The 456,637-nt window shown below is 63.0% G+C and carries 406 protein-coding genes, 6 tRNA genes and 4 pseudogenes (1 of these 416 cut by a window edge); 163 read left to right on the top strand and 253 right to left on the bottom strand.

Annotated elements, in window-relative coordinates; genetic code table 11:
* Positions 1-712, top strand: partial view of an acyl-CoA dehydrogenase gene (locus ACUY1T_RS02080; RefSeq protein WP_446020057.1) — the 3' portion only. It extends 470 nt beyond the left edge of the window; only the last 712 of its 1,182 coding nucleotides appear in the window; its start codon lies beyond the left edge, outside the window; the stop codon is at positions 710-712.
* Between the two features lie 22 nt (positions 713-734).
* Positions 735-1,955, top strand: a complete 1,221-nt coding sequence (locus tag ACUY1T_RS02075; RefSeq protein ID WP_446020056.1) for a CaiB/BaiF CoA transferase family protein — start codon at positions 735-737, stop codon at positions 1,953-1,955.
* Here the strand turns inward: ACUY1T_RS02075 and ACUY1T_RS02070 are convergent.
* Together ACUY1T_RS02070 and ppsR are read right to left on the bottom strand one after the other, a co-directional pair.
* Complete coding sequence (locus ACUY1T_RS02070) at positions 1,952-2,734, bottom strand: DUF3750 domain-containing protein (protein ID WP_446020055.1); 783 nt, start codon at positions 2,732-2,734, stop codon at positions 1,952-1,954. The genes ACUY1T_RS02075 and ACUY1T_RS02070 overlap by 4 nt on opposite strands.
* Before the next feature lie 11 nt (positions 2,735-2,745).
* Positions 2,746-3,579, bottom strand: coding sequence for a posphoenolpyruvate synthetase regulatory kinase/phosphorylase PpsR (gene ppsR / locus ACUY1T_RS02065; RefSeq protein WP_446020054.1), 834 nt, complete (start codon positions 3,577-3,579; stop codon positions 2,746-2,748).
* A gap of 249 nt (positions 3,580-3,828) precedes the next feature.
* Here ppsR and ppsA point away from each other — a divergent pair, with 249 nt between their 5' ends.
* Both ppsA and ggt read left to right on the top strand, forming a co-directional pair.
* Entirely contained in the window at positions 3,829-6,201 is a 2,373-nt protein-coding gene (gene ppsA, locus ACUY1T_RS02060) for a phosphoenolpyruvate synthase (RefSeq protein ID WP_446020053.1), read from the top strand.
* A gap of 166 nt (positions 6,202-6,367) precedes the next feature.
* The gene (gene ggt / locus ACUY1T_RS02055) at positions 6,368-8,137 is read left to right on the top strand and encodes a gamma-glutamyltransferase (protein WP_446020051.1); all 1,770 of its coding nucleotides are present in this window, start codon (positions 6,368-6,370) and stop codon (positions 8,135-8,137) included.
* 27 nt (positions 8,138-8,164) lie between these two features.
* Here ggt and ACUY1T_RS02050 read toward each other — a convergent pair whose 3' ends face one another.
* The 4 genes from ACUY1T_RS02050 to acnB all read right to left on the bottom strand — a co-directional run bounded on the left by ACUY1T_RS02050 (position 8,165) and on the right by acnB (position 14,341).
* Positions 8,165-10,036 (bottom strand): glycerophosphodiester phosphodiesterase family protein, encoded by a 1,872-nt coding sequence (locus ACUY1T_RS02050; protein ID WP_446020050.1) that lies wholly within the window; start codon positions 10,034-10,036, stop codon positions 8,165-8,167.
* A gap of 100 nt (positions 10,037-10,136) precedes the next feature.
* The gene (gene rraA / locus ACUY1T_RS02045; RefSeq protein ID WP_446020049.1) at positions 10,137-10,625 is read right to left on the bottom strand and encodes a ribonuclease E activity regulator RraA; all 489 of its coding nucleotides are present in this window, start codon (positions 10,623-10,625) and stop codon (positions 10,137-10,139) included.
* A gap of 130 nt (positions 10,626-10,755) precedes the next feature.
* Positions 10,756-11,364, bottom strand: a complete 609-nt coding sequence (locus ACUY1T_RS02040) for a porin family protein (RefSeq protein WP_446020048.1) — start codon at positions 11,362-11,364, stop codon at positions 10,756-10,758.
* A 373-nt stretch (positions 11,365-11,737) separates the two neighbouring features.
* Positions 11,738-14,341, bottom strand: a complete 2,604-nt coding sequence (gene acnB / locus ACUY1T_RS02035) for a bifunctional aconitate hydratase 2/2-methylisocitrate dehydratase (protein WP_446020047.1) — start codon at positions 14,339-14,341, stop codon at positions 11,738-11,740.
* A gap of 252 nt (positions 14,342-14,593) precedes the next feature.
* Between acnB and ACUY1T_RS02030 the strand changes: the two genes are divergently transcribed.
* Genes ACUY1T_RS02030 through ACUY1T_RS02020 form a run of 3 tightly spaced genes read left to right on the top strand, consistent with a single transcriptional unit; the run spans position 14,594 to position 19,677 of the window.
* Positions 14,594-15,073: a DUF1289 domain-containing protein gene (locus tag ACUY1T_RS02030; protein ID WP_446020046.1), complete on the top strand. Its 480-nt coding sequence runs from the start codon at positions 14,594-14,596 to the stop codon at positions 15,071-15,073.
* 2 nt (positions 15,074-15,075) lie between these two features.
* A complete protein-coding gene (gene miaE, locus ACUY1T_RS02025) occupies positions 15,076-15,711 on the top strand; it encodes a tRNA isopentenyl-2-thiomethyl-A-37 hydroxylase MiaE (RefSeq protein WP_446020045.1) in 636 nt (211 codons plus the stop codon).
* Between the two features lie 30 nt (positions 15,712-15,741).
* Positions 15,742-19,677: an AAA family ATPase gene (locus ACUY1T_RS02020; protein ID WP_446020044.1), complete on the top strand. Its 3,936-nt coding sequence runs from the start codon at positions 15,742-15,744 to the stop codon at positions 19,675-19,677.
* Between the two features lie 2 nt (positions 19,678-19,679).
* Here ACUY1T_RS02020 and ACUY1T_RS02015 read toward each other — a convergent pair whose 3' ends face one another.
* From ACUY1T_RS02015 to queC, 4 genes are read right to left on the bottom strand one after another with little or no spacing between them, the layout of a single operon-like run.
* Positions 19,680-19,988, bottom strand: coding sequence for a YkgJ family cysteine cluster protein (locus tag ACUY1T_RS02015; RefSeq protein WP_446020042.1), 309 nt, complete (start codon positions 19,986-19,988; stop codon positions 19,680-19,682).
* Positions 19,985-20,830, bottom strand: a complete 846-nt coding sequence (locus ACUY1T_RS02010) for a 6-carboxytetrahydropterin synthase (protein ID WP_446020040.1) — start codon at positions 20,828-20,830, stop codon at positions 19,985-19,987. Before ACUY1T_RS02010 ends, ACUY1T_RS02015 begins: the two co-directional genes overlap by 4 nt.
* Positions 20,830-21,474 carry a 7-carboxy-7-deazaguanine synthase gene (gene queE / locus ACUY1T_RS02005; protein WP_446020039.1) on the bottom strand — a complete coding sequence of 215 codons (645 nt, stop codon included), beginning with the start codon at positions 21,472-21,474 and terminating at the stop codon, positions 20,830-20,832. Before queE ends, ACUY1T_RS02010 begins: the two co-directional genes overlap by 1 nt.
* Positions 21,474-22,238, bottom strand: coding sequence for a 7-cyano-7-deazaguanine synthase QueC (gene queC, locus ACUY1T_RS02000; RefSeq protein WP_446020038.1), 765 nt, complete (start codon positions 22,236-22,238; stop codon positions 21,474-21,476). Before queC ends, queE begins: the two co-directional genes overlap by 1 nt.
* Before the next feature lie 335 nt (positions 22,239-22,573).
* Between queC and trhP the strand changes: the two genes are divergently transcribed.
* Positions 22,574-23,989 carry a prephenate-dependent tRNA uridine(34) hydroxylase TrhP gene (gene trhP / locus ACUY1T_RS01995; protein WP_446020037.1) on the top strand — a complete coding sequence of 472 codons (1,416 nt, stop codon included), beginning with the start codon at positions 22,574-22,576 and terminating at the stop codon, positions 23,987-23,989.
* Between the two features lie 122 nt (positions 23,990-24,111).
* On the opposite strand, the gene ACUY1T_RS01990 is transcribed toward trhP, so the two are convergent.
* The 13 genes from ACUY1T_RS01990 to ACUY1T_RS01930 form a co-directional block, all read right to left on the bottom strand.
* Entirely contained in the window at positions 24,112-25,674 is a 1,563-nt protein-coding gene (locus ACUY1T_RS01990; protein WP_446020036.1) for a sensor domain-containing diguanylate cyclase, read from the bottom strand.
* 77 nt (positions 25,675-25,751) lie between these two features.
* Positions 25,752-25,988, bottom strand: a complete 237-nt coding sequence (locus ACUY1T_RS01985; RefSeq protein ID WP_446020035.1) for a DUF2789 domain-containing protein — start codon at positions 25,986-25,988, stop codon at positions 25,752-25,754.
* Positions 25,989-26,062: 74 nt separating this feature from the next.
* Positions 26,063-27,115 carry an asparaginase gene (locus ACUY1T_RS01980; RefSeq protein ID WP_446020034.1) on the bottom strand — a complete coding sequence of 351 codons (1,053 nt, stop codon included), beginning with the start codon at positions 27,113-27,115 and terminating at the stop codon, positions 26,063-26,065.
* Positions 27,116-27,195: 80 nt separating this feature from the next.
* Positions 27,196-28,404 carry an efflux RND transporter periplasmic adaptor subunit gene (locus ACUY1T_RS01975; protein WP_446020033.1) on the bottom strand — a complete coding sequence of 403 codons (1,209 nt, stop codon included), beginning with the start codon at positions 28,402-28,404 and terminating at the stop codon, positions 27,196-27,198.
* 36 nt (positions 28,405-28,440) lie between these two features.
* Positions 28,441-30,804 (bottom strand): ABC transporter permease, encoded by a 2,364-nt coding sequence (locus tag ACUY1T_RS01970; protein ID WP_446020032.1) that lies wholly within the window; start codon positions 30,802-30,804, stop codon positions 28,441-28,443.
* 16 nt (positions 30,805-30,820) lie between these two features.
* Positions 30,821-31,576 (bottom strand): ABC transporter ATP-binding protein, encoded by a 756-nt coding sequence (locus ACUY1T_RS01965; protein ID WP_446020031.1) that lies wholly within the window; start codon positions 31,574-31,576, stop codon positions 30,821-30,823.
* 95 nt (positions 31,577-31,671) lie between these two features.
* Entirely contained in the window at positions 31,672-32,886 is a 1,215-nt protein-coding gene (locus ACUY1T_RS01960) for an MFS transporter (protein ID WP_446020030.1), read from the bottom strand.
* Complete coding sequence (locus ACUY1T_RS01955) at positions 32,876-33,424, bottom strand: hypothetical protein (protein ID WP_446020029.1); 549 nt, start codon at positions 33,422-33,424, stop codon at positions 32,876-32,878. Before ACUY1T_RS01955 ends, ACUY1T_RS01960 begins: the two co-directional genes overlap by 11 nt.
* Positions 33,425-33,524: 100 nt before the next feature.
* Entirely contained in the window at positions 33,525-34,838 is a 1,314-nt protein-coding gene (locus ACUY1T_RS01950; RefSeq protein ID WP_446020028.1) for a DEAD/DEAH box helicase, read from the bottom strand.
* Between the two features lie 136 nt (positions 34,839-34,974).
* Positions 34,975-35,529 (bottom strand): helix-hairpin-helix domain-containing protein, encoded by a 555-nt coding sequence (locus tag ACUY1T_RS01945; RefSeq protein WP_446020027.1) that lies wholly within the window; start codon positions 35,527-35,529, stop codon positions 34,975-34,977.
* Positions 35,530-35,590: 61 nt separating this feature from the next.
* The gene (locus ACUY1T_RS01940) at positions 35,591-36,178 is read right to left on the bottom strand and encodes a PqiC family protein (RefSeq protein WP_446020026.1); all 588 of its coding nucleotides are present in this window, start codon (positions 36,176-36,178) and stop codon (positions 35,591-35,593) included.
* A 57-nt stretch (positions 36,179-36,235) separates the two neighbouring features.
* Positions 36,236-37,912, bottom strand: a complete 1,677-nt coding sequence (gene pqiB, locus ACUY1T_RS01935; RefSeq protein WP_446020025.1) for an intermembrane transport protein PqiB — start codon at positions 37,910-37,912, stop codon at positions 36,236-36,238.
* Positions 37,909-39,255, bottom strand: coding sequence for a PqiA/YebS family transporter subunit (locus tag ACUY1T_RS01930; RefSeq protein WP_446020024.1), 1,347 nt, complete (start codon positions 39,253-39,255; stop codon positions 37,909-37,911). Before ACUY1T_RS01930 ends, pqiB begins: the two co-directional genes overlap by 4 nt.
* A gap of 141 nt (positions 39,256-39,396) precedes the next feature.
* Between ACUY1T_RS01930 and ACUY1T_RS01925 the strand changes: the two genes are divergently transcribed.
* The 6 genes from ACUY1T_RS01925 to ACUY1T_RS01900 all read left to right on the top strand — a co-directional run bounded on the left by ACUY1T_RS01925 (position 39,397) and on the right by ACUY1T_RS01900 (position 47,562).
* Positions 39,397-40,383, top strand: a complete 987-nt coding sequence (locus ACUY1T_RS01925; protein ID WP_446020023.1) for a calcium/sodium antiporter — start codon at positions 39,397-39,399, stop codon at positions 40,381-40,383.
* Positions 40,384-40,697: 314 nt separating this feature from the next.
* Positions 40,698-42,110 (top strand): cytochrome ubiquinol oxidase subunit I, encoded by a 1,413-nt coding sequence (locus tag ACUY1T_RS01920; protein ID WP_446020022.1) that lies wholly within the window; start codon positions 40,698-40,700, stop codon positions 42,108-42,110.
* 2 nt (positions 42,111-42,112) lie between these two features.
* Positions 42,113-43,123: a cytochrome d ubiquinol oxidase subunit II gene (gene cydB, locus ACUY1T_RS01915; protein WP_446020021.1), complete on the top strand. Its 1,011-nt coding sequence runs from the start codon at positions 42,113-42,115 to the stop codon at positions 43,121-43,123.
* A gap of 4 nt (positions 43,124-43,127) precedes the next feature.
* Positions 43,128-44,819 (top strand): thiol reductant ABC exporter subunit CydD, encoded by a 1,692-nt coding sequence (gene cydD / locus ACUY1T_RS01910; protein WP_446020020.1) that lies wholly within the window; start codon positions 43,128-43,130, stop codon positions 44,817-44,819.
* Positions 44,812-46,506, top strand: coding sequence for a thiol reductant ABC exporter subunit CydC (gene cydC, locus ACUY1T_RS01905; protein ID WP_446020019.1), 1,695 nt, complete (start codon positions 44,812-44,814; stop codon positions 46,504-46,506). Before cydD ends, cydC begins: the two co-directional genes overlap by 8 nt.
* Before the next feature lie 60 nt (positions 46,507-46,566).
* Complete coding sequence (locus tag ACUY1T_RS01900) at positions 46,567-47,562, top strand: adenosine deaminase (protein WP_446020018.1); 996 nt, start codon at positions 46,567-46,569, stop codon at positions 47,560-47,562.
* A gap of 79 nt (positions 47,563-47,641) precedes the next feature.
* Here ACUY1T_RS01900 and ACUY1T_RS01895 read toward each other — a convergent pair whose 3' ends face one another.
* Positions 47,642-48,643: a cytochrome-c peroxidase gene (locus tag ACUY1T_RS01895; RefSeq protein WP_446020017.1), complete on the bottom strand. Its 1,002-nt coding sequence runs from the start codon at positions 48,641-48,643 to the stop codon at positions 47,642-47,644.
* Positions 48,644-48,892: 249 nt separating this feature from the next.
* Positions 48,893-50,260, bottom strand: coding sequence for an NCS2 family permease (locus ACUY1T_RS01890; RefSeq protein ID WP_446020016.1), 1,368 nt, complete (start codon positions 50,258-50,260; stop codon positions 48,893-48,895).
* Positions 50,261-51,117: 857 nt separating this feature from the next.
* Here ACUY1T_RS01890 and ACUY1T_RS01885 point away from each other — a divergent pair.
* The 7 genes from ACUY1T_RS01885 (at position 51,118) to arsN2 (ending at position 57,055) form a co-directional block, all read left to right on the top strand.
* Complete coding sequence (locus tag ACUY1T_RS01885) at positions 51,118-51,600, top strand: GFA family protein (RefSeq protein ID WP_446020015.1); 483 nt, start codon at positions 51,118-51,120, stop codon at positions 51,598-51,600.
* A gap of 479 nt (positions 51,601-52,079) precedes the next feature.
* Positions 52,080-54,197 carry a tetratricopeptide repeat protein gene (locus tag ACUY1T_RS01880; protein WP_446020014.1) on the top strand — a complete coding sequence of 706 codons (2,118 nt, stop codon included), beginning with the start codon at positions 52,080-52,082 and terminating at the stop codon, positions 54,195-54,197.
* Between the two features lie 95 nt (positions 54,198-54,292).
* Entirely contained in the window at positions 54,293-54,649 is a 357-nt protein-coding gene (locus tag ACUY1T_RS01875) for a DHCW motif cupin fold protein (protein ID WP_446020013.1), read from the top strand.
* A 68-nt stretch (positions 54,650-54,717) separates the two neighbouring features.
* Entirely contained in the window at positions 54,718-55,083 is a 366-nt protein-coding gene (locus ACUY1T_RS01870; RefSeq protein ID WP_446020012.1) for a cupin domain-containing protein, read from the top strand.
* A gap of 120 nt (positions 55,084-55,203) precedes the next feature.
* A complete protein-coding gene (locus ACUY1T_RS01865) occupies positions 55,204-55,830 on the top strand; it encodes a LysE family translocator (RefSeq protein ID WP_446020011.1) in 627 nt (208 codons plus the stop codon).
* A 236-nt stretch (positions 55,831-56,066) separates the two neighbouring features.
* Complete coding sequence (locus tag ACUY1T_RS01860; RefSeq protein ID WP_446020010.1) at positions 56,067-56,561, top strand: DUF6998 domain-containing protein; 495 nt, start codon at positions 56,067-56,069, stop codon at positions 56,559-56,561.
* Between the two features lie 71 nt (positions 56,562-56,632).
* Entirely contained in the window at positions 56,633-57,055 is a 423-nt protein-coding gene (gene arsN2 / locus ACUY1T_RS01855) for an arsenic resistance N-acetyltransferase ArsN2 (RefSeq protein ID WP_446020009.1), read from the top strand.
* Positions 57,056-57,099: 44 nt separating this feature from the next.
* On the opposite strand, the gene ACUY1T_RS01850 is transcribed toward arsN2, so the two are convergent.
* Complete coding sequence (locus ACUY1T_RS01850) at positions 57,100-57,201, bottom strand: integrase core domain-containing protein (RefSeq protein WP_446020221.1); 102 nt, start codon at positions 57,199-57,201, stop codon at positions 57,100-57,102.
* 233 nt (positions 57,202-57,434) lie between these two features.
* Here ACUY1T_RS01850 and ACUY1T_RS01845 point away from each other — a divergent pair, with 233 nt between their 5' ends.
* A complete protein-coding gene (locus ACUY1T_RS01845; RefSeq protein WP_159551843.1) occupies positions 57,435-57,791 on the top strand; it encodes a hypothetical protein in 357 nt (118 codons plus the stop codon).
* A 148-nt stretch (positions 57,792-57,939) separates the two neighbouring features.
* The gene (locus ACUY1T_RS01840; RefSeq protein ID WP_446020008.1) at positions 57,940-58,299 is read left to right on the top strand and encodes a DUF1304 domain-containing protein; all 360 of its coding nucleotides are present in this window, start codon (positions 57,940-57,942) and stop codon (positions 58,297-58,299) included.
* 68 nt (positions 58,300-58,367) lie between these two features.
* On the opposite strand, the gene ACUY1T_RS01835 is transcribed toward ACUY1T_RS01840, so the two are convergent.
* Positions 58,368-60,515, bottom strand: coding sequence for a putative bifunctional diguanylate cyclase/phosphodiesterase (locus ACUY1T_RS01835; protein WP_446020007.1), 2,148 nt, complete (start codon positions 60,513-60,515; stop codon positions 58,368-58,370).
* An 8-nt stretch (positions 60,516-60,523) separates the two neighbouring features.
* The gene (locus ACUY1T_RS01830) at positions 60,524-61,153 is read right to left on the bottom strand and encodes a histidine phosphatase family protein (protein ID WP_446020006.1); all 630 of its coding nucleotides are present in this window, start codon (positions 61,151-61,153) and stop codon (positions 60,524-60,526) included.
* A 711-nt stretch (positions 61,154-61,864) separates the two neighbouring features.
* Here ACUY1T_RS01830 and ACUY1T_RS01825 point away from each other — a divergent pair.
* The 6 genes from ACUY1T_RS01825 (at position 61,865) to ACUY1T_RS01800 (ending at position 66,928) form a co-directional block, all read left to right on the top strand.
* A complete protein-coding gene (locus ACUY1T_RS01825) occupies positions 61,865-62,680 on the top strand; it encodes a hypothetical protein (RefSeq protein WP_446020005.1) in 816 nt (271 codons plus the stop codon).
* Positions 62,681-62,788: 108 nt separating this feature from the next.
* Positions 62,789-63,553, top strand: coding sequence for a hypothetical protein (locus ACUY1T_RS01820; protein ID WP_446020004.1), 765 nt, complete (start codon positions 62,789-62,791; stop codon positions 63,551-63,553).
* Positions 63,554-63,658: 105 nt separating this feature from the next.
* Entirely contained in the window at positions 63,659-64,462 is an 804-nt protein-coding gene (locus ACUY1T_RS01815) for a hypothetical protein (protein WP_446020003.1), read from the top strand.
* A gap of 83 nt (positions 64,463-64,545) precedes the next feature.
* The gene (locus tag ACUY1T_RS01810; RefSeq protein WP_446020002.1) at positions 64,546-65,013 is read left to right on the top strand and encodes a hypothetical protein; all 468 of its coding nucleotides are present in this window, start codon (positions 64,546-64,548) and stop codon (positions 65,011-65,013) included.
* 658 nt (positions 65,014-65,671) lie between these two features.
* Positions 65,672-66,121: a GNAT family N-acetyltransferase gene (locus tag ACUY1T_RS01805; protein ID WP_446020220.1), complete on the top strand. Its 450-nt coding sequence runs from the start codon at positions 65,672-65,674 to the stop codon at positions 66,119-66,121.
* Between the two features lie 129 nt (positions 66,122-66,250).
* Complete coding sequence (locus tag ACUY1T_RS01800; RefSeq protein ID WP_446020001.1) at positions 66,251-66,928, top strand: hypothetical protein; 678 nt, start codon at positions 66,251-66,253, stop codon at positions 66,926-66,928.
* 230 nt (positions 66,929-67,158) lie between these two features.
* On the opposite strand, the gene ACUY1T_RS01795 is transcribed toward ACUY1T_RS01800, so the two are convergent.
* The 6 genes from ACUY1T_RS01795 to xdhA form a co-directional block, all read right to left on the bottom strand.
* Positions 67,159-69,480 carry a TRAP transporter permease gene (locus ACUY1T_RS01795; RefSeq protein WP_446020000.1) on the bottom strand — a complete coding sequence of 774 codons (2,322 nt, stop codon included), beginning with the start codon at positions 69,478-69,480 and terminating at the stop codon, positions 67,159-67,161.
* A gap of 69 nt (positions 69,481-69,549) precedes the next feature.
* A complete protein-coding gene (locus ACUY1T_RS01790) occupies positions 69,550-70,497 on the bottom strand; it encodes a TAXI family TRAP transporter solute-binding subunit (RefSeq protein ID WP_446019999.1) in 948 nt (315 codons plus the stop codon).
* A gap of 463 nt (positions 70,498-70,960) precedes the next feature.
* Positions 70,961-72,283 carry a guanine deaminase gene (gene guaD / locus ACUY1T_RS01785; RefSeq protein ID WP_446019998.1) on the bottom strand — a complete coding sequence of 441 codons (1,323 nt, stop codon included), beginning with the start codon at positions 72,281-72,283 and terminating at the stop codon, positions 70,961-70,963.
* Positions 72,284-72,353: 70 nt separating this feature from the next.
* Positions 72,354-73,217, bottom strand: a complete 864-nt coding sequence (gene xdhC, locus ACUY1T_RS01780) for a xanthine dehydrogenase accessory protein XdhC (RefSeq protein ID WP_446019997.1) — start codon at positions 73,215-73,217, stop codon at positions 72,354-72,356.
* On the bottom strand, positions 73,217-75,688 hold the full coding sequence (gene xdhB / locus ACUY1T_RS01775; RefSeq protein WP_446019996.1) for a xanthine dehydrogenase molybdopterin binding subunit: 2,472 nt from the start codon (positions 75,686-75,688) through the stop codon (positions 73,217-73,219). The genes xdhC and xdhB overlap by 1 nt, the downstream gene beginning before the upstream one ends.
* Entirely contained in the window at positions 75,672-77,150 is a 1,479-nt protein-coding gene (gene xdhA, locus ACUY1T_RS01770; protein ID WP_446019995.1) for a xanthine dehydrogenase small subunit, read from the bottom strand. The genes xdhB and xdhA overlap by 17 nt, the downstream gene beginning before the upstream one ends.
* 285 nt (positions 77,151-77,435) lie before the next feature.
* On the opposite strand from xdhA, the gene ACUY1T_RS01765 reads away from it, so the two are divergent.
* Positions 77,436-78,110 (top strand): TetR family transcriptional regulator C-terminal domain-containing protein, encoded by a 675-nt coding sequence (locus tag ACUY1T_RS01765; protein WP_446020219.1) that lies wholly within the window; start codon positions 77,436-77,438, stop codon positions 78,108-78,110.
* Here ACUY1T_RS01765 and arsJ read toward each other — a convergent pair.
* Together arsJ and ACUY1T_RS01755 are read right to left on the bottom strand one after the other, a co-directional pair.
* Complete coding sequence (gene arsJ, locus ACUY1T_RS01760) at positions 78,040-79,299, bottom strand: organoarsenical effux MFS transporter ArsJ (RefSeq protein WP_446019994.1); 1,260 nt, start codon at positions 79,297-79,299, stop codon at positions 78,040-78,042. The two genes, ACUY1T_RS01765 and arsJ, sit on opposite strands and share 71 nt — an antisense overlap.
* Positions 79,296-80,324, bottom strand: coding sequence for an ArsJ-associated glyceraldehyde-3-phosphate dehydrogenase (locus ACUY1T_RS01755; RefSeq protein WP_446019993.1), 1,029 nt, complete (start codon positions 80,322-80,324; stop codon positions 79,296-79,298). The genes arsJ and ACUY1T_RS01755 overlap by 4 nt, the downstream gene beginning before the upstream one ends.
* Before the next feature lie 71 nt (positions 80,325-80,395).
* On the opposite strand from ACUY1T_RS01755, the gene hrpB reads away from it, so the two are divergent.
* Positions 80,396-82,867, top strand: coding sequence for an ATP-dependent helicase HrpB (gene hrpB, locus ACUY1T_RS01750; protein WP_446019992.1), 2,472 nt, complete (start codon positions 80,396-80,398; stop codon positions 82,865-82,867).
* On the opposite strand, the gene ACUY1T_RS01745 is transcribed toward hrpB, so the two are convergent.
* Positions 82,868-85,651 carry a cation-translocating P-type ATPase gene (locus ACUY1T_RS01745; protein ID WP_446019991.1) on the bottom strand — a complete coding sequence of 928 codons (2,784 nt, stop codon included), beginning with the start codon at positions 85,649-85,651 and terminating at the stop codon, positions 82,868-82,870.
* Positions 85,652-85,706: 55 nt separating this feature from the next.
* Positions 85,707-88,502 (bottom strand): HAD-IC family P-type ATPase, encoded by a 2,796-nt coding sequence (locus ACUY1T_RS01740; RefSeq protein WP_446019990.1) that lies wholly within the window; start codon positions 88,500-88,502, stop codon positions 85,707-85,709.
* A 293-nt stretch (positions 88,503-88,795) separates the two neighbouring features.
* Here ACUY1T_RS01740 and ACUY1T_RS01735 point away from each other — a divergent pair, with 293 nt between their 5' ends.
* Positions 88,796-89,257, top strand: a complete 462-nt coding sequence (locus ACUY1T_RS01735) for a YchJ family protein (protein ID WP_446019989.1) — start codon at positions 88,796-88,798, stop codon at positions 89,255-89,257.
* Between the two features lie 34 nt (positions 89,258-89,291).
* Here the strand turns inward: ACUY1T_RS01735 and ACUY1T_RS01730 are convergent, their stop codons facing one another.
* The 5 genes from ACUY1T_RS01730 to hutI form a co-directional block, all read right to left on the bottom strand.
* Positions 89,292-90,638: a Na+/H+ antiporter family protein gene (locus tag ACUY1T_RS01730; protein WP_446019988.1), complete on the bottom strand. Its 1,347-nt coding sequence runs from the start codon at positions 90,636-90,638 to the stop codon at positions 89,292-89,294.
* Between the two features lie 108 nt (positions 90,639-90,746).
* Positions 90,747-92,294, bottom strand: coding sequence for a histidine ammonia-lyase (gene hutH / locus ACUY1T_RS01725; protein WP_446020218.1), 1,548 nt, complete (start codon positions 92,292-92,294; stop codon positions 90,747-90,749).
* A complete protein-coding gene (gene hutU / locus ACUY1T_RS01720; protein ID WP_446019987.1) occupies positions 92,294-93,994 on the bottom strand; it encodes a urocanate hydratase in 1,701 nt (566 codons plus the stop codon). The genes hutH and hutU overlap by 1 nt, the downstream gene beginning before the upstream one ends.
* A gap of 68 nt (positions 93,995-94,062) precedes the next feature.
* Positions 94,063-95,040 (bottom strand): formimidoylglutamase, encoded by a 978-nt coding sequence (gene hutG / locus ACUY1T_RS01715; RefSeq protein ID WP_446019986.1) that lies wholly within the window; start codon positions 95,038-95,040, stop codon positions 94,063-94,065.
* Entirely contained in the window at positions 95,021-96,253 is a 1,233-nt protein-coding gene (hutI, locus tag ACUY1T_RS01710) for an imidazolonepropionase (protein WP_446019985.1), read from the bottom strand. The genes hutG and hutI overlap by 20 nt, the downstream gene beginning before the upstream one ends.
* A 420-nt stretch (positions 96,254-96,673) precedes the next feature.
* Here hutI and ACUY1T_RS01705 point away from each other — a divergent pair, with 420 nt between their 5' ends.
* Entirely contained in the window at positions 96,674-96,886 is a 213-nt protein-coding gene (locus tag ACUY1T_RS01705) for a hypothetical protein (protein ID WP_446019984.1), read from the top strand.
* Between the two features lie 85 nt (positions 96,887-96,971).
* On the opposite strand, the gene ACUY1T_RS01700 is transcribed toward ACUY1T_RS01705, so the two are convergent.
* The 3 genes from ACUY1T_RS01700 to hutC form a co-directional block, all read right to left on the bottom strand.
* Positions 96,972-98,219 (bottom strand): ABC transporter substrate-binding protein, encoded by a 1,248-nt coding sequence (locus tag ACUY1T_RS01700; RefSeq protein ID WP_446019983.1) that lies wholly within the window; start codon positions 98,217-98,219, stop codon positions 96,972-96,974.
* A 21-nt stretch (positions 98,220-98,240) separates the two neighbouring features.
* A complete protein-coding gene (locus ACUY1T_RS01695) occupies positions 98,241-100,298 on the bottom strand; it encodes a putative bifunctional diguanylate cyclase/phosphodiesterase (protein ID WP_446019982.1) in 2,058 nt (685 codons plus the stop codon).
* Between the two features lie 306 nt (positions 100,299-100,604).
* Entirely contained in the window at positions 100,605-101,315 is a 711-nt protein-coding gene (gene hutC, locus ACUY1T_RS01690; RefSeq protein WP_446019981.1) for a histidine utilization repressor, read from the bottom strand.
* Between the two features lie 442 nt (positions 101,316-101,757).
* Here hutC and ACUY1T_RS01685 point away from each other — a divergent pair, with 442 nt between their 5' ends.
* The 8 genes from ACUY1T_RS01685 to ACUY1T_RS01650 all read left to right on the top strand — a co-directional run bounded on the left by ACUY1T_RS01685 (position 101,758) and on the right by ACUY1T_RS01650 (position 109,917).
* Positions 101,758-102,294 (top strand): DUF1269 domain-containing protein, encoded by a 537-nt coding sequence (locus tag ACUY1T_RS01685; protein WP_446019980.1) that lies wholly within the window; start codon positions 101,758-101,760, stop codon positions 102,292-102,294.
* A 61-nt stretch (positions 102,295-102,355) separates the two neighbouring features.
* Positions 102,356-103,759, top strand: a complete 1,404-nt coding sequence (locus tag ACUY1T_RS01680) for a c-type cytochrome (protein WP_446019979.1) — start codon at positions 102,356-102,358, stop codon at positions 103,757-103,759.
* 3 nt (positions 103,760-103,762) lie between these two features.
* The gene (locus ACUY1T_RS01675) at positions 103,763-105,562 is read left to right on the top strand and encodes a cytochrome c oxidase subunit I (protein ID WP_446019978.1); all 1,800 of its coding nucleotides are present in this window, start codon (positions 103,763-103,765) and stop codon (positions 105,560-105,562) included.
* A complete protein-coding gene (locus ACUY1T_RS01670) occupies positions 105,559-106,227 on the top strand; it encodes a cytochrome c oxidase subunit 3 (RefSeq protein WP_446019977.1) in 669 nt (222 codons plus the stop codon). Before ACUY1T_RS01675 ends, ACUY1T_RS01670 begins: the two co-directional genes overlap by 4 nt.
* Positions 106,228-106,237: 10 nt before the next feature.
* Complete coding sequence (locus ACUY1T_RS01665; protein WP_446019976.1) at positions 106,238-106,972, top strand: heme-copper oxidase subunit III family protein; 735 nt, start codon at positions 106,238-106,240, stop codon at positions 106,970-106,972.
* A gap of 9 nt (positions 106,973-106,981) precedes the next feature.
* Positions 106,982-107,302, top strand: a complete 321-nt coding sequence (locus ACUY1T_RS01660; RefSeq protein ID WP_446019975.1) for a cytochrome C oxidase subunit IV family protein — start codon at positions 106,982-106,984, stop codon at positions 107,300-107,302.
* Between the two features lie 133 nt (positions 107,303-107,435).
* The gene (rluF, locus tag ACUY1T_RS01655) at positions 107,436-108,482 is read left to right on the top strand and encodes a 23S rRNA pseudouridine(2604) synthase RluF (RefSeq protein ID WP_446020217.1); all 1,047 of its coding nucleotides are present in this window, start codon (positions 107,436-107,438) and stop codon (positions 108,480-108,482) included.
* Positions 108,483-108,528: 46 nt separating this feature from the next.
* The gene (locus ACUY1T_RS01650; protein WP_446019974.1) at positions 108,529-109,917 is read left to right on the top strand and encodes an HTH domain-containing protein; all 1,389 of its coding nucleotides are present in this window, start codon (positions 108,529-108,531) and stop codon (positions 109,915-109,917) included.
* Positions 109,918-109,932: 15 nt separating this feature from the next.
* Here the strand turns inward: ACUY1T_RS01650 and ACUY1T_RS01645 are convergent, their stop codons facing one another.
* Entirely contained in the window at positions 109,933-111,420 is a 1,488-nt protein-coding gene (locus tag ACUY1T_RS01645) for an HDOD domain-containing protein (RefSeq protein WP_446019973.1), read from the bottom strand.
* A 284-nt stretch (positions 111,421-111,704) separates the two neighbouring features.
* On the opposite strand from ACUY1T_RS01645, the gene ACUY1T_RS01640 reads away from it, so the two are divergent.
* Positions 111,705-112,292 carry a DUF938 domain-containing protein gene (locus ACUY1T_RS01640; protein ID WP_446019972.1) on the top strand — a complete coding sequence of 196 codons (588 nt, stop codon included), beginning with the start codon at positions 111,705-111,707 and terminating at the stop codon, positions 112,290-112,292.
* A gap of 6 nt (positions 112,293-112,298) precedes the next feature.
* On the opposite strand, the gene ACUY1T_RS01635 is transcribed toward ACUY1T_RS01640, so the two are convergent.
* From ACUY1T_RS01635 to speB, 9 genes are all read right to left on the bottom strand, one after another.
* A complete protein-coding gene (locus ACUY1T_RS01635; RefSeq protein ID WP_159551913.1) occupies positions 112,299-112,514 on the bottom strand; it encodes a hypothetical protein in 216 nt (71 codons plus the stop codon).
* An 85-nt stretch (positions 112,515-112,599) separates the two neighbouring features.
* Positions 112,600-113,859 (bottom strand): TRAP transporter large permease, encoded by a 1,260-nt coding sequence (locus tag ACUY1T_RS01630; protein ID WP_446019971.1) that lies wholly within the window; start codon positions 113,857-113,859, stop codon positions 112,600-112,602.
* Positions 113,856-114,398: a TRAP transporter small permease gene (locus ACUY1T_RS01625; protein ID WP_446019970.1), complete on the bottom strand. Its 543-nt coding sequence runs from the start codon at positions 114,396-114,398 to the stop codon at positions 113,856-113,858. The genes ACUY1T_RS01630 and ACUY1T_RS01625 overlap by 4 nt, the downstream gene beginning before the upstream one ends.
* A gap of 1 nt (position 114,399) precedes the next feature.
* On the bottom strand, positions 114,400-115,395 hold the full coding sequence (locus tag ACUY1T_RS01620) for a TRAP transporter substrate-binding protein (RefSeq protein WP_446019969.1): 996 nt from the start codon (positions 115,393-115,395) through the stop codon (positions 114,400-114,402).
* 155 nt (positions 115,396-115,550) lie between these two features.
* Entirely contained in the window at positions 115,551-116,039 is a 489-nt protein-coding gene (locus ACUY1T_RS01615) for an N-acetyltransferase family protein (protein ID WP_446019968.1), read from the bottom strand.
* A 73-nt stretch (positions 116,040-116,112) separates the two neighbouring features.
* Entirely contained in the window at positions 116,113-117,558 is a 1,446-nt protein-coding gene (locus ACUY1T_RS01610) for an aldehyde dehydrogenase family protein (RefSeq protein ID WP_446020216.1), read from the bottom strand.
* Positions 117,559-117,569: 11 nt separating this feature from the next.
* Positions 117,570-119,174 (bottom strand): 5-guanidino-2-oxopentanoate decarboxylase, encoded by a 1,605-nt coding sequence (locus tag ACUY1T_RS01605; protein WP_446019967.1) that lies wholly within the window; start codon positions 119,172-119,174, stop codon positions 117,570-117,572.
* Positions 119,175-119,272: 98 nt separating this feature from the next.
* The gene (locus ACUY1T_RS01600) at positions 119,273-120,655 is read right to left on the bottom strand and encodes a YjiH family protein (RefSeq protein WP_446019966.1); all 1,383 of its coding nucleotides are present in this window, start codon (positions 120,653-120,655) and stop codon (positions 119,273-119,275) included.
* Positions 120,656-120,699: 44 nt separating this feature from the next.
* The gene (gene speB / locus ACUY1T_RS01595; RefSeq protein WP_446019965.1) at positions 120,700-121,650 is read right to left on the bottom strand and encodes an agmatinase; all 951 of its coding nucleotides are present in this window, start codon (positions 121,648-121,650) and stop codon (positions 120,700-120,702) included.
* 177 nt (positions 121,651-121,827) lie between these two features.
* On the opposite strand from speB, the gene ACUY1T_RS01590 reads away from it, so the two are divergent.
* Entirely contained in the window at positions 121,828-123,240 is a 1,413-nt protein-coding gene (locus tag ACUY1T_RS01590) for a sigma-54 interaction domain-containing protein (protein ID WP_446019964.1), read from the top strand.
* On the opposite strand, the gene ACUY1T_RS01585 is transcribed toward ACUY1T_RS01590, so the two are convergent.
* The 6 genes from ACUY1T_RS01585 to ACUY1T_RS01560 form a co-directional block, all read right to left on the bottom strand.
* Positions 123,231-124,349: a pyridoxal phosphate-dependent aminotransferase gene (locus ACUY1T_RS01585; protein WP_446020215.1), complete on the bottom strand. Its 1,119-nt coding sequence runs from the start codon at positions 124,347-124,349 to the stop codon at positions 123,231-123,233. The genes ACUY1T_RS01590 and ACUY1T_RS01585 overlap by 10 nt on opposite strands.
* A gap of 106 nt (positions 124,350-124,455) precedes the next feature.
* Positions 124,456-125,847, bottom strand: a complete 1,392-nt coding sequence (locus ACUY1T_RS01580; RefSeq protein ID WP_446019963.1) for an FAD-binding oxidoreductase — start codon at positions 125,845-125,847, stop codon at positions 124,456-124,458.
* A gap of 21 nt (positions 125,848-125,868) precedes the next feature.
* Positions 125,869-127,491 (bottom strand): ABC transporter ATP-binding protein, encoded by a 1,623-nt coding sequence (locus tag ACUY1T_RS01575; RefSeq protein WP_446019962.1) that lies wholly within the window; start codon positions 127,489-127,491, stop codon positions 125,869-125,871.
* Between the two features lie 10 nt (positions 127,492-127,501).
* The gene (locus ACUY1T_RS01570) at positions 127,502-128,338 is read right to left on the bottom strand and encodes an ABC transporter permease (protein ID WP_446019961.1); all 837 of its coding nucleotides are present in this window, start codon (positions 128,336-128,338) and stop codon (positions 127,502-127,504) included.
* Complete coding sequence (locus ACUY1T_RS01565) at positions 128,335-129,312, bottom strand: ABC transporter permease (protein ID WP_446019960.1); 978 nt, start codon at positions 129,310-129,312, stop codon at positions 128,335-128,337. The genes ACUY1T_RS01570 and ACUY1T_RS01565 overlap by 4 nt, the downstream gene beginning before the upstream one ends.
* 199 nt (positions 129,313-129,511) lie before the next feature.
* The gene (locus ACUY1T_RS01560; protein WP_446019959.1) at positions 129,512-131,068 is read right to left on the bottom strand and encodes an ABC transporter substrate-binding protein; all 1,557 of its coding nucleotides are present in this window, start codon (positions 131,066-131,068) and stop codon (positions 129,512-129,514) included.
* 182 nt (positions 131,069-131,250) lie between these two features.
* Here ACUY1T_RS01560 and ACUY1T_RS01555 point away from each other — a divergent pair, with 182 nt between their 5' ends.
* Positions 131,251-131,934 (top strand): GntR family transcriptional regulator, encoded by a 684-nt coding sequence (locus tag ACUY1T_RS01555; RefSeq protein ID WP_446019958.1) that lies wholly within the window; start codon positions 131,251-131,253, stop codon positions 131,932-131,934.
* 28 nt (positions 131,935-131,962) lie between these two features.
* On the opposite strand, the gene ACUY1T_RS01550 is transcribed toward ACUY1T_RS01555, so the two are convergent.
* Together ACUY1T_RS01550 and ACUY1T_RS01545 are read right to left on the bottom strand one after the other, a co-directional pair.
* Positions 131,963-132,877, bottom strand: a complete 915-nt coding sequence (locus ACUY1T_RS01550; protein WP_446019957.1) for a hydroxymethylglutaryl-CoA lyase — start codon at positions 132,875-132,877, stop codon at positions 131,963-131,965.
* A gap of 36 nt (positions 132,878-132,913) precedes the next feature.
* A complete protein-coding gene (locus ACUY1T_RS01545; protein WP_446019956.1) occupies positions 132,914-134,119 on the bottom strand; it encodes a CaiB/BaiF CoA transferase family protein in 1,206 nt (401 codons plus the stop codon).
* A gap of 140 nt (positions 134,120-134,259) precedes the next feature.
* Between ACUY1T_RS01545 and ACUY1T_RS01540 the strand changes: the two genes are divergently transcribed.
* Positions 134,260-135,180 (top strand): LysR family transcriptional regulator, encoded by a 921-nt coding sequence (locus ACUY1T_RS01540; RefSeq protein ID WP_446019955.1) that lies wholly within the window; start codon positions 134,260-134,262, stop codon positions 135,178-135,180.
* Here the strand turns inward: ACUY1T_RS01540 and ACUY1T_RS01535 are convergent.
* Positions 135,151-135,921 carry an SDR family NAD(P)-dependent oxidoreductase gene (locus ACUY1T_RS01535; protein ID WP_446019954.1) on the bottom strand — a complete coding sequence of 257 codons (771 nt, stop codon included), beginning with the start codon at positions 135,919-135,921 and terminating at the stop codon, positions 135,151-135,153. The two genes, ACUY1T_RS01540 and ACUY1T_RS01535, sit on opposite strands and share 30 nt — an antisense overlap.
* A 236-nt stretch (positions 135,922-136,157) precedes the next feature.
* On the opposite strand from ACUY1T_RS01535, the gene ACUY1T_RS01530 reads away from it, so the two are divergent.
* The 5 genes from ACUY1T_RS01530 (at position 136,158) to ACUY1T_RS01510 (ending at position 140,954) form a co-directional block, all read left to right on the top strand.
* On the top strand, positions 136,158-137,138 hold the full coding sequence (locus tag ACUY1T_RS01530) for a TRAP transporter substrate-binding protein (RefSeq protein WP_446019953.1): 981 nt from the start codon (positions 136,158-136,160) through the stop codon (positions 137,136-137,138).
* A gap of 78 nt (positions 137,139-137,216) precedes the next feature.
* A complete protein-coding gene (locus ACUY1T_RS01525) occupies positions 137,217-137,759 on the top strand; it encodes a TRAP transporter small permease (RefSeq protein WP_446019952.1) in 543 nt (180 codons plus the stop codon).
* Positions 137,759-139,054 (top strand): TRAP transporter large permease, encoded by a 1,296-nt coding sequence (locus tag ACUY1T_RS01520; protein WP_446019951.1) that lies wholly within the window; start codon positions 137,759-137,761, stop codon positions 139,052-139,054. The genes ACUY1T_RS01525 and ACUY1T_RS01520 overlap by 1 nt, the downstream gene beginning before the upstream one ends.
* A gap of 79 nt (positions 139,055-139,133) precedes the next feature.
* Complete coding sequence (locus ACUY1T_RS01515) at positions 139,134-139,589, top strand: tellurite resistance TerB family protein (RefSeq protein ID WP_446019950.1); 456 nt, start codon at positions 139,134-139,136, stop codon at positions 139,587-139,589.
* Positions 139,590-139,709: 120 nt separating this feature from the next.
* A complete protein-coding gene (locus ACUY1T_RS01510; RefSeq protein WP_446019949.1) occupies positions 139,710-140,954 on the top strand; it encodes an NAD(P)/FAD-dependent oxidoreductase in 1,245 nt (414 codons plus the stop codon).
* Positions 140,955-141,007: 53 nt separating this feature from the next.
* On the opposite strand, the gene ACUY1T_RS01505 is transcribed toward ACUY1T_RS01510, so the two are convergent.
* Positions 141,008-141,433: a hypothetical protein gene (locus ACUY1T_RS01505; protein WP_446019948.1), complete on the bottom strand. Its 426-nt coding sequence runs from the start codon at positions 141,431-141,433 to the stop codon at positions 141,008-141,010.
* A 171-nt stretch (positions 141,434-141,604) separates the two neighbouring features.
* On the opposite strand from ACUY1T_RS01505, the gene pyrC reads away from it, so the two are divergent.
* From pyrC to ACUY1T_RS01490, 3 genes are all read left to right on the top strand, one after another.
* Entirely contained in the window at positions 141,605-142,642 is a 1,038-nt protein-coding gene (gene pyrC, locus ACUY1T_RS01500; protein ID WP_446019947.1) for a dihydroorotase, read from the top strand.
* A gap of 229 nt (positions 142,643-142,871) precedes the next feature.
* Complete coding sequence (locus tag ACUY1T_RS01495; RefSeq protein ID WP_446019946.1) at positions 142,872-143,738, top strand: polysaccharide pyruvyl transferase family protein; 867 nt, start codon at positions 142,872-142,874, stop codon at positions 143,736-143,738.
* A gap of 4 nt (positions 143,739-143,742) precedes the next feature.
* Complete coding sequence (locus ACUY1T_RS01490) at positions 143,743-144,720, top strand: glycosyltransferase family 2 protein (protein ID WP_446019945.1); 978 nt, start codon at positions 143,743-143,745, stop codon at positions 144,718-144,720.
* Positions 144,721-144,787: 67 nt separating this feature from the next.
* Here ACUY1T_RS01490 and mtnN read toward each other — a convergent pair whose 3' ends face one another.
* The 3 genes from mtnN to folD all read right to left on the bottom strand — a co-directional run bounded on the left by mtnN (position 144,788) and on the right by folD (position 146,996).
* Positions 144,788-145,519 carry a 5'-methylthioadenosine/S-adenosylhomocysteine nucleosidase gene (gene mtnN, locus ACUY1T_RS01485; RefSeq protein WP_446019944.1) on the bottom strand — a complete coding sequence of 244 codons (732 nt, stop codon included), beginning with the start codon at positions 145,517-145,519 and terminating at the stop codon, positions 144,788-144,790.
* Between the two features lie 52 nt (positions 145,520-145,571).
* Positions 145,572-146,045 (bottom strand): S-ribosylhomocysteine lyase, encoded by a 474-nt coding sequence (locus ACUY1T_RS01480; RefSeq protein WP_446019943.1) that lies wholly within the window; start codon positions 146,043-146,045, stop codon positions 145,572-145,574.
* 72 nt (positions 146,046-146,117) lie between these two features.
* Entirely contained in the window at positions 146,118-146,996 is an 879-nt protein-coding gene (gene folD, locus ACUY1T_RS01475; protein WP_446019942.1) for a bifunctional methylenetetrahydrofolate dehydrogenase/methenyltetrahydrofolate cyclohydrolase FolD, read from the bottom strand.
* Positions 146,997-147,206: 210 nt separating this feature from the next.
* On the opposite strand from folD, the gene ACUY1T_RS01470 reads away from it, so the two are divergent.
* The 11 genes from ACUY1T_RS01470 (at position 147,207) to ACUY1T_RS01420 (ending at position 157,649) form a co-directional block, all read left to right on the top strand.
* A tRNA-Pro gene (locus ACUY1T_RS01470) sits at positions 147,207-147,283 on the top strand.
* 67 nt (positions 147,284-147,350) lie between these two features.
* Positions 147,351-147,427: transfer RNA gene (locus tag ACUY1T_RS01465), tRNA-Arg, on the top strand.
* Positions 147,428-147,494: 67 nt separating this feature from the next.
* A tRNA-His gene (locus tag ACUY1T_RS01460) sits at positions 147,495-147,569 on the top strand.
* 31 nt (positions 147,570-147,600) lie between these two features.
* Positions 147,601-147,675 (top strand) — tRNA-His (locus ACUY1T_RS01455).
* 266 nt (positions 147,676-147,941) lie between these two features.
* Positions 147,942-149,291, top strand: coding sequence for a trigger factor (tig, locus tag ACUY1T_RS01450; RefSeq protein ID WP_446019941.1), 1,350 nt, complete (start codon positions 147,942-147,944; stop codon positions 149,289-149,291).
* Positions 149,292-149,384: 93 nt separating this feature from the next.
* Positions 149,385-150,005, top strand: a complete 621-nt coding sequence (clpP, locus tag ACUY1T_RS01445; protein ID WP_446019940.1) for an ATP-dependent Clp endopeptidase proteolytic subunit ClpP — start codon at positions 149,385-149,387, stop codon at positions 150,003-150,005.
* Positions 150,006-150,082: 77 nt separating this feature from the next.
* Positions 150,083-151,360, top strand: coding sequence for an ATP-dependent Clp protease ATP-binding subunit ClpX (gene clpX, locus ACUY1T_RS01440; RefSeq protein ID WP_446019939.1), 1,278 nt, complete (start codon positions 150,083-150,085; stop codon positions 151,358-151,360).
* 152 nt (positions 151,361-151,512) lie between these two features.
* Positions 151,513-153,915 carry an endopeptidase La gene (gene lon / locus ACUY1T_RS01435; protein ID WP_446019938.1) on the top strand — a complete coding sequence of 801 codons (2,403 nt, stop codon included), beginning with the start codon at positions 151,513-151,515 and terminating at the stop codon, positions 153,913-153,915.
* A 177-nt stretch (positions 153,916-154,092) separates the two neighbouring features.
* Complete coding sequence (locus ACUY1T_RS01430; RefSeq protein WP_167109863.1) at positions 154,093-154,365, top strand: HU family DNA-binding protein; 273 nt, start codon at positions 154,093-154,095, stop codon at positions 154,363-154,365.
* A gap of 215 nt (positions 154,366-154,580) precedes the next feature.
* Complete coding sequence (locus ACUY1T_RS01425; protein WP_446019937.1) at positions 154,581-156,398, top strand: SurA N-terminal domain-containing protein; 1,818 nt, start codon at positions 154,581-154,583, stop codon at positions 156,396-156,398.
* 192 nt (positions 156,399-156,590) lie between these two features.
* Entirely contained in the window at positions 156,591-157,649 is a 1,059-nt protein-coding gene (locus ACUY1T_RS01420) for a CobW family GTP-binding protein (protein ID WP_446019936.1), read from the top strand.
* A 10-nt stretch (positions 157,650-157,659) separates the two neighbouring features.
* Here ACUY1T_RS01420 and ACUY1T_RS01415 read toward each other — a convergent pair whose 3' ends face one another.
* Positions 157,660-158,424: a UDP-2,3-diacylglucosamine diphosphatase gene (locus tag ACUY1T_RS01415; protein WP_446019935.1), complete on the bottom strand. Its 765-nt coding sequence runs from the start codon at positions 158,422-158,424 to the stop codon at positions 157,660-157,662.
* Between the two features lie 81 nt (positions 158,425-158,505).
* Complete coding sequence (locus ACUY1T_RS01410; protein ID WP_446019934.1) at positions 158,506-159,015, bottom strand: peptidylprolyl isomerase; 510 nt, start codon at positions 159,013-159,015, stop codon at positions 158,506-158,508.
* Positions 159,016-159,170: 155 nt separating this feature from the next.
* Here ACUY1T_RS01410 and ACUY1T_RS01405 point away from each other — a divergent pair, with 155 nt between their 5' ends.
* Together ACUY1T_RS01405 and cysS are read left to right on the top strand one after the other, a co-directional pair.
* Positions 159,171-160,850, top strand: a complete 1,680-nt coding sequence (locus ACUY1T_RS01405; RefSeq protein ID WP_446019933.1) for a glutamine--tRNA ligase/YqeY domain fusion protein — start codon at positions 159,171-159,173, stop codon at positions 160,848-160,850.
* Position 160,851: 1 nt separating this feature from the next.
* Positions 160,852-162,261, top strand: coding sequence for a cysteine--tRNA ligase (cysS, locus tag ACUY1T_RS01400; protein ID WP_446019932.1), 1,410 nt, complete (start codon positions 160,852-160,854; stop codon positions 162,259-162,261).
* Positions 162,262-162,313: 52 nt separating this feature from the next.
* On the opposite strand, the gene ACUY1T_RS01395 is transcribed toward cysS, so the two are convergent.
* A complete protein-coding gene (locus tag ACUY1T_RS01395; RefSeq protein WP_446019931.1) occupies positions 162,314-163,306 on the bottom strand; it encodes a DUF1853 family protein in 993 nt (330 codons plus the stop codon).
* Positions 163,307-163,399: 93 nt separating this feature from the next.
* Between ACUY1T_RS01395 and osmF the strand changes: the two genes are divergently transcribed.
* The 9 genes and pseudogenes from osmF (at position 163,400) to ACUY1T_RS01350 (ending at position 173,158) form a co-directional block, all read left to right on the top strand.
* The gene (gene osmF, locus ACUY1T_RS01390; protein WP_446019930.1) at positions 163,400-164,311 is read left to right on the top strand and encodes a glycine betaine ABC transporter substrate-binding protein OsmF; all 912 of its coding nucleotides are present in this window, start codon (positions 163,400-163,402) and stop codon (positions 164,309-164,311) included.
* A gap of 48 nt (positions 164,312-164,359) precedes the next feature.
* Positions 164,360-165,481, top strand: coding sequence for an ABC transporter permease (locus tag ACUY1T_RS01385; protein ID WP_446020214.1), 1,122 nt, complete (start codon positions 164,360-164,362; stop codon positions 165,479-165,481).
* The gene (locus ACUY1T_RS01380) at positions 165,478-166,419 is read left to right on the top strand and encodes an ABC transporter ATP-binding protein (RefSeq protein WP_446019929.1); all 942 of its coding nucleotides are present in this window, start codon (positions 165,478-165,480) and stop codon (positions 166,417-166,419) included. Before ACUY1T_RS01385 ends, ACUY1T_RS01380 begins: the two co-directional genes overlap by 4 nt.
* Positions 166,416-167,183 carry an ABC transporter permease gene (locus tag ACUY1T_RS01375; protein ID WP_446019928.1) on the top strand — a complete coding sequence of 256 codons (768 nt, stop codon included), beginning with the start codon at positions 166,416-166,418 and terminating at the stop codon, positions 167,181-167,183. The genes ACUY1T_RS01380 and ACUY1T_RS01375 overlap by 4 nt, the downstream gene beginning before the upstream one ends.
* 220 nt (positions 167,184-167,403) lie before the next feature.
* The gene (locus ACUY1T_RS01370) at positions 167,404-168,630 is read left to right on the top strand and encodes a thiamine pyrophosphate-dependent dehydrogenase E1 component subunit alpha (RefSeq protein ID WP_446019927.1); all 1,227 of its coding nucleotides are present in this window, start codon (positions 167,404-167,406) and stop codon (positions 168,628-168,630) included.
* Between the two features lies 1 nt (position 168,631).
* The gene (locus tag ACUY1T_RS01365; RefSeq protein WP_446019926.1) at positions 168,632-169,609 is read left to right on the top strand and encodes an alpha-ketoacid dehydrogenase subunit beta; all 978 of its coding nucleotides are present in this window, start codon (positions 168,632-168,634) and stop codon (positions 169,607-169,609) included.
* 27 nt (positions 169,610-169,636) lie between these two features.
* Positions 169,637-169,795, top strand: a pseudogene (locus tag ACUY1T_RS01360) (biotin/lipoyl-containing protein); the annotation flags it as partial.
* Positions 169,796-170,020: 225 nt separating this feature from the next.
* Positions 170,021-171,307: a 2-oxo acid dehydrogenase subunit E2 gene (locus tag ACUY1T_RS01355; RefSeq protein ID WP_446020213.1), complete on the top strand. Its 1,287-nt coding sequence runs from the start codon at positions 170,021-170,023 to the stop codon at positions 171,305-171,307.
* A gap of 9 nt (positions 171,308-171,316) precedes the next feature.
* Positions 171,317-173,158 carry a protein kinase domain-containing protein gene (locus ACUY1T_RS01350; RefSeq protein ID WP_446019925.1) on the top strand — a complete coding sequence of 614 codons (1,842 nt, stop codon included), beginning with the start codon at positions 171,317-171,319 and terminating at the stop codon, positions 173,156-173,158.
* 13 nt (positions 173,159-173,171) lie between these two features.
* Here ACUY1T_RS01350 and ACUY1T_RS01345 read toward each other — a convergent pair whose 3' ends face one another.
* The 5 genes from ACUY1T_RS01345 to ACUY1T_RS01325 all read right to left on the bottom strand — a co-directional run bounded on the left by ACUY1T_RS01345 (position 173,172) and on the right by ACUY1T_RS01325 (position 177,586).
* Positions 173,172-174,476, bottom strand: a complete 1,305-nt coding sequence (locus tag ACUY1T_RS01345) for a TRAP transporter large permease (RefSeq protein WP_446019924.1) — start codon at positions 174,474-174,476, stop codon at positions 173,172-173,174.
* A gap of 31 nt (positions 174,477-174,507) precedes the next feature.
* Positions 174,508-175,071, bottom strand: a complete 564-nt coding sequence (locus ACUY1T_RS01340) for a TRAP transporter small permease (protein ID WP_446019923.1) — start codon at positions 175,069-175,071, stop codon at positions 174,508-174,510.
* A gap of 70 nt (positions 175,072-175,141) precedes the next feature.
* Positions 175,142-176,125, bottom strand: a complete 984-nt coding sequence (locus ACUY1T_RS01335; RefSeq protein WP_446019922.1) for a TRAP transporter substrate-binding protein — start codon at positions 176,123-176,125, stop codon at positions 175,142-175,144.
* 34 nt (positions 176,126-176,159) lie between these two features.
* Complete coding sequence (locus ACUY1T_RS01330) at positions 176,160-177,137, bottom strand: LysR family transcriptional regulator (RefSeq protein ID WP_446019921.1); 978 nt, start codon at positions 177,135-177,137, stop codon at positions 176,160-176,162.
* 11 nt (positions 177,138-177,148) lie between these two features.
* Positions 177,149-177,586, bottom strand: a complete 438-nt coding sequence (locus tag ACUY1T_RS01325; protein ID WP_446019920.1) for a VOC family protein — start codon at positions 177,584-177,586, stop codon at positions 177,149-177,151.
* Positions 177,587-177,803: 217 nt separating this feature from the next.
* Between ACUY1T_RS01325 and ACUY1T_RS01320 the strand changes: the two genes are divergently transcribed.
* Genes ACUY1T_RS01320 through ACUY1T_RS01310 form a run of 3 tightly spaced genes read left to right on the top strand, consistent with a single transcriptional unit; the run spans position 177,804 to position 180,198 of the window.
* Entirely contained in the window at positions 177,804-178,556 is a 753-nt protein-coding gene (locus ACUY1T_RS01320) for a 5-oxoprolinase subunit PxpA (RefSeq protein ID WP_446019919.1), read from the top strand.
* Entirely contained in the window at positions 178,556-179,263 is a 708-nt protein-coding gene (gene pxpB / locus ACUY1T_RS01315; protein WP_446019918.1) for a 5-oxoprolinase subunit PxpB, read from the top strand. The genes ACUY1T_RS01320 and pxpB overlap by 1 nt, the downstream gene beginning before the upstream one ends.
* Positions 179,264-179,268: 5 nt before the next feature.
* Positions 179,269-180,198: a 5-oxoprolinase subunit C family protein gene (locus ACUY1T_RS01310; protein ID WP_446020212.1), complete on the top strand. Its 930-nt coding sequence runs from the start codon at positions 179,269-179,271 to the stop codon at positions 180,196-180,198.
* A gap of 24 nt (positions 180,199-180,222) precedes the next feature.
* Here ACUY1T_RS01310 and ACUY1T_RS01305 read toward each other — a convergent pair whose 3' ends face one another.
* From ACUY1T_RS01305 to ACUY1T_RS01265, 9 genes are all read right to left on the bottom strand, one after another.
* Complete coding sequence (locus ACUY1T_RS01305; RefSeq protein WP_446019917.1) at positions 180,223-180,444, bottom strand: hypothetical protein; 222 nt, start codon at positions 180,442-180,444, stop codon at positions 180,223-180,225.
* A gap of 147 nt (positions 180,445-180,591) precedes the next feature.
* Positions 180,592-181,281 carry a DNA-binding transcriptional regulator CsiR gene (gene csiR / locus ACUY1T_RS01300; protein ID WP_446019916.1) on the bottom strand — a complete coding sequence of 230 codons (690 nt, stop codon included), beginning with the start codon at positions 181,279-181,281 and terminating at the stop codon, positions 180,592-180,594.
* Positions 181,282-181,402: 121 nt separating this feature from the next.
* Complete coding sequence (locus ACUY1T_RS01295) at positions 181,403-182,017, bottom strand: ABC-type transport auxiliary lipoprotein family protein (RefSeq protein WP_446019915.1); 615 nt, start codon at positions 182,015-182,017, stop codon at positions 181,403-181,405.
* Positions 182,014-182,952 carry an MlaD family protein gene (locus ACUY1T_RS01290; RefSeq protein WP_446019914.1) on the bottom strand — a complete coding sequence of 313 codons (939 nt, stop codon included), beginning with the start codon at positions 182,950-182,952 and terminating at the stop codon, positions 182,014-182,016. Before ACUY1T_RS01290 ends, ACUY1T_RS01295 begins: the two co-directional genes overlap by 4 nt.
* Positions 182,952-183,758, bottom strand: coding sequence for an ABC transporter ATP-binding protein (locus ACUY1T_RS01285; RefSeq protein ID WP_446019913.1), 807 nt, complete (start codon positions 183,756-183,758; stop codon positions 182,952-182,954). Before ACUY1T_RS01285 ends, ACUY1T_RS01290 begins: the two co-directional genes overlap by 1 nt.
* Positions 183,755-184,876: an MlaE family ABC transporter permease gene (locus tag ACUY1T_RS01280; RefSeq protein ID WP_446019912.1), complete on the bottom strand. Its 1,122-nt coding sequence runs from the start codon at positions 184,874-184,876 to the stop codon at positions 183,755-183,757. Before ACUY1T_RS01280 ends, ACUY1T_RS01285 begins: the two co-directional genes overlap by 4 nt.
* 97 nt (positions 184,877-184,973) lie before the next feature.
* Positions 184,974-185,789 (bottom strand): IclR family transcriptional regulator, encoded by an 816-nt coding sequence (locus tag ACUY1T_RS01275; protein WP_446019911.1) that lies wholly within the window; start codon positions 185,787-185,789, stop codon positions 184,974-184,976.
* 96 nt (positions 185,790-185,885) lie between these two features.
* Positions 185,886-187,094: a 3-oxoadipyl-CoA thiolase gene (locus ACUY1T_RS01270; RefSeq protein WP_446019910.1), complete on the bottom strand. Its 1,209-nt coding sequence runs from the start codon at positions 187,092-187,094 to the stop codon at positions 185,886-185,888.
* A gap of 19 nt (positions 187,095-187,113) precedes the next feature.
* Positions 187,114-188,637, bottom strand: a complete 1,524-nt coding sequence (locus tag ACUY1T_RS01265; protein ID WP_446019909.1) for a 3-hydroxyacyl-CoA dehydrogenase — start codon at positions 188,635-188,637, stop codon at positions 187,114-187,116.
* 202 nt (positions 188,638-188,839) lie between these two features.
* Here ACUY1T_RS01265 and ACUY1T_RS01260 point away from each other — a divergent pair, with 202 nt between their 5' ends.
* From ACUY1T_RS01260 to ACUY1T_RS01245, 4 genes are read left to right on the top strand one after another with little or no spacing between them, the layout of a single operon-like run.
* Positions 188,840-189,991, top strand: coding sequence for an acyl-CoA dehydrogenase family protein (locus ACUY1T_RS01260; RefSeq protein ID WP_446019908.1), 1,152 nt, complete (start codon positions 188,840-188,842; stop codon positions 189,989-189,991).
* Positions 189,991-191,634, top strand: a complete 1,644-nt coding sequence (locus ACUY1T_RS01255) for a class I adenylate-forming enzyme family protein (RefSeq protein ID WP_446019907.1) — start codon at positions 189,991-189,993, stop codon at positions 191,632-191,634. The genes ACUY1T_RS01260 and ACUY1T_RS01255 overlap by 1 nt, the downstream gene beginning before the upstream one ends.
* Positions 191,631-192,056: a PaaI family thioesterase gene (locus tag ACUY1T_RS01250; protein WP_446019906.1), complete on the top strand. Its 426-nt coding sequence runs from the start codon at positions 191,631-191,633 to the stop codon at positions 192,054-192,056. The genes ACUY1T_RS01255 and ACUY1T_RS01250 overlap by 4 nt, the downstream gene beginning before the upstream one ends.
* On the top strand, positions 192,053-193,441 hold the full coding sequence (locus tag ACUY1T_RS01245) for a hypothetical protein (protein WP_446019905.1): 1,389 nt from the start codon (positions 192,053-192,055) through the stop codon (positions 193,439-193,441). Before ACUY1T_RS01250 ends, ACUY1T_RS01245 begins: the two co-directional genes overlap by 4 nt.
* Before the next feature lie 27 nt (positions 193,442-193,468).
* On the opposite strand, the gene ACUY1T_RS01240 is transcribed toward ACUY1T_RS01245, so the two are convergent.
* The 4 genes from ACUY1T_RS01240 to ACUY1T_RS01225 all read right to left on the bottom strand — a co-directional run bounded on the left by ACUY1T_RS01240 (position 193,469) and on the right by ACUY1T_RS01225 (position 200,159).
* Positions 193,469-194,896 carry an enoyl-CoA hydratase/isomerase family protein gene (locus ACUY1T_RS01240; RefSeq protein WP_446019904.1) on the bottom strand — a complete coding sequence of 476 codons (1,428 nt, stop codon included), beginning with the start codon at positions 194,894-194,896 and terminating at the stop codon, positions 193,469-193,471.
* A gap of 57 nt (positions 194,897-194,953) precedes the next feature.
* Positions 194,954-196,978: a TRAP transporter permease gene (locus ACUY1T_RS01235; protein ID WP_446019903.1), complete on the bottom strand. Its 2,025-nt coding sequence runs from the start codon at positions 196,976-196,978 to the stop codon at positions 194,954-194,956.
* A 64-nt stretch (positions 196,979-197,042) separates the two neighbouring features.
* Positions 197,043-198,203 (bottom strand): TAXI family TRAP transporter solute-binding subunit, encoded by a 1,161-nt coding sequence (locus ACUY1T_RS01230; RefSeq protein WP_446019902.1) that lies wholly within the window; start codon positions 198,201-198,203, stop codon positions 197,043-197,045.
* 243 nt (positions 198,204-198,446) lie between these two features.
* Positions 198,447-200,159: a SulP family inorganic anion transporter gene (locus ACUY1T_RS01225; protein ID WP_446019901.1), complete on the bottom strand. Its 1,713-nt coding sequence runs from the start codon at positions 200,157-200,159 to the stop codon at positions 198,447-198,449.
* A 125-nt stretch (positions 200,160-200,284) separates the two neighbouring features.
* Between ACUY1T_RS01225 and ACUY1T_RS01220 the strand changes: the two genes are divergently transcribed.
* Both ACUY1T_RS01220 and ACUY1T_RS01215 read left to right on the top strand, forming a co-directional pair.
* On the top strand, positions 200,285-201,559 hold the full coding sequence (locus ACUY1T_RS01220) for an O-acetylhomoserine aminocarboxypropyltransferase/cysteine synthase family protein (protein ID WP_446019900.1): 1,275 nt from the start codon (positions 200,285-200,287) through the stop codon (positions 201,557-201,559).
* 226 nt (positions 201,560-201,785) lie between these two features.
* Complete coding sequence (locus ACUY1T_RS01215) at positions 201,786-203,366, top strand: methyl-accepting chemotaxis protein (protein ID WP_446019899.1); 1,581 nt, start codon at positions 201,786-201,788, stop codon at positions 203,364-203,366.
* 30 nt (positions 203,367-203,396) lie between these two features.
* Here ACUY1T_RS01215 and rarD read toward each other — a convergent pair whose 3' ends face one another.
* Entirely contained in the window at positions 203,397-204,335 is a 939-nt protein-coding gene (rarD, locus tag ACUY1T_RS01210; protein WP_446019898.1) for an EamA family transporter RarD, read from the bottom strand.
* Positions 204,336-204,495: 160 nt separating this feature from the next.
* Between rarD and ACUY1T_RS01205 the strand changes: the two genes are divergently transcribed.
* Positions 204,496-205,311: an amidohydrolase gene (locus tag ACUY1T_RS01205; protein ID WP_446019897.1), complete on the top strand. Its 816-nt coding sequence runs from the start codon at positions 204,496-204,498 to the stop codon at positions 205,309-205,311.
* Entirely contained in the window at positions 205,311-206,012 is a 702-nt protein-coding gene (locus tag ACUY1T_RS01200) for a pseudouridine synthase (RefSeq protein WP_446019896.1), read from the top strand. Before ACUY1T_RS01205 ends, ACUY1T_RS01200 begins: the two co-directional genes overlap by 1 nt.
* Before the next feature lies 1 nt (position 206,013).
* Here the strand turns inward: ACUY1T_RS01200 and ACUY1T_RS01195 are convergent, their stop codons facing one another.
* From ACUY1T_RS01195 to gloB, 7 genes are all read right to left on the bottom strand, one after another.
* A complete protein-coding gene (locus ACUY1T_RS01195) occupies positions 206,014-207,771 on the bottom strand; it encodes a GGDEF domain-containing protein (protein ID WP_446019895.1) in 1,758 nt (585 codons plus the stop codon).
* Positions 207,772-207,921: 150 nt separating this feature from the next.
* The gene (locus ACUY1T_RS01190; RefSeq protein WP_446019894.1) at positions 207,922-209,520 is read right to left on the bottom strand and encodes an ABC transporter ATP-binding protein; all 1,599 of its coding nucleotides are present in this window, start codon (positions 209,518-209,520) and stop codon (positions 207,922-207,924) included.
* Positions 209,513-210,598 carry an ABC transporter permease gene (locus ACUY1T_RS01185; RefSeq protein WP_446019893.1) on the bottom strand — a complete coding sequence of 362 codons (1,086 nt, stop codon included), beginning with the start codon at positions 210,596-210,598 and terminating at the stop codon, positions 209,513-209,515. The genes ACUY1T_RS01190 and ACUY1T_RS01185 overlap by 8 nt, the downstream gene beginning before the upstream one ends.
* Before the next feature lie 4 nt (positions 210,599-210,602).
* Complete coding sequence (locus tag ACUY1T_RS01180; protein ID WP_446019892.1) at positions 210,603-211,676, bottom strand: microcin C ABC transporter permease YejB; 1,074 nt, start codon at positions 211,674-211,676, stop codon at positions 210,603-210,605.
* A gap of 44 nt (positions 211,677-211,720) precedes the next feature.
* Entirely contained in the window at positions 211,721-213,568 is a 1,848-nt protein-coding gene (locus tag ACUY1T_RS01175) for an extracellular solute-binding protein (protein ID WP_446019891.1), read from the bottom strand.
* Between the two features lie 112 nt (positions 213,569-213,680).
* On the bottom strand, positions 213,681-214,838 hold the full coding sequence (locus ACUY1T_RS01170; RefSeq protein ID WP_446019890.1) for a transglycosylase SLT domain-containing protein: 1,158 nt from the start codon (positions 214,836-214,838) through the stop codon (positions 213,681-213,683).
* 55 nt (positions 214,839-214,893) lie between these two features.
* On the bottom strand, positions 214,894-215,661 hold the full coding sequence (gene gloB / locus ACUY1T_RS01165; RefSeq protein ID WP_446019889.1) for a hydroxyacylglutathione hydrolase: 768 nt from the start codon (positions 215,659-215,661) through the stop codon (positions 214,894-214,896).
* A 188-nt stretch (positions 215,662-215,849) separates the two neighbouring features.
* Here gloB and ACUY1T_RS01160 point away from each other — a divergent pair, with 188 nt between their 5' ends.
* From ACUY1T_RS01160 to nudC, 4 genes are read left to right on the top strand one after another with little or no spacing between them, the layout of a single operon-like run.
* Positions 215,850-216,644: a class I SAM-dependent methyltransferase gene (locus ACUY1T_RS01160; RefSeq protein WP_446019888.1), complete on the top strand. Its 795-nt coding sequence runs from the start codon at positions 215,850-215,852 to the stop codon at positions 216,642-216,644.
* Entirely contained in the window at positions 216,631-217,128 is a 498-nt protein-coding gene (gene rnhA / locus ACUY1T_RS01155; RefSeq protein ID WP_446019887.1) for a ribonuclease HI, read from the top strand. The genes ACUY1T_RS01160 and rnhA overlap by 14 nt, the downstream gene beginning before the upstream one ends.
* A gap of 3 nt (positions 217,129-217,131) precedes the next feature.
* Positions 217,132-217,896 carry a DNA polymerase III subunit epsilon gene (gene dnaQ / locus ACUY1T_RS01150; RefSeq protein WP_446019886.1) on the top strand — a complete coding sequence of 255 codons (765 nt, stop codon included), beginning with the start codon at positions 217,132-217,134 and terminating at the stop codon, positions 217,894-217,896.
* Entirely contained in the window at positions 217,883-218,665 is a 783-nt protein-coding gene (nudC, locus tag ACUY1T_RS01145) for an NAD(+) diphosphatase (protein WP_446019885.1), read from the top strand. The genes dnaQ and nudC overlap by 14 nt, the downstream gene beginning before the upstream one ends.
* A 45-nt stretch (positions 218,666-218,710) precedes the next feature.
* On the opposite strand, the gene ACUY1T_RS01140 is transcribed toward nudC, so the two are convergent.
* Positions 218,711-219,022 (bottom strand): SCP2 sterol-binding domain-containing protein, encoded by a 312-nt coding sequence (locus tag ACUY1T_RS01140; protein WP_446019884.1) that lies wholly within the window; start codon positions 219,020-219,022, stop codon positions 218,711-218,713.
* A 147-nt stretch (positions 219,023-219,169) separates the two neighbouring features.
* On the opposite strand from ACUY1T_RS01140, the gene sohB reads away from it, so the two are divergent.
* Positions 219,170-220,210 carry a protease SohB gene (gene sohB, locus ACUY1T_RS01135; RefSeq protein WP_446019883.1) on the top strand — a complete coding sequence of 347 codons (1,041 nt, stop codon included), beginning with the start codon at positions 219,170-219,172 and terminating at the stop codon, positions 220,208-220,210.
* Positions 220,211-220,234: 24 nt separating this feature from the next.
* Here sohB and ACUY1T_RS01130 read toward each other — a convergent pair whose 3' ends face one another.
* Positions 220,235-220,555: an ArsR/SmtB family transcription factor gene (locus ACUY1T_RS01130; protein WP_446019882.1), complete on the bottom strand. Its 321-nt coding sequence runs from the start codon at positions 220,553-220,555 to the stop codon at positions 220,235-220,237.
* A gap of 347 nt (positions 220,556-220,902) precedes the next feature.
* Between ACUY1T_RS01130 and ACUY1T_RS01125 the strand changes: the two genes are divergently transcribed.
* From ACUY1T_RS01125 to ACUY1T_RS01115, 3 genes are all read left to right on the top strand, one after another.
* Entirely contained in the window at positions 220,903-222,837 is a 1,935-nt protein-coding gene (locus ACUY1T_RS01125; protein WP_446019881.1) for a propionyl-CoA synthetase, read from the top strand.
* 207 nt (positions 222,838-223,044) lie between these two features.
* Positions 223,045-223,716, top strand: coding sequence for a 7-cyano-7-deazaguanine/7-aminomethyl-7-deazaguanine transporter (locus ACUY1T_RS01120; RefSeq protein WP_446019880.1), 672 nt, complete (start codon positions 223,045-223,047; stop codon positions 223,714-223,716).
* 46 nt (positions 223,717-223,762) lie between these two features.
* Entirely contained in the window at positions 223,763-224,542 is a 780-nt protein-coding gene (locus tag ACUY1T_RS01115) for an alpha/beta fold hydrolase (RefSeq protein ID WP_446019879.1), read from the top strand.
* Positions 224,543-224,548: 6 nt separating this feature from the next.
* On the opposite strand, the gene ACUY1T_RS01110 is transcribed toward ACUY1T_RS01115, so the two are convergent.
* Positions 224,549-225,790 carry an ABC transporter substrate-binding protein gene (locus tag ACUY1T_RS01110; RefSeq protein ID WP_446019878.1) on the bottom strand — a complete coding sequence of 414 codons (1,242 nt, stop codon included), beginning with the start codon at positions 225,788-225,790 and terminating at the stop codon, positions 224,549-224,551.
* Positions 225,791-225,955: 165 nt separating this feature from the next.
* Here ACUY1T_RS01110 and ACUY1T_RS01105 point away from each other — a divergent pair, with 165 nt between their 5' ends.
* Together ACUY1T_RS01105 and ACUY1T_RS01100 are read left to right on the top strand one after the other, a co-directional pair.
* Positions 225,956-227,662 carry a potassium/proton antiporter gene (locus ACUY1T_RS01105; RefSeq protein ID WP_446019877.1) on the top strand — a complete coding sequence of 569 codons (1,707 nt, stop codon included), beginning with the start codon at positions 225,956-225,958 and terminating at the stop codon, positions 227,660-227,662.
* 213 nt (positions 227,663-227,875) lie between these two features.
* Entirely contained in the window at positions 227,876-228,136 is a 261-nt protein-coding gene (locus ACUY1T_RS01100) for a hypothetical protein (protein ID WP_446019876.1), read from the top strand.
* Positions 228,137-228,210: 74 nt separating this feature from the next.
* Here ACUY1T_RS01100 and nhaD read toward each other — a convergent pair whose 3' ends face one another.
* Both nhaD and ACUY1T_RS01090 read right to left on the bottom strand, forming a co-directional pair.
* The gene (gene nhaD, locus ACUY1T_RS01095) at positions 228,211-229,695 is read right to left on the bottom strand and encodes a sodium:proton antiporter NhaD (RefSeq protein ID WP_446019875.1); all 1,485 of its coding nucleotides are present in this window, start codon (positions 229,693-229,695) and stop codon (positions 228,211-228,213) included.
* A gap of 148 nt (positions 229,696-229,843) precedes the next feature.
* Positions 229,844-229,933 (bottom strand) — tRNA-Ser (locus ACUY1T_RS01090).
* Between the two features lie 76 nt (positions 229,934-230,009).
* On the opposite strand from ACUY1T_RS01090, the gene ACUY1T_RS01085 reads away from it, so the two are divergent.
* The 7 genes from ACUY1T_RS01085 to ACUY1T_RS01055 all read left to right on the top strand — a co-directional run bounded on the left by ACUY1T_RS01085 (position 230,010) and on the right by ACUY1T_RS01055 (position 233,439).
* Positions 230,010-230,453 (top strand): NUDIX hydrolase, encoded by a 444-nt coding sequence (locus tag ACUY1T_RS01085; protein WP_446019874.1) that lies wholly within the window; start codon positions 230,010-230,012, stop codon positions 230,451-230,453.
* 110 nt (positions 230,454-230,563) lie between these two features.
* Complete coding sequence (locus ACUY1T_RS01080; protein ID WP_446019873.1) at positions 230,564-231,232, top strand: Bax inhibitor-1/YccA family protein; 669 nt, start codon at positions 230,564-230,566, stop codon at positions 231,230-231,232.
* Between the two features lie 71 nt (positions 231,233-231,303).
* Positions 231,304-231,696 (top strand): sulfurtransferase complex subunit TusD, encoded by a 393-nt coding sequence (tusD, locus tag ACUY1T_RS01075; RefSeq protein WP_446019872.1) that lies wholly within the window; start codon positions 231,304-231,306, stop codon positions 231,694-231,696.
* 10 nt (positions 231,697-231,706) lie between these two features.
* Complete coding sequence (gene tusC / locus ACUY1T_RS01070; protein ID WP_446019871.1) at positions 231,707-232,084, top strand: sulfurtransferase complex subunit TusC; 378 nt, start codon at positions 231,707-231,709, stop codon at positions 232,082-232,084.
* Between the two features lie 29 nt (positions 232,085-232,113).
* Positions 232,114-232,404 (top strand): sulfurtransferase complex subunit TusB, encoded by a 291-nt coding sequence (gene tusB, locus ACUY1T_RS01065; RefSeq protein WP_446019870.1) that lies wholly within the window; start codon positions 232,114-232,116, stop codon positions 232,402-232,404.
* Complete coding sequence (locus ACUY1T_RS01060; protein ID WP_446019869.1) at positions 232,404-232,757, top strand: TusE/DsrC/DsvC family sulfur relay protein; 354 nt, start codon at positions 232,404-232,406, stop codon at positions 232,755-232,757. Before tusB ends, ACUY1T_RS01060 begins: the two co-directional genes overlap by 1 nt.
* A 10-nt stretch (positions 232,758-232,767) precedes the next feature.
* Complete coding sequence (locus ACUY1T_RS01055) at positions 232,768-233,439, top strand: acyl carrier protein phosphodiesterase (protein ID WP_446019868.1); 672 nt, start codon at positions 232,768-232,770, stop codon at positions 233,437-233,439.
* Here the strand turns inward: ACUY1T_RS01055 and ACUY1T_RS01050 are convergent.
* The 5 genes from ACUY1T_RS01050 to ACUY1T_RS01030 form a co-directional block, all read right to left on the bottom strand.
* Entirely contained in the window at positions 233,404-233,955 is a 552-nt protein-coding gene (locus ACUY1T_RS01050; RefSeq protein WP_446019867.1) for a TRAP transporter small permease, read from the bottom strand. The two genes, ACUY1T_RS01055 and ACUY1T_RS01050, sit on opposite strands and share 36 nt — an antisense overlap.
* Positions 233,956-234,050: 95 nt before the next feature.
* Positions 234,051-235,034 (bottom strand): TRAP transporter substrate-binding protein, encoded by a 984-nt coding sequence (locus ACUY1T_RS01045; protein WP_446019866.1) that lies wholly within the window; start codon positions 235,032-235,034, stop codon positions 234,051-234,053.
* Between the two features lie 27 nt (positions 235,035-235,061).
* Complete coding sequence (locus ACUY1T_RS01040; protein ID WP_446019865.1) at positions 235,062-236,345, bottom strand: TRAP transporter large permease; 1,284 nt, start codon at positions 236,343-236,345, stop codon at positions 235,062-235,064.
* Between the two features lie 9 nt (positions 236,346-236,354).
* A complete protein-coding gene (locus ACUY1T_RS01035) occupies positions 236,355-237,881 on the bottom strand; it encodes an amidase (protein WP_446019864.1) in 1,527 nt (508 codons plus the stop codon).
* Positions 237,882-238,023: 142 nt separating this feature from the next.
* Positions 238,024-238,980 (bottom strand): LysR family transcriptional regulator, encoded by a 957-nt coding sequence (locus ACUY1T_RS01030; RefSeq protein ID WP_446019863.1) that lies wholly within the window; start codon positions 238,978-238,980, stop codon positions 238,024-238,026.
* A gap of 82 nt (positions 238,981-239,062) precedes the next feature.
* On the opposite strand from ACUY1T_RS01030, the gene ACUY1T_RS01025 reads away from it, so the two are divergent.
* The gene (locus ACUY1T_RS01025; protein WP_446019862.1) at positions 239,063-240,439 is read left to right on the top strand and encodes an FAD-binding oxidoreductase; all 1,377 of its coding nucleotides are present in this window, start codon (positions 239,063-239,065) and stop codon (positions 240,437-240,439) included.
* 9 nt (positions 240,440-240,448) lie between these two features.
* Here the strand turns inward: ACUY1T_RS01025 and ACUY1T_RS01020 are convergent, their stop codons facing one another.
* The 5 genes from ACUY1T_RS01020 to ACUY1T_RS01000 form a co-directional block, all read right to left on the bottom strand.
* The gene (locus ACUY1T_RS01020) at positions 240,449-241,657 is read right to left on the bottom strand and encodes a molybdopterin molybdotransferase MoeA (protein WP_446019861.1); all 1,209 of its coding nucleotides are present in this window, start codon (positions 241,655-241,657) and stop codon (positions 240,449-240,451) included.
* On the bottom strand, positions 241,650-242,171 hold the full coding sequence (gene moaB / locus ACUY1T_RS01015; RefSeq protein WP_446019860.1) for a molybdenum cofactor biosynthesis protein B: 522 nt from the start codon (positions 242,169-242,171) through the stop codon (positions 241,650-241,652). Before moaB ends, ACUY1T_RS01020 begins: the two co-directional genes overlap by 8 nt.
* Positions 242,168-242,488, bottom strand: a complete 321-nt coding sequence (locus ACUY1T_RS01010; protein WP_446019859.1) for a DUF1244 domain-containing protein — start codon at positions 242,486-242,488, stop codon at positions 242,168-242,170. The genes moaB and ACUY1T_RS01010 overlap by 4 nt, the downstream gene beginning before the upstream one ends.
* A gap of 60 nt (positions 242,489-242,548) precedes the next feature.
* On the bottom strand, positions 242,549-243,181 hold the full coding sequence (locus tag ACUY1T_RS01005; protein WP_446019858.1) for a helix-turn-helix domain-containing protein: 633 nt from the start codon (positions 243,179-243,181) through the stop codon (positions 242,549-242,551).
* 113 nt (positions 243,182-243,294) lie between these two features.
* On the bottom strand, positions 243,295-244,230 hold the full coding sequence (locus ACUY1T_RS01000; RefSeq protein ID WP_446019857.1) for a histone deacetylase family protein: 936 nt from the start codon (positions 244,228-244,230) through the stop codon (positions 243,295-243,297).
* A 108-nt stretch (positions 244,231-244,338) separates the two neighbouring features.
* On the opposite strand from ACUY1T_RS01000, the gene ACUY1T_RS00995 reads away from it, so the two are divergent.
* A complete protein-coding gene (locus ACUY1T_RS00995) occupies positions 244,339-247,086 on the top strand; it encodes a bifunctional acetate--CoA ligase family protein/GNAT family N-acetyltransferase (RefSeq protein ID WP_446019856.1) in 2,748 nt (915 codons plus the stop codon).
* Positions 247,087-247,152: 66 nt separating this feature from the next.
* On the opposite strand, the gene pdxH is transcribed toward ACUY1T_RS00995, so the two are convergent.
* The 5 genes from pdxH to ACUY1T_RS00970 all read right to left on the bottom strand — a co-directional run bounded on the left by pdxH (position 247,153) and on the right by ACUY1T_RS00970 (position 249,846).
* Entirely contained in the window at positions 247,153-247,794 is a 642-nt protein-coding gene (gene pdxH, locus ACUY1T_RS00990; RefSeq protein ID WP_446019855.1) for a pyridoxamine 5'-phosphate oxidase, read from the bottom strand.
* A 118-nt stretch (positions 247,795-247,912) separates the two neighbouring features.
* Positions 247,913-248,314, bottom strand: coding sequence for a DUF2069 domain-containing protein (locus ACUY1T_RS00985; protein WP_446019854.1), 402 nt, complete (start codon positions 248,312-248,314; stop codon positions 247,913-247,915).
* Positions 248,311-248,931 (bottom strand): NAD(P)H:quinone oxidoreductase, encoded by a 621-nt coding sequence (gene wrbA / locus ACUY1T_RS00980; RefSeq protein WP_446019853.1) that lies wholly within the window; start codon positions 248,929-248,931, stop codon positions 248,311-248,313. Before wrbA ends, ACUY1T_RS00985 begins: the two co-directional genes overlap by 4 nt.
* Positions 248,932-248,961: 30 nt before the next feature.
* Positions 248,962-249,318 carry an arsenate reductase (glutaredoxin) gene (gene arsC, locus ACUY1T_RS00975; protein WP_446019852.1) on the bottom strand — a complete coding sequence of 119 codons (357 nt, stop codon included), beginning with the start codon at positions 249,316-249,318 and terminating at the stop codon, positions 248,962-248,964.
* A gap of 90 nt (positions 249,319-249,408) precedes the next feature.
* Entirely contained in the window at positions 249,409-249,846 is a 438-nt protein-coding gene (locus ACUY1T_RS00970; protein WP_446019851.1) for a gamma-glutamylcyclotransferase family protein, read from the bottom strand.
* 123 nt (positions 249,847-249,969) lie between these two features.
* On the opposite strand from ACUY1T_RS00970, the gene smrA reads away from it, so the two are divergent.
* Positions 249,970-250,563 (top strand): DNA endonuclease SmrA, encoded by a 594-nt coding sequence (gene smrA, locus ACUY1T_RS00965; protein WP_446019850.1) that lies wholly within the window; start codon positions 249,970-249,972, stop codon positions 250,561-250,563.
* A gap of 72 nt (positions 250,564-250,635) precedes the next feature.
* Here smrA and ACUY1T_RS00960 read toward each other — a convergent pair whose 3' ends face one another.
* The 4 genes from ACUY1T_RS00960 to metH all read right to left on the bottom strand — a co-directional run bounded on the left by ACUY1T_RS00960 (position 250,636) and on the right by metH (position 258,076).
* Positions 250,636-251,169, bottom strand: a complete 534-nt coding sequence (locus ACUY1T_RS00960; RefSeq protein ID WP_446019849.1) for a DUF934 domain-containing protein — start codon at positions 251,167-251,169, stop codon at positions 250,636-250,638.
* Entirely contained in the window at positions 251,162-252,814 is a 1,653-nt protein-coding gene (locus tag ACUY1T_RS00955) for a nitrite/sulfite reductase (protein WP_446019848.1), read from the bottom strand. The genes ACUY1T_RS00960 and ACUY1T_RS00955 overlap by 8 nt, the downstream gene beginning before the upstream one ends.
* 138 nt (positions 252,815-252,952) lie before the next feature.
* Positions 252,953-254,281, bottom strand: coding sequence for an MATE family efflux transporter (locus tag ACUY1T_RS00950; RefSeq protein ID WP_446019847.1), 1,329 nt, complete (start codon positions 254,279-254,281; stop codon positions 252,953-252,955).
* A 63-nt stretch (positions 254,282-254,344) separates the two neighbouring features.
* On the bottom strand, positions 254,345-258,076 hold the full coding sequence (gene metH, locus ACUY1T_RS00945; protein WP_446019846.1) for a methionine synthase: 3,732 nt from the start codon (positions 258,074-258,076) through the stop codon (positions 254,345-254,347).
* 247 nt (positions 258,077-258,323) lie between these two features.
* On the opposite strand from metH, the gene nfuA reads away from it, so the two are divergent.
* On the top strand, positions 258,324-258,914 hold the full coding sequence (gene nfuA / locus ACUY1T_RS00940) for a Fe-S biogenesis protein NfuA (RefSeq protein WP_446019845.1): 591 nt from the start codon (positions 258,324-258,326) through the stop codon (positions 258,912-258,914).
* A gap of 42 nt (positions 258,915-258,956) precedes the next feature.
* On the opposite strand, the gene ACUY1T_RS00935 is transcribed toward nfuA, so the two are convergent.
* Entirely contained in the window at positions 258,957-259,997 is a 1,041-nt protein-coding gene (locus ACUY1T_RS00935; RefSeq protein ID WP_446019844.1) for a DNA-binding protein, read from the bottom strand.
* A gap of 259 nt (positions 259,998-260,256) precedes the next feature.
* Between ACUY1T_RS00935 and ACUY1T_RS00930 the strand changes: the two genes are divergently transcribed.
* On the top strand, positions 260,257-261,462 hold the full coding sequence (locus ACUY1T_RS00930) for a tyrosine-type recombinase/integrase (RefSeq protein ID WP_446019843.1): 1,206 nt from the start codon (positions 260,257-260,259) through the stop codon (positions 261,460-261,462).
* Between the two features lie 28 nt (positions 261,463-261,490).
* The gene (locus ACUY1T_RS00925; protein WP_446019842.1) at positions 261,491-261,922 is read left to right on the top strand and encodes a SufE family protein; all 432 of its coding nucleotides are present in this window, start codon (positions 261,491-261,493) and stop codon (positions 261,920-261,922) included.
* Here the strand turns inward: ACUY1T_RS00925 and ACUY1T_RS00920 are convergent.
* The 12 genes from ACUY1T_RS00920 to gorA all read right to left on the bottom strand — a co-directional run bounded on the left by ACUY1T_RS00920 (position 261,886) and on the right by gorA (position 272,077).
* Complete coding sequence (locus tag ACUY1T_RS00920; RefSeq protein WP_446019841.1) at positions 261,886-262,293, bottom strand: ribbon-helix-helix domain-containing protein; 408 nt, start codon at positions 262,291-262,293, stop codon at positions 261,886-261,888. The genes ACUY1T_RS00925 and ACUY1T_RS00920 overlap by 37 nt on opposite strands.
* An 83-nt stretch (positions 262,294-262,376) precedes the next feature.
* Positions 262,377-262,958 carry a DJ-1/PfpI family protein gene (locus tag ACUY1T_RS00915; protein WP_446019840.1) on the bottom strand — a complete coding sequence of 194 codons (582 nt, stop codon included), beginning with the start codon at positions 262,956-262,958 and terminating at the stop codon, positions 262,377-262,379.
* A gap of 119 nt (positions 262,959-263,077) precedes the next feature.
* Positions 263,078-263,419, bottom strand: coding sequence for a membrane protein insertion efficiency factor YidD (yidD, locus tag ACUY1T_RS00910; RefSeq protein ID WP_446019839.1), 342 nt, complete (start codon positions 263,417-263,419; stop codon positions 263,078-263,080).
* Positions 263,420-263,422: 3 nt separating this feature from the next.
* Positions 263,423-263,875, bottom strand: a complete 453-nt coding sequence (gene hisI / locus ACUY1T_RS00905; protein WP_446019838.1) for a phosphoribosyl-AMP cyclohydrolase — start codon at positions 263,873-263,875, stop codon at positions 263,423-263,425.
* Positions 263,876-263,896: 21 nt separating this feature from the next.
* Positions 263,897-264,349, bottom strand: a complete 453-nt coding sequence (locus ACUY1T_RS00900; RefSeq protein ID WP_446019837.1) for a transcriptional repressor — start codon at positions 264,347-264,349, stop codon at positions 263,897-263,899.
* Positions 264,350-264,382: 33 nt separating this feature from the next.
* On the bottom strand, positions 264,383-265,378 hold the full coding sequence (locus ACUY1T_RS00895) for an alpha-L-glutamate ligase-like protein (protein ID WP_446019836.1): 996 nt from the start codon (positions 265,376-265,378) through the stop codon (positions 264,383-264,385).
* Between the two features lie 5 nt (positions 265,379-265,383).
* Positions 265,384-266,889 carry an inactive transglutaminase family protein gene (locus tag ACUY1T_RS00890; RefSeq protein ID WP_446019835.1) on the bottom strand — a complete coding sequence of 502 codons (1,506 nt, stop codon included), beginning with the start codon at positions 266,887-266,889 and terminating at the stop codon, positions 265,384-265,386.
* A 36-nt stretch (positions 266,890-266,925) separates the two neighbouring features.
* Positions 266,926-267,723: an ATP-dependent zinc protease family protein gene (locus tag ACUY1T_RS00885; protein ID WP_446019834.1), complete on the bottom strand. Its 798-nt coding sequence runs from the start codon at positions 267,721-267,723 to the stop codon at positions 266,926-266,928.
* Between the two features lie 377 nt (positions 267,724-268,100).
* Entirely contained in the window at positions 268,101-268,496 is a 396-nt protein-coding gene (locus ACUY1T_RS00880) for an ectoine synthase (RefSeq protein WP_446019833.1), read from the bottom strand.
* Positions 268,497-268,579: 83 nt separating this feature from the next.
* Complete coding sequence (gene ectB / locus ACUY1T_RS00875; protein ID WP_446019832.1) at positions 268,580-269,845, bottom strand: diaminobutyrate--2-oxoglutarate transaminase; 1,266 nt, start codon at positions 269,843-269,845, stop codon at positions 268,580-268,582.
* An 80-nt stretch (positions 269,846-269,925) separates the two neighbouring features.
* On the bottom strand, positions 269,926-270,504 hold the full coding sequence (gene ectA / locus ACUY1T_RS00870) for a diaminobutyrate acetyltransferase (protein ID WP_446019831.1): 579 nt from the start codon (positions 270,502-270,504) through the stop codon (positions 269,926-269,928).
* 211 nt (positions 270,505-270,715) lie between these two features.
* Positions 270,716-272,077: a glutathione-disulfide reductase gene (gene gorA, locus ACUY1T_RS00865; protein WP_446019830.1), complete on the bottom strand. Its 1,362-nt coding sequence runs from the start codon at positions 272,075-272,077 to the stop codon at positions 270,716-270,718.
* Between the two features lie 175 nt (positions 272,078-272,252).
* On the opposite strand from gorA, the gene can reads away from it, so the two are divergent.
* The 3 genes from can (at position 272,253) to ACUY1T_RS00850 (ending at position 275,331) form a co-directional block, all read left to right on the top strand.
* A complete protein-coding gene (gene can, locus ACUY1T_RS00860; RefSeq protein WP_446019829.1) occupies positions 272,253-272,909 on the top strand; it encodes a carbonate dehydratase in 657 nt (218 codons plus the stop codon).
* Between the two features lie 69 nt (positions 272,910-272,978).
* Complete coding sequence (gene pepQ / locus ACUY1T_RS00855; RefSeq protein ID WP_446019828.1) at positions 272,979-274,286, top strand: Xaa-Pro dipeptidase; 1,308 nt, start codon at positions 272,979-272,981, stop codon at positions 274,284-274,286.
* 4 nt (positions 274,287-274,290) lie between these two features.
* Positions 274,291-275,331: a hydrolase gene (locus tag ACUY1T_RS00850; RefSeq protein ID WP_446019827.1), complete on the top strand. Its 1,041-nt coding sequence runs from the start codon at positions 274,291-274,293 to the stop codon at positions 275,329-275,331.
* Here the strand turns inward: ACUY1T_RS00850 and msrA are convergent.
* From msrA to galU, 6 genes are all read right to left on the bottom strand, one after another.
* Entirely contained in the window at positions 275,312-275,926 is a 615-nt protein-coding gene (gene msrA, locus ACUY1T_RS00845) for a peptide-methionine (S)-S-oxide reductase MsrA (RefSeq protein WP_446019826.1), read from the bottom strand. The genes ACUY1T_RS00850 and msrA overlap by 20 nt on opposite strands.
* A 33-nt stretch (positions 275,927-275,959) precedes the next feature.
* Positions 275,960-280,198, bottom strand: a complete 4,239-nt coding sequence (gene tamB / locus ACUY1T_RS00840) for an autotransporter assembly complex protein TamB (RefSeq protein ID WP_446019825.1) — start codon at positions 280,196-280,198, stop codon at positions 275,960-275,962.
* A gap of 2 nt (positions 280,199-280,200) precedes the next feature.
* Positions 280,201-282,072 carry an autotransporter assembly complex protein TamA gene (tamA, locus tag ACUY1T_RS00835; protein ID WP_446019824.1) on the bottom strand — a complete coding sequence of 624 codons (1,872 nt, stop codon included), beginning with the start codon at positions 282,070-282,072 and terminating at the stop codon, positions 280,201-280,203.
* Between the two features lie 66 nt (positions 282,073-282,138).
* Entirely contained in the window at positions 282,139-283,056 is a 918-nt protein-coding gene (locus tag ACUY1T_RS00830) for a hypothetical protein (protein WP_446019823.1), read from the bottom strand.
* Positions 283,057-283,134: 78 nt separating this feature from the next.
* Entirely contained in the window at positions 283,135-284,448 is a 1,314-nt protein-coding gene (locus tag ACUY1T_RS00825) for a UDP binding domain-containing protein (protein WP_446019822.1), read from the bottom strand.
* A gap of 5 nt (positions 284,449-284,453) precedes the next feature.
* Positions 284,454-285,344, bottom strand: a complete 891-nt coding sequence (gene galU, locus ACUY1T_RS00820; RefSeq protein ID WP_446019821.1) for a UTP--glucose-1-phosphate uridylyltransferase GalU — start codon at positions 285,342-285,344, stop codon at positions 284,454-284,456.
* 169 nt (positions 285,345-285,513) lie between these two features.
* On the opposite strand from galU, the gene ubiG reads away from it, so the two are divergent.
* Together ubiG and ACUY1T_RS00810 are read left to right on the top strand one after the other, a co-directional pair.
* Positions 285,514-286,233: a bifunctional 2-polyprenyl-6-hydroxyphenol methylase/3-demethylubiquinol 3-O-methyltransferase UbiG gene (gene ubiG, locus ACUY1T_RS00815; protein WP_446019820.1), complete on the top strand. Its 720-nt coding sequence runs from the start codon at positions 285,514-285,516 to the stop codon at positions 286,231-286,233.
* Positions 286,230-286,892 (top strand): HAD-IA family hydrolase, encoded by a 663-nt coding sequence (locus ACUY1T_RS00810; protein WP_446019819.1) that lies wholly within the window; start codon positions 286,230-286,232, stop codon positions 286,890-286,892. The genes ubiG and ACUY1T_RS00810 overlap by 4 nt, the downstream gene beginning before the upstream one ends.
* 31 nt (positions 286,893-286,923) lie before the next feature.
* Here the strand turns inward: ACUY1T_RS00810 and ACUY1T_RS00805 are convergent, their stop codons facing one another.
* From ACUY1T_RS00805 to ACUY1T_RS00745, 13 genes are all read right to left on the bottom strand, one after another.
* Positions 286,924-287,679, bottom strand: coding sequence for a YciK family oxidoreductase (locus ACUY1T_RS00805; RefSeq protein WP_446019818.1), 756 nt, complete (start codon positions 287,677-287,679; stop codon positions 286,924-286,926).
* Positions 287,680-287,706: 27 nt separating this feature from the next.
* Entirely contained in the window at positions 287,707-288,477 is a 771-nt protein-coding gene (gene ybgF / locus ACUY1T_RS00800; protein WP_446019817.1) for a tol-pal system protein YbgF, read from the bottom strand.
* A gap of 36 nt (positions 288,478-288,513) precedes the next feature.
* The gene (gene pal, locus ACUY1T_RS00795; RefSeq protein ID WP_446019816.1) at positions 288,514-289,050 is read right to left on the bottom strand and encodes a peptidoglycan-associated lipoprotein Pal; all 537 of its coding nucleotides are present in this window, start codon (positions 289,048-289,050) and stop codon (positions 288,514-288,516) included.
* A gap of 37 nt (positions 289,051-289,087) precedes the next feature.
* Positions 289,088-290,383 (bottom strand): Tol-Pal system beta propeller repeat protein TolB, encoded by a 1,296-nt coding sequence (gene tolB / locus ACUY1T_RS00790; protein ID WP_446019815.1) that lies wholly within the window; start codon positions 290,381-290,383, stop codon positions 289,088-289,090.
* Positions 290,383-291,669 carry a cell envelope integrity protein TolA gene (tolA, locus tag ACUY1T_RS00785; RefSeq protein WP_446019814.1) on the bottom strand — a complete coding sequence of 429 codons (1,287 nt, stop codon included), beginning with the start codon at positions 291,667-291,669 and terminating at the stop codon, positions 290,383-290,385. The genes tolB and tolA overlap by 1 nt, the downstream gene beginning before the upstream one ends.
* A 31-nt stretch (positions 291,670-291,700) precedes the next feature.
* The gene (gene tolR / locus ACUY1T_RS00780; protein WP_446019813.1) at positions 291,701-292,138 is read right to left on the bottom strand and encodes a protein TolR; all 438 of its coding nucleotides are present in this window, start codon (positions 292,136-292,138) and stop codon (positions 291,701-291,703) included.
* Positions 292,139-292,150: 12 nt separating this feature from the next.
* Positions 292,151-292,828, bottom strand: coding sequence for a protein TolQ (gene tolQ / locus ACUY1T_RS00775; RefSeq protein ID WP_263579991.1), 678 nt, complete (start codon positions 292,826-292,828; stop codon positions 292,151-292,153).
* A 35-nt stretch (positions 292,829-292,863) separates the two neighbouring features.
* Positions 292,864-293,259: a tol-pal system-associated acyl-CoA thioesterase gene (gene ybgC, locus ACUY1T_RS00770; RefSeq protein WP_446019812.1), complete on the bottom strand. Its 396-nt coding sequence runs from the start codon at positions 293,257-293,259 to the stop codon at positions 292,864-292,866.
* Positions 293,256-294,293, bottom strand: a complete 1,038-nt coding sequence (gene ruvB, locus ACUY1T_RS00765) for a Holliday junction branch migration DNA helicase RuvB (protein ID WP_446019811.1) — start codon at positions 294,291-294,293, stop codon at positions 293,256-293,258. The genes ybgC and ruvB overlap by 4 nt, the downstream gene beginning before the upstream one ends.
* Before the next feature lie 92 nt (positions 294,294-294,385).
* Entirely contained in the window at positions 294,386-295,000 is a 615-nt protein-coding gene (gene ruvA / locus ACUY1T_RS00760) for a Holliday junction branch migration protein RuvA (RefSeq protein ID WP_446019810.1), read from the bottom strand.
* 137 nt (positions 295,001-295,137) lie between these two features.
* Entirely contained in the window at positions 295,138-295,677 is a 540-nt protein-coding gene (gene ruvC / locus ACUY1T_RS00755; protein WP_446019809.1) for a crossover junction endodeoxyribonuclease RuvC, read from the bottom strand.
* A 116-nt stretch (positions 295,678-295,793) separates the two neighbouring features.
* Positions 295,794-297,572, bottom strand: a complete 1,779-nt coding sequence (aspS, locus tag ACUY1T_RS00750; protein WP_446019808.1) for an aspartate--tRNA ligase — start codon at positions 297,570-297,572, stop codon at positions 295,794-295,796.
* Between the two features lie 47 nt (positions 297,573-297,619).
* Positions 297,620-297,892, bottom strand: coding sequence for an FmdB family zinc ribbon protein (locus ACUY1T_RS00745; protein ID WP_446019807.1), 273 nt, complete (start codon positions 297,890-297,892; stop codon positions 297,620-297,622).
* Between the two features lie 155 nt (positions 297,893-298,047).
* On the opposite strand from ACUY1T_RS00745, the gene ACUY1T_RS00740 reads away from it, so the two are divergent.
* Genes ACUY1T_RS00740 through ACUY1T_RS00730 form a run of 3 tightly spaced genes read left to right on the top strand, consistent with a single transcriptional unit; the run spans position 298,048 to position 300,863 of the window.
* Positions 298,048-298,995 carry a D-2-hydroxyacid dehydrogenase gene (locus ACUY1T_RS00740; RefSeq protein ID WP_446019806.1) on the top strand — a complete coding sequence of 316 codons (948 nt, stop codon included), beginning with the start codon at positions 298,048-298,050 and terminating at the stop codon, positions 298,993-298,995.
* A 2-nt stretch (positions 298,996-298,997) separates the two neighbouring features.
* Entirely contained in the window at positions 298,998-299,903 is a 906-nt protein-coding gene (locus tag ACUY1T_RS00735) for a ribokinase (protein ID WP_446019805.1), read from the top strand.
* A gap of 18 nt (positions 299,904-299,921) precedes the next feature.
* Complete coding sequence (locus tag ACUY1T_RS00730) at positions 299,922-300,863, top strand: nucleoside hydrolase (RefSeq protein ID WP_446019804.1); 942 nt, start codon at positions 299,922-299,924, stop codon at positions 300,861-300,863.
* Between the two features lie 26 nt (positions 300,864-300,889).
* Here ACUY1T_RS00730 and yccX read toward each other — a convergent pair whose 3' ends face one another.
* The gene (gene yccX, locus ACUY1T_RS00725) at positions 300,890-301,162 is read right to left on the bottom strand and encodes an acylphosphatase (RefSeq protein ID WP_446019803.1); all 273 of its coding nucleotides are present in this window, start codon (positions 301,160-301,162) and stop codon (positions 300,890-300,892) included.
* 245 nt (positions 301,163-301,407) lie between these two features.
* On the opposite strand from yccX, the gene ACUY1T_RS00720 reads away from it, so the two are divergent.
* The gene (locus tag ACUY1T_RS00720; RefSeq protein ID WP_446019802.1) at positions 301,408-302,445 is read left to right on the top strand and encodes a Glu/Leu/Phe/Val family dehydrogenase; all 1,038 of its coding nucleotides are present in this window, start codon (positions 301,408-301,410) and stop codon (positions 302,443-302,445) included.
* Positions 302,446-302,505: 60 nt separating this feature from the next.
* On the opposite strand, the gene ACUY1T_RS00715 is transcribed toward ACUY1T_RS00720, so the two are convergent.
* Positions 302,506-303,408: a YihY/virulence factor BrkB family protein gene (locus ACUY1T_RS00715; RefSeq protein WP_446019801.1), complete on the bottom strand. Its 903-nt coding sequence runs from the start codon at positions 303,406-303,408 to the stop codon at positions 302,506-302,508.
* A gap of 135 nt (positions 303,409-303,543) precedes the next feature.
* On the opposite strand from ACUY1T_RS00715, the gene ACUY1T_RS00710 reads away from it, so the two are divergent.
* On the top strand, positions 303,544-304,620 hold the full coding sequence (locus ACUY1T_RS00710) for a bifunctional nicotinamide-nucleotide adenylyltransferase/Nudix hydroxylase (protein ID WP_446019800.1): 1,077 nt from the start codon (positions 303,544-303,546) through the stop codon (positions 304,618-304,620).
* A 139-nt stretch (positions 304,621-304,759) separates the two neighbouring features.
* Here the strand turns inward: ACUY1T_RS00710 and ACUY1T_RS00705 are convergent, their stop codons facing one another.
* The 3 genes from ACUY1T_RS00705 to ACUY1T_RS00695 form a co-directional block, all read right to left on the bottom strand.
* A complete protein-coding gene (locus ACUY1T_RS00705) occupies positions 304,760-305,677 on the bottom strand; it encodes a LysR substrate-binding domain-containing protein (protein ID WP_446019799.1) in 918 nt (305 codons plus the stop codon).
* A 118-nt stretch (positions 305,678-305,795) separates the two neighbouring features.
* Complete coding sequence (gene cls / locus ACUY1T_RS00700; protein ID WP_446019798.1) at positions 305,796-307,214, bottom strand: cardiolipin synthase; 1,419 nt, start codon at positions 307,212-307,214, stop codon at positions 305,796-305,798.
* Positions 307,215-307,333: 119 nt separating this feature from the next.
* On the bottom strand, positions 307,334-308,845 hold the full coding sequence (locus ACUY1T_RS00695; RefSeq protein WP_446019797.1) for a fumarate hydratase: 1,512 nt from the start codon (positions 308,843-308,845) through the stop codon (positions 307,334-307,336).
* A 256-nt stretch (positions 308,846-309,101) separates the two neighbouring features.
* On the opposite strand from ACUY1T_RS00695, the gene ACUY1T_RS00690 reads away from it, so the two are divergent.
* The gene (locus ACUY1T_RS00690) at positions 309,102-310,892 is read left to right on the top strand and encodes a thiamine pyrophosphate-requiring protein (protein ID WP_446019796.1); all 1,791 of its coding nucleotides are present in this window, start codon (positions 309,102-309,104) and stop codon (positions 310,890-310,892) included.
* A 31-nt stretch (positions 310,893-310,923) separates the two neighbouring features.
* Here ACUY1T_RS00690 and nei read toward each other — a convergent pair whose 3' ends face one another.
* The 4 genes from nei to ACUY1T_RS00670 all read right to left on the bottom strand — a co-directional run bounded on the left by nei (position 310,924) and on the right by ACUY1T_RS00670 (position 314,687).
* The gene (gene nei, locus ACUY1T_RS00685) at positions 310,924-311,745 is read right to left on the bottom strand and encodes an endonuclease VIII (RefSeq protein ID WP_446019795.1); all 822 of its coding nucleotides are present in this window, start codon (positions 311,743-311,745) and stop codon (positions 310,924-310,926) included.
* A 196-nt stretch (positions 311,746-311,941) separates the two neighbouring features.
* Complete coding sequence (gene uvrB, locus ACUY1T_RS00680) at positions 311,942-313,963, bottom strand: excinuclease ABC subunit UvrB (protein WP_446019794.1); 2,022 nt, start codon at positions 313,961-313,963, stop codon at positions 311,942-311,944.
* Positions 313,964-314,050: 87 nt separating this feature from the next.
* A complete protein-coding gene (locus tag ACUY1T_RS00675) occupies positions 314,051-314,473 on the bottom strand; it encodes an OsmC family protein (protein ID WP_446019793.1) in 423 nt (140 codons plus the stop codon).
* Positions 314,474-314,489: 16 nt separating this feature from the next.
* Complete coding sequence (locus ACUY1T_RS00670; RefSeq protein WP_446019792.1) at positions 314,490-314,687, bottom strand: hypothetical protein; 198 nt, start codon at positions 314,685-314,687, stop codon at positions 314,490-314,492.
* A gap of 206 nt (positions 314,688-314,893) precedes the next feature.
* On the opposite strand from ACUY1T_RS00670, the gene ygfZ reads away from it, so the two are divergent.
* A complete protein-coding gene (gene ygfZ, locus ACUY1T_RS00665) occupies positions 314,894-315,934 on the top strand; it encodes a CAF17-like 4Fe-4S cluster assembly/insertion protein YgfZ (protein WP_446019791.1) in 1,041 nt (346 codons plus the stop codon).
* Here ygfZ and ACUY1T_RS00660 read toward each other — a convergent pair.
* Both ACUY1T_RS00660 and ACUY1T_RS00655 read right to left on the bottom strand, forming a co-directional pair.
* On the bottom strand, positions 315,931-316,692 hold the full coding sequence (locus ACUY1T_RS00660) for a TatD family hydrolase (RefSeq protein ID WP_446019790.1): 762 nt from the start codon (positions 316,690-316,692) through the stop codon (positions 315,931-315,933). The genes ygfZ and ACUY1T_RS00660 overlap by 4 nt on opposite strands.
* A gap of 51 nt (positions 316,693-316,743) precedes the next feature.
* Positions 316,744-318,333 carry a peptide chain release factor 3 gene (locus tag ACUY1T_RS00655; RefSeq protein WP_446019789.1) on the bottom strand — a complete coding sequence of 530 codons (1,590 nt, stop codon included), beginning with the start codon at positions 318,331-318,333 and terminating at the stop codon, positions 316,744-316,746.
* Between the two features lie 192 nt (positions 318,334-318,525).
* Here ACUY1T_RS00655 and ACUY1T_RS00650 point away from each other — a divergent pair, with 192 nt between their 5' ends.
* Positions 318,526-319,791 (top strand): ATP-binding protein, encoded by a 1,266-nt coding sequence (locus tag ACUY1T_RS00650; RefSeq protein WP_446019788.1) that lies wholly within the window; start codon positions 318,526-318,528, stop codon positions 319,789-319,791.
* A gap of 18 nt (positions 319,792-319,809) precedes the next feature.
* A complete protein-coding gene (locus ACUY1T_RS00645; protein ID WP_446019787.1) occupies positions 319,810-320,349 on the top strand; it encodes a response regulator transcription factor in 540 nt (179 codons plus the stop codon).
* Here the strand turns inward: ACUY1T_RS00645 and ACUY1T_RS00640 are convergent, their stop codons facing one another.
* Both ACUY1T_RS00640 and hybE read right to left on the bottom strand, forming a co-directional pair.
* Positions 320,350-321,123 (bottom strand): 3-hydroxybutyrate dehydrogenase, encoded by a 774-nt coding sequence (locus ACUY1T_RS00640; RefSeq protein ID WP_446019786.1) that lies wholly within the window; start codon positions 321,121-321,123, stop codon positions 320,350-320,352. It lies immediately after the preceding gene.
* Between the two features lie 86 nt (positions 321,124-321,209).
* Entirely contained in the window at positions 321,210-321,656 is a 447-nt protein-coding gene (hybE, locus tag ACUY1T_RS00635; RefSeq protein ID WP_446019785.1) for a [NiFe]-hydrogenase assembly chaperone HybE, read from the bottom strand.
* Between the two features lie 95 nt (positions 321,657-321,751).
* Here hybE and ACUY1T_RS00630 point away from each other — a divergent pair, with 95 nt between their 5' ends.
* The 3 genes from ACUY1T_RS00630 (at position 321,752) to ACUY1T_RS00620 (ending at position 323,859) form a co-directional block, all read left to right on the top strand.
* Positions 321,752-322,573 carry an inositol monophosphatase family protein gene (locus ACUY1T_RS00630; RefSeq protein ID WP_446019784.1) on the top strand — a complete coding sequence of 274 codons (822 nt, stop codon included), beginning with the start codon at positions 321,752-321,754 and terminating at the stop codon, positions 322,571-322,573.
* 123 nt (positions 322,574-322,696) lie between these two features.
* The gene (locus tag ACUY1T_RS00625) at positions 322,697-322,957 is read left to right on the top strand and encodes a GrxA family glutaredoxin (RefSeq protein ID WP_446019783.1); all 261 of its coding nucleotides are present in this window, start codon (positions 322,697-322,699) and stop codon (positions 322,955-322,957) included.
* A gap of 134 nt (positions 322,958-323,091) precedes the next feature.
* Entirely contained in the window at positions 323,092-323,859 is a 768-nt protein-coding gene (locus tag ACUY1T_RS00620; protein WP_446019782.1) for a DUF1338 domain-containing protein, read from the top strand.
* Positions 323,860-324,032: 173 nt separating this feature from the next.
* Here the strand turns inward: ACUY1T_RS00620 and ACUY1T_RS00615 are convergent, their stop codons facing one another.
* Entirely contained in the window at positions 324,033-324,692 is a 660-nt protein-coding gene (locus ACUY1T_RS00615) for a CoA transferase subunit B (protein WP_446019781.1), read from the bottom strand.
* Between the two features lie 68 nt (positions 324,693-324,760).
* On the bottom strand, positions 324,761-325,462 hold the full coding sequence (locus ACUY1T_RS00610) for a CoA transferase subunit A (protein ID WP_167110226.1): 702 nt from the start codon (positions 325,460-325,462) through the stop codon (positions 324,761-324,763).
* Positions 325,463-325,596: 134 nt separating this feature from the next.
* Here ACUY1T_RS00610 and ACUY1T_RS00605 point away from each other — a divergent pair, with 134 nt between their 5' ends.
* From ACUY1T_RS00605 to ACUY1T_RS00590, 4 genes are all read left to right on the top strand, one after another.
* Positions 325,597-326,490, top strand: coding sequence for a LysR family transcriptional regulator (locus tag ACUY1T_RS00605; RefSeq protein WP_446019780.1), 894 nt, complete (start codon positions 325,597-325,599; stop codon positions 326,488-326,490).
* Positions 326,491-326,730: 240 nt separating this feature from the next.
* Positions 326,731-327,600 (top strand): acyltransferase, encoded by an 870-nt coding sequence (locus ACUY1T_RS00600; protein WP_446019779.1) that lies wholly within the window; start codon positions 326,731-326,733, stop codon positions 327,598-327,600.
* Complete coding sequence (locus ACUY1T_RS00595; protein ID WP_446019778.1) at positions 327,549-328,523, top strand: LysM peptidoglycan-binding domain-containing protein; 975 nt, start codon at positions 327,549-327,551, stop codon at positions 328,521-328,523. The genes ACUY1T_RS00600 and ACUY1T_RS00595 overlap by 52 nt, the downstream gene beginning before the upstream one ends.
* Positions 328,524-328,527: 4 nt before the next feature.
* Positions 328,528-329,145: an alpha-ketoglutarate-dependent dioxygenase AlkB family protein gene (locus tag ACUY1T_RS00590; protein WP_446019777.1), complete on the top strand. Its 618-nt coding sequence runs from the start codon at positions 328,528-328,530 to the stop codon at positions 329,143-329,145.
* Between the two features lie 8 nt (positions 329,146-329,153).
* On the opposite strand, the gene ACUY1T_RS00585 is transcribed toward ACUY1T_RS00590, so the two are convergent.
* From ACUY1T_RS00585 to ACUY1T_RS00485, 21 genes and pseudogenes are all read right to left on the bottom strand, one after another.
* Entirely contained in the window at positions 329,154-330,428 is a 1,275-nt protein-coding gene (locus ACUY1T_RS00585) for an O-antigen ligase family protein (protein WP_446019776.1), read from the bottom strand.
* Between the two features lie 134 nt (positions 330,429-330,562).
* On the bottom strand, positions 330,563-332,413 hold the full coding sequence (gene glmS / locus ACUY1T_RS00580; protein ID WP_446019775.1) for a glutamine--fructose-6-phosphate transaminase (isomerizing): 1,851 nt from the start codon (positions 332,411-332,413) through the stop codon (positions 330,563-330,565).
* Positions 332,414-332,550: 137 nt separating this feature from the next.
* Complete coding sequence (locus tag ACUY1T_RS00575) at positions 332,551-334,527, bottom strand: polysaccharide biosynthesis protein (protein ID WP_446019774.1); 1,977 nt, start codon at positions 334,525-334,527, stop codon at positions 332,551-332,553.
* Positions 334,528-334,576: 49 nt separating this feature from the next.
* Positions 334,577-335,758 carry a DegT/DnrJ/EryC1/StrS family aminotransferase gene (locus ACUY1T_RS00570; RefSeq protein ID WP_446019773.1) on the bottom strand — a complete coding sequence of 394 codons (1,182 nt, stop codon included), beginning with the start codon at positions 335,756-335,758 and terminating at the stop codon, positions 334,577-334,579.
* The gene (locus ACUY1T_RS00565) at positions 335,758-336,477 is read right to left on the bottom strand and encodes an acetyltransferase (protein WP_446019772.1); all 720 of its coding nucleotides are present in this window, start codon (positions 336,475-336,477) and stop codon (positions 335,758-335,760) included. Before ACUY1T_RS00565 ends, ACUY1T_RS00570 begins: the two co-directional genes overlap by 1 nt.
* On the bottom strand, positions 336,470-337,066 hold the full coding sequence (locus ACUY1T_RS00560; protein ID WP_446019771.1) for a sugar transferase: 597 nt from the start codon (positions 337,064-337,066) through the stop codon (positions 336,470-336,472). Before ACUY1T_RS00560 ends, ACUY1T_RS00565 begins: the two co-directional genes overlap by 8 nt.
* On the bottom strand, positions 337,063-338,313 hold the full coding sequence (locus tag ACUY1T_RS00555) for a glycosyltransferase family 4 protein (RefSeq protein ID WP_446019770.1): 1,251 nt from the start codon (positions 338,311-338,313) through the stop codon (positions 337,063-337,065). The genes ACUY1T_RS00560 and ACUY1T_RS00555 overlap by 4 nt, the downstream gene beginning before the upstream one ends.
* Positions 338,314-338,324: 11 nt before the next feature.
* Entirely contained in the window at positions 338,325-339,443 is a 1,119-nt protein-coding gene (locus ACUY1T_RS00550; RefSeq protein ID WP_446019769.1) for a glycosyltransferase family 4 protein, read from the bottom strand.
* Positions 339,403-340,734: a hypothetical protein gene (locus tag ACUY1T_RS00545; RefSeq protein WP_446019768.1), complete on the bottom strand. Its 1,332-nt coding sequence runs from the start codon at positions 340,732-340,734 to the stop codon at positions 339,403-339,405. The genes ACUY1T_RS00550 and ACUY1T_RS00545 overlap by 41 nt, the downstream gene beginning before the upstream one ends.
* A 19-nt stretch (positions 340,735-340,753) precedes the next feature.
* Complete coding sequence (locus ACUY1T_RS00540; protein ID WP_446019767.1) at positions 340,754-342,202, bottom strand: polysaccharide deacetylase family protein; 1,449 nt, start codon at positions 342,200-342,202, stop codon at positions 340,754-340,756.
* Between the two features lie 5 nt (positions 342,203-342,207).
* A complete protein-coding gene (locus tag ACUY1T_RS00535; protein ID WP_446019766.1) occupies positions 342,208-343,134 on the bottom strand; it encodes a GNAT family N-acetyltransferase in 927 nt (308 codons plus the stop codon).
* A complete protein-coding gene (locus ACUY1T_RS00530) occupies positions 343,131-343,793 on the bottom strand; it encodes an N-acetyltransferase family protein (protein ID WP_446019765.1) in 663 nt (220 codons plus the stop codon). The genes ACUY1T_RS00535 and ACUY1T_RS00530 overlap by 4 nt, the downstream gene beginning before the upstream one ends.
* A 2-nt stretch (positions 343,794-343,795) precedes the next feature.
* The gene (locus ACUY1T_RS00525; RefSeq protein ID WP_446019764.1) at positions 343,796-345,436 is read right to left on the bottom strand and encodes an asparagine synthase-related protein; all 1,641 of its coding nucleotides are present in this window, start codon (positions 345,434-345,436) and stop codon (positions 343,796-343,798) included.
* Positions 345,433-346,878 carry a lipopolysaccharide biosynthesis protein gene (locus ACUY1T_RS00520; protein WP_446019763.1) on the bottom strand — a complete coding sequence of 482 codons (1,446 nt, stop codon included), beginning with the start codon at positions 346,876-346,878 and terminating at the stop codon, positions 345,433-345,435. Before ACUY1T_RS00520 ends, ACUY1T_RS00525 begins: the two co-directional genes overlap by 4 nt.
* A gap of 26 nt (positions 346,879-346,904) precedes the next feature.
* Positions 346,905-348,041 (bottom strand): DegT/DnrJ/EryC1/StrS family aminotransferase, encoded by a 1,137-nt coding sequence (locus tag ACUY1T_RS00515; protein ID WP_446020211.1) that lies wholly within the window; start codon positions 348,039-348,041, stop codon positions 346,905-346,907.
* Positions 348,036-348,632, bottom strand: a pseudogene (locus ACUY1T_RS00510) (acyltransferase); the annotation flags it as partial. The pseudogene ACUY1T_RS00510 and the gene ACUY1T_RS00515, both read right to left, overlap by 6 nt.
* Before the next feature lie 8 nt (positions 348,633-348,640).
* Positions 348,641-349,591, bottom strand: a complete 951-nt coding sequence (locus ACUY1T_RS00505; RefSeq protein ID WP_446019762.1) for a Gfo/Idh/MocA family oxidoreductase — start codon at positions 349,589-349,591, stop codon at positions 348,641-348,643.
* 29 nt (positions 349,592-349,620) lie between these two features.
* Entirely contained in the window at positions 349,621-350,937 is a 1,317-nt protein-coding gene (locus ACUY1T_RS00500) for a nucleotide sugar dehydrogenase (RefSeq protein ID WP_446019761.1), read from the bottom strand.
* A 134-nt stretch (positions 350,938-351,071) separates the two neighbouring features.
* On the bottom strand, positions 351,072-353,270 hold the full coding sequence (locus ACUY1T_RS00495; RefSeq protein WP_446019760.1) for a polysaccharide biosynthesis tyrosine autokinase: 2,199 nt from the start codon (positions 353,268-353,270) through the stop codon (positions 351,072-351,074).
* A 36-nt stretch (positions 353,271-353,306) separates the two neighbouring features.
* Positions 353,307-353,765 carry a low molecular weight protein-tyrosine-phosphatase gene (locus tag ACUY1T_RS00490; RefSeq protein WP_446019759.1) on the bottom strand — a complete coding sequence of 153 codons (459 nt, stop codon included), beginning with the start codon at positions 353,763-353,765 and terminating at the stop codon, positions 353,307-353,309.
* Positions 353,766-353,774: 9 nt separating this feature from the next.
* Entirely contained in the window at positions 353,775-354,911 is a 1,137-nt protein-coding gene (locus ACUY1T_RS00485; RefSeq protein ID WP_446019758.1) for a polysaccharide export protein, read from the bottom strand.
* Positions 354,912-355,702: 791 nt separating this feature from the next.
* On the opposite strand from ACUY1T_RS00485, the gene ACUY1T_RS00480 reads away from it, so the two are divergent.
* From ACUY1T_RS00480 to ACUY1T_RS00465, 4 genes are read left to right on the top strand one after another with little or no spacing between them, the layout of a single operon-like run.
* The gene (locus ACUY1T_RS00480) at positions 355,703-356,056 is read left to right on the top strand and encodes a hypothetical protein (protein WP_446019757.1); all 354 of its coding nucleotides are present in this window, start codon (positions 355,703-355,705) and stop codon (positions 356,054-356,056) included.
* The gene (locus ACUY1T_RS00475; protein WP_446019756.1) at positions 356,056-356,808 is read left to right on the top strand and encodes a YjbF family lipoprotein; all 753 of its coding nucleotides are present in this window, start codon (positions 356,056-356,058) and stop codon (positions 356,806-356,808) included. Before ACUY1T_RS00480 ends, ACUY1T_RS00475 begins: the two co-directional genes overlap by 1 nt.
* A gap of 14 nt (positions 356,809-356,822) precedes the next feature.
* Positions 356,823-357,602 (top strand): capsule biosynthesis GfcC family protein, encoded by a 780-nt coding sequence (locus tag ACUY1T_RS00470; protein WP_446019755.1) that lies wholly within the window; start codon positions 356,823-356,825, stop codon positions 357,600-357,602.
* A complete protein-coding gene (locus ACUY1T_RS00465) occupies positions 357,599-359,713 on the top strand; it encodes a YjbH domain-containing protein (RefSeq protein ID WP_446019754.1) in 2,115 nt (704 codons plus the stop codon). Before ACUY1T_RS00470 ends, ACUY1T_RS00465 begins: the two co-directional genes overlap by 4 nt.
* Before the next feature lie 82 nt (positions 359,714-359,795).
* Here the strand turns inward: ACUY1T_RS00465 and gcvT are convergent, their stop codons facing one another.
* Positions 359,796-360,911, bottom strand: coding sequence for a glycine cleavage system aminomethyltransferase GcvT (gcvT, locus tag ACUY1T_RS00460; protein WP_446019753.1), 1,116 nt, complete (start codon positions 360,909-360,911; stop codon positions 359,796-359,798).
* 117 nt (positions 360,912-361,028) lie between these two features.
* Entirely contained in the window at positions 361,029-362,438 is a 1,410-nt protein-coding gene (locus ACUY1T_RS00455; protein ID WP_446019752.1) for an alanine/glycine:cation symporter family protein, read from the bottom strand.
* Positions 362,439-362,916: 478 nt separating this feature from the next.
* On the opposite strand from ACUY1T_RS00455, the gene gcvH reads away from it, so the two are divergent.
* Both gcvH and gcvP read left to right on the top strand, forming a co-directional pair.
* The gene (gene gcvH / locus ACUY1T_RS00450) at positions 362,917-363,309 is read left to right on the top strand and encodes a glycine cleavage system protein GcvH (RefSeq protein WP_446019751.1); all 393 of its coding nucleotides are present in this window, start codon (positions 362,917-362,919) and stop codon (positions 363,307-363,309) included.
* Positions 363,310-363,390: 81 nt separating this feature from the next.
* The gene (gene gcvP, locus ACUY1T_RS00445; protein ID WP_446019750.1) at positions 363,391-366,285 is read left to right on the top strand and encodes an aminomethyl-transferring glycine dehydrogenase; all 2,895 of its coding nucleotides are present in this window, start codon (positions 363,391-363,393) and stop codon (positions 366,283-366,285) included.
* Between the two features lie 86 nt (positions 366,286-366,371).
* Here the strand turns inward: gcvP and ACUY1T_RS00440 are convergent, their stop codons facing one another.
* The 7 genes from ACUY1T_RS00440 to ACUY1T_RS00410 form a co-directional block, all read right to left on the bottom strand.
* On the bottom strand, positions 366,372-367,604 hold the full coding sequence (locus ACUY1T_RS00440) for a WD40 repeat domain-containing protein (protein WP_446019749.1): 1,233 nt from the start codon (positions 367,602-367,604) through the stop codon (positions 366,372-366,374).
* Positions 367,601-368,833, bottom strand: a complete 1,233-nt coding sequence (locus ACUY1T_RS00435) for a WD40 repeat domain-containing protein (RefSeq protein ID WP_446019748.1) — start codon at positions 368,831-368,833, stop codon at positions 367,601-367,603. The genes ACUY1T_RS00440 and ACUY1T_RS00435 overlap by 4 nt, the downstream gene beginning before the upstream one ends.
* On the bottom strand, positions 368,830-370,065 hold the full coding sequence (locus tag ACUY1T_RS00430) for a WD40 repeat domain-containing protein (protein ID WP_446019747.1): 1,236 nt from the start codon (positions 370,063-370,065) through the stop codon (positions 368,830-368,832). The genes ACUY1T_RS00435 and ACUY1T_RS00430 overlap by 4 nt, the downstream gene beginning before the upstream one ends.
* Entirely contained in the window at positions 370,052-371,950 is a 1,899-nt protein-coding gene (locus tag ACUY1T_RS00425; RefSeq protein WP_446019746.1) for a hypothetical protein, read from the bottom strand. The genes ACUY1T_RS00430 and ACUY1T_RS00425 overlap by 14 nt, the downstream gene beginning before the upstream one ends.
* Positions 371,947-372,750, bottom strand: coding sequence for a DUF4123 domain-containing protein (locus ACUY1T_RS00420; RefSeq protein ID WP_446019745.1), 804 nt, complete (start codon positions 372,748-372,750; stop codon positions 371,947-371,949). The genes ACUY1T_RS00425 and ACUY1T_RS00420 overlap by 4 nt, the downstream gene beginning before the upstream one ends.
* Positions 372,741-374,900 (bottom strand): type VI secretion system tip protein TssI/VgrG, encoded by a 2,160-nt coding sequence (tssI, locus tag ACUY1T_RS00415; RefSeq protein ID WP_446019744.1) that lies wholly within the window; start codon positions 374,898-374,900, stop codon positions 372,741-372,743. Before tssI ends, ACUY1T_RS00420 begins: the two co-directional genes overlap by 10 nt.
* A 153-nt stretch (positions 374,901-375,053) precedes the next feature.
* On the bottom strand, positions 375,054-375,968 hold the full coding sequence (locus tag ACUY1T_RS00410; RefSeq protein WP_446019743.1) for a LysR family transcriptional regulator: 915 nt from the start codon (positions 375,966-375,968) through the stop codon (positions 375,054-375,056).
* Between the two features lie 194 nt (positions 375,969-376,162).
* On the opposite strand from ACUY1T_RS00410, the gene ppnN reads away from it, so the two are divergent.
* Positions 376,163-377,527 carry a nucleotide 5'-monophosphate nucleosidase PpnN gene (gene ppnN, locus ACUY1T_RS00405; protein WP_446019742.1) on the top strand — a complete coding sequence of 455 codons (1,365 nt, stop codon included), beginning with the start codon at positions 376,163-376,165 and terminating at the stop codon, positions 377,525-377,527.
* A 63-nt stretch (positions 377,528-377,590) separates the two neighbouring features.
* Here the strand turns inward: ppnN and ACUY1T_RS00400 are convergent, their stop codons facing one another.
* Together ACUY1T_RS00400 and ACUY1T_RS00395 are read right to left on the bottom strand one after the other, a co-directional pair.
* Positions 377,591-377,965: a hypothetical protein gene (locus ACUY1T_RS00400; RefSeq protein ID WP_434233354.1), complete on the bottom strand. Its 375-nt coding sequence runs from the start codon at positions 377,963-377,965 to the stop codon at positions 377,591-377,593.
* Between the two features lies 1 nt (position 377,966).
* Positions 377,967-378,431 carry a flavodoxin domain-containing protein gene (locus tag ACUY1T_RS00395; protein WP_446019741.1) on the bottom strand — a complete coding sequence of 155 codons (465 nt, stop codon included), beginning with the start codon at positions 378,429-378,431 and terminating at the stop codon, positions 377,967-377,969.
* A gap of 155 nt (positions 378,432-378,586) precedes the next feature.
* Here ACUY1T_RS00395 and ACUY1T_RS00390 point away from each other — a divergent pair, with 155 nt between their 5' ends.
* Positions 378,587-378,802: a DUF2788 domain-containing protein gene (locus ACUY1T_RS00390; protein WP_446019740.1), complete on the top strand. Its 216-nt coding sequence runs from the start codon at positions 378,587-378,589 to the stop codon at positions 378,800-378,802.
* Between the two features lie 39 nt (positions 378,803-378,841).
* Here ACUY1T_RS00390 and ihfA read toward each other — a convergent pair whose 3' ends face one another.
* From ihfA to ACUY1T_RS00325, 13 genes are all read right to left on the bottom strand, one after another.
* Positions 378,842-379,147, bottom strand: a complete 306-nt coding sequence (ihfA, locus tag ACUY1T_RS00385; protein ID WP_111411771.1) for an integration host factor subunit alpha — start codon at positions 379,145-379,147, stop codon at positions 378,842-378,844.
* 64 nt (positions 379,148-379,211) lie between these two features.
* Positions 379,212-381,593 (bottom strand): phenylalanine--tRNA ligase subunit beta, encoded by a 2,382-nt coding sequence (gene pheT, locus ACUY1T_RS00380; RefSeq protein ID WP_446019739.1) that lies wholly within the window; start codon positions 381,591-381,593, stop codon positions 379,212-379,214.
* A 61-nt stretch (positions 381,594-381,654) separates the two neighbouring features.
* Complete coding sequence (pheS, locus tag ACUY1T_RS00375; RefSeq protein WP_446019738.1) at positions 381,655-382,674, bottom strand: phenylalanine--tRNA ligase subunit alpha; 1,020 nt, start codon at positions 382,672-382,674, stop codon at positions 381,655-381,657.
* Between the two features lie 223 nt (positions 382,675-382,897).
* A complete protein-coding gene (gene rplT, locus ACUY1T_RS00370; RefSeq protein WP_104203667.1) occupies positions 382,898-383,251 on the bottom strand; it encodes a 50S ribosomal protein L20 in 354 nt (117 codons plus the stop codon).
* A 36-nt stretch (positions 383,252-383,287) separates the two neighbouring features.
* Positions 383,288-383,482 carry a 50S ribosomal protein L35 gene (rpmI, locus tag ACUY1T_RS00365; RefSeq protein ID WP_089725334.1) on the bottom strand — a complete coding sequence of 65 codons (195 nt, stop codon included), beginning with the start codon at positions 383,480-383,482 and terminating at the stop codon, positions 383,288-383,290.
* Between the two features lie 84 nt (positions 383,483-383,566).
* Complete coding sequence (gene infC, locus ACUY1T_RS00360) at positions 383,567-384,106, bottom strand: translation initiation factor IF-3 (protein WP_446020210.1); 540 nt, start codon at positions 384,104-384,106, stop codon at positions 383,567-383,569.
* Positions 384,107-384,181: 75 nt separating this feature from the next.
* The gene (thrS, locus tag ACUY1T_RS00355) at positions 384,182-386,080 is read right to left on the bottom strand and encodes a threonine--tRNA ligase (RefSeq protein WP_446019737.1); all 1,899 of its coding nucleotides are present in this window, start codon (positions 386,078-386,080) and stop codon (positions 384,182-384,184) included.
* A gap of 298 nt (positions 386,081-386,378) precedes the next feature.
* A complete protein-coding gene (locus tag ACUY1T_RS00350) occupies positions 386,379-387,074 on the bottom strand; it encodes an OmpA family protein (protein WP_446019736.1) in 696 nt (231 codons plus the stop codon).
* Between the two features lie 247 nt (positions 387,075-387,321).
* Positions 387,322-387,789: a DUF2489 domain-containing protein gene (locus tag ACUY1T_RS00345; RefSeq protein ID WP_446019735.1), complete on the bottom strand. Its 468-nt coding sequence runs from the start codon at positions 387,787-387,789 to the stop codon at positions 387,322-387,324.
* A 311-nt stretch (positions 387,790-388,100) separates the two neighbouring features.
* Positions 388,101-389,039, bottom strand: coding sequence for a heme o synthase (gene cyoE, locus ACUY1T_RS00340; RefSeq protein WP_446019734.1), 939 nt, complete (start codon positions 389,037-389,039; stop codon positions 388,101-388,103).
* Positions 389,032-390,108 (bottom strand): COX15/CtaA family protein, encoded by a 1,077-nt coding sequence (locus tag ACUY1T_RS00335; protein ID WP_446019733.1) that lies wholly within the window; start codon positions 390,106-390,108, stop codon positions 389,032-389,034. Before ACUY1T_RS00335 ends, cyoE begins: the two co-directional genes overlap by 8 nt.
* Positions 390,109-390,156: 48 nt before the next feature.
* On the bottom strand, positions 390,157-390,705 hold the full coding sequence (locus tag ACUY1T_RS00330) for a hypothetical protein (RefSeq protein ID WP_446019732.1): 549 nt from the start codon (positions 390,703-390,705) through the stop codon (positions 390,157-390,159).
* Positions 390,690-391,448 (bottom strand): SURF1 family protein, encoded by a 759-nt coding sequence (locus tag ACUY1T_RS00325; RefSeq protein WP_446019731.1) that lies wholly within the window; start codon positions 391,446-391,448, stop codon positions 390,690-390,692. The genes ACUY1T_RS00330 and ACUY1T_RS00325 overlap by 16 nt, the downstream gene beginning before the upstream one ends.
* Here ACUY1T_RS00325 and ACUY1T_RS00320 point away from each other — a divergent pair.
* Entirely contained in the window at positions 391,447-391,644 is a 198-nt protein-coding gene (locus ACUY1T_RS00320) for a DUF2909 family protein (protein WP_446019730.1), read from the top strand. The two genes, ACUY1T_RS00325 and ACUY1T_RS00320, sit on opposite strands and share 2 nt — an antisense overlap.
* Positions 391,645-391,688: 44 nt before the next feature.
* Here ACUY1T_RS00320 and ACUY1T_RS00315 read toward each other — a convergent pair whose 3' ends face one another.
* The 5 genes from ACUY1T_RS00315 to ACUY1T_RS00295 all read right to left on the bottom strand — a co-directional run bounded on the left by ACUY1T_RS00315 (position 391,689) and on the right by ACUY1T_RS00295 (position 396,387).
* Positions 391,689-392,549 carry a cytochrome c oxidase subunit 3 gene (locus ACUY1T_RS00315; protein WP_446019729.1) on the bottom strand — a complete coding sequence of 287 codons (861 nt, stop codon included), beginning with the start codon at positions 392,547-392,549 and terminating at the stop codon, positions 391,689-391,691.
* A complete protein-coding gene (locus ACUY1T_RS00310; RefSeq protein WP_446019728.1) occupies positions 392,546-393,139 on the bottom strand; it encodes a cytochrome c oxidase assembly protein in 594 nt (197 codons plus the stop codon). Before ACUY1T_RS00310 ends, ACUY1T_RS00315 begins: the two co-directional genes overlap by 4 nt.
* A gap of 50 nt (positions 393,140-393,189) precedes the next feature.
* Complete coding sequence (ctaD, locus tag ACUY1T_RS00305; protein ID WP_446019727.1) at positions 393,190-394,827, bottom strand: cytochrome c oxidase subunit I; 1,638 nt, start codon at positions 394,825-394,827, stop codon at positions 393,190-393,192.
* A gap of 82 nt (positions 394,828-394,909) precedes the next feature.
* A complete protein-coding gene (coxB, locus tag ACUY1T_RS00300) occupies positions 394,910-396,025 on the bottom strand; it encodes a cytochrome c oxidase subunit II (protein WP_446019726.1) in 1,116 nt (371 codons plus the stop codon).
* 188 nt (positions 396,026-396,213) lie between these two features.
* Positions 396,214-396,387 (bottom strand): DUF2970 domain-containing protein, encoded by a 174-nt coding sequence (locus tag ACUY1T_RS00295; protein WP_446019725.1) that lies wholly within the window; start codon positions 396,385-396,387, stop codon positions 396,214-396,216.
* Positions 396,388-396,582: 195 nt separating this feature from the next.
* On the opposite strand from ACUY1T_RS00295, the gene ACUY1T_RS00290 reads away from it, so the two are divergent.
* A complete protein-coding gene (locus ACUY1T_RS00290; RefSeq protein WP_446019724.1) occupies positions 396,583-396,942 on the top strand; it encodes a hypothetical protein in 360 nt (119 codons plus the stop codon).
* 52 nt (positions 396,943-396,994) lie between these two features.
* Here the strand turns inward: ACUY1T_RS00290 and ACUY1T_RS00285 are convergent.
* Positions 396,995-397,071 (bottom strand) — tRNA-Pro (locus ACUY1T_RS00285).
* A 530-nt stretch (positions 397,072-397,601) separates the two neighbouring features.
* Here ACUY1T_RS00285 and ACUY1T_RS00280 point away from each other — a divergent pair.
* From ACUY1T_RS00280 to ACUY1T_RS00270, 3 genes are read left to right on the top strand one after another with little or no spacing between them, the layout of a single operon-like run.
* Entirely contained in the window at positions 397,602-398,351 is a 750-nt protein-coding gene (locus ACUY1T_RS00280; protein ID WP_446019723.1) for an SDR family oxidoreductase, read from the top strand.
* A 37-nt stretch (positions 398,352-398,388) separates the two neighbouring features.
* Positions 398,389-399,246, top strand: coding sequence for a fumarylacetoacetate hydrolase family protein (locus ACUY1T_RS00275; protein WP_446019722.1), 858 nt, complete (start codon positions 398,389-398,391; stop codon positions 399,244-399,246).
* A 25-nt stretch (positions 399,247-399,271) separates the two neighbouring features.
* Complete coding sequence (locus ACUY1T_RS00270) at positions 399,272-400,912, top strand: UxaA family hydrolase (protein ID WP_446019721.1); 1,641 nt, start codon at positions 399,272-399,274, stop codon at positions 400,910-400,912.
* 66 nt (positions 400,913-400,978) lie between these two features.
* On the opposite strand, the gene nanR is transcribed toward ACUY1T_RS00270, so the two are convergent.
* The 8 genes from nanR to ACUY1T_RS00230 form a co-directional block, all read right to left on the bottom strand.
* Entirely contained in the window at positions 400,979-401,695 is a 717-nt protein-coding gene (gene nanR / locus ACUY1T_RS00265; RefSeq protein WP_446019720.1) for a transcriptional regulator NanR, read from the bottom strand.
* A gap of 64 nt (positions 401,696-401,759) precedes the next feature.
* A complete protein-coding gene (locus ACUY1T_RS00260) occupies positions 401,760-402,836 on the bottom strand; it encodes an Ldh family oxidoreductase (RefSeq protein WP_446019719.1) in 1,077 nt (358 codons plus the stop codon).
* 31 nt (positions 402,837-402,867) lie between these two features.
* Positions 402,868-404,247, bottom strand: a complete 1,380-nt coding sequence (locus ACUY1T_RS00255) for a TRAP transporter large permease (protein ID WP_446019718.1) — start codon at positions 404,245-404,247, stop codon at positions 402,868-402,870.
* A 24-nt stretch (positions 404,248-404,271) separates the two neighbouring features.
* On the bottom strand, positions 404,272-404,847 hold the full coding sequence (locus ACUY1T_RS00250) for a TRAP transporter small permease (RefSeq protein ID WP_446019717.1): 576 nt from the start codon (positions 404,845-404,847) through the stop codon (positions 404,272-404,274).
* A 90-nt stretch (positions 404,848-404,937) separates the two neighbouring features.
* Positions 404,938-405,933, bottom strand: a complete 996-nt coding sequence (locus ACUY1T_RS00245) for a sialic acid TRAP transporter substrate-binding protein SiaP (protein ID WP_446019716.1) — start codon at positions 405,931-405,933, stop codon at positions 404,938-404,940.
* A 217-nt stretch (positions 405,934-406,150) separates the two neighbouring features.
* Entirely contained in the window at positions 406,151-407,344 is a 1,194-nt protein-coding gene (locus ACUY1T_RS00240; RefSeq protein WP_446019715.1) for a four-carbon acid sugar kinase family protein, read from the bottom strand.
* On the bottom strand, positions 407,341-408,360 hold the full coding sequence (gene pdxA, locus ACUY1T_RS00235; RefSeq protein WP_446019714.1) for a 4-hydroxythreonine-4-phosphate dehydrogenase PdxA: 1,020 nt from the start codon (positions 408,358-408,360) through the stop codon (positions 407,341-407,343). The genes ACUY1T_RS00240 and pdxA overlap by 4 nt, the downstream gene beginning before the upstream one ends.
* A complete protein-coding gene (locus tag ACUY1T_RS00230; RefSeq protein ID WP_446019713.1) occupies positions 408,357-409,121 on the bottom strand; it encodes an SDR family NAD(P)-dependent oxidoreductase in 765 nt (254 codons plus the stop codon). Before ACUY1T_RS00230 ends, pdxA begins: the two co-directional genes overlap by 4 nt.
* A gap of 212 nt (positions 409,122-409,333) precedes the next feature.
* On the opposite strand from ACUY1T_RS00230, the gene ACUY1T_RS00225 reads away from it, so the two are divergent.
* The 10 genes from ACUY1T_RS00225 (at position 409,334) to ACUY1T_RS00180 (ending at position 419,315) form a co-directional block, all read left to right on the top strand.
* Entirely contained in the window at positions 409,334-410,635 is a 1,302-nt protein-coding gene (locus ACUY1T_RS00225) for an L-fuconate dehydratase (protein ID WP_446019712.1), read from the top strand.
* Position 410,636: 1 nt separating this feature from the next.
* Positions 410,637-410,906: an FAD-binding oxidoreductase gene (locus tag ACUY1T_RS00220; RefSeq protein WP_446019711.1), complete on the top strand. Its 270-nt coding sequence runs from the start codon at positions 410,637-410,639 to the stop codon at positions 410,904-410,906.
* A 54-nt stretch (positions 410,907-410,960) separates the two neighbouring features.
* Positions 410,961-411,479 carry a CAP domain-containing protein gene (locus ACUY1T_RS00215; RefSeq protein ID WP_446019710.1) on the top strand — a complete coding sequence of 173 codons (519 nt, stop codon included), beginning with the start codon at positions 410,961-410,963 and terminating at the stop codon, positions 411,477-411,479.
* A gap of 686 nt (positions 411,480-412,165) precedes the next feature.
* On the top strand, positions 412,166-412,405 hold the full coding sequence (locus tag ACUY1T_RS00210) for a helix-turn-helix domain-containing protein (RefSeq protein ID WP_446019709.1): 240 nt from the start codon (positions 412,166-412,168) through the stop codon (positions 412,403-412,405).
* A complete protein-coding gene (locus ACUY1T_RS00205) occupies positions 412,402-413,673 on the top strand; it encodes a HipA domain-containing protein (RefSeq protein WP_446019708.1) in 1,272 nt (423 codons plus the stop codon). The genes ACUY1T_RS00210 and ACUY1T_RS00205 overlap by 4 nt, the downstream gene beginning before the upstream one ends.
* A gap of 218 nt (positions 413,674-413,891) precedes the next feature.
* Complete coding sequence (locus tag ACUY1T_RS00200; RefSeq protein WP_446019707.1) at positions 413,892-414,125, top strand: hypothetical protein; 234 nt, start codon at positions 413,892-413,894, stop codon at positions 414,123-414,125.
* Positions 414,126-414,136: 11 nt separating this feature from the next.
* Positions 414,137-415,663, top strand: a complete 1,527-nt coding sequence (locus tag ACUY1T_RS00195) for a sodium:solute symporter family protein (protein WP_446019706.1) — start codon at positions 414,137-414,139, stop codon at positions 415,661-415,663.
* A 58-nt stretch (positions 415,664-415,721) separates the two neighbouring features.
* Positions 415,722-416,531, top strand: coding sequence for a FadR/GntR family transcriptional regulator (locus tag ACUY1T_RS00190; RefSeq protein ID WP_446019705.1), 810 nt, complete (start codon positions 415,722-415,724; stop codon positions 416,529-416,531).
* 53 nt (positions 416,532-416,584) lie between these two features.
* Positions 416,585-417,886 carry a Zn-dependent hydrolase gene (locus ACUY1T_RS00185; protein ID WP_446019704.1) on the top strand — a complete coding sequence of 434 codons (1,302 nt, stop codon included), beginning with the start codon at positions 416,585-416,587 and terminating at the stop codon, positions 417,884-417,886.
* Positions 417,887-417,893: 7 nt separating this feature from the next.
* Complete coding sequence (locus tag ACUY1T_RS00180) at positions 417,894-419,315, top strand: amidase (protein ID WP_446019703.1); 1,422 nt, start codon at positions 417,894-417,896, stop codon at positions 419,313-419,315.
* A gap of 80 nt (positions 419,316-419,395) precedes the next feature.
* Here ACUY1T_RS00180 and ACUY1T_RS00175 read toward each other — a convergent pair whose 3' ends face one another.
* A complete protein-coding gene (locus tag ACUY1T_RS00175) occupies positions 419,396-420,139 on the bottom strand; it encodes a FadR/GntR family transcriptional regulator (protein ID WP_446019702.1) in 744 nt (247 codons plus the stop codon).
* Positions 420,140-420,386: 247 nt separating this feature from the next.
* Here ACUY1T_RS00175 and ACUY1T_RS00170 point away from each other — a divergent pair, with 247 nt between their 5' ends.
* The 10 genes and pseudogenes from ACUY1T_RS00170 to ACUY1T_RS00125 form a co-directional block, all read left to right on the top strand.
* Positions 420,387-421,382 carry an asparaginase gene (locus ACUY1T_RS00170; protein ID WP_446019701.1) on the top strand — a complete coding sequence of 332 codons (996 nt, stop codon included), beginning with the start codon at positions 420,387-420,389 and terminating at the stop codon, positions 421,380-421,382.
* A 182-nt stretch (positions 421,383-421,564) separates the two neighbouring features.
* A complete protein-coding gene (locus ACUY1T_RS00165; protein WP_446019700.1) occupies positions 421,565-422,566 on the top strand; it encodes a TRAP transporter substrate-binding protein in 1,002 nt (333 codons plus the stop codon).
* Positions 422,567-422,668: 102 nt separating this feature from the next.
* Complete coding sequence (locus ACUY1T_RS00160) at positions 422,669-423,190, top strand: TRAP transporter small permease (protein ID WP_446019699.1); 522 nt, start codon at positions 422,669-422,671, stop codon at positions 423,188-423,190.
* 14 nt (positions 423,191-423,204) lie between these two features.
* A complete protein-coding gene (locus tag ACUY1T_RS00155; protein WP_446019698.1) occupies positions 423,205-424,479 on the top strand; it encodes a TRAP transporter large permease in 1,275 nt (424 codons plus the stop codon).
* Positions 424,480-424,506: 27 nt separating this feature from the next.
* Positions 424,507-425,766, top strand: a complete 1,260-nt coding sequence (locus tag ACUY1T_RS00150) for a M20 family metallo-hydrolase (protein WP_446019697.1) — start codon at positions 424,507-424,509, stop codon at positions 425,764-425,766.
* On the top strand, positions 425,763-426,230 hold the full coding sequence (locus tag ACUY1T_RS00145; protein ID WP_446019696.1) for a RidA family protein: 468 nt from the start codon (positions 425,763-425,765) through the stop codon (positions 426,228-426,230). Before ACUY1T_RS00150 ends, ACUY1T_RS00145 begins: the two co-directional genes overlap by 4 nt.
* 21 nt (positions 426,231-426,251) lie before the next feature.
* Complete coding sequence (locus ACUY1T_RS00140; RefSeq protein WP_446019695.1) at positions 426,252-427,133, top strand: amidase family protein; 882 nt, start codon at positions 426,252-426,254, stop codon at positions 427,131-427,133.
* 211 nt (positions 427,134-427,344) lie between these two features.
* Positions 427,345-427,662 carry a helix-turn-helix transcriptional regulator gene (locus ACUY1T_RS00135; RefSeq protein WP_446019694.1) on the top strand — a complete coding sequence of 106 codons (318 nt, stop codon included), beginning with the start codon at positions 427,345-427,347 and terminating at the stop codon, positions 427,660-427,662.
* Between the two features lie 590 nt (positions 427,663-428,252).
* Positions 428,253-430,166, top strand: a complete 1,914-nt coding sequence (locus ACUY1T_RS00130) for an autotransporter outer membrane beta-barrel domain-containing protein (protein ID WP_446019693.1) — start codon at positions 428,253-428,255, stop codon at positions 430,164-430,166.
* Positions 430,167-430,255: 89 nt separating this feature from the next.
* A pseudogene (locus ACUY1T_RS00125) lies at positions 430,256-430,375 on the top strand (transposase domain-containing protein); the annotation flags it as partial.
* 73 nt (positions 430,376-430,448) lie between these two features.
* Here ACUY1T_RS00125 and ACUY1T_RS00120 read toward each other — a convergent pair.
* From ACUY1T_RS00120 to ACUY1T_RS00005, 24 genes and pseudogenes are all read right to left on the bottom strand, one after another.
* Entirely contained in the window at positions 430,449-431,249 is an 801-nt protein-coding gene (locus ACUY1T_RS00120; protein ID WP_446019692.1) for a glycosyltransferase family 32 protein, read from the bottom strand.
* Between the two features lie 217 nt (positions 431,250-431,466).
* Entirely contained in the window at positions 431,467-432,561 is a 1,095-nt protein-coding gene (locus ACUY1T_RS00115; protein ID WP_446019691.1) for a glycosyltransferase family 9 protein, read from the bottom strand.
* A gap of 89 nt (positions 432,562-432,650) precedes the next feature.
* Complete coding sequence (locus ACUY1T_RS00110; RefSeq protein ID WP_446019690.1) at positions 432,651-433,925, bottom strand: O-antigen ligase family protein; 1,275 nt, start codon at positions 433,923-433,925, stop codon at positions 432,651-432,653.
* A 139-nt stretch (positions 433,926-434,064) separates the two neighbouring features.
* Complete coding sequence (locus tag ACUY1T_RS00105; RefSeq protein ID WP_446019689.1) at positions 434,065-435,447, bottom strand: undecaprenyl-phosphate glucose phosphotransferase; 1,383 nt, start codon at positions 435,445-435,447, stop codon at positions 434,065-434,067.
* The gene (locus ACUY1T_RS00100; protein ID WP_446019688.1) at positions 435,444-436,745 is read right to left on the bottom strand and encodes an O-antigen ligase family protein; all 1,302 of its coding nucleotides are present in this window, start codon (positions 436,743-436,745) and stop codon (positions 435,444-435,446) included. Before ACUY1T_RS00100 ends, ACUY1T_RS00105 begins: the two co-directional genes overlap by 4 nt.
* Positions 436,746-436,758: 13 nt before the next feature.
* Complete coding sequence (locus ACUY1T_RS00095; protein WP_446019687.1) at positions 436,759-437,268, bottom strand: glycosyltransferase; 510 nt, start codon at positions 437,266-437,268, stop codon at positions 436,759-436,761.
* Complete coding sequence (locus ACUY1T_RS00090; protein WP_446019686.1) at positions 437,265-437,711, bottom strand: oligosaccharide biosynthesis protein Alg14; 447 nt, start codon at positions 437,709-437,711, stop codon at positions 437,265-437,267. Before ACUY1T_RS00090 ends, ACUY1T_RS00095 begins: the two co-directional genes overlap by 4 nt.
* A 23-nt stretch (positions 437,712-437,734) precedes the next feature.
* Entirely contained in the window at positions 437,735-439,183 is a 1,449-nt protein-coding gene (locus ACUY1T_RS00085; protein WP_446019685.1) for a hypothetical protein, read from the bottom strand.
* A 116-nt stretch (positions 439,184-439,299) separates the two neighbouring features.
* Complete coding sequence (locus ACUY1T_RS00080; RefSeq protein ID WP_446019684.1) at positions 439,300-440,292, bottom strand: glycosyltransferase family 4 protein; 993 nt, start codon at positions 440,290-440,292, stop codon at positions 439,300-439,302.
* Complete coding sequence (locus tag ACUY1T_RS00075) at positions 440,289-441,359, bottom strand: glycosyltransferase (RefSeq protein WP_446019683.1); 1,071 nt, start codon at positions 441,357-441,359, stop codon at positions 440,289-440,291. The genes ACUY1T_RS00080 and ACUY1T_RS00075 overlap by 4 nt, the downstream gene beginning before the upstream one ends.
* A gap of 3 nt (positions 441,360-441,362) precedes the next feature.
* On the bottom strand, positions 441,363-442,487 hold the full coding sequence (locus tag ACUY1T_RS00070; protein WP_446019682.1) for a glycosyltransferase family 4 protein: 1,125 nt from the start codon (positions 442,485-442,487) through the stop codon (positions 441,363-441,365).
* Positions 442,484-443,623, bottom strand: a complete 1,140-nt coding sequence (locus tag ACUY1T_RS00065; RefSeq protein ID WP_446019681.1) for a glycosyltransferase family 4 protein — start codon at positions 443,621-443,623, stop codon at positions 442,484-442,486. Before ACUY1T_RS00065 ends, ACUY1T_RS00070 begins: the two co-directional genes overlap by 4 nt.
* Before the next feature lie 67 nt (positions 443,624-443,690).
* Positions 443,691-445,196 (bottom strand): hypothetical protein, encoded by a 1,506-nt coding sequence (locus ACUY1T_RS00060; protein WP_446019680.1) that lies wholly within the window; start codon positions 445,194-445,196, stop codon positions 443,691-443,693.
* An 82-nt stretch (positions 445,197-445,278) separates the two neighbouring features.
* Complete coding sequence (pseI, locus tag ACUY1T_RS00055) at positions 445,279-446,331, bottom strand: pseudaminic acid synthase (RefSeq protein ID WP_446019679.1); 1,053 nt, start codon at positions 446,329-446,331, stop codon at positions 445,279-445,281.
* Positions 446,315-446,974, bottom strand: coding sequence for a formyltransferase family protein (locus ACUY1T_RS00050; RefSeq protein ID WP_446019678.1), 660 nt, complete (start codon positions 446,972-446,974; stop codon positions 446,315-446,317). The genes pseI and ACUY1T_RS00050 overlap by 17 nt, the downstream gene beginning before the upstream one ends.
* Before the next feature lie 3 nt (positions 446,975-446,977).
* Entirely contained in the window at positions 446,978-448,081 is a 1,104-nt protein-coding gene (pseG, locus tag ACUY1T_RS00045) for a UDP-2,4-diacetamido-2,4,6-trideoxy-beta-L-altropyranose hydrolase (protein ID WP_446019677.1), read from the bottom strand.
* Positions 448,053-448,736, bottom strand: coding sequence for an acylneuraminate cytidylyltransferase family protein (locus ACUY1T_RS00040; RefSeq protein ID WP_446019676.1), 684 nt, complete (start codon positions 448,734-448,736; stop codon positions 448,053-448,055). Before ACUY1T_RS00040 ends, pseG begins: the two co-directional genes overlap by 29 nt.
* On the bottom strand, positions 448,729-449,793 hold the full coding sequence (locus tag ACUY1T_RS00035; RefSeq protein ID WP_446019675.1) for an N-acetylneuraminate synthase family protein: 1,065 nt from the start codon (positions 449,791-449,793) through the stop codon (positions 448,729-448,731). The genes ACUY1T_RS00040 and ACUY1T_RS00035 overlap by 8 nt, the downstream gene beginning before the upstream one ends.
* A gap of 4 nt (positions 449,794-449,797) precedes the next feature.
* Positions 449,798-450,994: a UDP-4-amino-4,6-dideoxy-N-acetyl-beta-L-altrosamine transaminase gene (pseC, locus tag ACUY1T_RS00030; protein ID WP_446019674.1), complete on the bottom strand. Its 1,197-nt coding sequence runs from the start codon at positions 450,992-450,994 to the stop codon at positions 449,798-449,800.
* On the bottom strand, positions 450,955-451,953 hold the full coding sequence (gene pseB / locus ACUY1T_RS00025) for a UDP-N-acetylglucosamine 4,6-dehydratase (inverting) (RefSeq protein WP_446019673.1): 999 nt from the start codon (positions 451,951-451,953) through the stop codon (positions 450,955-450,957). The genes pseC and pseB overlap by 40 nt, the downstream gene beginning before the upstream one ends.
* Before the next feature lie 23 nt (positions 451,954-451,976).
* Complete coding sequence (locus tag ACUY1T_RS00020) at positions 451,977-453,800, bottom strand: ABC transporter ATP-binding protein (protein WP_446019672.1); 1,824 nt, start codon at positions 453,798-453,800, stop codon at positions 451,977-451,979.
* A gap of 38 nt (positions 453,801-453,838) precedes the next feature.
* Positions 453,839-455,755: a sulfate adenylyltransferase subunit CysN gene (cysN, locus tag ACUY1T_RS00015; RefSeq protein WP_446019671.1), complete on the bottom strand. Its 1,917-nt coding sequence runs from the start codon at positions 455,753-455,755 to the stop codon at positions 453,839-453,841.
* A 104-nt stretch (positions 455,756-455,859) separates the two neighbouring features.
* Entirely contained in the window at positions 455,860-456,213 is a 354-nt protein-coding gene (locus ACUY1T_RS00010; protein WP_446019670.1) for a four helix bundle protein, read from the bottom strand.
* A 180-nt stretch (positions 456,214-456,393) separates the two neighbouring features.
* A pseudogene (locus ACUY1T_RS00005) lies at positions 456,394-456,637 on the bottom strand (sulfate adenylyltransferase subunit CysD); the annotation flags it as partial.

The following is a 456,637-nucleotide window of genomic DNA, read 5'->3' as shown; positions in this document are numbered from 1 at the left end:
CGATAGCGGCTGGCGGCTCAACGGCACCAAGACCTGGATCACCAACTCGCCGATCGCCGACGTATTCGTGGTCTGGGCGCGTAACGAGGAGGGTGTGGTCAACGGCTTCATCCTCGAGAAGGGGATGAAGGGGCTCTCGGCGCCCAAGATCGAAGGTAAGTTCAGCCTGCGTGCCTCCATTACCGGGCAGATCGCCATGCAGGACGTGGAAGTCTCCGACGAACAGCGCCTGCCGGGCGTCACCGGGCTCAAGGGACCGTTCTCGTGCCTCAACCGTGCCCGCTACGGTATTGCCTGGGGCAGCATGGGCGCCGCCGAGGCGTGCTGGCACGCCGCGCGCCAGTACACCCTGGACCGCAAGCAGTTCGGCCGCCCGCTGGCCGCCAACCAGCTGATCCAGAAGAAGCTGGCCGACATGCAGACGGAGATCGCCCTCGGACTGCAGGCGGCGCTGCGGGTGGGCCGCATGATCGACGCGGGCCAGCTGGTGCCGGAGGCGATCTCGCTGATCAAGCGCAACAATTGCGGCAAGGCGCTCGACATCGCCCGCGTCGCCCGCGACATGCACGGCGGCAACGGCATTGCCGACGAGTACCATGTGATTCGCCACATGATGAACCTCGAGGCGGTCAATACCTATGAGGGCACTCACGACGTGCACGCCCTGATCCTGGGGCGTGCCCAGACCGGTATCCAGGCCTTCGCGAATTGAGTTGGCGACAAGGAGAGCAAGTATGAGCGGGCCGCTGGAAGGCATCACTGTGCTCGACATGTCGCGCGTGCTGGCCGGCCCCTGGGCCGGCCAGCTGCTCGCCGACCTTGGGGCGCGGGTGATCAAGATCGAGCATCCCGAACGCGGTGACGATACCCGCGGCTGGGGTCCGCCGTGGCTTGACGAAGACCTGGAGGCTGTAGGCGACGACCTCAAGCGGGTGGCGGCCTATTTCCTGTGCGCCAATCGCGGCAAGCAGTCGCTGGCGGTGGATATCGCAAGCGATAGGGGCCAGGCGCTGATCCGCCAACTGGCCGAGGGTGCCGATATCGTACTGGAGAACTTCAAGGTCGGCGGCCTGGCCAAGTACGGCCTCGACTACGCCAGCCTGAAGGTGCTCAACCCACGGCTGATCGGTTGTTCCATCACCGGCTTCGGCCAGGACGGCCCCTATGCGCACCGCGCCGGCTACGACTTCATGATCCAGGCCATGGGCGGGCTGATGAGCATCGGCGGCGAGCCCGACGGCATGCCGATGAAGACCGGCGTGGCCATCACCGACGTGATGACTGGACTCTATGCCACCATCGGCGTGCTTGCGGCACTGCACGAGCGCGCGCGTACCGGTGAAGGGCGCCACGTCGACGTGGCATTGCTCGACGTACAGGTGGCGGCGCTGGCCAATCAGGCGCTCAACGCCCTGGTCAGCGGTGTCTCGCCCGAACGCCACGGCAATGCCCATCCCAACATCGTGCCCTACCAGGCCTTCGCCTGTGCCGATGGCTACCTGGTGCTCACCGTCGGCAACGACAGCCAGTTCTCGCGCCTGGCCGAACTGCTGGGCCATGCCGCGTGGGCCAGCGATCCCGCCTATGCCACCAATGCCGCCCGAGTGGGTAACCGCAGCACGCTGGTGCCGCTGATCCAGGCGATCTTCCTGACCCGCAAGCGCGACGAATGGCTGGCCGAGCTAGAGGCGCGCGGTATTCCCGCCGGCCCCATCAATACCATCGCGGAAGTCTTCGAAGACCCCCAGGTGAAGCACCGCGGCATGCGGCGTACGCTCAAGCGCGGCGAACTCGAGGTGCCCCAGGTGGCCTGTCCGCTGCGCTTCGACAGCCAGCCAGCCATGAGCGAGATGGCACCGCCCCGGTTGGGCCAGGACAGCGATGCGATACTCGCCGAGATGGGCCTGACCGCCGAGGACATCGAGCGGCTGCGCCGCGAGGGCATCGTCCGCTAGTCTGAAGCTCCAGCCACGGCGGAGCACTCTCCCTGTGGCTGGCCGTATGTGAGCAGCCCCAGGGTGCCGATGCCCGGGAGCTTGATACCGAGCGCTGCCGGGTCGATGCCAAGTACCAGGCCGGCGAGATTGAGTTCGACTCCTTCCCGCAGCCCGACAGCGGCGCCCAGCACGCCGCCTAGCGAAAACTGTACGCCCGTGCCGCTGGGGGTAGGTGCGAACATGCCTTCGCCCAGGTAGTCCTTGCCGATGGCGCTGGAAGGTAGCGCCACGTCCAGCTCCGGTACCTCGCGGATCAGCCAGGCGACGAAGGTATTGCTGTTGGGACCTGGCCAGGCACGATAACGGTCGCGATGGGGGTAGTCCGGCAGGAGGGTTTCGATGTGCTCGATGGCGCGCTCGGCCGCCCTGCCGCACAGGGTGGTATGCACCGTGGGTTGGCTGCCGAACCAGGCGCGGTCGGGGCCGCCGATACGCGAAGAGAGGGCAGGGTGCCCCCAGCCGGTGACCTGGTGCACGGTATAGTGCGCGGCACCCTGCGGCTTGGTGGCCACCCAGCTATGCACGGCAAAGATTCCGCGCCAGTTGAAGGCCCGGGCCGAGTAGACTTGTACCACCGCCTGGTGGGTCTGGCCCGGGTCGGGTGCCAACCCCATGCTGCTGCGATCGGCGCTGCGCCAGTCACCCCGTGTGTCGATACCACCGAAACCCCACATGTAGAGTGGCCCGCCGGCCAGCAGCAATATCATGATCACCACGCCGACGAGCAGCTTGGGCATGGCGGGCTCCTTCAGCGCGGTGAGAAGCGCCGCGTCAGTCCCGTCTCGGCGATCATGCGGGTGGATATCTCCTCGATCGAGAAGCGTGTGGTGTCGATATAGGGAATGTGCATCTGACGGTAGAGCCCTTCGGCCTGCTCCACTTCCTGGACGCATTGGTCCAGCGAACTGTAGCGGCTGTTGGGGCGTCGCTCATGGCGAATGGCGGCCAGCCGGCGCGGGTCGATGGTCAGTCCGAACAGCTTGTGGCGATACTGGGCGAGGGCTCGCGGCAGCTTGAGACTGCCGTCCTCGTCGAGGTCGTCCTCGGTGAGCGGATAGTTGGCGGCGCGGATACCGAACTGCAGAGCGAGATAGAGCGAGGTCGGCGTCTTGCCGCAGCGCGAGACACCCACCAGGATCACGTCGGCCTGATCGTACTGGTGGGTGCGGGCGCCATCGTCATTGTCCAGGGCGAAGTGAACCGAGTGAATGCGGTCCATGTAGACCTCGTCCTGGCCGATGGAGTGGGTGCGGCCCACGGTATAGCTCGAATGGGTGCCGAGTTCCTTCTCCAGCGGCTTGAGGAAGGTCGAGAAGATATCGATCTTGAAGCCCGGGGCGCTGCGGATCACCTCGCGGATCGCTTCGTCGACGATGGTGTCGATGATGATCGGCTCTTCGCCATCGCGTACCGCGGTGCCGGTGATGATATCGACCAGGGCACGTGCCTTGTCGAGGGAGTCGATATAGGGCTTGGTGAGCATGCGCAGCTCGAGGTTCTCGAACTGTGCAAGCAGGCTACGACCCAGGCTTTCGGCGGTGATGCCGGTACCGTCGGAGATGAAGAAGGCAGTGCGGGTCATGGTGTCGGCATGTCCGTTACGGGGGTGAAGCCCCATTGTCAGGGCTGGTGGCGCCGACGGCAAGGCGCGGAACTTGCGCCCTTCGGCCCTTCCCGACTACAGGAAGTGGGGAAATCGGCCGATTGTTGTAAAAAACCTCCAGTGACTTCGATGTTAGACCAATGGCGAATATGGCCGCTTGCGTTTAAGGTGGGCAGCATTGCGCTTTTCGCCTGAAGCCTAGGCAACGGACATCATTGAGGGGGTTACGTGGAAGACTATATCCTGTGGTTCGATCAACTCGGCATGGACGATGTGGAGCGTGTGGGCGGCAAGAACGCCTCGCTCGGCGAGATGATCTCCAACCTCTCGGGAGCCGGCGTCACCGTCCCTGGCGGCTTTGCCACCACTGCCCACGCCTACCGCGAGTTCCTCGCCCATGAAGGCCTCAACGAGCGTATCAACCAGGCACTGGCGCGGCTCGACGTGGATGACGTCGCCGAGCTTGCCCGCGTCGGTGCCGAGATTCGCCAGTGGGTGATCGATACGCCGCTGCCGCCGACTTTCGAGGAACACCTGCGTAGCGCCTACGACCAACTGGTCAGCCAGCATCCGAACCTCAAGGCGGCGGTACGCAGCTCGGCCACCGCCGAGGACCTGCCCGACGCCTCCTTCGCCGGGCAGCAGGAAACCTTCCTCAACATCGAGGGCTTCGACAACGTCAAGCGGGCCGTGCACGAGGTGTTCGCCTCGCTGTTCAACGACCGCGCCATCTCCTATCGCGTGCACCGCGGTTACGCCCACGAGAACGTGGCGCTGTCGGCGGGCATCCAGAAGATGGTGCGCTCCGAAACGGGCGCCTCGGGGGTGATGTTCACCCTGGATACCGAGTCGGGCTACCGCGACGCGGTGTTCGTGACGGCCTCCTGGGGCCTGGGCGAGACGGTGGTACAGGGCTCGGTCAACCCCGACGAGTTCTACGTGCACAAGCCGACCCTGGCCGCAGGGCGGCCGGCGGTGCTGCGCCGCAACCTCGGTTCCAAGCTGATCAAGATGATCTACAGCAACGACGCCAGCGCCGGGAAGTCGGTCGATACGGTCGATGTGCCGCTCAAGGACCGTGCGCGCTTCTGCATCAACGACGAGCAGGTCATGGCACTGGCACGTCAGGCGGTCACCATCGAGCAGCACTACGGGCGTCCCATGGACATCGAATGGGCCCTGGACGGCGACGATGGTGAGCTCTACATCGTCCAGGCGCGTCCGGAAACCGTGGTATCCCAGCAGGAGGGCGGTAAGCTCGAGCGCTTCCACCTCAAGGAGAAGGGGCGCACCCTGGTGGCCGGACGAGCCATCGGCCAGCGTATCGGCCGCGGCGCGGTGAAGATCGTCTTCACGCCGGAAGAGATGGACAAGGTCAAGGCCGGCGACGTGCTGGTCACCGACATGACCGACCCTGACTGGGAGCCGATCATGAAGCGCGCCTCGGCAATCGTGACCAACCGTGGCGGCCGCACCTGCCATGCGGCGATCATCGCCCGCGAGTTGGGCATTCCCGCCGTGGTGGGCTGCGGCGATGCCACCGAGATCCTCGAGGACGGCCGCGACGTCACGGTCTCCTGCGCCGAGGGCGATACCGGCCATGTCTACGAAGGACTGCTGGACTACGACCGTCGCGTCACCAGCGTCGACTCGATGCCCGAGATTCCGTTCAAGATCATGATGAACGTCGGCAATCCCGACCGCGCCTTCAGCTTTGCCAGCCTGCCCCATGCCGGCGTCGGCCTGGCGCGCCTGGAATTCATCATCAACCGCATGATCGGCGTGCACCCCAAGGCGCTGCTCGAGTACGACACCCTGCCGCTGGACCTGCAGCAGACCATCAACCTGCGCACCGCCGGCTATGCCAGCCCCGTGGACTTCTACGTCGACAAGCTGGTCGAGGGCATCTCGACCCTGGCGGCGGCATTCCATCCGCAGCGGGTAATCGTGCGGCTCTCGGACTTCAAGTCGAACGAATACGAGAACCTGATCGGTGGCAAGCTCTACGAGCCGGGCGAGGAGAATCCGATGCTCGGCTTCCGCGGCGCCTCGCGCTACATTTCCGATGCCTTCCGCCCCTGCTTCGAACTCGAGTGTCAGGCGCTCAAGCGCGTACGCGACGAGATGGGGTTCGACAACATCGAGATCATGGTGCCGTTCGTGCGTACTACCGAAGAGGCCCGCGAGGTCGTCGAGCTGATGGCCGCCAATGGTCTCAAGCGCGGTGACAACGGGCTCAAGGTGATCATGATGTGCGAGTTGCCGGCCAATGCGCTGCTCGCCGAGGAGTTCCTCGAGCACTTCGACGGCTTCTCGATCGGCTCCAACGACCTGACCCAGCTGACGCTGGGCCTGGATCGCGACTCGGGTATCGTGGCGCACCTGTTCGACGAGCGTAACCCGGCGGTCAAGAAGCTGCTGGCCATGGCCATCCAGGCCTGCAAGGCCAAGGGCAAGTATGTCGGCATCTGCGGCCAGGGGCCGTCCGATCATCCTGATCTCGCCAAGTGGCTCATGGAGCAAGGTATTGATTCCGTGTCGCTCAATCCCGATGCGGTGCTGGAAACCTGGTTCATGCTGGCGGGGGAGACACTCGCGTAGCTAAATTTTCTTAGAGTTACAAACTGGCCCGATTGAGAGTCGTCAATCGGGCTTTTTTTCGCCTATGCTGTACACCTCTTACATGGAGTTACCGAGGGGCCCGTTAATGGACATCCAATCAGTTTCCTTTCGCCGATGCTGGTTAGTTACTGTTACTTCAGTTTGCATGCTGGGCACGCCGCTGCTGGCGAGTGCCGAGGTGGCCTTTCAGTACGAAGCTCCGGCTATCGAGCCGGAGGCCGCATCGGGCTATAACGAAAAACCCGGTTGGGCTACCGAGCGCTTTGCCGTGGCGGCAGCCAATCCGCTGGCTACCGATGCCGGCTACCAAGTTCTGAGGGCCGGAGGCTCGGCACTGGATGCCGCCATTGCCGTGCAGATGGTCCTGACCTTGGTGGAACCCCAGTCGAGCGGCATTGGCGGCGGCGCTTTCCTGATGCACTACGATGGCAGTGAGGTGAAGGCCTACGACGGCCGCGAGATGGCCCCCCGTGCCGCCAGCGAATCGTTGTTCCTCAATGGTGAGGGCGAGCCTCTCGAGTTCATGGATGCGGCGGCCAGTGGGCTGTCGGTCGGGGTGCCAGGAACCGTGCGCATGCTGGAGATGGCTCACGAAAGGCATGGCAAGCTGCCCTGGGCGGAACTGTTCGCACCTGCCATCACCCTGGCAGAGGAGGGCTTCGAGGTCAGCCCGCGGCTGCATGCCAGCCTCGCCGCCGAGGAGAGACTGCGTGACGACCCGCTTGCCAGCCAGTTCTATTACACCGAGGAGGGCGAGCCGCTGCCCCAGGGGCACCGTCTACAGAACCCGGCGCTGGCCGAGATCCTGCGCAAGATTGCCGAAAACGGTAGCAAGGCGCTGCACACCGGACCGATTGCCGAGAACCTCGTCCAGCGGGTACAGGGACACTCCGCACGACCCGGGGCGATCAGCCTGGAGGACATGGCCACCTACGTGGCGAAGGCGCGCGATCCGCTGTGTACCGACTGGCAGGATTACCGGGTTTGCGGTTTCCCGCCGCCATCCTCGGGGCATCTCACCATCATGCAGATCCTTGGCATCATGGAGCAGCTGCCGGCACTCGACGAGCCGATGGAAGAAGATCGGCCCAGCACGGAATGGCTGCACCGCTTCCTCGAGGCGTCGCGGCTGGCCTTCGCCGACCGTGGCAAGTTCATCGCCGATCCGGATTTCGTCAATCCTCCCGGCGGCGACTGGAACAGCTTGCTCGATGAAGAGTACCTGGCCGAGCGTGCCGAGCTCGTCGGTGAGCGCAGTGTAGGGCCCGACGGCGCCGAGCCTGGCAATCCCGGCGAAGTGGAAACGGCCTGGGCGATTCAGCCCAACCAGCCTGAATACGGCACCAGCCACATCAGCATCATCGATGAGGAGGGCAACGCCGTGGCCATGACCACGACCATCGAGGCCGCTTTCGGTTCACGTATCCTGGCCGATGGCGGCACTGGCCTAGCGGGCGGTTACCTGCTCAACAACGAGCTCACCGACTTCTCGTTCCGGCCGCTGGACACCGACGGCTCGCCGATTGCCAACCGCGTCGAGGCCGGCAAGCGGCCGCGCTCCAGCATGAGTCCGACACTGGTCTTCGACCGTGAGAGCGACGAGCTGGTTGCCAGCCTCGGTTCGCCGGGTGGCGCTGCCATCATTCACTACACCGCCAAGGCGCTAGTGGCCATGCTCGATTGGGGGCTGGATGCGCAGGAGGCGCTCAACCTGCCCCACGCCATCACGCTCGGCGGTCCGGCCTACCTCGAGGAGGGACGCTTCCCGGCAGAGGTATTCGAGGCGCTCAATGAACTCGGCCACGAGGCCAGCGAACGCGAATTGGTGAGCGGCCTGCAGGCGATCCAGCGTACCGAGGAGGGGTTCTACGGCGGCGCCGACCCGCGCCGTGAAGGCGTGGTGATGGGCGACTAGCTTGTTCCGTTGACGCCCGTCCGGGCATCAACGCCGTAGCCAGTTGCGTAGTTTCACCAGCAGGGTCGCCCCGTCACTCAGTTCGCGGCGGTCGCGAATGAGTTCGGCGAGGCGATCCGGATAGTCGGTGATGATGGCGTCCACCCCAAGATCGATCATCTGCGACATGCGCGCCCGGTCGTTCACCGTCCAGGCGTGCACCTCATAGCCTAGCTCACGCGCCAGCCGGATCTCGTTGTCGGTGATGCGGTTGTGGCGCAGCCCCAGGGCGTCGAAACTGCGTCGATCGAGGGTTCCCGGCATCACCAGCTGGGCCAGCAGGGTCACCCGCAGCTCCGGCTCCCGCTCCTTGATCATGTCCAGTACGCTGGCCGACATCACCGCCAGCCGTGTCTCACCGCTGACGTCAGGGCTGCCGCAGCGGGCGGCCTGTGCTGGGTTCACCCGGGCCAGGCACTCACGCCGCGCTTCGGTTTCCCGCTGCAGCGCGTCGAGTACGGCTTCCACCAAATCGGCTTCCGCTCCCGGGTCCGGTTTCATGTCGATCATCAGGGCGCTCTTGCCGCGCACCGCAGCGAAGGCCTCGTCGAGAGTGGGGATGCGTTCTCCGACGAAGGCGTCGCCAAACCAGCTGCCGACATCGAATTCGCGCAGCTCCGCGAGGGTCATGTCCTGCAAGTTGCGCGGCTCGCCGGTCAGCCGCTGGAGACTGCGGTCATGGTAGAGCACGACCTCGCCATCGGCCGTCAGCCGCACATCGATCTCTACATAGTGGGCGCGATCCTCGATTGCCCGTGTGATGGCCGAGAGGGTGTTCTCCGGTGCGGCCATCGAACTGCCGCGATGCGCGATGATGGCGACATCATCGCGCAGCTCGAAGCTGTTGACGATCCACCAGGCCTGGGCCAGTGCAAACAGCAGTACGGTGAGTTCGACACCCCAGGCGAGCCGGCCCGGGTGTGCATCGGGTGGCGGTGGGGCGGGGCGTGGCTCACGATGGGCGAGGCGCAGGTAAAGGCAGGCCGAGAGCAGGGCGTTTGCCGCGATACCGATGAAGGTGATGGCAAGCGTTGCCAGCACATAACCGGTCACATAGGCCAGCATGGCAGGAATCAGTACCGTATTTTGCTCCGGTAGCCACCACAGCATGGGTGTGAAGACGCGGTCGAAGAGCGTGCTGGCAAGAAAGGGCAGGGCAACGATGATCAGCAGAACGAAGATTACGACCACCGCGACCCTGCCGCGGTGGCCGCGAGTCAGCTCACGGCTGCGCCTGAGTGCGGCAGTGGCCGAGAGATTTTCCAGGGTGGCCACCGGTAGCGCCAGGATCCAGCGTACGTAGAGCCAGGCGGCAATGAGAACCCAGGCGAGGACCAACGGCGCGGCGGTGGCCAGGAAATACCACAGCGCAGGCGGGCGCATGCGCAGCACGTAGTAGGGGTCGAGGCCGCCTATGATCCATTCGTAGAGCCAGCCCAGCAGCAGGGCGACGGGCAGCAACAGCAGCAGGTGTGCGCCTACCTGCAGCACGACCAGGCTGGCCAGGGCGGGTAGCCGGCGCAGGGTCTGCCACAGGGCGATGAAGGCCAGCTGATAATGGTTATCGCGACGCTTTACCGCCACCAGGATCATGCCGGCCTGCTGCAGGTAGAGAATCAGGAAAGTGAGCCCGGTGGCCGCCAGGAGCCACAGCACGCCCCCAGGGCTTAGCAACAGGTCAAGCAAGGCGGCATTGGTGACGACCGGGCGGTCGAAGCGCCTGAGCAGGCCGGTCAGGGTCCAGGCGACGGCCGGCAGCAACAGGCTCGAGGCTAGCAGGGTGAAGAAAAGATGATACGCCACCAGCGGACGCAGGTGCTCTCGCAGGCTGCGCAGCACATCCACGCCTAGTGACGTCATCGATATGGAAGCTTTCGGTGAAGGTTCATGCCATTAGCGTGGCACCGTGGCAGCCTGGTAAGCAAGTGCCACTGAGATGCCAGCGAATTCAAGTGAGCACTCAAGTGTCGAGAGGCAAGCGCTCTTCGGCCACCAGAATGCCGTTGTTGTCGGCATAGAGCCACTGGCCCGGGCGCAGGGTAACGCCGGCGAAGGTGACCGGAATGTCGCGGCTTCCCTCGCCGCGCTTCTCGCTCCTGCGCGGGTGTGCGCCGAGCGCCTGGACGCCCAGATCCGTCTCGGCCAGGATGTCGACATCGCGTACGCAGCCGTACATCACGACACCCGACCAGCCGTTATCCACTGCCTGCTCTGCCAGGACATCGCCGAGCATGGCGCAGCGATGCGAGCCACCGGCATCGACCACCAGTACGGCGCCTTCCCCAGGCTCGCTAACGGCCTGCTTGACCAGGGAATTGTCCTCGAAGCACTTGATGGTGCGCACCGGCCCGCAGAAGGCCTCGCGGCCGCCGAAGCTGACGAAGATCGGATCGAGCACCTGTACGTCCGGGTGGGCGTCGCAGATGTCGGGCGTGATGATCGCGCTCATCGAAATTTCCTTGCCTGGGGGTATGGTCGGAATGATGCCATGGTTCGTTCGGCCGGGCCTTTGTCGATTCGTCGCAGGCTTGGCCGACACCGGGCGGGGCCCGGTGTCGGAGGAAAGCAGGGGAAGGGGATTAGAAGCGAAGCCCTACCGAAGCGGTAAAGGTATCGATGGTGTAGTCGCTGTCGAAATCGTAGCGCTCGTACTCGGCGCGAATCAGCACCGGGTTGAAGTTGAACTGGGCGCCCAGGCCGTAGACCGGATCGAAGCCGTCGTTGTCCTGCAGGTCGAGTTCGGCGTCCCCCAGGTTGCCTTTCACCTCCGTCTCCCAGCTGGCGGCACCGATCTTGGCAAACGGCGTAAACCAGCTCGTGATCGGCAGCTGGCCGACCAGGCTGGCGCCGTAGGCGCTGGATTCCAGGTCGGTGCTGGCGCCATCGGTACCGCGTAGCCGTACACGCCCGAGGTCGGCATAGAAGGCCTCGGCGGCCAGGTAGCGATTGAACTGGTAGCCGGCGAAGGCTTTCCAGACGTTGTCGTCGTCATCGAGATCGAAGTCGCTGCTGCCGCTCTCAATGAAATTGTCCACGTCTTCGCGGTCGTTTTCCAGCGAGCTGAAGCCGGTACCCAGGCCGAGATAGGCATACCGTTCATGGGGCTGGCCGGCTTGTGCCTGTACCCCGGTGGCAACGAGTAGTGAAGCGGATGCCAGTGCTGTAGTGAGGAGCGTTCTGGTTGGCATGTTCTGACTCCTTGAAAAGTCCCTCGGGCCTGTACGGCAACTCCCAGATTCATGCCTGGCGAGTTTGTTGTGAAGCCCAGCCTTGAAATCCCTCTTTTCTAGTCATGCGCAGTCGGACATGGCGACCCGGTTCAACGCATGCAGGCTTTCTAAACGTAGCCTCGGCGCCTACGGCTCTCAAGGGGCGCCAGGTAAAATAACGTAGCGAAGCGTCGTCGAGCGGCGACGAAAGTGACGGCAGGCGAGGGGAGAGGGGGCACAAAAAAAAAGCGCCCCAGCGGGGCGCTTCGTTCATCGGCTCAGGTACCTGACAGGGGCACCGTCGATGTTGCGAGCATCGGAGTCGAACCTGATTCTATCAGAATCCGGGATATCAGGCTTCCTGAGCGACCGGAATCACGTTGGAAGCGGCGTTCTGATACTCCTCGATCTCATGGAAGTTCATGTAACGATAGATCTCGCTGGCCATGGCGTCGAATTCTCCCATGTAACGCTGGTATTCCTCGACGCTCGGCAGGCGGCCTTCCACCGCGGCCACCGCTGCCAGTTCCGCGGACGCCAGATAGACGTTGGCACCATCGCCCAGGCGGTTGGGGAAGTTACGGGTGGAGGTGGAAACCACGGTGCTCTTGGCCGCCACGCGGGCCTGGTTGCCCATGCACAGCGAGCAGCCCGGCATTTCCATGCGTGCGCCGGCGCGGCCGTAGATGCCGTAGTAGCCCTCTTCGGTGAGCTGGTGCTGATCCATCTTGGTCGGCGGTGCCAGCCACAGGCGCGTCTTCAGGCTACCGGCGGGCTGCTTCTCCAGCAGTTTGCCGGCAGCGCGGAAGTGACCGATATTGGTCATGCACGAACCGATGAACACCTCGTCGATCTTCTCGCCGGCCACTTCGGAGAGCAGGCGGGCATCATCGGGGTCGTTCGGCGCGCAGAGTACCGGCTCCTTGAGCTCCTCGAGGTCGATCTCGATGACCTCGGCGTACTCGGCATCCTTATCGGCGCGCATCAGGCTGGGGTTGGCCAGCCACTCTTCCATCGCCAGGATACGGCGCTCGATGGTGCGCTTGTCGCCGTAGCCGTTGGCGATCATCCACTTGAGCAGGGTGATGTTGGACTTCAGGTATTCGCTGACGCTCGCTTCACCCAGGGTGATGGTACAGCCGGCGGCGCTGCGCTCGGCGGAGGCGTCGGAGAGTTCGAAGGCCTGCTCGACGGTGAGGTCCTCGAGGCCTTCGATTTCCAGCACGCGTCCGGAGAAGGCATTCTTCTTGCCCGCCTTGGCCACGGTCAGCAGGCCCTGCTTGATGGCGTAGTAGGGAATCGCATGGACCAGGTCACGCAGGGTGACGCCGGGCTGGCGCTTGCCCTTGAAGCGCACCAGCACCGATTCCGGCATGTCCAGCGGCATCACGCCGGTAGCGGCAGCGAAGGCCACCAGCCCTGAACCGGCCGGGAACGAGATGCCCAGCGGGAAACGGGTGTGGGAGTCGCCACCGGTGCCGACAGTGTCCGGCAGCAGCATGCGGTTCAGCCAGCTGTGGATGATGCCGTCGCCCGGACGCAGGGAGACGCCGCCACGGTTCATGATGAAGTCGGGGAGGGTGTGGTGGGTTTCCACGTCGACCGGCTTCGGATAGGCAGCGGTGTGACAGAAGGACTGCATCACCAGGTCGGCCTGGAAGCCGAGGCAGGCGAGGTCCTTGAGCTCGTCGCGGGTCATCGGGCCGGTGGTGTCCTGGGAGCCTACGGTGGTCATCTTCGGCTCGCAGTACATGCCTGGGCGCACGCCCTCCATGCCGCAGGCCTTGCCGACCATCTTCTGGGCCAGGGTGAAGCCCTTGCCGGTATCCTTGGGCTGCTCGGGCAAACGGAACACGTCGGACTGGGGCAGGCCCAGCGATTCGCGCGCCTTGCCGGTCAGGCCACGACCGATGATCAAGGGGATACGGCCGCCGGCGCGTACCTCGTCGAGGATCACCTGGGTCTTGAGTTCGAAGGTGGAGACGACTTCGTCGGTGCCGTGCTTGCACACCTTGCCCTCGTAGGGATAGACGTCGATGACGTCACCCATGTCGAGCTTGGAGACGTCCATCTCGACCGGCAGGGCGCCGGCGTCTTCCATGGTGTTGAAGAAGATCGGGGCGATCTTGCCGCCAAAGCAGAAGCCGCCGGCGCGCTTGTTGGGTACGTTGGGGATGTCGTCACCAAAGAACCACAGCACCGAGTTGGTGGCCGATTTGCGCGATGAGCCGGTGCCGACCACGTCGCCGACGTAGGCAACCGGGAAGCCCTTGGCCTTCACTTCTTCGATCTGCTTGAGCGGGCCGGTGGTGCCCGGTACTTCCGGCACGATGCCTTCGCGCTCGTTCTTGAGCATGGCGTTGGCGTGCAGCGGGATGTCGGGACGCGACCAGGCATCCGGAGCAGGGGAGAGGTCGTCGGTATTGGTCTCGCCCGGCACCTTGAAGACGGTGAGGGTGATCTTCTCGGCCAGCGCCGGCTTGGACAGGAACCACTCGGCCTCGGCCCAGGACTGCATCACGTCCTTGGCCACGGCGTTGCCGTTCTTGGCGCGCTCTTCCACGTCGTGGAAGGCATCGAACATCAACAGGGTGTGCTTGAGCTGCTCGCCGGCCTCCTTGGCCAGTTCGCTGTCGTCCAGCAGCTCGACCAGGGTGGCGATGTTGTAGCCGCCCTGCATGGTGCCCAGCAGCTTGACGGCGTGTACCTTGTCGACCAGCGGAGACTCGGCCTCGCCCTTGGCGACGGCGGTGAGGAAGCCGGCCTTGACGTAGGCGGCCTCGTCGACGCCCGGTGGAACGCGATGGGTCAGCAGATCGAGGATGAACTCTTCTTCGCCAGCGGGCGGGTTCTTCAGCAGTTCGATCAGCGCGGCGGCCTGTTCGGCATTCAGGGGCTTCGGCGGGACGCCCTCGGCGGCGCGTTCTTCGACATGTTGGCGATAGGCTTCAAGCACGTTGGGGCCCTCATCTGGTGTGTTGCCCAAAGCAGTTCGATACGGCGATGAAGATCGGCGAAATGACTGCCTTGGCGGGGGAACAACCGTAGTCACTGGGTGGCGCGATTCTACGGGAAACTGTCGACAATGTTAAGTTGGCCCCGTTGAGCGGGGTCCTAGACTTTGGTCGTCGCAATGTTTGCTGAACTACAGGGTGCCACCCAAGGCAGGGCGCGTTACCATTGGCCGAGTGAACAATGGGAGAGTGGGATGTGCGCACGTATCGCCTCGCCCTGCGTGGGGCTCTGCTCGACGACGCTGGGCGATCCGGTGTGCCGGGGCTGCCAGCGAACGGACGACGAGATCGTGGGCTGGATGGCCTTGTCCGCCGCTCAGCGCGATAGCCGCATGGCGGAGCTGGATGCCTTGCGCGAGCGGGTGGCCGGGCGTTTTCTGTACGTCGCAGACGAAGCCTGTCTGGAAGCGCAGCTACAACGCTACCGCATTCGCTTTCGCCCCGAGCAGCCGCCGCTGTCGCGGGCGGTGGAATTGCTGCGGGTCGGCCGCGATCGCATCCGCGAGCTGCAGCGCTACGGCCTGGTGCCGCAGCAGAGCGTCGCCGGGCTCAGCGCTGCCGAGCTACATGCACGACTCAGCGAGCAGCTACTGGAGGAGGCGAGCGAGCGTCGCCGCCCGAGCCAGACGCCGATTCCCCATCGTTGCTTGCCCGATCCAGAATACCGAGCCTGAAAATGTCCGAGACCCCCGAAGCCACCCACTCAGACGTCGAGCTGCCGCCGGGCCTGCTCGCCTTCCTCGCCTGCCCTACGCCGGATGCCTGGATCGCGTGGGCGCTGGACAATCCCGAACTGCTGCTGATCGACCACGCCCAGTGCGAGAAGAAAGCTGCCTCGACTGCGATGAGCCTGCTTTATCGCTATGTCGACCAACCGCTGCTGTTGACCAAGATGTCACAGCTGGCGCGCGAGGAGCTGCTGCATTTCGAACAGGTGGTCAAGCTGATGGAGACGAGAGGCATCGAATACCGCCATCTCAGTGCTTCACGCTACGCCGAAGGTCTGCGCCAGCACATCCGTCCTCAAGAACCGGAGCGACTTGTCGATATTCTCATCATAGGGGCCTTCATCGAGGCGAGAAGCTGCGAGCGTTTCGCCAGGCTGATCCCTCACCTCGATACCGAGCTGGCCCGTTTCTATCGCTCGCTGGTCAAGTCGGAAGGACGGCACTACGAAGATTACCTCATGCTGGCGCGGTATCTTTCGTCGGGTCCCATTGACAAGCGGGTGGATTTCTTTGCCGAATGCGAAGCACAACTAATAGTCACGCCGGACACGGCGTTTCGTTTCCATAGTGGCGTGCCGGCTTGATGCCGCCACTTTGCCATGCAGGGTTCCGTCATGCAGGACGCTTCAGTAATCGTGCATAACAGCGAAGGTGATCATCTAGCGTTGTTCGGCCAGTTCTCGCTGGCACTGGGTGATGATGTACTGACCCAGTTCAGCTATGACAAGGTCAAGGCGCTGCTGGTCTATCTGCTGTTGCACCAACAGCCAGTCAATCGGGCCAGCCTGGCCGAGCTGCTATGGCCTGATCAGGGGCTCTCCTCGGGACGTACCAACCTTCGCCATGCCCTCCATTGCCTGCGCCAGTCGCTGGGTGAGGAGGCCGAGCGCGTGCTGGTCGTTTCGCGCCAGACCATCGCCTTCCGCCGGCCCGAGAGCTGGCGCTTCGATCTGCATGAACTTCAGCAACTGCTGGAAGGCGCGCAGGACGTGGCGACTCTCGAACAGCTTCTGCGGCGCTATCGTGGTGACCTGGTGGAGGAGCTGCAACTGCCGGCTTGCACCGAATTCCAGCGCTGGCTGGTGCAGCTGCGCAACGAATGGCGCCAGCGCGTGATTCGCTTTGCCGAGGGCGTGCTCGAGCGCAGCGAGGAAGTGCCCGATGCGCTGTTGCAGACCCTGGTCAGCCGTTTCTCCGGCTACGGGCCTTTCCATGGGCGCCTGGTGCGCCAGCTCGCCGAGCAGGGCCAGTTGGCTGCCGCCCACGAGCAGTACAACGCCTACCTGCAGCTGCTGGCACTTTCCGGCCAGCAGCCCGAGCCCAATTTCCTGCAGCTGGCGCGCTACTGGTCGGATGGCAATCCCGATCTGCAAAGCCTGTCGCCGCAGGGGGCTTTCTCACGCACGCTGGCGGCGGGAAGCTCGCCGCTGCGCGAGGATGAGATCGAGCAGCGCCAGCTGTCGGTGATGGCCATCCGCCTGCGGGTGAAGGGCGATTTTTCTGCCCGCGACGAGACCCGCGCCTGCCTCGCGTTGCAGATCGAACTGATGCGCTGGCTGGAGCAGCAATGCCACCACTTGGGAGGTTTCTGGCTGCCCGGGGCGACCGGCGGTCTGGGGCTGGCCTGTTTTGGCACCCATGGCCCGGCGCACCAGTTGGCCGAACTGGTGGCACTCTACGAGCACTGCCGACGAGTGCTGCCCGACGAGGTGGCGCGCCACTGGAGCGGCGAAGGCGAAGCTCCGCGCATCGAATTGGCGGCCGGCCTCAACAGTGGCCGTGTCGTCTATTTGCCCGAGCGTCAGCTGGTCGACCCGCTGGGCCAGGTGACCCAGGGCTCGCTGGACTTGATGTGCGCCGCCGAGGGCAGCGAGCTGGTCATCTCCCAGGAGGCAAGCCAGCACATGCCGCCGGCCCTGGACCTGCAGCCGCGTCTCTCCTCGCGGCTGGTGGCGAGCGATGGCCGCGTACGGCTGCGCGCGCTGGTGCTGGGCCACAACGAAGGCGGCCGTGATGCCATGCCGCCGAGTCTGGTCGGTCGCGAGGCATCGCTGCGCGTACTGCGCGATGCCCTGGCGCGCGCCGGCATCGGTTTGCGCCAGAGCGTATTGGTCCGGGGCGCATCCGGCATGGGCAAGTCGGCGTTGATGGTCGGGTTTCGCCAGCTCGAGCTGAGCCGTGACGCGGCCATCTGCTGGCAGCCCACCACCCGCCTGTCGGTACTGGAGCCCTACGGCGTGGCTCGCACGCTGCTGCGCTGGCGGCTCGACGGCAAGCTCGACCAGGAGGGGCTCGTGGACCTGGTCAGCCAGTGTGAACTCACGCTGAGCCCGGAACAGCTGGACCTGCTGGAGGAGGCGCTGGGCGTCAGGGAGTCGCCTGAGGTGGCGCAACTGGCCAAGAGCGGCGAAGCGGTGGACCTGGTCGTGGCCCTACTGTGCCGGGCCATCGAGCGACAGGCCGTCGAGCGCACCCAGGTGCTGATGATCGACGACCTGCAGTGGCTCGACGAACCGTCGTTCCGCGTGCTGGCAGGCCTGCAGGCGCGCCTGCCGATCAACTGCGCCTTCTTGCTGGTCGCCAGCCACCATGGCCGTGAGGCCCTGCCCACGCGCTTGCACTGGGATCAGCAGGTCACCCTGAGTCATCTCGATGCGATGCAGTCGTCACGGCTGCTGTCGCAACTGGCCCGGCGCTACCGGCTGCACCTCAGCCCTCGCTTGCGCGGTCAGATCATCGAACGCTGTGATGGCGTCCCGCTCTATATGCAGGAGATCTGCCGACGCCTGGAAATGGATCGGCGCGAAGGTCGTAGCGTGCACCTCGATGAGCTGCCCCGTGGCCTGCTCGGTCTGCTCGCCGGACGTATCGATCAACTCGATGGCGATCGTGAGGTAGCCCATGTCGCTGCCGTACTAGGGCGTCGCTTCCGCCTCGACTTCCTGGCCGAGTGCAGTGGCTGGGACATGACTCAGCTCAACCGCGCCCTGGAGCAGATGCGCCGACTCGAGATCATCGAGCCCGCCGGGGGCGAGGGCGGTTGTCGCGAGTACCAGTTCAGTCACCAGTTGCTGCAGGAGGCGGCCTACCTCTCTTGCCCTCGCGATGTTCGGGTGCGTATCCACCGTCAGGTGGTCAGCCTCATCGAGGAGCGCTTCCCGATGTGGATCGGCCGGCACCCGGGAGACTTCGCCACCCACCTGCGGCGCAGTGGTCACTATGCTCGCGGCGCACGCTACTTCGAACTGGCGGCGCGCGAGGCGCTCAAGGTCAGCGCCAACCGAACCGCGCTGAAGATGGCCGATTTCGGCCTGGCCAGCCTGCGTCACGTCGAGAACCAGGCGGAGCGCGAGATCAGCCTGCTGACCGTGCGCGGCCAGGCCGCCTTCGCCCTCGAGGGGCACGGTTCGCCAACCGCCCATGAGAGCTTCGTACGCGCCCGCGAACTGCTGGTGCAGAACGGAGGTTGTCATGCCGAAGACGCCGAGGATCTGGAGCAGGCCTTCCTGGTCAAGTGGGGGTTGTGGGTTGGCTGCAGCCAGCGTCATGCTCATGCCGATGCCTTCTCGCTCGCCGCCAGCCTGGCTTCCATTGCCGGCCGGCTCGAGGATCCCCGTTACCAGCGCTTGGCCGACTATGCCCGGGCCAACTGTGAATACTGGGCGGGACGCATCCGGCAGGCCTATGAACACCTCGATGAGATCGCGCCGCTGGAACAACCGATGATCATCGAGTGGCTGCCATTTTCCGAACATCCCCAGGTGGCCGCAGCCTGTTTCCAAGGCTGGGCGATCTGCCTGCGCGGCGACTACCGGCGCGCCGAGCAGCAGGTCGAAGCGGCGATTCGCCTGGCCGAGAGGATCGGGCATCCCGGCTCGCTGGCCATGGCGCTGCTGTTTGCCGCTGCGCTCTACCGTCAGCTCGGCCATGTTCACCTGGCGGCGCGCCGCGCCGAGCAGGCCGTGGCCCTGACCGAAACCCCCGATCTGCACCTGTGGCAGGTGTCGGCCCAGGGTATTCTTGGCTGGCGTCGGGCGCTATCGGGCGATCGCGATGGCCTGTCGATGATGGAGCTGGCGCAGGAGGAACTCGGTGAGATCACCGGCCGTGATCGCTATCACCGCCCCACGTTGTGGTACAGCGACGCCTGCCTGGCGCTGGACGAGCTGCCCCGGGCCGAGGATTACCTGGATCAATGCCTGATGATCGCACGCGAGCGTAGCACTCTGTTCGCCTCCGAACTGGCGGTTCAGCTCGCACGTGTTCGCCACCGCCTCGGGCGTCCGGCGAATGAGATACGACTGCTGGTGGAGCAGGCACTGGAGTGCGCTCTCCTGCACGAAAATCGCCATCAGGAGTTGTGTGCGCTGGAGGCGTGGTTGACGCTGATCGACAATCACGATGAAACCAAGCGCGAACAGTTTCGGACCCTGCTCGACAGCGTGAGTCATAGCGATGCGCCGGTGCTGATTCGATGGCGTACGCTACTCGATCGTCAGCTACCTCAGTCGAACAGTGCAGTTGGGCGCATGGTCGTCGGCAACGGCTAGGGTCAGGTCGAGGTGCCGCACTCGAGTAGGGCGATACGCTGCAATGCCTCGGTGCGGTCCTCGCCGCAAAGCTCGCTGTCGAAGGCGAATCGTTCACAGACCGCGGGCCGGCGTGAATCGCCGAATAGTCGGCAAAGGTTGTTCGCGTCGAGCTGCACGCAGCGTACACCGGCCGGCTTGCCGTGGGGCATGCCGGGTATCACTGAGCTTATCGAGGGCGCAATACAGCAGGCGCCGCAGCCGGGTCGGCAGCCCTTCTCCCGCGGAGTGCCCGCTGCTTCGTGCGGCTGGCTGCCTAAGCCGGGGCTCACGGCTTGGCCTCGGCAATCGCGCCCTTGTCGATCCCCTCGAATGCCTGCACCCGGGTGGGCTTTCCCGTCTCTTCTGCGATTTGCCGTGCCAACCAGGCAGCGATGTATTCGACCGTGGTCGGTGTATCGAGCAGGATGCAGCGTTCCAGTGGCAACCTCAGCTGGAAGCGGCCTTGCTCGGCGCGGTAGCGGCTGGTCAGGCTGGGGCGAATTTCGGGCTCGACCTGGTTGACGATGTCGGCTTTATCCACCAGGTAGCGGTCGTTCAGGTGGCTGGCCCACTGTGCTTCCAGCGCCGGGCAACGCTCACCGCGTTGCCACACGTGCAGGCGCGAGCGATGGCCATGGGCGATGCGCTGGCAGTTGCCGGCGTGGTGCTTGAGCCCGTGGCTGTAGGTATAGGCGGCTTCCTTGATGGATTCCTCACGCAGCCGTAGGCGTATGTCGCTGACCCGGGGAGGCGGGCGTTTCATCAATTCCCGGGCGAGAGAGTCGGCGAGCCGCTCGCGCGTGATTTCCTGCCAGGGCAGCAAGGTAAAGGCTTGGCGAGGTGCGCGAACCTCCATCGCGTAGGGTAGCGAGGTGCGAACGCAAATTCCCTCGCTGCATTCGCTGATGCTGATGCCGGGGGCACGGGTCGGCACCAGCAGTGTATGGTCGGCACCGGCGTCCAGGCGCGTCTTGATCCACGGCTTGACCAGGCCGAAGTCGAACAGCATGCCATCCTCGCCGAGTTCACCGTCGAGTTCGGCATCGACGAACCAGCTGACGCCGATCAGGCCGCGCTGCGGGCACCACAGCGAAGCGTCGAGCTGGGTCAGCCGATTGACGAATAGAGTCATCAGTCGATTCCCGTGATCTTGTGGGTCTGGAGCGATAGCCGCCACTGGGGATGGGACAGGCAATAGGCCACGGTCTTGTCCAGGTGGTTGGTTGCGTCAATTAGTGGCGCGGTATCCAAGGGCTGCAGGAAGAAATGCCGGAAGTCGAGATCGGTGAAGCGCTCGGGAGGAGCCTCCGCCTGAGGGTAGACCAGTTTGAGTTCGTCGCCGGCCGTCAGCGCAAGGGAAGTGGCAGCCTTGGGGCTGACACACAGCCAGTCGATACCGGCGGGGGCAGGCAGGGTGCCGTTGGTTTCCACCGCCACTTCGAAGCCTCGTGCATGCATGGCGCCGATCAGTGCCTCGTCGAGTTGCAGCAACGGCTCGCCGCCGGTGAATACCACATAGGGCGTGGCCATAGCGTCCTGATTTGGCCATAGCGCCGTCAGGTGGTCGGCGAGTGTGTCGGCATCGACGAAGCGCCCACCGTTCTGCCCATCGGTGCCGATGAAATCGGTATCGCAGAAGCGACAGGCGGCGCTTGCCCGATCCACCTCGCGCCCCGACCACAAATTGCAGCCGGAAAAGCGACAGAAGACGCTGGCGCGCCCGGCTCGTGCCCCCTCGCCCTGCAAAGAGTAGAAAGCCTCTTTTACGTGGTACATCAGCCGTTACCTCCCGCTGAGTCGCCGACGTTGGTATCGGGCGGCTGAGATGCGGCGGTTTCGGGTCGCTGTGATGCGGTGGTTTCGGGCCGCTGTGAATAGCCAAGAGGATCGACCACGCCGTTGGCGGCAAAGGCGGCGAGCCGTTCACGGCAGCTGCCGCAGCGGCCGCAGGCCAGTGTCTCGCCGCGATAGCAGGTCCAGGTGTCGGCATAATCGAGTCCCATGGCCAGCCCATCGGCAAGGATCTCTGCCTTGCTGGAGCGCAGGTAAGGCGCATGGATCTCGACCGGCTCGAAGTTGGCGATACCGGCCACCCTGTTCATGGCGTCGACGAATTCGGGGCGACAATCGGGGTAGAGCACATGGTCGCCGCCGTGGGCGCCGTAATCGACCCTTCCTGCGCCGATGTTCACCGCCTTGGCGATGGCCAGCGAAAGCAGCACCATGTTGCGGTTGGGCACTACCGTGGTGGTGAGGTTCTCCTCGCCATAGTCGCCTTCCGGCATGTCGCGGCTGGCATCGGTCAGCGCCGAGTTGTCGATCAGGCCATGAATTGCACGGATGTCGACCACCTGGTGCGGTACGCCGAGCGTGCGACAGACCCTGGCGGCGACTTCGAGTTCGCGGACGTGGCGCTGACCATAGTCGAAGGAGAGGGCGTGAACCTCGCGCTCCTCGCGCAGGGCGCGGTGCAGGACGGTGAAGGAGTCCATGCCGCCGGAGTAGATCACCACGGAGGCGTTGGGGGAAGCGTTGGGCATAGTGAGACTCTGAGTCGGAGAATTTATCACTCCCGCCCATGGCGGGGTGCCGGGATCCGGTCCGGCGCGCATCATTCTACTTGACCGGAAAGACAAGTGCACGTGGCTTGGTGGTGCTGGTGCGGCGCGCATGCTGCTATAATCCAGCCCCATATCAGCGCCCAGGCGCTGTCTGAAAAGTCGGAGAGCGAAGGCCAGACAAGGCAAGAATCGACGAAAGGACGGAGTTTACGGGAGGTAAATGAGTACCTTGAGTCGATTTTTAACGCCGTATGGCCGAGCGCAGCCAGTTTTCAGGCAGTGACTCGCCATCGTCCTGACAACGGTGACCCCACATGAAAGCTCCCGAACTGCTCTCCCCGGCGGGGACGTTCAAGAACATGCGCTATGCCTTCGCCTATGGCGCCGATGCCGTCTATGCCGGCCAGCCGCGCTATTCGTTGCGTGTGCGTAACAACGACTTCAAGCTCGACAACCTGCATCGCGGCATCGCCTACGCTCACGAGCGGGGCAAGCAGTTCTACGTGGCCTCCAACATCGCGCCGCACAACAGCAAGCTCAAGACCTACCTGCGCGACATGGAGCCGGTGATCGAGGCCGGCCCCGACGCACTGATCATGTCAGACCCAGGGCTGATCATGATGATCCGTGAGCGCTGGCCCGAGCAGGTGATCCATCTCTCGGTGCAGTCCAACGTGGTCAACTGGGCCGCGGCGAAATTCTGGTACAAGCAGGGCATCAGCCGCATCATCCTGTCGCGGGAGCTATCGCTGGAGGAGATCGCCGAGATCCGCGCCGAGTGCCCCGAACTCGAGATCGAGACCTTCGTCCACGGCGCGCTTTGCATCGCCTATTCGGGGCGCTGCCTGCTCTCCGGTTACTTCAATCACCGTGATCCCAACCAGGGCACCTGCACCAACGCCTGCCGCTGGCAGTACAACACCGTGGCCGCGGCACAGGACGAGACCGGCGACCTGGTGCCGGCCAACTCGGCGGCGGCGCATGCCGCAAGTGGTGTCTGGACACCCGGCCAGGGCGGCCTGATCGCCTCGGGCGGCGGCAGTACCACTCACAGCACGGCGACGGCCGGTGGCGTGGAGGGGCAGGACGAGCTTTCCGCCTTGATCGAGGATGCCACCCGGCCGGGCGAGCTGATGCCGATCTTCGAGGACGAGCATGGCACCTACATCATGAACTCGAAGGATCTGCGTGCCGTACAGCACGTGCCCAGGCTCACCGAGATGGGTGTGACCTCGCTCAAGATCGAAGGACGTACCAAGTCGCACTACTACGTAGCGCGCACCGCCCAGGTTTATCGTCGCGCCATCGACGACGCCGTGGCCGGGCGGCCGTTCGACATGCGCCTGATGGACGAACTCGATAACCTGGCCAACCGTGGTTATACGGAAGGCTTCTATCGCCGCCATGTCCACGACGAGTATCAGAACTACGAGCGCGGCAACTCGGTGGGTGTGCATCAGCAGTTCGTCGGCGAGGTAATCGGCTACGACCCGGATCGCGGCGTGCTGGAAGTAGACGTCAAGAACCGCTTCGAGAAGGGAGATGGCATGGAGCTGATGCTGCCTGGTGGCAACCGGCGTTTTACTCTCGAGCACATCGAGAACAAGCATGGCGAATCGGTGCAGGCAGCACCCGGCTCGGGCCATGTGGTGCGCATCCCTGTGCCCGGAGATGCCATCGCGCCGGAACGCATCGAGTTCGCACTGCTGATGCGCGACCTGAAGGGCTGAGCCTGGCGGATCTCATCTCACCAGGATCGGTTCGACACGAGAGAGGGCGGCCAAGCGGCCGCCCTCTCTGTACCGCAGGAAGCATCTGCAGTACGACGATCACCCGGATTGATCGCTTTCCATCATGAAGAGGGGCCGGACTCTTCGTAGTGTCCCACGCCGTCGCGGCCGTCATGCTTGACCCCGTACATGGCCTGATCGGCGGCATCGACCAGTGATGCCGCATCTTCGAATTCGCCATCCTCCAGGTCGACGATGCCGATCGACGCCGTTACGTGGAGCGGCTTGCCATCGGCCTGTGTCAGCGGCTGACTGGCAAGATATTCACGTATGCGCTCGGCCAGGATGCCAGCCTGTTGCCTGCTCGTATTGGGCATGATGACCAGGAACTCTTCGCCGCCGTAACGTCCGGCGATATCGCTCTCGCGCACCATGTTGCTGAGTGCCGCGGCGAAGTGGATCAGCACTTCGTCGCCGAAGCGATGCCCGAAACGGTCATTGATGCACTTGAAGTGGTCGAGGTCGATGAACATCACTGAGAGCGGCTGGCGCGCCCGTTTGGCGCAGTCGAAGTGCTGCCCGAGGCGCTTCTCCAGCCAGGGGCGATTGACAAGTTGGGTAAGGTGATCGATGCGATGCTGCTCGTCGAGCACCACATGGCTGGCATGCAGCGCCTCCAACTCCCGCTGCTGTTCGGCGAGGCGAATGGTCATTTTCAGGTTCTGTTCGAACAGCAGTTCCTTGGCTTCGGCGAGCAGGTGGGTGCTGTCGATGGCTGGCGGGCAGGTGATCTCGAACAGGCGTGCCAGCGAAGGCAAGCGGTGCTGCAGTTCCTGCATCACCGTCATCAGCATGACGATGTCCAGCGAGGCGATCGAAGCGAGCTGGCGCAGCAGGGCGCTGAAAGCGGAAGCCGAGTCGGCCGCCAGCCAGCAGTCGGCGATGCGGCAGGAGAGGCGCAGGCAGAGTTTGTGAGCATCGCCGTCGGCCAGTGGGCCATGACTGTTGATGATGCCGGCCGCGATGGGGCCGGGCACTCCCCAGCTCGCAGCAAGCCACGAGCCGACCAGGGCATGGTCGCAGCCGTAGCGCTCGTTCTCGGCCTCGCTCAGCTTCTGGTGCTGGCGAACATCGGGGATGTGCGTGGCATAGGCTTCGCCATCCAAGGCCTCGAAGGCCAATATGCCAATGTCCTGCAGTAGCGCGGTGGTGAATAGCTGCGGTGCCTCGTGTGGGCAGAGATGCTGGGCCAGCTCCTGGGTAGCAGAGGCTGCGATGATGGCGCGCTGGCACAGGTACTCGTGATCGAGGACGGCGTTGGCACCGGGGCGGGGAAGGCCGAAGCTCAAGGCTATCGCCAGGGTGGCGTCCAGGCCGATGCGCGAGACACCATCCAGGCAGGTGGAGACTGGGTTTCCACCCCGTGAATAAGAGGCGCTATTGGCCATGGAGAGGAGTCGCAGGGTGAGCGCGGGATCCTGTTCAATAGTGCGAGCGTAGTCGGTGAGACACGGCTCGGGGGAGCGCGCAATGGCGATCACCCGTGCTGCCGCCGCCGGCAGGCTGGGCAAGGTACGGCACTCGGCCAGGCGGGTGCGCAGGGGTTCGGGCAAGGGGGGGAGCTGTAGGGTGGCGAGGCCGGCAAGGCCAGAAGAGTCCGCTATCGATATCCTATCGATCGGCATATTTTTCCCGCCCATGCTGTTTCTTGTTGTTCCCGGCCTAGCCTAGCAGAACGGCCCATGATCAAGCGTTTGAGGACCTAGTTCTTCCTCAACGATGTATCGAGGTGGTCGACGACTTCTGCCCAGTCGGCGTCATCCTCCAGCGCCGTTTCGAGGAATTCGGCCTGCGCGGCGCTCCAGAAGGGGGCTTCGTAGAGTGCCATGGTCGGGGGCAGCGGAGCGTGCCGTTCAATGAAGGCCTGAATCGAGGCTTCATCGGCGGGTAGGCCGAGCTGCTCGAAGAGTTCGGTGAAGGGGTGCACGGGAGGCTCCATGTCGCAACTCCTTAGGCCTGCAGTTTCGGTTCACTACATTCAACTTAGCTTGGCTGCAGTAGGAAGTCAGCCACTCAACGCTCACCTATCAACGGGGTCAGGAAGCGTCGGCGACGCTCCTGGTCGTCAAGTGGCTGTGCCAGTAGGTGGACAAGCTTTGTCATGGCCGCCTCCGGGGTCATCGTATCGCCCGAGAGTACGTTGGCCTGCAGCAGCCCCTGGCCGGCAGCGTAATGTCCGGGGGCGACGCCGCCGATGGGACACTGGCTGATTGCTGCGATGAGCTTGCCTTCACCGCTGGCCCTGGCCAGAACACCGATCAGTTCGGGGTCCGGCGGGACGTTGCCTCCGCCCCATACCTCGAGCAGCGCGCCCCGCACACGTGTGTCACCAAGCCAGGCGTCGAGCTGCCAGGCCTGGACCCCGGGCCAGAGTACGAATCTGACCACGCCGCCATCGGCCAGCGCCGAGTAATCCGGCAGTTCGAAGCGAGGCGCCCCGCGCTGCTGAGTCTCGAGTCCACGGCCAGGGTAGAGGATCACGTCGTCGTCGATGCGTTCCCCCAGCACGGGGTAGTTGGGGCTGGCGAAGGCGTCGTCGGCCTCGCTATGGGTCTTGCGCGTGCGAACGCCGCGTAGCAGGCGGCCGGCGAAGGCCACGGTGACTTCCTGCAGCTCCGGCTTGGCGGCGTAGCGCAGGGCCAGTTCGATGTTGTCGAGCGCGTCGCTGCCTTCGGCTTCGAGCGGTTGCATGGCGCCGGTGACGACCACGGGACGATCCAGTCCCTGGAGCTGGTAGGCCAGGCTCGAAGCGGTCCACGACAGTGTGTCGGTCCCATGCAGCACGACCACGCCGGAATACTCACGCACGCTTTCGGCAATGAGCCCGCCCAACCGCTGCCAGTCACTCGGGTTGGCTGCGCTCGAGTCGATGGGGACGTCTACCGACCGGAGCGTGAAGCGAGGGAGACGTGCCTGGCGACTTGGCGGCAGGCCGGCCAGGGCGTGTCTGACCCTCGCCTCGATATCGCCCCCTGGGGCCAACCCTTCGGCACTGGGCACCATGCCCAGGGTGCCGCCGGTGTAGAGCACCAGCACGGGGCGATCGACGAAGGGAGGTTCGTTCATGGCAGATCCTGATAATGAAATGTTCACGGGAGGCAGCGAAGGGCGCGCAGCGACAATGATACCGGGAGTCGCTCAGGATCTCACTCGTCGGCCTCGACCCTTGCGCCTTCGGCGACCCGGTCGCCGGGATGCGTGATCAAGGTTTCATTCTCGTTGAGGCCGGCAAGTATCTGGGAAACGAGCCCTTGGCGACGGCCCACCTCCACCGTGCGGCGGACAGCACGGCCATCTTCTACTACGAACACCGCCCACTCTCCATCATGGCGAAACAGCCCACTGGTAGGGATCTGCAGGACTTGCTCCGCCTCCCAAATCAGAAATTCGGCATCCACGCGAAAGCCGCTGCCAAGGCCAAGCGTGGCGAGGTCGAGCCTGGGGGAGAAATCCACGATCACCGGCACCCGTTGCTCGTCCACGCCCAGTGCCGAGGTGCGGGTGAAGCCGGAAGGGGCGATGCGCCTGACTTCTCCTTTCAGCGGCTCGCCGCCCCAGCCGGTGATGTTGACGGCCATCCCTGGACGCAATCTCACGGCATCCATGGAGAGCAGGTCGACCTGGATCTCAAGGTCGTCGAGGCTGCCGAGTTCGAGGATCGGGTCGCCGGCGGAGACGCTGCCTTCGCAGCAGCGGTAGCGTGTCAGCACCAGCCCGGTTACAGGTGCGCGGACTTGCAACTTAGGTTGATCCGCATCGCTGCGCTGGCCGCTTGCTACCGCCAGCAGTGCCCGAGCGCTTTCGACTTCGAAGCGAGCCACTTCGACGCCGGAAGCTGCAGAATTCTCCAGCGCGCGGAGTCGGTCGCGCTGGTTCTGGCGCTGCTCCAGTTCGGCGGTGGAGACGAGGTTACGCTGATGCAACTGCCGGTAGCGCTGATATTCGGCTTCGGCGAAGCGTCGGTCGGCCCGGGCCGTTTCGAGGTTGGCTTGAGCGGCCTGGAATCGGGCCTGTGCGGCCTGTAGGTTGTCTTCGGCCTGCTGGCGGGTGCGCACGTCCAGCGCCGGTGCCGGACTCGGCTCGAGCTGGAACAGTATCTGGCCTTCCTCGACATTGTCCCCTACTTCGAGGGTGACGCGCTGGAGGTAACCTGCGATAGGCGCCGAGACGTTCCAGGTGTTGCGCAGTTGAGTGCGTCCCTCCTCGATGACCGAATCGATGAAGGGGCCCACCGTGACCCGGGCCACGTTGACCGGAACTGGTGAGGGGCGCAACGCCCAGGCCAGTAGCCCGAGCAGTCCGAGCCCCAACGCCCCCCAAACCACGTGACGGGGCCACGTGCGGCGTGTACTCATTCTTTCAACCTCTCGTATATAGAGACCATGAGTTCATCACTCGACGGCCTTGAGGACGCGCAGCTTGTCGAGGCGGCCGAGACGCCGAAACACCAAGATGCCGACCACGAGCGAAGCGACCAGGACGCCAGCGGCAGCGAAGCCGAAGATCTGTGGGGTGAAGACCAGCGGTATGCGGAACAAGTCATTGCTGAAGGCCTTATGCAGCAGGCGAATGAAGACGATGCCGATGGCCCAGCCCAGCGGGATTGCCGCCAGGGAGAGCAGGGCTATCTCTCCGAGCAGTATGCGTGCCACTTCCGAACGCGTGTAACCCAGCACTTGCAGCGTTGCCAGCTCCCTGGCGCGCTCGGCAAAGGCGATGCGGGAATTGTTATAGACCACGCCGAAGGCAATCGAGGAGGCAATGCCGACGAAGATCACCGCGACCATCAGCAGCGTCTCGTCCATGTATTCGCGAATGCCCCGTTCGGCCTCGGTGAGTAGGCCGATCGATGTCACGGCGGGCATATCCCACAGCGCGGCATGCAGTTCGCTCGTGTACGCCGTGTCCGCCAGCAGCCAGGCACCGCTGATCGCAGGACCCTCGCGCATCAGTGCGTCGAGGGTGTCGCGGCGCAGGTAGGCGCCCACGCCCAGAGGTTCCTCCACCAGGGCCGTCAAGGGCAGGTGAAGACGCTCGCGGCGTCCCTCCATGATGACCACTTCCAATTCGTCACCGATCTTGGCGCCCAGTAGCTCGGCCAGATGACGCGTCAGCATGATGCCCGTCTCGGGCAGTTGCTGAGGGCGGCCGCTGGCATCGAGTACACGACGCAGCCTCGGGGTGGGCTCCATGCCCAGCAGGCTGGTGCGGTACTGGCGATGGCCGTGTATCAGGGTCACGGGCACCCGGCGCCAAGTCTCCACCGCCAGCACACCAGGCTGATGGCGAAGTTCACCGGCTGCGCGTGTCGGAGTAGGCTCGTTGAAGGTGAGCTCGATGTCCATCTGCAACACCTGGCGGTACTGCTGATCGATCATCTCGTTCACCGCTGCGAGCTGGTAGGCGCCGATCATCAGCAGCCCCGCAGAGAGGGCGATTCCAACTACGGAAAAGCCGGCCTTGATCGGATATCGAGCCAGGTTGCGCACTACGATGCGTCCCTCGTTGCCGAGCAGGGCTACCGGCACCAGGCGTTCCAGCCAGCTGCGCCGGAAGCGGTGTGGTGCGGGCGGGCGCATGGCTTCGGCTGGTGGGCGGCTGACCGCACGCCATACCGCATGCCAAGTACCGGCCAGGGCGGCGCTCAGCGTCACCAGAAGCGACAGGGCCAGCACCCAGCCCGGTACGCCGAAGCGCATCTCGGGGAAGCGGAAATACTCGCGGTAGACCCCAGCCAGGCCGCTGGCGGCCCAGGCGCCAAGTGCCACGCCCAGGGCCCAGCCGACCAGCACGATCAGCGCCGCCAGCAGGCCGTAGTGACGGGCCAATTCACCATCGCGGTAACCGAAGGCCTTGAGCACGGCCAACTGCTCACGCTGGGTCTGGATGATGCGTCCCATTACCACGTTAAGTAGAAATGCCGATACCGACAGGAAGATCGCCGGCAGTACGGTAGCCATGATGCGCTGCTGGTTCAGTTCCTCCTCGATGAAGCGATGCGACTGCTGGTCGTGACGGGTCTGGGCCCCAAGGGCACCATAGCGGGCCAAGGCCAGCTCCAGGGCATCGCTGACATCGGCCTCGCTGGCCCCTGCCTGAAGCGTCAGGGTCAGGCTGTTGAAAGCCCCTTCCATGCCATGGGCTCGGGAGAGCGCTCGCTGGTTCATCCACAGCACGGCATAGCGGCGATAGTCTGGCATCAGGTCGGTAGGAGCGGCCTGGAAGAGGAATTCGGGGCTCAGAGCAATACCGACCAGGGTCAGTCGTGTGCGGCGGCCGTTGACGATTGCCTCCAGCTCGTCCCCGGGGGCCAGGCCATGCGCTTCGGCGAAGGCGTCTGACACCACCACCTGATCGTCACGCCCGGCCTCCGGGAGGTTGCCCGCCAGCAGATGCAGGCGATTGAGCAGCGGCTGGCGTCCGTCGGGCAGCGACAGCAGCTGGCCGCGCACGGGGTCGCTGTAGCCGGGTACCGCCAGGCGCACTGCAGCGCGCACCCGGGGTTCGATCAGATTGACGCCATCGAGCCGTTGCAGCTGTTCCAGCATGCCCAGGGGGGCTCGCTTGACCTCGACGAATAACTCAGCGAAGCGATGACTGGCGTAGAAACGGTCTCGGGCGCCGGACAGCGATTCCAGGGTGGTCACGGCAAGGACCAGGGTCATGACGCCGCTGGCGATGACCATGGCAATGGCCAGCGCCTGTCCCTTGAGACGCCACAGGTCGCGATAGAGCTTGCGGTCGAGAGTCTGCATCGTAGGCGTCGCCGAACTACCAGCGCAGCTCTTGCGGCTGACGGCGGCTGGCGTTGACATGCAACCGATCGACCCGGCCGTCACGTAGGCGAATGATGCGATCGGCCATGTCGCCGATCACCTCGTTGTGGGTGATGATTGCCACGGTGGTGCCGGTGCTGCGATTGATCTGCTCGAGCACCTCCAGCACGCGTATGCCGGTCTGGAAGTCGAGAGCCCCGGTGGGCTCGTCACACAGTAGTACGTCGGGCTGCTTGGCCACGGCTCGGGCGATGGCGACGCGCTGCTGTTCGCCGCCCGATAGCTGGGAGGGGAAGTGGTCGAGGCGATGCTCCAGGCCCACCAATGCCAGGGCCTCTTCCGGGGCTAGCGGGTTGCGGCTGATGTCGGTCACGATGGCGACGTTCTCCCGCGCGGTGAGACTCGAGATCAGGTTGTAGAACTGAAACACGAAGCCCACATGGTGGCGGCGAAAGCGGGTCAGCTCACGCTGGCTCGATGCTGCCAGGTCCAGCCCGCTCTGCTTTGGTGACGGCGCCATGGGAGAAGGGAGATGAGAGGTCGGATAGTAGACCAATGAACCCTCGCTGGGGCTGTCCAGGCCGCCGAGGATATTGAGCAGCGTCGACTTGCCCGAGCCCGATGCCCCGAGCATCACCACCAGCTCACCCTTGAACAGCTCCAGGTCGACGCCGCGGAGTGCCTGTATGGTGACTTCGCCCATTTGGTAGAAGCGCTTCAAGCCTCGGGTCTGGAACACCACTTCTGACATGACGTATTAGTCGTCTGGTGGGGGCAGTTATACGCTAGGCTAGCATGCCGTACTGCCCTGGCATGCTTGATCGATGTCAATGGAAATGCAAAAGCCTAGCGAGTGAGGAGCCTGCCGTCGTCGCCGATATCCAGGCGCAGGTTGCGCCCGGCCAGCAGGGCGAAGCCGGCCGCGGCCGCCACGATGAGCAACAGTACGAGGGTGAGTACGTTCATGTTCACTTCAAGCTGTAGCAGTACGCCCACGGCCAGGGGCCCCATGGCCGCGAGGGTATAGCCACCGCCCTGGGCCAGGCCGGAAAGCTTGCCGGCCAGGCGTGAATTGGCCGTGCGCAGCACGATCAGGGTAAGGGCGAGACTGAAGCTTCCGCCCTGGCCCAGCCCTAGCAGCACCACGCCCGGCCAGCGCCAGCTCTCGCCTGCCTGCAGTAGCAGCCACAGGCCGCCTCCTACGCAACCCAGCACCAGCAGCAGGGCAGGACGCTGGTCGCGGCTGAAGCGTGCCAGCCACGGCGCCCCCAAGGCGGATATCAGCTGTACCATGACCGAAGCGCCCATCATCCAACCCGCCTCGGCTTCACTGTAGCCGCGGGCCTGCAGCAGGGTTGGCAGCCAGCCGAAGACGATGTAGGCCAACGAGGATTGGCTGCCCATCAGCAGCATGACCTGCCATGCCAGCGGCTGCCCGAGGAGTTCGCGCATGCTGCCGCCGACAGGCGGCGTGGCAATGGCGCGCGGCGTGCGCGGCATGAGCGCTACCCAGGCCAGCAAGGCCAGGCCGGCGAGTAGCCCCCAACTGATCAGGCTGAAGCGCCAGCCCCCCAACAGATTGGCGAGGGGGATGCTCAGACCGGCACCGAGGGCGCCCCCCAGGCACAGGGCCATGGTATAGACCCCGGTCATGAGGTCCGCGCCGCCGGGAAGCTCGCGCTTGACCAGCGCCGGGAGCAGAGTGCCGGCAACGCCGATGGCGGCACCCACCAGCAGGGTGCCGATGAACAGCAACGGCACGGCTGGGACGCCGCGCAGCAACAGGCCGAGGATCAGGATGCCCAGAGACAGGGTCAGGGTACTCTCGGGGCCAACGCGCTTGGCCAGCCAGGGTGCCAGCGGCGCAAAGATGCCCAGGCAGAGTACCGGCAGCGTGGTCAGGGCGCCGATGGCGAGGGGTGTCAGGCCGGTTTCGGCCTTGATTCGCAACAGTAGCGGGGCAAGTGAGGAGAGGGCGGGTCTCAGGTTGAGACCCACCAGCACCATCAGAAAAAGGAAGAGCACAACGCGTCGCGGATCGGGGCGGGCCTCAGTCGTCATGGCCTCGCCACTTGCCGGCTCTCCTGCGGGTGTCATGCCTTGAGGAAGCTGCGTGCGCCTCGCGGCGAGCGATCAGGGAATCCTCGTTCACTCCACGAGGATCGAAGTTGACCCGCCCCGGATCGGTGGATTCCTGGACCTGGCGACGGATGTCCGAAACGTCCTCGATGCTGACCAGCAGTTCCTGATTGCCCAGCACTTGGCGCTGGGCAGTCAGGCGACCTTCGAAGGTCCAGCAGCGCTGTGGTACCTGAGCGACATACCAGCTGCGACCTTGCCAATGGGCGTGCCCTTGGGTATCCAGTTGCAGGGCCTCGAGCGGCACCAGGGTGGCGAACAGGCGTGCATTGAGCACCATGCCGCCGTTGGCCATGTGGATGGGGCCTTCATAGCGTCCGGCATTGAGATCCTCGATGACGCTGCTACGCTTGGCGCGAGGCTCGATGCTGCCCTGGCCGCAGAGATGTAGCAGGCTGTCATCGATCTGCTTGATGACCCAGACCGGAATGGGTTGCTTTCCGGTCAGCCATTTGAGCATGCTCGAGCCTCCTTGCATCGTCAGGTGAGGTTTTATGAGCCGTATACCATCCCATATCCCATACGCCTCGCCAACTACCAAGCCCCACTAAGCGAGCCGCTCAGGCCCGGCGGCTGCCTTGCCCACGGCTGCGTCGGCGGCGCGGTGCCTGGGCATCGCCGCTGGTCGTGTTGCCAGCAGCAACGCGCTGGCCCGACTGGCCACGATTGCTGCCGCCCTGGCGAGGCTGGCCGCCGCGTCGGTTGCGACCGTTCTCGATCGGCTCGGGCTTGGCGTTTGGGTCGGGCTCGAAGCCAGGCTCGATGTGCTTTTGCAGGTCGCGCTTGATCAGCCGCTCGATACCCTTCAGCAGACCGTGTTCGTCGACGCAGACGAGCGAGACGGCCTGACCTTCGCTGCCGGCACGGCCGGTACGGCCAATACGGTGCACGTAATCCTCGGCGACATTGGGCAGTTCGAAGTTGACCACATGGGGCAGTTCGCTGATGTCCAGGCCTCGGGCGGCGATGTCGGTTGCCACCAGTACCTGCAGGTCGCCGCTCTTGAATGCGGCCAGCGCCTTGGTGCGTGCCGTCTGGCTCTTGTTGCCATGGATCGCCATGGCCGGGATGTCCTGCTTGGAGAGCTGCTCGGCCAAGCGGTTGGCGCCGTGCTTGGTGCGGGTAAAGACCAGCACCTGATGCCAGGCATGTCGAGTGATCAGGTGAGCCAGGAGATCGCGCTTCTTCTCCCGATCGACGCGGTAGACCGCCTGTTCGACGGTTTCCGCCGTGGTGTTGCGGCGAGCCACCGAGATCTTCTCGGGGTTGTCGAGCAGCTTGGCGGCCAGCGCCTGAATCTCGTCGGAGAAGGTGGCCGAGAACAGCAGGTTCTGGCGCTTTGCGGGCAGTACCCGCAGCACTTTCTTGATGTCGTGGATGAAGCCCATGTCGAGCATGCGGTCGGCTTCATCGAGGACCAGGATCTCCACCTTGGAGAGGTCGACGTGCCTTTGCTGGTGCAGGTCGAGCAGGCGGCCGGGGGTCGCCACCAGCACGTCGAGGCCGGGGCGAATGGCATCCACCTGGGGTTGCTGGCCTACGCCGCCGAAGATGACGTGGCTCTTCAGGGTGAGATGACGGCCGTAGTCGGCGACGCTCTCGCCTACCTGGGCGGCCAGTTCGCGGGTGGGCGTCAGCACCAGGGCGCGTACCTGACGCTGGCCGGGGCGCGGGCCGTCGGCCAGGCGCTGCAGCATTGGCAGGGTAAAGCCTGCGGTCTTGCCGGTGCCGGTCTGGGCGCTGGCCAGCAGGTCGCCACCCTTGAGCACGGTGGGAATGGCCTGGAGCTGGATCGGGGTCGGTGTGGTGTAGCCTTGTGCCTCGACGGCACGCAGCAGTTCGGCCCGCAGGCCGAGATCGGAAAAGAGGGTCATGCGGTCTCCGCAGATACGTCCTCGCCGTGCCACGTGCAGCTTGCACATGGCCAGTCCCGGGCCAAGACGTGAGAAATTCGGTTCAGGGGCGCGGCAGGAGGGACTACGAATCGCCGCGTGGGGGCATTATGCCAGTTTATTTCCCGCGCTGCAGCTTTCCTTGCGCTCCCGCCTTTTTACCCGGGGCGGCTTCGAGGCCTTCCTTGAGGCGGGCGAGCACGGCGGCATTCAAGCCCTCGATCTCGTCGAGCGCTTGCGGTTCCAGCCGATGGAGCCGCTCGGGATCGCTGATGCCATGAACGAAGAGGACCTGAGCACTTGCCGGACCGACGCCCTTGACCTGGGTGAGCCTGATGGCGTGGCGTGAGAGCAGGGTGGTACGCCGGGTGTCGTCCAGATGTTCCCAGCCCCCACGCTGATAGAGATCGCAGGCGTACCGATCCAGGCCAAGGCGCAGGCTTTCCAGTACGGGTTGTGCCTGTTGGGAATCGATCTGCTGGAGCGCATCCGCGAGCTGATCGCAGCATGCGCTGATCGTCTCCAGCCGATCGACGGCAGCTTGGGAAGACTTCGACTCCAGCGCGGCAAGCAGTTCCCGCTCGAGTCGTTGGGCGAGGCTTTGCAGCGCCAGGGCGGTAGCGCGATCAGGCACTGCCTGGCCCGTCGCGACAGGGAAGGGGCTGGCCGGCATGTGGCGTCCTTGTGGTCAGTTCGCTTATCAGACTAGACCAGGATGACCATGCAGGTAGGGTTCAGCGCGCTTGCCTGATACCCGTGGCAATGTCGCTTACCACTCGGTCCCAACTGCTGCCCAGTGCGCGAACCAGCGCAGGGTAACCGTCGTCGTCGAGTTCCGTCTCCACATGGAAGCGCTCCATGGCTAGCAGACGTCCATCCGGGGCCAGTAGCTGCCACTGTCCGCTGGCGATGGCCAGGCCGTCATGGCGGCCCTGAAAGCGGTCCACTTCGAGGCGCAGGCGCAGAGCCTCGCTGCGCCCGAGGCTGGCCTCGTCGCGCATGACGCGGGTGTCGGGGAGACGCTCCGCCAGCCTTGCACGAAGGCCGCGCTCCAATTGGCGTCCCAACGGCTCGGCCCACAAGTGCTGGCGGGCGGCGTTGAGCGTGATGTCATCGAGTTGCAACACGATGCCATCGGTGTCCAGGTAGTGCGCCAGGCGCGGCGGCTGCACGACCAGCAAGTGCTCCGCCGCGGGGCTGCCGACCGACAGCGCGGTGCCGCTATCGGGTAGCATGTAACGGTTGGCAGGCGTCGTGGGCGAAGCGCAGCCGGCAAGCAGCAGCATGCTTGCCAACAGGGCAAGCTGGGGAATCCATCTCATGCAAAGCTTCCTTTCGACGCGATGACAACAGCATAGCGATTCATTGGACGGACCTCATCAGTTGCGTCGCGGTGCGCGCGGTGTCGGATCCTCTGTGTCGAGGCTATCGAACAGCAGCGCCCTGGGGTTCTCGTTGAGTGTGCGTGTGACCGGCTGCAGATCGCGCATCAGGCGCTCCAGCCGCTCGGCGGTGGCGGTCAGCTCGCGATAGGCACTGGAATCCGGTGACAGACCCTCCAGGGTTTCACGTAGCGCCTCCAGCGAGGCGTTGAGGTTGGCTGGCAGGTTGCGGGTGCCCGGGTCGTCGAGCATGCCTTGCAGTGAGGCACTGAGCTCGCGCACCTCGCTCAACATGGCTTCGGAGGCGGTCAGGCTGCGGTCCAGGCCAGCGAGCAGCGGCTCGATCTCGAGCGCGTTGAGCTTCTCCAGCAGAGCGGTGACCTGGGCCTCGATCTGGGCGAAACCGGTCGATGTCGTCGGGAAAACGGTACGTTCGCTGAAGGTTTCCGCCAGGTAATTCTCCGCTTCGTCACGGTAGAAGTTGATGTCGACGAACATCGAGCCGGTGAGCAGGTTACCCGACTTGAGCGAGGCGCGCAGGCCGACGCCGAACAGTCGCTTGAAGCGTTCGTCCCACTCTCCGAGATCGACCTGCTGGTTCTCGATACCGAGGCGCTGCGGTTCGATGCGAATCAGCACCGGGATGGCGAAGCCGTTGCGTGTACCCGGCTGCTCGGCGGTGAACTGCCAGGGCACGGCTGCCACGGTGCCGATGCGCACGCCGCGGAATTCCACCGGCGCCCCACGCGATAGCCCGCGGACGCTGTCTTCCACCAGCAGTACGTATTCCAGGTAGCGATTGAAGGTGCCCTGGCGGGCACTCTCTTCGTCGGGGTAGAGGTTGAAGGTAGTGTCGTTCTCTACCGGACCGCCACGCGGCAGGTCTTCGGGCACGCCGAAGGTCACGCCGCCGCCGAGCAGGGCCTCGAGGGATTCCACGTTGATGCGAATGCCGTCCGCATCGAGGCGCAGGTCGATGCCGCTGGCCGACCAGAACCGGGTGCTGTCGGTGACCAGGCGGTCGTAGGGGCTCTCGATGAAGATACGCTGGGTCATGCGCCGCGTATCGGCATCGAAGTTGGCTTCCTCGACGCGGCCCACGGTATAGCCTTGATAGGTGACGGGGTCGCCGGCGCGCAGCGAGTTGCCAAGCTCGCTGACCAGGTTGATACGTAGCCCGGCGGCATCGGCCGGTGCCACGGGAGGAAGATCGCTGACCTGGAACTCGCGCACGCCGGGCTCGCCGCTACCCGGCTGAAGCTGGATGTAGGCGCCGGAAAGCACGGTACCCAGGCCGCTTATGCCCTCGCGGCCGATGCGTGGCTTGACCACCCAGAAGCGGCTGCCTTCGGTCAGCATGGCTTCGCTATTGGGAGACATTCGCGCGGTGATCACGGTATGCGTCAGGTCGTCGGAGAGCTGCACGCGCTCCACCCGGCCTACCTCGACATTGCGGGTCTTGATCAGGGTGCTGCCGGCCTCGATGCCTTCCGCATTGCTCATGGTCAGGGTGATCAACGGGCCGCGGCTGCGATAGTTGTCGTAGACCAGCCATAGGCCGATCAGCATGGCCACGATGGGCACGATCCAGATTGGCGACAGGCGACGTTGCGGCGTCGGTTTGGCGCGGTGCATGTCGCGGCTGGCCTCGTTGTCTCGAGGGGTATCGCTCATTCAGTGGTTCCTTGCGTTTCACGAGAGTCACGCGGCAGGGGCGTGTCCCAGATCAGTCGGGGGTCGAAGGTCATGGCGGCCAGCATGGTCAGCACCACTACGGCAGCGAACGCCAGGGCGGCGGGGCCGGGGGTGATCGACATCAGTGAGCCGGCACGAATCAGCGCCACCAGAATGGCGACCACGAAGACGTCCACCATCGACCAGCGCCCGATGAATTCGGTCAGGCGGTACAGTCGCGTGCGGTTGCTGGCATTGAGTTCGTCGCTGCGCTTGACTACCAGGCAGAGCCAGGCGAGCGCCACCAGCTTGCCCACCGGAACGATCACGCTGGCCACGAAGATGACCACGGCAACCGGCCAGGAACCCATCTGAATCAGTTCCACCACGCCACCGATGATGGTGGAGGGGGCGCTATGCCCGAGACTGGTGGTGGTCATGATGGGGTAGACGTTGGCTGGGATGTACATGAGTGCGGAGGCCGCGATCAGCGCCCAGGTGCGCTGCAGGCTGTGCGGCAAGCGTGCATGCAGCCGTTCGCCGCAGCGTCGGCAGTATCCGCGTCCGTCGGCCTCCAGGCGATTGACCAGCCCGCAGGTGGGGCAGCCGGTCAGGCCCTGACCGGCTGCCGTTGCTCCGGTGCGGGCTCCTTCGGGGGCCAGCGGCTCACCGGCCAGCGAGAACCACATCCAGTCCGAGTCGATGGACTGGGTCGTGGCCAGCAGCAGCAGGGCGAAGGCGCAGAAGGCCCAGAAGGAGATCCCCAGTTCGATCTGGGCCAGGTCTGCCACCTTGATCAGGCTCACCAGCGCGCCAATGATGAAGACGTCGGCCATCATCCACGGGTTAAGATGAGCCAGCGCGCGGGCTATGCCACGGCTGGCCGGCAACGGCTGACCCTGCAGCAGGCCCAGCTGCAGCCACATCACGCACAGCAGGTAGATGCCGGGCAGCACGGCGATCGTCATGATCACGGCAATGGCCACCAGTGGCTGATCGAAGCCGATCAGCGTGGTGGCCGTCTGGGTAAGCTCGATGCGGTTGCCGAAGCCGCTGACACTGAAGCTGACGAAGGGAAAGGAGATCGCCAGCAACAGGGCGACCATGGCCGCCATCGCCAGTGCCATGCTGCGCTGGGCCGGGCGATGGTGGCGCGTGGCCAGGATGTGCCCGCAGCGTGGGCAATCCGCTCGCTGCCCTGACCGCAGTGGCGGCAATGCTACCAGCCAGTCGCACTCATGGCAGGCGCGCAGGCGCCGACGCGAGGTGCGTACCTCGGGTGGGGTCTGGTCGACCCGGGGTTCGCCAGGGGCGGGCAGGAAGCGAAGGGGCTGGTTGAACACTTGAGAGACGACCCGACGACGGTAATGAAGCGAGGAGTGCCCATCCGCTTGCATGAACTGGGCATATTGAAGTGTGACACGTTGACGCCATGCGTACCATATACAAACATTCGACCCTGAATGTTCCCTGAGGAGATCAAATTGTTACTTCCCGTGATGGCCGTAGTGGCAGGTCTTGTGCTGCTGGTCTGGAGCGCCGAGCGCTTCGTCGATGGTGCGGCAGCGACATCCCGTCGTCTCGGTGTTTCACCGCTGCTGGTGGGTATGCTGGTCATTGGTTTCGGCACTTCGGCGCCGGAGCTGATGGTTTCTTCGCTGGCGGCGAGCCAGGGCAACCCGGGGTTGGCACTCGGTAACGGCTACGGTTCGAACATCGCCAACATTGGACTGATCCTGGGGCTCATGGCAGTCATCGCGCCGTTGGCGGTGCACTCCAGCGTGATTCGGCGCGAGCTGCCGATTCTGGTGGCGGTGACGTTCTTGTCGGCGCTGCTGATGTGGGGCGGCCTGATCGGTCGTCTCGAAGGCAGCCTGCTGCTCGTGCTGCTGGCGGCCATGATCGGCTTCAGCATCTGGCATGCCCGGCGCAGCGGCCCCGACCCGCTTGGCGACGAAACCGAGGAGAGCCTGCAGGCCCATCCCATGTCGCTGCGCAGCGGTGTGATCTGGACGCTCGTCGGCCTGATCCTGCTGGTGGTGAGTTCGCGTGTGCTGGTCTGGGGAGCGGTGGAGATTGCCGTTGGTTTCGGCGTCAGCGATCTGATCATCGGTCTGACCGTCGTCGCCGTCGGTACCTCGCTGCCGGAGTTGGCGTCCTCCTTCAGTGCGTTGCGCAAGGGCGAACACGATCTGGTGGTGGGTAACGTGGTGGGATCCAATCTGTTCAATACCCTGGGCGTGGTCGGGTTGGCCGCGGTCATTCATCCCATCGAGGTAGGGGCCGAGGTACTGTTGCGAGATTGGAGTCTGATGACCGTCATGACACTGCTGATGACGGTCTTCGCGATTGGCTGGAAGGGGCGTCCGGGACGGATCAACCGGCTCGAGGGCGCGATGCTGCTGACGCTGTTCATCGGTTATACCGTTTTCATGGTGCACCTGGTCGTGCAGAGTGCCAGCGCACTCTAGTGGGGAAGCTGCGACAACCCGACACAGCAAGAAGCAGGGACTCGGCGCCCGCGCTCTAGTAGGCTTTGCGGATACAAGCACAAGACGAACCGACAAGTATTGACCCAGGACAGAGTTAAGGCATGTAGGGTTTTGTAAGCAACGATACCCTGCATTGCCTACTGTTCTAGTCTCTGGGAATACCCTAGCCGAGTATCGAGGTGAAATGCGCCACGACATGTCCAGGAAGGACGTGATCGGAAGCACAACAACAGCACCCTGTGTGCTTTCGCATCCCTTGAGACGTTGACTCTTTCGCAGCCAAGAGGTACGTCATGGAGCTTGATCCCGTATTGCTATCGCGATTGCAGTTCGCCTTCGTCGTCTCCTTCCACGCCATCTTCCCGGTCTTCACCATCGGCCTGGCATCCTACATCACCGTGCTGCATGCGCTGTTCTACAAGACACGCAATCCGGCGTGGGACCGCCTGGCCTACCTCTGGACCAAGGTGTTTGCCGTGGCCTTCGGCATGGGGGTGGTGTCCGGCATCGTGATGTCCTTCCAGTTCGGCACCAACTGGAGCAATTTCTCCCAGGCGAGCGCCAACTTCATCGGCCCGCTGCTGAGCTACGAGGTGGTCACCGCCTTCTTCCTCGAGGCAGCGTTCCTCGGCGTGCTGCTGTTCGGTCGCGGTCGGGTGCCGCAGGGGGTGCACCTGTTCGCCGCTGGCATGGTTGCGCTAGGCACCTTCATCTCGACCTTCTGGATCCTGGCGGCCAACAGCTGGATGCATACGCCGGCCGGCGTCGAGTTCACCGATGGCGTCTTCCGGGTCACCTCGTGGACCGAGGCGATCTTCAATCCCTCGTTCCCGTATCGCTTCGCCCACATGGCCATGGCCTCGTTCATTACCGGCGGCTTCGTCGTCGCCGGGGTCAGCGCCTGGTACCTGCTGATCGGCCGTGACGTGGAAGCGAATCGCAAGGCGCTGTCGATGTGCCTGTGGATGCTGCTGGTGCTGACGCCGGCCCAGGCCTTCGTCGGCGACCTCCATGGCCTCAATACCTTCGAGCACCAGCCGGTCAAGCTCTCCGCCATGGAGGGCAACTGGGAGACCCGCGAAGGAGCGCCGTTCCTGATCGCCGCCTGGCCGGACCAGGCGGCGCAGCAGAACCGCTTCGAGATCGGCATTCCCTATGCGGCGAGCCTGATCCTCACACATGAGCTGCACGGCGAGATACCCGGCATCCTCGAGGTGCCGCCGGAAGAGCAGCCGCCGGTAGCGCTGGTGTTCTGGGCCTTTCGGGTGATGATCGGTATCGGCTTCCTGATGATCGCCGTATCGCTGGTTGGCCTCTACCTGCGGCGCGGCGGAAGGGTCTACCACTCCCGAGCCTACCTGCAGACGCTGCGGTTGATGTCCGTCACGCCTTTCATGGCCGTGCTTGCCGGCTGGATAACCACCGAGTCGGGCCGGGCGCCGTGGTTGGTCTACGGCATCATGACCCACGCCGAAGGGGTCACGCCCTCGCTGACCGGCGGCATGGCGCTGTTCACCTTGATCGGCTACGTGATGGTGTACGGCATCGTCTTCTACGCCGGGACTTATTACCTCACACGGGTCATCCGCTACGGCATGCAACCCAAGGACGAGGAGAAGGTGATCGACGATTTCGAGACCCCGAAGCGACCGTGGTCGGCTACCCACACCCCGTTTGACGATGACCCATCCAAGGAGGGAGTCTGACCATGGAAATGTTCGATCTGTCCTTGATCTGGGCGCTGATCATCGGCTTCGCCATCATGATGTACGTGCTGATGGACGGCTTCGACCTGGGGCTCGGCATCCTCTTTCCGTTCGCCCCCGACGAGGATGCCCGAGACGTGATGATGAACACGGTGGCGCCGGTGTGGGACGGCAACGAGACCTGGCTGGTGCTGGGGGGAGCCGGGCTACTGGCGGCGTTTCCACTGGTCTACTCGGTGTTCTTGCCGGCGTTGTACATTGGCGTGTTCCTGATGTTGGCAGGGCTGGTGTTTCGCGGCGTGGCCTTCGAGCTGCGCTTCAAGTCGCGTCGAGACCGCCCCGGCCGACGGTTTTGGAATTGCGCCTTCAGCGGCGGTTCCGCCGTGGCAGCCTTTGCCCAAGGGGCCGTGGTGGGCACTTATATCCAAGGGTTCGAGACCGAGAACATGGTCTATGTAGGCGGCCCGCTCGACTGGCTGACGCCGTTCACGGTGCTTACCGGGATCGGCATGATGATCGGCTACGCGTTGCTGGGTACCACCTGGCTGATTCTCAAGTCGGAGGGGTATATCCAGGCCTGGGCCTACCGGCTGACCACGCCGCTGCTGCTGGCCGTGCTGGCCATCTTTGCCATCATCAGTGTCTGGACACCGCTAGTGAACGAGGTCGTCTGGGAGCGCTGGTTCGGTCACCTTCATGTGATCTGGATGCTGCCTGCACTAACCCTGCTGTGTATGTTCACGGTGCACTGGGCGTCACGTCGCGGTTACGAGATGCTGCCGTTCATCGCGACGCTGGGTACCTTCCTGTTTACCTACCTGGGTCTGGTGGTCAGCAAGTGGCCCTGGATCGTGCCGCCGAACTACACCATCTGGGATGCCGCCTCCGCACCGGAATCCCAGCTCTTCCTGCTGATTGGCGTGCTCTTCGTGTTGCCTTTCGTGCTGGTCTATACCTTCTGGTCCTACTGGGTATTCCGCGGCAAGGTGCGGGCCGGCGAGGGTTATCACTGAGCCCATGAGGTCCGACACCCGTTCGGCCCTGGGGCCGCGCCGCTGGCTGGTGACTCATGCCGCCAGCCAACGCGTCTGGTTGGGCCTGGCGGCCATCGCCGGGGTTGCCGTCGGTGCACTGACGGTCGTCCAGATGACCCTGCTGGCCTGGATCGTCAGCCGCCTGCTGGTCGCTGGCGATTCCCTGGCTGCGCTGACCTGGGCCTTCTTCGCCCTGGTTGCCGTGCTGATAGCGAGGGCGCTGTGTCATTGGGGGCAGGAGGTGGCCGGCCAGGAGGCGAGCCTGCGCATTCGCCAGTCGATTCGCGGTGAGCTGCTGGATCATCTTGCCGCGATGGGGCCGGTGCGGGCAGGCGCTCGTCATTCGGGTGGGCTGGCCAGCCAACTGGTCGAGCAGGTCGAGGCGCTGGACGGTTACTTTGCCCGTTTCCTGCCACAGTTACGGCTCAGCGTGGCCACTCCGCTACTGGTTCTCATCGTGGTGTTCTGGCTCGATTGGCTGGCGGCCCTGTTCCTGCTGCTGGCGGCACCCCTGATACCGCTGTTCATGGCCTTGGTAGGGATGGGCGCCGAGCGACTCAACCGGGAACAGTTTGCTGCCGTCAGTCGTCTCTCGGGCCACTTCCTCGACCGTGTACGTGGAATCGCCACCCTACAGCTCTTCCATCGCACCCGTGAAGCCGGTGTAGAGGTCCACGAGGCGGCGGATCGCTATCGGCGCCTGAGCATGCGGACGCTGCGTGTGGCCTTTCTCTCCTCGGCGGTGCTCGAGTTCTTCGCCTCGGTGGCGATTGCCGTGGTCGCGATCTACGTGGGCTTCGGCCTGCTGGGATATATCGACTTCGGCCCGGCGGAGGAGCTGACGCTGTTCAGTGGTCTGCTGGTGCTGCTGCTGGCGCCGGAATTCTTTCAGCCGCTGCGCATCCTGGCGCAGCACTACCATGATCGTGCGGCTGCCCTGGGCGCAGCCGATGGCATGTTGGCATTGCTCGGCGAACCGGTGCGTTCGCCTGCCGATCCGACAGCCCAACCGCTGCCGGCGGATCGGCTGATTGCGCTGGAAGGCGTGGCGCTTTCGCATCCGGGGCGCGGCCGGGTGCTGGGTCCATTGAGCCTCGTAGTGGCCTCCGGCGAGACGCTGGTCGTCAGCGGCCCTTCCGGGGCCGGCAAGTCGGCGCTGCTGCAGCTGTTGGCGGGTTTCGTGACGCCCGACGAGGGTGAGCGGCGCACGCAAGCGGGACTCAAGGTCGCCTGGATGGATCAGAGGCCCGTGCTGATCCATGGCAGCCTGGCCGACAACCTCCGCCTGGCTGCACCCGAGGCCAGCGAGACCGGCCTGCAGCGGGCGCTCGAGCGTGCCGGCCTGGCGCAACTCGTGGCCACCTTGCCAGAAGGCATCGATACGCAGTTGGGTGAACGTGGCTCGGGTCTGTCAGGCGGGCAGGCGCAGCGTTTGGCACTGGCCCGGGTATTTCTCTCGGATGCTGGCCTGGTGCTGCTGGACGAACCGACCGCGAGCCTCGACGAGGAGACCGAAGCGCGGGTCATCGAATCGCTGCGAAGACTGGTCGAGGAGGGCCGGACGCTGGTCATTGCCACCCATCATCCCGCGCTGATGGCCATGGCAAGCCGGCGGCTGATGCTCGAAGAGGGGCGATTCAGCCACCAACTGGCGGAAGGGCGAGGGCATGAGTGACGAATCGTTGAGGGCAACGCTTGTCCCCTGGCTACGGCTGCTCGGGCGCCGCCGCCGGCGGCTTGTCATCGGCGTGGCATTGCTGGCGGCCACGCTGTTCTCGGCGGTCGGCCTGTTGGCGCTGTCGGGGTGGTTCATTGCCGCCAGCGCGCTCACCGGCCTGGCCTTGGCGATGGGGCTGGCAGCGAGCCTGGACGTCTACGTGCCGGGCGGCGGGATCCGCTTCTTCGCCGTTAGCCGCACCGTGGCGCGCTACCTGGAACGGCTCTACAACCACGACACCGTGCTGCGCCTGCTGGCCGATCTTCGCAGCCGCCTCTTCAACGCCATGGCCCGGCTCGACGACCGCACCCTGGCGCGGCAGCGCGCCAGTGACTGGCTCAACCGCTTGACCGCCGACATCGATACCCTCGACAGCCTTTACCTGCGCCTGCTGGCGCCCCCTGTGGTGGCGTTGGTGGCGGTGGTGCTGGTCTGTGCCTTCCTGGCGCTGTGGGTCCCGGCGGCAGGCTTGACATTGGCCGCGCTGCTGGTGCCTGCCTGGGCATGGTTGACCGTTGGCCAGGCGTGGCTGGGCATGGCCGCGAGCCGTCGTCAGGTGGGGCATCTCCAGCGCTTGCGCAGCCAGGCCATCGAGTACCTGGAAGGAATGGCGGAGCTCGAGGCCTATGGCAGCCGGGGCTGGCATCGACGCGGATTTCACCAGCGCGAGGAAGCGCTACGGCGCGACCAGCGTCGCACCGGCCGGCTGGCGGGTTTCGGCAACGCGTTGGTGAATCTGGTGGTCGGGCTGGGCATGGTGGCGGCCCTATGGCTGGCGGCGGCGGCGTGGCAGCAGGGCACGATCAGCGGTGCCGTGATGGTCATGATGCCGCTGGCGGTGCTTGCCACCGGCGAAGCGCTGGCCCTGTTGCCGGCGGCTTTCACTCACCTGGGGGCGACTCGAGGTGCGGCCGAGCGGCTCAACGCGGTGGAACAGGCAACGAGCGAGTCCGGCAGGGGCCATGACAGTCTGCCCGACGGTGCCTTGTGCGTGCGCTTCACCGACGTGAGCCTGCGCTATCCCGGCGCGCTCACGCCAGCGCTGCAAGAATTCACGCTGACCCTGGCGCCTGGCGAGCGCTTGGCGCTTACCGGTGTTTCCGGGGCGGGCAAGAGCAGCGTAGCGGCGCTGCTGACCCGCCGCCTGCCGCCCAGCCGAGGGGAGATTGTGCTTGGCGGCGTGCCGCTCGAACGGATCGAGGAGCGGTCGCTGCGTGAACGCGTGGCGATTCTCGGTCAGCGCATCGACCTGTTCCAGGGCAGCCTGGCGACCAATCTGTGGCTGGCGGCGCCGGATGCCAGTGAATCCCGGCTGTGGCAGGCCCTGGCTTGGGTCGAACTGGCAGAGTGGGCCGAATCCCTGCCGCACGGGCTGGCCACCCAGGTCGGAGAAGGGGGGCGGGCGCTTTCCGGTGGGCAGGCGCGGCGCCTGGCCCTGGCGCGGCTATGGCTGCGCGACCCGGGGCTGGTCATCCTCGACGAACCCTTCGCCGGCCTGGATGAAGGCACCGTGTCGCGGCTGACGCCGCGGCTCGACCAATGGCTGGAAGGGCGCAGCGTGCTCTACCTGGTGCACCAGCTCGACGGCGGTGTCTTCGATCCGCCTGGTATCACTCGGACGAAGCAGTTGGAGCCGGTAGGCTGACCGTTTGCGCAAATGCCGTGTATCCATCAGGATAAGTCAATAAAGGCGATGAGGTGCATCATGCGCGACTTTCTCGAGCGGCTGCCCAAAGCCGAGCTTCACCTGCACATCGAGGGCTCGCTGGAACCTGAGCTGATGTTCGCTCTGGCCCAGCGCAACGGAGTCGAATTGCCCTTCGATTCGGTCGAAGCGGTGCGTGCGGCCTACGACTTCCAGGACCTTCCTTCCTTCCTCGAGCTGTATTACCAGGGCATGAGCGTGCTCAAGCGCGCCGAGGATTTCCATGACCTGGCCATGGACTATTTCCGCCGCGCGCATCAGGAGGGCGTGGTGCACGTGGAGATGCACTTCGACCCCCAGGCCCACCTGGCCAGGGGCGTCGAGCTCGAAGCCGTCATGGAGGGGCTGAGCCTGGCTCGCCGCGAGGCCGAGCGTCAGTTGGGCATGTCTACCGCACTCATCATGGCCTTCCTGCGTGACCGCCCCGCCGATGAGGCCATGCAGGTGTTGGAAAGCGCCGCTCCCTATTGGGAGATGCTCGATGCGGTGGGGCTCGACAGCGCCGAGCGCGGCCACCCCCCATCGAAATTCATCGAAGTGTTCCAGCGCGCCAAGATGCTGGGCATCCCCCGGGTCGCCCACGCCGGGGAGGAGGGGCCGCCCGAGTATATCCGCGAGGCCCTCGACCTGCTCGACGTGTGTCGTATCGACCACGGCGTGCGCTGCCTGGAGGACCCGGCGCTAGTGGCGCGGCTGCGCGACGAAGGCGTCGTGCTGACCGTCTGCCCGCTGTCCAACGTACGCCTCAAGGTGGTGGAGCGCATCGAGGAGCACCCGCTGCCCCAACTGCTCGATGCCGGGCTGCGGCTGACGATCAACTCGGATGACCCGGCCTACTTCGGCGGTGGCATGCTGGAGAACTTCGTGGCCTGCCACGATGCTTTTGGCTGGTCGCGCGAGACCTTCATCCAACTCGCCGGCACCGCCATCGAATCCGCCTTCATGAGCGACAGGCGGCGCCTCGAGCTGCACCGGCAATTGGCCGCCTGTAGCTGAAGCGCGCCCCCGGCGGGAGCCGAGGGGCGCGCTCCTGTGCCTGCAACGTACCCTGTGGTTGGGCCGTGCCGATACCGAGTTAGGGCAGCGCGGGTACTTCGAAGTGGGGCATCTCGCCGGTCAGCGTGTGCAGGAAGGCGGTAATGTCGGCGATGGTGGCGTCGTCGAACTCACGGTTGAGCATCTCCCGACCCATGATCGCCACGGCTTCCTCGAGGGTCTCGGTGGCCCCGTTGTTCATGTACGGGTAGGTCACGCCGACGTTGCGCAGCGTGGGGGTGCGGAACTTGTGCATGTCGGCTTCATTACCGGTGACCTCGTATCGGCCAACGTCGGTGGAGCCGGGTACCTGGATGGCGTAGAAGTTGCTGTCGGTGAATGCCGGGCCGCTATGGCAGGCGATACAGCCGTTGTCGGCGAAGGCTACCATGCCATCCTTTTCCTGCTGGTTCAGCGCGTTGATGTCGCCCCGCAGGTAGCGGTCGAACGGTGAGTTCGGTGTGTTCAGCGTCCGCTCGAAGCTGGCTATTGCCATGGCCAGGTTGTCCTTGTTGATCGGATTCTCGTCCCCGGGGAAGGCTTCGGCGAATTTCTCCTGGTAGAGCGGGAACCCCTCGAGACGCTCCAGGGCCATGTCGAGGACCATGGCCATTTCGATATCGGCCTGTATCGGACCCAGCGCCTGACCCTCGAGGTCGGGCTCGCGGCCGTCCCAGAACTGCGAACCGAGGAAGCCCGAGTTGAGCACGGTGGGCGTGTTGCGCTCGCCGATTTGGCCCTCGTGGCCGGTGGCGCGCGGAATACGGTCGCTCCAGCCCAGCGCCGGGTTGTGGCAGGTAGCGCAGCTGATCACACCGCTGGAGGAGATGCGCGGCTCGAAGAACAGCATGTTGCCGAGTTCGACCTTTTCCCTGGTGAGCGAGTTTTCCGCCGGGATCGGCGGCAGGTGGGGCAGCGGCTCGAAGCGGTCGCGGTAATTGCCAAGGCCGTCGTCGGCGGTGGCACCAGTAGCCGCCAGAGCGGCGCTCAGCGATACCGCGGCGGCGAGACGGGCCGGCCGGGCGAGAGCGTAATGTGACATGACGAATCCCCTGGGTTGCAAGCTAGAGACGGTTTTAGCCTGTTATGCAACACCAGGTTACGGATGAGTCTTGAGCCGTATCAACCAAGTGAAATGGTCGGAATGGAGTGCTTATTGAGGTGGGTCAAAGTTTGATTCGTTCCGTCTCCTACGGGCGAACAAACGCTTGTCTACAGGCTCCTGAATGTGATTCCCGATAGCTATCCAACGTGGCTGGGAACGGGGCCGGCTTGTGCCGGCCCCGTTTCGTCAGTGGGTGGTGACCAGCATCACCACGCTGAGGGCGGCGGAGACCCACATGGCGGGCTTGATGTCGTAGAGCTTGCCGGTGGCCAGCTTGATCAACACGAAGCTGAGGAAGCCAAAGGCGATGCCCAGGGTGATCGAGTAGGTCAGCGGCATCAGGATGATCGCCAGGAAGGCGGGGAAGGCCTGCTCGAAGCTCGACCAGTCGATCTTGCTCACCGGCGCCAGCATGAACAGACCGACCAGCACCAGGGCCGGCGCCGTGGCGATGCCGGGGACGAGCGAGAGCAACGGCGAGAGGAACAGGAACGGCAGGAACAGGAAGGCGATGGTTACCGCCACCAGGCCGGTACGGCCGCCCTGGGCCACGCCGGCACCGGATTCGATGAAGGTCTGCGCTGCGCTGGTACCAAGCGGAGCGGCGATCATCGATGCGAAGGCGTCCACGGTCATCGAGCGCTTGAGGTTGCGCGGGTTACCGTCCTTGTCCTTGAGATCGGCGGATTCGGAGAGCGCCATGAAGCACGACAGTGCATCGAAGAAGTTGGTGAACAGCATCACGAAGATGAACGGCAGGTAGGCGACCTTGAGCGCGCCCCAGATATCCACCTGCATCACCGCGCTGAAGTCCGGCCAGGCGGCGAAGCCGCTCCATTCCACCACCACATCGCCGCCCCACAGGCGACCCATGGGCGTTGCCAGCAGGGTGGTCAGGGCGATGCCCAGGATCAGGGCGCCGTTGAAGCGCATGATCACCAGGATGGCGGTAGCCATCATGCCGATGAAGAAAGTGATCAGCGAGGCATCCATGCTGCCCAGGGTGACCAGGGTTGCGTCGCTGCCGACAATGAAGCCTGCGTTCTTGAAACCGATGAAGGTGATGAACAAGCCGATACCGCAGGTGATGGCATAGCGCAGCGAGGGCGGTATCGCGTTGATGATCGCCTCGCGCACGTTGAACATCGCCAGGGTGGCGAACAGCACGCCGGACCAGAACACACAGCCCAGCGCCACCTCCCACGACAGCCCAGCACCCTGCACCAGGGTATAGGTGAACAGGGCGTTCATCCCCATGCCCGGCGCCACCAGGATCGGGTTGCGGGCATACAGGCCCATGGCCAGGCTGCTCATGAAGCTGATCAGCACCGTCGCCGAAAGCGCAGCGGAGAAGGGAATGCCGGCATGTGAGAGGATCGCCGGGTTGACCACGATGATGTACATCGAAGCCAGGAAGGTGGCGATACCCGCGAGGATCTCTGTACGCACGCTGGAGCCCCGCCGGCTTGCGCCAAAGTACGTGTCCAGCCAGTTACCTTGGCCCAGCGACTGGCCGCTTGCCTTTTCGGCCAGGGAGGAGGAAGTCGGTTCCATAGCTTGTGTCCGTTGTTGTTGGATGGCGTTGTCGAATAAGCGTTGTTGGTTGAGGCAGCGACAGGCTTGACCGTTTGGTCAGCATGTCCGGCTACAGCCTAGAAGATATTTGACCGATTGGACAGGTGTGATGCGACTAACGTCGTAGAGTCGGGTGGGAGAGGGCTGGAGGTGGGGCATGAAGGGAGAGGGCAGTGACAAGACTCTGGAGTGGGGCTCAGTTCATCGCGGTCGTTGCTCAGGCGCGGCAGGCCGCTCCCGCGTGTGGGCGTTGCCGTCAACGCTTCGCTTGGTTACGGTAAGGAAACGCTTCACAAATCGACGAGCGAGATGAAGCACAAGGCGCACGGAGCGCAGGAACCGGAGCATATGGGGTATATGTGAGGATTCCGAGCACCGCGCAACGCAGTGATTCGTTCGCGCAGGCATTTGTGCAGCATTTCCGTAGGTAAAAGCCGCAGTAGATGGCTCTAACCAAGACGTACTCAGGGATGCCGCATTAGGGATGATGGGAATCGTCATTCATTCTGCCAGCAGGGCGGTAGCGTCCCTGAAATTCTCGACTCAACCCAACGGGCTGCGCACCACAGCTACCCCTTTGCACTGCACATGCGTTCCATTGCAGGTCTTCTCGGTCCGAGGGCTGTCGTGCTTTACGCGAATGGTCGCCTTATCTTATCAATGAGTTTTAGGGCATGTGTGTGCCTCCATACTTGGCTTCTTTGTATAAAAACTTGTGCATACAGTATATTGATTCCGGCAAAGCGCGTGTGTGAGAATTCTGCATAGGTGGCCGAGCTATGCTTTGGAATTATAGGAATCAATAGGTTAGGTAGGGTAAAGTGCGCTAGATAATAATGTTGAACGCGCAGCGGTGTTCATCCAATATCAGGACGCGTGGTCCAATCGCTGTTGGGCGTCAAACGGAGATCACTGAAATGATCGAAGGTTCTTGCCTTTGCGGAAATGTGAGGTATGAGCTACGCGGCCCGCCTCAGTCCATGTACTACTGCCACTGCAGTATGTGCCGCAAAGCTACGGGCAGTTCTTTTGCAACCAATATGTTGGTGAAAGAGAGTGATCTAGTCATAATCGTTGGAGCACATTTACTCAAAGCATTTCAGTCTAGCCCAGGAGAGAATCGGTATTTTTGCTCGGAGTGTGGGTCGCCCATATACTCAAAGGCTCGGGACAGAGAGAATGTGGTCTCTATTCGTTGCGGCACCTTGAACGGCGATCCGGGGATCCGGCCCACAGAACACATCTATGTGGCGTCGAAGGCGCCATGGTTCGAGATCCGCGATCGGCTTCCGCAGCACCTCGGGGAACCCGAGCTATGACGCCCAACAAGGCGCTCCAGCCGACGTCTGGCTCGCTACGCTCGCCGGCCGCGGCTGAGCTTGGACGTTAGCCGGGGAAATTTAATGAGACACGTATTCGCTATGCTGGTAATGGTCGTATCGCTTTCTGCTTGCAGCACTGCCAGCCATAGAGAAAGTGAGATGGCCATTTCTCGTGTGGATGATTGCACTTGCTTCAAGTCCGTCGATAGCCAGCAGCTCGAGCCATGGGAGCTATCGTGGGATGATCCAGAGGCGCTTCGCAGGCAGTTCTCTCACTGCGTTTGTCAGGCACACATCGATTTGAAGCAAGTAGAAGACCCGAGAAGATATGTCGTGCCGGGAACAGTAGTAAAGTGAGGGCGGCTAACAAGGCCAGGCACAGCGACGGCTTTTCCGTTCCGGCATCGCCTCCACTACAAAGCCGCTCGTGCTGGCGGCGTTAAATTTACGTAATAACTAACATCGAAATATATTTTATGGCAAATAAAGACACAAAAAATGTTTCTTTCGAGATCAATCTAACGAATGGAAGAATGATTGGATCTTCAGATAGTAAAGAGGAAGTTGACCAAGATATTGGTAGGAAAATTTCTGAGTCAATATCACGTGCATTTCGGAGTCTGTCTTCTGACTGGATAAAATTGTTTGATGAAAAAGTTGCAGAAGAAGACTATCAACAAGCTTATGAAATATTTTATGAAAATAGGGGGTTGCTGCAGTTTTCTACTGACAAGAAGATCCTAGTAAAATTGAGATGCATGAATGTATCAAGACTCGATAAGGACTCAAGAAAAGAATATCTAACTTTTTTAATAGCATTATCGTCACACTTGGGAAAGAGAGAAGAAACGCTAGGAGATATCGAAAAAATACTAGATGAATACAAGGATGAATTAGATCCGATTTTGGTTCAAAATCTATATCTAGAAAAAGCGAATATTTCTGCAATTAAGGGATTTTATAATAAAGCTTCGCTCATTTATAAACAAGTAATTTCATCAAATGACAGTGACTCAGGAACTATTGCTTGGGCATATCAAGGGTTATCCAAGATATCTGAAGCTGATGAAGATGTTATAAGTTACGCAGAGAAAGCTGCCGACAAACATCTAGAATCTGGAGCTAGAGACGAAGCTGTCAAAAATATAATTCAAATATCAAACATTAAATCACCAACAGACCCTCAAGCAGCAATCCAGTTAATTGATAAGTGCATTGCACTCTACGGATCAGAAAAACTGATTGATAGAGAATTATTAGCATCCTTAAAACACAAAAAGGCTGCATATCTACAGAGAATCGGAAAAAATATAGATGCACTACCTATTGCAGAAGAAGCCTGCGAATTGAGACGTGGCTTAATCGGAAATGAAATCGAACTTCATGCAAGCCTATCTTTAGCTGAAATTCTAGCAAATACCAATGGAGAGACGAGTAAAGCAGAGGGGTTTAAATTCGAAGCTGAGAGCTTGTCTGACATAATAAAGGATGACAACTTTTCTCTGAGATGTGAAATAGGTGAACTATTAGTTGAAGCTAAAGTTATCGATGAGGACCTAATGTCTCGAATTGTTGCATCTGGAGATAGCTCGATATTATCAGCAGCTCTACTGTATCAATCTACAAATAGTGGTTTTAGTTTGGAAGAGTCTATAGAGCTACTTGATAGATCTAGAATTGCTGTCGAATCACATAATGATAACCAAATGCTTGACGTAATTCACTTCGCTATTGCGGAGAAATATCGCAATGAAAGTATGATTGATGATGCTTTCAAGCACTACAAGAAATCTTTGGCGTGTAATCAATTTTATCATTCTGCTGCACAAAATTGTGTTGCAATGCTATTTAATGAAAATCGATGGAAAGAAGCTGAATTCTTCATTAAAGAAAGAATAGATTTAATCGGTGAGCTTCCTGGTATTTGCTTTGCTTATGCTAAAGCTCTGTATGAAAATCGTAAGTATCCATTGGCGTTTAAATATTTTAAGAAATCAGACCCATCTATTGAGGGCATAAGTGACTATATAGCGGACTGCTTAGAAAATATTGATGATAAAGATATAATATCTTATCAGGAAGGAAATAGTTTTCCCGAGATAGCAATAACGGCCGAACAATTCTACGAAGCTTTAGAAGAATTTTCAAAGTCCATTAGTGCAGATTCGAGAATGCATTTCTGGGATAAAGACAAAAAATCTGGAAAGTACAAATGGACAAAAAAACCAGAAGAACTATCAAAGCAAATGCTGATTACCTTTTTGAATGGAAAGTTTGGTAAGGATGCAATTGAAATCCTTCAAGAGTCCAAGGCTGGTGCGGGTTTTATAGATCTCTATGTGCTGTTACCAGGTGGACTAAAAGTTGTTATTGAATTGAAGATGTGTGGTAACGGATATAGTTCAGGCTATGCCCTCTCTGGAGAGAGTCAAATTATTCATTATCAAATAAACAAATTTACGAAGCTTGGTTATCTCGTTGTGTTTGATGCCAGAGTAAGAGATTACGGAAAGCACTTTAAAAAGCTACAGATGATCAATGATCATACGATCTATTCAATTGCCATAGATCTGCGGTCAGAAATAGCTAAGTAATGAAATTTAACAAAGCGCTGCACTCGGACAAATTTTACGCTGCGCTCCAAATTTACCGGTGAGCGCGGCGTTAGCCTTTTAAATTGGAGAATGAAGTGGTAAACCCTACTATAGCGTTTCAAACAATCGACTGGAAGAGCATCGCTAGAACGGAGCACAAAGGTGAAACGGGCATCGCGTATTGGCAAACGGTTGAGTTTGAGGGACTCAGAATAAGGCACGTTGAGTATTCCAAAAATTACACAGCTGATCACTGGTGCCAGAAAGGGCATATTGTTTATTGCCTGAAGGGAGAGGTTGTCAACGAATTAGAGGATGGAAGCCGTTCAATTTTGCGTGAAGGCATGTCTTACGTGGTGTCGGATGGATTGAGTTCACACCGATCAATCACAACCGATGGTGTGCATTTGCTCATTATCGATGGCGATTTCTTGAATCCTGGCAACAACTAAGAATCATCTTCCTGGCCATGTTCGAAGAACAAAAAGCTAGCAAGGCGTTATGCATTCGGAGTAGGCATATGAAAAAGATTTCGATTGGCGAGAAATTTAGTCTGTTTCACGAGGAGTGGACTCCTAAGATAATCGCCGAAACCAACGGCCAGCTTGTAAAGCTCGCGAAGGGAAGCGGCGAGCTTGTGTGGCACAAGCACGACAACGAAGACGAGCTGTTTATTGTCTTTAAAGGGCACCTCACCATACAGATGCATGAAGGAGATGTTACTTTAGGTCCAAATGAAATGTTCGTTGTGCCAAAGGGGGTTGAACATTGCCCGTTAGCGGAACCAGGGACACACTTCATGATGATTGAGCCTGGAAGCACGGCGCATACTGGCGACCTCAAGACTGATGTTACGGTCTCCGCCGAGGACCAAGAATGGATTTGATGCATAACAAGGACGCTGCAGCCCGACGCTCGGCCTTGTCGCGACCTTGTTGCCCCAAATCCGCGCCAGCCTTAAGCGCAGCTGAGTGCCGACGTTAGCCGCTAAAAGGGGAGTCCTATCATGTCCATCGAGCTATGGCTTGCCTTCGTTGCCGCATCTGCGGTGCTTCTCATCATTCCTGGCCCGACCATCCTCACGGTCATAAGCTACTCCATGACGCATGGTCGGCGTGCGAACGTGCCGCTCGTCGCTGCCGTTGCACTCGGCGACTCAACGGCCTTGGTGGTGTCGCTTCTTGGCTTGGGTGCACTCCTGGCAACCTCGGCTTTCTGGTTTACGGTCGTCAAATGGGTTGGCGGACTGTACTTGCTTTACCTCGGTATCAAACTCCTTCGCGCTGGCATTTCTGCCGTTGAGCTGTCTGCGCCGGCCGCACCAGGATCCCGTTGGAAGCTGTTTGCGAACACCTACCTGGTCACCGCGCTCAATCCGAAGGGCATCGTATTCTTCGTTGCCTTTCTGCCGCAGTTCATCAATCCAAGCTTGGCCGTCACGCAGCAGCTTTGGGTTCTTGCAGTCACCTTCGTAGCGATGGCCGCGCTCAACGCAACGCTGTATGCAGTATTTGCTGGCTCGGCGCGAAAGCTGCTGTCCTCGCCACGGGCGCAACGGCGCTTCAACCTGGCAGGTGGTTCGCTGCTCTCAGCAGCTGGCGTGTGGGCACTCCTCGCAAAGCGTCCTGTATGAAGGCGGCTATCCCGCCCATCGAGCGGACGCCTTCCAGCGGGCTTTGCCTGCTGCCAGCCGCTCAAGTCCGGCGTTAAGCCTCAGCTGCACTAACAGCGAGCAGTTCGTTTTGCTGTTCCTGGCTTCGTAGAGAACGGCTGCAAGATACCGTGACGCCTAAGCCCACGCTCAATCCGACGCGCTATGGCATGCTTCCGTACGAGGTTTCGGTTGACAATAGCCGAATGGGAGGGAAGATGCATCTCAGTGAGCTGACAATTAAAGAACTTCTGCAGCTTCAGGCTGCCGCGACCAATGAGCTCAGAGTTCGGGGTGTGGTCAGAACTCAAAATAATCCGCTTGGTGATTATACAGAGTGGCTGGTGGCAGAGGCCTTGGGTCTTGAGCTTCAGGCCAACTCAATGGCGGGATATGATGGCATCACCAAGGATGGTGTGCGTATTCAGATAAAGGGGCGTCGTGTGACCCCAAGAAATGATTCACGTCAGCTAAGTGCTATCAGGAAGTACGCTGAGAAGGACTTTGATGCTCTGGCGGCCATAATTTACGACGAGGACTTTAACGTAATTGAAGCATTGTTGATTCCTCACGAGGTTGTGGGAGATTATGCTTCGTATCGTGAGCATGTGAATGCTCATATTCTGATACTGAAAGAGCCAGTCTTGAGTGACCCGAGAGTTCAGTGCTTTAAACATGTGCTGGGCAGTTTGCAAGGCCAAGCACGGCTATAGATTTTTCGCCGCGGTTGCACCTTCACTACAGATCTTCACGTGTTGGTGAGGTTGGCGATTAAGGAGAGTTCATGGAGAAAATTGCCTACAGCCAAGAAGTTATAGATCTCTTGGTTGCTTGTGACCTGCCAGTTTCTGATTTGCGGGATGATGGCGGCGTTTGTTTCTTTGGCCTTCGTCATCAAAGTGATCTAGTGGGCGTCATAGGGGTTGAGGTATGCGGTGATTATGGACTGCTTCGCTCGCTCGCTATTTCTGCAACCCATCGAGGAAATGGCCTTGGTCAGAAGCTTGTAGCATTTTCTGAAGAGTGGGCAACTTTCTCTGGCCTAAAAGCGCTATATCTTCTGACAAACACAGCTGATAATTTCTTCAAGCGCTTGGGCTACGAGGTACTAACTCGCTCGGAGGCTCCAAACGTCATCACTGAGACACAGCAATTTTCTGGGCTATGCCCGGACTCATCAATTTTCATGGGTAAAGGGCTTGTGTAATGCTCCTGGTTTCTGCACACCTACGCGGCTAATGCCGAGGGTGCTTAGGGCGCCACATGGCCCAAAGAGTGATTTGACCGTTCTTCGTTGTAGTGCCGAATCCAACGGTCGATGAACGCTCTGGCTTGGCCCAGTGACTCAAGCAGGTTCCGGAAAAGCCCGCAAGAAACAAGAGAGAAGTTTCAAAGTTTGTAATTCCATGTGCGATCCAAAAACTATTAACGAACTGTGTTCGTGCTCTTGTCTACAGTCTGGTAAAGAGTGTTGGATTTATGCGGCGGGAAGGAATACATAGTAATGCGCTGTTGACGGACAATTTTACACCGCTTCGTGGTTCCAAATTGCCGCAGAACTCTGCCTTAGTCGTTAAGGAGGAACTATGAGCTACGACTTGAATTTTTGGAAGTACAACGATGGTATCGCCCTCGAACATCAAGTGGTTTACGAGAGATTGAGCGATGGCAAACATGTGGAAGGGCTTGAAGAGCTTCCGATTGGGGCGATGCTGGAACGCTTAAAAGATCTCTTCGCCGATGGGTGGCGTCAGGTAGATGAGACTACTTGGGAGAATGAGAAGCGGGGCGCTTTTCAGATCTTTACCACACCGCAGTTTTTTAGAGTCGACTGCTACGGTATGAGGGGTGAGGACATGAACCGACTTATCGATTTAGGGGCTGAGTTCGGCTGTCCTCTCTATGATCCCCAGGCCGGGGTGCGCTTCGATGGGAACGGCTGACAACCGCTTTGAGTCCGGCGGCTTACCCTTCCGCTGCGCTCGAGGCCAAGTCGCGGCTCAAGCGGAACGGTTAGATGTCATCTAAGTTGAATTACCGCCGAGCCGCGTCACTTCCACGTCAATCCTACCCATTTCGGAGCAGCACCTAGTGCTTACCATCGCCAATATCGTTGTCTTCTTTGTCGCAGCCTTGCACGTCTACATCCTTGCCTTGGAGATGTTCTTTTGGGACAAGCCGCTGGGGAGAAAGGCCTTTGGCCTGAGTGCCGATTTCGCAGCGCAGACGAAGACGTTGGCGGCAAATCAAGGCCTGTACAACGGTTTCCTGGCGGCAGGGCTCTTCTGGGGCCTTGCCCTTGGCCAAGCAGGATTCTCCATCAAAGTCTTCTTCCTGCTTTGCGTCTTCGTCGCTGGGGTCTACGGTGGTCTCACGGCGAACAAGAAGATTCTCCTCATTCAAGCTGTTCCCGCCGCGCTTGGTCTCGTTCTGCTGTTCCTGGCTTCGTAACAAACCGCGCTTGACCCTGAAAAGCTAGCTGAGCAGGGCAAGGTTCTGGCGCGAGGCCAGGTGGCGGTTCAGCTCACCGATGTTGGGGTGAGTGGCAGCTCGAGCTGCTCGACGGGAAGCGGCTTGCAGAGGTAATAGCCCTGGAACACATGACAGCCCGCCTCGATGAGCCAGTCGAGCTGGTGGGCGGTTTCTACACCCTCGGCCACCACCTCGAGCTGCAGGGATACTCCCATGGCGATGATGGTTCGCACGATGGCCATGTCATCGCCGCTCAGCAGCAGATCGTTGACGAAACTCTGGTCTATCTTGATCTGATCCAGCGGTAGCCGTTTGAGGTACTGCAGCGAAGAGTAGCCGGTGCCGAAGTCGTCCAGGGCGAACCTGATGCCGAGACGCTTCAAGCGCCGCATCTTGTCGATTCCGGCCTCGACGTCGTCCAGCAGGCTGCTCTCCGTCAGCTCCAGTTTCAAGCGGTGGGGATTGGCTCCACTAGCGGTGAGTACCCGTTCAATACGCTCGACGAAATCCGGTTCCTTGAACTGGCGGGCGCTGACGTTCACGGCCAGGGTCAGATGTGCCGTGGCCCCTAGCTGCTGCCAGACCACCAACTGCCGACACGCCTGTTCCAGCACCCAATCGCCGAGGGGCACGATCAGGCCACTCTCCTCCGCCAGAGGGATGAACTCCGCCGGCGACACCATACCGCGAGACGGGTGCTGCCAGCGGATCAGCGCCTCGGCCCCCAGCGGCCGATGGTCGGCGTCGTACTGAAGCTGATAGACGAGGCGGAACTCGCCACGCTGTAGGGCCAAGCGCAGATCGCGCCTGGTTTCGTTGCGCGCTTCCATGAGGGCCTGGGTGGCATCGTCATGGAAGCAAATGGTGTCGCGACCGGCCATCTTGGCATGGTGACAGGCGGCATCTGCCAGCTTGAACAGGGTCTCGACGTCGCTCGAGCCGTCGAACATCGCCACGCCCTGGCTTGCCGAGAGGAAGTGCTGAATCCCATCGATGGAGTAGGGCTCGGCCACGACGATCCGGATTCGGTCGGCCAGCTCTTCCGCCAGATTGGCCGCCTTGTCCGGCTGCTTGGGCAGGGAGTCGATGATGAGGAGAAACTCATCGCCGCCCAGCCGTCCTACCATACACCCCTCCTGCTGGAAGGTGCGCAATCGCTGGGCAACCTCGCGCAGCAAGCGGTCGCCGGTACGATGGCCGTAGCTGTCGTTGATCTGCTGGAAGAGATCGAGATCCAGGTAGATCAGCGCGCCATGCTGGCCGTTGCGCTGACACAGCATCAATGAATGCGCCAGGTGCTCGCTCATCATGCGCCAGTTGGGCAGTTCCGTTAGGCCATCGAAGTGGGCCAACTGGTGCGCCTTGCGTTCGGCTACGAGTCGACGTGCCTCGCTTTCACGCAGCCGCAGCACCGCCAGGGCAAGCTGCTGCAACTGACCCTGCCCCAGTTCGGCAAGGCGCTGAACTCGCGGCAGCTCGGGAACCTCACGGTGGGGATGGGAAAGCGCGAGCAGCCCTTCGGCGATGATCAACAGGTGACGATTCAGGATCCGGGCGGAGTAAAAGGCGGCGACCAGCATCAGTGCCAGGATCGCCCCGCCAAACAGCAGCAGCGTGTTGAAGTGCCCAAGAGTGTCCTGATAGGCATCGCTGGTGCGCTCGCCGCTGCGCTGCGCCAGCTTGGACGAAAGGTGCCCCGTGAGCATGGAGAAGCGCAGGAATTCATGCTGTGCCTCGTCCAGGTAATGTCGGGCCCGGGTAGCATCCACGGTGGCGATGTCGCCGGCCATGATGATGAAGCGCCGATAGCCCTCGAAGGCCTCGCGCAAGTGTTGGGCACTGCCGTGGTTCAAATCGATCATCAGCGGCGTTTCGGTCAACGTCTGTATCTGCCCGCCCAGGGTGGCAAGCTCGTTGACGAAGCTCGAATGCAGCCGATAGCTGGCAAGCGCCGACAGCTCGCCCCGGTCGGCCTGCTGCAGCATGTCCACTACGCCCTGATGTAGCTCGCCCAGGCTCTGAGTGTAGTTGGCGGCCTGCAGCAGAGCGGCCATGTCCGCCGACTGAATGGCGTGGTTCTGAGTCATCCTTTCCTTGAGCACCTGCACCGCGGCAAGACCGAACAGCAGGGCAGGGATCAGCACCACCAGAGTGGGCAGAAGAAAGATCCAGATGAGCGGTCGGTTCGACTTCATGGGCAACCTTACGGCGCTTGGGAGGCCAGCGATGGCCACAGCTCCGGTGGAATGCTGGCACGGTAGAGATAACCCGCCTCACCGAGCGGCGAGAAGATCACCAGGGTGCCTTCGGCTGGGAAGTAATCCATCAAGTCGGCCAGGTTGGGGCCATGGGCCACGATCATGCGGTTGGCGCTGCCCTCGACCGGCAGTGAGAGAGCCTTGCCGGTATGCTCGATGACCGGCCGCTTCTCGTCGTCCGTCATCGCGGCGGTATAGCGCAGCAGCTCATCGATCTGCTGGGGCTTGTGCGGGAACAGGATCCGAGCGGTCTCCTGGGCTCTGCAGAAGGGGCTGACCAGGATGGGCTCCACGATGGGCCAGGCGTGCCGCGCCATGTGCTCGGCGACAGTGGCCATGAGTTCACGACCCTCGTCGCTCAGGGGCCGCTGGGTAGCACAGTCGTTGAAGTCGACCGGTACCCGATCGGGAAGTGTTGTGTCAGTCGGCCCATGGCGCATGTAGAACACGTAGCCGCCCTGGTGTAGGGAAGCCAACAGCTCGGCGCTGGGCTCGACCGCTACATGCTCATCAGCCCAGGCGAACAGGCTGGCAAGACACAGCAGGCACGCCAACGACAGATGGCAATAGGGCAACGGCTGTCGAAGCAAAGTGGGCAGAGGGAGCACGGATGACCCTAGTTATCGTTTGTAATGATTCAATATGCATTAGAAATCTAATACTCACTAGCCGGCCTAGGCGTAGGCAGCGAGATATTTGATCCAGGTCAAGCTGATGGGCGGATGCGCTTGCGCCAATGGTGCTGCCTTGGTGTCGTGCTTTGGTTGGCGTTGCCCTCAACGTTTCTCTCGGTTACGTTGAGAAAAAAGCTGCAGAAGATGGCTTACGTAACCAAGACGTACTCAGGGATGCCGCATTAGGGATGCTGGGAATCATCATCCATTCTGCCAGCAGGGCGGTAGCGTCCCTGAAATTTGTGACTCAACCCAACGGGCTACGCACCCCGGCAAGCCTTTGCCCAGCACATGCCTCTGCACCGTAGATCTTCCTGGGCCGGGACTGTCGTGCTTTACGCGAATGGTCGTCTTTATCTTATCAATGAGTTTTAGGGCATGTGTGTGCCTCCATACTCGGCTTCTTTGTATAAGAAAATGTGCATACAGTATATTGATTCCGGCAAAACGCGCGTGCGCGCGAATTCTGCATAGGTGGTCGAGCTATATTTAGGTTTTTGTGAAATCAATAGGTTAGGGGAGCGAGAACGTGCGGGATAACATTGTTGAACGCGCACACGTGTTCATCCAATATCAGGACGTTCAGTCCAATCACTGTTAAGCAGTAAAACTATGAGCAAAGAGTTGATCGATAGAATCATAAAAGACCTTGAAAAATCAGGCTTCAGCACCGAGCTTAGGGCCCGTCAAATTTTTATTGATTCCGGATGGTCTGTAAGTGCCGGCTACGGCTACCTGGATAAGGATGAGGATAAATCAAGAGAGATCGATATTGTCGCAACGCGAGTGCTTGGTTTAAAGCATGGCGAGAAAAAATACACTCACTCAGAGTTTCACGTCTGTGGAGAGGTAAAGAAATCCGAAAAACCATGGGTGGTATTTGATCAACACTCTCATCCATTCTTACTGTCGTGCGCCTGGAATAATCTAATATCCGCTATTAATTTTCCAGGCAATCCAATTCAGTTAGCAGAGACCCTGAAAAAGAGTTCGCCTATCAGGAAAAATGGGTGGCTCGGAAGTGGGATACATGAATCGTTCAAAAACCCAGACCAACCGTCACGTTGGTACGGATCTTTCGTTTCTGTTTCCAAAGCTTCAGAGTATTACTACGATTCAATTTCACCAGACGGTGCGAAGCAAACAGACGATATCCTTAATAATCCTTGCGAAATTCACTTTGTTCAGCCGCTAGTGATTCTAAATGCACCGCTTTTCCGAGCCCGGCTCTCAGATGAAGGTGAGATTGCTGTAGAGGAGATTAACAGCGCCGCTTTTAGGTTCGATTACCCTTCGAAGCATTATAAGAATTCTCCATATCGAGTCGATGTTGTACGACTCGAGCACTTAGGGGAGTATCTCTCGCTAATAGAGAGGCGGCAGCAGGAACTTTGTTCGGAAGTCGAGGCTCGTGCAGGTTTTGCTTAACAATCGGCTGCACAGCGACCGATTTTCCGCCGCTTCGCGGCTCCAAACCGGCGCGTGAGCCGTGCGTTAGCTGCCCGAGTTACCCTCAGCGCATGGAGCCAATAAATAGTGAAACTATATAAATTTACTCCAACCTTGGATATCGCTGAAAAGATCTCTGTGGGTATATTTCGATTTTACGAATTAACAAAGTACATTAAAATTGAAGATGATGTGGGTAGGTCTGATTCAGCAGAATGCTCTGTTAGCTTTCCTGATGAAGAGTACGAGAATTTCCCCGAGCTTCTACCGACAGGCAGCTTTAGGGGTATTGAGTTCAAGTGTATCAGCGTAGGTAATGATGAAGAGTACATAAAACAATATTTTGTTTTTTGCATGAGCACAAAAATAGACAAAAAGGCAATTGGCGACTCTAAATATGCAGTTGAACTCTATAAAGACAGTTTTGATTTATTTATGCAGTTGTTAAATGAGCCTTATGAAGAATTAGAAAACCCTGATGGTCGTAAATTCTTCAGTCACGGAGAAGTTGAATATTACAATATTAATAACCACCCAAAACCTATTGTGGGTGAGTTTTGGCGTGAGGTTTACCTAAAACATACTGACTTTAAGTATCAGAATGAATACAGAGCAGCATTTTGTGCTTCTGATCATTTCTTTGAAAGAACCATGAATAACCCAATGGTTATCGAGAAGAAAATATATGGCAAAGATAAAGAGCCAATGGGATTTAATCTAGAGCTGATTGTTCAATCTGGAGTTGATGATGAGGGGTGGCGTTACCTTGAAATCGACATATCAAAGTTCGCAGAAAATATAGACCCAGAGCCAAGTAAGATAATTGAAATTTCAGAGGTTGCGGAGTGCTAATCAAGGTCGCAGCTAACAAGCGCATGTTTCGGACTGGTTTTCCGCTGCGCTACAAACCAGCCGCAAACGCGGGCGTTAAGTATTCGTTTAAACATAGATATATATATGGCATGGATACCAGCACTGACAACAACAACAGCTTTTGGGCTCTTGCTGGGAGTCGTGATTTGGCTCTCGCGTAATCTCATTGTTACTAGATTGACGAACTCTGTAAGACATGAATATGACGTCAAAATCGAAAAATTAAGAGATGAACTTGGCAGTAAGCAAAAGCAAATTGAAGCGCTAAGAAGTGGGGCGTTATCTGGAATCGTGAATCGGCAGTCGGTTCTATATCAACGTCAGGTTTCTGCTGTTGAACAATTGTGGGGTGGTGTTATTCAAATGGCCCCTGCAAAAGGTATCGCAACGCAGGTTGCTCACTTTAAGTTCGAGAACACGGCCAAAGCCGCAGCTGAAAACCCACAATTGCAGCAACTTTTTGAGATGATGGGAGCACAATTTGACAAAGATTGCCTTTCGACGGTGGAGGCGAATAAGTCCCGGCCATTCGTAACGCCTATCGCCTGGGCATATTTTTATGCGTACCAAACAATACTTGGGCATTACGTTGCGAAAATGCTAATCCTTCAGCAGGGTATTCGCGATGCTGCGAAGCTCATCGATAATAAAAATATAACGAAAATTATAAAAGCGGCATTACCTCATCAAGCAGAAAATATCGATAGGTTTGGTCATGAGATGTTTCATTTATTTATCGATGGGCTTGAGAACAACCTTCTCTTGGAGCTGCGCAGAATCATAGAAGGCTCTCATGCTAATGATGAAAATGTACGGCAAGCAAATCAAATTCTAAAAGCAGTTGAAGATCTTCAGGCTCAAAGTGATCAGCCTGACAGTGACACTTAACAAGGTGATCAACGGGACGCCAACTACGCTGCGCTCCGTTGCCGCCCGTTACCACTGGCGTTATGTTCTATGAGGAGGCTTGATTGACCACTCGCGTCATTGAAGTGGCGAAGTTTAGAGCTAAATATAGGTATTCATTTGATGATGAGTACTTTTACTTGTTCTGGAAGAAAGGACTGCGGACGCTAGTTCATGATAGATATCCATTGAGTGAGATGTCTGCCGAGTTAGATCACTGGCGTGGTCGGCCTCACTCCACCGTGACGAATATAAAAAAGTCTATATTCTGGCTTGTAGTGTCGATTGTGGTGTTCATTCTGGCCTCTTCCCCTTTGACATTGTCGATTTCGGTTTTTGCTTTCGTCGTATCTGGTCTATTGCTGCTCAATGAAATTGGCTTTCTATTTCCCGTGAGTGCAACAATTTTGGATTACGAAGATCTAAGTGGAAGTGTCTATATGTTCCATGGGGGAAAAGGATCTGAAGATTGGTCAGCCTTTGAGAGAGGGCTTTCAGATGCGATTCGAGCCTCTAAGCTGTCTAGAACATAACAATCGGCTGCACAGTGGCCTTGGTTACCGGACTCCGATAGAGTTCGAGGAGATTAACTGATGGTGGCGTGTCCACTTTGTCGGGGGAAGTCCAACGCACCTACGCTAGCGCTCCAGTGCGCCGCAAAGCCAAGGCGTTAGCTATTAATCGAACGGGGAGAAATTTAGTAACCAAATCACATCTCCTAAAAGTGGATTCTTCGGGTTTCTAGTACTATGTGTGCTCATGGGATCACCTATCGCCTTTTATTTGGGTTATGAATCACTAGCATTCCTCATTGTTGCTATAGCAACCTTTCTTATGCTGGCTTGCGGCGTTGCAGTGCTCGTGCTAATCAATAATAGGCAAGTGGATGTATCGGAGCGGAATCGACAGTAAATTCATTACTTCGCGTAGCTATACCCGGCGCAGTAATTAGCAATTTGTATGGCTAACAAGAGCGTCAGTGTGTACAGTGATGGTATTCACCTGACACATGCCCCCGTGGGCTCCCTATAGTTAATTTGCTTTTCAGCGGCCAACTGTCAGGTAAATACCGTCACACTTCAAAAAAGTTCATTTTAAGGCTGTAGCGCTCAGTAACGGAACAACATTATCTTAGGCAGCGTTAAGCGTCAACCCAGCGAGGAAGCAACCTTGGGCATCCGTGTTGATGACGTGCGAAGTGAAGAAGTTATCGAGCTAATACGAGAGCACCTTGAGTCGATGGCGCCGACGGCTCCACCGGAGAGCCGCCACGCGCTCGATCTCGATGGGCTACGTGGCCCGGACATTACTCTTTGGGCGATGTGGGACGGGGCGGAGCTCGCCGGTATTGGAGCGCTCAAGCGCCTTTCACAAACCCACGCTGAGATAAAGTCCATGAGGACCGCAAAGCCCTACTTGCGTCGGGGAGTTGCCTCACGCCTTCTGTCGCACATAATGCGTGAGGCAAAAACACGCGGTTATAGCCAACTTAGTCTAGAGACCGGGTCAATGGAGTACTTTCAGCCTGCAAGGGAGCTATACGCTTCATTTGGCTTTACCCCATGTGCGCCATTCGGAGATTACCTGGAAGATCCGAACAGTGTGTTTATGACCCTGTACATAGATGAGGTAAGCGCTTAACGAGCCGCTGAGACTGCCGCAAAGAGGCGTTGCGCTTTAGCGGAGCGTTAGCGCCAGATGTTTACAGGTGTTCTCTGGCACCTACACTGCCGTGCAGATGAAGCATTCAATTCAGCATCAGGAGGCTTCATGACGTCACTCAGGCTTCCGCACGCTCTCACAATCGCAACCGCTGCCCTCGTGCTCAGCGGCTGTTCGTCACCGGGAAATGGTGAGCCGCCAACGGCAACCGAAGCATCCAATACCTCTCAACCCGAAGCGGCGCTTGCTCCGCTTGACGTGGGCGACGAGCAGATCCGTGCGGCGGATGGATCCGTGCTGGTCGGCATTGCCGATGTGCCGGACTCCATTCGCGTGGATCAACAGGCTGAGTTTGGTGCTGCGGAGCGCTTCCAGGAGGCCTCGCTTTCGCCGGACGGTGCCTGGCTAGCCATGGTCACCACGGGGGCGGCACACAGCGCCGGCTGGCTGATCCGAGAAGGCACGCGGAAGCCAAGACCGGCTGCGTTCCAGTACGGCGGCATCATCGCCATCGGGCCGTGGAGCGACGATGCTCGCCGGGTGGTCTTCGTGCAGGAAGGCCCTGCGGGAGGTCGCACGCTAACGGTGGTCGATGGGGAGCGGCTGGGAGAAACGGTGGAGGCGACTGCCATGCCGGTGCGCAGCCCCGATCATGAGGCGCGAGCACCCGAGGAGCGCATCTACGAGGCGCTGGCGTGGAGGAATGGAGAGCTGCTATTCCGAGTAGGCGGCGAGCGCTGGGTCTTCGATCCGGATAGCGGGGAGGTACGGCCCTCGAAGCAGTAGGTTTCACAACCGGGTTTCACATAATGGCGAGTGGTCTTCCAACCACTCGCCATTTTCGTTTCAGGCTTAACCTAAGCCTAGTCGCGCCGATGCTGGTAGCGTCCGCCGGCCCAGGTTTCCAATATGCTGCGATCATCGCCCAGCATCATCAGTGCGAAGAGCCGCTCGCCGAGGGTGCGGCAGCGGGCATGGCGCCTGGCCAGCAGCGTCTCTGAACCACGACCGTCGCGTCAGGCGGTATCGGCACGGCGGCGCTGACGCAGCCACTGGGAGAGGTAGACCAGGCCATAGAGGCTCACCCCGAGCAGGTCGGTGAACCAGTTGGGCTGGATCAGCATAAAGGCCACCGCCAGCAGCACCAGGCGCTCGAGCAGCAGGGTTTTCAGGCGCACGAAGCCCTGCACCCCGGCGGCGAAGGCCATCATGCCCACCAGGGCGCTGACGAAGATATGCAGGATCTCGAGCCAGCCGCTCACGCCGATCTGCAGCAGCGACACATTGAAGATGAACATGAAGGGCAGGATGGCGGTGCGCATGTCGTAGATAAAGCCCTGCACCCCGGTGCGGATCGGGTCGCTGCGGGCGATGCCGGCGGCGGCGTAGGCGGCCAGCCCCACCGGTGGGGTGTCATCGGCGAGGATACCGAAGAAGAACACGAACAGGTGTGCGGCCAGCAGCGGGATGCCGAAGCCGAACTCGTTGCCTAGGTTGTAGATCACCGGCGCCGTCAGGGTGGCCATCACCACGTAGTTGGCGGTGGTGGGCAACCCCAGGCCGAGGATCAGGCTGGCCACGGCGGTGATCAGCAGCACGATGGCGAACTGGGTGGTGGTATCGAAGGTCACCACATTGCCACCGAAGAACTCCACCACCGGCAGGGTGATCAGGCCGATCCCCGAGGCCATGGCGCCACTGAGGATCTGGATGATCTCGGTGAGCCTGAGCCCCACCCCGGTCTGGCTCACCGAACCGACGATGATCCCGGCGGTGGCCACCGCCACGGCGATGCCCACCATGTTGCGTGCTCCGGCCAGCAGGCCATGGAAGAGGGTCACGAGGCCGTGCCACAGTGCCGGCAATATCGGCCGCCCCTGCAGCCAGGCCTTGATCGGCTCCTGCACCAGCATCAGCACGGCGAGCGCCAGGATCGCCACCATCACCGCATAGCCGGGGGTGCGCCGCAGGATGATCAGGTAGTAGACCAGCACTGCCACCGGGATCAGGAAGTGGATACCGCCGATAAAGGTCGCCAGCCGCGGCGGCAGATCATGGCGCGGGATACCGTGCAGGCCCAGCTTCAGGGCCTCCAGATGCATGATGTAGAAGAGCGCGAAGTAGGCGACGAAGGCCGGAATGGCCGCGGCGCGAACCACCTCGATATAGGGCACCCCGACGAACTCGGCGATGATAAAGGCCGCCGCTCCCATCACCGGAGGCATCAACTGACCATTGGTGGAGACCGCCACCTCGCAGGCTCCAGCCTTGTGGGCCGGGTAGCCGGTGCGCTTCATCAGCGGAATGGTAAAGGTGCCGGTGGTGACCACATTGGCCAGGGACGAGCCGGAGACCATACCGGTCATCCCCGAGGCCACCACCGCCGCCTTGGCCGGGCCGCCACGCAGATGGCCGAGGAAGGAGTTGGCCACGTCGATGAAGTACTTGCCCGCCCCGGCCTTGTCGAGCATCGAGCCGAACAGCACGAAGAGGAAGACGAAGGCGGTGGAGACCCCCACCGGCACCCCGAAGATGCCCTCGGTGGTCACGTACTGCTGGCTGATGGCCCGCTGCAGGCTGGCACCGCGGTGCGCCAGCAGGTCCGGCATCCACTCCGCCAGCCAGGGCACGGCCCCCCGCGGCCCGGTGAGCTGGTAGAGGAAGAAGAGCCCGGCGATCACCGCCAATGCCGGTCCCAGGCTGCGCCGGGTCGCCTCCAGCAGCAACAGCATGAACAGCAGGCCGATCCAGATCTCGCGCGTGAGCGCCAACCCCTGGCGGGCCTGCAGGCCCTGGTAGTCGAATACCAGATAGAGGGCCCCGGCGCCGGCCAGCAGGGCGAACAGCAGGTCGAACCAGGGCAGCCGCTCGATCTGCTCACCGCGTAGCGAGACCAGTACCGCCACACAAAGGACGAGGCCCATGCCCAGCGCCAGCCAGTTCGGCGGAGCCAGCGGCGTCACCTCGCCGATCAGGCGCACTGCGGCATAGCCCACCCCCAGGCTGATGCCCCCCAGCACCGCCAGTTGGAAGACGCCCGGACGCCGGCGACCGCGAATGGCGGGAAAGACCAGAAAGGCCAGGGTAATGCCGCAGAACACATGCACCGCCCGCTGGATCACCACGTCCACGGCGAGCACGCTGGCCACGCCGAGCTGGAACAGCGACCAGCCCAGTGAGAGGGCGACGATCACCCACAGCAGCAACCCGTGGGGCAACCGCGCCCCGGTCTCGAACTCCTCGACCAGGCGCCGCGCCTCGCGGGCGGCTTCGGCATCGACCCGGGACGCCGATCCGGGCTCCCGGGGCGACTCGGGGGGTGGGGAAGCTACGGCCATGGCGGTGCCTCGCAGAGGGGCCGTCAGCGGGAGTCGGCCGGGGCCGCTGGCCCCGGCCTAGTCCCACGCTTACAGCAGACCGGCCTCCTGATAGGCACGCTCGGCGCCGGGATGCAGCGGGGCGCCGAGGCCGCTCAGGAAGTCCTCCGCGGTGAGGAGGTTGAGGGCCGGATGGATCCGGGTGAAGTCCTCCAGGTTGTCGAGTACCGCCTTGGTCACGTTGTAGGCCACCTCCTCGTCCAGGTCGGTGGTGGTGACGAACAGCGCCTTGACCCCGAACAGGGTGATGTCCTCCTCCTGGCCGCGATAGGTGCCCGCGGGCACCTCGGTGAAGGCATAGTAGGGGTGCTCCGCCACCAGGGCCTCGAGCACCGCATCATCCATGGGCACGAAGACCACGTCCTGGGTGGTGCTGATGTCCTGCAGGGCGGCGCCGCCGATGCCGATGGTGTAGAAGAAGCAGTCGACGCGACGGTCACGCAGGAAGTCGACGCCCTCGGGGGCGGTCAGGCTGAACGGCTCGAAGTCGTCCAGGCCGATCTCGAGTGCCTGCAGTGCCTGCTCCACGGTGAAGCGAATGCCGGAACCGGGGTTGCCGATATTGACCCGCTTGCCGGCGATATCGCGCACCTCGGTGATCCCGGACTCCCGGGAGCAGACTAGGTGCAGCGGCTCGGCATGCAGGCCCATCACGGTGCGCAGTTGATCTACCGCCTCGCCCTCGAACCCCGCCTCGCCGTGGTAGGCCTGATAGACCACGTCGGACTGGGCGATGGCCAGGTCGAGCTCGCCGGCGGCCAGGGCCCGGGCGTTGAAGGCCGAACCGCCGGTGGCCTCCACCGTGGCCCGCAGACCCACATCGGCCTGGTTGATGATCTGCGCCGTGGCGCCGCCTACCGGGTAGTAGATACCCACCACGCTGGCGGTGCCGATGGTGAGGAACTGGCGTTGGCCGAGCGCCTGATGCGCCACGAGGGCCAACGCTATGCATAACAGCAGTACGAGTGATTTTTTCATGACAGCCTCCCCTTCGGGCGCTCTCGCTCGGCGTCGTGTCCCGGCGGGCACCCTGAGCCGGCCGTGCCGGCCCGGTTGGTGGTAAGCCATCCTTAGTGTACGGAGCACCGATAGGGCTCCGCGATGAAAGACGGACAGTTCCCTGCCGCCCGACGAGCTGCCCCTGCCCGTACCGGAGGCACGGCCCAGGATCCACGAGGGAGAGGTCAGCCCACCGCCGCCCCGGGGAGCTCACCTTTAATTCTATACACTCCGTGATATTCTGAAATTCCCATGATCCCGCCTTATTCATGAGGCAGGCCTGAAAACGAAGATAGCGGATGGTATTCTCTTGAGAAATCAGTGCATTCCGCCAAGAACCTGATTCCAGAGAACCATCCGCTCCGAAACCGGGTTTCACACTAAATTTCAAATCGTGGCGAGTGGTCCTCATGAATTCTGAGAGCCACTCGCCATTTTCGTTTCAGGCTTGGTCGCGCTGGTGCTTGCAGCGTCCGCTGGCCCAGGTTTCCAGAATGCTGCGGTCGTCGCCCAGCATCATCAGGGCGAACAGCCGCTCGCCGAGGGTCTTGCAACGTGCGTGACGTCGCCCGAGCAGTGGCGAGCCGTCGGGGTCGATCACGACGAAGTCGGCCTCCATGCGGGGGGCGAGGCGGCCGATCTTGTCGTCCAGCGAGAGCGCCTTGGCGTTGCCCAGGGTGAGGCCGTAGAGGCCTTGCCAAGCGGTGAGCGGTTGGCCGCGCAGCTGGCCTACCTGGTAGCCGGCCTTGAGCGTGGCGAGGCCGGAGAGGTCGGTGCCGCCGCCGATGTCGCTGGCGTAGGTGATGTTGAGGCCGACCTCGCGTGCCGCCAGACGGTCGAACAGGCCGCTGCCGAGGAACATGTTGGAGCTGGGGCAGAAGGCGATGTTGGCGCCACGCTCGGCCAGCCTGCAACGCATCTCCTGGTCGAGGTGAATACCATGGGCGAAGGTGCTGCGCGGGCCGACCAGCCCGGACTGCTCGTAGACTTCGAGATAGTCGCGGCTCTCGGGGAACAGCTCGGCCACCCAGTCGAGTTCGCCGGGGTTCTCGGAGAGGTGGGTCTGCAGCCACAGGCTCGGGTCGTTGCGCAGCAGGCCGCCGGTGGCGTCGAGCTGCTGGCGGGTGGAGGTCGGGGCGAAGCGCGGGGTCAGGCTGTAGCCCAGGCGCCCTCTGCCGTGCCACTCGCCGATCAGCAGTTCGGTGTCGCGAATGCCGCCGTAGGTGTCGTCGCACAGCGCCTCGGGGGCGTTGCGATCCATCAGTACCTTGCCGGCCAGCATGCGCAGGTCGCGTTCGCGGCAGGCAGAGAAGAAGGCTTCCACCGAGGTGGGGTGGCTGGAGCAGAACACCTGGGCGGTGGTGGTGCCGACCCGCAGCATCTCGTCGAGGAAGGCGTTGGAGATCACCTCGGCCCGCTCGCGCTGGGCGAAGCCGCACTCTTCGGGGAAGGTGTACTCGTTCAGCCAGTCCAGCAGCTGACGCCCGTAGGAGGCCATGATCTCCAGCTGCACGTAGTGCACGTGGCTGTCGATGAAGCCGGGCATTACCAGCTTGCCGCGATGATCCACCGTCTCGATGCCTTGGGGCAGGCGTGGCGCCAGCGCTGCGTAGTCGTCGATGGCCTTGATGCGGCCGTTCTCCAGCCACAGCGCGCCGTCGGCGTAGTGACGCACGCTGCCTTCGGCGGGGCTGTCGCCTTCGCCGGGGTCGGCATCGAAGCTCAGCAGTTCGGCGCGTATTACGCGGGTGTCGTTGCTCGTCATATCTGGGGCTCGTTGGTTGCTGCCCCCGGCGTCCGCTGCCGAGGGTCAGTGATTCGTCCGGTTCGTAGGGTTAGAACAGAGCACGCAGCTCTGCCGGCGCCAGGCCGCGCTGATCGGCGCGCTCGGCATTGCCCACCATCGGCAGCAGTTCGGCCAGGGCGGCGATGGCGATGGCGTAGGGCGTCTTGTCGCCGCCTCTGATCGGTTTGCCATCCGGGCCCCTGGCCAGCCCGATGGGGCAGCGTACCCGGGCCAGGGCCGTGTCGTCGTGGCCGGCATCGGTGAGCCGCGAACGGAAGCTGGCCCACTTGCTCTTGGAGCCGATCAAGCCGATGGAGGCGATGTCGTCCCGCTGGAGCAGGGCGTCGACCAGGGCGCGATCCTCGGCGTGGTCGTGGGTCAGCACCAGCGCGTGGCTGCCCGCCGGCAGGGCGGCCACGGCGGCCCGCGGGTCGGCCGCGTGGCGACAGGCCAGGCGTGGCTGCGCCTCGGCCCAGTCGGGGAAGACGCCGTCGCGGCTGTCGTGCCACAGCACACGCCAGGGCAGCGGGGCGGCCAGGCGCACCAGCTCGGTGCCGACATGGCCGGCGCCGAAGAGGGCGAGCGTCGCCGCGCTGCCGGGGAAGATCTCCAGCAGCACGTTGACGAAGCCGCCGCAGCACTGGCCGCTGCGGCCGCCCAGGGCGAAGGCCTCGAGGCTCATGCCGAGCTCTCCCGATGCCAGCCGCTCGCGGGCTGAGTCGATCACCTGAAATTCGAAGGTGCCTCCGCCCAAGGTGTCGTGGACGGCGTCCGCCGTGATCACCATGCGAGCGCCGGGCTCACGAGGCGTGGAGCCGGCGCTGGTCACTACGGTGGCCAGCGCATGGGGCAGGCCGTCCCGTTGCAAGCGGTGCAGAGCCTCATGCCAGGCCTGCGGACGCGACGCGCTCATCACACGCCATCCTTTTTCAGGGGCCAGGCATCATATTTAGCCCGCAGAGTCTCGGCGGCCATCAGTACCCGTTCCGGCGTGGCCGGCGTGTCGAGGCGCGGCGCCTCGGCGTAGTCGGCCAGGCTTGCCAATGCGTCACGCAGCGCCGACCACACCGCCATGCCGAGCATGAAGGGCGGCTCGCCCACCGCCTTGGAGCGATAGATACTGGCCATGGAGTTGGGGTGCCCCTCCATCAGCCTGACGTTGAACACCGGCGGCAGGTCGCCGTAGGTGGGGATCTTGTAGGTGGCAGGGCCATCGGAGATCAGCCGGCCGGCTTCGTTCCACTTCAGCTCCTCGCTGGTCAGCCAGCCCATGCCCTGGATGAAGCCGCCTTCCACCTGGCCGAGGTCGATGGCCGGGTTCAGCGAATCGCCCACGTCGTGGAGGATATCGACCCGGTCGACCTGGTACTCGCCGGTGAGGGTATCCACGCTGACCTCCGCCACGGCGGCGCCAAAGGCGTAGTAGTAGAAGGGGCGGCCCTGGCCGACGTTACGGTCGTAGTGGATCAGCGGCGTGGCGTAGAAACCCTTCTCCGAGAGCGAGATGCGGTTGAGGTAGGCCGCCTGGACCAGCTCGCCCCAGGGAATGCGTTGCTCGCTCTCGCCGTGACCGGCGACGAGATGGCCAGCCTCCAGGCGCATGTCCTCGCGATCGAGGCCCTGGTCTTTATAGAGATGCTCATGGGCGAAGTCGAACAGGCGCTGCTTGAGCTTCACGCAGGCGTCGCGAGCGGCCTGGCCGTTGAGGTCGGCGCCGCTGGAGGCCGCCGTGGGCGAGGTGTTGGGCACCTTGTCGGTACGCGTGGCGGTGATGCGGACCTCGTCGGTATCGAGCCCCAGCTCGCGGGCCACCACCTGGCAGATCTTGGTGTGCAGCCCCTGGCCCATCTCGGTGCCGCCGTGGTTGATCATCACGCTGCCGTCGGTATAGACGTGCAGCAGGGCGCCGGCCTGGTTCAGGTGCTTGGCGGTGAAGGAGATGCCGAACTTCACCGGCGTCAGCGCCAGGCCTTTCTTGACGATGGGGCTGTCGGCGTTGAACTCGGTGATGGCACGGCGCCGTGTCCAGTATTCGCTGCTGGTCTCGAGCTGTTCGACCAGCGCCTTGAGCAGGGCGATCTGGTCCACATGCTGGCCGTAGTGGGTGGTCTGGCGGTCGGGGCGGTAGAAGTTGCGCTTGCGCACCGTCAGCGGGTCCTCGCCGATGCGCCGGGCGATATCGTCCATGGCCGCTTCGATCACCATCATGCCCTGGGGGCCACCGAAGCCACGAAAGGCGGTATTGGAGGCGGTATGGGTGCGGGCGCGGTGGCCGGTCACCCGGGCATCGCCCAGCGAATAGGCGTTGTCGCTGTGGAACATGGCGCGGTCGACGATGGCGTCGGACAGGTCGGGCGAGTAGCCGCAGTCGCCGATCACGGTGATCTCGCCACCCAGGATCACGCCCTGGTCGTCGACGCCCAGCCGGTAGCGGTTATGGAACGGATGACGCTTGCCGGTCACGCGCATGTCGTCGCCCCGGGGCAGGCGCACACGGGTGGTGCGGCCCGTGCGCCTGGCGATCAGCGCGGCGATGCAGGCCCAGGGTGACGCCTGGGTCTCCTTGCCGCCGAACCCGCCGCCCATGCGGCGCACTTCCACGGTGACGGCGTGGAACGGAATGCCCAGCACCTCGGCCACCAGTTTCTGGGTCTCGCTGGGGTGCTGGTTGGAGGTGAAGACCACCACGCCCTCGTCCTCGGTGGGCTGCACCAGGCAGGCCTGGCCTTCCAGGTAGAAATGCTCCTGGCCGCCGACAAACTGCTCGTCCTCCACGACCAGGGCGGCATCCTTCAGCGCCTGCTCCCAGTCACCGCTCTGTTGAACGTGGGTGGGGCGCACGAACTCTTCCCGCTCGGCGGCGGCGACCGGGTCGAGGCAGGCCGGCTGCTCGTCGATCTCCACGACGGCTGCCTGGACGGCTTCCCGGGCGGCGCGATGACTCTCGGCGGCCACGGCGAAGAGGACCTGGCCGACGTAGCTGATCTCCTCCTCGACGAAGATGGGGTCGCCGGGGAACACGGGACCGATATCGGTGTGGCCGGGTACATCACCCACGGCGATGACATCCACGACGCCGGGCATGGCACGGACCTTGTCCAGGTCGAGGCGGGTCAGGCGGCCGTGAGCGACGGGCGAGAGGCCGAGTGCTACGTGCAGGGTATCGGCGGGCGCCTTGAGATCGTCGATGTAGGCGGCGCGCCCCGTGACGTGCTTGACCGCGCTCTCATGGGCCTGTGCATGTGGATGAGGAGCCGCATGCACGGTATCCCGCGCCAAGGGGCTTGAGCCCTTGATGCGACCGTCGAGCTCGTGGCGGGCAGTTTCCGACTCCGCGCTCACGTCAGGTGCGGTCGATTTATTCAGCTTAGTGAGCGTACGCATGGAGCATCACCTCCCGGGGGCTATCGGACTCGGCCTGAGCGATCACGAGGCGCAGGCGCTCGAGCAGGTTGGCGGCGGAGAGCCGGCGGTATTCGGCGCTGCCGCGCACGTCGGACATGGGCTGGAAGTCCTCGGCCAGGGCCTCGCGTGCGGCAAGGAAGGCTGCCGCATCGGGGGCCTGACCCTCCAGCGCCGCCTCGGCACGGGCGGCGCGCTTAGGAATCGCCGCCATGCCGCCGAAGGCGAGTCGCACGTCGCGCATCACGCCGTTCTCCATGCGCCAGGCGAAGGCGCCCAGCACCGCGGAGATGTCGTCCTCTCGACGCTTGGACAGTTTCCACACCTTGAGAGTTTGGCCCTCGATGGGGCGAGGCAGGAAGAGCGCCCGAATGGCCTCGCCCTCGCGCAGGGCAGTGCGCTTGTAGTCGAGGAAGAAGTCCTCTAGAGGTAGCTCGCGCTCGCGCACTCCATGATCATCATTGGGGCCGACCAGGCGCAGGCGCGAGCCCAGCGCCAGCAGCACCGGCGGGGTATCGCCGATGGGCGAGGCGTTGGCGACGTTGCCGCCCAGGGTGCCGCGGTTGCGCACCTGCTGGGAGCCCAGGCGGTGCAGCAGGTGGGCGAAGGCGTCGTAGTGCTCCTCGAGCAGCGGCTCCAGGCGCGTATAGCTGACGGCAGCGCCGATCCACCAGCCTTCGCGACCGTCTTCCAGCGTGGCTTCCTCGATGACATTGAGCTCGGCCACCCGGGTCACGTCGATGACACGTTCGAAGCGCGCCAGGCGCTGGGTGGATTCGAGCCACAGGTCGGTGCCGCCAGCTACCAGGCGCGTCTTGGGATGCCGCGTGAGGCAGTCGGTCAACTCAGCGAGGGTTGTCGGCTGCAGGAAGGCGGCGTCGCGGTCGAGGCGTTGCTCGCTCACTTCGCTGTCACGGGGTGCCGCAGCATCGAGCCACAGGGGGCGATTGTCCGGGTGGGCATTCATGCTCAAGGCGGCATCGCGGATCGGCCGGTAGCCGGTGCAGCGGCACAGGTTGCCGCCCAGTGCGGCTTCCAGGCGCTGGGGCGTCAGCGGGGCCGGGGCCTGGCGCTGTTGCTCGTGCAGGGTGAACAGCGACATGACGATGCCCGGCGTGCAGAAGCCGCACTGGCTGCCGTGGCACTCGACCATGGCCGCCTGGGCCGGATGCAGTGCCTCGCCCTGTGCCAGGCCATCCACCGTGACCAGGTAGCGACCATTGAGCTGGTGGGCCGGCGTGATGCAGGCGTTGGCGCTGTGATAGCGCAGCTCGCCGTCGGGGCCGGGCTCGCCGATGGCTACCGTGCAGGCGCCGCAGTCACCCGAGGCGCAGCCCTCCTTGGTGCCCGTAACGCCGAGCGTTTCGCGCAGCAGCTCGAGCACGCTGGTCTCGGGAGAGGCCTCGCTCCGACATGGCTGCCCGTTGAGCATGAAGTCGATCATCGCCTTGTCTCTTGTTGACGTTGTGATAGCTGACCGGTCGCCACGCAACGAGAGGTCGCTGCTCGACCGTATCGATACGAGTTGACCAAATGGTCAGGATGATCTCAGCATGGGCCAGAATGTCGCACTTTGCAAGAGTCAGGTGGCTATCAGGCAAGCGGACAATGGTCATGCTGGCAATATGGTGCCCAATCCGCCGTCGATGGTCTCATTTGCAGGAACCGCTGCGGTGGGGCACTCTTTTGGCTTCATCATTCACAGGGCAGGGGCCTGTCGATGACCGACATGACCGAAACCGAGACCTTGCCGCCAGCGCGGCAGGGTGGCGAGAGCAATGGCGCCACTCGCGAGCGCAACGAGCGCGAGATCCTCGAAGCCGCCGAGCGGGTCTTCGCCCAGTACGGCTATCGCGGCGCCAGCGTTCAGGCCATCGCCGAGGAAGCGGGGCTGCCCAAGTCCAACGTGCTCTATTACATGGGCAACAAGCGCGGTCTCTACGTGCGCCTGCTCGAGCGCATGATGGCGCGCTGGAACGCGCTGCTCGACGACATCAGCGTGGAGGACGACCCTGCCGAGGTGCTCGAGGCGTTCATCCGCAGCAAGATGCAGCTCTCCCGCCGCCACCCCGAGGGCTCTCGGCTGTTCGCGGCCGAGATCCTCGGCGGAGCGCCGTTCCTGCAGGAGTACCTGCGCGGCGAGCTGCGCGAATGGGTGCAGACCCGGGCCAGAGTCTTCGAGCAGTGGGAAGAGCGAGGCTTGATGGACCAGGTCGATCCGGTATGGCTGATCTTTTTGATCTGGTCGGCAACGCAGCACTACGCCGACTTCGAGGCTCAGGTGCTGGGCATTACCGGCAAGGAAGAGATATCGGACGCCGACGTGGAGCGGATCACCCAGTTCCTGACCCAGGTAATCCTGAAGGGATGTGGGGTGAGGCCTCCCTCGGCAACGCCAGGCTGATCGCCACCGTCGCCACCAGCATGGCGCTCGACACCCACAGCGTGGCGCTGAGGCCGCCGGTCATGTAGAGCCAGCCGGAGAGCAGGGTGCCGATCAGCCGGCCCATGGCGTTGGCCATGTAGTAGAAGCCGACGTCCAGCGAGACGCCATCGGCGCGAGCCAACTTTACGATCAGGAAGCTGTGCAGGCTCGAATTTACGGCGAAGACCGCGCCGAACAGCAGAAGCCCGCCCAGCAGCACCACATGCGGCAGCCATTCCAGGCCCTGTACTTGAAGACCTAGGGCGATCAGCGCCGGCAGGGCGGCTAGGCCCGCCGCCCACAGGATGGCGGCAGAGCGACCCGAGTGGCGCCCGGTGATGCGTGGCGCCAGCGCCTGCACCGCCCCGTAGCCGATCACCCACAGCGCCAGAAAACCGCCCACCCGCCAGTGGTCCCAGCCGAACTGGGTGGCCAGGAACACCGGCAGCGCCACCACGAACCAGACGTCGCGGGCGCCGAACAGGAACATTCGTGCCGCCGAGAGAATGTTGATCGCCCGGCTCTTGGAGAGAATCTCGCGGAATTTCGGCTTGGCCTTGGCACGGCCCAGGTCGGCGTCGAGGCGGGCAAGCGAGAGGCCGAGCACGCCAACGAGCATCAGCGCCATGGCGAGTATCGCGCCCTGGAAGCCGATCAGGGTGAGCAGCAGCCCGCCGAGAAAGAAGCCCACTCCCTTGAGCGCGTTCTTCGAGCCGGTGAGCAGCGCCACCCAGCGGTAGAGCGCGGTGTGTCCTTCATCGCCCGCCGGCACCAGGGTCTTGATCGCGCTCTTGGCACTCATCTTGTTGAGGTCCTTGGCGATGCCCGAAAGCGCCTGGGCTGCCATCACCCAGGGCACCGTGAGCCAGACCGTTGGAACCAGCAGCATGGCCAGGGCGACGATCTGTAAGCCCAGGCCCAGGTTCATGGTGCGGTTGAGCCCCAGCCGCGCGCCGAGCCAGCCGCCCACCAGGTTGGTCACCACGCCGAAGAACTCGTAGAACAGGAACAATAGCGCCACTTCCAGCGCTGAGTAGCCGAGCTGGTGGAAGTAGAGCACCACCAGCATGCGCAGGGCACCGTCGGTCAGCGTGAAGCCCCAGTAGTTGCCGGTGACCAGCAGGTACTGGCGCACCTCGCGGGGCAGGGCGGCAACGCGGGCGATCATGCGTCGGCTTTCCCTACCTTGGCAGCAAGTTCCACGGTGCGGCAGGCGTAGCCGTACTCGTTGTCGTACCAGGCGTAGAGCTTCACCTGGGTGCCTGCCACCACCATGGTGGAGAGCGCATCGACGATGGAGCTGCGCGGATCGGAGCGATAGTCGATGGAAACCAGCGGGCGCTCCTCATAGCCCAGGATGCCGGCCAGTTCTCCCTCGGCGGCCTGCTTCAATAGCGCGTTGACTTCCTCGACCGTGGTCTCGCGCTCCACCTCGAACACCATGTCGGTCAGGGAGGCATTGGCCAGCGGCACGCGTACGGCGTGGCCGTTGAGCTTGCCGGTCAGCTCCGGGAAGATCGCGGTGATGGCCTTGGCCGAGCCGGTGGTGGTGGGAATCAGGCTCATCCCGCAGGCCCGTGAGCGGCGCAAGTCAGGCTTTTGTGGAGAACTCGGGGCATCGAGGATCACCTGGGTGTTGGTGATGTCGTGAATGGTGGTCATCGAGCCATGGCGGATGCCGAGCTGCTCGTGGATCACCTTGACCACCGGCGCCAGGCAGTTGGTGGTGCAGCTCGCCGCGGTAACGATACGATGCCTGGCTGGGTCGAAGAGGTGGTCGTTGACGCCCATTACGACATTGAGCACGCCTTCCTCTTTCACTGGCGCGCTGACCACCACGCGCCTTACACCCTGGTCGAGATAGCCTTGCAGCTTGTCGCTGGTCTTCATCTTGCCGGAGCACTCGATGACGACGTCGCAGTCGGACCAGTCGGTATCGCCGATCTCGCGGTTGGCGCTGAAGGCGATCTGTCGACCGGCGACGATCAGGGCATCATGGGTCGCCGTGATATCATCGCCGCCGCCGGTCCACTGGCCGTGCACCGAGTCGAACTGCAGCAGGTGGGCGAAGGTGGCGGCGTCGCCGCCGGGATCGTTGATGCGCACGAACTCGAGATCGGGGTTCGACCAGCCGGCACGCAGCGCCAGGCGGCCAATGCGGCCGAAACCGTTGATGCCGATGCGAAGGGTCATGGTGCGCTCCTTGTACTGAATCGGTGCCTGAGATATATGGCAAATCGTATATGAAAAACGATGACAGTTCGATGTCACCCACAGACGAATTGCCCATCGCGGCCCAACTGCCGGTGATACGTCGTGCCTTGTCGGGGCATTCGCGCGCCCTGCTGGTAGCCCAGCCCGGGGCGGGCAAGACAACCCGAGTACCGCTGGCGCTACTCGATGAGTCGTGGTGCCGGAAGGGACGTCTGCTGCTGCTCGAGCCACGGCGCGTCGCTGCACGCCTGGCAGCAGGTTTCATGGCGCAGTCGCTTGGCGAAGAGGTGGGTGGCACCGTGGGCTACCGCATGCGCGGCGAGAGCCGGGTAGGGCCGAAGACACGGCTCGAGGTAGTCACCCAGGGTGTGCTCACCCGCATGTTGCAGGAGGATCCGCTGCTCGAGGGGGTGGCTGGCGTCGTCTTCGATGAGTTTCACGAGCGCAGCCTGGAGGCCGACCTGGGCCTGGCCTTGGCGCTGGATACCCAGTCGGTACGCGACGACCTGCGCCTGCTGGTGATGTCGGCGACCCTCGATGTGAAGGTGTTGCTCGGCGTACTGGGCGAGGAGACGCCACTGATCGACAGCCCCGGACGTAGTTTTCCCGTGGCGACGCGCTATCGGCCGCTGAATGTCCGTGAGGACGCGGCGCGCCAGCAGGCGCTGGCGGTAACAGAGACGCTGGCTTGGGCAGAAGAAACAGGGGAGAAGGGGGATCTGCTGGTGTTCCTGCCCGGCGTAGCCGAGATCCGCCGCCTGGCGCGGGAGCTTGCGCGCCGCCAGCCCGAGCTCGTGGTGCGCGAACTGCACGGCCGCCTGCCCTTGGAAGAGCAACGTCGTGCCCTTCGCCCCGAGCCGGACGGGCGCCGTCGAATCGTGCTGGCCACGGCTATCGCCGAATCCAGCGTCACCGTGGATGGCGTACGAATCGTCATCGACGCCGGCCAGGAGCGGGTGCCGGTGTTCCAGCCGCGCAGCGGACTCACGCGCCTGGAAACTCGCCGCGTCAATCGTGCCAGCGCCGATCAGCGCCGCGGTCGTGCCGGGCGGCAGGGCCCTGGGCTGTGCCTTAGGCTGTGGGCCGAGGAGCAGCCGCTCGTGGCCCACGGCGAGCCCGAGATGCTCCAAGCCGACCTGGCGCCGCTGGCCTTCGAGCTGGCGCGCTGGGGTATCGTCGAGCCCAATACACTGGCCTGGATCACGCCGCCGCCTGCGGGCGGACTGGCGGCAGGTCGCGCGTTGTTGCGGCGGCTTGGCGTGCTGGACGAGCAGTGGCATCTCACCGAACTGGGCCGTGCCTGTACCCGCTGGCCGACTCATCCGAGGCTTGCCGTGATGCTGGAGCGGGCCACTGAGCTCGATGCCCAGGCGCTTGCCTGTTCGCTGGTGGCGGCGCTGGAGGGCCGCGACCTCGACGGCGAGCAGGATCTGGAGCGTTCGCTTCAGTTGCGCCTGGCGGAGCCATCAGCCTATCGCCAGTGGCAGCGCGATGCCCAGCGCCTGGCACGAATCGCCGGCATGCGTCTGGAAGTGACGAGCCTGGCGCCGCTGGGCGGGCTGCTTGCCATGGCCTATCCCGACCGCGTGGCGCAGCGCGTCAATCAAGAGGCAGAGCCGGGTCGCTTCCGCCTCGCCAGTGGCGGCCTGGCGACACTGCCCGAGAACCACCCACTGGCCCATGCCGAGCTGCTGGTGGCCGCCGAACTCGACGGTCAGGCCAGCGGCGCACGAATCTTTCGCGGTGTGGCCATCGAGCGGGTGCGGCTCGAGGCGCTGTTTCCGGAAACCCGTGAGTGGCGGGCGAGCCTTGAGTGGTCGGAGGGGCAGGGGCGACTGGTCGGCGAAGAGGTGCGTGGCCTTGGGGCAGTGGTGTTCGAACGCAGGCCGCTGCAGGCGCTACCGCCGGAGGCGGTGCGCACAGCGCTCCTCGAAGCGTTGCGCCGTCGCGGCGAGCTGCCCTTCGACGAAAGCGCCGAGCAACTGCGTGGCAGGGTGGCGCTGTTGCGGCGGGAATTGGGCGACGAGTGGCCTGACTGGTCGATGCCGACGTTGCTCGAAGGGCTCGAGGGCTGGCTGGGGCCGCACCTCGGCGGCGTGACCCGCCTGGATGGCGTAGAGCGGTTGCCGCTGGGGCGCTTCCTGCTCGACACCCTGGCCTGGCCGCAGCGCTCGCGGCTCGATGCGCTGGCGCCGGAGCGAATCGAGGTTCCCAGCGGCTCGCAGGTGCGCATCGACTACACGCCGTGCCTGGAGGGCAGAGCGCCGGTACTGGCGGTAAAACTACAGGAGACCTTCGGCTGGCGGGAGTCGCCGCGCATCGCCGAGGGGCGGGTGGCGGTGCTGCTGCACCTGCTCTCGCCGGCGCGCCGTCCGCTGCAGGTCACGGCGGATCTCGCCAGCTTCTGGGCCAACGGTTACGCCGAAGTGCGCAAGGAGATGCGCGGCCGCTACCCCAAGCACCCCTGGCCCGAGGATCCCACCACTGCCGAGGCTACGGCGCGGACCAAGCGACGCGTCTGATCAATTGGCGGCAGGAGCGGTCGCGATACGATCGGCATCGCTTTTCGTCTGTGCCTGACGTCGACGCAGAACCCACTTCTCGGCCTCCACGATCAGGTAGACGGCTACGCTGGCGACGACGATCGCTCCCCAATGCAGCAGAGTCAGCCCCGACGTGCCGAACACCAGCTGCATGAAGGGTAGATAAGTCCAGCCCAGTTGCACCACCACTACCAGACCGATGGCCAGCAGCACCGGGCGGCTGCCGAACAGGCCCGAGATCGACAAGGTGTTCTTGAGCAAGTAGCGGCTGTTGATCAGGTAGGCGATCTCGCCTACCACCAACATGTTCACCGCACCGCTGCGGGCCTGTTCTGGGCTGCCGCCCTGGATGTACAGGATCCAGCTGAAGATGGCGAACACGCATGCCACCAGCAGGATCGAGACGAAGATGACCCGCCACAGCATGAACAGGTCGAGCAGGGGAGCGTGAGGATCGCGCGGCTTGCGCTCCATCACGTTGTCCTCGGCATGCTCGAATACCAGGGCGATACCCAGGGTCACGGCGGTGATCATGTTGACCCACAGCACCTGAAGGCCGGTGATCGGCAGCGTGATGCCGGCGAGTATGGCGATGAGTATCGCCAGGCTCTCGGCGCCGTTGGTGGGCAGTATGAATGTGACGGTCTTGCGGATATTGTCGTAGACCTTGCGACCTTCGCCCACGGCATTGACGATAGTGGCGAAGTTATCATCGGTGAGGACCATCTCGGCGGCTTCTTTGGCTGCCTCGGTCCCCTGAACGCCCATGGCCACGCCGACGTCGGCGCGCTTCAGCGCAGGCCCGTCGTTGACCCCGTCGCCGGTCATGGCGCAAATGCCGCCTCTGGCCTGCATGGCCTGCACCAGGCGAAGCTTGTGCTCGGGTGCCGCCCTGGCATAGACGTCGACCTCGGTGACTTCACGTTCCAGCTCTTCGTCGCTCATGGCCTCGATCTCATGGCCGCTCAGGGCGCGATCGGTCCTGGCGAAGCCCAGTTGATCGGCAATGGCACGGGCCGTGACGGCATGGTCGCCGGTGACCATCACGGGGCGTATCCCTGCCTTCTGGCAATTCTTGACCGCTTCGATGGCCTCTTCCCGCGGCGGGTCGAGCAGCCCGACCAGGCCCAGCAGTACCAGCCCTTCCTCGGCGTGTTCGTCCTCGAGTCCGCCCGAGATGTCGGCGGCATCCTTTTCGGCCAGGGCCAGCACCCGCAGGCCGCGGGAGGAGAGTTCGTGAATACGCTTCTCCCAGGTGCCGTGATCGAGCGCGGTGTCGCCGTCGGGGCCGCGCTCCTTCTCGCACATTTCCAGCAAGCGATCCGGCGCGCCCTTGACCAGCAGGCGCTTGCCATCGAGATCGTTGAGGGTGGCCATGTACTTGCGTTCCGAGTCGAAGGGGATCGCGTCCTCGCGCGGGTGCGCCTCGCGCAGCTCATGCGTGTCGAAGTCCGCCTTGGCGGCGGCGACCACCAGCGCGCCTTCGGTGGGGTCGCCTGCTATCGACCACTCCTCGTCCTCATGGCATAGCTCAGCGTCGTTGCACAATGCGCCGACGTGAAGGAAATGGGTGAGGGCGGGGTAGTCCTCCGGGGCGATTTCCTCGCCGTACTCATGCCCTTCGCCCTGCTCGTGCTCATCATTGGGGGCGAGATGAAATTTGCCTTCCGGAGCGAAGCCGACTCCCGAGAGGTGAAATTCCCCCTCGGGTAGCCAGATCGCCTCGGCAGTCATCTCGTTGCGCGTGAGCGTGCCTGTCTTGTCGGAAAAGATGGTGGAAATCGAGCCGAGCGTCTCGACTGCCGGCAGGCGACGTACGATGGCGTTCTTATTGGCCATGACCTGCACGCCCAGCGCCAGCGAGATGGTGACGATGGCCGGCAGGCCTTCGGGAATGGCCGCCACGGCAAGTCCTACGCTTGCCATGAACATCTCGGTCCAGGGCTGGTCGTGAATCAGCACGCCAAAGGCCCCGGTCAGCACCGCGGCACCAACGATGCACAGCGCGAGTAAGCGTCCGGCGCGGTCGAGCTGCTGGACCAGCGGCGTCTTGAGCTGTTCGACGCCGCGGAGCATCTCTGAGATACGGCCGATCTCGGTGTGCGAGCCGGTCTGGACCACGACCCCGGTGGCGGTGCCCTTGGCCACGATGGTACCGGCGTACAGCATCGAACTACGCTCGGCGAGTTCGGTTTTTTCGTCGACGGCATCCGCGCCCTTGTCCACCGGCGTGGACTCGCCGGTCAGGGCAGCTTCCTCGGCATTGAGACGATTGCTCTCGAGCAGGCGAAGGTCGGCGGGAACGCGATCGCCACCCTCGACCCTGACGATATCGCCGGGCACCAGCTCTTCGGCGTCGATCTCGCTCTGGCGGCCGTCGCGCAGCGCCTTGGCCTTGGGCGAGAGCATGTCGCGGATGCTGTCCAGCGCCTTCTCGGCCTTGCCCTCCTGAATGAAGCCGATCAGGGCGATGATGATCACGACACCCAGAATCGCCGAGGCATCGAGAAAATTGCCCAGGAACAGGCTGGCGATCGCTGCCACGATCAGGATCAACATGAGCACGTTGTTGAACTGGCCCAGCAGCCGGCGCCACCACGGGGTCGCTTCGTCCTGCCGGAGCCGGTTGGGGCCGTACCGCTCGAGCCGCTTGCGCGCCTCCTCGGCCCCAAGGCCCTCCTGGCTGGCATCGAGTCGATCCAGTGTCTCCTCAGCCGACAGGGCATGCCAGGACGCTTGTTTCCGCTCGTCTTGCCCGCTCATCCTTGATCTCCCGTAGCCGGGCTCCTGCCCATTGCTTCCTACAGGGGTAGCACACCTAGCGTCCTGCTGCAGGTGTTCCGGTGCGTCCGTTGCTGCGCTGTACTGCGCGCTCCGAAGGGCTTGCGGCATCGTCGCGGCGCCGGCGGAGAATCCGCTTTTCGCATTCCACGATCAGGAACAAGGCAATGCTGCCCGCCAGGATGGCCAGCCAGTGCTGCACATCGAGGCCCTCGCTGCCGAACACCGTCTGCATGAAGGGCAGATAAGTCCAGCCGAGCTGCAGCAGGACGACCAGCCCGATGGCCAGCCACACCGGACGACTGCCGAAGATGCCCTTTAGGGAAAGAGCGCTGTTGACCAAGAAGCGGCTGTTGATGAGGTAGGCGGCGCTGCCCATGACCAGCATGTTGACGGCACCGGTGCGCGCCAGCGCCTCGCTGCCGCCTTGGCCCTGCAGGACCCAGCTGAACATGCCGAACACGCCGATCAGCAGCAGCACCGAGACGAACACCACCCGCCAGAGCAGGAACAAGTCGAGCAGGGCGGCCGAAGGATCGCGCGGTCGGCGTTGCATGATGTCGACTTCCGCCTCCTCGAAGGCGAGCGCCAGGCCGAGGGTGACCGCCACCACCATATTGACCCATAGTGCCTGGAGCGGCGTGACCGGCAGCAGGGTGCCGGCCAGCACGGCCAGCATGATCGCCAGCCCCTGACCGCCGTTGGTGGGCAGGATGAAGGTGACGGTCTTGCGGATGTTGTCGTAGACCTTTCGTCCTTCCTCGATGGCGCCGACGATGGTGGCGAAGTTGTCGTCGGCCAGTACCATTTCGGCGGCTTCCTTGGCTGCTTCGGTGCCCTGGATGCCCATGGCGACGCCGACGTCGGCACGCTTGAGCGCCGGTCCGTCGTTGACGCCGTCGCCGGTCATTGCGCAGATACCGCCCCTGGCCTGCATGGCCTTGACCAGGCGTAGCTTGTGTTCGGGGGCGGCCCGCGCGAAAACGTCGACCTCCAGGATGCACGCCTCGAGCTCTGCATCCGACATGTTCTCGACCTCACGGCCGGTCAGCGCCCGGTCGGTATGGGCGAAGCCGAGCTGCTCGGCAATGGCGCGGGCGGTGACGGCATGATCGCCAGTCACCATTACCGGGCGGATGCCGGCTTCGAGGCACTGCTTCACGGCATCGATGGCGGCTTCCCGCGGAGGGTCGAGCAGCCCGATCAGGCCGAGCAATACCAGCCCAGCCTCGGCCTGCGCGTCGCTCAGCTCGCCGGAGATGTCGTCGGCTTCCTTCTCCGCCAGGGCCAGTACGCGCAGCCCACGGGAGGAGAGCGCATGGATGCGCTCTTCCCACTCTCCATGGTCCAGCTCGGTATCACCCTCGGCGCCACGCACCTTGTGGCACATCTCGAGCAGCCGGTCGGGGGCGCCCTTGACCAGCAGGCGCTTGCCTTCCAGCTCGTTGAGCGTGGCCATGTACTTGCGCTCGGATTCGAAGGGGATGGCGTCCTGGCGCGGATGACAGCAGCGAAGCTCGCAGGTGTCGACACCGCCCTTGGCGGCTGCCACCACCAGGGCCCCCTCGGTGGGATCGCCGTGGATGGTCCAGCGGCCATCCTCTTGTGCAATCTCGGCGTCATTGCACAACACGCCGACCTTGAGGAAGTGGGCAAGGGCCGGATGGTCCTCCAGCGTGATCTCCTCACCGTCCTCATCGCTTTCGGCGTCTTCCGGGGCAAGGTGAAAAGTGCCCTCGGGAGCGAAACCGACCCCCGTAAGGCGAAACTCACCCTCGGGTAGCCAGATCGCCTGGGCGGTCATCTCGTTGCGCGTGAGGGTGCCGGTCTTGTCGGAAAAGATGGTGGAGATGGAGCCCAGCGTCTCCACCGCCGGCAGGCGGCGGATGATGGCGTTGCGCTTGGCCATGACCTGGACGCCGAGGGCCAGTGTAATGGTGACGATGGCCGGCAGGCCTTCGGGGATGGCGGCAACGGCCAGGCCCACTGCCGCCATGAACATGGCGCTGATGGGCTGGTCGTGGATGACCACGCCGATCGCGGCAGTAAGGGTGGCGGCGCCGAGGATGAAGATCGCCAGTACGCGACCGGCCCGATCGAGCTGCTGGAGCAGCGGTGTCTTGAGCTTCTCCACGCCACGCAGCATTTCGGAGATACGGCCGATCTCGGTATGGGTGCCGGTTTCCACCACCAGGCCCTGGGCCGTGCCCTGGACCACGATGGTGCTGGCATAGGCCATGGCCGTGCGGTCGCCCAGGTCGGCCTTCCCGTCGACGGGGTCGATCTGCTTGTCGACAGGCGTGGATTCACCGGTCAGTGCCGCTTCCTCGGTGCGCAGGCGCCTGGCCTCGAGCAGGCGCAGGTCGGCGGGAACGCGGTCGCCGCTCTCCAGCATGACGATGTCACCGGGCACCAGCTCTTCTGCGTCGAGCGTTCGTCGCCGGCCGTTGCGCAGCACCGCTGCCTGGGGCGAAAGCATGTTGCGGATGCTATCCAGCGCCTGTTCTGCCTTGCCTTCCTGAATGAAGCCGATCAGGGCGATGATGATCACCACCCCGACGATGGCCAGGGCATCCAGGGTATGGCCGAGAGCAAGGCTGGCTACCGCGGCCACCAGCAGAATGATCATCAAGATATTGTTGAACTGCTCGAGCAGCCGCCTCCACCAGGGGCGACCCTTCTCCTGCTTGAGCCGGTTCGGGCCGTATTGCGTCAGCCGTGCAGCGGCTTCATCGTCACTGAGCCCATCCTTGCGGCTCTTGAGTTTGTTGAGGGCCTCTTCAGGAGGCAGAGCATGCCAGGCGGTGCGGGAATCGTCGCGGCGATCGGGCATTTCCTTTCTCCGATAGCATGGTGTGATGCAGATGTAGCACACGTGATGCTGCGCTGCAGTGATCTAGCGCAAGAACGTTGCCCAACTCCTTATCTCCTCGGATTAGGCAGCGAGGCGCCCTGGAACCGATGAGTTCCTGCTCGCCCTGAAAACGGGCGAGCGTTGGGTCACAGTGGAAGTGGCAGCAGAGCACGAAACGTCGTTGCGGCGGGATCATCGCCTGACCGGCTCGAAGGAAGCGTATCGGCTATGATGGCGGCCCGTATGAACGGCCCGATTGAAAAGAGTGAGCCATGTCGAATTCCACTACGCCTTTCTGTCCCTGCGGCAGCGGCCTTGTTCTTGCCGACTGCTGTGGTCGCTTCCATGCCGGTGAGCCGGCGCCGACGCCCGAAGCGCTGATGCGTTCCCGCTATAGTGCCTTTGCCCTGGGGCTCGAAGGCTATCTGCGCGACACCTGGCATGGGAGCACCCGCCCCACGATGCTGGATCTGGACGACGGTACGCGCTGGGTGCGGTTGGAGGTGCTGGATCATGGGCAGGACGGCGATCAGGGCCGCGTACACTTTCGTGCGACCTTTCGCGAGCGCCGCCGCTGGGGCGTGCTTGAGGAGAATTCGCGCTTCGTGCGCGAGGCGGGGCGCTGGTATTACCTGGATGGCACGCCCAGCGTCAACCGCCTCAAGCCCGGCCGCAACGACCCTTGCCCTTGCGGCAGCGGGCGCAAGTTCAAGAGCTGTTGCGGCCTGGGATGATCCCAGTCAGATGAGCCCTGTCAGGTGAGCTCTGTCAGAGAATCATTGCCGCCAGCCAGCCAAAGGCGATCAACGGCAGGTTGTAGTGCAGGAAGGTGGGCACCACGGTGTCCCAGATATGGTCGTGCTGGCCGTCGGCGTTGAGACCGGCGGTAGGGCCGAGGGTCGAATCCGAGGCTGGCGAGCCGGCATCGCCTAGCGCGGCGGCGGTGCCCACCAGGGCAATGGTGGCCATGGGCGAAAAGCCGAAGCTGAGCGCCAGCGGCACGTAGAGCGAGGCGATGATGGGTACGGTGGAGAACGACGAACCGATGCCCATGGTGATGAAAAGGCCGACGAGCAGCATGGTCAGCGCCGCGAGGCCCTTGTTGTCGCCAATCAGCTCCGCCGAGCCTTCCACCAGCGCAGACACCTCGCCGGTGGCTTGCATCACCCCGGCGAAGCCGGCCGCGCTGATCATGATGAAGCCCACCAGCGCCATCATGCGCATGCCTTCGGTGAAGATGTCGTCCTGCTCGTGCCAGCGGAACACGCCGCTGACCGAGAGCAGGGCGAAGCCGAACAATCCGCCCAGTACCATCGAACCCGAAAGCAGCTGGATCGCCACGGTGCCGACCAGCGAAGCACCGAGTATCGCCATTTGCCACGGCGCCAGGTGGCGGGCGGCCTCGGCCGGCGTTTCATCGCCGTGGGCCAGGTCGCGATCCTGGTAGTGGCGCGGACGGCGATAGCTGAACAGCACGGCCACGATCAGCCCCAGTGCCATGCCGCCGATGGGAATCAGCATGGCCATGGGCACCATGGCGCGGGTCACTTCCAGGCCGAACTCGGCGCCGCTCTCGTTGAGATTGGCGAGCAGGATGTCGTTGAGGAAGATCGAGCCGAAGCCCACCGGCAGCAACATGTAGGGGGCGGTGATGCCGAAGGTGATCACGCAGGCCGCCACGCGGCGGTCCAGGCGCAGGTGGTTCATCAGCTTGAGCAGTGGCGGCACCAGCACCGGAATGAAGGCAATGTGCACGGGAATCAGGTTCTGCGAACTCACCGCGGCGGCGAGCAATGCTCCCAGCAGGGTGTAGGCAACCCAGCGTCGGCTCGCCGGTTGGTCGTCGAGATTCAGCCCACGGATGGCACGCTCGGCCAGCAGCTCGGTGACACCGGAGCGAGACAGGGCCACGGCGAAGGCACCGAGTACGGCATAGGAGAGGGCGATGGTGGCGCCATTGCCCAGACCCTGGTTGAAGGCATCCATGATCGCGCCCAGAGGCATGCCCGCCACCAGGCCGCCCACCAGACTGGCGGCGATCAGGGCGAAAACCACGGAGACGCGTGCGAGACTCAGGGTGACCATGACCAGGATGGCCAGAACGATGGCATTCATGTTGGCTCACAGAAAGCAGGAAAGATGATGTTGCTACCGCTTCGGGCAGAATAAAGCCCCGGGCCGAGGCGTCGGGGCAGGGTATCTTACCTCAGCTTCGCTGGCGGGTCAGTGACTTGGCAGCAGCTCCACCGGTACCAGCCCATTGAGGATTCGCGAAGCGAGCAGGTGGGTTGCGTGCTCGATGTCCGGGCTGAAGAAGCGGTCGCGGTCGTAGTAGTCGACCTTGTCGCGCAGGGCCTGGCGTGCCTGCTCCAGGCGCGGCGTGCTCTTCAGGCGCTGCCTGTTCGAGTCGAGTCGAAAATCGAGGCCCTGGCAGGCCGCCAGCCATTCGATAGCGACGATGCCGCGCACGTTGTCGGCCATTTCCCACAGCCGCTTGCCGGCGGCCGGCGCCATCGAGACGTGATCCTCCTGGTTGGCCGAGGTGGGCAGGCTGTCGACGCTGTGGGGGTGGGCCAGGGCCTTGTTCTCGCTGGCCAGCGCGGCGGCGGTGACCTGGGCGATCATGAAGCCGGAATTGACGCCACCGTTGTCCACCAGGAAGGGCGGCAGCTGCGACATGTGGGTATCCATCATCAGCGAGATGCGGCGCTCGGTGAGCGAGCCGATCTCGGCCAGCGCCAGGGCCAGGTTGTCGGCGGCCATGGCGACCGGTTCGGCGTGGAAGTTGCCACCCGAGAGGATGTCGCCCTCGTTGCTGAATACCAGCGGATTGTCCGATACCGCATTGACTTCCACCGCCAGCACCTCGGCGGCCTGGCGGAGCTGGGTCAGCACCGCACCCATCACCTGGGGCTGACAGCGCAGTGAATAGGGGTCCTGTACCTTGTCGCAGTGGGCGTGGGAGTCGCTGATCTCGCTACGCTCGCCCAGCAGGTGGCGATAGGCCGCGGCGGCGTCGATCTGGCCGCGCTGGCCGCGGGCATCGTGGATGCGGGCATCGAAGGGCGCGCGCGAGCTGAGCGTGGCCTCCACGGTCAATGCGCCGCACACCGTGGCGGCGGCGTAGAGGTCCTCGGCCTCGAACAGGCCCTTGAGGGCGTAGGCGGTGGAGACCTGGGTGCCGTTGAGCAGCGCCAGGCCTTCCTTGGGCGCGAGGCTGAGCGGCTGGAGCCCGGCGATCTCGAGCGCTTCGCGAGCGGATACCCACTCGCCGCGGTGGCGGGCCTTGCCCTCGCCGAGCAGCACCACGCTCATATGGGCCAAGGGAGCGAGATCGCCGGAGGCACCGACGGAGCCCTTGAGCGGAATGTGCGGATAGACCTCGGCGTTGACCAGGGCGAGCAGGGCGTCGAGCACCTCGCGACGAATGCCGGAGAAACCGCGCGCCAGGCTGTTGACCTTGAGCACCATGACCAGGCGCACCAGGGCATCTTCCATGGGCTGGCCAACGCCCGTGGCATGCGACAGCACCAGCGAGCGCTGCAGGTCCTCCAGGTGGTCGTGATCGATGCGGGTCTGGGCCAACAGGCCGAAGCCGGTGTTGATGCCGTAGACCGTGCGGTCCTCGGCCACCACGCGATTGACGCAGTCGACGGCGCGGTCGATGGCGGCGTCGGCACTTTCCGGCAGCGTCACGTGCAGCGGCGCCTCGAAGACCTGGCGTGCCTGGGCCAGGGTCATCTTGCCGGGGTGGATCGTCATTTCTTCCATCATTCGCTTTCCTTGTCGAGCATCGGCAAATCCAACCCATTGTCCCGGGCACACTGCTTGGCGATATCGTAGCCGGCATCGGCGTGGCGCATCACCCCGGTGCCCGGGTCGTTGCGCAGCACCCGGCCCAGGCGGGCGTGAGCGTCGTCCGTGCCGTCGGCGACGATCACCACCCCGGCATGCTGGGAGTAACCCATGCCCACGCCGCCGCCGTGGTGCAGGGAGACCCAGGTGGCACCCCCCGCGGTGTTGAGCAGGGCGTTGAGCAGCGGCCAGTCGGAAACGGCGTCGCTGCCGTCCCTCATCGCCTCGGTCTCACGGTTGGGGCTGGCCACCGAGCCGGAGTCGAGGTGGTCGCGGCCGATGACGATCGGCGCCTTGAGCTCACCGCTCTTGACCATTTCGTTGAAGGCCTGGCCGAGGCGGGCGCGATCCTTGAGGCCCACCCAGCAGATCCGTGCCGGCAGCCCCTGGAACGAAATCCGCTCCCGGGCCATGTCGAGCCAGTTGTGCAGGTGCGGGTCGTCGGGGATCAGCTCCTTGACCTTCTGATCGGTCTTGTAGATGTCCTCCGGGTCGCCGGAGAGCGCCACCCAGCGGAACGGGCCGATGCCCTGGCAGAACAGCGGGCGGATATAGGCCGGCACGAAACCGGGGAAGTCGAAGGCGTTCTCCACGCCCTCTTCCTGGGCCATCTGGCGGATATTGTTGCCGTAGTCGAAGGTCGGTACGCCCATGGCCTGGAAGTCGAGCATGGCCTGAACATGCACCGCCATGGACTGCTTGGCGGCCTTGGTCACCGTCTCGGGTTCGGTCTTGCCCCGGGCCACGTACTCGTCCCAGCTCCAGCCCGACGGCAGGTAGCCGTGCAGTGGGTCGTGGGCGCTGGTCTGGTCGGTCACCATGTCCGGCTTCACGCCGCGTTTCACCATTTCTGGCAGCACCTCGGCGGCATTGGCGCACAACCCGATGGAGACCGCCTTGCCCTCGGCGGTGTAGCGCTCGATACGGGCCAGGGCATCGTCCAGATCGCTGGCCTGCTCGTCCAGGTAGCGGGTGCGCAGGCGGAAGTCGAGGCGCGACTGCTGACACTCGATATTGAGCGAACAGGCGCCGGCCAGGCTTGCCGCGAGCGGCTGGGCGCCGCCCATGCCACCGAGGCCGGCGGTGAGGATCCAGCGGCCCTTCAGGTCGCCGGCGTAGTGCTGGCGCCCGGCCTCGACGAAGGTTTCATAGGTGCCCTGGACGATGCCCTGGGAGCCGATGTAGATCCAGGAGCCGGCGGTCATCTGGCCGTACATCATCAGGCCTTTCCTATCCAGCTCGTTGAAGTGCTCCCAGGTGGCCCAGGCCGGCACCAGGTTGGAGTTGGCGAGCAGCACCCGCGGCGCGTCCCTGTGGGTCTCGAACACCCCCACCGGCTTGCCCGACTGGATCAGCAGGGTCTGGGTGTCCTCCAGGCGCTTCAGCGTCTCGACGATGGCATCGAAGCACTGCCAATCGCGAGCGGCGCGACCGATGCCGCCGTAGACCACCAGGTCCTCGGGACGCTCGGCCACGTCCGGGTGGAGGTTGTTCATCAGCATGCGCATGGGGGCTTCGGTGAGCCAGCTCTTGCAGCTGAGTTCGGTCCCGGTAGGGGCGGCGATCCGGCGGGTCGGGTCGTGGCGTGTGTCGGCGAAGGGAGGACGGCTGTTCATCGGTATGTTCTCTCTTTGTTGCGTTGTGGCTTTGCCGTAGCGGTGATGGCGTTCGGGGGGGGGGGCGTTCAGCTGTCCAGAGTGAGCTGGTGAATCAGGCGCGCTGCCGCCCGGGCGGTGCGACCATCGATATCGAAGCTGGGGTTGAGTTCGGCGATGTCGGCCAGGCGCAGCTTGCCACTGTCGCGTACGGTCTCGATCAGCGTCTCGATCATGGCCAGCGGTACGCCGCGTGCAGCAGGAGCGCTGACGCCGGGGGCCTCGGCCGCCGGCAGCACGTCGAGGTCGACGGTCAGGTAGAGGTGGTCGCAGCGCGCCATGAAGCGCTGTAGGTCGCGCACGATGGCGTCGAGACGCGGGGCATCGATCTCATGGTCCTCACGGACCAGCACGTTCAGTTCCCGCGCGCGGGCGAACAGGGCGCGGGTGTTGCTGGCCCGGCTGACTCCCAGGCAGGCGTAGCGGAACGGCCAGCCACGACGGCCGCACTCGGCGGCGATCTGGGCGAAGGGTGTGCCCGAGGAGCGCACTTGGCTGGGATCGCGCAGGTCGAGGTGGGCGTCGAGGTTGACGATACCGACCCGGGGTCGGGCCTCGCCTTGAGCCTCGAGGTGGCGGGCCAGGCCCGACCAGCTGCCGAAGGCGACTTCATGACCGCCGCCGAGAATCAGCGGCAGGTGAGATTCCGCCAGCAGGGCGGCGGTTCGTTCGGCCAGGCGCTGTTGTGCCGCTTCAAGATCGGCGTTGGCGTGGCAGCTCACGTCGCCGGCATCGAAGACGGGAGCCAGCCGATGCCAGGCCAGCGGCGCCAGCGCCCGGCGCAGCGCCCGCGGCCCTTCGGCGGCACCGACGCGCCCTTGATTGCGCGCCACGCCGGCATCGCTGGCAAAGCCGAGCAGGACGACTCCCGGGTTGGCGTCGCGCTTGAGCGGAGTGACGAGCTGGTGCCAGCGCAGGCTGTCAGGCTCCGAATCCTCGCGCCCGGCCCACGGCGACATATCGATGGCGGGGTCGGCCAGGTGCAGATCAGTGCTGGATTTGGCCATGGCTCAGCTCTCCTTTGAAAATGCGCTGACGCAGGCGGCCGGGTTGAACGGCGTAGGCCAGCTCGGCCGGCGTCTCGACGTCCCACAGGCACAGGTCCGCCGGGGCGCCTTCCACGATGCGACCAAGCGAGCGATCGTGCAGGCCCAGTGCACGTGCGCCGTGAGCGGTCATGCCCGCCAGAGCCTCACGCGGTGTCAGGCGGAACAGGGTGCAGGCGAGGTTGAGCATCAGCGTCGGCATGAACAGCGGCGAGCTGCCGGGGTTGGCATCGGTGGCCACTGCCATCGGCACGCCGACCTCGCGCAGCGCGGCGATGGGTGGCAACTGGGTATCGCGCAGCGTGTGAAAGGCGCCAGGCAGCAGCACGGCGATACTGCCGGCTTCGCGGAGAGCGGCCACCCCGGCCTCGTCCAGGTGCTCGATATGGTCGACCGAGAGCGCCCCATGGCGCGCCGCCATGGCGCTGCCGCCCAGGTTCGAGAGCTGCTCGGCGTGGGCCTTGACGGGCAGGCCATGAGCCTCGGCCGCCGCGAAGACGCGCTCGCACTGGGCCACCGAAAAGGCGATCTTCTCGCAGAAGACATCCACCGCATCGGCCAGGCCCTGCTCGACGGCGGCCGGGATCATCTCACGGCATACCAGGTCGATGTAGGCGTCGCTGTCGTCCTTGAACTCCGGGGGCAGGGCATGGGCGCCGAGCAGCGTTGTCACCACCCGCACCGGCAGCGCCGCACCCAGGCCTCGTGCCACACGCAACATCTTCAGCTCGTCGGCCACGGTCAGTCCGTAGCCGGACTTGATCTCCACGGTGGTGACACCCTCGCGCATCAACGCCTCGAGGCGTGGCCGAGCCAGCCTGAAGAGATCGTCTTCGCTGGCGGTCCGGGTGGCGCGAACGGTGCTGAGAATGCCGCCGCCCTGGCGAGCGATCTCCTCGTAGCTCACGCCTTCCAACCGCTTCTCGAACTCCTCGGCCCGCGAACCGCCGAATACCAGATGGGTATGGCAGTCCACCAGACCCGGTGTCATGACACCGCCCTGACCCAGAGCCTCGCAGGCTTCCGCTTCGGCGCGGTCGAGCTCGCGCATGGGTATGACGCGCTCGATTGTCGCTCCTGCCACCACTACCGCCATCGGCTCGGGCAGGGTGTCGTGCCCGTCGAAGAGGGTGACGTCACGCCACAGTCGGCGCGGCTGAGGCTGTGCTGGCATTGAGGTCTCCCTATGTTGTTGGTGGCGTTAATGTATATACATTTAATCAATCTCCATGCCTGCGTCAAGTCAATCACGGGAAGATTCGGTAACGGAGCCGTATCGACTCTTGTACATTGTATTTCATCTCACTGTTATTTCTGGTGTTTTATACCACTCGTGGATGAATGGCCGCCCTGCTTCGGGAAGGTGGTTAGACCAAGGTATTAGCCCCTTTGGGGAGAGGGGGGTGGCGAGCGGAAGCGACATAATGTATATACAATAAGACCCCAAACATGGCTTCGATGGAGGGCCATCGGAGACGCAGACAATCACTCGGGGTACTGCTGCAGCCGATCATGCGGCCGATCTGGCGTACGCCGGGGCGCTCGGCTATTGATGCCGTCGCGTCGTTCGTCGGCAGCTACTCCGGCGCTGTTGATGGCAGAGGCCGAGTTCGTCGCCCGCTTTGCCGCTGGCGTGGTATCGGTTTCGGCGGTGCTGTTCTTTTCCGCCTCGATTCCCTGCATTGTCGCCACCAGTATCCCGCTGTCGGTGGGGCGCATCGTGGCGGTGTGGTTCCTGCGCGTGGCGCTCAGCCTGATGCTGGCCGTGCCGGCAGGGTACCTGGCGCAGGCACTGAGTGGCGGATAGGCGATGGAGTCATCTTGGTTGGCTTCAAAGGCGTCGGGCACGCTGCGCCCCAGAGAGGGATAATGGGCCTGTTCATCGAAATGATTCAGCCCTCGCTGATGATCTGACTCAAGCGTTGCTGAGCGGTCTGGCTGGAGATGGTGTCGTCATCGAAGAATTCGGCGAGTACGTCGATCCAGGCAGCCATCACATGAGAGGGCATCGCTCTCGAGTGCACGCCGTTGTGGTGTGATTCGTCCCGGATTCGCTGCAGGCCCAACTGACCGCAGCGATCCAGCCCGCGCGGATCGATGTCGGTCCTGACCGGCAGCGAACCTTTCCGGCGACTGAATGCGACTTGGTTGTCTGGGTCGAGCACCATGCGCGCAAAGGCGTGTTGCGCCTGAGTCGTGCCATGACGAGTGCTCAAGGGGAAGGCAAAGCCATCGATGGCCATGAAATAGGCGATCGCAGTGCCGGGGGTGAAACCGCAGCCGAAGTCCTGATCCGCCTTATAGCCGAGGGACATGAGTTCCCCCTTGGCCCAGTCGCCCATGATCTGCATGCCAGCCTCGCCACGCCCTACCATTCTGGTAGCGTCCGCCCAGGTTCTTCCCGTGCGGGCCTCCAGTGGTTCGACGAAGTGCGATACTCGACGCAATAGATCGAGCGCCTCCAGCATTCGCGAGTCGAGTACGGCTTCCGTATCGCCACTGAAGACTCTTGCATAGCCCTCGGCGCCTAGCGTGGCATACATGATGTTGTGGAAGATCAAGACGACTTCCCAAGGAGCCGAGCCCAGGGCGATGGCCGGGTAACCTGCCGCCTCGATTCGTTCGGCGGCTGCAAAGGTTTCCTCCCAGGTTTCGGGCTGGCTGAGACCGAGTTCATCGAAGATCTTCTGGCTGGTCCAGAGCCAGTTTTCCAGGTGAATGCCCGACGGTGCGAAATACACCCTGTCCTGATGACTGATGAGATCGATCACGAAGAGGGGCAGCATGTCATGCCAACGATCCTGCTGAGCGACTGCTTCGAGGTCCTGAACGACCCCGAAAGCGGGTAATTCGCTGGCCCGGGCGTCGAGATTCCACTGTGTCACCGCGGGTGGGTAGCCATTGGCGATCCGCTCGCTGACGATCCTCTTCAGAGCGGCCTCGTTGTCCACGGGTAGGTCGGTCCAGTGATTGCCGGTACTCGTCCAGGCATTCCGAAAAACGTCGAGCGAAGAAGATTCACTCTCCGATATCCAGTAGTGCACGACATCGATCGTGTAGTCCGGGGTGGAGGTGGCCGCATTGGCGCTTGCCGCAGTCATGGCGGCTGCCAGACAAAGACCTCTCAACAGCGGTTTCATCGTTTTTCCTTTCACTGCCAATCACCTGGCTTCTGCAATAGGGTGCTTGAACCACCTCGCCTCGACTTCGCTATTCGGCATCGGTTTGTCGAACAAATAGCCCTGGCCGATCGTGCAGCCAGCTGCGACAAGGAATTGGCGCTGTGCTTCCGTCTCGATACCTTCCACGACGCAGCGCTTTCCCAGGTTTCGGGAAAGATCGATGATCGCATTGATGATCTGCTCAGAGCGGCTCTCCCGGCCGATATCGGCGACGAAACCGCGATCTATTTTCAACTCATCGAAGGGAAAATCCCGCAGGTGCAGTAGCGAGGCAAAGCCCGTGCCGAAATCGTCGAGCGCTATGGAGATGCCGTGTTCACGGAAGCGCCTCATCGATGCGCGCATCTGTTCGGCATGACGGTTGAGAAAAACGTCCTCCGTCACTTCGATGGCCAGGTCCTGCCAGTCGAGGTCATACTCGCGGATAGCCGCAGCGAGCATTTCGAATCCGTTCTCGTTGATGAGGAGTGGCTCCGGCAAGTTGATGGCAACCGGTCCGGGGGCATACCCCGCCTTCTTCCATGCCCTGAGGTCGCGGCATGCGCTCCGGATGACGGCGCGGCTCATATCGGCGATCAGGCGTGGACTCTTCATCAAGGGCAGGAAGGCGCCCGGTGCAAGCAGGCCCAGTGTGGGATGGTGCCAGCGAACGAGCGCTTCGAATCCGAGGTGGTTACCTGTTGCGAGGTCAACTTTCGGCTGATAGTACACGATGAACTCATCGCGATCGGCCGCGTTGGCCAGTGCCGCAGCCAGTTCATTCTGTTCGAGCCGTGAAGTAAGCGTCTCTTCATCGAAGATGAAGGCATTCTGGCTGCCCGCCTTGGCGGCGTAGAGCGCCAGGTCCGCGACCCGCACGAGGCCGGGTTCGTCGGTTGCGTGAATGGGGACGATTGCGCCACCTACGCTTGCCGAGGTTCGAATAGTGTTACTTTCGAAAGGAAAATCCGCCTCCAATGCCTTGATGGAGCGATTGGCTATATCGTTGAGGCGTGCTTCATCATCGATGTCGGGCAACAGAATGGCAAACTCGTCGCCGCCGATACGGGCTATGATGTCGTTGGCTTGGAAAACGCTCTGGAAAGCGCGGGCAACGTGGCGAAGCGTGGCATCACCGGCTGGGTGGCCGAAGCTATCGTTGATGGCCTTGAAATTGTCGAGATCGATCAGTAGCAGGGAAAAGCCAATGCCGTCTTTTTTATAGCGATAAAGAAGACAATTGAGTGCCGAGTTGAAATAAGAGCGATTCTTGAGCCTGGTGAGCGGATCCGTTTGGGCAAGATGGGTAAGTTTGTTCTCGAACTCCATCTTGCGGTGATGCTCGCTGCGCAGTTTCATTAGTAGTGGATAGAACAGCAGCATGCTTGCCAGAATGAAAAGTATGGCGAGGGTGAGCAGAAGGGCCGTACTGATCGAAGTGGCATTGCCGATGCTGACTTCACTGCGGCCATTGGCGTGCTGAATGATGTCGTTGAACTGGCGCATGAGGAGGCCATCGGCCGAAGCGGCAAAATCGATCGGTCCCCAGTAGATATAGCGCCGCTGCCGATCTTCATGAGTGGTGTTGACTATCCTTTCAGCACGGGAAAGAAAGTCTTCTAGCCGTTGGTCGAGGCTGACGTGGAGTGCTTCGGTCGCAGGGCTGTGTCGACTGATCTGCTCGAGTAGATTGCTGTCGAGTCGCCTGTGCATGTCCTTGAGGCGCGCCATGATGGCTCGGATATCGGTAATGGCGGTCTGTATGTCCTCAAGCATGGGTAGGACGATCTGTTCTGGCAACGTAGGGTCGGCTGACGCGCCCATGACTGCCCGTGTCTGCTGGGTGAGTTGTTGAAATCGAATGAATTTTTGGCTGGTCAGGAAGCTGATTTCCTGCTGTACCGCATGACGGTCGAGGGCTAGCTTTACCGTCAGATACGTGGCTCCTATGAGCAAGGTCATGACGATGGCTATGCCGATATAATAACGGCCAATAGAGCGAATATAGATTTCGATCGAAGAGCCTGGCCTTGGTGGGAGAGACGTAGTGTCAGCCATGCTGGGCTATTCTGAGTAGTGGCTTTTCGATCATGCTGTTTCTCCCTGGTCAACTTTGAAAGTCAAGGATCAGTCTCTGGCGAATCTGCCAGGGGGGAAGAGTCCCATGGCAGGCTGCTTGACATTTCAGAGTTGAATCGTCCGCTTTTTTCTCATTTTACTTAATATCGGGCTTGGCGGCCATGGCTCCTAACTATAACTTGTCAGTCGGAGCCTGCGGGCGTTGGATGACAGTATATCTTGTGACCTCGAAGCGACGGTAGGCTCAAAAAACCAAGATGGCAACGGTGCTTTCAACGCCAGCCGTCAGCTTCGATGCAAGGAGGAGCGCAGTTTGTAGCGCTCGCCGGGGTGGATCAGCCGGGCATAGCTGATCAAGTGCTCGCCGGACCAGGTGCGGCGTATCATGCTCAGGCAGGGGCGGGTCGTGTCGGTGTCCAGGTGGCGTGCGGTAGTTTCATCCACTAGCACTGCCTCGACCACATGCTCGATGTCACTGATCGGGCAGGCTGCTACGAGTACCTCGTTGGGAGTGTGATGGCGGAAGTCGGTTTCCAGGTAGCCAGGCACCCAACGCGGGTTGACGAAGCGCTCTTCGAGCTGGATCGGTATGCCATTCTCGCGATGCACGATACGGGTATGGTAGACCTGGGTCCTGAGGCGAACGCCGAGACGCAGCGCGACTTCGTCGTCGGCGGCGATGGATTCGGCCAGCAGCACGTCGTTGCTGTAGAGGTGGCCGCGCCCGCGCACCTCTTCGGCGATGTTATGTACGTCGACCAGCGACGATTCCGCCTTGCGGTCGGTAACGAAGGTGCCGAGGCCCGGCTGTCGCGTCAGGTAGCCCTGTTGCACGAGGTCGCGGATCGCCTTGTTGGCAGTCATGCGGCTAACGCCGAAGTCCCGCGCCAACTGCTCTTCAGGGGGAATCTGGTGGTGCGCCGGCCAATCACCGCCGTTGATCTTCTCCAGCAGGTGCTGCTGAATCTGCAGGTAGAGGGGAAGCGTGCTACCCATGCTGTGCTGATTCCTTCTGGCAAAAGGCGAATTGTCTATACAGCCAGTCTAGCCGGATGCCGGCCGCAAGGCACCCGTTGTCTCGTGCCTCTTGGGCCGCTTCGAGGTGAGACGTCTCCTCCCGTGCGTCGCGCAGCGTCGTCGCCAGGAGTTCGCCGTGCGTAGCGCTCGGTCAGCGGTTTCATTATTACCGGCTTCAATCCTGAAGATCGGCTACCGGTTGCGTGGCATGTTCGCCCGGGCGCCAAGCGTCGCCAATCAGGCTAAAAGGAACTTGCCCAGAAAGGAAATATAGACAACCTTGATAAAGGAAATACCCAACGGATCGGGTCAACTAAAGACGCCGTGATGTTTTAGGGAATAATAATTAAGGAAGTATGTCGCACAGTGAATGTGCATCCCTGTCGCGTTGCGTCTCCCCTGCAATTGAGGAGGGCATGCCATGCAGCGCCTCTATTTTCTCACCCCTGACCTGGATACTACCGTCAATATCGCCCATGAACTGAGCGATCTGGGTCTGACCAGCAAGGAAGTTCATGTCACCGGCCGTGACTGGCTGAAACTCAAGGAGCGTGGCGTCAACAGCGCTACCCTGCTGCAGACCTCGGATGTGGGACATGCCGCGGTACGCGGCCTGCTGTTCGGCTTTCCCCTCGGGTGTGCGCTCGGGGTGGTGGTCTACTACGTGCTGGGCGAAGGCTTTACCAATGCCGGCATTGCCGCCGTGATCCTCGGAATGGGCATCTTTGGTGGCCTGTTTGGTGTCTGGACCAGCACCATGGTCGGCGTGTCGGTACACGATGTGAAAGTCGACAAGTACGAGGAGGAGATCGAGCACGGGGCTTATCTGATGATGGTGGACGTCCCCAACGAGCGTGAGTCGATGATCTACTCGGCGATTCATCGACATCACCCCGAGGTCATCATCGACAAGGTCACGCCGGAAGAGCGCCGACATCATTGTGGGACCGGTGTCTAGGGTAACGCGTTGCCGTCATCATCGTCGTTTCAACTCTTTGCTTATGGGAAGGAGATAGCCCATGGCAATTGCGGTCGCTGTCATCCTGCTGGCGGTGGGGTCGGTGCTGTTCTTCTTCTTCAGCCCCTGGTATCTCACTCCGCTGGCCTCCAACTGGGGTACCATCGACGACACGATTCAGATCACGCTTTGGGTGACCGGGGCGGTTTTCCTGGCCGTCAACCTGTTCCTGGCTCATGTGATCATCCGCTACCGATTCAACAGGCGGCGGCGCTCCCAGTATGATCCCGAGAACAAGTCGCTCGAACTATGGCTGACTGGCCTGACCACGCTGGGGATTGCCGGCTTGCTGGCTCCCGGTTTGCTCGTCTGGGCCTCTTTCGTTTCGCCCCCGGAAGATGCCCACGAGGTCGAGGTGGTGGGGCAGCAGTGGCACTGGAGTTTCCGATTTCCCGGTGAGGACGGCCGTTTCGGGTCGGTCCACAATCGCTTCATCGACGAGCATAACCCTTTCGGCATGGTCGATGATCCTGCCGGCCAGGACGACATCCTGATCTCGGCGCCGCATTTGGTGCTGCCGGTCGACCGCCCGGTCAAGATGGTTCTGCGTTCCAAGGACGTGTTGCATAACGTCAAGGTCGCCAACTTCCGCGCCAAGATGGATATGGTGCCGGGGCAGACTTCCTACTTCTGGTTCACGCCCACTGCGCTTGGCGAGTACGAGATCGTCTGTGCCCAGCTGTGCGGTATCGCCCATTTCGCCATGCGCGGGCGCATCGAGGTCGTCGAGCAGGAAGTCTTCGACGCTTGGCTGATGGAACAGCCCACCTATGCCGAATTCGCCCAACTGGCACCAGGCGACCCTGAGGTGGGAGAGGAGCACTATGCCAGCTGTGCCGCTTGTCATGGCACGGAGGGGCAGGGGAATCAGGCTCTCAATGCACCGAAGCTCGCGGGGTTGGATCCCTGGTATCTCGAACGCCAGCTCGGGCTGTTCCGTTCCGGCGCCCGCGGCAGCCATGAGGACGACACCCATGGCCAGCAGATGCGGCCATTCGCCACCATGCTGCCCGACCGCCAGGCGATAGCCGACGTGGCGGCTCATATCGGGACCCTGCCCGAGCAACCCGTTCAGGCCAGCCTGGCCGGCGGCGATCCCGAGCGAGGTGCGCGGCGCTACCGCACCTGCGCTAATTGCCATGGTCAGCAGGGGCAGGGCATACGCGCCACCAATGGGCCACGCCTGGCGGGTATGCCGGATTGGTACCTGGAGCGGCAGCTGCAGAATTTCCGCCAGGGGGTGCGCGGGCGACACCGCGAGGACCCCTACGGCAACCAGATGATCGAGATGGCCCAGGTGCTCGTCGACGACCGGGCGGTCAGCGACGTGGTGGCCTATATCATGACCCTGCCGCAGCCCGGGGTGGAAATGGCGGCGGTAAACCCAGGTGGCGTGGAGGAGTGAGTCATGGCGGAACACGGACAGCACAGCGTGCCACACGCCCAGGCGGGCGAGTTCGACAACATGGAGCTGGTTCACCCCAAGACCTTCCTCGGTAAGTACGTGTGGAGCCAGGACGCCAAGGTGATCGCCATCCAGTACGGACTGACCGCCATTGCCATCGGGCTGGTGGCGCTGGTGCTGTCGATCCTGATGCGCTTGCAGTTGGGCTTTCCCAACACCTTCTCGTTGATCGACCCATCGAGCTATCTGCAGTACGTCACCATGCACGGCATGATCATGGTGGTCTATCTCCTCACCGCCCTCTTCCTGGGGGGCTTTGGCAACTATCTGATCCCTTTGATGTGCGGTGCGCGGGACATGGCCTTTCCCTACCTCAATATGCTGAGCTACTGGTTCTACCTGGCGGCGGTCTTGATCCTGGCAGCGAGCTTCTTCGTGCCCGGTGGGGCGACGGGGGCGGGCTGGACGCTCTATCCGCCCCAGGCGATCAGCCCCGGTACCCCGGGAATCCATGGCGGTATCCTGCTGATGTTCGCTTCGCTGGCGGTATTCATCGCCGGTTTCACCATGGGTGGGCTCAACTACGTGGTCACAGTGCTCCAGGCGCGCACCCGTGGCATGACATTGATGCGCCTGCCGTTGACCATCTGGGGCATCTTCATTGCCACGGTGATGGCGCTGCTGGCTTTCCCGGCGCTGCTGGTGGCGATTCTGATGATGCTTTGCGACATGCTGCTGGGAACCAGTTTCTTCATGCCGGAAATGCTCAACCTCGGTGAGCAGTCTTCCCAAGCGGGGGGGAGCCCCTTGCTCTACCAGCACCTGTTCTGGTTCTTCGGCCACCCGGAGGTCTATATCGTCGCGCTGCCGGCCTTCGGCATCGTTTCCGATATCCTCGCCACCCATGCACGCAAGAACATCTTCGGCTACCGCATGATGGTCTGGGCGATCATCATCATCGGTGTGCTCAGTTTCGTGGTCTGGGCCCACCACATGTTCATCAGCGGCATGAATCCCTACTTCGGCTTCCTGTTTGCCACCACCACCCTGGTCATCGCGGTACCCACGGCGATCAAGGTCTACAACTGGGTGCTCACGCTATGGCGCGGCAATATTCGCCTGACGGTGCCGATGCTGTTCGCCATCGGTTTCATCTTCACCTTCGTCAACGGTGGGCTCAGCGGCCTGTTCCTGGGCAACGTCACCGTCGACGTGCCGCTGGCGGATACCTACTTCGTGGTCGGCCACTTCCACATGGTGATGGCGGTGGCGCCGGTGTTGGTGGTGTTCGGCGCGATCTATCACTGGTACCCCAAGATCACCGGGCGCATGCTCGACGACACCCTGGGCAAGATACACTTCTGGGTGACCTTCCTGGGGACCTACGCGATCTTCTACCCGATGCACTTCATGGGGTTTGCCGGCGTGCCGCGCCGCTACTATGGCTACGGAGAGACCGCCTTCATCCCCGATTCGATCCAGACCCTCAATGCCTTCATGAGCGTAGCGGCGATCATCGTTGCGCTGGTGCAGCTGGTGTTCTTCTACAACCTGGTGCGCAGCTACTTCCACGGTCGCGAGGCAGGGCCCAATCCCTGGCACGCGACCACCCTGGAGTGGCAGACGGAACACACCCCGCCACGCCATGGCAACTTCGGTGCCGAGCTGCCGGTGGTCTATCGCTGGGCCTATGACTATGGGGTGCCTGGCACCAGGCATGACTTCATTCCCCAGAACATGTCACCCGACGAGGTCGAGATGGCCGATCCGGTGGATGCTTCGGAAAGGAGGCTGTCGCCATGACCGTGACGCTGGTGTTCCTGGCGGTGATGATGGCGCTGTTCGGTGGCTGGCTATTCAGTCATTCGATCAACGTACGCCCTTGGGTGTCGCAGGCGACCGGTGCGCAGAGCGGCAGCCAATTGCCGCCTGCGATGACCGCCCCCCGTGTGGGTCTGGCGGTGTTCCTGGCCGTAGCCTCGTCGCTGTTTGCGCTGACCATTAGTGCCTATCTGATGCGCCAGGAGATGGGCCATGACTGGAGACCGCTGACGGTGCCCGGTCTGCTGTGGTGGAACAGCGCCTGCCTGGTGCTCGGCAGCGTGGCGCTGCAGTTCGCCTGGAAGGCTGCTCGTCGTGACAATGGAACGCAGTTGCAGCGGGGCCTGCTGATGGGAGGGGGATTTACCATCGCCTTCATCCTGGGCCAGGCGCTAGCCTGGTGGCAGCTGCAGGCCAGTGGGATCTATCTGTCCGCCAACCCGGCCAATGCCTTCTTCTTCCTGCTGACGGCACTGCACGCCCTGCATCTGCTGGGTGGGCTGTTTGCCTGGGCGCGCAGCCTGTTTCGCCTGCGGCGGGGGGCCACACCGCGGAGCATGTTGCCCAGTATCGAGCTGTGTGCGCTGTACTGGCATTTTTTGCTGGTGGTGTGGGGGATTCTCTTTGCGTTGCTACTGACTACATGAGGACAGGATCATGGCAAACCCGCACCCCAGCAGTCCGATGTCGTCAGAGAAGATTGCCCCGCCAGTGACTCAGGAGGGCATGGCCGGCCTGGTCAGCGACTGGTCGGCGGAGCGCCGTGTGTTCGATGTGCCCTGGGGCAAGGCGATGATGTGGCTCTTCATCCTCAGCGATGTGTTCATCTTCGCCTGCTTCCTGGTCGGCTACATGGTACTGCGCATGTCTACCGTAGAGCCCTGGCCGGATGCCAGCGAGGTGTTCGCGCTCAATGTGGGCGGTCATTCGATTCCGCTGCTGCTGATCGCCATCATGACTTTCATCCTGATCTCGAGCAGCGGCACCATGGCGCTTGCGGTCAAGTACGGCTATGCAAACGACCGCCGTCGAACGGCTGTGCTGCTGCTGATCACGGCGCTGCTCGGGGCGACCTTCGTCGGCATGCAGGCCTTCGAGTGGACCATGCTCATTGGAGAGGGGGTACGCCCCTGGGTAAATCCCTGGGGGGCGGCCCAGTTCGGTGCCGTGTTCTTCCTGATCACCGGATTTCACGGCACCCATGTCACCATCGGCGTCATCTTCATCGTGATCATGGCGGTCAAGGTCATGCGCGGGTCTCTGGAAGGAGGTCGCCCTGGCTTTCTTACCGGTCGCAAGGGCAGCTACGGGATGATCGAGAGCCTGGGACTCTACTGGCACTTCGTCGATCTGGTATGGGTCTTCATCTTCGCATTCTTCTATCTGTGGTAGGAGGTCGGCATGAACCAACACAACACTCATCACCAACCCGAGCTGCGCGTCTACCTGCGCGTATGGATATGGCTGTTCGTGCTCAGCGTATTCTCCTACCTGGTCGATGTCGCGGGGCTCGAGGGCCTGCTCAAGTGGGGCTTGATCACTTTGCTGATGTTGCTCAAGGCTGGGCTGATCGTAGCCTTCTTCATGCACATGGCCTGGGAGCGCCTGTCGATCATCTATACCGTGCTGGTTCCACCGGGGGCGCTGCTGTTCCTCGCAGCCCTGATGGCGCTGGAAGCGAACTACACGCTGAGTTCGCGTCTGGGTATCTTCGCCAACTGAAGCTTGCAAGGGCGACGGTTTCCGAAAGTGATGAATGCATTCGGAGATTGATGCCTACCTGGGCCTTTCGCCGATCAGCCATCGCATGCTTGAATGCCTGACAGACACCCGTATTCCTTCTGGTAAGAGCACTATGGCCCTCGGTTCTTCAACGCGTATCAACAAGTACATCAGTGAAAGCGGCATGTGTTCCAGGCGGGAGGCCGACCGCTATGTCGAGCAGGGCAACGTGCTCCTCAACGGCAAGCGTGCCAGGACGGGGGATCAGGTGTTTCCGGGGGACGAGGTCAAGGTCAATGGTCAGCGCATCGAACCCCAGGAAGCCGAAGACCTGATCTTCATCGCCCTGAACAAGCCGGTAGGCATCGTCAGCACCACCGAGCCGAGCGAGAAGGACAACATCGTCGACTTCGTCAAGCACGGGGCGCGTATCTTCCCCATCGGTCGGCTGGACAAGGATTCCCAGGGGCTCATCTTCCTGACCAATAACGGCGACCTGGTCAACAAGATCCTGCGGGCCAGCAACAATCATGAAAAGGAGTATCGGGTCACCGTCAACAAGCCGATTACCGATGAGTTCGTCGTGGCGATGAGTTCCGGCGTGCGCATCCTGGGCGAGGTGACGAAGCGCTGTAAAGTCGTCAAGGAGTCGACCTTCGTTTTCAACATAACGCTGGTGCAAGGGTTGAATCGCCAGATCCGGCGGATGTGTGAAAAATTCGGTTACGAGGTCACCAGGCTCGAACGCATCCGGATCATGAACGTATCGCTCAAGGGGCTGGCACTCGGGGACTGGCGCGACCTGACCGGAAAGGAGATCGACACCATCATCGCGTTGACCGAGAGATCCAGGTCCGACGCAGCGGTCGAAGGCAGGAAGGCATCGCCAGCCAGGGCGCCAGGCAAGCGCAGGACGGTCAAGACCGCAAAAGGGGCAGCGGCCACAGGTAGGCAGGCCAATAAAGGCAAGGCGTCTTCGAGCGGCAATTCCAAGAGCAAGACGTCCAAGGCCAAGACAACTACGTCCAAGGCGTCCAAGGGCGGAACCGCCAGCAAGGGAGCCGGAGCGAAGCAGGCGGCCAACGCCAGGAACAGGAAACCTCTGCACGGCAACCCCAAGCCGACGGGCAGCCAGACCGGCAGGGGGGGCAAGCCCCGCCGGACGAAGCCGGGCAGGTAAATCCCTGTATTTCTTCGACCAATGGACGTAAGGATAGGCAGCCCCCATGTCTCGGACGACGCGGCTATTCGATCTCATGCAATCCCTGCGACACCATCGCCGGCCCGTCAGCGGTACAGTGCTGGCGGATGAACTCGGCATCTCGCTACGGACTCTGTATCGGGACATTGCAGCGCTCAAGGCCATCGGTGCCGATATCGAGGGTGAGGCGGGACTGGGCTACGTGCTGAAACCCGGATTGCTGCTGCCGCCATTGATGTTCTCCGAGGAGGAGATCGAAGCCGTGGCCCTGGGCCTGAAATGGGTAGAAGAACGAGCCGACGATGGTCTGGCCGTGGCTGCGGGCGAAGCGCTCGCCAAGGTCGCAGCCGTGCTGCCCGGTGAGCAGCGTCACCAATTGGAGGACTCGGCGCTTATCATCGGCCCTGGCTGGAAGGTGCCACAGTCCGTCGATCTCCAGGTTCTCCGGCGGGCGATACGAGACGAGCAGAAGCTCGAGATCAGCTACCGCGACCAGCAGGGGCGGCACTCTTTCCGCACCATCTGGCCTTGTGCGATTGCCTTCTTCGAATCGACCCGGATCGTTGCCGCCTGGTGTGAGCTACGTAATGACTATCGTCATTTTCGTGCCGATCGCATTGAAGCGGCAGTGACGACAGGCCAACGCTATCCGCGGCGTCGACATGTGCTGCACAAGGAGTGGCTGCAAACGCTGCTGCCATGTTCTGTCACTGCTACGGTCTACCCTGTTCCCACCCCAAGCCAAGAGAAGGAGCCGTCTATCATGGAACAGGAACTCGTCTTCTATACCAACCCCTTGTCGCGAGCCGGCATCGTGCACTGGATGCTGGAGGAGATTGGGCAGCCCTACCGCATGGAGGTGCTCGAGTTCGGCACCTCGATGAAGTCGCCCCAATACCTGGCCGTCAACCCGATGGGTAAGGTGCCGGCGATCCGCCATGGTGACACCGTGGTGACCGAGGCGGCGGCGATCTGCGCCTACCTTGCCGAGGCTTTTCCTGAGGCCGGTCTCCTGCCGGCGCCCGAGGCGCGTGGGGACTACTTCCGCTGGCTGTTCTTCACTGCCGGGCCGGTGGAAATGGCCGTGTCGCTCAAGCATGCCGGCTACTCGCTTACGCCGGAGCAGGAGCTGCAGTTTGGCTGCGGCAAGTACGAGACGGTGGTCGAGACGCTTGCTGGCGCAGTGGCGGGCCGTAAGTACATCGCAGGCGATACCTTCACCGCCGCGGATGTGTATGTCGGTTCGCATATCGGATGGGGCATGCAGTTCGGTACGCTGGAAAGGCGGCCCGAGTTCGAAGCCTACTGGGCTGGCTTGAAGGATCGCCCGGCCAATCGGCGCAGCGAGGAATTCATTGCCAAGGCCATGGCCAGCCAGACAGGAGCGGGCGACAGGCAACCTACCGCGCCATGAGTACGCCGGGCTGGGCTAAACGACTGAGACCCGGTCGCGGCCCGACTGCTTCGAACGGTACATGCTGCGGTCGGCAGCGCGCATCAGCGACTCGATGTCATGGCAGGTTGCGCCGGGCTCGAGCGTTGTCAGGCCGAACGAGGCCGTGACCTGTAGCGGAATGGCCGCGGGGAAGGTCTGCGATGCGATGCGCGCCCTCAAAGCCTCGGCCAGGGTGCGCGCTTTCTGCTCGTCGTAATTTGGCAGAATCAGCACGAACTCATCGCCGCCGTAGCGCCCGGCATGGACCGCATTCTCTTCCATGACCTGACGCAGCGTGGCAGCCAGTTCGACCAGGACCCGATCGCCGGCGTCATGGCCGAAGCGGTCATTGACCTTCTTGAAGTGATCGAGGTCGATGAACATCACCGACAGCGGTACACCGCTTTGCCGACTGTGCTCGAGCGCCTCGCGCAGCGTCTTCTCCAGATGCTGACGGTTGTAGAGTTCGGTCAGCGGATCGAGTCTCGCCTTGAGTTCCAGCGCCTGCTGCTCGCGGCGCAGTCGTTCGAGTTCCTGCTCCTTGCGGTGCAGGTCCTGCTGCAGGCGTGCGGTTCGCTCCAGCAGGATCATCTTCGCCTCGTGCATGATCTGCTTGGGGTCGAGCCGCTCCGGTGGGCGTATGTTGTAGAGAGTGGTCAGGGCGGGTAGCTGCTCCTGTAGGTCGATCAGATGGATGAGCATCTCGTTGGTGTCTAGATCGAAGTATTCGGACAGCTGGGTGGCCAGTTCACTTAGTGCTGCTTCCCCCTGACGCCAGGCATCGGCGATCAAGCCTGAAGCGACGATGCAGTTCTTGGCTCTCTGATCGTTGGTTTCGGCACAGACCATGGGCTGGTGACTGCCGCGAATCCAATCGGCGGTGCGCACGGAAAGTTTCCAGCGATGGGCCAGCCATTCGCCCACGCCAGTATGATCGATGCCGTAGACTTCGCGCTCCAACTGGGCCAGGGCATGGTGGGTTGGCGCCTGCGCCAGCAGCGAGAGGTAGCGCTCGCTATCCACGGCCTGGATGCCGAGCATGCCGATATCCTGTAGCAGGGCGGCGGTAAAGATGATGCTGCTTTGCGACTCGAGTCCGACGCGCTCGGCGAGCAGGCGCGCACTTAGGGCGCTAAGCAGCGAGCGCTGCCAGTAGCGTTCCAGGTTCAGGCTGGAAGCGGCCTCGTGGGAGGCGGTATGGATCAGGCTGCAGCCCAGGGCCAGCGACAGGGTGCGCTCGATACCGAGTCGATTGACGGCTTGCTGCAGGTCTTCGACAGGGCGCTGGTTGGCGTAGAATACGGTATTGGCCAGGGAGAGAAGGTGGACCGCAAGGGCCGGATCGCTGCTGATCGCCGCGACCATGTCGCGCAGATCTACCTGAGGGTCACGAGCCAGTTCGATGACACGTAGCACGACCTGTGGCAGGGAAGGCAGTTGGTCGCAACTCTCCAGGGAAAGCCTGAGCGAAGATGGAAACACATCAATCCCCATATTTTTCGTTCTTCGCATCCCTATCGACGTTGCGGTGCGTTGAGGCGATGCCCACCGCTATGGCACGGTACACAGGAGCGGAGTGAAGCTTGCCAAGTTTGATATCTAAGTCTAATTAATCACTTAAACGATTTATGGCCTATGATAAATTGGGCTTGTTCACGTCGTCAATTGCCTGCGCTATGGTGCGTCGATCGCACCGGAACGCCGGGGCTTTCCGTTCATCTATCGATCATTACCTAGTGAGGCCGACCAAGCGCATGAGTCGTCGCATGATGAGCCCTGCTGCGGCTCGCAATCGCCAGCCGATATTGGATGTCTTGAGCGCGCTCTTGCCCGGGAGCGCCCGGATACTCGAGGTCGCCAGCGGCAGCGGGGAGCATGGCGTACACTGCGCCGCCGCCAAACCGGGCTGGGTGTGGCAGCCCAGCGACCCCAACCCTCATGCCCGAGACTCCATCAGCGCCTGGCGTGAGCATGCGGGGCTCGGCAATCTACTCGAGCCGCTGCCGCTGGACGTGGCGGGAATATGGCCGATCGGTCCCTTCGATGCCGTGGTGGCGATCAACCTCGTGCACATCTCGCCCTGGGATGTCACCGAGGCATTGATGGCGCGTTCGGCCGAACGCCTGCGGCAGGGCGGGGTGCTCTATCTCTACGGTCCCTATCGGCGCGAGGGCCGGCACACTTCACCAAGCAATGCGGCCTTCGATGCCGATCTCAAGGCGCGCGACCCGCGCTGGGGGGTACGCGATCTCGAGAGCGTCGTGGCCGAGGCCCAGCCGCATGGCTTCATGCTCGAGCAGACCATCGAGATGCCAGCCAACAACCTCAGCGTGGTGCTGCGCCTGCATGCCTGAGCGGTGTCACTGCTCCGCTTCGCTGCGGGTCTCGTCGACCTGTCCCGGTACGCGATAGCGTACGCCTTCGGCCTGGCGATCGTCCTCGTAGCGCCGGGTTTCCTCCTCGGCCGGGACGCCCCATAGGGTCTCGCGGTTGCCGTCTTCGTAGGTGTAGGTGGTGCAGCCCGCGAGCAGGGCGAGGCCAAGGGCAAGACCAAGAGGAAATGCGAGGCGCAGCATGGTAATCACGTGGAATCCCTTCGATGGGTGGTTCAGCGGCCAGCCTGAGGCCAGACCGCAAGGTCGTCAAGTGGTTGAAGCGGCTTCATCCCGACCAGCCCAGCAGGATCGGGACATAGACCACCAGCAGCAGGACCGCGATGAGTCCGAGCAGGTAGGGCAGGATGGCACGGGTGATGCGCTCCAGCGGCAGTTGGGTGACCGACGAGGCGACGTAGAGGTTGATTGCCACGGGGGGCGTGATCATGCCGATGGCCAGCCCCATCACGATGATGATGCCGAAGTGGATCGGGTCGATGCCGAGCTGCAGCACCAGCGGCAACAGCACCGGAGTGAGAATGATCAGGGCGCTGGCGGTTTCGATGAACACACCGGTGAGCAGGATGACCGCGACGACCAGCAGCATGATCACGTAGGGGTCGGTGGAGAGCGACAGCACCGCCTGGGCGATGGCGCCGGGCACCTGCCAGCTCGAAAGCGTCCAGCTCAGCACCGCCGAGGTGGCGATGACCAGCATGATCACGGAAGTGGTGATCGCCGAGCGGATCAGGATTCGGTAGACATCGGCAAGCTTGAGGTCCCGGTAGACGAACAACGACACCAGCAGGGCGTAGTTGACCGCCACCACCGCCGCCTCACTAGGTGTGAAGATCCCCGAGAAGATGCCGCCGAGGATGATGACCGGCGTCATCAGTCCCCAACTGGCACTCTTGAAGGTGCGCCAGATCGTGGTCGGCGACAGCGCGGTGCCGCGTGGGTAGTTGCGCCGGTAGGCCTGGGTGATGGCAATGGCCGCAAGGCCGATGCCCATGAGAATGCCCGGGATGATGCCGTTGAGAAACAGCTTCGATACCGACTGCTGGGCGACCACGGCGTAGATGATCATCGGCACCGAGGGCGGGATGACCACGCCGATGGTGCCGCTGGCGGCGATCAGGCTGGCCGCCGAGGCCGGCTCGTAACCCTTGCGCCTGAGTTCCGGCACCAGGCTCGAACCGACGGCAGCGGTGGTGGCGGCACCGGAGCCGGAGATGGCGGCGAAGAACATGCCGGCACCGACCGAGACGATGGAAAGACCGCCCTTGAGGAAGCCGAACAGCGAATCGGCGAAATCGACCAGCTTCTCGCTGACCTTGCCCTGTGCCATCAGGTCGCCGGCGAGAATGAACATGGGCACTGCCACCAGGGCGAAGGAGTTGATGCCCTGGAACATCTGCTGGGTAACCACCATCAGCGGCACGCCTTGGGCGTTCAGGGCGAGTAGGGTGCTGGCGCCGATGGCGAGTGCAATGGGCACGCCCAGCAGCATGAAGGCGAAGAACAGTAGGAAGAGCAGCCCCGTCATGCCGGCGGCTCCTCAGCGGTGCCGCTACCGGTACCAGTGGCCCCGGGGCCTCTGACGATGAGTTCGATCACGTCGATCAAGGCATACCAGGCCATGATCGCGGCGGAGAACGGTATCACGGCGTAGACATAGGTCATCGAAAGTCGCAGCGAAGCGGAGCGCTGGAAGCTTTGCACCTGCATGTAGCGGTAGCCGATCACGATCAGCGCGAGCATAAAGCCCAGTGCCACCAGCACGGCGGCAATGCGGGCCAACTGGGCCAGCCGCTCGGGCAGGGCGTCGACGACGAAGGTCACGGCGATATGGCGGCCACGCTGGAACGCCAGGGTGGCGCCGAGGAAGGTGATCCAGACCAGCAGGAAGCGAGCGACCTCCTCGGTCCAGCCCACCGCGGTAAAGAAGACGCGAGACACGATCTGCAGCGTGATCACGCCGATCAACGCCGCCATGCCCAGGAACACGATGGGCTGCATGACGGCGTCGAGGGCGCGTTCGCTACGCTGCAGCAGGCCCGTGAAGGCGTGCAGCGGAGAGCTCACGTTACTGCAACGCCTCCTGGATGCGAGTCAGGTAGTCGCCGAACTGATCGCCGTATTTCTCGTAGACCGGGGCCACGGCGGCCTGGAAGGCCTCGAGGTCGGCATCGTCGACGATCTCCATGCCGGCGGCGCGCAGTTCGTCGAGCTGGTCGGCTTCCATCTCGGCGTTCATGCGGCGCTCATGCTCGGCAGCTTCCCGGGCAGCCTGTACCAACACTTCCTGGGCGGCTTCGGGGAGCTGGTTCCAGGCCGGCATGCCCATGACGAAGATCGCCGGCGCGTAGGTGTGGCGCGACAGCGTCATGTGATCCTGGGTCTCGTTGAGCTTGAACGAGTGGATGACGTTGACCGGGTTCTCCTGACCATCGATGGTGCCCTGCTGCATGGCGGTCAAGGCTTCGGTCCAGGCCATGGGAATGGCGTTGGCGCCAAGCTCACGGAAGGTGTCGGTGTAGACGGGGTTCTCCATCACGCGGATACGCAGGCCATCGAGATCCTGCGGGCTGCGAACCGGACGCTCGCTGTTGGTCAGGTTGCGAAAACCGCGCTCGGCATAGGCCAGGCCCTTGAGATTGACGTCGGCAAGCTTGTCGAGCAGCTCCTGGCCGATGGGGCCGTCGAGCACCTCGTAGGCGGCTTCCGGCGAGGGGAACAGGAACGGCAGTTCGAATACCGCCATTTCCTCGACGAAGTTGGCCACTGGGCCGTTGGTGATCACGCCCATGTCGACGGTGCCGATCTGCATGCCTTCCAGCAGGGTGCGCTCGTCGCCCAGCGAGGCGTTGGGGTAGATATCGATGGAGACGGCACCCTCCGTGCGCTCGGCGACCAGCTCCTGGAATTTGACCGCGGCGATATGAAAGCCATCCTGCTCGTTGACCACGTGGGCCAGGCGCAGGGTGACCGGATCCATGTCCTCGAAATCGGAAGCCTGGGCAGCGGAGGCCAGGGCGAGGGAAATGCCGAGTGCCAGCGTGCGGCGTGCAAACGTTTTCATTTTTAATTTTCCTTTGTCGGGTCAAGCCGTTGTGAGGATGCCCCAACGGCCCCGACAGGGTCAATCGTCGTGCTGACATTGAGTAACACAGCGCCAAAGAAGTCACCGGGCGAGTTGAAGCGCGATACAGCGATTCACTCACGCAGGCCATTTCCTTACAGGAGGCGGTACATGATGTGGGCGTCGACCAACCCCTGCTGTGGATGGCGAAAGGCACAGGGCAGGGTGCCGACGATCTCGAAGCCATGCTTCTGCCACTGACGGATCGCCACCTCGTTGGTCGAGACCACCATGTTGAACTGCATGGCGGTGAAGCCCAGCTCACGCGCCACACGCAGCGAGTCCTCGCACAGCTTGTTGGCGATGCCCTGGCCGCGGGCCTGCTCGGCTACCAGGTAGCCACAGTTGCACACGTGATCGCCGGGGCCCGGCTGGTTGGGCTTGAGGAAATAGGTGCCAAGTAGGTTGCCGGCGGTGTCCTCGGCCACGCGTACGGCACGGGGCAGCTCCACCCACATGCGGTAGGCATCGGGCTCGCTGATGCGGCTGGGTACGGCATAGCTGTCGCCGGCGTGCAGCACTGGGGCAATGAATTCCCACATGGCGGGCCAGTCGCCCGACTGGTAGGGGCGGATGCGGATCATCGGTCTCCTCCTTGATACCAGGCATCGGCCCTCGATTCTATGTCATGTCATCATCCGAAGGGCAATTTCGCTCTCATGCTGGGCCAACGATATGCTTGACGGCCAGGTAGGCCGAAAGTCCCCAAGGGCCGAGTTCGCGGCCGATGCCGCTGCGCTTGAAGCCGCCCCAGCCGGTTTCTGGCAGTACCAGCTGTTCGCTGTTGAACCAGATGCTGCCTGCCTGTAGCTGGCGTCCGATGCGCCGGGCCCGCTCGACATCGCCGCTCACGACGGTTGCCGCCAGGCCGAAGTCGCAGTCGTTGGCCAGGTCGATCGCCTCCTGTTCGCTGGCCACGCTGCGGGCACACAGTACCGGGCCGAAGATCTCCTCGCGCCAGAGTCGGCTCTGCGTCGGCACGTCGCGATAGAGAACCGGGGCAACGAAATAGCCCTGCTTGGGCAATTGCCGGTGATGGGCATCTCGCACTGCGCTGAGCCCTTCCCGCTGGGCGACGGTGAGATAGGCCTGGACGTTCTCGCGCTGGCGGGCGCTGGTCAGCGGCCCCATGTCGGTCCCCTCATCCAAGGGATCGCCCAGTACGAGGGCGTCGATGCGTGCCGCCAGGGCGGCGTACAGCTTTTCGGCGATGGCTTGGTGGACGATCAGCCGCGAGGTGGCCGAGCAGATCTGCCCGGCGTTGAAGTAGATGCCGGCCATGACCCAATCGGCTGCCTGCGCGGGGTCGGCACCGTCCATCACCAGGATCGGCGATTTGCCGCCGAGTTCCAGCGAGACGTCGGCGGTGCGTTCGGCGGCGGCGCGCATCACCGATTCGCCGACCCGGTTGCTGCCGGTGAACGAGACCTTGTCGATACCGGGGTGAGCGGCAAGCGGTGCACCGATGCCCTCGCCGTCGCCGAACAGCAGGTTGAGTACGCCGGCGGGCAGCTCAATCTCCTGGGCGATCTCGGCCAATGCCCGCTCGGGCAGCGGTGTCACCTCGGAGGGCTTGAGTACCGCGGTGCAGCCGGCGGCCAGTGCCGGGGCGAGCTTCCAGGCACTGGTCACCAGCGGGAAATTCCACGGTGTGATCAGGCCGACCACGCCCACCGGATCGTGATAGCAGCGCGCCTCGATGCCACCCAATTCCAGCTCCACGAGCTGACCTTGGCGTTGATCGAGTTTGCGTGCCTGACGCGCGTAGTAGCGGTAGCAGGCGATGGCATCGTCGAGGTCGATAGCGGCCTCGGCCAGCACCTTGCCATTGTTGGTCGAGGAGAGCCGGATCAGCTCCTCCCGACGCTGGGCCAGGCCATCGGCAAAGCCCTCGAGGTAGGCGCCACGCTCGGCACCGGAGAGCGCTCGCCAGGCAGGCAGGGCGCGGCGTGCTGCGGCTACGGCATCGTCGACGTCGTCAGGGTGGCCGGCGGTAACCTCGGCAATCACCTCTTCACGATAGGGATTCATCACCGCCAGGCGGCGTTCTCCCCGTGAGGGTAGCCAGCGGTTGTCGATGAATTGGTGATCGAGCTGCTGCATGGAAAGTCCCTTCATGAGTCGATGGCCTCGAGCCAGGCGTTGGCGTCCACTTCGATCAATAAGGGGCCGTCGCTGGGGCGAATGGCGAGGGCTCGGGCCAGCTCGGCGGGATTGCCGATCCGGGTGGCCAGGCAGCCGAAGCCGGCGGCGACGGTCTGGAAGTCCGGCGCCTGGATGTCGACGCCGCAGCGCGCCACGCCATGGGCGTCCATGTAGCGGCGGATCTCTTCATAGCCCTGGTTGTGCCACAGCACGATCACCACTGGCAGGCATTGCTCCACGGCGGTGGCGAGTTCACTGAGGGTGAACATCACGCCACCGTCGCCGACCAGTGCCACCACGGGCAGCGTCGGCTGGCCCAGTTGGGCGCCGAGTGCCGCCGGCAGGCCATAGCCGAGGGTGCCGTAGCCGGTGGAGGCGTTGAAGTAGCGCCGCGGGGCGGGCTGCGAGACGAGGTGATTGCCGGCGTAGACCGGGGCGGTGGAATCGCCGACCAGGATCGCCTCGGGAAATGCCTCGCGCAGGGCGGCGTAGAGCGGCACGAAGGGAGCGAAGGCAGGGTCGGCTTCGAGCCCGAGCGCCTCGAGCGTGGCGGCTGTGCGTGCGGCGCCGTCGCGTGAGAGCGGTTCGGCAAAATACTCGGTGAGCAAGGCCAGGCTGCGTCCGGCATCGCCCACCAGGCCCAGCGCGACTTGCTGGTTGCGCACCAGTTGCTGGGCGTCGAGGTCGATGCGGATCAACCTGCCGTGGAGTGCGAAGCCATCGTCGAACACCACGTCGTAGTCGGTCTCGCCGAGTTCGGTGCCCACCGCCAGGATGACGTCGGCCTTACGGGCCAGCTCGCGCACCGCCGGCAGCGCCGCGTTGGCGCCCAGATCGAGAGGATGATCGCGACCCAGCAGGCCCTTGGCATTGATGGTGGTCACGGTGGGTGCATCGAGCCTCTCGACCAACGCCCTGGCCGCTTCGGGTGCATCCACGCAACCACCGCCCAGCAGCACCAGTGGGCGCTTTGCTTCACGCAGCCATTCGGCGGCCAGTGCCAGCCCCTCGGGGTCGGGCGCCGGGCTGTAGAGCCGCGCCGGCAGCGGCAGGTCTGTCATCTCCACTGGCGAGTCGAACAGATCGATGGGGATCTCGATGTGCACCGGGCCGGGGCGTTGGCCCTGGAACACGGCAAAGGCACGGGCCAGCACTTCGGGCAGGGCGGTGGGGTCGAGCAGGGTGTGGCTGAAGCGGGAGACACCCGCCATCAGCTGCTGCTGGTTCGCAAGCTCGTGCAATCGGCCCTGGCCGCGGCCCAGGGTGTCGCGACGATTGACGCTGGAGATCACCAGCATGGGGATCGAGTCGGCCAGCGCCTGGCCCATGGCGGTGGCAATGTTGGTCATGCCTGGCCCGGTGATGATCAGGCAGACGCCGGGCTTGCCGGTGGCGCGGGCGTAGCCGTCGGCCATGAAGCCGGCGCCCTGTTCGTGGCGCGGCGTGACGTGGCGGAGCGCGCCGTCGGTGAGGCCGCGATAGAGCGCGACGGTATGCACCCCGGGGATGCCGAACACGGTGTCGACCCCATAGCGCTTGCTCAAGAGCGTCAAAAGCAACTGGGCGCAGGTCATGGTGAACCTCTCTGGGCTACGGGCTACGGGCTACGGGCGACGGGCGACGGGCGACGCTGTGGGTTGCTCTCGACTCGAAGCCCGTTGCGCGTGGCTGGTTAAAAGAAGAACGCATGGGCCATGAAGGCGATGATCGGCAGCGTGATGGCCGTGCGTAGCAGGAAGATGGCTACCAGCTCCCACAGCTTGAGGGGGATCTTCGACTTGAGCAGCAGCGCACCGATCTCCGACATGTAGATCAACTGGGTCAGCGACAGGCAGGCGATGACGAAGCGGGTCAGCTCGCTCTCGATGTTGGTGGCCAGTACCGCCGGCAGGAACATGTCGGCAAAGCCCACCAGGGTAGCAGGGGCAGCCGCCTCGGCCTCGGGAATGCGCAGCAGTTCGAGCACCGGCACCATGGGGTAGGAGAGCCAGGTGAACAGCGGCGTGAACTCGGCGAGTATCAGCGCCACGGTACCGATGGCGAAGACCAGTGGCAGCAGGCCGAGGAAGATGTCGGCCACGTTGAACAGCGCGTTGCGGGCGAGCTCCCTGGGGCCCGGGGCGTGCTCGGCGCGGCGTACCGCCTGGGTCAGGCTGTAGCGCAGCAGGCCCATCTCCTCGGTGCGCTTCTCGGCCAGTTGACAGCCGACTGGCTCGTAGTAGGTGTCGGGCTTGCGCGACAGCGGCGGCAGGCGCGGCACGATGACCGCGGCGATCAGTCCGGCCACCACCACGGTGAAGTAGAACTGCACGAACATGTGGTTGAGGTCGACGAAGCTGGTGATCAGCAGGCTGAAGGCGATCGACACGATGGAGAAATTGGTGGCGATGACCGAGGCTTCGCGGCGGCTGTAGTAGCCTTGTTCGTATTGCTGGGTCGTGATCAGTACGCCCACGGTGCCCGAGCCCATCCACGAGGCGGTGGCATCGATCGCGCTGCGGCCGGGCAGGTTGAAGATCACCCGGAACGGCTTGCGCACCAGGCTGCCGATGAACTCCATGAAGCCGAACTCGACCAGGAACGGCAGCAGCAGGGCGGCGAAGAAGAAGAAGGTCAGCAACACCGGGGCCAGGTCGTTGAGCATCACCCCACCGGTGAAGGAGGCGGTGACGAACTCGGGCCCGAACTGGAAGAAGGTCATCAGGGCGAAGGCCGCGCCCAGGAGGCGCATGCCGAACCACACTGGCCCGACGTGGAACATGTCGCGCAGCACGCCCTTCTCGGCCCAGCGAGGCCGGGTCAGCTTGACCCAAGAGGTCGCCAGCACCGAGAGTACCAGCACGATCACGGCAATGGCCGGCAAGGCACCCTCTAGCAGCGCCTTGAGGCCATCGGCCATCAGCCCCATGCCGATATTGATGGTGTCGCCTACCTTGAACGGCACCAGGAACAGGCTGACGCCGATGGCTGAGGGAATAATGAATTTCAGCAGGTTGCCGCGTTCGAAAGGCGCTGGGACGGCGGCGCTTCGGCGGGTGGTGTCAGTGGTGGACATGGGATTTCCCTTGGGTTGTCGTTGTAGTGTCATGCAATGTCATGTCAGTCGCGGCGCATTACGCCCGGCAGGGCGCACAGCATTTCATAGAGCAGGGTGGCGCCCATCAGCGCCGTATTGCCGCTGGTGTCGTACGGCGGCGAGACCTCGACCAGGTCACCGCCGACGATGTTGAGACCGGCGGCGCCACGCACGATCTCGAGCCCCTGGGTCGAGGTCAGCCCGCCCATCTCGACGGTGCCGGTACCTGGTGCCACCGAGGGGTCGAGACCGTCGATGTCGAAGGTGACGTAGACCGGGGTATCGCCCATCTGCTCGCGAACTTCCGCCATCAGCGGCTCGAGTGAGCGGTACCAGCACTCCTCGGCGGTGACGACGCGGAAACCCTGCTGGCGGCACCAGTCGAAGTCCTCGGCGGCGTAGCCGGTACCGCGCAGGCCGATCTGCACCACCTTGCCCTTGGCCAGCAGCCCTTCCTCCTGGGCGCGGCGGAACGGTGTGCCGTGGGCGAGGGGTTCGCCGAACATGTGCTCGTTGACGTCAGCGTGGGCGTCGATATGGATCAGCCCCACCGGGCCGTGCTTGCGGGCGATGGCGCGCAGGATCGGCAGGGTGATCACATGATCGCCGCCAAGCGTCAGCGGGATGCAGCCATGGCCGAGCACCTCGTCGTAAAAGGCGCTGATGATGTCCACCGTCTTGGGCAGATGGAAGGTGTTGATCGGCACGTCGCCAATGTCGGCCACCTGCAGGCTGTCGAAGGGCGCGGCGCGGGTGGCCATGTTGTAGGGCCGCAGCATGCGCGACTCGTCGCGTATCTGGCGCGGCCCCAGGCGCGTGCCGGGACGGTTTGAGGTGGCGATATCCAAGGGCACGCCGATGAAGGCGACGTCCAGCCCTTCGGCGGTGGGCTGGGTGGGTAGGCGCATCATGGTGGCGGGGCCACCGAAGCGAGGCATCTCGTTGCCGCCGAGCGGCTGGTTGAAGTCGGGCATGATGGGCTCCTGGAAGCTGTGTCTGCATGTCTACCAACATGTAGCAGCTTTCATGCCAACTGCAGCGCCCCGTCACCAGGGGCTTGTCAGGTCAAGTGATGCATGATTGCATCAATACGGCGCGTTAATTGATTCAATATCGAATTGCAATTCACTCTTGAATCGCTGGGCGACCATATGAATGAAATCGACCGAGAGGTGATCAAGACCATCGTCGAGACGGCTAACGATCATTTCTTCATCGTCTGCGGCTCGGGACGGGTGCTCGACGTCAGCCCGGGCGCCGCGGCGGTCTATGGCATGGCGCGGGAGCGCCTGATCGGTAGCACGGTGCAGCAGCTCGAGGCAGAGGGGGTACTCAAGCCTTCCATCAGCCTCGAGGTGATCCGTACCGGCAAGCCGGCACAGCTGATGCAGGTCACCGGCACGGGCCGGCGGGTGATCGCAGAGGCGCATCCCGTCTATGTCAACGGTCGGCTCGAGCGTATCGTCAGCCGCTCCCGCGACCTCACCGACCTGCAGCTGCTGCAGGATGAGTACGCGCTGCTGCAAAAACGCTTCAGCGAACACCTCAAGCGCAGCCAGGGCGGGTCGAGCGCTGAGGAAGGTCTGCTCGACGATATGCTCGACAGCCTGGAGGTGCGCAGCGAGCTGATGCGCGAGCTGGCCCTGCTGCTCAAGCGCGTGGCGCCCTCGGATGCCACGGTGCTGATGCTGGGCGAGTCAGGCGTCGGCAAGACCGCCTTTGCCAGGCAGTTGCACCGTTGGAGCCGGCGTAGCCAGGGGCCGTTCGTCGACGTGAACTGCGCTGCCATCCCGGAGAACCTGTTCGAGTCGGAAATGTTCGGCTACCAGCCAGGCGCCTTCAGCGGCGCGGCGCGCCAGGGCAAGGCGGGGCTGCTGGAGCAGGCGGAAGGGGGAACCCTGTTCCTCGACGAGATCGGTGAGCTGCCGCTGCCGATGCAGACCAAGCTGCTCAAGGTGATCCAGGACGGCAGCGTCACGCGCCTCGGCGATACCCGGCCGCGTCGGGTCGACTTTCGCCTGGTGGTTGCCACCAATCAGGATCTGGCCAAGCGCGTGGAGACGGGGGCGTTCCGCCTCGACCTCTACTACCGGCTCAATGTGATCCCGCTCACGCTGCCGCCGCTGCGTGAGCGTCGGGAGGACATTCCGGCGCTGGCCGAGGCGTGTCTCGAGCGTCTCAACCAGCGCTACGGCGAACGCAAGCTGCTGCATGGCAGCGTATGGTCGGAGCTGATGGGTGGCGACTGGCCGGGCAATGTGCGTGAACTGGAGAACTGGCTGGAACGCGCCTGGCTGTCGAGCCCCGGGGACGTGATCCAATCGCCGACGCTGGGTAACGCCACGGCGTCACCGAACATGTCGCCCCCGGACGGGGACCCGGCGCTGACCGCACTGGCCGAGCATGAGGGGCTGAGCGACTACCTGGCCCGGGCCGAGTACGCGGTGCTTCAGGTGCTGTGCCGGACGCTCCCCAGCACCTACGCCATCGCTAAGCGGCTGGGCATCAGCCAGCCAAGCGTCGTGCGCAAGCTGAAGAGGCACGGGCTAAAGATTCAGCGCTGAGCCGAGTTCTCCATGATGGCCCGTTCGAGGATCTCGAAACGGCCGGGCGCCAGGGCATCCTCCACCGCGGTGATGCGCAGCACGTGGCCCAGGTCGGGATGAGCGGGGCGGGCAATGAGCCGGCCGGCTTCCAGCAGCTCCTGATTCAGCCGCCCTGCCAGCTCCGCGCTGGGCAGGCGCAGGGCGATGAAGTTGGTCGCGCTGGGCAGCACCTCGGCGCCCAGGTCGCGGAAATGCGCGGCCAGTCGCTCGCGGCGCTGCTTCACCTCGCGTACGTGAGCTTCCACCTCGCTGTGGTGGTCGAGCACGGTCTCGGCGGCGGCCTGGGTCAGGGTCGATACCGCATAGTGGATGCGTACCTTCATCATCATGGCGAGGGTCTCTGGCTCGGCGATAGCGTAACCGATACGCAGCCCCGCCAGGCCGTGCGCCTTGGAGAGCGTGCGCAAGCGGATCACGCCGGGCAGTACCTCGCGGCTGAAGGTCGAATCGGCATCATCGCGGAAGTCGTGGTAGGCCTCGTCGACCAGCAACCAGCACTCTTCGGGAAGTTCGGCGCGCAGTTGGCGGATCTCCTCGTCGCTGTGCAAATGACCGCTGGGATTGTCGGGGTTGGCGATGTAGACGAGCCGGGCCCCATGCTCATGGGCACTGGCCAGCAGGGCATTCAGGTCTGGCGAGAGCAGCCCCGGGGCCTCACGGTAGGGACGTTCGACGAGGTGGCAGCCCTGGCCTCGGGCGAAGTAGCCGAAGGTGGGGTAGGTACCGCTGGCGCTCACCACCGTGCAGCCGGGCGTGGCCACGCTGCGCAGCGACAGGGCAATGAGGCTGTCGGCCCCGGCATCGACCAGGGTGTTTTCCAGCGGCAGGCCGTAGAGCGACGCGAGGCGTCGACGTACCCCCAGCGCCTCCGAGTCGCCATAGCAGTAGACGTGCTCCACCATGGCATCGCCGAAACGTTCACGCAGTGCCCGGTGGGGCATGTCGAGGCCTTCGTTGGAGCCCAGGCGATGGGGAATTTCGCGGCCTATGCGTCGTTCCAGCACCTTGATGCCGGGAAAGGGATTGCTGGGGCCGGGGCCGGTCAGGTGGTCGGGAAAACGCGGCATGCTGCACTCCAGGGACAGGGTGTGAAGATCGTTGCAGAAGCGCTCCGCAGACTCAAGCCAGCGCCTGGTGTCGTGGCCGTGGAGTCTACGGAACGTCATGCGCAGTTCACTTTTCGAATGCCAGGATCTTGTGCCGGTTGAGCAGGCTCAGCGGATCCAGTGCCTGCTTGAGCGTTCGCATCAGGGCGATCTCCTCCGGTGTGCGCGAGATCGCCAGGTAGTCGCGCTTCTCGAGGCCGATGCCATGTTCGGCGGAAATCGAACCGCCGAGTTCGGCCAGGGGGCCGTAGACGAGCTGCTCCACCGCATGACGGGTCTTCGGCTCGTTGCTGCCGACGCTGACCGAGACGTGCAGGTTGCCATCGCCGAGGTGGCCGAAGACCACGATGCGCCCCTGGGGCCAGCGCTCAACGATGGCTTGCTCGAGCTGCTCGGCGTAGACCGGCATATCGGGAATGGGCAGGCTGACGTCGAAGGTAAAGAGTGGAGCCAGGTTCTCGATCAACCCCTCGATGTCTTCACGGATGGCCCAGATGCCCTGGCGTTGGGTATCGGATTGTGCCAGCACTGCATCCTCGATCAGACCGGCCTCGAGGGCCGCTTCGAGGGCGGCGCCGAAGCGTGCGGCATTCTCATCGTCATTGGCCCCCAGCGACTCGATGATTGCGTAATACGGCCAGTGCGTCGGCAGCGGCGCCGTATTGCGGCCACTCTCCTCGGTGAGCAGGGCGTAATGATTGCGCCACATCACTTCGAAGGTGCCCAGGCTTCCGCCCAGTTCCCGGCCCATGTACCGGAGCAGGCCGGTAACGCCATCGAAGTCGGGGCACGCTACCAGCGCGGTGCGTTCGCTGACCATCCGGGGCTGCAGCCGGAGCACGGCCCGAGCGACGATGCCGAGCGTGCCTTCACTGCCGATGAACAACTGCTTGAGATCGTAGCCGGCATTGTTCTTGAGCATGCGATTCATCGAGCTGACCACGGTGCCGTCGGCCAGCACCGCTTCCAGGCCCAGCACTTGCTGGCGCATCATGCCGTAGCGGATCACTCGCACGCCGCCGGCATTGGTGGAGATATTGCCGCCAATGGTACAGGAGCCGCGTGCACCGAGGTCGAGCGGAAACACCAGCCCGTGCTCCTCGGCGGCTTCCTGGACCCTTTGCAGTGGCGTGCCGGCCTGGACGGTCATGGTGCCGCCGATGGGGTCGATCGATTCGATGGCGCTCATTCGCTCGAGCGAGATGGCGAGCTCGTCGGGGCCTGCTTCACCGCCATGGACCAGCCCGGTGAGCCCGCCGTGGGTCACCACCGGTTGGCCGGCGGCATGACATAGCTTCATCACATCCGCCAGTTCGGCCGTATCGGCGGGCCGCACGATGGCGCCAGCGCGGCAGGGCGCGCCGGTCATCCAGTCCACCCGGCGCTGGGCGACGTCGTCACCGGTCATCACGTTGCTGGCCCCGACGATGGCGGCCAGGTCCTCGAGTCGTACTTGCATGGAGTGTCCTCGTGTCGCGCTTCAGGCCATGGCCGCTTCGTGTTCGCGTCCGGGAATGGCATTGAGCAGTTGGCGAGTATACGGCTCCTTCGGGCTGAGGAAGACTTCCTGGGCCGTGCCCTGCTCGACGATGCGGCCGTACTGCATGACGATGATGTAATCGCATATCTGCGCCGCGACCCTGAGGTCGTGGGTAATGAAAAGCAACGACAAGGACAGCTTCTGCTTCAACTCCTCGAGCAGCTCGAGCACCTGGGCCTGGATCGAGACGTCGAGCGCCGATACCGCTTCGTCAGCCACGATGAGCTCGGGATTCAGCGCCAGGGCGCGGGCGATGCCGATGCGCTGACGCTGGCCACCGGAGAATTCGTGGGGAAAGCGATCGACTGCCACGGCGCCTAGCCCGACCAGTTCCAGCAACTCTTCGGCTTGCTGCATGGCTTTCTTGCGAGGAGTGCCGTTGGCCATGGGACCCTGGGCGATGGCGTAACCCACCCGGTGGCGCGGGTTGAGCGAGGCGTAGGGGTCCTGGAAGATCATCTGCACGCGATGTCGTTCGCGGCGCAACTCGTCTCCCCTGAGAGCGGAGAAGTCCGTCCCGCCCAGGCTTAGTGAGCCGCTGTCCGGGCGCTCCAGGCGCACTACGCAGCGCCCCAAGGTCGACTTGCCCGAACCCGATTCGCCGACGATGCCTACGGTTTCGCCCGGAGCGAGGGTGAAGGAGACGTCGTCCAGTGCGCGTACCTCGCGGGCGGGCTTGAACAGACCGCCGCGTGAACGGAATATCTTGTGGAGGTTGCGTACCTCCAGCAGCGGCTGCGGCCTTTCGCCATCCCGGGCCTCGGGGATGACGTTGCTCGGGATCGCGTCCAGCAATGCACGCGTGTACTCGTGCCGGGGGTTGTCGAGCACCTCTGTCGCAGTGCCCAGCTCGACGACCTGACCATAGCGCATGACACACACGCGACTGGCGACTTCGGCCACGACGCCGAAGTCATGGGTAATGAACATCACCGCCATGCCACGCCGCTTCTGCAAGTCGCGTATCAACTCGAGGATCTGTGCCTGGGTGGTCACGTCGAGCGCTGTGGTGGGCTCGTCGGCGATCAGCAGCTCCGGCTCCAAGGCCAGTGCCATGGCAATCATCACTCGCTGGCGCTGGCCGCCCGAGAGCTGGAAGGGGTAGGCGCGGATCGCCTTGTCGGGCTCGGGAATACCTACCTCATCGAGCAATGCCAGGGCCTTGGCCTGCCGCTCGCGACCGCTGTACTTGCCGTGGGCCTCGAAGACCTCGGCGATCTGGGCGCCGACGCGCATCAGCGGGTTCAGTGCCGTCATCGGTTCCTGGAAGATCATGCCGATACGCAGGCCGCGCAGCTGGCGATGCTGCTTCTCGCTGAGCCGGAGCAGGTCCTGGCCGTCGAACAGTACCTCGCCGGCGGTGGCGTGCACGCCCTTGGGCAGCAGGCCCATCACGGCATTGGCTGCCATCGACTTGCCGGAGCCGGACTCACCCACCACACACATGATCTCGCCGCGTGAGACGTCATAGCTGACGTCCTCGACCGCGTAGTCGCGATCGGCGCCCTTGGGCAGGGCCAGGGTAAGGCCGCGGATGCTCAGTACCGGAGTCTCGTCGTTCATGGTTCCTCTCCTAGGAGCGTTCGCGGGCGAGCTTGGGATTGAGGGCATCGTCGAGGCCTTCACCGACCAGGTTCAGCGCCAGCACCGTGAGCAGGATCGCCACGCCGGGGAAGAAGCTCAGCCACCAGGCCTGGCGGATGACCGTGCGCGCGGCACCGATCATGTACCCCCAGGACATCACGTTGGGGTCGCCCAGGCCGAGGAAGGAGAGGGCCGACTCGAGCAGGATAGCGGTGGCCACCATCAGCGAGGCCAGCACGATGATGGGCGACAGGGTGTTGGGCAGGATCTGCTTGAGAATGATGGTGCGGTTGGTCTGGCCGACGAGCCGCGCCGCCTCGACATACTCGCGGTGACGCAGCGACATGAACTCGGCGCGTACCAGGCGGGCCACCGGCGGCCAGCTGACGATGGCGATGGCCAGCACGATGGAGGTCACGCTGGGTTGCATGATCGCCACCAGCACGATGGCCAGGGCGAAGTTGGGAATGGTCTGGAAGAACTCGGTGAAGCGCATAAGCGCATCGTCGATCAGGCCACCGTAGTAGCCGGCGATGGCGCCCAGCGGTACGCCGATGAGGAGTGCCACCGTGGTCGAGACCAGGCCGATCAGCAGTGAGACCCAGGCGCCGTGCATGAGGCCGGCGGCCACATTACGACCCATGGTATCGGTGCCCAGCCAGAATCCTTCCACTTCCATGGGGGAAAGAAACGGGCGCTGCACCATGCGCCAGGGCGATTCGGGATAGAGCACCGGGGCAAGAATCGCCATCGCTATGATGACCAGGAGGATGAGCAGGCCGATCAGGGCACCACGGTTCTGGGCAAAGCGGGCGAAGAAGCTCATGAGGCCTCCTTGATGCGCGGATCCGCCAGGCGGTAGACGAGGTCGGTGATGATGTTGAAGACGATGACCAGGGCGGCGGAGAAGAAGAAGATGCCGAGCAGTAGGTTGTAGTCGCGTTGTTGGAGTGCCTCGAACATCAGCCGGCCGATGCCGGGCCAGGCGAATACCGTCTCGGTCAGGATGGCGCCACCGACCATCTGGCCCGCCTGTAGGCCGGCCAGGGTGATGATCGGCAGCAGGGCATTCCTGAGGATGTGTCGGCGCTGGATCACACGCGGACCGAGCCCCTTGGCGCGGGCGGTCTTGACGTAGTCCTGCTGGCTCGCCTCGAGCATCGAGGCGCGGGTCATGCGGGTGTAGATGGCCATGAAGAAGAGCGCCAGCGTGGTGGCCGGCAGGATCAGGTGCTTGGCCACGTCGAGCACCAGGGCAAAGCCCGTCAGGCCCGCCCCCACGGTATACATGCCGTAGGCGGGCAGCCAGTCGAGATAGACCGAGAACAGCACCACCGCCATCAGGGCGACCCAGAACAGCGGCGTGGCATAGAAGATCAGCGCCAGCGCCATGATCAACGAGCCGGAAGGCTTCTTGACCCGGGCCGCCGCCATGGAGCCTGCCAGTATGCCCAGCGCCAGCGACAGCACGAAGGCGGTACCCGTCAGCAGCAGGGTCGCCGGCAGGCGGGCCAGGATCAGGTCGAGCACCGGCATCTGCTGGCGGTAGGACCAGCCGAAGTCGAGCATGGCGATGCCCGATACGTAGCGCCACAGTTGAACGTACATCGGCTGGTCGAGGCCGAAGCGCTCGCGCAACTGGCGCAGGAACTCCTGGTCGGTGGCGCCGGCCTCGCCGGCCAGGATAGCGGCGGGATCGCCCGGTGCCAGCTGGATCAGGATGAAATTGAAGATCACGATCAGGAACAGGACGACGACGGCTTTCAGCAGCCGCATTACGATCAGTCGGGCATAGAGCATGCAACAAGCCTCTGGTACTTGAGAGTACACAAATGCCTGTGCGAGCGAATCGCTGCGTTACGCGGTGCTCACAACCCTCACCTATACCTCATAGGCTCCGGTTGCTGCGCTCCGTGTGCCTTGCGCTTCATCTCGCTCGGCGATTTGTTGCTCTTAAAACGGGAACGGCCGGGGCCGCCCCCGTCAGGCAACGGCCGGCTCAGCGATCGAGCCAGGCGTCCTTGAAGCCGTCGTTGACCCCTACACCGGAGGTGACCAGGTCCTTGACGTCGCAGCGGTAGATGGTCGGGAAGCCGAGTTCCAGCAGCCAGCCTACCGGCACGTCTTCGTGCAGGATCTCCTGGGCCTCGCGGTAGAGCGCCTCACGCTCCGACTCGGGGTGGGCGGTCGCCGCTTCGTCGAACAACTCGTCGACCCGCTCGTTCTCGTAGCCGCCGACGTTGTTCCACGGTGATCCTTTCTCGATGTTGTCCGAGAGGTAGGAACGGGTGATGCCCAGCGCCGGGTCGCCGTACTGGTAGAGGAAGGTGAAGGCCATGTCGTAGTCCCACTCGGAGAGGCGTTGGTTCCAGCCGCCCACGTCGGTGGCCACGGTGCGCACGTTGACACCCACCTCGCGCAGGTTCTGCTGCACGGCCTCGGCCCAGCGGGTCCAGGTTTCGCCATAGGGCAGCGGCAGCAGGCGCACTTCCTCGCCGTCGTAGCCCATCTCATCGAGCAGCTCGCGGGCGCGATCGGGGTCATGATCGTAGGGGGCGAGGCCGTCGTGGCGGAAGCGGGCATTGGAGCCGAAGGCGGAGAGGGGAACCTCGCCGAGGCCGTTCCACAGTACGTCGCGGGCGAATTCGCGGTTCATGGCGTACATCACTGCCTGGCGGAAGCGCTTGTCGGCGGTGGGGCCTTCGCGGTTGTTCAGCCACAGCATGGCGAAGGGGCTGAAGTACTCATGGCCTTCGTCGGTAATGCAGGCATTCTCCATCTCGGCGAGGCGCGGGATATCGAAGTTCTCCACGGTGCCGTTGGGCAGCACGTCGACGGTGCCGTTCTCGAAGGCCACGGCGCGTGAGGCGCCATCGGGAATGATGTGCCAATTGATGCCGTCGAGATAGGGCAGGTCTTCCTCGTAGTAGTCCTCGTTGCGCACCAGTTGGATGACGGTGCCACGATCCCAGTTGTCGAACTTGAACGCCCCGGTGCCGATCGGGTGGTTATTGGCCGGATTGTCGCGAAACTCGGTACCCTCGTAGATGTGCTTGGGCACCATAGTGAAGGTACCGGCTTCGAACGAGAGCAGGAAGGGGCCGAACGGCTCGGCCAGGGTGAACACCACGGTATGGTCGTCGGTCGCCTCGATGCTCTCGATATGCTGCAGCACGGCACGGGCGCTGGGGTTGAGTTCGCGGTGGAAGACGTCGGCGGAGAACACCACGTCTTCGGCGGTGAAGGGCTCGCCGTCGTGCCATAGCACGCCTTCGCGCAGGTGGAAGGTCCAGGTCAGGCCATCGTCGCTGACTTCCCACGACTCGGCCAACTGCGGCTGGGGCTCGAGGTCGGTGGTATAGCGCAGCAGGCCTTCGTAGATGTTGCCGGCAACGACGCGGGTGGGGGCGTTCTGGACCATGCCCAATACCAGGCCGGGAGGCTCGGGCTGGATGATGGTATCGATGGTGCCGCCGTGTTTCGGCTCGTCGGCGAGGGTGACGGTCGTGGTAAAGGCCAGGGCAGCGACGGCCGCGGCCAAGGGCGTCTTTCTCATCATCGGATTCCTTCTTGTTGTCTCGGCTTTTGTTATCTGTTGCCGGATAGATAGATGCCGACTATCAGCCTTATTGACCTTAGCAGTGCCTCCCCAAACTGTCGACAGTCGCCAATCGACGGTCGACATGAGCGTGCTTTGCGTCATACTGTAGCGAAGTCAACCTGTGAGAGCCCCGATGAATGACAGCTTCCAACGCCTTCGCTAACGGCATGGTCATCCAGCAGCGTAATCTGGTGGAGCAGGTGGCCGACTTCCTGACCCAGGCCATCATTGGCCAGCACTACGCGCCCGGTGAACGGCTATCGGAAGTGCAGCTGGCGCGTGACCTGGGCATCAGTCGTGCGCCCGTCCGCGAAGCGGCGCGCCTGCTCGAGAGCCGCGGCCTGTTGGTGTCGCAACCGCGTCGTGGCTTCTTCGTGCGGGCACTGGATGCTGCCGAACTCAATGACATCTTCGACCTGCGCCTGTGCCTGGAACGTCATGCACTAGCGCGCCTGGTCGAGATTTACGATGCCGACAAGGAGCGAGCCCTGCACCGGCAGGTCGAGCTCATGTGCGAGGTAGCGCTAAAGGACAGCGATAGCCGCAAGATCGAGGAAGACCTGATCTTCCATCGCATGGTGATCGCCTTTGCCGGCAACCGGCGCCTGCTCAAGGCGTTCGACGACATTACCCATGAACTGCGGCTCTGCATTGCACTGATCGGCAAGACACACGCCGAACCCGATACCATTGCCACCTGCCACTGGGCACTGCTCGACGCCCTGGCCAGCGGCGACCCCGAGCAATGCCGGGAGGCCATCGACTACCACATCGGCGTGGCGCAGCACTATGTGGTGAAGGGAGTCGGCGAGTCGAGCTGATTGCGCCAGCTCGGCGTGTGCCCAGCGCTCATTGCCGGGGCATCGGGTAGCGCCGGTCCGCCTTGCCTGCCTTGACCACTTGCCCTGGGGTGTCATGACCCACCAGCCCGGGCAAGCTCGCCGACACTGCCAGCAGGGCATCCAGATCGACACCGGTAGCCACCTCCATCTGGTCGAACATGTGCACCAGATCTTCGGTGCATACATTGCCGGTGGCGCCTGGTGCGTAGGGACAGCCGCCAAGACCGCCCAGCGAGGCGTCGAAGCGCACGATGCCCGCCTGCCAGGCGGCCAGCGCATTGGCGAGCCCCATGCCGCGGGTGTTGTGGAAGTGCAGGGTGAAGGGGGTATCCGGCCAGCGTTCCAGCACCGCCTCGCATAACCTGCCGACCTGGGCGGGGTTGGCCATGCCGGTGGTGTCGCACAGGGTGATGCCTTCCACGCCCAGCTCGAGTAGGCGCTCCACCAGTCCCAATACCCGTGTTTCGGGCACTTCGCCCTCGAACGGGCAGCCGAAGCTGGTCGACAGCGAGGCGTTGACGAAGACGCCGCTGCCTTGGGTGGCGGCGAGAATCCCGGCGAAGCGCTCGAGCGACTGCTCGGGCGTCATGCGCAGGTTGGCCATGCCGTGGGAGTCGCTGGCCGACATCACCAGGTTGATCTCGTCGACGCCGCAAGCCAGCGCGCGCTCGCAGCCGCGCAGGTTGGGCACCAGCACGGTGATGCCCACTCCCTCGCGGCGTGCAATGCCGCGCACCACTTCCTCGGCATCGCGCAGGTTGGGAATGGCCTTGGGTGAGGTGAAGGAAGTCGCCTCAATGCGGGCCAGCCCGGTGGCCGAGAGGGCATCGATCAGGCGTATCTTCTCGACAGTGGGCACGAAACCGGCCTCGATCTGCAGGCCGTCGCGGGGTGCCACCTCGTTGATCTGCAAGCGTGTCATGAGCGCTCCTCAAAGCGGTCGGTCAGGGCGGCCGGGTCAGATGATGCCGGCTTGGCGCAGTTTGTCGCGCGTGGCCGCATCGATACCCAGTTCGTCGAGCACTTCATCGGTGTGCTGGCCCAGGGCCGGGCCGCCGTTGCCGAGCCGCCCGGGGGTGGCGCTGAGCTTGGGCAGTACGCCGGGAACCTTGAGCGGCTTGCCGTTGGGCCGGGTGATGCTCTGGATCATCTCCCGCGCCAGATAGTGGGGGTCCCGGGCGATGTCGGCCGCGGTGTAGGGATAGCCGGCCGGTACGCGGGCGGCATCGAGCCGGGTGAGGATGTCGTCGCGCTCATGCTCAAGCGTCCAGGCCTCGATGGCGCTGTCAATACGCTCGGCCTGTCGGGCGCGTCCGTCGTTGTGAGCCAGGGCCGGGTCTTCGGCGAGGTCCGGGCGCTCGATCACCTGCATCAGGCGCTTGAAGATACTGTCGCCGTTGCCGGCGATCAGCACGTAGTCGCCGCTGCGGGTGCGATAGGCATTGGAGGGGGTGATGCCGGGCAGGGCGCTGCCGCTGGGCTCACGTATTTCGCCACTGGCATCATATTCAGGCAGCAGGCTCTCCATCATGGCGAAGACGGATTCGTAGAGTGCGATGTCGACGACCTGGCCAAGGCCGCTGTGGGCACGCTCCTGCAGCGCCAGCAGGGTACCGATGACGGCGTAGAGTGCCGACAGCGAATCGCCGATGCTGACCCCGACCCTCACCGAGGGCTCGCCGGGCTGGCCGGTGAGGTAGCGCAGGCCGCCCATGGCCTCGCCGATCACGCCGAAGCCGGGCTTGTCGCGATAAGGACCGGTCTGGCCATAGCCCGAGACACGCACCATGATCAGCCCTGGATTGATGGCACTAAGCGCTTCCCAGCCGAGCCCCCAGCCCTCGAGAGTGCCGGGGCGGAAGTTCTCGACCAGCACGTCCGCCTCGGCGACCAGGCGGCGCACCAGGTCCTGCCCCTCCTGGCTGCGTAGATCCAACGATAGCGAGCGCTTGTTGCGAGTCTGGACGTGCCACCAGAGCGAAGTGTCGTCCTCGATCATTCGCCAACGGCGAAGTGGATCGCCGGTGCCGGGAGGCTCGACCTTGATGACGTCGGCGCCGAATTCGCCGAGCAACTTGGTCGCGAAGGGGCCGGCAATCAATTGGCCCAGTTCGAGAACCTTCAAGCCATCCAGCGGCAGGCGCCGGTTAACCGGTGTTGTCATGTTTGGCACTCCTCGTGCGGGATGAACTCAGGATGCGTGAGAAGGCCGGACACAACAATTCAGGAAACGGCAAGCCTGGATTCGTTCCTGACGAAGTCTTGCCGTAAGATAGTGTCGTTACGCCATGCGAGGATGACGCCGTGCGCCGATTCGATTTCGTCACCCTGAAGCTGTTCGTGTCGATTGCCGACGAGGGCAGGCTGACCGCCGCTGCCGAGCGGGAGCACATGGCGCTGGCGGCCGTCAGCAAGCGCATCAGCGATCTCGAGTCATTGGTGGGTACCTCGCTACTCTACCGCCGGCCGCGCGGTGTCGAGCTGACCCCGGCCGGGCACGCCTTCCTGCACCACGCTCGACGCATCCTGGAGAACATCGAACGGCTTTCCGCCGAGCTGAGCGAATATGGCGAGGGAGTCAGGGGGCATGTGCGCATCCACTCCAACACCTCGGCGATCATCGCTTTCCTGCCTCAGGATTTGAGCACCTTCTCGCGGCAGTTTCCGCAGATCAAGATCGACTTGCAGGAGCGCGTCAGCTCCGAGGTGATTGCCGCGGTGCGCGATGGCCTCACCGATGTGGGTATCTTCGCCGGCCACGTGCCTTGCGGCGACGGTCTTCAGATACTGCCCTATCGCAGCGACCGGCTGGTACTGATGACGCCGCATGACCACCCCTTGGCCGGACGTGAGTCGCTGCAGCTGCACGAGGCTACTCAGTACGACTTCATCGGCCTGCAGCAGGACACCTCCCTGCAGGGATTGCTGCACGAGCAGGCCAGCCGTGCCGGCAAGACCCTGCGCATGCGCATCCAGGTACGCAGTTTCGATGCCATCTGTCGCATGATTCATCACGGCATGGGCGTTGGGGTGTTGCCGGAAAAGACCATCTACCGCGACCTGCGCGACCTGGAACTGTGCAGCATTCCCCTGAGCGACCCCTGGGCGGAGCGCAAGCTGGTGATCGGCATTCGCGAGTACGAGGGGCTGCCGATCATTGCCCGGCATCTGGTCGACCATCTCAGCGGCGAATCCTCACTCGTCGCGCAGAATGGTGAAAGCTGACCACTGCTGGCAGAGCGGCGTGACCTCGAGCCGGGTGATATTGACGTGGGGCGGCAGCTCGGCAATGTGCAGCGCCTGGGCGGCCACGTCCGCCGGTTGCAGGGAACGGGTGCCAGCGTAGTAGCGCTTGGCGAAGTCGCGGTCGCCCTTCATGCGTACCTCGGTGAATTCGCTCACGGTCATGCCCGGGGCCAGGTCGGTGACGCGGATGCCCGAACCGCTCACGTCGCAGCGCAGATTGTAGCTGAACTGTTCGACGAAGGCCTTGGAAGCGCCGTAGACGTGGCCGCCGGGGTAGGGCGTATGCCCGGCGATGGAGCCGATATTGATGATGGTGGCACCTTCGCCGTGGGCGATCAGCCGGGGCAGCAGCAATCGGGTCACCGTGACCAGCCCCTTGATGTTGGTGTCGATCATGGTGTGCCACTCGTCGAGGTCGGCGTCTTGCGCGGGCCCCTTGCCCAGCGCCACGCCGGCATTGTTCAGCAGCAGCCTCACGTTGCCGAAGGGCTCGGGGAGGGTGTCGACGACACGTTCGATGGCCGTGCGGTCAGTGACGTCGAGCGCGGCAACGTGGATCGGCACCGCAGCGCCGAGACGCTGGCGCAGGTCATCGAGACGGGCCTGTCGTCGACCGGTGAGGACGAGACCCCAGCCGGCCGCAGCAAAGGCCTCGGCGCAGGCCTGGCCGATGCCCGAGGTGGCGCCGGTAAGGAAAGCGATGGGCTTGGCTTCGTGCATGATGAATGCTCCTGAGAGAAGGGTTCATTGACGTGTGCCCCGGTCCGCCAGGATATTAGCCATTGGTCGCAGCCTGTAGGCTTCTTGCATGAAGGTCACTGTGGTGGGCGGCTCCTGAAGCCTTCGTTTATGGCGAAGTCAGCCTTCATCAAAACCGATTTGAGCGCAGCGGGGGCTTGTTTCAAGATCACAACAGGTGTCACGTCAACCATAACGATAACGATCAGGAGAGCATCATGCGCAAGTCCTTACTTGCCACGCTGGCTACGCTTGGAATATTGAGCGCCCCGTTCGCGCTCGCCAACACCATCGAGATCCAGGTCAACAACACCATGAGCGAAGGCGGTTCCGAGAGTGCGGCCGTCGAGCGCTTCGCCGAATATCTCGAAGAGCAGGCGCCGGGGCGTTTCAACGTACGTCCTTTCCTTGCTGGTTCGCTCGGTGGGGAGGATGCGGTACTCGAGCTGCTCAACCTCGGGCAGACCCAGATCTCCATCACCGGCGGCAACTGGCGTCAGCAGTATGCGCCCGAGTATGACGCCATCACCGTGCCTTTCGTCTTCTCGACCTGGGAAGAGGTGGACGCCTACATGGATAGCCCGTCGGGCCAGCGTCTGGTCGAGATTGCCGAAGAGAGGGGTGGGCTCAAGTACTTCGGTACCCAGCACCGCGGCCCGCGCCATATGACGGCCAACAAGGCGATTCATACGCCCGACGACCTGCAGGGGTTCCGTCTGCGATTGCCGTCGCTGCCGGTATGGCTCGAGGTATGGGAGGAGATCGGTGCCCAGGTGGTCAACGTGCCGGCTCCGGAGATCTATCTCGCCATGCAGACGCGCCAGGTGGATGGCCACGAAAATTCGCTTTCGTCCCCCTATACCCGTCGCTTGTGGGAGGTCCAGGATCACATCATCCTCACCAGCCATGTGATGTTTCCGTGGAACTGGGTAGCCAGCTCTCGCTGGTGGAACGGGCTGGACGCCGAGGACCAGGAATTGATCGCCGAAGCCATTGATGTCGCTCGCCAGCACGGTACCGAGGTGGAGCGCGAGTTCGACGAGTACTATCTCGAAGAGCTGGAGAAGGCGGGCATGACCATCATCGAGCCGGATGTGTCGCTGTTCCGTGAGGCGGCCATGCCGGCGATCGAGCGCGTCATGGCCGAGATGGCCGAGGGCGTGATGGACGATGCCATGGGCAACGGCGTCGACGACTGACGCTCGCGTGGCGTACCGAACTGCCAGCGGCGCCCCAACCGGGACGCCGCTGGCGTTTTCTGCCTGGAGGATGCAACCTTGACCGCTGCTTCACTGCCCCCCGGGGGTGGCCTGGATCGTGCCGCCTATTACCTGCTCCGGGGCATCACCCTGGTGTGCGACGCCATTGGCGTACTGCTGTTGGCCGGTGTGCTGCTGCTGATCGTGGCTGCCGTGCTGGCGCGTGACGTCATTGGCCTGGGCATGCCCTGGACGGAGGAGGTCGCTTCCATGCTGGCGATCTACGCCGTCGCGTTCGGCTCGCTATCGGCCTGGGTGCGGTTCGAGCATCTCGTCGTCGACCTCTTCAGTCATCGCCTCGCTCACTGGGCGCGGCACGTGCAGTACCGGCTGGTGGCGCTACTCTCCTGCGGCTTCTTCGCTCTGGCGGCCTGGGGGGCGTTGACGATGTCCATCGTCAGTGCCAACAACCGCACCGTGTCGCTGGGCATCAGCTTCAGCTACCTCTATTACGGTATCTTCACCGCTTTCGCCGGCATGGCCGTACTGGCGCTATGGCAAACCCTGCGCGGCCCGGTGGCGTGGCAGGACTCCCTTCTGGCCGAGCGGGAGGCAGGCTGATGCAGGAACTCCTGGTTTTCGTCGGTGGTTTGCTCGTGCTGATGGCGATCGGCCTGCCGGTGGTGGTGGCGATCGGCATCACTTCCTTCATCGCGCTGGTGGTGACCGGCAGTGGCGGCCTGCCGGTGGAGCTGCTGTCGCTGCGCATGGTACAGACCCTCAACAATTTCACGTTGCTGGCCATACCGCTGTTCATCCTCGCCGCCAACATCATGAATACCGGCTCGACGACCACACGGATCTTCGACTTCGCGACTGCGCTGGTGGGCTTCACCAAGGGGGGGCTGGGGCATGCCAACGTGGTGGCCAGTTCGATATTCGCCACCATGTCCGGCACCGCGGTGGCCGATGCTGCCGGCCTCGGCAGCATCGAGATCAAGGCCATGAAGGAGCGCGGCTACGACCTGGGCTACTCGGCCGGCATCACCGCGGCATCGAGCGTGATCGGGCCGATCCTGCCGCCGAGCATTGCCCTGGTGGTGTATGGCTGGCTGGCCAACGTGAGCATCGGTGCGCTGTTCATGGCGGGGCTGATGCCGGGCATCCTGATGGCCATCCTGTTCATGGGCATGACGGTGGTGCTCGGTGCCGGCAAGCGTGTATCCATGCCGCCGCCGGTGCCGTTCGACGGCAAGGAGGTGCTGCGCACCGGCAGGCGGGCCGTGCTGCCGCTGATGATGCCGGCCATCATCGTGGGCGGCATCTGGACCGGGCTCTTCACGCCCACCGAGGCCGGTGCCATCGCCTCGCTCTACGCGATCGTGCTGGGTACGGTCATCTACCGCGACTTGTCCTGGCGCGATCTGTTCCAGGCCTTTCGCCGCACGCTCATGTTCAGTGCCGCGATCCTGCTGATCATTGCCGTATCGAGCTTCTATGGTTGGATCCTCGTGCGCATCGGTATCCCCCAGGCCCTGGCGGGCCAGGTTGCCGGCATCGACATGCCGACGATACTGCTGCTGCTGGCCTTCGCGCTGTTCTTCCTGCTGATCGGCTGTTTCATGTCGGTGATCGAGAGCATCTTGATCTTCACGCCGATCGTGGTGCCCGCCGCGCTGGCCGCCGGGCTCGATCCGATCCACTTCGGCATCGTCATGGTCATCACGCTGTCGGTGGGGGTCATCACGCCACCGTTCGGCACGGTGCTGTTCCTGATGGTGGGCATCACCCGGCTGCGCTATGCGCAGATCGTCGTCTCGATCCTGCCGTTCCTGATCCCGATCCTGCTGACCATCCTGATTCTCATTGCCGCACCCGTGCTGGTGACCTGGCTGCCCAGGGCGATGGGCTACTGAGGCTGGGGTAGCGGCGGTCCCGGACGGAACGCCCGGGACCGCCGCGGGTCACAAGCGATGACACTGCAAGGGATTCGCCATGCTCGATACCATCCAGCGCTTCTTCCAGCAGGCCCTGGCCGAGCCTGAACGTTCGGAGAACCCGGCCCCGACTCTGGAGCTTGCCACCGCTGCCCTGCTGTGCGAGGTGATGCGTGCCGACTACCACACCGACGAGGCACAGCTTGCGGCCTTGCGCGAGCTGCTCATGGGCCATTTCCAGCTCTCCGGCTCTGCCGTGGAGGAGCTGATGGAAATGGCGCGTGAGGAGGTGGAGCACTCCGTCGACCACTATCAGTTCGTCAGCCTGATCAAGCAGCATTATGACTACGGCCAGCGATGCGAGCTGGTGCGCATGATGTGGTCTCTGGCACAGGCCGATGGCGAGACGCATCACCTGGAGGAGCATCGCATCCGGCGCCTGGCCGAGCTACTGCACGTCAGCCACTCCGACTTCATCCGTACCAAGCTGCAGGTCCAGGGCAAGGTCGAATAGATCGACTTGATCCGAAGCATGAAAGGGGGAGTCAAGGCGATTGCGGTCGTGCCGCGCTGCTAGACTAGGCGCTCGTTCCGGCACGTATGTCGGACGCATCTGGCCAATTGGAGGAGTGGCATGTCTCGTGAGACCGTCGTACTGGGTGCCGGCATGGTCGGCGTCTCCATTGCCTGGCACCTGGCTCGCCGCGGCCGTTCCGTGCTGCTGGTCGATCGTCGCCCGCCTGGGCAGGAGACTTCCTATGGCAACGGTGGGCTGATCCAGCGCGAGGCGGTGCGACCCTACACGTTTCCCCGTGAGCTCGGCAAGTTGCTGAGCGCGTTGCCCAATCGACGGGTGGATATCCGCTATCAACTGAGTGGCATACTGCAGTTCGCCGGCCCCCTGTTTGGCTACTGGCGCTATTCGGCTCCACGCCACTATGAGCGGATCATTGCCGAGTACGCCTCGTTGATTGTGCTCTCGACTCAGGAGCACGAGCCGATGATCGAGGCGGCAGGTGCCGCCGAGCTGATCGGCAAGGAGGGCTGGCTGGAAGTGCATCGCAGCCAGGCCGAACTCGAGCGTCGGCAGCGTGAGGCCGAGGATGCCGCCAGGCGTTTCGGAGTCACCCACGCCACCTGCGATGGCGATGGGCTGGCTCGATTGGAGCCCCAGCTGTGCCCAGGCCTGGCGGGGGCTATTCACTGGACCAACTCGTGGAGCGTGGCTGATCCGGGCGCGCTGGTGGCCGCCTATGCCGCAAGCTTCCAGCAGCAAGGGGGCGAGTTCCTGCAGGCCGGTATTCGTCAGCTGACCCCGCTGGGAGAGGGCTGGCGTATCGATACCGACACGGGAACGCTTGCCGCTCGCGACGTGGTCGTGGCGCTGGGGCCATGGGCAGGGGAGTGGCTCAAGGGGCTGGGCTACCGCCTGCCGACCTTCGTCAAGCGCGGCTACCACATGCATTATGGCGCCGCGCAGGAGCGACGGTTGCGCCACTGGATTGCCGATGCCGATGCCGGTTACATCCTGGCGCCGATGCGTGCCGGCATTCGCCTGACGACCGGTGCCGAACTGGCCCGCCTCGATGCGCCCCCTTCCCAAGGCCAGTTGGATGCCGCCGAGCGCAAGGCGCGTGAACTCTACCCCGCATTAGGCGGGCGGCTGGAAGCGGAGCCCTGGAAGGGCGCGCGGCCTTGCCTGCCGGACATGAAGCCGGTAATCGGCCCGGCGCCACGGCACAAGGGGTTGTGGCTGGCCTTTGGCCACGGTCATCAGGGGTTCACCATGGGGCCGGTGACAGGGCGGTTGATGGCGGAATTGATGGAGGGGGAGCCGACGGCAGTGGATATGGCGCCGTTTCGGGCAGACCGGTTCTGACTGCGGAATCGCCGCGCTCGGGCACTGAGCTGCGAGTCGGTTGCGGCGGGCATTCAGTCGCCCCGAGTGCGACGCCGGCGATACTGATGGTGGATGAACTTGATGACCAGCGTCATCACGTAGACCACCCAGCCGGCAGTGGCGAGAACGTTGAACAGCAGCATCTTCTGCTGGCCGCTCATGGGAGCGAACAGGGTTTCGATGAGTATGCCGAGCAGCAGGGCCAGGGCCACAGGCAGGGCCAGGATGTGCATCCACATCTCGGTGCGGCGCTTGCGTACGTGGTAGCGGCTGAGGTGAACGCGAAACGGCCGATGCATGAAGCTGACCAGGATCATGGCGCCCAGGGCGAGTATGGCGGCCAGGGTGGGTTCGACGCTGTCGAGCCTGGCCGAGACGCTGATCGACCAGAAGAAGACGATCCACATCAGACCGGCCAGGATGGCGACGATATCGGCGTAGTGGCGAACCCGGGGCATTGGCGGTGTCTCTCACGGCAAAAACGGCGTCGATGATACGGCAAATCGGCGGGTGTTGCTGCCGCTACGACAATTTTCTCGGTGCTTCTTCACGGCTCGAGGCTGGGCATTTCGACCGGGCCTTCCGGTATACTCTGAGGTCGACACTCATGCTGAACGACAGGACTCGCCGTGACCGCTATTACCCTGACCCGCCCCGACGACTGGCATCTTCACCTGCGCGACGGTGAGGCGCTCAAGGCCGTGGTACCTGCCACCGCCCGGCAGATGGGGCGGGCGATCATCATGCCCAACCTCAAGCCGCCGGTCACCACCACCGATCAGGCCCTTGGCTATCGCGAACGGATCCTGGCGGCACGGCCCGGGGGATCGGCCTTCGAGCCTTTGATGACGCTCTACCTCACCGACAACACGCCGGCCGAGGAGATCGAACGCGCGGTGGCGAGCGGCCTGGTTCATGCAGTGAAGCTCTATCCGGCCGGGGCTACCACTAACTCGGATTCAGGGGTCACCGATCTCGCTCACTGCGATGCCGCGATCGCCGCCATGGCTCGGCTGGGCCTGCCGCTGCTGGTCCACGGCGAGGTCACCGATGCCGAGATCGATATCTTCGATCGCGAGGCCGTATTCATCGAGCGGGTGATGAAGCCACTGCTCGAGCGTCATCCGGATCTCAAGGTGGTGTTCGAACACATCACCACCGCCGATGCGGCCGAGTTCGTTGCCCGGGCGCCGGCCAACGTGGGTGCCACGATCACCGCGCACCATCTGCTGTTCAACCGCAACCACATGCTGGTCGGCGGCATTCGCCCCCACTACTACTGCCTGCCGATCCTCAAGCGTGAGCGCCACCGCGAGGCGCTATTGGCGGCGGCCACCTCGGGCAGCGGCAAGTTCTTCCTCGGCACCGATAGCGCGCCTCATGCTCAAGGCGACAAGGAATCGGCATGCGGCTGCGCCGGTGCCTATACTGCGCCGGCAGCGATCGAGCTCTATGCCACGGCTTTCGAACAGGCTGGGGCACTGGATCGCCTGGAGGGCTTTGCCAGTCACTTCGGCCCCGACTTCTATGGTCTGCCGCGCAATGGCGACACCATCACGCTGATACGTGAGGAGTGGGCCCTGCCGGCATCGCTGCCCTACGCCGACGGCCAGCGTATCGTGCCCTTGGGGGCGGGTGAAACGCTGGCGTGGAAGCTGCACACCTAGGAGGCTCCTGGCTCGAACGCAACGGCCGCCTTGGAGGCGGCCGTCGTCATTTCATGGGCAGATAACCGTTTAGGCGACTTTCTTCCGGCGAAGCGCTACTGGGTAGGCTATGGTGTGAATTGAGCGCAGGAGGCGCTCTCTCATCGTTTTCTTCCGTTGCCATTGGCGTGCCTGGTTGGCCTGGCCGCTGGGTGCCTGTGGAAAGCTATACTCAGAGAACCGGTACAGGATGAAAAAATGGGCTCCCAAGCAGGCACGCACGGTATCACGGAATTTTATTGAACTTGCTCTGCTGCTGACCGTCGCCAAGGGGAAGGTTCCTGTCGTGTATTTCGACAGGCAGCTGAACGTCGGCGATGCGATCACGCCCTATCTGGTCCAGAAGCTCACCGGCAAGGAGGCCTACCGCGTCCACTCTAACTCGGTCGTTCATCTGCTCGGGGTGGGGAGCATTATCCACCAGGCGAGAAGTCGTAGCCTGGTGTGGGGCAGTGGAGTCATCGACCCGGCGTGGTTGCCCGGGCGCGATGCTCTTGAGCATGCCAGGTTCTTGGCCCTGAGAGGCCGGCTCTCGCAGCAACTGCTGGCCGCCAACGGGGCGGATGTAGCAGGGGCGGTACTTGGGGATCCGGCGCTCGTGATGCCTCTGCTCCACCAGCCCGCTCGTGGCGATCCGCAGTATCGTATCGGACTCGTACCCCACTACGTGGATCGGGAGAGCCCGGTGGTTCGCTACATGGCGAGTCTGCCCGACGTCAAGCTAATCGACGTGAGGCAACAGCCCGAGCCGTTCATCGATGCCCTCGGCCAATGTGATTCGGTCATTTCGTCGTCCCTGCACGGGTTGATTCTGGCGGATTGCTACCGCATTCCCAATCGCTGGGTGCGCTTTTCCGATGGCCTCATTGGGGGGGAGTTCAAGTTTCACGATTACTACAGCACTACGGATGCTCCGGATACCCGCGTCATGTCGATCGCGGATCGAGCGGCGGCCGATGAATGCCTGGCAGCATTGCCTGCGCAGGGCGGGGTGGCGAGGTACCTGGGCGATCCGGCGCAGTTGGTCGCCACTTTCCCTTTCAGCGAATTCGAGTGATGTCATGGACAAGCGTGAGTCGACCATCAGCGTTATCGTTCCGGCATACAACGTGGCGCCCTATATCGAGGCCGCGCTGGATTCCCTTGCCAGCCAGACGGTGCAGCCCCATGAGGTCATCATCGTGAACGATGGCAGCGTGGACGACACCTGGGAGCGAATATGTGCATTCCCCCACCCCTATCGCACGGAGCTGATTTCGACCGACAACCAGGGGCAGGGTAGGGCCAGGAACCGGGCTATTGCCAGGGCCTCGGGAGACTACGTCTATTTCTTCGATGCCGACGATCTGCTGGAGCCCGATTTCATCGAGAGCATGCAGGCCGTCATCGAATCGCGAAACTCTCCGGACATCATCTTCTTTTCAGGCACTACATTCGTCGACGAGGGGGCGGAAGGGCTGGACTTCGTTCGTAGCTATCGACGTGGCTTCGAAGGTGAGTACGTGGGGGCCGCCGACCTCCTTGCGGCGTTCGAGAAGCATGGTGGCGGTACCTGCAGTCCGTGCCTCTATCTCAGCAGACGCATGCTATGGTCGCGAAAGCTGAGGTTCAAGGATCACTATCACGAGGACGAAGAGATCTTCTATCCGTTGATCTTCGCGGCCAGACGCTACGTGGTGACCGACCGTGTTTGCTTCCAGCGCCGGATACGCCATGGCTCTACCATGACGATGCCCAAGAACATGAAGCATGTAAAAGGCTTGCATGAGCTGCTCGAGTCGCTGCTGACCCTTTACCGCGATCCCGCCTATCGCGATTGCCGACGCCACATCAGGAAACGCGCCATTCTCTATACCGGCCAGTACATGAACGTTTGCCGCACGGTTCGTGTGCCCTACGACCTGTCGCTGCTGATGGCGTTGATGCTGGGGTTCAGGAACCGCTGGATGTGCCTGAAAATTGCCTTTCATACGCTGAGCGGTTCTCTTCGAGCCACGATCAAGCGTCGTGTCGGCAGGAGCAGGCTGTTGAGCCACTGAAGCGGAGCAGTTCGCTGGCAGTATCGGGCATGGGCGGCCGACCCTGCGGAGGGTCGGCCGCTATCGTTCAGTCAATGGCGGGTTCGGACTCTACTTGCGAAGCGAGCCGTACGACCATGGCCTCGACCATGCGTGCCGAGTGGGCGGCGGCCTTTTCGAGGAACTGCTCGAAGGAGAGGTGGTTGTCGCCGCCGCCGGCAATGTCCGATAGCGAGCGGATGACCACGAACGGGCAGCCATAGAGATGGCAGGTCTGGGCGATGGCGGCGGCTTCCATCTCTGCTGCCAGCATCGTCGGGAAGCGCGAGCGGGTCCGGGTAACCAGTTCCGGGCAGGCCATGAAGACGTCGCCGGTGGCGATCAGGCCTTCCACCACCTTGACTTCGCCCAGTTCCTCGACGCATTCGCGGGCAAGGGTGACCAGGCGTTCATCGGGGAGATAGGCAGCGGGCATCTGCGGTACCTGGCCGTGCTCGTAGCCGAACACCACGGCATCCACGTCGTGGTGGCGTACTTCGCTGGAAACCACCACGTCGCCGATATCGAGCCCTTCGCCGAAGCCGCCCGCCGAGCCGGTATTGATGATGGCCTCAGGGTGGTAGACGTCGAGCAGCAGGGTGGTGCCGATGGCAGCGTTCACCTTGCCGATCCCCGATTGCAGGATCACCACATCGACACCGTGCATCTTGCCGTGATGGAAGGTGCAGCCTACGTGGGTTCGAGTGCGGCGATCTTCCAGCAGCGAGGCGAGATGCTCCACCTCCTGGGTCATGGCGCCAATGATGCCGATGCGTTTCATCTTTGCTCAGTTGCTCCGATTGGGCGACATTTGGTCGGCCGTTGCGTGCGGTTCAGGCATCGGCAGCGAAGACCTGGGTCCACTCGTCGCGCTTGGCCAGGAAGCCACGGGCGATCTGCTTGGCCCCCTCGAGGCTGTGGCTGGCCGCCCAGCCGCACTGGACCTCGTTACAAGCCGGCACTTCGCTGGCCTCCAGCACGTCTTCCAGGGTCTTCTGCAGCAGGCTCAGTACGTCGTCGTAATCGTCGTGGTTGATCAGCGCTACGTAAAAGCCGGTTTGGCAACCCATCGGGCTGATGTCGACGATGCGGTCCGAGTGGTTACGTGACAGTTCCGCCATCAGGTGCTCCAGGGAGTGCAATGCCGGCATCTCCATGTGCTCCTGGTTAGGCTGGCAGATACGCATGTCGTACTTGTGGATGCGGTCGCCGTTGAGGCCGGTCTTGATGTCGGCCAGGCGCACGTAGGGAGCCTTCACCTTGGTATGATCAAGGTTGAAGCTTTCGACGTTCATCTTGTCGCTCATGGGCGGCCTCGGGGCTGGGAAAATGGGAAGCGCGCATTCTATCCGAGTGGCGCGCTCATGTCAGGCTACGGCTCAGAGCGGGGCGACTTCCTTCTCCATGGCATCATGGCGCTCCGCGGCATAGAGGGTGTTTTCCAGCAGCGATGCGACGGTCATCGGCCCCACACCGCCCGGTACCGGTGTGATCCAGGCGGCGCGCTGTGCGGCCGGGTCGAACTCCACGTCGCCGACCAGCCGGCCATCCTCCTCGCGGTTGATGCCCACGTCGATGACGATGGCGCCGTCGCGTACCCAATCGCCCTTGACCAATCCTGGTTTGCCCACCGCGACCACCAGCAACTCGGCGCGGCGCACATGCTCCTCCAGATTGCGAGTGAAACGGTGGCACACCGTGGTGGTGCAGCCTGCCAGCATCAGTTCCAGCGCCATGGGGCGACCGACGATGTTGGAGGCGCCGACCACGGTGGCGTCCATGCCGCGCACCTTCAGGCCGCTGGCCTGCAGCAGGGTCATGATGCCCTTCGGCGTGCAGGGTCGCAGGACCGGCAGACGCTGGGCCAGGCGGCCAAGATTGTAGGGGTGGAAACCGTCCACGTCCTTGTGCGGGAGGATGCGCTCCAGTAGCGGGCGCGAATCCAGGTGGGCCGGCAGAGGTAGCTGCAGCAGGATTCCGTCGATGCAGGGGTCGGCATTGAGTTCGTCGATCAGCTGTTCGAGCGTCTGTTGGCTGGTGTCGTTGGGCAGCGCATGCTGAAAGGAGAGAATGCCGGCCTGCTCACAGGCGCGATGCTTGTTACTGACGTAGACGTGGGAGGCTGGATCCTCGCCCACCAGGACGACAGCCAGGCCAGGAATGCGCTTGCCCTCGGTGCGACGCATTTCCACTTGGCGTGCAACCTGTTCGCGGACCTGGGCGGCTATGGCCTTGCCATCGATGAGTTGGGCGGTCATCGTTTCTCCCCTGTGGTGGATGGTGTGAGCGGCGCTGTGGGGCCGGCTGCGGATTCTCGAAGGCTGCCGATTTTCGCACGCCGGGCCTTCGAGGCAAAGCGCAAAAGCCTCGCTGTGTCAGGAAGCTATTGACCGCGGTCGATTCTCGCGTAGAATACGCAGCGCTTGGCGAGGCCCGTAGCTGGGTGTCGTGGGCCGTGCAAAGGCCGGCGGGGTGTAGCGCAGTCTGGTAGCGCGCCTGCTTTGGGAGCAGGATGTCGGGGGTTCGAATCCCTCCACCCCGACCACAACCTTTTGTTTATGCTGAAGAAATGGCGAAACGGGGTTGCGGTCGGACGCCATGGAACGTAGAATGCGCCCATAGCTCAACCGGATAGAGCAACGGCCTTCTAAGCCGTAGGTTGCAGGTTCGAGTCCTGCTGGGCGTGCCAGTTTGGTTGAGCCCGTCTGGGCAGGTGCCTACGGTTCGGACAGTGTCGGTCGAGCAGCGTCGATATGGTGGATGTAGCTCAGTGGTAGAGCCCCGGATTGTGGCTCCGGTGGTCGTGGGTTCGATCCCCATCATCCACCCCAATCGACTGCTTCGTGATTTACGCCTGCAATGGTGGATGTAGCTCAGTGGTAGAGCCCCGGATTGTGGCTCCGGTGGTCGTGGGTTCGATCCCCATCATCCACCCCATTGCACCCTTTTCTTTCCCCATCCTGTTTCTTGAGATGTCCTGTTCCCCGGCCGAGTCTTCTCGACTGGATTTTGCCCGTTGTGCAGGCCGTGCTCCCGGATGATGGCTGCCTTCGTTGCAATGGCAGCGCCAAACGACCTTGTAAAATGCCCAATCGCCCCCATCCTGTAGGCGTAACGCTTGCCAGCGTAGGGCGGGATTCTTAGAATCTCTCTTTTACATTCCACGCTTTCCAAGAACGCCCCTAGTCGGTAGAGGACCATTCATGCAAGTTTCCGTCGAAACGACCTCCCAGATCGAGCGCCGTGTCACGTTCCAAGTGCCGGCTGCCGAGGTCGACGAGGCCGTCGAAGCCCGCCTCAAGGACACGGCGAAGAACATTCGTCTCAACGGTTTCCGCAAGGGCCGGGTTCCCATGTCCGTGGTGCGCCAGCGTTATGGCCGCGGCGTGCGTGACGAGGTCGTGGGCGAACTGATGCGTGAGCGCTATGTGCGCGCGATCACCGAGGAGAACCTGAATCCGGCCGGTTTCCCGAGCATCGAGCCCAAGGTCGACCAGGCAGGTAAGGACCTGGAGTTCGTGGCTTCTCTCGAGGTCTATCCCGAGATCGAGCTGTCCTCGATCGAGGGCGCCGAGATCGAGCGCCCCGTGGTGGAAGTGAGCGACGCCGATCTCGAGGAGATGGTCGAGACCCTGCGCAAGCAGAACGCCTCCTGGGAAGACGTCGAACGTGCCGCCGAAGAGGGCGATCAGATCAAGATCGACTTCCAGGGGTTCCTCGGCGACGAACCGTTCGAGGGTGGCAGTGCCGAAGGCCATGACCTGGTGCTGGGCTCCGGCAACTTCATCCCCGGGTTCGAGGAGCAGCTCGTCGGTGCCAAGGCGGGTGAGGAGAAGGAGATCAAGGTCACCTTCCCCGAGGATTACCAGGCCGAGCACCTGGCCGGCCAGGAGGCTACCTTCAAGGTCAAGGTGCATGCGGTCAAGGGCCAGGCCCTGCCGGAAGTCGACGAGGAATTCATCAAGCGCTTCGGTGTCGAGGATGGCGACATCGAGAAATTCCGCGCCGAAGTGAAGAAGAACATGTCTCGCGAGGCCAAGCAGGCCGTCGACAACCGGGTCAAGCAGCAGGTTCTCGAGGCGCTGAAGAAGGCCAACGACATTCCGGTGCCCCAGGCATTGGTGCAGCAGGAGACCGATGCGCTCAAGCGTCAGGCGGCTCAGCAGTTCGGCCTGGGGGAGGATTTCGACGTTTCCCAGTTGCCCAACGAGCTGTTCTCCGAACAGGCCAAGAGTCGCGTTCAGGTCGGCCTGCTGCTGGCCGAAGTGATCAAGGCCAATGAACTCGACGCCACTGACGACGAGATTCGTGCCAAGGTCGAGGAGCTTGCCGAGCAGTATCAGGAGCCGCAGCAGGTCGTTGACTATTATATGGGCAACGATCAGCTCAAGACTCAGGTCAAGTCGGCTATCCTCGAAGAGAAGGCCGTTGACAAACTGCTGGAGCAGTCCACCGTCAAGGACGTGGAAATGAGCTACCAGCAGGCACTGGCTGCTGCCCAGCAGGGCGGGCAGGCCGAAGAGAGCGAAGGCGAGGAAGAAGCCAACAGCTGATTCGGCGGCGAGATCCCTTCCCTGCCGGTCGCCGAGGTGGCGGCCGGCAGGTGGGAGTCGCTTCCATTCATTGGACGCAAGGACATCACACTGATGAGCAACGAGTTCGAGACCCGAAACGCCGGCGGCTTGGTGCCGATGGTGGTAGAACAGAGCGCACGCGGCGAGCGGGCCTACGATATCTACTCCCGGCTGCTGAAGGAGCGTGTGATCTTCCTGGTGGGGGCGGTGGAAGACCACATGGCCAACCTGATCGTGGCGCAGCTGCTGTTCCTTGAGTCCGAGAACCCGGACAAGGACATCCACCTCTATATCAACTCCCCTGGCGGTGCCGTAACCGCCGGGATGTCGATCTACGACACCATGCAGTTCATCAAGCCCGATGTCTCCACCGTGTGCATCGGCCAGGCGGCCAGCATGGGGGCGCTGCTACTGGCAGGTGGCGCTGCGGGCAAGCGCTATTCGCTGCCACACTCGCGGATGATGATTCATCAGCCGCTGGGCGGCTACCAGGGCCAGGCGGCTGATATCGAGATTCACACCCGCGAAATCCTGGGGATTCGTGACAAGCTGAACCGGATTCTGGCTCACCATACCGGGCAGGATATCGAAACCATCGCTCGGGATACCGACCGCGACAACTTCATGAGCGGCACGCAGGCGGTGGAGTACGGCCTGATCGACGCCGTACTGGATAAGCGGCCCACATCCTGATAGCGTGAAATCAAGCACGCTTCAACTACGTGATTAGCGGCGGCCGACCTGGCTGCCGAAGTGACAGAGGTACGCGAATGGCCGACGGCAAAGGCAAGGACGAAGGCGGCAAGCTGCTCTACTGCTCGTTCTGCGGCAAGAACCAGAACGAAGTGCGCAAGCTGATAGCGGGCCCGTCCGTTTATATCTGCGACGAGTGTGTCGACCTGTGCAACGACATCATTCGCGAGGAAGTTCTCGATGCCGATGCCGAGAGCGATGAGGAGCGTCTGCCCGTTCCCCGCGAGATTCGTCGCACCCTGGACGAATACGTGATCGGTCAGGACCGCGCCAAGACGGTGCTGTCCGTGGCCGTCTACAACCATTACAAGCGTCTTCGCGCCGGTCTCAAGGGCGACGACGTAGAGCTCGGCAAGTCCAACATCCTGCTGATCGGACCTACCGGCAGCGGCAAGACCCTGCTGGCCGAGACCATGGCGCGTCTGCTCAACGTGCCGTTCACCATCGCCGATGCCACCACGCTCACCGAGGCGGGCTACGTTGGCGAGGACGTCGAGAACATCATCCAGAAGCTGTTGCAGAAGTGCGACTACGATGTGGAGAAGGCCCAGCGTGGCATCGTCTACATCGACGAGATCGACAAGATCTCGCGCAAGTCGGACAACCCCTCCATCACCCGTGACGTCTCGGGCGAGGGTGTGCAGCAGGCGCTGCTGAAGCTGATCGAGGGCACCACGGCATCAGTACCGCCGCAGGGGGGGCGCAAGCATCCGCAGCAGGAGTTCCTGCAAGTGGATACCGGCAACATCCTGTTCATTGTGGGTGGCGCCTTTGCCGGCCTCGACAAGGTCATTCGAGACCGTGCCGAGAAGGGCGGTATCGGTTTCAGCGCCGTGGTGAAGAGCAAGGACGAGACCAAGGGCGTGGGCGACCTGCTTGCCGACGTCGAGCCGGAGGATCTGGTCAAGTTCGGCCTGATTCCCGAGTTCGTCGGGCGCCTGCCGGTCATCGCCACGCTCACCGAGCTCAGCGAGGATGCGCTGATCCAGATTCTTACCGAGCCCAAGAACTCGCTGGTCAAGCAGTACGCTCGTCTGTTCGATATGGAAGGGGTGGAGTTGGAGTTCCGTGAGGACGCCCTGCGCGCCGTTGCGAAGAAGGCCATGGCGCGCAAGACCGGCGCCCGTGGGCTGCGCTCCATCCTCGAGTCGGTGCTGCTCGACACCATGTATGAAATTCCTTCCATGGAGGGGGTCTCCAAGGTGGTCATCGATGCGTCGGTCATCGCGGGCGAGAGCGAGCCCCTGCTGATCTATTCGCAGCAGGACCAACGGGTCGACGGTACTGACGGCTGAGGTGAGGCGGCCATTCGCTGCCAAGCCCATGACGGAAAGGGGTCGCTAGGGCGGCCCCTTTCCACGTTCGCCGCTACATGCCCCTTGCAATGGGGGTGCCGTGCCCCCATCCCCCCCTGTATCCACCGATTTCTGTTTGAGGAACGTCTGCGATGCAGCAGAACGCCGTTCAGACCTTGAGTCTGCCCCTACTCCCACTGCGCGACGTGGTCGTTTATCCGCAGATGGTGATTCCGCTGTTCGTCGGTCGCGAGAAGTCGATCCAGGCGCTCGACGCCGCGATGGCGGCCGACAAGCGCGTACTGCTTGTCGCTCAGCGCGAGGCGGGGCAGGACGACCCCGGCACCGACGACCTTTTCACCATTGGCACCGTTGCCGAAATCATGCAGCTGCTCAAGCTGCCCGACGGCACCGTCAAGGTGCTGATCGAAGGCGTTTCACGTGCCGATCTGCGTGAAGTCCATCATACCGACGGCCACAGCATGGCCGAGGCCGTGCTGCGCGACAGCGAGCCCTTGAGCGAGCGCGAACAGGAGGCGCTGGTCCGGGTGCTGCTCAATCAGTTCGAGCAGTACGTCAAGCTGTCCAAGAAGGTGCCCAACGAGGTGCTCAATTCGCTCTCTGGCATCGAGGATCCTAGCCGTCTGGTCGACACCATCTGCGCTCATCTGTCGCTCAAGATCCAGGACAAGCAGCAACTGCTGGAGATGGACCGCGTACGCGAGCGCATCGAGCATTTGATGGCGCTGATCGAGTCGGAGATCGACCTGCTGCAGGTGGAGAAGCGCATCCGCTCCCGGGTCAAGGACCAGATGGAGAAGTCCCAGCGCGAGTACTATCTCAACGAGCAGATGAAGGCCATCCAGAAAGAGATGGGCGAGCTCGAGAACGTACCCAACGAAGCCGAGAAGTACGAAAAGGCGATCGAGGAGTCGGGCATGCCCAAGGAGGCGCGCGACAAGGCGGTCCAGGAGCTGGGCAAGCTGAAGATGATGTCGCCGAGTTCCGCCGAGGCTACGGTGGTGCGCTCCTACCTGGACTGGCTGGTCTCGGTGCCGTGGAAGAAGCGCACCCGGGTCAAGCACGACCTGGCGCATGCCCACAAGGTGCTGGACGAGGACCACTACGGCCTCGACGAGGTCAAGGAGCGCATCCTCGAGTACCTTGCCGTGCAGAAGCGGGTCAAGAAGCTCAAGGGGCCGGTGCTGTGCCTGGTGGGGCCGCCCGGGGTGGGCAAGACTTCCCTCGGCCAGTCGATCGCGCGTGCCACCAATCGCAAGTACGTGCGCCTGGCGCTGGGTGGCGTGCGCGATGAATCCGAGATTCGCGGGCACCGCCGTACCTATATCGGCTCGCTACCCGGCAAGCTGATCCAGCGCATGAGCAAGGCCGAGGTCAAGAATCCGCTGTTCCTGCTCGACGAGGTCGACAAGATCGGTATGGATCACCGTGGCGATCCCGCTTCGGCGCTGCTCGAGGTGCTCGATCCGGAGCAGAACGACAAGTTCAGCGACCACTACCTCGAGCTCGACTACGACCTCTCCGAAGTGATGTTCATCTGTACCGCCAACTCGATGAACATCCCGGGGCCCTTGCTCGATCGCATGGAGGTCATCCGCCTACCTGGCTACACCGAGGACGAGAAGCTTGCCATTGCCCGGCGCTACCTGGTGCCCAAGCAGCTCATTGCCAACGGTTTCAAGGAAGAAGAGCTGACATTCTCCGATGAATCGCTACTCGAGCTGATCCGCTACTACACCCGCGAGGCAGGGGTGCGTGAACTCGAGAGGCAGATCGCCAAGGTGTGCCGCAAGGTTCTGCGTGAGCGGCTCGAGTACGAGGGCAAGGGCGCGCAGGCGCCGGCGTTGCTCGCCGCAGCGGACATCGAGACCTATGCCGGCGTGCGTCGCTACAGCTACGGCCTGGCCGACAAGGAGGATCAGGTGGGGCGGGTGACCGGCCTGGCCTGGACATCGGTGGGCGGCGAGCTGCTCAACATCGAGTCGGTGGTCACTCCTGGCAAGGGACGTATCAACAAGACGGGCTCGTTGGGCGACGTGATGAAAGAATCCGTCAGTGCGGCTCATACCGTGGTACGTGCCCGTGCAGCGTCATTGGGCATCGACCCGGAGCGCTTCGAGAAAGAGGACCTGCATATCCACGTTCCGGAGGGTGCCACGCCCAAGGATGGCCCCAGCGCCGGCATTGCCATGGTAACGGCCATGGTGTCTGCCTATACGGGGCGACCCATACGCTGTGACCTGGCCATGACCGGCGAAGTGAACCTGCGCGGCGAGGTGATGCCGATCGGTGGGTTAAAGGAGAAATTGCTGGCGGCACGGCGCGGTGGTATAAAGATCGTGCTCATTCCGGAAGAGAACCGTCGGGACCTCAAGGAGGTTCCGGATAACATCAAGGACGCGCTGGATGTCCGGCCCGTTCGTTGGATCGACGAAGTGCTGGAGTCGGCCCTTGCTGAAAGGACCGGCAATGGTGGGGAAGAATCACGAACGGAAGATTCGGCTTCTTCTTCCAGCATGATCAGTACGCATTAACGATAATTACCGTGTCATATCCGGATATTAAACCCGGGCATGACGCGGTTTGGCGCCTCAGTTGCTTGACACCTCTTTCGCAGCATTGCTATAAACTGCCAGCCATGCTGTGATCGAGTTGCCGGGCGAAAGGCATGCCGATTAGAGCCATTTTCTGAAACAGTCAAGGGGTGAAGTGTGAACAAATCCGAGCTGATCGAAGCCATCGCCGCGTCTGCCGATATTCCTAAGGCCGCTGCGTCACGCGCACTGGATGCCATGGTCGACACCGTCTCCGAAAGCCTCAAGAAAGGCGACAGCGTGTCTCTCGTCGGATTTGGTACTTTCTCGGTGAAAGAGCGTGCCGCCCGCACCGGCCGCAACCCGCAGACAGGCCAGCCGATCCAGATCAGCGCAGCCAAGGTTCCGACTTTCAAGGCTGGTAAGGCGCTCAAGGACTCCGTTAACTGAGTCAAAGGATTATTTGCGCCATAGGTCCAAGCGCGGGCCAAGCAACGTCGGCAGCAAACGATCAGGCGCATCGCTTCGGCGGTGCGCCTTCTTTTTTGACGTTCCGTCAGCGTCGTTGACGGTCGGGCGAGCAGGGCCGTCATGATGGCCCGCAGCGGCCCGTCACCGTATAATGTGGCGCCACAGCCAGCCAACAATCAGCAATCGAGGCCTGCATGCTGCAAAGTATTCGTGACCGCTCCAGAAGCTGGGGCGCCAAGATCATCGTAGCTGCCGTGGTAGTGACCATGGCGCTGTTCGGTGTCGAGTCCCTGGTGGGGTTGTTCGGTGGTGGCGGTGACGAGGTCGCCAAGGTCAATGGCCAGACCATCACTCGCCAGGAGTTGGAAATGGAAGTGCAGCGAGCGATCCGTTCCGGCCAGGTACCGCCAGAGCAGGAGCGTGCTTTGCGTGGCCAGGTGCTCGACGAAATGATCGGTGAACGCTTGCTGCTCGCATTCGCCGAGGACGGTGGGCTCTACCTCTCCGACGAGCAGCTCGACCAGGTGATCGTGACATTGCCCGAGTTCCAGGACCAGAGCGGCCGCTTCGATACCGACCTGTTCCGCAACCGGCTGGCCAGTGCCGGTTTCACGCCGGCTTCGTTTCGGGCGGCGCTGCGGGTCGACCTCAAGCGTCAGCAGCTGCAGCAGGGGCTGGCGGTCAGCGACTTCGTTCTCGAAAACGAGCGCGAAACCCTGGCATCGCTGCAGCGTCAGGTACGCAGTTTCCGCTACCATGCACTGGGTGCTGAGGATCTTGCTGAGCCTGTGCAGGTCAGCGAAGCGGACCTAGAGGCCTATTATCAGGACAATCGCGAGCGCTACCAGCGCCCCGAGCAGGTTCGCCTCGAGTATGTGATCGTCGACCGTCAGGAGATGGCCGAGCAGATCGATGTCGATGAGGAGGCGGTTCGCCAGGCGTGGGAAGAGCGCGGTCGGGACGCCGACCGTCGCGTGTCGCATATCATGGCGACCTTCAACGGTGAGCGCAGCCGCGACGAGGCGGAGGCGCGCCTCGAGGAGGTGCGCGAGCGGCTGGCTGAAGGCGAGTCGTTCGACGCGCTCGCCCTCGAATACTCCGACGATCCCTCCACGGCCGAGCAGGGTGGTGATCTGGGAGTGATCAGCCGCGGTTTCTTCGGTGATGCCTTCGACGACGCGGCCTTCGCGCTCTCTCCGGGCCAGGTGTCCGGCATCGTCGAAACCGATAATGGATTGCACCTGGTCAAGGTGACGGGGCTGGATCAGATTCCCCTGGAGGAAATGCGCGATGATCTCGCAAGCGAGTTGGCGCGCGATCAGGTAACCAGCGAGTTCAACCGCCGGGTACAGGCACTCATCGACGAGAGCTTTGCCGCCGACGATCTCGCCAGTGTGGCCGATAGCCTGGAACTCGAATTGCGTGAGAGCGAGTGGGTGTCCCGTGAGGGGGGCAGCGGCGTGTTCTCCGAACCAGGAGTGATGAGCGAGGCCTTCAGCGAGGACGTACTGCTAGAAGGGTTCAACAGCGAGGTCATCGAACTCGACGAGGATCGCCGCATGGTGCTGCGCGTGGCCGAGCATCGCGAGGCTGCGGTGCTACCCCTCGATGAGGTGCGTCAGCGGATCGCCGCCTCCGTCGAGCAACGCAAGCAACGCGAGGCGTTGCTCGAGGTGGCGCGGGAGCAGGTCGAGCGCTTGCGGGCCGGCGAGGAGCTCGAGCTGGAATGGCAGCAGGTGGAAGGGGCGACCCGCCAGCAGGACAATGTACCGCGCGCCGTGCTGCAGGCAGCTTTTCGGCTGCCACAGCCCGACGGGGACGCTGCCGTCTTTGGTCATACCACAGACGGTGATCGGGTTATCCTGATCGCACTCGACAATGTCGAGGCCGGCGGTGCAGACGAACAGACGGAAGCGTTCGTGGCACGCATGTCCGAGCAACTGCGCGCCCAAGCTGCCATCCAGGGGTTGAGAAACCATCTGCGCGAGACGGCCGAGATCACGCGGCGCTGACCCGATCGTCGGGTCTGAAGGAGAGAGGGCCTGGGAGCCCTCTCTTTTTTTGTGTGAACTATTATACCGTTATCTAACGGGCTGCAGCGTCACCTATCGACCGCGGCGGAGAGCATGCAAAGGAGATCTCGGTAAATGAAAATAGGAGATTTTGATGTTACTCTATAACAATATTTCGCCACAGGACGCACCATGAGCACGGCGCCTCTCACATCGATTCCCGTTCACTTGGTTACCGGCTTCCTCGGCAGTGGCAAGACGACGCTGATTCGCCGTCTGATCGAGCAGAAGCCAAAGGAGGAGCGCTGGGCGATCCTGGTCAATGAGTTTGGCCAGGTAGGTATCGACCAGGCCATGTTCGAGGCGCGTGACGATGTCATCGTGAAAGGGCTGCCTGGAGGTTGTCTCTGCTGCCAACTGGCCTTCTTGCTACAGGCTACCCTGGTCAATCTACTACATCGCTACCGGCCCGACCGGCTCATCATTGAGCCGTCGGGGCTCGGGCATCCAGCCGGGTTGCTCGATGTGTTGCGCAGCGAAGCCTTTGCCGACGTGCTCGAGCTGCGAGATATCGTGGTGTTGCTCGATCCTGTCCGGCTCGATGACCCACGCGCTCGCGAACACGAAACCTTCAACGACCAGTTGGTCATGGCCGATGCGGTAGCACTGACCATGACAGATCGGGTGACGCCAGAGCAGTTGATCGCCGCTCGACGTCACGCCGAGACGCTGTGGCCACCCAAGAAGTGGGTGGCCCAGGCGTCCCACGGAGAGCTGCCGGTCTCGCTTCTGCTGGAGAGCGGGCGGCATCGACCAGCCGAGGAGAGCACTGTACTGAGTGAGCGCCACAGTGCGCTACGCGATGCGGCGCGCCAGGTGGTGGTTCTGGAGGGCTTCGACCAGAGCCTGCCACAGCCGGGTCAGCCGATAGAGGTGAGCGGCACGGCCCTTGGCTATGGCACCCAGGGCTGGCGCTGGAGTCCCGAGGATGTCTTCGATCTCGACCGCCTGACCCTGGTGTTGGATCGCTTACCGGCCGGGCTACGTGTGAAGGGAGTCTTGCATACGAACGTTGGATGGAAGCTTTACAATCGTGGGGAAGGCGCTACAAGCCTTGTCGCATGCGCTTGGCGCAAGGACTCACGCCTGGAGCTGATCGGTGAGGTGGCGAACATGCCATCGGCAGAGGAGGTTCTCGAGGCCTTGCAGGCATGCCGCCTAGCCCGTGGCGAAGACGGCATGCTGTCTTGAGTGGCCTTGGCTAGAGCGCAACTTCGCGCAGTATCGGGTCGCCGTCGGGACCGATCTCGACTTCCCAACCCTTGCCGGGCTGCCAGTCGCCCAGCACGATGCGTCGAGCGGGCTGATGGTCGTCGAGCTCCAGTTCGTGCACCGCGGGGCGGTGAGTGTGGCCGTGGATCAGCGTCGTCACGCCATGATCGTGCATGACGCGCACGACCTCCTCGGGGGTGACGTCCATGATGTCCTCGGCCTTGTTGGACGTCGCTTCACCCGACTGTTGGCGCAGGGCAGCGGCCAGTTGGATACGGTCGGCAAGTGGCATGGCCAGGACCTGCTTCTGCCAGGCCGGGCTGCGTGCCTGTTCGCGAAAGGCCATGTAGGCCTCGTCGCGGGTGCACAGGCTGTCACCATGCATGAGCAGCACCGGTTCATCGCCAAAGCGCAGCACGGCTGGGTCGGTAACCAGCTTGGCGCCGGCCGTGGAGGCGAAGCGATGGCCGAGCAGGAAATCGCGGTTGCCGTGCATCAGGTAGATGGCCGTACCTTCATCGGCCAGCTTGCGCAGTGCACCGGCTACGCGTATGGCCAGCGCAGCGTTGCCGGTGGGGTCCTGGTCGGCATGGTCGAGCAGGTCGTCGCCGATCCAGGCCTCGAAGAAGTCACCGAGGATGTAGAGCGCATCGATGCCGCTGGCCCGCCGAGAGAGCCAGCCAAGGAAGCCCTCGGTGACGGCAGGGGTGTCGGGGTGCAGGTGCAGGTCGGAGATCAGCAGGGTGGTGGTCATGGCCGTGTCTCGCTGGCTCGGGTCGGACGAAAGGGCGAGAGATGGCACGCCCGCAAGGGCGGGCGTGCTGGGTTGGCGAGATCAGTTTTCGCCGGCCTCGTCCTTGACGTAGGCACGCTTGATGAGCACGTCCTCGGCGGGTACGTCGGCGTGCATGCCGCGGCGCGTGGTGTCCACGGCAGTGATGCGTTCGACCACGTCCATGCCTTCGACCACTTCACCGAACACACAGTAGCCCCAGCCTTGGATCGACTTGCCGCTGTGGTTGAGGAAATCGTTGTCGGCCACGTTGATGAAAAACTGCGCGGTAGCGGAGTGCGGGTCCTGGGTGCGGGCCATGGCCAGGGTGCCGGTCAAGTTCTTCAGGCCGTTGTCGGCCTCGTTCTCGATCGGGTCGCGGGTTGGCTTCTGGTTGAAATCCTGGTCGAAGCCGCCGCCCTGGATCATGAAGCCGGGAATGACTCGGTGGAAGAGTGTGCCGTCGAAATGCCCGTCGCGTACGTACTGCTCGAAGTTGGCCGCGGTCTTGGGCGCCTGTTCGTGATTCAGGGCGACGGTGATGTCGCCGAAGCTGGTCTCGAGAATGATCATCGAAGTTTTCCTGTAAGAAGGAGCGCGCCTTGGCGCCGTGCATGGGCGTGGCGTTATAATAGCGGTTTTGCATCGATGCGCGAAGCGCGCCGGGTCCATCGATATCCGAGGCCCCTCGCGGATTCGCGATCCAACCAGAGGTTTGCCGCAACGACATGAGCACCGAAAACGCCAGTGCGCCGAATTTCATCCGTAACCAGATCCGCGACGAGATCGAGGCCGGCCGTGCCGGCAAGGTCGTTACCCGCTTCCCGCCGGAACCCAACGGCTTCCTCCACGTGGGGCACGCCAAGTCGATCTGTCTGAATTTCGGGCTGGCCGAGCAGTTCGGTGGGGATTGTCATCTGCGCTTCGACGATACCAACCCGGCCAAGGAGGAGCAGGCCTACATCGATGCGATCAAGGAGGATGTCAGCTGGCTTGGCTTCGAGTGGGCCGGCGCGGTGCGCTATGCCTCCGATTACTTCGACCAGCTCTATGCCTGGGCGCAGCATCTGATTCGCGAGGGTAAGGCCTACGTCGACGACCTCTCTCCCGACGAAATTCGCGAGTATCGCGGTACCCTGACCGAACCGGGTCGCCCGAGCCCGTGGCGCGACCGCGACGCGGAGGAGAGCCTCGACCTGCTCGAACGCATGCGTGCCGGCGAGTTCAACGAAGGCGAGAGGGTGCTGCGGGCCAGGATCGACATGGCCTCGCCCAACATCAACCTGCGCGATCCGATCCTTTACCGCATTCGCCATGCTCATCACCACCAGACCGGCGACAAGTGGAAGATCTATCCCTCCTACGACTTCACCCATGGCCAGTCGGACGCTATCGAGGGCGTGACCCACTCGATCTGCACGCTGGAGTTCGAGGACCATCGCCCGCTCTATGAGTGGTTCCTCGACAACCTGCCGGTACCGGCCAAGCCGCGCCAGATCGAATTCGCACGGCTCAACATGAACTATACCCTGACCTCCAAGCGCAAGCTCAAGCTGCTGGTGGACGAGGGCATCGTCGACGGCTGGGACGACCCGCGCATGCCGACCATCTCCGGCATGCGCCGGCGCGGCTACACCCCGGCATCGATCCGCAAGTTCTGCGAGATGATCGGGGTGACCCGGGCCGACGGCGGGCTGGTCGACATCGCCATGCTCTACCACGCCATCCGCTCGGACCTCGAGGACAACGCCCCGCGAGCCATGTGCGTGCTCAACCCGCTCAAGGTGGTGCTGACCAACGTGCCCGAGGGGCATGAGGAGGTCTATGAGGTGCCGGGCCACCCTGCGCGCGAGGACATGGCCATGCGCCGGGTTCCGTTTACCCGCGAGCTCTATATCGACCAGGACGACTTCATGGAGGAGCCACCCAAGAAGTTCTTCCGCCTGGCACCGGGTCAGGAGGTGCGCCTGCGCAACTCCTACGTGATTCGCTGCGACGAGGTGGTCAAGAACGACGCCGGCGAGATCGAGGAGCTGCGCTGTTCGGTGGATTTCGACACCCTGGGCAAGAACCCCGAGGGGCGCAAGGTCAAGGGCGTGATCCACTGGGTCAGCGCGACCCATGCAGTGCCGATGGAGGTGCGGCTGTACGACAACCTGTTCCTGGTCGAGCAGCCGGACAAGGACAAGGACGCCGACTTCCTCGAGCACCTCAATCCCGACTCGCTGCAGGTGTGCCAGGCCATGGGCGAGCCGAGTCTGGCCGACGCCGCACCGGAGTCGCGCTTCCAGTTCGAGCGCGTGGGCTACTTCTGTGCCGACCGCCACGCTTGTCGCGACGGCAAGCGGGTATTCAACCGCACCGTCGGGTTGAAGGACAGTTGGGCAAAGATACAGAAGAAGGGCTGACATGCAGATCTACAATACGCTGACGCGCAGCAAGGAGACGTTCACGCCGATCGAACCGGGCAAGGTTCGCATGTACGTCTGCGGCATGACCGTCTACGACTACTGCCACCTGGGCCATGCCCGGGTGATGGTGGCGTTCGACGTGATCACCCGCTACCTGCGCTGGCGCGGCTTCGACGTCACCTACGTGCGCAACATCACCGACATCGATGACAAGATCCTCAAGCGTGCCGATGAGAACGGCGAGAGCATCGCGGCTCTGACCGAGCGCATGATCGCCGCCATGCACGAGGACGAGGCGCGCCTCGGCGTGCTGCGTCCCGACCATGAGCCGCGCGCCACGGGTCACGTGGCCGAGATCATCGCCATGGTCGAGACCCTGATCGACAAGGGCTATGCCTATCCGGCCGCCAACGGTGACGTCTACTACCGGGTGCGCAAGTTCGAGGGCTACGGCAAGCTCAACAACCGCAACCCGGACGAGATGCGTGCCGGTGCCCGGGTGGAGGTCGACGAGCACAAGGAGGATCCGCTCGACTTCGTGCTGTGGAAGGCGGCCAAGCCGGGCGAGGCGAGCTGGCCCTCGCCCTGGGGCGAGGGGCGGCCCGGCTGGCACATCGAGTGTTCGGCGATGTCCACCTGCTGCCTGGGTAATACCTTTGACATTCACGGCGGCGGGCCGGATTTGACGTTCCCGCATCACGAGAACGAGATCGCCCAGTCCGAGGCAGCCACCGGCAAGCCCTACGTCAATACCTGGATGCACGCCGGTGCGGTGCGGGTGAACCAGGAGAAGATGTCCAAGTCGCTGGGCAACTTCTTCACCATCCGCGAGGTGCTCGAGGTCCACGACCCCGAGGTGGTGCGCTACCTGCTGGTGGCGAGCCATTATCGCAGCCCGATCAACTATGCTCCGGAGTCGCTGGCCGAGGCGCGCAAGTCGCTGGAGCGCTTCTATACCGCTCTTGAAGGGCTGGACCTGGAGAGCGGGGAGAAGTCTGGCTCAGGTGAGGCCGAAGGCCGCTTCGCCGAACGCTTCACCGCCGCCATGGACGACGACTTCAATACGGCCGAAGCGCTATCGGTGCTGTTCGACCTTGCACGCGAGCTCAACCGGGCCAGGAAGGAGATGCCCGAGAGGGCGCCTGCTCTGGCTCGGGAACTGCGCCGTCTGGGTGGCGTGCTGGGACTGTTCGGCCAGGACCCACAGGCCTTTCTCAAGGGCGACCAGGCGGCACTGCCGCTGTCCGAAGCAGAAATCGAGGCGCGCATCGTGCAGCGGGCCGAGGCCAAGCAAGCCAAGGACTTCGCCAGCGCCGATGCCATTCGCGACGAGCTTGCCGCACTCGGTATCGTGCTCAAGGACTCTCGCGAGGGCACGAGCTGGATCTTCGAGGCGCCCAGGCAATAAGCGCCCCGTAACGCCTCTGCGCCCGGCCTCGGCCGGGCGCTTTCGTCTCCGTTCAGGTGGCAGGACGTGGGCGGGGCGGCAACGGTATCTGCAGTGGCCAACTGTCATCCACGATGAATAGCCGACGATGGCGGTTATCTGGCCTGGCTGGGGCAAGCAGCGCTATCTGGACCGGAGAAGCCGGGCGCGAGAAATGCTGGGCCAGACGAGCCTCGACGTCGCGCAGTGGCAGGAACGCTTCTTCCCGTGGCAGCGCCAGCCAATGAGGCTTTACCAGCCAGGCGGCGCGAGTCTGGTGTGCCAGGCCGTCACGCAGGCGCTGCCAGTCGCGCCAGTGCAGCCAATGGCCGTGCAGATGGTCGGGCGCCGCCTCGCAGGGTGCGGGCATGGCCAAGTGCCAAGGGTAGAAGAGCACGCCCGGTATCGCCAACTGGGGCTGGATGGCGGCCTCGAAGGCGGGCCCGATGTCGCGTGGTTGGGTATGCTGCCGGATCGTCAGGCGAGTCTCGGCTCGTTCGGTCAGACGCAACTGATGACGATCCAGGTGCTCACGTTTGGTCGCCAGGCTGTCGGCGCCGCCGGGCCCGATCCAGCGCGCCTGGTCGTGGAGCTGGCCGGGGCCTTCCGGAAGTCCCAGATAGAACTTGATGGCCACCTCGAGATGCATCGGTGTCGGGTCGTCGCGTCGACGATAGAGCAGGTCGAGTTCGCCCAGCGTGCGCTTGCCTTGATGGATTCGCAGGTTGTTGGCCAGCAGGCGGGTGCCCGGGGCAGCATCGAGCAGGTACTGCCACAGGCGTTCATGGTAATGCCCCATGCGGCCATCCACGGTATCGCCCACGCGGCGCTCAAGCGCCTGGGGGGTGGCTTCCAGTTCGTCGAGCCAGGCATTCAAGCGGTCGTCGCCTTCCAGGCCCAGGTCCGCGCGGCTGGGACGTCCTGGCCAAGGGGTGCGGATCAGGTCGGGCGCCAGCACGATCCAGGCCAGGTCGCGCACCAGCGGGTGATGGCAACGGGCAAGCAGGGCGGCAGCGTCCTCGGACATGGTGGGCGTATAGCTCCGCGTTGAGATCGGGTCTGACAGTCAAACTGTACACGCCTTATACTCTACTGACATTCACAACGGATGGTGGTGATCATGAAACGCTCCTTGTCCTGTCTGGCGGTGCTGGCTGCCGGTTCCCTGCTGCTCGCTGGCGGCGCGCAGGCCAGCGATCCGGTAACGGTTTCCTCCAAGATCGATACCGAGGGCTCGGTACTGGGCCAGTTGATCATTCAACGCCTGCAGCAGGGCGGCATCGAGACCGAGGACAGGTTGCAACTGGGTGCCACGAGCATCGTGCGCCAGGCGTTGATAAGCGGCGAGATCGACCTCTATCCCGAGTACACCGGCAACGGCGCCTTCTTCTTCGACATGACCGACAGCGACGTCTGGCACGATGCCGAACAGGCCTTTGATACGGTACGCGAGCGGGATGCCGAGAATGGCCTGGCGTGGCTGACGCCGGCACAGGCCAACAATACCTGGGCCATGAGCGTGCGTGGCGACCTGGCCCGAGAGCATGGCCTGGAGACCCTCGAGGACCTGGCCGAGTACCTCAGCGAGGGTGGTGAGTTCAAGTTTGCCGCCAGCGCCGAATTCGTCGAGTCGGAGCAGGCCTTGCCCGCCTTCCAGCAGGCCTATGGTTTCGAGCTTTCGTCGAGCCAGTTACTGGTACTGTCCGGTGGCAATACCGCCGCCACCATGCGTGCCGCCGCCCAGCAGACCAGTGGTGTGAACGGCGCCATGACCTACGGCACCGATGGCGGCCTCAACGCGCTGGACCTGGTGGTGCTGGAGGATACGCTCGGCGTGCAGCCGGTCTACCAGCCGGCACCGGTGGTGCGCCAGGAGGTGCTCGATGCCCACCCGGAGATTGCCGAGCTGCTCGAGCCGCTGTTCCAGTCGCTCGATCTCGAGACGCTGCAGGAACTCAACGGCCTGGTCGCGGTGGAGGGGCTCGACCCGCGGCAGGTCGCCGAGGAGTATCTGGCCGGACTACAGGACTGACGCGTGGGTGAGGGTAGATACGCTCCCAACTGGGTCCTGTTGAGTTTGATGCTGGCCGGGGTGGCTGCGTGGCTTACGCTCGATGCGATCAACGTTGCGCCGAACCGGATCGTGCCCGGCTCTCCCTACTCATCGCTCGAGGTCATGGGCGGCTTGCCGGCGCTGCTGATGGCCTTGCCGATGCTGGCCGTGGCGGTACTGGCCTGGCAGCCGAGCCACAAGGGGCTGCGGTTGTCGCTCGTTGCCGTGGTAGCACTGCTGACGTTGTTGCCGCTGTGGCTCTCGGCGGCGACGGCGGTCCTGGTGGATCCTGCCATGCCCCAAGCACGCGTCGGTATCGGCTCTGCCCTCTGGCTACTGCTGTTCCTGTTGCTGCTGGCGCTGATCGAGCTGCGCACGCGGCTGGGGCTGTCGCGGCCCTTGGGCTGGCTGTTGCTGCTGCCTATGGTGCTTGGCTGGTGGCTGGCGCTGGCCCTGTGGCTGGAGCCATTGGCACTGCAGCGCGAGTACCAGGCACGCAGCGATCAGTTCACCAGTGCTCTGACCACACACCTGATGCTGGTTGGTGCCGCGGTTGGCGCCAGCCTGGTGCTGGCTTCGCTGCTGGCCTTGGCCATGCGCCGGAATGCCGGGGTTCGGCGGGCGGGGTTCGGCGTGCTCAACTTCCTGCAGACCATTCCCAGCCTGGCGCTGTTCGGTCTGCTGCTGGCACCGCTCGCCTGGCTCGGCTCACGCGTCGACTGGCTGGCAACGATTGGCGTCAGCGGGATCGGCTGGGCGCCGGCTTTCCTGGCCCTGCTCGGCTACAGCCTGCTGCCCATGGTGCGCAACATCCATGTTGCACTGGAGGAAGTGGACCCGGCGGTGATCGAGTCGGCCCGCGGCATGGGCATGAGCCGACGGCAGGTCTTCCTGCAGGTGCGCCTGCCGCTGGCGCTGCCGGTGGTGCTGGAGGGCATACGCATCACCACGGTGCAGGCCATCGGCCTCACGGCAGTGGCCGCGCTGATCGGTGCGGGGGGACTTGGAACCTTCATCTTTCAAGGATTGGGACAGGCGGCCATGGACATGGTGCTGCTCGGCGCCTTGCCGATCATCGGTCTGGCGCTGATGGCCGATGCGCTGTTCGGCTCCCTGAGTGAACGATTTCGCCCTGGAGGGGCCGCATGATCGAACTGTTCGACGTGACCAAGCGCTTTGGCAGCGAGAACGCCGTCGATGGTATCTCGCTGCGGGTCGAGAAGGGGGAGCTGTGCGCGCTGGTCGGAACCTCGGGCTGTGGCAAGTCGACCACCCTGCGCATGATCAACCGCCTGATCGAACACGATGGCGGCGAAATTCACCTGGACGGCCAGCCGGTACGCAACTTCGATGAGGTGACGCTGCGTCGGCGCATCGGTTACGTCATCCAGAGTACCGGGCTGTTTCCGCATTGGACGGTGGCGCGCAACATCGGCCTGGTGCCGCGCCTGCTCAAGTGGCCCCGGGCGAAGGTGCGTGAACGGGTCGAGGAGCTGATGCAATTGCTGGGTCTGCCGCTGGCGGAGTTTGCCGACAAGTATCCGCGTCAGCTGTCCGGGGGCCAGGCTCAGCGTGTCGGCGTGGCCCGGGCATTGGCCGCAGACCCCGACATTCTGTTGATGGACGAACCCTTCGGGGCGCTGGATCCCATCACCCGTGAGACGTTGCAGCATGAAATGCGTGAACTGCAGGCGCGGCTGCACAAGACCGTCGTCTTCGTCACTCATGACATGGACGAGGCGTTGGCGCTGGCCGACCGGCTGGTGGTGATGCACCAGGGGCGGATCGTGCAGCAGGGCAGGCCGCTCGAGCTGCTGCACGACCCGGTCAATCCCTTCGTCGAGTCGCTGCTGGGTGGCATGGACCGTGGCCTCAAGGAGGCGGCGCTGATCCAGGTCAGCGAACGCATGCTGCCGCTGGGTCCGCGCTTGCTTGCCAGCGAGCGGATCGCCTACGGTGCGTCGCTGAGCCAGGCCTTGTCGGTCATGCTGTGGCACCAGGTGGATCGCCTGACGGTGGTCGACGAGGAGGACATTCCCATCGGCGAGCTGTCGCTGCGACGCCTGCTCGGAGCCAAGGCGCCATGAGGCCAGTCTCGCTCACCGGTCGGCGCATCACGCCCTGGGCCAGGCAGCGACGGTGGCTGGCGCCACTCGCCTGGCTGGCTTTGCTCCTGCTGCTGGCAACCGGCATGGGGCAGCTCGAGTGGCTGTTCCGCCTGATCGAGCCGGACATGCGGGAAGTCATTTACCGGCGTGCCGGGTTCTTTGCGCTGCTGGGGCAGCACATCCTGGTGGTGGGCGTTGCCTCGCTGTTGGCGGTCGTGCTGGGCGTGGGAGCGGCGGTTGCCGTTACCCGCCCCGCAGGCAGGGACTTCCTGCCCCTGGTGTCGCAACTTGCCTCCATCGGCCAGACCTTTCCTCCCGTTGCCGTGCTGGCCCTGGCCGTGCCGGCACTAGGCTTCGGCACCCTGCCGATCATCGTTGCGCTGCTGCTCTATGGCTTGCTGCCGATCGTACGCAATACCCTGGTCGGCATCGGCAGCATCGATCCCGACGTGCACGAGGCGGCCCGCGGCATGGGCATGACTGCCGGTCAGGTCCTGCGCCAGGTCGAGCTGCCGTTGGCTGCCCCGGTCATCCTTGCCGGCATTCGTACCTCGGTGACCATCAACATTGCCACCGCTGCGCTGGGGGCGACCGTGGGCGCAAGCAACCTGGGCGACCCGATCATCTCCGGCATCGTCAACGGAAATACTGCCTATATCCTTCAGGGGGCGCTGCTGATCGGGCTGCTGGCAATTACCGTGGATAGTGTTTTTGAACGGCTCATTCCCACCAGCCAGACCTGAGGTGGCGAGTTCGCCTGTTGACTGGAGGTCTGCCAGTTCATTCGTCGTATAAACGCTGGTTGACTAGCAAAATAGGTGCGTTTAGGTTCATCTTACGTTAACGTCAACCTTCCAGCGTTGGCGATCTGCTGGAGTGACCCTCTGGCAGCTGACTACATTAGAGTCAACACTGCCCTCACGAGGGGCGGTATTCCTCCTGCCATTACCAAGGACCAGGAAGATGACAACAACACACGATGTCCACACGCCGAGCTTCATGACCGGCGACGAGTTCCACATTCCCACCTTCCGCCTGCTGCAGCAGGATGGTTCCCTGTACGAAGGCGCCGAGGCTCCCGAACTCGACGAAGAGAAGGCGCTGAGGATCTATCGTGCCATGCTCGTCACGCGCGTGCTCGACGAGCGCATGATGGCGGCGCAGCGCCAGGGCCGGCTCTCCTTCTACATGCAGTGCACCGGCGAGGAGGCAGCGGTCATCGGCGCCACCGCGGCGCTGGACGATGCCGACATGATAATGGCCCAGTACCGCGAGCAGGGCGCGCTGGTCTATCGCGGCTTCAGCTACGACGAGTTCATGAACCAGCTGTTCGGCAACGAACTCGACTACGGCAAGGGCAGGCAGATGCCGATCCACTACGGCTCGCGCAAACTGCACTACATGACCATCTCGTCGCCGCTGGCGACCCAGATTCCCCAAGCCACCGGCTATGCCTACGGCCAGAAGCTGGCCGGCGAGGGCCACTGCACCATCACCTTCTTCGGCGAGGGGGCGGCTTCCGAGGGGGATTTCCATGCCGCGCTCAACATGGCTTCGGTGCACAAGGTGCCGGTGATCTTCTTCTGCCGCAACAATGGCTATGCGATCTCGACGCCGGCCAGCGAACAGTTCGCCGCCGACGGTATTGCCCCACGCGCCTTCGGCTATCGCATGCACGTGATCCGTGTCGATGGCAACGATGTGCTGGCGGTCTACCGCGCCACCCAGGATGCGCGCAAGATCGCCGTGGAGATGAACCAGCCGGTGCTGATCGAGGCCATGACCTACCGGCTGGCGGCTCACTCGTCTTCCGACGATCCTTCCGGCTACCGCTCGCGCAAGGAGGAGGAGGCCTGGCGCGAGAAGGACCCGATCCTGCGCATGCAGCGCTGGTTGATCGAGCGTGGCTGGTGGAGCGAGGAGCAGGAGAAAGAGCTGCAGGACACTCTGCGTCGCGAGGTCCTCGAGACCATGAAGCGGGCCGAGAAGCGGCCGCCGCCGCCGCTCGAGAGCCTGGTCACCGACGTCTATGCCGACGTGACGCCGGCGCTTCAGCGTCAGCTCGACGCCCTCAAGACCCATATCCGCAAGCACCCCGGTGCCTATCCGAAAGGGGCGAGGTCCCTCGACCCGGACGTCAAGGCGCCGGACGGTGGCCACAAGGCCGGCGACGAGCAGGGAGGAGCCTGAGATGCCTAAGATGAACATGCTTCAGGCGATCAACAACGCGCTGGATATCGCCATGGCCGAAGACGACAAGGTGCTCTGCTTCGGTGAGGACGTGGGGGTATTCGGCGGGGTTTTCCGCGCCACCAGCAACCTGCAGGAGAAGTACGGTCGCGAGCGTTGCTTCAATACGCCACTGGTGGAGCAGGGCATCATCGGTTTCGCCAACGGCTTGGCGGCCCAGGGCTCGGTGCCGGTGGCCGAGATCCAGTTCGCCGATTATATCTTTCCGGCCTTCGACCAGATCGTCAACGAAACAGCCAAGTTCCGCTTCCGCTCCGGCGATCTGTTCAATGTCGGCGGCCTGACGATCCGTACCCCCTATGGTGGCGGCATTTCCGGCGGGCTCTATCACTCCCAGTCGCCCGAGGCCTATTTCGCGCACACTCCCGGGTTGAAGGTCGTGGTGCCGCGCAACCCCTACCAGGCCAAGGGGCTGTTGCTGTCGGCGATTCGCGATCCCGATCCGGTGATCTTCTTCGAACCCAAGCGCCTCTATCGGGCCTCGGTGGGCGAAGTTCCCGAGGAGGATTTCCAACTCCCCATCGGCGAAGCCGAAGTCATCAAGGAGGGAACCGATATCACCGTGCTCGGCTGGGGCGCGCAGATGGAGGTGATCGACAAGGCAGTGGAGCTGGCTGAGAAAGTCGGCATCTCCTGTGAGGTGATCGACCTGCGCAGCATTCTTCCCTGGGACGAGGATACCGTGGTGGAGTCGGTGCTCAAGACCGGCCGGCTGCTGATCACCCATGAGGCGCCGCGCACTGGCGGGTTCGCCGGCGAGATTGCCGCCACCATTCAGGAGCGCTGCTTCCTGTACCTGGAATCGCCCATCGAGCGGGTGACGGGGCTGGATACTCCCTTCCCGCTGACGCTGGAGAAGGAGTACCTGCCCGATCATCTGAAGATCTTCGAAGCGATCAAGGCATCCGTGGCGTTCTGACGCCCGATATCAGGACAGGAGAAGACAATGAGCGATTTCATGCTGCCCGATATCGGCGAAGGTATCGTGGAGTGCGAAGTAGTCGAATGGCGCGTGAGTGAGGGCGACGAGATCGCCGAGGACCAGCCGGTCGTCGAGGTGATGACCGACAAGGCCCTGGTCGAGATCACCGCCCCCGAGGCGGGGCGTGTCACCCGGTTGTACGTGGCGAAGGGCGACATTGCCAAGGTGCATGCGCCGCTGTTCGCCTACGAGGCGACGGGAGAAGTAGACCTCGATACACCGCCGCGACCTGCCGCACGAGAAGAGGATGAGGTGGCGAGTCCCGCCACGGAAGCGCCGGCTCCCGAGCCGCAGCCAGATTCCGTTTCCGCACCTGCCGCCAGATCGACTGCCACGGTCAAGGATTTCATCCTGCCCGATATCGGCGAAGGCATCGTCGAGTGCGAGGTGGTGGAGTGGCGAGTGGCCGAGGGCGAGCACATCGAGGAGGACCAGCCGCTGGTCGACGTCATGACCGACAAGGCGCTGGTGGAGATCACCGCCCCCGAGGCGGGTACGGTGAGCAAGCTCTACGTACCCAAGGGCGACATCGCCAAGGTCCATGCCCCGCTGTTTGCCTATGTACCGGCTCACGCCGAGGAGAGTGAGGAGGCGGGGGACGCTGAGGCGTCTCGTGCCGAGCCCGGTGTGCAGCAAGTGCGTATGCAGGAGGAGAACCTCGCGGCACCAGCCGGCGGCGGCCGCGGTCCCTATGGGCGTATCCCGGCGAGCCCCGCGGTGCGTCGCCTGGTGCGCGAGCACGGCCTGTCGCTAGAGGCGATTGCCGGCTCGGGCAAGGAGGGGCGCGTGCTCAAGGAGGACGTGCTGCGCTATCTGGATAGCGATCAGCGCGAGCACGGCGAAGCGCAGCCCGCACAGGCGGCTTCTGACGCCAGCTCCGAGGTTTCCCGGCGCAGCCCCGCGCTCACCACGCCGGTACGCGAAGAGGGCGAGGTACGTGTCGAGCCGATTCGCGGTGTGCGCGCAGTGATGGCACGGCGCATGGTGGAGTCGGCCAGTACCATTCCGCATTTCCAGTACGGTGAGGAGATCGACGTCACCGAGCTGCTGGCGCTGCGTGAGCGACTCAAGCCGGTGGCCGAGGCGCAGCAGGTGCGCCTGACGCTGATGCCGTTCTTCATGAAGGCGCTGGCCCTGGCGGTTCGCGAGGAGCCGATCCTCAACGCGCGGCTCAACGCCGAGGTCACCGAGATCCACTACCTGCCGTCGGTCAACGTCGGCATGGCGGTGGACAGCCGGTCGGGGCTGATCGTGCCCAACGTCAAGCGTGTGGAGCAGCGCAGCGTGCTCGACGTGGCGCGTGAGATCCAGCGCCTTACCGCGGATGCCCGCGAAGGCCGGGTGGCGCAGGAAGACCTCAAGGGCGGCACCATCAGCATCTCCAACATCGGCGCCTTCGGCGGCACCTATGCGGCGCCGATCATCAACGCACCGGAGCTGGCCATCGTCGCCATCGGCAAGAGCCAGTGGCTACCGCGCTTCGACGAGAGCGGCGCGGTGGTGAAGCGGGCGATCATGACCGCCACTTGGGCGGGCGATCACCGGGTCATCGACGGTGGTACCATTGCGCGCTTCTGCAATGCCTGGAAGGGATACCTCGAGGCTCCGGAGACCATGCTACTTCACCTAGGCTGAGGCCGGTTCATGTCCCAGGCGCCGCTGCAGCAGTTCTACATCCCGGAAGAGCAGTCGATCTACCTGCTCAGCCACGACGATGCGCGCAAGCTCAAGGAGTGGGTGGCGCTGTGTCAGGCCCAGCTCGAGCAACTGGGCTACCGGGATACCGAACTGATCGGCAAGGGCGCCTACGGCTTCGTCTTCGCTGGGATCACCGCCCACGACGAGGAGTACGTCTTCAAGTTCACCCGGGTCAACCTGCCCCAGCAGCTGCAGGATCGCCTCGAGGAGGAGGCGTTCATGCTGGAGCAGGTCGACCACCCCCGGGTGCCGAGGCTGATCGCCTTCCAGCGCGTGCGCAGCCAATCGATCCTGGTGATGCAGCGTGCGCCAGGTATCAATCTGGAAGAGGTCTCGCTGCGGGAGGGGCGCCTCCCACCGCGCCTGGTGGTGCGCATCGCCGACCAGCTCGCCGACATCCTGCGCAGCCTGCGCCGCGAGTCAGGGCCGGCGGGGCGGCCCATCGTGCATGGCGACATCAAGCCGTCTAACCTCGTGTTCGATGCGCGCCGCGAGGCGGTGGCGCTGATCGACTGGGGCTCGTCGGTGTTCGCCCAGCTCGACGCCAACCAGCAGTTCGTGGCGGCCAACGTCATGGAGCTGATGTCGGAGAATCTGCAGCAGACCAACGCGCGCCTCGGCGACGTCTACTTCATCGGCGAGGAGCAGTTGAACGGTGCGCTGTCATCGCCGCGCTTCGACGAGCAGGGCGCCGCCGGTACGCTCTACGCGCTGGCCTCGGCCCAGTCGTGTCGTTTCGGTCATCGTGCCATTCCCGCCACTTCCCTGGGCCTGCCCATGGAGTTCGCGCGCATGCTTGACGGCATGCTCGACCCCGACCCGCGGATACGCCAGCGCGCGGGAGATCACTTCATTCGTGAGATGCCGCGCCTGGCGCGGGTGGTGATGATCGACCTGCCCGAAGCGCCGGAGATACCGCTGGTGCCAACCTGGGTGAGGCCCTCGTCGCGCGAGATCGACACCGTGGTTTACAGCTCGCGCAAGGCCTTCCTGCGCGAGGAGGGCGGAAGAGAGACGCTCAACGATGTCAACGACGTCCAGCTCGACCGCTACTACAAGAACTTCATGCAGGGCATGGGCGAGACCGAAAAAGCATTTCTCGCCGCGGTTAGCCGCCTGGGCAAGTACCCGGTGGTGGGCGGGCTCGCGGTGCGCTGGGAGACCGATGGCGTGTACATCGACACATCGTTGAATCTGCACGACACCAGGCTCAAACCGGCATTCGTGGCGGCGGTCAACAACATGGTCAACCTGGCCCGGGCGATCTATCGCCAGGGTATCTTCAAGAGCTGCCTGTTCAATGCCCGCGATACCCTGCACCTGGACCGCGAGAGCCCGACGCAACCCTTTTCCATCGAGCCCGGCATGCGATTGCGTTACGAAGTCAGCGCTGTGCCCGAACTGGAGGATCGCAGCCGGCTGCACAGCTACTTCGAAGATGGGCCCGACCCCGAGGAGTTCCTGGTCCTGCCGGAGACGATTATCACCTCGCTGGAGGCGCTCAACGAGATCCACCACACCGGCATGATCATCTTCGAGGCACTGCCCCAGCACCTCAAGATCCACAGCTACTACCGCCTGCTCGATCCTTCCCGCGAGACCGAGTTCCGCGACCGCCTCGAGGACATACTCGGTGCGGTGGGCCTGATCGAGGGGCTCGGTGTCTCCGGTTTCATGAAGATGCCCTACAAGGACACACGCTTCTTTGCTCATGCCGAGCGCCAGCCCGAACGCTACTACCCGCGTAATCCTCGTGACGAAACGCGGGACGGCAGCGTCCAGGCGTAGGGTACCCTCCTTGCTAGCGGGTCATGCTCTGCGGCAGGTAGAGCGCGATCTGGGGGAACAGGTGCATCAGCGCGATCGCGGCCAGCATCAGCAGGAAGAAGGGCAGCGTGGCCTTGGTGATGGTCACGATGTCCTTGCCCGTCAGGCCCTGTATCACGAACAGGTTGAAGCCCACCGGTGGCGTAATCTGCGACATCTCCACCACGATCACCAGGTAGATGCCGAACCAGATCAGGTCGAAGCCGGCGGCGCTCACCAGCGGCATGATGATGGCCGTCACCAGCAGGATCAGCGAGATGCCGTCGAGGAAACAGCCCATCACCAGCAGCAGCAGGGTCAACGCTACCAGCAACATGGTCGGCGACAGGCCCAGCTCGCCGATGGCGCGAGCGAGCTGCATCGGCACCTGGGTGAAGCCCATGGCCGAGGTCAAAAACGAGGCCCCGGCAATGATGAAGGCGATCATGCAGGCAGTGCGGATGGCGGCAAACAGCGATTCGCGGAACACGGCAAGGCCGAAACTGCCGTTCCAGCGGGCGATGACCATCGATAGAACCACCCCGACAGCGGCCGCTTCAGTGGGCGATGCCAGCCCGCCGTAGATCGACACGATGATGCCGCCGATCAGCAGCAGAATGGGTACGAGTTCCAGTGTCTGGCGCAGCTTCTTGGCCAGCGGCAGGCCGGATTCGTCCTGGCCCGTGAGGCCGCGGCGGTTGCCCCTGAGCAGCGACCAGGCAATGAGATATGTCATGAACAGGGCAAGGATCATTAGCCCCGGGCCGATGCCGGCCATGAACAGCCGCGAGATCGACTGCTCGGTGACCACTCCGTAGACGATCAGCACGATGGAGGGTGGGATCAGCAGGCCGAGGGTAGAGGCGCTGGCCAGGGTGCCGATGGCCATGTTGCTGTCGTAGCCACGGCGCTCCAGCTCCGGCAGGGTCATCTTGCCCACGGTGGCACAGGTGGCCGCCGAGGAGCCGCACACGGCGGCAAACATGCCACTACCAATGATATTGGTGTGCAGCAGGCGCCCTGGCATGCGGTTGAGCCATGGCGACAGGCCGCGGAACATGTTGTCGGCAAGCCCCGAGCGGAACAGGATCTCGCCCATCCAGATGAACATGGGCAGGGCGGTCAGGTCCCAGCCATAGCTGGCACCCCAGAAGTCGGAGGCCAGGATCGGGCCTGGTGCGAAGGGACTGAAGAAAGCCAGCGCGATCCAGGCGGTACCGATCAGGGCGAAGGCGATCCATACCCCGCTACCGAGCAGGATAGCCAGCGTGAGGATGGTGGCCAGACTGAGTATCAACACGTGATGTGTCTCCGTGTAGTTGGGGCGCGGCTCAAGGGAGATCGCTGTCGTCGTTGGCGGTCGCTTCGCGGAAGCGATCCGGTTCACGGATGGCGATGCGCAGGGTGTTCACCAGGGCCTCGGCGAGCGCCAGGCACAGCAGGCCCACCCCGATGGTCAGCACCGTCTGGGGAATCCACAGCGGAATCGACAGGAAGCCCGAGGAGACGTCATTGAATTCCCGGCTCTCGTGGACGAGTTCCACCAGCCCATAGCCCAGCAGTAGGCTGAGGGTCAGCGCCACCAGCAGGCAGAAGACCTCGAACCAAGCGCGCAACACCGATGGCAGGCGGGAGATCAGCAGGGTGACGCGAATGTGCGCATGGTGGACGAAGGTGTAGGCGAGACCGAGGAAGGTTGCACCCACCAGCAAGTAGGAGGCGATCTCCGACACGCCGGTAATGCCCAGCCCCAGGCGGCGCAAGCCGATCAGCACCAGCAGTGCGTCGACCAGACGGAAGGTGACCTGAAGGGCGACCAGGGCGCAGATCACCACCATGCAGGTAGCGGCACCCCAGGCGCCCAAGCGATAGAGCGCATTGAACTTGAAGGTCATGGCAGGAGCCTCGTGGCGAACTGAGAGACGTGGCAGTTGCCTGCCACGTCGTCATGACAAGGTGGCGCGCTCAGTTGCCGCGCTGCTGCTGATACTCTTCGAGCACCTGTTGGGCCTGCTCGTCGGCACGTTCTTGCCAGGCGGAAAACAGGCGGTCGCCGGCGGCCTGGAGGGCTGCTGCGACCTCTTCATTGGGCGTGGAAACGGTAATGCCGTTGGCCTGCAATGCCTCGAGGCTGGCCTGGTTGTCGTCACGGCTCATCTGCCAGCCGCGCTCCTCGGCCCGTGCCGCCGCTTCCAGCAAGGCTTCCTGCGTCGCTTCGTCGAGGCGATCGAAGGCGCGTTGGTTGATGAAGACGATGTTCTTCGGCAGCCACAGGTTGGCGTCGGTGTAGTGGGAGACGTAGTCCCAGGCGGTCATCGAGTTACCGGTGGAACTGGAGGTGATCATGGCGTCCACCCGGCCGGTACTGAAGGCGGTGGGGATATCCGACTCCTCGGTTTCGGTGGGGCTGCCGCCGAGATAGTCGACGTAGCGCTGGGTATTGATGTTCGGTGCACGTACGCGAAGGCCTTCGAAGCGTTCGGGGTCGTCGAGTTCGAAATCGGTGTAGATGCCCTGGGCCGGCCAGGCGACGGCGTAAAGCGGCATCATGCCCTGGTTGGCAAACAGTTCGGTGATGAGCGGCTTGGTGGTCTGCCACAGCTGGTAGGCCTCATCGTAGCTGCCGGCCACGCCCGGCAGGGTGTCGACCTCGAAGATCGGGTCCTCGTTGGAAAGGGTCGAGAGAAAGACCTCGCCGGCCTCGATGGTGCCGCGACGTACCGAGGACTTGATCTCGCCATGAGCCACCAGCGAGCCGCCGCTGTGAACGTTGATGGTTAGTTCGCCACCGGTGGCTTCCGCCACATCCTCGGCGAACTGCTTGACGTTCTTGGTATGAAAGCTGGCATCGCCATAGGGCGTTGCCATGGTCCATTCGGCGGCACTGGCCGCGGCGGAAAGGCTGCAGGCGGTCGCCAGCAGCAAGGAGTGGGACAGGAACTTGTTCATGGTTTTCTCTCTTGTTGGATCTACCAGGTTGCCTTCATGTTGCCAGTGGGTGTGTGATGGGACGTCTTGGCCGCACCCAACGGCCGGAAAAATCGCTGTGCGCCATGACCTCGATACGCGACTGGGCGTAGCGCTGGGCGCACTGCTGTGCCAGTTGCCCGACGCTGCGACAGAAGCGCGGGTGATTGGCGCTGCGCCAGATCACGTCGTAGTGCATCTCAGGCAGCGGCAGCGGCAGCTCGATGCGGTACAGCTTGCCGCAGCGCCATTCGTCGAGCACGGTGGCTATGGGCAGGGCGCCGATGCCGAGCCCTTCCATGGTCATGCGCACGATGGTCATCAAGGTGCTCACGCTATGGATGCGCGGCGATTCCACTCCCTGCATGGCCAGGTAGGCCAGCAGCTCCTCGTAGGGCCTGGCCTTCTTGCCAAAGGAGATGAAGGGCAAGCGGGTCAGCCACTCTTCACCGCAGCTGGCCAGCATCTCGACATGATCCGGCGAGACGAACATGCCCATTTCGTAGGGGCTCAACGGGACTCGGTCGATACGCTCGGGGTCGAGATAGCCATTCATGGCCAGCAGGATGTCGAGGTCGTTCTTCGCCAGTCGCCGATTAAGCGCCGGCGAGTAGTCGACGCTCAGCTCGAGAGTGAGCTGTGGATAGCGCTGGGTCAGACAGCGCATGAAATCGGGCAGCCAGCTATGGGCGATAGTCTCGATGGCGCCCAGACGCAGGGGGGCGGAGAATGTCTCCTTGTCGTCGAACAGCCTCAGGGCCTCATCGCGCTGTCGCAACAGTCCTTCGGCATGCACGAAGAATTCGCGGCCGCGCATGGTGGGCTGGATGGGCCTGGCCGAGCGCTCCAGCAGTGTTTCGCCGACTGTCGTCTCGAGACGCAGGATACGCTCGGAGATCGTTGGCTGGGTCAGGTGCAAGCGCTCCGCCGCTTTGCAGAAGGAGCCCAGCCTGACTGCCCAGACGAAGGCCTCCAACTCTTTGAAATCGAGCATGGTGGACCTGCTCAAGCTTTCTTGAACAGCTGTTCTTCGCGGTTCTTGAATGCCTTGAACTCCAAGGCATTACCGGAAGGATCGTAGAAGAACATGGTGGCCTGTTCGCCGGCTTCGCCCTTGAAGCGGATGTAGGGCTCGATCTCGAACTCCACGCCGTGATCGCGCAGCTTCTGGGCCAGGCTTTCCCAGGCATCCATTTCCAGTACCACACCGAAATGCGGTACCGGCACGCCATGACCATCCACGGGGTTCTTGTGGCTGGAAACCGGATTGTCCTTCAGGGCCGGGTTGAGATGGCAGACGAACTGATGCCCGAAGAGGTTGAAATCCACCCAGCTCTCCGATGAGCGCCCTTCGGGGCAGCCGAGGAAGTCGCCGTAGAAGCGACGCGCCGCTTCGATATCGTGCACCTGGATGGCCAGGTGAAAAGGATCTTTTACCGCCATGAGGGGGACTCCTGTTGTTGGCGTTATAGGGTCTCGCTTTATTTCATTGATAATCCTCAAGAGAGGACTCGTCAACCATTTTTCCACCGAATAACAATATGATAGGAGATGCCGATATTGAGTATCGTGAAAAACGATTGGTAATGGAAAAGAGCGCTTCATATAGTTGAATGCGCTACAAGAATAGTCGTTTGACACCGCTGACACAGGAGTCGTCATGGCCGTTCCCCTGCTCAACTGCGACATGGGCGAAAGCTTCGGCAACTACTCGCTGGGGCTCGACAGTGAAGTCATGCCCCATGTCGATTGTGCCAATATCGCCTGCGGTTTCCATGCCTCGGATCCTCATGTGATGCGCCGCACGGTACGGCTTGCGGCGGAGCATGGCGTGAGAGTAGGGGCGCATCCGGCCTATCCCGACCTGATGGGATTCGGACGTCGCTCCATGGCTTGCTCCGCCGAGGAGGTCGAGGATCTGGTGCTCTATCAGATTGGGGCACTCGCCGGTATCTGCCAGGCGGAAGGTACCACCGTCAGCTATGTCAAGCCGCATGGCGCGCTGTACAACGACATGGCGCGCGACCCCGAGCTGTTGCGTGCCGTGATGCGGGCGGTGCGCAGCTACGATCCGAACCTGCCGCTGATGTTGATGGCCACGGCCGACCCCGAGCCGAGCCGGCGCCTGGCGGAGGAGATGGGGATCGCCATCTGGTTCGAGACCTTTGCCGACCGGGCCTACGACGGCAAGGGCCATCTCGTATCCCGCCGCCTGCCGGGAGCGGTGCACCATGATCAGGCAACCATCGTTGCTCAGGCGGTGAGCCTGGCTCGTGGTGAGCCGCTCGAGGCCGCCGACGGAACGCTTCTGCACCTACCCTGTGACACGCTCTGCGTGCATGGCGACAACCCCGAATCGGTGGCGGCAGTGCGGGCCATTCGCGAGGCCTTCCAACTATTGAAGACGGCGTGATGATACGGCCACGTATCGAACTGACCGCCATGGACGTGTTCATGGTGCGCCTGTTCGACAGCATCGATGAAGAGAACATGCCCTGGATACTCGCCGCCGACCGAGCCTTGCGAGAGGCCTTTGGGCAGTCGCTGATCGATCTGGTACCTTCCTATACCACGCTGATGCTGCACTACGATTGCCTGTGCCTGGCGCATGAAGAGGCGCTGCAGCGTATCGAACGCGTCCTTGAACGGCTCGAGCCGGCCAATGCCGGGCTTGGCCGCCGTCATGAGATTCCGGTCTGGTATGACCCCAGCGTCGGCCCCGAGCTTGCGCGCGTGGCCGAACGGGCTGGTCTTACCATCGACGAGGTCGTGCGGCGCCACTGCAGCCGTGACTACCATGTCTTCGCCCTCGGCTTTGCTCCCGGCTATAGCTTCATGGGGCTGGTGGAAGAGGCGTTGGCCACGCCCCGGTTGAAGACACCGCGTCGCCGGGTAATGGCCGGTAGCGTAGGCATCGCTGATCGGCAGACTGCCATCTATCCGCTGCAATCGCCGGGTGGCTGGAACATTCTGGGACGAACCGCGCTGCCGCTGTTCGAGCATGCATGTCGCGGCGAACCGCTGCTGCTGCCGGGGGATCGGGTTCGCTTTGCGGCGATTACCCGTGACGAGTTCGAGCGGCAGGGCGGCGATACCGCGCCGCTGGAGGCTGCTCCATGAGCCACATGGCACGTCATGCCCTGCGCGTCGTACAGGCAGGCCCCCTGGCGCTCGTCGTGGATGGCGGCCGTTTCGGCGTACGCCATCTAGGCGTGACCCAGGGCGGTGCCGCTGACTGGATCTCCTTCTACTGGGCCAACTGGCTGCTTGGCAATGCGCTGGATGCCGCGGCGCTGGAAATCGTGATCGGCGGCGGCCTGACGCTGGAAGCGGAGCAGGAGACCACCTTGGCGCTGATGGGCGCGGACCTCGATGCTCAGCTCGATGACCGGCCGATTGCACCGGGCGCGACCTTTCGCATCGCTGGCGGCCAGCGGCTGACTTTCCGCCAGCCGCGCCAAGGCCTGCGCGCCTATCTGGCCGTGCCAGGCGGGTTCGATGTACCTGAAGTGCTGGGCAGCTGCAGCGCCACGCCCCGGGAGCAGTTGGGTGGGCTGCATGGTGATGGCAGGGCGTTGGGTAGCGGGGATCGGCTGGAGTGGGTCCGACAGGAGGCGAAGGGGCGTCGCCTACCGTTCGATCCGGCCAGGAGCGTTACGCTCACCGATAGTCGACTGGCGCTGGTACCCGGCTCGCAGATCGGCCATTTCACCGGCGCGAGCCTCTACCGTGCCTTTAATGCGACGTGGCGCATCGACACCCGTGCCGACCGCATGGGCGTCAGGCTATGCGGGCCCGAGTTGCACAGCCGGCTGGGCAGCATGATCTCCGAAGGGATCCCGCTCGGGGCAGTGCAGGTGCCCCCGGACGGACAGCCCATCGTGCTGCTCAACGATCGCCAGACCATTGGTGGCTACCCACGCCTGGGGGCGCTGACTCCGCTGTCAGTCGCTCGCCTGGCCCAATGCCTGCCCGGCGAAGAAGTGAGTCTGGTAGCGACGTCTCGTGAGCGAGCGCTGGCGAGCCACCGACGCTGCCTGGACGAGTTCCGCTGAAAGCGATGCCGCCGTAACGGTCGATCAGGCGCCCAGCCCGCTCTCGCGCAGCAGCTGGTCGAGGGTGGGCCGGTTGCTTGGCAGGGGAGAGCTTACGGCCTCTTCCAGCAGGAATTGGGCTTCCAGGTCGTGCATGCCGACGGCAAGGCAGCTCTCGATCAACTCCCCCTTGCTCTTGCCGGTACGCTGAGCAAGTCTCTCGAGGCGGGATTCGATATCGCGGGAAAACCGCAGCAGATGTGGCATGTCACCCTCCCTTGGCCCTGCGTCAACCGGGCCGGCTCTTCTGGTTTACTCTCAACATAAGCCGTTGCGTTCGGCCTGTCATCTCCCATTCTGGGGGCCGTGCATGACAGGATGGTGACGGAAGGCAGGGCCGCCAGGTCGTGCGCTTCAGGCCAGGCCGCGGCGGGTCATGACTTCGGTGATGATGGGCACCGGGGTCATCAGGTGTTCGCGCATCATGTCGGCGGCTCGCGTGGCCTGACGTTCGAGTATCACCTCGACCAGCGCCGCGTGCTCCTGGCGCTTGCGCTCCAGGGCCTCCTCGGAAAATACCGTTTCGCGCAGCCACAGGTGGCGGTAGCGCTCGACCTGGTCGAACAGGCTGTCGCGCACCTGCAACAGGTGAGGGGAGCGGCAGCCGCTCACGATCGCCGTATGAAAGGCCTTGTGCCGAGCATCCCAGACATCCAGCAGCTCATCGGGGGAGTTCACTTCCATGACCTTTGACAGGGTGTGCGCCTTGGCCAGGATGTCGGCTTCCCAGCCGTCGTCGCCGCGCTCGATGGCCAGCTTGAGCATCAGCCCCTCGAGCTGGGCTCGTGCATCGTAGAGGTCGCGGAGCTCGGCCAGCGACATGGGGGCGACCCGATAGCCACGCTGGCTGATGGCCACGACCAGGCGCTCGGCAACGAGCTGGGAGAGGGCTTCACGCAGTGGGCCGATACCCAGCTCGTAGCGCTCCTTGAGCCGGCTCATCAACAGCTTCTCACCAGGCTGGAACACACCGCGAATGATATCGTGCTTGAGCCAGCTGTAGGCGCTGATACCAAGATTCTGGCGTGGCGTATCCATCGTCATTGTCGTTGTTCCCTTGCTTTTGTCGAGCATGATAACCAATCGCTACCGTAGCTGGTAACCTCTCGACATTCATATCAACTGTCTATATTCGCTGCGGGCCGTTTGGCTTGGCAAAAAGAGGTCAGCGTTGGCCTATCTGCGCTACTGTCCAGTCGACCAGTTCGCGTGCCAGCCTGTCCGCCGCCGTGCCGAAGGCATCGACCACTTCAGGGATGGCTTCGCTCTCCACCCGCTGTTGCTGGACGAAGCGCTGGCTGACGAGGACTCGCTGCGAGCGGGTGTCGATCAGTCTGACGTCGAGGCGTAGCGTTGCCACGGGCAGGCCGTCGCGATATTCGCTGTGAAAGGTGCGGAGGTCGCTGAGCAGTTCCAGGTCGGCCGACATCGAGGTGTCGTCATGCACCAGGTGCGTGATACGGCCATCGTCCTGGAAGGCGTCGAGCAGACGGTTGCGCATCAGCTGCGGCATGCTGTCGGCCCAACGGACTCCCTCGTAGACCTGAGGCTGATGGGGCAACGGGACGACGAGGATTCTCGAGCCATCGAGCAGGCCACTGGCGCGCGGTGTTGCCAGGCGCAGGGTTGTTTCGATTCGCTCATCCGCTTGGGGGGCGGGCTCGAGGCTGCGGGCAGGGAGTTCATACAGGGCGACCGGGGTACGTTCAGGCACCAGGCTGCAACTGGCCAGTGACAGGCTGATTGCCACTACCGCAGGCAGGGACAGGCGGTACGTCACGGGCTGAACTCCTCGATATGATCGCGCCCCAGTAGGAAGGCACGCGGGTTTTCCTCCAGGCGACGCATCAGGCGGTTCAGTGAAGAGAGCGTGTTGCGCAGTTCCAGTGTCGCCGGCCCCAATCCCTGCACGCCACGCAGGCCGCTCTCCAGGGCGCCCTGGTTGTCTTCCAGCAGTGATTCCAGGCTCTGGGCGGTACGTGCCAGGCTGGCGGTGACCTGGTGGGCGTCCACCAGCATGCCTTCCGCATGGCCCTGCATCATGCCGCTGGTGCGGTTGGCCAGGCCGCGGATTTCGGTAAGTGCACGGGCAGCCTCCTGGGACACGTCATTCAGGCGCTCGACCAGGCGTCCGGGTGCGTCGCCGAGGCTGGCCAACTGGGCCGTGGTGCGCTCCAGGTTGGCCAGTATCCGTTCGACGTTGTGCACGTTCTCTTCCGAAAGCACCTCCTCTAGCCGCGACAGCACGCGATTGACATTGCCCAGCAATTCCTCGCTGTCGCTGAGCATGGCGCTCAGCGGCGACTGGTCGGCGGTGATACGGGCCGGCCGGTCGCCACGGGTGACCAGGAGCGGGCTATCAGGGGCACCTCCGTGCAGCTGGATGGACATACTGCCGGTGATATTGGCCAGGGCCAGGCGCGCTCGGGTGTCCTGACGGATCGGCACCTGGCTCTCCACGCGAATGAGCGCCAGGACGTTGCGAGGATCGGCGGGGTCGAGGCGCAGGCTGACCACGTCGCCGACCCGAACGCCGCTGTACTCCACGGCGTTGCCTTCCGACAGACCGCTGACGCCGTGGTTGAAGAGAACCTCATAATGGGTATAGGCCTGGTCGCGGGTGCTCTGGTTGAGCCAGAGGGCGAACAGGGCTCCGCCGACGGCCGCCAGTACGACGAAAAGACCGATCACGACGTGGTGCGCGCGGGTCTCCATCAGCTTCTCCCCTCTTGTGGTGACGAATGTCGTTGTGCCGCCTGGTTGGCAGCCCGTCCCCTGGGGCCGTGAAAATAGGCGTGTATCCAGGGGTCGTCGGTGGCTTCTACCATGGACAGCGAATCGGCCACCAGGACTCGCTTGTCGGCGATGACGGCAACCCGGTCACAGCCCGAGTACAGCGTATCGAGATCGTGAGTGACCAGGAAGACGCTGAAGCCGAGGGCGTCGCGCAGGGTGATGAGCAGCCGGTCGAAGGCAGCAGCGCCGATCGGGTCGAGGCCGGCGGTGGGCTCGTCGAGAAACAGCACCTCGGGGTCGAGGGCCAGGGCGCGGGCGAGTGCGGCGCGCTTTACCATGCCGCCGGAGAGCTCCGACGGATTTAGCCGGGCGGAATCGGGCGGTAGCCCTACCAGTGCCAGCTTGACCCGAGCCAGGCGCTCGGCGTCGGCACGCGACAGGCCGGCATGCTCGATCAGCGGCAGGGCGACATTCTCCTGCAGGTTGAGCGAGGAGAACAGGGCACCACGTTGAAACAACACGCCGAAGCGTCGCTCCACCCTGGCACGCCGTGCGGGAGACAAGCGCTGCAAGTCTTCGCCGAAGACGCGGACGGTGCCGCCGTCGGGTCGCTTGAGGCCGACGATGCTGCGTAGCAACACCGACTTGCCGGTGCCTGAGCCTCCCACCACGCCGAGGATCTCGCCACGCCGGATGTCCAGGTCCAGGCCGTCGTGCACCACATGGCGGCCGAAGCGGTTGACCAGGCCGCGTATCTCGACGATGACATCGCCCGACTGATTCACCAGCCCATCTCCATGAAGAACAGCGCCGCCAGCGCATCGAGCAGGATCACCATGAAGATCGACTGCACCACGCTCGAGGTAGTGTGCTCCCCGACCGATTGGGCGCTGGCGCCGGCCTTGAAGCCTTCCAGGCAGCCGATCACGGCAATGACGAAGGCGAATAGCGGCGCCTTGCCGATACCTACCAGGAAGTGCCCTAGCGGGATGTCGCGCTGCAGGATGTTGAGAAACTGGGTGGGGGATATGTCGAGTGCGAGGGCGCACACCAGTGCCCCTCCCAGTATACCACTGAGCATGCCGATCAAGGCCAGGATCGGCAGGCTGATCATCATTGCCAGCACCCGGGGCAGCACCAGCATTTCGATGGGGTCGAGCCCCTGCGCGCGTAGTGCGTCGAGCTCCTCGTTGGCCTTCATCGAGCCGATCTGGGCGGTGAAGGCGCTGGCGGTGCGGCCTGCCAGCAGGATCGCTGCCAGCAGTACCCCGAACTCGCGCAGGAAGGCGTAAGCCACCAGGTTGACGGTATAGATGGTAGCGCCGAAATCGCGCAGAACCGTGGCGCCGAGGAAGGCCACCACTGCACCGACGAGGAAGGTGAGCAGGGCGACGATGGGAATGGCGTTGAGCCCGGCCTGCTGGACGTGCGCCACCAGCGAGGTGACCCGCCAGCGCCAGGGCATGACCAGCGTGGCCAGCAGTGTGCTGAGCGTGAGGCCGATGAAGGCCATGAGCTTGAGCTGCTGGCGAGCAAGCAGTTCGACGACCTGCCCAAGCCCTGCCAGGGCCGACAGTGGGTTGTTGCGAGGCGCTGGTGGGGCAAACGTAGGGGTGCGAGTGGCATTGGCGACTGCCTTGAGCAGCGCCTGCCGTTCGGGTGGCAGGTTGGGCGCCCACTGGGCGATGTCACGTACGGTGTCGGGGCCTAGCAGGTCGACCAGCAGGGCGGCGCCGGAAGTATCCAGTTCACCGAGCTGCTGCAGGTCGACCGAGTCGGCCTCGTGTATCTTGGCCACGGCTTCCCGCAGCCTGGCATAGTGCGGCAGCGTCCAGTCGCCAACGGCTCTCAGACGATGGGCATCCTGCTCCAGCATGCCGGGACGCGAAGCGGTGTCGGGCATGGCGAGTGGTCCATCTCTCCCTGAAAATGGGGCATCTCGCCATCACTATATCGTCATACGCCGTTAGGCGACAGCAAGCGGGAGCCTCGGTCGTGGCCTACCTGCTACTGCCGTGCTGCAATTCGGCGAGGATGCGCCTCGCCACTTCCTTGAGCCGTGGGCCCAGGTTGTCGACCATGATCGAATGACCGAGTCGGTGGGCGGCACCACCGCAGTTGATGGCCATGACCTCGGCGCCATCCTCGAGGATGAGTGGCGTGGCGACGGCGCTGATCTGCGACTGCCAGTCGCCCTCGGAAAGGCAGAAGCCGTAGCGGGCATAATCTTCCTGGCTGCGCCGGATGCCCTTTTCGAGAGCGGGCCAATCGCTCCCATGTGCCTTGGCGAGTTCCGCCAGAACCGCCTCGCGGCGAACCTCGGGAAGGCCGCAGAGCCAGGCACGGCCGATCGCCGTGGTCGCCATCGGTAGCCGCGAGCCTACGTCGAGCCGCACGATCAGCGGGCCGCTGCCATGGCAGCTCTCGATGTACATGATGTCGTTCTTGTCGGCCGCTCCCAGGCTGACGTTGCAGTCGGTGGCTTCGGCAAACTGCTGCATGAAAGGGCGGGCGATCTCGCGAATGCCCTGGCTGGCCAGGAAGCGATAGCCCAGCGCCAGGATGCCCGGGCCCAGGCGGTACTTCTCCAGCCGGGTATTGTGGCGCAGGTAGCCGAGCTGGGTCAGCGTGTAGGTCAGGCGTGACACCGTAGGGCGCGGAATGCCGGTGCGGTTGGAGAGTTCGGCATTGCCCAAGTATTCCTCGCCGGTGCCGAAGGCGCGCAGCAGTTCGAGCCCACGGGCGAGGGCGGTGACGAAGTTGCGATCCTTGGCCGGAGTGTCCGGCTCATCTTCCAGGGGGGCAGGCTTGTTCATCGATGGATTCCCTATGGCAAAGCGTTGCGGGGCAGTATTGCATAACGCCCCGGGGCGGGTCCGTTGGCGGCGCTGGCTCGGGGGCAACGAGGCCGGCTAGGCGTCCAGGCGTTCGAGGATGCAGGCGATGCCCTGGCCGACGCCGATGCACATGGTGACCAGCGCATAGCGGCCGCCCTTGGCCTCGAGCTGGCGCAGCGCGGTCAGGGCCAGTCGCGCGCCGGAAGCACCGAGCGGGTGGCCGATGGCGATGGCGCCGCCGTTGGCGTTGAGGCGCTCGTCCTCGGGGGCAATGCCCAATTGCTTGACGCACCCCAGCACCTGAACGGCAAAGGCCTCGTTGATCTCGATGACATCCATCTGCTCGAGAGTCAGGCCGGCACGCTCCAGCACCTTACGGCTGGCCGGCACAGGCCCCAGGCCCATCACGCGGGGCGGCACGCCGGCCACGGCGCTGGCGACGATGCGTGCCCGCGGGGCGGTACCGGCGCGCTCGCCGGCCGCAAGGCTACCGACGATCATCGCCGCGGCGCCATCGTTGAGTCCGGAGGCGTTGCCCGCGGTAACCACGCCCCCTTCGAACAACGGGCCGAGCCGGGCCAGCTTGTCGGCATCGGTGCCTGGGCGCGGATGCTCGTCGCGATTCACGACCAGCGGCGGCTGCTTGCGCCCTTGGGGCACCTCGACGGCGAGCAGCTCGTCGTCGTAGAAACCGCGGGCCAGCGCCTCGGCGTAGCGCGCCTGGGAACGGGCGGCGAAGGCGTCGCTGGCATCGCGGCCGATGCCGAGGTCGTGGGCCACGTTGTCGGCGGTCTCCGGCATGCTGTGACTGCCGTACTCACGGGCGATCCAAGGGTTGGGGAAGCGCGAGCCGATCACGGTGTCGTACAGCGGCTGATTGCGGGCGAAAGGCGACTCGGCCTTGCCCAGCACGTAGGGCGCGCGGGACATCGACTCCACGCCACCGGCCAGGAACAGCTCGCCCTCGCCGAGGCGCGTGGCACGGGCGGCATCGACCACCGCGGCGAGTCCGCTGCCGCACAGCCGGTTGACCGTTTGCGCCGCGACTTCGACGGGCAGCCCTGCCAGCAACCCGGCATGACGGGCGACGTTGCGCGAATCCTCGCCGGCCTGATTGGTACAGCCGGCCAATACCTCTTCATAGGCCTCGGCGGCAAAGCCGTTGCGCTCGACCAGCGCCTTGAGCAAGTGGCCTAGCAGGTCGTCGGGACGCACCGTGGCCAGGCTGCCGCCGTGGCGGCCGAAGGGAGTACGCAGGCCGTCGTAGATATAAGCGTCTTGCATGGAAAGCTCCTTGAGGGCATCAAGCCGCGGTCAGCGGCAGGCCGAGGCTGGCGCGACGGCGCAGCCAGGGGCTGGCGCGGTAGCGCGGGTCACCGGTGGCGACCAGCAGGTTGTCGAGAATGGCGAGTATTCGGCGGCTGTCGTAATGGTCGCCCATGGCCAGCGGGCCGCGGGGGTAGCCGAGCCCCAGCTCCACGGCACGGTCGATGGTCTGCGGCTCGGCCACGCTCTGCTGGGCGATCTCGCAGCCGACGTTGACGATGCAGGCCACCACGCGTTGCAGAACGAAGCCGTTGCTGTCGTTGATCACGCTGACCGGTGTGCCGTCGTGGCCGAACAGGGCCGTGGCGGCATCACGAATCTCGCTGCGGGTCGCCGGGGTGGTCATCAGGCTGCGACGCTTGTCGAGACCGGCCAGCATGTCGACGGCCACGCAGCGCTCGGCCGGCAGGCCCAGGCGCAGGGCGCAGCCGGTGGCGTCCTCGCCCAGCGGGGCGAGCAGGCAGAGGGCCTCGGCCGAGGGCGCCGCGCTGCTCTCCAGCGGCCAGCCGGCACTGTGCACGAGGTCGCTGAGCTGCTGTCTGGCATCGCCGTCCTCGGCGCCGATCCATACCGGTCGCGGCTCGGCCTGGGGCAGAGGCGGTTCATCAGGTAGCTGCGGCTTGCCCTCCACGTAGCGGTAGAAGCCTTCGCCGCTCTTGCGCCCGAGCAGGCCGGCGATCAGCCGCTGACGTGTCAACGGCGAGGGACGGAAACGCGGTTCCTCGTAGTACTGGTGGTAGATCGACTCCATCACCGCATGGGAAACGTCGAGCCCGGTGAGGTCGAGCAGGGCGAACGGCCCCATGCGAAAGCCGCCCTGGTCGACCAGGATGCGATCGATGGTGACATGGTCGGTCACGCTCTCGCCAAGGATGCGCAGTGCCTCGGTGCCGAAGGCGCGCCCGGCATGGTTGACGAGAAAGCCTGGCGTATCGGTCGCGCGGGCGGTGAAGTGTCCCATGGCCTGGCCCAGTGCCTCCACCCGCTCGGCCACCTCCGGATCGGTTCGCAGCCCCGGGATCACTTCGACGATCTTCATCAGCGGGACCGGGTTGAAGAAGTGGAAGCCGATGACCCGCTCGGGACGGCGGCAGGCCGAAGCAATGGCAGTGACCGACAGCGACGAGGTATTGGTGGCCAGCACCGCCTGCTCGTCGAGCATTTCTTCGAGTTCGGTGAAGAGTGACTGCTTGGCCTCGAGCTTTTCGACGATGGCCTCGACGACGATGTCGCACCCGGCGAGATCGGCAAGACTGACGGCTTCCTTGAGGCTGGCCCGATAGCGCTCGGCATCGGCCTCGCTCAAGCGCTTCTTCTCTACGCCCCGGGACCACATGCCGACGATGAAGTCGCGCGCCTCGTCGACGGCGCCTTCGCACAGGTCGTGAAGATAGACGCTTAACCCGGCCTGGGCGGCGATCTGGGCGATACCGCGCCCCATGGCGCCGGTACCGACGATGCCCAGTGTCTGGAAAGGGGCGAGCGGAGTGCCGTTCGGCATGATGTGAATCCTCTCAAAAGGCATTTTTGTTTCGCTAGGCGAAATACGATTCCGTATATTGACTAGACATCCTAGGCTATGCAACAGTGCCTGACAATAAAGTGCGGTCTTTGATTCTGCTATGCGAAACAAAACAGATGAGACCCGACATTTCAAGGGCCCGCTACTTCCGGGTCAGCCGCTGCCTTCGTGAGGACATGCCATGATTCGCGATCCCGAACTGCTCGATCAGCTCATCGACACCATTTCCCGCTTCGTACGCGAGCGCCTGATCCCCAACGAGGCGCGGCTGGCGGAAGAGGATGAGGTACCCCGGGAGCTGCTTGGAGAGATGAAGGAAATAGGCCTGTTCGGCTTGTCGATTCCAGAGGAGTTCGGCGGCCTGGGGTTGACCATGGAAGAGGAGGCCTTGGTGGCGATGGAGCTCGGCAAGACCTCGCCGGCCTTTCGCTCTGTCTTCGGCACCAACAACGGCATCGGCGCCCAAGGCATCTTGATCGATGGTACCCCGGAGCAGAAGGCCAAGTACGTGCCTCGCCTGGCGACAGGTGAGCTGCTCAGCGCCTTCTGCCTCACCGAGCCCGACTCCGGCTCCGATGCCGCCAGCCTGCGGACCACCGCGGTGCGCGATGGCGACCACTACGTGCTCAACGGCACCAAGCGCTTCATCACCAACGGCCCCGAGGCCGACGTCTTTACCGTGATGGCGCGCACCGACCCGAGCAACAAGGGGGCCGGCGGCATCACCGCCTTCATCGTCGAGGGCGACACGCCGGGGCTCAAGCGCGGTCCCGCCGACAACAAGATGGGACAGAAGGGCGCGCACACCTGCGACATCATCTTCGAGGACTGCCGGGTGCCGGCCGAGAACATCATCGGCGGCCGCGAGGGGCAGGGCTTCAAGACCGCCATGAAGGTGCTCGACCGTGGCCGCCTGCATATCTCGGCAGTGTGCGTGGGTGTGGCCGAGCGTCTGGTCGAGGAGTCGCTCAACTACGCCATCGAACGCAAGCAGTTCGGCGTGCCGCTGGCCGAGCACCAGCTGGTTCAGGCGATGCTCGCCGACAGCAAGACCGAGGCCTACGCTGGCCGCTGCATGGTGCTCGACGCCGCGCGGCGCAAGGACGCCGGCGAGAACGTCTCCACGCTGGCGTCGTGCTGCAAGCTGTTCTGCGCCGAGATGGTGGGGCGGGTGGCCGATCGCGCGGTGCAGGTCCATGGGGGGGCCGGCTACATGGCCGAGTATGCGGTGGAGCGCTTCTATCGCGATGTACGCCTGTTCCGTATCTACGAGGGCACCACCCAGATTCAGCAGGTGGTGATTGCACGCAACATGGTGCGGGAGGTGAGCTGATGGCTCTTGGCAGTGAGCCAAAGGCGCTTGGCACTGAGCTGAAGGCTCCGTCAGTGACCCGCCGGGCGCCGGACGAGGAGATCTTCGGCCGCCTGGCAAGCGACTTGGTGGCCGAGCTGCCGGAGCGCTTGAGTACCCGCGTGCTGGAGAACGCCGAGCGCCTGGCCGGCCAGCCGGCGCTGGTCGACGGCGAGGTGCGCTGGTGTTATGCCGAGCTGGGACGCGAGATCCGCGCCGCCGCCGAGTGGCTCGATACGCTGGGGATAGGCCCCGGCGATCGTCTCATGACGGTGAGCGAAAACTGCCGGGCGCTGGTCGTGCTGCTGCTGGCGGCGAGCGAACGCGATGTGTGGGTGGCCATCGTCAATTCACGCCTCACGGCTCAGGAGATCGATGCCATTCGTGACAACTGCCAGCCGCGCCGGGTGTTCTATACCAGCGCGGCATCGCCGGAGGCGGAGATCCACGGCGAGCGGCATGGCGCGGATGCTTACGACCACCCCAGCCTGGGCCGGTTGAGGCTTTCGCCACTGGCCGAGGTCGAGGCCGAGCCAGTCGCGGCCGGCGGCGCCGATCAGGTCGCGGCGCTGATCTACACCTCGGGAACCACCGGCACGCCCAAGGGGGTGATGCTGACCCATCGGGGCATTCTGTATATCGCCACTCTTTCGGGCGGCATGCGCCACCTTTGCGCGGGCGAGCGGGTCTACGGCGTGCTGCCCATGTCCCACGTCTTCGGCCTGTCGTCGGTGTGCATGGGATCGCTCTACAACGGCGCCTGCCTCTACACCGTGCCGCGCTTCGATGCTGCCACCATGCTGACAGCATTGGAACGGGAGCGCATTACCGTGCTGCAGGGCGTGCCGGCCATGTTTGCGCGCACGCTGGAGTTTCTGCGCCGTGAGGGACGCACCCTCATTGCACCCGAACTGCGCTATATCTCTGCCGGCGGCTCGCCGCTCGACGGCGATCTCAAGCGGCGTGTCGAGGCGCTGTTCGGCCTCACCCTGCACAATGGCTACGGTCTCACCGAGGCGAGCCCGACCATCAGCCAGACCCGCCTCGACGATCGTTTCGACAGCAATACCGTGGGGGGCATACTGCCGCTGCTGGAGTATCGCCTCGAACCGCTGGGCGAGGCCGGCGAGGACGAACCGGACCATGCAGGTGCCGGCGAGCTGTGGGTGCGGGGCCCCAACGTGATGAAGGGCTACTTCCGCCAGCCGGCCGCCACCCGCGCCAGCCTCACCGAGGAGGGCTGGCTCAATACCGGTGACATCGCCCGCTTCGACGAGGACGGGCAGCTCTATATCGTCGGACGCAGCAAGGAGTTGATCATTCGCTCCGGCTTCAACATCTATCCGCCGGACGTGGAGGCGGTAATCAACGAGCATCCGGACGTCACCCTCTCGGCAGTCGTGGGCCGACAGGTGGCCGGCAACGAGGAGGTCGTTGCCTTCATCCAGTGCGAACCCGGTGCCACTGTCAGCGATGCGGAGCTGCGCGATTTCATCGCCGAACGCCTGGCTCCGTACAAGCGACCGACGCAACTGGTATTGATGGATGCGCTGCCGGCCACCGCCAGCGGCAAGATCCTCAAGGGACGCCTGCGTGAGCTGGCCAACCGCGAGGGGACGGCATGAGTGAATCCAGCCAATCACCCTTGATGGGCTACCACGAGCTGCTCGGTATGCGGGTGGTGGAGTGGTCGGAAGGGGTTGCTGTGGTCGAGCTGGTGGCCGATGAGCGTCACCTCAACCGCAGTGGCATCGTGCACGGCGGGGTGCTCACTTCGATGCTCGACAGCGCTCTGAGTCTCGCCGGACTCTACTGCGAGCTTCCCGGACGGGTGCGCCGCGGCATGACCCTGTCGCTAACGACCACCTTCGTCGGGCCTGCCGGTCCAGGCCTGCTGCGTGCCACCGGCAGGCTGCGCGGCGGCGGGCGCAAGGTCTACATGGCCAGCGGCGAGGTCGTAGGCGCCGGGGGAGAGCTGCTGGCCATGGCCGAAGGCGCGTTTCGTCGGCGCGGTGGCAGCGAATCGCCGGAGGGCGTCGCCGAGTGACAGCGGCGCGGCAACGCGCCGGCCTGCTGGCGCTGGTCACGTTGGCCACCTTGGGCCACCTCGTCACCGCTAGCACCGTCCTGCAGGGTGTCGGCGTGCTGGCGCTGGCGGTCTACCTGGTCTCGTTGCGCGGCAGGCTGACGCCCATGGCTCGCGGCCTTCTCATTGTGGCCGTCGTGTTCACGCTGGTCGCGCTGTGGCGCGTCGAGGCTCCCGGCCGTTTGCTGTTCGAAGCGGCCGGCCGTTTCGCCTTCTTCGCCACCTTCATGGTGGCATTGAGCCTGCTGCGCCTACCGGCCTATCGCTCGCGGCTGGTGCGTCGCTGCGGCCGGGCCATGCTGCTGCAGCCGCCGGGGCGGCGCTATCCGATCCTTTCCCTCGGCTCCGCCCTGTTCGGCATCATCCTCAACATCGGCGTGCTCAACCTGTTTGCCGGAATGATCGAGAAGAGCAATACCCTGGCGGCAGCGCAAGGGCGCGCCTGGGTACAGCGGGCACGCCAGCGGCGGATGATGCTGGCCCTGCTGCGCGGCTTCTCGCTGGCACCGCTGATCTCTCCCATGGGCATTGGCGTGGCGGTGGTGCTCTCCAACCTGCCCGAGCTGCGCTGGCTCGATCTTGCTCCCTATGTGATCGGCGCGGCGCTTGTCATCTTCCTGGTGGGATGGGGCATCGATCACCTTACCGGCCCGCATCCCGCCAATCGCAAGGCGACGTTGCCGACGCCTTCCCTGGTGCCGCTCGGCCTGTTTTGCCTGCTGCTGCTGGGCATCGTTTCGCTGGTATTCCTGCTGGCCTGGGCGCTGCAGCTTCGACTACCCATCGCTGCCCTGATGGGAGCGCCGCTCGGCGCGATCAGCTGGCTGGCCTGGCAGCGGCGCCACCTCGGCATGCTTGGCGTGCCGGCGGCGCTCGTCAGCCTGCATCGACAGTTGCCGTGGCTGTTGGCACCAAGCGCCAACGAGGTGGTGGTGCTCGGTGCTGCAGGCTATCTCGGGCATCTATGTGTGGCGTTGGTACCGATCTCCAGCCTCGGTCCACTCATGGCGATCGTGGAGCCGCTGGGAGCGGCCAACGCCGTGTTGGCGATGCTGCTGGTGGTGGGGCTGGCCCAGGTCGGGATCAACCCGATCGTCACCGTGACGCTGCTCGTCGGCTTGTTGCCGACACTGCCCATCGAGGGGCTATCGCCGGCGCTTGTCGGTGCCTCGCTGATGGTGGGTTGGGCGCTGGCGTTGATGTCCTCGCCGATGACGGCCTCGATGTTGATCCTGTCGCGCTTCACCGGCGTTGCCTCGACCCGTATCGGCTATCGCTGGAACGCCCGCTTCCTGCTGGCCTGTATCCCGCTGCTGGCCGGCTGGTTCCTGTTCGCACCCTGGTGACGGTGAGCTCTACGCCAGTGAGTGACTTCAGCGGTGCTTGCCATCCATGGCCAAGGTGGCCTGGCGATGCGGGCCGCCCAGGTGGCGCGGGTAGCCGAGCGCCTCGATGGCGAGCAGGTCGATGTCGCTGGCGCGATAGGCCCAGCCGCGCTCGGCCAGCACCAGGCTGGCCGCCTCCATGGCGGCATGTGGGTTGGCATCGTCGTCGTGCGCGGCATTTGCCAGGGTGGCCAGCAAGCTGCCCTGACGGCTCACCACGACTGCCTGACGCAGCGACTTCAACGCGTTGGCCGCGGCCTGCTGCTGGTTGGCGTCGGCGCGTAGAGCGACCAGCTCCGCCATGCCGCCCTCGGCCGATACGACCAATGCCAGATCGGCGTCGATGCTTTCGAGATCGGCCGCCGTTTCCACGGAAAGCAGGGCGATGCGCAAGCAGTGGGGCGGACAGGTCGCGTCGACTCCGGCGGCGACCAGGCAGGCCTGGGTGTTGTCGTCTGAACGAGCGGTGAATTCAATGTTGGCCCGCTCGGCTTTGCTCTGTAGATGTGCGAACAGCGGATGCTCGCCGAGCAGGGCGAGTCGTGTGAGGGTGGGAGCCTCTCCGGCATCGGGCACCTTGTGCGGAGCACGGGCGGCGAAGAAGGCGTGGATCAGCCCGGCGCGCTGGGGCGACTCCATGCACTCGAGGAACAGCTCGCGTTCGCGGCGCAGGCCCTCGGCGAGACTTCCTTCGCCGCTGGTGGCGATCGCCTCGATGCAACGGAAGGGCGAGAAGAGTTGGGGTACTTCGGCTTCCAGCTTGGCGCGGTAGCGCGCGATCGCCTCGGGGGCGGCCGCGGGGGGCGGGAGTTCACCGGTGACGCGCGGCGTTCGCCTGCCGTCGAGCACGTCGCGTGCCGCTGCCAGCCCGGCCTCGAGCGGGTCGTCGACATCGAGCACGGCATCGACGATACCCAGCGCCAAGGCTTCGTCGGCATCGGCGAAACGCCCGCTGGTGATCAGGTCCAGCGCCGCCTCGATGCCGGCGAGACGCGGCAGGCGTTGGGTGCCGCCGGCGCCGGGCAGCAGCCCCAGCTTGACCTCGGGCAGGCCGACCTTGGTGCCGCGCAATGCCACGCGCAGCTGGCAGCACAACGCGACCTCGAGCCCGCCACCGAGCGCCGTGCCGTGCAGGGCAGCGACGATGGGCTTGGCGCTGGCTTCGAGAAAGGCGATCACCTCGGGCAGAATCGGCGCCTGGGGCGGCTTGCCGAACTCACGGATATCGGCGCCGGCGATGAAGGTGCGGCCGCGGGCGACCAGCACCAGGACGCGTGCCTGGGGATCTTCGTTGCCCTGGGTGACGGCTTCTACAAGGCCCTGCCGCACGGCCTGTCCCAAGGCGTTGACCGGTGGGTTGTCGATGACGATCACGCCGATATCGTCATGACGCTGGTAGGCGACGGGGGACGTCATGCGGTATGGCTCCCTGTGTCAGGCTTCGGTTCGAATGGATGGTACATGTACGCTACCTCATGAATCGACGGGAGGCGCCATCTTCGCCGTATGCGGTCCCGCGTGGCGCTGACTCCAGCGCGCCAGGAGCACGGCAGGCAGCAGGGCGGCCATCGCACTACCCAGCAGTTCGATCTGGCTGAGTGGTACCATGCCGCCACCGGGCAGGGCGAACAGCAAGCCGGCCACCAGCACCAGGCCGCGGGCCGGGATTTCATGCAGAGCGCCGATGCCCAGCCGACCCACGCCGATCAGGTAACCCTGCATGGCGGAGGCGAACAGCACGATGCCCACCAGCGCCTGGACGAATACCAGGCCGATCTGCAGCGGCTCGCCCTGCATGATCAGCGCCGGGTTGAGCACGAACAGGAACGGAATGAAGTAGATCACGCTGCCCAGGCGCATGGCCTGCAACCCGGTGGCCATGGGGCGTGCGCCAGCCACGGTGGCGGCGGCGAAGGCGCCCAGTGCGACGGGAGGCGTGATGAAGCTGAGCATGCCCCAGTAGAGGATGAACATGTGCACCGCCATGGGATCGAGCCCGCCGCCCTGGATCAGCGCGGGCGCCAGTGCCACGGCAAGGAAGATATAGGCGGCGGTGACGGTCATGCCGATGCCGAGCACGAAGCTGGTCAGTGCGCCCATGATCAACAGCAACGGCACGCTACCCCCGGCGATATGGATGAAGTCGTTGGCGATGGTGCCGGAGAGACCGGTCATCGACAAGGCACCGACCAGCATGCCGACGCCGGCCAGAATCGCGATCAGCTCGGCGAACAGCTTGGCGGCAGAGGACAGCGACTCGCCCAGCTCGCCCAGCCCCCAGCGGTTACGGCGCGAGAACTGGTTGAGGACCAGCAGCAGGGCGGTGGCATAGAAGGGGGCCACGGCCTCGCGCTGCATGACCAGCAGCATCCACACCAGCAGGGCGAAGACGAAGATGAAGTACCAGCCCTGCTTGAGGGTCTGCCACAGGGAAGGCAACTCCTCGGCGGGCAGGCCCTTGATATCGTGGCGAGCCGCGTAGGCGTCGATCTGGATGAACAGACCGAGGAAATAGAGGATCGAGGGAATGATCGCGGCCAGCGCTACGGCGGCGTAGGGCACGTCGAGGAACATCGCCATGACGAAGGCGGTGGCGCCCATCACTGGCGGCATCAGCACTCCGCCGGTGGAGGCGCAGGCCTCGACGCCGCCGGCGAACGAACGGCCCATGCCGATGCGGCGCATGGCGGGAATCGACAGTACGCCAGTGGTGAGCACATTGCTGATTACGCTGCCGCTCATCGAACCCATCAGCCCGCTGGAGAAGATCGAGACCTTGGCGGGCCCGCCGCGCACGTGGCCCAGCAGGGCGAAGGCCAGGTCGATGAAGAACTTGCCGCCGCCGCTCTTCTGCAGCACCACGCCGAAGACCAGGAAGCCGATGACCAATCCGGCGAACGCCTGGAGCGGCACGCCCATGATGCTCTCGGTACTCATGGTGTGGTACATGGCAGTCTCCTCCAGGGTGGAGGGAAACGCCTGGATCGGCCCGGGAACGATGTCCGCCACTAGCGGGTAGAGCGAGAAGGTGGCCACGATTACTGCGATGGGCCAGCCGCCGGCACGCCGGGCCGCCTCGACGATCAGCAGCCACCAGGCGTAGCTGGCCAAGATGGCGGTGTCGGGGGCGGCGAAGGCCCAGCCGCGTTCGAGAATCGATTCGGCGTGGTAGACGAAGTAGCCGCCGACGATCAGCGTCATGAGGCTCAGCGCATAGTCATACCACGGTACCGGGCGATGCTGCAGCGATGGCACGACCGGCCACAGCAGATAGACCAGCGGCAGCAGCAGAGCCACCACGGCATAGTAGAACTGCGTTTCCAGCCCGGTCACGAAACGCAGCCAGCCCAGGTTGAACAGGTAGTCCAGCGTCATCGCCATCAGCACGACCGTCACCGTGCCGGGTATCCAGCGCAACGCCTGTGGGAGCTGGCGAACGTGGAAAACCTTTTCCTTTACCTGCTGCGAAGTGTCGGGTGGGGAACTGGCGGTGGTCATGGCAGCATCCGTGAGGCGAAAAAGGGCGGCAGTGCCGCCCCGAAGTCAGACATTCGTCGAGTGATCACTCGAAGATCGGGTCGAAGCCGGCATTGCGAAGGGCCGCGGCACGCGCCTGCATCCAGGCTTCGCGGAACTCATCCTCGTCGTCAGGTGCGTCGGCAAGGAAGCCGTCCCATGTCTCGAGCAGCAGTTCCTGGCGCTCGATCAACTCGTCCTGGTGGGCCTGTATGTCGTCGGTCCATTCACCGATCTCCTCGTAGTACTCGACCACGGCGTCATGGAAGGGCAGCACCCAGGTCAGATCCTGGTACTCGAAGGCGTAGCCCACGGCGCCCGGTGCGGCGTCCTTGTAGTCGTCGTAGTTCTCCTGCAGCGCCTTGATCAGGCCGTAGGCCACCTTGTCGTCGAGATCCTGGTTGGCCACCACGATCGGGTAAGGGTAGCTGGCGCTGGGCACGGGGTTGTCGGCGCTGACGTTGCCCGCCCCGGCGGTGACTTCATGCGGTTGGAAGTAGGGCGCCACCGCCAGCATGCGCTCCCAGCCCTCGGCATCGTCGGGGTCGAGCACCGGCCAGCTGATGCCGCGGGGGCTGCTGGCGAGCTGCTGTGCGGGTGGGGTCACGGTGGTAGTGAAGGAGGCGTCGACATCGCCGGCGATGATGCCGTCGAACGAACGCGCATAGCCGGGATAGTCGACGCGCTCGACGTCGTCCCAGGTCAAACCGCCGAAGGCCAGGTAGGCTTCGGTGCCCTTGTTCAAGGCGTCGTCACCGCGGATGTAGGCGATGCGCTTGCCGGCCAGGTCGGCCGGGGTCTCGACGTCGAGGTCGCCGGCCACCGCCAGCGACAGGCCGAAGGAGGCAGTGGAGGTGGTAATCACGCGGATGGGCTGGGGTCCCCAGTCGCGATCGGCAAACATCATTACTCCCTCGGCACCGTAGTAGCTGGCGATGCCGCAGGCGCACAGATCGACGCGTCCCTGCTTGAGCGGCGTCATGCGCGAGACATCGTTGTCGCCGGGCAGGATGCGCACCGAGGTGCCGTAGTGATTCTGCAGCATGTTGCCGATGGCCACGGCCTGGGCGTAGCCGCTGGAATTGGTGCCGTAGGCGGTCCAGGCCATGGTACGCGGCAGTTCGACTTCGGCAGCCTGGGCCGTGCCGATGGAGATCAAAGTGAAAGGAACAGCGGCAACAATGAGGGAGCGAGACAGCTGGCGCATGGAGCAACTCCTGTAAAAAGTGATTGTTGTTTTGCTATGCGGTATTTGATTCCGAAACTGAACTCGATACTAGGAAGACCCCGCTGCAGTGTCAACGCATGCTTGACGTTGGGTCGCCATCTGCTTTCCGCTAGGCGGAATGTCGCTCAGGGAGGGGTGAAAACACTCTACAAAAGAAAGGCTTGCCCACGATCGGGTTAGGCAGGAAAACAGCCGGCTTCGACCAAGGTATAGGCGATCCGGCTACTCAGAGGGGCGGGAGAGTTCGCGCCAGGCGGCATAGCTGCTGAGAAAGACCCGCCCCGTCATGTCGTCGAGGAAATCGCTGCACTTCAAGCGATCCATGACCGGCCCTTTTACTTCGGCCAGGTGCAGGGTGACGCGAGAGTCCTTGAGGCGGGCATTGATGGCGTCGAGGCTTTCCAGCGCCGAGGCATCGATCAGGTTTACCGCCGAGCAGATCAGCACCACGTGTTCGAGTTCCGGACGAGTGGCCACCAAGTCGTAGACGGTGTCCTCCAGGTAACGAGCATTGGCGAAATAGAGACTTTCATCGATACGCAGCAATGCCACGTGGCTGACGCTCTCGGTTTCGTGACGTTCGACGTTGCGGAAGTGTTCGGTGCCGGGGATGCGGCCCACCAGCGCGCTGTGCGGACGGCTGGTGCGATAAAGGAAAAGGCCGATGGAGAGTGCCACACCGCTGATGATGCCGGCTTCGACGCCTTCCACCAGAGTCAGCAGGATGGTGACCGCCATGGCCGAGAAATCGCTGCGCGAGTAGCGCCAGGTCTGTCGGATCATGGGGATGTCGATCAGGGTGATGATCGATACGGTGATCGTTGCCGCCAGGGTGGCGATGGGAAGGTACTGGAGCGTTGGCGTGAGAAACAGCGTCACCGCGCCGATGCCGATAGCGGCGAAGAGTCCTGCCAGCGGGGTCTGCGCCCCGGCATCGTGATTGATAACGGTGCGGGTCAGTCCGCCGGTGACCGGCATCCCCGCGGAAAAAGCGGCGACGACATTGGCGCCGCCCAGGCCGACCAGTTCCTGATTCGGCGAGATGCGCTCGCGACGCCTGGCGGCCAGCATTTGCCCCATGGAGACGGACTCGACGAAGCCCACCACGCTGATCAACAGGGCGGGTACCAGTAGCGCCTGCCAGAGGGAGGCCTCGAAACCGGGCACGGTGAGCGGTGGCAGCCCTTGGGGAATATCGCCAATGACGGCGACACCGATCTCGGCCAGCTCGAAATACCAGGTGGCAAGCGTGGTCGCTATTACGGCGAAGACAGGACCTGCACGGGTAATAAGGTCGGCCAGAGGCTGAGGGAGGCCCAGGCGGCGCAGGGTCGGCCGGCCGTACTGACGCAGCAGGAGCAGGAACGACAGGCTGCCGATTCCGATGATCAACGTGGGCAGGTGCAGGCCGGGCAGGCCACGGGCAAACTCCGCCAGCCTGGGCAGCAGCTCGCGAGCGCTGAGTTCGACGCCGACCAGGTAACCCATCTGGCTGGCAGCAATGAGAATGCCCGATGCGGTCAGGAATCCTGCGATGACGGGGTGGCTCAAGAAATTGGCCACGAAGCCCATGCGCAGCAACCCCATGACAAGCAGGATCAGGCCGGAGAGCAGGGAGAGCACCAGCGCCGCCTGCAGGTACTCGGGCGTGCCCGGTGTGGCGACCCCCGACAATGCCGCTCCGGTCATCAGCGCAACGATGGCGACCGGCCCCACGGCCAGGGTTCGGCTGGTGCCCAGCAGGGCATAGGCGATGGCCGGCAACAGGCTGGCGTAGAGGCCCACCACAGCCGGCAGCCCAGCCAGCACGGCGTAGGCCAGCGACTGGGGTATCACCATCACGGTAACGATCAGGCCCGCCAGGAGATCGGCGCCGCCCAGGCGCCTGTTGTAGTGAGGCAACCAGGTGAGGATCGGTAAGTAGCGTCTGAGCATCCCGTCTCTTAGATGGCAGGGGGCTTGGGAACACCAGACTAAACGATATTGGTGGTTGAGTTGAGTGTTGGTTAGCATCAGGTGAAATAGTTGCTGCAGAATGACAACGACCGACAGGACACGCCATGAAGCCCGAAACCATCGCCCTCCATCACGGCTACGCTCCCGACGACCAGCACGCCGTCGCGGTGCCGATCCACCAGACCACCTCGTTCTCCTTCGACAATGCCCAGCACGCGGCCGACCTGTTCGACCTCAAGGTCGAGGGCAATATCTATTCGCGCATCATGAACCCAACCTGTGCGGTGCTGGAACAGCGCATCGCCGCGCTGGAGGGTGGAATCGCCGGCCTGGCGGTCGCTTCGGGCATGGCCGCAATCACCTATGCCATCCAGACCATCGCCGAGGCCGGCGACAACATCGTCTCGATCAGCGAGCTGTATGGCGGTACCTATAATCTCTTCGCGCATACCTTGCCGCGCCAGGGTATCGAGGTGCGCTTCGCCGACAAGGACGACATCGAAGGCATCGAGTCACTGATCGACGCACGCACCAAGGCGGTGTTCTGCGAAAGCGTCGGCAACCCGTCCGGTAGCGTGGTCGACATGGCAAGACTGGCCGAAGTCGCGCATCGCCACGGCGTTCCGGTGATCGTCGACAACACCGTGCCCACGCCTTTCCTGTGGCGCCCCATCGAGCACGGTGCCGATATCGTCATCCATTCCGCGACCAAGTACATCGGCGGCCATGGCACCACGATCGGTGGCGTGATCGTCGACTCGGGCAAGTTTCCCTGGGCCGACCACCCTCAGCGTTTCCCGCTGCTCAACGAGCCGGACGTTTCCTACCATGGGGTGAGCTACACCCGCGACGTCGGTGAAGCCGCCTTCATCGCGCGGGCCCGTGTGGTGCCGCTGCGCAACATGGGGGCGGCGCTCTCGGCCCAGGCGGCCTGGAACCTGCTGCAGGGGCTCGAGACGCTGGCGCTGCGCATCGAACGCATCTGTGCCAACGCACGCAAGGTGGCCGAATATTTGGAAGCGCACGATGCGGTGACCTGGGTGCAGTATGCCGGATTGCCCGGTCACAAGGATCATGTCCTTGCCCAGCGCTACATGAACGGCCACGCTTCCGGCATTCTCAGCTTCGGTATCCAAGGCGGCCGCGAGGCGGGGGCGCGCTTCTACGACGCGTTGGGCATGATCCTGCGGCTGGTCAACATCGGCGACGCCAAGACCTGCTCGTCGATCCCGGCCTCGACCACCCATCGCCAGCTCAACGATGACGAACTGGTTGCGGCCGGTGTGACGCCCGACATGGTGCGGCTCTCCATTGGCATCGAGCACGTCGACGACATCATCGCGGACCTGGAGCAGGCACTGGCCGCCAGCCAGGCGTAGAGCAAGCGCGACGTCGCTTCCCGAACGGTCAGGCCTCTCACCGCTCCTTCTCGAACGCAGGAGAGGGCGGTTTTCGCCACATCGAAGAAGAGAATATCGACCGCTCAGGGTGAGACTTGAGTAGCGCTTTCGTCTGTCAGGCGAAAGTGGTGATGCGTATGTCACTTACTAAACGTTAATCTCTGGTAAACCCCAATAACTGAGACGAGACGCCATGCGGATCCTTATGCTTCTACTGGCTGTGGCTGCGCTTGCCGGTGGACTCTTTATTGCTCGCCTGAGTGGCGCAGGCTGGCAGGCCTTCTCCGGGGTTGGCCTCGGGGTGGTGGCCGGTCTTGCGGTGTCACTGAGCGGTATGGCTGCGGTATATCGCGCCAATGCCGATACCCTCGCCAATGGTCGTATGGTCGCCTGGCTGCCCATCACGCGGGATTATCTCTCCCTGCGCCAGATGGCTCATGGTCTTATTCGTCAGGCCAGCACCACGGCCATCGCTTCGGCCGAGGTTTCCCATCACGCCGATCGCATGGACCATCGGCTGGAGCGCCAGGAGCAAACCGTGCGCGAGGCCTCCTCGAGCATGGCGGCAATCACCTCGGCGATCGAGCAGGTGGCGGCTAGCGCTTCCAATGTGGCCACCCTGGCCAGTCGTTCGCGGGATGCCAGTCACGTCAGTCGTGAGTCGCTGGGTCAAGTCATCGAGGAGATGCAGGCCCTGGCCGAGCGCTCCGAAGAGGCGCTGGAACTTCTCAACATGCTGAGCCAGAAGGCGGACAGCGTGCGCCACGTCACCTCGCTGATCGAGGAGATCGCCGAGCAGACCAACCTGCTGTCGCTGAATGCCTCGATCGAAGCCGCCCGGGCCGGCGAGCACGGGCGCGGTTTTGCCGTGGTGGCTGGAGAGGTGCGCCAGCTCGCCGGGCGCACCGCCGATGCCACGCGTAACGTCGAAGCCCTGGTAGGAGACATCGGCGACAGCAGCCATCGCGTCGTCGATACCATCGGCCACCTGATGCAGCGTGTGGGCGACCGGGCCAAGGAGATGAGCAAGGTCGGTGAGCAGCTCACCGAGATGACCGGTCATTTCGACCAGGTGGAGGGTGAGATCCGCTCCATCGCCGAGGCCATGGAAGACACCAACCGGCACTCGCAGCGAGTGGCGGGGACCCTGGGCACGCTGGAGGAGGACGCCGAGCAGGGCAACCGCGACATGCACGGCCTGGCGAGCCAGGCGCGCGCCCTGATGGCCGGTGCCGAGGCGGTCGATGCGGCTCTTGCTCAGCAGCGCCTCGAAGGGCGTCATCAGCAGGTATTCGAGGCCGCCCGTCAGGCGGCAGCCAAGATCGGCACGCTGCTCGAATCGGCCATCAAGCAGGGCGAACTCGATGAGCAGACCCTCTTTCATGCCCAGTACACGCCGATTCCCGGTACCAACCCGCAGCAGTACGAGACCGGCTTCGTTCACTACACTGACGAACATTTCCCCAGCGTCCAGGAGCCGCTGCTGGAGCGGCTGGGCGTTGCCTATGCCATCGGTATCGACCGCCGCGGTTACATCCCCACCCACAATGTGCAAAGCAGCAAGCCGCCTACCGGCGACTACGAGCACGACCTGAAGTTCTGTCGCAACAGGCGTATCTACGAGGACACCACCGGGCAGCGCTGTGGCACGCATGAGCAGACGCTGTTGCTGCAGACCTACAAGCGCGATACGGGCGAAATCATGCATGACCTGTCCGTACCGATCTATGTGGGAGACAAGCACTGGGGTGGTTTCCGCGTAGGCTACAAGCCCGAGACGGCGTAAGCCTTCAAGCGCTGGCCCGGCGTCGCCGTGTCAGCGCTGCTCCGGAATCGGTGCGGTGCCGCCCGGGGCCAGAGGCGAACGCGTGCGGGTATTCCAGGCCGACCAGGAATAAAGCGCCAGGCTGGTCCAGATCAGCAGGAAAGTGGCAAGCTGCGCCGACGAGAGCGGTTCGCGGAACACCAGCAGTGCGATGAAGAACTGAATGGTAGGGTTGAGGTACATCAAAAAACCCAGCGTAGCGAGGCGCAGGCGTCGAGCGGCTCCTGCGAAGGCCAACAGCGGCAGGGCGGTGATCACGCCGCTTGCCACCAGCAGTAGCGTAATGCGAGGCCCACCCAGGAAATGGGAGAGTTCGGCTGCGCTGAGCCAGGCGAGTGCCATCAGCCCTAGCGGCAGCAGCAACAGGGTCTCGACGAAAAGCCCTGAAAGCCCATCGAGAGGCACCTGCTTGCGCAGTAGCCCATAGGTGCCGAAGCTCAGCGCCAGCGTCAGGCTGATCCACGGCAGCTCCCCCAGCAACAGCAACTGGATGGCGATGGCCACGCCGGCCAGCACCACAGCAACACGCTGCAGCCCGGCCATCGCCTCGCGCAGCACCAGCATGCCCAGCGCAACGTTGACCAGCGGCGTGAGGAAATAGCCCAGGCTGGCCTGGAACACCTGCCGGGTCTCCACCGCATAGATGTATAGCCCCCAGTTGATGGCGATCAGCACGGCGCAGCCGAGCACCCGCCCCAGGCGACGAGGTTCGGCGAGCGCCTTGCGGATGGGCCCCCAGCGCTTGAGCAGGGTCACCAGCCCCACCAGGAACAGGCACGACCAGATGATGCGATGGATCAGTACTTCGAAGGCGGGAACGCCGTCGAACAAGGCAAAGAATAGCGGAAAGCAACCCCACATGACGTAGGCGGCCAGGCCGAAGCCGACGCCGCGTGCTGCTTCACGATCGCTCAAGGACTGCAGGGGCATGCCGGATACTCTGATGACGTGAAGCTACAATTTAGCAGCCTATTGAACCCAGCTCCATGTCCCCGGGACATCGTCGCAAGAGGCGCGCAATCGGGCTGACGTCACTGCCTGCCTGAGTTAGGCTGAAGCGATAGACGACCAACGACTAGGGACCATCCCCATGAGCGATTTGCGTACGACCCTGGTTCAGTGCGACCTGCGCTGGGAAGATCCCGAGGCCAACTGCCGCATGCTCGAAGAGCAACTGGGCGAGCTTGGCGGTGAGGATACCGACCTCATCGTACTGCCCGAGATGTTTTCCACCGGCTTTACCATGAACTCTCGCGAGATGGCCGAGCCCATGGAGCAAAGCCAAGCCGCCGCATGGCTGACCGAGCAGGCGTCCAAGCGCAACTGCGTCGTCACCGGAAGCGTGGCAATCGTCGAGGATGGCCACTACTACAACCGCCTGATCTGGGCACGACCGGACGGCAGCCGTGTCTGCTATGACAAGCGACACCTGTTTCGCATGGCAGGTGAACATGAGCGCTACTCCATGGGCCACGACAGGGTGATCGTAACGCTGAAGGGATTTCGTATCCTGCTCAGCGTCTGCTATGACCTGCGCTTCCCGGTCTGGCTGCGCCAGAGCCCTGGGCCCGGCGAGCACTTCGAGTACGATGCGCTGCTGTGCGTCGCCAACTGGCCGGCGCCGCGACGGCACCCTTGGCGAATCCTGTTGCAGGCTAGGGCGATCGAGAACCTGTGCCCCGTCATCGGCGTCAATCGCGTCGGCGAGGACGCCAATGGCATGCGCTATTCCGGTGACTCCATGCTGGTGGACTTCAAGGGTGAGGCAATCATCGACGAGCCGCCCGATACGGCTTTCATCAAGAGCGCAACGCTTTCTCATGCAGACCTCGAGGCGTTTCGTGAGAAGTTTCCCGCCTGGCGTGACGCCGATCATTTCACATTGTCCGATGGGGTCGGGTTCTGATGCGGCTCGACCGTTTTCTGGCTGAGACCACCGAACTGACCCGCAGCCTTGCCAAGAAGGCGCTGCATCGTGGCGAGGTCAGCGTCAACGGGGAGGTCATCAAGCAGCCAGCCAGCCAAGTGGGCGAATCCGACCGAGTGGAATGGGCCGGCCAGCCGCTGGTCCTGGTCGGATTGCGCTACGTGATGCTCAACAAGCCAGCCGGCGTGGAGTGCAGTGCGCGCCGCGGGCTCTATCCGCGCGTAGTGGATCTCATCGACCTGCCCAAGGCAGAGCGCCTGCAGACGGTGGGACGGCTCGATGTCGACACCACCGGGCTGGTGCTGTTGACCGACGATGGCCAGTGGTCGCATCGTGTCACCTCGCCACGCAAGCGCTGCGCCAAGATCTATCTGGCCACCCTGGCCGAACCGCTTGCCGGCGAAGCATTGGCCGCAGCCGCCAGACGCTTCGAAGAGGGCATTCTGCTCGACGGCGAAGAGAAACCGACGCTACCGGCAAAACTCGTGATGCGCAGCAGCCACGAGGCCGAGCTGACCCTGTACGAGGGGCGTTACCATCAGGTCAAGCGTATGTTTGCCGCCATTGGCAACCATGTTACGGCGCTGCATCGCGAAGCGGTGGGGCCGCTATCGCTGGGAACACTCGCCTTGGGAGAGTGGCGCGAGCTGAGCGATGACGAGGTGGCCGCGTTCGCCTGAGTCAGGCGGAAGGCGCATAGGTTTCGCTACGGTCGCGACCACGATGCTTGGCCTGGTAGAGTGCTTGGTCGGCCAGACGAATCAACTCGATCGGATCATCGGCATGTGCTGGATAGCTGGCGATACCGCAGGAGAGACTGACGCAGCCGAGCGCTTCGCCACCATGAAGGAAACACTGCTGGCGCATCGAATTCAACAGGCGCTCGACGGCTTCGCTGGCCTGCTGCGGCGTAGCGCCGGGCATTACCACGACGAATTCCTCGCCACCCAGGCGGCAGACCACATCGGCCTCGCGGAAGTGCTCGTCGATCAGCCGTGCCGTGTCTATCAGCACCGCATCGCCGGCCTCGTGCCCATACAGGTCGTTGAAATGCTTGAAATGGTCAATGTCGAGCATGACCAATGACAGCGGCGAGCCGCGTCGGGCAATGGCCGCTTCGTGAACGAAGATATCGTCGAAGTGACGGCGGTTCTTCAAGCCAGTCAAGGGGTCCTGGTAGGAGAACGCTCGCAGTTGCTCGACCATGAGCTGCAGTTCCTGGGTGCGATCAGTCACCTGCTGCTCGAGGTGCTGGTTCAACTCGACCAGCTTACGCTGGGTAAGGGCATAGTGACGCAGCGAGATCGCCACGATGGCGAGGCTGAAGCCCAGCGCCCCCAGGCTGACTGGAATTTGCCGCCACGGTAGCAGGCCATGGGCAACCGCCATATCGAGCAACAGCAGTAGGCCGAACAGGCCGTAGGCAGCGATGATCAGCCGCTGTTCGCCGTTGAGTTGCTTCAGGTGTATGGCAATGAGGGCAAACAGCACCGGCAGGCTGAAGGCCAGCAGGACATCATAGACCGGGAATGTACTGGAGAGATTGACGATACCGCTCAGCGCCAATGCCAGGGCTAGGACCAGATACCCCAGATGGAATTGCCACAGCCGACGAATCCAGCGTGAATGCTGGCTCGGAAACCAGGGTTCGAGCAACAGGCCGATGCCAACCGGTAGCGCGTAGTAACCGGCAGCCGCGAGGTAGTTCCATAGCAGCGGTGTCGCCAGCAGCAGCTGGCTTGCCTGGGTCTCGGCCAGGATCATCACGCCCGAGGCGAGTGAAAAGATCCCGATGCCGGCAAAGGTTTGCCGGCGCTGATGGATCAGCGCGAAGCTACCGGCCAATAGCGCGAGCAACAGGCAAAAGGCGCTTACTGCCAGGTCGGTTGCCGAGCGATTCAGGATCATGGCGAAGAACTCGGGGCGGTCCATCAGGCGGACTTCTCCCCACAGGCCGATATCGGTGTAGTTGGAGTAGACTCGAAAGGTGAGCTGCCTGCCGGCGAAATCTTCGGGAAGGCTGATCGCGTGCCAGGGCCAGCCGATGAATGGACCTTCGCCTCGGTCGTCGAAACTGCCGTGCTGATAGATCAGTTCGCTATCCAGATAGGCCTGGGCAATCAGGTCGATACTGTAGATATAGAGTACCGGGTCGCGCCATTCACCCGCGGGTAGGGTGATCCGGAACCACACGTGGCGATGTCCTTCACGGCCCGGCGGATTGGAAGGAAAATCGATGGCCTGCCAGGCTGTCTCGTCAGCCGTATCGGTGAGCCAGGCGGGATTGCCGTCGTCGAGTCGTGGCGAGTCGCCCCAGCGGTATTCCCAGCCTGTGTCCAAATCCAGCGAGGGAGGCGATGCCGTGGCTACGACAGGAAACAAGAACAGCACCAGCACCAATGGTGCGGATAGCCGCAACGAGAGGACAAGGCAGCGCATGCGTGGCGTTTCCTGTGTTCCTGACAGGCCAAGCCCTATTATAAGCCATAGCCGATCATAGAGCGCGTTATGCATTCTTAGGCCTTCGCACTTATACCGTTATCTCCATGTTGCATATTCCTATCTCCGCCTATCTCTTCAACCATGCACTCAAGAGTGCGATACAAGGCCTGCCGCTTTGACCAGGGCACGAGTGTAGTCGCTGGTAGGCCCGGCCAAGAGCGCCTGGCATTCACCCTGTTCCACCAGGGCTCCATCCTTCAGTACGAGTACGCGGTGCGCCATGGCACGCACCACGGCCAGATCATGACTGATGAAGAGAAAACTCAAACCACGGCGCGCTTGCAAATCGCGTAGCAGCTCGACGAGCTGCTTCTGCACGGTGCGATCCAGTGCCGAGGTGGGCTCATCGAGTACTACCAGGGCCGGTTCCAGGATCAAGGCACGGGCGACGGCGATGCGCTGGCGCTGGCCGCCGGAAAACTCGTGAGGGTAGCGTGCTGCGCAGTCGGCAGGCAGACCGACTTCGTGGATGGCGGCTCGTACGCGCTTATCCACCTCCTCATCGGCAAGCTCAGGGAAGTGGAAGCGTAAACCTTCACTGATGATGTCGGATACCGGCATGCGTGGGGAAAGTGATCCATAGGGGTCCTGGAACACCACTTGAATGCGGCGACGCCGCTTGCGCAGGGCATTGCCGGTCAGGCGGTCCAGCCGTTCGCCGTCGAGTTCTATCTCGCCGCGACTTTCCACCAATCTCAGCAGTGCCATGGCCAGCGTGGTCTTGCCCGAGCCGGACTCCCCGACGATACCCAGCGTTTCGCCCGGTGCCAGGTGCAGGTCGATCGGCTTCACCGCCTCGAAAGCCGGAGGACGCTTGGCGAACAGCCGTTTCGGACGTTGGAAACTCACTGCAACGCCGCGCGCCTCGAGCAATGTCTGCGTCGAGGTGACCGGCGCCGGACGGCCGATCGGCTCGGCATCCAGCAGCGTTCGTGTATAGGCGCTGCGTGGCGAGGCAAAGACTTCGCCAACGGGTCCTGTCTCCTGCTCCTGCCCATCGTAGAGCACGCAGATGCGATCGGCGTGACGCCGCACCAGGTTGAGGTCGTGGGTGATGAACAGCATACCCATGCCGTGGCGATCGCGTAGCTCGGCAAGCAGGGCAAGGATTTCCTGCTGCACGGTGACATCAAGTGCCGTGGTGGGCTCGTCGGCGATCAGCAGCTCTGGATCGTTGGCGATGGCCATGGCGATCATCACGCGTTGCCGCTGGCCGCCCGAGAGCTGATGCGGCCAGGCGTCCAGCAGTTCATCGGGGCGCGGCAGCTTGACTTGTTCCAGCAGCGTGCGGGTGCGCTCACGAGCCGCACAGCCCGATAGTCCCTGGTGCAGGCGCAGGGTTTCACTGATCTGCTTGGCCACGGTGTGCAGTGGGTTGAGCGAGGTCATCGGCTCCTGGAACACGAAGCCGACGCGCCCGCCTCGTAGCCCCTGCCATTCGCGTCTCTTCAGCGTGGTGAGGTCGGTGTCGCCAAGCCAGCGGCCGCCCGTGATCTGGGCATTATCCGGTAGCAGGTTCATGGCACCCAGGGCCGAGACGGACTTGCCGGAGCCGGATTCGCCGACCAATGCCAGGGTTTCACCACGTCGTACTTCCAGGGTCAACTCGCGGAGAACCGGCTTGCCGTCGAAGGCAATCGAGAACTTGTCGAGGCGCAGCAAGGGTTGCGATCGAGAGTCAGGCATTGGGCTGGGTCCTGGTCAACGGCGTGGCGCTGGGTGCGTGCTGAATGTGTCGTGGGTCGAAAGCGTCGCGCAGTCCCTCGCCGATGAAGACCAGCAGCGAGAGCATCAACGACAAGCTGACGAAGGCGGTAATGCCAAGCCAGGGCGCGTGCAGGTTGTTCTTGCCCTGGGCCACCAGTTCACCCAACGAGGGTGAACCTGGCGGTAGGCCGAAACCGAGGAAGTCGAGCGCCGTCAGGGTGGTGATGGCGCCGGTGAACAGGAACGGGATGAAGGTCAGGGTCGCCACCATGGCGTTGGGCAGTACGTGACGCCACATGATCAGCCGTGATGGCAGTCCCATGGCCTTGGCGGCACGCACGTATTCGAGGTTGCGGGCACGCAGGAACTCGGCACGCACCACGTCCACCAGACCGAGCCACGAGAACAGCAGCATGATTCCCAACAGCCACCAGAAACCGGGCTGGACGAAGCTGGCCAGGATGATCAGCAGGAACAGCACCGGCAGCCCCGACCATATCTCGGTGAATCGCTGGCCGATCAGGTCGGTCTTGCCGCCGAAATAACCCTGAATGCCGCCGATGATCACGCCCATCACCAGCGAGCCACCGGTCAGCACCAGGGCGAAGAACACCGACAGGCGAAAACCGTATATCACGCGCGCCAGTACATCGCGGCCCTGATCGTCGGTGCCCAGCCAGTGCCGTGAATCGGGGGGAGAGGGCGAAGGGCGCATCATCTGCATGTCCAGTGTCTGGTAGGAGAAGGGGATCAACGGCCAGACGGCCGTGCCACGCTCCTCGATCTGCTCGCGGATGAAAGGATCGTGATAGTCGGCGCGGGTGGGCAGGAAACCGCCGAATTCCGTCTCGGGATAGTCCACCAGCAGCGGCACGTACCACTGGCCGTCGTAACGCATGGCGATGGGCCTGTCGTTGGCGATCAGCTCGGCCCCGAGGCTCACCATGAACAGGGCGAGGAAGATCCACAGCGAGACCCGGGCACGGCGATTGCTGCGGAAGACGTCGATGCGGCGCCGCGTGATGGGGGAGAGCTTGGAAGTGAACGCAAATGCCATCGGCTCAGGACTCCCGTGTCTCGAAATCGATGCGTGGATCCACCCACACGTAGGTGAGGTCGGAAACCAGCTTGAGGATCAGTCCGATCAGGGTGTAGAGGAACAGCGTGCCAAAGATCACCGGATAGTCGCGCTGCATCACTGCCTCGAAGCCGAGCAGCCCAAGCCCCTCGAGCGAGAAGATCACCTCGATCAACAGCGACCCGGTGAAGAAGATCGTTACCAGCGCTCCTGGAAGCCCGGCGATGATGATCAACATGGCGTTGCGGAACACATGCCCGTACAGAGTACGCTGATCGCTTGCTCCCTTGGCGCGCGCCGTGAGTACGTACTGCTTGTGAATCTCGTCGAGGAAGCTGTTCTTGGTCAGCATGGTCAAGGTAGCGAAGCTGCCAATGGTCATGGCCGTTACCGGCAGGGTGATGTGCCAGAAGTAGTCCTTGACCTTGCCCCAGGTAGTGAGTTCCTCGAAATCCGGCGAGGTTAGCCCGCGCAGGGGGAACAGGTCCCAGTAGCTACCGCCGGCGAACAGCACGATCAGCAGGATGGCGAACAGGAAGCCGGGGATGGCGTAGCCGACGATGACCAGCCCCGAGGTCCATACATCGAAGCGAGAGCCGTGATGAAGTGCCTTGCGTATCCCCAGCGGAATCGAGATCAGGTAGACCAACAGCGTGGTCCATAGCCCCAGTGAGATCGACACCGGCAAGCGCTCGACCATCAGCTCCACCACCGGCCGATCGCGGAAGAAGCTGTTACCGAAGTCGAAGGTGGCGTAGTCGCGCATCATGGTCAGGAAGCGAATGTGAGCTGGCTTGTCGAAGCCGAACTGCTGCTCGAGCTGCTCGATGAATCGCGGATCGACCCCTCGGGCGCCGCGTGACTCGTCCTGTACCACCACGTCGCCGCCGCCGGCGTCCAGGCGCGTGCTGGCCATGGCATCCATACCCTCGAAGCGGGCCAGCATCTGATCGATCGGGCCCCCGGGGGCAGCCTGAACGATGATGAAGTTGAGCAGCATGATGCCGATCAGGGTAGGAATCATCAGTAGCAGGCGGCGCAGGATGTAACGACTCACGATAGATCATCCTTGTAGAAGCTTGGGTAACGAGTAACACCGGCCTATCTGCGTCGTAGACGGCGGTTCAGCTCGTTTTCACGGTCGGTATCCACCCACCAGGCCGAAAGATCGAAGCCGTACCTGGGGAAGGGCTCCGGGTAGCCGAACTTGTCCCATACCGCGATGCGTGTCTCTCCGGAATGGTACTGGGGAATGGTGATGAAGCTCCACAACAGCAAACGATCCAGCGCGCGGGTGGCGGTATTGAGCTCCTCGCGGCTGTCGGCGCGAATGAGCCGTTCCACCAGGTCGTCCACGGCCGGGCTCTCGAGGCCCATCAGATTGCGGCTCTGAGGGGAGTTGGCGAATTCGCTGGTCCAGTATTCTCGCTGCTCGTTGCCCGGATTGTTGGACTGCGGAAACTGGCCGACCACGATATCGAAATCGAAGCTGCGCAGGCGGTTGAGGAACTGGTTGATGTCGACGATGCGCAATCGACCCTGGATGCCGAGTCGCGACATGTTGCGCAGCATCGGTTGCACGACCCGCTCCATGCCGCTGTCGAACAGCATTACCTCGACGGTGAGAGGGCGCCCGCGGTCATCGACCAGTGTACCGTCACGCACCTCGTAGCCGGCTTCCAGCAGCAGGTCGTAGGCGAGTCGCAGGCGTTCGCGCAGATCGTCGGGGTGGTCGATAGGCACCGGGCTGTCAAACACGCGCGCGGGTAGCTCCTCGCGATGTGGCTCGAGCAGCTCCAGCTCCGCCTCGCTCGGCAATCCCTCGGCCGCCATCTCAGAATTCTGGAAATAGCTCTCGGTAGGGTGGTAGGAGTCGTAGAAGAGATTGGCATTTAGCCAGGGAAAGTCGAAGGTCAGGTTGAGCGCTTCACGTACCCGTGGATCCTGGAACTTGGCACGACGCAAGTTGAAAACGAAGGCCTGCATGCGCGAGGGAGTGCCGTCAGGCACGGTGATGCGCTTGACCAGGCCTTCATGATAGGCAGGAAAATCGTAACCGATCGCCCAAGTCGCCGCCCGGGCATCGATACGATAGTCCATCACTCCGGCTTTGAAAGCCTCCCAAGCGATGTCGCGGTCGCGGTAGTAATCGTAGATCAGCCGCTCGATGTTATGACGCCCCACGTTGACGGGCAGGTCTCGCCCCCAATATTCCTCGTCGAGGCGATAGACGATACGGCGGCCCGGCTCGACGCTGGCAATGCGGTAGGGGCCGGAGCCGGGGTGACGGGCCAGCGTGGGGGCGCTGAAATCACGCTCTTCCCAATAATGCTTGGGCAAAATCGGTAGCTGGCCGACGATCAGCGGCAATTCACGCGAGTGGTTGGTGGAAAATTCGAAACGCACGGTATGGCGATCCAATGCCACCACGTTCTCCACGTCGGCGTAATAGCCACGATAGAAAGGGTTACCTTCTTCTAGCAGCAGGTTGAAGCTGAACACGACGTCATCCGCCGTGAGCGGCTCGCCGTCGTGAAAGCGTGCCTCGGGGCGCAGGTCGAATTCGATCCAGTGCCGATCAGGGTCGAGACGTATGCCTTCGGCCAGCAGACCATAGACGCTAAAGGGCTCGTCGACGTTTTCTGTGAGCAGCGTATCGTAGATCTGGCCGATGCCGATGGCCGGCGTGCCGCGGATGATGAAAGGGTTGGTCGAATCGAAGCTGCTGCCCACCGCGGCCTGAGTCATGCTGCCGCCCTTGGGGGCATTGGGGTCGACGTAGGGGAAATGGCTGAAGTCGGCAGGCAGAGCCGGCTCATCGTAAAGCGCCAGGCCATGCACGGTAGGTACTTCGTCAGTAGCTATTTCGTCCGCCTCGGCGGCGAATGACGAAGCCCCCCAGCCAAGCAAAAGACAATAGACGAGAGTGGAACGCAAGACGAACCGCATCAATGACATCCTTGGTGGAGGCTGGCCCGGCATCCCGGGCATTACCGCCATAAGGTGTCAGGCCATCCGTCGCTTGTAAACCTCGATGTGCAGCGGACGGTGGTTGCCTGATTCAACGTGCCGCAAGGCTGCGCCGAGGAATCTCGAGCCGTTGGCCAGCATGGATGACGTCCCCGTTGAGGCCATTGTGCTGGCGCAGTTCGGCCACGCCGATGCCGTGGCGGCTGGCAATCGCGGAGAGACTGTCGCCACGCTGGACGAGGTACTGCTCGCCATCGATGGAAGCCGAGGGAGCCGGCGCACTGAGTTCTGCCAGCACCGCCTCTTCCTGTTCAATGGGCACCAGCACCACGTCGACCGCGGCGGGGTTGGCATTGCCGTTGGTCAGTCCGGGATTCAGGGCAGAGAGTTCCGCCTGGTCCACGCCAGCCACGCTGGCCAACTGCGACAGGCTGATCGGCGCATTGACCGGCACCTTGGCGAAAGCGGGGGCGTCGTCGATCTCGGGCAGTGCGATGCCATGGGCTTCTGGATCGTCGATGATGGCAGCGATGGCATTGAGCTTGGGCAGGTAGTTCATCGTCTCGCTGGGCAACTGCAGGTGCCAGTAATCACTGGGCGCACCCCGTGCCGCCGCAGCGTGTCGAGCCCGGTTGACCGTACCAGCACCGGCATTGTAGGCCGCAAGCGAGAGCTCGATGTCTCCCTCATACCATTGCTCGGCCTGCAGCTCGATATAGTCCAGCGCGGCCTGGGTCGAGGCGATGACGTCAAGACGAGCATCGTAGCCATTGTGGCGACGCAAGCCCAGTGCATCGGCGGTACCTGGCATGAACTGCCACAGGCCGGCAGCGCCTCGATGACTGCGGGCTTGGGGATCGTAGGAACTCTCCACGAAGGGGATCAGGCCGATCTCACCGGGCAGCCCCCGCAGCTCGACTTGCTCGGTGATCCAGGCCATCCACGGCCGGGCGCGCTCGATGATCTCGATGACGTTGTTCGGGTTGGCACGGTAGTGTTCGATCCACTGCCGCACCCGGGCATCATGGCGACGATCATGCCATTCCAGGTTGTCACGCAGCCGCTCCCAGGCATCCCCAGGAAGGAAATCGAGGCTCAGATCATCCCAGAAATGATGGGTCGGAACGGCCGGCGCGGCCCCGGGGTGTGGGCTTGCCAGTAGGGTCGGACTGGTTGCCGACAGCGCACCGATCAAAGCGATGCCACCGGCAAGGGCCAAGGTCCATTGCCGTGTCGTTCGGTAGGTCATTCCGTTCTCCTTCAGGGCATGTGTCGTTCCCACTGCCCATGGGATGCGTCGATTCTCAGAAACTGTCTTTCCAGGCACGCAGGGTGGCGAAAGTGGCCTGGTCGGTATCGGTACTGCCATGCTGCGCAGCCGTGGCGCGTACATCGGGGTCATTGCAGCGCAAGAAGGGATTGATGCGCTTCTCCCGGGCCAGATGGGTTGGCAGCGTGGGGCGGTCGAGATCGCGGACGCGCTGGGCCTCTACAACGGCATCGGCAACGTCCCGGTTATGCGGGTCAGCGGCCTGGGCAAACCTGAGGTTGGCCAGGGTGTACTCATGTGCAGCGAACACCAGCGTGTCGTCCGGCAGCTCGGCCAGGGTCTGCAGGGAACGGTACATCTGCTCGGGGGTGCCTTCGAACAGGCGACCACAGCCTGCGGAGAACAGGGTGTCGCCGCAGAACAGCAACGGCGGAATGCCGGCGGTGAAAAAGGCAATGTGATCGAGAGTATGTCCCGGTACCTCATGGACATCGAAGCGCCGTCCCATGACCCGGCAAGTGTCGCCTGTGCCGACACGCGCCGTCAGGCCGGCGATGCCTGGATTGTCGGGGCCGATCACCTGCGGCGAGTAGCGATCGATGAGTTCCGGCAGGCCACCGGTATGATCGGGATGATGGTGGGTGATGAGAATGGTGCCGAGAATGAGACCTTCTTGCTCGAGAACACGGATGACCGGCTCTGCGTCGCCTGGATCCACGACACAGACTTCGGGGCTCGTATCCTGGCGCATGAGCCAGATATAGTTGTCGCTAAAAGCGGGAATCGGTGTCACGCTCAGCATAGGCGGTCTGTCCTTCGTCGCGTCGTCAACCGAAGTGAGTGGCGGTCGTTGGCCCGTTTCCTCGCACTCGGCGGCGCGGCCGGGCGCCACCGTAGACTCTCGACCACGGGGCTCTTGACAGGGCCGTGCACGGCAAAAATGCAAGAAATGACCTGCAAAACCGGTGATCATGGAGGTAATGGTCAGCAATGTCAAACCCGCATGAGGCGCTCGCCCTGGCTCGGCTGTATCGAGAGGGGCGCCGCTACTGGTCCAGTGACAACGGCCAGGCCCACTGGCGCGCCGAGCGAGCCTGCCTGGGACCGATCTGTGAGAGCCTTCACGGTGGCCATAGTCTGGAACTCGGCATGGGACCTTCGCTTACCGACATGTCGCCCATCCGCCACAACATACGCTGGGTACCGACGACCGAGCTATCCGAGGATTCTTCCGCCCTGGTGTGTCCCCTTGATGCCCTTGCACTGCCCGATGAGTGCCTTCACCTGGTTATCGTTCATCACCTGCTGGAGGTCGTCGACGAGCCCCATCGGCTGCTGCAGGAGGCGGCCCGGGTCACCGCGGACGATGGCTGCCTGATCGTGCTCGGCTGGACGCCGCTGGGCATGACCGGCCTCTCGCGGCTCTCGCCGGGGCGCCGCAACCGCCTGCCTTGGCGAGGCCATTGGCGCACGCCGTCCAAACTGGGCGATTGGCTCGCATTTGTGGACTTCCGCGTCGAGCGGGTAGACTACTGCGGCTTTCACTTCCCCGGCAGCCTGCCTAACAATGCCGCTCTGGAAACGCTGGGACGGCGCCATAACGTGCCGCTGGGTGACAGCTACATCATTCACGCCCGCCGCCGAAGCCGGCTCGCTCAGAGCCAGCGTCCCAGCTTGAGGCTGCAGGGCACCTTGGGCGGCGGTGCGCTGGGCCATGCCACGCGTGTCGGCAGTACTGCCGTACCGGAACCGAGCAGAAGGATCCCCGAAGTTGAGTGCCAGTGACCCCGACAAGCCGCTACCCAGAGTCATCATCCATACCGATGGCGCCTGTCGAGGCAACCCCGGGCCGGGCGGATGGGGGGCCGTACTGAGCAGTGGCCGGCACGAGAAGACCCTGAACGGCTTCGAGGCGACCACCACCAATAACCGGATGGAATTGATGGCCGCGATCATGGCACTGCGAACGCTCAAGCAGGCCTGTGAGGTTGAGTTGTGGACCGACTCCGAATACCTGCGCCGCGGTATTACCGAGTGGATACACGGCTGGATGAAGCGCAATTGGAAGACCGCAAGCAAGCAGCCGGTCAAGAACGCCGAGCTGTGGCGGGAACTGCTCGAGGAAACCCATCGTCACCGTATCCAGTGGCACTGGGTCAAGGGGCACAGTGGTCACCCCGGCAACGAGCGTGCCGATGCACTGGCCAACGCCGCCATCGATGCCCACTGGGCCCACTGCAAGTCGCAAGCCACCCAACCTGAGTCCTAGACCATGCGTCAGATCGTTCTGGATACTGAAACCACCGGCATCGACCCCCGCGAGGGCCACCGCCTGATCGAGATCGGCGCCGTGGAACTCGTCAACCGGCGCCTCACGGGTAACACCTACCATCAGTACATCAACCCGCAGCGTGAGGTCGAGGCCGAAGCCATTGGCGTGCATGGCATCACCAATGAATTCCTCGTCGACAAGCCGGTATTCGCCGAGGTCGCCGATGCCTTCTGGGAATTCATTCGTGGTGCTGAACTGGTAATCCACAACGCGGCATTCGATGTCGGCTTCATCGACCACGAATTCACGCTGCTGCAGGGCACGCGCGGTGAGCCGCGCCTGGGGCCGGTGGCAGAGCACTGTCGCATCCTCGACACCTTGCAGCTGGCCCGCGAACGCCATCCCGGGCAGCGCAACAACCTCGATGCGCTGTGCAAGCGCTACGAGATCGACAATGGCCGGCGCGTGCTGCACGGTGCATTGCTCGATGCCGAGATCCTGGCCGATGTCTACCTTGCCATGACCGGTGGGCAGACGGCGCTATCGCTGGATGCGGAAGAGCGGAACAGCAGCCAGGCCATGGCCAGCGGTCTGTCGATCAGGCGCATGACCCTGCCCGCCGGCAGTCTTCGCGTGCTGCGACCCGGTGACGATGAACTCGCCGCGCATCAGGCCAAGCTCGAGCAGATTCGCCAGGCTGCTGGCAGCTGCCAGTGGGATACGTTGCCGGGGCCGCTCCAGGGGAGCCGCGATGCTGCGCCGTGAACTGCCGCTCGAAGCCAACCATGGGCGGCTGCTCCGGGTGGCGGCCGGGCGAATAGCGCCCGGGGCCGAGAACACCCCACTGCAGGCCGCGCAACCCTGGCCGGACAGCGTTCAACCACTGGCCTACTGGCATGACGAGCCGATCGCGCTATCGGTGGAAGAGCAGGCCGGGGAGGACTGGCCTGACGGTCGTCAATGGCTTTCCCGGCTCCCCGAATCCTGGTTCCCGCTGATCTCCACGGCCTTGCAGGTGGCGGCCTGGCTGCGCGACCACCGATTCTGCGGCCGCTGCGGAGTGCCTGCCTCACGGCTCGACGCTGAGTTCGCCATGCACTGCGAGCAGTGTGGGCACCGTAACTATCCTCGCATATCGCCCTGTATCATCACTCTGGTGACGCATGGCGATGCCATGCTGTTGGCCCGAAGCCCACGCTTTCCGCCTGGCCGTTATTCCACCCTGGCGGGTTTCATCGAACCGGGGGAGTCGGCCGAGGAAGCGGTGCATCGCGAGGTATACGAAGAGGTGGGCATCAGTGTGGGGCGGATACGCTACTACCGTAGCCAGGCCTGGCCTTTCCCTCATGCCCTGATGCTTGGCTTCTTTGCGGAAGCGGCCAGCCGCCGCATTCGCATCGATGGCATCGAGATCGCCGACGCAGCCTGGTTCCAGCCGAAGCGACTACCGCAATTGCCGCCCCCCTATTCCATCTCGCGGGCGCTGATCGAGACCCACCTAGCCGAAGTGGCCGACGGTATCGGCGTGAAATGAAACGGGCCGCCAGAGGCGGCCCGTTGCAATCGGTAGACCTATCGCTCAGCGATTCGGGAACAGGCTCGTCAGCTTGGTGGCCAGCATCACATTGCCGGTGGCCTTGAGCTTACCGGTCATGAACGCGGTCATGCCATTGACTTCCCCGGTCATGATGCCCTTCAGCGTATCGCTGCTCATGGAGAGGGATACTGAGGGATCGTCGTGCTCGCCTTCCTCGATCGACATGGTGCCATCCTTGACGACCAGATAGTGGCTGCCGTTGTCGCTGAAGTGGAACTGGAAGATATCATCCATGCCCTGGGCAGCCTGGGGGTCGAAGCGTTCTTGCAGTTTGTCTAAGGTCGAGATGGACATGGGGACGTTTCCTTTTTTGATGATCGGGATGGACTTGGCAGCCATCTGCAAGAGATTATTTTAAACGATCGTTTCAATCAAGCCCGTTGTCAGTGACCCCGCTCGGGGGCACGATTGGACGATCTATGCAGAGACGGAGTGGGCAACGTGAATGAATGGCTGATGGACATGGGACGTTTCGTCGTACAAATGTCGATCCTGACCCTGCTGGTCGTGGTCGCGGTAGTCGTGATCGCTCGGATCAAGAGCGAAGCGGGTGAGCGTGTCCGGCTGCGGGTGGATGAGTTGAACGATCGCCTGGAATACCGCCGCCGTCGACTGACGATGGCCGCCACCGAGCCGAGTGCCCGCAAGCGCCTGGCCAAGGCTTTCCGGCGCGATGACAAGAGCCGCTCCCGGGCTGGCCGCAAGCAGACCGGTGGATCCCGCAGCACGGTATGGGTACTCGATTTCCAAGGTGATATCAAGGCCACGGGCGCTGGGCGGCTCGCCGAGGAAATCTCCGCCGTGACGGCGGCCGCGGCCGAAGGGGACGAAGTCGTGATTCGCCTGGAGTCGGCGGGAGGACTGGTGCATTCCTACGGTCTGGCAGCCGCTCAGATCGATCGCCTACGCGAAGCAGGGCTCTCCACTACGGTGTGCGTAGACAAGGTGGCTGCCAGCGGGGGCTACCTGATGGCATGCGCCGCGGATCAGCTGCGCGCCGCACCTTTTGCCGTACTGGGCTCCATCGGCGTCGTGGCACAGTTGCCCAACGTCCATCGCCTGCTCAAGCGACACGATGTCGACGTCGAGCTGTTGACCGCAGGCGAATACAAGCGAACCCTGACCGTGTTTGGCGAAAACACGGAAGAAGGGCGTGAAAAATTCCAGTCGGACCTCGATAACATCCATGGCCTGTTCAAGCAGCATGTGGTTCAGCGTCGCCCGGCTCTCGACATCGACGAGGTAGCGACGGGCGAGGTGTGGTATGGGCACGACGCACTCGAAAAGGGACTGGTGGACGCCTTGGGTACCAGCGAAGCCTATCTGGTGGCACGGATGGAGGAGGCACGGGTGGTCAGCGTGCGCCTGGAAGCTCGGCATCCGATGGGAAAACGACTTGGCCTGGCCGTCAGGGAGGGCGTGGGAGATGGGGTCGAACGCCTGCTGGAACGACTCGATGCAAGCCGATGGGAAAAACGCTGAGTCGAATGCCCATTTCGAGCTTTGTCACACCTCCTGCAACCGCATGAGCGTACCAATCATCTGGCGCGCCTGTTCCCCTTGCAGCGAGTAGTAGATGGTCTGCGATGCTCGGCGCGTCGAGACCAGCCCTTCACGTCTCAGGATCGCCAGGTGCTGGGACAACGCCGACTGGCTCAAGGCCAGTCGCTGGTTGAGTTCGGTGACCGACAGCTCGGATCCATCCAGCAGGCAAAGAATACGCAGCCGATTGTCGTTCGCCAGCGCCTTCAACAGGGCAGTGGCCTGGTCGATGGCCGGGTTGCCGGCCTGAAGAAGGCGGGATGCAGCGCTGTGCGAGGTGCTCATGATGATCTCCCCGTGTTGCTGCCCGAACAATGTTCTGGCTCCGGGCTAGCGGCTTCGGGCGGCTACCACGGCCCACGACAGAGCGCGCAAACCACCTGTCGCAGACGGTGCGATCCGGCAGTGCCCAAGTTTGGTCATGGCATTGCTGATTTAGTCATCATTGATAGTGACACCGCGACTGTCAAACGAAGAATCAACCGAACGACTCATCTCATGACTACAGCACGTCAGGTTGTCAACAATGCGCTCTCGAAATAGACGTTTTTCTAACCTTTTCAAGTCAAATTAGCCGATGGTATGAAGGAAATCCTCAGGGAAACCTCTAAAGTGTCAACAATCAAAGTTTCGTGAGATGCCAGGGCAGAACGCACATGACAACCTACAATGCCGAATTCCAACGCTCCATCGACCAGCCGGAAGCCTTCTGGGCCGAACAGGCGCGCCGGATTCCATGGTTCACGCCGCCCAGCACCATTCTCGAATATGACGAGCAGGGCCACGCCCGTTGGTACACGGATGGCGAGATGAATATCTGCCATGCGGCACTGGACCATCATGTGGCGCAGGGGCGTGGCGACCAGCCAGCCATCTACTGGGACTCTCCGGTCACCGGCGGCAAGCGCACCCTGACCTATCGCGAGATGCGCGACGAAGTGGCCTTGTTTGCCGGCGCCTTGAAGGGCCTTGGGGTGGAGAAGGGTGACCGGGTCGTCATTTACATGCCCATGGTGCCAGAGGCACTAGTAGCCATGTACGCCTGTGCACGCCTGGGTGCCGTGCACTCGGTCGTCTTTGGTGGCTTCGCCCCTCACGAGCTTGCCGTTCGCATCGACGATGCCAGGCCGAAGGTCGTGGTCGCGGCATCCTGTGGTATCGAGATCGACCGGGTGATCCCCTACAAGACGAATATCGATACAGCCATCGAGCAAAGCGAGCACAAACCCGATGCCTGCATCTACCTGCAGCGCGAGCAGCTGCGTGCCGAGCTCGGCGCGCGCGACCACGACTGGTCGACGCTGGTGCAGGACGCGACACCTGCCGAATGCGTGCCGGTCAAGGGCAGCGACCCGCTATACGTGCTGTATACGTCCGGTACAACCGGCAAGCCCAAAGGCGTGGTCCGCGATACTGCGGGTTATGCGGTGGCGTTGCACTACTCCATGGAAACCATCTACGACGTGGCACCGGGCGACGTGTTCTTCTCGGCCTCGGACGTGGGTTGGGTGGTAGGGCACTCCTACATCGTCTATGCCCCTCTGCTGCGTGGCTGCACCAGCGTTGTCTACGAAGGCAAACCAGTCAAAACGCCGGATGCAGGTGCCTTCTGGCGGTTGATCAGCCAGTACCGGGTCAAGAGCTTCTTTACCGCACCGACGGCCTTCCGTGCGATCAAGAAGGAGGACCCCGACGGCAAGCTGCTGCAACAATACGACATCTCCTGCCTGAAGGCGCTGTACCTGGCCGGCGAGCGCCTCGACCCACCGACCTTCCACTGGCTCGACGACCTGCTCGAGGTGCCGGTGATTGACCATTGGTGGCAGACCGAGACCGGCTGGCCGATCGCCGCCAACCTGCAGGGGCTCGAGCCGATGACCACCAAGGCCGGCAGCGCCACCGTGCCGGTGCCGGGTTTCAACGTACAGGTGCTCGATCGCGAAGGCGAGCAGGCGGGGCCGATGCAGCAGGGCAGCGTTGTGATACGGCAACCCATGCCACCGGGCTGCCTGGTGGGAATATGGGGCGATCCTAAGCGCTTTCACAGCGCCTACATGGCGGCCTTCCCCGGCTACTACCTGACCGGTGATGGCGGCTACTTCGACGAAGATGGCTATCTCTTCATCATGGGCCGCACCGACGACGTCATCAACGTGGCGGGGCATCGGCTGTCGACCGGCGAGATGGAGGAGGTGGTCGGCGCACACGAGGCCGTAGCCGAGTGTGCCGTGATCGGCATCCATGATGCGCTCAAGGGTCAGGTCCCGGTCGGCCTGGTGATACCCAAGGATGGCTTCGATGGGGACGAGGTCACGCTCGAGAACGAGCTGATCGCCCTGGTGCGCGAGAAGATCGGTCCAGTCGCTTGCTTCAAGCAGGTACTGGTAGTCGACCGGCTGCCCAAGACACGCTCCGGCAAGATCCTGCGCAAGCTATTGCGTAATATCGCCGATGGCAAGGAGTATGGCGTGCCCTCGACCATCGATGACCCAGCCAGCCTGCAGGACGTGCATGAGGCCATGAAGGAACGTGACGTCGGCTCCGCCCACGAGGCTCGCCAGGTCTGACCAAGGCCGTTTCTGGAGTTTGTATTGCGCCGCCCGCCGGGCGGCGCGCTTGTTGATGGCCCGTGATTCCACATTGGCCAGCATCAACGGTGCCACGTATAATCTTCGCCTCATTCCGGCAACCGCTTTCGTCGGGCGCCGGCGAGGGTTCCCTCACCCCTCGTCAGTCGACATGGCCACACCAAGGCCGCCAAAAAGGATTCACTCATGTTCCTACTGTCGGAAGCGCAGCAACGCCGCTGTCTACTGCTGCTGGTGACGTTCCACATTCTCGTGATCGCCGCCAGCAACTACCTCGTACAGTTGCCGTTCACCCTGTTCGGATTTCATACCACCTGGGGGGCGTTCAGCTTTCCCTTCATCTTCCTCGCCACCGACCTCACGGTAAGGCTGTTCGGCAAGGAGCCGGCCCGGGCCATCATCATGCGGGTCATGCTTCCGGCGCTGATCATCTCCTATGTCGTCTCCGTGGTCTTTCCGCGGGGAAGTTTCGCCGGGATCGAGGCTTTGGGCGAATGGAACCTGTTCGTGGCCCGCATCGCGCTGGCGAGCTTCATGGCCTATGTGCTGGGCCAGTTGCTCGACGTTCAGGTCTTCGATCGGCTGCGTGCCCTGCGGGCCTGGTGGATAGCGCCGGCGGTTTCCACCGTGCTGGGCAACCTTGCCGATACTGCGGCATTCTTCGCCATGGCGTTCTACCGTAGCCCCGATCCCTTCATGGCGGCGAACTGGGTTGAAATCGCCACGGTGGACTACGTGATCAAGCTCGGCATCAGCCTGTTGTTCTTCCTGCCTCTGTATGGCGTACTGCTGGCCTGGCTAAGTCGCAGACTGGTAGAGGTCACCGGGCAGCAGGACCTGGCACCGCAGCGTTCCTGATCGGCAAGAATCCATAGCATCGTCAAGCCAACCACGGGGAGAAGCGATGAGCGTCGAACTCAACTACCAGGATACCGGCGGAGAGGGTACGCCTCTGATCGTGGTGCATGGCCTGCTCGGCAGTGCCGACAACTGGCGTTCCCACATCAAGCAGTGGCAGGCCCAGCGGCGCGTGGTGGCGGTCGACCTGCGCAACCACGGCCGCTCGCCGCACGCCGAGGGCATGAGCTATCGCGAGATGGCTGAAGACCTGCTGGCACTCATGGATCGCCTGGACATCGAGAAAGCGCACCTGCTCGGTCATTCCATGGGCGGTAAGGTCGTCATTAGTCTGGCGCGACTGATGCCCGAGCGTGTGGCATCGCTGATCGTCGCGGATATTGCACCGCAGGCATATGGACATGGCCATGACGCCGTATTCGCCGGGCTCAGGCAACTCCAGCGTGGCAAGCCCACGAACCGGCGCGAAGCCGATGAACTGCTGGCCAAGCATGTGGACGAGCGGGCCACCCGCCTGTTTCTGGCCACCAACCTGGAGCGAGGGGAGGATGGCGAGCTAGTGCTGCGAGTGGGCCTCGATCAGATCGAAGCCGGCTACCGCGACATCATGCACGGGCCGGCCGGGGAGGGAGCCTTCGAGGGACCAGTCCTGGTCCTGCGGGGAGGGCGATCGCACTACGTTCCGGACTCGGCATTGCCAGGCCTGCGTGAAGTGTTACCCAATTCGCGCTTGGTGACTCTCGAAGAGGCCGGCCACTGGCTACACGCCGAACGGCCCGAGGCATTTCAGTCGGCAGTCAATGAATTCCTGGATTCGTTGACCTGAGAAGGGTCAAGGTGCGGCCGTCCCGAGATCGATGGCGAGCCGCTCCAGCGGCGTAACGGCCTCGACGATACCCGCATCCAGAAGGAACTGCTCGAAGCGCAGGTAACGCCCCTGGTCAACGGCCCCGGGCTGCAGGGTCAGGCGAGGGAAGACCTCGGCCCACACTTCCAGGCTGATGGGATCGGCGAGTGCGGGCTCGGCTCTCTCCAACAGCCTCCAGGCCTCCTGCGGATGGTTGACGATCCACAGGGCGGCCTCTTCGAGAGCCGATACCATCCGACGAACGGCATCACGCTTACCGTTGAGCTGGTCACGATTGGCCATCAGGATCAGGCCATCATGGGCGGGCAATCCGTACGCCTCGATTGGCAGCGTTCGAGTCATCACCCCTTCATCGGCCAGTTGCCTGGGAAGCAGGAAGCGATGATGCACCATCATCCCATCGATTCGCTGTTCACGCATGGCATCGAGGGCCGAGTAACCGACCTCCTCGAGTTCCACCAGTCCCAGGCCATTGGCCACGCCCAGCAGCTCCGTCAGCAAGCTTGCCAGCAGCACATCGCGGCCGTCGGCATCGGTAAAGCCGATGCGCAACTCCTCGAGGGGAGTCTCGCGTTGCTCGCCATCGAGGCTATCGCGCAGCACCAAGCCTGAAACGGGAGCCGCCACCAGGGTAGCCACACGCACCAGGGGCATCCCTTTGTCGGCCAGCAGGTGCAGCTGGGGCTGGCGTCCTAGCGCCAGGTCGGTGCGTCCTGCCGCCAGAAGCTTGGTGGGTACGCTGGGATCTGCTGGCATTATCAGCGCTACATCCAGGCCGCGACGCGCGAACATACCCTTTTCACGCGCCACCAGCAGGGTGGCGTGCTGGGGGTTGAGATACCAATCGAGGGTGACCGTCAGGCGAGTCGTAGGCGGCGGCACGATGGGCTCGGCAGGCTCGCTGACCACCGAGGGCACTTCCAGTGCCGGCTCGGCCCGACGCTCCTCCTCGACGGACGGCTCGGTCGGCAGCAGGCGTTCCCCCCCTTCCGGGCGCAGCACCGCATGAGGCACTTCGACCACCGGAGAGGCTTCGCTTGGCGCCAGTGTTTCAGCGTCGCGCAGCAGGGGAGGTACCTTGACGAGGCTATCGAGCTGCAGCGGGGGCGTGGGGAGCGGCACGGCATCCCTGTCGGCTTCGGCCGGAAGCTGCAGGGAAAGCGGCATGATCAGGATGGCGATCGTTCCAGCCAAGGCGCGAGCCATGCAACTTCGATGAGGCTTGGCCATGGATGGGGAATCTCCAGGAAAACGTAAGTTTCAGTGAGCGATTAGTCTATCGTTGTCATGCCGGCCATGGCTAGCCGAGGTGTTGCCTGCTCGACTACGGGCTCTCATGGCATAATGGGGCCCTTCAGCTCGAGGTCATGCATGGACACCATCAATACCCTTTTTCTGCTTTCCGGTTTTCTGATCGCCCTCAGCGTCGTGGCTAGCCGTATTTCGTCAATGGTTGGGCTGCCACTGCTGCTGATCTTCCTGGGCCTGGGCATGCTGGCAGGCGAAGAGGGAATTCTGGGCATCCAGTTCGACGACTATTCGCTGGCGTTTCTTATCGGTCATCTGGCGCTAGCCATGATTCTGCTTGACGGTGGCCTACGGACCCGGCTCAAGACCTTTCGTGTCGGCTTCAGGCCCGCCTTGTCCCTGGCCACGCTGGGTGTGTTCGTCACCAGCGGCGTGGTGGGGCTGTTCGCCATGTGGATCTTCGACCTCTCCCTGGTGCAGGGGTTGCTGGTCGGCGCCATCGTCGGCTCGACGGATGCGGCCGCGGTATTTTCGATGCTGAGTGGCCGAGGCGTGCATCTCAACGAGCGTGTGAGCGCCACGCTCGAGATCGAATCCGGCACCAACGATCCCATGGCCATCTTCCTGACCCTACTGCTGGTCGAGCTGTTGGTGGGAGACATTCGCGGCCCGCTCGAGACAGTGATGTTCATGGTGCTGCAATTCGGCCTCGCCACGCTGATCGGCCTGGGTGGTGGCTGGCTGAGCGCCAAGCTGTTGCGCTGGCTCGACCTCGCGCCCGGGCTCTATTCACTGCTGGCCCTGGGCCTGGGCTTCTGTGTCTTCGGCGCGACCAGTTTCCTTGGAGGAAGCGGCTTCCTGGCGATTTACCTGACCGGGCTGATGATCGGCAACCAACCGGGCCGACACCTCAACTTCATTCTCCCCGTCCACGATGGGCTAGCCTGGCTGAGCCAGATCGGCCTGTTCCTGATCCTGGGTCTGTTGGTCACTCCATCGGGATTGCTCGAATTCGCCCTGCCGGCCTCGCTAGTGGCGCTGGTCTTGATATTCGTCGCACGGCCGCTGGCGGTACTGATCACCGTCAAGCCCTTCTTCCGCTTTCGCTGGCGCGAAATTGGCTTCATATCCTGGGTGGGGTTACGGGGGGCAGTTCCCATCGTACTCGCCATCTTTCCGGTCATCGGTGGCGTGGAGAATTCCGCGCTCTACTTCAACGTTGCCTTTGCCGTAGTGCTACTGTCCCTGCTGGTTCAGGGAGGCACCTTGCCGTTGATGGCACGCTGGACGAAGGTGGAAATCCCCATGGGAGTCACCCCGAACCATCGGGGACCGCTGGGTATTCTGCCGGAAAACGATTATGAGATGTTCGTCTACAACGTGGATAACCAGGACCTCGAGGATGTTCCCATTCGTCTGCTGCGCTTTCCCTCCGGCGCGGTGATTTCGGCGCTCTTCCGCCAGCACGCCATGCTGCATCCCAAGGGCAGTACACGACTGAAACCGGGCGACATCATTTGCGTGATCGGGCGCAGCGAAGACCTGCCGGCACTCAATCGGCTGTTCAGTGGCGATGCCAAGCTCAAGCGTGAGCGTGCCTTCTTCGGTACCTTCACTTTCGATGGCGATGCCTTGATGAAGGATATCGCCAGCGTCTATGGCCTGACGCTCAGCCCCGGCGAGAGCGAGATGACACTTGCCGATTTCGTCTCACTGCGCGTTGGCGGCCATCCCGTGGTCGGTGACGATATCGACTGGCACGGCATTCATTGGGTCGTCAGCGAAATGGACGGCAACCGTGTCACCCGGGTCGGCTTGCGCCTTTACTAGGCTCAAGTTTCTGGCAAGCACCGCCATCATGATCCTTCTCATCGGGTTGGCCTTGATCATCGGTTTGTTGATGCTGACCTTTTAATCCACTCGTGTTCGAGACAGTGATCTGGCTCTATTTTTTTCCTTGAATCGACCTTGAACATGCAGACCCAGCCTCACATTCGCTACTATCGTGTCTATACGTACAAGACGTAGAGGCTGGAGCTTGCGATGTTGCTCTCGCATCAACAGTGGCTCGCGCTGCTGATAGGCCAAATAAGCGGCACGTTTCTGTTCATGATCCTGCGCTGGCCCCCCGCTGTCGATCACGACCTGTTCCTTGCCTTTGGCGGGATGCTGATACCCACGGCACTGGCCTTCATCGGTGCTCTGCTTGGACGGATACACAGTCGGCAAGGGGCAACGCTAGGCATGGTAATTGGCTATGTCGCGTTCTTCGCGCCGGCCAGTGTGGTCATGCTTGGTAACTGAAGCCGCATCAGGGGCAGATAGCACTGCGCCCGGCGATGGCCGGGCGCAAAGGGTATGACTGAGCATGAAGGCAATCAGCCGGGGATCGCAAAGCTCGCGGCGTTGAGCCATAGGTGGGTAGCGACACTGGCCGCATAACCCAAAATGATCACCGGCGCCCAGCGAAGGTGGCCCATGAAGGTGTAGTTGCCACGCGCCTGTCCCATCAACGCAACACCGGCAGCGGAACCGATCGACAGCACGCTGCCGCCCACCCCGGCCGTCAGTGTGATCAGCAGCCATTGTCCATGGGACATCTCGGGCTGCATGGTCAGTACGGCGAACATGACCGGGATGTTGTCGACCACTGCCGAGACCAGGCCCAGCACGATGTTGGCCCAGGTAGGGTTCCAACCGTAGTAAAGCGCCTCGGAGAGCAGTCCCAGGTAGCCCATGAAGCCCAGGCCACCCACGCACATCACCACACCATAGAAGAACAGCAGGGTATCCCACTCCGCCCGCGCCACGCGATTGAAGACGTCGAACGGCACCACGCCGCCCAGTTGCGCCAGCTTGCGCTCGTCGCCCCGAGCCGTATAGCGAATGCGCTTGCGCTCCAGCGAGCGGGGCAGGCTGCGGCGCAGGTAGTAGCCGAAGAACTGCAAATAGCCCAGACCGGTCATCATGCCGAGCACCGGTGGCAAGTGGAGCAGGGTGTGGCAAGCGACAGCCGTGGCCACCGTGAGCAGGAACAGGGCAATGATCCGGCGCGCACCACGCTTCAGCCAGACATCCTCGTAGACACCTTCCGGCTTGCGGTTGTTGATGAACAGACTCATCACCACCGCAGGTATCAGGAAGTTGACCAGCGAAGGCACCAGCAGCGTGAAGAACTCGTAGAACTGTACGATGCCGGCCTGCCAGACCATCAGCGTGGTGATGTCACCGAACGGGCTGAACGCACCACCGGCGTTGGCTGCAACCACTATATTGATGCAGCAAAGGTTGATGAAGCGCTTGTCGCCCTCGGCCACCTTGGTCACCACCGCGCACATCAACATGGCCGTGGTCAGGTTGTCGGCAATGGGCGAGATCACGAAGGCAAGTCCGCCGGTCAGCCAAAACAGCTGCTTGTAGCTGAAGCCCTTGCGCACCATCCAGGAGCGCAAGGCATCGAACACACGGCGCTCGTCCATGGCGTTGATGTAGGTCATCGCCACCAATAGGAACAGCATCAGCTCGGTGAATTCGAGCAGTGTTTCGCGGAAGGCGTGTTCGGCCTCGTTGGGCATGCCGGCCTGGACATAGACCCAGCCGATCATGCCCCAGATCAGACCGGCCGCGACCAGCACCGGCTTGGATTTGCGCATATGCAGCTTTTCTTCGGCCATGACCAGTGCGTAGGCGAGGACGAAGATGATCACGGCAAGGAAACCGACCGCCGAGGCGGTCATCTCCAGGCTGCCGGTCACAGCGAGCGCGGCAGGGCTGAACAGCATTGCAGAAAGTGCAAGCAGCAGTGCGCCCGGCCACCGGGAGATGCCCCGGAGCCTGGCGAGAGAGCAGAAGCCAGTTGGCATGGATGGGTACCTGAGTGAAAGTTTAGGGGAGGGTTAAAAGACCGCTCCATTCTATCACTCGATATTGCTTTGCAGTATAGAGAATAAGCCTAACAATTAGCCTTAAAAAGAAAAAAGCCCCTGAAAAATCAGGGGCTTGAAAAAGCAATGGCGGAGGGACAGGGATTCGAACCCTGGGAAGGCTCTCACCTTCGCCGGTTTTCAAGACCGGTGCATTCAACCGCTCTGCCATCCCTCCGGCTCACGGGGGCGAATATTACCAGTTATGCTCATGAGGTCAAGGGCTGGGAGCCAGGTACTGCCAAGGAGTTCGTATGCCGTGCCATGTAAACCCGGAAGTGAAGCCGACGCCGGCCGTGGCTGCGGCAGTGGTACACCAGGGCAGGGTGCTGATGGTACGGCGCCGTCGTGCACCCAACGCCGGCATGCTCGCCTTCCCGGGAGGTCGAGTGGAGCCGGGTGAACCGCTGCTGGAGGCAACCCTGCGCGAATTGCACGAGGAGACCGGCATCGTTGCCGAACCAGAGCGTGTGCTGACCGCCATCGACCAGTTCCAGCACGACGAACAAGGCAACCTGTCGAGCCACTTCGTCATCGTGGTGGTGACCTGTCGCTGGATGAGCGGGAGCGCGGTCGCCGGGGACGATGCCAGCGAGGTTCACTGGCTCGATGCCGCTCAGGTGAGCAGCGAACCGAGCCTCTGCGCCAGTACCCGGCGTGTCGCCGCCGACCTGCTTGCAGGCAGCACGAGACGATGAAGGTTCGTTGAGTCTTGTAGAACTAAGGACTTGCGTCGGGAACCAACCGACGGCATCCTTGGTCAACTGCAGAGATCAAACCAAGATCAATCACAGGGAGCTCTGGATCAATGGCCTATCACGACACACATGTGGCCCAGCACTCGTCACAGGCCGTCAGCGCCAACAAGGTGCTGCGCAATACCTATGCGCTACTGGCAATGACACTGCTGTTCTCCGCCGTCACAGCGGGTGCCGCCATGGCCATGGGCGTCGAGCGGATGAACATCTTCGTGTTCTTCATCGGCGCATACGGCTTGATGTTCCTGGTACACAAGACCGCCAACTCGGCTACCGGCCTGCTGGCAACCTTCGCCTTCACCGGCTTCATGGGCTTCACCCTCGGCCCGATCCTCAGCGCCTATCTGGCCCTGCCCAACGGTGCCGCGTTGATCATGAACGCCCTGGCCATGACCGGGCTGACCTTCATCGGCCTCTCCGCCGTGGCACTGGTATCCAAGAAGGACTTCAGCTTCCTGGGCAACTTCCTCCTGGCAGGCGCCATCGTGCTGATCCTGGCCATGGTGGCGGGCCTGGTCTTCCAGATTCCCACCCTGATGCTGATGGTATCGGCCGGATTCGTGCTGTTCGCCTCGGCCGCCATTCTCTACCAGACCAGTGAGATCGTGCACCGCGCGGGTGAGACCAACTACATCCTGGCCACCATCACGCTGTACGTCTCGATCTACAACCTCTTCATCAGCCTGCTGTCGCTGCTCGGTATCATGAGCAACGACTGAAACCAACAGGTCCAGGTATCGCCAGGCCCCGCCGATGCGGGGCCTGCGTGTTTGAGAAAGCAGGAACTGCCATGCGCTATGGTCTACTCGTCGAAGGGGCGCCTTACAGCAGCCAGGCATCCCATTCCGCACTGCGCTTTGCCGCAGCGCTGATAGCGAAAGGGCACCAACTGGAGAGTGTCTTCTTCTATCATGATGGAGTCTACAATGCGGCACGCTTAGCCGCGCCCCCCCAGGACGAACCCCACCTGTACGATGCCTGGTGCTCGCTACACGCCGACTACGGCACGCAACTACAGGTCTGTATTGCCGCCGCACTGCGTCGTGGACTGCTCGACGCACGGGAAGCCGACCGCCATGGCAAGGCAGGCCATAGCGTCGAACCTCCTTTCGAGCTGACGGGGCTTGGCCAGTTGATCGACCTGGGGCAGACGGTCGATCGCCTGGTGACCTTTGCCCCCTGAGGAAGCAACGATGTCATCAAATGCCAATGTCAGCGGCGATCTGCTGGTCATCCTGCGGCATGCGCCGCACGGCAGCAGCTGGCTTCGGGAAGGGCTCGATGCGGCATTGGTCGCCGCCGCCTTCGGCCAGTCGGTAAGCCTGCTGTTCCAGAGCAATGGCGTCCTGGCCCTGGCCAAGGGGCAGCAGGGCGGCCCTCTAGGCCAGAAGGGCACCGCGGCCACGCTGGACATGCTGGAGATGTACGATATCGAGTCGCTCTATTTCGACCTGGAGGCATGCGAACGCTTCGGGCTTGTCCAGCACGACCTGCTGCTTCCTGCTGCCGGCGTCGATGCCAATTCGATCCCTCAACTGATTGCCGGGCATCGGCTGGTCCTGACATTCTGAATGGCGACGATGCTACTGCGAGGATGCCCATGATCCTGCATATACTCAATCGACCACCCAGTTCGAGCCTGGTCTATCGCGATACGCTCGCCGCCATGGGAAGCGAGGATCGACTGCTGCTGATCGAGGATGGCGTATTGGCTGCCATGACGGCACAGGTTCGCCACTTCCAGGCGATAGACGGCCGCCTTTTCGCTCTGCGCGAAGACCTGAGTGCGCGGGGGTTGGAGGGCCAGTGCGACGCCAGCGTCCAGGTCGTCGATGTGGATGGCTTCGTCACCCTGACCGAAGAGGCCGACAAGACAGTGAGCTGGTTCTGATGGCTTCCGCCGAGATCGATCGCTACCTGAGGGTCGGTACCGAGAGTATCGCGCTCGACCCCGAAGGCTATCTCGTCGACCTGTCGGACTGGACGCCGGCCGTGGCCGAGGCTCTGGCCACCGAGGAGGGCCGCGAGCTGACCGCGGAGCACTGGGAGGTGATCGAGGTGATTCGCAGCTTCTACTCGCGCTACGAGGCGTCGCCGGCCATGCGCCCGCTGGTCAAGGCGGTAGGCCAGGCACTAGGGCCGGAGAAGGGCCGCTCGCTGCACCTGATGAAGCTCTTCCCAGACAGCCCCGCCAAGGTGGCGGCACGACTTGCCGGGCTGCCGAAACCCGCCAACTGTCTCTGACGGCCGCGACATGAATTTCCTGGCCCATGCCTGGCTTGCCCGTGGCGGTAGCGACGACTTCCTCTACGGCAACCTAATCGCCGACGGCGTGAAGGGAAGCGACCTGTCGGCGTGGCCGGCCGAGGTTGCCAGCGGCATCCGTCATCACCGTCGTGTCGACGCCTTCGTCGATACGCACCCGGTGGTGCTCGCGGCACGCAGGCGTGCGCCTCAGGAGTATCGCCGCTACGCGGGCATCGCCCTCGATCTGGTGTGGGATCATTTCGTGGCACGGGAGCTCGCACTCGACAGGCACGAATCCCGCCTTGTGCTACGCAGCTACCGGGTGCTCGGCCGCCATCCCGCCCCGGCCCGCCTGGAGCGCATGGTTCCGGCGCTGGTCGCCCAGGACTGGCTACATCGCTATGCCGACTTCGGCTTCACCTGCGATGCGGTACGCGGTATCGGTCAGCGCCTCTCGGGCCCTAATCGACTGGCGCCATTGGTACCGTGGCTGAAAGAGGATTACCCCGACCTCGAGCGTGACTTCCGCCGCCTGTGGCCGGCGGTCACCGATGTGCTCGAGATTCCCGATCCCAGAGCCGGTTCGATCGAGCCGACACCACACTCCCCACGGTTCCGGGCTCGTCAGCTCGGTGGCATCTCGTCAGTGATTATCCAGGTGCGGCTCGTGGCTGGCTGAGATCTTGCATTGCGCACGCGCTTTCGGCTCGCAGGCACGCGCGAGCAGGTGAACCAAGATGATGGAGGCACAGACCGGCACGGCGATCGCTACCCAGGACATCGGAAACCCGAGCGTGTCGGCACTGAGCCGTGCCTGGCGTGCAATGAAGCCGCGTGTCGTATCCATTCCTGGGCCGAATAGGCTGAAATAGACCACCGGCACCAGGAAAATCAGCACTGCCGTGCCGCGTACGAGCGCCGCGAGCTGCATCCAAAGCCTTCCTTTGTCGTGAAAGGGATCCTGGACGAGCGCCGGGTCGGCTTTCGACTTGAAGGAAAGAGTGGCGCCGAGCAGCCCACTCCAGACCATCATGTAGCGGGCCATTTCCTCTGTCCAGGACGGTGGAGCACTGAAGGCATAGCGCGCCACGACCTGAATGGCCACGAACACCAGCATGGCCGTCAAGCACAGCACTGCAAGGCGCCGGGTTAGCCAGTCAAGCCGATCACTGAAGATGATGATTGAGCGGTACATATCCGGTACACCCTGTCATGAGCATTGATGATTGCAGCCTCGAACGCTATGCGACTCGGCTGCAATCCTCGACAAAGACGTCGCGCACGCCAAGCTCAACGGGTACGTTCAGCGAGTCCAGACCAGGTCTCCACCTGTTCCGGCGTCAGAGTCGTATCATGGTAGGCCGGCTGTGATAGCTCGCGAAATTTCTCCCTCGCTTCATCCGACAGCACCATCACCTCCACACCGGCGGCCTCGAGTTCTGCCAGTGCTCTTGGCGTGGCTTCCTCCAGCCAGGCGCGATTGGCCTGGTTGGCAATGTAGACGGCCTCATCGACTATTTGCCTCTCCTCATCGTCCAGGCCCCGATACCAGTCGTCCGACACGAGGACGGCGCGCAATGCATTCATGACATTGGCATCGGTGAAATAGCGCACGATGTCCGTCTGCCCGAACATGATGGGTACGAGTGGCGTATTGATGTAGCCGTCGACGATACCTGTCTGCAGGGCAGCGGGAACTTCGCCCCAGGAGACGATGGTGCCATTGGATCCCCAGGCCCTGTAGAGGGCGATCTGGGCATCATCGAGGGCGCGCATCCTCAGGTCGGCCATGTCGTCAGGCGTGGTGACGGCCTTCCGTGTCGTGATGATGCCCGAAGGTGGGCCGAGCGGTACGATCGCCAGTAGTCGAACGCTGGCGTGTGCGATGTCATCATTGATCCGTGTCAGCACATCGCCTTCGGCCAAGGCCCGGTCCATGTGGGCCACACCATCAAACAGGTAAGGTAACCGTACGCCGAAGATGAATGGGTCGATTCGTGCGATCGAGTTTACATCCGATAGCGATACTTCCAGCAGCCCCATTGCTATCTGATCGAGCTTTTCCGCTTCACCGCCAATGGCGTCACGCGGTAGCTCCCTGGCCATCAGGCCCCGCTCGTTGAGCGCTTCGGTGAAGTGGTGTGCCCAGACATAGGAGCCCGACTTCTCGAGATCCGGTGGGCTGTCGAGGGCCACCTTGATCTCATTGCTCAATGCTGCAGTGGGCAGTGTGATAAGGGCGGTGGCAAAGGCTAGTTTTTGCAACAGTTTCATGGCGTGTCTCCTTTGTGGTTATTATCGTCAATCTACTTTGAAGCCGAATATTCGCGGCAGTATCAGACTGATCTCCGGGAAGAATGCGATGATCAACAGGGTGACGATCTGCACGGCGATAAACGGAAGGGTTGCCAGGGCAAGCCGCCAATAGTTCAGTTTCGCGATAGCCGCCACCACGATAAGACACTTGCCCAGGGGTGGCGTTATCAGGCCGATGCAGAGGTTGAAACACACCACGATGCCGAGGTGTACCGGGCTGATGCCCTGCAGCAGTGCAGTGGGGGCGAGCAGTGGGACAAGCAGGGTGAGCGCCACGGGCGTGTCCATGAACATCCCGGCGATGAGCAGAACGGCGATGAGCAGGATGAGGTATCGAGTCCCGGTGAGTCCCGCTGATTCCACCCATCCTGACAGCAATTGCGGCCAGCCGAGCAGTCCTGCCAGATAGCTCAGTACCGCGATTGCGCACAGAATGATGAAGATTGCCCCCGTCAAGCGGGCCGTTGCCTCGGCAGCCTCATAGAAGAGCTTGGATGTCATTCCTCCCAGGAACCTGCCGACCAGGATGGCGGCCACAACTGCCAGTGCGGCGCCCTCGGTGGGAGTTGTCAGGCCAAAGACGATACTACCGAGGATAATGATGGGTATGGCCAGGGCGGGGGCAGCTCTCAGGAAGCTGGCTCGGAGAGGCGGGATATCGAGGGCACTGCCGCCAGGATGATCCTGTCGCCGTGCAAGCCAGCCATTCATGCCGAACAGCATGCTAGCCAGCAGCAGGCCGGGAAGGATGCCGGCCACGAATAGCGCTGCAACCGATGTGCCGGTCAATCCTCCATAGATGATCATGATGATGCTAGGCGGGATAATGGGGCCGATCATGGAAGAGGCGGCAGTGATGGCTCCGGCATAATAGGGCGAGTAACCGCGCTCCCGCATGGCGGGAATCAAGGTATTCGACACCGCTGCCGCGTCGGCCACGGCGGAGCCTGATATACCGGAAAAGAACAGGCTGGTCATGATATTGACGTGCCCCAGCCCGCCCTTGAGGCGTCCCAGCAGGGCCATAGCAAAGTCGATCAAGGCTCGCGTTACCCCGGTCCGGTTCATCAGCTCTCCGGTGAGGATGAACAACGGCATGGCCATGAAAGCGAAGACATCCAGCTGAGAGAAGATGCGTTGGGGAACGATGGCCAGGTACTGAGGATAGCCCGCTGCAATGAATGCAAGGATCGCGGTGGCACCCATCAGGTAGGCGAACGCAGTGCCGGTGGCGAGGAATACCATAAAGGCTGCGATAACGTACGCCATGGCTGACTCCTAGACCGGTACGGACACCGACGTTGCGGAATGGCCGTCGTTCGACCCCGGCGGTGCCGTGACGATGGACTTCAACTCCGGTGTGGGTGCGGAAAGCCTGGCCAGGTCCGGCTTCGGCCGACGTGTTGTCGGTATCGATTCGAAGGCCTGCTCGATGGCATGAGCGGCCTGTAGCAATTGGGCGTCACCCCTGAACTTGCCGATCACCTGTATGCCGAATGGCATGCCGGCATGGTCAATGCCACATGGCATTGACAGCGCCGGGTTATTGGCCAGCGTGACGACATAGGTGAGTGCCAGCCAACGGTAGTACGGCGAGAGCGACATGCCATCGATACGGTCGGCATAGGGTTGCTGCCAGCCGAAGGGAGTGATGGGTGATACCGGGGCAAGCACCACATCCACATCGGCCAGGGTCTGTTGGAAGCTTCGAAAAAGCCGCGTCTGTTCTGCATGTGCCATGGCCCGGTCGGCCAGGGTCATGGATGCTCCGATCTCGTAATTGACCCTGACGTCGGGGGCGAGGAGTGCCGGGTTTCTCCTGTAGTCGTCATGGAAGGCGGCAACGAAGCTCTCGGCGCGAACGACGTCGAAGCATTGGTCAGCCTCCCTCAAGTCGAAATCGAGTGGCCGGCATTCACCAAACAGTGGCGCAATTTCTTTCATGCGTTCGCGGAATACCTTGCGGATGTCGCTGTCGACGGCGCACACGCCGAAGTCCTCGGTATAGCCCACACGTAACGAACTCAACTCCGGTGGAGCGCATGTGCCGAAGCTGGCAGGGTCATGTCTCGCCGAAAGCGGGTCGCGTGAGTCACAGCCGACCATTGCGCGAAGCAGTAGGCAGAGATCATCAACGCTCCGGGCCATGGGTCCGAGCAGTGATATCGATGACCAGCCCAATGAGCGGGTCGCGTGTGGTACCAGGTCCGGAGAGGGGCGAAAGCCCACGACGCCACACAGTGCGGCCGGGATGCGCAGCGAACCACCGGTATCGGATCCGGTGCACAGGGGGAGCATGTCGAGAGCGAGTGCTACCGCCGATCCCCCCGATGACCCGCCGGCATTCAGCATGGGATTGAAGGGATTTCCCGTGGCTCCCCATACCGGATTTCTGGTATTGGCGCCGGCTCCCATCTCCGGCACATTGGTCTTGCCGACCACGATGGCTCCGGCGCGACGCAGTGATGCCACCAGGGGGTGGTCGGCAGTGGGAACGTGATCCCGAAAGCGAGGAGAGCCATAGGTCGTGAGCAGGTCCTGCGTTTCCTGAAGGTCCTTGATCCCGATGGGCAGACCGTGCAGTGGACCAATGGGTACGCCGCTACGCAGCTGACGCTCCGCTTCGCGTGCTTCTTCACGGGCCCGTTCATAGCAGGTAGCAGTAATGGCATTGACTGCCGGGTTCAGTCGTTCGATCCGTGCAATGCAGGATGACAGGATCTCGACGGGTGACACTTCCCCCTGCCTCATCAGGAGCGACAGTTCGTTGGCTGAAAGGGGCGCCAGGAGGTTGTCTACAGACATGAATCACGCCTCAACCGAGTAAAGGGTCTAATGATTGCCATGACTCGAGCGTACGCAGCGGCATGGAGGCGGACCAATGAAATCTTGCGGCCAGCACATTACCAAAAGGTAATGCCATCGGGTGGTAAGTCGTTCGTCGATGTCACAGGGGGGCGAAGCGTGATTGCCGACTGGCCTGTTCCAGACACTCGCGAAACAGATTGGACGTCGCGTTGGACGACTCCCTCTTCCAGTAGCAGCGGGCCTCCGAGAGTACGCCTTCCATCTGTAGTGGCAGGATGGTGAGGTCACCCTTTCCAGCATGGTGCCGTGCGAGCCATTGGGGCATGAGGCTGATAAAGGGAGAGATACGCATGAGCTCGATATTGAGTGGGAGCGACGTGGACTCGACATGACCGGGTGGGAATGCGAGCCCCGACCTGGCAAGGAAAGCATCGATGCCCTGTCGTGCCAGCGATCCCGCAGCGGGACTGATCCATGGCCAGGCGACCGCATCCTTCCAGTCGATATCCTGTCGCCCAGCCAGTGGGTGCTGTACACCGGCCACCAGCAGAATGGGTTCGCGTAGCAGGGTGGCCTGCTCGATCCCCTCGCGGAAGACGGGCTCCCATACCCGGGCGATCAGCAAGTCCAGCCCGCCGCTTTCCAGCATCGGTAACAACTGATTGAAATGGCCTTCCACGACCGAGACGATGGCAGGCGGTGCGGTGATCTTCAGTAGTCTTATCGCTTCCGGCAGCAGGGTGGGGGCTATCGAGGTGACGACGCCGACCACGACACGGCCGCCAAGACCTCGATGCAGGGCATCGACATCGAACTCAGCCCGTTCGATCTGCTGTACGACCTCCCTGGCATGTGTGGCCAGCCTCTCCCCAATAGGCGTCAAGACGATGCGGTTGCCCTGGCGTTGCACGATGGGAGTCTTCAGGGCACGCTCGATCTCGCCAATCTGCTTGGAAATTGCAGGCTGAGTGACGTTCAACTCCTGCGCCACACGACTGACCTGCCCCATTTCGGCCAGCATCGCGATCGTGCGCAGGTGCCTGAGTTTCAATATCTGTTTGAAAAAGCGCTTGATGTCTTGGTTGGATTCCGGCATCTCGGTGCTCTCGATTGGCGCCATGGGGATAACTGGCATATGTTGACCCTGACCTATCATATGGGTTGGGAGCCAAACATAAATGAAACCCGCAATTGAAGCGTTGATCGATGCCTTGGGCGAGCAGGCCGTGGTGCATGGAGCCCAGGTCGCACAGCGTGCTACGAGCTACTGGGATGCGTCCCCCACCCAGGCACTTGCGGTGGTCAAGCCGCGTGCCACCGACGAGGTCAGTACGGCGCTCGAGATTTGCCATCGATACGACCAGCCCGTCGTCACCCAGGGCGGGCTGACGGGGTGCGTCCAAGGCGCAGTGGCCTCCAGCGAGGAGGTCATCATCTCGCTGGAGCGCATGAATGCCATCGAATCCATCGATCCGATCGGAGGGAGTGTGACGGTCCAGGCGGGCGTCACCTTGCAGGCCCTGCAGGAGTCGGCACGCGAGCACGACTGCCTGTTTGCGCTGGACCTGGGGGCACGCGGCAGCTGCACCATTGGTGGCAACGTGGCGACCAACGCCGGCGGCATCAGCGTGATGCGCTATGGCATGATGCGAAGCCAGGTTCTCGGCCTGGAAGCGGTGCTCGCCGACGGCACGGTGATGTCGAGCATGGACGAGGTGCTCAAGAACAATGCGGGCTACGATCTCAAGCACTTGATGATCGGTACCGAAGGCACGCTCGGGATCGTGACCCGGGCGGTACTGCGCCTGCACCCCTTACCGAGAAGTTGCAATACAGCCCTCGCTGCCCTGACTTCCTTCGAGGCGGTGACGCAGCTGCTGACAGAAATGCAGAGAAACCTGGCAGGCACACTGAGCGCTTACGAGGTGATGTGGAACAGCTACTATCAAGCGGCTACCGAACCGGGAGGGCATCCGCCGCTATTGGACCGAGAGTATCCGTTCTATGTCCTGTTGCAGGCAGAAGGTGCCGACCATGAGCGCGACGCGGCTCTCTTCGAACGTCTACTCGAAGGAGCGCTGGAAACCGGCATGATCATCGATGCGGTGATCCCGAAATCCGAGGCCGAGCGTCGCGCCCTGTGGGATGTGCGCGAGAATTTCGAGGCCATGCTCGCGGGGCGAACGACCTTTCTCTACGACGTGAGCCTGCCGATCCGGGAAATGGACAGCTATGCGGAAGCCGTCAGACAGCGAATCGTCGCTCGCTGGCCCACCGCTCGCTGTATCCAGTTCGGTCATATCGCCGACGGTAACCTGCACCTCTTCATACAGCCCGGGAGCGAGGATGCCGATCACTTGGCAAGCGACGAGGCGGTCTACTCGCCCTTGCTCGAAGTGGGAGGATCGGTGTCGGCCGAGCATGGTATCGGGGTCGAGAAGAAGGCCTGGCTTGCTCGGAGCCGAAGCGATACCGAGCTCAAGCTCATGCGAAGCCTCAAGCGTGCCTGGGACCCCAAGAATCTGCTCAACCCCGGGCGGGTGTTTTCGCTGTAGCGTCCGGTTTCAGTCGTCCCTGAGCCACAGGCACTCGATCGTGTCTCCAACCTCGATGCACGAATCGGCCGGGATTGCCGCCAGCGCGTCGGCCCTCACGCAGGAGGAGAGCACCCCCGACCCCTGATCCGCGAAGGCGTACGCCGTAATGCCATGCTCGCTCATGTCCAGGCTGACCCGCATGTAATGCCGCCGAGGCCCGGTGCGGGTGGCGAAGGCGGCCCGTGCCGGCAGCATCGGCAGGCTGGCCAAGCGAGGGCAGGCGAGCAGGGCACCCATCAGAGGGCGCAGGAAGAGCCAGGCGGCAACGAAGCTGGAAACGGGATTACCAGGCAGGCCGACGAAGCGCACTTCGCGCCCGTCGCTGGCGGGGAGTCTCCCCAGCGCCAGGGGCTTGCCGGGCTTGAGTGCCAGACGCCACAGGTCGAGCCGGCCGATGGCCTCGAGGGCAGCCTTGACGTGGTCCTCCTCGCCAACACTGACACCGCCGGTCGAAACTACGACATCGGTCTGCTCGGCGGCGAGCGCCAGCATGGCTCGGGTGCCATCGGCGTCGTCGGGCATCGTGGCGATGAAGGTAATCTCGGCGCCGAACCGCTCCAACAGGTCTCGCAGCATGGGGCGGTTGCTGTTGTAGATCTGTCCCGGCGCCAGCGGCCGACCCGGTTCGACGATCTCGTCACCGCTGGTGAGCAGGGCAACGCGTGGCCGCCGGCGTACCGACACCTCGACGATGCCTTGGCTCGCCAGGTGCCCCAGAGCTGCGGCATCCAGGCGTTGCCCGCGGTCGAGCAGCACGGCGCCGGCCGCCACGTCGGTGCTACGGGGGCGTACGTTGTTGTCCGCCGGCACCTGCGCCGGTATCGAAGCCTCGTCACCGCTGACTTCTACCTTCTCCTGCATTACCACGCAATCGGCGCCGGGCGGCAGTGGGGCGCCGGTGAAGATGCGCGCGCAGGTACCGCGGTCGAGGGGTTGCGCCTGGCTGCCCGCAGCGATGCGCTGTCTGATCGGCAAGCGCCTGCCGGCGTCCTCATGGTGCAGGGCATAACCGTCCATCGCGCTGTTGTCGAATGGCGGCACGTCGAGCCGTGCGATGACCTCTTCGGCCAATACGCGGCGGCCGGCCTCTTCACAGGCCACGCTTTCTGGGTCGACTGGCGTGACGTCCTTCAGCAGGGCGGCAAGAGCCGCCTCGACGGACTGCAGTTCAGACATGCTGGCCTCGCCCGGGAATGACCAAGTTGGCAAAGTTGCACGGCTTGTGCCGGCTATCGAGCTGTTCGGCGAGCAGGCCGTCCCAGGCCGTGCGACAGGCACCGCTCGACCCCGGCAGACAGAAGACCACGGTGGCGTTGGCCAGCCCACCGAGACAGCGGCTCTGGATGGTCGAGCTGCCGATTTCCTGCCAAGAGAGTTGGCGGAACTGCTCGCCGAAACCCTCGATGCGCTTGTCCAGCAGCACCGAAACCGCCTCCGGCGTGGAATCCCGGCCGGTAAAGCCGGTGCCGCCGGTGGTCAGGATCACCTGGATGTCAGGGTCGGCGATCCATTCGGAGACTACGGCACGGATACGGTAGATGTCGTCGATGACGATGCGCCGCTCGGCCAGCTGATGCCCCGCCTCGGTGAGCCGCTCGGCCAGCAAGGCACCGCTGCGGTCACTGTTGAAGTCGCGGGTATCGGAGACGGTCAATACCGCAATCTTGAGCGGAACCATGGCCTCGCTCATGATTGCGACTCTCGCTTGCGCGCCTGCCGCGCCTCGAAGGCGGCCTGCTGCTCCGGAGTGGCTTCGTGCTGGTACTTGGCCTTCCACTCCGCGTAAGGCATGCCATAGACGTATTCGCGTGCGGTCTCATAGTCGAGTTCGGCCCCCTGCTCGTCGGCAGCGGCCACCAGCCACTTGGACAGACAGTTGCGGCAGAAGTCGGCCAGAATCATCAGGTCGATGTTCTGCACGTCCTTGTTGGCGTCCAGGTGCTGAAGCAGGCGACGGAAGGCGGCGGCCTCGAGTTGGGTGCGTGTGGCGTCGTCGAGATGCTGCATGACATTGGCTCCTGGTTGAGTCGACTCAGGATAACAAAAAAGACGTATCCATTTGACGAATCAGGTGGTGTCACCACGCGTGCAGACCGAGAGCACCACCGCATCGTCATCGCTTACCGAGACCAGCGCGTGGCCCATGTCGCTGTCGAAATAGATGCTGTCGCCACGCGACAGCTGCAGCGGTTCATAGAATTCGGTATAGAGCTGGATCTCGCCCTCCAGCACCATCAGGAACTCTTCGCCGTCGTGGCGCACCCATTCGCTGAACTCATCGAAGCTGCGCGCCCGTACGATGGTCTTGAAGGGAATCATGCGCTTCTGGGCCAGCTCGCAGCTGAGCAGCTCGTGCTCGTAGGTCGGCGTCGGGTGGCGCTGCCCATCGCCCTGGCGGGTCAGGTCTCGTCGGCCCATGGTGCGTGGCTGAGCCTTCGGTGGTGTCAACAGCTGCGGCAGGTCGATGCCCAGGCCGTTGATCAGTTTCTGCACCGCGGTGAACGTCGGCGAGATCTGATCGTTCTCGATCTTGGACAGCGTGGAACGCGCCAGGCCGGTACGCTGGCTGACATCTTCCAGCGTCCACTGGTTGGCCAGGCGTATTTCCTTGAGCCGTTCACCGAGACGCAGCGGCTCGACGAACGCTTTGCGTCCCGAGGCGATGCGCAGTGCGGCCTGCTGGTCGGTAGTGGTGGACATTGATGAGTTCACTATAGGAAACAGAGTTTCCCGAAGCGTACCACAGAAGGGGGCCGCGCACCGGCCGGAAGGCGCCTTCACGATGCGTGTAACCGACACTTGCCGGCTCTGATTCAACCTTCGAAGGGCAGGCCGATCAGCGCCTTGACGTGTGCCTCGGCGCTACGCCCCAGAGAATCCAGGTCGTAGCCACCCTCCAGCACCGAGACCAGTCGATTGTCGGCATACAACGCGGCGATGTCCAAGGCCAGCCGGGTGATCCAGTAGTAGTCCTCGTCTTCCAGGCACAACTCGGCCAGGGGGTCGTCGCGGTGGGCATCGAAACCGGCCGAGACCAGTACCAGCTCGGGCTTGAAGGCGTGTAGCGCCGGCAGCCAGTCGTCCTCGATCGCGCGGCGGAAGGTGGCGCTGTCGGTACCGGCCTCGAGGGGCGTATTGACCACGTTCTGCCATTCGCTGCGCAGGTAGCGCCAAGGGTAAAAGGGGTACTGGAAGCTGGTGCAGATCTGGATGTCCGGATCGTCCTTGAAGATATCGATGGTGCCGTTGCACTGGTGTACGTCGAAATCGAGGATGGCGATACGGCGTGCCCCGTAGCGCGCGCGAGCATGCGCCGCGCCGACGGCGACATTGTTGTAGAAACAGAAGCCCATGGCGTCAGTGGCTTCGGCATGATGGCCAGGCGGGCGCACGGCGCAGAACACGTTGTCCGCCTGGCCGCGATAGACCTGGTCGACGCCTCGAATCACCGCGCCCGCTGCCACGCGGGCGGCATCCAGGCTGTCGGGGTTCATCAGGGTATCGCCATCGAGACTGACGATACCCGATTCAGGGACGCACTTGTCGAGTGCGCGCAGGTGGCGCAGTGGATGCACGCGCCCCAGTTCCTCCTCGGTGGCCGGGCGGGCTTCCGATTGCATGGTCTGCTGCAGCAACCCGCTGAGGGCCAGGCGAGCGCGAATGGCTTCGAGCCGCAGGGGGCTTTCGGGGTGCTCCGGGCCCATATGGTGAAGGTCGCAATCGGGGTGCGAGATGAACGCCGTGATCATATGGAACTCCAGAATGACTGAAGTCACCTTAATGCCTGCAAACCCTTGCATAACAGTGTCAATAAGTCGTACACAAGGGAGCATATACTGTTCTGGTGAGGTGACGTCTTGAGCACCCGATTCCTGCGCCACTTCTTCGAACCTCGTACCATCGCGGTGATCGGGGCCTCGGAAAAGCCCCATTCCATCGGCGGCATCGTGATTGCCAACCTGCTGGAGGCCGGCTTCCCCGGGCAACTGTGGGCGGTCAATCGCAAGGGCTACGAGACGGTCTTCGAGCAGCCCTGCGTATCGCGGATCAGCGAACTGCCCGAGACGCCGGATCTCGCCGTCGTCTGCACGCCGGCCGCGACCCTGCCCAAGGTGATCTCGCGTCTGGGGCGGATCGGCGTCAGGGCGACGTTGGTGCTGTCCGGCGGGGCGCATCTCGACGAAGCCGAAGGGGACAAGGGATCGATTCGCGAGCGCATGCTGGCCGCCGCGCGCGAATCAGGCATCCGCGTGCTGGGACCGGAGTGCATGGGGCTGATCGTGCCGGGCCGGCGCATCAATGCCTCCTATTCGAGCCAGCCGGTCAAGGCGGGCAAGGTCGCTTACCTCGGGCAGTCGGGCATGCTCGGTAACGCCATGATCGACTGGGCGGCAGGGCGCGGCATCGGCTTCTCGCACCTGATCACGGTGGGTGACAGCGTCGACGTCATGCTCCCCGACCTGATCGACTACATCAACCAGTACGCCCCGACCCAGGCCATCCTGCTCCACCTGGAGCGTATCCACGATGCCCAGCACTTCATGACCGCGCTGCGCGACGCCTCGCGCCATCGCCTGGTGCTGGCGATCAAGAGCGGGCGCACGCCACAATCCGATCTTTCCGGCATGGCGCCGACTCCGGGCATCGCCAATCGCGACGTGGTCTTCGATGCCGCCTTCGCGCGCGCCGGCGTGGTCCGGGTCAACGACTCCGACGAGCTATTCGATGCACTGATGACGCTGTCGCAGATGCGTCCACTCAAGGGCGACCGATTGGCCATCGTGGCCAATGGACTGGGGCCCGCCATGCTCGCCATCGACAAGCTGATCAGTGCTGGCGGCACCCTGGCAAGCTTCACCGCGGAGACACGCAAGGCGCTGCGCGAAGGCGAGTTTGACATCAGCAAGCCGGGTGAGAACCCGGTGGACCTGGGTGGGAACGCCACGCCGGAACGCTTCGTCGAAGCGCTGGAGATCGTGGCGGCAGACCCCGGCGTCGACGCCGTGCTGGTAGTGCACGCCCCCACGCGACTGGCGCCATCGAAGGTGACCGCCCAGGCGCTCATCGCCAATCGCAAGCGCTTCAAGCGCAACCTGCTGACCAGTTGGATGGGGTTGGAAGGAGCCCTCTATGCGCGGCACGAATGCAGCATGGCGGGCATCCCCACCTATGTCTCGCCGGAGAAAGCGGTCAAGGCGTTCATGCATATGGTCGACTACCAGCGCGTTCAGGCACTGCTGCAGGAAACGCCGCCGAGCCTGCCGTTCAGTACCACCGCAGACATTCGCGCACGCTGTCACCGCTTGATCACGCAGGCCCGGGAGGAAGGGCGCGAAACCCTGTCGCACTCCGAAACTGCCCAGGTACTCGAGGCCTACGGCATCCCCGTGGCCCCCAGTCGCTACGCGCATACGCCCGAGGAGGCCGCGGCAGCAGCCGAAGAGATCGAGGGGCCCTGGGCACTTAAGGTGGTGCACGATGGCAACTGCCGCCCGTTCCGCTATCGCAAGCATCCCCATCGTATTTCGGCGGGGCTGCTGCAGGACCTCCACGAGCCGGACCAGGTGGCCGAAGGACTCACCCGGCTCGGCCACAAGGTGCACGAGAAGTTTCCCCCGGTGAAGATTCGCGAGTACTGCCTGCAGCCCATGCAGCGCGGCAAGCAGTCGATGCAGCTCTGCGCCGGCATTACCCGTGACCCGGTATTCGGCCCGCTGATCGTGTTCGGCATCGGCGGTTACAAGGTCAACATCCTGGCCGACCGACAGGTGGCGTTGCCGCCGCTGAACATGACCCTCGCCGCCGACGTGGTCGGGCGCACCCACGCTGCACGGCTGATTCGGGAGCACTCCAGCGACCCCGAGCGTGACCTGGAGAGGCTGTGTCAGCTGCTGGTCAAGCTGTCGCAGATGGCCTCGGACCTGCTCGAGCTGCGCGGGCTGGAGCTCAACCCCTTGCTGCTCAATCGCGACGGCATGCTGGCAGTGGACTTTGCCCTCGACCTCGGCCCCCCGGCACGCTTCGCGATCATGCCTTACCCCGAGGAACTGCGTGAGTGGGTAGTGCTGAGCAACGGGATGAATGTAGAGGTGCGTCCCATCCGCGCCGAGGACGCACCGCTGATTACCAGCTTTCACAGTCAACTGTCGGAGGAGAGCATTCGCTTCCGCTACTTCCACAACAAGTCCGACCTCAGCCAACGTGACCTGTCGATGCTTTCCCACATCAACTACGACCGCCAGATGGCCTTCATCGCCGAGCACCAGAAGGCGGATGGCAGCAAGGAGATGCTAGGCGTCGTGCGGGTGTGGAACGATCCCGACAACATCCGCACCGAATTCTCCATCATCGTGCGCGACGACATGGCCGGGCAGGGACTCGGTAGCCTGCTGATGAAAAAGATGATTGGCTACTGCAAGAGCGTGGGCACGCTGGAAATGATCGGCAAGATCATGGTCGACAACCACCCCATGAGGGCGCTGATGAAGCACTTGGGCTTCCGCTGCCGCTACAACATGGAGGAGCAGGTGGTGGATGCGGTGCTGCGCCTCAACGAGCCCGAAAGCGAATGGCAGCGGCACCGGCTGGAGAGCCTGCCGGACTGAAGCGAGTCGACGCATGGGCGCCGACCCCAAGGTTCGGCGCCCATGCAGGAAAGCGGCGCAAGGGTTTCAGGGAGCCAAGCGGAAGAAGCGCCAGGCCTCGTCGCGAAACTCGTAGCGAATGCGGTCGTGCAGCCGGCTAGGCTGCCCCTGCCAGAACTCGATCATGTCCGGCACCACGCGATAGCCTCCCCAGTGCACCGGGCGGGGGATCTCCTGGCCTTCGTAGGCCTGCTCGAAACGGTGCTGACGCTCTTCGATCCAATGACGGTCGGGAATCACCACGCTCTGGGTCGCGACCCAGGCGCCCAATTGGCTGGCACGGGGCCGGCTGTTGAAGTAGGCATCAGACTCCTCGTCACTCACCGGTTCCACACGGCCCTCGAGGCGCACCTGGCGCCCCAGGGAGGGCCACCAGAACACCAGTGCGGCATGCGGCACGTTGGTCAGCTCGCTGCCCTTGTGGCTGTGGTAGTTGGTGTAGAACACCAGGCCACGCTCATCGAAGCCCTTCAGCAGCACGATGCGTGCATGGGGCAGGCCCTGGCTGTCGACGGTGGCCAGCGTCATCACGTTACCGTCTTCACCCTCGGCGTCCAGCGCCAGCGTCAGCCATTCGTCGAACAGCTCCATGGGTTCTGCAGGCACCATGCCTTCCTCGAGTCTGCCACCCTCGTAGTCGCGCCGGATGTCGGCGATATTGCGTGTCATGGCGTACTCCTCGTCCTTTTCTTAATGGTCGCCGCTGAGGGGCAGCAGCACAACACCTGCGGCTTGACCCGCATCACTTATTTCGACATCCGCACACCCGCCGGCATGTCCTTGCGCTTCAGCCACCGCGCGCCGCCTTGATCTGGCGACTGCGAAAGCGGGCATAGAACATGCAGCCGGTGAACAGCGCCAGGGCAACCAGGGCCTCGGCAACGCCGAGCAGGCCTTGGCCAGGCAGCGTGGCCACCATCACGCCCTGAACGAAGTAGAGCAGGCTGACGAACGCCAGCCAGGCATGCCCCCTGGGTCGCTGCCCAATGATCGAAGGCAGGAAGAGTATGAGCGGAAGGGCGCGGATCAGAATCGGCGTCAGCGGATTGGTGCCGGCCTCCATCGCCAGGCCGCTCCAGACCAGCAGGGCCAGCAGCACCACATAGCTGGTGAGAACCAGCTGACGACTGCGCTCAGTGAGAAAGTCCAGCCCGTGGCGTGCCTCGAGATCCTCGACCCAGCGCCTCATGAAGGTTCCCTCAGGTTGCCAAGGGCCAGGGCCAGCCGGGCCAGACGCTTGCCCTGAGCGCGCACCAGCCGACGCTCGACATCGGCCAGGGGCTGGTCGCTGCGTTGGCCGGCCACATGGCTGGCTCCGTAGGGGGTGCCACCGGCGGTGGTGGTCATCAGGTCGGTCTCGCTGTAAGGCAGGCCGGCATAGACCATGCCGTGGTGCAGCAGCGGCAGCAACATCGAAACCAGGGTGGTCTCCTGTCCGCCATGCAGGCTGGAGGTGGAGGTGAACGCCGTGGCCGGCTTGTCCACCAGTACGCCGTTGAGCCACAGGGCGCTGGTCGAATCGATGAAGTATTTCAGCGGCGCGGCCATGTTGCCGAAGCGGGTCGGGCTGCCCAGTGCCAGGCCGGCACAGTGGCGCAGGTCCTCCAGGTCGGCATAGACCGCCCCCTCGGCCGGGATCTCTGGGTCAATGGCCTCGCAGGTGGCCGATACCGGCGGCACGGTACGCAGGCGTGCCTCGATGCCGGGACAGGACTCGACGCCGGCAGCCAGTTGCTCGGCCATGCTGCGTGTGGCGCCGTGCCGGGAGTAATACAGGATCAGCACATAGGGCAGGGAGTCGTGCATCGTGGCTCCAGTTAGAAAGAAGGCAGGGGATCAGTCATCCACGTGGAGAAGGGCAAGCACGTCCTCCGGCGGGCGACCGATCACGGCGCGTTTGCCGTCGTCGGCGATGGGACGCTCCATCAGCTTGGGATGGCTGACAATGGCGCGTATCACCTCTTCCTGATCTTGCAGGTCAATGTCCTCGAACTCCTGCCACTCCGCTTCCTGGGTCCGCACCAGCGCCTCTCCATCGGCGTCCAGGCGCGACATCAGGTCGCGAAGCTCTTCCTCGTTCAGCGGTTCATCGAGGTAGCGTCGTACCGTTACTTCGACACCATGTTCCTCCAGTAGCGCCAAGGCTTGGCGCGACTTGGAACAGCGGGGATTGTGATAGAGCGTAATGGGCATGCGAGACTCCTCGATCCTTGGAAGGCTAGCCTTATTGTAGAAGGCGCGTCATGTCGGCCACAACCGTGGCCCCGAAAATGTCCGCTTCGATCAGTTGGTTGCGTCGGCAGATGCCTCCCCCAAGCGCCGATAGACCCAGACCGCACGCCCATTCGCCAGACGCATGGGTACACGCTGGTAGCGAATCCCAAGCCGCTCGTAGCGGTCCAGCCGTTCCAGTTCGCCGGCGTCGACCACGATGACCTCGCCCTCGACCCGCTCTCCCGGCGCCTCGGTCAGGTCGAGGCCTTCGCGGCGCACCCCCTCGAGCACTGCCGTCTCGGTTTCCCCGGCGCGACCCATCACCATCCAGCGAACCGGGGCGAAGCGTAGCGTGCCGTAGACGAAAACCGCATGTTCGCCCTCCTCGATATCAGGAAGATGGTCGGGGCGGTCATAGGTATAGGGGCTGAGCATGGTGAGCCATAGCCAACCCAACACGGCCAGCAGGGTAGCCAAAACGCCGAGAGCGACATGCTGCAGGCGCATACACGCTCCTTGTGTTCTCATGAGACAGCTATCCTGCCATGGCAGGAGGGGGCCTGTCCGGTTCTATGCCGGCTCGAGGCTCTGTTAGGATTCAGGCATGGCTCGATATAGTGGAGGATGTCCATGACCCAGTCGGCACACGAGGAACAGGACTTCAGGGCGTTGATGGGGGATGTGAAGCCGCTGCGCAGAAGTGCCAATCGAGCCAATCCCGGCCAGCGCCGCAGTCGGCCCACGGAGGCCCAGTTGGCTCGCCGCGAGAGTGCACAGGCGGAGCTCGGACGAGACAGCTTCCTGTCGGACGACTTCGTCGAGCTGCTGCCTCCGTTCGACCCCATCGAGTTCCGTCGCGACGGCATCCAGCAGGGCGTCGTCGATCGCCTGCGTCACGGCGGCTATGCGGCTCAGTCACGCCTGCATCTGCTGCGCCGCCCTCTGGCCGAGTGCCGGCGGGCATTACCACCTTTCATCCATGACGCCTACGCGCATGACTTGCGCTCGGTGCTGATCGTGCACGGCCGGGGTCAGGAGATCGACAGTCCGGCCAACGTGCTGCGCTCCTACCTGGCCAAATGGCTGGCCCAGTTCGAGGAGGTGCAGGCTTGCGTATCGGCACAGCAGGCCGACGGAGGACTGGGGGCGACCTGGGTCATGCTGCGCAAGAGCGAGCGGGCGAGGGCGGATAACCGCGAGCGCCAGCAGAAGCGGCGCGGCTGATCCGCAGAACGACGAAAAGCCGGCACGTGGCCGGCTTTTTTCAGCACCGAAAGTCGGAGAGGATCGGCGAGCCTAGGCCAGGGCCGGCTCCCCATGCTCAACGGTTTCACGCATGCGCTGACGGAACAGTGGCTCGGCCACGTCCACGGCCGGCTGATAGGCACGACTGAAGGCATTGAGAGCCTGCAGAGCGTCTTCCAGCCACTGGTCCTCGCGCAGCGACAGGGCGTCGAAGCCACAGCGGGTGAGGAAGAACACCTGATCGACGAGCACGTCGCCGATGGCACGGATCTCGCCCTCGTAGCCGTAGCGTTCGCGCAACAACCGAGCCAGGCTGTAACCGCGGCCATCGGTGAACTTGGGGAAGTCGATGGCGATCAGCGGTGCACCGGCTAGCTTCTCGGCCAGTTCCGGCGTCAGCTCGGTGTCGCTGGCAAGCCAAGGCGCCAGCTCGCGGCTTCCTTCCAGTGCCTGCCAGCGCGCCAGGGGCACGATGGCAGGGGAGTCGGGCAGCGCGGCTTCCTCGTCGCGAACCACCACCCAGCGGTCCTCGGCCGGCTTGCCGCCGCGGATGAAAGGGCGTACGGAGGCGTTCTGATCAGGCATATACCCGCTCCTTGAAAGGCTTGAGGCCGATACGGCGATAAGTCTCGATGAAGGTCTCGCCCTCGGCTCGCTCGCCGACGTAGACCTGCAGTACCTTGTCGATGACCTCGGGCACGCTCTCGCGATCGAACGAGGGGCCCAGGATCTTGCCCAGCGAAGAGTCGTTACCCTGGGCGCCGCCGAGCGAGATCTGATACCACTCCTCGCCCTTCTTGTCGACGCCGAGGATGCCGATGTGACCGACGTGGTGGTGGCCGCAGGCGTTCATGCAGCCTGAGATATTGAGATCCAGCGGCCCCAGGTCGTAGAGGTAGTCGATATCATCGAAGCGCTCCTGGATGGCCTGGGCGACCGGGATCGACTTGGCGTTGGCCAGGGCGCAGTAATCGCCGCCCGGGCAGCAGATCAAGTCGGCCAAGGTACCCACGGTAGGGTTGGCCAGGCCGAGGTCCTGCAGGCGCTGCCAGAGCTCCTCCAGGCGATCCACCGCCACGTCGGCCAGCACCAGGTTCTGCTCGTGGGTGACGCGAATCTCGCCATGGCTGTACTCGTCGGCAAGATCGGCCACCTGGTGCATTTGCTCCCAAGTCAGATCGCCCGGCGAGTGGCCGCTGCGCTTGAGCGACAGTGTGACCGCCTTGTAGCCCGGCACCTTGTGGCCATGCACGTTGTTGGTCACGAAGCGGGAGAAGGCCCGGTTTTCGCTACGCAGACGCTCGAAGTCGGCAATCGCTTCCTCGCTGACGGTGCGGCGTTCCGGATCGACGAAATGCGACTGCATCGCCTCGACCGCTTCACGTGTCAGCGTCTGCGGGCCATCCTTGAGATGTGCCCACTCGGCATCGACCCGACGGCGGAACTCCTCGACGCCCAGCGCCTTGACCAGGATCTTGATGCGCGCCTTGAACTTGTTGTCGCGACGGCCGAACTGATTGTAGACGCGCACCAGCGCTTCCAGATAAGTCAGCAGGTGCTGCCACGGCAAGTCGTCGCGTACCACCTCGCCGATCATCGGTGTGCGGCCGAGACCGCCACCGGCCAGCACCTTGACGCGCACTTCGCCCTGATCGTCGCGCCACAGGCGCAGGCCCACGTCGTGCACCTGGATGGCGGCGCGATCTTCGGCGGCACCGGTCACGGCGATCTTGAACTTGCGCGGCAGATAAGTGAATTCGGGGTGGAACGTCGACCACTGGCGAATCAGCTCGCACCAGGGGCGCGGATCGACTTCTTCATCCTCGGCAATACCGGCGAACTGGTCGGAAGAGGTGTTGCGGATGTCATTGCCGCTGGTCTGGATCGCGTGCATCTGCACGCTGGCGAGCTCGGCCAGCATGTCGGGAACCGTTTCCAGCTTCGGCCAGTTCAACTGCAGGTTGGTGCGGGTGGTGAAGTGCCCATAGCCGCGATCGTAGTCGCGTGCCAGGTCACCCAGCTTGCGCAGCTGGTAGGAAGCCAGCATGCCATAGGGAATGGCAATACGCAGCATGGGCGCGTATCGCTGGACGTAGAGTCCATTCTGTACGCGCAGAGGCAGAAATTCTTCGTCGCTGATCCGGCCGGCCAGATAGCGATTCATCTGGTCGCGAAACTGAGCGACGCGTTCATTGACCAGGGTCTGATCATGGGTGTCGTAGCGATACATTCGGCCGGGTCCTGCTGCTTAGGGGATTGGCGAAGCGTCAGGGGCACCTTAACGCCCCAGCATTATTCTATGAAAGAATAAATATTCATATTTTTTATACGAAAAGTAATATAAGGAGTCAACCCAAGCGGGCTGACCCTAAATCTGCAGCCGCAGCCACTGGCGGCGCTGCCAGATCATCGCGAACCAGAGCGAGTTCAGCCCGCGATAGCCGAGCTGCACCCACCAGATGCCCAACAGCCCCTGCTCCATGGCCACGCCAACCCACCATGCCAGCGGCAGGAAGACCAGCCACTGCAGAGTGAGCGTAATGGTCATCACGGTACGGTTGGCACCGGCGCCGAGCAGAGCCTGTCCCAGTACCAGGGCGGTGGCATCCAGCACGATCATGATCGCGGTGAGCTGCAACGGCAGGCGAGCGAAGGTTATCAGATCGGGGTCGTGCAGGAACACTCCCAGGATCTGGTTGGGAAATACCGCCATGGGCAGCGCCAGCGTGGCCAGGCACAGCCAGGCCAGGCGCACCACGTCCCAGCCCCAGCGGTGGGCGTCGCCATGGGCCTGCTGGCCCAGCGACTGTCCCACCAGGCTCATCGCCGCCATGCCCAGGCCCACGCCGGGCAGGATCAGCAGCAGCGAGAGATTCACCAGCACGTGCCCAACGGCAACGCTGGCGGTATCGATCTGGCCCAGTATCCAGAACAGCACCGCATAGCCGGCGGCGAACCACAGCTGCTGGAAGGAGTGCGGCAGCGCCAGGCGCAGGGTGACCAGCAGGGCGGGGCGCCGGGGCAGGCCGGCCAGGAACCCGCTGGGCACGGCACGACGGAAGCTGAGCAGCGCCCAGAGCCCAAGGCCCGCAAGCAGCGAAAGGGTGGTGCCTGCGCCGGCCCCTGCCGCTCCCATGGCGGGCAGCCCCAGGTAGCCGAAGATCAGGCACACACTGGCCGCCACGTTGACGACGTGCATCATCAGCATGATGCGCAAGTAATAGTCGCTCTGCTGGATGCCGTTCCAGTAGCCGCGAAAGCAGAAGATCATCGCCACGGCGACGAGCGACAGCACCCGCCAGCGAAAGTATTCCACCGCCACGGCGTTTACCTCGGCGCTGGGGTTGATCAGTTCCATCAGCCGCGGGGCCTGCCACAGGCAGAGCAGGGTAACGGGTAGCGATACCAGCAGCGCGATGACCAAGCCCGCATTGAGCGGCATGGCGCGCAGGTGCCAGGCCTCCTCTCCGTGACGCCGCGCGGTCTGCGCCTGGACGCCGGAAGAGAGCCCGAAGACCAACGCCGTGATCAGGAACATGGCGTAGCCGCCAATACCCACACCGGCCAGCGGCACCTCGCCGAGCGAGCCGACCAGGGCCGCATCGATCAGGTTGATCAGGCTCTGGGTCAGCATCGCGGCAATGATCGGCATAGCGAGGCGCAGGATGCGCTGGCGGCGGCTCGAGTCGGGTAGCATGGCCTATCGCTGGGTTCGAAGGTGTCCCGCGCCGATGGCGCGGGCAATACCGGGCGTCATCTGTCAGGCCGGGTCGTAGGAGAGCACCGGCGAGAGCCAGCGTTCCAGTTCTTCCACCGTCATGCCCTTGCGCTCCGCCAAGGCCTCGACCTGATCGCGGGTGATCTTGCCGGTCGAGAAGTATTTCGACTGGGGGTGGGAGAAGTACCAGCCAGACACCGCGGCGGCCGGCCACATGGCGAAGTTCTCGGTCAGCTCGATACCGGCGTTCGCGGTGGCATCGAGCAGGCGGAACAGCGTGCGCTTCTCGGTATGATCGGGGCAGGCAGGGTAGCCCGGCGCCGGACGAATGCCTTGGTACTTCTCGGCGATCAAAGCGTCGTTGTCCAGCGTCTCGTCGGGTACGTAGCCCCAGAACTCCTTGCGCACCCGCTCGTGCATGCGCTCGGCGAAAGCCTCGGCCAGGCGGTCGGTGAGCGCCTGGACCATGATGGCGCTGTAGTCGTCGCCGGCGGCCTTGTAGTGTTCGGCCAGGGCCTCGACGCCATGCCCGGTGGTAACGGCGAAGCCGCCGATCCAGTCGAGCTTGCCGCTCGGCTCTCCATCGGCGTTGTAACGGGGCGCCACGAAGTCGGCCAGGCTGTAGCAGACCCCATCACGGTTCTTGGTGGTCTGTTGGCGAATATGGTGCAGCCGCTCGATCACTCGACTGCGCGATTCGTCGGCATACACTTCGATGACGTCGTCATCGACGCTGTTGGCCGGCCACAGACCGATCACACCGCGCGCCTCGACGTGTTTCTCGTCGATCAGCTTGCGCAGCATCTGCTGGGCATCGGCGAACAGGTTTCGCGCCGCCTCGCCGACCACCGCATCGTCGAGGATCTTCGGGTACTTGCCCGCCAGCTCCCAGCTCATGAAGAAGGGCGTCCAGTCGATGCGCTCGACCAGCTCCTCGATATCGTAACCGTCGAATGTCTTGAGCCCGGTGAAGGTGGGCCGAGGCGGCGTATAGCTGTCCCAGTCGATGGGCAACTTGCGCTGACGCGCTTCGGCGTAGCTGAGGTCGGCCGCCTTGGGCCGGCGCTTGGCATTGCGCTCGCGCACCTGCTCGTACTCGGCCTTGATCTCGGCCACGTAGGCGGGCTTGAGCGCCGGCGACAGCAGCTTGCCGGCCACGCCTACCGCACGCGAGGCATCGGTCACGTAGACGACCGGCTCGTCGTACTGCGGTTCGACCTTGACCGCGGTATGTGCCTTGGAAGTGGTGGCGCCACCAATGAGAAGCGGCAACTTGAAGCCCTGACGCTTCATCTCCTTGGCCACGTGGACCATCTCGTCCAGCGAAGGGGTAATCAGGCCCGAGAGGCCGATGATGTCGGCGTTCTCCTCACGTGCCGTCTGCAGTATCTTCTCCGCCGGCACCATGACGCCGAGGTCGACCACGTCGTAGTTGTTGCACTGCAGGACCACGCCGACGATGTTCTTGCCGATGTCGTGCACGTCGCCCTTGACCGTGGCCATCACGATCTTGCCCTTGGCCTGCTGATCTTCCGTAGAGAGTTCGTTCTTCTCGGCCTCGATGTAGGGGATGAGATAGGCCACCGCCTGCTTCATGACGCGGGCCGACTTGACCACCTGGGGCAGGAACATCTTGCCGGCGCCGAACAGGTCGCCAACCACGTTCATGCCATCCATCAGTGGCCCCTCGATCACCTCGATGGGGCGCGCGGCACGCTGACGGGCGAGTTCGGTGTCCTCCTCGATGAAAGCGGTGATACCCTTGACCAGCGCATGCTCGATGCGCTTCTCCACCGGCCAGCTGCGCCACTCCAGATCTTCCTTCCTGGCTGCGCCACTGCCGTCACCCTTGTACTTGCCGGCCAGGTCGACCAACCGCTCGGTACCGTCGCTGCGCCGGTTGAGCACCACGTCCTCGACCGCTTCGCGCAGCTCGGCCGGCAGGCCGTCGTAGACCGCCAACTGGCCGGCATTGACGATGCCCATGGTCAGGCCGGCGCGGATGGCGTGATAGAGAAACACCGAATGGATCGCCTCGCGTACCGGGTCGTTGCCGCGGAACGAGAAAGACACGTTGGAGACCCCGCCGGAGACCATGGCGTGGGGCAGGTGTTCACGAATCCAGCGGGTGGCCTCGATGAAGTCGACGGCGTAGTTGTCGTGCTCCTCGATGCCCGTGGCGATGGCAAAGATATTGGGGTCGAAGATGATGTCTTCCGGTGGGAATCCGATCTCCTCCACCAGCAAGGTATAGGCACGCTGGCAGATCTCGGTCTTGCGCGCGAAGGTGTCGGCCTGGCCGGCCTCGTCGAACGCCATCACCACCACGGCGGCGCCGTAGCGTCGACACAGCGTTGCCTGTTCGCGGAAGGCGGCCTCGCCCTCCTTGAGCGAAATCGAGTTGACTACCGCCTTGCCCTGTACGCACTTGAGCCCGGCCTCGATGATCTCCCACTTGGAGGAGTCGATCATGATCGGCACCCGGGCGATATCGGGCTCTCCGGCGATCAGGTTGAGGAAGCGCACCATCGCCTCCTGCGACTCCAGCATGCCCTCGTCCATGTTGATGTCGATGACCTGGGCACCGTTCTCCACCTGGTCCAGCGCCACCTCCAGCGCCGTGGTGAAGTCCTCTTCGACGATCAGGCGCTTGAAGCGTGCCGAGCCGGTGACGTTGGTACGCTCGCCGACGTTGACGAACAGCGAGTCCTTCTCGATGTTGAACGGCTCCAGCCCCGACAGGCGACAGGCCCGCGGCCGCTCGGGCACCTGGCGCGGCGCCAGGCCCTGGATCGCGGCGTGGATGGCGGCAATATGCTCCGGCGTCGAGCCGCAGCAGCCGCCGATGATGTTCACCAGGCCGCTCTCGGCGAACTCGGCGACGATGGCCGCCATCTCTTCCGGTGTCTGGTCGTACTCGCCGAACTCGTTGGGCAGCCCGGCATTGGGGTGCGCGGAAACGAAGGTGTCGGCCTTGGTCGAGAGTTCTTCCAGATAGGGACGTAGCTCCTCGGCACCCAGCGCACAGTTCAAGCCGATGGAGAGCGGCTGGGCGTGGCGCACCGAGTTCCAGAAGGCCTCGGTGGTCTGGCCGGAGAGGGTACGACCGGAGGCGTCGGTGATGGTGCCGGAGATCATCACCGGCAGGCGCTCACCGCGGTCCTCGAACAACACTTCGAGAGCGAAGATGGCCGCCTTGGCGTTGAGGGTGTCGAAGATGGTCTCGATCAGGATCAGGTCGGCGCCCCCCTCGATCAGTGCTTCGGCAGCTTCGTAGTAATTGTCGCGCAGCTGGTCGAAGGTGACGTTGCGCTTGGCCGGGTCGTTGACGTCGGGCGACAGCGAGGCGGTGCGTGAAGTCGGCCCGAGCACGCCGGCCACATAGCGCGGCACGCCGGTCTCGGCCGCCACCGCGTCACACACCTCACGCGCCAGGCGCGCCGACTCACGATTGAGCTCTGGCACGAGTTCTTCCATGCCGTAATCGGACTGGGACAGGCGGGTGCTGTTGAAGGTGTTGGTCTCGACGATGTCGGCGCCGGCCTCGAGGTATTGACGATGAATTCTCGTGACCAGCTCAGGGCAGGTCAGCGCCAGCAGGTCGTTGTTGCCTTTGAGTTCGGAGGGCCAATCGCTGAAACGCTCACCGCGAAAGTCGGCTTCGTCGAGGCGGGCGTTCTGCAACATGGTGCCCATGCCGCCATCCAGCATGAGGATGCGCTCGCCGAGCCGTTCGGTGAGGGTAGCGGTCAGTGCAGAGGGTAGGGCGGCCATGGGTCGAGTCGGTCTCCAGCGAAAGTCACGTCCAGGAATCTATGCCGCCCCGTTGATTCTTCTCGGCTACGGGCAGGGGGCGGTCGTGTTGGCCCGACATGGTAGCAAAACCAGCCGCTTGAGGGCAGGGTTGGTCAAAAACCGAGCAAAACAGTCGGGATTGTCTCGAAGCGGCCTTTTGCTTACCATAATGGCATGTCACTTACGGCCGGCCCGACGGGGCCAAGGCCCGACCAGCGAGAACACCATGAGCGAGATCATCCAGATTACCGACAGCGCCCAGGACTACCTCGCCGAGCTGCTCGAGAAGCAGAACGTCGAGGGAATCGCAGTGCGCATCTTCATCACCCAACCGGGCACACCCTATGCCGAGACCTGCCTCGCCTATTGCCGGCCCGGCGAGGAGGAGCCCAGCGACGAACGCCTGGAACTCGAGAAGATCACGGCGCTGATCGACAAGAACAGCATTCCCTTCCTCGAGGAAGCGGTGGTCGACTTCAATGCCGACCGCATGGGCGGCCAACTGACCATCAAGGCGCCCAACGCCAAGATGCCCAAGGTCAACGCCGACAGCCCGCTCGAAGATCGCGTCAATTACATTCTCTACAGCGAGATCAACCCAGGGCTTGCCGCCCACGGCGGCGAAATCAAGCTGGTCGAACTCACTCAGGACCAGGTGGCGGTGCTCGCCTTCGGTGGTGGCTGCCAGGGTTGTGCTGCGGTCGACCTGACCCTCAAGGAGGGCGTGGAGAAGACCCTGATGGAGCGCATCCCCGAACTTGCCGGCATCCGCGACGTGACTGACCACACAGACACCACCAACGCCTACTATCGCTGACATCGGCTCGGATGCGCGCCCCGAGGGCGCGCTTGAGCAGCTTCAGCGAACGCTCTCGGAAGGCTCCACGGGGCCTTCCTGCGTTTCCGCACCACCCTCCGTGCGGCGAGACGCGAATCCTTCCTCGCCCGGCTGCCAGGTCCGACGCATCAGCTCGGCTTCCAGCGTGCGTAGACGTGCCGCCTGCTCATCGATATGGCGCTTCTGGTCGTCGATGCGTGCCTGCAGCAGCGACTGCTCATGGCGCAGGGTATCGATGCGCTCCTCGGCACGACTCCTGGCCCACTGGGTCTCGCGGTGCTGCTTCTCTTCGCGGCCCAGCGCAGCTTGCGTCTCATGAAGCTGCCGCTGCAGGTTCTCCTGGCGCTTCTCCAGTTGCTGGATAGTAGCATCATGCCGTTTTTCGGCCGACACTCGCTCCTGCCGCGCCTCATCGAGTAGGCTCATGAGGCGCGCTTCGGCCGCCTCGTGGCGCTGCTCTTCCTGGTTCAGGCGCGCTAGTTGCTGTGCGTCGCGGTCAGCCAACGCCTGCTGGTGGGCCTGCCCCTGCTGCTCGTTTTCCTTTTGCAACTTGTCGAGCTGCTGCAGGGCACGGCTCAAGCGCTCTTCGAATTGGCGCGCGCGCTCCTGCCACTGGTCGCGCTCGGCTTCGACCCGCGCCAGCGCAGCACTGCGCTGCTCGAGACGCTGCTCCGTTCCCGCCAGGTGAGACGACAGGGCGGCTTCGCGTTGCTCGGCATCCTCCACCTGGCGCTGCGCCTCCTGCATGGCAGCCTGGGCCTCGGCCACGCGCCGGTCGGCTTGCTCACGGTAGCCTGCCAGGGCTTCACCGGCAGATTCCTGAGCCTTGTGCCATAGGCTTTCCGCCAGCCTGACCACCGGCTCCGGCATGGCCTGCGAGGAGGGCAGGTCACGGTTGGTCTCGCGCTGGAATCGCCACTCCCGCAAGTGATCGCTGATGGTGGTGAAGCTGCCGGTTCCCAGCACATCACGAATCTTCTGGACGCTGGGTGCATCCCCCTTGGCCAGCAGTGTCTCGATGGCCTGCTGAACGTCCTCGTACTGCACACCGCTGCGTGCCATGACGATCTCCTTGTGTGGTGTGGCGGCTGATCCTTGCATCACGCGGCAGGCGTCACTTGTTCTTACCGTTTCCTTGCGCCCGCTCAGATATTCAAGCATAGCGACTTTCGTAGGAAGCGAAAAGAAATTACATGATTACGTAATACGTAATTTACGTTATGAAAACTCATTGAATTCAAGATTACCCGTCTTATCTTGAATAACTGCTCGCTACAGGCGAGACTCGTGCCATTCGATGACGACGAGTGGTGAAGACGCGATGAAGGTACCGAGCGAGGAGGGCGGCATCGCCATTCTTCCCGGCGAGCAGCAGGTAGCGCACCCGCCCGGACCGGAGCGTGATGTGTCGCTACTCGCGGCAAGCAGGGCTGCACGTATTGCCGCCGAAAGCGACGCCGAGGCGGTAGCGCAGTGGCTCGCCGAGTTCCGCGCCAGCCCACAGACGCTGCGCGCCTACCGCCGCGAGGCCGAACGGCTGCTGCTGTGGCTGGGTCATCAAGGCCTTGGCCTGGCCGAACTGCGCCGCCAGGATCTCGATGCCTTCGAGGCGTTCCTGGCGTCTCCCACGCCACGCCAGCTCTGGGTGGGGCCGCCACGGCCACGCCATGCACCGGACTGGCGGCCGTTTCGCGGCCCGCTGTCGCCGGCCAGCCGACGCCAGAGCTTGATCATCCTGCAGGGCATGTTCGCCTGGCTGCTAGAGGCGGGGTGGGTCAGCCACAATCCGTTCCGCCTGATGCGCGACAAGCGCCGGCGGCTCGACAATCGCCAAGCCGGAATCGAGCGCTACCTGGAACGGCCGCTATGGGAGTGGCTATGGCAATGGCTGGCCGAACCGCCCGGTAAGGACACCAGACCCCGTGAGCACTACCTCTGGCAGCGTCGACGCATGATCTTCGGCTTCGCCTACCTGATGGCACCGCGGATCAGCGAGATGGCCAGCGCCGAGATGGGCGATTTCTTCCAGCGAGAAGGGCGCTGGTGGTGGCGCGTGGTGGGAAAGGGCGGCAAGGCGGCACGCATCCCGGTGCCCGATGACATGCTGGCCCTGCTGGGCGACTGGCGGGAAGCGCTGGGTCTCGCCGCCGAACCGCGGCCCGGTGAAGAGGGCCCGGTGCTGCGCGGGCTCGATGGCCACCGTGGCCTGGGCGACAACCAGCTCTATCGCCTGATCCGCGATACCTTTCACCAGGCGGCCAACGCCCTGGAAGCCGAGACAGGAGAGCAGGCCATGTCGCAGGTAGCGCGCCTGCGCGCCGCCACGCCCCATTGGCTGCGCCATACCGCGCTCACCCATCAGGCCCAGGCCGGCGTCGAGCTGCGCTATCTCGCCAGCACCGCTCGCCACGCGCGGCTCGATACCACGGCTCAGTACCTGCACGCCGAGGATGAGGAGTGGCATCGCCAGCAATCCGTACACAGCCTGCCCGGCAAGGCGGACGAATCCGGGGTCGAACCGGTATAATGATGGTTAAGTCAACACGGGAGGCAACATGACCACCGAAGCCACGGCCGAACAAGCCCAGCATGCCCTGCGGGAAGAGTTCGAGATGTTCGATAACTGGATGGACCGCTACCAGTACATCATCGACATGGGTAAACAGCTGCCGGCGTTTCCCGAGGAGTGGAAGACGCCCGAGCTGAAGATACAGGGCTGCCAGTCGAACGTCTGGATGCACCATCGTTGCGACGGCGACGTGCTGCACTTCGATGCGGTATCGGATGCCGCCATCGTTTCCGGCCTGATCGCCGTGCTGATGCGCATCTACAACGATCGTCCGGCCGGCGAAATTCGCGACACCAGCCCCCACTTCCTGGAGGATTTGGGTCTCGACAAGCACCTGTCCCCCACGCGCAGCAATGGCTTGCACGCCATGCTCGGCAAGATCTACGAAGTCGCCGAGAAAGAGGCCGCCTCCGCCTGATGCCGTTCCGGGGCACGCACGGCGACATGCCGCTGACGTTCCCGCGCGAGAATGCTTTCAGCATCCAGGCTGGCAATGGATACGTCCGTCGCAGCGGGAATCTCGCCCGCCAGTTGCAGCGCCTGGTAGCGCCCGCAGCAGACACGCAGGAAGGAGGCGAAGTTGGCGGGATCGTGCCCCGCCTCGGCGCACTCCCGCGAGAGCTTCGCTACCAACTGACTGAGCGAGAGACCGTCGCGCCTGCCGACCTCCTCGAGAACCTTCCAAAAGAAGCGCTCCAAGCGCACGCTGGTCGAGACGCCGTCGAGGCGCATGGAGCGGGTCTGAGGCTCCCACAGGCCCGGTTCGGCGCCGATGAAAAGCCTGCACATACCATTTCCTCCCTTGCTGGCCCGACCGACGCTTTCATCATGGCGCCGGTCGCGGGCCAGGGCAAGGCGGTTTCGAGTAGCGGCTAGAGTTCGATACGCGTACCCAGCACGGCCAGGAACTGGGCGATCCACGCCGGATGGGCGGGCCAGGCCGGAGCGGTGACCAGCTTGCCATCGGTCACGGCATCGTCCACCGCAATGTCGGCATAGCGGCCGCCAGCCAGCTCCACCTCGGGACGGCAGGCGGGATAGGCCGAGCAGGTACGTCCCTCCAGCACCCGGGCGGCAGCCAGCAGTTGGGCACCGTGGCAGATGGCCGCGACAGGCTTGTCTGCCTCGAAGAAGTGACGTACCAGCGCGATGACCTTGTCGTTCAGGCGCAGATACTCCGGAGCGCGCCCGCCAGCGATCACCAGGCCATCGTAGTCGGCAGGGTTCGCAGCAGCGAAGTCTGCATTGAGGGTGAAGCGGTGGCCCGGCTTCTCGCTATAGGTCTGGTCGCCCTCGAAGTCGTGGATGGCGGTGGCGATGCTGTCGCCGGCCCGCTTGTCGGGACATACGGCGTCGACGCGATGCCCCACGGCCTGCAAGGCCTGGAACGGCACCATGGTCTCGTAGTCTTCGGCATAATCGCCGCACAGCAAGAGCAGTCGCTTGGCAGACATGGCGTGCCTCCTCATCGGCTCGTTGTGGTTGGGTGTGCCATCAAGCAGTCTGGCACGGCCGGGCCGGAGGAGGGTGGTAGCGGGCTACTACAAGTTGACAGCGGGATCCATGGGCGGGTCTAGCGGTGTTCGGAAGCGTGCTCAGCCGAACGACAGCAGAAATGTTCGTCGAGTTCGGGGTCTTCGTGGCACAGCCGTTCGCTCGGCCCTCCGGGCACGGGATCGATGCCGCCGTGACTACCGGGGTGGCAGCGCACGATCCGCCTGGCGGCAAGCCAGCCGCCACGCAGCGGGCCATGGACCTGGATGGCTTCTACGCTGTAGTGCGAACAGCTGGGCCAGAAACGACAGCGCGGTCCCAGCAGGGGGCTGACCACCAGTTGGTAGAGTCTCACCAGGCCGATCATCGACAGCCCCAGCAGACTGCCAAGGCGATGCAGCCCGGCGGCCAGGAAAGGCATGCTTCAACGCCCCTCCGGGGGCTTGCGATAGAGTATCTCGGGGTCGATCAACGGCTCACTGCTAATGCGGGCCTGATCGCCTTCCAATGCCACGTAGAAACAGCTGCGTCGTCCGGTATGGCAGGCCGGGCCGGTCTGTTCGACCTGCAGCAGCAGGGTGTCGCCATCGCAGTCGAGACTGGCCGCATGCAGGTGCTGCTGCTGGCCGGAGGATTCTCCCTTGCGCCAAAGTTTGCCCCGCGAGCGCGACCAGTAGCAGACGCGCCCGGTCGAAAGTGTCTCCTCCAGCGCCTCGCGGTTCATCCAGGCCATCATCAGCACTTCACCAGTATCGTGCTGCTGGGCGATGGCGGGAATCAAGCCGTCATCGTTGAAGCGCACTGCATCGAGAGCCCGTGCAAGCGGCAGGCAGGCATCGAGCTCGGCACGCTCGAGTTGCTTGAAGGTATCGGTCATGGCATTTCCGTCATGGCTGGCTCAGGCTCGCGCCGCAGCATTCAAGCAGAGGTCGCAGCTGCCCAATAACTCGATGGTCTGGCGTTCGACACGAAATCCCAAGTCGCGTGCCTGGGCGCTGAGCTGGGCGTTCACGTCGTCCAGATGCAGTTCCTCGACACGCCCGCAGTGGCGGCAGATCAACAGCTGGAAGCCGTGGGCATGCTCGGGGCAGGGGCATGCCACATAAGCATTGAGCGACTCGATGCGATGCACCAACCCCTGTTCGATCAGAAAGTCGAGGGCACGATAGATGGTCGGCGGGCGAGCCGCCGCATGCTCGACGGCCAGACGGTCGAGCAATTCATAGGCCTTGAGGCCACCGCTGGCCCCGGCGATCATCTCGAGTACGCGTCGTCGGATCGGGGTGAAGCGCACCTCGCGAAGTTGGCACTGTCTTTCGGCCTGCGCGAGCAGGGCGGTAGCGTCGGTCATGGGCGACCCGATGTGTCTGGAATGGGGTTCATTCTACGTGCTGAGACAGGGCTCGGCCAGCTCGGGTTCGGGCAGCCTCTTGAGCTCGCCCTGGCGGGCGAAGTGCTGCTGGGCAAAGGCGACCCGCGCCTTGACGCCGAGCCCCTCGGGCTGCTTTTCCACCAGATCCAGGCGCGGACGCAGGCCTTCGCCATTGGCCATCTGGATGGCAAGCCCGGGGCGAGCATTGAGTTCGAGCAGCATGGGGCCACGGTTGCGATCGATCACCATATCGGTACCGATGTAGCCGAGCCCGGTCATCTCGTAGCAGCCCGCCGCCAGCTCCAGCAGGCTGGTCCAGTCGGGAATGCGCAAGCTGGCCAGCTCATGACCGGTATCCGGGTGGTCGCGGCGCGAGCGGTCGAACTGGACGCCACGCACCGCCGTCCCCGTGGCGATGTCGAGCCCTACGCCCACCGCTCCTTGGTGCAGGTTGGCCTTGCCGTCGGAAGCCGCCGTGGAGAGGCGCATCATGGCCATGACCGGGTAACCGCGGAAGATGATCACACGAATGTCGGGCACGCCCTCATAGGTGTACTCGGAGAGCTGCTCGTCGAAGTTGATGAGACCCTCGATCATCGCCACGTCGGGAGTGCCACCCAGCGAATAGAGCCCCGACAGGATGTTGGAGACGTGCCGGTGGATATCCTCGATGCTGAGCTTGGCGCCGCTGGGTTTGACGAAGCCATCGGCATCGACGTGCTCGATCACCAGGATGCCCTTGCCGCCACTGCCCTTGGCGGGCTTGATGACGAACCCCGGGTGGCCGGCGATCATGTCGCCCAAGCCCTTGATGCCAAACTGGGTGGTCACGGTTCCGATCAGGGCAGGCGTGGTGATGCCGTGCTTCTCGGCAAGCAGTTTGGTCTTCAGCTTGTCGTCCACCAGGGGGTAGAGACGCCGGCTGTTGTAGCGCCCGATGTAGCGAATGTTGCGCCGGTTCATGCCGATGATACCGCGACGCAGGAGCTGGCTTGGCCGTGCCCACATGATGTTCAGTCCTCGGTGACCGGTTTGAAACGCCGCAGCTCGAGCAGCCGGTATCCCGTGTAGTTACCCAGCAGCAGAATCAGCGACATGATGATGAGCTGTACGCCCAGGAAGTTGAAGGTGATATGGCGTATCCATGGGTTGTTCATGGCGAGATACGCCAGTACGGCAGTAATGAGGCTTCCCCCGCCTTGAATCAAGACCTCCTTGGGACCTTCTTCTTCCCACAGGATCGACATGCGTTCGATGGTCCAGGCCAGGATGATCATCGGGAAGAAGGTGATCGTCAGGCCCGCATTGAGTCCTACACGATAGGACAACACGGAGAAGATCGAAATGATGGCGATGACCGTGATGATCACCGCCGAGACTCGAGCCACCAGCAGCAGATTGAGATAGGAGAGATAATTGCGTATCACCAGTCCCACCGAGACGATCAGCAGGAAACCGATCAGACCGGTGGGCAGGGTCGTCTGGATGAAGGCCAGCGCAATCAGGACGGGCATGAAGGTACCCGATGTCTTGATGCCGACGAGGATGCGCAGGAACACGACTACCAGCGCGCCGATGGGGATCAGCAGGATGGTCTGGAATAGCGCTTGTTCCTCGAGCGGCAGGCTGTGAATCGAGAAGTTGAGCAGGGTATCGTCGGCCAGCTGGCTGCGGACGGCGGCTGCGGCGGGCTGGCTGCGCGACAGCATGGAGAAGGTGACTCGTGAGTTGGTACCACCCTGGACCTCGAGCACGGCACGCCCGGCGGTTTCCCATAGCAGGAGATTTTCCGGCTGGCCCTGGTCGGCAGTGCGCGGGTTGAACAGTTCCCAATTCTCTTCGTCCGCAAAGACCATGATCCAGGAGGTCAGCGCCTGCCGGCGGCGGCCATCCTCGAGTACCAGGCCGCTGACTTCGCGGGCATGCACGCCGGCCTGGTTGAGCAGGCGTACCAGTAGAGGCGTGCGCTCGAACTGGGTCAGCAGCAGGCGGGCATTCTCGCCCTGGCGGTCCTCGTCGAAGTCACGAATCAGCTCCCGTGTGAAGGTATAGGGGTCGGCGCTGCGCATCCAGGCGCGCTCGATCACCTGGGCCGCCGCCGTATCATAGGGGCGCTCCCAGCTGATCTCGCGCAGTGACGGTCGGGCGATCTGGCGCTGCCGCCGGTCATCGGTCACCTGGAGGCGTACGGAATAATAGAGCTGCTGGCTGCCCGCTGCGCGGCGAATCGACCACTGCGCGCGGCGGCCGGTCTCGTCCTGCAGGAACGACAGGCCGTAACCCGGTGATGCGGTGTTCTCGGTCAGGATCCGGTAACCGCGCTGATGCGAGGGTAGCGCCATGTCCACGCGGACGGGCTCGCCCAGGGCGGTGAAATCGACGATGGCTTCGACTTCCCAGACCTGGCGCTGCTCGCCCGGGGTCCACGGCACCTCCATCTGGATATGACGGTGAAGGCTCGTGCCGATACCGAGCACCATCAGCAGGCCCACGATGAGATAGAAGGGCAGTCGCGACATGTGTCATCCTTGCAGGTAGGGCAATCAGGCTCGGTATCAACCTTCTTCTTCGTCCCGATCGTTGATCTCGTCCTCCGGCGCCTCGGAGGCCGGACGGCCACCGGGGAACTCGGGCCGGGGGTGCAGGTAGTTCTCCGCCACATCGATCAGGGCGATATCCATCAGGAAGCGCCGTCCGAGCAGTACCGGATAGTTGAGATGCGTGCGGTCGTTGAGCGTAAATTCCACCGTTTCACGGATCGGCCCCAGCGTCATCAGCAAACTGACGACCGGGCGCGATGTGCTGCCGGCGGCCTGCATGATGCGCACCCGGCGTTCTACCGGACGTTCGATCCACTCGTCACGCACGCTGTCGACGACGATATCGTCCTCGTTGAGGCCCAGCTTGAAGCGCACCCAATCCTCGCCGTCACGCTCGAAACGCGTGATATCGGTGGCGGAGAGAGAAGAGGTGTTGGCCCCCGAGTCCACCCGCGCACGAAGGTAGGTACCGACATCGGGCAGGCCGATCCATTCGGAGCGGCCTACCATCTCCTTGGCCGACAGCGTCTCGCTCAGCTCATTGTTGCATTCTGCCGGCACCACCATGGGTTCATCGCCGCGCCGCTGTTCGAGCCGCTCGATGTCGCCACGCAGATGGCGCAGCGTGATGCCGGCATCGCGCAGCTCGGCGAGCACTTCGGCCTGTTGCCGGTTGCTGGCAGCCTGGATATCTGAGCGGTCGCAGCTATGTGCGATCCGTTCCTCGAGCTGGCCGATACGCGCCTCGAAGGCGGCAGGGCTGAGGGTGGGCTCGGGCGCTGACTGGGGTGTGAGGGCGCATCCGCTGATCAACAATGAACTCAGCAACCAGGGTATGGGTGCGGATAGCGTTCTCGGTCGCATTGGAATCGACAGCCTCCGGTCGGGCTACGGGTTAGGCGTAGCGGCAGTGGGCTTGGCTTGAAGGGCGCACGTAACGTCGCGGCGAAACATGACGGAGGATGATAAGGATTTCGAGGTGGCGTTGTCCAACGCCGTGATAGAGATTCAATTTAACATAATATACATTATGCGAATCAAAGCCATGTCCGTGCCAACGCGTCACACCTCGAGTCTGCCTGCTGACGCCGTCAAACCGCCACAGTGGCCAAGAAAAGCATGCGCTCCAAGCGAAAACCCCGGCTCGCTGCCGGGGTTCGCCTTTCATGCCAAGCCATCACGTACCCGATTCAGCCTTCGTCGGCCGGCGCGTAGGAGCCATCTTCGCGATGCACTTCCTTACCAGTGATCGGCGGTGTGAACACGCAGGCCAGGTGCATGGTCTTGTGTGCGCGCAACAGATGCTCGTCGTGCTGGTCGAGAATGTAGATGTCGCCCGGCTTGATCGGCCAGATCTTGCCGTCGGCCAGGGTTTCCACTTCGCCTTCACCTTCGATGCAGTACACCGACTCGTAGTGATGCTTGTAGTGGATGTGCGTTTCGGTGCCTTCGTAGATCCGCGTGATATGGAACGAGAAGCCACCGCCGTCATTGGCCAGCACCAGGCGTGTGCTGTCCCAGGTTCCGCTTTCCGCCTTGACCAGTCGGTCCGTCTTGCGCGCTTCCTCGAGATTGCGAACGATCATCTTCCTATGTCTCCGTTCAAACCATAGACTGGCCGGCTGCCGCTACAGCCGGCCGGTAACATGAATGCCATGGGCGCCACAGGTCAGGCCATGACCTCCTTGACACTCGCCTCGAGGATATCCAGCCCTTCGAGCAGATCCTCATCGGGAATGGTCAGCGGACACAGGCACTTGACCACCTCGCCGGCCTGACCGCTGGTCTCGATCACCAGGCCCTTCTCGAAGGCCTTGGCGGTGATCTTGTCCGCCAGGTCGCCGTCGCCCACATCGATCCCGCGCATCAGGCCACGGCCACGCTCGGAAGCCGCTACGCCCCGCTCGCTGATCCAGGCGGCAATCTTCTGGAAGCGATCTTCGACCACCCTGCCCTTGCGCTGAACGTCGCGCTCGAAGGTGTCGTCACGCCAGTACTGTCGCATGGCGGCGGCGGCCGTGGCAAAGGCCAGGTTGAAGCCGCGGAAGGTGCCGTTGTACTGGCCGGGCTTCCACTTGTCGAGGTCGGGGCGCATCAGGACGTGGGCGAACGGCAGACCGAAGCCGGACAGCGACTTGGAGTTGGTCACGATGTCGGGCTTGATACCGGCATGCTCGAAGCTGAAGAACTTGCCGGTACGACCGCAGCCGGCCTGGATGTCGTCGACGATCAGCAGGATGCCGTTGTCGCGGCAGATTCGCTCCAGGCGCTTGAGCCAGTCGAGACCCGCCACGTTGATGCCACCCTCGCCCTGCACGGTCTCGACGATGACCGCCGCCGGCAGGTCCAGGCCGCTGGAGTTGTCGCCCAGCAGTTTCTCGAAGTAGTCCAGGCTATCGGCGTGCTCGCCCAGATAGCCGTCATAAGGCATGAAGGCGCTGCCCTGCAGCGGAATGCCACCAGTGGCTTCCCGGAACTTGCGATTGCCGGTAGTGGCAAGCGCCCCCATGGTCACGCCGTGGAAGCCGTTGGTGAAGGTGACGATGTTGTGTCGCCCCTGGGCCACCCGGGCCAGGCGAATGGCGGCCTCGACGGCGTTGGTACCGGTGGGCCCCGGGAGGTGGACCTTGTACTCCAGCCCACGCGGCTTGAGGATCACCTCTTCGAGGGTTTCCAGGTAGTCGCGCTTGGCGGCGGTCCAGAAATCGAGGCCGTGCACGATACCGTCGCTGTCCAGGTAATCGAGCAGCGCCTGCTTGAGGTGCGGGTTGTTGTGACCGTAGTTGAGGGTGCCGGCACCGGCCAGGAAGTCGATGTACTCGCGTCCCTCCTCATCGGTCAGCCGAGCATTTTTGGCCGTGGTGAAGACCACCGGGAAAGAGCGCGAATAGGTTCGCACATTGGATTCGAGACGTTCGAGAGTCTGGGTCTGCATGTCGACCTCCTGTCGAGATAATCAAGCGTAGGAAAGCATGGATGGCCGAGGGCCTCGACCATCCAGCGAATCGGATGGGCTCAGATGCGCCGTGTGTCGAAGGGACCGATGCGCACGAGATTCTCGGGATCGTGTTCACCACCGAGTTGATCCGTGGAGAAGTACTCACGGCTATTGAGAGGCGCCTGCCAGCGATCGGCAAGGCGGCGGAACAACCCCCAGGACGCCTGATTGTCCGGCGTGATGGTGGTTTCCAGGTGATGAACCTCGACCATTTCGGGGCGGCTCATGACCGCCTCGACCAGACGCCGCGCCAGGCCGGTGCCGCGGGCCTTCTCGCCTACTGCCACCTGCCAGAGGAAATAGGTATCCGGCGCGTTGCTCTTCACGTAACCCGACACGAAACCGACGATTTCACCCTCGTCATTGGTGGCAACGGCGCAGGTATCGCGGAATTGCGTCGCCAGCAGCAGGTAGGCGTAGGCTGAATTGACGTCGAGCGGCGGGCATGACTTGACCAGCTCGTAGACCCCCCAGCCGTCGTCCGGATTGGGCTTGCGAATGAACAGTGGCGAGGCATCACTGCCGACTACGGCATCGGCCACACTGGGTCGGGCCAGCTCGGCGGAGGGAGTGAAAGGCTGCGGTGTCACATTCATGGTAAGGCTTCGCTGTAGCGATGTTGCGACTAATGATAACAGGGCTCACCGGCAAATCAAAACTAGCATTATGGCTACGGCACGATTGCATAACAAAAAATTATCATTGGTTGCCGAAGCGCTATGAGAAGTCTAGCCCATGCTGACGCACAGAGGTCAGAACGACATCGGGCCGCCCGCAGGCGACCCGATGATGGCAAGGAGCGTCGTTTCAGTGGCGTGAAAGCGTACGCATGGTGACGAATTCCTCGGCTCCCGTCGGGTGAATGCCGACCGTGGCATCGAAATCGGCCTTGGTGAGGCCGGCCCTCACGGCAATGGCGATGCCCTGGATCAGCTCGCCAGCCTCCTCGCCCACCATATGGGCGCCAACCACCACGTCGCTGGCGTCATCGACGATCAGCTTCATCAGGCAGCGCTCCTCGCTGCCGGAAAGCGTATGTTTCATGGGGCGAAAATCGGTGCGGTAGACCCGTATCGCACCATGCTGCTTGCGCGCCTGTTCCTCCGAAAGCCCCACCGTACCGATGTTGGGATGACAGAACACGGCGGTCGCGATGTTGCGATAGTCCATGGGTGCCGCCGGCGTGTCGCTGAAGTGCTGTTGTACCAGGTGCATCGCTTCGGCCAGGGCCACCGGCGTCAGTTCCGGCCCACCGGTCACGTCGCCTAGCGCCAGGATGGAAGGCACCGATGTCTCGAAGCGTTCGTTCACCTTGACGCTACCGTCAACGTTGAGTTCGACATCAAGGGCATCGAGCCCGACGCCTTCCAGATTGGGCTTGCGGCCGGTAGCGGCCAGCACGGCATCGACCTCCAGCGACTCGCCGTTGGTGAGCGATACCAGCAGGCCGCCCGCGACCTTTTCGATACTCTCGATATTGGTCTCGAAGTGCAGATTGACGCCCTTGGCCGCCATCTGCTCACGCGTGAACTCGCGCACTTCGCGATCGAAGCCACGCAGGAACAGCTCACCGCGATAGACCAGGTGGGACTCGCTGCCCAGGCCATTGAAGATGCTGGCGAACTCCACGGCAATGTAACCGCCGCCGAGGACCAGGAAACGTCGCGGCATCTGCGCCAGATCGAACACTTCATTGGAGGTCACGGTCAGTTCTCGCCCCGGAAAATCGGGTACCCAGGGCCAGCCGCCGACGGCCACCAAGATCTTGGCGGCGGTGATACTCTCCCCTGCGACCTCGACGCGGTGTGCATCCACCACCCGTGCACGCCCGTTGATCAGGCGCACGCCGGCATTGTCCAGCAGGCGACCGTAGATCTCGTTGAGCCGGGCGATCTCACGTACCTTGTTGTCACGCAGCGTGGCCCAGTCGAACACGGGGGCTTCGGGCAGGTTCCAGCCGAAGCCACGGGCATCCTGGAAGGCATCGTGGAAGTGCGCGGCATAGGAGTAGAGCTTCTTCGGCACACAGCCCACGTTGACACAGGTACCGCCCAGATAGCGGTCCTCGGCAACGGCCACCCGTGCACCGGTCGCCGCCGCGGTGCGGGCGGCGCGCACCCCTCCGGAGCCGGCGCCAATGACGAACAGGTCATAGTCGAAGTCAGACACACGATTCTCCTTGTCTTGCCGGGTATGGGTGACGGACCCGGTCGGATCGCACGATTTTACCAGCGCTGCCTTGGCGTGTAGAGCAAGCTCCCGCGGATGCTTCGGTTGACCCCCACCGTCAGCGGCGGTAAAAGAAGCGCTCGACAACAGCCACCCCTGGCCAACGGACCCAACCATGGACAAGGAAATCGAAATCCTGCTCGACAACAACCGCGCCTGGGCGGAGCGGATGTGTCGGGAGGATGCGGATTATTTCACGCGGCTTTCACAGCAGCAGAATCCGGACTACCTCTGGATCGGCTGTTCGGACAGCCGGGTACCCGCCAACCAGATCGTGTCGCTTCCCCCGGGCGAGGTCTTCGTTCATCGCAACGTCGCCAACCTGCTGCATCACAATGACATGAATGCGCTATCCGTGGTGCAGTACGCCGTCGATGTGTTGCAGGTCAAGCACATCATGGTCGTGGGCCACTACGGCTGCGGCGGCGTGCGGGCGGCCGTAGCCGGTGGCGAATGCGGCATGGTCGATTACTGGCTGCACTCAGTCCGCGAACTCTATAGTCATAACCGTTCCTCCCTGGAGCATCTTCCCCTCGATGAGCAGATCGATCGCATGTGCGAGCTCAACGTGCAGGCCCAGGTCAACAACCTGTGCCGTACCAAGATCGTCCAGCTCGCCTGGCAGCGCGGCCAACCCCTGGCCGTACATGGCTGGATCTATGGGCTCGGCGACGGCCGTATCACCGATCTCGGTTGCACCGTGACGGGCCTCGATCAGGTGGCCACGCTCTACCGCATCGATCGCATCGAGGCGAGCCCCGACTCCTGCTGATCCGGACCGGCTCGAAACCGCGGGCTGCGCCCCCTACACTGCGAGCGATGTCCATCGCAGGGAAATCTCATGTCCGATCCACTCGCCACGCTTCAGCGTGAACATCTCCGGGCCCTCGAGCAGTACTATGCCGAGGTACTGACGGCACTGGGCTACGATGGCGTACTGATCTACAGCGGCCACCCTGCCCTTCACTTCGGTGACGACCAGCACGCCAGCTTCTGCAGCTACGGCCATTTCCAGCACTGGACCGGCCAGGCCGGCCTGTCCCATAGCTGGCTGCTGATCCGCCCCGGACAGCGGCCCATCTGCTATTTCCATGCGCCGAACGACTTCTGGCACCTGCCACCCCAGTTACCCGCACAGGCATGGACCGAGCATTTCGAGGTGCTGACTGGTCGCCATGACACGCCGCCGAAGCTCGGCGCAGGCCGCTTTGCCGTGATCGGCAACGTATCCGACGACGACGCCACGGCTCTCGCCGCTCAGCGCAACCCGGCCGCCCTGCTGTCTGCCCTGGACGAAGGACGCGTGCGCAAGAACGAGTACGAGATCGTCTGTCTGAGCGAGGCCAATCGCATGGCTGAGCTTGGCCACCGTGCCGCCCGGGAAGCCTTCCTGGCCGGGGGCAGCGAACTCGACATTCACCTGGCCTATCTCCAAGCCTCGCGTCAGCGTGAAGGCGAGCTGCCCTATGGCAATATCGTCGGCATCGGCGCGCATGCCGCGGTGCTGCATTATCAGCATTACGACAGCGAACCGCCTCGCTCCCGCCCCAGCCTGCTGGTGGACGCGGGGCACCGCTTCCGTGGCTATTGCGCCGATATCACCCGTACCTGGCCGGGAGCCGAAGCCGACCCGCTCTTCGCCGACCTGATCGCACGCATGCACGACATCAAGCAGCGCCTCGTCGCAGCGGTCGCTCCCGGTGTCGACTTCGTCGAGCTGCACGAGCGGATGCATCGCCTGCTCGGTGAACTGTTGGTAGAGAGCGAACTGGTTACCGCTTCCGCCGAGGCTGCCGTCGAAAGCGGTATCACACGAGCCTTCTGCCCCCATGGGCTTGGCCACCTGCTCGGCGTTCAGGTTCACGACGTTGCGGGCCGCACGGCACGCGATGGCACTCCGCTGCCGCCGCCAGCCGAGCATCCGGCACTGCGGCTGACGCGGGAACTGGAAGCGGGAATGACGGTCACCATAGAACCGGGGCTGTACGTCATTCCCATGCTGCTCGAGCCGCTCGAGTCAACTCCCGCAGGGCAGCACCTGAACTGGGCTTTGATCGAGCGCCTGGCTCCCCATGGCGGCATTCGCATCGAGGACAACGTGAGTGTCACGGCCAATGCAGCCAGAAACCTGACCGCAGATATCGAGTAACCTCATGCGTGAACGGTGGCAGCACGCCAGCTTCGCTCCCCCGCGCGGGTTGACCAACCCGCACGTGCAGACGCTGCTGCCTCGCCTGCTGCCCAGGCCCCGGCTCGCACGCGATAGCGAGATTCTCGAGCTGCCCGACGGCGACTTCGTGGAACTCAACTGGATCCGGCCAGCCCCTGCGAGCCCGGAGGCGCCGGTCTTCGTGCTGTTTCATGGCCTCGAGGGGTCGTTCGATTCACCCTACGCCCGCTGGTTGCTGGCAACGGCCAGCGGCATGGGCTGGCGAGCGCTGTTGATGCACTTCCGCGGCTGCGGCAACCGGCCGAATCGCCTGCCCCGGGCCTACCACAGCGGCGATACCGCTGATGCCTACTGGCTGACAAGCGAACTGTCGCGACGCTATCCCAAGGCGCTGAAAGTCGCTGCCGGTGTCTCGCTGGGTGGCAACATGCTGCTCAAGCTCGTCGCCGAACAGGGTGGCGGTGGCCTCGACCTGGCCGGGGCGATCATCGTCAGCGCGCCGCTCGACCTCGCCGCCAGCGCGGAAAGGCTGCATCGCGGCTTCTCGCGAATCTATGAACGCCACCTGCTGAACGCACTGAAACGCAAGGTCGCGCCACGCCTTGCGCGTGGCGAGCTGCCCCTGGCGCTGGACAACCGCGCGCTGTCGCGAATCGACAGCCTGTGGGGATACGACGATGCGATCACCGCACCGCTGCATGGCTTCAGCGATGCCGCCGATTACTACCTCCGCGCCTCTGCCGGGCGACTGCTCGGTGAGGTCGAGCTGCCCACCCTGATCCTGCACGCCGACGATGATCCCTTCATGCCCGCTGGCCTGTTCGAGCGCCTACCCGAGCCAGCCGATGCGGTGCGCCTGGAGGTCACTCGCCATGGCGGTCATGTCGGCTTCATGGAGTGGCGTAACCGACGCCTGCAACCCTGGTTGGCACGACGCCTGGGTCACGAACTTGCTTGCTGGGCCGACACCGGGACCTCCTGGCAGTCGGCCTTGGATCGCCATCTCAGCCGATCGGACAACTGACCCCGGTCCCTTTCAGGCCGCAATAGCCGCCCGGATTCTTGTGCAGATATTGCTGGTGGTACTCCTCCGCCAGGTAGAAAGCTTCGAGAGGCGCTATTTCAGTGGTGATCCGCCCTCGCCCGGCCTGGGCCAGCGAGTATTGATAAGTATCGCGGCTGCGCCGGGCGGCGGAGAGATGGTCATCGCTGGCGGCATAGATCGCCGACCGATACTGGCTACCGACATCATTGCCCTGTCGCATGGCCTGGGTCGGGTCATGCGCCTCCCAGAACGTCCTGAGCAGCGTCTCGATATCCACTTCCCGCGGGTCGAAGACCACCCTGACCACTTCGGCATGGCCGGTGCGCCCGGTGCAGGTCTCTTCGTAGGTGGGGTTGGGCGTCACGCCTCCGGCGTAACCCACCGCCGTGACATGGACGCCGGGCAGTTGCCAGAACAGGCGCTCGGCGCCCCAGAAGCAGCCAAGTCCAAAGACGACCTGCTCATGCCCTTGCGGAAAAGGAGGCAGCATCGAACGCCCGTTCACGGCATGAATTCCCGAGACACGGATCGCTGTCTCGCGCCCTGGCAAGGCATCCGCTGGATCGATAATCATGACGTTATCCTCGAGGAAAACGGGTGGAAGTGTTCATGGCTGACCCTCGAGCCTGGGCGGTCGACCGGGCCGCGTGAAGATATACACCAGGTCGACGGCCTGGGCGGCACCGGAGACGGCCTGCACGTACAGGTTGCGCCACAGGGTATAGCGTAGCGTGAGTTCTGCGATCGGTGAGAAGATACCGACACCATAGCTGACGCGCAGATCCTCCGTCAGGTAGCCGCTGACCACCACTTGGCTCTCATCGCCAACGCCAGTGGTTTCCAGCGCCAGGTCGTCGATGCCGAAGGCCTGGCCGATGGCGCCCACGACGCCGCCTGTCTGCCCGAGCGTCAAGCCAACCAGCGCCGCTGTCAGCGCTCCATCCGCATCGCCATCCCTGGGCGCGCGACCGCGCAGCAGGTAGGAAAGCGCCCGCGCCTCGTCCATGGCCGGCTCGGAGAAGATCATCAGGCTGGGCTCGGCGGCAAAGCCGGTGACGCGAAGGCCGGCAATGACCCCATCTTCGGTGATGTCCGGGTTGCGAATGGCCTCGAAGTCAAGCAGCGGCTGGTCCGGTGGGCCGCTGAACAACAACTGGCCCTGCCGGATCAACAGGTCCTGGCCGAAGGCACGGAAACGGCCATCGGTCAGGTTGACTTCACCGAACAGCTGCACCGGGCCGTCCTGCTGACGCACCTGTAAGGTGCCAGCCAGCCCGGTTTCGAGTCCCGAGGCGACGAGCATCATGTCGGGCCCCAAATGCAGCTCAAGACGCACGTCCAGGCGCATGCCGGCCTCGCGCAAGGCAACCGCGGCCGCCTCATCACCGCCGGCAGTTGCCTCGAGCCCTTCGCTCCGCTGGGCTCGCGCCTCGTCACGCCGAGTGATGATGACCTCGTCGGGGCTGGGGCTGACCGCCGCCGGCGGGGCTTCACCGATCTCGAGCCTGGCCCAGGGTACCTGGACGTCGCCACGCACCCGCAGTTCCTGTGGATTGATCCGTACGGCGATCTGCGGGGCGATGCGCAGCCGACCGAACTGCGGGAGACTCACCAGTAGCGGACGCTGGGTACCGTCCAGATCCACGGCGATGCGCCACTCGTCCAGCGATGGCCAACTGGCATTGCCATCGATAACCAGGCGCCCCTCGTCGCTGGCCACATAGCCCATGAGCCGCGCGCTATCGCCATTGAACTCGACGCGTATGCGGCCATCCTCGACGATCAGCGGCACATCGAGGCCCGAGGCCCGCAGGCCGGAGAGTTCGAGCGCCCCGTCCAGGCTCGGATTGTCCCGCGTACCCGAGATGCCAACCCTGCCGGCAACCACGCCTTCGAGCATGTCGAGCCCCTCGGCGAGGGTGCGATAGTGCGACAGATCCAGGCCATCGAGAACCAGCACGCCGCTCAGCTCACCGGTTCCCAGCGGGTCGTCGATACCGATTTCCAGGTCGAGGCGACCCGCATCACCGAGTTCCAGCTCGAGATCGAGCGCCGTGCGCGCCTGGCTGGCGTCGAGCCGGGCGTTGAGGCGAGTGGTGGGCATGGACCAAGGCTGCCCGTAGATGTCGAGCCCCTCGAGGCCGAGCTCACTGGCGAGGTCCGCCTCGACGTTCCACTGGCGTCCGCCTTGCCGCCAGCGCGCCTGGAGCCGCAGGTCGGTCTGTCCACTGGCGCGCCAGTCCTCCGGCAGCCACTCGTCGAACATCTCCATTGGCAGGTCACTTATGGCCAGGCTCGCCTGCCCCTGATCGGCGCTGGCTTGCAGGGTATCGTCCAGGCATAGTTGGCCGCCCTGCTCTCGGCGCAGGCAGAACGGCTGTACCTGAGCCCGGCCGGTCGCCAGATCGGCAGTGAAGACGATCGGCTCGTCGAGGCGCATCTCACCGTAATCGGTATCGACTTCCAGCGGGTCGATGCGGCCCGCATAGCGCTGCCGCTCGATGGACAGACCACCTTCGAGCGTCAGCGAGGCACGCGACAGCGGCATGCCACGACCGGCGATGGCCGTCAGCTCAGCCCGGTGGGACGACAGCCGACCGGCCAGCGCAAGACTTGCCTCGCTGAACCGCTGCCCAGCGGCATTGAGGCGCTCGATGTCGAGATTCACATCGAGTTCGGGATCGTCCAGGCCCTGCACGCTGCCCGTGAGCCGCAGCGTCTCCAGGCGATTATCGGCGAAAGCCAGGTCCCGGCCCTCCAGATCGAGGACCAGCCTTGGCCGCTCCGGTGTGCCTGCAGTGCGGAAGTTTCCGGTCAGGCTGCCACTGAGTTCGTCATGCAAGCTGCCAAGCTCGGTAAGCGAGATATCCCCGCTCAGGTCCATCTGCCTGTCCGAGATCGCTCCGCTGGCCGTGACACGATTGCTGCCCTGGCGGAAATCGAACTCCTGGATCTGCCACTGCATGTCGCTGTCCCCCGCCAGACGTGCTCGCAACGACAATGGCAGTTCCTGTAGCTCACCGTCGATGGCCAGCCGCGGCACGCGCAGTTGCCAACCCTCGGGGGTCTGGCTGAAGGTGACATCCAGATTGCCGTCGAGGCGGCCTTGCATGGCGTCGGTAAACAGCCCCGGATCGACATTGTCGAGTCTCGCGGTGGCCTCGACGTCGATGCCGTCGTGCCATTCGACTCGCCCCCGGCTGACTATCGAGGCATCGCCGAGGCTCAGCGACAGCGGCGTCCAGGCGAAGTGCTCGAAATCGCCGCTACCCGACAGGGCAACCCGGGTCAGGGGGATATCGGGACCTTCCAGACGCACCGACAGCGCGGCGCTGTAGTCGGCCAGGCTACCCGACAGCCGCAGGGAGATATCCTCGACCACATATGGCTCGGAAAGCTCCTCCGCCTGCGCCAGTTCCGCCGCCATGGGCAACGGCCAGCGCAGGAACTCGCTCTGCAGCGAGGCGTTGAATGGCACGGCGGGATCCAGCACATCGGCTTGCGCCGTCAGGCGGGCATCGACCGGGCCGTGAGCCACCAATTGCGCGCTGAGGTCGCCCAGGCTGCCCTCCAGCCTCATGTCGAGGCGCTGGCCGGCCAGTTCTGGCATCAGCTCGGGCAGCCACAGGGCCGCTTCGAGCCGCGCCTCGAGCGGGTAGTCGTCGCGCAGCTCGACTCGGGCGGTCAGCCTGGCATCGGCGTCGAGGCTGGCAACTTCAAGCGCAGCGACCTCGACCTGCTGGCCGCTCGCCTCGAAGGCTAGCGTGAGATGGCGCAAGGCGTAGTCCACCGGGCCGCTCACTTCGATACCGGCAACGTGGACACGGGGCGCCGAGACGGTCAGCGGCAGTACGATCTCGGGTAGCGCGATACGTTCGCGCTCCTCAAAGGGCAGCACAGGCTCGGCTGGCGGGGCCCGCACGGCTTCGGCGGCAGCGAGAGCCTGCTCGCTCAGCGCGGTGGCATCTGCCGGCACCTCCAGAGCCAGTTGGGCCGGGCCAGAAGGTGGAATAGCGATTTGCAGTTGGGTCAACCGCGTAGGCAGCAGGGTCAGTCGCTCATCCTCGGCCTCGATGCCGGTGTAGAGGGAATCCCAAGTGATGCGCGTACCGTCAGCCAGCCACAGTTCTACGTTCTCTATTTCGAGCTCGGGGGCCAGAATCTCCAGCGGGAAGCGAAACGGTACCGGGTCCAGCGTTTGCGGTGCGTCTTCGAGCGCCTCCAGTGCAGGCCGCTGTGCCACTTCGTCATCGGTGTCCGGCACCGGCTCGGGACTCGCGGGCAGCACGATGCGCAGGTCGTCGGCACGAGAGGCTCCCAACTGCAGCTGGGAGCTCTCCGCCGCAGCACTCGTCGTCAGCCGCGCAAGCTCGATCTGCGTGCCGTCGGCCAGCTGCACCCGAGTATCCTCGAGTGCCAGTTCGCGGATCTCCAGCGGCAGCGGCAGCTGGATGGGATCCATCGCTTCGCCCCGCTCCGCGGCTGGTTGGGCCGGTGCCCCCTCGGTCGCATCCTGGTGTAGCAGCACATGCCCCCCCTGCATGGCCAGGCGCTCGATGCACAAGCGGCCACGCAGCAGGCAGTCGTCCGCCCACGCGAGTTCGAGTCGCTCGGCGGCGATCTCGGCAGGGCCCGCTTCGATCCGGAACCCATGCAGTACCAGGCGATCCAGCGGTGCTCCCTCGACGTGCTCCAACTGGTAGAAGCCGCGTTTGGCTCCCTCCTCGAGCAACAGTCCAGCCCCCCAGGGCGACAGCGCCAGGCCGAGCACGAGGGTCGCGGCGCCAATCGCCAGCAGGGGCAACACGATCAGCAACCGCACGAACGACCAGAGCAACAAACGCATCCTCAGAATTCCGGGCCGATGGCGAAGTGCAGGCGCCACGAGTTCTCCTCGTCATCGAAGGGGTGGGCGATATCGAAACGCACCGGCCCGACGGGGGAGATCCAACGCACGCCAAGTCCGGCACCGGTATTGAGGGTTTCCGGCCACCAGTCGTCGAAGGCGTCCCCGCTGTCGACGAAGGCCGCGCCCCACCAGTTGCCGGTGATGTGACGTTGAAGTTCGACGCTGCCAGCCAGCATCTGCTGGCCACCGCGCAGCAACCCCTCTTCGTTGCGCGGTGCCAGGGTTTCGTAGCCGTACCCGCGGACCGTACGATCGCCACCGGTAAAGAAGCGCAGCGAAGGCGGCACCTGTGAGAAATCGCTGGTCTCGATGGCGCCCAGGGCCAGCCGAGTGACGAAGCGCAGGTCATCGCCAAGCATGCGTATCCATTCGGTGTTGCCCGTCATGCGCAGGAAGTCGGCATCCGAGCCCCAGATGGTATCGGAGTATTCCAGGGTAATGCGCTGACGGTCGCCCCAGGTGGGAAAACGGGGGTCGCGGGTGCGCGTTCGCGACCAGCTCACCCCGGGGTAGTAGATGAAGACGCTCTCGGCCTCACCGCCTTGGGTGAAGTCCTCGAAGGTGGCGCGCACGAACAGCGTCTGTACCCAGCGGTTGTCGAACTCCCAGCGGCGCGCCAACTCGACGGTCGCCTCGTTGGTACGCGTGTCCTCGATGTCGCGATGGCGCAAGCCGTACTGGAAACGGTACTGGTCGCGCAGCGGGTTATCCAGCGGCAGCAAATAGGTGCCGGTCAGGTGCTGCTCAGGCTGTGAAATGAAGAAGTCGTGCTCGAGGCTGTGCCCATAACGATTGATCCACGGCTGGTTCCAGCCGAAATGCACACGCGGCCCGACATCGGTAGCATAGCCGACACCGGTTTCGAACTGGTGGCGGTCGGCCGGAGCCAGCACCACGTCGATCGGCATATTGGGCCGCTCGGGCGCACTCAGGCGAGCGACGGCGGCCAGCGCCGAGGCGGAGAGACGGGGCCCGGTGGCCATCATGGTGCGCGAGGTCGGCACCTGCGGTAGCGCCGCCTCCCCTTCGGTCGCGACCGCGTTCCACCAGCCCACCGTCGGTGGCGCCAGGACAAGCTCGCGGCGCGCGTCGAGCCGCGGTCGCACGCTGACCGAACTGAACCAGCCGGTCTGGCCCAGGCGCTGCGCATAAAGCGCTACCTGGCCGGCGAGATAGGGGTTGCCTGGCTCGAAGGGGGCCATGTTGCGCAATCGGTCTTCGACGATATGGTTACCGCGAATCGCGATGTCCCCAAAGTCGTAGCGTCGACCGCTGTCGAGGGTGAGATAGAGCCTGGCGCTCTCGTCGAAGGGCCGCACCTCCATGCGCCGGTCGGTGAAGGACCAGTCGAAATAGCCACGCTCGAGGGCGAGATTGGCCAGCCGGTTGCGCATGCGATCCCATGGTGCATGCACCAGCGGGTCCCCTTCCGCCAGGGGAAAGGCATCAACGGTATCGCGAAAGGGCTCGTCCCTGGCGGCTTCACCTTCCAACCGGATGTCGAGCACCTCGATGACGACTTGCGGGCCGGGATCGATGGCGAGGCTGACGTAGCGCGGCGGGTCCTGCTCGTCGAGCTGCGAACGCACGCGCGGCTCGTAGTAGCCATAGACTCGCATGGCCTCGCGCGTGCGTCGCACTGCCTCGCCTTCCAGACGGCGTCGGTCGTACTGGTCCGCATCCAGAGCATCAAGGTAGTAGCGGACGTTGTCGGCGACATCACCTTCCAGTCCGTCGATGCGTGCCTCGAGTGCCAGCGCTCCATGCGCCATGCCAAGACACAGGGCCGCCGCCCCCATGCGTGAAATCACGCCTCTTCCCATATTCACGGCTTCCCGACTTGACTCTTGCCCGGCCCGCGAACGGACCAGGCAAAACTATCGCAGGGCTTCCAGCCCGGCGCTGAGTGACAGCTGCTCCTGGCGCAGCTCGCGCAACTCGGCCTCTATCGCCGTCAAGCGGCCCTGGAGACTGTCGACGGCCTGCGTGGCTTCGTCACGCTCGGCGACTGCCTCGATCTCGGCCGACAGCCCGTCGAGACGCTCTGCCAGCGCCGCTTCCCGTGCCTGCATGCTCTCTTCCAGGGCTGCGAGTTCCTGCTCCACGAGCTGCTGGACATGCTCGTCCACGGCCTCGAGCCGCTCGTCGAACGATGCTCTCACGCTCTGCTGTCGTTCCGCCAGCTCATCCTGCAGCGACTGCCATTCGGCAAGCCGTTGCCCCTGGCGCTCGTTGGCCGTGGCCAACGTCTCGATCCTTGCGGCCAAGGCTTCGCGACCCTCCTCGCCTGCTCGCTCCAGCGAATCGAGGGAGGTGCGTATCGCCATGAGCATGGCGTCGCGATTCTCCGCCTCGCCGATCAGCCGCTCGAGCCTGGCCGCAACGTCATCGACGCGCTCATCGAGCGCAGCATACCTGGAGGCATCCCCCTCGGTGACCTGCTGCACCTCGACCTCCAGGCTCGCCATGCGCGCCACGATCGATTCGGCGTGGTCTTCCGTGGAGGAGAGCCGTGACTCGATGGTTTCGAGGCGATCACCGCGCCCCTCTTCCGCATCGAAGCGGGCATGGACGTTGGACATCTCGGCGGAAATCTGTTGTACCTGGGCACTCAGACGCTCGCGCTCCTGCCAGCCCAACCACGACACCCCGACAAGCATGACCAGAAGCAGCAGCACGGCAAACTTCAGAGGCCACAGGCGGGGTTGCGGTGTTGAAGGACGGCGCGGCCTTGTCAGGCTGGAATCCGGATCGGGCACGATGGGACGTCGCTCGGAGGGACGCGCTTCGGGCATGTCAAACTCCTTCTAGGCAGGTGCGGCAGGCGCCTGTCCATTGTAAGCAGGTCAAGCACCTGCGCGCACACCGCTGCCTCAACGCGTCGTCAGCCGCTCTTGCGGGTCAGCGCGGCGGCCTATGCCACGATAGGTCAGCCCCCAACTGGCCACATGGTTAGGATCGTAGATATTACGGCCATCCAGCAACAGACGCTCTTGCAATAGCGAGGCCAGACGCGGCCAGTCCGGATTCCAGTAGTGCTTCCACTCGGTTATCAGCATCAGCGCATCTGCCCCATCACAAGCGGCATAGGGGTCGCCGTCGAACAGCGACAGCAGCGGATGGTCGCCCACTTCGGCGCGCAGCGCCGGGGTCGCCGCCGGGTCGTGCAGTCGTACCCGTACGCCTTGGGCCCAGAGCGCCTTGAGCAGCGTGAGTACCGGCGCATGGTCGATGCGCGCAGAACCCGGCTTGAAGGCGGCCCCCCAGATCGCCACGGTACGTCCTTCGAGCTGTCCGTGGAAATGGGTCCAGAGCTTGCGAAACAGGGTTTCCTTCTTCTGCTCATTGATGTCCAGCACCTGTTCGAGCAGTGCTGAATGACGACCGCTGGCCTCCTGTACATCGGCCAGGCGCATCAGGTCGCGCGAGAGGTGAGGACCGCCGAAGCCGCAGCCCGGGTAGAGGTACTCATAGCCGATGCGCGAATCCGCGCCCATCCCCTGGCGCACGTACTCCACGTCGACCCCCAGGCTGTCGGCGAGCCCGGCAATCTCGTTCATGTAGCTGATACGCGTGGCGAGCATGCCGATCGTCGCCAGCTTGGTCAGCTCGGCGGCCCGACGCGGCATCAGTTGGATCACGTCGCGGCGACGGTTGAACGCCCGCAGCAGCTCGCGCACCTGGGCCTCGGCCTGCTCGTCGTCACAGCCCAACAGCCAACGCCCCGGACGCGTGAAGCTGGCCCAGGCCCGGCCCTCCTCGATCATGTCGACCAGGGCGACCGCACGGCGCTGGTCGTGCCCCAGGCGCGACTCCAGGCGCTCGGTCTCGCCAACGGGAAACGTCGAGTTGTTGACCAGGGTGAGCGAGTCCTCCTGGCGCGCAGCCACCCCGGCCACCAGTTCGCCGGCCTCCTCGCGCTGCTCCGGCGACAATGCGAGCCAGAGGATGTCGACCTTTTCCGGCGAAGTGTCTCCCTCACCGTTGGCCAGGCGCAAGGTACCCTGCTCCAACCCCTCCTCGAGGCGATCGAGCAGGTCCGGTTCCCGCCGTAGCCAGTCAGCCGCCTTGAGCAATGGCCAGCGCATGGTCTCATGCGGCACCCAGCGCACTTGATGGCCGACCCAGGAGAGCGCGGCAGCGGCCGTCGCCGCCGCCAGTTCGCTGCCATGTATCTCGATGCGCATGGCACTCACCCCGCTTGGCTATAGCGTGCGAGAAGCTCGCGAAAACCTTCACCGAAGCGCGGGTGACGACGAGCATAGACCAGCGTGGCCTCGAGATAGCCAAGCTGGTGGCCGCAATCGTAGGTCTTGCCGCGCATGCGCCAGGCATCGACGCCGTCGCGCTGGCGCAGCGTCTCGATGGCATCGGTCAGTTGGATCTCGTCGCCGGCGCCCGGGGGCGTTTCGGCCAGCAGGGGAAAGATGCTGCCCGGCAGCACGTAGCGGCCGATCACGGCCAGGTTGGAAGGCGCTTCCTCGCGGGCAGGTTTCTCCACCACGCCGGCCAGGGAACAGGACTTGCCAGCGGCAGGCGGCTCGCCTTCGGGGCTCACGATGCCGTACTTGTGGACGTTCTCCCAAGGCACGTCCTCGACCATCAGCTGCGAGCGCCCGGTCTTCTCATAGGCATCGATCATACCGGCCAGGTCGTTGCGCTCGAGGCCTTCGTCGTCCACCAGGACATCGGGCAGCAGTACGGCAAAGGGCTCGTCGTCGCCGATGACGGGGCGAGCGCAGAGCACGGCATGACCGAGGCCCAGCGGTTCGTGCTGGCGCACACTGATGATGTTGACGTCGGTGGGCACGATGGCGCGCAGTTCGTCGAGCAGTTCCTGCTTGTTCTTGGCCTCGAGCGTGGCCTCGAGCTCGTAGTGAGTGTCGAAGTGGTTCTCGATTGCGCTCTTGCTGGCGTGGGTCACCAGCACGATGTCACGGATGCCCGCCTTTACCGCCTCATTGACCACGTACTGGATCACGGGGCGGTCGACGATGGTGATCATCTCCTTGGGAATCGCCTTCGAAGCCGGCAGGCAGCGAGTGCCGAATCCGGCCACGGGCAGTACGGCCTTGCGAATCATGGTGCCTTCCTTGTCGGTTGGTGAACGATCGGTCGGTGAATGATGCTTCCCGGGGCTGGTCCTAGATTCCGTCATGGGAAAGCCCGGGCAGCTACGGGTACAATAGCGCATGATACCGAAGGTAAAGAATGTTGCCAGGGTGCCAGACCAATTGACACGGAGAGACCACATGAGCGCGACCCTCCACCACAACGTCGACCAGGGCGAGATCGCCAAGTTCGAGGCCCTGGCCAGCCGCTGGTGGGATCCTCACAGCGAGTTCAAGCCGCTGCATGACATCAACCCCCTGCGCCTGGATTTCATCGATGCCCGCTGTGGGCTCGCCGGTCGCAAGGTGCTGGACGTGGGCTGTGGCGGCGGCATTCTGGCCGAGGCCATGGCACACCGCGGCGCTAACGTCACCGGGGTCGACATGGGCGAGGCGCCGCTCGGCGTGGCACGCCTGCATGCGCTGGAGAGCGGCGTGGAGGTGGAGTATCGTCAGGCCAGCGCTGAGGCCATGGCCGCCGAGCATCCCGGCGAGTTCGACGTGGTGACCTGCCTCGAGATGCTCGAGCACGTGCCCGATCCCGGCTCGGTCATCCAGGCCTGCGCCACCTTGGTCAAGCCCGGCGGACACCTGTTCTTCTCGACCATCAACCGCAATCCCAAGGCCTATGCCCTGGCCATCGTCGGCGCCGAGTATCTGCTACGGATGCTGCCGCGCGGCACCCATGAATATCGCAAGTTCATCCGCCCCGCAGAGCTGGCCGGCTGGTGTCGCGAGCATGGGCTTTCCGTACGCGAGCAGAGCGGCCTGGTCTACAACCCGCTGACGCGCCGCTATCACCTTTCGTCGCGAGACGTCTCGGTCAATTACCTGATGCACTGCCGCCGGGAGCCGGCATGACATCCCAGCCGCAAGCCCTGCTGTTCGACCTCGACGGCACCCTGGTCGACACTGCGCCGGACCTGGCCCGGGCCACCAATGCCCTGCGTGCCTACCATGGTCTCGAGCCGCTACCCTATCCGCTGATCCGCGCCCAGGTCTCGAACGGAGGCAGTGCCCTGGTCGCCCTGGCGCTGGGGTTCGACAAGCAACACCAGGACCATGACGAGGCGCGCCAGTTCCTGCTCGATGCCTATGGCCAGGCAGTGGCGGAAGAGAGCTGCCTGTTTCCCCATCTCGACCGGCTGCTGGCTGTCTGGGAAGGGGAAAGCCGCCCCTGGGGCATCGTCACCAACAAGCCACGCGCCTATGCCGCGCCACTGATCGAGGCGCTCGGACTGGCGCCGGGGGCGCTGCTGTGCGCCGACGACCTGCCACAGAGGAAGCCGGAACCAGAGCCGCTGTGGGCCGCCGCAGAACGGCTGGATGTGTCACCATCCCAGTGCTGGTACATCGGCGATCACCTGCGCGACATGCAGGCCGCCCGTGCCGCCGGCATGGTGGCCGTCGCCGTTGGCTACGGTTATATCGAGGAGGGCGATGACTACCTCGAGTGGCCGGCCGACCTCTGGTTCGAGACCTGCGAAGCGTTGGTCGAGGCCCTGCTGAAGCCTGCCTGAGACGACTCAGGCAGGCCCGCGCAGCCATTTGTCACTTGGGCTGGGCGTCGAAGCGCTCGCCGTTACACCCCCTGCTTTCCGGCCCCATCAGCCATAGATAAGTGGGCATGATCTCTTCGGGAGTACGCAGCGTCTCCGGATCCTCACCCGGGTAGGCGTTGGCGCGCATCGCCGTGCGGGTCGCCCCGGGGTTGAGCGAGTTGACGCGCAGCGTGCCCAGGTGCTCGATTTCGTCGGCCAGCACTTCCATGAAGCCTTCGGTGGCGAACTTGGACACCGCATAGGCACCCCAGAACGCCCGCCCCTTGCGCCCCACGCTGGATGAGGTGAAGACCACCGAGGCGTCTGGCGAAGCCTGCAGCAACGGCAGCAGTGCCTGGGTCATCCAGATCGGCCCGTTGATGTTGACCTGCATGACCTGATCCCACAGCGCCGGATTGTACTGCTCGAACGGCGTGATGCGTCCCAGCAGCCCGGCATTGTGCAGAATGCCATCGAGACGACCGAACTCCTTGTCCAGGGTCTCGGCCATGTCGTGGTAGTCCTTGTGCGTGGCACCTTCGAAATTGAGCGGGAAGATGGCCGGCTGCGGGCCGCCGGCGGCTTCGATCTCGTCGTAGACCTTTTCCAGCTTGGCGATCGTACGGCCCAGCAGAACCACCGTGGCACCATGGCGAGCGAAGGCCAGGGCAGCGGCACGGCCTATTCCATCCCCCGCCCCCGTCACGAGTATGATCCGATCGCGAAGCAGGTCGGCTGGCGCCACATAGTCGATCTTGCAGGTCATCTTGGCTCCTTGGACGAAGCCAGCCCCTTACAGGGACTGGCGCAGGAAGTCGTTGGCAAGCCCGGCAGCGCTGCTGTCGGGATAGTCGTCACGCACGCGTTCGAGCAGCCCCCGGCTCTCTTCGAGTTCACCCTGGCGCGCCTTGATCAGGCCGAGCTTGTACAGGGCATCCGGCACCTTGCTGCTCTGCGGATGGTTGTCGATGACCTGGCGGAAAGCGGCTTCCGCCTGCCCCAGGTTGGCCTCCGCCGAGTGCAGCTCTCCCAGCCAGTAGTAGCCGTTGGCCGTGAGGTTGGTGTCGGGGTGCTCGGCGACGAACGCCTCGAACGCCGTGATCGCCTCAGCAAACTGGCGCGACTGGACCTTGGCAAAGGCAGCCTGATAAGCGGCTTGCGCATCGGGACTGTTACCGCTTGGCGAAGGCGTCTGGGCTACCTGGCGTGCCGATTCCTGATCGACCTCCGGGCTGGTCTGGATGCCGGCGCTGCCGGCCGTCAGCCGCTCGTCGAGGTCCATGTACTGCTGGCGGGTCTGGTTGCGCAGCTGCTCGAGCTGGTGACGCAGCTCCTCGATCTGGCCACGCAGCTGTTGGATCTCGCGCTGGTGTTCCTGCAACTGGTTGTACATCACCAGGCTGCCACCGGCCTCTTCACGTACCTCGGCCTGTTCGAGGAATCCCCGCGGCTGTGCGGTGCGGTCTTCGACGATCGGGCGCTGCTGGGCTTCTACAAGGCTCATCACGGACAGCGGGAGCACCAGGGCTCCCGCGCCGCACAGCCTTTTCAGACTGTGTCTCATGCTTCACTCCATTGGCGCGCGATTGCGCCAGTTCGCTCAGTAAGCAAAGACCACGCGACGGTTCTGGGCATGGGCGTCTTCACCATTGCCACGCACCGCCAACCGCTCTTCGCCATAGCTGACCACCTCGAGCTGCGACGGGGAGACACCCTGCACTTCGAGGAAGCGCTTGACCGAGTTGGCACGACGCTCACTCAGCGCCATGTTGTACTCACGGGTACCACGCTCGTCGGTGTGGCCCTGCAGGACAACGCGAGCGTTGCCGTTGGAGCGCAGGAAGCGGGCATGGGCCACCAGGACCGATTCGAATTCCGGACGGATGGTGTCACGGTCGAAATCGAAATAGATGGTGCGAACATCGGGAATGCGACCATCGGCTTGCTGGCCAGCGCGATCACCGCTGACACCACTACCGCTGACCTGACCCGAGCCAGCAGTACCGGTACCGACACCGCCATCGGCGCGTGTGCCATCCATGGACCCGTCACGGCTTCCTCCGGTGCTCGAGCAGCCGGCAACCAGAGCCAGGGACAGGGCAATTGCCAGGGTTCTGGCATGCGACTTGAATTGCATCGTCAAACTCCTCACAGGACTCGAATGACACGTACCATTAGTTCAAGAATGGTGACCATGCAGGTTCGCGCACGTCACCCCGCGCCGAAGGCAACCGGTAGGACGCCCGTCCATCGGCCGACACGGCCCCCAACACCCCGCTGTTACCTTGCTGGGTGGCGAAGATTACCATGGTCCCGTTGGGTGCAACACTAGGTGATTCATCCCAACGAGAGTCACTCAGTACGACCAGGCGACCGGAGCCCAGATCCTGCCGCGCCACCTGGTAACCATTGTTGCTGCGGTGGACCAGGAACAGCGACTCGCCATCCGGGGAAATGCGTCCCCGCGCATTATAGTTGCCGGTGAACGTCAAGCGCTCGGTCTGCCCACTGCCCAAACTGTAGCGATAGATCTGCGGCCCACCGCTGCGGTCCGAGGTGAAGATCAAGCTGCGCCCATCCGGCGCCCAGCTCGGCTCGGTATCGATACTCGAATTGTTGGTGATGCGTTCGAGGTTGCGCGAGCCAACGTCCATCACGTAGATGTCCGGCTGACCGTCCTTCGACAGGGTCATGGCAAGACGACGACCGTCGGGCGACCAGGCGGGTGCGCCGTTTATCCCCTCGAACGAAGCGATACTGGTTCGCTGCCCGGTGTTCACATCCTGCACGTAGATCGCCGGCCGCTCGGTCTCGAAGGAGACATAGGCCAACCGACGGCCATCCGGCGACCAGGCCGGCGACAGGATCGGTTCGCGTGAACTCAGCACTTGCTGGCTATTATGCCCGTCGGCATCGGCAACGTAGAGGGCGAACTGCATGTCCTGGTCCGTCCCCTGCGCCGTGACGTAGGCAATGCGGGTAGAGAAGGCCCCGCGGATACCGGTGATGGCCTCGAAGATCTGGTCACTGATGTAGTGCGCACCGCCGCGCAACTCATTGCTGCCGGCGCTGACGTTCTCGCCGATCATGCGGCGCTGGCCGCTGACGTCCATCAGCTCGTAGCGAATGCGATAGCCGTCGGTTCCGCGGCTGACCTGGCCCACGACCAGGTAGCGCACATCGAGCGCGTTCCACTGGCCATAGCGCACCTGATCGCCGGAACTGGGGCGGTCGTACATGGCCTCGCGCGGCAGCGGCTCGAAGTACCCGCTGCGCTGCAGATCGTCACTGATGATCTGGGCCACGTCCTCGGGCAAGCTTTCACCATCCGCTGCGAACGGCACGATCGCAATGGGGGTTGCCCGATCGCTGCCTCGGGTGATCTCGATGGTCAGGTCGGCCTGGGCATGGGCGAGCGCGCCGAACATCAGCAGCACTGCACTCAGCCAGGTAGTCATCAGGGCTTTCATCAGCGTACATCTCCCGGTGTAAATCGCAGATTGAACTGGCGGAAGTCGCGTTGCGCCGTTGGTGGCAACTGGCGCAGTTCGTTGAACGGTGCGGCAGCCTCCACTGCCTGAATCGCGGAACGATCGAAGCTGCTATCTCCGCTGCTCTGTGTAATGGTAGCGCCAAACAACTCACCCGAGGGCCCCAACCGCACCTGAACGGTAGCGGACAGGCCGCCGCTGGCCCCTGGCGGGATCACCCAGGCCTGTTCTACCGCACGGCGCACCAGGTTGATGAAACTGTTGGCCGCCTCCTGGGCCTGCCGGGCATTGGCCACGGCATCCGACTCACCCTCGATGGCGCGGTCGAGTCCCTGGGATGCGGCCTCGGCCGCACGCCGCGCTTCTTCATCGCGCTGGCGCTGCGCCTCGGCCTCGCGCTGACGCTGGGCCTCTTCTTCACGTCGACGCTGTTCCTCGGCTTCGCGTTGACGCTGGGCCTCTTCCTCGCGGCGACGCTGCTCCTCGGCCTCGCGCTGACGTTGGGCTTCCGCCTCGGCCTCGCGCTGACGTTGGGCTTCCGCCTCGGCCTCGCGCTGACGTTGGGCTTCCGCCTCGGCCTCACGCTGGCGTTGGGCTTCCGCTTCGGCCTCGCGCTGGCGTTGAGCTTCCGCTTCGGCCTCGCGCTGGCGTTGAGCTTCCGCTTCGGCCTCGCGCTGGCGTTGAGCCTCCGCTTCGGCCTCGCGCTGGCGTTGAGCTTCCGCTTCGGCCTCTTGCTGGCGTTGAGCCTCCGCTTCGGCCTCTTGCTGACGCTGGCGCTCGGCTTCCTGTTCCTCGCGCAGGCGGGCCTGGCGCTCCGCCTCCTCGGCGCGCCGCTGCGCTTCCGCCTCGGCTTCCTGTCTCTCTTCCTGCAGGCGACGTGCCTCCTCTTCGCGAGCCGCCTGCTGCTGTTCGGCTTCGCGTGCCCGCTCCTCGGCCGCTTGACGCTCGGCTTCAGCTCGTGCCTGCTCTTCGGCTTCGGCCTGCCGCGCCTCCTCTTCCTGGCGCGCTTCTTCCTCGGCTTGGCGAGCCGCTGCGCGCGCACGAGCTTCCTCGGCCCGCTGGGCCTGATCGGTTGTCGTCTCGGTGCTGACCAGCGTGGCCTGAACGATGGAGCTCGACTCCGGCTCGTCCGGCTGACGCTGAGGCAGGGTGATCACGCTGAGCACCACGACCAGCACATGCAGGCCTATGGCCAACAGTGCAGGCACGCCATAGCCGACTGGTCGGTCATTTCCGCGGGTAGGTCCGCGTTGACGTCGGGCCATCACGTCTCCAACTTTTCTAATCAAGAGGCTCCTAATCACGCGGTGGCGGCTCGGAAATCAGCCCGACATTGGCCACGCCCGCCACTTGCAGGGTGCTCATCAGGGTCACGATTTCGCCATAGGGCACGTAGCGATCGCCACGTACCATGACCGGCGTGCCAGGTTGACGCTCGAGCAGGATGATCACACGATCACCCAACTCCTCGAGACCTACGTTCATCTCCTCACCGCCGATCGACAAGTGATATCCCCCTTCTCGGTCTACCGACACGATAATGGGGTCACGGTCCTCCTGGGCCTCGATCGGCTCGGACGTGACCTGGGGCAGCTCGACCTGCACACCCTGGGTCAGCATCGGTGCCGTGATCATGAAGATGACCAGCAGCACGAGCATGACGTCGATGAAGGGAACGACGTTGATCTCCCCCATCGGCTTGCGGCGGCCACCGCGGTTGAACGGTCCATGCATGTCGCGACTCCCTCAGGCGGCGCCGGCTTCGCTGCGACCCTGCAGATTGCGGTGCAGGATGGAATGGAACTCCTCGGCGAAGTCCTCGTACTTGCCCAGCATGCGATCGGACTCGGACGACAGGCGGTTGTAGAAAATGACCGCGGGAATCGCGGCGAACAGGCCCATGGCGGTAGCGATGAGCGCCTCGGCAATCCATGGCGCCACGGTGGCCAGCGTGGCCTGCTGGGCCATGGAGAGCGACTGGAACGAGCCCATGATGCCCCATACGGTACCGAACAGGCCGATATAGGGGCTCGCCGAGGCCACCGTGGCCAGGAACACCAGGTGCAGGGTCAAGCGCTCCTCTTCCCGAGACCAGGCCACGCGCATGCTGCGCTGAACGCCGTCGAGAATGGCCTCGGCGCTCTTTGTCTTGGCCATCAGGCGGTTGAACTCGCGAAAACCGGCACGGAAAACGTGCTCGGCGCCCTGGGTCTCCTGCTCCGACGGTGTGTCACGGTAGAGTTCGTTGAGGTCGACCCCCGACCAGAAGCGCTCTTCGAAGGCCTGATGCGCCCGGCGGGCCCGGCGCATCACGAAGGTACGCTGGAAAATCACCACCCAGGAGAGAATCGAGCCTATCACCAGGATCAGCATGACCAGCTGCACCACGGTGCTGGCGCTCATGATCAGGTGCGGTATTGACATGGAGTCGTTCACGGGCTTCCTCGCTGATCTTGCAGTTAACCGTTGAGAACCGCGGCCAGAGCCGGCGGCCAGGGTGTGGGTTTGAGACGCGCGGCATCCACACAGGCGATGTCGACCCGCGCCTCGCATAAGGGTTCCCCGCCACGCTGTACCGACTGAGCGAAACGCAGCCGGCAGCGACCGCTCGATTCCACGACCGCCGAGACCGAGAGATCGTCGTCGAGCCGGGCGGGCTTGGCATAGCGGCAGTCCAGGCGATGCACCACCAGTTGAATGCCGGCTTCGAGCAGTTCGCGCTGGGTGAAGCCGTGATGGCGCAGCCACTCGCTGCGTGCCCGCTCCATGAACTTGAGGTAGTTGACGTAGTAGACGATGCCGCCGGCATCGGTATCCTCGATGTAGACGCGCAGCGGCAAGCGAAATTCACTCACGGACGCACCTCGCCGCTCGCATCCAAGGCCTGCTCGTGCGGTACCAGGTCAAAATGCTGCCATGCCTGGCGCGTCACCACCCGGCCACGAGCGGTACGCATCATCAGCCCCTGCTGGATCAGGTAGGGTTCGATCACGTCCTCGATGGTGTCGCGCTCCTCGCCGATCGCCGCCGCCAGCGAGTCGATGCCCACCGGCCCGCCGTCGAACTTCTCGATCATCGCCAGCAGCAGGCGACGGTCCATGTGGTCGAGCCCATGGTGATCGACGTGCAGCATGTTCAATGCCTGGTCGGCAATGGCGGCATCCACCTTGCCGTCGGCGCGCACCTGGGCGAAATCGCGCACCCGCCGCAGCAGGCGGTTGGCGATGCGCGGGGTGCCGCGCGAACGGCGCGCCACCTCACGGGCGCCGTCGCTGTCTGCCTCGACGCCGAGGAGTCTCGCCGAGCGCGCCACGATCTCGGTCAATTCGTCGATGTCGTAGAACTCCAGGCGCTGGACGATGCCGAAGCGGTCGCGCAGTGGCGAGGTGAGCAGCCCCGCACGGGTGGTGGCACCCACCAGGGTGAAAGGTGGCAGGTCGAGCTTGATGGAGCGCGCCGCCGGGCCTTCGCCGATGACGATGTCGAGCTGGAAGTCCTCCATCGCGGGATAGAGGATCTCCTCCACCACCGGCGAGAGCCGATGGATCTCGTCGATGAACAGCACGTCGCCGGGCTGCAGGTTGGTGAGCATGGCGGCGAGATCGCCGGCACGCTCGAGCACGGGGCCGGAGGTGGACTTCAGCCCAACGCCCATTTCCGCGGCAATGATGTTGGCAAGCGTGGTCTTGCCCAGCCCCGGCGGGCCGAACACGAGGGTATGGTCGAGGCTCTCGTCGCGCCCCCGAGCCGCGCTGATGAAGATTTCCAACTGCTCGCGGACGCGCGGCTGACCGATATACTCAGCCAGCCGCTTGGGGCGGATCGCGTGGTCGACGCGACTCTCGCCCTCGCGCTCATCGGCGGCGATCAAGCGGTCATTGTGCATCATGTCGTACACTCATGGCGCTCATGAAAATGCCCTCTTTCACCGATCGGACGAATCCTGGAATCGTGCTAGGACAGCATGGGTCGAGTCTCGCCCTAGCCGGCCATACGCTTGGTCAGGGCGGCCTTGATCAAGGCTTCGGTCGGCAGCTCGGCATCGAGCCCTGAGAGCATCCTGGCCGCTTCGGTGGGCTTGTAGCCCAAGCTGACCAGCGCGGCTTCGGCATCGGCCAGCGGGTCCTGGCGCCCCCCTCCTTCGCTGGGCGCCGCTGTGGCACCGGCCAGGGCGACCGCGCCAGGATGCTCCCAGTGCGGAAAGCGGTCGCGCATTTCGATGATCAGACGCTCGGCCGTCTTCTTGCCGACACCGGGAAGGCGAGTCAGCGACTTGACGTCATCTTCCATCACGCAACGGATGAAGGCCGCCTCGTCCATGCCCGACAGTATCGCCAGGGCCAGCTTGGGGCCGACGCCGTTGACCCGAATCAGCGCGCGGAACAGCGCCCGCTCCTGCTCACGGGCAAAACCGAACAGCAGGTGGGCGTCCTCGCGCACGGTAAGGTGCGTATAGAGAGAAACGTGCTCCCCGATACCCGGCAACGCCACCAGGGTCGTCATCGAGGCTTCGAGTTCATAGCCGACTCCGGCCACGTCCACGACGAGCCAGGGCGGTTGTTTTTCGAGCAGGGTGCCACGCAGGCGTCCGATCATGGAAGCTTCACTATCCCGATCCGAATACATCAAGGCCAAAGGCCTTCCTGGCGCCACTATACTGGTCGCTCAAGCGGCTGACCAGCCCACGGTAAACGGTGTTCGAAAATTATTTCGCCAAAGGCATCAGCCTACTTTCACGGTTGGAAATCGCGCCATGAGCCTCCCCGGCGGCGGGAGCGATGCCCGCCGAAACTGCCGCGGGTGAGCAGGCCGAGCCTGGCGTGGGCATGCGTCAGCGCGATGGCCAGCGCATCGGCGGCGTCGGCCTGGGGGGAGCCGTCGAGCCCCAGGATCGAGACCACCATGTGCTGCACCTGGGCCTTGGTCGCCCCGCCGCTACCGGTCACCGCCTGCTTGATCTGGCGTGGGCCGTATTCGTTGACCGCCAGGCCATGATTGGCGGCACAGACGATCGCCGCACCACGCGCCTGCCCCAGCTTGAGCGCCGAATCCGGGTTCTTCGCCATGAACACCTGCTCGATGGCAAGCTCCCCCGGGCGATGCAGGGCGATCAACTCGGCAATCCCCGCATAGATACGCGCCAGGCGCTGGGGCAGCTCGACGTCCTGCAGGCGAATGCAGCCGCTGGCCACGTAGCGTGGTGTGGGCGTGGCAACGTCGAGCACGCCATAGCCGGTAATGCGCGAGCCAGGATCGATTCCCAGAATCAGCACGGCACGTTCTCCAGCGTGAAGGGATGAACAGGAGCATGACATGGCGTCCTGGGAAACGTCGTGAAACCGGCGCCACTTGGGCGCCGGTCTCGTTCATCTACTGCTTGCTGCAATGCTCACTCCTGCCCTTCCACCTTGGCCTTCTGGCGCAGACGGATATTGAGCTCACGCAGCTGATCGCCACTCACCTCGCCCGGCGCGTCGGTCATCAGACAGGCCGCACTCTGGGTCTTGGGGAAGGCGATCACCTCGCGGATGGTGCGCGAACCCGCCATCAGCATCACCAGCCGGTCGAGGCCGAAGGCCAGGCCGCCATGGGGCGGTGCCCCGTAGTGCAGGGCATCGAGCAGGAAGCCGAACTTCTCGCGGGCCTCCTCCTCGCCGATGCCGAGAATCTCGAACACGGTGCTCTGCATCTGCTGGTCGTGGATACGGATCGAACCGCCGCCCAGCTCGGTGCCGTTGAGCACCATGTCGTAGGCCCGCGAGAGCGCCGCGGCCGGATTGGCCTTGAGCTCCTCGGGGCTGCACGAGGGCGAGGTGAACGGATGGTGTAGCGGGCTCAGTCGGCCGTTGTCGTCGGCCTCGAACATGGGGAAGTCGACCACCCACAGCGGCGCCCAGTCGCGGGTGTAGAGATTGAGGTCCTCACCCAGCTTGACGCGCAGCGCGCCCAGCGCCTCGTTGACGACCTTGGCCTTGTCGGCACCGAAGAAGACGATGTCGCCGTCTTCGGCACCAACGCGGTCGAGCAGCTCCTCGATCACGTTCTCCATGAACTTGACGATCGGCGACTGCAGGCCCTCGATGCCCTTGGCACGCTCGTTGACCTTGATCCAGGCCAGGCCCTTGGCGCCGTAGATGCCGACGAACTTGGTGTAATCGTCGATCACCTTGCGCGACATGCTGCCCCCGCCCGGCACCTTGAGAGCCGCGACACGACCATCGGCGGCATTGGCCGGTCCGGAGAAGACCTGGAAGTCGACCTGCTTCATCAGGTCGTCGACATCGACCAGCATCAGCGGGATGCGCAGGTCGGGCTTGTCGGAGCCGTAGCGGTCCATGGCATCGGCCCAGGTCATGCGCGGAAACTCGGGCAGTTCGACGTCGAGCACGTCCTGGAACAGCTCGCGGATCATCGACTCGGTGATGCCCATGATATCGTTCTCCTCCACGAAGGAAGCCTCGATATCGATCTGGGTGAATTCCGGCTGGCGGTCGGCGCGCAGGTCCTCGTCGCGAAAACACTTGGCGATCTGATAGTAGCGGTCGAAGCCAGCCACCATCAGCAGCTGCTTGAACAGCTGCGGCGACTGCGGCAGGGCGAAGAAGCTGCCCGGATGGGTGCGGCTCGGCACCAAGTAGTCGCGGGCGCCCTCGGGGGTGGCGCGGGTCAGGATCGGCGTCTCGATGTCGAGGAAGCCCTGCCCTTCGAGGAAGGCGCGCACATGGTGCGAGATGCGCGAACGCAGGCGCAGCTTCTCGATCATCTCGGGGCGGCGCAGATCGATGTAGCGATGCTTGAGACGCACCTCCTCGCCAACCTTGCCATGCTCGTCGAGCTGGAACGGCGGTGTGGCCGCCGTGTTCAGCACTTCGACGTTCTTGGCCAGCACTTCGATCATCCCGGTGGGCATCTTGGGGTTCTGGGTACCTTCGGGACGCAGCCTCACGCGGCCGGAGATGCGCAGCACGTATTCGCTGCGAGCACGGTCGGCAGTGGCGAAGGCCTCGGCGGTATCGGGGTCGACCACGACCTGAGCGATGCCGTCGCGATCGCGCATGTCGAGGAAGATCACGCCCCCGTGGTCACGGCGGCGATGAACCCAGCCGCACAGGGTGACCGTCTGGTCCACCATGGTCTCGTTGAGCTGGCCGCAATAATGGCTGCGCATGTCGTATCCTGTTTCGTAAACGTTGTCGATTGAATGGTCGGTCGCGGTCAGGCCGCGGCGCCGTCCTTGGCCGGCGCCTTGCTTTCCTTGCTATCTCCGCCGCCGCTTCCCGAGTCGCCGGCCAGGTTCTTCTTGCTGCCGGACTTGAAGTCGGTTTCGTACCAGCCGCCACCGGCCAGACGGAAGCCCGCCGCGGAAACCAGGCGCCCGAGCGCCGGTGCTTCGCAGGCAGGACAGTCGGTCAGGGGGGCGGCGCTGAGCTTCTGGAGCTTCTCCAGACGATGGCCGCAGGCCTTGCACTGATATTCATAGATGGGCATGGTTCAATTCACTCCTGATTCGACAGCGCGCAACCAACGGCGATATAGGGTCGAGCGACGCACTTTCCAAGCCTGCCGTGAAAGCCCGACAGTATAACGTGCCTGGCAAGGCCTGTCCCAGCCTTGCCGCGGCGAACCAACACAAGGAATCCAGCATGAAAGCCGTGATACTCGATGCCGCCAGTCTGGGCCCTGACGTCGATCTCGCCTCGATCCGCGATCAGGTCGACACGCTGGACGTTCACCAGACCAGCACTACCGCCGAGAGTCGCGAACGCCTGGCAGGCGCCCAGGTCGCCATCGTCAACAAGGTTGTGCTCGATGCCGCCACTCTCGAGGCATTGCCCGAACTCAAGCTGATCTGCGTACTGGCCACGGGCACCAACAACATCGACATGGCTGCGGCCGAGCGCCTGGGCATTCCGGTACGCAACGTCACGGCCTACGGCACCGCCAGCGTGGCCCAGCACACCCTGATGATGATCCTGGCCCTGGCCAATCGGTTGCCGCTCTACCAGCGTGACGTGGCGGCCGGGCGCTGGAACCAGAGCCCCTTCTTCTGCCTGATGGACCACGGCACGCTGCAGCTCGAAGGCAAGCACCTGGTCATCGTCGGCCAGGGCGAGCTTGGCAGCCGTGTGGCGGCCATGGCCGAAGCCTTCGGCATGCGTGTAAGCTTCGCCGCCCGCCCCGGCAACGAGGCTGGCGACAGCCGCCCCGGCATCGCCGAACTCGCTCCCGAGGCCAACGTGATCAGCCTGCACTGCCCGCTCACCGAAGCCACCCGTCACCTGATCGACGCCGACCTGCTCGCCACGTTGAAGCCCGACGCCTTGCTGGTGAATTGCGCCCGTGGCGGTATCATCGATGAAGTGGCAGCACTGGAAGCCCTGCGCGAGGATCGCCTGGGCGGCCTCGGCGTCGACGTGCTGCCGGTGGAACCGCCGCGTGACGGGCATCCGCTGCTCGATGCCTTGGCCGAGCCGCTGAACCTGGTCGTCACGCCGCATAGTGCCTGGATCACTCCCGAAGCGCGCCAGCGTATCGTCGCGCTTACGGCCGACAACCTGAGCGACTGGAAAGCCCAGCGGAGCGGAACCTGACCATGCTGCATAACCTGGGCTCGATCAATCTCGACCACTTCTATCGCGTGCCGCACCTGGTGCACCCCGGCGAGACGCTGGCCAGCCGCAGCTACCATGTCGGCCTCGGAGGCAAGGGCGCCAACCAGTCGTTGGCCATGGCCCTGGCGGGCGGCCAGGTATGCCACTGGGGGCGCCTGGGCCGCCAGGACGGCTGGGCTCGCGACCGGCTGGCCCGCGCCGGTGTCGACGTCACCCACGTGGAACTCGCCGACGAGGCCAGCGGACATGCCATCATCCAGGTCGACGACCACGGCGAGAACGCCATCATCCTGCATCCGGGCGCCAATCATGGCTTTACCCGACAGCATCTCGACGCCCTGTGCCACGCGGCTCGCCCCGGCGACTGGCTGCTGGTGCAGAACGAATGCAACGCGCTGCCTGAGCTGCTCGATTGCGCCCGTCGGCAGGGCCTCGCCATTGCCTTCAACCCCGCGCCGATGAGCGACACGGTACTCGAGCTACCGCTCGACTCCTGTGAACTGATGTTCGTCAACCGCGGTGAGGCTGCATGGCTTACCGGCCTGCCCGAAAAGAGCGATGCCCAGATACTGCTCGAGGGGTTGCACGAGCGGCTGCCGGATACGGCAACGGTGCTGACCTTGGGTAGCGAAGGTGCCTGGTACCAGTCGGGCGACGAGCGGCATTTCCAGCCCGCCCTGCCGGTGGAGCCGGTGGACACCACCGGGGCCGGCGACACCTTCATCGGCTACTTCATGGCGGCGCTGCAGGAGGGACGCGACGTGCCCGACTGCCTGGCGCTTGCCGCCCACGCCGCGGCGCTGGGCGTGCAGCGCCCCGGGGCCGCCGACAGTATCCCGTCGCGCGACGAGGTCGAGCGACAATTGACCAGCCATCCCCACACTTGACACCCACAAGGAGGCAACGTGTCGCATCCGATCATCTTCGATACCGATCCCGGCGTCGATGACGCCCAGGCCATCGCCATCGCCCTGCGCCACCCCGATATAGAGCTGCTGGGCCTGACCACCACCTACGGCAACGTCGACATCGAGACCGCCACGCACAACGCCCTGCTGCTGAGCGAATTGGCCGGGCGTGACATCCCCGTCGCCCAGGGCGCCGCCGGCCCCATGGTCAAGCCGCGTCATCCCGCGCCGGCACATATCCACGGCGCCAACGGGCTGGGCAATATCGAGCTGCCCGAAGTGAAGGGGAAGAAAGACCCGCGCAGTGCCGCGCAGTTCATCGTCGATACGGTGAATGCCCGCCCCGGCGAGGTCATCCTGGTGGCCGTCGGCCCGGTGGGCAACCTGGCCGCCGCCCTACAGCTCGACCCAGGGCTTACGGAGAAGGTCAAGCGTGTAGTGATCATGGGCGGCTCGATCCGTGAGGGCGGCAACGTCACGCCGGTGGCCGAGGCCAACATGTTCAACGACCCGCATGCCGCCCAACGCGTGCTCACCGCCGGCTGGCCGCTGACCCTGGTGGGGCTCGACGTCACTCACCGCTGCGTACTCAGCCAGGCCCACATGCAGCGCATCGAGGCGGGCCAGGGTGAACTGGGCAAGGTATTGGCCGGCAGCTACGCCTTCTACCGCGACTTCTACCGCGAATTCCTCGGCATCGACGGCTGCTGCCCCCACGACAGCTGCGCCCTGGCCTGGCTGTTGCGGCCGGAGCTGTTCACCACCGCCCCGGGGCATCTATCGGTCGTCACCGACGGCATCGCCGAGGGCCAGACCCTGTTCGCTCCCGAGGGCCGCGGTTTCATCCAGGAACGCTGGTCGCAGACGCCCCTGGCAGAAGTGTGCCTCGAAGTGGACGGCGAGGCCGTGGTCGAGTGGATTGCCGACACCCTAAGCTAAGGGTTTCCTCGGCATTTTCCCTGGAATTACAGACAGACGAAATTGTCCGGGTCGTGGCACTCCAGCACTTCCAGCTCGACGTGGGTGACCCGGGCATTCGATGGCCCCTGCCATAGCCAATTGGCCACCTGGTTGACCGCCTCGCCGTAGCCGCACAACAACACCTCGACCTGCCCGTCGGGCAGGTTCTTGGCGTAGCCGGTCAGGCCGTGCTGGAGCGCCTGCTCCTGAACTGCACGGCGATACCACACGCCCTGAACCTTGCCGGCTACCAGGGCCTTCACGCAGCGCTTGCTCATTCTTCCCTCCTCGCTCCGTCGGCTCAAACTCTTCCCTCCCAGTCTGGCTGCTCACGTCAAGCCTGGATAGCACACCGGAATCAACGCTCAAGACCCGCAAGCGGGATTCCAGCCGCCTGCTCAAATGCTCTAATCTTGATAGTAGGGGTGCGGACTTGCCACAAGCAACGACAGCCCCGGTGGAAACGGTGCCACCCACTGCGTTCCAGACCACAACAATGGATCCTCACGAGGGAGATAACGCCATGCAGGTCTTCGACCACCCCGAGTTCGACCATCACCAGCAAATCGCCTTCGGCTGCGATGAAGCCAGCGGACTGCGTGCCATCATTGCCATCCACGACACGCGACGCGGCCCTGCCCTGGGCGGCTTGCGCATTTATCCCTATGCCAGCGAAGACGATGCCCTGACCGATGTACTGCGCCTGTCGCGCGGCATGACCTACAAGTCGGCACTGGCCAACCTGCCCCTCGGTGGCGGCAAGGCGGTAATCCTCGCCGATCCCCGGCACGACAAGACACCCGCCATGCTGCGCGCAATGGGTAGGCTGGTGGAATCTCTGGGCGGACGCTACATCACCGCCGAAGACTCCGGCAGCGGCGAAGAGGACATGCGCCTCATCCGCCAGGAGACCCGACACGTCAGCGGCCTGGGCCAGGGCGGCACCTCCGGCGATCCCTCGCCCTTCACTGCCCACGGCGTATTCTGTGCGCTGACGAGTGCCGTACGCCACCGCCTCGGTCGCACCGACCTGCAGGGACTGCGTGTGGCCATCCAGGGCGTCGGCCATGTCGGGGCGCACCTGGCCCGCGAGCTTCACGCGGCAGGAGCAAGACTGGTGCTGACCGACGTCGATCGAGACAGCCTGGGCGTGCTGGTCGACGAACTTGGGGCAGAGAGCGTGGCGCCCGAGGTGATCTTCGATGCCGAGGTCGACGTCTTCGCTCCTTGCGCCATGGGCGCGGTGCTGACCGCGGAGGTGGCGGATCGACTCAGGGCCAAGGTGGTTTGCGGGGCGGCCAACAATCAGTTGGCCAACTCCGAGGTCGCGGAACTTCTGCATAAGCGAGAGATTCTCTACACCCCGGATTACGTGGCCAACGCCGGCGGGGTCATCGAGGTAGAAGCCCAGCGCCATGCTCATTACGACCGCGACGCCGTGATGCGCCATGTGGAGCGGATCACCGTGACCGTCGATGAGATCCTCAGCCGGGCGCAGGCTCAGGATATGAGCCCTGCCGTAGTAGCGGATCAACTGGCACGCGAGCGTCTCGCAGGCTGACGCCAAGGCCGGGCGGATCAGCCGTCCGGCCTGCCTGCCGCCTCTCAGCGCCTTGCATCATTACATCACCAGTTCGCGTTTGACGAGGACTGCGCTGTTGCGCGGTACGACCTCGCGTCCCCTGGCAAGCAAATAGCTTCGCGTGAAGGCGGCACCGAACAGCAGGATCAGCGAACTGTAGTAGACCCACAGCAGGATCATCACTAACGAGCCTGCAGCACCATAGGTCGACGCCGTGGCGGTATAAGCCAGATAAGAGGCGATGACACTGCGGCCGATGGCAAACAGCAGCGCCGTGACCAGCGCCCCTAGCAGCACGTCTCGCCAGCTCAGCACCACGTCGGGCAGTACCTTGAAGATCGTGGCGAACAAGGCAGCGATCACGACCAGGGAGATCAGGAACTCTGCCCCCGCCGTCACCGGACCGATTAGCGGCGTGGCATCGTCGATGGCCTGCAGCATGCCACGCAGCATCACACCGATCAGCAACGATACGAGCAGGATGAAACCGATGGCGAGCACCACCGCGAGCGACAATAGTCGCTGCTTGAGAAAGACCAGGATACTGTTGCGGCTGGGCTTGGCGGTCACGCCCCAGATCATGTTGAGTGAATACTGCATCTGAGCGAACACCGTCGTGGCTCCCACCATCAGGCCCCCGAACCCGAGCAGCGTCGGCAGGATACCCGACTCCTCGATACGCGACGCCGCCACCGCCTGCTCGACCGCTTTTGCCGCCTCTTCGCCCAGCACTCCCTGCAGCTGCGCAACGATCTGACCTTGGGCGGCGTCCTCGCCGAACACCACGCCGATCACGGCAACGGCAATGATCATCGTCGGAGCAAGCGAGAAGAGCGTATAGAAAGCCAACGAGCCGGCATAGCTAAAGGCATTGCGCTCCAGCCACAGGCTGAACGCCTGGCTGACCGTATTCCACCAGAACCTGAACGAGAGACTATGCACGGCACCTCCTTGTCATCTGCCTGCGTTTTCAGGATACGCAATCGAAATGTTCCTGTCGGCCAACGGCTTGCATTGCAGCCCTAAACCGACCGCGCCCATAATAGGGCCCCCGAGCCACCCGCGAAGGATACGCCGATGAACGATACCGATCACGACTTCGACTGTCTCGTATTCATCGGACGCTTCCAGCCCCCGCATCTGGGCCATCTCGCGGTGATCAACGAGGCCCTGCGCCATGCGCGCCAGGTAATCGTACTGGTGGGTTCGGCCTGGCAGGCGCGTTCGCTGCGCAACCCCTGGCGCTTCGATGAGCGTCAGGAACAGCTGCGCAGCTGCTTCGACGAGGACGAGAATGCGCGGCTGGAGATCGTGCCGCTGCTGGACGCGCTCTACAATAACGACGTCTGGGTGCGCGACGTACAGCGCAAGGTGCGCGACATCGCCGGCCATCATCACGCCCGCCTGCCGCGTATCGGTCTGATCGGGGCCAGCCGCGGCCAGTCCAGCTACTATCTCTCGCTGTTTCCGCAGTGGGAGTCGGTCAGCGTACCGCTGGTCGACGGCATTTCGGCCAGCCAGATTCGCGAGCGCTTGTTTCGCTCGCCCTCATCCACCGAGGATTATCTCAGCACTGGCGCAGCCCACGACCTGCCACCCGGCGTGTGCCAGGCGCTGCGCGACTTCGCCGGCAGCGACGCCCACCTGCAGCTGATGGAGGAACAGAAGCTGCTCGACCAGTATCGCCAGGCCTGGGCCAATGCTCCCTACCCGCCGATCTTCGTTACCGTCAATGCCGTGGTGGTGCAGTCCGGCCATGTTCTGCTGGTACGCCGTACCGCGGCACCCGGCAAGGGACTACTGGCCCTGCCCGGCGGCTTCGTCAACCCGCACGAGCGCTTGCTCGACGCCTGCCTGCGCGAACTGCGCGAGCGGGTCAGGCTCAAGGTGCCGGAGCCGGTGCTGAAGGGCTCGCTGCGCGGCCAGCGCCTGTTCGATGAGCCCCACCGCAGCTGGCGCGGCCGCACCCTCGCCGAAGCCTTCTACTTCGCTCTGCGCCCCGACCAGCAGCTACCCCGGCTCAAGCCGGTCAAGGGCGGCGACCACGCGCGCTGGGTGCCACTGGCCGAACTCGAGCCGGACAGCCTGTTCGAGGACCACTTCTTCATCATCCAGAATTTTCTCGGCCTGCCGGCCGATTTCAGCGGGATCTAAAAGTACTTCACGTATCGGCGAGCGGCCCAAGCGCAAGGCGCCCGGAGCACAGGAGGCGGAGCATATGGGGTATATGTGACGCCTCCGAGCACCGCGTAACGCAGCGATTGCGCGGCGCAGCCATTCGTGGAGTGCTTTTCTAAGCCTGCAGGAAGTCGCGCGGCAACTTCATCATCTGCCGCCACAGCTTCTCGACCCCCGGCTTGTGCACCAGCGAGCAGCGGTAGAGGCGAATCTCCAGTGGCACGTCCCACTTCTCGTCGCCGGCGCGCACCAGCCTGCCGCTCTTGAGTTCCTCGCGCACGCAGAAATCGGGAATCCAGGCCAGGCCCACGCCTTGCAGCACCATACCCTTCAAGCCCTCGGCCATGGCGGTCTCGTAGACGGTACGCAAGCGCAGGCGCAGCGGGTCGTTCTTCAGTAGCATGCGCACGCTGCGCCCGAGAAAGGCACCCTGGGTATAGGCCAGGTAGGGAATCGTGTCCTTGCTCTCCAGGCTGAAGCGCGGCTTGCCTATGGCATCGGGAAGGCTAACCGGCAGCATCTTGACCTGGCCGATGGAAAACGAGGGGAATACCTCGGCATCGAGCTGCATGGTGGCATAGGGGTCGTGATAGGCCAGCATCAGGTCGCAGTTGCCTTCTCGCAGCACGTGGATCGCCTCCCCCACGTTCATCGCCACGAGTCGCGTCGGCAGCTCACCCAGCCCCTCTTGCAGGCGTGAGATCCACTCGGGGTAGAAGCTCAGCGCCAGGGAGTGGGCCGCCACGATATCCAGCGCCTCGCGCGCCATGGAGACACCACGCAGGTGGCCCAGGCATTCGTTGAGCTGTTCCACCAGGTTGCGCGCCGTGATCAGGAACAGCTGTCCTTCCGGCGTCAGGTTGATGGGAGTGGTCGAGCGATCGACGAGGGTGACGCCCACCGCCTGCTCGAGCGCTCGAATGCGACGACTGAAGGCCGGCTGGGTGACATGACGCTGCCGTGCGGAGGCGGAGAAACTACGGGTATTGGCCAGGGCCACGAAATCTTCCAGCCACTTTGTCTCGAGGTTCACCGGGACTCCCGCTCACGACGATCACGAATCAATGGACGTTTCAGGCTGAGCCTGAGGGACTTGCTGAGGCACGCCTAATGTACCCCAGCCATTCATCGAACCCAAGGAACTTCACGACTTACTGGATCGGTGCGGTGAGATAGGCCGCACGTGAAACGAGCTTGCTCCACAGCGGCCGGCGCTGTAGCTCGTCGTAGCTGATGCGGCGGCAATCGGCGAAGTCGCGCTCGAGCATCAGGCGCACCTGTGCCGCAAAGCGACGATCGGGAATGAAGGCGGTGATCTCGAAGTTGAGACGAAACGAGCGGTTGTCCAGGTTGACCGTGCCCACCGACGCTGCGCTGTCGTCGATCAGGATGACCTTCTGATGCAGGAAGCCCGGCTGGTAGCGATAGACCTTGACCCCTGCCCGTACCATGTCGGGCAGGAACGAGAAGGCCGAGAGATAGATCAGCAGGTGGTCGGGATGCTCGGGCATCATGATTCGCACGTCGACCCCACGCATGGCTGCCAGGCGCAGGCCATCCTGCACGCCCTGGTCGGGAACGAAATAGGGGCTCGTGACCCACAGCCGTTCATGGGCGCTGTGGATGGCCTGTTGTACCAGCAGACTGGCAGTCTCCTGACGGTCTGCCGGCCCCGACGGTACGATGACCACGTTCTGGCACTCTTCGCAGGTCACCTGCGGTTCCCAACGCAGGTTGATCACCTCACCGGTGGCCCAGTGCCAATCTTCCCAGAAGGCCTCCTGCAGACCCAGCACGCTGGGGCCCGTCAGTTTCAGGTGCGTATCGCGCCAAGGACCATGGCGGGGATGCTGCCCCAGATACTCGACACCGACGTTGAATCCTCCGAGCCAGCCTTCACTGCCATCGACCACCAGGATCTTGCGGTGGTTGCGGAAGTTCAATTGGAAGCGATGCTTGAAGCCGCGAGAGGAACGGAATGGGCTGACCTCGACACCACCCTCTGACAGCTCGCGCAGATAGCCCTCGGAAAGCTTGCGGCTGCCGATCTCGTCGAATAGGAAGTACACGCGCACGCCGCGATCGATCGCCTTCAGCAGGTGGTCCTTGAAACGATGGCCTAGCGCATCGTGGCGCACGATGAAGAACTGCACCAGCACGTATTCTTCGGCGGTATCGATGCCGGCGAAGATACTGTCGAACGTGTCCTTGCCATCGATCAGCAGCTCGGCCTGGTTGCCGCTGGTCAATGGCATCATGGCGAGCTGTTCCACGGCACGAATGTCCGGGTCATGTGCATCCGCCAGGAAGGGTTCCAGACGCTCGCGATAGCGCGCCAGGATGCGTCGCAACACCGTGTCGCGCTCACCACGGGCCGAGACATAGCCATAGAAGCGCGGCCGGCCGAAGATCCAGTAGGCCGGTACGGCCAGATAGGGAATGGTTACCAGGGAGATGATCCAGGCCACGGCGCCTTGGGAGGTACGACTGGAGAGCAGCGCCAGGATCGCCGAGAGGAAGCCCAGCAGATGCACCATGAAGATCGCCAGGCCGAACAGCCAGGATGCCATGATCTCTCCCTGAAAAAACAGCAATCTGCAGCATACCTCAGACGACAACGGCCCCGCCAGTTGGCAGGGCCGTGAAGCCGTAAATACAAGGGCAGCTCCGGCTGCCCTTCCACCTCAGATCAGGCAGTGACGCGCTCGGCGATGATTGCCTTCCACTTGGCGGGGCCGGTCTGGTGCACCGAGGTGCCCTGGCTGTCCACCGCCACGGTGACCGGCATGTCCTCGACCTCGAACTCGTAGATCGCTTCCATGCCCAGGTCGGCGAAGCCCACCACGCGGGACTTCTTGATCGCCTGGGCCACCAGGTAGGCGGAGCCGCCCACGGCCATCAGATAGACCGCCTTGTTGTCGCGGATCGCCTCGATGGCGGCCGGGCCGCGCTCGGCCTTGCCCACCATGCCCAGCAGCCCGGTCTCCTCCAGCATGGTGCGAGTGAACTTGTCCATGCGCGTGGCTGTAGTGGGGCCGGCCGGGCCGACCACCTCGTCGCGCACCGGATCCACCGGGCCGACGTAGTAGATGAAGCGCCCTTTCAGGTCGACCGGCAGCTCCTCGCCCTTGGCAATCATGTCGACCATGCGCTTGTGGGCGGCATCGCGACCGGTGAGCAGCTTGCCGTTTAGCAGCAGCGTGTCGCCCGGCTGCCAGGTCTGCACTTCCTCCGGCGTGACCGTATCGAGATTGACGCGTTTGACGTTGTCACCCATCTCGCGGGTGATCTCGGGCCAGTCCTCTAGCTTGGGCGCCGGCAGCGCGGCCGGGCCGGAGCCGTCCAGGGTGAAATGAGCATGGCGAGTAGCCGCGCAGTTGGGGATGATCGCCACCGGCTTGTTGGCGGCATGGGTCGGGTAGTCCTTGACCTTGATGTCGAGCACCGTGGTTAGGCCACCCAGGCCCTGGGCGCCGATACCGCTCTTGTTGACCTTGTCGAACAGCTCGAGGCGCAGCTCTTCGGCGCGGTTGGAAGGGCCGCGCACCTGCAGTTCCTGGATATCGATGGGGTCGAGCAGCGCCTCCTTGGCAATCTCCATGGCCTTCTCGGCGGTACCGCCGATGCCGATGCCCAGCATACCCGGCGGGCACCAACCGGCGCCCATCTTGGGCAGTTGCTCCAGTACCCAATCGACCACATTGTCGGAGGGGTTGAGCATGGCGAACTTGGACTTCGCCTCGCTGCCGCCCCCCTTGGCCGCCACATGCACCTCGACGGTATCGCCGGGTACGATCTTGTGATGAATCACCGCGGGGGTGTTGTCACCGGTGTTCTTGCGCTTGCCGTCCGGGTCGGCAAGTACCGAGGCACGCAGCACGTTGTCGGGCAGCTGGTAGGCGCGGCGCACGCCCTCGTTGATCATGTCGTCGAGGCTCATCTCGGCCTCCCAGCGCACGTTCATGCCCACGTGAACGAAGACGGTGACGATGCCGGTGTCCTGGCAGATCGGCCGGTGCCCCATGGCGCACATGCGCGAGTTGATCAGGATCTGGGCAATGGCATCCTTGGCCGCAGGGTTCTCCTCCCGCTCGTATGCCGCCGCCATGGCGTCGATGAAATCCTTGGGGTGGTAGTAGGAGATATACTGCAGAGCATCGGCGACGCTCTGGATCAGATCGTCCTGGCGGATCACGGTCATGTGCAAGGAACTCCTCGGCAGTGTCGGCATGCCCGCTTCTGGGTTCGCTAAGCGAAACGGCGGGCTCGAACGGTGCCGAATTATACCGTATCGCGTCCTGGCCGACAGGGTTGTGCCGCCAAGGTCGTAGGCAGAAAGATCGCCCGGAAGAAGATAACGGTATAAATATTAATGCCAGTTTGTTCGTTCCCCATACCCCCTCTACGCTTCCCTGTAGTTCGACATGGATTCGTACCGCAACGATCAAGGAGCGATCATGCAACCCAGCGTCAGTGATTTCCTCGTGTCCCGCCTGCGCGAATGGGGCGTGGAGCGCCTGTACGGCTATTCCGGCGACGGCATCAACGGCTTCATGTCTGCCCTGCGCCGTGCCGACGGCAATCCTCGCCTGATCCAGCCACGCCACGAGGAAGTGGCCGCCTTCATGGCCTGCGCACACGCCAAGTTCAGCGATCAGGTCGGTGTCTGCGTCGCCACCTCCGGCCCCGGCGCCGTGCACTTGCTCAACGGCCTTTACGATGCGCGCAAGGATCACATGCCGGCCGTGGCCATCGTCGGCCAGCAGGCGCGCAAGAGCCTGGGTACCGATTACCAGCAGGAGCTGGACCTGATGGCGCTGTTCAAGGACGTGGCCAGCGAATACGTGCAGATGGTCACCGAACCCGCCCAGGCCCGCCACGTCATCGACCAGGCCATGCGCATCGCCATTGCACGTCGCACCGTGACCTGCCTGATCCTGCCCAACGACGTACAGGACCTGCCCATGGAGGACCCGCCGCGTGAGCATGGCGCGGTATTCTCCGGCGTCGGCTATCGCTTCCCTCAACAGTTGCCGGAACCGGCCGACCTGGATGCCGCCGCCGAGATACTCAACCGGGGCGAGAAGGTAGCCATCCTTGCGGGGGCCGGGGTCAAGCACGCCGTCGAGGAACTCATCCGCGTGGCCGACCTGACCGGTGCAGGCATCGCCAAGGCGATACTGGCCAAGACCATGGTGCCCGACGACCTGCCCGGCGTGACTGGCGCCATCGGCCTGCTCGGCACAGAGGCGAGCGATCGCATGATGAAGGAGTGCGACACGCTGCTGATGGTCGGTACGCGCTTCCCTTATGTTGAGTTTCTGCCAGAGCCAGGCCAGGCCCGCGCCGTGCAGATCGACGTGGCACCGGAAGCCTTGGGCGTGCGCTATCCCACCGAGATCAACCTGCACGGCGATGCCGGTGCCACCCTGGCGGCACTCGCCGAACGCCTCGAGCCCAAGCCCAACGACAAGTGGCGCAGGAAAGTGCAAGGCTGGATCGACGACTGGTGGGAGCAGACCGAGGCACGTGCCGCCACCCAGGCCACGCCGATCAACCCTCAGCTCGTGTTCCAGAGCCTGTCGCCACGGCTGCCGGAGAACGTCATGCTCACCTGCGATGTCGGCACCGCCACCAATTGGTACGCTCGCCACCTGAAGATCCGCCAGGGCATGCTGGGCTCGGTCTCGGGCGGCCTGGCCTCGATGGGCAATGGCGTGCCCTACCTCATCGCCGCCAAGTTCTGCCACCCCGACCGTCCCGCCATCGCCATGGTCGGCGACGGCGCCATGCAGATGCTGGGCAACAACGCCCTGATTACCCTGGCCAAGTATTGGCAGGAGTGGGAGGACCCCCGCTGCATCATCCTGGTACTCAACAACCACGACCTCAGCCAAGTGACCTGGGAACAGCGCGTGATGGAGGGCGATCCCAAGTTCGACGCTTCCCAGGAGCTGCCCGAGTTCCGCTACGATCAGTACGCCGAGCTGCTCGGTTTCAAGGGCCTGACCATGCGCGAGCCCGACGACGTCGACCGGGTCTGGAACGAGGCGCTCACATCCAGTCGCCCGGTGGTGATCAATGCCTATACCGACGGCGACATCGCCCCCCTGCCGCCGCACATCGAGTTCGAGCAAGCCAAGAGCTACCTCGCCTCGATGCTGAAGGGCGACTCGTCAGGCTTGCATGGCGCCAAGTTGTCGGCCAAGCAGATGGGGCGCTCGTTATTCAAGCGCAACAAGAAGTGAATCGACGGTTCGGAAGTTAACGGTATAAGTATTAATCGAACTGACACTGAGGGCAGCGGTATAGCCGACGCGAGGCCACCATCAGCCGTTCAATAGGCGTGCCGCAGACATGACACGGGAGCCCGTCGCGCTCGTAAACGGCAAAGCGGCACAGGCGGCGGCTTTCGCCTCGCCGACGCGCGGCGGCAGACCATTCGGCCCGGCTGGTCACGCCCGCCTGGTCGTAGGCTCGCCGCGTCACGTCGAGAATGGCGCGCGCCAACAGTGCCAGACGCTCCTCCCCCAGCTCCACGGGCTTCTCTCTGGGCGAGACGCCGGCAAAGAACAGGATCTCGGAGCGCAGGTAGTTGCCAATGCCGGCGAAGAGCGCCTGATCGAGCATCAGCCCGCCTAGCCTGCGCCGTGCAAAACGCGGCTCGGCCAGGCGTGCCATGACCTGCTCCGGAGTGACGCCATGGGTCAGCAGATCGGGGCCAAGCCGGGAGAGGAATGGATGTTCGGCGAGCCGCTCGGCCGGCCATAGCGAGACGTCGGAAGCACTGTAGAGACTGGCCGAACGCCCTTCCGCGGTCAGTCGAACCCGCAGCGAGCGCTGGGTGTCCGGCTCGCGCTCGGCGTCGTGCAGCTTCCATACGCCATAGAGCTGGTTGTGGGAATAGAGCACTCGACCGTCGTCGAAGCGGGTCAGCAGCGCCTTGCCCCAGCTGTCCACCGCCGTGACCTCACGCCCCACCAGCGAATCGGCCGCGGCGGCCAGCTCGGGGAAGGCGAACCACACGGACTCCAGCCTTTTGCCGGCGAGTTGCTCGTGCAGGCGATCGGCGGCACGGCGAATCTCAGGGCCTTCGGGCATCCCTTTTCCTTACGATCTCAGCAACGAATCCGGCTATCATGGCCCGCTCGGGGCTGATCCGCGGACAGGCCTGCGAGGAGGCGCTGTAAATACTTCCCTGTACGCTACATTCGACATCCATGTCGAATGACCTCCTCTTCGGCCTGCCCCCGGCGCCCCTCGCTCCGTGGCGGGCGCAGCAGGCAATCAACGATGCCTACCCAAGCGCCAGCTGCCGCTCCTTCAACTCATGCAGCCGATCGCGCAGCCTGGCCGCTTCTTCGAACTCCAGGTTCTGGGCCGCCTCGAACATGGCGTCCTCGACTCGCGCGACCTCCTTGACCAGTTCGCTCGGAGATAGCTCGGAGAGATCGTAGATCGCCGCGCCCTCGGCCACCTTGCGCTCGCTGCGCCGGCCCTTGCCCTTGCGGCCGGGTGCCTGGGCCGCCTCCATGATGTCGGCTACCGAACGGGTCACGGTGGTGGGCGTAATGCCGTGCGTCTCGTTGTGAGCAACCTGCTTGGCTCGCCGCCGCTCGGTCTCGTCGATGGCGCGGCGCATGGAATCGGTCACCCGGTCGGCATAGAGGATGGCCTTGCCGTGGGCGTTGCGCGCCGCCCGGCCGATGGTCTGGATCAGCGAGCGCTCGTTGCGCAGAAAGCCCTCCTTGTCGGCATCGAGGATGGCCACCAGCGAGACCTCGGGAATGTCGAGCCCCTCGCGCAGCAGATTGATACCCACCAGCACGTCGAACTTGCCCAAACGCAGGTCACGGATGATCTCCACTCGCTCCACGGTGTCGATATCGGAGTGCAGGTAGCGCACCCGCACGTCGTGTTCGTCGAGGTACTCGGTCAAATCCTCCGCCATGCGCTTGGTCAGGGTGGTGACGAGCACCCGCTCGCCCACCTCGGCACGCAGACGAATCTCCGAGAGCAGATCGTCGACCTGGGTGGTCGCCGGGCGCACTTCGATCTCGGGATCGACCAGGCCGGTGGGGCGTACCACCTGTTCCACCACCTGCCCGGCGTGCTCGGCCTCGTAGGGGCCGGGCGTGGCCGAGACGAAGATCGTCTGTGGGCAGATGCTTTCCCACTCCTCGAAGGTCATGGGACGGTTGTCCAGCGCCGAGGGCAGGCGGAAGCCATACTCGACCAGCGTCTCCTTGCGCGAGCGGTCGCCCTTGTACATGCCGCCGACCTGGGGAACGCTGACGTGGGACTCGTCGATGAACAGCAGCGCGTCGTCGGGCAGGTAGTCGAAGAAGGTGGGCGGCGGCTCGCCAGGATTACGGCCGGAGAGGTAGCGCGAGTAGTTCTCGATGCCGTTGCAGTAGCCCAGCTCGTTCATCATCTCGAGATCGTAGAGGGTGCGCTGCTCGAGGCGCTGGGCCTCCACCAGTCGGTCGTTCTTGCGCAGCCACTCCAGACGCTCGACCAGCTCGGCCTTGATCCGCTCGGCAGCCGAGATGATCGTCTCCCGGGGCGTCACGTAGTGGCTCTTGGGGTAGATGGTCATGCGCGGCACCTGGCCCCGCACCTCACCGGTGAGCGGATCGAACAGACGGATCGAGTCGATCTCGTCGTCGAACAGCTCGACCCGCACCGCTTCCTCGTCGGAGTCGGCCGGATAGATGTCGATCACGTCGCCGCGCACGCGGTAGGTGCCACGCTTGAAGTCCATGTCGTTGCGGGTGTACTGCAGCTCGGCCAGGCGGCGCAGGAACGAGCGCTGGTCGATTAGCTCGCCACGGGTGAAATGCAGACGCATCTTCAGATACTGGTCAGGATCGCCGAGACCGTAGATCGCCGACACCGAGACTACGATCAGCGCATCGCGCCGCTCGAGCAGCGCCTTGGTGGCGGAGAGGCGCATCTGCTCGATGTGGTCGTTGATCGAGGCATCCTTCTCGATGAAGGTATCCGACGAGGGGACGTAGGCCTCCGGCTGGTAGTAGTCGTAATAGGAGACGAAGTACTCGATGGCGTTGTCCGGGAAGAAGGACTTGAACTCACCGTAGAGCTGCGCGGCCAGGGTCTTGTTCGGTGCCATGACGATGGTTGGCCGCTGCAACCTCTCGACCACGTTGGCCATGGTGAAGGTCTTGCCCGAGCCGGTCACGCCGAGCAGCGTCTGATGGGCAAGCCCGGACTCGAGCCCCCTGATCAGCCCTTCTATCGCGGCTGGCTGATCCCCGGCAGGCTTGAAGTTGGCGTTGAGGCGAAACGGCTTGCTCATGAAGACTCCAGACGAGCGACAGGCGCCATGCGGCGCCTGGGCGGAACGTACCGCTATCGGGAAAACAGTATAAGACCGATTTCCGGCCTATGCTTCGGCAACACCAGCGGTGCGCGTGGTGACCTCCACGGTGGCGCTGGTCATCAGGCGGTGAATGGGGCACTTGTGGCTGATCTCCTCGAGCCGAGCCCGCTGCTCCTCGTCCTCGATGCCGTGGAAGGTCATCACCACTTCGAGTCGGTAAGTGCCCTTGCGTTCCTCGCTGTCGTCGCGGTTGACCCTGACGCTGACACCCTCGAGCGGCCACTGCTTGCGCTGGGCGTACATCTGCGCGGTGATCGCCTTGCAGGCGCCAAGGGAAAGGTCGAAGTAGTCATGCGGATCCGGTGCACTTCCCTCGCCGCCGAAGGCCTTGGGCACGTCCACATGAAGGTCTTCAAAGCCCTCGATGTGGACCCGTTGCCTGAAGATGCTATTGCGTTCGCTGACAATCTCGATGGTCTTTTTCATGACGGCTCTCGGCTGGTTACTTGACCTCGATGGGTAACTTGAGGGCCTGAACGGCGCGAATCAGCGCCTCGCGGCTGACACGCCCCTCGACATCGGCTCCATGGCGACCCACTTCGGCACTTTCCACTCCATCCACCATCATCAGGGCCGTGGTGATACGGTTGACCTGATCGGCATTTTTCACGCCGCTGAAGCTGAGCGACTGATGTGGCATGCATGTCTCCCGACGCATGAAATGACAAAGGAACGAGTCTACCATGGCCTCCTGGGTGCGCCATCGCCTGGCAAGCTGACAGCTCCACCCATGCAGCGACTCGCGCACCTGGGTGATCATGCAGCGTTTCCCTTGTAATCGGGCACCCTCGCCCACATAACCCGACGATAGCATCCCCCGACATGACGACCTGGAGCCAGACAGGCATGAGCGATTGGATTACCGCCCTGGAAGGGCGACGCGTGAGCGATGAGAGGGTGGAGTTCGATACGCCCGAGCCCACCCGTCAGGCCATGGAGCGCACCGTAGTCACTCCTCTCGTTCACCTCGGCGTACTCGATGTGACCGGCCCCGGTGCCGACAAGCTGCTGCAAGGCCAGACCAGCGCCCAGGTCGATCTCGCCAACGGCGAATTCGCTCCCCTGACCTGCTTCTGTAGCGCCAAGGGACGCATGCTGGCCAATGCCCAACTGCTGCGTATCGACGCCGAGCGTTACCGCCTCATCCTGCATCGCGGCCTGCTGGAACCGTTGCGCGATCACCTCAAGAAGTTCGCGCCGTTCTACAAGAGCGAGCTCGCCATTCGTGACGATCTGGCACTGCTTGGCCTGATCGGCAAGGAGGCCTGCGCCCTGGCCGAGGTGCGCTTCGATGTCGCGCCTCCAAGGGTCTGGCACCAGGCTGGCAACGGTGAAATCCTGCTGCTGGGCCACCCGGGGCCTCAGCACCGCTTGCTGATCTGCCTGCCGTTGGAACGGGCCGAGGCAACCGCTACCCGGCTCACCGAGCAGGCGCTGCCGGTCGGCAATGCCGTGTGGTGCCTGCAGGACATCCAGGCCGGGCTCGCCTGGCTCACCCCGGCTCATCAGGACGCCCTGCTGCCGCAGATGATCAACTGGGAGGCACTAGGTGGCGTGAGCTTCAAGAAGGGTTGCTATACCGGCCAGGAGGTGGTGGCCCGCGCGCATTTCCGCGGCCAGGTGAAGAAGCGCCTGATGCGGGCACAGCTGGAAGGGGATCGCCTGCCCGCACTCGGCGCGGCGGTGGCCGACGAAAACGGCAAGAGCCTGGGCGAAGTGGTCGCCGCGGAACTCGACGCCTACGGCCAGGTCGAGGTGCTGGCGGTACTTTCCACCAAGGAGGAGGCTGGGCCGCTGAGCGTCGATGGCCAAGCCGTCAAGCTGTTGAAACTGCCCTACCCCATCGAGCGGCTCGACCCCGAGCAGTTGGCCGCAGCAAGCACCTAGGCCAGCCCGAACACCCGTCTGGCGGTCGCCGTGCTCTGCGCGGCGATCGTCTTCGGCGCTTCGCCCCTTAGCTTCGCCACCATTTCGCATACCTGGACGATACGCGCCGGCTCGTTGCGCTGCCCCTGGTGGCCGTACAGCGGCATGTCGGGGCTGTCGGTCTCCAGCACGAAGCCATCCTCGGGCAGGCTCTTCACCGCGCGCCATAGGCGTTGAGCGCGCTCGTAGGTGACTGCCCCGCCCAGCCCCACGACGAAGCCCAGGTCGAGGAACTTCCATGCCTGATCCGGCGAGCCGGCGAAGGCGTGGATCAGGCCACCTGCTGGAAGATCGAGCTGGCGCAGCCGCTTGGAGACCTGATCGTTGGCGTGCACGCAGTGAATCACCACCGGCAGCTGGCGCGACTTGGCCAGGCGCAACTGGGCGTTGAACAGCGTCCACTGGGCGTCGAGGGTTTCCTCGAAGCGGGCATCGATACCGCACTCGCCCAGCGCCCGCACCTCGGGATGCTCATCGAGCAAACGGGCCAAGGCCTCGACGTCCCCTTCGCCGTGTTCATGCATGAAATAGGGATGCAAGCCGAGGCTGACGTGAACGTCGCTGCGCTCACCCAGCGCCAGCACCGCCGGCCAGCGCTGGCGGGTGGTGCCGGGCACCATGAAGTGGCCGACCCCAGCCGCCCTGGCACGCTCGAACATCGCCTCGCGGTCATCGTCGAAGGCCTCGAAATCGAGATGGCAGTGGGCGTCGATCAACAAGATGGCTCTCCTTGGCACTCGCTTCGTCGTCCCTGACGAATGCGCATGTGACTAGTGCTCGCGAGTGGCCGCGAAGCGGATCTCCGGCCAGCGCTCCTGGGTCATCTGCAGGTTGACCCTCGTGGGGGCAATGTAGGTCAGGTAGCCGCCGCCATCCAGCGCCAGGTTGGTGCTCGCCTTGCGCTTGAACTCCTCGAGCTTTCTGGCGTCGTCGCAGTAGATCCAGCGCGCGGTCTGCACGTTGACCGGCTCGTAGACGCAGTCGACCTTGTACTCCTCCTTGAGGCGATGGGCGACCACGTCGAACTGCAGCGTGCCCACGGCACCGAGGATCAGGTCGTTGTTGTCCAGCGGCTGGAACAGCTGGGTAGCGCCCTCTTCGGAAAGCTGCTGCAGGCCCTTCTGCAGCGCCTTGAGCTTGAGCGGGTCCTTGAGCTGCACACGCTTGAACAGTTCCGGGGCGAAGTGCGGAATGCCGGTGAAGCGCATGTCCTCGCCCATGGTGAAGGTATCACCGATCTGGATGGTGCCGTGGTTGTGCAAGCCGATGATGTCGCCGGGCCAGGCCTCCTCCACGTGGGAGCGGTCGGAGGCCATGAAGGTCAGCGCGTCGGCAATCTTGACGTCCTTGCCGATGCGCACGTGGCGCATCTTCATGTTCTTCTCGTACTTGCCCGAGCAGACCCGCAGGAAAGCGATACGATCGCGGTGCTTGGGGTCCATGTTGGCCTGGATCTTGAATACGAAGCCGGTGAAGCGGCCATCCTCGGCTTCCACGCTACGCGTATCGGTCTCCCGCGGCTGGGGCGGCGGCGCATACTCGACGAAGCCGTCGAGCATCTCGCGCACGCCGAAGTTACCCATGGCGGTCCCGAAGTAAACCGGGGTCAGCTCGCCGCGCAGGTAGGCATCGAGGTCGAACTCATGTGAGGCGCCGCGCACCAGCTCGACCTCCATGCGCAGTTCCTCGGCCTGCTCGGCGCCGAGCACCGCGTCGACTTCGGGGCTGTCGAGCCCCTCGATGCGCTTGTCATCGGGAATGCGGCTGCCCTGCCCCTGGGTGTAGAGGTGGATGACGTCGTTGTAGAGGTGGTAGACCCCCTTGAAGTGGCGCCCCATGCCGATCGGCCAGGTCATCGGCGCACACTCGATGTTGAGCACCGTTTCCACTTCGTCCATCACCTCGATGGGATCGCGGATGTCGCGGTCCATCTTGTTGACGAAGGTGAGGATCGGCGTGGTGCGCAGGCGGCACACTTCCATCAGCTTGATGGTGCGCGCCTCGACGCCCTTGGCGCCGTCGATCACCATCAGCGCCGAGTCCACCGCGGTCAGGGTGCGATAGGTATCCTCGGAGAAGTCCTCGTGCCCCGGGGTGTCGAGCAGGTTGACGATACGCCCGCCGTAGGGGAACTGCATCACCGAGGTAGTCACCGAGATACCGCGCTCCTGCTCCATCTTCATCCAGTCGGAGGTGGCGTGGCGGTCGTTACGCTTGCTCTTTACCGAGCCGGCGAGCTGGATGGCATTCCCGAACAGCAGCATCTTCTCGGTAATGGTGGTCTTGCCCGCATCAGGGTGCGAGATAATGGCGAAAGTCCTACGCAGCCCGACTTCCCGGGCCAGATCGGCAGCTGACATCAGTCTCGAATCGTCGTATGGCACCAACAGTGGTGCGTGAATGATGAATTGGCACGCATTCTACGGCTTTGCCCGGCTCAGTTGTAGGGCGGCAGTGCGAAAGAGGCCGGCGCTCACCGTGAAACCGCCCCTCTCAGCGCACAGATGGGATCGACGCGGTATCATGTGGCCGGATTCTTCGCTGGAGCCACCATGCCAACCGCCCCGCCTCTGCCGCTCTCCACACCCAGCCGCAACCTGGTTCGCCTGACCATCGTGCGCGGCATCACCTGGACCGGTTTCCTGGCGGCGGTCATCGTCGGTATCGAGCTGCTTCACTTCGAACTCGAGGTTCCTGCGGTGATCGGCGTCATCGTCTGCATGGGACTGGTCAATCTCTTCACCTGGTGGCGCCTAGGCCGCCAGTGGGCGGTCAATCATGTCGAATACGTGCTGCATTTGCTGGCCGACATCCTGGGTCTCACGCTGCTGTTCTACCTCACCGGCGGCTCCAACAATCCCTTCATCAACTACTACCTGGTGCCGGTGACCATCGCTGCCGCCACCCTGCCCTGGCGCTACGCCTGGATCGTCGCCTCGGCGGCCATGGCGTCGTATACGCTGCTGATGTGGGACTACCAGCCGGTACCGCAGTTCGCTCATTACCACGAAGGCTTCGGCGTCAACCTGCACGTGCTGGGCATGTGGATCAACTTCGGCCTCTCGGCCGGGCTGGTGACCTTTTTCATCTACAAGATGGCGCATGCCCTGCGCAACCGGGAACGAGCCCTCTCCCAGACCCGCGAGTCGGCCCTGCGCAACGAGCAGATCGTTGCCGTGGCGACTCAGGCGGCCGGTACCGCACACGAACTCGGCACCCCCCTGTCGACCATGGCGGTATTGCTCAGCGAGATGCGCCAGGACGCCCGCGACAATCCCGAACTGCTCGAGGACATCGAGTTGCTGCGCCGCCAGGTCGACGTGTGCAAATCGCGCCTGCGCCATCTGGTGGAGAGCGCCGACCGGCGGCGCATGGCCGAACCGGACGTGCGCGATGCCCGTGACTGGCTGCAGGGCGTGGTGCAGCGCTGGCTGGTATTGCGGCCGGACGTCAGCCACCGCCTCGAGATCGCCAACCAGCGTGGCACCCCCTGGCTCAAGGTCGACACGACCCTCGACCAGGCGATCACCAACCTGCTCAACAACGCAGCCGATGCCAATCCCGACGACATCAGCATCGGCCTGGATTGGAACGCCGAGGACGTGGTGATCGACATCCGCGACCATGGCCCCGGCGTCACTCTGGACATTGCCGACCAACTGGGAGAGACCTTCGTCTCGACCAAGAGCAAGGGGCTCGGCATCGGACTGTTCCTGACCCATGCCACGATCAATCGCTTCGGCGGCGGCGTGAGCCTGTATAATCATCCCGATGGGGGGACGCTGACCGAAGTGATCCTGCCGCACAGTGAGCCCTGAGCGACGCACGAGGTTGCCATGCAAGACGCCGATACCCGCCTGCTGATCATCGACGACGACGAAATGTTCTGCCACGTGCTTTCTCGCGCCATGGCCAGACGCGGCTACGAAGTGCTGGTGGCGCATGACGCAGAACAGGCCCTGGCGCTGGCCCGCCGTCACCGCCCTGAGCTGGCTTCTCTCGACCTCAAGCTGGAACACAGCTCGGGCCTGAAGCTGCTGCCGGAACTGCTCGAGGTGGTGCCGAGCTGTCGCATCGTGGTGCTGACCGGCTACTCGAGCATCGCCACCGCCGTCGAAGCGATCAAGCTCGGTGCCGTCAATTACCTGTGCAAGCCCGCCGACGCCGAAGAAATTCTTGTCGCACTAGGACGCGAGGAGGGCGACCCGGAAGCCGAGGTGGCCGACAACCCGCCGTCGATCAACCGTATCGCCTGGGAGCATATCCAGAAGGTACTGCAGGAACACGACGGCAACATCTCCGCTACCGCCCGCGCCCTGGGCATGCACCGCCGCACCTTGCAGCGCAAGCTGCAGAAACGGCCGGTACGGCGGTAATTATTGAGCGGTCCAGCCCAAATCGATATTCCAACTCGAGCCGGTCACCGCACCCGCTGCGTCGGAGGCCAGGTAAGCCACCAGCCCCGACACCTCCTCGGGCTCGATCAGGCGCTTGACCGCGGCGTTCTTGAGCATGATCTGCTCTACCACGTCCTGTTCGTTCATGCCGTGCAGCCTGGCCTGGTCGGCGATCTGGTTCTCCACCAGCGGCGTCTTGACGTAGGCGGGGCAGATGGCATTGGCAGTGATCCCTTGGGGGCCGCCCTCCAGCGCCGCAGTCTTGGTCAGCCCGATCATGCCGTGCTTGGCGCTGATGTAGGCCGACTTGCCCGGCGAAGCGACCTGGGCATGTACCGAGGCGATGTTGACGATACGCCCCCAGCCGTTCTCGCGCATCGAGGGCCATGCCGCCTGGGTCAACAGGAAAGGCGCCGTCAGCATCAGGTCGATGATCTGGCGCCACTTGGCCTCGGGAAAGTCCTCGATTGGCGAGACATGCTGGATGCCGGCATTGTTGACCAGGATATCGACCCGCCCGAAGCGCTTCACGGCCTCCGCCACGGCGGCCTTGCATGCCTCGCCGTCGGTGAGGTCGGCCTTGAAGAACGCCGCGCCGACGGCATCGGCCTTCTGCTTGGCCTGATCGTTGAAATCGACAGCCAGCACCTGATGGCCGAGTTCCCGAAACTGGCGCACCACTGCCTCGCCGATACCGCTGGCGGTACCAGTCACCAGGGCGACGCGGGGCACGGGGGACGTTGCGTTGGGCATGAGCAAATCCTTCTACATGCGTTGGGGATGAGAGAGGCTTCCAGCATAGGCCCAAGGCTGCGACCGGGGCCAGCCAGATCATGGCATCATGTGGCGTCTTCCGGCGTCATCACCTTGTCCATCAGGCGCTGGGCCAGGCGGCTCCCCTCCTCGCGCGACTCCAGGTCGGAGAGATCGTCGAGCAGCTGGCAGCGCCATAGCCACTGGCCCTCTTCCAATACCTCGGCAACGAAGGGATAACGGCCAGAGGGCAGCTCGAAGGCTCGGCGCTCGCCCTCGACAGGCGCTGCGGCACTGCCGAAGATCGGGAACAGCACCAGCGACAGCGAGACAGGGCTGATCAGGGCACCGATCAGGTAGTCGCGGCCCGCCGACTCCACACCACCGTCAGGGCAGGCCTGAAAACACAAAGCATCGACATCGAGATGCGGGTTGCGTCCCGGCGATGCCTCGAGCGCATCGGCCTGGCGGCGCTTCCAGGCCTGGGCCATCTCGTTCAGGCGCCGGTATTGCTCAGGCGTCGGGGCCAGCATACGACACTCCTTGTATGGAAAATGGGCGGGGCTCGTTCGGCAAGGACACCTCGCGACTGCTATTCTGGCAGGTCCAAGTGTGACGAGGAATGCTCATGCTCCCCCAGCAACGCCTAGAGCTGGCCGTCTCCATCGCCCGAGAGGCCGGCGAGCGAATCGTGGAGGCCAGGCAGAGCCAGACCTTCAATCAGCAGCTCAAGAACGGTCAGGAACTGGTCACCGATGTGGACGTGGCCGTCGATACCCTGATCAGCGAACGCCTGGATGCCAGTCTGCCCGGCGAGCAGCGGCTCAGCGAAGAGCTGGCACCGGACCGCGAGGTAATGCGTACGGCCGAGGCGCTATGGGTCATCGACCCGATCGACGGCACCGTCAACTTCGCCCACGGCCTGCATCATGTGGCCGTATCCATCGCCTGGGGCAGCGAGGGCAAGTCGCGTCTGGGCGTGGTGCACGCCCCCTTCCTGGGCGAGACCTACACCGCCCTGTGCGGTCAGGGTGCCTGGTGCAACGGCAAGCCGATCCACGCCAGTCGTACCACCAACCTGCAGCGCTGCCTGGTCGGCACCGGTTTTCCCTACCGGCGCGACAGCCGCCCACCGTTGATGCGGCGCCTGATGGCCATCCTGGAGCACTGCCAGGACGTGCGACGCAACGGCTCGGCCGCGCTCGACCTGTGCGACGTGGCTCGCGGTCGCCTCGATGCCTACTACGAGAGCGTATCGCCCTGGGACTTTGCCGCCGGCGTGCTGATCGCCCGCGAGGCAGGCGCCAGGACCGGTCACCTGTATCCTTGCCCAGAGGGCATTCCGGAAGACCTCTACGGCGAGAACCTGCTGGTCAGTGCCCCCGAGATTCATGCCGAGCTCGGCGACTTGCTGCGCGCGGCCGACGCCAACGAGCTGAAGACTTACTGAAGGCATGCGCTCACCAGCGCCGCGATAGCGACCCGCAATCGGGCCGCTAGTAGCCTGCTATTGGCTCCGGGCCCTCCCATCCGTCACAATGGCGCCAGAAAAACATCTTCAGGAGATTTTTTTATGTTCGTGGTCATCTTCGGTCGTCCCGGCTGCCCCTTCTGCGTTCGTGCCCAGCAGCTCGCCAAGAGCCTGGAGAGTGCCAACGCGATCGAAGGACACCGCTACGTGGACATCTGGGCCGAAGGCATCAGCAAGGCCGACCTGGAGAAGACCATCGGCAAACCGGTCTCGACCGTACCCCAGATCTTCGTTGACAAGACCCATGTCGGCGGCTTCACCGAATTCGACCAGTACGTCCGCGAGAACGCTCTCATGGCATGACGATTACGTCCGTCGAGGCCCACATCCAGCGTTCATTTCCCGTTTAACGTTCTCCCCGCGTTGAAAGCCGTTCCTGGCCACCCCCTATACTGAGGTCTAATGCGTAAGCGCATCTGGACAAAAGGAACGGCACGATGCAAAGGGAAGAATTTCTCCAGCAACTCTGGCTCGACTACATACATCATCACCCGGATGTGGGGATGCTGCGCCTGTGGCCGACGGATGCGCCGGTAGAGTATCTGACGCTTCTCACCCTCAGTCAGCCTCCCTTCGCTGCCGATGACCTGCTGCCAACGCTTGGCCATCTCGGCTACCGTCCCGTGCATCGCTACGCCATGGCCGATCGTGGCCTGCTGGTATCCCTGCTGGCGCCGCCCGACACCGGCACCTGGCTGGTGCTGGCGGAACTTCAGCTCAGCAGCCTGTCGCGCGAACCGCGTGACAGGCTGGCCGAACTGGTGGGTCATACTCACCCTCAGGATACCCGCGGCAAGAACCTGCTGAGTCGCGGTCGCCCCTGGGCCATGCCCAGCTGGGACCTCTATGGCTCGCTATATGACGCACACCCACTGGCCGCCTGGATCGCCGCCATGGGGCCAAGCGTGCACCACGCCGGCTTCGATTGCGAGAGGCTCGGCAGCAGTTTCGAAGCACTCGATGCCGCCTTGTCCGCTGCCGGCCTCGAGGGAAGCGAAGATCGTCACCATGGGGTCTTCCCCGTATCGTCGCTGCTGCAGTATCGCTTCTATCCCACCTGCTCGCGGCGCCAGGCCTTTGCCGATGGAGACGAACATCGCATTCATCTGGGCGGCCTGGCACTGATGCAGAAACGCTTGAGCAGCGACCATGAGCGTGCCGTGGAACTGCTACTGCCCCACCACACCCGCTGCGAGATCATCTGAATCATTTGCCTGGGCGTTATCCACAGAAACTGTGGATAACGCTGTGCAAGACGCTGTGACAAGCGCCTTGGGCGCGAGAACGACGCGCTCTGCCAACGCTGGTCATAAAATCATCACGTATTGAAACGTAAAGGCCCGGGCAGAACCCGGGCCTTTGCGCTACCGCGAATGCCTCAATCGAAGGTCATTTCCGGCACGTGATCGGGCACGATCAGCTTGCCGGCGGTTTTCTCGACGATCTCCTCGACGCTGACGCCAGGGGCGCGTTCCTTGAGGATGAAGGCGCCGTTCTCGATCTCCAGGTAAGCGAGATCGGTGAGCACACGGTTGATGCAGCCGGCACCGGTCAGCGGTAGCGTGCATTTCTCGAGCAGCTTGGATTCACCATGCTTGGAGGCATGGGTCATGGTGCAGATGATGTTCTCGGCACCGGCCACCAGGTCCATGGCGCCGCCCATGCCCTTGATCAGCTTGCCGGGCACCATCCAGGAAGCGATGTTGCCTTCCTGATCGACCTCGAAGGCGCCGAGCACGGTCAAGTCGACGTGGCCACCGCGGATCATGGCGAAGGATTCAGCCGAATCGAAGATGGCCGCACCCGGTCGAGCCGTCACGGTCTGCTTGCCGGCATTGATCATGTCGGGGTCGACCTCATCCTCGGTGGGGAAACGCCCCATGCCGAGCAGGCCATTCTCCGACTGCAGCATCACGTCGATGCCCTCCGGGACATAGTTGGCCACCAGGGTAGGAATGCCGATCCCCAGATTGACGTAGAAGCCGTCCTTCAGTTCTTGCGCCACGCGCTGTGCCATCTGTTCGCGAGTCAGTGCCATCTTGTTTGCCTCTTGTGTTCAGTAGAGAAGCGATGCCGGTCGTTACCGGGTCGGAAGCAGCGACGGGCTCAGCCCTCGCGCACGGTGCGCTTCTCGATGCGCTTCTCGAAGGTGCCCTGGATGATGCGGTCGACGTAGATGCCCGGGGTATGGATCTGATCGGGGCGCAGCTCGCCCGGCTCGACGATCTCCTCGACCTCCACCACGGTGACCTTGCCGCAGGTGGCGGCCAGCGGGTTGAAGTTCTGGGCGGTGTCGCGGTACACCACGTTGCCGTAGCGGTCGGCCTTCCAACCCTTGACGATGGCAAAATCGGCGTGGAACGCCTCTTCCAGAATATAGTGGCGCCCGTTGAACTCGCGCACCTCCTTGCCCTCGCCGATCGGCGTGCCGTAGCCGGTGGCGGTATAGAAAGCGGGGATGCCCGCACCGCCGGCACGCATCTTCTCGGCCAGGGTGCCCTGCGGCGTCAGGATCACTTCGATCTCTTCGTTGAGCATCTGCTGCTCGAACAGGGCATTCTCGCCCACGTAGGAGGCATAGAAACGCTTGATCTGCTTGTCTTCGAGCAGTACGCCCAGGCCGAAACCATCGACGCCACAGTTGTTTGAGATGACGGTCAGGTCCTTGACGCCGCGGCGCTTGACCTCGGCGATCAGGTTCTCGGGAATCCCGCACAGGCCGAAGCCCCCGGCAACCAGGGTCATGCCGCTTTCGATGCCTGCCATCGCCTCTTCGTAGGAGTACACGCGCTTGTCGAATCCGGACATCGCAAAGCCTCGTCTTGTTGTGAAATGGATACAGGAATGACGGTACCTGATCAGTGTTGACCTGCCCAATATATTTGTTAAGTTTGTTTTTTTTATCAATTGATATGCATTATTTATAAAATGAGTCACACCACATGACCGTCAAGCAACTCCGCGCCTTCCTCGCCGTGGCCCAGACCCTCAGCTTCACCCAGGCCTGTGAGCGACTGCACCTGTCGCAGCCTGCACTTAGCCTTGCCATCAAGGGGCTAGAGGAGACACTGGGCGGCCCGCTACTGATTCGCAGCACACGCAGCGTTCGCCTCACCCCGGAAGGCGAGGTACTGGTACCGTTGGCCAAGCGCCTGCTGGCCGACTGGGACAACGCCGAGGAACTACTGCGCCAGCGCTTCACCCTCCAGCTTGGGCGAGTCGCGCTGGCCGCCATGCCCTCCATCGCCTGCAACCGGCTGCCCCGCGCGCTGAGGCATTTTCGCGAACGCTTTCCTCGGGTCAACGTGACGGTGCACGACGTGATCAACGAGCAAGTGATCGACATGGTGCGCCACCAGCAGGTCGAACTCGGCATCGCCTTCGAGCCGGAAACCCGGGAAGGCATCGACTTCCTACCGCTGTTCGACGACACCTTCGTTGCCGTACTGCCCCCGGACTCGCCGCTCATCGAAGCCAAATCGATCGACTGGAAGGCCCTGCTCGAACACGACTTCATCACCCTGCAGCGCCCCTCCATGGTGCGCATCCTGCTGGAACAGGCCCTGGCGCGCCAGCAAACGGAGCTACCGGTGGCGTTCGAGAGCCATCAGTTGGCCACGGTCGGCCGCATGGTGGCCAGCGGCCTCGGGGTCAGCGCCGTACCCACGCTGTGTCGCGAACAGATGCACGAGCTCGGCGCACGTTGCGTGCCTCTCTTCGATCCGCAGATTCGCCGCACCGTGGGCGTCGTGCTGGGGGCCGGCCAGGAACTCTCGACTGCCGCGCGAGCGCTGTACGAGGTGCTGCAGACGACGCTGTGCGAACCGCCAGCGTGAGTAGAAGCGCTGGGCAGTACGCACCCAATCCATTAGCATGTGCGCCAATCGTCACACACAAGGGAAGCGCTGAACAAATCGACGAGCGAGATGGAGCGCAAGGCGCACGGAGCACAGGAGCCGGAGCATATGGGGTATATGTGAGGATTCCGACCGGGCTGGCGCTCCAGCACCGCGCAACGCAGCGATTCACTCGCGCAGGCATTTGTGCAGTGTTTCCCCAAGGTCAAGGAGTCAGGCATGCCGACCCTCAAAGGGCTCGTCAGCGTACTGCTACTGGTGGTCAATACCCTGTTCTGGTCGGTTCCCCTGATTCTGTTGACCCTGCTCAAACTGATCACGCCGACGCGTGCCCTGCGCCTGATCGTACTGCGCGGGCTCAATGGCGTGGCCCTGAACTGGATCGGCTGCAACCTGTGGTGGATGCGCCACTGGCTGAAACCCGAGCTCAGTGCAACCCTGCCCGAAGGGCTATCGCCCGAGCAGCGCTGGCTGGTGATTTCCAATCACCGTAGTTGGACCGACATCTTCATGTTGCTCATGGTCCTGCACCGGCGCATACCGATGCCGCGCTTCTTCCTCAAGCAGCAGCTCATCTGGATCCCGATCGTGGGGCTTGCCTGGTGGGCGCTCGAATACCCTTTCATGCGCCGCTACAGCCGCGAGCAGATCGAACGCAACCCACAGCTGGCGCACATCGACCGCAAGGCGACCGAGCGCATGTGCGAGCGGGCCCGCGAGATGCCGCTTGCCATTTTCAACTTCGTTGAAGGCACGCGATTTACCCCGGCCAAGCGCGACGCGCAGAATAGTCCCTTCCGCCACCTCCTTCGACCCAAGGCCGGCGGTGTCGCCCAGGTGCTGAGCCTGCTCGGCGACCAGCTCGACGGTATCCTCGACGTCACCCTGCACTATACGACCCCGGACCCGACCTTCTGGGGCTTCCTGTGTGGGCGCGAGGGGCCAATAACGCTCGAGGCTCGCCGCCTCGAGGTACCGGGCTGGATGCTCGACAGTCGCTACCATGACGATTCGCACTACAAGGAACGCTTCCACTCATGGCTCAACGCCCTGTGGCAGGAAAAAGACCAGGCGCTCGAATCGCGCTGACACTGATTTGCGTACTATCGCTACTGTCGCTCGCCGGCTGCGCCTCACCCGGCGGCGGCGTTCAGCGCATGGGTGAAACCCAGCGCAGCGGCGACCCCGGCATTGCCGGCAACTGGGTCGTGGTCCAGCGCGGCGACACCCTCGGCAGTATCGCTGCCCGCGCCGACGTGCCACTCGCCCGGCTGCAGCGCTTCAACCCCGACGTCAATCCCAACCGCTTGGCGGTCGGACAGCGTTTGCTGATACCGACCCAACAGGAGCGCGCGCCATCCGGCGGCCCCTACCGCTACCAGATTCGTCCCGGGGACACCTACTCGGCCGTGGCACGGCGCTTCAACACCACGCCGTCACGAATTCAGTCGGCCAACCCCGGCGTCGAACCGACACGGCTACGCGTGGGCCAGATCATCCAGGTGCCCCTGCGTGGTTCGGCCGCCGCAGTAGCGGCAACATCCTCAAGATCCTCGGCCAGCCGCACGGGTGGCAGTACGGCCAGCGCTCCGGCGCGCGCCTCTACGCCGCCTCCCGCGCCCAGCTCGGTGCCGAACTCGGCGCGCAACTGGCCCTGGCCGCTGGATGACTATCGCATCGTGCGTGCCTATGGCACCGACAATAACGGCACGCTGCAGCCGATGCTGCTGGCCACCAGCCGGGGCGCCCGGGCCAAGGTGGTCGCCGACGGCGACGTGCGTTTCGCCGGCAGCATGCGCCAGCTCGGTCGCGTGGTGATCGTGCACCATGCCGACAACCTGCAGAGCGTCTATGCGCTGTGCGACACGCTGCTGGTGGACGACGGCGCGCGGGTCACCCGTGGCACGCCGGTCTGCGAAGTCGGCTTCAGCAACGCCACGGAGCGTTTCGACCTGCTGTTCGACATACGCCTCGGCGGCAAACCGGTCGACCCGCGCCGCGTGCTACGCTAGTGCCATGTCGAGGGTTTGGGAAACACTGCTGACAGCGCCACCGCTGCATCGCTACCAGGGCGTACTCGGCGAACCGAGCGCCAGTGAGGTCCTGGCCAGGCTGGATGCGGAGCTGGACTGGCAACGCCCCAGCCTGCGCCTGTATGGGCGAGAGCACCCGATTCCCCGCCAGCAGGTGTGGATGGGCGAGCCCGAGGCACGTTATCGCTATTCAGGCCGCGACTTCGTGCCACGACCTTGGCACCCGGATGTCGTCGCAATCCGCGAGCGGCTAGGCGTCGTGCTGGCGCTGCAGGGTGTCGAGACCGACTTCAACAGTGTCTTGCTCAACCGCTATGCCGACGGCCAGGAGCGCATGGGTTGGCACAGCGACGACGAGCCCGAACTCGGCCCGGACCCTGTCGTCGCCGCCATCACGCTGGGCAGCGAGCGGCCGCTGCGATTTCGCTGGAAACACGGCAGTGGTGAGCCGTTCAATGTATGGCTAGCACACGACAGCCTGCTGTTGATGGGGCCCGGCTGCCAGTCGAGCCTTCAGCACGCCCTGCTACCCAGGCGCATTCCCGGGCTGCGCATCAGCCTCACCTTTCGACGCGTCCTGCCACCTTCCGAGCGACATTGAGGACAGGCTCAACGAGCCTGGCGATAGAGTCCCCACAGGATCGTGATCAATAGCGCGTAGACCAGCCCTCCGACCGGGTACGCCAGGAAACTGTAGGTCAAGCCGAAATCGATGAAGGCGACCGGCACCAGGGTGCCCGCCACCGCCAGCGCCCGCTGTTCGCCCGAGCCGGCACCGACTCCGCGGGCGAATAGCCACAGGGGGGTGAAATAGAGCGCCAGCAGCGCCAGCAACCCCGGCAACCCCCGCTTGACCCAGGCATCGAGTATGTCGTTGTGGGCATGCCAGTAGCGTCCCAGCGCAGGATCCTGCACGCCTTCCGCACCGCGCTCACGCATGGTGGCCTGGTAACCGCTGCCGCCCCAGCCGAGCAGCGGCCGCTCCAGTATCAACTGTGAAGAACTGCGCCACATTTCCAGCCGGGCACTGACCGAGGTCATCTCGTCATCGCCCGCCACGTACTGTCGAAGACTGTTGACCGCGTTGTCGACCCGCGTGGCCACACCGGTCTGCGGCATGGCATATAGGCTACCCAGAAGCGCCATCAAGGCCGCCACCAGGGTGACCCGCCAGCCCAAGGACAGTCGGCGGCCATGTCCCCGATAGAGCACCCAGATGGCCAACGGCAGCCCGATCCAGCCTCCGCGTGAACCAGACAAGGCCGAGGTAAGCAGGCCCGCCAGGCCACCGGCGATCAACAGCAGCGACCAGGGCCAGCGCCCGCGGCGGGCAAACGACCAGCTCAGGCCCGCGAAGCACAGCAGCCCCATCAACAGCCCCAGGTTGCCGAACAGGATGGCATGCAGCGGCTCGTACCCACTGGCCCGTGCCGTACCATCGACCACGCGCTGCCAGATGGCCCAACCGCCCGCCGCCAGGCTGCCCAGTGCCAGACCGGCCCATAGCCAGGTGGCATGAACCCTGACCCGGGCGAAAGCCAGCAGTGCCACCACGGCGAGCGCGAAAGGCCAGGCATCGGCCAAGCCATCGGTACCCTCGCCGTGAACCAGCAGCATGCCAACCCAGACACAGCCCTGAAGGCCCAATGCCGCCGCTAGCAGCAGGTCCTCGTGCCGGGGAAACGCATCCACCTGCCCTTCTTCACCCAACCACGCCGCCGCCAGCAGCAACAACGGCACGACGACGAGCGTACCCCATGGCAGCACCAGCATCGCCCCCCCCAGCGCGAGCATCGCCATGGCCGCCAACCCGGCCTGGAGCTGTCCTTTCAGGTTACGAGACATGGCGCTGGGTAGCGGACGGTAGGAATTGTCTTCGATCATGGCATTGGCTCATCCGTTGATACGCTGCCGTCAATGGCACCAGGGGGAACTGCCCTCCTGGCTCTCTCCTGGTGCCGTGCTGGAACATCACCTCTCATGATAGTGGAATCGATGCCCACCCGGCCGGCTTCCTTTCACTCCACGGTGACGGACTTGGCCAGATTGCGCGGCTGGTCGACATCGGTATTGCGTGCTACCGCCACGTGGTAGGCCAGCAGTTGCAATGGCAGGGTATACACGATCGGCGCCAGGAAACGGCAGCAGCCGGGCACCTTGACCACCGTCATGGCCTCCTCCTGCTCGAGACCGCTTTCGGGATCGGCAAACACCAGCAGTCGACCGCCACGCGCCTGTACCTCCTGCAGGTTGGATTTGAGCTTGTCGATCAGTTCGTCCATGGGCGCCAGCGCCACCACCGGCATGCTGCCGTCGATCAACGCCAAGGGGCCATGTTTCAGCTCCCCGGCGGGATACGCTTCGGCATGGATGTAGGAGATCTCCTTGAGCTTGAGCGCCCCTTCCAGGGCGATCGGCATCTGCGCCCCGCGTCCCAGGAACAGGGTATGGCGGTAGTCGACGAAACGCTCGGCCAGGCCAGCGATCTCGGCGTCGAGTTGCAGCGTATCGCCCAGCAGGGTCGGCAGGTAGCGCAGTCGGTGCACCAATCTTGCCGTCAGGTCCTGATCGCCGCCGCGCAACTGGCGCAGCGCCAGGGCCACCAGCATCAGCGAGGTCAGTTGGGTGGTGAAGGCCTTGGTCGAGGCCACGCCGATCTCGGGGCCGGCGTGTGTCATCAGGCTGAGGTCGGATTCGCGTACCAGCGAGCTGCCCGGTACGTTGCAGATCGACAGCGCCCCGACGTAGTTCTCACCCTGGCGCTTGCGCGCATGGCGCAGGGCAGCCAGGGTGTCGGCGGTCTCGCCCGATTGCGACAGCGTCAGCAGCAGCGTCCCCGGGGGAGCGACCACGTCGCGATAGCGATACTCCGAGGCAATCTCCACCTGGCACGGCACACCGGCCAGCGCTTCGATCCAGTAGCGGGCCACCATCCCCGCATGGTAGCTGGTGCCGCAGGCGACGAGATGTATCTGGCGCGTCTTGCCGAGCAGTTGGCGGGCCTGAGGACCGAACGCCTCGATCAGTACCTGGTCGCTGCCCAACCGCCCCTCCAGGGCGTTGGCCACGGCCACCGGCTGCTCATGGATCTCCTTGAGCATGTAGTGTTCGAACTCACCCTTGCCGACCGCCTGGTCGTCATGCTCATAGCGCAGCACCTCGCGTACCACGGGGACACGCTGTCCCGCGGCATCGAGTCCATGCACGACACAGCCTGCGCACGTGGCCTCTACCAGATCGCCGTCTTCCAGGTAGACGAAGCGATCGGTCACCCTCAGCAACGCCAGCGGGTCGGAACCCAGGTAATAGCCCTGCTCGCCGATTCCCACCACGAGCGGGCTGCCGTGGCGGGCACCGACGACGCGATCGGGCCTGTCGGCATCGATCACGCCCAGGGCATAGGCGCCCTCGAGCCGCGCTACCGTCGCCTCGACTGCCGCCAGCAGGTCACCGTGTCCACGCAGCTCACGCTCGATCAGGTGAGCGACGACTTCGGTGTCGGTCTGGGAGGTGAAGGCATAGCCATCGGCGGCTAGCTCGGCCTTGAGCGCCTGGTGATTCTCGATGATTCCGTTGTGCACCACAGCGATACGCCCCGACACATGAGGATGGGCGTTGTCCTGGCTGGGCTCGCCATGGGTCGCCCAGCGGGTATGGGCCACACCCGTCATGCCCGTCAGCGGTGCCGACGACAACAACCGTTCCAGAGCCGCCACCTTGCCCACCTCACGGGCACGGCCCAGCTTGCCGGGTGCCTCCACCAGGGCAACACCCGCTGAATCATAGCCTCGATACTCGAGGCGCTTGAGACCTTCCATCAGGATGGGCAGGACATTGTCCGAACCCACGGCAGCTACGATGCCACACATGTTCTCTTCTCCATGAACGGTGCCACGGCCACGGGCCGTGATGCACTTGCTAGGGCAATGAATTCGCGGTGATGCACCGGCTGCGATGAGATCGGCTGACGGCCATCCCAGGCCGGCAGGACGCACGACGGAGCCGTCTATTTGTGACGCTCGAGCACCGGACGCAACGGGCGCAGCGGTGTCACCGACACCTTCGAGCCCGCCGACCGCGCCTCGCGGCGACGCTTCTCCAACCACACCAGGTCGACGATCTCGCCCTCCGGCCGGTACGCCGTAGGCGCTTCCAGCAACAGGCTGCGAATACCGTCGTGATGGAAGTTGCGGCACGCCTCGAACAGCCGGTCAAGGAAGCCCTCGAGCTGCGGCCACTCCCAGAACACCTCCTGGGCGGTCATGATGCGAGGGTGCGAGGTCGGTGCAACGTCATCGCCCACCAGCAGCTCTTCAAAGAGCTTCTCTCCCGGGCGCAGGCCGCTGTAGGCGATGGCGATATCGCCATCCGGGCTGTGCTCGTCGCGGACCTTGAGTCCCGACAGCCGCACCATCTGGCGCGCCAGATCGGCGATACGCACCGGCTCGCCCATGTCGAGCACGAAGACATCGCCACCCCGGGCCATGGCGCCGGCCTGGATCACCAGTTGGGCCGCCTCGGGGATGGTCATGAAGAAGCGGGTGATGTCCGGATGGGTGACGGTGATCGGCCCGCCCGCCTGGATCTGCTCGCGGAACAGCGGTACCACCGAGCCACTGGAACCCAGCACGTTGCCGAAGCGCACCATGCAGAAGCGCGTAGCGTCCTGGTGCTTGGCGAACGCCTGGCAGACCAACTCGGCCAGGCGTTTGGTGGTGCCCATCACGTTGGTTGGCCGTACCGCCTTGTCAGTGGAAATCAGCACGAAGGTCTCGACGCCTGCTTCCATTGCCGCACGGGCGCTCGACAGCGTGCCGAAGACGTTGTTCTGCACCCCTTCGACCACGTTGTGCTCGACCATCGGCACATGCTTGTAGGCGGCCGCGTGATAGACGGTCTGCACCTCGTAGGCCTTCATCACCGCCGTCAGCCGCTTGCGATGTTGCACCGAACCGAGCAGCGCCTCGATGCGCACCTCGAGCCCCTCCTCCTTGGCGATACGGAGCAGGTCCTGTTCGATGCGATAGAGGGCGAACTCGGAGATATCGAGCAGCAACAGCCGCCTGGGGCCGTGGCGCAGGATCTGGCGGCAGAGTTCGGAACCGATGGAACCGCCCGCACCGGTGACCAGCACCACCTTGTCGCGGATATTGGCCTCCATCAGGGTGGGATTGGGCGGTACCGGGTCGCGCCCGAGCAGGTCCTCCACCGCCACGTCGCGCACCTCGCTGATCCTGGCGCGGCCAGTCACCACGTCGACCACGCCGGGAATCGTCTGCACCGGGAAGCCCTGCGGCTCCAGTTCGGCGAGGATCTCGCGCCGCCGTGCCCGGTTGGCGCTGGGCATGGCCAACAGCACCCGCTCGGCGCCATAGGTGTCGGCCAGGTAGCCGAGCTGGCGCGGCGGATAGACCTTGAGCCCCTCGATGTAGGTGTTTTGCAGGCTTACCGCATCGTCGACGAAAGCGATCGGCAGGTACTCCTGGCCGTGGCTGAGCGATACCGCCAGCTGACGCCCGGCCGAACCGGCACCGTAGATCACCACCCGCGGCTTGTGGCGGATCTGGCTACGCAGATAGATGGCGCGCAGCCCGAAACGCACGCCACCGATGGTGAGCAGCGCGAGCATGGCGTAGATGAAGGGCACGCTGCGCGGAATGCCCAGCGCAAAGAGGTAACTGGCCAGTGGCAGCGACAGGGCCGACACCACCACCCCGATGACCACGGCACGTATCGCCTTCGGCCCCAAGTAGCGAATCACCGCTCGATAGAAGCCGAGCCTCACGTAGATCGCCAGGCTCAGCGGGATCATCACCAGCAGGGCCAGCCAGGTCTGCACTTCGGCCAGAGGCGCCCAGCTCTCCAGGCGCAACAACATGGCCAACAGGAAGCTGGTGGCGATCAGCACACAGTCCACCGCCAGCTGGATGAAGCGCTTCTGCCGCCTGGGCAGGCGGAACAGGGATTGCAGCAGATCTCGCATGTCGTCTCTCCATGACCGCGGACGCCGACGCGCCCGCCGATTCCGGGCCTCAGGCGCCAGCCTGTGCCATGACTTCTTCGAGCATCGCGCAGGTCCGCGCGATCTCGCTCTCTGTCAGCGTCGGATGACAGAGGAACATCAGGCTCGTCTCGCCCAGTTCGCGGGCAACGGGAAGCGGCTGCTCGGGGCGCCAGCCGGTGCCCTCGAACGCCTTCTCGCGATACACCTCCGAACAGGAACCCGAGAAGCACGGCACGCCGGCGGCATTGATCTCGGCCATGATGCGGTCGCGGTCCCAGCCCGGCGCCAGCCGCCCGGGTTCGACGAAGACGTAGCACTTGTACGCTGCGTGGTCGCAGTGCGCCGGCACCTTGGGCACGCGCAGGCCCGGACAGTCGGCCGCGGCCTGCCAGATGCGTTTCGCATTGGCCTGCCGCGCGGCCTTCCACTGCGGCATACGCTCAAGCTGGATGCGACCGATGACGGCCTGCATCTCGGTGAGCCGCCAGTTGGTGCCGAAGCTTTCGTGCAGCCAACGGAAGCCGGGCGGATGCTGATGCTGGTAGACCGCCTCCCAGCTCTTGCCGTGGTCCTTCAAGGCCCACATGCGGCGCCACAGGCCGGTGTCGCTGGTGGTGACCATGCCGCCTTCGCCGCCGGTAGTCATGATCTTGTCCTGGCAGAACGACCAGCAGGCAACGTGCCCCAGGCTGCCGACGCTACGTCCCCGGTAGCGTGCCCCGTGGGCTTGGGCGCAGTCCTCGATCACGTAGAGCCCGTGACGCTCGGCCAAGGCCATGAGCGCATCCATCTCGCAGGGCCAGCCGGCCAGGTGCACCGCGACGATCGCCCGGGTACGCGGCGTGATCTTCTCGGCCACGCTCGCGGCAGTGACGTTCTGCGAGTCGCGGTCGACATCGGCGAACACCGGCTGGGCCCCCGCCATGACGATGCTCGAGGCCGACGCCAGGAAGGTGCGCGAGGTCACGATCACCTCGTCGGCGGGGTCCGTGCCGATACCGAGCCCGCGCAGGGCGAGGTCGAGGGCGACGGTGCCGTTGGCCACGGCAATGGCGTACTCGCTATCGGCGAAGCGGGCGAACTCGCGTTCGAATTTACGGCACTCCTCGCCGGTCCAGTAGTTGACCCGGTTGGAGAGCAGCACACGGGAGACCGCTTCGGCCTCCTCGCGGGTGTAGGAAGGCCAGGGGGAAAAGGATCCATTGAGCATTACGTTCGTCCTTGTGGCGAGACTAGATTGAGCCGATGGACATTGGAGGCGTCCGGCGACATGTCATTCGCATCACTGCGTTCCTGCTCGGTCGACATCGGGCGTGCCGGCACGCCTGCCACGACGAGATAACCCGCGATATCGGAAACCACGGCCGCCCCGGCACCCACCATCACGCCTTCGCCGATGGCCACGCCCTGGCGCACCACCGACCCGGCGCCGATCCAGCTGGTACGCCCGATCTCCACATCGCCGGCCACGTTGGCCCCCGGGGCGACATGCACGCAGGCTCCCAGGCGACAGTCGTGCCCCACGGTAGCGCTGGTATTGACGATGCAGCCCCGGCCCAGCTCGGCAAAGGCATTGATCACCGCCCCGGCAACCACCACGCAGCCGGCCTCGAGCCGGGCCATGGGGCTGACCGTGGCACGCGGATGCACCAGCGTGACGACCCTCGCGCCGTGCGCCAGCAACGCGTCGAGCTTGGCCTCGCGAATGGCGTTGTGACCGATGGCTACCACGACGCCGTCGACCTTCGGCAGGTCGTGAAGCAGCATCGGCAACGTGCCTTCTATCTCCCAATGCTCGTGACGCGTCCGCTGCGGCCAGACATCGTCATAGAACACCAGCTCTTGCCAACCGGCCTGTATGGCGATGTCCGCCACTACCTTGCCGTGGCCGCTGGCGCCAAGGATGGCGAGACGACGACGATTACTCATGGTGGCCTCCACGAAAGCGCGGCATGGCGACATCGCCGTCATGGGCAATGCCTTCGCGTACCACGACCTTCTTCACGGTGAGCAGCAGGATGCGCAGATCGAGCCACAGTGAACGGTTGTCGACGTACCACACGTCGAGTTCGAACTTCTCCTCCCAGGTGAGCGCATTGCGCCCGTTGACCTGGGCCCAGCCGGTGACGCCTGGACGCACCTCGTGGCGTCGGGCCTGGCGCGGGGTATAGAGCGGCAGGTACTCCATCAGCAGCGGACGCGGTCCGACCAGGCTCATGTCGCCCTTGAGCACGTTCCACAGCTCCGGCAACTCATCGAGGCTGGTGGCACGCAACACGCTGCCGAACCGCGTCATGCGCTCCGCGTTGGGCAACGGCTTGCCATGCTCGTCCCAGGCGTCGCGCATGGTGCGAAACTTGATCATTTCGAAGGGGTGGCCGCTGAGCCCCGGCCGGGTCTGGCGGAACAGCACGGGGGAGCCGAGCTTCAGCCGTACCAGCAGGGCCACCACGAGCATCAGTGGAGCGAGCAGCGCCAGGGCCACCAGAGCCACCACGATATCGAACAGTCGTTTCATCGTTTCTCATCCATGACGTCGTTCATGAGGGCGGCCAGGCGCTCGGCCAGGATCCGGTAGTCGTAGACGGCTTCCATATGGGTCCTCCCCGCCTGCCCCATTCGCGTGCGCTCCTCGGGCGGCAGCGCCACCAATCGCTCGATCGCCTCGGCCAGCACCAGGGGATCTTCGGGGGGAACCGTGATACCGGCTCCCGCCTCGGCAACCGGGTCGTTGACTGCCGCCGAGGCGATGATCACGGGGCGAGCGGCGGCCATGTAGTCGAACAGCTTGTTCATGCTGATTCCGAAGCGATAGAGCTGCGGCAGGTCGCGCACCGTGATCACGAAGGCATCGGCCTCGCGTGCCAGCGCCGGAATCTCGCGCTTGGGCACCGGCGGCTCGAAGCGTACCCAGCGTCCGTCCAGGCCGAGCCAGCTGGCCTGGCGCATCAGTTCCTGCTTGGCCGGGCCGTCGCCGATCAGGCGCAGCTGCACCGGCACCTCGCCATCGCGCCTGCCTTCCTTGACGATCGCCATGGCTTCCAGCAGATCGGAGAGTCCGTTGGCCTCGCCGTGGCTGCCGAAATACATCAGCGACAACGGCATCTGGGCTGGGCGTGGCGCTGGCGGCGTGGGATCGGGGAAATCGGCAAGGTCGACACCGTTGGAGAGCCACACCACCCGCTCCTCGGGTATGCCCAGCGGTGCGATGTAATCCACCGCACGGGGCAGCAGGGTCAGTACGCGGCGTGCGCGGCGATAGAGGAAGGTTTCCAGCGCCCGCAAGGCACGCGTTACCGACGCGCCCTCGCGCAGCCGGCCCATGTCGATCAAGGTCTGCGGCCACAGGTCGCGTACCTCGAACACGAACGGCACGCCATGCCGCCGTGCCAGCCACCAGCCGGCAAGCGCCGCGAAGGGGTGCACGCTCGAGCCGACGATCAGGTCGGGGCGCTCGAGCCCGGCCAGGCGCGAGGGGCGTACCGCCTGCCAGGCATACTCGAGCATGTTCTTCATGCGCCCACCGCCATTGCCGCGGTAGCTGGACGTGCGCAGCCACAGGAAGCGCACATCGCCACAGGTCTCCAGACGCCACTGCTCATCCTTCTCCAAGCGTTGCTCGCCGCTGGGATGATCGACGCTCGAGGCGATCAGCGTGGCTTGCCAGCCGAAGTCCGGCAGGTAACGGGCGAGCTGATAGTGACGCGCCCCGCCGGCCGCATCGGGATGCTTGGCGTAGTGATTCAGAATCCAGACGTGTCTCATGCAGTCCTCGGTCAGCGGGAAAGGTCGCGATAGGTGTCCAGCAGCTTGTGTTCCTCCTGCTGCCAGTTGTAACGCTCGGTCACGGCCCGCCGGCCGTTCTCGCCCATCTCGCGGGCACGCTCGGGATGGCTCACGATGAAGTCGATGGCCTGGGCGATCGCCTGGGGATCGAGAGGATCGACACACAGCCCGCAGTCGCTGCCCTGGACGATCTCGCGCCACAGGGGGAAGTCCGAGGCAATCACCGGCAGCCCGGCACTCATGTACTCGAACATCTTCACCGGCAAGGCATCGAGGTAGTTGATGGTCGGATGCAGGGTGACCAGGCCGGCGATCGAGCTGGCCAGCACCCGACGTACGCCGGCACGATCGAGGTAGCCGTGCGCCTCGACCCGCGACCAGCCGGCATAGGTCATCACCTCCTGCTCCAGGGCGAGCACGGTGAAGTCGCCAGCGAGCTGCAGCCGGCAGTCGTTCTCGGCCAACTCCATGGCGCGCACGATCTCGCGGATGCCGCGGATCGCAGCGATGCCGCCGACATAGCACACGGCCGGCCGCTCGCCCACGCTGGCAATCAGGCGTGCATCGGGGGCCCCGTCGAGTTCGCCCAGCATGGGGAAGTTGTTGACATCCACGACCCGGGGATGGAACTCCTCGAAACGATCGCGAATATGGGGCGTCGCCGCCACGATGGCATCGAAGTGCCGACAGACGCGGTTCTGATAGGCCTCGACGCCGCGCGACAGGACCTGCCGGGTGAACCTGCCGAGATAGTGCTTGGCCAGCATCTGGCGCGGCAGGTCCTCATGGGCGTCGTAGACCACGCGCTTGCCCAGCCGCTTGAGGCGACGTCCGACCGGCATCAGCTCGGGATCGTGCAGATGGTAGAGGTCGGCATCCAGTTGCCTGGCCCGTTCGAAGACGCGGCGCGTGGTCTTCACCACACGGTTGAGGCGTCCGGCCAGGCGGCCGACATCGACGATGGACACCCCATCGCGCTCTTCACCTCCCTCGCCATCGGCGACCACCAGCGTTACCGGGTAGCCAGCGGCAGCCAGCGACCGGCACTGCTTGTGGAAGATACGGGTGTCATAGCGCGGATGGGCTGAGGTCAGGTGTACCACTTTCATTATCGTTGCGTCCTTGTATATCCCCGGCAGCGTAGTGCTGCCCCGGTTCGTCATGGCCGGCACCGGCTTGCCCTGTGGTGGCGTCCCGCTCCTGGCGCGCAGCGACCAGGGCGTTGGCGAAGGCGCCCCAGCCGAGCGCCGGCAGCGGCCAGAACACCGGTTTGGCCAGCACCATCAACAGCAGGCAGACGAAATTGGTCGAGAAGGCAAAAACCCACCAGGCGGCACGATCGCCGCAGGCGAACATGCGGTAGGTGGAGCCCAGGAAGGCAATCGCGGTCAGGCCAACGTAGAGCGCGAAGCCCAGCAGCCCATAGTTGACCCAAGCGGAGAGCATGCTGTGGGCGTAGCTTCCGGTCAGCCCCGTCGAGCCGATATGCCCGCCGAAGCGTCCCAACAGCGGATTGGCCAGGATCTGCTCCACGGCGCGCTGGCCCAGGTTCTGGCGTGCCAGCCAGGAGCTGGTTCCCGAGAGGTCGAATACCTGCAGCTGGCGGCTACCGGCCAGCGACTCGAACTGGCTCACCACCAGCGCGATCAGTACCGCGATCACCGCCAGCAGCGTGAGCAGGTACTTCACGCTCAGGCCTGCCCACAGGGTGAGCAGAACCAGCGACAGCCCCAGGAAGGCATAGAGCTCGGAACGCGCCCCCAGCATGAACATGACGAAGGCACCGAGCACGATCAGGCCGGCACGCACCACCGCACGCTGGCTGACGGCGATCAGAAACAACAGCAGCACCAGGGCACTGCGGGCATAGCCCTGATAGGTGGAGACGTTCTCGCCGGCTTCGGCCTCGATCATGCGCCGGGCGAAGAACATCCACTCGCCGGTGGTCGCCACATGGAACAGCAGGTAACCGGCGATCAGCACGAAGGCGATCCAGAAAGCCCGCACCAGCCGCGGCGAAGTGAGCGGCACGCGATAGCCCATTACGAACAGCACCATCCACAGCACCAGCGTCTCGATGGTCTGGATCAGCGCCGCTCGCATCACGCCACCGCCGACCAGGCCGTAGTTGGCCGCGGCCCACAGCAGCACATAGGCGAAGAAGACCAGCGTGACCAGCGCATAGCCGCGCGTCGAGGCCAGCAAGGCGTACAGTTGGGAAGGCAGCAATGCACAGTAGATGACGAACATCACCACCGACACCACCCCGAACAGGCCGCCGAGAAAAGCCGGGATCAGTCCCATCGCCACCAGGGTGTGGTAGAGGATGAAGCCCGGGAAGAGCACGAAGAAGCCAATGGCGGAGGCGCGCGCCGCCAATGCATCACCGGACAGGACCATGCCGTTACCTCTTCGCCTTTCAGTCGCTCAGCACGCGCTCATAGAGCTCGCGCTGGGCCGACGTGGTCAGTTCCGAGTTGTGCCATAGCAGGGTGAAGGTGCCGCCCACGGCCCGACAGCGCGCCTTGAGCATGCTGAAACGCTTGAACGCCTCCTCCCCGGTGCCGAGCCCCAGGTAAAGGGGCGAGATCACCGAGGCCTCCATGGCAATCAGCGGCCGGATGCGCAACGCCAGCGGCTCCCCCTTGACCGGATCGAACGCGGGGTAGTCGAAGCAGGTGCCACAGCGAAATCCCGGTGCCTCGGCGTAGGAGAGCGTGGTGTCGTAGTCGAGGCCGGCCTGTTCGTAGCCCTGCAGCGTCAGCGGCATCTGCCAGCGCAGGTAGTGCATGCGCCCGCCCCACTGCGCCTGCTCGATGCCCTCCTCGGCGCATACCCGACGCAGGCGCTCGGCTTCGTTGGCCAGTTCCTTGGGATTGCGGAAGGTGTGGTAGCTGGGGTGCAGGCCGACCTCGTGGCCGCGCTCATGGATACGTCGCATGAGATGGCGCATGGCCGGATGCTCCGGCTCGTAGTCGGCATCCTTGCGCGGGTCGGTGCGCCCGCAGATGAAATAGAAGGCGCTGGTCAGGCCGTGGCGCTCGGAGACGTCCATCAGCCAGTCGAAGGTGTTGAGCGGATCCAGCGGATGCAGCCGACGGCGGGTACACAGGCGGACCCAGGGACCCACCAGCAGCGCTTGTGGGCGACGATGAAGCAGGGCATCGCCGAGCATGACTCGCGCCAGCTTGACGTCGCGGGCGAAGCCGTAGCGGCTGGGGCGATCCACGTCATGGCTCGGGCGCAGCGTGAACTCGTGCTGGCGCAGCTGCGCCTGTGGCCACTGGCGTCGGATCACCTGACCGAGCACCGCCAGCCACTCGTCGACCACCGGCCTCTCCAGGTAGCCATGGCGCCCGGCATGGGAGGCGCTGGCGGGGAAGCGACAGTGCCGGTCGAGGACCTGGGCATCGACCTCCTCCACGCGCGACAGCATCCAATAGGTCAGGCCAAGGATGTCGTAGTGAATCGTCAGCCCTCCTGCCGCCGGCTCTACCAGCGGCCGCGGCAGGCTGGCGGCGCCTGGCGCCGGTAGCGGCAGGTCGAGCGGGGCGTCGAAGCCTTCCTCCGTCGCCTCCCACTGGCAGTGCGGCAGATCCACGCCGGCCAGGTAGAAGCCCGGTTGCAGGCGGTCGAACAGGATATGCCCCGGCGCCTCGGCATGACGAAGATAGAGCCGTTCGGGTCCATCGCGCTCAAGGAGCAGCGGTAGGCCGAAGCGCTCCTGGAGGACCTGTTCCAGCCAGGCGAGTACCGGTTCGCTCGATGTCACGCCCGGCGAAACGACGGACAGCTTTTGCGGTACGCCGGAAGGGATCGGCGAAGCGTTCGGCCGCGCCTGGGAATTCCTATCGTAAAGTGCAGTCATGTCATTCACTTGGATTCCCTCTTCATCAGTGTGCGGGCCGTGACGTATGCCTCGCGGGCCAGCTGGCGGATGCCCCGCGGACTGATCGCGTAGTGACATACCAAGCGCCCGCCCCATGCCTCCTTCATCTCCGCCACCGGCGCGATGTTGGCGCCGATGAAGTCGAAGACGCTGCACCCCTGGCGCTCGAAGAAGTCCAATGCCTCCTCGGCGACCAGGTTGTTGACGCCATCCTTCATCGCCTCGGTCTTCATGCCTGCCGACCAGGCCAGGGCGTGGCCGCCCGGCACGAACAGACAAACCCGCGTGCCCATGGCTTCACCCTCGGCATTGCGCGCCAGGAAACAGACGAAATGCTCCGGCCCCATCAGCTCGGCCAGGCGAGCGAGTTCAGCGGCATCGAGTCGGTAGTCGAAACCCTTGCGCGCTTCCGGGCCCGCCAGGCAGTCGGCAACCGCGTGATAGTCCTCGGTGACTTCGCAGCGGTAGCCCAGGCGGCGGCACTTGCGAGCCTTCTTGCGCGCGTTGGGGTCGATGGCGTCTTCGCGCGTGGCGATGTCCAGGTGGTAGGTGAAGCGCGGCCGCGCCGTCATGTTGGCCCACTCGAACGGACGCACGTCGTCCGCCACCGAGGAGAGGCTGAGGCTGCCGCCAAACTCGCACTGCTGCAGGTGCTCGGCCAGTCGGGTGAGGGCCAGGCGCTTGCGCCGATTGCGCGCCGCCGGACGTTCGCTGGCGCACTGGAAGTCGATGGGCAGATGGGAGTTGCGCGGCGGCGTCACCAGGCGGCCGTGGCGGTTGCGGTAGAGCACGGTCTCGAGCTGCCAGCCGTCGCCCTTGTCGGGTGCGAACGTCAGCGGCTCGGCGGTAAGCCCCCAGCGTTGCTCGTTGAACCGGATCCATCCGGGATGGAACAGGGGATCGTTCATCATGGTACGGCTTTCCTTTCCGTCTCCGTGGCCGAAGGCTGCGGCCCGGGTTCCGGTGTCGGGTTCTGCGTGGAGTCATCGCGGTAGTCGTCGTCGAAATCGCAGACCAGGTAGTAACGCAGCTCGCCGCTGGCCGGGTCCTGGTAGCGCTCGGCGATACGGAAGCCGAGGCGCAGGCTGGGCTTGAGCGAAGCGACGTTGTCGGCCGAGATGCGCGCGGAATAGCCTTGCACCCCGTTGGCGCGGAAATGCAGGATGGCGCTACGGCGCAACTCGGTGGCGAGCCCTCGCCCGCGGTGGGCCGGGTGCACGCCGCTGAAGCTGGAGTGCACCCGCCCCTCGCGCAGGTCACGCCGGCTGAAGCCGTAGAACGCCGCCCCGACCACCCGTCCCTCGATGTCCAGGGCGACCACGCCGAGACGATCGCCGGCCAGGCGATACAGGCAGCGCCGGGGCAGCGCCAGCGCCTTGCCCTCGTGCAATTCGGCATACAGCGCCAGCGCCCCGGCCAGATGGGCAGGCCCCATGGCGCACAGCCGATAGCCCTCATGGCAGCGCAGTGGAACCGGCGCGAACCGGCGGACCCGGCGCAGGTTGCGCGCGATCAACGCGGCCGCTTCGAAGGCGACCCGCAGGTATCGACTCGGTGCGTTGACATTCATGATCAGCAGAACCTCTCGAGGAAGAGCTGTGCCGCCACCCCGTTGTGCGAGTAGCCCTGCGAGCGCAGGCGCTCGAGGGTCTCGGGTGGGAAGCGGCCCGTGGAAGCCAGGGTGTTGCCCCGGGCCAACCCCGGCATCAGCCGCTTTGCCAGGCGCTTCACGCGAGCCCCTGGGCCGCGGCGGAAAGCTGCCAGGCGACTGAGACGGGCGCGCAGGCTCTGGCGCGACTGCTGCGCGGCGTTGCCCAGCGGTGCCTTGAGACCGCTGACCTCGGTGAACAGGGTCTCGACGAAGGTGACGTAGCCGGAGCGACTCTCCAGCCAGTGGTCCGGCACGGACTGCCAGAAGACCATGAAGTCACGGTCGTACAGGGGCATCCACCAATCGTGGCCGAAGAATTCGAAGCAGCGCACGGAATTGACGATGAACTTGGCCTGGCGCTCCTGCCAGCCGAACAGCACGAACTGGCGGATGAACTCATCGGGATCCAGGGCGTCATCGAGCGGGTAATCCAAGGCCAGACGAGGTTGCACGCGTTCGCGAAACAATGCCTCGCCCTCGTCGCTCGCATTGAGGGTGAAGTGACGCTGACGCAGCGCCTCGGTCAGCTCACCCGCCTCCATCAGGCGCCCCGCCCGCTTGGCCTCGAATACGCTCGGCACCAGGAAGCCGGTGACGCAGCAGTGCCCGGGCACGAACAGCGAGCCTGGCTCGACCTTGCCCTGCTCCGTCAACAGCTTGACCGCCAGCCAGTCCTGCATGTTGGCGATACCGTTCCAGCCAGAGGCCCACTGCTGGTAGCGCCAGTACTCCTCGCTGTCGGCGACCCGGTTCCATGCCTCCTGGCTGTACTCGACGAAGGTCCAGGGCAGCCCCAGGGCGTGGGCCACCTCCCGGCTCACCTTGGCTTCATGGTTGTCGCGATGGCCATAGGCATAGGTGAGCACGTGCGGGTACTCGCAGCGCGCCAGCAGCGTAGCGATCAGCCGCGAGTCGTAGCCGCCGCTCAGCGGCACCACGATCTGGCGACCATGGGCCGTCTTGACCAGTTGCTCGCACGCCTCTTCGACGATCTCTTCGAGCCGGGCCAGATGCCGGCCGTCGTCACGATCGGGCATGCCATCGTTCTGGAAACGGTAGTACTCGAAGCAGAAATAGCGCTCCACGTCGAGCGTCAGCCCCAGGTCGGAATCGGTCACGATCAGCGCCTCGCCGGCACGCAGTTGCTTGACGCGGCGAAACAGCGTGTCCTGGCCGGTGACGTACCCGGCCAGTTCGAAATCGGCCCGGGCCTCGTCGTGGATATGCGCCTCGTCGAGCTGCTGGCGTACCCAGTCGGCATCGTCGCTGAGATAGACATCGCCGGCCTTGACGCCATAGAAGAGCGGGATCGAACGTATGCGGTCCACGGCCGCCACCATCTCGTTTCCCGTCCGGCTCACCAAGGCATAGAAACCGTTGAGCTCCCCCATGCGCTTGCGCCAGGCATCGATCCCTTGCGCCAGATTCATCTGCTTGAGAGCACCGCTTGCGGACAAGCGATGGCCATTCAGCCAGGCGGCACCGCACACGAAGCCGCGACCGCCGGACAGCTCGCACTCCTGCCAACGCGAGGAAGAAAAGTGACAATGTATCGAACTCATTGGTAGGCCCTTCGGAACAGGAACAGGTATCGCAATCCCACCAGTGCGGCGCTAAGCAGCAGTGCTGCGCTCCAGGGCAGCCATACGGGCGCCAGCCACTCGACGACGACCAACGGCGCCAGCAGTGCCAGGCTCCAACCCAGTGCCGTGAGGGTCGACACCGCCAGCCGCTGCGGCCGATTGCCGGTCAGCACGGCGATCCAGCCGAGAAAGCCGACCCAGCAGGCGGCACTGCCCAACGAGAACAGCGCCACCGTCAGCAGCAGGTCGTCCAGGGCGGCGCCGATGGCAATGGCCGCGACGCGTACACCGAGCAGCAGCGCCTGGAAGGCCAGACCCTGCCCCTGGCGCTCCAGCACCGAGAAGAGATGGCTCAGCGGCGAAGTGATGAACACCAGGTACAGCCAAGGCGCCATCCAGCGGGCGAAGTCACCGGCCTCGCGCCAGCGCTCGCCGAAGACCAGGGCAAACAGGTCCGGGCCGATCACCATCAGCACGATGGCCGGCGGCATGGCGACCTGCGCCAGCGTGGCATGCACCTTGGCCACCAGCGGGCCCAACTCGCCACGCCGGTGCGCCTCGGCGGCGCTGGAGAAGAACACCTTGCCCACCGCCTCGCCGATCAGCGTCATGGGCATGGCCAGCACCCGGTGAGCCAGGGCGTAGAGCCCAGCGGCCACCGGGCTGAACAGCACCGCAAAGAGCAGCGGCGGGAGCTGCTTGCCAAGCGTGTTGAACAGACCCGACCAGGTGGAGAACAGCGGGAACTTGCGGTAGCGTCGCGCCGCCGCCCAGACACCGGCCGCGGTGACACGGTGCTCGGCGGCAGCGCGCAGGGCCGGCCGTACCAGCGTCAGCGTACCAACGCCCTGCCCCGCGGCATGGCCGAGCAGCAACCCACCGCCGCCCAGCGGGCTGGCACCAAGCTGGATGACCAGCAGCGCCAGCGACTGCTTGATCTTCGTCGCGGCAATGGCCGGAAAGGCGCGGGTACGCACCGCCCAATGGCTGGCCGCCTGGAAGCTCCCGGCAAAGGCCACGCCCAGCGGCAACAGCCACAGCCAGGGGGTCAGCGCAGGCACGCCAAGGGCCTCTGCCAGTGACCTGCCGCCCAGCGCCACCAGCAGCAGCGCGGCGAAGGTGGTCAAGGCGGCCACCGCCAGGCTGAGCACCAGTACCTCGGCCGCCTCGCGCTCCGTCTCCGGCAGCGGAATGGCCATCTGGTAGCGGCCGCTGGCCACCACGGTGAACAGCGCCAACAGGCCGCCGTAGACCGCCAGCAGGCCGAAGTCCTCGGGGGTGTAGAGCCGGGTCAGCAGCGGTGCCGCGGCGATGGCCAGCAGCTGGGCCCCCGCCGTCCCCCCCACCAGCACGCTCACCCCACGAGCGAAAGCATGGGTCGGCAGCAGGCGCTTGGCCGGTATGACAAGCCGATTCAACACGTATGTCTCCCTCCCTGGCAGGCGGCTCAGGCCACCGCTTCCCTGAGTGCGGCAACGATCCGTTCCTGATCTTCCACCGACAGGTAGGGATGCATCGGCAGGCTGATCACCCGGCGGGACGCCGCGTTGCCAACCGGCAGGTCGCACCCCGGGTCGGCCACGGCGGGCTGCTTGTTGAGCGGGATCGGGTAATGCACGGCAGTCGGTATGCCAGCCTCGGCCAGCCGCGCGATCACCACTTCACGGTCGTCGACTTCCACGGTGTACTGGGCATAGGCACTGGTGTTGTGGGGTTCCACATGGGGTGTATCGAAGCCATGGGCATGCAGCAGGCGGCCATAGCGCTCGGCGACCTGCTCGCGCAGCCTGAGTTCCTCGTCGAGGATGTCGAGCTTGGGCAACAGGATGGCGGCCTGCAGCGTATCCAGGCGGCTGTTGACGCCGATCCTGACATGGTAGTAGCGCCGTCCCTGGCCGTGCCGGGCAACCTGGCGCAGCACCTTGGCGAGTTCGTCGTCGTCGGTGAACAGTGCACCACCGTCGCCATAGCAGCCCAACGGCTTGCTGGGGAAGAACGACGTGGTGGCGATGCTCGACAGGCTGCACGAGCGCCGGCCACGATAGGTGGCTCCAAAGCTCTGGGCGCCGTCCTCGATCACCGGGATGCCGTGGCGCGCGGCAATCTCGTTGATGGCATCCATGTCGGCACACTGGCCATACAGCGACACGGGCACGATGGCGCGGGTACGCGGGGTGATGGCGGCTTCCAGCTTCTCGGGATCGAGCAGGTAGGTGCGCGGATCGACATCGACGTACACCGGACGCGCGCCCAGCAGGGCCACCGTCTCGGCGGTAGCGATATAGGTGAAGCCGGGCGTGATCACCTCGTCGCCGGGCGCGATACCCAGCGCCATCTGGGCGATCTGCAGCGCATCGGTACCGTTGGCGCAGGTGATACAGTGGCGCACGCCTACGTAGTCGGCCAGTCGCGCCTCGAGTTCGTCCACTTCGGGGCCGAGGATGTATTTGCCGTGCTCCAGCACGTTGCGAATGCCGACGTTGATGCGCTCGCGAATACGCACCTGCTGGGCCTTGAGGTCGATGAATTCCATGCGTGGCGTGTCCTGGCCGCCCGCGGCTTCCTTGGCGGGAAGGCAGGTCAGCGTATTGCCTGAGAGTCGGTAGCGTTCTCCGGTGTGCGGGCAGGTCACTTCGCCCTCACCTTGCAGCGGCAGCTCGAGACGCTCGCCGTGGCGGCTCATCCAACCCTGCTGGCGGGCGGGTACGCCCAGCATCAAGGCGAAGTCAGGTACGTCGCGGTTGACCACCGCACCGGCGCCGATGAAGGCATAGCGTCCGATGGTCACGCCGCAGACGATGGTGCAGTTGGCCCCGAGCGTAGCGCCCTCCCGCACCAGGGTGTCGCGATACTCGCTCTTGCGATCGACCATCGAGCGCGGGTTGTAGACGTTGGTGAAGACCATGCTGGGCCCGCAGAAGACGCCTGCCTCGAGGGTGACGTTGTCGTAGACCGAGACGTTGTTCTGCACCCGGCAGTGGTCGCCGATGACGACTCGGTTGCCAACGAAGACGTTCTGCCCCAGTGAGACGCCGCGACCGATGCGAGCGCCGCCACAGACGTGCACGAAGTGCCAGACGCGGGTCGACTCGCCGATCTCGGCACCGGAATCGACGATGGCGCTGGGATGGACCTGCACGCCCGGGTAGCGGTTATCGGATGGTTGGCTGTCCATGGCGAACCTCACATCGTGTGCCGCTTGAGGCAGGGATGCGCCTCGTTGCGGGCAGGTAGTTCCAAGGGGGCAGTGCGAATGGTGTCGACGGTCTCGATGCAGTGGCGAGCGCTGTCGAGGCCGAATCCGCGACCGGCAAGGATCTCCTGATAGGAAACGGTATGCAGGTCGGTGAAGCCGCCCGAGAACTCGATCTCGCGGCCTTCGCACAGGATCGAACGGTAGGTGGACTGCTGCCCCTGCACGCTGCTCGGCAGGTCGCTGCTGTCGATGGACAGGAACCAGCGCACGCGCGCCTTGCGATATTCGAGATAGCCTGCGGCGCGCTGGTCATCCAGGTAGTGGACGACGTTGCGCTCGAGGTCGCCGAACACGAAGTGCAGCATGTCGAAGAAGTGCACGCCGATGTTGGTCGCCACGCCGAAGGACTTGCGCGGGTCGCCCTTCCAGCTCTCGTGGTACCACTTGCCGCGCGAGGTGATGTAGGTGAGTTCGACGTCGTACTTGTCGTCGCGGGGCATCCCGGCCACCCGCTCCTTGAGCTCGACGATGGCCGGATGATGGCGCAGCTGCAGGATGTTGAACACGCGACGTCCGGTCTCCTGCTCGACCTTCCCGAGTTCGTCGAGCAGGGCCGGCGTGGGCACCAGCGGTTTTTCGCAGATCACGTTGCAGCCAAGCCGCAGGCCAGCCGCGATATGAGCGTGATGCAGGTGGTTGGGCGAACACACCGAGACATAGTCGAGTGCCGTGTAAGGATCGCGCTTGCGCTGCCAGGCACTCTCGAGGAAACGCTCGAACTCGGTGAAAAACTCGCTCTCCGGCGAGATCGAATCGATGATACCCACCGAGTCGTTGATGTCGTAGGCCATGGCCAGGTGGTTGCCGGTTTCCTTGATGGCCTTCATATGGCGTGGAGCGATGTAACCGGCAGCGCCGATCAGTGCGAAATATTTCATGGCGGTTACCTTTGCGTTCGGCATGGATGTCAGGCCTTGATGACCTGCGCGTCGCTCACACCGCGGTAGATGCCACGGGTATCGACGATCAAGCGGGCATGAGCACGGATCATGTCGTAGTCGAAGCGGTCGTGGTCGGTGGCGAGTATCACGGCATCGTATTCGGCCAGGGTGGATGGCGAGAGCGGGACGCTCTCCAGGTCGAAGTGGTGCTCGCGCATCGTCGGGAAGGTCGGCACGTGGGGGTCGCTGTAGGCCACCTCGGCACCACGCTCGCGGATGCGCTCCATGATGAATACCGATGGCGATTCACGCATGTCGTCGACGTTCTTCTTGTAGGCAATGCCGAGCACCAGCACGCGGCTGCCCTTGAGGGCAAGGCCGCGCTGGTTGAGCCCCTCGATCAGCTTGGCGACTACATAGTCGGGCATGGCCTGGTTGATCTCACCGGAAAGCTCGATGAAGCGGGTATGCAGGCCGTATTCGCGGGCTTTCCAGGTCAGGTAGAAGGGATCGATGGGGATGCAGTGGCCGCCCAGCCCCGGCCCGGGGTAATAAGGCGTGAAACCGAACGGCTTGGTGGCGGCGGCATCGACCACCTCGAAGATGTCGATGCCCATGCGGTCGGCGACGATCTTCATCTCGTTGACCAGGCCGATGTTCACGGCGCGATGAATGTTCTCGAGCAGCTTGGTCATCTCGGCGGCCCGGGTCGAACTCAGCGGCACGACCTGATCGATGGCCGGGCGATAGAGCGCCACCCCCACTTCCCGGCATGACGGCGTGTGCCCACCGACCACCTTGGGAATGGTGCGAGTCTCGAAATCGGGGTTGCCCGGATCCTCGCGCTCCGGCGAATAGATCAGAAACAGCTCGTCGCCGACCTTGAGGCCACCTTCCTCGACGCGCGGCAGCAACTCCTCCTCGGTGGTACCGGGATAGGTGGTGCTCTCCAGCGAGATCACCTGCCCTTCGCGCAGATGGGCCTTGAGTGCATCGACGGTGCCGATGACGAAGCTGATGTCGGGTTCACGGTACTTGTTGAGCGGCGTCGGCACGCACAGGATCACCGCATCCACTTCGCCCACGCGGGAGAAATCGGTGGTGGCCTCGAAGCCGGAATCCCTGGCCCGGGAGACCCTTTCGGCCGGGATGTGCTCGATGTAGCTGCGCCCGGCATTGAGCTTCTCGACCTTGCCGGCATCGATGTCGATGCCGAGCACGCGGTAGCCGATCTCGTTATAGCGCAGCATCAGGGGCAGCCCAACATAGCCAAGCCCGACGATCCCGATCACGGCTTCCTTGCGCTCGAGCCGGCCAATCAGACGATCTTTGATAGTGGTCATGACGCATCCATGGTTTTCGAGTGGTAGTGATCGGCGCTCGGCCCGGCCGCATGCTTGCTGCGACCCGTTGGCCTCACACCAGGGAACGGCCTGCCCAGGCAGGCACGGACAGGATTCGCCTGCGTAGGCAGCGCTCAGGTCTGGGTGGTCTTGTAGGCATAGTGGTAATAGCCGTAGCCATAGCTGGTGGCGGCCTTGCGCTCGATCGCGTTGAGAATGGCGCCCTTGACCGGGACGCCGCCGGTCTCGAGCCGGCGAATGGCAACGTCGACCTCACGCGGCGGATTGAGGCCGAAGCGGGCTACCATCAGGGTGGTACCGCAGTGGTGGCCGATGACGGCAGCGTCGGTCACGGCCAGGATCGGTGGAGTGTCGACGATCACCAGGTCGAAGCGTTCGCTCAGCTCATCGAGCAGCCGCGTGAAGCGTTCGCTCATCAGCAGCTCGGCGGGATTGGGTGGTGCCTTGCCGCGCGCCACATAGCTAAGCCCATTGATCGGCGACTGCCGGACCACCTCTCCCAACCCGGCCTTGTTGGCCAGCACCTCTGACAGCCCGCCCTTGCTGTCGGCATTGAAAGCGGTATGGACGTGCCCCTTGCGCATGTCGGCATCCAGGATCAGGACGCGCTGGCCACTCTGGGCGATGACCGCTCCCAGGTTGACGCTGATGAAGCTCTTGCCGATGTTCGGGCTCGGCCCGGTGATCATCAGCCGATTGTCCTGGGCCTCGAGCATGGCGAAGTGCAGCGACGTGCGCAGGCCACGCAGGGCCTCGATGGCGGTATCATCGGGAGCGTTCTGGGCCAGCACGCCGCAGGTGACATCCCTGCCGCTGCGGCGATTGCGGCGTTTGACCCGCCTCACCAGTTTCTGCTGATCGTCGGAGAGCGGCACGGTCGCATACACCGGCAGGCCCAGATCCTCGAGTTGCTCCGCGCTCTCCACGCCGCGGTTGAAGATGCTGCGCACGAGCACGAAGGCAACCGCCAGGAAGGCGCCGACCAGGGTCAGCATGGCCACGGTAACCGGCTTGCGCGGCTCTACCGGCCCCGGCTGGGCGACGGCATCGTCGAGAATGCGCACGTTACCCACGGTACTGGCCTTGGTGATGCTCATCTCCTGGATCTTGTTGAGCAGCTGCACATAGACCTGCTGGGTCACTTCCACGTCGCGCGACATGCGCAGGATCTGCTGCTGGGTCTCCGGCAGTCCGTGGATGCGCTCGTTGAGCCGCTCGCGATCGCGCTCCAGGTTGTTGCGCTTCTCGACCATGGCGGCGTAGAGCGGGTGCGAGGAGTTATAGCGCTGGCTCAGCTCGGCCTGCTCCATCTCCAGCGCGCCGAGCTGGGTATCGAGTTCAACGACCCGATCCAGTACCGAGCGTGTTTCGAGGCTGAGATCGAGGCTTTCGTGTTCCATGCGAAAGGCGTTGAGGGCATCCTCGGCGGCAGCCAGCTCGGTGCGCACCTGAGGCACCTGTTCCTCGAGAAATTCGAGGCTCTGCTCCGCCTCGGCGCTCTGCCGCTCGACGTTCTGGGTCAGGTAGATCTGGGAAATGACGCTCAAGGTGCGCTCGGCGCGGCGTGGGTCTTCGTCGGTCAGCGTCATGTTGAACACGCCGCTGTCGCGGCCGCGCTGGCCGACACTGAAGCGCGAACGCAGGTTGTTGATGGCAGCCAGGCGGGTACGGCGCACCACGGTGAACTCGGCGCCCTCACCGGCTTCCAGCTCGGCCACGCGCAGCTCGATCCGACCCTCGTCGAAGCTCTCCGTGGTGCCGACGCGCCCCTCTCCGAGCAGCTCTTCGCCGTGATAGAGCCGATAGCTGCCAGACTCACCGGCGACCAGGCGCAGTGCGCGCCCCAGCCACTCATGATCGACACGAAGTTCGCCCACGTTGAGGAATTCCCCCGCCCAAACGCTGCGCTCGGCAAAGCCCGGGCGCTGCATGCCACGCCGGACCAGATAATCCCCCACGAAGGCAAGTCGGGTCGGGATCACCACGATGTCGAGGCGTTCCTGGTCGACGGCCTGACCGAGCACCATACGCGAGCGCAGAATCTCCAGTTCGGCCTCGGCCTTAGGCTCCTCGCCGAGAATGGAGCGCACTTCGGCCAGCGGGTTGCTCAGACCGGTCTTGCCTTCCACCTGCACGAGGGCATCGGCACGATAGATCGGCGTGGCCAACTGAACGTGAACCACGGCGGCTACGGCAAAAACCGCCGTCACCAGCATGATCAGCCACTTGTTGTCCAGCAGGACGCCGAACAGCCTGCCCAGATCGATATCGTCACTGCCCGGGCGCGAGCCCGTCTTGATCTCTTTCACCATTGATAAGGTCCTGGCGTGAAAAGGTGGTCGTTCGCGTCAATTACGTGAGCTGCCGAGGCGTGCCTGCCACAGCCGCGCCGCTTCGCTGAGCTGACGATGCACGCGTACAAAGACCTCTTCGTTCCTGCGATAGGGATCGGGGATGTCCACCCCGTTGCCTACGTCACTCGACAGCCAGCGTCCGAAGCACAGGGTCTTGCCGGTGGCAAAGGGAAAGCGTTCGGCGAGAGACAGGCGCTGGCCCTCGCTCATTACCAGAATCAGGTCGGCCTGCCTCACCATTGCGGCATCGATTTGGCGTGCCCGATGCTGGGAAAGATCGAGCCCATCGGCTTCGGCCAGCCGTGCGGCGGTAGGGTCCGCACAGTGACCGACCAGGGCTCCCAGACCCGCCGAGCTGATGTGATGGCTGGGCAGCGCCTGCTTGAGCAGTGCCTCCCCGACCGGGCTGCGACAGATGTTGCCGGTGCACACCACCAGAACGTCTCGAAACATCGTCTCCCCCTACTCGCCTACGCGTTCCAGCTCACGCCCGGTACGCGTGGTCTGGTAGATGCTGCTGACCGTGGGAAGGATCTGGCGTACCACGCGGTTCCAGCGCCCCAGCGGCGTCGTGGTGACGTAGATCACATCGGTAGGCTGCAGGGTGAACTCCGCCCCCAGCATCAGCGCAGTGGCGTTGCGAGCATCGAGCTGGTAGACCGTGGCGAGCTTGTCGCTGTCCTCCGGCGCCCGACGAATGACGAAGATCCCCGAGGCGTTGGCATTGCCCTCGTTGATGCCCCCTGCTTCGGAGAGAGCATCGGTCAATGTCAGCCGGCTCGCACCCATGGGCAGGCTCTTGGGATCGCGCACCTCGCCCATGACATAGACCTTCTGGTTGCTGCTGTCGGGCACGTGCAGCACGTCGCCAGCCCGCAGCAGCATGTTCTGGTCGAGACGTCCCTCGTTGAGCATCTCGTGCAGGGACAAGCGGATCTCCTCGCCCTCACGCGTCAGCAGGACGTCGTGCCAGTTGGCGTGGTCTGCCAGGCCGCCGGACAGGTTGATGGCATCGAGAACGCTGATAGGCACGTTGCGAATCGCCAGCGGCCCGGGGTCCTGGACCGCACCGGTAATATTCACCTTCTGCGAGTTGTACTGGGCAACCTGGACCTCGACCTGGGGCATGGCCACATAGGGCTCCAACCCACGGGCAACGATTTCGCGCACCTCTCGCACCGTCCGCCCCTCCACGGGAATGCGGCCGATGAAGGGATAGAAGATGGTGCCATCGCTGTGCACGGTATTGCCCGACTCTGCGGCACTACGCTCCCCACCCGCGGGTATCGTCAGCTCCGGATGGCCATAGACGATGACACTGAGGACGTCGCCCTTGCCGATGTAGTACTCGTAGCCGCTGATGTCCTCGCGCAATGCCTCACTGATCTTGCCGATATCCTCCGGCCCCCGGACCTCCTGGCGCTGGCTACGCACTAGCCCGAAGGTGATGGGCTCGATATCGACGAGGTCGTCGATCGGCGCGGAGTCCGTCCTGTAATCGATATGCCCACCAGGGGCAAAAGCGCACCCACCCAGGGCGAACAGCCCGAAAAGGAAAAGCGCACGCCCCACTCGGGGTCGCAAGAAATAGTGATTCATTCGACTTTTCGCTCGCGTGGTCATTATTACCTTTACCCTGTCGCTTCAAGCATTCAATCCATGTCGCTTTTATTATTCATTTAATGTCGCCACCAAGTGACACGGGCTGAAACGAACAATTAACAGCGACACCATGCACGTTTCTCAACATGACACTTTATTAAGACACCACTGTTGTCATTCGGCGACGCCGCCCAGTTTAAACCGTCGCTCGATTTCGACACCGACATATTCCCAGCCTCGAAATCGAAATATACTTTGCCAACTGTTCGGCACTTATCGCTTTAACCCTAGCGCTAGACACGCTACCGCCACGAGGTTAACGGCAATCCCCGAAGCCATGCACAACACCCTGAATAACAAGGCACAAATCGACCCACGGCATGAACCGCGGCACGACGCAAACTCAAGGAGATCGACTGAGACAGGGAGCCTTTACCTCCATGCAAGGCACCAAGCGAACGGAGCTAGAATAATCCTTTTTTTTAGCCTGTCACCACCCTTTATTTGATTTTATACATTTTTTTACCTTAATATACGAATAGAAAACCTACAACAAGATAAGTTTCTTTTCCATTATCTTGAATTAGGGTATCAATTCAGCATCCGAACCGTCACCCCCATGACATTAAAACGTCACGGGGGCGATTCTATGTGATGAGCCTGCCTGAATTGCCTGCCCATGGCAGGTCGGCCAGATAGTCATCCAGCATCCACATCAAGAGCAGGATGCACTATTCGGCCATTCATCCCGTCGGCAGTGGCCGGCGCAACAGAGGAGCCATATCGATATGCTTGATTCCATGAAACGTGATCCCAGGAAGCTTGATCCCAGGAAACCACGACGACACGTCGTCACCCTGGCGGGAGTGGCCTTGCTGGGCCTCTCCTCATTCGCGCTGGCGCAGCAGGCAACGCTGCCCCAGGGCACGCCGGGGGCCCCTGGCAATTCAGCCAATACGCCTGCGCCAGGTGCAGTGGCCAGTGGCGGACTCGCCACGGGCCGCGGTGCCGCCGGCGAGGCCCCGGGCAATTCCGGTCAGGCCCTGGCCGGCGCCGTGAACCGGGGCGCAGCCGGCATTGGCGTGGCGATCGGTGCCACAGGCACCGGTACCGGCACGGGTACGGGTACCGGGACGCGCTGATGAGTCGCGACAGACGGTGCAGCAAGATACGTGTGCCGACCCAGGGCCGCCGCAAGGCGGTCCTGTTTCGCCTGATGCTATGGGGGGGGCTTGTCACAAGCCTGACGGCCTGTGCCCAGGGCGGCCAGCTGACACCCATGGGCGCCACACTGCTGGGCGACCGCCACAGGGTAGATCTGGCGGAACAGGCAGAAGCCTTGCCCTACGCATCGCTGGTGGCACAGAACCAAGGAAACCGCGCCCTGTTGATCATGGCGCATCGTACCGGGGAAAACGGTCGCGATACGTACTGGCAGGCCGGTGATCGCGCCACCCTACATCTACGCAATGGAGTGCCCACGAGCACCGCCGGCTTCGAAGAGATCCTGCTGGGACGCTGGCTCTCGGCCGACTCGAACTCGGAGCGCTACCGTGTTCACGTGCACTGGCGGGATGCCAGCGGCCAGGAATGGCAGGACGTGGCGACGGCGAGACTCTCCTGCGAGTCGGCCCGGCCCGTCGAACTCCCCTTGACCCGGTTGGCGCTGGAGCGCTGTACCGAACGACTCGACTGGGAGAGCAGTAACACGCATAGCCGCGGGGTGTACTGGCGCGAGCCGGGCAGCCTGCGGATCTGGGGGGGTGACATGGCGCTCTGGCCGGACGGTCCCCGCCTGCGTTGGCAGGTGGCGAGACCCTGGTGGAGCGATGCCGAGGACACCGGGCGCGACGCCGAGCAGACCACCCTGCCCGACGGCGCGCCATCGTCGTGACAAAGAGAGCGAGAATGACCCGACGTCACCCCCCTCATGCCAGCCGCTGGCTGACAGCTTGCCTGGGTGCGCTTCTGGCCCTGCCCCTCAATGGTCAGGCCGATGCCCTTCGCCTTTCCGACCTGTGGCTAGAACAGCAAGCATTGCCTGAGCCCCCCGCCTACAGCTACTACCTGCTCGAAGCGCAACAAGAGCCTCAGCAGCGCCAGGCCCGGCGTCTTCAGGAAGAGCTGGCGACACTGATCGACTGGTACTCCCTGGCCGGCCACGCCAAGCTCGCCCAAGGGCTGGACGAATGGCAGGCCACCATCGCCGAGTTACAAGCGACACCGGGGCGCACGGCGGCCAGGGCCGACCTCGCCGCCCTCCTGGCCTCGCCGCGGCACGACCCCTTGCTGGCCACGCTGGCCGAAGTCGGCCATTGCACCGTGCCCGAGTGGGTAGAACTGTGGCATTTCGGTGGCGTGACACGACACCGTTGGAGCCCGGGTTTGAGCCTGCGTGACCTGCTGCGCATGCAGCCGAGTTCACACTGGTCCGGCGCCGACGAGGCGTGGGTGATCACCCCCCAGGGCACTCCGCGCCGAATCGGCGTGGCAGCCTGGAACGCCGGCGACGCCCCCCTGGTTGCCGGCAGTCGCGTCGCACTCGTCCTTCCCGAGCCGGTACAGGAGGCAGACTGGGTCAACCGTGCCCTGTCCGGCTTTCTGGCAACCCGCCTACCCGGCGATGCCTGTAATGCCGTCGCCCTGCCTGGAGCGGACCAAGCCGATTCGGGAGGGCCTGCCTCATGAAGCGCACCGGATCGAGACCGCCCCGCTTCATGCCACTGGCCTTGGCCATCGCCGTGGCCACTGCCACGCCGGCGCTCGCCGATTCCAGCCAGCCACGTCTCGGCACCGGCCAGGGCGACTTCGGCGGCATGGGGCTGATGCAGACCCCCAGCGCGCGCATGGCACCGCTTGGCGGCTTTGCCTTCTCCTTCTCGCGCACGGCGCCCTATCGTCGCTATAGCCTGTTCTTCCAACCCACCGAATGGCTGGAAGCCGGCTTTCGCTACGTCGAGGTGGAGAACCGGCGCTATCTGGCTGCCACGGGGGATCGCAACAACCTGGACAAGGGCATCGATTTCAAGGTGAGGCTGCGCGAAGAGGATCGCTACTGGCCCCAGGTCGCCCTCGGCGCCCGTGACATCGGCGGCACCGGCCTTTTCTCCGGCGAGTACCTGGTCGCGAGCAAGCGTTGGCACGATTTCGACTTTTCCCTGGGGATCGGCTGGGGCTATCTGGGCAATCAGGAGGACTTCCCCAACCCCCTGAGCCAACTCGACGGGCGTTTCGAACGACGCTCGGGGTTCACCTCGGGCGGTGACGGCGGCAGCGTCAACCTGGGCAGCCTGTTCAGCGGCCGCAGTGCCCTGTTCGGCGGTATCGAGTACCAGACACCCTGGGACCCCCTGGTGCTGCAGGTCGAGCTGGAAGGCAACGACTATCAGCACGAACCCCAGCGCAACCACCAGGAGCAGGATTCACGGGTCAACCTCGGCGCTCGCTTTCGGCTGACGGACAATATCGAACTCAAGGCCGGCTGGCAGCGCGGCAATACTGCCATGCTCGGAATCACCCTTGCGACCAACCTTGCCAGCGTTTCGCAGGTCAAGCGCAACCCGCCCCCCGTCGATCTGGCACCGGCCCCTGCCGAGCACACCAGCGACTGGAACGGGCTCAGTCGCGAGCTGGAGGCCAATGCCGGCGTCGGCGTCTACCGGATCCTTCAGGACGGCTCGAGCATCGTCGTCGAAGCCGAACCCACACGCTATCGCTCACTTGCCGAGAGCGAGCAGCGCGCCGGACGCTTGCTGCACAACCATCTCAGTAGTGAGGTGGAGACCATCCGCTTCCGCTGGCACGAACGCGGCATGCCCCTGCGTGAAAGCGTGCACGAGCGTGATGCCCTGACAGCCGCCGCCTCTTCCAGCGGTGAAGCCGTAGCATATCGCCACGGACTCTACGCGCATACCATGCTGGCCCCGAGCCAAGGCGAAGTGCTGCATGAATCCAACCCTCGTGGGCTCTCCTACAGCCTCGAGCCACAGCTCGAGCAGAACTTCGGTGGCCCCGACGGCTACCTCTACCGGCTCTCGGCCAACCTCGATGGCCAATACCGGCTGGGAGCCCGTCACTGGCTCTCGGGTGCGCTCACCTATACCGTGGCCGACAACCTCGACAAGTACCGCTATATCGGCCCCTCGGACTTGCCGCGAGTACGCACCCATATTGGCGATTACCTGGCCGAAACCGATATCGGCATCAGCAACCTGCAGTACACCCATACCGGCCACCTGGGCGGCGACTGGTACGCCATGGGCTATGGCGGCCTGCTCGAGACCATGTTCGCCGGGGCAGGCGGGGAGCTGCTCTACCGCCCCTTCAATGGCGACGTGGCACTTGGCCTCGACGTCAACTGGGTCAAGCAGCGTGACTTCGACCAGCGTTTCGAGATGCGCGACTACAGTACCTGGACGGGCCATCTGACCGGTTACTGGCAGACCGACTATGAGGACGTACTGGCCAAGGTCAGCGTAGGCCGCTATCTGGCCGGCGACCTCGGCGTTACTTTCGACGTATCACGCGAATTCGATTCCGGCATTCGCCTCGGCGGCTGGGCAACCTTCACCGATGCCGGCAGCGACTACGGTGAGGGCAGCTTCGACAAGGGGGTCTATCTTTCGCTGCCGCTGGATGCCTTCTTCGTTCACTCCACCCGCCAGCGTGCCCAGCTGGCGTGGCGCCCACTCACCCGGGATGGTGGTGCCCAGTTGGCTCGCCGCGAAGCGCTCTTCGACCTGACCGAGGAGCGCAGCATGGGCCGCTACTGGGAGGATCAAGCCGAATTGATGCGCTGAGCACCGGCCTGGCAACGAAAAGTGGCAAGGCCACCGCATGAGAATGCGGTGGCCTTGCTGGAAGGTAACGGTATAAGACCGATCAACCGCGATGGTAGCCCGGCGCCACGAAGGGCATCTTGCTCACCACCATGGGCAGCCGCTTGCCACGCACCTCGGCATAGACGGTCGAGCCGATCTCGGCATACTCGATATCGACATAGCCCATCGCCACCGGCTGACCGACAGTGGGTCCGAAGCCCCCGGAGGTGACCATGCCGAGGCGACGGCCGTCCTCACTGTAGAGCTCGGCTCCCTCACGCACCGGGGCACGCCCTTCACCCAGCAGGCCGACCCGCTTGCGCCGGTGATCCTTGGCATCGACCTGATGCAGGATCAGGTCGGCCCCCGGGAATCCGGCCGAACGCTCGCCGCCGTGACGGCGTGGCTTGCCAATGGCCCAGATCAGCCCCGCCTCCACCGGCGTGGTCTCGGTATCGATGTCATGGCCGTAGAGACACAGCCCGGCCTCCAGGCGCAGGGAATCCCGCGCGCCCAGACCAATCGCCTCGACCTCTTCCTCGGCGAGCAGACGACGAGCCAGCGCTTCCGCCTCGTCGGCCGCTACCGAGATCTCGAAACCATCCTCGCCGGTATAACCACTGCGGCTGATCCATACGGGCACGCCGCCGATCTCGAAGCGACCGTGCTGCATGAACATCATCTCGCATGCCGCGGGGCAGTGTCGGCGCATGACCTCCGCCGCCTGGGGGCCCTGCAGGGCCAGCAGGCCGCGCTCAAGCACTTCGACCCGGTGCTCATCGACGAGCCCGGTCTCGAGCAGCGCCACGTCCTGCTCCTTGCACGCGGCGTTGACCACCAGATAGAGAACGCCGCCTCCAGGGTTGGCCACCATCAGGTCGTCGAGGATACCGCCCTGCTGGCCGGTGAACAGCGCGTAGCGCTGCATGCCCTCGGGCAGACCGACGATGTCGGCGCACACCAGGGTCTCCAGCGCCTCGGCAGGGCGCGGGCCATGCAGCAGAATCTGGCCCATGTGAGAGACATCGAACAGGCCGCAGGCGGCACGGGTATGTTCGTGCTCCTTCTTGACACCGAGCGGGAACTGAACCGGCATCTCGTAGCCGGCAAAGGGCACCATTTTGCCTCCCAGCTCGAGGTGCAGGTCGTACAGCGGCGTACGCTTGAGTTGACTCATGGGCTTTCCTCAGGACGTGTTGATAAGCAAGCAGCGGGGGTTCCCGGACAGCAACGAGGCGCGCGTGGCGCCTCGTCACGCCCCTGGGCTTCCATCACCCGTTGTCATGAACGAGTGTCATGAACGAGTGTCATGATCGAGATCCTCGCCCGGCAGTACTTCCTTGCCATCGAAGTAATCGCGCGTGACCTTGAACACCACCGGCGACAGCAGCGCCAGTGCAATCAGGTTGGGAATCGCCATCATGGCATTGAAGGTATCGGCCATCAGCCAGATGAGGCCCAAGTTGGCCATGGCGCCAAGCGGTATCGCCAGCACGAACAGCACCCGGTAGAGCATGATCGAACGCGTGCCGAACAGGAACTGGAAGCACTTCTCGCCGTAGAACGACCAGCCCAGGATGGTGGTGAAGGCGAATACCGCCAGCGCCAGCGATACGATCTGGTTGCCCCAGCCGGGCAGCGCCGCATCGAAGGAGAGCGCGGTCAGCGAAGCGCCCTGCTCCCCCTGCACCCACACGGTGGAAGTCAGGATGACCAGCGCGGTGATGGTACAGACGATGATGGTATCGATGAAGGTGCCGAGCATGGCGATCAGGCCCTGGCGCACCGGGTTGCGCGTCTTGGCGGCAGCGTGGGCGATGGGCGCACTGCCCAGGCCCGCCTCGTTGGAAAAGATACCGCGTGCCACGCCGAAGCGAATCGCCGCCATCACCGCGGCCCCGGCAAAGCCACCTGCCGCCGCCACGGGGTTGAAGGCATAGTAGAAAATCAGGCCGAAGGCCTCACCAATCTGTCCGGCATTCACGGCCAGTACCAGAAGGCCAGCCACCACATAGGCGATACCCATGATCGGTACCAGCTTGCCGGCCACCTTGGCGATACGCTTGATGCCTCCCAGGATCACGGCGCCGGCCAACACCATGATCACCACGCCGGTCAGCCAGTGGGGAATACCGAAGGTCGAATCGAGCGCGTCGGCCACGGAGTTCGACTGCACGGTGTTGCCGATACCGAAGGCCGCCACGGCGCCGAAGAAGGCGAAGGCACCGCCAAGCCACAGCCACTTCCTGCCCAGGCCATTCTTGATGTAGAACATCGGCCCGCCGACGTGATAGCCGGTGCTGTCGGTTTCACGGAAGCGCACCGCAAGCACCGCCTCAGCAAACTTCGTCGCCATGCCGACGAGCGCCGTGATCCACATCCAGAACACCGCACCGGGGCCACCCAAGGCAATGGCCGTGGCCACGCCGGCGATGTTTCCGGTGCCGATGGTGGCCGACAGTGCCGTCATCAAGGCGTTGAAAGGTGAAATTTCACCTTCTTCCTCTGTCTTCTTCGCTTCTCCCGGGGCCGGCTTGGCATCGCGACCTTGCCACATCAGCTTGAAGCCGGTGCCCAACTTGCGGATGGGCATCAGCTTCAATCCGATCTGCAGGTAGAGCCCCACCCCCAGCAACAGGATTAGCATCAACGGCCCCCAGACCACACCGTTGATGGCGCTGAATATCGCTGTCAAAGTTTCCACGAACGTTTCCCTCTGTTGTATGGACTGTTTTTAAGGACATTCTCGAAGGATCTACACGACGAGACGGCGTACCATAGCGGAAATTGCCAAGAATGCACCAGTCTGTCGCAGATGCCTGCTGCGTTCCGTTCGTCAACATGTTGCCTGCGCAAGCTTAGCGCGTGTTTCGTATCGGAAACAAATGCCGAAACACCGCCAACTTTCAGCTTGGCGACACGACCCTCCGCTCCAGCGCAGCCGATCGGCATGCTTCACAGGTTAGTGAGCCGAGCCGGCCGTGTCGAATGTGGTGCATCGCCTACCGAAGCTGCCCAAACGCAGGCAGGTTACACTGGACGCCTGCCGCTCTGCGCGCCACGCTATCGATGCGGCAAGCCAGGGCACGTGCCAATGAAGGCCACCTGTCGGGCTCGCCAAACGCCGTCAATGGCGTTAGCATTCGCCCAGTCAGAAAACCTTTTTCTTATAGGAAATCATCATGAGTTCGATTCCTGCCAATCTGCGCTACAACGACAGCCACGAGTGGGTGCTGGACAATGGCGACGGCACCGTCACCATCGGCATCACCGATCACGCCCAGGAAGCGCTTGGAGACGTCGTATTCGTCGAGCTTCCGGAGGTGGGACGCACCCTGGAGAAAGGCGAAGAGTTCGGCGTGATCGAATCGGTCAAGGCCGCCTCCGACCTCTATGCCCCGCTGGCCGGTGAGATCGTCGAGGTCAACGAGGCCCTCGAGGATGCTCCCGAGACCGTCAACGAGGCGCCCTATGAGGGTGGCTGGATCATGAAGGTTCGCGTCGAGAATGCGGCCGCCGTGGAAGCCCTGCTCGATGCAGAGGCCTACCAGGCCGTGGTCGACAGCGACTCCTGATCACGACGCAGCGATGCTCCCGGCCCGGCGACCGGGCATGTCCAATCGCCGGGCATTTCACATCCAAGCACAGGGTTTTCCATGGTTTACGACAACCGCCGCCTGGCCGAACTGGCCGATCATGACGCCTTCATCCGCCGCCACAACGGTCCCGGAGCCGAAGATGTCGCCGCCATGCTGGCGGCGCTGGACATGGACAGCCTCGAGACACTGGTCGAGCGTACGGTCCCGGCGGACATTCGCCTGGGGCGCGAACTCGATCTCGACCCGCCGCGCAGCGAAGCCGAAGCGCTCGACTACCTCAGGCGCCTGGCGCGCCAGAACAAGGTGTTCAAGACCTATATCGGCCAGGGTTACTACAACACCCACGTGCCGGCGGTGATCCAGCGCAACGTGCTGGAGAACCCAGGCTGGTACACCGCCTATACCCCCTATCAGCCGGAAATCGCCCAGGGCCGCCTGGAGGGCCTGCTCAACTTCCAGCAGATGGTCATGGACCTCACCGGCATGGAGTTGGCCAACGCCTCGCTGCTCGACGAAGCCACCGCGGCCGCCGAAGCCATGGCGCTGTGCCAGCGGGCCAACAAGAAATCGAAGAGCAATGCCTTCTTCGTTGCCGACGACGTGCTACCGCAGACGCTGGACGTAGTGCGCACCCGCGCCCACTACTTCGGCTTTGAACTGATCGTCGGCCCGGCCGAGAGCCTGGCCGAGCACGACGTCTTCGGTGCCCTGCTGCAGTATCCCGGCGAGAGTGGCCGCGTGCACGACCTGGCCTCGCTACTGGCGTCCGCCCGCGAGAAGAACGTGATGACCTGCGTGGCCGCCGACATCATGAGCCTGGTGTTGCTCAAGGAACCGGGGGCACTCGGCGCCGACATCGTCGTCGGCAATACCCAGCGCTTCGGCGTACCCATGGGCTACGGCGGCCCTCATGCCGCCTACTTTGCCACCACCGACAAGCTCAAGCGCTCCATCCCCGGGCGCATCATCGGCGTGTCCAAGGATGCCCGCGGCAACACCGCCCTGCGCATGGCCATGCAGACCCGCGAGCAGCACATCCGCCGCGAGAAGGCCACTTCCAACATCTGCACCGCCCAGGCGCTGCTGGCCAATATCGCCGGCTTCTATGCCGTCTACCACGGTGCCGAAGGCCTCGCCACCATCGCAACGCGCATTCACCGCCTGACCACCATCCTGGCCGAAGGGCTCAAGGCCAAGGGGGTGGCGCTGGTACACGACAGTTGGTTCGACACCCTGCGCCTCACCGGCGTCGATGCCGGCAAGATCCACGGCCGGGCGATGACCCACGAGATCAACCTGCGCTACTTCGACAATGGCGACATCGGCGTCAGCCTGGACGAAACCACCACTGCCCATGATCTCGATACCCTGTTCGACGTACTGGTCGACGAGGAACATGGCCTGTCGGTCACCGCTCTGGACGAGCGAATCGCGGCCGACGGCATCAGCGGCATTCCCGCTGGCTGCCGCCGCGAAACGGAGTTCCTGACCCACCCCACCTTCAAGCGCTTTCGCAGCGAGACCGAGATGCTGCGCTACCTCAAGCGCCTGGAGAACAAGGATCTCTCGCTCACCCACGCGATGATCCCGCTGGGCTCGTGCACCATGAAGCTCAACGCCACCAGCGAGATGATCCCGATCACCTGGCCCGAATTCGGCCAGCTGCACCCCTTCGTGCCCCAGGAGCAGGCGGTCGGCTACAAGCAGATGATCGACGAACTGGCGGCGTTCCTGGTCGAGATCACCGGCTACGACCATATCTCGATGCAGCCCAACTCCGGCGCCCAGGGCGAGTACGCCGGCCTGGTGGCCATCCGCCGCTACCAGGAGGCCCAAGGCGTGGGCCACCGCGACGTCTGCCTGATCCCCAGCTCCGCCCACGGCACCAACCCCGCCTCCGCCGCCATGGCACAGATGAAGGTGGTGGTGGTCGAGTGCGACAGCCTGGGCAACATCGACCTCGACGACCTGCGCGCCAAGGCCGAGCAGCACAGCGAAGCGCTGTCGGCGATCATGCTGACCTACCCTTCGACTCACGGCGTGTTCGAGGAGGGCGTCCGTGAAGCCTGCGCCATCGTTCATCGCCATGGCGGGCAGGTCTACATCGACGGTGCCAACATGAACGCACAGGTAGGCCTGTCGCGCCCCGGCGACTTCGGCGGCGACGTATCGCACCTCAACCTGCACAAGACCTTCTGTATCCCGCACGGCGGCGGCGGCCCGGGCATGGGTCCCATTGGCGTCAAGGCGCACCTGGCGCCCTACGTCTCCAACCACGTGGTGACGCCGATTGCCGGCGTGAAGGAGCACTGCGGCGCCGTCTCCGCGGCGGCCTACGGCAGCGCCTCGATCCTGCCGATCTCCTGGGCCTACATCAAGATGATGGGGGCGCGTGGGCTGCGCCAGGCCACGGAACTCGCCATCCTCAACGCCAACTACGTCGCCAGGCGCCTGGAGGACCATTACCCGGTGCTCTATCGCGGCGTCAACGGCACCGTGGCCCACGAGTGCATCATCGACATCCGCCCGCTCAAGGCGGCCTCGGGCATCAGCGAGGAGGACATCGCCAAGCGCCTGATGGACTACGGCTTCCATGCGCCGACCATGTCCTTCCCGGTGCCAGGCACGCTGATGGTGGAACCCACCGAGTCGGAGTCGCGCTACGAGATCGACCGCTTCTGCGACGCCATGATCGCCATTCGCGAGGAGATCGCCCGGGTCGAGCGCGGCGAATGGCCGGCCGACGACAACCCGCTGGTGAACGCACCGCACACCGTCGCCGACCTGATGGACCCGGGCTGGGAGCGCTCCTATTCCCGCGAGATCGGCGCTTTCCCTTCGGCAGCGGTCAAGGCCGCCAAGTACTGGCCGGCGGTCAATCGCGTCGACAACGTCTTCGGCGACCGGCAGCTGATCTGCTCCTGCCCCAGCATTGACGAGTACCGTGACTGATCCGTCACCGCTGGTACAGCGCAGCAGACGAAATGGCCCGCCGAGCGATCGGCGGGCCATTTGCTGCCAGCGTCTCGACTGAAACGTTACCTACCCACCCACTCCTTCGTCAGGGTGCGCGCTTCGGGATCGTAGCGATAGACGGTGATGCCGCCCTCGAAAGCCTGTCCGGTGACCAGCAGGTTGGCCTCCGGGGCCGAGTCGATGCTCAGGTTGCGGGAGTAGTCGTTGACCGAGGGGAAGGGATCGGTGCCCAGGTCCAGGTAAGCCTGCGGCCAGGGATTGCCCGCCTCGAACAGCGCAGCGTAAGTTTGGTTGGAGCCGTCACTGCGATAGTGGCTATAGCCAATACGCAGGAACTCTTCGCTGCCGTTGATAAAGGCGATGGCCACTGTCGTTGGCGTGGCTAATGGACGATAAACACCATACCCATCAGCTTTATCCATTCTGGGAACATCAATTAATTCGCTATTATTCCAGTATTCATCTTCTTCCAGCCCCTCCGGCAGATGCTCGCGAAAAATACCATAATCATAACTGGCCATCCGATGACGCTTAGATAGGCTATCTGTTTTCCAAAAAAAACCCAGAGTATTCTCATCTCCGCTAACCACCCAGTGACCATCTGGGCTAATTGTGGCATCCACCTTGAACGAATTTCCTGGCAGCATGGTAATGGGCTGGAAAGTATCAAGGTCCCATAACGTCACGCCCGTGTAGTTACTGAACCGTCTCTCAGGCGCCACCGCAGGCACTTCGTCGACACTTGGACTCTCACGGTCCCCCAAGCCTGCCGATACGAATTTTCGCCCTTGCTCCGAGAGAGTCATCTTCAATACTTTACCTGACCCCTTGAAGCTGGGAATGATACCGTCCTGCATGATGGGGCGCATCGCTTCGCCATGTCCGTGGAAAATATTCCAGTCGATATCGGAGGCCAAATAGTCGGAAAAAGTGGAATCCATGACATGTCCATAGGTAGGAAAGTGCTCGAATGCTTTGATCACTTCGCCATCGACGCGCTGTACGCGCACTACGTCATTGAGATCCTGCCAAAGAAAGGCATCGCTCTCTTCAATAAAGTAGGCGCTGTAGAGGTTGGCCGACTCGGACAAGACCTCTCGCTTCCGCTTCTCCAGGTCCCATAGCACAAGCCGAGAGTCTTCATGCACGCTGATCACGTAGCGGCCATCCGACGATACGCTCAGCGAGGTCACGGGCTCCAGCCGAGAGAAGAAAAGGAAACCGTAAGCAGCGAAGCCGAAGACAATACCGACCGTCAGCACTACCCATCGGGCATGAGAGCGATGCAGCCTCACCGCCCTACCCACTCCTTCGTCAGGGTGCGCGCCTCGGGATCGTAGCGATAGACGTTGATGCCACCCTCGAAAGCCTGTCCGGTGACCAGCAGGTTGGCCTCCGGTGCCGAGTCGATGCTCAGGTTGCGGGAGTAGTTGTTGACCGAGGGGAAGGGATCGGTGCCCAGGTCCAGGTAAGCCTGCGGCCAGGGATTGCCCGCCTCGAACAGCGCAGCGTAAGTTTGGCTGGAGCCGTCACTGCGATAGTGGCTATAGCCAATACGCAGGAACTCTTCGCTGCCGTTGATAAAAGCAATGGCCACTGTCGTTGGCGTGGCTAATGGACGATAAACACCATACCCATCAGCTTTATCCATTCTGGGAACATCAATTAGCTCACTGTCGTCTCTATTTCTTGGATCACCCGCCTCATAGGGTGTGTCATCAAGATAAATCCCACTAAGATAGTCAGCCATACGACGACGCTCCTGGGGTACATTCGTATCCCAGAAAAAACCCAGCGTATTCTCATCTCCGCTAACCACCCAGTGACCATCTGGGCTAATTGTGGCATCCACCTTGAACGAATTTCCTGGCAGCATGGCAATGGGCTGGAAAGTATCAAGGTCCCATAACGTCACGCCCGTGTAGTTACTGAACCGTCTCTCAGGCGCCACCGCAGGCACTTCGTCGACACTTGGACTCTCACGGTCCCCCAAGCCTGCCGATACGAATTTTCGCCCTTGCTCCGAGAGAGTCATCTTCAATATTTTACCCGATCCCTTGAAGCTGGGAATGATACCGTCCTGCATGATGGGGCGCATCGCTTCGCCATGTCCGTGGAAAATATTCCAGTCGATATCGGAGGCCAAATAGTCGGAAAAAGTGGAATCCATGACATGTCCATAGGTAGGAAAGTGCTCGAATGCTTTGATCACTTCGCCATCGACACGCTGCACGCGCACTACGTTTTCAAGATCCTGCCACAGAAAGGCATCGCTATCTTCAATAAAGTAGGCGCTATAGATATTCGCATCACTGGAAAGCACTTCCCGCTTTCTTCGCTCAGTGTCCCATAGCACCAGTACGCCATCCTCGTGAATGCTGATCACGTAGCGGCCATCCGACGATACGCTCAGCGAGGTCACGGGCTCCAGCCGAGAGAAGAAAAGGAAACCGTAAGCAGCGAAGCCGAAGACAATACCGACCGTCAGCACTACCCATCGGGCATGAGAGCGATGCAGCCTCACCGCCCTACCCACTCCTTCGTCAGGGTGCGCGCCTCGGGATCGTAGCGATAGACGTTGATGCCACCCTCGAAAGCCTGTCCGGTGACCAGCAGGTTGGCCTCCGGTGCCGAGTCGATGCTCAGGTTGCGGGAGTAGTTGTTGACCGAGGGGAAGGGATCAGTCCCCAGGTCCAGGTAAGCCTGCGGCCAGGGATTGCCCGCCTCGAACAGCGCAGCGTAAGTTTGGCTGGAGCCGTCACTGCGATAGTGGCTATAGCCAATACGCAGGAACTCTTCGCTGCCGTTGATAAAAGCAATGGCCACTGTCGTTGGCGTGGCTAATGGACGATAAACACCATACCCATCAGCTTTATCCATTCTGGGAACATCAATTAATTCGCTATTATTCCAGTATTCATCTTCTTCCAGCCCCTCCGGCAGATGCTCGCGAAAAATACCATAATCATAACTGGCCATCCGATGACGCTTAGATAGGCTATCTGTTTTCCAAAAAAAACCCAGAGTATTCTCATCGCCACTGACCACCCACTCCCCGTCCGGGCTGATAGTGGCATCCAGCTTGTAAGAATTCCCCGGGAGTATCGCAATAGGATCGAGAGTGTCTAGATCCCATAAGGTAACGCCGCCAAAGTTGCTGAATCTCCGCCCCGGCATAACGGCAGATACCTCGGCCAGCTCAGGAGGTTCAGAACCGCCACGAATATCCGAGCCTGCGGACACAAACTTTCTCCCCTGCTCTGAGAGGGTAAGCTTCAATATTTTTCCCGATCCCTCAAAGCTCGGGGCGATGCCATCCTGCTTCACAGGACGCATGGCCTCGCCATGGCCATGAAAAATTTTCCAGTCGATATCGGAGGCCAGATAATTAGAGAACGTAGAGTCCATTACATGACCATAGGTGGGAAAGTGCTCGAATTCCTCAATCACTTCTCCGTTGGCGCGCTGCACGCGCACGATATTATCTAAATCTTGCCATAGGAAGGCATCGCTCCCTTCAATAAAATAAGCACTGTAGACATTAGCTTCATTTGAAAGCACTTCCCGTTTTCTTCGCTCCACATCCCACAGCACCAGCGCGCCATCCTGATGGGTGGTAATAACATATCGCCCGTCGCTGGACACACCAAGTGCCGTGACCGGCTCAAGCGCCCCTAGCAGCTGCCAGGAATAAACCCCTAGAACTACAACCGCAAAAGCTATCGCAGCCAATAGCTTTTTATTAAGCCACTTCATAATGACCAAATCCACTTGTCAACAGCATTGGAATAACAACCCCATCGCGATAGCTCTTTTCAAACACCTCCTCGCTGGGAATACGCATCCCTGAGTGATCGAAAAGCCAGAGAGTCTGATCAACGAAATCGTACGTTTTTTCCCCTAACCTCCTTTCAACAAAACGACTCTCATTCCTTACCGCCCCAAACCCAACATGCCCCAGCGCCGCACGCGGCGTCTTCCCTGCCCGCCAGCTTCTTGCTACCAGCGCCTGGAGGGTATCGACATACTGGGCCGCGCGCGCTTCCGAGATCACGGCGTGATGCGCCAGCGGCGCCAGCAAGCGGTAGGTGGGTAGCGCTTCGCCGCTGGCCAGGGCGTCTCGGGCCTCCTGAATCGCCTGCTCCCTGAACGCTTGCCAGCCTTGGGCGGCGCGCTCACTACCGTAGGGGTCCGGCCCCACCGGTGGCTGGCTGGGAGTCGGTGGCCTCACGGTATGGGCCGGCGCCTTGTCGAGGTAGTACTGGGTGATGGGCGTCGACAGGCCGCTGGGGAACACCCACCATTTCTTGCCGTAGGCACCGCCTGCCGTCCCGATCAGCTCATCCAGCAAGTCGTCGGCGCCAAAGGTCTCTTGCGCCCTGCGCAAGCCCCATAGACCAGGGCTCACTATTTCAGTCACCTGCTGCCAGAAGGAGCGAGTGTCTGCCGGTGGCGGTCCGAGGATGCCGTCTTCCTGCGAGAGCAGTACCACCACCTTGCGCACTGCCTTGTGTGCGTCAGGGAAGATGCCCATGCCCAGCGGGTGACTGTCCTGCGAGGGGTCGTTCACCAGCGCGTTGTCCGCCACGGCGGGCTGCCACAGGTACAGGTTGTCCAGTACCTGGTACTGGCCCTGCTCACCGAGAATGTTGAGGGCGGTCAGAATGACCCGCGCTCCCAGCGAATGGCAGATGACATTGATGGCGATCCCCGCTTCGTGGAGCTGGATCAGCAGTGCGACCAGACGACGCCCCGCTGCCATGGCGTTGAGCTCCGCCTGGAAGAAGTCCACTGTTCCGGTGTCGCCGGACCAGGCCACGCCAACGATGCGGGTATAAGGGCGCCAGTCGTCGTCCTGCATACCGGCGGCGGCATTGAGCCGGTACTCCATGTGCAGGCACCAGCTGTGTGCTGCCGAACCGTTGAGCAAAGCTTCCAGTTGATCGGAGCTCGCATCGTTAGACGGTGGATAATGATTTCCCCACGCTCTAGGAGGAAGGTGGATCGACACCCCCTCCAACTCCTGCCGAATGGTCGCGATGCGCGCGCTTCCCGAAGGAACCAGCATGGGCCGCTCGGTCACGTCATCGCGCTGCTCCCAGTTGGCGAAGTGGTGGTAGCCGCCAAAGGGTACATTGTAGCCGTGCAGGAACAGAGTGGCGTTGTTGCCGGCCAGGCGTAGCTGCTCCAATTCCTCGTCGCTTAGCAGGTCCGGCGCTGACGCATCCGCATCCTCACGCAGATTGATGACGATGGGCGGTGGCAGATAGGTCGCCCCTAGCGTGGTTTCGTCCGCGGCGACATCACACTCTGGCGGAGCCGCCGCTGCCTGCCTCGGGTCGCATGGCTCGTCGTCGACCGCCACGAGGTGTCGGCCATGCAGGCCGACCAGTTGCCAGGCCACCCTGCCGGGCGTTACGCCCTCATGACGGCTGACACCATACTCGTCGATGCGAGCCGTATACGTACGGCGGGCAATATCGCAAAGCTCCACTTCCGTGCCGGCCGGAAGAAGTCGCCCCAGGGTGTCACGGTGCTCGATGATGACCGTTACACTCACACAACAGTGGGCGGGCATACTGCTGCCCGATACAGAAACCCGGCTGGGCTGAAGCGCAGGTGGCGCCAAGGTGTCACTCATGAGATCGCCTCATCCGGTTCATGGGATGTCGTCGCCAGGACACGCAGCTGCGCGAGTCGCTGTTGCCATGGATAGGCATGATGCCCCAAGCGGTCCATCTGCCGGGCCGTCAGCGGCGACCGGCGACCCGCCTCGGCAAGCACACGGCATCCTTCCCACTGGGCATGTTCGGTTGGCAGTGCCAGCGCTTTCATTTGCTCCAGCCAGGTCGTGACGCACGCCTCGGACAACCCATGCTCGTCAGCCAGCTGTTGGCTGAAGACACCTTCCCGCCAAACCTGGAGAGCACGCTGATGCGCCATGGTCAGCACGAACTCCTCGCTCGAAAACGGGAGCTGGCTGTCGGGCATTTCCAGGCACCAAACCTTACCGGCAGCAAGACCACGGATGAGATGGGCAGGGCCGAGCAGCCGAGCGATCTCGTGTGGGCTCAATGCTGCCTCAAGGCCCGCATACAGTCTTGGATCGGCATAACGGAACAGCGCTGGCGGCCCTTCCTGGCGACGCACCTGGGTCAGGCCACGCCAGTGGTCGACCAGCGTGGCAAAAGGGCTGTGTGAGTGAATCGCAATGGCCACGCCCTGTTCCACCCAGCCTGCCAGCGTGTCTTCGGCGCGAGGCGCAGAGGGCAATATCAGTAGAGGGCCGTGCATGGCGTGCTGACCATACGCAGTCTGCAGGTACAGCAACTGGTAAGTCGGCGTATCGTCCGCCTCGAACATCTGCCGATGTGCCTGGGGAAACAATGCGAGGTCGGTAAGGTAGAACACCAGCTCCCGTGAAGCGGACATCAGCGACATGGACAGGCCTCCCCAAGCGCACAGCTCGACGCATCGCCCGTGGCCAGCCGCTGACATATCTCGATCACTGCCGCCCCCTGCAGGGCGGCGGATAGCAGTTGATCCTGTCGAATGGGCGCGACCGCCTCATGGGTTTCCACTGTCGCCCCGCCCGGCAGCAGCGCGGCCATTACCCCCTGCCCGCTCCCGGAGCCGGGGCTGCCACCGGAGTTGATCTTGACCTGGGCGCCGACGATGGTGATGCCGCTGGGGTCGAGCTTGAGGAAGCTGCCGCCAGCCTTGAGGGTGATCTCGGCGCCGGCGTCGATCACGGTCTTGCTACCAGCTTTGTGGTGCACTTCCTGCCCGGCTTCGACGAGCTGGGCGCGGGCGGTCTTCTCGTGGCGCGTGGCGCCGACGATGAGGTGGTCGTCGCCGTCGACCTGGAGGTGGCGCTGGCCGTGCACGGTGAGGTGGTCGTCGGCGTGGATCTCGCTGATGCGGTGTCGATGCACGGCGAGGTGGCTGTCGTTGCCGATCTCTTCGGTGCGGTCGTGGTTGGTCAGCAGTTCCAGGTCTTTCTGGGCGTGGAGCCAGATCTGCTCCTGGCCGGCCTGGTCTTCCAGGCGCAGTTCGTTGAAGCCTTCGCCCTGGTGGCTCTGGGTGCGGATGACGGTGCGGGTCTTGTGGGCCGGGAGTTCGTAGGGCGGGGTGTTGACGGCGTTGTAGATGCGCCCGGTGATCAGCGGCTGATCGGGGTCGCCTTCAAGGTAGCTGACGAGCACTTCATGGCCGATCCGCGGGATGGCGAGGCTGCCGTAGCCGCCGCCGGCCCAGTCCTGGCTGACCCGGAGCCAGGCACTGGGCGCTCTTTCAGCGGCTTCGCCTTCAGCCCCGGCGGTGTTCGGTTCGGCATAACGGTCCCAGGGGAACTGCACCTTGACCCGGCCGTGCTCGTCGCAGTAGATCTCCTCGCCTTCGGGCCCGACGACGAAGGCGACCTGGGGGCCGTCGACCCGGGGCCTGGGGTTGGCCTTGGGGCGCCAGGCCAGGTCGGCGGGCATCAGCACGAGGTCGTTGTGGTACGTGGTCATGCCGCCACTGTTCCCGCCCTCGGTCTGGCTTTGGACGATACCGTCCTCTTCCAGGGCCTGGGGCTGCTTGCCGTAGTGGACCACGCTGAGCACCTGCCAGTCCTGGTTGAGCTCATCGAGGTCGTGGTCGGTCAGGGTGAAGCGTACGCCCGGGGCCAGCTCGGGCAGGTCGCTTTCGGCGTCGGCGGTGCTGGCACTCTGGCGCAGCGCTTCGAGGCGAATGCGGGTGAAGGCCTGGCCGGAGGCGTCGCGCTTGTAGCGGCCGGGGTAGGCGTAGTGTTCGTAGTCGACGCGCTGGGCGTGTGCCTCCAGCCCGTCGGCGAGGTGGTCGTGCAGCTGGCCGTAGGCCGGGCGCTTGAACGAGTAGTCCTTGAGCGTGGTGGATGCCGGGGCGACTCGGGCGAACTGCTGGAGCTTGCGCACGTGGCGGGTCGGTGGCGTACCCCCGGCGCGGCTGTGGTAGCTGCGCTGGCCCAGGTGGGTGAGCACCTGGGGCGCATCGGCGAAGACCAGGCGATGGGCGGCGCGGGGTGTCTCACCGCCCGTCTCGAAGCCTGTTTCGAAGAACTCGTGGAAGTAGAACAGGCCCTCTTCGGCGGCCAGGCGCTGGACGAAGGCGAGATCATGCTCCCGGTACTGAACGCAGTACTCCCGCGTCTCGGGTTCGCGGGTGGCGGCGAAGGCGATATCGGTAAGGCCGTGTTCGTCGCACAGGGTGTTGAGTACGGTGAGCGGCGAGACCTCCTGGAAGATGCGCGAGTTGTGGCGCAGCCCCAGGCGCCACAGCGCGGGCTGGATCTTCACGTGATAGAAGGTGCGGCGGTGGCCGCGGTCGCCGCGGCCGAACTCGCTGACGATGCCATGGACGCGGCGCAGCGCCTCGCCCTCCTGCCAGATCGTCAGGGTGGCCTCGCGGTCGAGGATGTCGGTGGCGGAGAGGCTGCCGTCGCGGCTGGCGAAGTGTACCGTCAGCTCGAAGGGCGCGGAGAGTTCCTCGCGGTGGGTGAACTCGATCACCGCCAGGTCGTCGGCCCCGGGCAGGGCCAGGGTGAATTGCCATCCGCTAGCATCGGCCATGGTGCCTCCCTGCATCTGAAGATGCCGCTTTTATTGGTTAATTAGGGGAATCGCAATTCCTCGCGCAGAGAGCATACCAATCGAAACGGCGAGCCATCTGTGGCACTTCACCGATAAAGATGTAGGAAATAGCTTACAAAGCAGGCTTTGGAGCTACAGCGGTGACGCGACTTCCCCGTATCCGAAGCGTTCGCGCATGCGCTGCTCGCGGAAGCCATCCAATAGCCGCGCATAGCGGCGCGCTATCTTGGCACCAGAACGGCTGACCAGATGCAGCGTCTCGTACTCCGTGACCGGCAAGTCGAGTTCCTTGACCTGACGCTGCCACGGTGAGGTTTCCAGCACCAGTCGCGACACCACGGTGAAGCCAAGGCCGCGGGCCACCGCGTCCAGCACCATGCCCACCTCGTTGGTGAAGCCCTGGCGGCGGAACTGGCCCATGGAGCGGAACTCGTCGGGGAAGTTGCTGCGCAGCAGCGCCCCGGCATGGTTGATACCGTCGGAATAATTGAGGAAGCCGATGCCCATCAGCTCGGCCAGCGAGGTTCCGGTAAAGTCGGCCGGCACCACCAGGCACAGTGGCTCCTGATGCCAGAGTTTGCAGTCCAGCTCCGGGTGGCGAATCGGCTCGGTGACGATTCCCAGGTCGTGGCGACCGGCCAATACGTCCGAGACGATTTCATGACTGAAGGCAAAGCTGTAGTTGACCGTCAGGCCCGGCGACATCTGCTGCTGGCCAAGAATGTAGGGGTAGAACATCAGGCCGACGCTGCCCGGCGAAGCGATGCGACACTCACCGGTATCGAGCGCATCGTCATCCAGCGAATGGCGGAACTGTTCATGCTCGGCAAAGAGCCGTAGGCCATAGTCGTAGGCCCGCCGCCCGGCCTCGGTAAGCGTGAAGCGCCGCCCCTGGCGCTCCAGCAGCGGCTTGCCGAGATACTGCTCGAGCTTGCGCACGTGCTGGCTGACGCCAGGCTGTGTCATGTCGAGGTGACGCGCAGTACGCGTGAAGCTGCCGGTTTCGACCAGGGTGATGAAGGTGCGGAAATACTGGGCGTTGAACATGGCGCATCGCTTGCAAGTGCGGTCCGGGGTCGAGACCGAATGTTTGTCATCCTACCACTGCGAGCCCGGCGGCGCAGCGCTGCGCCTTTGCGGCCAGCGTGATAGCATCGGCTCACGACTCGATGAACATTGCATGACCCCCTGTCCGCCGTCTACGCGACAGGGACGCAAGCCGACAGCACAAGGATCGTTTCATGCCCGATACTATCTCCGCCACCATCTCTCCCCTGCGAAGCCTGGAAGTGCTCTCGCAGCACGAGGTCAATCGCCTGCGCGATACCTCCAAGGCCGGCCTGCACGACCTGCTGCGTCGCTGCTCGCTCGCCGTGCTCAGCTCCGGCAGCATGACCGACGACAGCCTGGTGCTGATGGAGACCTACCACGATTTTGATATCGAAGTGATCCAGCAGGACCGTGGCATTCGGCTCAAGGTCACCAATGCACCGGCCGAAGCCTTCGTCGACGGCAAGATGATTCGCGGTATTCGCGAGCATCTCTCCTCGGTGCTGCGCGATATCATCTATGTCTACAACGAGATCCAGCAGCACCAGCGGTTCGACCTGACCACGGGCGAAGGCACCACCAACGCGGTGTTCCATATCCTGCGCAAGGCCGGCACGCTGAAGCCCGGGCGCGATCCCGGCATCGTGGTGTGCTGGGGCGGTCACTCGATCACCCGTGAAGAGTACGAGTACACCAAGGACGTCGGCTATCAGCTTGGCCTGCGTGAACTGGACATCTGCACCGGCTGCGGCCCCGGCGCCATGAAAGGGCCGATGAAGGGCGCCAACCTGGCGCATGCCAAGCAGCGTATCGGCGATGGTCGCTACCTGGGCATTTCCGAACCCGGCATCATCGCCGCCGAAGCGCCCAATCCACTAGTCAACGAACTGGTGGTGATGCCCGACATCGAGAAGCGCCTGGAAGCCTTCGTACGCCTCGGCCACGGTATCGTGGTCTTCCCCGGCGGCGTTGGCACGGCCGAGGAGATCCTCTACCTGCTGGGCATCCTGCTCCATCCTGACAACGACAGCATGAAACTGCCGGTCATTTTCACCGGCCCGGCCAATTCGTCCGACTACTTCCAGCGCATCGACGAGTTCCTGGTCTACACCTTGGGCGAGGCGGTACGCGACAAGTACCGCATCATCGTCGACGACCCCGTCGAGGTCGCTCGCACCATGCGTCAAGGCATCGACAGCGTCACCGAGTTCCGCCGCGCCCAGCAGGACGCCTTCCACTACAACTGGCGGCTGACCATCGCCCGCAATTTTCAGGAAACCTTCGAACCCACCCACGCAGCAATGGCCGGCCTGGCATTGCACCGCAACCAGCCGGTTCATGAGCTGGCGGCCAACCTGCGCCGGGCGTTCTCGGGCATCGTGGCCGGCAACGTCAAGGAGCACGGCCTGCGCGCCATCGAGGCTCATGGGCCGTTCCAGCTACATGCCGAGTCAGAGCTGATGCGCCGCCTGGACGACCTGCTCAGCTCCTTCGTCGCCCAAGGGCGCATGAAGCTGCCGGGGCGCGAGTACGAGCCCTGCTACCGATTGGTGTGAACGAAAGAACACGGGTAGTCGATACTAACGAAAGCGCCGGGGGCAACTGCACCCGGCGCTTCGTCAACCCTGCTGGCGGACGGGGCGCCACCCTAGCCACAGGGCATGCAGCAGCAGCCCCAGGGTAGCGCCATGCGCGATCAGCAGTTGCCAGCTGATCCACGCGGTAAACAGCACGTGCCACAGGCCCATCAGCGCCAGGCCGGCCACCAGCGACGCCACCAGCCGCTTGCCGAGCCGAGGCAGTCGCGCACGCTCGCCCTTGTCGAGCATGCGCCAGTTCATGATCGCCACCGCGGCAACCACCGCCAGGGCAATAGTGATCAGACTCAAGCGATTCTCATACCCACCGGCGAGATATCTCGGCACGGTGGCAAGCATCAGCACCAGCAGGCCCGCCAGCAGGCTCAGCCGTTCCGCGGTCGGTGCAGCATTCATCTCAAGCCACCTTGAGCTGTTGGGTTTCGATCCACTCCTCGGCCCATGGCAGCGCGGCATCGTCGGCCATGAAGGTCTCCATGGCATCGACTTCCAGCCGCTCCCCCAGGCGAGTGGCGCCAAGCCCCTCGAGCATCTCGTCGAGACGCCGGCCGGCCCCACAGAAGGTGTCGCCATAGGAACTGTCGCCCAGGGCGATTACGCCGTAGCGCAACCCAACCAGTGCCGGGCTCTGCTCGTCGAGCGCCCGCGCGAAGGGCACGATATTGCCGGGAAAATCGCCGCTACCGGTGGTAGAGACGCAGAACAGCGCCAAGTCAGGCCGTTCCTCCGTCAAGTCATCGAGCGTCGGCTGTTCGAGGATGGCGGTTTCATAGCCGGCCGCCTCGAACAGTGGAGCGATCTGTTCGGCGACATCGAGCGCACCGCCGTACATGGTTCCTACGAAGATCTTCAGCATTGGCATGTCGAGAATAAACCTTAACCATTCAACGGGATAATACCATGACGCAGCCGACTGACGCAGTTCGACGCCAGGCGCTGCGGCCGAGCGACGCGTTGTCGCATGCGACACCATAAATACCCGAGTATAATCGTCGGCCTCTTTGTCGAGGAGGCGACATGCTGGACACCTACACGCTGGAAGCCTGGATCACGCCCCTGCTCATCGGTGGGCTGATCCTGTTCATGGGCTTCATCATCTGGGACCTGGCCAAGAAGTCCCAGGCCGGGCGCTTTGGCACCCTCATGCTTTTCCTGGTGCTCGGCGCCGGCATCATGGGCTACATCTTCAAGGTGGTCATCACCTGGCTGATGGAAAGAGGCGGGAGCGTGTAGGATGCCACCCCTCGGGGTGGCATCCTGGCACGGACGGTATCAGCTTGGCGGCGAGCCCTCGTAGCGCTCCACCTGGCTCTTGAGCTTCTGCCCAGGGCGGAACGTCACGACACGGCGTGCCGAAATGGGGATCTCCTCGCCGGTCTTCGGGTTACGCCCGGGGCGCTCACGCTTGTCGCGCAGGTCGAAATTGCCGAATCCCGACAGCTTGACCTGCTCGTTCTCGCGCAGGCATGCCCTGATCTCCTCGAAGAACGCCTCTACCATGGCCTTGGCTTCGCGCTTGGTCAGACCCAGCTCGGCGTGAAGATGTTCGGCCAGTTCCGCCTTGGTCAACGCTCCCATGTCACCTCCTCAGAGTGGCGGTCCAGCCCGCCGCCTGCATGGCTTCCGGCGATCCCTCGCGCATTCATCCGCGCAGCTCGGCTCCCAGATGCTGATGCGATTCGGCGACGATGGCATCGACCAACTGATTGATTTCTTCGTCATTCAGCGTGCGCGAAGGATGCTGCCAGGTCAAGCCCAAGGCAACACTCTTGCTCCCCTCTGACACGCCCTTGCCCTGGTAGACATCAAACAGGCTCAGCTCCTGCAACCACTCCCCCGCCTGGCGGCGGACACAATCCAGCAGCGCCTGCACGGGACGATCCTCACCCAGCAGGAAGGCCAGGTCCCGACGCACTTCGGGATAGCGTGACAGCGGCTCGAACTTGGGCAAGACGCCGTGGGTCAGCGCGTCCTGGCGCACTTCGAACAAGAACACCTCGACCTTGAGCCCCAGCTCGGCCTTCACGCCCGGGTGCAGCGCACCGATCCAGCCCACCGGCTCGCCGCGATGCACGACCCGTGCGCTCTGCCCTGGATGAAGAGCAGGGTGCTCGCCAGGTTCGAAACGCCAGGCCCCCTCTTCGCCACCCAGCGCAATCAGGCTCTCGAGGTCGCCCTTGAGGTCGAAGAAATCGATCTTGTCACGACTACCGGCCCAGCCTTCGGGGAAGCGTTCGCCGCAGGCCAGCGCACCCACCATGGGCGTCTGCTCGAGTTCGTCCAGATCACCGCGGAAGATCAGCCCCGTTTCGAACAGCCGCACACGGCTCTGCTGACGATTGAGGTTGTACTCGAGCGCACGCACCAGCCCCGGAAACAGGCTCGCCCGCATCACCGCCAGGTCGCTTGAGATGGGGTTGGCCAGGCGTGGCGCTACCGCATCCGGCAGCAACGCCTGCTGCAGCTCGGGGGCGACGAAGCTGTAGGTGATCGCTTCCTGGTAGCCGCGCGCCACCATCTGGCGACGCAGACGCGCCAGGGGCGTGCGCGCCTCATGGTCGGGGCGCAGTGCCAGGCGGGCGGCCGGGCGGCGTACCGGCAGCCGGTTGTAGCCGTGGATACGCGCCACCTCCTCGATCAGATCTTCCTCGATGGAAATGTCGAAACGCCAGCTCGGCACCCGTGCCTGCCACCCAGCCTCGACGGCACGCACCTGCATGCCCAGTCGCTCGAGGATCTCCTGCACCTCCTCGCCGGGCAGCGCCTTGCACAACGCCTGCTCCAACCGAACGGCACGCAGGGTAACCTCCCGCTCACCCGGCAGGTGCGCTGCACTTGCCGCCTCCACCAACGGCCCCGGCTCGCCACCGGTAATCTGCAGCAGCAGTGCCGTGGCACGCTCCACCGCATCGCGAGTGAGCTGCGGGTCGACACCCCGCTCGAAGCGATGGGAGGCATCGGTATGCAGGCCGTAGGAACGTGCCTGGCCCGCTACAGCCAGCGGTGAGAAGAAGGCCGACTCGAGGAAGATGTCGCGGGTCGCGGGGCTCACTCCGGAGTGCTCGCCGCCCATCACGCCGGCAATCGCCAGCGGACCACGCTCGTCGGCGATCACTAGGGTGGAAGCCTCCAGGGTGATCTCCTGGCCATCGAGAAGAGTCAACTGCTCACCCTGCCGTGCCAGCCGTACCACCACCGCACCGTGCAGGTTCTCACGGTCGAAGGCGTGCAGCGGCTGGCCCAGCTCGAGCATCACGTAGTTGGTCACATCGACCACCGGGTCGATCGAACGGATCCCGCTGCGCCGCAGACGCTCGATCATCCACAGGGGCGTGGCCGCGGTGACGTCGACGCCCTTGATCAGCCGGCCGATATAGCGCGGGCAGCGCTCGGCGTCCTCGACCCGCACCGGGAAAGTCTCGTCGTGGCTGGCAGCAACCGGCTCGATGGCGGGCGGCGTAACCGGCAGCCGGTTGAGCACACCGACTTCCCGCGCCAGCCCCTTGAGGCTCAGGCAATCACCACGATTGGGCGTCAGGTCCACCTCGACGGTGTGATCGTCGAGCCCCATCCAGGCACGAAAATCCTCGCCCGCCGGAGCATCGGCAGGCAGTACCAGGATGCCTCCCGAGGTCTCCTCGGCCAGCCCCAATTCGGAGGCAGAGCAGATCATGCCGCGGGATTCCACACCGCGCAGCTTGGCCTGTTTGATCTTGAAGTCGCCGGGCAGCACGGCGCCCACCCGGGCGAAAGGCACCTTCTGCCCTACCGCCACGTTGGCAGCGCCGCACACCACCTGCACCGCCTCACCGCTGCCGTCGAGCACCTGGCAGACGTTGAGCTTGTCGGCATCTGGGTGCTGCTGCTTATCGACGACCTCGGCGACTACGACGCCGCTGAAGGCAGATGCCACGGGCTCGACGGCATCCACCTCCAGGCCGGCCATGGTGATCTGGTCGGCCAACCCCTGTACGCCCAGCTGCGGGGATACCCACTCACGCAGCCACTGTTCGGAAAATTTCATGGTCAATCCTGTGTTCGGCCGAAGTTCATGTCACGCCACCCGGGCTCGTACGCGGCCCAGCTCAGGCGAACTGGCGCAGGAAGCGCAGGTCGTTGTCGAAGAACATGCGCAGGTCGTTGACGCCGTAGCGCAGCATGGCCAGGCGCTCGGCGCCCATGCCGAAGGCGAAGCCCTTGTAGCGCTCCGAATCGATGCCGGAGTGACGAAACACCTCCGGATGCACCATGCCGCAGCCCATGACCTCCAGCCAGCCGCTGTGGGAGCAGACCCGACAGCCCTCGCCCGAACACATCACGCACTGGATATCGACCTCGGCAGAAGGCTCGGTGAAGGGGAAATAGGAGGGGCGGAAACGCACCGAGAGATCGTCACGCTCGAAGAAGGCGTGCAGGAAGTCCTCGATGGTGCCCTTGAGGTCGGCAAAGCTCACGTCCTCGTCCACCAGCAACCCTTCGACCTGGTGGAACATCGGCGTGTGGGTCAGGTCGGAGTCGCTGCGATAGACCCGCCCCGGGCAGACGATGCGGATCGGTGGCGCCTGCTCCTTCATCGTGCGCACCTGCACCGGCGAGGTATGGGTACGCAGCAGGCGCGTGGCGTCGAAGTAGAAGGTATCGGCCATGCCCCGTGCCGGATGGTGCGCCGGGATGTTGAGGGCCTCGAAATTGTGGTAGTCGTCCTCGACCTCCGGCCCCACGGCGACGTCATAGCCGATGCGGCTGAACAATCCCTCGATACGCTCCAGGGTCAGGGTGACCGGATGCAGGCCTCCGTTGGCCTGGCCGCGCCCCGGCAGGGTCACGTCGATGCGCTCCGCGGCCAGTTGCGCCTCGAGGGCAGCCTTGGAAAGCGATTGACGACGAGCATCCAGTTCCTCGGCCAGGGCCTGCTTGGCCTGGTTGATGCGCTCCCCCGCCGCCGGACGCTCGTCCGCCGGCAGCTTGCCCAGCCCCTTGAGCTGAGCGGTAATCTCGCCTTTCTTGCCGAGATAGCGCACCCGCAGCTCATCGAGCGCCGCGATGCTCTCGGCGGCCTGTATGGCCTGACGGGCCTCGGTGACCAATGACGGTAGATGGTCCATCCGCTGAGCTCCGAAATCGTTGGTTCTACTGTTAACGCGTCAGTGGCGCGTGGCAAAAAACGCCCGGGGCGATTTTTGACGTCGTGCCAGCGACGGCCCGCAGCATGGCCGCCATGGTGGGTGGCCACAAAAAATAGGGGAAGAGCGGCTGCTCTTCCCCTGCGACGGTCTGGCATCGTGACAGACCGGCCTAGGCCGGCCCGTCGCCATCGGCCGATGTCACTTACTGGGCAGCCTTGGCCTTCTCGACGATAGCGGCAAAAGCAGCCTTCTCGTGAACGGCCAGGTCGGCCAGCACCTTGCGGTCGATCTCGATACCGGCCTTCTTCAGGCCACCGACGAAGCGGCTGTAGGACAGGCCATGCTGGCGGGCACCGGCGTTGATACGCTGGATCCACAGGGCACGGAACTGACGCTTGCGCTGACGACGGTCACGGTAAGCGTACTGACCGGCCTTGATGACAGCCTGCTTGGCCACGCGGAAGACGCGCGAACGGGCACCGTAGTAACCCTTGGCCAGCTTGAGAACTTTCTTGTGACGACGACGAGCGACGACACCACGCTTGACACGAGTCATGGCTTTCTCCTGACGTTAAATTGGGCAACCAAAGGCTTACAGATTCGGCAGCATACGCTGAATCAGGGCCTTGTCGGCGTCGTGGATCTGCTTCATACCGCGCAGCTGACGCTTCCGCTTGGTCGACTTCTTGGTCAGGATATGGCTACGGAACGACTGCTTGTGCTTGAAGCCGTTGGCCGTCTTCTTGAAGCGCTTGGCAGCGCCGCTGTTGCTCTTGATTTTCGGCATGAGAAAAACTCCGCTCGAGATTTTTCAGAAAACCCGGGGCCGGTGGACGGCTTGCGCCGACCACCCGTTTGACTGGCCTTCGGATCACTTCTTCTTGGGGGCAATGATCATGATCATCTGGCGCCCTTCCATCTTGGGGAAGGCCTCCACGGTCCCGATCTCCTCGAGATCCGCGGCGATCCGCTCCATCAGCTTGCGGCCGAGGTCCTGGTGCGCCATTTCACGGCCGCGAAACCGCAGCGTGACCTTGCCCTTGTCGCCACCTTCGAGAAAGCGGATCAGGTTCTTCAGCTTGACCTGATAGTCGCCCTCGTCGGTGCCAGGCCGGAACTTGACTTCCTTGACCTGAATCTGCTTCGTCTTCTTCTTCTGAGCTGACTTCTGCTTCTTCTGCTCGAAGACGAATTTGCCGTAATCCATGATCTTGCAGACGATCGGATCGGCATTGGAAATCTGGACGAGGTCTAGACCGGCTGCTTCGGCACGCTCGAGCGCTTCGCTGGTGGGCACTACGCCCAGCTGCTCGCCGTCGCTGTCGATCAGGCGTACCTGATCCTCGGTTATCCGCTCGTTCATCGGGGGGCGCTTGTCCTGTGGACGTGCGCGCTGGCTGCTTCGCTTGATCGTTCCGTCTCCGTTCCGGTAATTGACGATGTCGTTACCAACCTGTCTTTACCAACCTGTCGTTACCACCCCATGCTACCACCCTTCAGCTCGAATCCGCTCAATGAAGGCATCAACGGTGATGGTACCCAGGTCTTCGCCGGTGCGCGTGCGCACGGCAACCGAGTCGGCTTCAACTTCCTTATCTCCTACCACCAGAAGATAGGGAACCTTCTGCAACGTATGTTCGCGGATTTTAAAGCCGATCTTCTCATTCCTCAAGTCCGCCTTGACGCGCAGGCCAATTTTCTGCAAGCGCCGCTCGAGGTCCAGGGCATAATCGCGCTGCGCATCGGTGATGGTCAACACCACCGCCTGCTCGGGTGCCAGCCACAGCGGCATCGCGCCGGCGTAGTGCTCAATCAGGATGCCGATGAAACGCTCGAAGGAACCCAGAATCGCCCGATGCAGCATGACCGGGGTCTTGCGTTCGCCATCCTCGTCGACGAACTGGGCACCCAGGCGGCCCGGCAGGTTGAAATCGAGCTGCAAGGTACCGCACTGCCACACGCGATTGAGGCAGTCGCGCAGCGCGAACTCGATCTTGGGCCCGTAGAAGGCCCCCTCGCCCGGCTGCAGTTCCCAGTCGAGACCGGTGGCGTTCAGCGCCGCCTCGAGGCCGGCTTCGGCACGGTCCCACAGTGCCGCTTCGCCCATGAAACCCTCGGGGCGGGTCGACAGCTTGAGCTCGACGTCGTCGAAGCCGAGCTCCTTGTAGACCTTCAGGGTCAGCGCAATGAAGGCCTCTGCCTCGCTCTGGATCTGCTTCTCGGTGCAGAAGATGTGCGCATCGTCCTGAGTGAAACCGCGCACCCGCATCAGGCCGTGCAACGAACCGGAAGGCTCGTTGCGGTGGCAACTGCCGAATTCGGCCAGGCGCAGCGGCAGGTCGCGATAGCTCTTGAGCCCCTGGTTGAACACCTGCACGTGGCAGGGGCAGTTCATCGGCTTGACCGCGTACTCGCGCTTTTCCGACTCGGTGGTGAACATCAGGTCACTGTAATGGCCCCAATGACCGGACTTCTTCCACAGCGACAGGTCGACGACCTGGGGCGTGCGGATCTCCTGGTAGCCGTGCTCTATCTGGATCCGGCGCATGTACTGCTCCAGCGCCTGGTAGAGGGTCCAGCCGTTGGGGTGCCAGAATACCATGCCGGGAGCCTCTTCCTGCAGATGGAAGAGATCCATGCGCTTGGCCAGCTTGCGGTGGTCGCGCTTCTCGGCTTCCTCGAGGCGCTGCAGGTAGGCCTTGAGCTGCTTCTTGTCGCCCCAGGCAGTGCCATAGATACGGGTCAGCATCGGCTTGCTGGCATCGCCGCGCCAGTAGGCGCCGGCCAGCTTGGTCAGCTTGAAAGCCTTCAGGTGCCGGGTATTGGGCACGTGAGGGCCCCGGCACATGTCGGTATATTCCTTGTGATAGTAGAGGCGAATCGTCTCACCTTGAGGAATGTCGCGGATGATCTCCTGCTTGTAGGGCTCATCGCGCTCCTCGAAAGTGGCCATCGCCTTGTCGCGGTCGACGTACTCGCGTACCACCTCGTACTCGCTATCGATCAACTCCTGCATGCGCGCCTCGATGGCGGCCAGGTCGTCCGGCGTCACCGAACGGCCGAAGTCGATGTCGTAGTAGAAACCGTCGTCGATCACCGGCCCGATGGCCATCTTGGCATCGGGATAGAGCTGCTTGACCGCATGCCCGATCAGGTGCGCACAGGAGTGGCGAATGATCTCGACCCCCTCGGGGTCGCGGGCGGTGACGATCGCCACCTCGGCGTCGCGGTCGATCAGGTCGGCGGCATCCACCAGCTCGCCGTCGATCTTGCCGGCCACGCAGGCCTTGGCCAGGCCAGGGCCGATGGATTCGGCAAGCTGCATCACGCTGATGGGTTCGTCGAAGGTTCTCTGGCTGCCGTCCGGCAGGGTAACGATGGGCATCGAAAGGTCCTTTGCGCAGTGGTGATCCATACCAGGGATCACGTGTCGCGGTTGATAGCAGATACGAAAAGCGGGTTCTCAACCCACGAGGCGTACGGCCCACCCACTACCTTGGGCGATACGGGCGCCGAACCAGCCGGCCCCGCCGCACGTCGCGGAGCCGACAAGACTACCAGAATCAAGCACTCCTGCGCCATGGCGCAGGAGCGGCAGGCACCCTGCAAAAGCAACAGGGGCACCCGAAGGTGCCCCTGTTGAGATGGGATAGCGCCGGGCCGAAGACCCGATGCTGCTCCGATCAATCCCAGTTTAGGATCTCGACGCGACGGTTCTGGGCACGCCCTTCGTCGGTCTCGTTGGTCGCAACCGGACGTTCTTCACCGAAGCCGCGGGTAGTCATGCGGTTCTCGGCGATGCCGCGAGAAACCAGGAAGTCGCGGACGGAATCGGCGCGACGCTGAGACAGCCCCTGGTTGTACTGCGCGGAGCCCACGGAGTCGGTGTGACCTTCGATGCGAACCCGCAGATTCTGGTTCTCACGCAGCGTCCTGGCCACCTGGTCCAGGGTCTGGTGCGCACCGGGACGGATCTCGGCGGAATCGAAGGCGAAGGTGACTTCGCTATCCAGCGTCACGGGCTCGAACTCGGTGACCGGAGCCGGCTCGGGCGCCGGAGCCGGCTCGGGCTGAGCTACCGGCTGGGGCGGCGGAGTGCGGTCGGCACACAGCAGCGCACCGATCGCGGAGCCAGCCACGGCACCGGTTGCAGCGCCCGTCTCCTCGTCGGAGCTACCACTGGTTGCATAGCCAATGCTACCGCCGATCAGACCACCCGCGATACCGCACACCACGGGCTGCTGGTACCAAGCGGTGCCAGTGGAGGCCGTCGCCGTGCCGCCCGCCCTTTCACCACCCCTCTGGAAGTCAGTGGCACAGCCGGAAAGGCCGATCACCAGTGCAGAACCCAACAGCAAGCCAGTCGTTGATTTTTTCATTGCAAGACTCCTTCTTGATTTTCAACTCGGGGCTATGCAAAAAGCGAACTCCCCGAAGGTCAGGACACTCATTGACCCAACGGCTTCAAGTGTAGGCCTTTATTGCCCTTGCTCAAAGCGTCGTCTCACTCCATTCTCGGACCATTGTGCCGTTTTCTGCCAGAAAAACCCGGGGAATGGCCATTGTTTAGCTTGGCGGAGTACGCACGCGCTGCCAACATACATTGGTGTAAAGTGTTTGTATAGATTAATGCAAGCCATCCGGCCAGCTGCGGCGAAATCTGATCACCTCCTCCGCTGCTGCCAATATCGGCTGCCGCCACTCCGCCTCGATTTCGAGACGCTCACGGTCTTCACGCATCCGATCGCGCGGCGCCAATTGCTTGCGAGCGGAGTGAGTATGCAGATGCTGCGTCCGGCTGTACACCTCCCCGAAGGCCTGAAAACCGGGCCTCTCGATCAGGCTGGGGTCGAGAATATCGAGCAGCAGCTTGCAGCGCCAGGCGCCCTCCGTAACGTCGACCTGCTCCTGCAACAGCGAAGAGGCGACGATCTCGAGGTTGGTCAGGCAGTTCTCATGAGCCCGATGCAGTTCGTCTTGTCGAAATGCCCGACGGCGCCTCACCTCCTGCCAGAGGGTAAAGGCATAGGCCGCCAGGCCAGCGATGATGGCCAGGCCTACGGCAAGCAGGATCAATGCCGTTGTTGTCGTCATCCAAGCTCCAGACCGAAGAGTTTCAAGCAGGATTGTAACGCAAGCCGAAGGCGAGGACAGGCACCGTCGCATTTATTCCAACAGGCTTGGATCGCTACAGGCGCCTGCTCCTCCGACAGCACGGGAATGCTCTTTTCGCCTCCGCCTGGAGACAGCAGGACCATCGGCATGTCGGTGGTCAATTTGCACGGCATGCCGGCCCCGGCGAGCTGAAACGCTACGTCGCTGCCCTGCTCCGGGCCGCAACGGCAAGCGCCCGGCATGGATATGCCGGGCGCTTGCTAAGCGAGAACCGATATCGCGCAGCGTGGCTATATCGCCCAGAGCCCCGCGTAGTGGTCCAGCAGCAGGATACCGAACACGCCCAGGATATAGCGGATCGAGAACCAGAAGGCGGCCAGGGGCGCCTTGGGGTCCTTGCCACGCCAGACCTTCCAGTTCCAGTGCATGAAGCGCACGTTCAGCGCCATCACACCCAGCAGGTACACGGCGCCACTCATGCCGATGACGAAAGGCAGTAGTGTCACGGCGACGGTCAGCCAACCATAGAGCCACACCTGCAGCCGAGTGAACGCCTCGCCGTGGGTGACCGGCAGCATCGGCACACCGGCGCGGGCATACTCATCGCACTTGTGGATCGCCAACGCCCAAAAGTGCGGCGGCGTCCAGGCGAATACGATCAGCACCAGCAGCAGCGGCTCCGGCCCCAACTGCCCGGTGACTGCGGTCCAGCCAAGCATGGGGGGCGCCGCACCCGCCACGCCGCCGATAACGATGTTCTGCGGCGTAGCGCGCTTGAGGAAGGCCGTATAGACGAGGGCGTAGCCGATCAACGACCCCAGCGTCAGCCAAGCCGTCAGTGCGTTGACCTGCCATAGCAGGAGGGCAATGCCGGCGATGGACAACAACGTCGCCCAACCCAGCGCCAGCACGGTCGGCATCCGTTGGCTCGCCAGAGGGCGCTGCGAGGTACGCAGCATCATCGCATCGAGCTTGCGATCGACCACATGATTGAAGGCCGCCGCCCCACCCGCAGCCATGCCGATTCCGGCAAGACCGAACACGACCGTGGCGAGCGGTGGCAAGGTCGGCGTCGCCAAGGCCATTCCCACCAGGGCACACACCAGCATCACCACGACCACCCTGGGCTTGCACAGCGTAAGCAGGTCCTGCCAGGTCCAGTCGGAGGTGTTCAACTGGGCCAGCAATACGCGCTTCACACCCACCCGTTTCAGCAGCGCGTTAGACATGCACCCACTCCTTGTCTCGTCGTATTGAACCCGCGGCATCGAGGGCCGTCTCCCGCCAGCGCCAGACCGCCAACGCCAGCAACAAGACCAGCGACACGGCCCCGGCCGTATGCAGCAATGCCAACCACAAGGGTAGCCACATCAAGACGTTGGCAACACCCAACCCCACTTGAACACCATAGGCGAAGACGAGTCCAGCCAGCCAGGGCCGCATGCGCACTTCCCCCCAATGACGTACTGCAAGTGCTACCAGCGCCAGCCCCAGCAACAGGGCGCCGATACGATGCCCCTGGTGAATGGCGGTGCGGGCATCGGCATGGAGCTGCCCATGCAGATAATTGGGACCGACCGTCTGGGTCAGGTGGAACCCCTCGCTCCAGTCCATCTCCGGCCACCACTGGCCATTGCAGGTCGGGAAGCCCTGGCAGGCAATGCCGGCATAGTTGCTGGATACCCAGCCACCCAGCGCCAGCTGCAGCAACAGCAGGACCATGGCCAGCCCCCACAGCGGTGTCAGGCGACGCCGTGGCGCACCGAGGGCACGCCCCTTGGCGAAACGGCGCAGGCTCAGGTGCAGCCACAGGAACAGCAGCAGGACCGAAAGTCCGCCCAGCAGGTGCAGAGTGACCACCTGGGGCCACAGCTGCAGCGTCACGGTGAAGGCGCCGAAGGCTCCTTGCAGCAGGATGACCACCAGCAGCGCCACGTTGACCGCCCAGGGATAGCCCGGGCGGCGACGCAAGCCGGCTCCCAGCACGAGAAGGCCGATGACCAGCAGCCCCAGCGCCGAGGCAACGTAACGGTGAATCATCTCGACCCAGGCCTTGAAGGCCTCCAGTGGCGCATCGGGTGAATGTGCCATGGCCCGCTCGGCATCGGGTACCACCAGCCGACCATAGCAACCCGGCCAGTCCGGGCAGCCCAGCCCGGCATCGACCAGGCGGGTCCAGACGCCGATGAGAATCACCACGGTGGTAAAAACGACGCCTGCCAGGCTCAGCGCCAGCAACAGGCGTAGCCGCGACTTGCGCACCTGAGCGGGAGAGTTCGGCGTCGAAACGCCCTGCATGTTGGATTCCATGGCCTCGTCACATATCGAATCGTCGTTGTCGCCCACTCAGCGTTGGGCATCATCCAGTTCAGGTGCCGCCCGGCGGTCGGGATTCATGCGCAGCAGATGACTGAGGTCGTCCATCACGTCACGTTCCTCGACTTCCCGACCATAGGTCAATACGACCTTCCCCTGAGGATCCAATATCCATATCCGGCCAGCGGTATGCCAATCGGGCACCTCCAGCCACTGGCTGTCGACTTCACCCGGCAGAACCTCGCCCTCACCACCGATCCTGAGCCGGGTGACACGCGGCGCCTCACGACCCAGGGCCCGGTGCAGGCGCCACCAGCGATCGGACTCCTGCGCACAGGCACTGGAACAGTCGAATGCAAGCACCCAGTCACCGCCATCCAGCGTGTCATACGGCTCGGTCAAGGGCCACTCGGCCAACTGAGGCACTTCCGGGGCCAGCTGGCCATGGGCCGTACGCTGTTCAGGTATGCCAATGCGCCACTGCACCATGACCCAGGCTGCGATTACCGGTACGGCAAACACGGCAAACAGAGCCAGCAGCTTCAGGCGCTGATGGCGGATTCTCAGGGCTTCCTGCACGCGTCTGTCTCCTCGGTTGTTGCGTTGCCAGCGGTTTCTTGCCGGCGGGAACGTCGGTCTTTCACCAATCTACGACCGCCAACGAGCATCACTACCAGGGCGGTCAAGGCCAGCCCCCACCACTGCACGGCATAGCCGACATGGCGGCTGGGCGGCATCACGCTGGGCTCCCACCATGTCTCGAGCGATCCGGGCCCGCGCTCGAGATGCATCCACCCCTGGTGGGCAAACCCAGCGTCGAACTCCCAGGCGGAAAGCTCGATGCGCTGCAGCCTGTCACCCTCGCGATTGGGGCCAAACAGCGGCGTACCCTCGCCTGCCACCTGCCACTGCCCTGCGACCACGACCTCACCGGTCGGGGTGTCCACCACCGGTGATTCACGACTCGGCCCGGTCGGCAGGAAGCCCCGCTGAATCAGCCATAGCCGCCCGTCTTCGGTACGCAACGGGGTCAGCACGGCAACACCCAGGCGCCCCTGATGGGTGCGGTTGTCGAGAAATCGCGTCTGATCGACCAGATAATGGCCACGCAGGGTAAGATGGGTCCCTTCTGGCGGGGCCTCTTCCGGCGCCTCGAGCGTTGGCGCTGCATCCAATTGCGCCAGGTAGTCGCGCTTGTCGTCGGCCCGCTCCCACTGCCATAGTCCAAGGAGCAGACCGAGTACCACCAGTAGCGACCAGAACAAGAACCAGGCGCTCAGTCGCCAAGTCCCGACCCCCTGATCCCTGATGGAGTGATTCATGATTCTCAAGACCGTGATTGCCGTCGTGTTCCTGGCCATGCTGACCAGTCTCGCCGCCGGCGTCGGCTTTCTTCTTCGCGATGACTCCAGCTCACGGCGCCTGCTGGTATCGCTGAAGATTCGTGTCGCCCTGGCCACGTTACTCTTGGCCCTGCTGTTCTACGGATTTCATTTCGGCAGCCTGGGCCAGCCGTAGCCGCCCAGGTAGCCGAATTCATCACCGCGATGCCACGAAGAGCATCAGAAAACATAGACGAACAGGAACAACCCCACCCACACCACATCGACGAAGTGCCAATACCAGCACGCGGCTTCGAAACCGAAGTGCTCCTCAGGCGAGAAGTGATGACGCATCACCCGCATCAGCATGACGATGAGGATCAGCGTACCGACGATGACGTGAACGCCATGGAAGCCGGTCAGGATGAAGAAGGTGGCGCCATAGATACCAGCCTGCAGCGTGATACCGTAGTGAGCGTAGGCCTCATAGTACTCCACCGCCTGGATGGTGACGAAGCACAAGCCCAGCAGGATGGTGCCCGCCAGCCAGTTGCGGCATATCTTGCGCTTGCCCTCCTTCAACGCCTCGTGCGCCACGGTCAGCGTAATGCTGGACGATACCAGGATCAGGGTATTGACCAGCGGCAGGTGCCACGGGCTGAAGACCTGGGCAGGGCCGGCCACGGAGGAATCGGGCGGGCTGAGGAGAGGCCAGTGTGCGGTGAACTCCGGCCACAGCAGCGCCGTTGCCCCTTTGGTACCCTCACCGCCCAGCCAGGGAATGGCAAAGGTGCGCACATAGAACAGCGCGCCGAAGAAAGCGGCAAAGAACATCACCTCGGAGAAGATGAACCAGCCCATGCCCCAACGGAAGGAGCGATCCATCTGCGCATCGTAGAGGCCGCTGCGGGACTCCGTTATCACGTCACGGAACCACAACGCCATGACGGCAATGACGCCAACCAGGCCGGCCAGCGAGACGATGGTGCCGCGCCCGTGAACCAGCACCATGCCGGTACCGATCATCATCACCCCGAGAGCCAGGGAACCCAGCACCGGCCACTTGCTGGTTGCGGGAACGTAATAACTGCCACCACTCATGCCTCACCTCCTTCGTCGCTCTTGACCCCGGCCTGCAGCGGTACCTTTCTGCCCTCTACGGGATAGAGGGTATAGACCAGAGTGATGGTATTGACCTCGGGTGGGAGGTCACGGGCCAACTGGAAGACCAGCGGCAGCTCGACCCGCTCCCCCGCTTGTAACAGTTGCTCCTCGAAGCAGAAACAGCTTGCCTTGCGCACGTGTCGGGTGGCGGTGGACGGCGAAACGCTGGGCACGGCGCGCCCCCAGCTTTCCGCGCCGCTCTGGTTGCTGAACGAGAAATTGACTTCCGACGTCTGCCCCGGGTGCAGTCTCACCTGACGCGTCTCCACGTCCATGCGCCATGGCAGGCCCGAGCCATTGCGCGTGATGAACTGTACGGTCACCATGCGCGACTGATCGACCTCGTCATGGATGAGTGCCTGGGCGGTGGTATCGACCTTGCCGTTGATACCCGTCACCCGGCAGAAGGCGTCATACAGCGGCACCAGGGCGAACGCGAAGGCAAACATGCCGATCAGCGCGGCCACGCTGCGCCACACCGTACGCCGTACCCCCACCTGTCGCGCCTGCGTATCGTTCTGACTCATGCTTCACTCCTCTTCTCGCCTGTCGGCCGGCCGGCGGCCGACCGCCCGGCTCAGTGAGCCGGGCGCTGGAAGGTCGGTGGTGTCTCGAACGTATGCAGCGGTGCCGGGCTCGGCACGCTCCACTCCAGGTCATCGGCGTATTCGCCCCAGGCCTGGGCCGGCGCCTTCTGACCGCCGCGCACACACATCACGATCACGGCGATGAACAGCAACTGCGAGATGCCGAACATGAAGGCGCCAAGGGACGACACCAGGTTGAAGTCGGCAAACTGCAGTGCATAGTCGGGAATCCGCCGCGGCATGCCCGCCAGCCCCGAGAAGTGCATGGGGAAGAAGGTCAGGTTGACACTGATCACGGAGAGCCAGAAGTGCCACTGCGACAGGCGCACGTTGGGGTAGTGGCCGGTCCACTTCGGCAGCCAGAAATAGACCCCCGCCATGATGGAGAAGATGGCCCCGGGCACCAGCACGTAGTGGAAATGTGCCACCACGAAGTAGGTATCATGATACTGGAAGTCGGCCGGCGCGATGGCGAGCATCAGACCCGAGAAACCGCCAATGGTAAACAGCACGACGAAGGCCAGGGCGAACAGCATGGGCGGCTCGAAGCTGATCGAACCCCGGAACAGGGTCGTGACCCAGTTGAAGACCTTCACGCCCGTGGGCACCGCGATCAGCATGGTGGCATACATGAAGAACAGCTGGCCGACCAGCGGCATGCCCACCACGAACATGTGGTGTCCCCACACCATGAACGACAGGACGGCGATGGCCGCGGTGGCATAGACCATGGAGGCGTAGCCGAACAGGCGCTTGCGGGCGAAGGCCGGGATGATGGCCGACACGATACCGAACGCCGGCAGGATCATGATGTAGACCTCAGGATGCCCGAAGAACCAGAACAGGTGCTGGAACAGCACCGGATCACCGCCACCAGCAGCATTGAAGAAGCTGGTGCCGAAATTGATGTCCATCAGCATCATGGTGATCACCCCGGCAAGCACCGGCATCACGGCGATCAGCAGGAAAGAAGTGATCAGCCAGGTCCACACGAACAGCGGCATGTCCATCATGCGCATGCCCGGCGCACGCATGTTGAGGATGGTAGCGATGATGTTGATGGCACCCAGAATCGAACTGATGCCCGCGATGTGCAGCGACAGGATGAAGAATGTCGTTGACGGCGGCGCAAAAGTGGTCGACAGCGGCGCATAGAAGGTCCAACCGAAGTTGGGACCCCCGCCTGGCATCAACAGGGTGGAGAGCAGTAGCCCGAATGCCACCGGCAGCAGCCAGAAGCTGAAGTTGTTGAGGCGCGGCAACGCCATGTCGGGCGCGCCGATTTGCAGCGGAATCATCCAGTTGGCCAGCCCCGTGAAGGCCGGCATGACCGCACCGAAGACCATGATCAGGCCGTGCATGGTGGTCATCTGGTTGAAGAATTCGGGGTTGACGAACTGCAGACCGGGCTGGAAGAGCTCGAGGCGAACCACCAGCGCAAAGATCCCGCCGATAAAGAACATGACCAAAGAGAAGATCAGGTACATGGTACCGATCTCCTTGTGATTGGTGGTCAGCAGCCACCGCATGATGCCCTTGGGGGGCGAGTCGTGGGCATGTCCATGCCCCGCTTCCGCGGCGGTGGCGCTCTGCTCGAGAGTCGGCTGAGGAGGTACCTTAGGGGCCATCGGAATACTCCAGTATCGTTGTCTTGTAATAGCGCAGCATGTCAGGGGGCATCACGGTGCAAGCGCACCGTGATGGTGAACGTCACTCCAGCCGCTCGGCAATCTCAGCGGGCTGCACCACATCCCCGGTGTCATTGCCCCAGGCGTTGCGGGTATAAGTGATGACTGCTGCAAGCTCGACCGGATTGAGCGTGGTACGGAACGAAGGCATGGCCGTGCCGGACACCCCGTTGATGACCGTATCCTTGTGCCAATCGAGGTCGCCGATCAACTGATCATTGCCAGCCAGTGCCGGGAATGCCGGCGGCGAACCTTGCCCCTCGGGCTGGTGGCAGGAGGCGCAGATGCTGCCGTAGACGCCCTCGCCCCGCTCCATCAATTCATCCATCTCCCACTCGCGGTCGATACCCATCGCTTCTTCGGCGGCCATCTCCTGGCGCTCGGCCAGCCAGGCATCGAACTCTTCTTCTTCCACGGCGCGAACGACGACAGGCATGAAGCCATGGTCGACACCGCACAGCTCGGCACACTGCCCGCGGTAGATGCCCGGCTCGTTGATCTGCACCCAGTTCTCGGTCACGAAACCGGGCACCGTGTCCTGTTTGACGGCGAGATCCGGCACCCACCATGCGTGGAGGACGTCATCGGAGGTGAAGAGAAACCGCACCTTGCGGTTGATCGGAAGTACCAGTGGCTCATCGACTTCGAGCAGGTAGTGCTCGCCGCGCTCCTCCTGGCCGCGAATCTGCGCCCGCGGAGTGGCAAGGCTGGAGTTGAAGGCGACGTCTTCACCCAGGTACTCGTAGCGCCAGCGCCATTGCTGGCCGGTAATCATGACGTCCAGCTCGGCATCGGAGGGGTCGTAGATCTTCTGTAGTGTCGCCGTGGCAGGTATCGCCATACCGACCAGGATCAGCAGCGGAACCGCCGTCCAGATGATCTCGACCGTGGTGTTCTCATGGAAATTGGCCGCCTTGGCGCCCTTGGAGTGACGATAGCGAAACAGGGAATAGAACATCACCCCGAACACAAGCACGCCGATGATCACACAGATCCAGAAGATGATCATGTGCAGGTTGTAGATTTCTCTACTGAGGTCCGTGACCCCGACAGGCATGTTCCAGCCGTTAGCCAGAGCCACCTGGCTCGAGCCGACAAGGGCCAAGCCCCCTGCCAACCAGACGAGCAGAGTGCGCATCGACGCCTCCCGATGTTTGTAGTTGTCTCGATAACGGCTGCCCCGAGTGTCAGGGTCCGGGGGGTTCTCATCCCAGAGAACATTAGCCGCTTCTTGAGCGAGTATATTGAGCCGAAATGAGAAAGTCACTGGTCCGGCCTCCTCCTTCTGGCTAACGCGGCAGTCAACGTTGCGTGGTAGCCGCCGCATCAGCCTGCCACCAGAATCGCTACCAAGATCAGAATTCCCACCAGCGCCAACCCCATGACGATGCCTGTCACGATGAAGGCCAACGGGCTGCCCTTCTCGAAATCCTCGCGCCGCTGCTGGTCTCGCTGAACGCCAAGAAATGCCGCCAGCACCGACTTGATCACATTCCACATCGCAATGCTCCCGATAGGCTCAGCAACTACCGAAGCATGCCACATCAAGGCCTGGGCGGGTGAAGACCTCCCTCTCGTGGCAGGAGAAAATTTCATGTCGCAACGCAGCAAAAATCCTGAGAGCACGCCATGCCTGAGCTACACTCAACGGACTACATTCCCACGCCACCCGCGCCTATTTGACAGGAGTTCGACATGGCCAGCGCCAGCACACCGACCACTCACCTCACCCCGGCCCTGGGTGCCTCACAGCCCATCATGGAGTGGTGGGCTCAGCAGTGGGTTCAGGGAATCACTCCGATGACACGCATGCAGCTCGCCTGGATGGAGAGCATGACCGACATGATGCAACAGGAGGCACGCTTCTTCGCCGCCCTTTCCGCTGCCGGGGAACAACTCAGCCACTGCTACGAAACCCACGGAACCGATCCAGAGAAGATGAAGGCGTGCTACGAGGAGATCGCCCGCGAAGTCGCCGATCAGCACATGCAGCGGTTCAAGCAAGTGGCGACCCTGCCCCAGGAATTCAGGCGTCGTATCTGGGAAGAGATCTGAACGAAAAACCGCCACCCGGCATGACCCGTAAGTGGCGGTTTTCTAGAATCAGTGGTCGGAGCGACAGGATTCGAACCTGCGACCTCTGCAACCCCATTGCAGCGCGCTACCAAGCTGCGCCACGCTCCGACTGTTCTTCGCATCGGACATGCGCCACGAAAACCAGCGATATCCGACACTTCCAGGGTGAACCGGCCAAGCCGGCGCCCCGAGAACGAGGCGTATACTAGCGCGTTCGAGCTCAAATGGAAAGTCCCTTTTGTACTTTCCTTTCAGTTGGTTGCCTTTGCAGAGTCCGTAATACACAAGCCCGCGTGCTTCACCACCGGCATCCACGTCGATGGGCCTCCTGTCGAGGATTTTTCTGCCAGTAACAATCGACGCTACCTTCCTCTCTGCATGATTCATTTCACAGCAAAGCTTCGCAGAGGGAGGAAACGCATGTCTCGCTTCACGCCCTCGCGGTGGATGGCGGCTGGCTCGCACGCTGATCGAGGCGCCTCACCTGCGCTGAGTTGCATTTCCTTCGGACTGGGCCATAATCGGGATAAACGTCAGGCTAGTATCCTGTCATACCACTTCGAATGACTGATACAGCCCGGTTCACGATCAGCATGCCCCTGACCACGATGTTCCTATAACCACAACGAGGAACCGCCATGCGACTGCGCGACAAGACGGCGCTGATCACGGCCGCAGGGCAAGGAATCGGCCGTGCCACCGCCCTGCGCTTCGCTGCCGAGGGAGCCCGTGTCATCGCCACCGACATCGACGCGAACAAGCTCGCCGACCTGGCCGCCACCGACGGTATCGAGACCCGCCGCCTGGACGTACTGGACGTCAGTGCCGTCGATGCCCTCGCCCGAGAACTGCCCCCCGTTAACGTGCTGTTCAACTGCGCCGGTTTCGTCGCCAGCGGTTCGCTGCTTGCCGGTAGCGATGACGACTGGGAGCTGTCGCTGGCCCTGAACGTGACCGCCATGATGCGCCTGACCCGCGCCCTGCTGCCCGCCATGATCGAGCATGGCGGGGGCAGCATCATCAACATGGCCTCGGTGGCCTCCAGCCTCAAGGGCGTGCCCAACCGCTGCGCCTACGGCACCACCAAGGCCGCGGTGATCGGCCTGACCAAATCGATTGCCGCCGACTTCATCACCCAGGGCATTCGCTGCAACGCCATCTGCCCCGGCACCGTGGACTCCCCCTCGCTGCGTCAGCGCATTCGCGACCAGGCGCGCCAACAGGGGCGCCCCGAAGCCGAGGTGCACGCCGAGTTCCTCGCCCGCCAGCCGCTGGGCCGGCTCGGCACGGCGGAAGAGATCGCCGCCCTGGCCACCTATCTCGCCGCGGACGAATCCGGCTATACCAACGGCACCGCCCAGGTCATCGACGGCGGCTGGCTGATCTGAACATGAGTTCGAGACGTGAATTGAGAGAGGAGACGACATGAAACTGCTGCGCTTCGGCCCCAAGGGCCACGAGAAACCCGGCCTGCTCGACGCCGACGGCGTGATCCGTGACCTCTCGGCCCATATCGACGACCTCGACGGCCGCCGCCTGGGGCGAAGCACCCTGGCGGAGCTGACCGGGCTCGATACCACGCGCCTGCCGGAGGTAGCTGCCGATACCCGGCTCGGGCCCTGTGTCGGCCGTGTCGGCAAGTTCATCTGTATCGGCCTCAACTACTCCGACCATGCTGCCGAAACCGGCGCCGTGGTGCCGCCCGAACCCGTGGTCTTCAACAAGTGGACCAGCGCCATCTGCGGCCCCAACGACGAGGTCATCATCCCCCGCGATTCACACAAGACCGATTGGGAAGTCGAACTCGGCGTGGTGATCGGCAAGCAGGCGCGCTACGTCGCCGAAGCCGATGCCATGGACCACGTGGCCGGCTACTGCGTGGTCAACGACGTCTCCGAGCGGGAGTTCCAGCTCGAGCGCAGCGGTACCTGGGACAAGGGCAAGGGCTGCGACACCTTCGGCCCGCTGGGCCCCTGGCTGGTGACGCCGGATGAGATCGCCGACCCCCACGCGCTCGACCTGTGGCTGGAGGTGGACGGCCACCGCTACCAGAACGGCAATACGCGCACCATGGTCTACCGCATCCCCTTCCTGATCAGCTACCTGAGCCGCTTCATGACGCTCGAGCCCGGCGACGTCATCTCCACCGGCACCCCGCCGGGAGTGGGCATGGGGCAGAAGCCGCCGGTCTACCTCAAGCCCGGCCAGCAGATGCGCCTGGGTATCGAAGGCCTGGGGGTACAAACACAGCGTGTGATCGCCGAACCTGCGGGCAACGCCTAGCGCCCTGTACTTGGAGCCACCATCCATGAGCGAGACAATTGCCAGCGACAGCGGCCAACTCGATAGCCTGCGCGTTCACGCCGCGGACAACGTACGAGTGGCCCTGAAGGACCTGCCGGCCGGCACCAGGGTAGAGGACCACGGCCGGCAACTGCAGCTGGCAGAACCTATCCGTCACAAGCACAAGTTCAGCCTCCAGGACCTCGCCCCCGACGACGCCGTGATCATGTACGGCGTCACCGTGGGGCGTGCCACCCGCCCGATCCCGGCGGGTACGGCCATCACCGTCGACAATACCGAGCACAGCACCGCCACCACCATGCCACAGGCCAAGCGCGGCGAATGGCATGCCCCGGACGTCTCAGCCTTTGCCGGTGTCACCTTCGATGGCTACCACCGCCCCAATGGCAAGGTCGGGACGGCCAACGTCTGGCTAGTGGTACCACTGGTGTTCTGCGAGAACCGCAACATCGAAGTGCTGCGCCAGTGCGTCGCCGATGCATTGGGCGAGGACCCCTACCGCGACTACAAGCGCATGGCTCGTACCCTGCTGCTCGGCGAGAGCGCCACCAAACAGGACACACCCGATCGCGAGCGGCTCTTCCCCAACGTCGACGGCGTGCGCTTTCTCACCCACACCCTGGGCTGTGGCGGCACTGACGACGATGCCCTCGCCCTGTGCCAGCTGCTGGCGGGCTATATCTGCCATCCCAACGTGGCCGGCGCCACGGTGCTCAGCCTGGGCTGCCAGAAGGCCCAGATCGACATGCTGAAAACCGCCGTGGCCGAGCGCGACCCCCAGGGGCCGCGCCCCGTTCACTATCTGGAGCAGCAGGCAAGCCTCAGCGAAGAGGCGCTGATTCGCGAAGCCCTGACGACCATCTTCGATGGCCTGGCCGAGGCCAATCGCATCGAACGCTCCCCCGCCCCGCTCTCGTCGCTCTCCCTGGGAGTGGAGTGCGGCGGTTCCGATGGTTTCTCGGGACTTTCGGCCAACCCGCTGGTGGGTGCGGTAGTCGACCGCCTGGTAGCGCTGGGTGGCAGTGGCATTCTCAGCGAATTTCCCGAGCTGTGCGGCGTCGAACACGAACTGGTGGCCCGCTGCCGCGACGACAGGGTGGCCGAGCGCTTCCGCTCGCTCATGGAGGCCTACCAGCAGCATGCCGCCCGGGTGGGGGCCGATTTTTCCATGAATCCCTCCCCGGGCAACATCCGCGACGGCCTGATCACCGATGCCATGAAGTCCGCTGGAGCGGCCAAGAAGGGAGGCGACAGCCCCGTCGTCGACGTGCTCGACTACACCGAACCGCAGACCCAGGCCGGCCTGAACCTGCTCTGCACCCCGGGCAACGACGTGGAATCCACCACGGCGCTGGCCGGCTCGGGCGCCAATCTGATCCTCTTCACCACAGGCCTTGGCACCCCCACCGGCAACCCGATCACGCCCGTGCTGAAGATCGCCAGCAACAGCGAACTGGCAACCCGCATGGGCGACGTGATCGACTTCGATGCCGGCCCCATCATCCGCGGCGAGGCAAGTATCGACGCACTGGCAGAACGACTGCTCAGGCTGTGCATCGACACCGCCTCGGGGCGCTATCGCCCGCACGCGGTGCGCCTGGCGCAGTATGATTTCATCCCTTGGAAGCGCGGCGTCTCTTTATAGTGGTATAACGTGGCTGCGCTCGCCTACGTTCTCTAGGTATGCGATTCACCTAGATGCAGCAGAGCGTCACTCCGCCAGGCGTTTTTTCAACTTCATGTACGTACCGTAATGGCGGTCGAGGTGGCGCCGCATGGCCGCTTCGGCGGCGTCGGGGTCGCGGGATTCGATGGCTTCGACGATCTCCGTATGGGCCGCCATTGCCGCCTTGTCCTCATCCTTCTGTTGCAGCACCTGGGCGCGACGGTCATCGAGCCATTCCGAGAGCGCCACGTGGATGGCATCGAAGATGGGATTACGGCCGATGCTCGCCAGCACGCCGTGAAAATCGTTGTCGGAGCGCTTGAAACGCGCCTCGTCGCCCAGCGCATCGCGATTGTCCTGCAGCGCATCGCGCAACCGGGCCAGGTCCTCGTCGCTGGCATGACGCGCCGCATAGCGCGCCAGGGAAATCTCGAACAGCGCCCGCGCCTCCTGGAAGTACTGCTGGCCGTCGGGCTTGGACAGCAGTTGACGCGTGACGCCGGAAAGGCGCGCCATCACCGACTCGGCCGTGGGGCGAATCACCCGGGCGCGGGTACCGCTGTTGATGGCGATCAGGCCGAGCTGCTGCAGGTGGAATAGCGCCTCGCGTACCGCCGGGCGGCCGACCCCGAACTGCTCCATCAGCTCGCGCTCGGAGGGCAGCTGGTCGTTTTCACTCAGCCGACCCTCGAGAATTTCCGCCTCGAGCTGCTCGGCCACCTGCTCGGAAAGCGTCTTGCGCTCGACCCGATATCTGCTCATAGGCTGATGCTCCTGTTAATGTCGTCAATCGCCGCCAGTTTACCGTATTTTGACATCGATCCACTCACGGCAGACGTTGCAGCGCAGCGACGTCGAGGCGCTCGGCGAGTTCGCGATAGGCCGCCTGGTTGGCGCCATCCAGGGGGATACCCTCGGCATCACAGCGCGCCTGGCAGGCCCACTCCCGGTCACCCGGCGCCAGCACGCAAGCCTCCCCGCGCCCCGGCTGGGCACGCAGGTCGGCGAGGTAATCGCGCATTCGCCCCGGATAAGGGTCGCCCGGAGCGAAGGCATCCGGCTCGAGCGCCAGGAAGAAGTGCCCGACTCCCCGCGGCGTAGCCATGTCCGGCCCTCCCATGGGCAGTAGCCGAAAGCCATTCGCCATGCCTGCCAGGGTGGAGCTGAGCACTTCGACCATGCCACCCAGGCCAGCTCCCTTGAAGCCGAAGTCCGCCCCACCCAATGGCAGCAGCGCCGCCACCTCCGCAGGGGTTCGCGTCACCCTGCCCTCAGCGTCCGCCGCCACCTGGTCGGGCAGCTCGCGGCCGATGGCGCCGTATTGCTGTACGCGGTTCCAGGGGATCGAACTGGTGGCCATGTCGAGCAGATAGGGCGAGCCATCGGCTACCGGCGCGGCAAAGGCGATGGGATTGGTGCCGTGGAAGGGTCGACTGCCACCATGCAGCAGCACGAAGGGGTCGGAATTGCACACCGCCAGCCCGATCAGGCCACGCTCGGCTGCAGCCAGGGCATAGCAGCCCGCCGCACCGAAATGCGAGGAGTTGCCCACCGCCACCGCCCCCATGCCGACCTCCTCGGCCATGTCGGCGGCATGCGCCATGGCGGCATAGCCGGCCAGATGACCGAAACCGTTGCCGGCATCGAGATACCCAGTCGCAGGCAGGCGGCGTTCGAAGCGCATCTCAGGCGAGCCCGCGATACGCCCGCCCTGCAGCGCGCGCACGTAATGCGGCAGCAGGCGCAGGCCATGGCTGTCGGTGCCCATGCGCGATGCGGTCACCAGCGCCCGGGTCACGGCCTCGGCCGAGGCAGCATCGGCGCCAGCACGCGCCAGCACCGCCAGCATGAAGCGCTCCAACTCGCCTCGTGCAACCCGGAATTCCGCCAACGAATCGCTCATCGCTCACTTCCCTTGTGCAGTCGTAGAAGCCTCACCGGTAAACCAGGGTGGGCAGCCACATGGAGATGGCCGGCACGAAGGTAACCAGCAGCAGGCAAATCACCAGCGGGATCAGGAACGGAATCGTTCCCCGCATGCAGCGCTCGAAGCTGACGTTGGAAACCCGTGACAGCACGTAGAGCACCATTCCCACCGGCGGCGTCAGTAAGCCGATCATCAGGTTGAGCACCATGATCACCCCGAAGTGCACGGGGTCGACACCCACGGCCATGACCAGCGGCAACAGCACCGGCACCAGGATGGTGATGGCGGCAATGGTTTCCATGAAGCAACCCACCAGGATCAACACCAGGTTGGCCATCATCAGCACCACCACCTTGCTATCGGAGTAGGGTCCCATCAGGGCGATGACATGCTGGGTAACCTGGTTACTGGTGAGGATCCAGGCAAAGATCGAGGCGGCCGCCACGATGAACAGGATCACTGCCGTGGTCTCGATGGTTTCCATGCTCACCTTGAGCAGCTTGCGCCAGGTCAGGGTGCGATAGATCACCACGCCCAGGAACAGCGCGTAGAACACGGCGGCCACGGCCGCCTCGGTGGGAGTGAAGGCCCCGGTGATGATGCCGCCGACGATGATCACCGGCGTCATCAGAGAAAGTAGTGCCCGGCCGAAGGTATGCCCCAGCACGCGCATGGAGAAGATGGCATCGCGCTGGTAGCCGCGGCGCCGCGAGATCAGGAAGATCATCAGCATCAGCATGGCGCCCATGAGCAGCCCAGGCAGCAGGCCGGCGGCAAACAGCTGGCCCACCGAGGCCGAAGCCATGACTCCATAGATCACCATCGGCAGGCTGGGCGGGATGATCGGCCCGATGGTAGACGACGCCGCGGTGATGCCGACGGCGAACTCCTCGTCGTAGCCGGCATCCTTCATCGCCTTCACCTCGATCATGCCGAGCCCGCCGGCGTCCGCCACCGCCGCGCCGGACATGCCCGAAAAGACGATGCTCGCCCCCACGTTGACGTGACCGAGGCCACCGCGCATCCAGCCCATCAACGCCTTGGCGAAGTTGAAGATACGCTCGGTGATGCCGGCGTTGTTCATCAGGCTGCCGGCGAAGATGAAGAAGGGAATCGCCAGCAGCGGAAAGCTATCGATGCCGTTGATCATGCGATGGGCCACCACGATGTCGGGCACCTGGCCGCTGATCAGCACGAACATCAGGCAGGAGCCCGCCAGGCTGATGGCAATCGGCATTCCCAGCACCAGCATGGTGAACAGCGAAAAGAACAGGAAGGAGAGGTAGTGCCCCATCACCGCCAGAACGATACAGCCCAGCACGGCCAGGGCCGAGAGCGTGGGCGTGACGATGGGCTTCTGCCAGCGCATCACGGAGAGTCGAGCCATGCGTAGCCTCGCGATTAGATCTTGTCAGTGGGGGTCGGACGGAGCGGGCTGGCCCTGTCGGCGCTCTGCCATGATGCGGTTTACCAGCCGCTGCAGCCCGCGCAGCGCCATCAACACGAAGGCCGCACACACGGCGTAATAAAGCACGCTCTTGGGCACATCCACGGAGATCATCATTCCCCCCGTGCGCCCCGAGAGCTTGAACGTGATCCAGGCAAGCATGCCGTAGAAGGCGATACTCGCCACATCGACGCAGAGGTTGAGCAGCCGCGACAACCAGGTAGGCATGTAGTGGTAGAAGAACTCCACCATGATGTGGGTGCCCTTGCGCGCCGCCATGACACTGCCGATGAAGCCGACCAAGATCAGCAGATAGCGGGCGATCTCCTCGGTCCAGGTAGTGGAATCGCCCAGCACGTAGCGGGTGAAGAACTGCAGGAACACGACGAAGATCAGCGCCCAGAACACTACCAGGGTGACGTAGTCCTCCACGGCGTAGTCGCTGAAGCGGAAGTCGTCGTCATCGAAAGCCAGATTGAAATCGATTTCGGGCCCTGGGGGCTCCGACAACGGCGTCTTGGAAGATGGGGTCTGGGACATTGATCAGGCCTCCTGGCCAGCCCCATGCCCATAGGCATGGGGCTGAAGCGAGATGAAGGTGCTCGGAAAGGTTTCAGGAAACGCTTTCCGTTACTGACCGATGGCCTGCAAGCGGTCGTACGTCTCTTCGTCCCATGTCGCCGCATCGCCCAGGTGCTGAGGCATCACGGCCTCGCGGAAGGGGGCGCGATCCACCTCGTTGACCGTGGTGCCCTGCTCCTCGAACCATGCCACCAGGTCCTGCTCAGCCTGGACGATCTCCTCGGTGTTGTTGCGTGCCGCCTCCTCGAACACCTCGCGGAAGATCTCGCGGTCCTCCTCGGAAAGCTGGTTCCAGCGCGGGCCACCGACGATGGTGATCAGCGAATCGGTGATGTGCCCGGTCAGGTTGATGTAGTCCTGTACCTCGTGGAAGGCCTTGGCCCGAATGGTGGGTAGCGGGTTCTCCTGGGCATCCACCACGCCCTGCTGCAGGGCCAGGTAGACCTCGTCGAAGGCGATCGGTGTCGGGTTGGCGCCCACGGCACGCGGGAACATCATGTAGAGCGGCGCATTGGGCACGCGGATACGCAGGTTGCGCATGTCTTCGGGCACGCTGATCTCCTTGTTGGAGGTCACGTGTCGCTCGCCATAGTAATTGAGGGCAACGGGCACGTTGCCGGTGGCATTCTGGTAGCCCTCGGCAATCTCCTGGAACAAATCGCTATCCGCATACGCCTGCCAGTGATCGAAGTCGCGGAACATGTAGGCTGCCCCGGCGATGCCGATCGGCCCGTAGGAGCGACCCGCAAACTGCGTGCCGGTATAGATGACATCGATGGTACCCAGCTCGAGCCCCTCGTTGATGTCCTCCTCCTTGCCCAGCGACGACGCAGGATGCACCTGCATGGTATAGCGCCCCTCGGTGCGCTCCTCGATCTGCTCGGCAGCCCACAGCGCCCACTTGTGAAAGGGTTCGGAAGTCTCGTAGACGTGGGCGAATCGCAGGCTTTCCTGGGCGGATGCCGCCATGCTGATGCTCGCTGCCGCCAGGGCAACGGCCGTCATGTGCAGGAACTTGGGCTGGCGTTGGCGCTTGTGGCTCATATTGTTCTCCTCACAACCTCTTATTGTGCTTATCGATTCAGGTAGCAGGCATTTGGGTAGTCGCTTCAGCACGTGGCGTTTGGCCATGTCAGTCGGCCTGATGCCGTCTTGTCGCATACTGTCTTGCTGTATACGTATCATACCACCCATTCCAAACCTAGCTTGTCCCCTGCTACCGCGCAACCGACAAACGCCTCGTTGGCAAAATTGGCTTGGGTCAGGTGCCGGCAGCCCCTACCCCGACCTCGCGATGCAGGCGCAGCAGCAGGCCGGGGTCGCCGAAGCCTCCCGCCTTGGTCATGACATGGCAGCGCGGGTCACCATCGAGAACCCCCAGCACGACGCCTGGCTCCCATTCCGTGGCGACATCGATGAAACGCGCCCCCAGGCAGCCCAACGCCGCCATGGCAATATCGCCCCCGGTCAGAAACAGCAGCTTCACGACCGACGGCGGCCATGCGGCCACTGTCGTTGCGACACGCTCCCCCATCGCCCTGGCCACTTCGGCGGGATCGTATGCACCATCGGTTGCCCCAGGCACCAGCAGGCGTAGCGACGACGCCCCTGTCGCAAGCGGGGCATCGAGCGCCGCCTCCGGCTTCAGTTCGGGCGCACCCTGCCGCAGCCGCTGGTATTGGACGAGCGCACGCGGGCTGCGCGAACCCAACGCATAAAGGCAATGGCTAACGTCGCCAAGCGACATTAGGGGCCCACGCATCAGGCCGAAGCAGCGCTGGGCAACCGCCGCGGCCAGGCCGGCGGCCCCCACCAGCAGCCAGGCCTCCGGCTGACGGGAAACGGCATCGTAAAGGTAGGCAAGCTCCTGGGAAGTGGAGGTATCGGCCACGCAATGTTCGGCGGGCAGGTCCCGGCCAGGCGCTGCCCGCCAACGCTGCATGGCCGCTCCTGCTGCCGTGAAGGCGATGTCCAGCGGGCCGATCAGCGGGCGCGAACGGGCATCTGCCCCGTAAGCGGTGCGCGCGAGCGGCACGCCCTCCACCCAGACCTCGGCATCCCGCACCCCTCGCCCCTGGGCGGGCACGGCCGGCGCCAGCAGCAGGCGGCGACCGGTGGCGCGCGTCATGGCCAGGCTCTCGGCCAATACCTGGCCACGCAGGGTCGAGTCGATCTTCTTGAACCACACACTCGGGGCAAGGCGTGCCAGCAGTCGGGAAGCCTCGGCGACCCGAGCCGCCGCCTCCCGCTCCGACAGGTGACGCGACTCGGTATTCACCGCGATCACCGGCGGGCAATCCTCCCGCCACGCTTCGAGGCACTCTTTCAAGTACTCGTCCAGGTGCTCCAGCGCAACGAACACCCGGGTGTGGGCACCGCGGGCCGCGAAAGGCGCCGCGGCATCCAGCGCCCCGGTCAGGTCATCGGCGACGATGACGATGCGACAGCGGTTCATGCCCCCGCGCTCACGGCCAAGCGTCGGGCGTAGGCAATGGCCGCGCCCATGTTGGTGGCATCCGCCCGGCCCTGCCAGGCAATGTCGAATGCCGTGCCGTGATCCACCGACGTGCGCATGAGGGGCAGCCCCAGGCTCACGTTGACCGTGGTATCGAAGGCGATCAGCTTCACCGGGATATGCCCCTGGTCGTGATACTGGGCCACCACCAGGTCGAACTCGCCGCGGGATGCGCGATAGAAGACGGTATCGGCCGAGATCGGCCCCTGTACGTCGAAACCCCGCTCGCGCAGCGTACGCACCGCGGGCGCAATGATCCGCTCGTCCTCGTCGCCGAAAATGCCGCCCTCGCCGCAGTGTGGGTTGAGCCCGGCCACGGCGATGCGCGGCGCTGCCACACCCATGGCTTTCAGATGCGCGTTGCCCACCGCCACGGTGGCCGCGATGCGCTCCTCGGTCACCCGCTCGATCGCCCCACGCAGCGACACGTGAGTGGAAACGTGCAGCGTGGAGAGCGTTTCGGAGGCCAGCAGCATGAACGAAGAAGGCGCCTGGGTCAGGGCTGCCAGCATGCCGGTATGGCCATCGTAGAAGTGGCCGGCCGCGTGCAGCGCCGCCTTGTTCAGGGGTGCCGTGACGATGACCCGTGCGCGCCCGGCCTGTACCAGCTCCACCGCTCGCTTGACGCAGCGAAAGGCCAGGTCGCCGGCATCGGCGCCGATCCGGCCATCGGGGATCGAAGCCCCCGCGGGCACCTTCACCTCGGCCACGGTCACACTACGATCATCTCGCCCATCACCGGGCCTGGCCTCTTCCAGCGCCACGAAGTCGAGCGGCGCATCGATCAGAGCCGCGGCACGCCGATAGATCGCAGGGTCGCCCACCAGCAGGGTGCCGCCTCGTTCCTCGGGCGTCATGCCGGCCACCGCGCGGCAGATGATCTCCGGGCCGATGCCAGCGGGATCGCCCATGGTGATAGCAAGTGAGTACTCAGGGCCGGCCGTCGTCTCCCTCATGGCATCAACTGGCCTCCGTTTACCTCGATGATCTGACCGGTCACGTAGCCGCTCATGCTGTCGGTGCCAAGGAACACATAGGCTCCCACGCATTCTTCGGCGACCCCCGTGCGCCCCATGGGGATGGAAGCGGACACCGCGGCCAACTGCTCCTCGGTGGAGTGGCGAACGTGGAAATCGGTAGCGATGACACCCGGCGCCACGGCATTGACGCGGATGTTGTCGTCCATTAGCTCCTTGGCCATGTTGCGTGTCATGGTGCTGACGAAGCCTTTCGCCGAGGCATACAGGCCCGCGCCCGGGCCGCCCCCGTTGCGCGCCGCAATCGACGTGGTATGAATGATGTTGCCGCCACCGGCGCGCTTGAAGTGCGGCAGTGCGGCCCGGGAGACCATCACCACCGAGCGCACGTTGAGATCCATTACACGGTCGTAGTGCTCGTCGTCGATTTCGGCCAGCGCGACCCGCCCCAGCATGTCGCCGGCATTGTTGATCAGCAGGTCCAGGCCACCCAGCTGCTCGGCGGCCTCGTCGACGACACGCCTGGCCTCCTCGGAACGGCTCACGTCGCCCTGAACGACCACGGCCTCGCCGCCTGCCGCCCGGATGTCCTCGGCCACCGCCTCGGCCTTGTCGGCGCTGGCGTGGTAGTGCACCGCGACCCGGGCGCCCAAGGCACCCAACTGCCGCGCCACGGCGGCGCCGATACCGCGGCTGGCCCCGGTGATCAGTACCCGCTTGCCTTTCCACTCATCGAGCATCGCTGAAATCTCCCCCAGATTAGATGTTTCCACTCTTATCGCGCTGTGCGGCTGCCGATGCGGCTGGCTGTCGACCCCGCTCGGCACCTTGCGCTAGAGTGATATTTGTTTGGCATACCTGTCATACAACACGACACAGATAGCATGGTAGACGAGTCCTGGCCAAACGCCAGGCCCCTCGCAACGCCAGGCAACCCTCGCAAGGAGGCAGCATGACCACCATTACCCGAGTCGACGTGCAGGACATCCGCTTTCCCACCTCGCGCAACCTCGACGGTTCGGATGCCATGAACGCCGCGCCCGACTACTCCGCCACCTACGTCATCCTGCGCGTCGACGACGGCGGCGCCGAAGGCCACGGTCTCACCTTCACCATCGGCCGCGGCAACGAGATCGTCGTCGCTGCCGTGAATGCCCTGGCCCACCTGGTCGAGGGCCGAACGCTGGCCTCGATCACGGCCGACATGGGCGCCTTCTGGCGCGAGATCACTGGCGACAGCCAACTGCGCTGGATCGGCCCCGACAAGGGCGCGATCCACCTGGCCACCGCGGCCTTGGTCAACGCGGTGTGGGACCTGTGGGCCAAGCGCGAGGGCAAGCCCGTGTGGAAGCTGCTGGTGGACATGTCGCCCGAGCAGCTGGCGCGCTGCCTCGACTTCCGCTTCGTCACGGACGCCATCACCCCCGAGGAAGCCATCGCCCTGTTACGCCGACGGGAGGCCGGCAAGGCCGAGCGTGAAGCCGAGATGAAGCGCGACGGCTTCCCCGCCTACACCACCTCGGCCGGCTGGCTCGGCTACACCGACGACAAGGTTCGCCGCCTGGCGCGGGAGGCGCTCGCCGAGGGCTGGACCCACTTCAAGCAAAAGATCGGTGGCGACCAGGAGGAGGACGTTCGCCGTGCCGCCCTGCTGCGCGAGGAGATCGGCTGGGATAACGTGCTGATGATGGATGCCAACCAGGTCTGGGAGGTCGACGAGACGATCGCCAAGATGCGCTGCCTGGCCGAGTTCGATCCGCTGTGGATCGAGGAGCCCACCAGTCCCGACGACATCCTCGGCCACGCCGAGATCCGCCACCGCGTCGCGCCCATCGGCGTAGCCAGCGGCGAGCACTGCCACAACAAGGTGATGTTCAAGCAGTTCTTCCAGGCCGAGGCGCTCGACTACTGCCAGCTCGATGCCGCGCGCCTGGGCGGGCTCAACGAGGTGATCCTGGTGGCTCTGATGGCCGCCAAGTTCGGCGTGCCTGTCTGCCCCCATGCCGGCGGCGTCGGGCTGTGCGAATACGTCCAGCACGTCTCGCTGTTCGACTACATCGCCGTTGCGGGCAGCCTGGAGGGGCGCGTGCTGGAATACGTCGATCATCTACATGAGCACTTCGTCGATCCGGTGGTCATCGAACGCGGGCGCTACCGGGCGCCCGAGGCGCCGGGCTACAGCATCACCATGCGCCCCGAGTCACTGGCCCGGCACCGATTCCCGAATGGTGCCGCCTGGAAGGAGGAGAGCTGACATGAAGCGAGAGGCTTTTCTCGAAGCACTCGCCGCGCGCCTGGGCGAGCGTAGCGTGCGACGCAAACCCGACGACATGACCCGCTACGTGGCGGACTGGGCCGGCGACCGGCTCGGCACGCCGCTGGCGGTGGCCCGCCTCGCCTCTGCCGAGGAAGTCGTCGAGACCGTTCGCCTGTGCCGGGAACATGGCGTGCCCATGGTGCCCCAGGGCGGCCACGGCGGCCTGGTGACAGGCGCCCTGCCGCCGCCGATGGCAACGAGCTGGTGATCAGCCTGGAGCGCATGAATCGAGACGAATAAGAGAGAAGAGAGGAGGATAAGGATGCGCACAAGCTTACGGTTTCCCGTTGCGACCTGCCTGGCGCTGGCGATACATGGCACGCCGACCTTCGCTCAAGAGGCGCAAGAAGCTTGCGAGCCGAGCGAGCAGCAGCAGGCCATGCTCGAACGCGTCAACGAAGCCCGCAGTGAAGCGCGTCAGTGCGGCGATGACGAATATGAAGCGACCGAACCGCTGGAATGGAACTGTCGCCTGGCCGTGGCGGCCCAGGCCCATTCCCAGGCGATGGCTGAAGAGGAGTTCTTCGGCCATACCGGAGAGGATGACGAAGGGGTTGCCGCACGGGTGAGCGAAGCGGGTTACGAGTGGATGGCCGTGGGCGAGAACATCGCTGCCGGCCAGGCCGATGTCGAAGCCGTCATGGCCGGTTGGCTGGACAGCCCGGGGCACTGCGCCAACATCATGAGCGATAAATTCACCGAGATGGGCGCCGCCTCCGTCGAGGCCGAAGAGTCGCGCTATTCACCCTTCTGGACGCAGGTGTTCGCAGGCCCTCGATAAACACATGCCAAGCGGGCGTATCGTGCCAGCGCAGAAAGAGCAGAAAGAAGAGATGGAGCAGCGTAGCGATACGCGGAAGCGAGAAGCTGGTAATAAATAGAAGAACAAGGAACGGAACGAGAGGAAAGCGGTGCAACGGCTAACGGGAGATTCGGTCTGGACCCTCCCTGGTCCAATGGCAGAGCGGGATGAGAATCAGGGAATGTAGGCAGCGATGGCGTCGCAAGCTGCCTGCTGGGCTAACGCATGGGATTCCCAGTGGCTCAGCACTTCGTTGGTCAGGCCTTCAGCACTCTGTTGTGTTGGCATGAGGTTTCTCCTGTGTGACATCGAGAAACATCATGCCGCAGCTTTGTCGACATTTCATTAGGGTTACGACAATTTGCCCACTTGACCCAAAGATACGCCACTGTATGTCATGATTCTCACCCCTGCACCGATCAAGCGCTTGGAAAATGCTTCCATAGCTGTTTTGGTGCGTTTATTGCCTAATTCACCCTCAGACAGCTTCTACGAGCCAACGAAACAGCTTCAGGCGCACCTGATACGCCAACTTTCCCAATAGGGAAAGAATTGCGCAGCCAACAAGCCTGAAGACGCCACTTTCCCGATAGGGAAAATTTTGTTGTCATTGCCGAGTGCTCCTGCTAAATTTTCCCAATCGGGAAAATCATACAGAGCCCATCATGCCCAATGCCGCCCACCCCATCCGCAACGCAGCAACCCTCGGCCGCCTGATCCGCCAAGCGCGCAAGCAACAGGGCCTTACCCTGGAAACCCTGGCGGGCCTCTGCGGGCTGAGCATCCGTTTTCTCAGTGAGCTGGAAAATGGACGCGAGACCTGCAGCCTGGTGCGGGTGCTTTGGGTGCTCGATGCGCTGGGCATCGAGCTGACGGCGCAGCTACCCGAGGCCCAAGGCACATGAACCGCCTCGATACGCTGAGCGTATGGCGTGACGACAAGCGGGTAGGCGTGCTGTGGAGGGGCAGTGGCGAACGGCTGATCGGCTTCGAGTACGACAATGAATGGCAGGCATACGGCCACGCCATCTCTCACAGCCTGCCGCTGGAAAAGCGCACCTGGCTTCCTGAAGAGCAAACGGCTCACCGCTGGTTCGGCAACCTGCTGCCCGAAGAGCAGGCCCGCGCCGCACTGCTCAAGCGCCTGGCCATACCCGACGACGATTTCGCGCTGCTGGAAGCCATCGGCGGTGACTGTGCCGGCGCCCTGACGATCCTGCCCCCCGACCAAGTGCCGACATGCCAATGGGAAACGACACCGCTGGCGCTCGACAAGCTCGCCCAATGGGCGGCCTTTCGCGACCGCTATTCGCTCATGGGCAGCGAAGGAAGTGACCCGCGCCCGCGCCTGTCGCTGGCGGGCGCCCAGGACAAGATCCCGGTACTGGTCGAAAACGGCGAACTCAAGCTGCCCAGGGGCGCCACACCCTCTTCCCACATCCTCAAGTTCGCCGTGGACGGCCGCGACCTGATCGTGCTCAACGAGCTGTTCCTGAATACGCTGGCACGCCTGGCCGGGCTGGCCTGCCCCACCACCACGATAGGCCAGGCCGAGGGGCACCCCTATCTTCTCGTGGAGCGCTACGACAGGGCCGGCATCGGCACGCCTGAGCTACGCCGCGTTCATCAGGAAGACTTCTGCCAAGCCATGGGGCTTTCACGAATCGACAAGTACCAGGCACCTAACGGGCCACGCTTCGGACAGTGCATCGCCACGGCCCGTCAGGCTTGCCGGCCCAGCGCCGCCTCGGTCCAGCACCTGCTGCGCTGGCAGATCTTCAACGTGCTGGTCGGCAATACCGACGGCCATGCCAAGAACATCTCCCTGCTTCAGGACGAGCGCGGCCAATGGCAGGTCGCGCCCGCCTACGACCTCGTCGGCACGCTGGTACTGGGCTATCACCGCGACTTGGCCTTCTCGGTCGGCGAGCAGGTCAACTCGCAACAGCTACTGCCCCGCGACTGGCAGGCCTTCGCCAAGGAGTGCCGCTTCAGCTACCCCTTCGTGCGGCGCGAGACACTCGCGCTCGCCGCCCGCCTGCAGGAGCTGCTCGATTCCCAGGAGCTGCGGCACATCCTGACCGCTGCCGGACTGAGCGAGCGCGGCTGGCGCCGGCTTCAGCAGCAGCGCCAGCATATCCAGGCCCAGTGCCACAAGGCGCAACGCTGGTAATAGCAGCATCCGAGCCTCCCCAGGCTCGCCTTCCACGCCCCTTCCCACGCAAGCCGCCCAATAAAAAAACCCCAAGAATTTGACAAACTGCAGTGCGGTGAACTAACTATTGTATTTATTCGTATAAATACAATAATTGGACATGCAGACGCATTCACGCCATCCCCCGGAACCGGAGGATGGATACTCCCCCACCAAACAAAACAAGGGGATAGACGATGTTGAAAAACCTGCCACCACTCAAGCTCGCCCTCTACGGCGGCGTTCTCCTCGGCTTCGTCATGCTGGAAAGCCCAGCGATCATGATGGCCAACCAGATCGAGCCCATGCTGATGGGCATACCCTTTCTTTTCCTCTGGAACCTGGCCTGGTGGGCCGTCATTACAGTTCTGTTCCTGGTGGCCTACCTGACCGACTGGGGTAGCCGAACCACCAACGACAGCACCCGCTGAGGAGGCCGACCATGACCGGCAGCATCTTCATCATTGCCGCTTTCATGATCATCCCGCTGATCGTCGGGGTGGTCTCTTCACGTCAGTCACAGGAAACCAGTGAAGACTTCTTCGTCCAGGGCAGGGCCATGGGCAGCGTCGCTGTGTTCTTCACCGTTGCCGCCACCTGGTGGAGCGCCTTCGCCTTCCTCGGCTCCAATGCCACCTTCTACACCGGCGGGCCGGTCTACCTGACCGCCCTGGCCTGGAACCTGCTGTTCGGCTTCATGTACTACTGGGTCGGCAAGCGCGTCTGGTTCCTGGGTAAGCGCTTCAACTACCTGACGCCATCGGACCTGATGGGCGACTTCTACAACAGCGAAGCCCTGCGCATCGTGGTCGCCATCATCACCCTGGTCTTCACCGTGCCCTACCTGCAGATCCAGCTGACAGGCGGCGCCTACCTGATCGAGGTCGCCTCCGGCGGCGTGATCCCCTTCTGGCTGGCGGCCTTGCTGTTCTACTTCATCATCATCGTCTACGTCTGGATCGGCGGGATCCGGGCCATCGCCTGGACCGACGTCATCTACGGCGCGCTGCTGTTCTTCGGCATGATGTACGCCGGCTACTACATCTCATCCCACGTGGGCGGGCCCGGCGCCCTCTTCGCCCAGCTGCAGCAAACCTCGCCGGAGCACCTGACCATGCCGGGGCCCAACGGCAACATGGGCTACAGCATGTGGTTCTCGCTGTTCGTGATCGTGGCGATCGGCGCCTTCATGGGGCCGCAGATCTGGCTGCGCATGTACTCGGTGAAGAGCGGCCGGCTGTTCAACCTGATGCCGTTCCTGCTCGGCCTGGCCGCCTTCGCCTACTTCGGTTCGGTGCTCTCCGGCTACAGCGGCGTGCTGCTGGAGCCCGGCGTCGAGAACCCCGACCAGATCCTGCCGATCATGCTGATGAACTACGCGCCCTACCTGCTGGCCTCGCTGATCATGGCCGCTGGCGCCTCCGCTGCCATGTCCACCGCCAACTCGCAGATCCATGCGGTCTCCACCGTGGTGACCATGGACATCTACCAGCGCTACGTGAACCGCGAGGCCACCCAGGCGCGCATCGTCGGCGTGGGTCGCCTCTCGCTGGTAGGCTTCTCGCTTGTCGCCTATGTCATGGCCCTGACCGTGCCCGGCGTGCTGGTTACCATCGGCATTGCCGCCCTGGCCGGTACTGCGCAGTTGATCGTGCCCACCCTCGGCGCCATCACCTGGCGGCGTGCGCACCCCATGGGTGCCCTGTGGGGGCTGCTGGCCGGGGTCACCTGCGTGCTGGTGCTGACCTATACGCCGCTGACCAGCGCCCCGCTGGGCCTGCATGCCGGCATTTGGGGGCTGCTGCTCAATGCCGGTGTCTTCATCGGCCTGAGCCTGGCCCTGCAACGCCAGGACCGGGAGGTAGTGGAACGCTTCGCCCAGGCACGCCACGACTACGATGCCGAGTACCACCCCGAACGCCTGGACGGCAACGCCAGTCCGGCAGCCGAGACATCACCGGTACGCTGAAACGAAGAAAATCCGGGGCCTGCCACGCCAGGTCCCGGCCACGCATGGGAGATAACGCATGGCCGCACCGCCCCGCCGTCGCCAGAAACTGGCGGAACTGATCAGCGACGACATCAAGCGCTGGATCGCTACCGAGGGCCTGTCCGAAGGCGAACGCCTGCCCAACGAGAAGACCTTGATGGAACTCTACGGCTGCGCCAAGGGCACCGTGCGCGAAGCCCTCAAGATCCTCGAAGTGGAAGGGCTGATCACCCTGAAGACCGGCCCCAACGGCGGCGCCGTGATCAACATGCCGACCATGGAGCCGGCCAGCCGCATGCTGCGCAACTTCCTGCACTTCAAGTCACTGGACGGCCACCAGGTGTACCAGCTGCGCAAGCTGCTGGAGGTCGAACTGGCGGTGTCGGTGGTCGGGCGGCTCAGCGAGCTGGACCTGGCCAACCTCGAGGCGAACATGGCGGCCTGCGAACACAGCCGGCCTGACGACGAGGACCAGCGCCGCCAGCGCTTCCTCGAGCTGGAATTCCACAACCTGCTGGCCCGGGCCTGCCCGAACCCCCTGCTCGCCTTCATGTGCCGCTTCCTCAACGACATGCTGCGCGACCTGGTGGTAGTCAAGAAAGCCTACGTTCCCGAGCGCAGGCAGTTCGACGAGGCCAACCACTGCTACCACCGCGAACTGGTGGCCGCCTACCGGGCACAGGACAGTGAACGCGTGCGCGCCCTGATGCAGGAACACATGGAAGATGCCGAACACCACATGTCGGCACTGGAGGCCGAAATGGCCGCCCAGATGCTCGTCGATCCGAATGGCTTCGGTGAACTGACCCAGGAGTCGCCGCTACGGCAGTTCACTCCGGTGCGATAGCCCGATACGTGAACCCGACGCGAGAGCCCGCCGACCACGACACAGGAAACGCTATGTCACTTTCTCAGACCCAAGCTCACACGCAAGCCCAGACCGCACCGCAGCTCGACCAGCTGCGAACCGACAGCGACCGCCTGTGGCAGGCCCTGATGGACCTGGCCAGGCTCGGCGCCACCCCCAAGGGCGGGGTCAACCGTCAGGCCCTGACCGAGCTCGACCGGCAGGCGCGCGACCTCTTCATCGAGTGGTGCCGCGCCGAGGGCTGCAGCATTCGTATCGATAACATCGGCAATATCTTCGCCCGCCGGCCGGGGCAGGACATCAATGGCCCCGCAGTGGTCACCGGCAGCCACCTCGACACCCAGCCCACCGGCGGCAAGTACGATGGCTGCTTCGGCGTGCTGGCCGGGCTGGAGGTGATTCGCACCCTCAACCAGCACGACATCCAGACCCGCTCGCCCATCGAAGTCGTTGCCTGGACCAATGAGGAAGGCTGCCGCTTTCCCCCCTGCATGATGGGTTCGGGCGTGTTTGCCGATCAGCTCGCGCTGGACAAGATGCTCGCCCAGACCGACGCCGAAGGCACCACCGCCGCCGACGCGCTGGATGCCATCGGCTACCGCGGCAGCGATATGGTTTCGCCGAGCGAGATCAAGGCTTACTTCGAGGCTCATATCGAGCAGGGGCCGATCCTGGAGGACACCGCCAACACCATTGGGGTGGTGATCGGTGCCCTGGGCCAGAAATGGTTCGACCTCACACTCACCGGGGTCGAGGCCCACGCCGGCCCCACGCCCATGGCCCTGCGCAAGGACGCCCTGATGGGCGCCGCGGAAGTGACCCTGGCCGTCAACCGCATCGCCAACGCCCATCAGCCCCACGGGCGCGGCACGGTGGGCGTAATGAACCTGCATCCCGGCTCGCGCAACGTCATTCCCGGCCAAGTGAAGATGACCGTGGACCTGCGCCACCTCGAGCCCGAAACTCTCGATGCCATGGCCGCTGAACTCGAAGCAACGATCACGGAGATTGGCCAGCGCCATGGCCTTGCCGCCGAACTCACCCCCGCCGCCGACTTCGCTCCCGAGCACTTTGACAAAAGCTGCGTCGGCGCAGTGCGCCAGGCCGCCCAACGACTCGACTGCCCGCACATGGATATCGTCAGCGGCGCCGGTCACGATGCGATCTTCGTCAATCGCGTTGCCCCGGCCGCGATGATCTTCGTGCCCTGCGAGAACGGCATCAGCCACAACGAGATCGAGAACGCCACCCCCCACGATCTGCACAGCGGCTGCAATGTTCTGCTGCATGCCATGCTGGATGTCGCCGGGGTCGTCGACGCCGGCAAGGAGTGAGCCGACCATGACACACGCTCACCTTCCCAGCGATCTTGCCACGCTCACGGCCAGTAAGGCGCTGGCCCTGTTCAGGTGCAAGGCGCTCTCTCCGGTAGAGCTGACAGCAGACTGCCTGGCCCGTATCGAACGCCACCAGCCCAACCTGAACGCCTTCGCCCACGTGGCAGCGGAACAGGCCCTGGATGCCGCCCGCGCTTCGGAAAGCCGCTGGCTGGCCGGCACGCCATGCGGCCCGCTGGACGGCATTCCCACCACCATCAAAGACCTGACCCAGACCCGCGGCATGCCGACCCGCCTGGGCTCGAGTACCAGCGACTCAGACGGGCCATGGGAGTCCGACGCTCCTGTCAGCCGACACCTGCGTGAAGCCGGTGCCGTGCTCATCGGCAAGACCACTTCACCGGAATTCGGCTGGAAGGGAGTGACCGACAACCCCCTCCACGGCATCACGCGCAACCCCTGGGATACCCGCCTGACCCCAGGAGGTTCCTCCGGCGGCGCGGCAGCCGCGGCGGCACTCAACCTCGGCATGCTCCACCAAGGCAGCGATGCCGGCGGCTCGATCCGCATACCCTGCAGCTTCACCGGCACCTTCGGCATCAAGCCCACCTTCGGCTGGGTACCGCAGTGGCCGGCAAGCATCATGAGCACCCTCTCGCACCTGGGCCCCATGACGCGCAGCGCCGAAGACAGCGCCCTGATGCTCAGCGTGCTGGCCCAACCAGACGCGCGAGACGGCCATCTCGGCAACCCCGCACGTTGCGACTGGCTGAGCCCGCCGCCGCCGAACCTGAAAGGGTGGCGCATCGCCTACAGCGCCGACCTAGGCTACGCGAAGGTCGCACCCGATATTGCCGAGCGAGTCGAACAAACCGTCGGGCTGCTCCGCGAACTCGGCGCTACGGTCGAGCGGCTCGATCCCGGCTTCGACGACCCCCGCCGCACCTTCGATACCCTCTGGTTCGCCGGCGCCTCGCAGCTACTGGAACGGCTGGACGAGCGGCAGCAACGGCAGCTCGACCCCGGGCTTCTGGCCATTGCCCGTCGCGGCCAGGACGTTTCCCTGGGCGACTACCTGGCGGCCTGCCGCGAGCGCGAGCGGCTCACCGCCCACATGGCCGAGTTCCACCAGCGCTACGACCTGCTGGTCACGCCCACCCTGCCGATCTCCCCCTTCGAAGCCGGCCGCGACGTACCCGCCGAAGGCGGCTACGGCTCCTGGGTGGACTGGACCCCCTTCAGCTACCCCTTCAACCTCACCCAACAGCCGGCTGCCTCGATACCCTGCGGCCTCGATGCCCATGGGCTACCCGTCGGTCTTCACCTGGTCGGTCCAAAATTTGAGGACCAAAAGGTGATCCAGGCAGCGCGCCTGCTCGAGCCGCACCTGCCCAGGCTCGAGCCGCCCGGCCTCCGCGCCTCCTAGCCAATTGCGGAAGGCCAGTACAAAAGCAAAGCGCCAGGCATCTGCCTGACGCTTTGCTTGCCCGCTACCTCAACGCAATTTCACCCCCCATCCTCCCCCACATAGGTCAGGTTGGTTTCCCAGCTCTTGCTGCTGACCTGAATGGCGGCCTGCACGCCCTCGCGATCTCCTTTGACGAACGCCTGGTAGATCGCCTTGTGATCCTTCAACGCCACGTCGGGTAGGGTCTGCATCGAGGTTTCGAGTGCGGCTTCGATCAGCTGCAGCAACGTCTCGCCGACGCGAATCGTCATCGGGTTGTGGGTGGCGTGCAGGATGGCGCGGTGAAACGCCACGTCGTGTCGCGCGGTCTGCTCACCGTTGGCGATGGCCGCCTCCATGTCGTCGATGGCCTGCCGGATTCGTGCGTGATCTTCCGGGGTGGCATTGCTCATCGCCTGCAGGGTGTAGGCGGGTTCGAACATGCGGCGGAACTCCAGCACGTCGCGGGTCATGCCGCGGGCGAGGATCATCCCGAAGGCCATGGGGTCGACGATCGGGTCGCCGGGCTCACGCCGAATCACGGTGCCCTGCCCTCGCCGCACCTCCACTATGCCAATGGCCTGGAGCATCTTGATCGCTTCGCGAACGCTGGATTTACCGATGCCCAGGCTATGCGTGAGTTCGCTCTCGGAAGGCAGAAAATCTCCCGGCTTGAGTTCGCCACGAATCAGCGCGCTCTTGATTCGCTCGAGGAGCTGCATGGCGACCGAGCTTCGCTCGATGGAGCCTCCAAACGGTTCGGTCGGTATGGCTTGGGTCGTGAGCTGACGTTTCAAACTCATTGGCGTCTCTGTCTTGTCGTTGCGATTCAGTCTATCAATACCAACCGAAACAGAAAGTTATGGCTCTTGCTCTCATGCTTCCCGCATCGAACGGGAGTATGAATTGTCTCGCGCTCTTGCACATTGGGCAAATCTTTGCCTAGCATAGCACACAGACGACAGACATCTGATGTCTCATGACACATGTCGCTCTGCCATCCCTCGACCGACCGGCACAAGATGAGCAGAGGCAAGACGAGCGAGCACAATGACAAGAAATAGAATCGTCGTACTGACCACCGGTGGCACCATCGCCAGCCAGCCTGATGACTCCGGGCGCAACCGTTCCGGTGCCCTCCAGGGCGATGTCCTCATGGCCCAGGTCAGCCTGCCGCACGACTTCGAGCCCAGGGTCGAAGTCCGCTCCGTGTTGCAGAAGCCCAGCAACGCCATGACCTGCGACGACCTGCTGCTGCTTCGTGAACATTGCCAGGCGCTTGCCGAATCCCCCGACGTATGCGGCGTGGTCATCACCCACGGCACCGACACCCTCGAGGAAACGGCCTATTTTCTCGACATCACCCTACCCGGCCAGTTGCCCATCGTACTCACCGGCTCCCAGCGCGCCCCACACGAACCCGGTACGGATGCCTTTCGCAACCTGGCCGACGCCCTGCAGGTGGCAGCGGCCCCGCAGGCTTCGGGGCTAGGCGCCCTGGTGGTGTTCAACCAATCGATCTACGCAGCCAGGCAAGTGCGCAAGGTCAGCACGTTCCAGGTGAACGGCTTCGCCGCGCCCGAAACCGGGCCGCTCGGCTACGTCGACGGCGCGAGAATTCGCTTGTCGACTCGCCCCATCCGGCCATTGGCCAGTGCTGTAGCCATCGGCGCGACATTGCCACGGGTCGATATCCTGCCCGCCTATCTCGGCGCTTCACCGAGCATGATCGATGCCGCGGTAGAGGCAGGTGCCGTGGGGCTGGTCATCGATGGCCTGGGGCGCGGTCATGTACCGCCTGACTGGGTTCCCAGCGTGGCAAGAATTATCGAGCGCGGCGTCCCGGTAGCCGTGGTCAGTAGTTGCCCCAGCGGGCCCGTGCACCAGGCATACGAGTTCATCGGCAGCCTCGCCAGCCTGGAATCGATCGGTGCCCTGCCGGTATTCGACCTCAGCGCACGCAAGGCACGCCTGGCGCTCTCGGTACTCCTCGCATCGCCCAGCCAGCAAGGGCTGGCAGCGAGGATGAAGACCCTACTGAACTAAGCCAGGGCCGAACGCACGCGTGACGCGCTCGGCCCAGGCAGGACTGCTCGCCCAGTCCAGCAAGACCCGTACGGCGTACGGCAGGCACCAGGAATCGGTGCCGATCTCTACGCAGCTAAAGCAACAGGAACCATTCAAGCAATACAAGACAAGGCAGTCCCCACCATCCATGAGGTGACGAAATGAAAAACAAGATGAGAAGGGTTTCACTCATAGCGGCTATCGCTGCGGCATCCTTAGGTTTGGGGCAGGCCCAGGCCGCCGAGTACACCTTCAGCTTCGCCCACGTGCTGATCGAAGATACCCCGAACGGCCAGGCCGCCTTGCGCTTCAAGGAAGAGGTGGAAGAGAAGTCCGACGGCAGGATCCAGATCAACGTACTGCCTGCTGCCCAGGTCGGCGGCGACGTGGAAATCATCGAACAGATCCAGATGGGCCTGGTAGACATCGGCATTCCGCCTACCGCCACCCTGGGCAACTTCGAACCGCGCATGCAGATCCTCGACCTGCCCTTCCTGATCGCCGATTACGACGCCATGGTCCAGGTGCTGGACGGCGACGTGGGTCGCGAGATCCTCGATACGCTCAGCGAGCACAACATGCACGCGGTGAATTTCTGGGGTGCCGGCTTCCGTCACATGACCAACAACGAGCGCCCGATCGAAGGCCCCGAGGACCTGGAGCGAATCCGCATGCGCACCATGCAGGCGCCGATCATCATCTCCACCTACGAAAACTTCGGCGCCAACGCCACCGCCATGGCCTTCACCGAGGTATACAACGGCCTGCAGCAGGGCGTGGTGTCGGGGCAGGAGAACCCGCTGGCCAACATCTACACCATGCGCTTCCACGAAGTACAGGACTACCTCTCGCTGACCAACCACGCCTATCACGCCTATGCTGCGGTGATCAATCAGGACGCGTGGGACTCCCTGCCCGAAGACCTGCAGGAGGTCATGACTGAAGCCTTCAATAACGGCCGCACCGCTTCGCGCGAACTGACCCTGCAGGACGAGGAGACGATTCTCGAAGCCATCCGCGACGAGATCGCCATCAACGAGATCACCCCCGAGGCACGCGAGGCGTTCATCGAGGCCAGTATGCCGGTGCACCAGGAGTACGAAAGCGTGGTGACCACCGAACTGCTCCACAAGGTCTACGACGAGGTTGGCATCAGCTACTGATGCCGTGAGTGCGGGCTCCCCGGGCCAGGCGTCATCGCAACCGCTGCGCCCGGCGCCCGCACGCATAGCTCACCCCAGCGTCCTCCTACGGATGGTCCAGCCATGTTCGATGCGCTCAACAAGGTTCTCGATTTCCTGGAGAGCGTGGCGATGGTCGTGTTCATGTCGATCGCCACCGTCCTCACTGCCGTCCAGGTCGTCTACCGCTACGGCTTCAACAGCTCGCTGTTCTGGGTCGAGGAAGTCGTCATCTACTCCATCATCTGCATGAGCTTCGTCGGCGCCAGCATGGGGGTCCGGCATGGCGTGCACATCTCCGTCGACGTGCTCAACGCCTTCGCCCCACCGGCCGTCAACCGCTGGCTGCACATCATCGCGGCCCTGCTCGGCATCGCCTTCGCCGGCTACCTGACCTATTACGGCTTCCAGCTCTACTTCAACACCCTGGGGCGTGGCCAGCTCACTGCCGCCCTGCGCCTGCCCATGGCCTGGTTCTACCTGCCCATCGGCATCGCCGGCATATTGCTGATCCTGCGCTACCTGTGGGTGATTCACGAAGCCTGGAACAAGCCACCGGTCAGCCTCGCCGAAGAGCTCGCCGCCGAAAAAGACAAGCTCGTCTGACGCCTGGAGTTCCTATGATTACGGCTCTGCTTCCCCTCTTCTTCGCGGTGCTGCTGCTGGGGCTGCCCATCTTCGCCGCACTGGCCTTTGCCGTGTTCCTGGCCATCGACTTCTTCGGCACCACGAATCCCGTCATCGTGCCCATGCGCATGTTCACGGGGATGAACAATTTCTCGCTGATGGCCATTCCCTTTTTCATCCTGGCCGCCGAGCTGATGCGTATCGGCGGGCTCTCCAACCGCCTGATCGAGCTGGCCAAGGCGCTGGTCGGCTGGGTGCCAGGCGGCCTCGCGGCAGCCACCGTGCTCTCGTGCCTGCTGTTCGGCGCCATCTCGGGCTCCAGCCCCGCCACCGTGGTGGCCATCGGCTCGATCATGTTCCCCGCCCTGGTAGCGGCCGGCTACGACAAGCGCTTCGCCATAGGCCTGATCGCCACGGCCGGCACCCTGGGGCCCATCGTGCCGCCCAGCATTGCCCTGATCATCTACGGCTCGGTGACCGGGACCTCGGTGGGCCGGCTGTTCGCCGCGGGCCTGCTGCCGGCCATCCTGATCGCCTCGCTGCTGACCGCCTACTGCATCGTCTACGCGTCGCTCAAGGGCTACTCACGCTCGCCCTTCCCTTCGCTGCGTGAAATCGCCACGGCGTTCAAGTCGGCCGCCTGGGGCCTGGGCCTGCCGGTCATCCTGCTGGGCGGCATCTACAGCGGCATCTTCACGCCGACCGAGTCCGCCGCCGTGGCCTGCGTGTACGGCCTGTTCGTCGGCATGGTGATCTACCGCACCATCGGCTGGCGTGAACTCCTCAGCACCCTGCGCAACTCCGGGCTGACCTCGGCCACGCTGTTGTTGATTACCGCCGGTGCCTCGGCCTTCTCCTGGCTGCTCGCCATTACCGGTACGCCGACCCAACTGGCAAGCCAGGTACTCTCGCTGACCGACCAGCCCGTCCAGGTCATGGCACTGTTCAACCTGGTCATGCTCATCGCCGGGTTCTTCCTCGACAGCGCCTCGGCCATCATCGTGCTCTCGCCACTACTGCAACCCATCGCCGCTCAGGTCGGCGTCGACCCGGTTCACTTCGGCATCATCACCCTGGTCAACTTTTCGGTGGGCATGATCACCCCGCCCGTGGGGCTCAACCTGTTCGTTGCCATGGCGATCTCGAAGATGTCGCTGATCGAGGTGTTCAAGGCGTGCATCCCACTGATCGTGATGATGTTCATCGCCCTGATCATTCTCACCTACGTGCCCTGGCTCAGCACCTGGGTGCCCTCGCTGATCTATTGATACACCAAGCGAAGAGGAGTCCTGACCATGACACTGGCCGAACGCCTCGATGGCGACCGCTTCTGGGCCGACCTGCTGGTCCAGGCCCAGATCGGTGCACTCGAGCCCCGGGGCCTGCGCCGCCTGGCGCTGGACGACAACGACAACCGCGCCCGCCTATGGCTGATCGAACAGGGCAAGGCGCTTGGCTGCCGCGCTTTTCATGACGCCATGGGCAACGTCTACCTGCGCCGGGAGGGCAGCGCCCCCAACCTGGCACCGCTGCTCATCGGCAGCCATCTGGACAGCCAGCCCAGCGCCGGCAGCTACGACGGCACGCTGGGCGTGGTCGCCGGGCTGGCGGTGCTGCGCACGCTGCAGGAGCGGGGCATCGAGCATGAGCGCCCCGTCGAAGTGGTGGCCTGGACCAACGAAGAAGGCGCGCGCTTCGCCCCCGGTGCTTCCGGCTCCTCCTGGTTCGCCGGCCAGCGCGGCGCCGAAGCCATTCTCGAGACCCGCGACGACGACGGCATTCGCTTCGGCGATGCCCTGAAGCGCTGCCTCGCCCTGCTCGAGGAAACCGAGGGCACCACCTTTCGCCCCGAGCCCTACGTGCCCCACGCCTTCCTGGAACTGCATATCGAACAGGGCCTGGCGCTGGAGAGCCTCGGGGTACCGGTGTGCGCCGTCAGCGGCATCCAGGGCGTGAACTGGTACGACGTAGAGGTTCACGGCCAGGCCAACCATGCCGGCACCACGCCGGAAACGGCGCGCCGCGACGCCTTCATGGGTGCCCATGCGCTGATCGGCGCGCTCAAGGCAGCCGTCGCCCAGCACGACGACCAAGTGCGCTTCACCATCGGCAAGTTCACTGTGGCGCCCGGCTCCACCAACACCATTCCCCAGCGTGCCAGCTTCACCATCGACCTGCGCCACCCCAGCCAGGCCGTACTCGACGAACTCGATGCCGCCTTTCATGAACTGGCCGAGCATCAGTGGTCGGGCTGCGGCGCCAGCCTGAAAGTGGCGTCTCGGGTGGCCCCGGTCGACTTCGACCCCGCGCTGGTGGAAATCGTGGATAACGGTGCCAAGCACTACTGCCCCAGCGCGCCACGGCTGGTTTCCGGCGCCTTCCACGACGCCATTCACCTGGCACGGGTATGCCCCACCGCGATGCTGTTCACCCCGTGCCGAGAAGGCATCAGCCACCACCCCGACGAACATATCGAACGCAACGACGCCGAAATCGCCGTGCGCGCCCTGGCCAGTGCGGTTGAAAATGTTCTGTTAAAAGGAGAACGAAAATGACAACCATCGCCGACGCCGTCGCCGCCCGCGGCCTGACCTTGCCGCCGATACCCGAGCCCCGCGGCACCTTCCGCCCCTGGTCGCGGCTGGGCAACCAGCTGTTCCTGGCCGGTCAGATCTGCGAGCGCGGCGGCGAGGTGCTCTACCCCGGCAAGGTCGGTGCGGAATTCGACCTCGAAACCGGCAAGCTGGCCGCCCAGGCGTGCGCCCTCAATCTGCTGGCATCGCTCAGCGACGCCGTGGGTGGCGACATGTCTCGTGTGGTTCGCTGCGTACGCATGAACGGTTTCGTCAACGTGGCCCCCGGCTTCCACGACGTGCCGCTGGTGATCAACGGCGCCTCGGAGCTGTTCATCGACCTGTTCGGCGAGGAGAGCCGCCACGCCCGCACGGCAATCGGCGTCGCCACGCTGCCCGGCAACGCCGCCGTGGAAGTCGAATCGATCTTCGAGATTCGCGACTGATACACCACAAGGAGACGCGCCATGCCCCCTTCCCCCCTGCTGGCACCACTACGCGAGCAGTACGCCGACCTGCGCAGCGGCAAGCTGAGCGCCGTCGCACTGGCCGAAGCCGCCTGCGAGGCGTATCGCCACCGCGGGCAGCACGACAACGCCTACCTGACCTGGCAAGGCGAGGCTGCGCTGGCCTTCGCCTTCGACGCACTGGACGGTGTCCTCAGCCCGAAGCCGGCCCACGTGCCAGCCGCCCCCGCGCTTGCCGATCTCACCTTCGGCGTGCCGCAGCGCTTCTTCTGGGACGACTGTAGCCCCGGTATCGCCACAACCGTGCAACGCGCCATCCATCAGTTGGAAACTGCCGGTGCGCGTCTGGTAACGCTGGAGTTGCCCCATACCGACGAGGCCTACGAACTGTTCCAGAAAGGAGGCGTAGCCGCCTCGGAACTGGCCGCCTTCCTCAATACCGAGCTGCCCCACATGATCGAGGGGTTAGACCCCAACGTGGCGGCCCGCATACGCGCCGCCGACGACATCCCGGCCTGGGAGTACGTGCGCCGCCGCACGTTACTCGACAAACTCTACCGGGCCGCCGCCGAGTGCATGGGTCAGGTGGACGCCGTGCTGACCCCCACCGTGGCGATCACCCCGCCCACGCTGGAGAGCCTGGAGCCGGAAGGGGCCTACGCCAAGGCCAACATGAAGGCGCTGCGCAATACCGTGATGGCTAACTTCATGGGCCTGTGCGGCCTGACGCTACCGGTCGGCCGCGACGCCGCCGGCTTGCCCGTGGGGCTGCAGGTCCTGGCCGGCCCGTGGCAGGATGCGCGCCTGTTGGCCATCGGCCAGGCCATCGAAGCCGAGCTGGGCTGCGGGCTCGAGATACTGGGAGAGCCATTGGCACCTTGAACGATGTGCCCGGCATCGCGACCATGAACTAGGCTTGGCAGCCAAGTGACACACAAGCAACATAAAAAATGAGCATTAAGATGCTCATTTTTTATGTTGTAGAGAAAAACTGAGCAGTATAATGCTCGTTATCCTGAGAATCGGCAATAATTGAGCATCACCCTGGAAAGCCGCCTGCAACGCTGGAGCCTGCTATGACCTGGAGCACGCCATGAAACGGCGCGAACTTACACCGGACGAACGCGAACAAAAGCTGCTGGAGGTGGCGGGCCATCTGCTGGCCGAGGAGATCAGCGAGGGCGAAGCCTTGCGCTTCCTGCGGCGCGACGTGCTGGGGCTCTCACAGGAGACCTATGCCAAGCTGGTCGGCATCAGCCGCCGCACCCTATCCGACCTGGAACGAAACCGCGCCAACATGACGCTGGACGCCATGAATCGCGTTTACCGCCCGCTGGGTTTGCGGGTGGGCTTGCTGCCGCGCCAGCCTGAGCTGCTCGAGCGCGCCATACACCCTGCCGGCTTTAACTAACTTACGAGCCAAATCACACACTCGTTAGTTAAACCCTCCTACTCCGCCGCTTCGCGCTTGCGCACCACGTCGATCTTGTGCTGCTCGCGGGTCCACTTGCTGGGGCTTGTCGATGTACTGGAAGCACTCGTTGGTGAAGTTGCCCTGGTTGCAGGTGGTGCGGTAGCAAGCCGTGGGCACTTCATCGCGGGGCAGCACGCTCGGGAATGGTTAGTCTCTCGTTGGGAAAGAGGTAATGGAAGGGATAGGCGGCCAGCTTGGTCACGTTGGCCAACAATTTCACGACTCTGGCGAAAGCCAGTACACCAAGTTCTTAACCCGATTTCCCTCAGCTAACCGAATGCCAGGCACGGCCCGGCTCATGAAAGCCCATGCACTAGCACGCCGCCAGCCTCACCAAGCGAAAAATAGTCTGGATATTCCAGGCATCCCCCTAGCAGAAACGCTCGACACAGCCGCCATTGCTCGGCGCTGCCCTCAGGTTCCGGCACAAACGATGCTGCGTGAGCTCAATTTATCTCCAACCAGGCCGATAGTGTTCTTGCGAGCATCCGCTTGTTCCATTCTCACTCAGTACAGGCGCCATCTTGATGAAGACACCTTTTCTTATCAACCCATTGTTTCGTAAAACATTGCTGGCTGCCGCCTGCGGCCTGGTCAGCCTGGCGGCAGCCAGCGCCGCCCAAGCTGGCAGCCTGACCGAGTTCACGCTGACAGATGGCCACCCCAACGTTGGCACCATGTCGATCAACTGGGCCAACATGAGCACCACCAACCTGCGTGACGTGCCTCTGACCTCGGGTGTAAACTCCTTCAACTACGTGGGTCAGGAACTCATCGTCAATACGGGCGGTGAATACCTGCTTGGCCAAACAGCCGCGCCAGTAGATACCGTGCTGCTCATCTATCAGGGCTCTTTCAATCCTGCACAGCCCAGTAACGGCTGGCTGACGGGTAATGACGACAAGGCTGGCCAGATCGACGGGAACAGTATCACGGCGGATCTGGACGCAGCCAACATCACTTTTGCAACATGTGGCGGTTCTGAAACGCGTTGCCCAGCCTTGAAGCTCAACCTCGACGGCGGCACGCGCTATACGGTGGTCATCACCACCTACAATCAGGGTATCGAACTCGGCTTTCCGCAATCGTTCTTCGTCTATGGCCCCGACTTCATCGTGGTGGTGCAAGCGGGCGGCAACTTCGAGACGCCGGTGAAAGGGCAAGTCAACCAGTCGGCAGGTGCTTACCTCGATCGGGTCGTCAGCGAGCTCGGCCTGCGCGACCCCAACAGCCCCCTGCTCCAGGCGCTAACGGCGCTCTCCGCCATGGACGACACGCAACGCGCCCAGTTCGTCGAAAGCATGAGCTCGAACGTTTCACGCGGCGGCGTTCGCGATGCCACCACGAACGCGGGGCGCACCATGCTCAATACCGTAGGCAAGCGCTTTGCCAGCACCGGGCTGGGCGGCCAGATGAGCGCCGGCCAGTTGGCTCCAGCCACCTTCGCCGGAATGGCTGTCGAGCGTCAGCAGCATAGCGCTGTCATACCGGGCATGGCACCCGACAACGACCCGCGAAGTAGCATCCTGCAGTATGGCGACCACGACTCGGTGGAGGGCTTGCTCGGCCTGGCCTCCCAGTTTTCGCACCAAGGAAGCTCCCGGGTAGGCCACAGCAGCAGTTGGGCCGAAGGCTTCGTCAGCCGTGGTAGCGGCGACGACTACGACTACCGTACCCACGGCGCCCTGTTCGGCATGGATCGACGTTTCGACGAACACTGGCTGGGTGGGCTGTTCATCGGCGTCGGCCAGGGTCGGGTACAGAGCGACGATGCCGCCAATGCTCGAACCGAGATCGACAGCGTTACCACTGGCGTGTACACCGCGCGCCGGCAGGGCAATGTCATCCTCGACGCTACCCTGCTTGCCGGCTTCAGCGACAACGAGCATCGTCGCGAAGTGGCCGGACTGGCCACCGAGGTGGTGAAAGGAAGCAACCGGGGCGAAGAAGTGACCCTGGGGCTGGGCGCCAGCTACGTGATCGAACGAGGCGATGGCCTGGAGCTGGTACCGCACGCCCGCCTGATGCACAGCTGGCTTCACCAGAGCGCCTACGAGGAAAGCGGCGATTCGGCGTTCACCATGTCCTACGGCTCTCAGCGCCAGCAAGTGTGGCGCACCAGCCTGGGTCTGGATGCCGGGCAGCTACTGCGCCAAACCGAGAAGACGTCCATCCTGTGGACCGGCGGCCTGGCCTGGAGCATGCGCACACACTCCGGCGGCAGCACCCACGCCACGCTCAGCGCCGATACTACCGGCGACAGCTTCGTCATCTCGCCCGACAATCGCACGGTGCACTCTGCCGATATCAATAGCGGCCTGCGCTGGGAGAGAGAGCTGAACGGCAACAGCAGCTTAGCGTTCAGCGGCAGCTACGAAGGCTCATTCTCGAGCCGTGAAACCGAGCATGGAGCACGCCTTACAGTAGGCTACCACTGGTAATAGAAAGCCGTGCATGACCAGCCCTTGGCGATACCTCGTATCGTCACGGGCTGAACATCACGCGAGGTTAGCCGTGCACGGCATAACCTGCCAAGCTGAACGGCCATGAACCGCATGCCTACCTGAAAGACGTGCTGGCTCGGTTGCCAACCCGGAAAGCCAGCCAGATTCACGAACTTCTGCCTCAGCACTGGCAGCCAGGCGACTGATCACTCGCAAGGGTGATGGCCAGCCGCTAACGCAAGCTCGGCTTGCAATAGCCTTCGGCCAGGTCAAGCCACCCTACTCCGCCGCTTCGCGCTTACGCACCACGTCGATCTTGTGTTGCTGACGAGTCCACTTGCCCTGGGGCTTGTCGATGTACTGGAAGTACTCGTTGGTGAAGTTGCCCTGGTTGCAGGTAGTGCGGTAGCAAGCCGTGGGCACTTCGTTGCGGGGCAGCATTTGGTTGAACACACCAGGCCCGGTCAGCTCGAAGATGTTCTTGTCGGACTCGTTCTCGATGTTGGCCAGAATGGCCTTCGCGATACGCCCGATGTGAGGGTTATCCGGCTTGCTGGCGATGAAGTAGTTGCTGATTTCGCCCCGCCGGGTGGTGATGTAGAGCTCATCCATTTCAGGCTTGACGATACGCGCCAGCGGCCACACCGCGTGCCCGTCGATATCCATGTACACCCCGCCGTGCTTCTGCAATACCAGCACCCGCCAGAAATCGGCCTGGGCCGCCCCCACCTGCAGGCGTGAATAGGCATCGAAGATCTCCGCCGGGTAGTTCTCCTTGATGAAGGCCGCCCGCGCCTCGGTGATCATGAAGCGATATTCGAAGCCCGGCGCCATCAGGCGGTTGAACAGGTAGTTGAGGTAGACCGGCAGCGTGGCCTTGTCGGTGAAGTTGGTCTGCCAGATGATGCGCGGCACCTTGGCCTCGGCCGCACGCTTCGATCTCCACCAGGGCGCGGCGCGCTCGGGGATGGTGAAGCGCTTGTCAGGGAAAACGAAGTGGAACCCGTAGGAAGCCAGCTTAGTGATGTTGGCCAGCAGTTTTACCGCCCTGGCGAAGACCAGCACACCGATGTTGTTCACCCACTTCCCCTTTTCATGGATACCCCAGCTACGACACCCCCCAACCCACCCGGTTCCGGGAAGCCAATAAGCTACCATGCCAGCTTCCTCCTCAACGGTGAAAATAAACTGATTTTTCAACGTATTCAGGCCATCAGGCAAATAGGATTCGGCGACAGCGGGCCAACCGTAGCGGCGCTTCAGGAACTCATGGAGCGATGCGCGATAGCGCGTTTCATCAACGCGGCTGAGCAGGATCGCCAAGAGCCGTAGTGAAGGCGTGAAGCTCCCTCTCGACAAGCGTCCAATCGAGCCGATTCACATCGATTGGCACGCCGGGCTCGGCCATGAGATTCACCGAGCCGGGATGAACACTGCCCCAATGGATCACATCCACTGGGGTGGGCACGAATAGAACCATGGATGGCACGGCAAGGCCATCCGCCAAATGCACCGTGGCAGTACTGCCGCTCACCAGCCCATCGGCACGTGCCAACAAGGCGATGTTGTCATAAATGCTGCGGGTGTCCGGAAAGAAGAAGCAACGTGACTTGGGCCACCCCGCGGTGATGGCCTCGATTTCCCGATCCCAGCCCGGCGCCGTAAGCAGGCAAATATCGTGGTCAGGCAGCCGCTCGCACAGCATCTCGATCAACCGTAGCGTCGTCAGGGGGGCCAGCGTCTTGGCGCGCCCCTTGCTGAATGGGTTGATGGTGACAAACGGCCGGGGGCGTACGGCCAGGAAAGCCGCTACCGCCGCCTCACTCTTTTCCTCACGCGGCACGATGTAGCGCTTGTCCGGCTGGGATACACCGCAACGCTTGAGAAGCTCGCAGTACTTGTCTTCCATATGCAGGCCCGCGGTGGCCTGGCCAAGCTTCAGGTCGATCAGGCCCACCGTATCGTCGAGTCCCGAGCGATAACGCGCATCCAAGCAATGCAACAGGTAGATACTGCGCGAACTCAACAGGGTAGAGAAGTGCACAGCGAGATCGACGCGGCCTATCTTGCTGGCCAGAGCACGTATCTCACGCCTGCTGGGACGCTTGCGCGATTCATGCACGACATCCACCCCAAGGTGATCGCGAAACAGCGATGCCATATCCCGGGTGGTGATCACCTCTATGGATATGGGCCCCAGCTTGCGCAGCTCTCGGCACATGAAGGAAAAGATGACAGAGTCACCCCACTTGGCGTCCCAGCGTACAAAGACGATACGGCGAATATCACGCACCTGCTCTACAGCAGGCATGGGCCTGTCGTAGAGCCGCCGACTCAAGGCCCGCCGGCTGTCATCGCGAAAGGCCCGGATACGGTTGATCAGTTCACGCATGTTGCATGACTTCCCTGTCATATTGTCTGGTCAGCAAAAGTTCATAGTCGCGATGGTGCAGAAAAATCACACGCAGGCTGCAGGATGAATCAACTTGATGGCTCAGCGGATTGCGGTGCGGCAAACCTGGCATAACTTCGGTAAGCGCCCCACAGGATGGCCAACAAGAAGGCAAACATCATGACACCGCTATTATGGGCCATGAAAACCTGTGACAAGCCAAAATCGATATACGCCACACAAAGCATGACGCCGGCCAACGCCAGGGCACGGTGTTCGAGACTGCTGTAGGCCATGCCGTGCGCAAATAGACGCATGGGAATAAGATACAGCGCCAGGAGAGCAGCGAGCCCCACGATACCGCGTTTGGCAAGAGCTTCGATGAATTCATTATGGGCATGCCCGTAGATCAACACGCCCGGATCAATCACGCCCTCATCGGCCAAGGCCTGCATACCGTGCTGATAGCCGTTATCGCCCCACCCTACAATCGGCTTCTCGAGAATGAGATGGGAAGCGCCCTTCCACATCTCGAACCGCGCCCCCAGGGAACTCGTCCGGCTCTCACCGGAGACATACTCGGACACATCCTCGAAAGCCTTGTGCACGCGAGACTGAACACCGGTATCCGGAATGGCATAGACCGTCGCGGCCCCAACAACGACTCCGGCAAGTACGGCAATCTTGACGCTACCACTCAGCTCTCTGCCATAGCCGCGGTAGAGTACCAGTAGAATGACGGGGAAACCGATCCAGCCGCCTCGACTACCCGAAAATAGCGAGCCCAGTATGCCCGCCAGCGACCCGGCCAGCAGAAAGGCCACCCAGGTCCGTCGATGCGGCTGCATAACTGCCCAACCAAGCCCCGCAAGACACAACACGCCTAGTAGCATGCTGAGGTTACCGAACTGGATCACATAGGTGTGCCCACCGGCACGGCCTGCCCCCTCCACCAGCTTTTGCCACCCGGCCCAAGTTCCCGCAGCAATGGCCCCCGTGGCGAAGCCCCCCCAGAGCCAGGCAAGGCGCGGAGGGTAAGCGATGACAAGCAACATGGCCGGTATCGCCAACAGGAAACGAATTGGCTTGTCGACCCCACGGCTACCCTGCCCATCCCACCAGGCCTCCAGCACACCCACCGTGGCATAAGCCAACAGTGCCGCTATCACCAGCCAGTCGCTCCGCTCAAGGCCCAATACGGGGCGCTTGACCAACAGCACCACGCTGCCCAGTAACAGCATCAACGCACCCATGGAATAGCCGCTGGGAACGATCAGCGCCAAGGCCCCCAGGAGAAAAACAGCAGCACTGGTGTAATGACGAATCGGAGAGGCTACCGGCGCGGACGACCAGCGGGAAGGCATTGAAGTCACAGAAATTCCAGGCGAGCGCTATCAATTGACTAGGGATACAGGGCCGGCATCATACCATAGCCATCGCCGGCGATCCTCGCTTGGGAAACGGCATGGGCTGATGCCTGCACCAATGGTGCCTATCGTGCTTTCAGTAGGCGTTCTTGTTGATGAACCCCTTGTAGATCGTCAGGAAGATGATCCGCAAGTCCAGCCAGAGTGACCAATTGTCGATGTACCACAAATCGCAATCGACCCGACGCTGCATCTTCTCGAGCGTATCGGTCTCGCCGCGCAGGCCATTCACCTGGGCCCAGCCGGTAATGCCCGGTTTCACCTTGTGGCGCCGCATGTACGATTCCACCAGTTCCTTGTAGTGCTCGTTGTGTGCCAGCGCATGCGGGCGCGGGCCCACGATCGACATGCGCCCCTGAAGCACGTTGTAGAACTGCGGCAGTTCATCCAATGAGGTGCGGCGCAGGAAGGCACCAATCGGGGTCAGGCGCGAATCCCCCTTGGTGGCCTGGGTTACCTGGCCGTTGGCCTCCTTGTGTACTTTCATCGACCGAAACTTGTAAACCTTGAATCTTTTTCCGTTCACCCCAGTGCGATACTGCTTGAACAGCACCGGCCCCGGCGAAGTCAGCTTGACCAAAATGGCGATGAGAATGACGGCAGGCAGGGCAATCAGCGAGAACACGATGCCCAGGATGATGTCCTCCAGGCGCTTGACGATACGCGGCACGCCATCGATGGGGGTCACGCTGAGATCCACCGTTAGGTGCCCCGCCACCTCACCCATACGGTGGTTGAGCAACTGCATGCCGGGGAAGTCCGGAATGAAGCGTACCTCGGCCGTATGATTACGCAGCGCGAAGAAGATCGCCCGCACTGCCCCGCCCATCTCCAGAGGCACGCAGATCCACACCTCCCGCGCACCCGAGTTCTCCACCCGCTTGACCAACCGCTCCAGGCGCAGATCGGTGGGCATGCAGTTCATACGCTCGATACCGGCGATGGAATAGCCTTCGGCGGGCGAGGCGCGCATGCCCTGGGCCACACGTACCAGCTGTTGACCGGGGCCCACCAGAAACACCGAACGGCGCGCCCCGCCGCGTCGGCGCAGGTGGCGTAGCATGAGTTGCGCAATGACACGCAGCCCAGCGCATACAAAGAACGAAAAGAGCAGCGTCATGCCCACCCACAGCCGCGAATAGCGCGGCGCGGCATGGGCGAAATAGATCAGCGACGTGACCAGCGCCGCCACGATGAGCCACACCAGCAGCAGGCGCATCAGCATGGTGGTAATACGCGTGATCCGCCAGCGCGAATAGCCGCCCTGGGCCATGTTCATCACGATGACCAGCAGCCCCATTATCGCCATGGCCAGCCAATAGCGGTCGTGGCTGGGCATGAAGTCGAAGCGTACCCAGTGCGCGAGGATACCGGCCCCGACCACCGCGAGGAAATCCACCACCGGCACGATCAGTTGCGCGGGGTAACGCTCCGCCAAGCTCACCGCGGAATGCTTCATTTTGCCGTTTCCTTGGCCATGGCCGCTGCCCACCCAGGCTCCCTCGATCCTGCGGGTTCCCCCACCGCCGCCAAGGCCAACGCTTGCTGCTGTTGCCGTGCCAGTACGAACAGCACCACCAGCATGAAGGCGTAATAAGTGCCGATCATTTCATGCTGCAAGGCCACCTCCGATAGACAGAAAATCGCAAACGCCAGACTGAACACCAACCCAGCGAAGTGAAAACCATTACGGCGGTCGGCCAGGTAACCGTGCAGGAAATAATACCCGGGGAAGATCAGATAGAAGAATAGCGCCACCATACCGACGATACCGCCGGTGGCCAGGGTTTCGAAATACTGGCTGTGAGCATGGCCGCGGCTAATGGAAGCCGTCCATGGCGTGAGGATACTCGTCTCGACGATACTGGCATTCACCGCTTCGCGCTCATCATAGGTCAAGCCCACCCAGGGGCTCTGCTTGAAGGCCTCCAGGGCTCCTACCCAAAGCTGTACCCGCCCACCCGCAGAATTGTTCCGATACTCGCCTTGGGTGAGCTTGGCCACTTCTTCAACCGTCACGTCGATACGGTTCTCCACTTGCGGCATCACCACGTAGCTGGCCCCCCACAACACGACGAAGCCTACCAGCCACAGAGCGAGCCCCCTGGACCTCAGCTGGCGCCAATGCAGCACCAAGAGAAACAGCCCCACCAGCGGAATGGCGAAGAGCGCCCCGCGAGACGTGCTGAGGATAGTTGCCAGCAGCGCACAGACGGCACCCAACAGCAGCCAACCCCGGCGCTGCGAACCCGGTATCAAGGCGACCAGCAGGAAGAACAGCGAGGCCACCAGGTAGCCGAAATTGATGTGGAACATGAAGCCATCCGCCTGGTGCGCCCCTTGCAGGTACACCTGATAGGCAGCCAGCAGCGCACCTGACACCGCCCCCAGCAGAGCCCCCAGCTCGAGCCCGCTACGGAAGTGCCCCAGCCAGGAAGACGCCATGGCCATGCGTAGCATCAAGTAGATGGGAATGACCGCCACCATGTGCAACCCGGGGCTCAAATAGCGCCACGACATGCCACTCATGATGAACACTGGCAGATGGCTCGCGGCGTACAGAGAAAGCAGCACCATCACCACGATATCCACGCGCTGGATTACCAGCCGGCCACGGTTGGCCACCAAAAAGCCGATAGCGTAGAGCATCAGCAGTGCCACGAATACATGCACCCTCAGCGGGGTCGCCACCAACAGGGCCAATACCACAACCGTAGCGGCCAAGCTCAGCCTGACCGCCATCTTTCCCTCGAACATGTCACGTATCTCTTTACAGTTCCCTAAGCAGCGCATCGAACTGCCGTGCAAATGCGCTGCGCGTACGGTGTATACGCTCTGCGGCGCTTGTTCCACCCTGCGGCCAGTCAGCGGGTTCGACGATGGCCGACACCAGCTGCGGTACGCTTTCGTAAGCGGGCACATTGTACATGCGAAGGAAGGCTTCGGCGGTATCAATTTGGTGGTCATTGCGGTGTTCGCCCAGGCCAGCCCGGCGCGGCAGCATCATCAGCGGCTTGCCCGCCTCCAGGCAGGCGATGATGTTGCCCATGCCGGCGTGGGTCACCACCAAGTCCGCCGCGTCGAACAGCGCCTGGAACTCGACACTAGGAAACAGCGGCCGGGCAAGCACGTTCGGCCATTCGGCAAGCCCCTCCAGGCGGGCCCCCGGGCCGGCCTGGAAGGTTAGCTGCCACTGCGGCCGCTGCCGTGCCACCTGCTCCACGGCCTGCTGCAAGCGGGGAAAATCGAACTGAGTACCCGCGGTGAACAACAGCTTCATAACAGGCTCCCCAAGTGGCGTACACGCCCCGAGGCAAGCTCGGGCCACTGGGTAAGCACGTGGGTAGCGAACAGGCACGCGGCACGCCCGGAAAGCGAAAGCCGCCGGCTGTTGGCTATGCTATCCACCCAGATCGTCTTGCGGCCCAGCAGCCGCCCGGCGAACAGCACCAGCAGCCCCGGTGCTGCACCGGTGCTTATGATCACATCGGCACGGCTACGCCGCACGATGCGCAGGGCTCGAGGAAACTGCCAAAGGCCCCAATGCAGCTCGCGCACGCTGAAGTCGCGCAGGTAGTAGTTCGCCGACCCATTCTGTTCGGCAGCCGTAGAAACGAATTCGGCCTCGTCGGCTTCCACCAGTTCAGCCAGCCGCTTCAGCTGAACCCAGTGGCCACCGAACGAGGCCGCAAAGAGAACATTGATTTCGAAGTCTCCTAACACCGGCAGCCCACGCCGCCCCTTTCCTACCCTATCCTACCCGGCCCTGGGGCATCACAAGCCCTGCCCGTTGCCGTCGAACTGGGCAAACGTAACGATACCGCATAAGCCAACATGAACAGCGCCAGCCCCAGCGCATAAGGCGAGAACCCCTCTTCCTGGAAGACGGAGTTGGCCAGCAGCGCAATGCAATAGAAGAACGCCAGGCGAACCGTGCCATGGTGCAAGAGCGGCAGCGCCACCCTGCGGATCAACGCCAAGTAGAACGTATAGACGGCAATGATGCCAAGCAGGCCCAACTGGCTCAAGCCCACCGCCAGTACCGAATCGTCGAATTGCGGCCCTTCCACCATGGAGCGGGACATGCTACCGCCAAACCCCAGGCCGCCGCCCAGGAAATTCTCGGGCACATGGTAAAGCGCTCCCGCCAGCTTGACCATGTGAGGGTTACCGATTTCGAACCCCACCAGGTAAGCCAGCAGCAGATAGCCCAGCACCACCGCAAACATGGCCGCGAGCAGCAGCCGACGCCGCAGGCGAGCCCGGTACAGTACTTCGAAGCCAATGATCAGCCCCAGCGCGAGCACGCTACCCTTAACGCCAAAGGCCAGGCAGCCGATCAAAGCCAACGCAGCCAGCGTGCGCTGCCGGCGGCAGTGAAACCACAGCGCAAAGAACAGAAACAGGTAGGAGGACGAAATGGGATGCCCAAGGACACCCAAGGGCCGATAGGCGCGTATGTCGGGCAGCAGCTCTAAATTTAAGAACTTACGCGCGTTGCGCTCGGCCAGGGTATCCGGGGTGAAGACATTGCTCATCTTCAGCGAATAGTAATCCGCCATGTTCGTCAGCTGATAGAATTTCATCGGCGCAACGTATTCAAAGGCCAGTAGGCCAGCAAACACGCCGAAGAAAGCCAACAGGATGGGGGTCACGCCATGTGGCCTGACCAGTAAGCCCAGCAGAAAAAATAGGAAGGGAAAGAGATAGAGCCGCAGGTAAGCAGCCGATGCCGAGAGGCCGTTACCGGCAAGCCAGCCATAAACGAAGTAAACGCCCAACAGGCCGAGGAACAGAACCAGGGTGTTTCTCAACGGCTGGGCAGCAATGGCAGGCTGCTGGTGACATGCCGGCACCAGGAACGCCAACATGCCGAAAAGAATCGCAAAATCAATGCCTAACAGCGCCAGCAAGTGGTCCCGCTGCACGATGCCGGGCGCAAGCCAACTGACTGCCAGGTTGGCCAACAGAAAAACGACCAGAAACTGCCGCGCATACCCTTCGCGCACGGCACACATGAAGGCCAGGCAAAGCATCGGCACGGCAGGGATGAGCAGGTAGGCGTTCCTCGCTCCCAGCACATAGACGACCAGCACCAGAGGAAGAAAAAACCTGCCCAGCGAGCGATGGGGAATGGCCGAAAAAAAGCGCTCCCCCAGGGAGGCAGCGCCATGTGCGCCTAGCCGAAGTTCCATATCAGCCATACCCTTGCAGAGTCCTACTGATGACGTTATGTCACGTTCGAACCCAACTAGGATGGTTGATACGAACCGGCTCAGCCACTACTCAAGGAAAAGAAGCGTAGCGAAAACTATCGTTTCGTAGCCGTACCGTTAACTGCCCGTTGGTAAAGCGCTGCAAGCTGCTGCGCCACACGGCGCTGGGTGAAGCCCTTGTCGATCAAGTGCTGGCGTAACCGGGTACGCTCCTGCTCGCCCGGCTCTTCGTCGCCCAGCACTTCCTGCAACGCCTTGCCCAACGCAGCGCCGGTGGCTTCCTCCACTACCCGACAACCCTCGATGCCTTCGAGGATATGCCCCACCCCACCCACGTTGCGTGCCACCACCGGCGTACCGCAGGCCAGTGCCTCGCGTACCGAATTGGGCGAACCTTCGAAATCCGACGCCAACAGATGGGCACTTGCCGCATTGAAGTAGAGCGGCACCTCTTCCCGAGCGGCCTGGGTCATGATCAACGGCTCTACCATGGCATCGTGGCGCTGCACGTAGGCCACCGCCTCGCTGAACAGGTCGAAGCGCTTTTCGGCACGAATGGTATTGGCACTGACGAACAGCACATAGCGCTTGGCAGGGTCGAGCCCTAGCTGCTGCTTGGCGGCCTGCCGATTCTGTAGGGTGAAAAGTTCCTCGTTCACCCCATTGGGCAACAGCACCGACCCACTGCCGGCAAAGCGGCTGGGCAGGCGCGACTTGTAGACCTTCCACTTGCAATAGCAGGTAAGGAACCAGAACACCGGCCAACCAAACGGTGCCAGGCGGCCCTTCAGGTTATGCCGGCCATCATTCATGAACGAGACCGCCAGCTTATGGCGTGGCACCGAGAACACACCCAGCAGCCCGACCAGCACGTGGTGGCAATGAACGACATCGTACTGCCTGGCATGCCGCAACAGGTGCCACCAGGCCTTGAGATAGGCCAACAGGCCGTCGCGCTCCTTGCTGATCGGCCATACATCCACCTCAAGACCCTGGGCGGCCAGTGAGTCGACCTGTTCCTTGACGAAGATCCCCTTGACCGGGGCTTTTTCACTTGGGTAGGCGTTGGTAACGTGCAAAACCTTCATTGACAGCCAGCCGCTCGCTTCAAGACACTTTCCCACTGATCGATCACAGCTGCAGGACTGCATGTTCTCACTATATAGGTTTGTGCGGCCTCACCCATGGCTAGGCGCTCCTCATCACGCATTAGCGCCACCCGGTTCATGGCTGTACTGATGCTCTCTATCGAGAAGTCCTCACACAGAATGCCCGTTTGCCCCGAGTCAATCATCGCGGACACCTCACCGACAGCCGTGGCAACCACAGGGAGCCTGGCCGCCATCGCCTCTATCAAGGCGTTTGGCATCCCTTCACGCAGCGACGTCATGATGAAGGCATCCATCCGTGCCAGCTCAGCCTGAACCTCTTGCGTATGTCCGAGGAAATCGACGCGGTTACTGATGCCAAGCTGCTCACACAACGCATGAAGCGCAGACTTTTTCGGGCCATCGCCAACGATGTGCAACCTGGCACCCGGAAATGATTTCAAATGTTGGCCAAAGGCTTGAAGCAGTAATGGCAGATTTTTCTGCGCTTCCAATCGACCGACGTAGCCCCAGACGAGGCCCTCGCTCCCCTGACTCACCGCTCGCTCGGCAGGCCTGCCCAGCTCGAAATAGATATTAGGCACCACTACCAAGTCACTGCGAGCCAGGCGGCTATGCAGCCGCTGGCGGGCCAAGCGGGTATTGGAGACCGTCAAGGTATCGAACACGCTTGTCAATTTCATCAGTACATCACGCTGAAAAGACCCACAGCTGACGTTCCGATGCACTGACACGACCGGGCAATCGAGCATGGGCGACACCGACCGAAGCAGCAGCGATGCATGAAAAAGAAAACCTACGACAACATCAGGTGAAAGCGCCTTGATTTCACTTTTCAATTCCTTGGCAGAGGAAACAAAACCCGCCAAGCCAAGCCGTTTTAAGGTGACCTTGTCATTCAAGTGCTCGAGGTACGCATCGCCCCCCTTCAACACAAGCAGCGAAACACGATAGCCTCTATCGGCTAGTAGCGAAGCAATGTAGACGACCTGCCGCTCGGCACCGCCGGCACTCAAGCTGCCGATACATAAACATAGAGATTTCATTGGCTATACTTCATTTATCACTTTTTCCCATTCGCTGAATATTTTTTCTTCAGCAAATTCTTCCCTGACGCCAATAGAAGATGCAGAAATACGCTGTCTCAATGCATCATCATGCATGAGAGCAAGCATCGCCTCAGCAAGTTTCTCGGTATTTTCAGGCTCGACCAACAGACCATTTTCCCCATGCCGTATAATATCCCTAGGGCCAGTGTCGCAATCGAAAGCAATCGACGGACAGCCTGCCGCCATAGCCTCTAAAAGAACATTGGGAAACCCCTCATAACGAGAACTCAGCACAAACATGTTGGCTCGCTCATACCAGTCAGCGACATTACCAATTCGCCCAGGAAAGATAACGCTATCAGCAATACCCAAACGATCTACCAAACTACCAAGTGCATTTATTTCATCATCCTCAGAACCCTCCACATCCAATCCCACAATCGCAAGCACCCAGCCTGTAGCCGTATTGTTCATTGCGGTAAAAGCTTCGAGCAGTATATCAAACCCCTTCTGGTAGGGCTTCGTTCCCACAGCAAGAATCAGCTTTGAATCTACCCCAACCAAGGTGCTTGGCGCTACTGAGGGGGGGAATCTCTTCAGGGGCCAGGAAACGGCATTAGGAATGATGTAGGTATTGCGTGCCCCAGCATGCTGTTTTAACCATGATGCCGTTTCTTTTGACTGCACAATATGGGCGTCAGCAAAACGATAAAAGACGCTACGCAGGAACCCCCATGGCTTTATGGCCGGCTTTCTTCCAGGGTAGTTGCGCTCAGCAGTTACGCAAGAGCATTTAAGCCTAACAGATGAAACAATCGACAAAACGGAGCAAGTCGTCATAAACCCAATTACTGCATCAGCATTCTCTTCTTTAATTATTTTTCGCAGAGAAACTGCACGTCGAATATTATAAAAAAGCTTGCAAATACCTTTATTTTTTTTTACTAAATTTAGACCAAATCGCTTTACTTTTCCGGGGAGAGGATAAAAATCTCTTCCCTCACCATGCATCGTAACTATACAAACTTTGTAGTCATACTTTGTGAGATATCGTGAAAGTGCGATTACAGTTCTCTCAGCCCCCCCTCCTGTAAGAGAGTCAATAAATATAATTATGTTTTTCATAAGCCTCGATAAACCTTTAAAATTTCCTCAGCATGAACTTTAACAGAGAATCGATTAATAGCAGCCTCGGCTGTACTCTCAGCCATATTGTTATACACAGAAGGTTTTTTAATAAAATCCAATACTAAATCACCCATCGCCTCCGGATTTTCAGGAGGAACCAGCCTACCATTTACCCCATCTTGAATAATCTCTTTATGCCCTCCATCCTCTGTAGCTATGACTGGTGTTTTGCAGATCATTGCCTCAATAAGAGTTCTTCCCAACCCTTCATTTACAGCAGTCGCCAAGAATAGATCACAACCCATAAGGTATGGCTCTATTGGCGTTTTCATGCCCATTGGTATCACAATATCCAAAAGGTCAAGCTTTTCGATCAAGTCATTAACCGTACTTCCAAGCGGATCTCTAGCCTCACCAAACATAAGAAAACGAACTGAAAGGTTAGTATTATTTTTCACATAATAAGCAACCCGAACAAGATCATCAGGCTTTTTTCTATTTTCCCAGTTAGCCGCCCACCCAACAATCACAGTATGTGGATTGGCATTTACTTCTTCAAGCAATTTCTTTTTAGCTTCTGATCTACTTAGTTTTTCTTTGTAGCATACTACTGGATTATGGATAATTTTTGCTGTTTGGGCCATGCGCTTCGGCAGGCTACATAAGCAATGCTTTGATATAGTTAAAACCTGGGCAGCCAGAAGCGAATAAAAAGCAAGTTTGTAGTTTTTACTAGGTGTTCTTTGATGCCAGACCATTTTGCAACCAGCCAACCGGCAAGCCAACAACCATGTCAAATGCATTCTGATATCATTAGTATGCACAATATCAATCATATTTTTCTTTAAATAATTTCTTAACGGCCATGCTGCCTTTACTATACCAGTGACTTCCTTATAAAAATTTTTCGGGCTAACCAAGTTAACCTTAGGTGAAAACTGATATGACTGAGGCATATCTTTAAGATAAGTTTCCAATTTCCCTTGATGATGCAACACTATCTGCACTTTTATGTCAGAGTAGTTTTCTAACGCTTGGGCTAGTATGAGAGAGGAAATGTGGCTTCCACCGACACTGTCACCTGGATAAGGAAAAAGCACTTTAAGTGGATTATTTTTTTTAAATGCATTCATATTGCGCTGCCACCGTAAAATGACAACAAACAAAAATTACGGAAATTGCTCCATCAACTTTATGCATTTATAAATATCGCTCAATATGATCACTAAATTGAGAAACTGCTTCCTTCTGCTGAGCTTCAGTGTGCTTTAAATAATCCCCCCACATTATTGAAGGTTTCCAATCAAATGAATTTTCTTTCACAGCACAAAGATACCTAATAATAGATTCATCGGATGCAGGCTTCATACTCAAAGCAAGATCAACTTTTTCGTGAAGCTGACTTAAGCACGGCGCATGCATAATGCCGTCGCCTATCGACAAAAAAGGTGAATCACCTATCACTAGAGCGGGTTTTCTCAACATGATAGCCTCCAATGCCGCCGTACCTGTTATGACCACAGTTAAAGAGGATTTCTTAACCCACCACAAACCTTTCTGCAAAGGAGAAATCAACACGACTCTAGGGATTTTACTTATAATTTCATAAAACCCCTTTGGACGCACGCCAAGCATAGGCAGGTGCTCTTTAACAACAAGTATAGCGTCTGCTGGTAAAGATTTAGCCAGCGCCTCAATCACTGCAACTTGATTAGTGTGCCAAGGAGAAAGCACCATCGTTGACGCTTCTGGATCTACATGAAGTGGAAAGTAGACCCAACGGTAGTTGTCCGGGGCGAAGTTTTTAAATATGTCCTTTTTATAAAAAGCACGTTTCCAAGCCAGAGATGTTGCATGCCAATGACGCTGCACTGGCTCGCTTAACAAACCACGAACACCATCCTTTACAAAAGACTTGGTTGTTTGCCTGCAAGCTCCATATAAAACTTTAGTAATTTTATTCTTACTTCTTACTTTATCGTTATAAATCTTATACTCTGGCAAAGTGGGCGTGCACCGGTAATCTTCCAAGTACTGTTGAGCCCAGGACTCATGTTTGTTATATATTAAGCTGTCTACAGAAACATTGTCAAAAGTGTTTTTTATACATGCTAATCTACCTAACGGATCAGTATCGATGACTGTCAACGAACCAATTCTAGTCGCATTTGGCCTTAAAACCAGTATACCTCTTGCCAAGCACATCTGAGAAAGCAGAAAAGCAGGAGCACCAGCAACAGCATATAAAAAAACAAAATAAGGCTTTTTGTCTTGTAACGTTTTATCTAAAAATTTATATAAATTAGCAACATAGTTAATTGGAACATCAAGCGGATTCTGTAAGGAAGCAGCTTTTAGCCAACTAGGCCGAGCAACCCCCCCAAAAACAAAGCCAGCTCCAATTCTTCGATCACTGGTAATAGTCCGACCAACGATACTATAACCCAACTCTTCTTGCATTTTTATTATAGTTGAACTATCGGCTTTATGCTGAACCCAATTAATTTCCTCAGCCTCAATATCATATATGTCCCCTCCGCAACTTCCAAGACGAGCATAAACCTTTGTAAGGGTCTCCTTTCCGCCCGTACATATGCCGTGAACTTTATTTATCACACCCTTAATGGAAAGATCTGTTGCTATATCAGCACCATATTCTCTAAATTTAGGTGCAAATAAAAACAAAGCGGATTTTTTAGACTTCATAAATTAGGCTTTTTAAAAATAATGTGAGTGTGAATTAAGGTCAATGGCTGAGTCTTCATCGCAAACAAAAGCTAGTCCGGTTTTAGTCTTTAAAACGAAAGTGATCCATTAAGACAGGAGTGAAAGGCTCAACATCCACTTCAATTTTACTCCCAACAATTCTTTCAAGTTGAGATGGTTTCAGCCCATAACCAGGCCGGACACTTTTAACGGAACTTTCATCAACTATATCGCCAGCCTTCATAGCTTTTACATAATACAATGAGCGCCGGAATTTAATATTTGCTAATTCACTTTCCTTTCGACCGTAATTAACATTACCTAATGCACTCCATGCTACTTTAGAGTCCCTACAAAGTTCTACCAAATCTTTCGGCTCAAGAGAAAAGCTATCATCCGGACCACCACCTTGCCGATCTAGAGTAAAGTGTTTTTCAATAATAGCTGCTCCTAACGCCACACTAGTAATTGCCGTTGTATTGTCCAGCGTATGATCAGAGAGGCCTGTCACAACGCCAAATCTCTGCATCATATCAGTAAGGGTTCGGAGGTTATATTCTTGAGCAGGTGCGGGATATCCGCTTACGCAATGTAGAATAGCAAGTTCTTTACAGCCTTCACCTCGAGCTGCATCTATTGCTTCCTGAATTTCATCAGCATCAGCCATGCCGGTTGAAATAATCATCGGCTTACCAGTTCTAGCTACGTATTTAATCAGTGGAATGTCGATCGCTTCAAATGAAGCAATTTTATACGCAGGTGTGTTCAGCTCTTCGAGAAAGTCAACCGCAGTAGCATCGAAGGGAGAGCTGAATATGGTTATACCAAGATTACGGGCATGCTCGAATAAGGGCTTGTGCCACTCCCAGGGGGTATGAGCCCACTCATATAGCTCATACAGCGTGCGCCCCTTCCAAAGACCTTCTGTAATCTGAAAATCAGGCAATGTACTATTTAAAGTAATAGTATCTGGACGGTATGTCTGCAGCTTGACAGCATTGGCACCTGATTTTTTTGCCTCTTCAATCAAGAGTTTGGCAATATCAATACTACCATTGTGGTTAGCAGACAATTCGGCAATTATATAGGGAGGCTGATCATGACTGATCATCTGGCCATCAATATTGATCTTCATATGACACCTTCCTGAGTTTGATGATATAGGTATGCCCATGCAGACGAAAATAAGCTGGATAGCGCTCAGGATCCATCACACGAATGACATTGAACAAGTCGCAAAGAGGCCGTGTAGGATCGACTTCACTGTCAGTAGGACTGCGTTTACGATAATAGGTCGGCGTGATATTTTCGGACTGTGGAACTGGTTGAGTATTAGCTTGAATAAGAAATAATGCCTCATCCATTAACGCCAGCTCGGTATCGAAAAGCAACTGATGGATTTCGTCATGCAGGGCATGAGGAGGCACCTGAAAAGAACGTTTTGCCCAGATAGCTCCGGTATCTACCTCATCCTCTGCCTCGAGTAGGCTCACCGTGATAGTTCTAGCGCCCTCGAGCAAAGCCCAGACATGGGGACTCCAACCGCGGCCTTGTGGCAAATCACTGGCGTGCAAGACAAGGGTGTGTTGGTAACGCGACCGTGTGGCAGCATCTATAATCTGACTACAAGAAATAAGAAACAGAATATCACCGCCCGGCAATTCTTGCCGGTCCCGGCATAGCTCAATATTATGTGCAGCTTGATGCTGCGCCAGCCAACGTGCCAGCCACGCGTTAACGGGATGCTCACAGTTTGGGCAGAGAACCGTGATCTGCATAGGTCAATTACCACTTAATAAATAATCAGTAATAACATGTGCTCCTTGCCCATGAGTTAGACTGGCTGCACAGTTCACCATGGCGTCAAGACTATCTGGGGCGGCAACGAATGCCATTAAGTAATGCTCAAGTCGGAATATCCAGTCTTGTGCATCAGTCTCACCTAAATGAATCGCAGCTCCAGCCTTATGTAGGCATTCAGCGATGGGCAATTGATTTTCTGCTAGGGCTAACATCAAGGTTGGGAGACCCAAACAGCAACGTTCCCACGATGTGCTCCCAGCGGCACCGATAGCGAGATCTGCATCAGCCATGTGTTGGGCCATGCCACTTACGTTAGCAAGTACCACGGTGGTACATGACAGCATTCGGGCACGTTGCTGAACAACATCGAGCCAAGGAGCCGTGGCTCCCATTATTATTGTGACATACATGTCATTGGGAAGATTGCAGTATCTCAGCACCTCAAGAACCCTAGTGGTTACGTTGTCAATGTCAACGCCACCCATAGTAATCAACAAGTGCCTAAGCTGCGGTTTTTGCCGCCGCTCCAGACTGGCTTGGCGCCATTCGGAAAACTCGGGCCGCAGCAGGGCATAGGCAGGTCCTAACAGCACGCAGCAGTGATCAGGCACCAGACCAACATAGTCCACGGCCTGACGCCCCAAGTTCTGATCAAGGAGCAGATCAGCACAGTGAGTTCGGTCAGCTAGATCATCAATAGCCATTAAACGATCGCAGAATGGCCGCAGCGATTCTTCCCAGCAAATGTCTAAAGCATAGTGGTCAACGATCAGCCAGTCTGGCTTGATCATTTGCAGTATGGGACGACAAGCTAGCATATCTTGCTCTTGTGACGTCCCGAGCCAGGCGGCATGAGCCGACCCGGTGCTGCCAATCGGGCTCTCCAGTTCGCAGGGAAGCTCATGGACTGTGTAGCCCTTGCTGCGAATCAGCCCAATGAGATGGCCGGAATGCTCACGACAGAGAAAGTGACACTCCGAGCCTCGGCTTTTCAAGACATCGGCTAAGGTCAGGCAGCGCATCACATGACCGGAGCCGATCATCAGTGAAGCATCAGCTCGGAAAACGATTTTTTTTCTCAAACCTTAGCATAGCCTCTTTATAATCTTGCTCCGTATCGATATCACATACTTCATTGTCTGGCACATCAAAGACTTTTAACTTATCACTATAAAAAGTCATCTCCTTTAGAAATTCAGTACGACGCCCCCAATAAAAAGTTCCATTACTTACCCGCGAAACAGGATATTTTTGGGATTGTACATTTGCGTACTCAGGAAAGAGTAACGATGCAAAACCACTATCATCCACTTTCAATGCCTGGACGGGTGCGTAATTATACTGGGACACTCCCATAAGAACATTGGCGTCAGTCGATTCATCGAAAATATTTGCAGACTTAATTAGTGTGCTTGGGCTAAGAAACACTGAAGTCGCATATATACAACAGAATATGTCACACGGTATATCACTTAACACCTCTTCGCATACTTGTACTACGGTAGCCGTATCATGCGAGAGTGCTATTGTCCTTTCAAACACCTCTGCCCCTGCACTATGGGCAACATCCGCAATTTCCTCATCCTCTGTTGAAACAATAATTCTTTCAAAAATATTTGTTTTTTTGCAATTTTCGATTACCCACATAAGCAATGGCTTATTACCTAAAGGCAATATATTTTTTCGTGGAAGTCTTTTGGAGCCACCTCTTGCGGGAATAATGGCGACTCTATCCATAAAAATCTTCCAACATAACAACATGCCCCTTGCTTAGTCCTTTTTTAAACTCGCTTTCCAAGAAAGCCTCGTACTCATCAGGAGCGATTCCGAAGCCGGGACGTTTAAACTTATATTTCACATCTTTTAATTTAGAACCAGCTTCTACATCCTCATCAAGGATGAGGCTTCTCCTAATGTTCAGCCTTTTTATTTTTTCTTCATCGCTCATTACCCTTCGGGTAGATCCCATAGCCCTTTCAACGTCTCTGATAGTACGCACAAAGCTTGCCATTTCATCTGGCTCAAGAGACATTATGTGTTCCACACTCCGAGTAGTCCGGTCTTCCGTTATTGTTTTTTCTACCAAATTTGCTCCTAAAGCTATTGCTGCCACATCCATTAACTCACCCGGAGTATGATCTGAATAGGCAACGGGGCAATTAAATAATTTTTTCAACGCAGGAAGCATATTAAGATTAATACTATCCAGATGAGCCGGATAACCAGAAGGGCAATTATGAATAATAATCTGCTCACACCCTTCTTTTCGTAGCAAATCTATAGCTGCTTCTATTTCACCAAAGGTTGCGTTGCCAGTATCAAGTTGAACTGACACATCCAACTCTGCTATCTTCCTCAAAAAAGGGAAAAAATTTACATCTGCAGAAGCGATTTTTACGGACGGGCATTTTATTTCTTTAACTAACTCCAGCCCGAGCTCGTCTCCTATTGTGGCAAAAAAAGTCAATCCTAAGCTATCCGCATATGATTTTACTTTTTTCCATTCGCCAATAGACATACTTCTGCGAACAAATATATCGTGCAACGGCTCAGTGACTGTTTCTGTTCTTCCAGAAGCTTTATCTACAAGTACATCATAAGTATAGAGAAGTGCTTTGTCTGCGACCAATTCGTCAGGGTCAAAAATCTGGAACTTAATTGCATCGCCACCGGAATCAGCTGCGAGCCTCACTAATCTTAGTGCGCTTTCCAACCCGTTATGAGTCGGCCCCGCCTCAAAAGTAATAAAGACAGGCTGACCATCCCCAACTTGTTTACTTCCTATTGTTACCATTCCTCTACCTCACAATATATTTTAAACTTTCGACCACGATATCTTGTTGCTGACAAGATAACGACGGATGGAGTGGAACACTAATAGCAGACGAGTAGTAATTTAATGAATTCGGATAGTTTTCGGAATAAAACTCCAGCCTAGCATAGTAGGGCTGAGTATGGATAGGTATGTAATGAACGTTCACGCCCACACCCTTACTTCGCAAATAATCAAAAACTTGGCGGCGAGTAAGATTTATATCTTCTAGCTTTAAACGTACGACATAGAGGTGCCAAGCTGAAGAACTATCCGGATGCTGCCAGGGAGTGACCACCGGGAACTCGACCAGCGCCTGATCGTAGCGCTTAGCCAATGCATGGCGGCGGGCCACGTAGTCATCCAGGCGTTCGAGCTGGGAAAGCCCAAGCGCGGCCTGCAGCTCGGTCATTCGGTAATTGTAGCCCAGCTCGATCTGCTGGTAGTACCAGGGCCCGTCGGCCTCGTGGGTCATCAGCGCCGGATCACGCGTCACGCCATGGCTGCGTAGCAGGTCCATACGTCTGGCCAGTGCATCGTCGTTGGTCAGCGCCATGCCGCCTTCGGCGGTGGTGATGATCTTCACGGGATGGAAGCTGAACACGGTGATGTCGCTGTAGCGGCCGTTGCCGATGTAGTCGCCTTGATATTTGCCACCGATGGCGTGGGAAGCATCCTCGATGATATGGAAACCGTAGCGCTGGCTTAGCGCGTGGATTGCCTGCATATCGCAAGGCTGGCCGCACAGGTGCACCGCCACCACGACCTTGGGCAGGCGCCCTGCTCGCTCAGCTTGCTCCAGTTTGGCTGCCAGCGCCTGGGGGCAGAGATTATAGGTGCGTGGGTCGATATCCACGAAGTCCACCTTGGCACCACAATAGAGTCCGCAGTTGGCGGAGGCGACGAAGGTAATGGGAGAGGTCCAGAGCCAGTCCCCCTTCCCTAGCCCCAGTGCCAGGCAGGCAATATGCAGCGCCGAGGTGGCGCTGTTGACCGCCAGCGCATGGCGAGCGCCTACTTTATCGGCCACGGCGCTCTCGAAGCGCGGCACCACCGGGCCCTGGGTAAGAAAGTCCGACTGCAGTACTTCAAGCACGGCATCGATGTCGGCCTGCTGAATATCCTGACGTCCATAGGGAATCATCAGATGGCTCCGATCTTTTCCCAATTGGCGTCGATCCATGCCCGAAGCTCGCTGTCGCTCATCCACTCGCTGTTGTTGTCGCTGGCGTAGACGAAGCCTTCCGGCACTTTCTTGCCATCCTTGATGCGGTTGGCATCCTTATCCCAGCTGTTGATGGCCGGCAGGATCTTGAAATGTTCGGGGTACTCGTAAGTGTAGTAGGCATCCTCGGCGCCGATCATCTGCTCATGAAGCTTTTCGCCGGGGCGAATGCCTACCATTTCCTGCTTTGCCTCGGGAGCAACGACCCGCGCCAGGTCGGTGACCTTCATGGAGGGAATCTTCTTTACGTAGATCTCACCGCCTTCCATGTCTTCAAAGGCGTGCCACACCAGTTCTACGCCCTGCTCCAGGCTGATCATGAAGCGCGTCATGCGCTCGTCGGTGATCGGTAACACGCCCTTGTCGCGGATCGACATGAAGAAAGGTATTACCGACCCCCGCGAGCCCATCACGTTGCCGTAGCGTACTACAGAAAAACGTGTTTCGTGGCCACCCGCATAGGAATTGCCGGCCACGAACAACTTGTCAGAAGTCAGCTTGGTAGCGCCGTACAGGTTGATTGGGCTGCTCGCCTTATCGGTAGAGAGCGCCACTACTTTCTTAACGCCTTTGTCGATACAGGCATCGATCAGGTGCATGGCACCTATAACGTTGGTTTTGACACACTCGAAGGGATTATACTCAGCTGTTGGAACAATCTTGGTAGCCGCTGCATGTACGACATAATCCACACCGTCCAAGGCGCGGTAGATCCGATCGCGGTCACGCACATCACCGATGAAAAATCGCACCCGAGGGTCTCCCTCGAATTTCTTGGCCATCTCCCACTGCTTCATTTCGTCGCGCGAAAAGATAATAACTCGCCTGGGATTGTAGCGTTCCAACAGCATCGGTATAAAAGTATGGCCGAATGAACCCGTGCCGCCCGTCACCAAGACTGATGAATCATTAAACATAAAAAATCCCACTTTAGAATTAGTCAGGCATGTTCTGACATGCGTTGAAAGACGATGTTGCGTGAAGCGAGCTCACTGTAGGTTCCATGATCAATCACTTGGCCACCTGTAAGTAAAAAAATGACGTCACACTGTTTTACCGTAGCCAAGCGATGGGCAATCATGATGATGGTCTTCTTACCGGAGAAATCATAAATAGCATCCATGATCAGTTTCTCAGTGATGCCATCCAACGCACTGGTAGCTTCATCGAGCACGAGAACGTCCACATCGTCGTATAAAGCTCGCGCAATGCCGATTCTCTGACGTTGACCACCTGACAGCTGGACACCGCGCTCACCGACACGCGTATCCAACCCTTGTGGAAGCTCTTCAAGCAGCTCGTCGAGGTGTGCCATGCGGGCGGCCTGCTGTACCCGTGCTTCATCGATCTTGTCAGGTGGAATGCCAAAGGCAATGTTCTCCCGAATGCTGGCATCCGCCAGGAAGATACTCTGAGGCACGAAACCGATGCTGTTCTGCCATTGCCGGCGGTTGGCATCGCTGATCGGTTGCCCATCCAGCAGCAGCTCCCCTTCTTGTGGCTGTATCAGGCCAAGTAGCACATCAATGGCGGTAGATTTGCCCGATCCGGAAGCACCTACCAGGCCAATCACCTGTCTCGCAGGTATGATCAGCGTCAGGTCATTCAGGGCGGGCTCTTCCTTGCCTGGGTAAGTCAACGAAATATTGTGCAGTTGTATTTCCTTGTTGACTAACATTTTCTCAGGCTCCGCCAGTTCCTCGGTGGCTTTGGCAGCCACTGCATCCTGATCGATGGCTTGCTGGTAGCTCTGCTGCATGGCTTCGCGAATCGATTCGAAGGCTGCCGTATTACCCTTGATTTTCGCTAAGCTCTGGTAGGCTTGCTGGAAGGCCGGCAGCATCTTGAAGCCCGCCAGGGCGTATACGGAGAGTACCGGCAGCATATGCCCCAGGCTGCCCTGGTGCACACCCAGCAGGTAAAGCACCAGCAGCATGATACTGCCAAAGGCAATCAATTGCATGGCGTAACGAGGCACTTCGCTCAACGCCTGGTTCACTCCCTGCGCCCTGGCCAATTTATCGCTGGATTGAATGAAGCGTTGTGTGAACAAGGCTTGGCGGCCCAGCAGCAATACGTCCTTGATGCCACCGAAGCCTTCATTCATCAGCTTGTAGCGTAGCGTATTCATATTGGATATGCGGCGACCGTTATCCGCTAACCGGGTGCGCACTACCTTGAACAGCAACACGTAGGCAAACAGAAACACCGCCAAGCCCACTAGAGCCACTAGAGGGTCGTAGAAAACCAGCCCCACCACCATGAAGCCCGCCATGGTCAGCTTGGCATTGAGCTGCAGCACCGGGTTGAGAATTCCATTGGTTACCCGGCCGGTTTCCTGCGCTACCTGCTTGGTCAGTTGGCTGCTGCTACCGCTAGCATGAAATAGCCATGGCTGGTGCAAGTAGTGGGTATAGAGCCGCTGACTGATCTGTGCCCCCACGCTATTGGCGAACATCGCCATACGCCATGTGGTCAGCATCGAGAAGCCAGTGCCGACTATCATCACGAGCAGTACAGCGGAGCCCAGCCAGAACAGGAAGGTGCGCGGGGAATCCGCCCCGCTGGCTGCGTAGAGCTGTGCCAGCATGCCATCGCCTTCCAGGCGCGACATATCGCCCACCACCGACATGAAAGGCGCGATGGCGGCAACACTGGCGATTTCAGCAAAGGCCATGATCACCACCAGTACCTGCAGGCGCAGAAAGCGCTTGCGCTGGCTGGGGGTTAGCAGCGAGTAGAGCTCTTTAAGTAATGTATACATTCGGGCTCAATGTCAGGTAGATAACAACAGCATGCGCGTTACAAGCAGGATGTCATCAGCTTGGCCACCAGCTCTTGCTGGGTGTATTCGGCCCCCTTCAAGGTTACCTCGGGCTCCAGCGGTGCTTCATAGGGGCTGCTGATACCAGTGAAGTCCTTGATTTTACCTTCACGGGCTTTCTGGTAGAGCCCCTTGGGGTCGCGCTGCTCGCAAACATCCAGCGGGGTGTCGACGTGCACCTCGATGAAATCGCCTTCGCTGAACAACGCGCGAGCGGCATCACGGTCGCTGCGGAACGGCGAGATGAAGGCGGTGATGACGATGATGCCCGCTTCGGCGAACAACCTGGCCACTTCGCCCACGCGGCGAATGTTCTCGGCGCGGTCTTCCTCGCTCATGCCGAGGTCCTTGCACAGGCCGTGGCGTATGTTGTCACCGTCCAGCAGCATGGTGTGGTAGCCACGGCGGTGCAGTTCAGCTTCCAGGGTATTGGCCAGCGAGGATTTTCCTGCACCGGAGAGCCCTGTGAACCAGATGCACTTGCCTCGGTGGCCGTTGAGCTGTTCCCGCATGGCCTGGGTCACGCTGGTGCGGTTCCACACCACGTTGGCCTTGCTGTCGTGTTCGCGGAATTCGTAGGGCAGCTCGCTGTCCAGCGGCTGATGGATCATCCCCGCCCCCACCGTGATGTTGCTGAGGCGGTCGATGATAATGAAGCTGCCGGTGCCCGGGCTGCTGCGGTAGTCGTCTACCGGCACCGGGGCGGTGAGTTCGACATGGCAGCGTGCAATGGCATTCAGGTCGAGGTTTTCGGCGTGGCGATGCTCGAGGGTGTTCACGTCGATCTGGTAGTCGATCGCCGTGACCTTGCCTGCCAAGGCGCGGGTGGCAAGCTTGAGATCGTAGAGCTTGCCGGGCTCCAGCGGAGCCTCATGCATCCACACGATGTCCGCCTCGAAGCCATTGGCAAGCGGCATCTTGTCCTCTTCCGCCACGAGCCAGTCGCCGCGGGAGATGTCGATCTCGTCTTCGAGGGTTAGGGTAATCGCCTGGCCCGGCCAAGCGGTTTCCAAGTCGCCATCGAAAGTGACGATTCGCTCCACCTTGGAAACCTTGCCGGAGGGCAGCGCCCTGACGGCCTGGCCACGATGCACGATGCCGCTAGCCAGCGTGCCGGAATAGCCGCGGAAGTCGAGATTGGGGCGGTTGACGTACTGTACCGGGAAGCGTAGGTCGCGCAGGTTCTGGTCGTGGCTGATCTCTACACTTTCCAGTAGCTCCAGCAAGGCCGGCTGCTGGTACCAGCCCATGTGTTCGCTCCTGTTGACCACATTGTCGCCCTTGAGCGCCGACATGGGTACGAAGCGGATGTCGCGCGCGTGGAGCTTCTCGGCAACTGCCTGGTACTCATTGACGATCTCGTCATAACGGGCCTGGGAGTAGTCGACCAGGTCCATCTTGTTGATCGCCACGATCAAGTGCTGGATACCCAGCAGGTCGGCGATGAAGCTGTGGCGCCGGGTCTGGGTCTGCACCCCGTAGCGGGCATCGATCAGGATGATCGCCAGGTTGGCGGTGGAGGCCCCGGTGGCCATGTTGCGGGTGTACTGCTCGTGCCCCGGGGTATCGGCGATGATGAACTTGCGCTTGTCGGTGGAGAAGAAGCGGTAGGCCACGTCGATGGTGATGCCCTGCTCGCGCTCCGACTGCAGGCCGTCGACCAGCAGCGCCAGGTCGACTTCCTCGCCGGTAGTCCCGACCTTTTTCGAATCGCGGGTGATGGCGGCCAGGTGATCTTCATAGATCATCTTGGAGTCGTGAAGCAACCGGCCGATCAGGGTCGACTTGCCGTCGTCGACGCTGCCGCAGGTGATGAAGCGCAGCAGGTCCTTGTTCTCGTGTTCGCGCAGGTACTGCTCGATGTCGTCGGCGATCATCGGGGAGGCGTGGGACACAGTCTTTTCTCCATCTGGGTGGGCGGCACGTGTGCTGCGCGCTGCGCGCTCCGGGCTCCGGGCCGCGAGCTACGGGCAGGCCGTGCTCCCTTCTTGTCTTGTGGCTAAATCTGAGGGGGTTTAGTAAGAGTTTTGAGCAAGGAACCGAGCATACGAGACAGAACCATGGCTTCCTGACGCCAATGGAGACCAACGGGCTCGGAGATATAGCCCACTTCGATTCCGATCAGCGCTTGTGTTGCGAACTCGCCGCACGATCCTTTTGCAATGGAGACAAAACGGAACTTCTCCTTCTCCGTGAAACGCTCGAAGCCTTCGGCAATATTGCTCGGTATCGATAGAGCAGAGCGCGTAATCTGATCTTTGAAACCGAAGTCCCGTAAATCTCGCAGCTCACGATACACATCTACGCTGAGTCGTTTACTACGCTGCCAGACCTCGAGCTGTTCATGCCTCATCGACTCTCCACCCTGCCGCTCGTAGCCCGTAGCCCTTAGCTCGTAGCCCGCAGCTCGTAGCTCATAGCTCGTAGCTCGTAGCTCGTAGCTCATAGCCCGCAGCTCGTAGCTCGTAGCTCGTAGCTCGTAGCCCGCAGCTCGTAGCTCGTAGCTCGTAGCTCGTAGCTCGTAGCTCGTAGCTTAGAAATATCCTTCTCGTTTCTTGCGTTCCATGCTGCCCGCCTGGTCGTGGTCGATGGCCCGGCCGCTGCGCTCGCTGGTGCGGGTCAACAGCATCTCCTGGATGATCTCGGGCAGCGTGTCGGCCTTCGATTCCACCGCGCCGGTCAGCGGGTAGCAGCCCAGGGTGCGGAAGCGCACCCACTTCTCCTCCGGCACCTCACCGGGGGCCAGCGGCAGGCGCTCGTCGTCGACCATCACCAGC

The sequence above is a fragment of the Billgrantia sp. Q4P2 genome (genome assembly GCF_052806135.1).
Note: the sequence above shows the minus strand (reverse complement) of the source record. Positions and strands in the feature narration are given on the sequence as shown.

What these genes read in the sequence shown, in the direction of transcription:
- ACUY1T_RS01665 (WP_446019976.1), top strand. Translation starts at nt 106,238, where the DNA reads ATGGCAAACCCGCACCCCAGCAGTCCGATGTCGTCAGAGAAGATTGCC.
- ACUY1T_RS00920 (WP_446019841.1), bottom strand. Translation starts at nt 262,293, where the DNA reads ATGTGCAGGCTTTTCATCGGCGCCGAACCGGGCCTGTGGGAGCCTCAG.
- ACUY1T_RS01205 (WP_446019897.1), top strand. Translation starts at nt 204,496, where the DNA reads ATGAGCGATTTGCGTACGACCCTGGTTCAGTGCGACCTGCGCTGGGAA.
- guaD (WP_446019998.1), bottom strand. Translation starts at nt 72,283, where the DNA reads ATGACGAGCAACGACACCCGCGTAATACGCGCCGAACTGCTGAGCTTC.
- hybE (WP_446019785.1), bottom strand. Translation starts at nt 321,656, where the DNA reads ATGCTGGCCCCGACGCCTGAGCAATACCGGCGCCTGAACGAGATGGCC.
- ACUY1T_RS01115 (WP_446019879.1), top strand. Translation starts at nt 223,763, where the DNA reads ATGAGCGTCGAACTCAACTACCAGGATACCGGCGGAGAGGGTACGCCT.
- ACUY1T_RS02050 (WP_446020050.1), bottom strand. Translation starts at nt 10,036, where the DNA reads ATGACGTCACTAGGCGTGGATGTGCTGCGCAGCCTGCGAGAGCACCTG.
- metH (WP_446019846.1), bottom strand. Translation starts at nt 258,076, where the DNA reads ATGGCCGCCCTACCCTCTGCACTGACCGCTACCCTCACCGAACGGCTC.
- ACUY1T_RS01055 (WP_446019868.1), top strand. Translation starts at nt 232,768, where the DNA reads ATGAATTTCCTGGCCCATGCCTGGCTTGCCCGTGGCGGTAGCGACGAC.
- msrA (WP_446019826.1), bottom strand. Translation starts at nt 275,926, where the DNA reads ATGATTATCGATCCAGCGGATGCCTTGCCAGGGCGCGAGACAGCGATC.
- ACUY1T_RS00550 (WP_446019769.1), bottom strand. Translation starts at nt 339,443, where the DNA reads ATGAAAGTGGTACACCTGACCTCAGCCCATCCGCGCTATGACACCCGT.
- ACUY1T_RS01740 (WP_446019990.1), bottom strand. Translation starts at nt 88,502, where the DNA reads ATGCCCGATCGCCGCGACGATTCCCGCACCGCCTGGCATGCTCTGCCT.
- ACUY1T_RS01555 (WP_446019958.1), top strand. Translation starts at nt 131,251, where the DNA reads ATGACAGCTTCCAACGCCTTCGCTAACGGCATGGTCATCCAGCAGCGT.
- ACUY1T_RS00890 (WP_446019835.1), bottom strand. Translation starts at nt 266,889, where the DNA reads ATGTCGCGACTGCCCTTCTATCTCATCGTGGGCCTGCTGATGGTGCTC.
- ACUY1T_RS01580 (WP_446019963.1), bottom strand. Translation starts at nt 125,847, where the DNA reads ATGCAAGTACGACTCGAGGACCTGGCCGCCATCGTCGGGGCCAGCAAC.
- ACUY1T_RS00395 (WP_446019741.1), bottom strand. Translation starts at nt 378,431, where the DNA reads ATGCCAATGCTGAAGATCTTCGTAGGAACCATGTACGGCGGTGCGCTC.
- ACUY1T_RS01000 (WP_446019857.1), bottom strand. Translation starts at nt 244,230, where the DNA reads ATGATCACGGCGTTCATCTCGCACCCCGATTGCGACCTTCACCATATG.
- ACUY1T_RS00105 (WP_446019689.1), bottom strand. Translation starts at nt 435,447, where the DNA reads ATGAAGCATTCCGCGGTGAGCTTGGCGGAGCGTTACCCCGCGCAACTG.
- ACUY1T_RS00640 (WP_446019786.1), bottom strand. Translation starts at nt 321,123, where the DNA reads ATGCCCAACGCAACGTCCCCCGTGCCCCGCGTCGCCCTGGTGACTGGT.
- ACUY1T_RS01640 (WP_446019972.1), top strand. Translation starts at nt 111,705, where the DNA reads ATGATGAGCCCTGCTGCGGCTCGCAATCGCCAGCCGATATTGGATGTC.
- ACUY1T_RS00205 (WP_446019708.1), top strand. Translation starts at nt 412,402, where the DNA reads ATGAACCGCCTCGATACGCTGAGCGTATGGCGTGACGACAAGCGGGTA.
- ACUY1T_RS01790 (WP_446019999.1), bottom strand. Translation starts at nt 70,497, where the DNA reads ATGAAAAAATCACTCGTACTGCTGTTATGCATAGCGTTGGCCCTCGTG.
- nanR (WP_446019720.1), bottom strand. Translation starts at nt 401,695, where the DNA reads ATGAGCAGATATCGGGTCGAGCGCAAGACGCTTTCCGAGCAGGTGGCC.
- ybgF (WP_446019817.1), bottom strand. Translation starts at nt 288,477, where the DNA reads ATGAGACACAGTCTGAAAAGGCTGTGCGGCGCGGGAGCCCTGGTGCTC.
- hutH (WP_446020218.1), bottom strand. Translation starts at nt 92,294, where the DNA reads ATGGAAGAAATGACGATCCACCCCGGCAAGATGACCCTGGCCCAGGCA.
- smrA (WP_446019850.1), top strand. Translation starts at nt 249,970, where the DNA reads ATGACCCAGTCGGCACACGAGGAACAGGACTTCAGGGCGTTGATGGGG.
- ACUY1T_RS01130 (WP_446019882.1), bottom strand. Translation starts at nt 220,555, where the DNA reads ATGAGCACCTCGCACAGCGCTGCATCCCGCCTTCTTCAGGCCGGCAAC.
- ACUY1T_RS00100 (WP_446019688.1), bottom strand. Translation starts at nt 436,745, where the DNA reads ATGTTCGAGGGAAAGATGGCGGTCAGGCTGAGCTTGGCCGCTACGGTT.
- ACUY1T_RS00245 (WP_446019716.1), bottom strand. Translation starts at nt 405,933, where the DNA reads ATGAGCCACAAGCGCCAACGCCAGCCCAAGTTCCTGCACATGACGGCC.
- ACUY1T_RS00805 (WP_446019818.1), bottom strand. Translation starts at nt 287,679, where the DNA reads ATGACCTGCAAGATCGACTATGTGGCGCCAGCCGACCTGCTTCGCGAT.
- ACUY1T_RS00260 (WP_446019719.1), bottom strand. Translation starts at nt 402,836, where the DNA reads ATGAGCGATTCGTTGGCGGAATTCCGGGTTGCACGAGGCGAGTTGGAG.
- ACUY1T_RS00525 (WP_446019764.1), bottom strand. Translation starts at nt 345,436, where the DNA reads ATGAGTTCGATACATTGTCACTTTTCTTCCTCGCGTTGGCAGGAGTGC.
- ACUY1T_RS00250 (WP_446019717.1), bottom strand. Translation starts at nt 404,847, where the DNA reads ATGTCCCAGACCCCATCTTCCAAGACGCCGTTGTCGGAGCCCCCAGGG.
- ACUY1T_RS00190 (WP_446019705.1), top strand. Translation starts at nt 415,722, where the DNA reads ATGGCCGCACCGCCCCGCCGTCGCCAGAAACTGGCGGAACTGATCAGC.
- ACUY1T_RS01110 (WP_446019878.1), bottom strand. Translation starts at nt 225,790, where the DNA reads ATGGCTCGCGCCTTGGCTGGAACGATCGCCATCCTGATCATGCCGCTT.
- ACUY1T_RS00135 (WP_446019694.1), top strand. Translation starts at nt 427,345, where the DNA reads ATGAAACGGCGCGAACTTACACCGGACGAACGCGAACAAAAGCTGCTG.
- tolR (WP_446019813.1), bottom strand. Translation starts at nt 292,138, where the DNA reads ATGCATGGACCGTTCAACCGCGGTGGCCGCCGCAAGCCGATGGGGGAG.
- ACUY1T_RS01650 (WP_446019974.1), top strand. Translation starts at nt 108,529, where the DNA reads ATGTCTCGGACGACGCGGCTATTCGATCTCATGCAATCCCTGCGACAC.
- ACUY1T_RS01920 (WP_446020022.1), top strand. Translation starts at nt 40,698, where the DNA reads ATGGAGCTTGATCCCGTATTGCTATCGCGATTGCAGTTCGCCTTCGTC.
- ACUY1T_RS00270 (WP_446019721.1), top strand. Translation starts at nt 399,272, where the DNA reads ATGAGCGAGACAATTGCCAGCGACAGCGGCCAACTCGATAGCCTGCGC.
- ACUY1T_RS01570 (WP_446019961.1), bottom strand. Translation starts at nt 128,338, where the DNA reads ATGAGCTTCTTCGCCCGCTTTGCCCAGAACCGTGGTGCCCTGATCGGC.
- ACUY1T_RS00970 (WP_446019851.1), bottom strand. Translation starts at nt 249,846, where the DNA reads ATGCGCCTGCAGCATGTCGCTCTCGGCGTTTTGGCTACCCTGCTGGCC.
- ppnN (WP_446019742.1), top strand. Translation starts at nt 376,163, where the DNA reads ATGCCCGATACTATCTCCGCCACCATCTCTCCCCTGCGAAGCCTGGAA.
- ACUY1T_RS01825 (WP_446020005.1), top strand. Translation starts at nt 61,865, where the DNA reads ATGAGCAAAGAGTTGATCGATAGAATCATAAAAGACCTTGAAAAATCA.
- ACUY1T_RS01960 (WP_446020030.1), bottom strand. Translation starts at nt 32,886, where the DNA reads ATGACGACTGAGGCCCGCCCCGATCCGCGACGCGTTGTGCTCTTCCTT.
- ACUY1T_RS00745 (WP_446019807.1), bottom strand. Translation starts at nt 297,892, where the DNA reads ATGCCCATCTATGAATATCAGTGCAAGGCCTGCGGCCATCGTCTGGAG.
- cls (WP_446019798.1), bottom strand. Translation starts at nt 307,214, where the DNA reads ATGGCATCCTGGCTGTTCGGCCTGGCGATCTTCATGGTGCATCTGCTG.
- clpX (WP_446019939.1), top strand. Translation starts at nt 150,083, where the DNA reads ATGGCCGACGGCAAAGGCAAGGACGAAGGCGGCAAGCTGCTCTACTGC.
- ACUY1T_RS00825 (WP_446019822.1), bottom strand. Translation starts at nt 284,448, where the DNA reads ATGCGCATCGAGATACATGGCAGCGAACTGGCGGCGGCGACGGCCGCT.
- hisI (WP_446019838.1), bottom strand. Translation starts at nt 263,875, where the DNA reads ATGACCGATACCTTCAAGCAACTCGAGCGTGCCGAGCTCGATGCCTGC.
- tig (WP_446019941.1), top strand. Translation starts at nt 147,942, where the DNA reads ATGCAAGTTTCCGTCGAAACGACCTCCCAGATCGAGCGCCGTGTCACG.
- ACUY1T_RS00420 (WP_446019745.1), bottom strand. Translation starts at nt 372,750, where the DNA reads ATGTCGCTGATGTCCGCTTCACGGGAGCTGGTGTTCTACCTTACCGAC.
- arsC (WP_446019852.1), bottom strand. Translation starts at nt 249,318, where the DNA reads ATGCCCATTACGCTCTATCACAATCCCCGCTGTTCCAAGTCGCGCCAA.
- pal (WP_446019816.1), bottom strand. Translation starts at nt 289,050, where the DNA reads ATGCAATTCAAGTCGCATGCCAGAACCCTGGCAATTGCCCTGTCCCTG.
- ACUY1T_RS01695 (WP_446019982.1), bottom strand. Translation starts at nt 100,298, where the DNA reads ATGGCTGACACTACGTCTCTCCCACCAAGGCCAGGCTCTTCGATCGAA.
- ACUY1T_RS01585 (WP_446020215.1), bottom strand. Translation starts at nt 124,349, where the DNA reads ATGCCGCGTTTTCCCGACCACCTGACCGGCCCCGGCCCCAGCAATCCC.
- ygfZ (WP_446019791.1), top strand. Translation starts at nt 314,894, where the DNA reads ATGAGCGATTGGATTACCGCCCTGGAAGGGCGACGCGTGAGCGATGAG.
- ACUY1T_RS01080 (WP_446019873.1), top strand. Translation starts at nt 230,564, where the DNA reads ATGGCCTATCACGACACACATGTGGCCCAGCACTCGTCACAGGCCGTC.
- hutI (WP_446019985.1), bottom strand. Translation starts at nt 96,253, where the DNA reads ATGCCAGCACAGCCTCAGCCGCGCCGACTGTGGCGTGACGTCACCCTC.
- ACUY1T_RS00140 (WP_446019695.1), top strand. Translation starts at nt 426,252, where the DNA reads ATGCCCCCTTCCCCCCTGCTGGCACCACTACGCGAGCAGTACGCCGAC.
- ruvA (WP_446019810.1), bottom strand. Translation starts at nt 295,000, where the DNA reads ATGATCGGACGCCTGCGTGGCACCCTGCTCGAAAAACAACCGCCCTGG.
- ACUY1T_RS01765 (WP_446020219.1), top strand. Translation starts at nt 77,436, where the DNA reads ATGACCGAAACCGAGACCTTGCCGCCAGCGCGGCAGGGTGGCGAGAGC.
- ACUY1T_RS01425 (WP_446019937.1), top strand. Translation starts at nt 154,581, where the DNA reads ATGCTGCAAAGTATTCGTGACCGCTCCAGAAGCTGGGGCGCCAAGATC.
- pheS (WP_446019738.1), bottom strand. Translation starts at nt 382,674, where the DNA reads ATGGACCATCTACCGTCATTGGTCACCGAGGCCCGTCAGGCCATACAG.
- ACUY1T_RS01980 (WP_446020034.1), bottom strand. Translation starts at nt 27,115, where the DNA reads ATGAACGAACCTCCCTTCGTCGATCGCCCCGTGCTGGTGCTCTACACC.
- ectB (WP_446019832.1), bottom strand. Translation starts at nt 269,845, where the DNA reads ATGCAGACCCAGACTCTCGAACGTCTCGAATCCAATGTGCGAACCTAT.
- ACUY1T_RS01895 (WP_446020017.1), bottom strand. Translation starts at nt 48,643, where the DNA reads ATGTCACATTACGCTCTCGCCCGGCCGGCCCGTCTCGCCGCCGCGGTA.
- ACUY1T_RS01100 (WP_446019876.1), top strand. Translation starts at nt 227,876, where the DNA reads ATGTTGCTCTCGCATCAACAGTGGCTCGCGCTGCTGATAGGCCAAATA.
- pqiB (WP_446020025.1), bottom strand. Translation starts at nt 37,912, where the DNA reads ATGAGCGATACCCCTCGAGACAACGAGGCCAGCCGCGACATGCACCGC.
- ACUY1T_RS01735 (WP_446019989.1), top strand. Translation starts at nt 88,796, where the DNA reads ATGTCGAATTCCACTACGCCTTTCTGTCCCTGCGGCAGCGGCCTTGTT.
- ACUY1T_RS01395 (WP_446019931.1), bottom strand. Translation starts at nt 163,306, where the DNA reads ATGTCCGAGGACGCTGCCGCCCTGCTTGCCCGTTGCCATCACCCGCTG.
- ACUY1T_RS00720 (WP_446019802.1), top strand. Translation starts at nt 301,408, where the DNA reads ATGCAGGTCTTCGACCACCCCGAGTTCGACCATCACCAGCAAATCGCC.
- ACUY1T_RS01230 (WP_446019902.1), bottom strand. Translation starts at nt 198,203, where the DNA reads ATGCGCCAGCTGTCTCGCTCCCTCATTGTTGCCGCTGTTCCTTTCACT.
- ACUY1T_RS00655 (WP_446019789.1), bottom strand. Translation starts at nt 318,333, where the DNA reads ATGTCAGCTGCCGATCTGGCCCGGGAAGTCGGGCTGCGTAGGACTTTC.
- mtnN (WP_446019944.1), bottom strand. Translation starts at nt 145,519, where the DNA reads ATGAAACGCATCGGCATCATTGGCGCCATGACCCAGGAGGTGGAGCAT.
- ACUY1T_RS01215 (WP_446019899.1), top strand. Translation starts at nt 201,786, where the DNA reads ATGCTTCTACTGGCTGTGGCTGCGCTTGCCGGTGGACTCTTTATTGCT.
- ACUY1T_RS00810 (WP_446019819.1), top strand. Translation starts at nt 286,230, where the DNA reads ATGACATCCCAGCCGCAAGCCCTGCTGTTCGACCTCGACGGCACCCTG.
- ACUY1T_RS00900 (WP_446019837.1), bottom strand. Translation starts at nt 264,349, where the DNA reads ATGACCGACGCTACCGCCCTGCTCGCGCAGGCCGAAAGACAGTGCCAA.
- ACUY1T_RS01190 (WP_446019894.1), bottom strand. Translation starts at nt 209,520, where the DNA reads ATGCCTGACTCTCGATCGCAACCCTTGCTGCGCCTCGACAAGTTCTCG.
- ACUY1T_RS00070 (WP_446019682.1), bottom strand. Translation starts at nt 442,487, where the DNA reads ATGAAAAACATAATTATATTTATTGACTCTCTTACAGGAGGGGGGGCT.
- ACUY1T_RS01380 (WP_446019929.1), top strand. Translation starts at nt 165,478, where the DNA reads ATGATCGAACTGTTCGACGTGACCAAGCGCTTTGGCAGCGAGAACGCC.
- dnaQ (WP_446019886.1), top strand. Translation starts at nt 217,132, where the DNA reads ATGCGTCAGATCGTTCTGGATACTGAAACCACCGGCATCGACCCCCGC.
- ACUY1T_RS01685 (WP_446019980.1), top strand. Translation starts at nt 101,758, where the DNA reads ATGCAGCGCCTCTATTTTCTCACCCCTGACCTGGATACTACCGTCAAT.
- ACUY1T_RS00430 (WP_446019747.1), bottom strand. Translation starts at nt 370,065, where the DNA reads ATGAAGTGGCTTAATAAAAAGCTATTGGCTGCGATAGCTTTTGCGGTT.
- ACUY1T_RS01575 (WP_446019962.1), bottom strand. Translation starts at nt 127,491, where the DNA reads ATGAACGACGAGACTCCGGTACTGAGCATCCGCGGCCTTACCCTGGCC.
- ACUY1T_RS01680 (WP_446019979.1), top strand. Translation starts at nt 102,356, where the DNA reads ATGGCAATTGCGGTCGCTGTCATCCTGCTGGCGGTGGGGTCGGTGCTG.
- yccX (WP_446019803.1), bottom strand. Translation starts at nt 301,162, where the DNA reads ATGAGCAAGCGCTGCGTGAAGGCCCTGGTAGCCGGCAAGGTTCAGGGC.
- nudC (WP_446019885.1), top strand. Translation starts at nt 217,883, where the DNA reads ATGCTGCGCCGTGAACTGCCGCTCGAAGCCAACCATGGGCGGCTGCTC.
- ACUY1T_RS01795 (WP_446020000.1), bottom strand. Translation starts at nt 69,480, where the DNA reads ATGGCCGTAGCTTCCCCACCCCCCGAGTCGCCCCGGGAGCCCGGATCG.
- ACUY1T_RS00490 (WP_446019759.1), bottom strand. Translation starts at nt 353,765, where the DNA reads ATGTTTCGAGACGTTCTGGTGGTGTGCACCGGCAACATCTGTCGCAGC.
- ACUY1T_RS02010 (WP_446020040.1), bottom strand. Translation starts at nt 20,830, where the DNA reads ATGACTCTATTCGTCAATCGGCTGACCCAGCTCGACGCTTCGCTGTGG.
- xdhB (WP_446019996.1), bottom strand. Translation starts at nt 75,688, where the DNA reads ATGCGTACGCTCACTAAGCTGAATAAATCGACCGCACCTGACGTGAGC.
- miaE (WP_446020045.1), top strand. Translation starts at nt 15,076, where the DNA reads ATGTCCGAGACCCCCGAAGCCACCCACTCAGACGTCGAGCTGCCGCCG.
- clpP (WP_446019940.1), top strand. Translation starts at nt 149,385, where the DNA reads ATGAGCAACGAGTTCGAGACCCGAAACGCCGGCGGCTTGGTGCCGATG.
- ACUY1T_RS01940 (WP_446020026.1), bottom strand. Translation starts at nt 36,178, where the DNA reads ATGAGATGGATTCCCCAGCTTGCCCTGTTGGCAAGCATGCTGCTGCTT.
- ACUY1T_RS01405 (WP_446019933.1), top strand. Translation starts at nt 159,171, where the DNA reads ATGAGCACCGAAAACGCCAGTGCGCCGAATTTCATCCGTAACCAGATC.
- rarD (WP_446019898.1), bottom strand. Translation starts at nt 204,335, where the DNA reads ATGCCCCTGCAGTCCTTGAGCGATCGTGAAGCAGCACGCGGCGTCGGC.
- pseI (WP_446019679.1), bottom strand. Translation starts at nt 446,331, where the DNA reads ATGAAGATCAATATTGATGGCCAGATGATCAGTCATGATCAGCCTCCC.
- hutG (WP_446019986.1), bottom strand. Translation starts at nt 95,040, where the DNA reads ATGGCCAAATCCAGCACTGATCTGCACCTGGCCGACCCCGCCATCGAT.
- ACUY1T_RS00670 (WP_446019792.1), bottom strand. Translation starts at nt 314,687, where the DNA reads ATGCCACATCAGTCGCTCAGCTTCAGCGGCGTGAAAAATGCCGATCAG.
- pseC (WP_446019674.1), bottom strand. Translation starts at nt 450,994, where the DNA reads ATGGATCGACGCCAATTGGGAAAAGATCGGAGCCATCTGATGATTCCC.
- ACUY1T_RS01870 (WP_446020012.1), top strand. Translation starts at nt 54,718, where the DNA reads ATGAAAAAGATTTCGATTGGCGAGAAATTTAGTCTGTTTCACGAGGAG.
- ubiG (WP_446019820.1), top strand. Translation starts at nt 285,514, where the DNA reads ATGAGCGCGACCCTCCACCACAACGTCGACCAGGGCGAGATCGCCAAG.
- ACUY1T_RS01105 (WP_446019877.1), top strand. Translation starts at nt 225,956, where the DNA reads ATGGACACCATCAATACCCTTTTTCTGCTTTCCGGTTTTCTGATCGCC.
- ACUY1T_RS00605 (WP_446019780.1), top strand. Translation starts at nt 325,597, where the DNA reads ATGACCGTCAAGCAACTCCGCGCCTTCCTCGCCGTGGCCCAGACCCTC.
- ACUY1T_RS00160 (WP_446019699.1), top strand. Translation starts at nt 422,669, where the DNA reads ATGTTCGATGCGCTCAACAAGGTTCTCGATTTCCTGGAGAGCGTGGCG.
- ACUY1T_RS01010 (WP_446019859.1), bottom strand. Translation starts at nt 242,488, where the DNA reads ATGCAGCATCTCGACGACGCCACACGCACCCAACTCGAGGCCGCCGCC.
- ACUY1T_RS01490 (WP_446019945.1), top strand. Translation starts at nt 143,743, where the DNA reads ATGGACAAGCGTGAGTCGACCATCAGCGTTATCGTTCCGGCATACAAC.
- ACUY1T_RS00310 (WP_446019728.1), bottom strand. Translation starts at nt 393,139, where the DNA reads ATGAGTCAGAACGATACGCAGGCGCGACAGGTGGGGGTACGGCGTACG.
- ACUY1T_RS00675 (WP_446019793.1), bottom strand. Translation starts at nt 314,473, where the DNA reads ATGAAAAAGACCATCGAGATTGTCAGCGAACGCAATAGCATCTTCAGG.
- pseB (WP_446019673.1), bottom strand. Translation starts at nt 451,953, where the DNA reads ATGTTTAATGATTCATCAGTCTTGGTGACGGGCGGCACGGGTTCATTC.
- ACUY1T_RS00645 (WP_446019787.1), top strand. Translation starts at nt 319,810, where the DNA reads ATGCAAGACGCCGATACCCGCCTGCTGATCATCGACGACGACGAAATG.
- glmS (WP_446019775.1), bottom strand. Translation starts at nt 332,413, where the DNA reads ATGTGTGGCATCGTAGCTGCCGTGGGTTCGGACAATGTCCTGCCCATC.
- ACUY1T_RS00600 (WP_446019779.1), top strand. Translation starts at nt 326,731, where the DNA reads ATGCCGACCCTCAAAGGGCTCGTCAGCGTACTGCTACTGGTGGTCAAT.
- gcvH (WP_446019751.1), top strand. Translation starts at nt 362,917, where the DNA reads ATGAGTTCGATTCCTGCCAATCTGCGCTACAACGACAGCCACGAGTGG.
- ACUY1T_RS01865 (WP_446020011.1), top strand. Translation starts at nt 55,204, where the DNA reads ATGTCCATCGAGCTATGGCTTGCCTTCGTTGCCGCATCTGCGGTGCTT.
- ectA (WP_446019831.1), bottom strand. Translation starts at nt 270,504, where the DNA reads ATGAATGTGACACCGCAGCCTTTCACTCCCTCCGCCGAGCTGGCCCGA.
- ACUY1T_RS00020 (WP_446019672.1), bottom strand. Translation starts at nt 453,800, where the DNA reads ATGTATACATTACTTAAAGAGCTCTACTCGCTGCTAACCCCCAGCCAG.
- ACUY1T_RS01670 (WP_446019977.1), top strand. Translation starts at nt 105,559, where the DNA reads ATGACCGTGACGCTGGTGTTCCTGGCGGTGATGATGGCGCTGTTCGGT.
- lon (WP_446019938.1), top strand. Translation starts at nt 151,513, where the DNA reads ATGCAGCAGAACGCCGTTCAGACCTTGAGTCTGCCCCTACTCCCACTG.
- ACUY1T_RS00535 (WP_446019766.1), bottom strand. Translation starts at nt 343,134, where the DNA reads ATGATGAACGATCCCCTGTTCCATCCCGGATGGATCCGGTTCAACGAG.
- ACUY1T_RS00390 (WP_446019740.1), top strand. Translation starts at nt 378,587, where the DNA reads ATGCTGGACACCTACACGCTGGAAGCCTGGATCACGCCCCTGCTCATC.
- ACUY1T_RS01800 (WP_446020001.1), top strand. Translation starts at nt 66,251, where the DNA reads ATGACGTCACTCAGGCTTCCGCACGCTCTCACAATCGCAACCGCTGCC.
- cydB (WP_446020021.1), top strand. Translation starts at nt 42,113, where the DNA reads ATGGAAATGTTCGATCTGTCCTTGATCTGGGCGCTGATCATCGGCTTC.
- ggt (WP_446020051.1), top strand. Translation starts at nt 6,368, where the DNA reads ATGCTGGGCACGCCGCTGCTGGCGAGTGCCGAGGTGGCCTTTCAGTAC.
- ACUY1T_RS00930 (WP_446019843.1), top strand. Translation starts at nt 260,257, where the DNA reads ATGAAGGTACCGAGCGAGGAGGGCGGCATCGCCATTCTTCCCGGCGAG.
- ACUY1T_RS00225 (WP_446019712.1), top strand. Translation starts at nt 409,334, where the DNA reads ATGACCACCATTACCCGAGTCGACGTGCAGGACATCCGCTTTCCCACC.
- ACUY1T_RS01965 (WP_446020031.1), bottom strand. Translation starts at nt 31,576, where the DNA reads ATGTCAGAAGTGGTGTTCCAGACCCGAGGCTTGAAGCGCTTCTACCAA.
- ACUY1T_RS01025 (WP_446019862.1), top strand. Translation starts at nt 239,063, where the DNA reads ATGAAACCCGCAATTGAAGCGTTGATCGATGCCTTGGGCGAGCAGGCC.
- tolB (WP_446019815.1), bottom strand. Translation starts at nt 290,383, where the DNA reads ATGAAAGCCCTGATGACTACCTGGCTGAGTGCAGTGCTGCTGATGTTC.
- ACUY1T_RS00165 (WP_446019700.1), top strand. Translation starts at nt 421,565, where the DNA reads ATGAAAAACAAGATGAGAAGGGTTTCACTCATAGCGGCTATCGCTGCG.
- ACUY1T_RS00200 (WP_446019707.1), top strand. Translation starts at nt 413,892, where the DNA reads ATGTTGAAAAACCTGCCACCACTCAAGCTCGCCCTCTACGGCGGCGTT.
- ACUY1T_RS00500 (WP_446019761.1), bottom strand. Translation starts at nt 350,937, where the DNA reads ATGACCACTATCAAAGATCGTCTGATTGGCCGGCTCGAGCGCAAGGAA.
- ACUY1T_RS00480 (WP_446019757.1), top strand. Translation starts at nt 355,703, where the DNA reads ATGCTTGATTCCATGAAACGTGATCCCAGGAAGCTTGATCCCAGGAAA.
- ACUY1T_RS02070 (WP_446020055.1), bottom strand. Translation starts at nt 2,734, where the DNA reads ATGCCCAAGCTGCTCGTCGGCGTGGTGATCATGATATTGCTGCTGGCC.
- ACUY1T_RS01200 (WP_446019896.1), top strand. Translation starts at nt 205,311, where the DNA reads ATGCGGCTCGACCGTTTTCTGGCTGAGACCACCGAACTGACCCGCAGC.
- ACUY1T_RS00850 (WP_446019827.1), top strand. Translation starts at nt 274,291, where the DNA reads ATGCGTGAACGGTGGCAGCACGCCAGCTTCGCTCCCCCGCGCGGGTTG.
- ACUY1T_RS00575 (WP_446019774.1), bottom strand. Translation starts at nt 334,527, where the DNA reads ATGCGAGATCTGCTGCAATCCCTGTTCCGCCTGCCCAGGCGGCAGAAG.
- ACUY1T_RS01530 (WP_446019953.1), top strand. Translation starts at nt 136,158, where the DNA reads ATGCGCAAGTCCTTACTTGCCACGCTGGCTACGCTTGGAATATTGAGC.
- ACUY1T_RS00320 (WP_446019730.1), top strand. Translation starts at nt 391,447, where the DNA reads ATGATTCTCAAGACCGTGATTGCCGTCGTGTTCCTGGCCATGCTGACC.
- ACUY1T_RS01510 (WP_446019949.1), top strand. Translation starts at nt 139,710, where the DNA reads ATGTCTCGTGAGACCGTCGTACTGGGTGCCGGCATGGTCGGCGTCTCC.
- ACUY1T_RS00595 (WP_446019778.1), top strand. Translation starts at nt 327,549, where the DNA reads ATGGCTCAACGCCCTGTGGCAGGAAAAAGACCAGGCGCTCGAATCGCG.
- ACUY1T_RS00315 (WP_446019729.1), bottom strand. Translation starts at nt 392,549, where the DNA reads ATGAGTGGTGGCAGTTATTACGTTCCCGCAACCAGCAAGTGGCCGGTG.
- queE (WP_446020039.1), bottom strand. Translation starts at nt 21,474, where the DNA reads ATGTACCACGTAAAAGAGGCTTTCTACTCTTTGCAGGGCGAGGGGGCA.
- xdhA (WP_446019995.1), bottom strand. Translation starts at nt 77,150, where the DNA reads ATGATCGACTTCATGCTCAACGGGCAGCCATGTCGGAGCGAGGCCTCT.
- trhP (WP_446020037.1), top strand. Translation starts at nt 22,574, where the DNA reads ATGAAAGCTCCCGAACTGCTCTCCCCGGCGGGGACGTTCAAGAACATG.
- ACUY1T_RS00115 (WP_446019691.1), bottom strand. Translation starts at nt 432,561, where the DNA reads ATGCGTGAACTGATCAACCGTATCCGGGCCTTTCGCGATGACAGCCGG.
- ACUY1T_RS00925 (WP_446019842.1), top strand. Translation starts at nt 261,491, where the DNA reads ATGACCACCGAAGCCACGGCCGAACAAGCCCAGCATGCCCTGCGGGAA.
- ACUY1T_RS01265 (WP_446019909.1), bottom strand. Translation starts at nt 188,637, where the DNA reads ATGCCGAACGGCACTCCGCTCGCCCCTTTCCAGACACTGGGCATCGTC.
- ACUY1T_RS01860 (WP_446020010.1), top strand. Translation starts at nt 56,067, where the DNA reads ATGCATCTCAGTGAGCTGACAATTAAAGAACTTCTGCAGCTTCAGGCT.
- ACUY1T_RS00185 (WP_446019704.1), top strand. Translation starts at nt 416,585, where the DNA reads ATGTCACTTTCTCAGACCCAAGCTCACACGCAAGCCCAGACCGCACCG.
- ACUY1T_RS00170 (WP_446019701.1), top strand. Translation starts at nt 420,387, where the DNA reads ATGACAAGAAATAGAATCGTCGTACTGACCACCGGTGGCACCATCGCC.
- arsN2 (WP_446020009.1), top strand. Translation starts at nt 56,633, where the DNA reads ATGGAGAAAATTGCCTACAGCCAAGAAGTTATAGATCTCTTGGTTGCT.
- rplT (WP_104203667.1), bottom strand. Translation starts at nt 383,251, where the DNA reads ATGACTCGTGTCAAGCGTGGTGTCGTCGCTCGTCGTCGTCACAAGAAA.
- ACUY1T_RS01085 (WP_446019874.1), top strand. Translation starts at nt 230,010, where the DNA reads ATGCCGTGCCATGTAAACCCGGAAGTGAAGCCGACGCCGGCCGTGGCT.
- ACUY1T_RS00110 (WP_446019690.1), bottom strand. Translation starts at nt 433,925, where the DNA reads ATGCCTTCCCGCTGGTCGTCCGCGCCGGTAGCCTCTCCGATTCGTCAT.
- ACUY1T_RS00735 (WP_446019805.1), top strand. Translation starts at nt 298,998, where the DNA reads ATGCTGCATAACCTGGGCTCGATCAATCTCGACCACTTCTATCGCGTG.
- ACUY1T_RS01675 (WP_446019978.1), top strand. Translation starts at nt 103,763, where the DNA reads ATGGCGGAACACGGACAGCACAGCGTGCCACACGCCCAGGCGGGCGAG.
- ACUY1T_RS01335 (WP_446019922.1), bottom strand. Translation starts at nt 176,125, where the DNA reads ATGAACAAGTTCCTGTCCCACTCCTTGCTGCTGGCGACCGCCTGCAGC.
- ACUY1T_RS00325 (WP_446019731.1), bottom strand. Translation starts at nt 391,448, where the DNA reads ATGAATCACTCCATCAGGGATCAGGGGGTCGGGACTTGGCGACTGAGC.
- wrbA (WP_446019853.1), bottom strand. Translation starts at nt 248,931, where the DNA reads ATGCACGACTCCCTGCCCTATGTGCTGATCCTGTATTACTCCCGGCAC.
- ACUY1T_RS00220 (WP_446019711.1), top strand. Translation starts at nt 410,637, where the DNA reads ATGAAGCGAGAGGCTTTTCTCGAAGCACTCGCCGCGCGCCTGGGCGAG.
- ACUY1T_RS01880 (WP_446020014.1), top strand. Translation starts at nt 52,080, where the DNA reads ATGGCAAATAAAGACACAAAAAATGTTTCTTTCGAGATCAATCTAACG.
- ACUY1T_RS01620 (WP_446019969.1), bottom strand. Translation starts at nt 115,395, where the DNA reads ATGAAAACGTTTGCACGCCGCACGCTGGCACTCGGCATTTCCCTCGCC.
- ACUY1T_RS01480 (WP_446019943.1), bottom strand. Translation starts at nt 146,045, where the DNA reads ATGAGCGACAAGATGAACGTCGAAAGCTTCAACCTTGATCATACCAAG.
- nfuA (WP_446019845.1), top strand. Translation starts at nt 258,324, where the DNA reads ATGAGCGAGATCATCCAGATTACCGACAGCGCCCAGGACTACCTCGCC.
- ACUY1T_RS00035 (WP_446019675.1), bottom strand. Translation starts at nt 449,793, where the DNA reads ATGGTAACAATAGGAAGTAAACAAGTTGGGGATGGTCAGCCTGTCTTT.
- cysS (WP_446019932.1), top strand. Translation starts at nt 160,852, where the DNA reads ATGCAGATCTACAATACGCTGACGCGCAGCAAGGAGACGTTCACGCCG.
- rraA (WP_446020049.1), bottom strand. Translation starts at nt 10,625, where the DNA reads ATGAGCGCGATCATCACGCCCGACATCTGCGACGCCCACCCGGACGTA.
- ACUY1T_RS00650 (WP_446019788.1), top strand. Translation starts at nt 318,526, where the DNA reads ATGCCAACCGCCCCGCCTCTGCCGCTCTCCACACCCAGCCGCAACCTG.
- ACUY1T_RS00955 (WP_446019848.1), bottom strand. Translation starts at nt 252,814, where the DNA reads ATGTATCGCTACGACACCCATGATCAGACCCTGGTCAATGAACGCGTC.
- ACUY1T_RS01195 (WP_446019895.1), bottom strand. Translation starts at nt 207,771, where the DNA reads ATGCGCTGCCTTGTCCTCTCGTTGCGGCTATCCGCACCATTGGTGCTG.
- ACUY1T_RS01985 (WP_446020035.1), bottom strand. Translation starts at nt 25,988, where the DNA reads ATGGAGCCTCCCGTGCACCCCTTCACCGAACTCTTCGAGCAGCTCGGC.
- hrpB (WP_446019992.1), top strand. Translation starts at nt 80,396, where the DNA reads ATGTCACCCACAGACGAATTGCCCATCGCGGCCCAACTGCCGGTGATA.
- ACUY1T_RS01505 (WP_446019948.1), bottom strand. Translation starts at nt 141,433, where the DNA reads ATGCCCCGGGTTCGCCACTACGCCGATATCGTCGCCATCCTGGCCGGT.
- ACUY1T_RS01140 (WP_446019884.1), bottom strand. Translation starts at nt 219,022, where the DNA reads ATGTCCATCTCGACCTTAGACAAACTGCAAGAACGCTTCGACCCCCAG.
- hutC (WP_446019981.1), bottom strand. Translation starts at nt 101,315, where the DNA reads ATGGGTAGCACGCTTCCCCTCTACCTGCAGATTCAGCAGCACCTGCTG.
- ACUY1T_RS01890 (WP_446020016.1), bottom strand. Translation starts at nt 50,260, where the DNA reads ATGGAACCGACTTCCTCCTCCCTGGCCGAAAAGGCAAGCGGCCAGTCG.
- ACUY1T_RS00495 (WP_446019760.1), bottom strand. Translation starts at nt 353,270, where the DNA reads ATGGTGAAAGAGATCAAGACGGGCTCGCGCCCGGGCAGTGACGATATC.
- rluF (WP_446020217.1), top strand. Translation starts at nt 107,436, where the DNA reads ATGGCCCTCGGTTCTTCAACGCGTATCAACAAGTACATCAGTGAAAGC.
- ACUY1T_RS00350 (WP_446019736.1), bottom strand. Translation starts at nt 387,074, where the DNA reads ATGAAAAAATCAACGACTGGCTTGCTGTTGGGTTCTGCACTGGTGATC.
- ACUY1T_RS01515 (WP_446019950.1), top strand. Translation starts at nt 139,134, where the DNA reads ATGCTCGATACCATCCAGCGCTTCTTCCAGCAGGCCCTGGCCGAGCCT.
- ACUY1T_RS01630 (WP_446019971.1), bottom strand. Translation starts at nt 113,859, where the DNA reads ATGACGGGGCTGCTCTTCCTACTGTTCTTCGCCTTCATGCTGCTGGGC.
- ACUY1T_RS00690 (WP_446019796.1), top strand. Translation starts at nt 309,102, where the DNA reads ATGCAACCCAGCGTCAGTGATTTCCTCGTGTCCCGCCTGCGCGAATGG.
- ACUY1T_RS00465 (WP_446019754.1), top strand. Translation starts at nt 357,599, where the DNA reads ATGAAGCGCACCGGATCGAGACCGCCCCGCTTCATGCCACTGGCCTTG.
- ACUY1T_RS01545 (WP_446019956.1), bottom strand. Translation starts at nt 134,119, where the DNA reads ATGACAACACCGGTTAACCGGCGCCTGCCGCTGGATGGCTTGAAGGTT.
- ACUY1T_RS00960 (WP_446019849.1), bottom strand. Translation starts at nt 251,169, where the DNA reads ATGCCTGATCAGAACGCCTCCGTACGCCCTTTCATCCGCGGCGGCAAG.
- yidD (WP_446019839.1), bottom strand. Translation starts at nt 263,419, where the DNA reads ATGCCTTTCCTGGCCGCCGGGCTGCATCGCCTTGGCAGTCTGCTGGGG.
- ACUY1T_RS02030 (WP_446020046.1), top strand. Translation starts at nt 14,594, where the DNA reads ATGTGCGCACGTATCGCCTCGCCCTGCGTGGGGCTCTGCTCGACGACG.
- gcvP (WP_446019750.1), top strand. Translation starts at nt 363,391, where the DNA reads ATGGTTTACGACAACCGCCGCCTGGCCGAACTGGCCGATCATGACGCC.
- ACUY1T_RS00080 (WP_446019684.1), bottom strand. Translation starts at nt 440,292, where the DNA reads ATGAAGGTTTTGCACGTTACCAACGCCTACCCAAGTGAAAAAGCCCCG.
- ACUY1T_RS00180 (WP_446019703.1), top strand. Translation starts at nt 417,894, where the DNA reads ATGACACACGCTCACCTTCCCAGCGATCTTGCCACGCTCACGGCCAGT.
- ACUY1T_RS00425 (WP_446019746.1), bottom strand. Translation starts at nt 371,950, where the DNA reads ATGAGTGACACCTTGGCGCCACCTGCGCTTCAGCCCAGCCGGGTTTCT.
- ACUY1T_RS00610 (WP_167110226.1), bottom strand. Translation starts at nt 325,462, where the DNA reads ATGTCCGGATTCGACAAGCGCGTGTACTCCTACGAAGAGGCGATGGCA.
- ACUY1T_RS01240 (WP_446019904.1), bottom strand. Translation starts at nt 194,896, where the DNA reads ATGACGTCCCCCGTCGCCTACCAGCGTCATGACGATATCGGCGTGATC.
- gcvT (WP_446019753.1), bottom strand. Translation starts at nt 360,911, where the DNA reads ATGAGTCAACTCAAGCGTACGCCGCTGTACGACCTGCACCTCGAGCTG.
- ACUY1T_RS01280 (WP_446019912.1), bottom strand. Translation starts at nt 184,876, where the DNA reads ATGCCCGACACCGCTTCGCGTCCCGGCATGCTGGAGCAGGATGCCCAT.
- ACUY1T_RS00065 (WP_446019681.1), bottom strand. Translation starts at nt 443,623, where the DNA reads ATGAATGCATTTAAAAAAAATAATCCACTTAAAGTGCTTTTTCCTTAT.
- ACUY1T_RS01375 (WP_446019928.1), top strand. Translation starts at nt 166,416, where the DNA reads ATGAGGCCAGTCTCGCTCACCGGTCGGCGCATCACGCCCTGGGCCAGG.
- tolA (WP_446019814.1), bottom strand. Translation starts at nt 291,669, where the DNA reads ATGGCCCGACGTCAACGCGGACCTACCCGCGGAAATGACCGACCAGTC.
- pepQ (WP_446019828.1), top strand. Translation starts at nt 272,979, where the DNA reads ATGTCCGATCCACTCGCCACGCTTCAGCGTGAACATCTCCGGGCCCTC.
- ACUY1T_RS01175 (WP_446019891.1), bottom strand. Translation starts at nt 213,568, where the DNA reads ATGCGGTTCGTCTTGCGTTCCACTCTCGTCTATTGTCTTTTGCTTGGC.
- ACUY1T_RS01550 (WP_446019957.1), bottom strand. Translation starts at nt 132,877, where the DNA reads ATGACACGCTTGCAGATCAACGAGGTGGCACCCCGCGACGGCCTGCAG.
- ACUY1T_RS00345 (WP_446019735.1), bottom strand. Translation starts at nt 387,789, where the DNA reads ATGACGACAACAACGGCATTGATCCTGCTTGCCGTAGGCCTGGCCATC.
- ACUY1T_RS01005 (WP_446019858.1), bottom strand. Translation starts at nt 243,181, where the DNA reads ATGTCCACCACTACCGACCAGCAGGCCGCACTGCGCATCGCCTCGGGA.
- thrS (WP_446019737.1), bottom strand. Translation starts at nt 386,080, where the DNA reads ATGCCCATCGTTACCCTGCCGGACGGCAGCCAGAGAACCTTCGACGAA.
- ACUY1T_RS01350 (WP_446019925.1), top strand. Translation starts at nt 171,317, where the DNA reads ATGTCCCAGGCGCCGCTGCAGCAGTTCTACATCCCGGAAGAGCAGTCG.
- ACUY1T_RS01605 (WP_446019967.1), bottom strand. Translation starts at nt 119,174, where the DNA reads ATGACCTGCGCCCAGTTGCTTTTGACGCTCTTGAGCAAGCGCTATGGG.
- ACUY1T_RS00555 (WP_446019770.1), bottom strand. Translation starts at nt 338,313, where the DNA reads ATGAGACACGTCTGGATTCTGAATCACTACGCCAAGCATCCCGATGCG.
- ACUY1T_RS00010 (WP_446019670.1), bottom strand. Translation starts at nt 456,213, where the DNA reads ATGAGGCATGAACAGCTCGAGGTCTGGCAGCGTAGTAAACGACTCAGC.
- moaB (WP_446019860.1), bottom strand. Translation starts at nt 242,171, where the DNA reads ATGAGCGAGGCCATGGTTCCGCTCAAGATTGCGGTATTGACCGTCTCC.
- ACUY1T_RS01160 (WP_446019888.1), top strand. Translation starts at nt 215,850, where the DNA reads ATGTCAAACCCGCATGAGGCGCTCGCCCTGGCTCGGCTGTATCGAGAG.
- cyoE (WP_446019734.1), bottom strand. Translation starts at nt 389,039, where the DNA reads ATGTCTAACGCGCTGCTGAAACGGGTGGGTGTGAAGCGCGTATTGCTG.
- ACUY1T_RS00215 (WP_446019710.1), top strand. Translation starts at nt 410,961, where the DNA reads ATGCGCACAAGCTTACGGTTTCCCGTTGCGACCTGCCTGGCGCTGGCG.
- ACUY1T_RS00740 (WP_446019806.1), top strand. Translation starts at nt 298,048, where the DNA reads ATGAAAGCCGTGATACTCGATGCCGCCAGTCTGGGCCCTGACGTCGAT.
- ruvB (WP_446019811.1), bottom strand. Translation starts at nt 294,293, where the DNA reads ATGATGCACAATGACCGCTTGATCGCCGCCGATGAGCGCGAGGGCGAG.
- queC (WP_446020038.1), bottom strand. Translation starts at nt 22,238, where the DNA reads ATGCCCAACGCTTCCCCCAACGCCTCCGTGGTGATCTACTCCGGCGGC.
- rpmI (WP_089725334.1), bottom strand. Translation starts at nt 383,482, where the DNA reads ATGCCGAAAATCAAGAGCAACAGCGGCGCTGCCAAGCGCTTCAAGAAG.
- ACUY1T_RS00615 (WP_446019781.1), bottom strand. Translation starts at nt 324,692, where the DNA reads ATGGCACTGACTCGCGAACAGATGGCACAGCGCGTGGCGCAAGAACTG.
- ACUY1T_RS01305 (WP_446019917.1), bottom strand. Translation starts at nt 180,444, where the DNA reads ATGCCACATCTGCTGCGGTTTTCCCGCGATATCGAATCCCGCCTCGAG.
- ACUY1T_RS01185 (WP_446019893.1), bottom strand. Translation starts at nt 210,598, where the DNA reads ATGGCATTTGCGTTCACTTCCAAGCTCTCCCCCATCACGCGGCGCCGC.
- aspS (WP_446019808.1), bottom strand. Translation starts at nt 297,572, where the DNA reads ATGCGCAGCCATTATTGCGGCCAGCTCAACGAGACCATGGTGGACCAG.
- ACUY1T_RS01520 (WP_446019951.1), top strand. Translation starts at nt 137,759, where the DNA reads ATGCAGGAACTCCTGGTTTTCGTCGGTGGTTTGCTCGTGCTGATGGCG.
- ACUY1T_RS01495 (WP_446019946.1), top strand. Translation starts at nt 142,872, where the DNA reads ATGAAAAAATGGGCTCCCAAGCAGGCACGCACGGTATCACGGAATTTT.
- nhaD (WP_446019875.1), bottom strand. Translation starts at nt 229,695, where the DNA reads ATGCCAACTGGCTTCTGCTCTCTCGCCAGGCTCCGGGGCATCTCCCGG.
- ACUY1T_RS01120 (WP_446019880.1), top strand. Translation starts at nt 223,045, where the DNA reads ATGTTCCTACTGTCGGAAGCGCAGCAACGCCGCTGTCTACTGCTGCTG.
- ACUY1T_RS00540 (WP_446019767.1), bottom strand. Translation starts at nt 342,202, where the DNA reads ATGACTGCACTTTACGATAGGAATTCCCAGGCGCGGCCGAACGCTTCG.
- ACUY1T_RS00485 (WP_446019758.1), bottom strand. Translation starts at nt 354,911, where the DNA reads ATGAATCACTATTTCTTGCGACCCCGAGTGGGGCGTGCGCTTTTCCTT.
- ACUY1T_RS01745 (WP_446019991.1), bottom strand. Translation starts at nt 85,651, where the DNA reads ATGAGCGGGCAAGACGAGCGGAAACAAGCGTCCTGGCATGCCCTGTCG.
- ACUY1T_RS01290 (WP_446019914.1), bottom strand. Translation starts at nt 182,952, where the DNA reads ATGGAGACCCGCGCGCACCACGTCGTGATCGGTCTTTTCGTCGTACTG.
- ACUY1T_RS01755 (WP_446019993.1), bottom strand. Translation starts at nt 80,324, where the DNA reads ATGACCCTTCGCATCGGCATCAACGGTTTCGGCCGCATTGGCCGCCTG.
- ACUY1T_RS01590 (WP_446019964.1), top strand. Translation starts at nt 121,828, where the DNA reads ATGAATGAAATCGACCGAGAGGTGATCAAGACCATCGTCGAGACGGCT.
- ACUY1T_RS00585 (WP_446019776.1), bottom strand. Translation starts at nt 330,428, where the DNA reads ATGATCGAAGACAATTCCTACCGTCCGCTACCCAGCGCCATGTCTCGT.
- pheT (WP_446019739.1), bottom strand. Translation starts at nt 381,593, where the DNA reads ATGAAATTTTCCGAACAGTGGCTGCGTGAGTGGGTATCCCCGCAGCTG.
- ACUY1T_RS00695 (WP_446019797.1), bottom strand. Translation starts at nt 308,845, where the DNA reads ATGACCGTGATCCGCCAGGACGATCTGATCCAGAGCGTCGCCGATGCT.
- speB (WP_446019965.1), bottom strand. Translation starts at nt 121,650, where the DNA reads ATGCCCGACTTCAACCAGCCGCTCGGCGGCAACGAGATGCCTCGCTTC.
- ACUY1T_RS00620 (WP_446019782.1), top strand. Translation starts at nt 323,092, where the DNA reads ATGCAAAGGGAAGAATTTCTCCAGCAACTCTGGCTCGACTACATACAT.
- ACUY1T_RS01835 (WP_446020007.1), bottom strand. Translation starts at nt 60,515, where the DNA reads ATGAAGTCGAACCGACCGCTCATCTGGATCTTTCTTCTGCCCACTCTG.
- ACUY1T_RS01615 (WP_446019968.1), bottom strand. Translation starts at nt 116,039, where the DNA reads ATGATCCGCATCCGCCCCTACCAGTCGGGCGACTGGCCCGCCATGTGG.
- ACUY1T_RS00155 (WP_446019698.1), top strand. Translation starts at nt 423,205, where the DNA reads ATGATTACGGCTCTGCTTCCCCTCTTCTTCGCGGTGCTGCTGCTGGGG.
- tusB (WP_446019870.1), top strand. Translation starts at nt 232,114, where the DNA reads ATGATCCTGCATATACTCAATCGACCACCCAGTTCGAGCCTGGTCTAT.
- ACUY1T_RS01255 (WP_446019907.1), top strand. Translation starts at nt 189,991, where the DNA reads ATGGCTCTTGGCAGTGAGCCAAAGGCGCTTGGCACTGAGCTGAAGGCT.
- ACUY1T_RS00895 (WP_446019836.1), bottom strand. Translation starts at nt 265,378, where the DNA reads ATGTGGGCACGGCCAAGCCAGCTCCTGCGTCGCGGTATCATCGGCATG.
- ACUY1T_RS01660 (WP_446019975.1), top strand. Translation starts at nt 106,982, where the DNA reads ATGAACCAACACAACACTCATCACCAACCCGAGCTGCGCGTCTACCTG.
- ACUY1T_RS00625 (WP_446019783.1), top strand. Translation starts at nt 322,697, where the DNA reads ATGTTCGTGGTCATCTTCGGTCGTCCCGGCTGCCCCTTCTGCGTTCGT.
- ACUY1T_RS01370 (WP_446019927.1), top strand. Translation starts at nt 167,404, where the DNA reads ATGACAACAACACACGATGTCCACACGCCGAGCTTCATGACCGGCGAC.
- ACUY1T_RS00050 (WP_446019678.1), bottom strand. Translation starts at nt 446,974, where the DNA reads ATGCAGATCACGGTTCTCTGCCCAAACTGTGAGCATCCCGTTAACGCG.
- ACUY1T_RS01170 (WP_446019890.1), bottom strand. Translation starts at nt 214,838, where the DNA reads ATGACCTACCGAACGACACGGCAATGGACCTTGGCCCTTGCCGGTGGC.
- ACUY1T_RS01730 (WP_446019988.1), bottom strand. Translation starts at nt 90,638, where the DNA reads ATGAATGCCATCGTTCTGGCCATCCTGGTCATGGTCACCCTGAGTCTC.
- gloB (WP_446019889.1), bottom strand. Translation starts at nt 215,661, where the DNA reads ATGCTGAGCGTGACACCGATTCCCGCTTTTAGCGACAACTATATCTGG.
- ACUY1T_RS00175 (WP_446019702.1), bottom strand. Translation starts at nt 420,139, where the DNA reads ATGAGTTTGAAACGTCAGCTCACGACCCAAGCCATACCGACCGAACCG.
- ACUY1T_RS01945 (WP_446020027.1), bottom strand. Translation starts at nt 35,529, where the DNA reads ATGCCGGCCAGCCCCTTCCCTGTCGCGACGGGCCAGGCAGTGCCTGAT.
- ACUY1T_RS01310 (WP_446020212.1), top strand. Translation starts at nt 179,269, where the DNA reads ATGGCACGTCATGCCCTGCGCGTCGTACAGGCAGGCCCCCTGGCGCTC.
- can (WP_446019829.1), top strand. Translation starts at nt 272,253, where the DNA reads ATGGACAAGGAAATCGAAATCCTGCTCGACAACAACCGCGCCTGGGCG.
- tamB (WP_446019825.1), bottom strand. Translation starts at nt 280,198, where the DNA reads ATGCGTTTGTTGCTCTGGTCGTTCGTGCGGTTGCTGATCGTGTTGCCC.
- ACUY1T_RS01700 (WP_446019983.1), bottom strand. Translation starts at nt 98,219, where the DNA reads ATGAAACCGCTGTTGAGAGGTCTTTGTCTGGCAGCCGCCATGACTGCG.
- ACUY1T_RS01040 (WP_446019865.1), bottom strand. Translation starts at nt 236,345, where the DNA reads ATGGCGTACGTTATCGCAGCCTTTATGGTATTCCTCGCCACCGGCACT.
- cydC (WP_446020019.1), top strand. Translation starts at nt 44,812, where the DNA reads ATGAGTGACGAATCGTTGAGGGCAACGCTTGTCCCCTGGCTACGGCTG.
- tssI (WP_446019744.1), bottom strand. Translation starts at nt 374,900, where the DNA reads ATGGCCGATGCTAGCGGATGGCAATTCACCCTGGCCCTGCCCGGGGCC.
- ACUY1T_RS00335 (WP_446019733.1), bottom strand. Translation starts at nt 390,108, where the DNA reads ATGCAGGGCGTTTCGACGCCGAACTCTCCCGCTCAGGTGCGCAAGTCG.
- ACUY1T_RS00830 (WP_446019823.1), bottom strand. Translation starts at nt 283,056, where the DNA reads ATGCCCGAAGCGCGTCCCTCCGAGCGACGTCCCATCGTGCCCGATCCG.
- tusC (WP_446019871.1), top strand. Translation starts at nt 231,707, where the DNA reads ATGTCATCAAATGCCAATGTCAGCGGCGATCTGCTGGTCATCCTGCGG.
- ACUY1T_RS00210 (WP_446019709.1), top strand. Translation starts at nt 412,166, where the DNA reads ATGCCCAATGCCGCCCACCCCATCCGCAACGCAGCAACCCTCGGCCGC.
- ACUY1T_RS00565 (WP_446019772.1), bottom strand. Translation starts at nt 336,477, where the DNA reads ATGAGTAATCGTCGTCGTCTCGCCATCCTTGGCGCCAGCGGCCACGGC.
- ACUY1T_RS01325 (WP_446019920.1), bottom strand. Translation starts at nt 177,586, where the DNA reads ATGGCGGTAAAAGATCCTTTTCACCTGGCCATCCAGGTGCACGATATC.
- pdxA (WP_446019714.1), bottom strand. Translation starts at nt 408,360, where the DNA reads ATGAGGGAGACGACGGCCGGCCCTGAGTACTCACTTGCTATCACCATG.
- ACUY1T_RS01600 (WP_446019966.1), bottom strand. Translation starts at nt 120,655, where the DNA reads ATGTCCACCACTGACACCACCCGCCGAAGCGCCGCCGTCCCAGCGCCT.
- ACUY1T_RS00150 (WP_446019697.1), top strand. Translation starts at nt 424,507, where the DNA reads ATGACACTGGCCGAACGCCTCGATGGCGACCGCTTCTGGGCCGACCTG.
- ACUY1T_RS01420 (WP_446019936.1), top strand. Translation starts at nt 156,591, where the DNA reads ATGAGCACGGCGCCTCTCACATCGATTCCCGTTCACTTGGTTACCGGC.
- tolQ (WP_263579991.1), bottom strand. Translation starts at nt 292,828, where the DNA reads ATGTCAATACCGCACCTGATCATGAGCGCCAGCACCGTGGTGCAGCTG.
- ACUY1T_RS01815 (WP_446020003.1), top strand. Translation starts at nt 63,659, where the DNA reads ATGGCATGGATACCAGCACTGACAACAACAACAGCTTTTGGGCTCTTG.
- arsJ (WP_446019994.1), bottom strand. Translation starts at nt 79,299, where the DNA reads ATGATCGCCCGCGTTGCCGCCCTGCCCCGCGAGGTGCGCCAGTACCTG.
- ACUY1T_RS01535 (WP_446019954.1), bottom strand. Translation starts at nt 135,921, where the DNA reads ATGCACGAAGCCAAGCCCATCGCTTTCCTTACCGGCGCCACCTCGGGC.
- ACUY1T_RS00470 (WP_446019755.1), top strand. Translation starts at nt 356,823, where the DNA reads ATGACCCGACGTCACCCCCCTCATGCCAGCCGCTGGCTGACAGCTTGC.
- ACUY1T_RS01270 (WP_446019910.1), bottom strand. Translation starts at nt 187,094, where the DNA reads ATGCAAGACGCTTATATCTACGACGGCCTGCGTACTCCCTTCGGCCGC.
- ACUY1T_RS01330 (WP_446019921.1), bottom strand. Translation starts at nt 177,137, where the DNA reads ATGCTCGATTTCAAAGAGTTGGAGGCCTTCGTCTGGGCAGTCAGGCTG.
- pxpB (WP_446019918.1), top strand. Translation starts at nt 178,556, where the DNA reads ATGATACGGCCACGTATCGAACTGACCGCCATGGACGTGTTCATGGTG.
- ACUY1T_RS00130 (WP_446019693.1), top strand. Translation starts at nt 428,253, where the DNA reads ATGAAGACACCTTTTCTTATCAACCCATTGTTTCGTAAAACATTGCTG.
- ACUY1T_RS02075 (WP_446020056.1), top strand. Translation starts at nt 735, where the DNA reads ATGAGCGGGCCGCTGGAAGGCATCACTGTGCTCGACATGTCGCGCGTG.
- ACUY1T_RS01975 (WP_446020033.1), bottom strand. Translation starts at nt 28,404, where the DNA reads ATGAGTACACGCCGCACGTGGCCCCGTCACGTGGTTTGGGGGGCGTTG.
- csiR (WP_446019916.1), bottom strand. Translation starts at nt 181,281, where the DNA reads ATGACGATGGATACGCCACGCCAGAATCTTGGTATCAGCGCCTACAGC.
- ACUY1T_RS01365 (WP_446019926.1), top strand. Translation starts at nt 168,632, where the DNA reads ATGCCTAAGATGAACATGCTTCAGGCGATCAACAACGCGCTGGATATC.
- galU (WP_446019821.1), bottom strand. Translation starts at nt 285,344, where the DNA reads ATGATTCGCAAGGCCGTACTGCCCGTGGCCGGATTCGGCACTCGCTGC.
- ACUY1T_RS01955 (WP_446020029.1), bottom strand. Translation starts at nt 33,424, where the DNA reads ATGCTCAAATGGCTGACCGGAAAGCAACCCATTCCGGTCTGGGTCATC.
- xdhC (WP_446019997.1), bottom strand. Translation starts at nt 73,217, where the DNA reads ATGAGCGCGTCGCGTCCGCAGGCCTGGCATGAGGCTCTGCACCGCTTG.
- ACUY1T_RS01970 (WP_446020032.1), bottom strand. Translation starts at nt 30,804, where the DNA reads ATGCAGACTCTCGACCGCAAGCTCTATCGCGACCTGTGGCGTCTCAAG.
- ACUY1T_RS01705 (WP_446019984.1), top strand. Translation starts at nt 96,674, where the DNA reads ATGGCAGAGGCCGAGTTCGTCGCCCGCTTTGCCGCTGGCGTGGTATCG.
- ACUY1T_RS01900 (WP_446020018.1), top strand. Translation starts at nt 46,567, where the DNA reads ATGCGCGACTTTCTCGAGCGGCTGCCCAAAGCCGAGCTTCACCTGCAC.
- ACUY1T_RS02020 (WP_446020044.1), top strand. Translation starts at nt 15,742, where the DNA reads ATGCAGGACGCTTCAGTAATCGTGCATAACAGCGAAGGTGATCATCTA.
- ACUY1T_RS01635 (WP_159551913.1), bottom strand. Translation starts at nt 112,514, where the DNA reads ATGCTGCGCCTCGCATTTCCTCTTGGTCTTGCCCTTGGCCTCGCCCTG.
- ACUY1T_RS00195 (WP_446019706.1), top strand. Translation starts at nt 414,137, where the DNA reads ATGACCGGCAGCATCTTCATCATTGCCGCTTTCATGATCATCCCGCTG.
- ihfA (WP_111411771.1), bottom strand. Translation starts at nt 379,147, where the DNA reads ATGGGAGCGTTGACCAAGGCGGAACTGGCCGAACATCTTCACGCCGAG.
- ACUY1T_RS00915 (WP_446019840.1), bottom strand. Translation starts at nt 262,958, where the DNA reads ATGTCTGCCAAGCGACTGCTCTTGCTGTGCGGCGATTATGCCGAAGAC.
- ACUY1T_RS00505 (WP_446019762.1), bottom strand. Translation starts at nt 349,591, where the DNA reads ATGAAATATTTCGCACTGATCGGCGCTGCCGGTTACATCGCTCCACGC.
- coxB (WP_446019726.1), bottom strand. Translation starts at nt 396,025, where the DNA reads ATGCGCACTCTGCTCGTCTGGTTGGCAGGGGGCTTGGCCCTTGTCGGC.
- ACUY1T_RS00985 (WP_446019854.1), bottom strand. Translation starts at nt 248,314, where the DNA reads ATGAGGCGCTGGGTCGAGGATCTCGAGGCACGCCACGGGCTGGACTTT.
- ACUY1T_RS00475 (WP_446019756.1), top strand. Translation starts at nt 356,056, where the DNA reads ATGAGTCGCGACAGACGGTGCAGCAAGATACGTGTGCCGACCCAGGGC.
- ACUY1T_RS01250 (WP_446019906.1), top strand. Translation starts at nt 191,631, where the DNA reads ATGAGTGAATCCAGCCAATCACCCTTGATGGGCTACCACGAGCTGCTC.
- ACUY1T_RS01050 (WP_446019867.1), bottom strand. Translation starts at nt 233,955, where the DNA reads ATGTACCGCTCAATCATCATCTTCAGTGATCGGCTTGACTGGCTAACC.
- ACUY1T_RS00950 (WP_446019847.1), bottom strand. Translation starts at nt 254,281, where the DNA reads ATGCTACCCGACTCGAGCCGCCGCCAGCGCATCCTGCGCCTCGCTATG.
- ACUY1T_RS00545 (WP_446019768.1), bottom strand. Translation starts at nt 340,734, where the DNA reads ATGGTCCTGTCCGGTGATGCATTGGCGGCGCGCGCCTCCGCCATTGGC.
- ACUY1T_RS00290 (WP_446019724.1), top strand. Translation starts at nt 396,583, where the DNA reads ATGGCCAGCGCCAGCACACCGACCACTCACCTCACCCCGGCCCTGGGT.
- ACUY1T_RS00530 (WP_446019765.1), bottom strand. Translation starts at nt 343,793, where the DNA reads ATGAATGTCAACGCACCGAGTCGATACCTGCGGGTCGCCTTCGAAGCG.
- ACUY1T_RS01030 (WP_446019863.1), bottom strand. Translation starts at nt 238,980, where the DNA reads ATGCCGGAATCCAACCAAGACATCAAGCGCTTTTTCAAACAGATATTG.
- ACUY1T_RS01340 (WP_446019923.1), bottom strand. Translation starts at nt 175,071, where the DNA reads ATGACCTTCAAGTTCAATGCGCTCTATCGCTTGGGCGCCTGGGGTGCC.
- ACUY1T_RS00630 (WP_446019784.1), top strand. Translation starts at nt 321,752, where the DNA reads ATGCTCCCCCAGCAACGCCTAGAGCTGGCCGTCTCCATCGCCCGAGAG.
- ACUY1T_RS00040 (WP_446019676.1), bottom strand. Translation starts at nt 448,736, where the DNA reads ATGGATAGAGTCGCCATTATTCCCGCAAGAGGTGGCTCCAAAAGACTT.
- ACUY1T_RS00075 (WP_446019683.1), bottom strand. Translation starts at nt 441,359, where the DNA reads ATGAAATCTCTATGTTTATGTATCGGCAGCTTGAGTGCCGGCGGTGCC.
- pdxH (WP_446019855.1), bottom strand. Translation starts at nt 247,794, where the DNA reads ATGACACGCAATATCGCCGACATCCGGCGCGACTACGAGGGTGGCAGA.
- ACUY1T_RS01410 (WP_446019934.1), bottom strand. Translation starts at nt 159,015, where the DNA reads ATGATCATTCTCGAGACCAGCTTCGGCGACATCACCGTCGCCCTGAAT.
- ACUY1T_RS01035 (WP_446019864.1), bottom strand. Translation starts at nt 237,881, where the DNA reads ATGTCTGTAGACAACCTCCTGGCGCCCCTTTCAGCCAACGAACTGTCG.
- ACUY1T_RS00295 (WP_446019725.1), bottom strand. Translation starts at nt 396,387, where the DNA reads ATGTGGAATGTGATCAAGTCGGTGCTGGCGGCATTTCTTGGCGTTCAG.
- ACUY1T_RS00085 (WP_446019685.1), bottom strand. Translation starts at nt 439,183, where the DNA reads ATGGAACTTCGGCTAGGCGCACATGGCGCTGCCTCCCTGGGGGAGCGC.
- ACUY1T_RS01385 (WP_446020214.1), top strand. Translation starts at nt 164,360, where the DNA reads ATGCTGGCCGGGGTGGCTGCGTGGCTTACGCTCGATGCGATCAACGTT.
- cydD (WP_446020020.1), top strand. Translation starts at nt 43,128, where the DNA reads ATGAGGTCCGACACCCGTTCGGCCCTGGGGCCGCGCCGCTGGCTGGTG.
- ACUY1T_RS00095 (WP_446019687.1), bottom strand. Translation starts at nt 437,268, where the DNA reads ATGAAGCTGTTGTTCACCGCGGGTACTCAGTTCGATTTTCCCCGCTTG.
- ACUY1T_RS00410 (WP_446019743.1), bottom strand. Translation starts at nt 375,968, where the DNA reads ATGTTCAACGCCCAGTATTTCCGCACCTTCATCACCCTGGTCGAAACC.
- ACUY1T_RS00145 (WP_446019696.1), top strand. Translation starts at nt 425,763, where the DNA reads ATGACAACCATCGCCGACGCCGTCGCCGCCCGCGGCCTGACCTTGCCG.
- hutU (WP_446019987.1), bottom strand. Translation starts at nt 93,994, where the DNA reads ATGAACAGCCGTCCTCCCTTCGCCGACACACGCCACGACCCGACCCGC.
- ACUY1T_RS00400 (WP_434233354.1), bottom strand. Translation starts at nt 377,965, where the DNA reads ATGAATGCTGCACCGACCGCGGAACGGCTGAGCCTGCTGGCGGGCCTG.
- ACUY1T_RS00560 (WP_446019771.1), bottom strand. Translation starts at nt 337,066, where the DNA reads ATGAAACGACTGTTCGATATCGTGGTGGCTCTGGTGGCCCTGGCGCTG.
- nei (WP_446019795.1), bottom strand. Translation starts at nt 311,745, where the DNA reads ATGCCCGAAGGCCCTGAGATTCGCCGTGCCGCCGATCGCCTGCACGAG.
- ACUY1T_RS00590 (WP_446019777.1), top strand. Translation starts at nt 328,528, where the DNA reads ATGTCGAGGGTTTGGGAAACACTGCTGACAGCGCCACCGCTGCATCGC.
- osmF (WP_446019930.1), top strand. Translation starts at nt 163,400, where the DNA reads ATGAAACGCTCCTTGTCCTGTCTGGCGGTGCTGGCTGCCGGTTCCCTG.
- ACUY1T_RS01235 (WP_446019903.1), bottom strand. Translation starts at nt 196,978, where the DNA reads ATGACCACCGCCAGTTCCCCACCCGACACTTCGCAGCAGGTAAAGGAA.
- ACUY1T_RS01020 (WP_446019861.1), bottom strand. Translation starts at nt 241,657, where the DNA reads ATGTCTGAACTGCAGTCCGTCGAGGCGGCTCTTGCCGCCCTGCTGAAG.
- ACUY1T_RS01950 (WP_446020028.1), bottom strand. Translation starts at nt 34,838, where the DNA reads ATGACCCTCTTTTCCGATCTCGGCCTGCGGGCCGAACTGCTGCGTGCC.
- ACUY1T_RS01260 (WP_446019908.1), top strand. Translation starts at nt 188,840, where the DNA reads ATGATTCGCGATCCCGAACTGCTCGATCAGCTCATCGACACCATTTCC.
- ACUY1T_RS00710 (WP_446019800.1), top strand. Translation starts at nt 303,544, where the DNA reads ATGAACGATACCGATCACGACTTCGACTGTCTCGTATTCATCGGACGC.
- ACUY1T_RS01225 (WP_446019901.1), bottom strand. Translation starts at nt 200,159, where the DNA reads ATGCTCAGACGCTACTTACCGATCCTCACCTGGTTGCCTCACTACAAC.
- ACUY1T_RS00060 (WP_446019680.1), bottom strand. Translation starts at nt 445,196, where the DNA reads ATGAAGTCTAAAAAATCCGCTTTGTTTTTATTTGCACCTAAATTTAGA.
- ACUY1T_RS00880 (WP_446019833.1), bottom strand. Translation starts at nt 268,496, where the DNA reads ATGATCGTTCGCAATCTCGAGGAAGCGCGCAAGACGGACCGACTGGTC.
- ACUY1T_RS00935 (WP_446019844.1), bottom strand. Translation starts at nt 259,997, where the DNA reads ATGGCACGCAGCGGTGTGCAGTACGAGGACGTTCAGCAGGCCATCGAG.
- tusD (WP_446019872.1), top strand. Translation starts at nt 231,304, where the DNA reads ATGCGCTATGGTCTACTCGTCGAAGGGGCGCCTTACAGCAGCCAGGCA.
- uvrB (WP_446019794.1), bottom strand. Translation starts at nt 313,963, where the DNA reads ATGAGCAAGCCGTTTCGCCTCAACGCCAACTTCAAGCCTGCCGGGGAT.
- ACUY1T_RS01060 (WP_446019869.1), top strand. Translation starts at nt 232,404, where the DNA reads ATGGCTTCCGCCGAGATCGATCGCTACCTGAGGGTCGGTACCGAGAGT.
- ACUY1T_RS00570 (WP_446019773.1), bottom strand. Translation starts at nt 335,758, where the DNA reads ATGCTCAATGGATCCTTTTCCCCCTGGCCTTCCTACACCCGCGAGGAG.
- ACUY1T_RS02040 (WP_446020048.1), bottom strand. Translation starts at nt 11,364, where the DNA reads ATGCCAACCAGAACGCTCCTCACTACAGCACTGGCATCCGCTTCACTA.
- ACUY1T_RS01560 (WP_446019959.1), bottom strand. Translation starts at nt 131,068, where the DNA reads ATGAGAAAGACGCCCTTGGCCGCGGCCGTCGCTGCCCTGGCCTTTACC.
- ACUY1T_RS01990 (WP_446020036.1), bottom strand. Translation starts at nt 25,674, where the DNA reads ATGCCGATCGATAGGATATCGATAGCGGACTCTTCTGGCCTTGCCGGC.
- ACUY1T_RS01220 (WP_446019900.1), top strand. Translation starts at nt 200,285, where the DNA reads ATGAAGCCCGAAACCATCGCCCTCCATCACGGCTACGCTCCCGACGAC.
- ACUY1T_RS01320 (WP_446019919.1), top strand. Translation starts at nt 177,804, where the DNA reads ATGGCCGTTCCCCTGCTCAACTGCGACATGGGCGAAAGCTTCGGCAAC.
- ACUY1T_RS01885 (WP_446020015.1), top strand. Translation starts at nt 51,118, where the DNA reads ATGTTGAACGCGCAGCGGTGTTCATCCAATATCAGGACGCGTGGTCCA.
- ACUY1T_RS00255 (WP_446019718.1), bottom strand. Translation starts at nt 404,247, where the DNA reads ATGGCTCGACTCTCCGTGATGCGCTGGCAGAAGCCCATCGTCACGCCC.
- ACUY1T_RS00275 (WP_446019722.1), top strand. Translation starts at nt 398,389, where the DNA reads ATGAAACTGCTGCGCTTCGGCCCCAAGGGCCACGAGAAACCCGGCCTG.
- ppsR (WP_446020054.1), bottom strand. Translation starts at nt 3,579, where the DNA reads ATGACCCGCACTGCCTTCTTCATCTCCGACGGTACCGGCATCACCGCC.
- ACUY1T_RS00230 (WP_446019713.1), bottom strand. Translation starts at nt 409,121, where the DNA reads ATGCTCGATGAGTGGAAAGGCAAGCGGGTACTGATCACCGGGGCCAGC.
- ACUY1T_RS01415 (WP_446019935.1), bottom strand. Translation starts at nt 158,424, where the DNA reads ATGACCACCACCCTGCTGATCTCCGACCTGCACCTGCACCCCGACACC.
- ACUY1T_RS00240 (WP_446019715.1), bottom strand. Translation starts at nt 407,344, where the DNA reads ATGAACCGCTGTCGCATCGTCATCGTCGCCGATGACCTGACCGGGGCG.
- ACUY1T_RS01045 (WP_446019866.1), bottom strand. Translation starts at nt 235,034, where the DNA reads ATGAAACTGTTGCAAAAACTAGCCTTTGCCACCGCCCTTATCACACTG.
- ACUY1T_RS01565 (WP_446019960.1), bottom strand. Translation starts at nt 129,312, where the DNA reads ATGCTCTATGCCCGACTGATCGTAATGCGGCTGCTGAAAGCCGTCGTC.
- ACUY1T_RS01610 (WP_446020216.1), bottom strand. Translation starts at nt 117,558, where the DNA reads ATGCAGCAGCTCGATCACCAATTCATCGACAACCGCTGGCTACCCTCA.
- ACUY1T_RS01275 (WP_446019911.1), bottom strand. Translation starts at nt 185,789, where the DNA reads ATGAACAAGCCTGCCCCCCTGGAAGATGAGCCGGACACTCCGGCCAAG.
- folD (WP_446019942.1), bottom strand. Translation starts at nt 146,996, where the DNA reads ATGACCGCCCAACTCATCGATGGCAAGGCCATAGCCGCCCAGGTCCGC.
- ACUY1T_RS00280 (WP_446019723.1), top strand. Translation starts at nt 397,602, where the DNA reads ATGCGACTGCGCGACAAGACGGCGCTGATCACGGCCGCAGGGCAAGGA.
- ACUY1T_RS01845 (WP_159551843.1), top strand. Translation starts at nt 57,435, where the DNA reads ATGAGCTACGACTTGAATTTTTGGAAGTACAACGATGGTATCGCCCTC.
- ctaD (WP_446019727.1), bottom strand. Translation starts at nt 394,827, where the DNA reads ATGGCCCCTAAGGTACCTCCTCAGCCGACTCTCGAGCAGAGCGCCACC.